The sequence below is a fragment of the Neobacillus sp. PS3-12 genome, from assembly GCF_030915385.1.
Lineage (GTDB): Bacteria > Bacillota > Bacilli > Bacillales > Cytobacillaceae > JAEVLT01.
Window position 1 is genome coordinate 5,119,873 of sequence record NZ_CP133268.1, and the last position, 461,373, is coordinate 5,581,245.

Below are 461,373 nucleotides of genomic sequence, written 5' to 3' on the forward strand. Positions count from 1 at the left end.
AATATACATAAATCCAATCACTCTGCCAAACCATGTTCCAAAGGCTTGAACAGATTCACCAATAAGCGATTGGTCTGGTGATTTTGAAGCTGATTTGAATTGAATATAAATAAATATGACGCCTAAAATGGCACTGCAAAAAAGTGAAATCCAAGCATTCCTGCCAGCGTAGACATATGTCAATCGAATAAAAATGAAATGACCAAAGGGCGTGATGAATCCAATCATCATCATGAAAAATTGCAAGTTTGAGAATTTTTGGATGCTATTTTTCATTTTTACCCCCATAGCCAATTGTTAATCGGCTCAAAAAATGACTCGATTGTTTGATAAGGACTCTGTATGTTGATCTCTGAGGAATAAAGCCATGCAAGAGCCCAGCCTATTAAAAGGAACAAGAAATATAAGATTGATTGTCTGCTTTTAATATCCTTTAACAGAGAACGAATATTAAAAAGCAAGATGATAACGGCTAACAAAGATAGACTGAACACTTTCATCAATGGAATTTTTTCTCTCCTTTGTTGTGCCAACAAACATCCTTCATTGTTAGTATTATAAAAAAATAGGAAAACTATCCCAATCGAAAAATAAATTTCTGTCGATTAGTTCAATTTTCCCGTCATCCCAATATGATTGGTTTTTACTTTAGTTTGAATAACAAATTTTACTTTAGGAAATTCTTGATCCCAATGGGCTGATAATTTTTTCCATTCCTTCGGTTTTTGTTGATGCAGGATTTCTCCGATTTCTAATACGTCGGTTTGATAGCGATGCTGAATAGTGTACAGTGAAGAAGTAATTCGCTTGTTTAATTCATCTGAAAATATTTTATTTAATCGGGTATCATTTTTCGGATCCATTAAATCTATGTCAGTTGAATTCTCTACAATATCTCCATCTGCGAGAACAGTGAAATGAATAACCAGCTGGCCCTTTTCTTTTTTTGTAAATATCTTGGTTGCATAATTATTTAGGTTCATACTAATGTACCCAGGTGTTTGATTTAATTTTATTGTCATAAATGCCTGTTTTACATCCTTGCGCAGCCACATAAGACCTCGTGTTTTCCGATCATCAAGCCAGCCGATTAATCGATCATGTCGGAAGATGGCTGTACCATTAATCCTAAAAGTGGAATGCCCATTAGATTGAGATTCCATTTCAATTGCAGGCAGAAGGGGTGACATTGTTCCAGAAGAGATTACGTTAACCAGGTCCTTTAGAGTGACAGTAGGCCCTAATTTCGAACGTTCGATTTCACGAACTGCTTCCATTGGAACACCTTCGTAAGGATATGGAACTTTCATTAATGCATTGGCAGTTGTTCCTTTTGCAATTAAAACAAAGGTGTCTAAACGTGAACTTGGTTCACGCGTCAATTGATCAAGAATTGGCTGGAATCCCTGTTTGGCTAAGTCTTCACCGATAATTAATACTCGCCGATGTGGCATATAAATTCTTCTTGATAATTCCTCCTGCATTTTTTGTTTTGCGGAAATGGTGTTGGTTCCGATAGTAGATACAACAAGATAAGGTAATTGATTGGATGAACTTGCGGCTGATTGTCCTCCTTGTGAAGGGGTGGCAATTTGTGCAGTTACCTGTAATTTTTGGTCAGATGTTTTGTCAAGCCCAGTAGCCATAACAAGCGCCAAATCATTTACTTCAATCCGATCCCAACAACCAACGAGCAAAAAGGAAAGCATACAAATAAGGAAATATGCTGGTTTTGCTTTTATGATTTTTACCCCCTTTGCTCATCTTGGTTGACTCTTTTCGATTACTTCTTTCCAGGTCGAGGTCTCAAACCAGGCGCTATTCGCTGCGGATTTTGATACCCAAATACGCGAGGACGCAGCCCAAGTGCCCAATGAGGTGCACGGACTAGGACATCTTTTAAATTTTCAAAAGTAAGTGGAGCCATTGGTGATAAATAAGGTACGCCCAATGAACGTAACTTTGAAAGATGAATCAAAATAATCAGTAATCCAATCACGATCCCGAAAAGGCCAAGTATTCCTGCCATAATCATAATAGGGAAACGGAGCATGCGAACGCTAATCCCTAAATTAAACCGCGGTATCGTAAAAGATGCGATTCCGGTAATAGATACAACAATAACCATTGGGGCGGAAACAATTCCTGCCTGTACGGCTGCTTGTCCAATAACAAGGGCACCTACAATACTAATTGCAGACCCAACAGGACGCGGCAGCCTAACGCCTGCCTCACGAAGTGCTTCGAAGGTTATTTCCATGATTAGTGCTTCAACAAATGCTGGAAATGGGCTGCTTTCACGAGCAGAAGCGACTGACAATAGCAAATTAGTCGGCAGCATTTCCTGATGGTAGGTTGTAATCGCAATATAGAGAGAGGGCAATAAAAGTGCGATCAAGAAAAAGATAAATCTTATCCAACGGAGCATCGTGCTGATGAGTGCACGCTCATAGTAATCCTCTGATGCCTGAAGCAAACCGTATAATGTAATGGGTGTAATCAGGACAAAAGGTGTTCCATCGACAAATATTGCTACTTTGCCTTCTAATAAATTAGCTGCAACTACGTCAGGCCGTTCTGTATTTTGAAATTGAGGAAAGGGAGAAAAAGGGTTATCCTCAATCAATTCTTCAATATATCCACTCTCTAAAACGCCATCAATATCGATTCGTTCAAGCCTGCTTTTTATTTCAGTCACAACAGAATCAGTCACAATTCCGTCTATAAAAGCAATAATGACATCGGTTTTGGTAACTCGGCCAATTTTCATTGACTCCATTTTTAAATTTTCTGTACGGATTCGTCTGCGTAAAAGAGCGGTATTTGTACGAATGCTTTCCGTAAATCCATCGCGTGGTCCACGGATAACTGCCTCAGATAATGGTTCTTCAACTGAACGATGATCCCATTTCTTTACACTTAAAGCAATTGCAGATGTCTCACCATCAGCAAGCAAAACAGCTTCTCCAGAAAGTACATGTTCAAGCAGTTCCTCGATCGTTTGTACCTCCGTTGTTTGAGCAACTGTTACAAATTGTTCTAACAGTTTTTTTAATGAGGAACCTCTTAAAAGAATGTTTTCAGTAGACATTAACTGTTTTAGCAAATGCAATTCGAGTTGATTAGAATCATTCAATCCGTCAATAAAAATTAGAACGGCTTTCTGGGTTTGAAAGATTGAAAACTCGCGGAAAACGAGATCAGAGCACTTGGCAAAACGCTGCTTGATATTTGCAAGATTGGTATTTAAATCGAGGGAGAGCTTTTTCGAATTATCAATTTCCCCGTCTTGTTTCGTACTTTCTTTCATTTCACTCGTTTGGTCTGATATTTGAGGGGATTTATTTAGCCTTTTAGTATGAAAGCTTCCAAAAGATTTTTTCATTAATGACCAACCCGCCTTTATGATGATCCAACCTTATATTGTTTTTTACTCCATTTTCTTTTTAAGATGGAAAAAATTTTCTACAATAAAGTCACCATTATTATGACGGAAACGATTACTTTTTATTTATTAAAATAAAAAAAACAGACCCTTAAAGGATCTGTTTTTAGGTGAAGATTTATTAGATTTTTTTTACATTTGCAGCTTGAGGTCCGCGAGCGCCTTTTTCAACATCAAATGTAACTTTTTGACCTTCGTCTAATGATTTGAAACCTTCAGATTGGATAGCAGAAAAATGGACGAATACGTCTTCTCCACCTTCACGCTCGATAAAACCAAAACCTTTTTCTGCATTAAACCATTTAACTGTACCTTGTTCCATATTTGTTGCCTCCTAGTGTGAGTCCACACTGTAAAGATACTATCCCTGTCCAAAAGTGATCATAAAGACGAAAAGTCTGTACTTATACTATCCTTTACACCGAACAAAAATAATTCTCATTAATCATAACAGACTAGGGCAGGAAATGCAAACGGAAGCCTAGAAATTACTTTGTTCTATCCATTCATGTAACAGCTCTTTCTTTTGTTTTTATTAGATTCATTAAATTGGTAATATAGTTCTAGAGTATTTTTGGTTTCAATATATATAAAAGTGGACAAAGTTATGGCATAATAGAATGGCTGAAAGATAGAAAAGAGGTACAAATAAAAATGAACAGGATATTCAATAAAGGTCGAAATATTTTAGATAAATATCTTGGCTTTTACTTTCTGGCCGTCATTTTCCTTTGGATAAAAACATACATAGCACAATTAACACAATTTAAATTAGGAATAGAAAATCCATTTCAACAGTTTTTGTTGTTATTTAATCCAATAGGATCTTCCTTGCTATTCCTGGGATTAGCATTCTTTTTTAAAGGAAGAAAGAAATACATTGGTTTAATGGTGATTTATTTAATTTTATCGCTCCTTTTATATAGCAATATTCTTTATTACCGCTTCTTTAATGATTTTATTACCTTGCCGACCTTATCACAGACTCAAAATTTTGGAGATGTTAGCAGCAGTGTCGTTTCCTTATTAAAACCATATGACTTTTTGTTCTTCATTGATTTCTTATTGTTAGGTTCCTTACTTGTATTTCAGCGAGTAAAAATAGAAATAAAAGATATGGACCGCAGTAAAGTGTCTGCTATTTTTTCTTTGTCATTTGCGCTTACTTTTGCAAATATCGGTTTTGCAGAAATCGATCGGCCGGAATTACTAACAAGAGGATTTGATCGGAATTATATTGTTAAATATATAGGAATGTATGATTATACCATTTATGACACTGTTCAAAGCACTAAAGCTTCTGCAGCAAGAGTTTTGGCGGATAGCAATGACATCACTGCGGTTCTTAACTACACAAAGTCTAACTATGCTGAGCCTGATCCGACTTACTTTGGCGCCGGAAAAGGAATGAATGTCATTTACTATCATCTTGAATCCTTTCAAAATTTCCTGGTCAATTATAAGTTGCATGGGGAAGAAGTAACTCCGTTTTTAAATTCCTTGATTAAAGATAACAATACGATCTACTTTGATAATTTTTTCCATCAAACAGGACATGGGAAAACTTCGGATGCAGAATTTATGTTAGAAAATTCATTATATGGATTACCGCAGGGTTCGGCCTATATGACGAAAAGTTTAAACACATTCCAGGCAGCACCTGGAATTCTAGGTGGGAAGGGCTATACCTCTGCCGTTTTTCACGGCAATACCGGAAGCTTTTGGAATCGTAGTGAAGTATATAAATCCTTTGGTTACGATCACTTCTTTGATTCTAGTTATTATAAAATAGACCCTGAAGATCTTGCTCAATATGGCCTTATGGACAAACCATTTGTGGAGCAATCAATGCCAATGCTGGAATCATTGCCACAGCCATTTTATACAAAGCTGATAACCGTGACAAATCATTTTCCGTTCCCAATTGATAAAAAGGATGCGACCATTGAACCTGATGACACCGGTGTTCCAACTGTGGACAAATATTTCCAGACAGCCCGATATGCAGATGAAGCATTAAAGCAGTTTTTTACTTCTCTAAAAAAATCAGGTTTATATGATCATACAATCGTGATTATTTATGGCGATCATTATGGAATTTCCAAGGATAATGACAGCACAATGAGTCAAGTAATTGGAAAAGAAGTAACACCTGTTGAAAGTGCAGGTTTACAACGTGTACCATTATTCATTCGGGTTCCAGGGATGAAAGGTGGAGTGAATCACGAATATGGCGGGCAAATTGATGTTCTGCCAACACTTCTCCATTTATTGGGGATCGATTCCAAAAATTATGTACAGTTTGGAACGGATTTATTGTCTAAACAACATGATGACCTTGTTCCATTCCGTAATGGCGATTTTGTCAGTCCGACAATTACGGCTGTAGATGGTAAATATTACGATACTACAACGGAATTGGGGATAGGCGAAGATCGATTAGCAGAAGCTAAAAAGGATCAGCAGATCGTAGAACAAAAACTTTCTCTATCAGATAAAGTTGTAAATGAAGATCTTTTACGTTTCTATACACCAAAAGATTTCACGCCAATTAATCGCACAAAATATAATTATCACCCATCACAAAATGGGGAAGCAAAACCATAAAAGGGAAACTGTCTGAGAAACATCTCAGACAGTTTTTTTATGGTAATAAATATTGTGAAAATATTATGGAAGTTATTTCGACTATGAAAATATTATTAAATTATGCTATGATGGCAGGAGTGAATTTTACATGTGAAAAAGTTTTACTAGGTTACATATGGAGAGCGAAGTTATGGAAACATGGAAACGGAATTTATGGGTATTATGGATTGGTGTTTTTTTTACGGCATCCAGTTTTTCGATGGTTATTCCCTTTTTGCCAATTTTCCTGCTGCAATTAGGGGTGCATCAACATACTGAATTATGGTCGGGATTAATTTTTAGTTCTGCTTTCTTTGCAGGGGCGCTTGCATCGCCTTTTTGGGGAAGTGTTGCCGATAAATATGGCAGAAAGCCGATGATCATTCGTGCTGGTTTTGTTTTGTTTGTCATCTACACTTTGATGGCATTTGTAACAAATCCATACGAGATCTTAGGATTAAGAATCTTGCAAGGATTGTTAAGCGGATTTATACCAGGAGCAATTGCTTTAGTTGGCACAAATACCCCAAAACATAAAGTAGGATATGCTCTTTCTTTGATATCCTCTGCAGCTGCCTCCGGGCAGATTGTTGGCCCCATACTTGGTGGTGGGATTGCTCAATTAGTGGGGAATCGCGTAGCTTTTGCTAGTGCAGGTATTATTATTCTTATTTCAACTTTGTTGATTATTTTTTGGGTAACTGAGGAGAACTTTACTCCAAGCAAGGAAAAGGGATCTGTAAGAAACGACTTAATGGTTGCCTGGAAAAATCGCCCCTTTGTTCTTGTCCTGATTTTAACTGTTATAACCTCTGCATCAGTAATGACGGTGGAACCTATCTTACCCTTGTATATAATAAAGCTAGGTGGTTCTTCGGAAAAGGCGTCGTTTTTAGCTGGGATTGTGTTTTCACTTCCTGGAATTGCAAGTGCACTATTTGCTCCTTATTGGGGCAAATGGGCGGACAAGGTTGGTTTTTATCGAGTGCTCGTTATTGGATTACTTGGCGGCGGACTAGGTATGGCGGCTCAAATTCTCTTTCATCACATTTTGGGCTTTTCAATTATGCGGTTTGTTTTTGGAATCTTTTTCTGTGCCGTATTCCCTGCATTGAATGGACTTGTTGTGAAGTCAACTCCAGATGATTTCCGTGGAAGAGCGTTCGGATTAAATCAAACAGCCAACCAAATTGGAGGTACAGTCGGTCCAATGATGGGTGGCATGATCGGTGGAATTTTACCGCCCTCTGATGTATTTTTTGCAACAGGTATCTTGTTATTAATAGCCATGGGATTAGCATATCTAAATGGCAACAATTTAAATCGGGCATTGAATATTAAGGAACTGCCTGGAAAGTAATGGATTAGCCATGTGGCTGATCTATTTTTTTATGAAATTAAAATAATTTGAAATTTAACCAAATTGATATTATGATAAAAATAAGAGGTGTCGACAGCCGACAGATGTTTAAGCGCTTTCGAGTTTACTTAGGATGATGAGGTGAAAAGTATGTTTGATTCTAATTCTTTACAAAAACGGTTACCCTATTACCAGCAAATTCTTGAGTCGATTAAGGATTCTATTTTTAAAGGGAAATTCAAACCAGGTGATCGATTATATGAAGCCCAAATCGCAAAACAATACGGGATTAGTAGAAGTCCTGTACGTGAAACGATAAAAGTTTTAATCAATGAAGGTTTATTGGTATCTGATGATAAATCACAAATTTCTGTTTATAAGCCTGCCTTAGAGGATGTTATGGAAATTTATGAATGCCGGATTGCCCTGGAAACAGCAGCAGTAGCACTTACCGCGGAGCGCGCAACGATCGAGCAAATTAAAGAACTTGAAAAAAACCTAGAAGATACTGCAATTGCAGTCAACACTGAAAATCTGGAAATGATTGTTGCTTGTAATGCAAATTTTCACAATTTAACACTGCAATACAGCGGAAATAATAGGTTAATCAAACTTGTAGAAAGCCTAAACAGTTTGATTTATTATTACCGCGTTCTTAATATGCAGGGACAGAATCGGCCCGAAACGGTTCTTAAAGGTCATACAGAAATTTTTCAGGCAATAAAGGAAAAGAATCCGCAGAAAGCTGCTAGTTTATTAAAAGTACATACGCTTGAGGATTTAGAAAATTTGATCCGTATAATCAAAGGCAGCGAATAGAAATGATGATTTGCTAAATTAATTCATAAAAAACTTACATAGGGATGTGTTTATTAAAATGAAAAATTATGAAATTGCCGTTCTTCCAGGAGATGGAATTGGTAAAGAAGTTGTACCTGTTGCTTTAAAAGTTTTGGATACGATTGCCGACCTTCATGGAGGCCTGAAATTTAAATTTAAGGATTTTCCTTGGAGTTGTGACTATTATCTTGAACATGGAAAAATGATGCCTGATGACGGATTAAACATATTAAAAGATTTTCATGCCGTTTTTCTTGGAGCTGTTGGGAATCCTGCTCATGTGCCTGATCATGTTTCATTGTGGGGACTTTTAATAAAAATACGAAGGGAATTCCAACAATCGATTAATATTCGTCCAGCTAAATTTTTCAAGGGTCTGAAATCTCCTTTAGTAAATCCAAATGATTTTGATTTAATTGTAGTGAGAGAAAACAGTGAGGGAGAATATAGTGAGGCAGGGGGAAGAATCCATCAAGGTGAGGATGAAATAGCGGTACAAAATGCAATTTTTACACGAAAAGGAACAGAGCGTGCGATGCGTTATGCTTTTGAACTTGCAAAGCAAAGAAGAGGACACGTAACGTCTGCGACGAAGTCAAATGGGATTGTACACTCGATGCCGTTTTGGGACGAGGTATTTAAGGAAGTGAAGAAGAACTATCCTGATATTCAAACAGCATCTTACCATATTGATGCGTTATCGGCATTTTTTGTGACTAGACCACAAATCTTTGATGTGATTGTTGCTAGCAACCTGTTTGGTGATATCTTAACAGATATCGGCGGTGCCATAATGGGAAGTATTGGAATTGCACCAGCAGCAAATATTAATATAAATGGCAAATATCCATCCATGTTTGAACCAGTTCATGGGTCTGCGCCAGATATTTACGGAAAAGGAATTGCCAATCCAATTGGTCAAATTTGGACAGCTAAAATGATGCTGGATCATTTCGGAGAGAGGGAATTGGGTAAACAGCTGTTAAATGTGGTAGAGGACGTAACAAACGATGGGATAAAAACTTGTGATATCGGCGGTACTTCATCAACAGTTGAAGTTGCCGATGCAATTTGCAGCCGTTTAAAAGAGATATAATTGTTAGGCTGTGTTAAAGGTTATTTGTGAAGAGGCTAACTCAAATGGTATTTGCCGTTTTGAATTAGCCTTATTTTACTGCCAAAATAGTTGAACTAAAACCCGCTTTAAACGATCGTAGTTATCTGTAGAATTCTTTATGTTATAATGAAATAAATAATTTACAGCTTTCATCGTATATGACTATGTAATAGGGGGTTCGTAAAAAATGACTAACGAACGATTAATGCCAACTGAAATACTGATAAAAGACAAGAAGAAATCTGTCCATGGAACGGTTGTCCGTGCAGCGATCCAATCAACAAGTAAAGTCTTTCAAGTTAGAACTGCGGAAGCTGAGGACTATTACCTTGTTTATTTTAGAAAGTCATGTATCTTTGGAGATAAACTTGAAACGATTCCAGAAGATTCGTTTATTAGCAAGGTATTTCATGATGGCCTCGTAATTGAATCATCACATCCGATTTTAGCAGCACTTATCCCCAACAAAATGGTTTCTATTCCAACCAGAAATAAATTATTTACGTATTTGCAAGCTCATTTTTCTCCTCAGGAAATTGCCTATATCGCTACCACGCTTGACTCATTCTTCGATAAACCTACTCTTGCAAAGTATATTGATCAAATATATTTTAATTACAAAAGAAATGGTCAATATATGAAGGCATATCAAATATTGCAAATTTTAACTACGTTTACGCCACAATCAAATCCAGTAAAAGAACGGATGTCTTCTAGAGAATTTAATACCGCCCATGATTTTTACCATTCCTCAGGTTTACCAGCTATTTTAAAAAAGGACCCTCTGTATGTTGAACTATATTGTTTCAACAATCGAATTAATCCCGATATTCGACTTATTTTAGAAAAAATCTTAATGGCACAAGACTCATATGTTGAATTGATTTTGCTGTGGCTAGAAAAAGAAAAAGGATTAATAGATAGGGAAGAGTTTGAAAGCTATACAAAGATGGCTCTCAAAATTCTCTCTATTGAGCAGTGGATTCTTATTTTAAGCCATGAAAATATTAATCCATATCATGTGCTGCCAGAGGCGCAGAAAATGATTGAGAATATGATAGAATATGGCAGTTATGAAAAAGCAGCACTTTACTTGTTAAATTTTATGGATGATCTCCCAGATCATTATGATTCAATTCTGAAAGTAATATGGGAAAATGTAGGTGCAAAATTTGTGGAATCCCATTTGGATCGTTTTATTAAGGTACTCCAAAGGCAGGGGGATTCCGATAACCATAGACAATCGGAGGTCCAAGTTTACCAACTAATTGTAACCATGTTAAAGGAATATGACCTTAAAACTGTATTTGAAAAACTTCTGCCACTTCAAACAGCTTTACCCCATTCATTGGTGTTACGTAAATTAGGTAAAATGGTTATTTTGCTTGAGGATCCTGACCGAATGATGGAGTTGGGGGATTATTATGCAGAGTTTGAACAATTCGATCCTGCAATTGATTGCTATTCATGGGAGATGGAACTTAAACCGCAAGACCCTGATCCAGTTTGGAAAATTAGCAAGATGTATCAACAGAAAGGAATGGCATCTGAAGCTACTGCATACCAAAAAGTCTTTTCCCAACTAAAAGATATTCAAGAATCTATATAATACAAAAAGTGCAGGGATCTACTGCACTTTTTGTTATTTTCTATAATTGGAATGTATAACAAGTGATAATTGACATGATTTTAAATATTCTAAAAAGTATGTTGACAAAAGACAAACTGTTCGATACTATAATATCAGAGGTTGAAAATTTGCGAATAGCATTCGATAATGCCGAATGAGAAGAGGGGTTCACATGGCTGAGCGTTTGATTCAATCAGTTGAAAGGGCAGCCGATGTCCTGGAATTATTTTTAACTTCATCTTCAGATTTGAGTGTAAAAGAAATCAGTGAACAACTTTCTTTATCAAAAAGCACTGTCCATGGAATCATCAAAACTTTGGAACACCGTAGCTACTTGGAGCAAAATCCAAATGATTTGAAGTACAAGCTTGGATTGAAATTATTTGAGCTGGGTATTGCTGTTGAAAATCAAATTGATGTTGGAAGGATTGCCCGTCCAATCATTGAGACCCTTGTAGCGAAATTGAAGGAAACGGTTCATTTAGTTGTACTTCAGCGGGATGAAGTGATCTACATTGAAAAGGTGGAAGGACCACAAACTTTAAGGATTTCCTCGCAGGTTGGTAAACGAGCTCCGATTCATTGTACAGGTGTTGGAAAGGCGATTCTTGCATTTCAAAATGAGGCTGAAATTGATAGGATTCTTTCAATGAGTCCTTTGGAACCGTACACAGAATTCACGCTGACCGATCAAGAGGAGATTAAGAAGCAATTAAAAACAATTCATCAACAGGGTTATTCTGTTGATGATGAAGAGATTGAAATAGGTCTCAGATGTGTGGCTGCACCAATATTCAATCATCAAGGAAAAGCAATTGCATCAGTAAGCTGTGCTGCACCAACCATGAGGCTTGAGGATGAACAGCTTTCTAAAGTAATTGAAGGAATTAAACAGGCGGCTGCCGAGATTTCACGTTGCATGGGGTATAAAATCAAGTCTGCTTAAACACAGGCTAAGATTTCACTAATAAATAAAATAGTAACCAAAGGGAATGAGGAGGAGAATTATCTTGGCAAAATTAAAAGCAGCTATTATTGGCTCAGGTAATATTGGGACAGACCTTATGGTCAAATTAGGAAGATCAGAATACTTAGAATTAACTGCGGTGATCGGGATTGACCCTGAATCAGACGGCCTGCGTCGTGCAAGAGAAGCAGGTTATGCGGGTGTAGACACAGGAATCGACGGTTTCCTTGCAGATCCAAGTTTAGAAGCAGATGTCATTTTTGATGCTACTTCGGCTAAAGCTCATATTTATAACAACAAAGTATGTCAAGAACGCGGAATTAAAATGATCGATTTAACACCAGCAGCTGTAGGACCATACGTATCTCCAGCAGTAAACATTGGAGAGCATTTAACTAAAAGTAATATTAATATGATTACTTGCGGCGGACAAGCTACTATTCCAATGGTTCATGCTATTAACCGCGTAGCTAATGTTGTTTACGGTGAAATTGTTGCTACGATCTCAAGTAAAAGTGCTGGTCCTGGTACCCGTGCTAATATCGATGAATTTACTGAAACAACATCAAAAGCAATTGAAGTAGTTGGCGGCGCTGACAAAGGTAAAGCAATCATTATCTTAAATCCTGCTGAACCTCCAATCATGATGCGTAATACTGTATATGCACTTGTTGAAGAAGGAAAAATGAATGAACAAGCAATTCGTGAATCCATTGCAGAAATGGAAAAAACAGTTCAATCTTACGTTCCTGGTTACCATTTACGTACTGAACCTATTTTTGATGGCAATAAAGTAACTGTTCTTCTTGAAGTAGAAGGTGCAGGGGACTACTTACCTAAGTATTCTGGAAACCTTGATATTATGACATCCGCTGCTGTTCGTGTTGCAGAAGAGTTTGCAAAAAACGTAACGAAAGAAACAGTTTGAGCTGGAGAAAGGGGAAAAAATAATCATGACAACCAAAAGAGATATTTTAATAACTGAAGTAGCTTTACGTGATGGAAGCCACGCTGTTAGACATCAATATACTGTAGACCAAGTAGTAAGTGTAACAAAAGCATTAGCTGATGCCAATGTTCCTTATATCGAAGTCACACATGGTGATGGTTTAGCCGGATCATCTTTACAATATGGTTTATCAAAAGTAAACGAAATGGAATTAATCGAAGCTGCAGCATCTGTTGCCGGAAATTCAAAAATTGCTGTACTTTTATTACCAGGAATCGGTACGCTTACTGAATTAAAAGAAGCTGCCAGCCTAGGGGCAAAAATGGTTCGTGTTGCTACACATGTAACAGAAGCCGATGTTTCTCCACAACATATCTCATTGGGAAAAGAATTAGGAATGGAAGCAGTTGGATTCCTTATGATGGCTCATATGGCTCCTATTGGAAAATTAGTGGAGCAAGCTAAATTAATGGAAAGCTATGGAGCAGATATTGTTTATGTTACGGACTCTGCAGGATATTTACTTCCTGACCAAGTAACAGAGCGAATTAATGCATTAAAACAAGAACTTCAATGTGAAATTGGTTTCCATGGCCACAATAACTTATCTATGGCAATGGCTAACTCGATTGCAGCCATTAAAGCTGGCGCAACTCGCATTGACGGAAGTGTTCGCTGCTTCGGTGCGGGTGCAGGTAATACACAAACTGAAGCACTTGTAGCTGTTTGTGAACGTATGGGCATTAAAACAGGTATCGATTTATACAAAATTGAAGATGTAGCAGAGGATATTGTAGCACCACTTCTACCGGTAACACCAACGATTACAAGAGAAGCAATCACACTTGGCTATGCAGGGGTATACTCAACATTCGCATACCATGCAAAACGTGCAGGTAAACAATTTGGAATCGATGCTCGTGATATCTTAATCGAATTAGCAAAACGTCAGGTAGTCGGCGGCCAGGAAGATATGATTATTGATGTAGCTGCAGAACTTGCAAAAGCAAAAGGTGCAGTAGCTGCAAAATAATTGAACCAAATCTATGAAGTTGAGAATTTAACATCTTTACCACACTATATATCATGGTGAGACAGCCTCAGGGCTTCTCACCTTTTTTAATAAACAATGTTTTCGTTAAAGTTAGCTTTAAGGTAGAATAATAATAGATAGCAATGATTGCGCTTACATCAAAAATTAGTATACTTAGAAATTTTTATATTATTAATATACGTAATTAGGGTGAGTATAGATGAAGATTAAGATTTCCGAAGATAGTTATAAGGCTAGGACTAATGATAGTGATCGTAAGCTTTTGGCCTCTGCATCTGCTTTTGGAATTCTCCGTCAGCAGTTGGCTGAGTATATTGGAATAGAGAGAATTAAGGCGTTCTTGTTTCATTTTGGCTGGCAAATGGGTGCAGCTGATGCACATGAAGCAATGAAAACAGATGCCTCACTTGAATATTTAATAAAGCAGGGGCCCATTTTCCATATTACCAACGGTCATATCAGCGGGATGAAGCATGATTGTGAGGTAAAACTCGATGAGCAGAAAAATATTGTAACCATTTTAGGAAAAGGCATTTGGGTTGATTCCTATGAAGCTGCTCAGCATATAAAATTACATGGCATTTCAAAATATCCGGTTTGTCATACGCTTACCGGATATGCGAGCGGCTATATGTCTACAATTAGCGGACAGTCCTTGCTTGCCAAAGAATTGACATGTGTCGGTATGGGAGATCATGTGTGCAGTTGGGAAGTAAAGCCGCAAGAAGAATGGGAAAAGGAGAATGGATTAGCTTCTTATAATGAAATACCGATCGTAAAGGAATTAGAATACACATATGAGCAATTGCTTGAACAACAAAATTTTGTAACCAGATTAGCCAGTTTTCAAAAGAAATTAACCGAAGAGGTATCAAATGGAAGTAATTTACAAGAGATTGCAGACTTAGTGTATGATAATGTAAAAATTCCTATTTTAATTGAGGATATTGACCATCGGACGATTTCGTATTCTGGTATATCGGAAGAAAAATACCTCGAACTGAAAAAAGACATGGAAAACTATATTAATGAAAATGCTTCAATGAAATTTTTTCAAAGAAAAGAAAAACAAAGATTGCCGTTTCGCAAAAAAACAGTTAAAACAACCATTCAAGAGCGGCTGATCACACCGATACTTGTCCAAAAAGAGCTAATTGGGTACTGTGAATTTATTTATCAAGATTTACAATGTGGCCAGCATGAAGAAGATTATTTATTTTTGGATCGATTCGCTAATGCTGCTTCACTTATTCTTTTAAATGAAAAAACCAGCTTTACTTCGTTTGAAAGAATGAAAGGAAGTTTTCTTGAACAAATCCTGGATGGTCGATTACCAATAAACGAAATTACAAAACGAGGGAAATATACGGGATTAGACTTGGGATTGCCCTATTATATTACGGTCATGGAGTATAAGAGGACGGAAAGTACAATAGAGGAAGAATTTCTTTTACATGAGCAAATTTTTGAGTCAACCTTTCACTATTTTAATGAAATGAAACACAATGTCCTGGTAAGTCAACGAGATGGCAAAATGATTTTATTTATAACAAATGAGACTTTTAAAAATAAAACAATTATCAGTCTAATAGAAGATTATCGTAATTATATGGTGCTAAAATATCCTAATAATCAATTTAAATTTGGAATTAGCAATTTAGGTGTGGATATTACCAGCGCCTCTAAAAATTATGAGGAAGCTATTATTGCCTTACGTTTAACGATTGGGAAGGAAATTGTTCCATTCAAAACATTGGGAATTGTTGGCGTGCTAATCAATTCAAACAATATAAACGGGATTAGAATGATTGCGGAGCAGGAACTAGGCCCATTATATAATACAGGTGATCTCAAAACAGTTGAACTCCTTAAAACCTTATACATTTTCCTGTTAAATGGAGGAAAATTAGAGCAAACCATGAATGATCTTGCATTATCGATGAGCGGACTCCGACATAGAATCAAAAAGATTGAAAGTTTGCTGGAAAAAGATTTACGAGATCCAAACGAAAGTCACCAATTAATCTTGATTATCAAGTCATTAATTGCTTTGGGAGAACTGAATATTGAATAAAAATTTGAACCTCTAGTCTTCATGGCTGGAGTTTTTTATTTATGAAAACAAGTTCACAAAATGGACAATATTTAGCGATAAATAAATAAAATATGAACATTTTTTGTTCTAGTCTGAAAATTAAAAACAAACTAGACTATAAGTAGGTGATAAGTAATATAAGCAAGTGATTTAAGTGGTTAATGAAAGCGTTGCCAAATATTATTCAAAATGACTGGCCTAATGATGTGATTTTGCTGGAAAAACTAATTGAAAAGAATAATTAAAATTATCAAAAAGAGGGTGTAAACATGGGAAACTATACAGTAACAGAAGAAATGGTAACGATTGAGCAGTTAGTAGCTGCTGCTGAAAAGATTGGTCAACTCGCCGAAAAAGAGGCCCAAGAAGCAGAAAAAAATGCAACCATTTCAGAAAATGTTGTCAATCTCATTAAAGAAACAAAAATAAACAAAATTATGCTACCAAAGGAATATGGCGGACCGCAAATCGACTTGAAAGGATTTGCACAGATTGTTCGCAAGGTTGCGAATTACAATATTTCAGCTGCCTGGCTTACTTATCTTTACCCGCTCCATAATATTCTGCCAGCATACCTGCCGAAAAAAGGAAGAGATGAGATCATCAATCAAGGCGGCTTGATCGTTGACGTATTCGCTGCAGTTGGCAAGGCAGAAAAGGACGGCGACGGATACCGAATTAATGGAACATGGAATTTTGCAAGCGGTGTTTTATATAGTGATTGGATAGGTCTTGGAGTTACAGTCCAATTTCCCGATCGGGACAAGCCAGAAGTTTGCTTGCCAATGCTAAAAACATCAGAAGTTCAAATTGTGAAAAACTGGGATACATTTGGCCTGCGGGGTAGCGGAAGCAACCAGGTTATTGTTGATAATGTCTATGTTCCAATGGAGCGGATGTTGCGACTAGAAGCTGCTGATATCACTGGGCTGCCACCTGAAGCAGTAATCAATTCAGAAGCAGAGTATGATAAGGAATATCCATTCTATCATGTACCATTTTACCCTACCTTCTATTTGGGCTTCCCAAATATGGCAATTGGCGGTGCAGAAAGAATACTGGAAGAATTTAAAAAACTTACGGAAAAACGTGTCCGTTTAATGGATGGAATGCGTGAAAGTGAATCCCCTCGGAGCCAAAGGGTACTAGCTGAAATGACGGCGGATTTCCATGTTGCGGATGCGCTGATGGATAAATATATTACGTTACTCGAAAACTATGAAAAAGATGGCCGTAAAACAGAACGTTCGGAGTTCTTTGCCATTCGTACGAAAATAATAAAGATATGTGTAGACATCGCAGTAAGAGCATTGCTTACACTTGGAGGAGGGGCACTTTACAAAGGCGGCCCAATGGAGTTGTTCTTAAGAGATATTATCGGTGTTGCCACACACAAAACATCTTTATATGAGGATTCTGTAGCAGCCTATGGCCAAGATTTATTTGGTTTTGATAGCGGTGTTAGAGGATAAGTGATTCTTTTTTCAAGAATTTGAGAAAAACAGAGGAGACAGCTTTTTCTCATAATCAAGCTGTCCCTCGAAAAATGATAGAGTCCCAGATTACCAGGAGGTTTCAACAATGGATGATCGTCAATTTCGAAATGCAATGGGTAAATTTGCTACAGGTGTAACAGTAATCGCAACAGAAGTGGAGGGTGAAGGAGTTCATGGAATGACGGCAAACGCGTTTATGTCTGTGTCACTTGATCCAAAGCTTGTTGTAATTTCAATTGGAGAGAAAGCAAAAATTCTTGACAAAATTAAACAAAGTAAGCTCTTTACCGTTAATATTTTAGCAGCAGACCAGCAGGAACTTTCGATGATTTTTGCCGAACAAATAAAGGAAAACAAGGAAGTTGTCTTTGAACGTCTAGATGGAAAACCGGTTCTTTCTGGATCAGTAGTCCAGATCGCCTGTGAGGTTTCAGCTGAGCATGTTGAAGGTGATCATATTTTGTTTATTGGAAAAGTAACGGATATTAAGATTGATGACGTTGAACCACTTGTGTTCTACAGTGGCCGCTACCGTTCATTAGCTGAAGAACAACCTGTCACAATTTAGTAGACGAAAAAGGAGACTGTATGGAAACGATTTATTTAAACCGAGATAACTTAAGTCATTGGCAGGAAAAGGCAGTACACAAAGTTATGGCACTGGGCTGCTTTGACGGTCTCCACACTGGGCATTGTAAAGTAATTAACACGGCTTTCGAGAAGGCAAAAGAACTGAATGTTCGACTGGCAGTAATGAGCTTTTTTCCCCATCCCAAATCCGTTGTCGGAAGCGGCAAAAAACAAGTTCATTATTTAATGCCCTTCTCTGAGAAAGAAAAACGGCTCGAAAGCTTAGGTGTTGATACATTTTATATTGTGGAATTCAATAAAGAGTTTTCTGCTCTTCAACCGAAAGAATTTGCAGTAAAGTACCTGGTGGAACTCGGTGTCGTTCATGCAGTCGCTGGTTTTGATTTTTGTTATGGATACAAGGGTGCGGGGAATATGGATCGGTTATACCAAGATTCTGGCAAACTCATAGAGGTTACAAAGGTGAAAAAAGTAGGGTACAAGGGCGAGAAAATAAGTTCTACCTGTATTAGGGAAAGGCTCTTAGCAGGAAAAGTTGAGGAACTTCCTTATTTTCTTGGAGAATACTATGAAATCAAATGTGAATATGACGGGAGAACTTTTAAGCCTTATCCCTATTATACACTGCCTGCACCCGGACGATATGAAGTTACATTAAAAAATGAAGCAGCATCACTTCAAACAGAAGTGATTGTACTTGATTCTCCTGGCGGCCCCATTCTTACATGTACAACTGAAATTTCACCATTGGTGAATAGGAAAATAACGATTATCTGGCAACGACTTCTAGTGGATGAGAATGTCCATTCCATTGATGAAAAAATACTAATTTTATAGCTTATAAATTTAATTTTTTGAAAGGAAGTGGGAAAATGGCTGAAATTATTGCAGGTGTAGCTATGTCACATAGTCCAATGATCATGACAAACCCCGAGTCTGCCGGTGAAAGGGGCAGGGGTTTATTCAAACAACAGCTGAAATGAATAAATGGCTGAAAGATGCTGGCGCAGATATTTTAGTTTTAGTATCTGATGATCATTTTAATAGTTACTTCTATGACCATATGCCTTCTTTTACAATTGGAATTGGTGAATGTGAAGGATGGGGAGATTGGCGGATCCCTAAATATAAAATTCCTGTCCAACAAGAATTAGCTAAACATATTCTCAATAGCGGTTTAGAAAACAATATTGATTTCGCCTATACATTGTCAATGAAAGTGGATCACGGTCATACACAGGCGATTTATTTTCTAAATTCTGAATTGGATATCCCAGTTGTACCAATCGCTGTAAATACCGCCGCACCTCCGCTTCCGACGATGGACCGATGCTTCCAGCTGGGTGAAGTGTTACGAAAAGCGATTGAGTCTTGGGATTCGAATAAAAAGGTGGCTATCATTGCATCAGGCGGTATATCACATTGGGTGCCGATTCCAAAAATTGATAGTCAAAAACCTGAAGACCAACAGTTAATCCACGTATTAAAAAATGGCCGTCAGGAAATTGAACAACTTGATGAATATTTAAAAACACGTGAAACTAGGGTAACATCGTTAATCACCGGCCCAGTAAATGAAGAAGGTGACCGCGAATTTTTACGTCTGGTAAAGGAAAAAGACTTTGCTTCCCTTAGAAAATGGTCATCAGAATATATCGAAGAACACTTTGGCAACGGCGGGCAGGAAATTCATAACTGGCTTGTTCTGCTTGGTGCACTGCAAAATTTTAATGTCGAAATTAGGTTTTATGAGCCAATACCTGAATGGGTAACAGGCATGGCAATCGTCCAATTTAGTCAGCCTGTTAAGGGTGAAAATAAGAAGTCAACAGAATTTGAAGTAAGCATGTGAATTATTGTTTAAGATAGGGCACTGGTTTACTTTTTAAAAACTTCTATAGAAAAACAAGGAGAGATGAAAAATGACAATTTGGTCAGATTTAGCTGATGTGGAAATTAAACTTTATTACTTGGATGCAAATGGTGTGAAAACTCGGGTACTTGAAGCAGGAAATGGTGAGCCACTTATTTTACTTCATGGTACTGGAGGACATGTTGAGGCATATGCAAGAAATCTGAAGGGTTTAAGTGAAAACTTTCGAGTAATCTGTATCGATATGCTGGGACATGGTTACACGGATAAACCTGATCAACCATATGGAATCGATAGTTATAGCGATCATTTATTAGCGGTTATTCAGGCATTGGATTTATCAGAAGTATATCTTTCTGGTGAATCATTAGGCGGCTGGGTGGCAGCATGGTTTGCAGCCTATCATCCTAAGTACGTTAAAGCATTAGTTTTAAACACACCAGGAAATGTAAATAACAAGCCTGAGGTAATGGCGGGACTGAAAGCCTCGACCCTTAAAGCAGTTCTTGAAGCAAACTATGAAAATGTAAAAACACGACTTGAATGGTTAATGTACGACAAGAGCCAAGTAACGGATGAACTAATTGAAACACGCTATAAAATTTATACTCAGCCATCCTATCAAAAAGCTGTTCATAATATCGTTTGCCTCCAAGATCTTGATGTAAGGGTAAAATACGCTTGGGATTCTGCTTGGTGCAGCAAAATTAATGTTCCGACACTGTTAGCTTGGACAGATCATGATCCTACTTCGACAGTTGAGGAAGCAAAGCCGATTCAAGATATGATACCTAATAGTGAATTAGTAGTTATTAAGGATGCTGGCCATTGGCCGCAATGGGAAAAACCTGAAGAATTTAACAGCATCGTAACAAACTTTTTATTGAAAAAAGAAACCAGGGTCCTGTCAGAAAAATAATCACTAGTCTGAAATAAATATCCGATTTGTTCTTTAGTTAATGCACTTTTAATCGATTCTCCACATAATCAATGCTGAATCTGTTAAAAGTGCTTTCTTTCTGTAAAAATATTTCAGAAAATTAAGAACTTGGGCTAAATTCTCGTTTTTATGCAATCGGCTTATGTTCTTTAAATAAATTTAAATTTAACATTAAATTTGGGGGTAATTTATGAATCGAGTTAAAAGTAAAGGTAAGATTTCAAAAGCCGCATGGATTATTATTTCACTTTTGTTCTTATTAACAGTTATTAGTAATGCGGATAAGGCAATCATTGGGTTTGCATCTGTGCCCATTATAAAGGAATTAGGGTTGAGTCCAGAACAATGGGGATTTGTCGGCAGTATTTTCTTCTTCCTATATTCTATTTCAGCAGTTTTGGTTGGTGCCCTTGCTGATAAGATTGGGACCAAAAAGGTAATTGCCGGGATGGCGGCAATATGGGCGCTGGTCCAGTTAGCAACTGTATTTGTTTCTAGTTATTCTTGGTTATTGGTTACAAGACTTATTTTAGGGGCCGGTGAAGGACCTTCCTATTCGTTAGCAATGACAGCAGCGGCAAAGGCACTTCCTAAAGAAAAGTTGGGTATTGGTTTGACATTAGTCTCAATTGGCGGACCGCTTGGAGTAGCTATATCTGCACCTGTTTTGATGAACATCATTTTAACGTATGGATGGCGGGCGGGTTTTATTGTTACTGGTGTTATTGGAGTGGTTTGGATTGTTTTATGGCTGTGGTTATCAAAAGAACATAAAAATGTACAAATTGAGAATCCGACGGCAAAAGAAAGTTCAAACGTATCTTTCCTCGAGCCCGAAACAAAATTTACATCTGTCCTATTTTCTAAAAACTTTATTTTAGTTGCATTATGTGGCTTTGCAACATATTGGTCATTTACAATTGGGCTTAACTGGCTTCCAAACTATTTGCAAAACGTCCGAAAATTAAGCCCAGACACATTAAAAATAGTGGTTGCTCTGCCATGGATCCTTATTACACTTTCACAGATTACGTTTTCATCAATCTCAGACAGACTTTTTGCTAAAACTAAAAGTGTCGTTAAAGGACGTGTGTTTGTACTTGGTCCAGTGATGCTGACTGGTGCTTTCTGCTACTTTTTTGGAACAATGTTTAGTTCTAATTTTATAGCCATTGCTTTACTTTCACTTGGTTTGACCTTTGGTTGTATCACATTAGTGCTGGGACCAGCTATTCTAGTAGAATTGATCCCTAAAAAGCATAATGGAAAAATTCAAGGCTGGTTCATGGCGATTACTTCATTAGGAGGCATTGTAGGCCCATATGCAACAGGTTACCTAATTCAACATTCTGCAAATCCTGGACTTGGTTTCCAGCATTCATTCCAAGCAACAGCGGTGGTCTTACTAGTATTTGGAGGTCTTGTATGGGCTGCCGTACGTCCAAAAAAAGCAGTAAATACATCTAATGTGTTGGTATCTAAAAATGCACAAGTTGACTAGGAACTCCAGACAAAAAACCTAACGTTCAATAATGATAAAAATGGATATAGACTGACAATTGTATGTGACTCGTTTATAATAGAATAATATAGAAAATACATACAACTGTTTGGGGAATGAGTGAAAAATGGTTTTCATCCAAGTGATTTTACCTGTTATTCTTATTTTTTTTAGTGGTTATATTGTCCAAAAAATTTTTAAAGTCGACATTAAACCGATCTCCACTATATCCATTTATGTCTTAATGCCAGCCCTTGTCTTTACAACATTTTATACAACACCATTAGATAGCAAATTATTGTATATCGTTATCACAGCATTATTAATCTTTCTTGCTTTAGTAGTTGTGATGATGATTATCACAAGATTATCCAAACAAGATACAGAGCAGGAAAGTGCGTTAATCCTGTTAACTGCCTTTGCCAATAGCGGGAACTATGGTGTCCCGATTGTGTTATTTGCATTTGGTAAAGCTGGAGTAAATTACGCAGTTCCGATTATGGTTTTTCATGGGATTATCATGAGTATTTTCGGGGTGTATTTTGCTGCACGCGGTAAAGCCGGAATAAAAGTTGCCATTAAAACAGTATTAAAGCAACCAACGAATTACGCAATCATACCTGCAATACTATTTCAGCATTTTCACATAAAAATTCCAACTAACTTTTACGAGAGTATCGATTTAGTGGGAAGCTGTGCTGTTCCAATTGTGATGATTATCTTAGGAATGCAGCTGGCTGAAGTCAATCCAAGAAAAATGGATTGGAAGAATATCAGTGTAGCCAGTATCGTTCGCCTAGTTGCTTCGCCAATACTTGCCTATTTTATATGTCTGTTGTTCCCATTAGATCCGCTATTGCAAAAAGTGATTATCATTTTAGCAGCTATGCCAACAGCAGCTACAACAGCCATGTATGCCATCCAATTCAATACAAAGCCCCAATTTGTTTCTAGTGGCACGCTCGTAACAACTGTACTAAGCTTTGCAACACTGACTGTTTTATTAAGTATATTACATTAAAAATTGGCCTTTAAATATGAACCAAAAAAATCGTCATCCAATTGGATGGCGATTTTGTCAATATTCATATGTAAGCGCATACATTGTTAGTATAACTATGGAGGTGGTTCATTTGTTTTATCCATTAAGCTCTGAATATATTAAATATTTGAACGATCCTGATTGTAATGGAATGACTTATGACCAATGGAAAGAAAGAAAAATGCGGCAAGAGTTAGAAAAAAATAAAAAAGGTTCTGATAAAAAAAACCACTATAATGGTTATACAAAATACAATTATTAATCGGCAAACTGGTTAGCAAAATGCTAACCAGTTTTTTTTATGAACATACAATAAAAACATAGATTAATGTTGAATGGGCTTAGTTTAGTTTGGTAATTTCTGGTTTAGCATATCGATAAAAATTTTTACATTCCTTTTGTCTTGCATGATTGGTGAAAATATATAGGAAAGTGTCCGAGTAAAGGAATGATTTTTTAATTTTATAATCGAAAGATTGCCATGCTCGACATCTCTTTCGATGACACTGTGGGAAAGCAAGGAAAGTCCCATTCCATTCATGAGCGTTTCTTTAATTCCTTGATTGCTGCTAATGGTCAGCATTGATTTAACCTTGAGGCCATTGGAACGAATTACATGATTCAAATATTGACCTGTTCCCGAACCAATTTCTCTGGTTATCCATTTCTGATCCTGAAGGTCAGACATTGTAACTTCCTTTTTACGAGCCAATTCATGATTAATCGAAGAAACAACAAATAACTCATCCTGCATAAATGCGTTGACAGAAATTTCTTTTTCATTTGTATGTCCTTCAATTAAACCAACATCTACTTGAAATAGCTTTACGGAGTGAACAATTTCTTCGGTATTGCCGATCATGACATGAAGCTCAAGCTCTGGATAGTTTGTCTGAAGGTCAATAAGTAAAGAAGGCAGGATATACTCGCCGATTGTAAAACTGGCACCAATTTTTAATTCCCCTTTAATAGAGTTATGGTGTTCAAGAATATCTTGTCTTGTTTGTTCATAAATCGTAATCATTTGCCGCGCTCTTTTATATAAAATTTCACCGGTTGGAGTGATTTTTAAATATTTTGGCGAGCGTTGGAATAATTTAGTTTGAAATTCTTTTTCTAAATTTTTTATATGTAAACTTACACTTGGCTGCGACATGAGAAGGAGTTCCGCAGTTTTTGTAAAATTTTTTACTTCTGCAAGCGTAACAAAAGTTTTTAACTCTTCATAATACAAGAGGATCCCGCCTTATTATTAGTAATCTTAATAGTAATGATTATTTATATGTATTTTACTAATGCTTTGTCTTCGAGTAAAGTACTATATAGAAGGATTTTAGAGAGGATCAAAAGGAGAAGGCGTAAAAATATTTTTATTTTTTATTCGTTTAAAACCGACTTGACTTATAGGAATACTAAAACTATTATATTAGTAATCAATTGTTTTACTGAAAAATGAAAAATATTTGTCGAATCGAGTAATCTGAAAAATACATGATGGAAATCTATATTCCTGTGTGAGGTGGAAATCTTTGCAACTTCAAGTATTAAATAGTCCCTTTAATGAGGAGCAGGTAGAGCTCCTAAATCGTCTACTGCCAACATTAACTGAATCACAAAAAATCTGGTTAAACGGTTATTTGACTGCATGCCAGTCCGTTTCTGGCGCAGCGGCTTCAGGAACATTAACCGGTGTACTTCCTGCAGGAAGTGCCAAGCAGACAGTTTCCAAAGACGTGATCATCCTTTTTGGATCACAATCAGGAAACGCTGCAGGTCTTGCGAAAAAGACTGCAAAAGCGCTTGAAAACAAAGGGTTTAAAGTAACCGTATTGTCAATGAGTGATTTTAAACCAAACAATTTAAAGAAACTTCAAAACCTACTTGTTATTGCAAGTACACATGGTGAAGGAGAACCGCCTGATAATGCAATTTCTTTCTATGAATTTCTTCATGGTAAGCGGGCTCCAAAGCTTGAAGGACTAAACTTCTCTGTTTTGGCCTTGGGTGACAGCTCATATGAATTTTTCTGTAAGACAGGAAAAGATTTTGATCAGCGGTTGGAAGAACTTGGTGGAACTAGGCTTTACCCTCGCTTTGATTGCGACGTTGATTTTGATGAGCCAGCAGCAGAATGGCTTGAAGGCGTTATAGGAAGTTTAAGTGAAACCGAAGGAGGTATTGATGTTCCTTCTGTTACAGTTACTGCACAATCGTCAGAAACGGAATACAGCCGTACAAATCCGTTCAGAGCTGAAGTGCTGGAGAATATTAATTTAAACGGCCGAGGCTCCAATAAGGAAACACGTCATCTTGAAATTTCACTCGAAGGCTCTGGTCTTACTTATAAGCCGGGTGATGCCCTTGGTATTTATCCGGAAAATGATCCAGCTCTGGTCGATTCCTTACTGAAGGAATTGAAATGGAATCATGATGAAACAGTAACTGTTAATAAACAAGGGGATGTCCTTTCTCTTAAAGAAGCACTCATTTCCTATTTTGAAATTACTGTACTGACAAAACCGCTTCTTGAAAAAATAGGTCAAATTACTTCAAGCACAGAATTAAAGGAACTTCTTCAACCTGGAAATGAAGAAAAAGTTAAAGAATATATCAATGGACGCGATCTGCTTGATTTAGTTCATGACTTTGGTCCATGGGGCAGTACAGCTCAAGAATTTGTCTCCGTTCTTCGGAAAATCCCTGCTCGTCTTTATTCAATTTCCAGCAGCCTGTCTGCAAATCAAGAGGAAGTTCATTTGACGATCGGAGCACTTCGTTACGGGGCACATGGCCGCGAACGAAATGGGGTGTGTTCAATCTTTGCGGCAGAACGTTTGCATTCGGGGGATACGGTTCCTGTTTTCATTCAGCATAACGATAATTTTAAACTCCCAGAAAATCCAGATGCGCCGATTATTATGGTTGGACCGGGTACAGGCGTAGCACCTTTCCGTTCCTTTATGCAAGAACGCGAAGAAACAGGTGTTGAAGGAAAATCCTGGTTATTCTTTGGTGACCAACATTTTAGAACTGATTTTCTCTATCAAACAGAATGGCAAAAATGGGTGGAAAATGGAGTTCTGACGAAAGCAGATGTAGCTTTTTCACGCGATACAGGAGAAAAAGTATATGTACAACACCGTATGCTTGAACACAGTAAAGATTTGTTCCAATGGCTAGAGCAAGGAGCATTTGTATATATTTGCGGTGATGAGAAAAGGATGGCACATGATGTCCATGATACATTACTTGCTATCATTGAAACTGAGGGCAATATGAGCCGTGAAGAAGCAGTCGAATATCTAGCCAACATGCAAAAACAAAAACGTTATCAGCGTGATGTATACTGATCCAGGATTGAAAGGAGTTATCTAAAACAATGGTAAACCCAAATTTAAAAGCACCGGATGGAACACCAAGTGATGTAGAGCGGATTAAAAGAGAAAGTAACTATTTGCGTGGTACCCTGAAGGAAGTAATGCTTGATCGCTTAAGTGCAGGAATTCCCGATGATGACAACCGTTTAATGAAACACCATGGCAGTTACTTACAAGACGATCGTGACCTTCGCAATGAGCGCCAAAAGCAAAAGCTTGAGCCAGCGTATCAATTTATGCTGCGTGTTCGATTACCTGGCGGCGTAGCAACCCCGGATCAATGGCTTGTCTTAGATGAACTAGCCGATCAAAACGGCAATGGAACATTAAAAATTACTACACGCCAAACATGGCAAATGCATGGTATTTTAAAATGGAATATGAAAGATACCATTCAAAGAATCCATAAGACATTGTTAGATACGATTGCTGCTTGCGGTGATGTAAACAGGAACGTCTTATGTTCAGCAAACCCATATCAATCAGAAATTCATTCTGAAGTATACGAATATGCAAAATATTTAAGTGATTACTTATTACCGCGTACAAGAGCATACCATCAAGTATGGCTTGATGAGGAAGTAGTTGCCGGGACTCCTGAAGTGGATGAAGAAGTTGAACCAATGTATGGTCCACTTTATTTACCTCGTAAGTTTAAAATTGCGATTGCAGTACCGCCAACAAACGATATTGATGTGTTTGCGAATGATTTAGCATTAATTGCGATTCTTGAAGATGGTAAACTAATCGGTTTTAACGTTGGGATTGGCGGAGGAATGGGTTCGTCACACGGTGATAATGCAACCTATCCGCAGCTGGCAAAGATCATTGGTTTCTGTACACCAGATCAAATTAAAGATGTAGCGGAAAAAACGATCACTATTCAACGTGACTATGGAAATCGTTCCGTACGTAAAAATGCTCGTTTTAAATATACAGTTGACCGCCTAGGACTTGAGACCGTTAAAGAAGAACTTGAGAACCGTCTTGGCTGGAAACTCGGTGAAGCAAAGCCGTATCAGTTTGAAAGTAACGGCGACCGATATGGCTGGGTGAAAGGTGTACAAGGGAAGTGGCATTATACCTTATATATTCAAAATGGCCGTGTGGCTGACTTTGATGGTTACAAGCTAAAAACTGCGTTAAGGGAAATTGCCAAGGTTCACACAGGTGAATTCCGTCTAACAACAAATCAAAACGTAATCATTGCCAATGTATCAAGTCAGAAGAAGAAAAAGATCACTGAGTTAATTGAAAAATTTGGATTGACAGATGGCAGTCAATATACAGCCCTGCGTCGAAACTCAATGGCATGCGTTGCCCTGCCCACATGTGGATTGGCAATGGCCGAATCCGAACGCTATCTTCCTAAGCTGATTGATAAAATCGATGAAATTATCGATGAAAATGGCTTGAGAAACGAAGAAATTACCATTCGAATGACCGGCTGCCCAAATGGCTGTGCACGTCCAGCGCTTGGCGAAATTGCCTTTATGGGTAAGGCAGTTGGAAAATATAATATGTACCTTGGTGCAGCCTTTGATGGCAGTCGTATGAATAAAATGTACCTTGAAAATATTGGTGAAGAAGAAATTTTAAGCGAAATGCGTGTGCTCCTTTCCCGTTATGCAAAAGAGAGGGAGGATGGAGAGCACTTCGGTGATTTCGTCATTCGTGTAGGCATTATTAAAGCAACAACAGACGGCACGAACTTTCATGATTAATTAAAAATGAGACAGGAATATTATTCCTGTCTCTATTTTTTTTTCAAAATCGTATTATTCCAATAAGAAAAGTAAAATTAATTTTCAAAAATTTATTGATTTTGCAAATAATTCATATTATGATATTTAAAACAGTATTCCTATTTGGTTAATCGGATTTAAAATTCGATTTGGTGACTGATCAGAAAACCTGAAAGCCACTTACTTTTTACCTAGGATAGGAGCCCCTATATATATTAATTGCATATATTTAGTATTGAACTTAAACAAGTTTGTCAGATTTGTCCGAGAAGAAGATTTATAGATTTTTTCTTATAAGCGAATCTTGAGTGAATTACTCAACATTCTGGTGAAGGAGGTGCCGAGGTGAAGGTATCGAGTAAAGGTGAATATGCATTGCGTGCATTACTCCTACTTGGGAACCACCAAGGAAAAGTGATGGGTATTCAGGAAATTTCAGAGAAGACATTAGTAAGTGTTCATTATCTAGAACAATTGCTCCTCCAATTGAAAAAACTGGGCTATGTTACTAGTAAAAGAGGGGCAAAAGGTGGTTACATGCTCCATATGAACGCTGAAGATATTAATATTGGAGAAGTGATCCGAGAACTAGAAGGTCCATTATCACCAATGAGTTGTGCATCGATAACAAAATATGAACCTTGTGCCTTGGAGGCAGGCTGCCAGTTAAAGCCGCTTTGGACATTGATTAGAGAAACCATTGCTTTTGTATTGGAACGAACCACTCTGGATGATTTGCTTAAAAATAGGATTTCAACAGTAAAAGGAGATGATTTGATTGTCGTTGAAAGGACGTCTAGACCAGCAGGTGATTGATAAAATAGCAGATTTATTGGAAGGATTGGAGTTTGGTACCGTACAAATAACTGTCCACGATTCCCAAATTACCCAAATCGATCGCTTAGAAAAATACCGCTTCCCATTACAGAAAAAAAACAGTCAACCTATACCTAACAAAAAATTAAGTAATTAAGTTTTTAATAAAAATGTGATGAACAAATTATATATCTGCCGATCGGACACCCGAAGGCCCTTTAGTTTAGTACGTGAGTGATCATTGTACGTCTAATAAACTATGGGGCTTTTTATTTTGCAAAAAGCCCCCAACAAACTGGGTTATCATAAGCCCACTAAAAAATAAAAAGGGGTGTCAATAAAATGTTAAAAAAATTAATTATTACGTTATTATCATTAACCTTGCTTGTTTGGGTGGCAGGGTGCTCAAATCAAACGTCCAAATCGGAAGCACAAACTGCAAAGTCAGGAGCAAAAGCTCAAACTGTCAAACAACCTGTTGAGTTACTGAATGTATCGTATGATCCGACAAGAGAATTTTATACTGAATATAACAAAAGCTTTGCTGCACATTGGGAAAAACAAACTGGGCAAAGTGTAACCATAAAGCAATCCCATGGTGGCTCAGGGGCACAATCCCGTTCAGTAATTGATGGACTTGAGGCAGATGTCGTGACACTAGCACTTGCCAATGATATTGATGCGATTGCCCAAGCAGGAAAGCTGCCCTTAAATTGGCAGCAAAGACTTGCTTCAAATAGTTCACCTTATACATCAACAATTGTTTTTCTAGTTCGTAAAGGAAATCCGAAAGGCATTAAAGATTGGAGTGATTTAACTAAAAAAGGTGTTTCTGTGATCACTCCAAACCCGAAAACTTCCGGGGGAGCAAGATGGAATTTCTTGGCTGCCTGGGGCTATGCCTTAAAACAAAATAATGGGGACGAACAAAAAGCAAAGGAATTTGTAACTGATCTATATAAAAACGCACCAGTATTGGATTCAGGGGCTCGCGGTTCTACCACAACTTTTGTAGAAAAAGGAATCGGCGATGTCCTGATTGCCTGGGAAAACGAAGCATATCTTGCGATCAATGAATTTGGCAAGGATAAATTTGAAATCGTGAACCCATCGATAAGTATCCTTGCAGAACCACCAGTAGCTGTTGTCGACCAAGTTGCGAAAAAACATGGAACTGAAAAAGTAGCAAAAGCCTACCTGGACTATCTTTACAGTAAAGAAGGACAGGAAATTGCCGCAAAAAATTACTACCGTCCACGAAATAAAGAGGTAGCAGCTAAATACGCAAAAAATTTTCCAGTGATAAAACTGTTTACCATTGATGAGGTTTTTGGCGGATGGAGTAAGGCGCAAAAAACATATTTTAATGACGAAGGAATATTTGATCAAATCTATAAACCATGATCGAAAGTAGCTGCACCCAGAGTCAATATTTAGGGTGCAGCATGTTTCACATAAAGGGGAGCTTGGAGTATGTCCGCAAAATCAAAAAGAAATCGAGTTTTACCAGGTTTTGGTCTATCAATGGGATATACCGTTATCTATCTTAGCTTAATCATTATTATTCCACTTTCTGTACTTTTTTTGAAAGCCTCAACGATAAGTATATCTGAATTTTTGAAAACAGTAACAGACGAAAGAGTGGTCGCTTCCTATAAACTGACTCTTTATACTTCCCTTGTTGCTGCAATCGTGAATGCTTGTTTCGGTACCCTCATTGCCTGGGTACTGGTTCGCTATAAGTTTTTTGGCAAACGAGTAGTTGATGCACTTGTAGATCTGCCGTTTGCTCTCCCGACAGCCGTCGCAGGTATTGCCCTTACCTCCATTTATGCTCCAAATGGCTGGATTGGCCATTATTTTATAGGGGCAGGAATAAAGATTGCCTATACACCAATCGGGATAATGATTGCATTAACCTTTATCGGTATCCCGTTTGTAGTTCGGTCAGTACAGCCAGTTTTAGAGGATTTAGATCAACAATATGAAGAGGCCGCTGCAACACTGGGTGCTAATTCCATTCAAATTTTTTTCAAAATAATCCTGCCAGCCATTTCTCCAGGAGTTTTGACAGGATTTGCCCTTGCCTTTGCCAGGAGTCTTGGGGAATACGGGTCAGTTGTCTTTATAGCTGGCAATATGCCAATGAAAACGGAGATTGTCCCACTGCTGATTATTACAAAGCTGGAGCAATTTAATTATGCCGGAGCTGCTGCGATTGCCTCAGTGATGCTTATATTTTCATTTATTTTGCTATTTTTAATTAATTTTTGGCAATGGAAAATGGCTAAAAAACATGCCTAGAGGGAGATATAAATATGATTGTCAGGGAATCATCTGTAAATGATTTTAGCATCAAGAGTGTTAAGTCCTTATCTATTGCTGCTTTAATTAGAAAATGGCTTCTGATTGGCATTGCGCTCACGTTTTTAGCGCTATTTATTTTGCTGCCGCTGTTAGCCGTTTTTTCACAAGCTTTAAGCAAAGGTGTTAAGCTTTACTTTTTAGCCATAACAGAACCAGAGGCACTTGCTGCCATTAAGCTCACTTTAATTACTGCAGCGATTGCAGTGCCAGTTAACACGATTTTTGGTGTGCTTGCAGCATGGGCAATCACAAAATTTAATTTTAAGGGAAAAAATCTATTAATTACCCTAATTGATATCCCGTTTGCCGTTTCACCCGTTATTGCCGGTATGGTTTTTGTACTTTTGTTTGGCTCTCAGGGGTTGATGGGTCCTTTTCTTACAGACAACAATATTAAAATAATATTTAGTGTTCCAGGGATTATCATAGCAACCATTTTTGTAACCTTCCCTTTTGTGGCTCGGGAGTTAATTCCTATTATGCAGGAACAGGGGAACGAAGAAGAGCAAGCAGCGCTCACCCTTGGTGCCAACGGGTGGCAAACGTTTTTTCGAATTACACTGCCAAATATCAAATGGGGCTTGCTTTATGGTGTAATCCTATGTAATGCCAGGGCTATGGGCGAATTTGGAGCCGTTTCTGTTGTTTCCGGACATATTAGAGGGGCAACAAATACAATTCCACTCCAGGTGGAAATATTGTATAACGAATACAACTTTACCGCTGCGTTTGCAGTTGCTTCAATACTGGCATTGCTTGCACTAGTCACATTGTTGTTAAAAAGTGTAGTGGAGTGGAAAACAAAAAAATACTAATACTTTTTGGGGGAAATCAGAATGGGAATTGTCATAAAGGACGTTGGAAAGGCATTTGGGAAATTTTCTGCAGTCAAAAATGTAAGCCTGGAAATTCCTACAGGAGATTTTGTTGCTCTTTTAGGGCCTTCAGGCTCAGGGAAAACTACACTCCTTAGGTTGCTAGCGGGATTAGAAGTTATAGATTCGGGCCAAATCTTTTTTAACGGCATCGATTATTCAAATAAAACGGTAAAAGACAGAAATGTAGGCTTTGTTTTCCAGCATTATGCATTGTTTAAGCATATGAATATATATGAGAATGTGGCCTTTGGACTAAAAGTAAAGCCGCAAAAAAGTCGTCCTTCCAAAAAGGAAATGAAAGAAAAGGTCTTTGAGTTATTAAAATTTGTTCAATTGGAGCATCTTGCCGAGAAATATCCGGCCCAGCTTTCAGGAGGACAACGACAAAGAATCGCATTGGCGAGGGCACTCGCAGCCGAGCCAGAAGTGCTTCTCCTAGACGAGCCATTTGGAGCATTGGATGCAAAGGTACGTCAGGAACTAAGGCATTGGTTGAGGGAAGTTCATCAAAAGCTTAATATTACGACTATTTTTGTTACTCATGACCAAGAGGAAGCGCTTGAAATGGCTGATACCATAGTTGTTATGAATAATGGTCAAGTCGAACAAATTGGTTCACCACAGGATGTTTATCAATTCCCGGCCAATCGGTTTGTTTATAGCTTTTTAGGCAGGGTAAATGAAATAAGTAGAGCTGATCAAGTAATTGATATGGATAATTTTCAGTCTACGGCAGGTACAGTAAGTTACATTAGGCCTCATGAAATTGCACTCGGAAAAAAAATAAAGGTTAACAGCATCCCATCTGAATTATTACATGTATATTCTGTTGGCTATATCGTAAGGTTTGAATTACGCCGCATTGATACAAAAGACCTCTTTGAGGCTGAAATGAGTATTGATAAAGCTAATGAACTTGGTCCAATTAAAAAAGGTGATATACTTTATGCGGATTTTGAAAATATAGTAGTGTTTGGAAAGAATCAGGAGCAATTAAATCCCAATTCTGAACAACTTAAAATCGTCTATTAAATACTAAAGAAATTAGAGGAGGTTAGATGTTACCTCCCAATTTTTTTTGCTTTTTTTGAATTCCACCCACTTGTTTTAGGACAGTGTTATAATTGATCTATAATCATGAAGATTCTGACATTTATTGTACATATCTATATGGAGGAGTGGAAGGAATGAGAATTGATATTAGCCGAATGGCGGATGAACAAGCAAAAATTACCCTTCAAGAAACAGGGGGGCTAGCCATTATTACGATTCATCGGCCCCATAAAAGAAATGCCTTAACAGCAAATATGTGGAATCAGTTAGCGGAAATTGGACAAAAGGTATTAAAACATCCAAAAAATAAAGTGCTTCTGTTAAGAGGGTATGGAGAGCAGTTTACTGCGGGTTCAGATATTGCCGAATTTAATGAGATTTCACTTGAAGAGGCAGAACATGCCTTTGTATTAATGGAAAAGGCAATTTCAACAATTGAAAATCTGCCGCTGCCGACAATCGGTGTGATCAATGGACCGGCAATGGGAGCAGGTCTTGAACTTGCTCTGGCCTGTGACATCCGAATTGGCTCGGAAAAGGCTAGATTAGGTATACCAGTGGGGAAATTAGGTATTACCATAAATAACAAATTTGCTAAACGCATTGTTGATTTAGTTGGACCTAGTGTAACCAAGGAATTAGTTTATTTAGGACGTATTCTTAAAGCAGAGGAAGCTTACGCTTTAGGGATGTTAAACTATTTAGTAAGTGAATCAGAATTAGACCGTTATGCTTTTAGAATGGGTAAATTGGTTGCCTCGATGTCACCAGCTTCACTCCTTGCGGTTAAACAATCTGTCAATGAATGTACCAATAGTACGCCTGCTCTTTGGAATGGCTCAACTCCTTTTGTCGACAAGCAGGATTTTTCAGAAGGTGTTGCTGCTTTTGTTGAAAAGAGAGCTCCACGCTTTACTAGAAGAACAAATTCCTAAGGAATGCGAACTTGTAAAAATATTTAAAACGGAAAGCTTATTTTACAGTTAGGCTTTCCGCTTTTTTAGATAATTGAAGATAGAGGTTAATGGAATAAAGCTCGATATTTAAATGGGTTAAAAAATAAGAGCGGATGTTACTCTGCAGCTTCTCCGACAATTCGATTAGATTGGAACGAATGGGCTGTCTAATTGTAATACTAACGTTTAGGACGGGGAGGCCATTCAAAATTAATTGTGCTGATTTACAGTCTTCGATCTCTCTATAGCCACTGCAAATAATTTTCACTAAATCTTTATAGACCTTTTTATGAATGATAATAGAACTTCTGTGAAAGTCAGGATGTACGATAGTAGTTTCTCCAATTCTTTCACGCTTTGGCGTGAATATCTCCCAGCCTTTAAGGATAATTTTTTTAAATAAACTAGGATCAACCTGCTTGTAAGGTATTGGGATAATATGTTTTCCCTCTGTTTTTCGCACAAATTGGGCAATTTTAATTTCACTTGAGGTACGGATATCTTCCACGTGAAAATAATGTTGAATGTTACCTAAGTTTAAACGAGAAGCAATTATTCTTGTCATCTTGTCGGAGGTTCCAATGATTAAGATCCGATTAATATAGTAATGATTAATGGCCATTTGAACTTCTTTGACATGATCTTCAAAAAAGAAGGTAGCTCTTTTCACTGCAGTTAACGCATTCTTTTCAAATTTGGCTGAAGTTCCAGCTATCTTTTCGCCATTGACGATCAGCAATCCATCATCAATGATCGCCGGTATCTTGTGTTTATGGGCAAATGTTAATGCGCTAGTACTTTTTCCGGTTCGCTTGGACCGCTTAATGAAAATATTTCCAAAGTCTTTCGCCTGCCTTGAGAGATTGTCGGTTCTTTTGCGTTGTTTCGAATTTTCAATTTATTATATCATAAAGCTTGTCTTCCAAGTTGTTTTGAGACCTGAATAGTTACCAATCGAAGATGGGATACTATGATTAGAGAAGGAGCGATGATTATGGCAAACCAAAATGAATATGTAGCAGCAGAGCTTTCTCAAAATTTAGTGAGTGAGCTCAAATCATTCGAAGAAAAATTAAGTGAGCAATCTCATAGAAATTTGGTTGTGATTGCCTATGAAAAAGATGAGGAAAAAATGGGTGAATAGAAGAAATAGGGAATCCTATTTCTTTTTATATTTACATTTTCAGTTTGGATTTGAAGCCTTTTTTATCCCTCTTTTAACTCGTGTAAATGCAATAAAATCAATAATTTCCTCAGAAGAAAGTGGAATCTGGTCAAGTGAGAGCAGATTATCTTTGGAATTCAAAAGTTCTGAAAGTTCTATGTTCGGTCCATAGTCATTTCCACGCTTTAGAAGATAATCAACTGTAGTGTCAAATAAATCAGCGAGCTGTGATAATGCCTGAAGGGATGGCTCCCTATAACCTGATTCATAACCTGCGTAAGTACTTTTGGCAATCCCGAGACGGTCTGCAGTCTCCTGCATTGACCATTTTCGACTCTTTCTTAGTTCGCCTAATCTTGTTAACACTGTTTTTCCACCCCCGCTTTTTAACTCACATAAAATTATGAACTTATTATAACATGATACATATAAGACAAAAAAGAGAAAACGTACGCGAATCGAAAACAAATATTGATTTTTTATAAAATTGAATCTTATAATAAAGATTATATATTTGCGTTATGCGCACAAATTCGAAGGAAAACAAGGGAGAACAACAATGAAAAGACTATTATTACTTGCCACGGGTGGTACCATCGCATCAGTAGAGAGTAAAGAAGGGCTAGTTCCGGGGATGTCAGCTGAAGAACTTCTAAACTATTTTGAAAAATCAACACTGCCAGTTGATGTAACGTGCAAAATTTTAATGAATAGAGATAGTACCAATATTCAGCCAGAGCATTGGGTTACAATGGCAGAGGCGATTGCTTCAAATTATGATCAATTTGATGGATTTGTGATTACCCACGGTACAGATACCTTGGCATATACTTCTGCTGCTTTATCCTATATGCTGCAAGGCTTAGACAAACCGGTTGTTCTTACTGGGTCGCAAGTTCCAATCAGTTTTAAAAAGACAGATGCGAAAAAGAATCTTACTGATGCCTTACGCTTTGCGTGTGAAGACATCGGAGGAGTGTTTGTCGTTTTTGACGGTCGGGTGATCGTCGGTACACGGGCAGTAAAAATGAGAACGAAAAGTTATGATGCTTTTGAAAGCATTAATCATCCATATGTAGCATCCATTAAAGGGAATGATGTTACTTATTTTTGGAAGCCAGAAGTTACTGAAAATAAGCTTATTGTTGACAAAAGTCTTTGTTCAGATGTGTTTCTCTTAAAATTGTTCCCTGGAATCAAACCAGAGATATTTGATTATATAAAGTCAACCTATAAAGGTGTTATTATTGAGAGTTTTGGAAATGGTGGAGTGCCGTTTGAAGATCGGAACTTACTGCCAAAAATTAAGGAGTTAACTGAAGTGGGAATTGCAGTTCTCATCTCCACGCAATGTTTAGAGGAGGGCCAGGATTTGTATTTATATGAGGTTGGCAGAAAAGTTGCCCAGTATGATGTGATCATCTCAGGTGATATGAATACAGAGGCAATTGTTCCGAAACTTATGTGGGTTCTGGGTAAAACGATAAAATTATCAGAAATCAAACAAATAATTGAAACTTCGATTGCGTGGGATTTATCGACAAACTGGGAGAAAAATGATTAAAACTTTGCTGAGGTAAAACCGCAAGACTGCTTTCGCACTCTGCGGTTTTTTAATTTATTCTACAAATAATTCAGGGATTTTACAGAAAATTTTCAAAAATTTACATATTTTAAACAAAATTAAAACGCTCGGCTAACAATCCTCCTGTTTAATAGATTTGTAAGTAAACAAATCAAGGGGGAGTACCATGAAAAAAATGCGTTTGAGTAAAAGAGGGGCAACGGTCGCACTCGTACTTGCGCTTTCTATTCCTGCAGTAACACCTGCTGCTACGATGGCGAGTAAAGGCCATGTTACGATGGATTCAGTAAAATTTAATGGAATGTCAGCACCAAAAACAATTGAACAAATGGTTCAGACCTATTCCAATTCATCCTTGGAAGTAAAATACAGCAATGGAGAATTAAAGAAGTTTCCACTCTCATATAAAAGACTTTTCAAAACAGAAGATAAAATAGCAATGAATAAAGGGCAATTAATCCCTGCGGGAACACCGATTGATGTAAATGGAGATCCAATTGTCGATAACAGCATCCCAGGTAAGCCTACATACTATGTTTCAGATGCTCCAGATTCGAATAGCTTATTAAAGCCAATTGGTGGAAAACTGTATATGGTTACCCATTATGAGTATCAAACGATTGATGCCGCAGGTAAGTCAGCTTATGGAATTGTTCCTGCCTCCATGTCAATATCAACAGTGGCACAGGAAAAGAAGACCTGTGATTTAACACCAAAAGAGGTAAAGAAAATTGATTTTTCAAGTGTAAATGGACTATGGATTCCATGTAATGGTTCGCTTTCTCCTTGGAATACTCATTTAGGGTCAGAAGAGTACGAGCCGGATGCGCGCAGTTTTGAAACAAATCCAACTTCATCTACAAGAACCCAAGTTGAAAGCTTTGCACAGCTATATTTTGGGGACAAGACAAAAGCAAATCCTTATTTTTATGGTTTTATCCCTGAAATAAAGGTGGACAGCAAGGGTTCTGCATCAGTTTCAAAACATTACAGTGTTGGACGTTTTTCACATGAAGTAATGAAAATGATGCCTGATAACAGAACTGCCTTCTTTGGTGATGATGGTTCCTACACAACTATGTTCATGTATGTTGCAGATAAGGAAAAGGATCTTTCAGCAGGTACTCTTTACGCGGCAAAATTCCAACAAACTGGAACGGAAAATGGCGGTTCTGGAAATTTAGAATGGATTAATATAGGTCATGCTTCTGATTCGGAAATCAAAGCAATCATCGACAATGGCGTAAAGTTCAGTGATATCTTTGAAACATCGGATGTACCAAAAGAAGGTTTTAAAGCGATTAAGCAGTATACCTATGGCAAAACAGAATATTTAAAACTTAAGCCAGGTATGAAAAAAGCAGCTGCATTTTTAGAATCTCGCCGCTATGCAGCAATGCTTGGAGCAACATCAGAGTTTAATAAAATGGAAGGCGTTACCCTAAACGAAAAGGATCGGAAAGTTTATGTAGCTATTTCCGATCAAAGCAACGGTATGCTGGCAAATCCTGCAGACCCGACCGATGATATCAAACTGCCAAAAATTAAATCTGGTGTAACTTATCAATTGGATTTAACTGGCGGCCAAAAAGACAGCACAGGAAAAGAGATCCATAGTAAATACGTTGCAGCTAAAATGTCGGGGTTAGTTGCAGGTGAAGATTTACCTTCGGCAGATGCCTACGGAAATACGGCCAATCCCGATAAAGTAGCCAATACAGATAATTTAAGCTATTCTGAAGCCTTAAGAACATTATTTATCGGTGAGGACAGCGGCATGCATACCAATAACTTTGTCTGGGCTTATAATGTTGATACAAAAGAATTATCCAGGATTTTATCGATTCCAGCTGGAGCTGAAGCAACTGGGTTAGCAGCAATTGATAACCGTAATGGTTTCTCCTATATTATGAGTAACTTCCAGCATCCTGGTGACGAATTAGATACGAAACAAATTACAGCTGTGGATAAAAATGAATTAGTAAAAGCAATGGAAAATGGAATCGGAATTGATCGCACTGGTGGTGTCGGCTATATTTCTGGTCTGCCATCACTTGAAGATTTGCAAAATGAGCACCGAGATATAAACAGTATTTATCATAAGAAATAATATGTATATTTTAGCCCCTGGAAGTTGAAAGATTCTAGGGGTTTTTAATATTGTAGTATAACAAAAAATGACTAGACTGCTAGTAAATATGTTGTGGTTATAAAGACTGAATTTTATTTATTATTATTTTACAATTAGTAAATAATAGCTTAATAAAATAAGAGTATTCTGTTAATGAACAAAGGTTAGGAGGGAAAAAAATGATAAAGAAAATGAAAAAGAAAAAAAGGCTTTTAACTGGGCTAGCAGTGACTAGTATATTAATGAGTTCTGCCGGCGTTTATGCAGCTCAAGATGGTGCTTTTGGAAGCAATCTTGTTGGACAACAAGCAGACGGGTCCGTGCAAACACCAGTAAACCAGTTGATTACACCAGCTGGGAAACAAATTGAATTTGGCGGTAACCCAATTTCTGTTGCTGTTAATCCAAACGGAAAAACAGCTGTTACGATGGTCGGCCGCAGTGATTACGGTGGTAAAGGAATCAACGTTGTAGATCTTGCAAGCGGAGTGATGAAAGCTCAGGATATCAACTTAGGTCTTTCCCATATGTGGGGCTTGGCTTATTCAAAAGATGGCAGCCAGCTTTATGCAACTGGTTCATCTGGAACGACTGGTAAAGTAGTTGTTATGTCTGTTGGTACAGATGGCACTCCAGTAGTTCAAAAATCGATCAGCCTTCCAAAAGCAGTCGTTGGAGGAAATATCAACCCGCTTGACATCGCGGTGGGGCCACAAGGACAGCTTCTTGTAGCATTAAATCGTGACAACAGCCTTGGCGTGATCGATCCGCAAACAGGTACGCTGACAAAACAAATTGCTGTTGAAAATGCTCCGACTAGTGTTTTAGTGGATGGCAACTTCGCATATGTTACCAACCAAGGCGGCCGCAAAGCTCAAGCAGGAGACACAACGGTTGACTCTTCAGGTACTCAAGTTGTTACCGATCAAACAGGGGCTACGACAACAGGAAGTGTCTCTGTTGTTGACCTTTCAACAAATACAGTTGTTAAAAACATTTCAGTTGGCGTACAGCCTGAACGCATGACACAATCGGGTCAGTACATATTTGTAACCAACACAAACAGTGACACAGTGTCTGTTATTGATTCAAAAACAAATAATGTTGTCCAAACAATTGACATTAAACCATACCCTAATTCACCGAAAGGTTCCGCACCAAACGCCGTTAAAATGGTGGATGGCAAGTTAATGGTCAGCCTTGGACGTGACAACGCCATTGCGGTTTATGACTGGCAAGGTCCAGATAAGTCACCTGAACTGCAAGGACTTTTACCAACAGCGTGGTTCCCAGTCGATATTGCGGTTGATTCAACCAATAAAAATTTAGTTGTTGCTAATGCCGATGGTATTGGATCACGCGGACCTGCACGTAATTTAACAATCCAGGGTTTTACCGTTAATGGCCACCAAACGTATGCTCAAGAAGGATCCCTTTCCTTGATCCCATTACCAACTGCTGATGCGCTAGCAAAGGGAACAGAACAGGTATACAAAGACAATAACTGGTACGGCTTAAAGGATCTAAATGCTCCAGCGCGCAAAAATAAGAAACCAGTTGCTATGCCTGAGCGCGTGGGCGAGCCATCAACAATTAAGCATATTTTCTACATTATTAAAGAAAACAGAACCTATGACCAAGTACTAGGTGATATTGGAAAGGGAAATAGTGAACCAGCTTTAACACAGTTTCCACAGCAAGTGACTCCAAACTTGCATAAACTGGCTAACACTTTCCAACTTTTAGATAACACGTATAATTCTGGTATTCAGTCTGCGAGCGGACATCAGTGGGTAATGCAAGCAACAAATAATGATTACGAAGATAAAGAAACAGATACAGGCAACGTAAAAAGCTACCCAGGTGGAGCAGGGGACGCAATGGCCTATGCATCATCAGGACACCTTTGGGATCAAGCTGGAAAATATGGTGTATCAGTAGAAAACTTCGGGGAAGATACGAATGCCTTCTCAGGTTCTGCACCATACGGAACTTGGACAGACTGGTGGAAAGATTATCAAATCCTTTCCGGAGCTCAGCAAGGTCAGCTCCATGTACCGATTGGGAATTATTCAGCTACATCTGATATTCCATCCTTAAATCCAATTACGTACAAGCCGTTTCCAACATTTGATACGAATATACCGGATCAGTACCGCTTTGAAATTTTCAAACAGCGATTTGAAGAACACGTAAAAAATAATGATTTACCTGCATTAAACACAATGTGGGTTATGGATGACCACACAGCAGGAAATGCATCAAACAATCCAACACCACAAGCAATGGTTGCTGATAATGACCTTGCTGTAGGTAAAATAGTTGACTTGATTTCTCATAGCCCATACTGGAAAGACTCTGTGATTTTCGTAACAGAAGATGATTCCCAAAACGGTTTAGACCATGTTGACGGCCATCGTCAGCCTGCATATGTGATCAGTCCTTGGGTGAAGAGAGGAATCACTAACAGCCACTACTGGACTATCATTAACATGGTTCGCAGTATTGAACAAATTCTCGGACTTCCAGCAATGAACCAAAACGATTCAGCAGCCGAGCCGATGAGTGAACTATTTACAAATAAGCCTAACTTCACTCCTTACAACTTTGTGCCAAACGAAATTCCGCTTGACACATTAAATGGACCAGCTGGTTCCACTAATCCGGCAGTACTTGCCAACACAAGGAATGTATCTCCAGAGGCAAAAGATCTTGCCAAGAAGTGGGTTGATTGGTCGGACAAACACAAGGATGAGTTCTCCGGCAAGCACGCTAAACCGGATGCAGCCAATGCCAATATGCTAAACCACTCCGTTTGGTATGCAACAAAAGGCTTTGATAAGCCATATCCAGGTGATAAAAAAGCTCTTACACCTGATGAAGTTCAAGCACAGCCTGAAAGCAGTGCACCATCACCTGCTCAAAACTAATTTTTACTGAACTAGGTCAGTATCAAGAATAAAGGAACCAGGCTATATTTAGTTTGGTTCCTTTCTCCTTGTTATCGACATTATTAAGGAGAGGAAAACATGAAAAGATTTATAGATGCAACGATGAAACGTGCGATTTTAATTTTGACCTTAATTGTTTTGATTATCGTATGGGGTGGAATGTCAGCACTTCAAATTCATCGGGATTACCTGCCTGAAATCAGCAATCCAACTCTTATGATTACGGTAAGGGCAGACAATTATCAAGCCGATCAAGTAAAATCAATGATTACCGGACCGATCCAGCAGGCCGTCAGGGTAGTGGATGGCCTCGAAGACGTCGAGACAAACTCGTTTAATGGTGGTGCATTGGTCAGTCTCAACTTTCCAATGAAATATAATATGAAAAATGCGGAGGCACAGGTATCTAAAGCATTGGAGAATGTTTCCCTGCCTGCAGATGTAAAAAAACCTTTAGTGACTCGTCTAAGCACCCATTCTTTGCCAATTATGAGAATCAGTTTGATGAGTGTGACGCCAAATATTATGGAAAATACACTTCGCAAATCCATACAAGAGGATGCTGTCAATCTATTGAAAACAGTTCCTGGAGTACAGGACATTCGAGTATCCTGGGTGGAACGGCCGAATACGCCATTAACATTAGAACCAATGACCTGCAAAAAGCGGGGTTTACGGTAAGTGATGTCAAACAGTCCCTCGCAAATAACTTTACAACGGGCTTAGAAGGTAAGATAACGGATAACCAGATTTCGATTCCAATTCAGGTGTCCGGTTGGACAATCAATCAGCAAGATTTACAAGGGCTGCCTATTCACGGTCAAAATGGAAAAACCGTTCCGCTTTCTGCTGTTGCTGACATTTCAAATTCCATTGTCAACCTGGAGACGATTTCAAGAACCGCTGGAGAACCAAGTGTTATTTTAGATATTTTAAAAACTCCGTCATCTAATATTACCGACGTATCAGAGCGCATCAAAAGTAAAATCAATGAAATATCAGCCAATAAAAATAAGGATATAAAGGTATCCATTTTATTTGATCAGGGTGAACAGGTCAATAATTCTTTATTCGGTCTAATTAAAGAAGGGCTGCTCGGCTGTTTATTTTCGATGATTTGTGTATTTCTATTTTTCCGGAAAGTACGTTCAACCTTATTAATCGCTCTATCCCTGCCAATCTGTTTACTGGCGACAACCGGGATATTAAAAACGATGGGAATCAGCCTTAATCTCCTTACCGTTTCAGGACTCATTGTCGCAATGGGCAGGGTGGTTGATGATTCGATTGTCATCCTTGATAATATGACACGTAAATTGCATGATGCAAAAGGTCTAAACAAGATTCATATGTTGACAAATGGTGTTGTTGAAATGATTCCTGCCATTGTATCATCGACCGCAACTACCATAGCCGTTTACATTCCTATTGCGCTAGTTGGAGGGATGGTCAGCTCCGCTTTTTCAGGGTTTGCCTGGTCGGTCGTCATTGCTCTGAGCGTATCATTATTTGTTTCGATTCTCGTTGTGCCGGCCCTTTACAATCTTTTCTGGAAAGGGAAACCGAATGATATTGGGGATCATATCGAACCGCAGGCACATAAAGTATTAACCAGAGTGTTTAAGCACAAAGGAAAAGTGGCTTTAACCACTCTAGGATTATTTTTGCTAACTTCAGCAGGCGCAGCTTTTCTTCCTGTTAATTTTTTACCAACAAGTATGAATAAAGGACAAGTAGGTGTTCAGGTTGAACTTCCACAGAATACTTCCTTATCCGAAGTAGATGCAGAAGTCCAAAGATTAGAAGACTTGTTTAGAACTAATCCAAAAGTAGATTTCTTTACATCCGAACTCGGGTCTTCCTTTACACCACAATCAGATGATGTTTTTGATGCTGGTGGCGGGTGGCTGCAGCAGCCAAATATTGCAAATTTATCATTAACTCTTAAAAAAGGAACTGATATTAATGCATTTATCCCAGAACTCCAGAAACAATTAAACGCATTATCTGGCAAAGCTGTTTATACCGTTTCAAATGCAAATATAGCGGGAGATGATTCGCAATTAAAAATCAACCTGTCGGGTGCGGATAGCCAGACACTTGAAACAATGGCGCAAACGATCCGTAACCAGCTGAGGCTCATTCATGGGCTTGGTATACAAGGTGCAGCGGATTCTAAAGACCATACTAACCAATATCAATTAACACTGAATCGGAGAGCGATTGAAAATAACGGCATTAGGCTGGATGATGTTCTGAATCGGATTCAGATATATACATCAGAAGGGTCAAAAGGGGTTATCTCTATAAACCAAACTGCATACCCAATTGTGATCCATACGGATGAACAAAAAGGCAACACAAATGATATTTTTACATTAATGGGTGACGAGACTTTTTTAAATAAGGATGGACAAAAAGTGCCATTATCGCAACTCGCAATCGTAACGCCATCCAATTCATCGGTCATTCAAGAAAAAGATGGTAAACCGTTTGATGTTGTGACGGCCAACATTACTTCAAATGATATTGGAAAGGTAACAAAAGACGTCAAAAATACCCTATCAAAAATGCCATTGCCAGAAGGAGTGAAATATTCTTTCGTTGGTGCACCCCAGCAGGTATATGAAATGATTTATGAAATGGCCATTGCCATATTCTTTGCGGTATTGCTGGTTCTCTTAATCATTAGTGCAGTTTTCCGCGGATGGAAAGCACCTTTGTCGGTACTTTTGTGCATTCCATTGGCCTTTATTGGATCGGTTATCGGCATGTTTATCTTTAGATTGGAATGGAATCTTGCTGCGTTGGTTGGACTCATGATGTTAACAGGCATTGTAGTGACAAACGGGATTGTCCTTGTTGATAAAATCGAGCGCAATCGGTTCGAAGGAATGGACCTTAAGCAGGCCATTTTATCTGGCACAGCCACAAGGTTTAGACCTGTGTTAATGACTGCCGGGACAACTATTTTAACCTTACTTCCGTTAGCAATCTCAAAGTCTGATAGTACAGTTATTTCACAAACACTTGGTATTGTCGTTGTAGGTGGATTAATCAGTTCTACGCTCATTTGTCTTATCGTCATTCCAATAATGTATAAATGGTTAAGTGAAAGAGCGGGAAAGAAAAAAAGTAAGTATAATCAAGTTATTGAACATCATTCTGAACAGGCATTTAGCACAATTTCACAGTTTAAACTTTAAAATGTATATAAAAAATAAGGATTGGTGTAATAACCATCCTATTTTTTATGCTGATTTATTTGGATGACAATCCCCATACCCATACACAGACTTCAAACTACACCCAAAAAACTCCAATGTAGTAGAATTGATATAAAGGACATACATTTTAGAAAGATAAAACAAAAGGAGTGTTTACATGGTAACGTATCAATCCAGGACAGATGTATCGGAAAGTGAAAAGTGGAATTTAGCCGACATTTATTCAGATTTGAACAAGTGGGAAGAAGATTTTCACCATATTGAAAAAGTGGCAGCAGAACTTAAAGAATTTGACGGTTCCATCCGTGATGGGAATAGCTTGTTTCAATACTTAAAACAAAGTGAAGAACTGTCCTATAAATTTAATCACTTGTATGCATATTGCATGTTGAAAGTTGATGAAGATACAAGAGATTCTAATTCACAATCTTTTTTGGATCGGGCCAAAAGTTTAAGTGTTAAAGTAAGTTCTTCACGATCATTTTTCATGCCATTTTTATTAAGCCTAGACGAAGAAACTTTAAATGGATACATAGCCGAGGAGCCGGGTCTAAAATACTTTGAAGAAGATTTATATGATTCCTTTCGTTATAAAACACATGTGCTAAGTAAAGAACAGGAGTCTGTCTTGTCCCAACTTGGAGAAGCACTTTCTGTTCCCTCTACTACTTTTGGAATGATCAATAATGCGGATATAAAGTTTGGAGAAGTGACAGATGAAAATGGTGAAAAAATTGAACTTACCAGAGGCATGTATTCAAAATTAATTGATGATGAGGACCGAGAGAAGCGGAGAGAAGCATATAAGGCCTACTATAAACCATATGTGGAAGCAAAGAATACGATTGCATCAACACTTTCTGCAGCAATCAAGAATAATGTTACGCTTGCAAGAATCCGCAACTATCCTTCCGCTTTGGAAAAGGGGTTATTCGGTGATAAAGTTCCAAAAGAGGTTTACGAAAATCTGATCACCTCCACAAAAAAAAATATTGAACCGCTTCATCAATACTCTCGGATTCGAAGAGAAAAACTGGGTCTGGATGAGCTACGTCAATATGACTTGAGTGTACCGTTAGTAAAAGGCGTAAAACAAGTCATTCCATATGAAAAAGCATTTGAAACAATGCTTAAGGCATTGGCACCTCTTGGGGATGATTATCTTTCTATATTAAAAGAATTTAAAAAAGGCCGCTATATTGATGTACGTGAAACACCTGGCAAGCGCTCGGGTGCCTATAATTTGGGAATTTATGGTGTCCATCCATTTATTTTATTAAACCACCAGGATGATTTGGATAGTTTATTTACGCTTGTACATGAATGCGGCCATGGTGTTCACAGCCGTCTAAGTTCGGAAAATCAACCACAAATTACAGCTCATTACAGCATTTTTGTAGCGGAAGTGGCGTCAACTGTTAATGAGGTATTGTTAATTAACTATTTGTTAAAAACAGAAAAGAATGAAGCTGTCCGTAAGCATTTATTAAATCATTTTATCGATCAATTTAAAGGAACCTTCTTTACACAAGTTATGTTTGCTGAATTTGAAAAAATCACCCATGAATTGGCAGAAAAAGGGGTTCCATTGAATGTGGAAGTGTTCAATAGAACCTATGAATCACTATTCCGAGAATATAATGGGACTGAGATTGTTTTTAATGACGAAGTGAAATATGGGTGGTCAAGGATTCCGCACTTTTATCGTCATTTTTATGTTTATAAATATGCAACTGGTTTTGCCTCTGCCATTCATCTGGCTACAAAGATTTTTGAAGGAGATCAAGAAACACTTCATTCTTATTTAGAATTCTTAAAAAGCGGCAGCTCTGACTACCCGCTAGAATTACTAAAAAAGACTGGTGTAGATTTGACAACTCCAACTCCGATAGAGAATGCATTACAGAAATTCAAAGAGCTGGTGGAGGAGTTTTCCCAATTCGTTTGATTACGATTATGAAAGTGATTAAAGCATCTGGATTAATCCCAGATGCTTTAAAATTATTCAAAAATAAGGGTTTCCAAAAATTAAAGAAATAGAATTTATTCTGGCGTATTGACACGAAAATTCACTATTATTAAAATAATGATTAGCACTCATCATTAAAGAGTGCTAATAAAATTCTGAAGATTGAAAGGAGATATTATCGTGGAAGTGAAACAATTTCAAGCAGAGTCTAAAAGGCTTTTAGATATGATGATTCACTCGATATACTCACAGAGGGAAATCTTTTTAAGAGAGCTTATTTCGAATGCAAGCGATGCAATTGACAAAATCTATTATAAGGCATTAACAGATGATTCTTTAACATTCGACAAAGGCAACTACTACATAAAAGTGGAATTCAATAAGGAAAACAGGACGCTAAAGATAATTGACTCCGGAATTGGCATGACTAAAGATGAGCTGGAAAATAATCTTGGTGTCATTGCCAAAAGCGGTTCTTTAGCATTTAAGAATGAAACAGATGTAAAGGATGGACACGAAATCATTGGCCAATTTGGTGTTGGTTTTTATTCAGCGTTTATGGTAGCAGATGTTGTTACCGTAATTAGTAAAGCATTGGGCAGTGACACCGCATATAAGTGGGAATCGGAAGGTGCAGATGGCTACACGATTACTCCTTGTGAGAAAGAAGCTGTAGGAACCGAGATTACTTTAAAAATTAAAGAAAATACTGAAGACGAAAACTATGATGAGTTTTTAGAGGAATACCGCCTAAAATCGATAATCAAGAAGTACTCTGATTTCATTCGCTATCCAATTAAGATGGATGTAATCGAAAGAAAACAAAAAGATGGCAGTGAATCAGAATACGAGGATGTAAAAGAAGAACAAATCATCAATAGCATGGTTCCAATTTGGCGAAAAAACAAAAAGGAACTTACGGACGAAGACTATAATAATTTTTATGCTGAAAAACGATACGGCTTTGACCAGCCAATTAAACATATCCATATCAGTGTTGATGGTGCTGTCAGATATAATGCAATTTTATTTATTCCTGAAAAAATACCGTTTGACTATTATTCACAGGAATATGAAAAGGGCTTGGAATTATACTCTAATGGCGTGTTAATTATGAACAAATGTGCCGACCTGCTTCCGGATTATTTCAGTTTTGTAAAAGGAATGGTCGATTCTGAAGATTTATCGCTAAATATATCGAGAGAAATGCTGCAGCAGGATCGTCAATTGAAGTTAATTGCCAAAAATATCAGCAAAAAAATAAAGAGTGAACTACAAAGTTTGCTTAAAGAAGATCGCCAGAAATATGAAGAATTTTATAACTCCTTTGGCCGCCAGTTAAAATTTGGTGTTTACAATGATTTTGGCACCAATAAAGAATTACTGCAGGATTTGCTGTTATTCTATTCTTCCAAGGAGAAAAAATTAGTTAGCTTAGAGGAATATGTTTCAAGAATGCCAGAGGACCAAAAATACATTTATTATGCTACAGGTGATTCAATCGAGAGAATTGATAAGCTTCCGCAAACAGAGGTTGTGGCTGATAAAGGGTATGAGATTCTGTATTTCACCGATGATATTGATGAGTTTGCGATTAAAATGCTAATGACCTATAAAGAGAAAGAATTTAAGTCTGTATCAAGCGGTGATTTAGGCATAGAAGATGAAAATCAAAATGAGCAGACTGCCGATGATAACGAAAACAAAGAGCTTTTTGATTTAATGAAAACCATTCTGGCAGAAAAAGTTAAAGAGGTCCGCATATCAAAAAGATTAAAATCACACCCTGTATGTTTAACTACAGATGGTGAGATTACGCTTGAAATGGAAAAAGTATTGAAAGCAATGCCAAATAATCAAAACATAAAAGCAGAAAAAGTACTCGAAATTAATGTGAATCACGAAGTATTCAATGCCTTAAAGTCTGCATTTGAGCACGATAAAGAGAAATTAACATTATATACAAATCTCCTTTATAACCAAGCCCTTTTAATTGAAGGTTTACCAATCAATGACCCTGTTGAGTTTACAAACGATATTTGCAAAATTATGGTTTAAAAGAAGAAAGGAAAAGCTGTCACTTTATTAGTGTGACAGCTTTTTTTATGCCTGACATAATACTATTCCTCTTGTTTTAAGGGGTCAACTCGTTTGGAATCTTCTGGATTCAGTGGACCAGATCTTAGAAAGTAAAAAAATACTCTGCCAATAAGCCCAAGGGCAATAATATACCCAATGGTTACCGTCCATAAATACGCCATGAAAATCCCTCCCTTTATAGATGTATATGTCGAGGGCATAAAAATATCAATCTGCTTTGGAGAACAAATATGAATATAAATGTGAATAAAATGTGTCTAATTATTGACAAATTATTTTTAAAGAGTATAGTAAAGGAGTTATTAATAGTTACTTAGGGTAACTAAATTGCTGGAGGGAACTATGCAAGGGTTTTTTCAACGGTATCTTTTATTATATCGGCCTCTTATTAGCCGTTTAAACGAGCTTTTAAGTGAATCTGAATTATCCTACTCATTATGGCAGGTTATTTTTTTTGTCAAAAATAATGGACCTTCAACGCTTGTTGAAATTTCTGTTCATTTTAATGTTGAAAAGCCTACGATCACCAGGACGGTCCAACGTCTCGAGGAGAAACAAATAATAAAAGTGATACAGGGTAAAGATCGACGAGAAAAAATTATAACGTTATCGGAATCTGGTGAAGATCTTTATCAAACCTGCCGACAAAAGATAACAAAGCTGGAGTACGAGGTAATGCGAGGTATTCCAAGAGATGAACTAAACGCAGTATTTGAAATCCTTCCAAAAATACGAGAAAACATCATAAATCTAGAGGGAGATCGACATGAATAAACCGAAATTATGGACAAAAGATTTTTTAATTGTCTCAGCAGCAAACTTTTTTCTTTACTTTACATTTTACTTGTTAATGGTTTCGATCACTGTGTTTGCAACTGAAAAATTCCATGCAACACCAAGTCAAGCGGGATTAGCTTCGGGTATTTTCGTCGTAGGAACGCTGATTGCACGCCTTTTTTCAGGAAGATCCATTGATCGTATAGGTTGGAAAAGAATGCTTTACATTGGATTTATCCTCTTTTTACTTACCACTGGCCTATATTTCTGGGTTACGAATTTAAACTTTTTATTGGTAAACCGCTTTTTAAATGGGGCAGCATTAGGGATTGCTTCTACTGCGACCGGGACAATCGTTGCAAAAATTATTCCACATGAGCGCCGTGGGGAAGGAACAGGTTACTATGCGTTAAGTGTTACTTTGGCAGCAGCGATCGGGCCCTTTTTAGGAATGTATCTTGGAGAACATGCTGGCTATAATAGTAACTTCACATTATGTATTGTTCTTTTAGCTTTAAGTTTTGTAGCTGTATTTTTTGTGAAAGTTCCAAAAATAGTGTTTTCAAGTGATCAACTAGCTAAAATGAAGGGGTTATCGTTCAGAAACTTTTTTGAACCAAAAGCATTTCCAATTTCCATTATTGGTTTTTTCATTGCCTTTGGATATTCAAGCATTCTTACTTTCCTGACTTCCTACGCAAAGGAAATCAATCTGGTGGATGTCGGAAGTTTCTTCTTTATTGTCTATGCAGTTTTCATTCTAGTTTCAAGACCTTTTACAGGCCGATGGTTTGATCAAAAAGGTGAAAACTTTGTTATGTACCCGTCATTCTTGCTATTTGCTATCGCGCTCTTGGTGTTAAGTATGGCGCATCAAGGGTTTGTTCTACTTGCAGCAGGTGCATTAGTTGGTTTGGGATATGGTACGCTTTCTTCAAGCGGTCAAGCAATATCTATTAAAGTATCACCTAAAGAAAGGATGGGGTTGGCAACTTCTTCCTGGTTCATCTTTTTAGATGGCGGGATTGGTATCGGCCCATTTATTCTTGGATTTTTAATTCCATTTATGGGTTACAGAGGTCTGTACTTAATTATGGCGGTTGTTCTGTTTTCTTGTTTATTTCTATATTATTTCTTGCATGGTAGAGAAGCAAGTATGCAAAAAGCTCTTATTCAGTCAAATCAAGTTTCAGGTGTAAAAGTATCTGCAAAATAATGGTTCTCCTTTTTAATAATTTGTAATTTTTATCACTGCAAGGAATATTGTTTCTTCTTTATATTGTATATGGAGGTGCAGTGATGAAGGTAAATTATCCGATTAAGAACGATATTGAAATTAAAGTAATCAAGGATGAACTTAAGCCATTTGGTGGACGCTGTGCAAAAGTCGTTGATGGAGTCCTCGAATATCAAATTAAAGATGAGAATAAAGATGCAGCATTTGAACATCTGAAAGGTAAAGGAATAATATCCTAAATCTAAAAAGGTGTTAGCAGTTTTTACAGTTTAGCAGTGGATTTTAAAAAAAATCCACTGCTTTTTATTTTTTATGAATGAAATGGGAATATTATATAAGGTCTTCAAAAAATTGTTAAATAGTTCACACAATTTTCAAATTTCTAAGTTTCTATAAGTGGTAATCTATTCTTAAGAGATATGTTATGTTATTCATTTTATTGTGAATAATTTAACAAAATATAGAGACGGAGGGATATATAATGTTTATTCATTTAAAGGTACTAGATTCGAATTCAGGCGATTATTTTGAAACAGAAGCTGTTTTACTTGGGGACGGGAGTGCAGTATATAACGATGGCGGGAATCTTTCTGTAGAACCTGTCATGTGTGTGAATGGACACTACGAAGTTGCTTTACATTGCAAATCAGGCGATATCTTTACGCAGGATCCATCCATAATTGATCGAATAAGTGAAATGGCAGCAGAGGATTTTATTACTTTATGTGAGTAACCGAAAACTCAGTTACCTAATAAAATTCCTAGAATACACAATGTGTTCTAGGAATTTTTCTTTTCATGTAATGATCTGAAAATTTGGGTATGCATACTTCCTTCAGCGATATGCTTAAGAAAAAAATCACCAATGATTTTTAAGTAATTCTCATCATCAAACATTTTTTTATCTTGAAGTTCCATTTCTGCTAATCCTTCATATTTAGACAACAAACCATAGGTATGATCAGCGCCTGTAATTGGTGACAAAATCTCCACAGTGTGATCGTATTGTTCATTTCTGAATTTTTGAATCTCCTTTAAATTTTCAATTCCTTCTTTAAATTTGTCTTGTTTGATAACAAAGGTCTGATAAACATAAATAGACAAAGGAGCACCTCCAACGATTATAAAAACTAAGATTATTATTTGTTATTTTCCTTCATTTATTAAAAATCTCTAAGCAAAAGAAATTTGAGCTTACCGTAAAAGGCTTAAACTATCTATTATAAAACACATATGATAAATAAAGGGAACTAAAAAAGATGGCTACATGATGAGGGGGCTCCCAAATGGATGGAAATAAGTTAAGTTTTGAAACAGAAGTCATTCATGGAAAGTATTTTTCACAGGAACATCAAGCAAGCTTGGTTCCTCCTTTGTATCAGACATCTACTTTTATTTTTGATACCGCTGAACAAGGTGAAAAACGATTTGCTGGGACAGAAGCCGGATTTATTTATTCCCGCTTAGGGAATCCAACTGTAAAAATACTAGAGGATAAAATTGCTTCTTTAGAAAATGGGGAAGCAGCTTTAGCATTCTCCTCAGGTATGGCAGCCATTTCTGCTGCGCTCATAGAACTAACGAAAACAGGTGATCATATTCTTTGTTCACAGGGGATATATGGCTGTACCTTTGATTTATTAAGGTTATTAAACGAAAAGTACAAGATTGAATACAGTTTTTCACAGATGAATACTAAAGAGGAATTAAAAAATCAAATCCACACTAATACCACATGTATTTATATCGAAACTCCCATTAATCCAACAATGATGCTTGTTGATTTAGAAATGGTTGCAAGTGTTGCCAGCGAGATGGGTATTCCTGTTGTAGTTGATAATACCTTTTGTTCCCCTTATTTACAAACCCCTGTTTCCTTAGGGTGTGAAGTTGTAATACACAGTGCAACAAAATATATATGTGGACACGGGGATGTAATTGCTGGTTTAGTAGTCGGTAAAAAGGATTTTATTAAGAAAATGTCGCAAACAACCCAAAAGGATATTGGTGGAGTCATTTCCCCATTTGATGCATGGCTATTATTAAGAGGTTTAAAAACACTGCCAATCCGTATGGACCGACATTGTGAAAATGCAAAGATATTATATGAATTTTTAAAAGACCATCCCAAAATACAAAAAATCTATTATCCAGGAGATGATCGTCACCCGGGTTTTCCAATTATGAAAAAACAAATGAAGAAACCTGGAGGAATGATTTCTTTTACGATAAAAGGAACGAAGGAAACAGCTCAAGCCTTTATGAATCAATTGAAGCTTATTAAATTAGCAGTTAGTCTTGGAGATCCTGAGACATTAATCCAGCATCCTGCATCAATGACCCATGCTGTGATTCCTATTGAAGAACGTATAAAAATGGGAATTGAAGATACTTTATTACGACTTTCTGTTGGTCTTGAAGCATGGGAGGATATTAAAGCAGACTTGGAACAGGCGCTGGATAATATCTAAATTTGGATATTAATCGATTAAATTTAGGTCTAAATACGTTTATGGTCCCTTTGCAAAATGCATGGGGATTTTTTAATAGCTATAATCGCATTTCTGTGAAAAGGGATATTTTTCTATACTGAGGATATATTAATATTCGAGTTTATTGTTATAACACCATTCAAATTTAACATCAATAAATTTATCCTTCGGAGTTTTAAAAATGAAAAAATATCGCAGGATTCTTGAAAAAAAACGTTCTTCACTTAATAGTGATCAAACAAATATAGAAATTCAAGCGAATTTAGAAACAAATATTGAAATTTTAAAAGATTTATTCAAAGACTGCTCTGATGTCGTCTTTCGTCCCTTTTTTGCAGGAAAATTAAAAGCATGTATTTTGTTTGTCGATGGCTTTATTGACACTGCAGCAATCGAAGTAAGTGGAATTAAGCAAATTTTAAATGAAGTTAAAGAAAAAGAAATATCCGCAGAAGTATTAATGGAACAAATCATTTCTTTAAGTGCTGTAGAGGAAACATCCAAGCTTGATGAGGTTGTCACAAATGTATTAAAGGGCAATACACTTTTATTAATAGATAAAGCAAAGAAAGCACTAATTTTTGATGAAAAAGGAGGGCAAAGAAGAGGAGTTGGAGAACCGGAAACTGAATCTGCAGTAAGAGGGCCGCGAGAAGGTTTTACAGAGATTCTTAGAGTAAATACAGCTTTAATCCGACATAGAATCCGTTCTAATCGGCTGAAAATTATCTCAAGAGACATTGGTGAGGAAACGAATACAGGACTGGCGATCTTGTACGTTGAGGGATTAGCTTCCCCTGAATTAGTAGAAGAGGTATTAAACAGAATTGATCGGATTAAAATTGACGGTGTTTTAGACAGTGGCTATATAGAAGAGTTTATTGAAGACAGTCCTTGGAGTTTGTTTCCGCAAATACAGAATACTGAACGTCCTGACACGGTGGCGGCCAATTTACTGGAAGGCAGAATTGCCATCATTGTTGATGGAACCCCATTTGTACTCATTGCGCCGGCTACATTTTGGCAATTTATGCAGGCGAGCTCAGATTATTACAATCGATTCCATATTTCTATTTTTTTAAGATTACTGCGCATCATATTGATGTTTTTTGCTCTTGAGTTACCTAGTATTTATGTAGCCATTACTACCTATCACCAAGAAATGATACCGACAACCCTTTTGTTCAGTATTGCTGCCAGCAGAGAAGCGATCCCATTCCCTGGGTTTGTCGAAGCACTGATTATGGAAATATCTTTTGAAGCGTTAAGGGAAGCGGGAGTTAGACTTCCTCAGATTGTCGGACAGGCTGTAAGTATTCTTGGTGCCCTTGTTATTGGGCAGGCTGCAGTTGAGGCAGGGATCGTTTCAGCACCCATGGTCATTGTTGTCTCGATTACGGGAATCGCATCATTTACAATGCCAAGGTACAATATGGCTATTTCCATACGTCTCCTTCGCTTTCCGTTGATGGTTTTAGCAGGGATGTTTGGTTTATTTGGAATTGTATTAGGAACCTTGGTGATCCTTACACACCTATGTAAAATGCGTTCATTTGGCATCCCGTATTTCTGGCCTTTAGCTCCAATGAATCCACAATCGTTAAAGGATATATTCATTCGTGTACCTTGGTGGGCAATGGATCAGAGACCTGATCAAACAGTTAAAGAAGATACGGCGAGACAAACGGATCATTTAAAACCAAGCCCAAAACTAGGAGAAGAAGGGAGTCCTACATGAAAAAGCCTGCACTTCTTTTCGTTCTGATCTGCATGCCAGTATTTTTAACGGGATGTTGGGATCGGACAGAAATTAACGATTTAGCCATTGTAGTCGCAACGGCAGAAGATAAGGCTGGTAAGCAGGATTATCGTGTTACGATTCAAGCTCCCTTACCAAGTTCAATGGGAGGTTCAGGATCAAGTGGCGGAGGCGGGGGGACCAGTGGTGAAGGACCATTCTTGGTTGCTCAGGGAACAGGGAAAAACCTTAGACAGGGTGTTGATGATATTCAAAACAGACTATCTAGAAAGCTATATTTTCCACACCGTCGTGTTTTGATTCTTGGCGAAGATTTGGCAAAACGGGGTATCAATGAGTCCTTAAATGCTATTTTGGTTGAGCCGCAATCAAGGTTATCAACATTTCTTTTAATATCTAAAGGTGATTCACTTAACACGTTAAAGGCACAGCCCAGGATGGAACAATTTTCAGGAGAGGCCATTCGCGAAATGGCAAAAGCAAGGATTGAAATGACTGTAAGGGATGTGATTCTTGATTTGGAACGGCCTGGAAAAGAAGCAGTTATCCCAATGGTTGAAACCTCTTCCTTATTATCAAATGAAAAAAGTAAAACAGAAATTGCTATGAAAAGCTTTGCGGTTTTAAAAGGGGAAAAACTTTCTTTTATTACGAATGATGCTGAAACACTGGGAGTATTATGGCTGCGTGAAAAAATGGCAGGAAAAATCTTAACATTTCCTGTTATTGGTATTGATGAAGCAACCGTTCAAATTATAGATAATAATATCAAGCAAAAATTTGCGGTTGTTAATAAAAAACCAACATTTGCACTCTCCGTAAGGGCAACGGGAACTTTGGTTAATAACGAGGGGAACTATCGTTTAGAGGATCCAAAAACGTACCACATGGTGGTAGGAAAAATGAAAAAAGAAATCATTAAAGAAATCCAAAGCACTATTAATCATGCCCACTCTCAAGGAGTAGATCTATTTGGCTTTGGTTGGTATCTTTATCGAACCCATTATCAGAAATGGAATACTGATTGGAAAAATGGGTGGGAATATACATTAAAAGACTTGAAAGTAAGTGTAAGTGTGGATGCAGATATACAAAGGACGACAACATCTGGGAATGTAGAAAAGGAATGAAACTATGGATATTGGAATTATTGTAGTATGGATCAGTTTGCTTGGTTATATGGTTGTGGTTTATAAAGGGAAAAACGTAGAAAAAAAGGAGAGAAAATGGGTTTATTTATTAGTTATCACAGCTATTGGCTTTTCCATTCTGATCATGCTTAATATTTCATTAAATAATGTTATTTGGTTTTTAAACAATACATTTGGGGGAATATCAAGAATGGTTGTGAACATATGAGCCAAAAAGTATCCAATCTTCAACTAATGTTTTTAGTAGCAAATTTCATATTTTCCTCCAGTGTCATTAGTTTGCCTCAGATCATTGTTGAGATTTCGGGTCAAAATGGATGGCTTGTCCCAATTATTCTTTTGCCAATGTTTATGCTGATTATTTTCCTGGTCTTTGGAAGTAAGAAAAAATCCGATTCCTTAAAAAAGCTGTTTATCATCGGGGAAAAAAACTCTTATTGGGAAAAAGCGTTTATTGTTGTCTTCCTCCTCTTGGCAGTGTTAACCTTTGTTCGAGATTTAAGAGGATTAATTGATTTTGTCGCTTCTGTTCTTCTGCCAAATACCCCGATTGATGTACTAATGGTTCTCTCTATTTTAGTAATCTCTTACATTGCAATGTCAGGGATTGAGGTCATCTCAAGAATTAATATGATTTACTTTGTTCTCTTGACATTCATTGTTCTTATTATGCCGTTCTTTTTATTGAACGAATGGGAATTACAAAATTTACAGCCGCTTCCAAGCCTTCGAACAGTTAAGTCAATCGTCCATACCCTTTACTTTTCGTTTTCCTGGCTGGCGGAAATGTTCTTATTTTTAATCATTATTGCCAATGTAAATCCAGTACGGCAGGCAAGAAAAGCAGCATTTGCAGGCGCTGGTCTTGGACTCCTTCTTTTTTTTATTATCTTATTTCTCCAACTTTCGGTGCTGGGAACAAAAATTGTAAGAGAAGCTACGTACCCAACTTATATTTTAATTCAACAAATTAATTTGACAGATTTTCTTGACAGAATTGATTTGGTTATTGTCGTTATATGGATGCCGACACTCATTGCCAAGCTATCCTACCTCCTTTTTGCAGTTAATCATTGCTTAAGTCTTTTTTACAAATCAAGCACAAACAAGTTTTTATTCCCTATCTCTATTATCTTAGGACTCTTATCGGTTTTATTATTTAAAAACACAATGAATTTTCTCCATTATTCTTTTTATACTTGGGCTTCCTTGGGCTTAATTTTAGAGATTATTGTTATTTTTCTTTTCCTTCTTCTAAAAAGGAAAAAAATAAAAATTCTTGAAGGGACAGGCTAAGCTTTATAATGTTATTAGTATAAGGCTTCTAACTTGTCTGTTGATTGGCGCTCCAGGCACTTCGCTTTCCGCGGGCGTGCCGGGGAGCCTCCTCGGCGCGAAAAGCGCCTGTGGGGTCTCCCCAGCCCCGTACTCCCGCAGGAGTCTTCGTGCCTTCCGCGCCAATCAACGAGTGTTTTCAATAAAGTCCTACAGCTCAACTTATAAATAAAAAAATGGTGAAACCTATCTAACGAGCACAATTTGTAAAGGGCTATCGGACCGAAATATATTCTAAAAAAGTAGCCAGCCAAAACATAAAGAAGATTTCAACACTTTTAGCAAGGTTGGAAAAAAGGTGTGTGCATTACAATCGGTTAATTTGTATCCCTGTTGATTGGAGCGGAGGGCACTCGACTCCTGCGGGATCTAGAGGTCACTTGAGACCCCACAGGCGCCAGAGCGCCGAGGAGGCTCAAGGACCTCCCCGCGGAAAGCGAGTGCCCGGAGAGGAAATCAACAGGCACCATTTGCAGGGACTATCAAATAAAAAATTGCCGAGAAAATACTCTTTCTCGACAATCTGAGCCAATCTAAGTGATTGGCTATTTTTTACTTAGAAAGTACCGCATATAGGATTAAACCGATCCCACAAAATACAAGGAAAATTTTCATATAGGAGATTTCTCCAGCGATACCGCTTAATCCGATAGATGTGGTTAATATTAGGATAATCGGACCTACAAGTACGAGTGAACTATTTACAAGAAGTGCTTTTTCAATACTATTTAATTTTAGCATAAGAAGGGCTGCACTTATCTCAATACTTCCCGATAAGATCCTTAATAAGCCCATGGCTAAGACAACTTTTTCAATATTACTAAACAATGGATCACCCCAGCCGTAATCATTCTTTGTAAAACTATATGCTGTTGATAAGTCAAAAAGGACAAGTTTTCACAATTTCATAAAATGAAAAAAAGGCCGATTATAAAAAACGGCCAACAACTAAAGAAGTTTAATCCCACTGATTAGCAGCATTATTGCCAAAAGGGCACGGAGGGGCTTTGTTGGGAGCTTGGAGGATAAAGTACTGCCTAAAACAACACCTGGTATAGAGCCGAGCAATAGGTTCAACACCAGCATATAATTAACATTACCAATTTCGGCATGTATAATCCCCGCAGAAGTAACCAATAAAAAAGCATGTGCAATGTCTGTTCCAACCAGTTCAGATGGAGTCATTTTATATAAATACAGCATCGCAAGAGCAAAGAGTGATCCAGAACCAATCGAGGTCAATCCGACGATAAAGCCGACAACCGCTCCGATCGCAATCGTTAAACCACGTTTTTCATATAAGGGCTTCATTTGAATTCGATTCCATTCAAATTTATTCCTGAGGAAAGTCTTTGCAAGGGTAGCTAATGCAACTAAGATTAAGACATAGCCCAATGCGTGTTTGATTATCAGTTCTTGGTTATGGAAAAAAGAATCGAATAGATGGAGAACTCCAACCGCGAGAACTGCGCTTGGTATGCTGCCTATGGCCAGGTACTTCACTAACTTTACATTAATTGTCTTTTGCCGCCAATGCTGCAGCGAACCAAAAAATTTTGTAACCGAATTATACGCAAGATCTGTCCCGACGGCGATTGAGGGATGAATCCCTAATAATATAAGAACAGGCGTTAACAGGGCTGCGCCTCCAACACCTGTTAGTCCGACTAAAGAACCAACCAGAAATCCCATTATGATGATCCCAAAACTCATTAGGTGCACACTCCCGACTTACCTTTATCTATCTAAAAACCTATATGTCAATTTATGTTGAAGACAAATGCCTTGTTACATGAAATTTTATATAAATGAAAACCCAGCCATAAATCGGCTGGGTTTTTAAGTGTTTATTTTTGCTCTTTGTCATTTAATTCTATTTTTTTACATCCAACATACAAACAAGAGAAAATATCTAAGCCAGGCTTTGCTTTTGCTAATCCCTTCAAGTAAGGGGTGACTAAATCGCGGAAATCGGCACCAACGTCTTCTTCTTCTAAGATTCCATATACATAAAGTTTTTTTTCTGCGAATAAAAAAGCAATATTCCCGACACCTTTGTTCGTTGAATCGACCACATTTAACACTTGATACTCGGGTGTTATAACCTCAGGTGAAAAATAGATCTGCAATAATGTCATCTCCTTTAAAATTCTAACGTCAACTATTAAGTAAATTGCAATTTTTCAAATAATGTATCACTATTTTTGGAAGGTTCTTTTTTAGGTACATGGATTAGGATCATACAAAGTAATCCCGCAAATAAAGTTAAACCAGCAGTTGCCAAAAACATTCCAGTCCTGGACCATGCCATTAAAGCACTATACACTGGCGGTCCTATTGCTACGCCTAAAAACCTAACGGACCCATATAATGAGGTAACAAATCCACGGCGGTCTGTCGGAACTGATCCAGTTATGAAACTGTTAATACACGGAAGTGCAAGTCCTGTTCCGATGCTGCTGAAAACTAATACCGCAAAAAATGGGACTAGTTTGGAAAAAAAAACTAAACATGCAAATGAAGCCGTCATCAAGAGACAACCCAAAACGATTAAGGCTTTCATTCGTGACATTTTCTTGCCAATTTTGCTTCCCGTTATATAGGAAGTGGTAGTCATGAACAAAAGTGGAATTGCAAGAATGGCTCCTTTCAAGACCCCATCGATATGATGTGACTTTTCGAGTATGTCAGAAATATAAAATAAAATACCAAATAGAGTAAATAAACAGGTTGCACCTGTAAGATAGGCAGCAAAAAGCCAGCGCCCCTCGGTTTGAAAAACAGAAACAAGACCTTTTACATATTTTCTGAGCGGTGGAGGTTCTTTCTCCGCTTTTTTTTCTTTTACAAAAATGATCGTTAAAATGATTGAGGCAAGGCAAAAAATGGGAAAGGCAAAAAAAGCAGCATACCAGAAAAGGATTGCAAGCAATGAACCTAGGATTGGACTTATTACCTTACCAAATCCGTTTGAGGCTTCAACAAGACCAAGTACCTTACTTTGTTCGGCCCCCTTAAATAAATCGCCTGTTAATGCCATTGCAATGGGTGCAGTTCCGGCAGCACCCATTCCTTGTAAAACCCTTCCGACGAGAATCCACATATATTCATTTGAAAACCATTCAGCTGCAGCTCCTGCTAATAATCCGCCACTTCCATATATGATCAAAGAGGGGATAATAACAGCTTTTCGTGAAAATCGATCCGATAGATAACCAAGGATGGGTATTGAAATTGCTGCTGCAACCGAGAATACAGTAATCACTAAACTAACCTTAAATTGCGAAACATCCAGCTCTGTTTTCATTTTAGGCAGAACCGGAATCAACATCGAGTTTCCCAATACGAGAATCATGGGGATTGAACTGATGGCGAAAATTGTCATGCCCCTATGCTTTTGCTTTGGCAATGATTTACACCCCTAACTGTGAGAATTAGCTTTTCCTATTGTTTGAAGGATAGGTAGTGTTTATACAAGACAAAAGCCTAATTTATCTGGAAAAAGCCTATTCATTACACGTTCACCCAAATTTTGAATAATCTATCCTAGAAAAAAGAGGAGGCGGTTTCCCTATGGATTTTTTAAAAATACCAGAAAGGACTTCAAGACCCAGAACCTATGGTTTAACCTCGGTTATTGATTTTGGAACCCCATTGGGAGAACTAAAACATATTTTAACTGACTACAGCCATATTATTGACATAGCAAAAATAGGGATTGGTTCTGCATACGTGACACCAAATTTAAAAGAAAAAATTCAACTATATAAGGAAAATGGAATAAAACCATACTGTGGAGGAACCTTTTTTGAAAAATGTTTTTATCAAAATAAAATACCCGAATATCTTCAACTTTTACAGGAATTAGATATTGAATGGATTGAAATTTCAAATGGAACTCTAGATATTCCACTTTCAGAACGCCTCTATCTTATTTCTCAATTAAGAAAGGATTTTCATGTGATTGCAGAGGTTGGGTCGAAAGACCACGACAAGGATATGCCAATATCTGAATGGAAAAAAGAAATCATGATTTTATTAGAAGCGGGCTGCGATTATGTGATTACAGAAGGCAGAGATTCTGGTACATCTGGTATTTATGAAAGAAACGGGACAGTTAAACATGGATTCATCCGTGAATTAACAGATTCAATTGATTCTAAAAAAATTATTTTTGAGGCACCAACTGCAAAACAACAAATGTACTTTATAAATGAAGTTGGTGCTAATGTAAATTTAGGGAACATAAAGTTACACGATGTTTTGGTATTAGAAGCACAACGCTGTGGGTTAAGAAGCGAAACATTTTTTATGGAGGACGAGAATGCAAATTACCTTAATCCGACATCTACCAACTGAATGGAATAAAAAATCATTGCTTCAAGGTAGAAGAGATATTGATGTTTCTCCCCCAACAGATGAACTTAAAAGGGAAATAATAAGCAACAAGGAGTATTTAGAGAAAATTTCTCCTTTTGATTTAGTATTAGCAAGTTCGCTAAAAAGAACTCGGCAAACAGCCAATTTCTATGGATACAACGCACTGCCAGAAGAGTTATTAAACGAATTAGATTTTGGACCGTTTGAAGGAGTGCCGAAAAAAAGGTTAATCGAAAAGTATGGGGATGAGTGGCTTCATAATCCGAGGGAACTTGTTTTAGGTGAAAGCTTACAAAACCTTGAGGAAAGAATTGTCCTTTTTTTAGAAAAATTTCAAGTTTACGAAAATATTCTGGTATTTGGTCATGGTTCATGGATTAGGGCCCTGCTATCTTACAACCGAAATGGTGATATCAATCAAATGAATTATATACCAGTAAAAAACAATGAATGTATTACTATAGATATTTGTAACATCTAAAAGGGCATAAAAAAGGGGGAATGAAATTGGCGGAGATGTTAACATATGAAAATTGGGATGAACAAAAGCTGCAATCAATACTAAAAAACAAACCTGATTTTTTAGATATCTTAAAATGGGCTTTTCAAGAATATGGAGATGAAATTGTTTATTCGTGCAGCTTTGGGGCAGAGGGAATCGTACTCATTGATCTAATTCATAAGGTTAAAAAAGATGCAACCATCATTTTTTTAGACACTGGACTACATTTTCCTGAGACGTATGACTTAATAGACCAGATAAAAGAACGTTATTCCTCTTTACAAATTAGGATTGAAAAATCAAGAATATCTTTGGAAGAGCAAACCAAATGGTATGGCGATGACCTCTGGAAACATAATCCCAATCTCTGCTGCCACATGAGAAAGATTGTCCCCATGAAAGAAGCATTAAGTGATGTAAAAGCATGGATCTCCGGTTTAAGACGGGAGCAGTCTCCTTTAAGATCAAAAACTCAATATATAAATAAAGATGAAAAATTCCAAAAAGTAAAAGTTTGCCCGCTCATTCATTGGACCTGGGACGATATTATGACGTATATTCAACTAAACAATCTGCCATATAATCCATTGCACGATAAAGGTTATCCAAGTATTGGCTGTACTCCTTGCACAAGTCCTGTTTCAGAAACAGAAGATTCTCGCGCTGGCCGCTGGACAGGTAACAATAAAACAGAATGTGGGCTTCATCAACCATAGGATGGATTTGATCAACAGAACACAAATTGAGGAGGGAAAAATAAGATGGAAAGTGTTCCTCATGGCGGAAGATTGATCAATCGAGTTGAATTGGATTACTCAATTGACCTTTTACTAAATGAGATAGAATTAGATAATTTAGAGTTAAGCGATATAGAATTAATTGCAAATGGAGCATACAGTCCATTAGAAGGATTTATGGGAAAGAAGGACTATGATTCAGTAGTCGAACGAATGAGACTATCAAATGGTCTTCCTTGGTCATTACCAATTACATTAGCTGTAAATCAAAAAAAAGCGGAAGAGCTTTCGATTGGAGAAAAAGTGAATCTTGTCCATAATGGTTTGATTTATGGCGTCATGCAAATAACAGAAAAGTTTTCTCCAAGTAAGAAATTTGAGGCGAAAATGGTTTATCGAACAACTGATCTGGCGCATCCGGGTGTAAAAAAATTGTTTGAACGGCCAGATATTTATATTAGCGGGCCAATCTCCCTGATAAAAAAATCAGAAAAGGAAAAATTCCCTGCTTATTATCTTGATCCCATTCAAACAAGAGCAAGGTTTAAAGAACTAGGCTGGAAAACAGTGGTTGGGTTCCAAACCAGAAATCCAGTTCACCGTGCTCATGAGTATATTCAAAAATCCGCTTTAGAAACCGTAGATGGACTTTTTTTAAATCCTCTCGTGGGTGAAACAAAGGCTGATGATATTCCAAGTGAAATAAGAATGAAAAGCTACCAAGTACTTCTTGAGAATTATTATCCTAAAAACCGCGTATTTTTATCCGTATTTCCAGCGGCTATGAGATATGCTGGACCAAGAGAAGCTATTTTTCATGCGATTGTAAGAAAAAATTTTGGGTGTACCCATTTTATTGTAGGAAGAGATCATGCTGGAGTGGGAAATTACTACGGGACATATGATTCTCAGAAAATCTTCAGCCATTTTAGCGAAGAAGAATTGGGAATTAAACCGTTATTTTTTGAACATAGTTTTTACTGCAAAAAGTGCGAAAATATGGCATCGGAAAAAACCTGTCCGCATGAATCCGATCATCATGTGATACTATCTGGAACAAAAGTGAGAGGGATGCTAAAAAATGGAGAAAAACCTCCAAAAGAATTTAGCCGTCCTGAGGTAGTGGACATTCTAATTCAAGGAATGAAGGAAGTTTATTCAATTAACTAGAAGGGTGTAGCAAATGACGAAGGCAAACAATATAACCTGGCACCAATCAACCGTAAGCAAAAGAGACCGTCAGCTCATAAACGGACACAAAAGCTGTGTTCTTTGGTTCACCGGATTATCAGGGTCGGGCAAGTCAACTTTGGCAAATGCCGTGGACCATGAATTATATAAGCAAGGGATTAGTAGTTATGTTCTTGATGGGGATAACATACGTCATGGGTTAAATAAAGATTTGAGTTTTGGAAATAATGATCGCAAAGAAAACATCAGAAGAATTGGTGAAGTTGCTAAATTATTTGTCGACAGCGGTTTAATTGTCTCCTCCGCTTTTATCTCTCCTTTTCGAGAAGATCGTGTCCTGGTAAGAAGCATGTTTGAACCACAAGAGTTCATCGAAATTTTTCTCAATTGCCCTATTCAAGTATGTGAGAGTCGTGACCCAAAAGGACTATATAAAAAGGCGCGGCAAGGGGAAATTACTGATTTTACAGGAATAACTTCTCCCTATGAAATTCCCGATCATCCAGAAATAATTATTGAAACGAATTATACATCGATTGAGCAATCTATTGTGCAAATATTATCCTATTTAAAAGAGAAGAAGATCCTTTAAAGTGGATCTTCTCATTTTTTTCGCCAGTTTGGATGAAGAATAGTAAGTTTTGGAAGCTTTAATCCATAAATAAAATCAATAATATTGGTCGAGAGAAATTGACAAATGACTGCGTAAATGACAATTTTATAATCAATAATAAGGGCAGTTAAAGAAAAAATTAACAAATTAATCCCCATCATTACTTTTCCAGGGCTCCATTTCTTGTATGAGGCAATCATAAGTGCAGGAATAACCATTCCCCCACTTGAAGCACCAGCTCGAATAAGTGTACCTACCCCAATACCAAAAAATAGGCTTCCTACCAAGATATCAAGAAAAATGTGGACATGCGGTAATGTCATTTGAGATGTTAAAAGTGTTATTGTCATTGAAGTTGTTGCAACGGAAATAATCGTTCTTAATGTCCATGTATATCCAAAATAGTTTAAGGCAAAAAAGAGAAAAACAATATTTGCCAGCCATAATGAAAACCCTAAAGATAAATGGAACCAATGGTTTAATAATAAAGCTAAACCTGCTGCACCGCCTGAAGGGATTGAGTGTGGAAACAAAAACAAGGACATCGACATTCCTTGTAAGAAGGCACCAAAAAGCAAACAGAAATAAATGAAGAGTTTTTTTTTCATAAATTAACTGAAATAATCCGAAAAAATAAGTATAGATGCCACAAAAATTCCTCCCCTTCCTTGTCCATTTTATGTATGAAGATTATTGTTTATGTTGTTTTTTTATCATGCTGTCGGGTTCTTGAATTCTTGGTTTTAATAGCAAAAAATCCAATATGGAGCATACAATTTATGGGGAGGCGATATGGATGAGATTCGACCAAGTGCGCAGGGAATTTAAAAGGACGCTCTGGGGAGAGGAACTGGATAATGAAAGGTATAGTAACCCTGTTGCTTCTTCCATAGAATTGGGGTTTTCGCATCAATATGAAGGGAAAAAATATTCTTGTAAAAATTGTGCACAAGAGTATGAAGAGAGTATGATTTTAAATACAATACAGGGGAATTATTGTTCAAAATGCCATCAAATCTTATTTACCTGTCGTGATGGAAAATAACCTGATTAAAGAGCACGCTCCTATATAAAAGCGTGCTCTTTTTTAAACAGATTCTTTTCTATATTGATGTTTAAATTGATAAATCATTTGCTCTGAGATTGCTGTATAGCCATCCGAATTAGGGTGAACACCATCCGAGGAGAGATTTTTTAATTTTTCTCCGTTAATTACTTTGGTTGTTTCCACAACAATTGAAGAAGAATACCGATTGGCAACTTCGTATATGTTTAGGTTCCATTTTGGCAACAACTTATCAGCAATTGAGTAATATTGATCCGAAGGGGATAATGGATTATACAATTCTAAAAATACGATCGTTGCTTTCGGGTTCAATTGATGAATTCTTGCTGCCATTCCAGACAAGTTATTTGAAAAATTGGATTCCAATTGATCAAATTTTTGAATAGCGTTATAAATATTACTGTTGTTAACCATATGAAGGATATCATTTCCGCCAACATTAATAGTAATGATATCTGACTTTTTAATTTCCACATCAAATCTGCCAGATTGAACTAAAGAATTAAGTTCACTACTTGTAATTCCATTAATTCCTTCGTTTTGAAATAGAATCCTTTTTTGTGTTTGTAATGCTAATTTGTTTGAAAATTGGTAGACTAGATCTTTATGTTGTTCCGCTCCTATTCCGTGAATAATTGAATCACCAATGGCAAGATGGTAAATTTGCCGTCCCTTTTCGTGTCGGAAATAGTTAAGAAAAGATACTTTATTAGGATCAGTATTTACTTCGACTGTCTGGCTTTTCAATTTGTGAATTTGATATTGAGGATAAAAAAGCCATCCAGCTGCTGCAATGCATAGGAACAGCCCAAGCGCAAAGAGGTATTTTATACTTTTCATTTTTTCACTCCTGATACTCCTATTATAACAATTATAACTATAAATAATAATCGGGTTGTTTTTTCCATTGTTTGCACGCATTATAATATAATAATTCCGATGATGAAAAATTTCCATAGTACCAAAAAAATAGTGTTACAATAAATGTATAGGTCAAAATTACGTTTGGGGGAGTACATATGTTTAAAAAAATTCTGGTGGCTATGGACGGTTCTGATATGAGTACAAAAGCATTTGAAACTGCTTTACTTTTAGCTGGTGAACACGAATCGATGTTAAGCTTAGTTAATGTTGGGAAAAGCCTAGCTATTCCCCAAGGAATGGTAATTGATTCAATTGATGATGTATATGATTCAATGCGAAAAGAAGGGGAAGATTTGCTTAGCAAAGGAAAATGGCTGGCTGAATCACAGGGAATAACGGTAGAAACGCACTATGTGGAAGGTGATCCAGCTGCACAAATCATAAAGCTGGCAAAAGAAGGCCATTTTCAATTGATTGTCATTGGCAGCCGTGGATTAGGACCTTTTAAGGAAATGATGCTTGGAAGTGTCAGCCATAGAGTTTCACAACTTTCCCATTGTCCTGTTTTAATAGTAAAGTAGACTTGGAGAATAATATTAAAGACTTCATTAAAAAATCCGTTTTCTAATAATTAGAAAACGGATTTTTGTTAAATTTTAAAGTCTATACTAACATTTGAGATAGGGAATATGGTTTTATCTTGTTTGCTCCCACTCCTGATATAACCCGCTGCCCTGACATCCTGGGCATTCATATGAGTTATAATAGGCGAATTCATTGTACGGATATATCGTGTATCCGCGGCCTTGGCAATCGGGGCACTTGCCCTGATCCTTCATATTAGAAACATAGTTTTGGTATTTATTTTCTTTCCACTGATTATACGCATTTAATAATCCCATTACATCACCTCGTTTTTTTAGTATGGAGAATAAATGGAATATTTATACAGAAGTGCTTTTAGGGGGGAAATGTTTATTCTAATCCATTTGTCACTCCAATATTTTATCAAAAAAGTATTGTGAGTGTATTCTTGCTATATTTTATGTAAATTTTATATGGGATGTGACATTGTTTTCGTTAGTTGTAATGAATACCAATATAATAAAAACTTAGATTAAGCATTCTTGCACTAAGGTTTCGAACAAGAAAATATGAATGATTTGATCGAAACTTCTAATACTAAGCATAAAAAATAATTGGAGGAACAAGCAAAATGGAAAAAATGAATGAAGAGGCAGCACCGAATAATAATTTATCCTCAGTCACGATTCAAACATCAAAACAATTAATTGGGAATAAGGCTCAACATGAATTTTCAGAAGAACTTTCCGACAGCGGTGAAAGGGACAAGATCATTCAAAAACAGGTGAGAGATAAACGACTTTAAAAAAATTAAATGGTAAACCATTTAATTATTTTTCCTAATTCCGCAGGTCAACAAAAAAATCCTGCGGAATTTTTTTGTAAATGGATTTACAAATTTTTTTATTTGATATAGAATTTCTATATACCTAATAAATCTAGGTAGGTGATAAAATGTTTAATCGTGAATTGGTAAAAGGTAGTACATCCTTAATTTTGCTTCAGCTCTTAAACGAACGAGATATGTACGGCTATGAGCTTGTTAAAGAACTGGAACAACGCAGCGACAATGGTTTAAGTGTAAAGGAGGGAACATTGTATCCAGCTTTGCACAAATTGGAAAAACAAGAATATATCGAATGTTATTGGCGAGAGCAGGAAAAAGGTCCAGCTCGAAAGTATTACCGAATCACAAAGCCAGGAAAAGAGCTTTTGCTCGAAAAAACCCGGGAATGGCAAGATTTTGTTCAAGTCATGAACAAAGTAATGGGGAGATCAAATCATGGACCAGCTGAAGAATAAGTTTTTAGATGAGCTGTCTATTGGATTAGGAAAACATAAAGATAAAGAAAGTATTTTACTTGAGTACGAGACTCATATTGACGAGATTATTATTGAAACCATGTGTGATAAAAAGGAAGTAACGATGGAATTACTCGTTTCCAGACTTGGAGAACCTTTTGAAATTGCTAAGATATGGGAAGAAGAGCTCTCGTATACTCCAAGTCGAATGAAATGGCTTTTTATTCTTTTAAACGTGGTTCTTTTCGTTGGAGGCAGCTTGCTTACATTGATACATAATCTTTATGAATGGAAATGGATCTCCATCATCTGGAACCACTTAACAGCAATACCGACGATTATTGCTATTGTCTATCTCTTTTTTTGGGGAATATTAGGCTATGAAATAGGCAGGGGATTCGGTCATGGGGGAAAAACATTGTTACGAAAAACCTTTTTATTTTCGCTTATCCCTAACCTGCTCCTCATGGTTTTAACTGTATGTAATATCATTCCGCATGAATGGTTCGAACCGTTATTAACTCAATCTTTTATTATTGCTTGTATCATTTTTACCATTATCCTTTATCCGATTTGTATACTTGGGTACCGATGGGGAAGAAGGGCATCGATATAAGCAATTTTTTTTACTATTATACATAGAAAAACTATGTATATAGAATTAGAATGTAGGGGGCGTTTTTATGGAAAAGGTAATTAGTAAATCAGATTGGCTGTTTTTGATATTTTGTTTTTTGCTGGGCATTTTTGCGGAAGAATCATTTTTTCGTGGGAATGAAATAGGGATCTCATACCTAATATTTGTTGTCGCTTTTTATAGTGTTTTTTATTGGAGGTTTCGCCGTTTTTCCTTTTCACACCAACGTTTGGGATGGTTAGTCCTAATATGTATCTGGCTTCTGGCACTTGGTTATTTTACACATCATACAACGTTCTTTTGCGTTTTGAATGTTTTGATAATACCCATATTGGTTATGTTTCACCTTTTATTAATTACAAGTTCAAACTATATGAAGTGGAATAAGCTGTCATTTATAACTTATGGTTTTTCAAAATTATTAGAAGCACTCAAATATAACTGGTGGGTTGCTACTGCTCTACCATTGAATGCTAAAAAAGGAATGGAACAAAGTAATTTAATGGTTATAAAGAAGGTAATCATAGGTCTCATTCTTTCTATTCCGATTTTGGCAATAGTCTTGGCACTTTTAATGTCTGCAGACTTAAAATTTAAGCAATTGGTGGAAGGATTTCCGAATTGGTTTCATGTAATAAGCGCTGAAACGATAGCAAGAGTCTTGATTATCTTGATCATAACTGTTTTATTTTTTGGAATTCTCCAGGTTCTATTATTGAGACAAAAAAAGATTATCGAAAGCCAAACAAAAGTGTTTCCATTTCAAATTGATCGGATTATTGCTTTAACTTTTTTGGTCGTTTTGAATCTTGTCTATCTGTTATTTACGTTTGTACAATTTAAATATTTTTTTGGCGGAACATTGCAAGGGGATTTTACGTTTGCACAATACGCTCGAAAAGGTTTCTTTGAACTTTTGTTTGTTTCCGTTATTAATTTGTCTGTAGTTACAGTGATGCTAACTTTTGTAAAGCAAGAAACACTCATCCTTAAACGTCTTATACAAATAATGTTATCCATTCTTGTTCTTTTGAGTGCTGTCATTCTCAGTTCTGCTTTTCTTCGCCTGGGAATGTACGAGAATGCCTATGGATTTACATTTACGAGAATTCTTGCACACACATTTATGATTTTTCTAGCAATCGTTTTTGCCTATACATTCATTCAAATTTGGATAAACAAATTATCGCTAAGTCATTTTATGCTGATCACAGCACTCGTATACTATGCCGTTATCAATACCGTGGATTTGGACCAATTAGTTGTCAGCAGGAATATTGATAGATTTAAAGAAAGTGGAAAAATAGATATTCAATATATGAATTCTTTGTCTTATACAGGAATTTCAGGTTTAATTTATCTTTATGAGAAAGATCCAAACATACCAGATTTAGCAGCAACACTTAAACAAAGACAGGATCAATTTAATCTTGAGGAGGGGTCATGGCAATCGTTCAACCTAAAAAGACAGCAGGTTAAGCAGGAACTTCAATATCTCAAGCTAAATTAGTCAAGATTTTTATTGAAAACAATTCGTTCAAGTTACTGAAAATTTTGCGTAAATAAAAAGGGGGAGCGTACCATACCTAAGAAGTAATGGGACGCTTCCCCTTGAATAAGTTAGTTCTTTAATCCCCATCAAACATTTCAAATAACCCTCGGGTAATACTTCCCTCATCCTTTGAACCGCCACGTTGCGGAGCAGCAGCAAAAACACGGCTTGCAAGTCGGCTAAATGGCAAGGACTGTATCCAAACAGAGCCAGGTCCTCTTAGTGTCGCAAAGAATAATCCTTCCCCGCCGAAAAGGGCTGTTTTGACCCCTTTGACAAATTCAATATCATAATTGACACTACTTGTCATCGCAACTAAGCAGCCTGTATCAACTCTCAAGGATTGACCTGGAAGAAGATCTTTTTTAATAATGGTACCACCTGCATGCACAAATACTAAACCATCACCTTCAAGCTTTTGCATGATAAAACCTTCACCGCCAAAGAAACCGGCACCAATTTTACGCTGAAATTCAATGCCAATAGAAACGCCCTTTGCTGCTGCTAGAAAGGCATCTTTTTGGCAGATAATTTTCCCGCCTAAAAGACTTAAGTCCATAGGGACAATTTTTCCAGGATAAGGGGCAGCAAAGGAAACTCTTTTCTTTCCATGTCCATGGTTTGTGAAGGTTGTCATAAACAAGCTTTCACCCGTAAGCATCCGTTTACCTGCGCTAAAAAGTTTACCCATCAAGCCGCCGCCGCCGCTATTGGACCCATCCCCGAAGATAGTTTCCATAACAATATCATCATCCATCATCATGAAACCGCCAGCTTCAGCCACAACTGTTTCTTGCGGGTCTAATTCAACCTCAACAAATTGCATATCGTCGCCGTATATTTTGTAATCAATCTCGTGATTGTTCATGAAATCCCTCCTCGAAATGATCTATGTATTTATGTTTATTTTAAGTGAAATAGGTAAAATATGCTATCCATAGTATTTAAAATAAAAAGACACCTGAAAACAGGTGCCTTTGTCGATATTGAGGCGAAAAACCACACTCCACATAGTGCGTTCCAAAAAAGGAATGTTTTTCGGCTTACACAATTCAGCTCATCGCTTTATTAATATAACATGGGATCAACAAAATAACAAGCCTATAAACAAAGTGAAAATAGTAGATGATTTTAGAATAATTAGAATTTCTGTAAAATTTAATTGCCATTTTTTGATATAAAATAAGAGTGAGACTAAATATAGGTAAATGGAAGGTGATCGAATGATTTACGACCTGGTTCTGTTGCATCCGCCAACAGTTTATGATTTTAGGAAAGAAATGTTATTTACCGGTCCAATTAGCGATGTCGTCCCTTCATCACCCGTTTTTGAGATGTACCCAATTGGTTTAACAAGCATCGGCGATTATCTGGAACGTTTTGGACTAAAAGTTAAGATTGTTAATATTGCGAACAGAATGCTTCTTGACGAAAGGTTTGATGTTGAAAGAAAAATTAAAAAGCTTAAAGCAAGAGCATTTGGGATTGATCTGCACTGGCTGGCACACGCACATGGCAGTATAGAATTAGCGAAAATTGTTAAAAAATACCACCCTGAAACACCAGTCATTTTTGGCGGGCTGTCATCAACGTATTTTCATAAAGAACTTATCCAATATCCATGTGTAGATTTTGTCGTTTGCGGCGATACTACTGAAAAATTAATCCTTCTTCTGTTAAATAGCCTCGAGAAAGAGAGCACTCACGAATTTTCTAAAATCCCTAATTTAACCTGGAAGAGCGATCATCAATACTATTATAATGAAATGACTTACGTTCCGAACAGCCTCGATGAATTTGACTTTCCAGGTTATCGCTATGTTATTAGATCAGTATTTAAATATTTTAATTTATTAGACCCATTACCGTATAAAGGCTGGATTCAGTACCCTAATACAGGAATCCTTACATCAAAAGGCTGTACTTATAATTGCCTAATTTGCGGTGGTTCTAGGGATGCATACTCAATGAACTGCCATCGTAAGAAAATCGTAATGAAATCACCAAAAAAAATGATTGAGGATATTGCTTTTATCCAAAGATTTACCAGGGCTCCCATTTTTTTATTAAATGATATCCGTCAAGGCGGAAAAGAGTACGTAGAAGAGTTCTTTAGCGGTTTGGAAAAAATGGAACTAAAGGATGAGCTTGTTTTTGAATTGTTCAACTATGCAGATGATGGTTTTTTTAAACGGCTCCATAAGGCAATCCCTAAATATAGTATTGAACTGACACTTGAATCAGGTGATGAGAACTTAAGACGGTTAAACGGCAAACTTCCATGTACGAATGAAAAAATTGTTGAAACGTTGAAAGCAGCTTTAAATAATGGTTGTTCGAAAATAGACCTCTTTTTTATGATAGGCATACCTGGACAGGATTACCAGAGTGCCTTAAAAAATGTAGATTTTTGTGAATATATTCACAAAAGATGTGGAGAGGATCAAAGAATATCCTACTTTATAGCACCCCTTTCACCATTTCTAGATCCTGGCAGTCCGGCATTTGAAAATCCTGAGCAATATGGTTATAAGAAATTTTGTAATACGCTAGAGGATTTTCGGCAAGCCGTAAGACAGCCGTCATGGAAAAACATGCTAAGCTACGAGACCACATCAATGACAAGAAAAGAGATTGTTAAAGCAACCTATGACTCGGCAAAAAAGCTAAATCAATTCAAATTTGACCATCATATCATAGATAAAGCAGTGTATGAAGAGGTAAACCATAAAATATTAAAATCGATAGAATTTTTGGAAAGAATAGAGGTATTGTCATCTCTTCCACTCGAGGAACAAAAAAGAGAGCTTGCCAGTATTAAAGAAGAAGTTGAATTTATTAACCGTCATAGTATCTGTGGGCAAAACGAATTAAAATGGGAAGTAAAAAAACTATTTGCTAATATGCCTTCATTAACCTATATTGGACTCGAATTATTGGTAAAGGAAATAGCAAATAGTTTGAAATGCAAACTTGGAAAAGTTGACCGGCATATGGTTTCAATTGGTAATTCCAAAGTTACAACACAACACAAATAATATACCATTGAAGCAATCAAGCCAATATTTGTTAAAAATTTCTCAAAAAGTGTTATAGTATTAATATCATCTAGGAATAGGAACGAGGGGGAAGTAAAGATTGAATCTTGAAATGCAACGTTTTAAGGCAGAATTTTTTAAGGCACTTGCACATCCATTAAGAATTCGAATTCTCGAATTACTATCGGAAGGGGATAAAAACGTAAATGAGCTTCAATCTCTGATTGGTAGTGAAGGCTCTGCTGTTTCGCAGCAATTAACCGTTTTAAGGTCCAAGAACATTGTTTCCGGCACAAAGGATGGTAATAAGGTGGTTTATTCCTTAAAGGATCCGATGATTATTGAACTTTTGGCCGTTGCAAGACATATATTTAACAATCATCTTGTAGACACCATCACGATGTTAGATAAATTTAATGACGACTAAAAGAAGAATTAGGAGTCTAATAAAGGTGATTTTTTAAGGGTGGCAATCTAGGATTGCTGCCTTGATTTTGTTTGATTAATAGTATAGATGTTCTTGTTTTACCTTGACATTCTAACTAAAAAATGTTAAATTTGAAGGAGCCGTTGCACGTGTTAGAATTTATGCATCAAGCTTGTTCAAAGTTTAACCAAAGTTTGGATAAAGTAATGAAAGTAAAGCTATCAACGTTGTTAATTGGTGAATTTTACACATGGCTTTATGTTAAGCCAATAGGAGGAAGTTTTTACATGAAAAACGGTAAAGTAAAATGGTTCAACTCTGAAAAAGGTTTCGGATTTATCGAAGCTGAAGACGGAAACGACGTATTCGTTCATTACTCAGCTATCCAAAATGAAGGTTTCAAAACTTTAGAAGAAGGTCAAGAAGTTTCTTTCGACGTTGTTGAAGGCGCTCGCGGACCTCAAGCAGCTAACGTAGTTAAAAAATAATGGTGATGTAACCGTTTTATAACAGTCTGGCAAATACGCCAGGCTGTTTTTTGTTATTCCTATCTTCAGAGATTTAAATATTTAATATAAAATTATTACTTTTTATATTTATAATTTTAAAAATAAACAAAAAATGGTAATATTTTAATTGTAATACTAATAATAATTTAACCGCTAAAAGAAGGTAAATGGACTGGGAAGTGGTGGTGAACTTGAAAAGACTGACAAGATGTGAGAGACTAGTTTTCATTTTTGTTGTGACAGCGTTCGTTATGGCTGCTGCTATTACTATTTTCAATAAGGAATTAGATATTTTAGTATATAGTCCTAAAAATTCTGTTGGGCTGCACTTAATCTTGGAATTCATAAGTATCAGTATTTCTTTTTCAATCTTTACATATGGCCTGAGAGCATTTGTAAATTCTCAGTCAAAGCAATTAGTTTATTTATCGATTTTATTTTTGGTACTAGGCTCAATTGATTTTTTGCATGCGTTTTCATTTGAAGGGATGCCGTTTTTGTTTGGAGAAAGTTCAACGAATAAAGCAGCATGGTATTGGATTATTGCTCGATTAACAGGAGGGATCTTCCTTATTCCCGCGATGATTCTTTCAGAGGAGAAAATATCTAAGGTCACCAGAAATGTGCTGCTCATCATGGGAATCCTTTATGTTGCAGTTATTACCTTTGCCGTAACCTTTTTTGAAAAAAGCCTTCCTACATTAATCTTAAATGAGGGAGGATCAACATCCCTCCAAAAACAGCTTGAGATTATTGTCATCAGCCTTCAAATAATTGTAATTATTTCGAGTGTTGTCCAATATCGAAACAAAAAGAAGGAGATATACCTATATGTGGCTTTGGCCATCTTTTATTTATTGTTTTCAGAATATATGCTAGGTGTTTATAACAGCTTATTAGATGTGTTTTACTGGGCAGGACATTTATACAAGGTTATCGCTTATACCTTTATTTTAAGGGGTGTTTATTTTTATTTTATCGATGAGGTAGCGCTGAAGGAACAAAACCTTATTAATGCAAGAAAGGAATTAGATCAAGTCATTCAGGAACAACATGGTCTTATTTTCAAGATAATCAAAAGTAATAAAGGTTTTATCCATACACTATGCAACGGTGATCTTCTTAATCAGCTAGACATTCCGATCGAAAGACTCAGCAAGAAAAGTATCATTGCCCTATTTCCTGAAAGCGAAGAAATGATAATAAATTTTTATCATTTAGTTTGGGATTTAGAGAAAAAGGTGACTTTCGAATTACATGAAAATAATCTAAATTTATATTTCACCTTAAAACCAGTTTTTAATAATGGGAAAATTAGTGAGATCATTGGAACTGCAGTTGATCTTACAAAGCTTAAAGAAATGGAAGCGCAAATCAGGGAAAATGAGAAATTAAGTGTTTTAGGGGAATTAGCTGCTGGAATTGCTCATGAGGTACGAAACCCTTTGACAACTCTAAAAGGTTTTTTACAGTTAATTAAAGCTGACCGTAACCTTTACGAACCATCATTCGTTGAACTGATGTTAACCGAAGTCGATCGTATTGAGATGATTACTGATGAATTTATGTCGGTAGCAAGGCCGCATGCTCATCTATTTAAAAATGAGGATATCCTCGAAATCATTCAGTACGTGGTAAAGTTTATGCAGCCACAGGCTCTCCTAAAGGGCGTTGATATTCATCTGAAATCTTGTGAAACTTTGCCTGCACTTGTATGTGAAAAAAATCAATTAAAGCAAGTGTTTATTAATTTAATTAAAAATGCAATTGAAGCGATGCCAAAGGGTGGCAATATTCACATTGAGCTTAAGAAAAAAAAACTGGGTTTTGTTGATATCAACATCAGGGATGAAGGAATTGGAATACCAGAAGACGTAGTGGAAAAGCTGGGACAACCCTTTTTCACTTTAAAAGACGGCGGAAATGGATTAGGTCTAATGATGTGCCGAAAAATAATTGAGGCACATAATGGACTAATGGAGATAAAAAGTAAGATTGGTGTAGGAACAACCTTCATCGTTAGTTTGCCTTATGAAAATGAGATTGAAAATCTTGAAAATAAGTATAATTGACTTTTTACAGTATTGTTCTTGTTCAAAGTTTTTATGAATGACAAAAGGAATCGTAATTTTGAGAAAACTGATATAGTTAGCATCAGTTCACATTAGCGGCTAAACGATCCCATTGTGCCGCTTTATTTTTCTTTCAATGTAATGACCAATAAATGCTAATAGTAGTCCAATAAACAAACCGGAAAATACGGGGCTGGAAAGAAGATTCAGCGGTAAATTGTGATCATTTGGTATGAAATTGAAATGCCAAAAAATCCCCAGGTCCATTCCAAAAGTGAAACCAAACAAGAATCCTACAAGCTGGTATTTATTATTTATTTTCCCTTCTAAATGGGAATTTATTGAAAATGCCCTGTTATAGGCCTGCCACATCGAAAAGCACCAAACAGAAGGATAAAAGATCCCCCATTGATAGTTGATAATATTATGGGCTTTTGTAAAGTCCCCATGAAAAGATTCCATAATGGACAAGTTCAAATGAGATATTGTATTTACTCCAAGCTCCCAAATCATAAAAATAATTCCTAAAAAGTATTGTTCATTATAGATTTGTCCAAAACCAGGTAGAGTAAAAGACCATAAAAGCGCTGCTATTGGGGATTTATATTCCTTTATTTTTCTATCTTCCATTTATTAACCTCTTAAGTAAAACAAAATTGTTATTTCGAAAAAGCAAATGAGCTCTCATCATTAATAATTTCCAAAAAATTGGAATTTATATCTCTGAACAAAAAATGAATGTCGACAATAAACGACAAGTTCCAATTAAAAAAAGACGCTTGCGCGTCTTTTTCGTTTCTTTTTTTGCATCCTACCAACGATGTGCCTTAGCGTTGCTTCGCAATATGATGTTGTTTTGGGAGATTTTTGTTTCTCCGTTTACTTGTGACTTCTGACGCTTAGGCCTGGTCCAATTTTGGTGAAAAAGCTCAGAGTGTTCATCTAAATTATCACGATAACTCATTATCTTATCACCTCAACGTTAGGATACTTTGAAACGTTTGATACTCAACTAAGAATATCATCTATAGCTTTTGTATATGTAAGCAAAATTATGATGATAATTGTCATTTGAATAAAACTAATAAAAAGTAAAAACAAAATGAGCATAGAATTTTTCTAAGCTCATTTTGTGTCGACAACTTAAATAAGTAATGTTAACTTTTTATCCAAGAAAAGTTTGCGCAATAAGCCATATGTTTAAACCTAAAATTAGTATTGCACATGCTGTGGAAAGAATAGTGATATGTTTCTTATTTGTTAGAACACCCATCAATTCCTTTTTTTGTGTAAAGTAAATTAATGCAATCACCGGGAAAGGAAGTACAATGCTTAATACAACTTGGCTGATAACAAGGGTAAAGGTTGGGTCTGCACCCAGGGCTACGATGACAACCGTTGGAAGCATAGTGACAAGGCGACGAACCCATAATGGAATTGTAAAACCGACAAAACCTTGCATTATGACCTGGCCAGCCATTGTTCCAACTACAGAACTGGATAGTCCTGAGGCTAGTAAAGAAATTAGGAAAACACTTGCCGCAGCACCTCCAAGCAACGGTGTTAAAGTATGGTAAGCAGAGGTAAGGTCTGCAATTTGAGAATTCCCACTGCTGTTAAAAACGGAGGCAGCCATGTACATCATCGATAAATTTACGAAACCAGCTAAAGTCATTGCAATAATAATCTCTTTTGTACTGAACTTTTGGATTTTAACTCGTTCATCATCATTTCTTGGAATTATTCGTCCCTGTGTTAGACTTGAATGAAGGTAAATTGCATGCGGCATTACAGTTGCACCAATAACGCCAACAGCAAGCAAAATACTTTCATTATTTCCAATCCAAGGTATAACACTGTGATAGGCAATTTGCGAAAAATTTGGCTTCGACAAGATTGTTTCGACCAAATAACACAGACCAATTAAAACGGCAAAGGCAGCAATAAATTTTTCTAAGGGTCTAAATCCATATTTTTCTAGCATTAATATTAAATACGTTACAATTCCAACCATTATGGTTGCCAAAAGCATTGGAATCCCCAATAGTAAATTTAAGGCAAGCGTAGCACCTAAAAATTCCGCAAGGTCAGTTGCCATTGCTGCGAACTCTGAAACAATCCACATTGTTATTGTCAAGGGCTTTGGCATATAATCTCGGCAAACTTGAGGGAGGTTCCTCCCTGTAGCTATACCCAGTTTTGCTGACATGTTTTGAAGGAGCATTGCCATTAAATTAGCTAGAACAATAACCCAAAGCATATTGTAGCCAAAACGGGCACCAGATTGGATATTAGTGGCAAAATTGCCTGGATCTATATAAGCAATGGAAGCGATAAATGCTGGTCCAAGGAACGGTAACAGAGCACGAAAACCCTTTACTTTTCCATTAATGGCATCTCTTGCAGCCGAAATTGTCCTTTGTTCCTTGGAACGGCGCGCTTAACAGCGACTGAGTTTGATTGGCTCACAGGACACCATCCTTTCATTTTTTTCACAGTTGCAAGCTTTATGAAACGACGAATAAATTTTTCCCTAATGCAACTTTATAAGATCATTATATTAAACTTCTGAAAATTTGTGTAAGAATCTGCATAAAAAAATAAATATAATTGATGGACCTATATTACTTGGTTGATTAAATTAACTCGGTATTCTATATTATTTGAAAGAATCCTTCATAATATGACGTATTCAATGTATAAATAAAAGTTTTCTTGAACAATATGCGCTTTCACGCTACATTTAAGTTGTTAGAAAGGCGAAGTAGGTGGATAAATTGGAAAAACGATACTTTACAATTGGAATGGCCGTACATATTGACCATGGAAAAACATCACTAACCAAAGCGCTAACCAATGTAGATACAGACCGTTTGAAAGAAGAGAAGGAAAGACAAATTTCGATTGAGCTTGGGTTCGCCCCTTTATACGAAGATGATGAAATTCAAATTTCTGTAGTTGATGTTCCTGGACATGAACGGTTTATACGGCAAATGATTGCTGGAGTAGCCGGAATTGATTTAGTTGTTCTTGTTGTTGCCGCAGATGAGGGTGTTATGCCTCAAACAAGGGAACATCTCGACATTTTGGGTTTTTTGGGAATACAAAATGGGATTGTTGCGATTACTAAAATTGACCGAGTAGATGCGGAATTTATTGATCTTGTGAAGGACGATATTATGGTCGAGTTACAGGAAACCGTTTTTGCCGATGCACCATTTATACTTGTGGACAGCATATCTCAAAAGGGAATTGAATCATTAAAGTCGCTGATTATTGAAACCTTAAAGGCACAAGAAATGCGCGATTTAAAAGGTGCATTTCGCCTCCCGATTGATCAGGTTTTCACCGTAAAGGGTCAAGGGACAGTTGTCCGTGGTACTGTTTATGAGGGGGCAGTTGAGGAAGGACAGACGCTCCTGGTTATGCCAAAAGGCTTGGAAGTAAAAGCACGGCAAATCCAGGTGCATCACAATCAAGCTCAAAAAGCTTTTGCCGAACAACGAACAGCTATCAACCTGTCAGGCGTTTCGAAAGAAGACATAGAAAGAGGGGATGTACTTGTCTCCTCAGAACATTTTATCGTCACAAAGACGATTGATGTTGCAATCAGGGTAGTAGAAGATCTTGAACATTTGATCAAACAAAGAATGCCAATTAAGCTCCACATTGGAACGACGGAGGTAATGGGGCGAATTGTATTCTTTGACCGTAATGAATTAAAGGAAGAAAATGGAGAAATTCTTTGTCAGCTTCGGCTTGATGAAGAAATTTTAACAAAACGGGGTGATCGGTTTATCATTCGGCGGCCAAGCCCACAGGAGACAATTGGTGGAGGCTGGGTGATTGACCCTCGAGGACAAAAATACCGCTTTGGGGAGCATACGATCGAAGAACTTGAAAAGAAAAAGGTGGGTTCACCAAAAGAGAGAGTAGCAAGAGCACTATTTGAAGCCAAATCATTGCCTCTAAGTGAATTAATCAAACATACTGCACTCGATGAGGAATTGCTAAAAGAGGTTTTACAGGAGCAAGATTTTATTTTTTATAATGGCAAGGAATACACCCTTCAAACGATCATTGACTCTATTGAAGAAGATATTTATGACCACCTGCAAGAGTTTCATCAAAAAAATCCAATGAAAACAGGGCTTAATAAAGCTGAACTTTTACAATTTTTCAACAAACGATATAATAAAGGGTTAATTGATTTTGTCATTGAAAATGGAATTACAAATGGGATATTTACTCGAAGAGGTCAATTTGTTCAGTTAGCTAGCTTTGTTCCACATGTTCCTTCAAACTGGCAAAAACGGGTTGAAAACATGCTTATTGAAATCAAAAAAGACGGATTAAAAGTACGATATTTGATTGATTATTTGAATAGTGCTGGTATTCCTAATGTACTTGTTGGGGATATAAAGAAGTTCATGGAGGAGCAAGGACAAATTGTTATGCTTGATGATCAATTTGCTTATTCAGGAGAAGAGTTTGAAGCTGCTGTAGACATATTGCAGGCTAAGACTGGTGCTGAATTTGAGGTAGGGGATGCAAAGGAAATCCTAGGCATATCTCGAAAGTACATCATTCCTTTTTTAGAGAAATTAGATTCACTCAAGCTAACAAAAAGAGCTGAGAACAAGCGAGTTTGGCAAAAGAAGATCTACTAAAACGAAAAAACATCCTATTTTTGGAAATAGGATGTTTTTTCGTTTTAGTCTAAAAATTCGTTAGGGTTAAGGCCGAGCTCACGGCAAATTTCATTAACCATCTGCTTTTCATTCTGATCAAAATGGCCGTCTGCATAACCGATGGCGATACAAAAACGGGCAATTAGTCTGGCGATTTCATGCTTTGAACGAACTTTACCTAGTGCACGATAGGCTTCGGCTCGTCCTATGATGGGATCATTCTGCATCTTTTGAACAAACTGATTAAACTTTTCCATGACTTTATAGGAATCAAATACTCGTAATTCCTCACTTTGATGAATAAAATCCATCATTTTTTGCCGTTCAGATGAATCTAGATGGCCATCCGCCATTCCTACTAAAGCACAGGCAGCTACTACGGCTTCTAAAACATCTTGACTTTTGTACTTTGTAAACAACTCTTGTGCCCTTCTTTTCTGCTGGTTTGCCCACTCCATATAATCAGTTTGATTAGGTGACCATGTCCTTCCACAAGATTGACATGTGAACTTCAGTTTGTTTTTACCAATAAATCCCCCCAGCAATCCAACCGGACCGAGAATCAGTCCGCCAATGGCGGCTTTTCCTAATCCAAACCCTTTTTCTCCTGTACGCACATTTGTGGAACCACAGCGTGGACACACGATATGTTCTCCACCATATGTTTGTGCAGGTGAATAGGACGGAGGCGTTTGATAGGCATTCCCTGTTGTTTGTGGAGGATATGCGTATCCTGACTGTGATGCATGATTAAAAGAAGAAGCCGATTGCGTGGGTGGCGGCGAATAATTAGGAGTTGGTTCATCATCAACATGAACACCAAAGTTCGCACACAATGCTGCCAAACCGCCTTGGAAACCACTTGCCACGGCATTAAACTTCCACTCGCCATTATGCCGATATAATTCAGCTGCTACAATCGCTGTTTCAACTGTGAAATTTCGTCCAAGGTCAAAATGCAAAAGCTCTTCGTTCGTTTGCTCATTAAAAATTCTTACATAGGATTGTCCAATTTGACCGAAGCTTTGACCCTTAGCTTGTGCATCATGAATTGTAATTGAAAAAGCAATCCGATGAATATGAGGAGGGACTTTGTTTAAATTTACTCTAATTTGTTCATCATCGGAGATGCCAGTCCCAATGCGCTTATCTCCGCTATAAATGATTGAATCATTACCTCCAGAGGGATTGTTATAAAAAACAAAATCAGCGTCACTTTGGACTTTGCCTGCTTCCCCCAGCAGAAAAGCGGAAGCATCCAAATCAAAGCTAGTTCCAAGACTGCTGCCATTCCAGCCAATGCCGACAACAACATTTTGCAGTCCGGGATAGTTCTTTGTTAAATCAACTTTTTGTCCTTTACTGAGTTTTACACCCAATCACATTCACTCCTTTTCTTTAGCCATTTATCTTCCCGCAATATATGTAAAAACGGAACTGTACTGTAGTGAAACCGTTTATGGCTTATCTCTTTTTACGAATGATTTTGCTAAAGGTTTCAAGATTTAAGTGAAACTTTTCTGCTTTATTTACAAAATTGTCTCCATAAATATAACCATAAATACTTGGATAAGTTGATTTTAAAGGCTTCAGAAGTGTTATTGACAGCGCTGAAATTATTTCATATAGTTAATTAGGTGAATAGTTAAATTATTTAACTATTTTAATGATAAAGGCAGGTGACATTTCTAATGGATCAAAATAATATCGCAGAACTAATCAATCGTTATGTAACCGTTTCCTTTACTGTAAACAAAAAAGCAGAATCACTTATAAAAGCAGAAATAGGAGATGAGCTGACCAACGATCAACACTACATACTGAGATATATATACAGGTCTGGTGGATGTACTTCAACCGAATTAGCAGCTGCTTTTGAAGTAAACAAAAGTGCAATTACGGCATATATCAATCGAATGGTTGACAGAGATTTGATAAAAAGAACGCGAGATGAAGGTGACAGAAGGGTTATCTATTTAACCTTAACTGATACTGGTAACAACTTGTTTGAAAAAACGGAAGAAAAAGTATTAGCTCTTGTTGAATCAATTATTACCAAGTTTGATGAATTGGAAATTCAGCATTTTTTACAAACATACGAAAAATTGGCTGAGATCTTACTGAAAATGAAAATGGATCAACTGGAGGATTAATACATGGGCGCAATCTTAAAAGGGAAATGGTTCATTATAATCGCTTGGGCGGCCGTTATTACGATTCTATTAACAACAGCCCCTAACATGGAAGGCCTGGTAAGAAAAAGGGGCAGATCACTGTTCCCGAAGGTTATTCATCGACAATAGCACAAAAGATATTAAAGGATGTCCAATCGAAGGAGAACAGCGGTAAAGATGTTCTAACTGCCCTTGTTTTTCATAGTAACAATAAACTGACAAAACAAGAATTCTCTGAAGCTGAAAAAGCTGTAAACCAGCTTGAAAAACATAAAAAACAGCTGGGGATCACTGCCATCACTTCTCCTTTTAAGGAAAAAGACTTAAAGGATGAGCTCGTTTCAAAGGATGGAAAAACCATTCTTGTTTCATTGAAGGTTACTGCGGGTGGCAGGGACGAAAAAGAAATGGTAAAAGATTTAACGGATGCAATTAGAAAGACAAAACTAGAACATTACTTTACTGGAAGCTGGATGATTGATGGGGATCTTGTTACGAACTCCCAAGAAGGCTTGAAAAAAACCGAAGGGATTACTTTTGTATTTATACTTGCTGTCTTGTTGTTAGTTTTTCGCTCGGTGGTAGCCCCGCTTATACCTTTGGTCACGGTTGGAATAAGTTATATTTCCGCTCAATCTATTGTTGCTATTTTAGTAGACAAAGTGAATTTTCCGCTCTCAACCTTTACTCAAATATTTCTTGTCGCCGTTTTATTTGGGATCGGAACGGATTATTGTATTTTACTTTTGAGCCGGTTAAAGAGGAAATGGCAGAACACGATAACGTTACTGAAGCCATTATCGAAACTTATCGCACTGCTGGTAAAACAGTCCTTTTTAGTGGTATGGCTGTAATGATTGGTTTTGCTTCAATTGGATTATCAACATTTAAACTCTATCAATCAGCATCTGCGGTAGCGATTGGGGTAGCACTCCTTCTCCTAGCTTTGGTGACGGTTGTTCCATTCTTTATGGCTATTCTTGGAAAAAGGATATTTTGGCCCGCAAAAGGCAAACTTGAACACAGTGAAAGTAAATTTTGGGGGTTTGCCGGCAGTTTTGCTTTAGCACGACCTCTAATTGCATTTATTATAGTTGCCATTGTCTCGGTTCCTTTTTTATTCATCTATAAAGGGCATTTATCGTTTAATTCACTTGAAGAAATTGGTGATAGCTTCCAATCGATAAAAGGGTTCAATATTGTTGCTTCAGCATTTGGACCGGGTGAATCCATGCCAACGCAAATTGTCATTAAAAATGACGAAAAAATGGATTCCTCTGATTATATAGCTCTTACTGAAAAAATCAGTGAAGAACTTAAGAAAGTTGGCGACGTTAAAACCGTCCGATCTGCCACTCGTCCAACAGGGTCTCCGATCAGTGATTTTTATATTTCCAACCAAGTAAAAAGCCTTGGCGATGGTCTTGATAAAAGTAATAACGGTATCATCCAGATCAGTGATGGCATGGAAGAAGCCAGCAGTCAACTCACTGCTCAGACACCGAAAATAAAGCAAGCTACTGATGGAATTTCCAGTTTAATTGATGGGACTAATCAGCTGAAAAATGGAATGATCCCACTTAAGGATGGATTAACGAAAATCGAGGATGGATTACAGCAGGGATCCGCGGGGTCGGCGCAATTAAAAGACGGGCTAACACAGATTAAATCGAATTCAGAGCAATTACTTGCTGCTAACAAACAGCTCCTGCAAGGCTATCAGCAAGCCTATGCAGGATTAGGAGAATTAACAAAAAATTATCAAGGTGTTGCGGATGGAGTCAACGCACTGCATGCAAGTCTATTAAATTCAAATCAATATTTTGTGAATCTTGAAAGCCAGGAGCCAACCATCCAGCTTAATCCAAACTATCAGGCTATTAAGCTGACTGTTCAAGGGGCTCAGAATGCGACAGATCCAAGCAGTCCAAAAGATAATCTTGCAACAAGTTTGTCAAAACTCAATGCTGCACTCTCGAGGCCAGGAGCGGTCTTGGAACAGCTAATGCTAATTTTGAAAAAGTAATATCAGGTCAAGAACAGATCATTGCTGGTATGCAATCGTTGATCACTGGAATTGATCAGCAGCAGGCGGGACTTGATCAGATGGTATCAGGCCAGGGACAGATTATTTCGAATTTGTCAAAATTCTCGGATGGCTTATCAGGAGTTAATAGTGGGCAGCAGAAGTTGCTTGATGGTTTCTCCAGCCTTAGCGGTCAAATGGACCAATTAAAGAATGGTTTAAATCAAAGCGTTGGCGGTCTAAACCAGGTTTCAAAAGGTTTAAACTCTGCCCAAGATTATCTTGCAGGTGTTTCAAAACAAAAGCAAAATGGATTTTATATCCCACAGGAAGTTTTAGATGGAAAAGATTTTGCTAAGGTATTGAATACGTATATGTCAAATGATCGAAAAGTGATGACACTTGATGTTATCTTTACTAAAAATCCATATTCAAATGATGCAATTAAACGAGTACCTGAAATAAACCAAGCTGTTAAGCGAGCTGTGAAGGGAACCAAACTTGAGAATGCTCAGGTTGCAATTGGGGGAGTAACAAGTATTTATCATGACCTAAATACAATTTCAGAACATGATTATTCTCGAACTGTTGTGTTAATGCTTATCGGAATTGGAATCATCTTAATGATCCTGCTTCGATCATTGATTATGCCGCTTTATTTAATCGGTTCATTAGTACTTACCTATTATACATCAATGGCAATTTCAGAAACGATATTTGTAGATGTACTGGGATATACAGGTATTAGCTGGGCAGTACCATTCTTTGCATTTGTCATCTTGATTGCACTTGGGATTGACTACAGTATTTTCCTAATGGATCGTTTTAATGAATATCGCCATTTACCTGTCGAGCAAGCCATTTGGACATCAATGAAAAAAATGGGCACAGTAATTATCTCAGCAGCTATTATTTTAGGTGGTACATTTGCTGCGATGATGCCATCCGGCGTGCTTTCACTCCTTGAAATAGCCACGATCTTATTAATCGGTTTAACTTTATATGCATTATTCATTTTGCCACTTTTTGTTCCAGTGATGGTTAAAACATTTGGCAATGCAAATTGGTGGCCATTTAATCAACGACAAAATTTAATAAGTCAAAATTCAGACACAAATTTACATTCGTAAGGTAAAACTTCTTCTTTAAAAGCTTGAACTTTCTTAAATCTTTTTATTGAAGGTTCAGGCTTTTTTTTGCCTTAAAATCTCAATAATTTATTAAGGAAAAGTTAAGGAAACACCATCATAATCAGCTTATCCAGGCACGGGGATTTGCTTGGGAAATTCATTCATCAAAGGAATCCATGGAGAAAAAGGAGCAGAGAAGATGAAAAAGTGGATTTTTATTGTTATTGGTATACTGATTGTTGGATTTGCAGGCTATTATTTTTTTACATCTAAATCAAAAAACAGCAATCAACAAACTATGATTCAAAACCGAACAGCCACAGTGCAAAAAGGTAAATTTGATGTGACTGTGAGTGGAACCGGTACTGTTCAGCCAGTAACAAGTGAGGATATTGCATCACCAATAAACAATAATGAGGTAGCTGAAGTATTAGTATCTGCCGGAGAATCTGTAAAAAGCGGAGAAAGTTTAATTACCTTTACCGATGGCAGTGATCCGATTACTGCACCAGCCGACGGTGTCATTACGACTATCTCAGTTACACCTGGCGCACGTGTTCAAGCAGGTGCGGTTGTAGCACATTTAACAAACTATAATTCTTTAAAAACAATTGCTTCTATTGATGAACTTGATATTCCGAAAGTTCAAGTAGGTCAAACAGCAACGATTAAGGTGAGTGCCCTTCCAGACCAAACTTTTACAGGAAAGGTAACTGCGATTGCAAATGAAGGAACTTCCACAAATGGTGTATCATCCTTTAATGTTGATGTGTCAATCGATAATCCGCAAAATTTAAAAGTGGGAATGAGCACTGAATCAAATATTTTGACTGCAAGCAAAGATAATGCACTTTATGTGCCGCTTGATGCAGTCCATTCCATGAACGGACAAAAATTTGTTATGTTAGCTACTAACAATTCAAATCAAGGACAAGATCAGAGCCAGAGCAAGAACCAAGGACAGAGTCAGGGTCAGGGTAAAAGTCAAAACTGGTCTGCTAACAGAGTTACCGTCCAAACTGGTCTTGCCAATTCGGATTATGTAGAAATCACCCAAGGATTAACAGAAGGACAAGTTGTACGCTTGCCAAACCTAGCAATTAGTAATACAACCACTGCAACTGGAGGCAGAAGTATGTTTGGCGGAATGGGCGGCGGCTTTGGCGGAATGGGTGGCAACCGAGGCTATGGCGGAGGAAACCGTGGGAATGGCGGTAATAATGGAGGAGGAAATGGTGGAGGAAGGAGTGGAAATTAATGAGTACACCGATGATCCAAATTTCCAACTTAATGAAATCGTATAAGCTTGGGGGTGAGATTGTTCATGCTTTGAACAATGTCTCCCTCAACATTGATAAAGGTGAATTTTTAGCCATTATTGGACCTTCGGGATCAGGAAAGTCTACATTAATGAATATGCTTGGCTGTCTTGATCGGCCGGACACAGGGAATTATCTTCTTGACGGAAAAGAAATCGGTAAGATGAATGATAATGATTTGGCAACCATTCGCAACCATAAAATTGGTTTTATTTTTCAGAACTTTAATCTGCTTACAAAATTAACAGCACTTGAAAATGTTGAATTACCGCTCATTTATAGTGGATTATCGGCAAAAATCCGACGAGAGAAAGCACTTGAATCCCTGACAAAAGTGGGTCTGAAAGATAGGGCAGGCCATATGCCGACCCAGCTTTCTGGAGGACAGCAGCAAAGGGTCGCAATTGCTCGGGCTCTTGCTGGGAACCCTTCAATTTTATTGGCTGATGAACCGACTGGTGCACTTGATACTAAAACTAGTGCAGAAATTCTTCTATTAATGAAAGAATTAAATGAAGTTGGCAATACGATTATTTTAATCACACACGATTTATCAATTGCGAAGCAAGCAAAAAGAATGGTTCAGATTCAAGATGGACAACTGTTTGAGAATGAGGGTGAACAAATTGGCAATCTTACAATCTATTAAAATGGCCCTTCGCAGTATAAAAGGTAATAAATTGCGCTCCGTCTTGACAATGTTGGGAATTATTATTGGTGTTTCCTCTGTAATTGTTCTTGTTTCAATTGCCCAAGGTTCAACTACAAATGTGACCAGTCAGATTAATAGTTTGGGTACTAATCTATTAACGATTAACACTTTTGGAACGAATCTTTCATTAACAGAGGATAAGATTAATAAGCTAGGAAAATTATCTGGGATTCAAGCTTTATCGCCAGTTGTATCCGGACGCATAAGCGTTAAAAAAGATAGAACATCTTCTCAAACCACATTGACAGGCACCAACGCCGCTTATGAGAGTGTACGTAATACAAATGTTAGCAATGGTCGGTTTCTTACTGATATCGATTTAGAATATCGACAAAAAATTGCAGTTCTTGGTGCAACTACTGCCCAAAATCTTTTTGGAACAGAAAATCCTGTTGGACAATACATTCAACTAAATGGCAATTCCTTTAAAGTAGTTGGTGTTCTTGCTTCTAAAGGAAGTTCAATGGGCCAAAGTGGTGATGATGTGGTTATTGTACCGCTAAGCACAGCTGAGCGGTTAGTAAAAACAACCAGCATTAATCAAGTTTATTTGCAAGGTAAAACTGGGCAGAATATGGATTTGGTAATGGCTGAAGTTCAAAACTCGATGGCAAGCATGTATCCTAATCAAACAGATAACTATAGTGTCATGAACCAGCAGGATTTAATGAGCACTATGAGTTCAGTTTCTAACACGATGACAATGATGCTTGGGGGAATTGCTGGCATCTCCTTATTAGTTGGCGGCATCGGAATCATGAATATTATGCTTGTTTCAGTATCTGAACGCACAAAAGAAATCGGAATAAGAAAAGCCATTGGTGCCAAAAGACGGGACATTTTGCTTCAATTTTTAATCGAGTCAGTGGTTTTGAGTGCAATGGGAGGTGTTATTGGTATTTTATTTGGTCTTGGGGTAGGGAAGATTTTAGGATCTGCCTTAAATATGACAGTCACTTTTTCAAGTTCTATTGTGCTATTTTCTTTCTTATTTTCACTTGTTGTCGGGGTCGTATTCGGTGTATTCCCGGCAAATAAAGCATCAAAATTAAATCCTATTCAAGCATTACGATATGAATAAAGCGGATCGCTATTGCGACCGCTTTATTTCCTATATAAAATTAACTATGGATTTTCTATAAAAAAATATAGGTATTCTCCACAAAGGAGTGACACAAATGCGTTTATTAGTAGTCGAAGATAATCTTCCGTTGTTAGATTCAATTGTGCAGCTATTATCAGATGAATTTGAAGTAGATCAAGCTTCAAACGGTGATGATGGACTTTTTTTAGCACAGCAAAACATCCATGATGCAATTATATTGGATGTCATGCTTCCTGGAATAGATGGCTTTGAAGTATTAAAAATAATTCGAAATGAAGGATCGAAAATTCCAGTCCTTTTTTTAACTGCAAGAGATTCTTTAGAAGACCGTGTGATGGGTTTAGATAGCGGAGGGGATGATTATCTAACCAAACCCTTTCAAGCTGCTGAATTGAAGGCAAGGATAAGAGCATTATTAAGAAGAAGCGGAAGTTTAACAACAAGTCAAACTATTCAGTATCGGGGAATTGAATTGTTAGGTAAGGAGCGGGATGTACTGGTTGATGGGACCTCTATTAAGCTTACGGCTAAACAATATGAGCTATTAGAATACTTAATTCAAAATAAAGGAGCGATTTTAACAAAAGAACAGATCTATGACCGTGTTTGGGGATTTGATTCGGATACGACTATAGCTATTGTAGAGGTATTTATGCACCATCTCCGCAAAAAACTGGAGCCATTCGGTTACCATACTGATATAAAAACCATCCGTGGTGTAGGGTATATGCTTAACGATGAATAAAGGAGCAGACCATGTTTCAAAAAACACATATTCGGCTCACGTTAATTAATTCGATTGTCTTTATCGTTTTAATTAGTATCCTGGGGTCAATTATTTATCTATATACTCAGAACCAATTGTATCGTGATGTAAATCGTTCACTGTTGGATTCTATCAATCATTTCCAGGGGCAAAATTCTAACCAGGATTCAGCTCTTGATGATGGACTTGGGAATAGTAATTTACCTCCGTTGCGCAGAGACCCAAGGCTTATTATTTTAGTCTGGAATAAAAAACATCAGTTATTAGAACAAAACAGAGGGTCGGAACTTTTCCTCGGTAATGAAAAACTAGTTGAACCGAAAGTATTCAATAAACTGACGGATATTAATATTGACGATTATTCTTATCGGTTTATGGCTGTTCAGGTTGATACAAATATTGGAAATGTAACGATTCAGGTTATCAGAAATACCAATTCAGAGAGAGAATTACTGGACAGATTATTGTTAATTATGATAATTGGCTGCGGGATTGGTATTTTATGTGCAGTTGTTTCAGGGTATTTTCTTGCTGGAAGAGCGCTTATACCAATAAAAAATGCCTGGCAAAAGCAGCAGCAATTTGTCTCTGATGCATCGCATGAATTAAGAACACCTCTGGCTGTCATTCAGGCAAAGACAGAACTAATATTTCGTTCCCCTTCTGCATCGATAAAGGACAAAATTATCGATATTTCTACGATCTCTAATGAATCGAGAAGACTTTCTAAGCTTGTTACAAATTTATTGACACTTGCCAGGTCCGACTCTGATCAAATAGAAGTGAAAAAGGAATCATTTAGAGTCGATCAGTTGTTAGTGGAAATCATGCAGCAATACGAGGAAATCGTTACATATCAAGAAAAATCGTTAGTGTTAAATCCCGCTGATCCTGTTAGCTTTCTGGGAGATCGTGAAAGAATACATCAATTGATCGTTATTTTGCTCGACAATGCCATTAAATTTACAAGTGAAGGTGGAGAAATTCGTCTTTCCTGCAGTCAAAGTTACTCTTCTATTATTTTACAAGTAGAAGATAGCGGAATCGGTATTTCGGAAAAGGATATTCCGAGAATTTTTGACCGATTTTACCAGGGGGATAAATCAAGGACGGGTGCCGAGGGTACCTAACTGGGACTTTCCATTGCAAAGTGGATTATTGACAAGCATCATGGCAAGGTCAAGGTAACAAGTAGTCTTGGAAAAGGGACATTGTTTGAAATAACTTTTCCAAAAAATAAATGAACGGAAACATTTTATAGAAAAGGGGTTCCATGTGGTCAAAAAATGACTATATGGAGCCCCGTTTTCGTACCTTTTTATTCGACGATGATTTTTCCTTTAAACATATCCATTCCACAGCTGAATGTGTATTCTCCAGAATTTGACGGGGTAAAGGTTAAGGTTGTTGTTCCAACCTTTAAATTAACATTATTCATGTTAAAATCCGGCATGTTTAGGATGGATAAACAGCTATTTTCAAGTGGATTATGAACATCAAGTTCCACTGGAACGCCTTTTTTTACTCGAATAACATTCGGAGAATAACCTGTTTGAGTGACCTCCATCTTTACTTTTGGTACAGTTTCTTTTGTTACATCTGCTTCGATTGATGCTGTAGAATCTTTGGTTGAATTGTTGGCAGTTGATGTATTGCTGTTTTCCCCATTACTTTGTACTGTTTGTGCTTGGGATGTTGCTGCAGTATCATTTGTATTTATGATGTCACTGCTAAACAGAAAGAAAAATAATGATAACAAAACAACCCCAGCAGATAGAATAGCAAAAGGTGAGATGGTTCGGGTATCAAGTGTTAATTTTTTGTTCGCCAATACATGAATGAATAAGATAACTAGAGATAGTAATATGACATAAAAGATTAATATGATTAGCATGAGGAGGTATGGATTTTCAGTTTTAACGCTGACTCCTAATAAGGCACCTGCAATCCCCCCCATAAATCCGGAACTTGAACCTAGTAAAATCGGCATAATACCGACAGGCTGTCCTCCTAAAAATCCGATCGTAAATCCAATAATCATTCCAGCGCCACATGCTAAGAATAGATCTTCAGAAAGAACCCCAATTAAATAGCTGCTAATAATCCCTGTCATGGAAGCAGTTGTCATCGCAATTACGACTCCATTTAGGTTCGTTAATTTCTCTTTATGGAGAACGACTTGGTAGATCACATAAGCACTTATGATAAAAACTGCTGCAATTGTAATAAATGTTATTGTATTCATAGGTTTCTCCTTTTCCTGTATTAAAAACAATATAGGGACATTAATAATGTAATAATTTAGCGGAACTTTAACAAGATGAATTAGAGATTTATTATGAACGTTTCATGAATTCTTATAACACAAGAAAAAATAATTAAATGTAATAATTCCTATAGAAAAATAAGTAAAAAGTAGGATATTTTCAAAAAATAACAAAAGCGTGATTTGTATCACTTGTTTGCTGTGTAATGTTTCATATAATTAACACCATTAAAATAGTGTAAACCTAAGAAGGAGTGTTAAGTTTGTTAAACCAGAAGCAAATTGAAATTGTTAAATCTACCGTTCCGGTATTAGAACAACATGGAGAAAAAATTACAACGCGATTTTATCAACTGATGTTTGGAAACCATCCGGAATTGCTAAACATTTTTAATCATGCCAACCAAAAGCAAGGAAGGCAGCAAAGGGCTCTTGCAAGTGCCGTCTATGCAGCAGCAATGTACATAGACAATCTAGAAGCTATTCTTCCTGTCGTAAAGCAAATTGCTCAAAAACATCGAAGTTTAGGGATTAAACCTGAGCATTACCCAATTGTGGGAGAACACTTATTATTAGCAATAAAGGATGTTTTAGGGGAAGCAGCCACTGATGATATTATGAATGCTTGGGCAGAAGCATACGGCGTTATTGCGGATGCTTTTATTAGTGTTGAAGAAGCGATGTATGATGAAGCCGAAAATCAACAAGGCGGCTGGGAAGGATTTCGTCCTTTTATTATTGACAAAAAAGTAAAAGAAAGTGATGTTATTACTTCCTTCTATCTGAAACCAACGGACAATAAGGAAATTGCAAGCTTCATCCCAGGGCAATACATCAGTATCAAATTAGAAATTAGCGGAGAAAAGTTCACCCACATTCGTCAATATAGTCTATCAGACGTTCCTGGTAAAGATTACTATCGAATTAGTGTTAAACGTGAATCGGGAACAAAAAATCCAGATGGAAAGGTATCAAATTTCCTTCATGATCAAATAAATGAAGGCGACATTGTAAATATCAGTGCCCCTGCTGGTGATTTTGTCTTAGACTTGGATAGCAAAAAACCAATCGTGCTATTAAGTGGCGGTGTTGGTTTAACACCAATCTTAAGTATGTTAAAAACAGTATCAGAGGTCCAACCTGAGCGTGATGTTGTTTTTATACATGCAGCCCAAAATAGCAGTGTCCATGCCCTAAGAAATGAAGTGGAAGAGTTATCAACAAATGAAAAGATAAAAGCATTTGTATTCTATGATTCACCAACAGAAGAGGATCGTTTAAATAAAAGTTTTGATATTGAAGGGTATGTGACTCAAGAATGGCTAAAACAAAATACAGCTATAAATGAAGCCGATTATTATTTTTGCGGTCCTGAACCATTTATGAAAGCAATTAACAACTCATTAATGAAGTTAGGCGTACCAGAAGAGCGAATCCATTATGAATTTTTTGGACCAAAAGGTAGCTTAACGGAAAACCAAGAACGTCCATTGGTAACTGTCAACTAAACTCATGGTGAAAAAAACCGATTTCCTTTCGTGGAAGTCGGTTTTGTACTTTAAAAAGTACACCCTATTTGATTCCCAATTTAAATATGATTAAATGGATAGTAGATAATGCCTGAGAGGATGAGTTTTTTGAATAAGCATGTCATACGTTTGATAACCTTTTTTTCAGTATTGTTATGCTTCCTTTGGCTTTTTGGGCTTGGCTGGACAATCAATAAGTACTATGCAGCGAAACCGACTAAACTGGGTCCTGTCCAAAAAGCGTCCCAAAAGGAAGATGGTAAAAAAACGATGAATATTGTAGCCCTGGGGGATTCACTAACAAAAGGCATGGGAGATGATACTGGCAAGGGCTATGTTGGTGACATTTTAGATCAGATAAAGAAACGAACCCACAAACAGGTAAGTTTATTAAACCTTGGAATAAACGGTCAAACATCTGATCAACTTAGAATACAAGTGCAGCAGCCAGAGGTATTGCGGCAAATGGAAAACGCCGATATGATTTTGATTACAATTGGGGGCAATGACTTATTTAGAGGAGGGGAAGGTTTAGTTGATTATAAATCAGAAAATATTTCAGCAATAGAAAATAAATATTTGGATAATTTGAGAAATATTTTTACGCAAATACGCAAGGGAAATGCCACAGCGAATGTGTTTTTTGTTGGTATTTATAATCCTTTTATTAATTTACGTACGGGAAAAGAGACATCAAAAGTAGTTCGTCAATGGAACTATGATACCGCAGAGGTTTGTGCGGATTTTCCTAAGATTGTTTTTGTTCCAACATTTGATTTATTTGAATTAAAGGTAAATGATTATTTATATTCGGACAAGTTCCATCCAAATTCAAAAGGCTACCACTTAATTGCAGAACGGGTTGCCGCATTGCTTACTTGGTAAGGGAGACAGGGAGCGTATGGAGAAGATCACATTATCTGTAAATAACTTAAAAAAAGTAATTGGGAAAAAGGAAATAATCAAAGGAATTACGTTCGATTTAAAGGAAGGGGAAGTATTTGGATTTTTGGGGCCAAATGGTGCAGGAAAAACAACAACCATTCGGATGCTTGTAGGCTTAATTAAACCAACTTCCGGAACCATAAAAATCTGTGGATTTTATATTCAAACACATTTTCCCGAAGCATTAAAAAATCTAGGTTGTATTGTTGAAAATCCTGAGCTTTATCCCTATTTGTCAGGCTGGAATAATCTTCTCCATTTTGCAAGGATGCTTGATGGTATTGGAGAGGAAAGAATAATAGAGGTTACTGAACTTGTTGGGTTAAAGGAAAGAATTCATGATAAAGTAAAAACCTACTCGCTTGGGATGAGGCAGCGACTTGGAATCGCCCAAGCTCTTTTAGGTAACCCCAAAGTCTTGATCCTTGATGAACCCACAAATGGCTTGGACCCGGCTGGAATTCGAGAGATGAGGCAGTTCATACGTTTCCTGGCTGAACAAGAAGGGTTAAGTGTACTGGTTTCAAGTCATCTATTAAGTGAAATCCAGCTCTTATGTGATCGTGTTGCCATTATAACTAGAGGAACAATTATTAAAACGGACACAGTCCAGCATTTATTATCAAATCGGGAACAGGTCGAATGGCATATTCATCCTTTAGATAAAGGTAAGATGATTTTAGAAAAACTTACTAAAGTAGAAGTGAAGGATGATGGAACGCTATTGACAGAGTTTGATCAGACACAAATTGCAGAATGGAATAAACAGCTTGTTTATGAAGGTGTGGAAGTAACGGAAATGAATCGCAAACTGCCTGTTTTAGAAGAGCTTTTTCTTGAGCTTACAGGGGGTGTCACGATTGACTAAGCTAATTGAAAATGAAATGATGAAGCTTATTGCAAAAAAACGGTTGGTTGTGATTGCCCTTATTATTGGCGTTCTTGTAATTTTATTTACATATGCCCAATATAAAACGGTTCAAACTCAAAGAGACAAATTAGGGACTAGTGATTGGCGCACCATCCTTCAACAACAAATTATTGATACACAAAACCGCTTGAGCTCTAGCAGAATTTCAGCAGAATGGAAAAAGCAGCTGCAAATATCACTGCAACAACAGCAATATTATCTTAATCACAATATTAATCCTTCCGAGCCGGGGGCTCCAACATTTGTGAGGATGTTTCTAGAAAATTCAATAGATCTATTTATTCCATTAATGGTGATGGTGATAGCCAGCGACCTAGTATCATCTGAGTACAGTCTAGGATCCATTAAGCTGCTTTTGACTAGACCTATACGCAGATGGAAGGTCCTTTTAAGTAAATATATTACCCTTTGTTTAGCGATTTCATTAATCGTTTGTATTTCAGGTGTGCTTGCATACTTGTTTTCAGGAATCGTCTTTGGTTATAGGGGTTGGGAAGCTCCAATACTTACGGGTTTTTCTGTTACTGAATCAGGATTAAATACTTCAGCTGTTAAACTTCTAGCCACATGGCAGTATTTATTAATGGATTTTGGCCTGGTTTGGTTTGTTGCCATTGTAGTAGGGACGCTATCTTTCATGCTTTCGGTTTTGATTCGCAGTACAGCAGCAGGCATGGGAGTAATGCTCGCTTCTTTGATTTCTGGAGCGATCCTTAGCAATATGGTCTCATCATGGCATTCAGCCAAATATTTATTTATGGTCAATTTGCGATTAACTGATTATTTAAAGGGTACTGCACCACCAATTGAAGGAATGACCTTATCCTTTTCCCTTATTGTCCTATTGGTCTGGTGGGCAGCAGCCTTATTTGTTGCTTTCTTTTCCTTTACAAAAAAGGATGTGTATTAATTTTTTCAACCGTACTTTTTTAGGTACGGTTTTTTCGTGTCTAACGGAATAATTTTACCAACCATACTTTTTTAAGGTGAGGAAAAAATAAAAATGACCTATCCAGGTCAAAGAAGGGGGTTATGACATTGCAATCCAAGAAAGTTAAGATTGCGTTAACAGCCGTTTTTATGGCAGTTCTTACTGCCTGTGCCAATAATAATAATGATATAAGTGGTCCGAGAAATGTTTCGACAGGTGATTTAAAGCATCCTATTCAAAATAAAATTGTTACAAATCCCAATAGGAATCTAAACGTTGCTGATCGTAATGGATTTAATGTAAATCCAATGTTTACTGCAAATGAAATTCAACCTATGAATAATGGTTTTATAACCATTGACCCAAATTCCTATAGTACCGCAACACCCAGCCAACAATTTCCTCACACAAGACAAGTAACTAAGGGACAGTATTGGTATTACACGTTTGAACCTGGTATGACACAGCCTCAAACTGGTGCTAACACGCTGCCTGGACAAAATAGGATTACAACACCAGCGCCAAATGTGCAAACACCAGCAACACGGGTAACTCCGCCTACACAACGGCCTAATGCTGGTGCAACAACTGGGATTGGCCAAATGGCTCAACAGGTAATTGAACTGACTAATAATGAAAGAAGGAAAAATGGTCTGACTCCATTGAGTGCAGATACATCTTTAAGTAGGGTAGCCCAAACAAAAACCAACGATATGAATTCGAAACATTATTTTTCTCATACAAGTCCCACTTATGGTTCTCCATTTGACATGATGAGGGATTTTGGTGTTACCTATAAGTCGGCAGGGGAAAATATTGCAATGGGTCAGACAACAGCACAGCAAGTCGTAACATCCTGGATGAACAGTGAAGGACACCGAAAAAATATTTTAAGCCCAAATTACACCAATATTGGTGTCGGATACACATCAAATGGCAACTATTGGTCACAAATGTTTATTGGTAAGTGAGCAAAAAGGAACTATCCGAGACTAGGATAGTTCCTTTTAAGTATTACTTATCATACTTGATAATAAAATAGTTATTAACGTTTAGAATGCACATGGTTTACACTTAAAGTAAATAGATAAAGTGGGGAGAGAGGATCATGAGCTTTGTGATAAAAAAAATCGACCACGTACAACTTGCTGCACCTAAAGGCTGTGAACCGAAAGCAAGAGATTATTTTGGAGAGATTCTTGGTTTCCAGGAAATTGAGAAACCGGAAGAACTTAAAAAGCGTGGTGGCGTATGGTTTGAATTCGCTGGTTTTCAGATTCATATTGGGGTAGAAGAAAATTTTACTCCTGCAAAAAAAGCACATCCTGCCTTTGAAGTACAAAATTTAGATGGATTAAAAATTAAACTTATAGAAAAAAAGGTATCATACACTGAAGACAACAATTTGCCTGGTGCAAAACGCATTCATACAAAGGATCCATTTGGAAACAGACTTGAATTTCTAGAATGGGAATAGTCCAATCATCATTTAACATTCGAAAAAAAAAGCCCCTTCAAGCTTGAAGGGGTTCTTTTAAATCTCAACTTAGGGGAATTAAGATTTAGCAAGAAGAAAGGAAATATTTCAAAAGGATTAACAAGGGGGATATCTTGTTATCCAGGAAAACATTCCAACAGGAAGATTGGAGTTTTCACCCGCTTATGTGAAAACATTCACATAAGCTACAAGTACAGAATACAACATTGTTGTAAATTTCACAATATATTTTTACAAAAAATAAATATTTTTTTAAAATGCGGGAATATTAATTTCGTTCCATTTGGAAATGTTTGAGAAAAAAGGAGATGTTATATTTCATGGGAAAGAAATTAATTGGAATTTTATTGGGGCTATGTTTACTACTGCCAAGTATTGCAATGGCGAATGGAAATTCACTACAAGAAAAATGCAAGGGAACGAATATGGATTGTTATGAAAAAAGATCACATCATATGATGGATAAAAATTGGAAAGAAGAAATGAAAAAAAAGCAACAATTGCTTCTAGCTTTTGTAAACAAGTATACACCCGAAAAAAAGAAAGAATGGGAAGCAGTCATTAAGGATCGAAACAAATTAATCGAAAAATGGTCAAGCCCCCAGTATGCTGAAAAAAGAAAGCAATGGAAGAAAATAAAAATGGCCAAGATAGAGGAGCTTCACAAACAATATGAAGAGGGAAAAATTTCAAAAGAAGAATTTTTGAAAAAAGTACATAGTGGGAAAGAAATGGGTCAATGGAAAATATATCAGGAAATACAAACATCAGTAAAAAATCATGATGATAAAAAAACAGCTCAATTGTTGAATCAACTACTAGAACACTATAAGCAGAAGAATGAAATGATGAGGGCAGCATTAAAGAGTTAAGTTACGCCATTTTGTATGGCGTTTTTACATAAGGAGAATGGGAAATATCTGCAAAAAATGCAATTTAATTAGATAGTGTAAAGTAAAGTGTAACAGGGAAAAAATAAAACGAAGGCAAATAATTTGGGGGGATTATGATGGGCAGAAAAGGTTTAATGATGACAACTGTCGCATTAGGGACAGCTTATTTACTTCGTAATAAAGAATCACGTGATAAACTAAAGGGACAATTTCGAGATTTCGCCAGCAATATGGCAAGCAGGAGATAAGAAAGAAAAAAGGAGTGCGTAATGCACTCCTTAAAATTTTATTTCTTATTGAGATCAACATTTTCTGGATTAACTTCTTTTACTTTTATTTCTTCTTTTATTTCCTCTTTAATATCCACGGCCAAACCTTCAGTAGCTTTTTTAAATTCTCTAATGGATTTACCAAAAGCACGGCCAATCTCTGGAAGCTTATTTGGACCAAATATAACTAAGGCAACGATTAAAATTAAAATTAAACCAGGCATACCAATATTTGATAGCATCTTTAAACTCTCCCAGTATTTTGTTATCGATTAAGTCCATTATACCCTTGTTATCGAGTTTGTACTAGTTGAATATTGGATACTATAATCAAAAATATAAATTAGTTACTAAATATGACAAAAGAGCATCCCTTTACATCTGGATGCTCTTTTGTGGAGTTTTATTGTCATAGAAATCTTTAATGGCCTTGTCGACGTAAACCCAGCCTTTCCAGCCTATATGAATGGTATCTTTCATAAAATAAGGGTCATACTCATGGTTGGAAAAATCGGCAATTGGGTAACCCTCTGCTTGTACTTGCTCTTTGATTCGTTTGTAGTAGGATGTGCGTCCTTGCTTTGTAAAACCGGTGTAATCATACCATGGTCCGTTTACTGGGACAGATATGAATAATGGCTTTGCTCCGGATTGTTTTAGCAGGTCTAAGACTAGCTGAAAATCATAATATTCAACGGAACGCCCATAGGAAGCCCCTCTTTTGTATCCTTTCAAGGAAGGCACTTTTTTCTTCATTTTATTATATTGAGAGTTAATCACTAAAAATCGGTTATTTGTAGCCTGGCGGGCACCTTCCTGGGCTGCTAACTGCTGAAGCTGTGTCCAACTCTTATTTTTAACTGTTTGTTTTATCTCACGGGACCTGCTTGTTCCACCAATTATAGAGTAATATAAATCCTTTTTCTCGAGGATTCCTCTATATGCATATGCTAATGGTTTTACGAGTAAAGCTTTTCTTTTTACCCAAGGATCATTTGAAATCTCGCCAAGATACAAGGTCTTAAGTAGCTGGTCATCTCTAACTGGCACAAAGTGAAGTAAGCGCTTAATAGCGTCCTTTTTTACAACTGGATTAATTTTATTATTAAGTGCTAAATCATATCCCTGCAAGGAGGAGTAGTTGGGTACAAAATGCGACTCATCTGCCCCTCTTGGCTGAAACCATTGTGGAGAAAGAACAAAAACAAGCTTTTTCCCTTTTAATTGGTCGGTATGTTCCGCAAGGTTAAGAAAATGAATGATGGAAATGGTCCCACCTCGACCAACTAAAAAGGGAACAAATCCATCGTAATTTTCTTGAAAATAATTTGAAGGATGAAATGCATCCAGCCTTGCCAGCTCTGATGATCCATATATCGGTAAATAGCGATTATTCTCTAGCATTTTAGACTGAATATATTTACCCTGAAACATAACTGGATTCAGTTCTGTTGCAGCTTGACTAACCCTACTTTTTGGAATTAGACTTTCAATCCAACTATTGGGAATAAGAATGACCAATAGTAATGCGAGAAAAGCACAAATGATTGGTGAAAATAACGCCTTTTTGGTCATCTAAAATCAGCCAGCTGTTTTGCAATATTTTTTGGTGTATTCCAAGTATCACGGTCAAATTCAGTTATTGGTACAGTAATTCCAAAGCGTTCTTCAATTTGAACAAGCATTTCAACTGTTCCAAATGAATCAAGCAAACCAGTGTTAAACAAATCGATATTAGGATCTTCCTTCACAACATCATCCTGACAAATTTCCGCTAATAGTTCAATAACTTGATTTTCAAATTCCATGTTTTCCATACTCCCTTTTTGATAATTAATGAATTAAATGGCCTGAAAAAATTAAAAAGCCAAAACAAATAAAATGGAACGTAATGATGATCGCGACAACTTTGGTAAATTTATTGTCTTTCCACCATTTATGCTTTTTATTAAATTGCTCAAATGAGTTATATAAAACCATTATAACAGCATGGTAAATACCATATAAGATATATTGAATTGCGAGTCCATGCCAGAAACCCATCAATAAGAAAAGTAAAATATAACCTAAGTTTGAGCTCAGATTTCGATTTTTAATCCATTTTTTCTTTGTAACCCAAAAGATAAAACGCATATAAACATAATCTCTAAACCAAAAGGAAAGCGATAAATGCCAACGATTCCAGAAATCTTTAATATTCCGACTGATAAATGGTTTATTAAAGTTCTCTGGAGATTTAATTCCCATTATATAGCTGACACCGATTGCAAAAGCACTATATCCGGCAAAGTCAAAGAATAAATATAGGCTATAGCCATACATATAATAAAGCTGTTCTTGAAAAGCGTTATTAGTTATATTCGGTAAATTTATGATAAAATAGTGATTTATCGAAAAGCCAATAATGTACTTGTATAAGAAACCAATGAAGATTTTGTTAATCCCATCATATAGAAGAATTTTATATTGTTCTTTTGAAATCTCAGCTTTTAAATCCTTTTCAAACCTCCGATATCGATCAATTGGACCAGAAGAAATGGTTGGAAAGAAAAGAATAAAATAGAGCAGTTGAACAATAGGAATTTTATTTTTGATTAAGCCGTCCCTAGTTTCCATAATCATTTGGGTCCCTTTAAATGTTAAATAAGAAATCCCCAAGAAACCTATTAAATGAAGATGGAATAAAAAGGGTGAAAGTTTTGATATTGTCAATGGAAGAATCGATAGGATGACGGCTAAACAGAAAATGAATGTACTGTTTGCTTTCCTCCGATAGACCCAATAGCCCTTTATTAAAAGTACCTGCCAAATGGTAAATAGGATGAGAGTTATGGCCTCATTCCAAAAAGACCCAAAAATGAGTGCTAATACGATAACAGAAATAACGATGTTATAAACATAGAATCTTTTTTCTTTTAAACCCAAGATCACGGTAGGAGCTAAAAGAATTGCAATGATAATAAAAAACGAAAATGATCCGTATGGTGTCATGCTAATACCTTTTCCTTGATATGTTTACGATCAATCTTACCATTAGGCGTCATTGGCAATTCTTCTTGATAAATAAATTTCCTTGGAATCATATACGCAGGAAGTTTTTCTCCAAGCTCCTTTTTAATCGCACTCGTTAGCTGGTATTCTTTTTCAAATTCATGCTTTGCAGGAACAATTGCAGCAGTTAAATATTCAATTTTATCATTTTGATAAATTGGTACAATAACCGCTGATTTTACATATTTTGACTCAGAAATATGATGTTCTATTTCTTCTAGTTCCATTCGATAGCCATGCAGCTTAATTTGGAAATCCATTCTGCCTTTATAGAAAAGAAGATTATTTTCCATATATCCTGCGTCCCCAGTACGGTAAGCCATTTCTCCATCACGGGTAAAAAATACCTTTTCTGTTAATCCCGACTCACCTAAATAACCTTTACTTACACTTGGTCCAACAATGATAATTTCACCTTTTTCTTCTTCTGCCGTCTCACTCCCATTTTCATCCAGCAGTAAAAGCTTTGTATCCTTTTTCGGACTTCCTACAGGAAGACTTTGGTATTGATTTAGAATGTCTCTCGTAATTTCTACGGATGTGACCGCCACTGTTGCTTCTGTTGGGCCATACGTATTAAAGACTTTTGCATTTGGAAACCGTTCCAATAATTGTCGGGAGATTGGTACAGGTAATATCTCCCCACAAAATAAAAAGCATGTTAATTCTGGCAATAACCCATCATTAAATGAAGGATCCATTAAGCACATTTGGACAAACGATGGTGTGGATGTCCAGATCTGCGTCTTGGATTTTTGTAAAGCTTCAAAAAGAATTTTAGGGCGTGCAATCATTTCTTTTGTTATGGCAAAGATACTGCCCCCTGTAGCAAGAGCAGGGTAAAGATCCATTACCGATAAGTCAAACGAAAATGGTGCTTGGTTTAAAAAACATAGTTGACCATTTATTGGAAAATCTTCTGTCATCCAATTAACAAAGCTTTGCAAATTATTTGCTGAAATTTGTACACCCTTTGGATTTCCTGTACTTCCAGAAGTATAAATAATATAAAAATTGTCATCCTCGGAAACCCAATTTGTTGCTTCTACCTTATCAACTTCAACATTGGCTGATACTATTTGGTTAAATTCAACGATTTTTGCTGATGGAAGGTTAATTTCCAATGGCGTTCCAGATACATTAATCATTAATTCAGATTGTGAACTTTTGCTTATTCTATCGATTCTTTCTAAAGGTATAGAAGTATCGATTGGAATATAAGGATGTCCTGATTTAACACACCCTAAAAAAGAAACAATCATTTCAGGCTCCATATGACCATAAACCATAATGGCTGAATCTTTTGGTAAACGTTTTGTCAAAATCCAGTTTGCAACATGTTCTGATTGCTGCCATAGCTCTTTATAGTTAATCTCTCTGTTAGGTGATATAAATGCAGGTGTGTCTGGATGTGAAATAGAAAAATCATGTATTGAATGTAGCAATTTCATTTAGAGGATACCTCCATTTTAGAATTCATTATAAATATAGTTACCGGCATTAGCGTCGTTAAACCCGTACATAAAAAATAGTAATAAAAGAATGGCAAGGTAAAAGAGGAAACGCGCAGTCCAATTTACTTTTTGGTTATTATAAAAGTTTTTTATTTTCTGCAACACGAATGAATCACCTCAGATATTAACGTCTTTAAGATTTTAATTACGTTAGTGGTATAAAATCCCTATATAGAATTCACTCAGATAATCATAATGCTGTTTTAACTAGGTTGCATTAAAATTTAATGAGAAAGAGATTAAAAATTAGATAATACAAGTTGAAAAACAAAACATTCTATACATGTGATATTAAATGTTCTTTAATGAGAAAATGGCAATTTTACCTATATAAGGATAAACTAGGAGATGGCTTTTGGGAAGTATTTTTAAAAAAATTGGTGAAAATTTTTCGTTTTTGTAGAACTTTTACTTATGGTATTTAGTCTTTTCAATATCCAGCTTAATTATGAACTGACTTACGGGCAGGGGCTGAAAAAATGTGGATAATGATTTACACGAAATAATTTTAGCAGCAAAAAGGGGGGACCAAAATGCATTTCGTCATTTGGTTACTTCCTATAAAGGTGTTGTATACCGACATGCTTTTGCACTTTTGAACGATCGAATGGAAGCAGAGGATGTAACCCAGGAGGCATTTGTAAAGGTTTATTATTCGTTAGCTAAACTAGAAAATGAATATGCATTTGTTTCGTGGTTAACAAGGGTTGTCACCAATCTTTGTTATGACAAAAATAAAAAACTTAGTAAGAAAAAAATGATAGTATCTGATGAACTTAACGAAAGTTTAGTAACACAAAGAGGGCCAACCCTAATTGAAAGCACGATTACAAAAATGAGTTTGCAGGATGCGATGGAGAAAATCCCAATTGACCAAAGAAATGTCATCATTTTAAGAGAGCTACAAGGTTATTCCTATGCTGAAATTAGTAAGATTTTACATATCCCATTAGGTACTGTTAAATCGAGGATCAATGCTGCACGTGAAAATTTAAAGAAGGAACTTCAAAAGGGGTGATAGCAATGTCTGATCATATTGAGAATTTATTATCCGAATACATGGATGATGAATTAAATGAAGAGGAAAAACAAATAATCGAAAAACACCTGGCGGTTTGTTCGGACTGTAATCATCGTTTCCATGAATTAAGATCACTTAGGAAGCAACTACTTGCTGCCTATTTGCCAATAGAGATACCAAGCATGATAGAAGAAATAGTAATCGAAAAAATTCAACTAGCTTCTATTAAGAAATCGACAGGAGCATTAAATCTGCTTGCATTTTTGACCTTGTTTGCATTTGGAATCATGCTTATGGTTACTGCAAGTCCTATTCTTACCATTGGTTTGCCGATCTTTCATTCGGTGTATAGTATTGCTCGAGGATTGATTTATGCTGTTCCATCGATTATCTCAGCTCTCCCATATGTGGTAGAGGTTATCATTGCACTGATTTTTTGCTTTATTATATTTGCAATTCTGACCTTAAGGTATCTGGTCCATACGATGGGAAAAACAGTCAGGGCGGAGGATATCTGATGTATAATCGAAAGCTTTTTATGAGTGTACTTATGATGTTGTTACTGGCAATTATTTTTGTGAATCCCGCTTATGCGATGGATAAAAATATCCTCAATGAGAAAAAAACAGTCATGCCACCCAAGGAAAAAGTAGACAATATTATTGTTATTGGCCACGATATAGATATTAAAGGGAAGGTTGATGTGTCGGCGATTGTTATAAACGGCAATATGCGAATTTCTAAAACCGCCAAGATCAATGGAATTGTTATTGTCTTAAATGGGAATGTGCACCAAGAACAAGGATCTTATGTAAAAGAAAATATATTAGCCTTAAAATTTACGAATGATGCACTAAACCATTTACTTGTGGGAGCTGCATTGCTGCTAACGAGTTGGATACTACGTTTTGTTCTTAGTGTCATTTTTGTTCTCCTGACGGTTTTGACAGGACTTCTTTTAAAAAATAGAACTGAGCAAGGGATCCCAATGTTTAAGCAGCAAACAGGTAAAGTTTTTCTGGTAGGGATCATTACCTGCTTTGTGCTCCTTGCTATTATGTTGCTGTTAATTATTACGATTATAGGAATTCCAATCGCCATTATCCTAGCGATTCCACCGCTCCTTGCTTTTTTAATCGGTTTATCCATCATCAGCCGATATCTCGGCGAAAAGCTGTTCTCAAACAGTTATACAGCTGGATGGATTAAAGTATTTGCAGGTTCCTTCCTTTTAATATCAGTATTTAATTTTCCGTTTTTTGGCGGGATTGCCTTACTCTGTGTCTTTTGGTTTTCAAATGGATTACTCGTTTTATGGTTTATAAACAAACTAGGAAGAAAAAGAAAGAAATAATTAAGCTGTGAACAAATAAAAAACCAGGCATTTTGCCTGGTTTTTTAGCTAAGTAGGAAAATATAAATTTTTTCAAAATTTATACTTTCCTATGTCGCACGACGGACAGGATGTCCTAGTCAGGTGAGTGCCACAGGACGTGGCGCTCTACGAGCCTGGCAAGTGCAACTACGCCTCTGTCTTCGCCCTTATAGGGGCTCGCCAATCGGCGAGTTTTCTTTATCGTACCATTTCCGATTGTACGTAATGATATAACAGTTTTGCCGTATTTTCGATCGAATCTCGGTGGGTTCGTTCAAAAGCATGTGAAGCATCGATTCCAGGTCCAATTAAACCATGAACTATATCATGTCCTGAACGAATAGCAGCAGATGCATCAGAGCCATAGTAGGGATAAATGTCTAATTTATATGGGATGTTATGATCGAGTGCAAGCTTCATTAATCTCTTTCTTAGGCCATAATGATAAGGACCGCTGGCATCCTTTACACAGATTGAAACCGTATATTCATCCGTTGCTTGTCCATCACCAATCGCTCCCATATCCACAGCTAAATATTCCACGGTTTCAGGGGGGATATTCGAATTCCCGCCATAACCAATTTCTTCATTGTTTGAAATAAGAAAATGAGTGGTGTAAGGAAGAGAGAGATTTTCTTCCTTTAAATGTTTCATTAGTTGCAAAAGAATACCAACGCTTGCTTTATCATCTAAATGACGCGATTTAATAAAACCAGATCCCGTTAACTCCACTCGAGGATTAAAGGAAATGAAATCACCAATTTCAATACCAAGCTTTCTAACGTCTTCAGCATTATGTACTTTTTCATCAATCCTTACTTCCATGTTTTCTTGGTTTCGTTCGACTTTATCTGAATCTTTATATACATGTACGGAGGTTTGGTGCAAAAGAATCGTTCCTGAATACTCTTTCCCTGAATTTGTTTCAATTTGACAATATTCGCCTTCAATCGAGTTATATTTGAAGCCTCCAATTAGATCAATTTTCAACCTTCCATTTATTTTTATTTCTTTTACCATTGCTCCCAGTGTATCCACATGTGCAGTGAGCAAACGGCTCTTACTTGTGTTTTTTCCATCAATAGTTGCCAATAATCCCCCTTTTAAGGTTCTTTTTGTAGGGACATTAATGTTATGAAGAAACCTTTCTACAAAAGAAATTGCCTCATTTGTGTTTCCTGTGGGGCTTGGAATTGAAGTTAATTTCGCAATTAATTCAACAGTATCTGCTGTATTTAGATAGGCCAAGTGTTATTCTCCTTTCAATTTTATTTAAACCATCCTTTTTTTTTAAACCAAAGAGACATCCAGGCGCCAATAAAGAACATTAAGAAAAGAGCCCCGTAGTATCCATACTTCCAAGTTAATTCAGGCATATAATGAAAGTTCATTCCATAAACTCCAGCAATAAAGGTTAAAGGCATAAAAATGGTTGTTATTACAGTTAAAACCTTCATTACATGGTTTGATTCATGAGAATTTATTGAAATATAACTATCTCGGATGTCTTGGGTTAACTCACGATTTGCCTCAATTATTTCTGTTAATTTAAGTAAATGATCATGAATATCCGAAAAATATTCTTTTCGTTCCTGAAGGTCTTCAAGTCGCTGTGAATTGAGTATTCTGTATACTAAATCACGCATGGGAGTGATGGTATGCCTTAATGATAGAAGTTCATGTCTTGTATCAAATAAATCTTCAAGAAGCACCTCCATTGTTCTTCCCTTTGAATTCTCATCAAGTTCACTTAATGTGTCCTCAATTTTATAAACTAATGGAAAATAATTATCAACCATTTTGTCGAGAATATAATAGAAAATGTGAGCAGGGTTCCAATCTTTCGAGTCGGGAGCATCTTTTAAACGATCCCAAACTTCATTAATTTCAATCGAGGGATGATGATGATAGCTAACTAAATATTCTCTCCCAAGGAAGAAATCTACTTCCTCTTTTTTCATCGTTTCTGGATTTAATGCCTGTGTTACAAAAAATGTATTGGCTGCATAGTAATCAAGTTTAGGTCTTTGTAACGTGTAAATGCAATCTTCAACAGCTAATGGATGAAACCTAAGTGGCATCAATAATTGATTCGTTTCTTCTGGCGTCGCTTGGCTAAAATCGATCCAATACCAATGATAGTTTCCCGAATTTAAATCTTCAAGTTTTATGTCTGTTTCAAGTTTCTTTTCATAACTTAATGCAATCGTTCTTATCATTGCTTCTCCTTTGGATGCCCAACGGGTTATGAAATTACCTACACTACCAACAGCATTTCCACAAATAGATAAAAATATTGATAAAGGAAAAAGATAAAAAGAGACACCCGAATATGGATGCCTCTTGAAAAAATTAAGAAGATGGAGTTGTTTCTTTTGTTCGCATTGCTTGTGGAATATACACACAGAATGGTTCACTTTCCATATAGTCCCCAGTGAGTGCGTAGGTCCGAGAACGGGATCCGCCGCAAATTTTGTTATATTCACAAACTCCGCATTTCCCTTTGTAATTATCTGGCTGACGAATATCCTTGAGAACTTTTGATTCACGGTAAATCTCTGCTAAAGGTGTTTCACGAACGTTTCCAACGACAATTGGCAGTAATCCGCTAGGCATTACATCTCCAGTATGGGAAACGAAAATAAACCCGTTTCCATCATTTACCCCTTTAGGAGCACGCTTTAAACCGTCATGCATTGAGGCAAAGTCGGTTGTAATGGAATCTTCGTAATGAATTTCACCTTTTTCAATCAGGTGTTCACGTGATTTTTGCTGTAAGACAACCCTGCGGTAATGCTGTGCAGCAGTTGTTTTGATGTCATATGGCGCAGTTTTACTTAGCTCATAAAGCCATCGGAACACTTTTTCATGTTCAGCAGGGGTAATGCAGGCATCTAATTGTCCTCTTCCAGTTGGAACTAATAAAAAGATATACCACATAACAGCGCCTAGCTCTTCCACTAATTTTGCCATTTCTTCAAGATGATCATAATTGTAACGTGAAATAACGGTGTTGATTTGCAATGGCATATCTAATTCGTTAAGATATTTAATTTTTTCAACTGTCAGGTCAAAGGATCCTGGAGTACCTCGGAAAAAGTCATGAATTTCCGTGTAGGTCCGTCTAAGCTAAAGCCCCATCGGGAGAGACCGACATCTTTTGCAAGCTGCATTTTTTCTTTTGTTACGTTTGCTGTTGCACTTGGAACCATAGAAACGCGCATGCCTTTCTTCACTGCATAATCTGCAAGTTCGAAAAGATCATCTCTCATCATACAATCTCCGCCTGTAAAAACTAGCATTGGATTGTTCATATCATAAATGTCATCAATAAGCTTAATGCCTTCTTTATGCGTTAACTCCCGAGGGTCCGGGTAAGTTGTGCGTCTGCGCGGCAGTGAACACATTTAAGCTGGCACGCTCTTGTTACTTCCCAAATTACAATAAATGGGTTTTTATCATAGTCTATTTCTTTACCGATACCATGTGGATGTCCCATTCCATGCGGATGCCCTGTACCATGTGGATGTCCCATTCCATGCATTTTCATCACCAAGCTTCATAGTTTTTTAAAAGCATTTCTGACAATACTACTATATTAATCATGCTTCTAGATTTAATTATAGTTTTGTTGTTTCTCAGTGCATAAGAGGTTTGTTACAATATTTCTACATTCCCATGTCAAATTAAGCAACTAAGATCTGGGAATTAACGACTATCAATGATTGTTACTATTTTTTGAACACGGAAATATTAAAAATAGATTACGAGAATGTTACAAAGTGTAAGGGAAAAGAATTGAAAAGAAATTCAAACCCTATTGATGAAGGGATGGGAACTTTTCTATTGTTTGTAATATAAAGTGCTCTCACTCCCATTCAAGGGAATTATTGACTAACGGTCCATAATTTATCTGTATTTTTCATGAATTGGCATCCTCTATGATGGATGTATAAACAACCAAAAGGGGCGTGCATCATGAAAAAACTTCTAATGACGGCAGCAATGGCGACTGGATTAATCCTCACTGCTTTTGGGGCTTCTGCAAGTGCAGATGGAAATACGTATACAGTACAATCTGGAGACAGCTTATGGAAAATCTCGCAATCCAATCATGTTACAGTCAACCAATTAAAAACATGGAATCAATTATCCTCCGACACAATCTATGTTAATCAAAATCTATTAATTGTTCCTCCGGCTTCTGCACCGGCTTCAGCAGTTACCACTAAGGAAACAGTAAGTTATACAGTTAAGGCCGGAGACACTCTTTATGCATTAGCAAAAACATTTGGGACAACCGTAAGTGATATAAAAAGCATAAACGGCTTAACAGCTGACCTAATTCAAATTGGCCAACAATTAAAAATTCCAACTACTCTAGCAACAACAACTGCACCAGTAGTTACAGTACCATCAGTTTCAAAGGCTCAGGCTGTGATTGATGAAGCAAAAAAATACATTGGTGTTTCATATCTTTGGGGTGGAAGTACTCCAGCAGGGTTTGATTGTAGTGGGTTGGTAAATTATGTGTTTAATAAAGTGGGAGTTTCAGTTCCAAGAACGGTGGCGACTCTTTGGGTGGCAGAAAAACCAGTTAGTGCACCAAATCCGGGTGACCTTGTCTTTTTTGACATAAATCAAACGGGAACCGCAACACATGTAGGTATTTATACCGGAGATAATAAATTTATTCATGCTGGTTCGACAGGTGTAACAATTTCCGATATGACCTTAACCTATTGGAAGACAAGATATATGGGAGCTAAGACAGCATTATAGATATTTGAATAATTTGAAAGAATAAATATACATGACCAAAAAAGAAAGACCAGGCAATTTGCCCGCTTTTTCTTATTTATTATTGGACTTGACTTGCACATTGTTGTACCATAATAACTTTGTCAAAAAAACTTTTTAACATCAACCAACGTGCGGGATAGGTCGTAATATAATCTTCGATAATTTGCGGAGAATACATCATTAAACAATCTAATTGTTTTCTTTTTGATTTTAAATCATAGTATAGGGCATGCGGAATTGTATAATGATCATGAAGCTGGTAAGGATTTAACTTTGTTACTTTTATTTTTTGTTCCTGAATATAAGTTGTTAATGCCTCTTTTTGTATTTGAATACTATCTTGTAGGGTTAATCCATTTAGCTTTACTTTTTCATTGATTAGGTAAATTCCATTCATAAAGATCCTCCAAACAAAAATGATTTTAGTATCTTTATGGACAGAGCTGATTCATTATATACTTGTTTTATATAGAGGAGGACATATCAAAGTACATAGTATTCTTGGTATCTGGGCTTTTCTTTATAAAAAAAGACCCAGCACGGGCTGGGCGTTATTAAATCTTTATGATGGTTAGGAGGAGGTCCTCTAGGAACCTGTCCTAATCATATCTAAAAACAATGAACAATCTATGAACGAAAAATTAATTGTTTTTGAAAGTGCAATGAATTTTGGCAAATTTATGATTTAATTATTAAAGAGTCTGGTTTTTGACCCAAGCCCTTTTGTAAACCACAGACCCATTAGGAAGCTTAGTGAGCCGAATAAAATTAAAATAAATCCTAGAAAGTGCATATGTTCTGCAGTAAATGCATCTCCGAATACAAGTCCCAGAACAATCGATGATAAAATGGAACCAAAATATCGGCAGGTTTGGAATAAGCCAGATGTTGTTCCGATCATTCCTGGCTGGACTTTCTTTAACCATAGCAGCTTGAAGGACAACATTTAGGATTCCATAACTCATTCCTAAAAGAATTAAAATGAACCCCATTCCAAAGATAGGAGCATGGACAAAAAAAAGCGTAAAGAGTATTCCTCCGATCACTAATAGCAAGGAACCTGCGTTAATCGGCTGGTTTGCGCCAATTTTGTCGATCCATTTTCCTGTTATAGGTGATATTAATACACTTGCACCAGACATAAATAGCATAAATAATCCACTAGCTTTAACACTGAATTGTAATTCGTCCTGAAAATAACTGGGAAGACCAAAAAATAAACAGTAGAAAAAAATATTCAGGCAGATAAATTGCAAATAAACCCATGAAAGCCTTGGCTCTGAGCGGAATAAGCGGATATCGATAAAAGGCTCACTCTCTTTTAATTCCCACCAAATAAATATGGAAAGTAGAACAATTCCCGCTACTCCTGAAATAAAATGAATATTCGTTTTAAATGAAAGTAAAAACCATAAAAGAAAAACAATTCCAGCAGAAAACAGTGCAATTCCAATCAAGTCTATATGTGAAAGTATTTCTTTTAATTGGCTTTTTTCTTTCTTTTGATCATTCGGGAATAAGAACCATCCAAGTATGAAGCTAATAATTAAGAAAGGAAAATTGATCCAAAAAATAGCTGGCCAATCACCCCAAACAATTAAAAATCCTCCTGCAGTTGGGCCGAGTGATGTCATCGCAGAAGCAAAAATCGCTAACACTGCTAATGCTGATGCTTGACGATCACGAATATGATTTCTTATTAAGGTTACCCCTGACGGGTAGATGGCGCTGCTGCCTATGGATTGAATTAACCTCATCATGATGAGCATGAAAAATGACGTCGACAGCGGTGCACCAATTGCTGAAATTGCAACGAGGATTAACCCGACTAAGTAAGTTTTTTTGCTGCCAATTAAATCGCCAATTTTGCCTGTAACAGGCTGAGCAACGGCGCTAGCTAAATAAAATGATGAGATTAACCATGAAACGGTTGTAAAGGACAGATGAAAATCCTTTTGAATACTATGTAAAGCCAAAGAAATCATCGAAGAATTCAGAGGATTTAACATTGTTCCTGTTGCTACCGCTGTTAAAAATAAAGTTCGATTTGATTTCATTTCTTTTCCTTCCCAATGCTGTCTTTCCTATTCGTTCAATTGAGATAAGAATTCCTCAGTAGTCCTTAGTTTACCAATCCGTGGAAAAATAAACCGAATCGATGCTTCATGGGCTTCCTGTGTGAAGGTGGTCATTGCATCTGTTATAAAGATTTGATTGTATCCATATTGGTACGCTTCTCTTGCTGTGCTTTCAACCCCAATATTGGTGGCAATTCCACATAATACGATTGTATCAATCCCACGACGGCGAAGCTGGAGATTTAAATCAGTGCCAAAAAAGGCTCCCCATTGCCGTTTTGTGACCACATAATCCTTTTCGGATACCCTAAGCTCAGGAATAAGTTCGTCCCAGCCAAGAGGCCGATTGACAGCTGGGGTGTCAGTTGGGTCAACCAGAGGATGTAAACTTTCCTTGCCATCTAAAAAACTGACTCGAACAAAACTAATAAAACCATTATTTCTACGGAACAAATCAACAAGTTTTACAGCATTATCTACAACTTCTTTGCCACCAGGTGCGGCGACAATTCCTTTTTGTAAATCAATAAGAACTAAAGCCGTTTTTTTGAAATCAATATGTAAGTTGTCCATTTGAAGTCCTCCTAAATGTCTTTCACATTTACTTCTGTATCTTACCTCTATTGGTTTTGATAAGGCAAATTTCAACTATATGGATAAATCAATGCTATTTAGCACTAACGAAAGAGGGATTTGAAAGGTTATGACACCGGACATAAAAATTATCATTCTAGAATAAGAATCATGATGAATATATATAAATTAGAGTCTTTTTTTAGTTAAAAATGGGAGGCGTCTAATGGAAGATATTTATTCCATTCTTGATTTGATTGACCGTCCGGGTGGGAAGGTTTTAGCGACAATTATCGATGTTGAAGGGTCAGCCTATAAAAAAGAAGGTTCATCCATGATTTTTTTTGAAGATGGAACAAGATTCGGGACGATTAGTGCAGGTTGTCTTGAAGAGGACCTTGCATTAAAAGCGGCAGAGGTTTTAAAGAAAGGGACGGTTACCACTGTACATTATGATATGAGTGATGAAGATGATTTATCCTGGGGGCAGGGTGCAGGCTGTAACGGAATAATTTCCATTCTTCTGGAATCAATCGATGAGAGATTAAAAACAGATTTACAAAAATTAAAAAGGTATCTCAGTTTTAATATTCCCGTTTTGGTTTTTAAAAAAATGGGGGATTTAGGAGAATACTTGTTTCTGCCACGTCATGGCGAGCCGTTTGGCTGGTGGGAGGGTGAATTCCCAGAGGAATATTATGAAGCAAGAAGCGGAATGTTTCAGGATCAGCCTATATTTCAACATCTTTACCGTCCAAAACCACGTTTAATTATATTTGGTGCTGGACCCGATGTAAAACCACTTGTTTCGTATGCAGCCAATATTGGTTTTTCTGTTATCCTTTGTGATTGGCGGGAGGAATTTTGCAGTAAAAAGAATTTCCCCGAGGCAGATCGGTTTATCGTTGGATTTCCAAAAGAAATTCTTAAAAACCTAAGGTTCTTGCCAACCGATTTCGTGATTATCATTTCTCACCATTTTCAGCGTGACCAGGAAATCCTTTTGAATCTTCCTGTAAAAAAAATTGGCTATATTGGTGTATTAGGACCAAATGAGCGAACAAAAAGACTTTTACGGGACCATGAAATACCAGAATGGGTACACTCACCAGTTGGTATACCTATTGGGGCAAAGGGCCCGGAAGAAATTGCAATCAGTGTTGTAGCTGAATTAATTATGGTGTGGAGAAAAACAGTCCGTCGAAATGTTGAAAAAGCGTGGACAGCCCAAAAATAATTTGGAGGACAAAGGAGGGGCGGGTCTAGTGCTTCCATTTGATTTTGATTATTATAAACCAGCTACTTTGCAGGAAGCAATTGAGCTTTATTTGTCATTACATCAGCAGGGGAAACAGCCAAAGTTTTTTTTAGGAGGAACAGAACTGATCACATTAGGCAGAATTGATCTTCTCTATACCGAAGCGGCAATTGATTTAAAGAATATTCCTGAGGCACATGTTATTCATGTTACGGATAATCAGCTTATCCTTGGCAGCGCCCTGACCTTAACTAAGATAGAAGAAGCTAATATATATCCACTTTTGACAAAGACCGTAAGAGAAGTGGCTGATCATACAGCTAGAGGAAAAATCACACTTGGCGGTAATATTTGTGCGCAAATCTTTTATCGGGAGGCTGTTTTACCATTTCTGCTGGCAGATAGTCAAGTTATACTTGCGGGACCTGAGGGAATAAGGAATGTGCCAATTAATGATATTTTTCATGAGGAACTAAAACTTAATCCAGGAGAAGTACTAGTACAATTGGTTACGGATATGCAAGCGATTGAGGCTCCCTATATTAGTATTAAACGTCGCCAACAGTGGGAAACAGGTTATCCGCTTATTACCATTGCTGGATTAGCAATCAACAATAGAATCCGTATTGCCATTAGCGGGCTTTGTCCATTCCCATTTCGCTCGCTGGAGGTAGAAGGGTTGTTAAACAATCGGCAAATTTCAATGGAAGAAAGGATTGGAAAGGCAATTGAAATATTACCACAGCCAATTCTTGATGATGTAGAAGGTTCAGCAGACTATAGGCTTTTTGTATTGAAACATTTAATGTTTGACGTGATGAACGTACTAGGGAGTGGTTAATTTTGATTTCACATACAATAGATTTAAATATTAATGATGAAATTCGAAGTGTGACAGTACGTTCAGGAGATACCTTGTTAATGGTTTTACGCGGAAGGTTAGGATTGACAGGGGCAAAACCTGGTTGTTTAAATGGTGATTGTGGTGCTTGTACAGTAAATACCGATGGCTGGCCAATGAAATCCTGCTTAATGCTGGCTGTAGAGGCAGTGGGGAAAAAAATTACGACGATTGAGGGCCTGAAAAATACAGCTATTCAACGTGAATTTGTTGACCATTTTGCTTTTCAATGTGGTTATTGTACCCCAGGATTTATCATGAATTGCCACTCTTTAATAAGGCAGCATCCAAATGCAGATGACAAGACAATTAAGGAGTGGCTGGAGTCCAATATATGCCGCTGTACAGGTTACAAGGAAATTGAAGCGGCTGTAAAATCAGTATTGAAAAAGAATAAATAGTAAATGTTTACTAATAAAAATAGGCCGAACAAGGTTCAGCCTATTTTTAATGCGATTTCCCCCTTAATTCGAAGTACTTATCTAGCACTCTCCGTCCAATCTTGACATTAATTCGATTGTCCTTTTCTCCTTGAAAGGCCCAAGGTACTAGTACCGCCATCGCTACTTCAGGTTTGTTGCTTGGAGCATAACCTACCAAACTAAGATTCATGACAGGCGGGGGCTCTTTACCGAATTTATTTCTTTGTGGTCCATCATAAAAGGCCTGAGCTGTTCCAGTTTTTCCTGCGGGAGAATAGGTTGTATCTTTGAAATATTCAAACGCCGTACCGCCAGGCTCTTGCATGACTTTTTTAAATCCAAGGTGCACCCGATCTAACCATTCTCTTTTTACATCAATACTGTTAAGGACAGTTGGATGTATTTCTTTAAGAACTCCTCCGATTTTGTCTGTTCCATCTTGAGGTTCCCGTAACTGTTTTACCAAAAATGGCTTCATCCTATACCCGCCATTTGCGATCGTAGAAACATATTGAGCCAACTGCATGGCTGAATAGGTATCATACTGCCCGATAACAAGATCGAGCATAAACCCAGGAAGGTTACTGGTACCTTTTAAACCACTTTGTTCATTTGGAAGATCAATCCCTGTACGTGTGCCAAGTCCAAATGCAGCAAAGTGATTTCTTATTTTTTCCATGGCATTGGGATCTCCAAGTTTCAGAGGTTTGTTAAATTCATAGCAGCCTTTTGCTACTCTGATGGCAGTATGGAACATATAAACATTTGATGACTTTTTTAGAGCGTTAATATCATTAATAGTACCTAGGTAAGTATAAGATTTTTTTAACGGAGTCCCTTTAATTTTTAAACCTCGATCATCAAAAACAGTTCCTGGTAAAATTGCTCCTGTCTTATATCCTGTTAACACAGTAGCACCTTTGACAGTAGAACCAACATTATAGGTTGTTGTAAATGTTCCTAGAGCGTCATCACTCATTTCAGTTTGTCCAGTTTGTTTATTCCGTTCTATTCTTTTTCCAGCCATTGTTAATATTTCACCGGTGTGTGGATCCATTAAGACAACATAAGCCCGATCAAGAAGGGTTGTTCTAGGGAACTTTTTTGCCGCCCACATTTCTTCTTCGATAATTTTTTCAACAGCCATTTGTAAATCCATATCAATGCTAAGGACAAGATCTTTACCCCTATTTCCATCAGATATTACTTGAGATGCAATAACATTTCCACTAGCATCGGTTAAATTTCTTATTTTTGATTGATGACCATGTAAAACATCGTCATATTGCATTTCAAGATAACTCTTCCCAACACGCTCATTATGGCTGTAGCCTTTTGTTAAAAAATATTGGAGTTGCTCTCTTGGCAGTCCTTCATCTGATTTGGTTACAATCCCAATAACTGATTTAAGCGTTTCATTATATGCGTAGTACCGTTCCCAATCGGTTATGGTATCTACACCTGGAAGTGATTGTAGATTTTCACTCACAATAGCAAACTCATGAGGGCTGACCCCATCATTTTTTACGATATGGGGTGTGGTTTCATCGGCCAGATTGAATTCACGGTAAATTGATAAGACTTCGAGATCATCCTGACTTAGCTGATTTAATTCATCATTGGTAATTCGGTTTAGTTTTAATTGATAAATTTCTTGATCAGATAATTGATTGATTTTATAAAGTGCTTTTTCCTGTTTCGTTATTTTACCTTCTGCTAGCTTTGGATTTTTTAACATCCAAAAATCTTTTTTGTCACGCTCGGTAATTTTATCTGTATTTTTATCAATTAATTGTGCAAGTCTTTCTGCAGTCTTTAAGATTTCTTCCTGGTTTGTACCGACTTTTCGATAGATAATTGCGCTTATGGGGGTGTTGTCGACAATGACTTTTTCATTACGATCTAGCATTTTTCCACGTGGTACGGGATTGGTAATCGTAAGATCTTCTTTACGTGCTAATTCACGTTTGAAACTTTCACCATAAACAATTTGGAGCATTCCCAGGCGCAAGATTAGAAGAGAAAACAATAAAAAAACGCTAAAGATGATGACATTTAATCGGAATGGAGAAACGGTAATTTTCTTTTCCAAAATATTCTCACATCCTTTGGCAGTAATGATTCAGACTAGGATATTATTTCCACATTAAAATCAAATATGTATATAAAAGAAAGTAGGAAATGAAAAAAGCCAGCGGTCCTGATAAGTCAGGGGAGCTGGCTTTTAAATAGTATTACATAGAGAATGACATTACCCATATGGATCCAAACACTACTACGAGTGCAAGGAAAATGGCGTAATAAATATTTATTGCTTTGGCACCATCTTCTTCACCATCTTTTAAGTGCATGAACATAAAAAGCTGCATACCGGCTTGAACGAACGCCATGGTGCCGATTATATACATAATGGCCGTAACAGATAATGATGTCTTTAATGCGATGAAAAGTGCTGCAAAGGTTAACACTAAGGATGCAACAAATCCATATACTTGGGTAACTGGGAATTTTTTTGAATGATCCATATACTTACACCATCCTTCCCAAATAAACAAAGGTAAAGATGAAAATCCAAATTACATCAAGGAAGTGCCAGTACAAGCCAATAATGAAAGTTTTGCGAGCTGTAACCGAATCAATACCTCGTTTAGCAATCTGCAGCATTACCATGATCCCCCAGCCAATACCAAGGCTGACGTGCATTCCGTGTGTTCCTAACAGAGTAAAGAAGGCAGAGTAGAAAGCATTGGTTTGTAATGTTGCACCTTCATGAACGTATTTGATAAATTCAGTAACTTCAAGTCCTACGAAAGATGCACCTAGCAATAGAGTTACACCAAACCAAGCTAAAAGACCTTTCTTGTTTTTACGATGCATTTCATAAACGGCTAGTCCGCAAGTGAAACTACTAGTTAACAGGATAAGTGTTTCAGCCATAACACCATTGATTTCAAATAATTCTTTTGGTGAAGGCCCCCCCATTGTAGAACCTTTTAATACACCAAAGGTAGCAAAAAGAGTAGAAAACAAGATAATCTCTGCACCTAAGAAGATCCAGAAGCCAAGAATATTCAAACGGCTTTGTTCTGTTTGGTATTCAATTGAAAGCGAGTTATTGACATTAGCCGACATTATTATTCACCTCTTTATCGGTATTTCTCCAAGCAGTTTCAATCCTTTTAATTTCATCTGTACGAATATGATAACCGTCATTGTTCTGGAAGGAACGGGTAATTAAACAGCCGATTATGCCGACAACTGTAACAAGAGCAGCGGTTTTTGCTTCAAAAATTAAGAAGAAACCGGCGACGCCTATGATCGTTGCTGTGATAAACGGAAGCCCTGAATTACTAGGCATATGAATTTCCTTAAGCTCAGTTTCGTCAAGTGTAAGTCCTTCTTTATTTTTCTTCATATACCAAAAAGCATCGAGAGATTTAACTTCTGGTACTTTTGCAAAATTGTAATATTGAACAGGTGAAGCGGTTGCCCATTCAAGGGTTCTTGCATCCCATGGGTCGCTGCCGATATTGCGATCAGCATAGCGGGCACTCCAGTAGATGTTGTAAACGAACGTAAGAATACCAACCATAAGGATTACTGCTCCAACTGCGGAAAGCATCATTAATGGCCCAAAACCGGTTGAAGCAGAGTACGTGTATGCACGTCTGACTGCACCATCTAAACCAAGGAAGAACATTGGCATAAATGTTAAATTAAAACCAACCATTACAGACCAGAAAGCGGTTTTTCCGATTTTTTCGTTTAAAATATGACCGAACATTTTTGGCCACCAATAATGTAAGCCAGCAAAGATGGCAAATACAACACCTGGAATTAATGTATAGTGGAAGTGTGCCACTAGGAATAAAGAGTTGTGATACTGATAGTCAGCTGCACCCATTGCAAGCATAACCCCGGTGATACCACCGATTAGGAATAACGGGATAAAAGCAAGTGACCACAGCATGGCTACTGTGAAGCGAATGCGGCCTTTACGCATTGTAAACAGCCAGTTAAACATTTTAACTCCAGTCGGAATCCCAATCATCATCGTTGTTACTGAGAAAATGGAGTTAACCGCAGGTCCTGCACCCATTGTAAAGAAGTGGTGTACCCAAACAATTACACTTAAAAAGGTAATTAAAATAATTGAAAAAATCATTGACTTGTAACCAAAGAGTACCTTACGAGAGAAGGTTGAAATAATCTCAGAATACATACCGAATGCTGGAAGTATTACAATATATACTTCAGGATGTCCCCATAACCAGAACAGGTTCGCCCACATCATTGCATTTCCACCGCCGCTGACTGTAAAGAAATGAGCACCAAAAATACGATCCATTGCTCCTAAAGCAAGTGCAACAGCGAAAATTGGAAATGTTGCCCAAATGATGATACTGGCAACAAAAGAAGTCCAAGTGAACATCGGAATTTTCATCCAAGTCATGCCAGGCGCTCTCATTTTTATGATTGTCGTTATAAAGTTAATCCCGGTCATTAATGTTCCGATACCGGCAATCTGAACGGCAATAAAGTAGAAATTATTCCCGATCCCCGGTGTAAATTCTTTTCCTGCAAGAGGGAAGTAAGCTGTCCACCCAGCATCAGGTGATCCGCCAATAACAAATGAAAGGTTAAATAACATTGCTCCGGCAAAGGTTAACCAAAAGCTTAATAAATTTAATTGTGGAAAAGCAACGTCACGTGCACCGATTTGCAGTGGTATAGCCACATTCATTAAACCGATTAAAAAGGGCATTGCTGCAAATAAAATCATAATAGTGCCATGGGTTGTAAAGACTTCGTTATAATGCTGTGCGTCCAGAAAGTGCTCATTTGGTGTAGCTGTTTGCGCTTTCATCAAGATACCGTCAATACCGCCTCGGGCAAACATGATAATCCCAACAAGGATATACATGATCCCAATACGTTTGTGGTCTACAGATGTAAACCATTCATTCCATAGCCATTTCCATTTCTTAAAATACGTTACGCCAACAAGAATACCAAGCATTGTTAAAACGATGGCAATTTGTGAACCAAAGATTAGTGGATCTCCGGTAATTAATACTTTATCCCACTGAATTCCAAACATTAATTTTCACCTCCGGTTGTTGAATTGCATACTTTTGAATTATTGGTTTTTAAAGGTTCAGATGCTTGGCCATCTATTTTCATGTTCATTGGCTGCTCTTTAGGCTCTTTAAAAATTTGTCCAGGATAGTCATGATTTTTGTAGAGTTCTGGGAAGGTGTAGGTTTTCGAATCCATCTTAGAGTGGTCGACAAATGCAAGGTGTGTGTTTGAGAAAGTCTCGCGGCCAATATTGGATGGTTTTAATAAAGCAACATAGTTTTTTTCTGTTAATTTAGGTGCTTTGTTTTTTACATCTGCGATCCATTTAGCAAAATCCTGTTGAGATTTGGCTTCGACGGTGAAGTCGTCTTGTGCATATCCTTTACCATTAAAGTTGGTGTTTTTACCGATATATTCACCAACCTGATCAGCTGTAAGGATCAATTGAGTTCGCATTTTCGCCATGCTGTATTTTTGACCACCTAATTCCGGTACCCAAAATGATTGCATCGTTCCTGCGGATGTAAGCTCAAATTTAACAGGTGTGCCAACAGGAATATTGACGTAGTTAACGGTTTCAATTCCTTGCTCAGGATAACTGAAAATCCATTTCCAATCTGCTGATGTAACATTAATTGTAATCGGCTTCTTATTTTCGTAGCCTTTTGGAACTTTTTCAAGGCTGTAGATGGTTGTAATAGTTGGAATGGTTAATAAAGTTACAATAATTACTGGGATCATTGTCCACGTTATTTCCAACTTTGTACTTCCATGTTCTTCAGGCTCGTAGTTTTTGTTATTTGCCGTTTCACGGTATTTCCAAACAAACACCACGAATAAAACAATTACAGCAACTACAATGATTGTCATTAGAAGTAGTGACCAGTTGATTAAATGCATAATATCTCTTGCTGCAGGCCCTTTTGGATCGAACACTTTTAGAGTAGTGTCGCATCCGCTTAACAGTAAAATCGGAATAAGAGCTAAAGATGAAATGAGTAAGCCCTTTTTGGACATTTAGTCCTTCCCCCCTCCATTGTTCAAAAATTGTAAAAATGTTTCTTTGGTGTTGTGACATTTTCCACTTACAAAATAGTATTTTTGTGAAATGGATGTTGTTTCCATGGTTGAATATTATCACAAAACTGTGAACGAAAATGTGACAATTTTTTGACATTTATTTGCAAAAATACCTCAATTCGAAATTATCTTAAAATAGCTAGTAAACTAGTTATGTCTTTGTTTTTTGAAATGATCATGAGATAATAATTGTGATTTTTAAAAAGAAATACATAAGAATAGGAGCAATACCGATGAAATGTAAAATTAATCGAAACGCTGCAAAAGAATTAAAGAAAATGCTGGCAAAAGAAGAGGCCGAAGGTAAGATGGTTCGGGTTTATGTCACCCATATGCACGGTGATCATGCTCATTATGATCTAATGTTGGACACTCCAACTGAAAACGACGAAGTGGTAAAGACGGATAAGGATATTGACATAATCCTCGAAAAGGGACATGAATACTTAGATGGGGTTTGGATCCAATATTTTTATGTTCCCCAGGAAGAATGGGTTATTACAAATCCAACTAAAGACGCAGATGGTCATGGACATCATCATTAATTAGTATAAATAGAAAGAATGGGATAGGCTGCTGTATAAAATAACTAGCCGATAGGAACTAGTTATTGTTATTCGGCCAATTCAAAATCATCATTTTTAATGATATAAAAAGAGAGCCGGAGATATTATTTGATATCTCTAGCTTTTTTTTATATATTTTTCATGAATAGTTAGAATACTCCCGTTTAATATAAAATAATTATGTTAACTAGGGATTGCTACGAAACGCTGTTTTTATGTTTTCTAATATAACAAATGGGATTCCAAGGATAAATGTTTTAACGTTCTGGATAACTTGTTTTTTGTGTGAAAATGAACCAATATTGTCAAAGATTATCGATTATTGGTATTCGCTTTGTTAAATAATAGTGATAAGGGGCTATGAACTTGGACAAATTTCTTTTTAATAACTTGAATGAAATGGCAGAAAAAATAAATGAGGATGTCATAGGCTGGAGGAGACATTTACACGAGCATCCAGAATTATCTTTTGAAGAGGAAAAAACGGCACAATTTGTTTATGATATTTTGTCTTCTTTTGGAAATTTGGAACTTTCTCGCCCAACAAAAACAAGTGTTATGGCACGTTTAATAGGTGATCAGCCTGGAAAAACGATGGCAATTCGCGCTGATATGGATGCGCTGCCCATACAAGAAGAGAATACGTTTTACTTTGCTTCAAAAAATCCTGGAGTCATGCATGCCTGTGGTCATGATGGACATACAGCCATGTTACTGGGAACAGCCAAAATTCTATCAGGTTTAAAAGAAGAAATAAATGGAGAGATCCGCTTCTTTTTCAGCATGCCGAAGAGCTTTATCCGGGCGGGGCAGAAGAAATGGTTCAAGCCGGTGTTATGGATGGTGTTGATCTTGTTATTGGGGCACATTTGTGGACGCCGATTCAAATAGGTAAAATAGGAGTTGTCTATGGTCCAATGATGGCTTCACCTGATACTTTTTGGATCACTGTAAAGGGGCAAGGCGGACATGCTGCGATGCCGCATCAAACAATTGATTCGATTGCTATTGCGTCGCAAATCGTAACAAATCTTCAGCATATTGTTTCCAGAAATACGGATCCACTTGATCAATTGGTCATTTCAGTTACACAATTTATAGGTGGAACAACCAGTAATGTGATCCCTGGGTCAGTAGAGATGTGTGGAACAGTGCGCTGTTTTGATCAAGACCTTCGCGAATCTATACCCCGTAAGATGGAGCGTGTGATAAAAGGGATAACGGATGCCCACGAGGCGGACTATAATTTTACTTATGAATTTGGCTATCGTCCGGTGGTTAATGATGATGAGGTAACGAAAATACTTGAGGAATCTGTTGTAGAAGTCTTTGGGGAAGAAGCACTTGACCTTACTCGTCCCAATATGGGAGGGGAAGATTTCTCAGCATTTCAGCAAAAGGCTCCAGGTGCCTTCTTTTTTGTTGGTGCGGGAAATCCCAAAAAAGGGAGTGCATATCCACATCACCACTCTCGTTTTACAATTGATGAGGATGCGCTTCAAATAGGTGTAAAGACATTTCTTCACGCATCATTTAAGTTTTTGGAGAAATAGAAAAAAACAGACTCTTTACAGAGTCTGTTGGATTATTCCTATTTTAGGCTTTGCGAAGATTTACTGCCTGTGGTCCTCGTTGACCTTGTTCAATTTCAAAGGTTACCTCTTGACCTTCATCAAGAGTTTTGTAACCTTCACCTTGAATTGCGGAAAAATGAACAAATACATCTTCTCCGCCTTCACGCTCGATAAAGCCAAAACCTTTTTCACTATTAAACCATTTTACTTTGCCATGTTCCATTACTTATGCCTCCTACAAATTACCATTTGTGCTTTTGCTATTATTGAACATTTTTGTTCAATAAGCCAAGTTTATCCGAGTAACCAATTTTTTATACAAAATATCTTTAAAAGAAATTAAAGGAAGTGCTTTAAGTGATCCGAAAAAGGATTCGTCATCTACAACGATACCGTGAAATTGTGAATGCTTTTATTCGCCACGGTTTTGGATTTACTATTAAAGAATTGGGCCTTTCTGAACTGCTATCCTTTCCAAAGAGACTTTTCCCAGAAGGAACGAAAGGTTCATTTAATAAATCGACAGGTGAACGAATTCGACTCTTTCTGGAGGAGCTTGGGCCAACGTTTGTTAAAATTGGCCAGGTTGCCAGCACAAGATATGATGTTCTTCCCGCTGATATTATTTCAGAATTAGAGAATTTGCAGGATCAAGCCCCTCCGTTCCCATATGAAAATGTTCAGAAAATTATCGAAGATGAGCTCGGCCATCCAATTGCAGATCTTTTTAAAGAGTTTAACGAGGAGCCGCTTGCTGCTGCATCAATAGGACAAGTGCATTATGCCGTTCTAAAGACAGGAGAGCCGGTAGCGATTAAAATTCAACGTCCAAATATGAAAGGAACGATTGAAACAGATCTGGAGATTCTTCAAGATTTAGCCCTTTTAGCTGAACAACGCCTTGACTGGGCAGCACACTATCAAATAAGGGATATTGTAGATGAATTGGCTAAATCACTTCTGGAAGAATTGGATTATTCAATTGAGGGGCGGAATTCAGAGAAAATTGCTAATCAATTCAAAAATGATTCAGGAATTGTTATTCCTAAGGTATATTGGGAGTATACCACCAAAAAAGTACTAACAATGGAGTATGTGGAAGGAATCAAGCTGAATGAAGCTGAAAAGCTGAAAGAAGCTGGTAACAACCCAAAAGAACTTGCCAAAAACGTTGTGAATTCCATCCTTAAACAAATATTAGTCGAAGGCTATTTTCACGGTGATCCACACCCGGGGAACGTCTTAGCATTACCAGGTGATGACCTTGTTTTTCTCGATTTTGGTATGGTTGGCCGATTATCATCTGAAATGAAAAATAACCTTGCCTCTTTGGTTATTGCGCTGATGAGAAAAAAAACAGATGATGTTGTAAAATCAATTATGCATATGGGAATTGTCCCTGAAGATATAGATGTTATGAGCTTGAGAGCAGATGTTGACCGCCTATATGAAAAATACTATGATGTTGCGTTAAGTACGACCAGTTTGGCTCAAGTTATTGGTGATTTATTTGCAGTTGCCTATCGTCACCATATCCGCATTCCCTCAGATTTAACCTTATTAGGCAAAACATTGCTTACGATGGAAGGGATGGTTGTAAAACTCGATCCAGAAATAAGCATCTTGAAAGTTGCTGAACCTTTTGGAAAACGGCTGTTAATGGAACGATACGAACCAAAAAAGGTAGCTGGAAATGTCTGGGATCAACTTGTAGAAATGGGCGGATTTGTTAATGATTTACCAAAGACCTTAAACGAAATCTCGCTATTATTAAAAAAGGGTAAGGTTAAACAAGAAATTTCGTTTCCTGATAGTGATAAGATTATAAATAAACTTAATCGTATAAGTAACCGAATAGCATTTAGCATCAGTTTGCTATCATTTAGTATCGTTTTTATGGGTCTTATAATCGGTTCATCGCTTTCTGGAAAAACATCAACATTTCTGCTAAAAATACCGACTGTTGAAATTGGTTTCGGGGTAACGGTATTTATGTTTTTATTTCTTATATATTCCATTTTTAAGTCGGGGAAATTCTAAAGTAACTAGTATTTACTAGTTGCTTTATTTTTGTATATTTTTTGAACGCAATTGGTCTTTCTTTTTCTAATATTTATTAATGATATAATGAATATGTAGCTTTAATACAAACACAAATGTTTTGGCAGCAGGATAATAAGAGGGGCTGTCTTTTTTGTTGTACTAAAAAGGTAAAGCAAATTTTGAGAAGTCAATCCAAACAGTAAAGGGGTGGTCGGGATGGAAACCTGGAAAAGCCAATTAATGGATGGGATTGAAGATTTACAGCCTTATCTAGAAAGCAAGGAAATTAATTCTTACGAAGCTGTAAAAGAATATTTTAAAAATGTGTTCAGTAATTTTTTAAATCGCGTGGAGGAAAGTAAATCAGGTATAACTGAAAGAAAACATGAACTTTATCTATATTTGGGTAACCTGTCAATGGCTGTAATTGACCAAGAAGATACTATAACAGTTTGGTCATTATCATCCAAAGAAAGTGGGATTATTGCAATCCTGGACTTTGAAAAAGGACATTGTTTTGTTAAATATGTAAATCCAATTAGAATTGTATATTTAAGCGAAAGTGAAATTGAAAAAATTTTCGAACAAGGATTTTTGCAGTCGATACAGGGTCATTAATTTATTAAGGGGACAAACCTTGTTGTATATACCGAGGAATTGTCTCCTTTTTTTATAATCTTGGAATGATTCCTATTTAGAGTTAATACCCTTTATTAGATACTAAGCATTCGTAATATCTGTCGTAATATTATTTATTGAATACTTTTACTATTAATCCAATTTACCTAAATTTGTTTACGAGGTGATAGGATGAGTAATGAGAAGAAAAAATTAACAACTGGTAATGGTGCGCCGATTGGCGATAATCAAAATTCAATTACTGCAGGAGCGCAGGGACCTACTCTAATTCAAGATGTTCATTTACTTGAAAAATTAGCACATTTTAATCGGGAACGTGTACCAGAGCGGGTTGTACATGCAAAAGGAGCAGGGGCGCATGGATTTTTTGAGGTGACAAAGGATTTATCTAAATTTACAAAAGCGAAAGTTTTTAATAGTGTTGGAAAGCGAACACCATTGTTTATACGATTCTCAACTGTTGCTGGTGAACTAGGTTCAGCAGATACCGTTCGCGACCCAAGAGGATTTGCTGTGAAGTTTTATACTGAAGAAGGCAACTACGATATCGTTGGTAATAACACACCTATTTTCTTTATTCGTGATGCAATTAAATTTCCTGATTTCATTCATACTCAGAAAAGAGATCCAAGAACACACTTGAAAAACCTTACTGCCATTTGGGATTTCTGGTCACTGTCGCCAGAGTCATTACACCAAGTTACCTATTTGATGGGAGACCGAGGTATACCGGCAACCTTACGCCATATGAACGGATATGGGAGCCATACTTTTAAGTGGGTGAATCATGAAGGAAAAACAGTGTGGGTAAAATACCATTTTAAAACAGAGCAAGGGGTAAAAAATTTAACAACTGAAGCTGCAGCTAAGATTGCGGCGGAAAATCCTGATTATCATACTGAAGACTTATTTAATGCAATTGAAAAAGGTGACTATCCTGCATGGAAGCTTTATGTTCAAATTATGCCCATAGAGGATGCAAATACGTACAAATGGGATCCGTTTGATGTGACAAAAGTGTGGTCACATAAGGATTATCCATTACAAGAGGTTGGTAGGATGGTCTTGAATCGAAACCCGGAAAACTATTTTGCCGAGGTGGAACAGGCAACCTTTTCACCTGGTACAATGGTTCCCGGAGTAGAGCCTTCCCCAGACAAAATGCTTCAGGGAAGATTATTTGCCTACTCTGATGCACATCGCTACCGTGTGGGTGCCAATCATAATTTATTACCGATTAACCGCCCAAAAATCGAAGTAAATAACTACCAGCGGGATGGGTCGATGCGCTTTGATCATAATGGCGGCGGATCGGTTTACTATGAGCCAAACAGTTTCAGCGGGCCTGAAGAGGTGCCAGATCAAAAACAAACTTCATTTGCAGTAAGCGGTCTTGCAGAAAGTGCAGCCTACAATCATCATGATCATTATACTCAGGCAGGGAATCTTTTTCGTTTAATGTCAAAAGAAGAACGAGTAAGATTGGTGGATAATATTGTTGCCGCAATGAAACCGGTTGAACGTGAAGATATTAAACTTCGCCAAATTCAGCACTTTTATAAAGCAGATCCAGAGTTTGGTGAGTGCGTTGCGAATGGGCTTAAATTATCAGTGCCTCAAAAAACAAAATAGTAAAAATTCCCTTGTCACCATAGTGACAGGGGAATTTTGTGATTTTATTTTGAATATCTTGAAAATATAAAACATCCAGCTATAACAATGATACTGCCTGCGAATTCGGCCCATTTGAGCGTTTCATGTAAAATAAAAAAGGCGAGGATCGCTGTAAAGATCGGATTAAAGTTCAAAAAGATCCCAGCTTTTACGGTCCCAATCTTTTGTACACCAATATTCCACAGAGTCATACAAACAACAGTAGAAACAACTCCTGTATAGACAATTGCAAGGATGAATGGAACATCTATATTTGTAATCTGAAAGCCTTTTAAGTTAAATGGTAATAACATTACGACTCCAAAAAAACCTGAATAAAAGGTTGCTATAATAGGCGGCACTTTTTTCATTGCCCACTTGGCCATAACAGAGTAAATTCCCCACAGCATAACGGCTGCAACCATCCATAAATCACCATTATTAAAATGAAGGGACAAAACTCGGTTGAGTGAACCCTTTGACAGGACAATCAATACGCCAAAAAGCGATAAAAGCATCGCCAGCAATTGCTGGAATTTTATTTTTTCATGAAGAAAGAGGGCAGAAGCAAGAGCAATGGTAAGTGGATTTAATGTAGAAATCAAACCAGTATTGATCGCTGATGTTTGGGCAATTGCTAAAAATTGAAAGATATTAAAAAGAACTACGCCTGTAACCCCCATTAACAATAATGGTAGAATAGAATCTTTTGATGGAAGCATTTTTCCGCCATTTTTTTTTAACAAAGGGAACAGGACGACGATGGCAATGGTCCAACGCAATATTGTTAACATAAGGGGCGTAGCATGACCGATAAGAAACTTGCTATAAACAAAATTCCCTCCCCAAAGAAAGCTCGTTAACAGTAGTATCAAGACGTAAAATATAGGCATTTAAGGGTGCTCCTTTGGATTTAAATGCAGCAAAACCTTTTCTTAAAATTTGAGTCTATATTCTCAAAAACTATTTTATCAAATTTTAAAATATTGAGATATAATAATATTAAGAATTGTAAAATACAACCAATCTTTTTGATACTTCTAAAAATAAACTCTATCAAAAAAAAGTTTACCCTTAGGGATAAAATAATCACTTAAAAAATATGATGTGATAAGGGGGGATTATTTTGGACATTCGAGTGATTGAAAGGGAAGAAATGAAAGTTGTTGGCATTCCGTGGAATGGAACCTATGCACAAATGGATCAAATTCCATTTCTATTTGCCAGGATGAAACAACGCTCTGATGAGGTACTCTTTCAAAGGAATCAGAATATTTTTATAGCTCCCTTCCATGGGAGAGAGACGGAACTGACGTATTATGTCACTGTGCCGGTTGAAGAGATTACTTATATACCTGAAGGAATGACTGGTTTTACCATTCCAGAAAAAAATTATGTATTTTGTACACACAATGGAATGGCAGCGGAGATTGAACATACATACCAAAGGATAGAGGCTTGGATGGAGGAATACGGCTATGAACAGGACAATCAGGCTCTTAGTTTAGAAGTTTATAACTCTAATATAAATGAAATTGACTTTTCTGATGAGTTGATAAAGTTTGAAATCTATATTCCTGTAAAGAAATACAGTAAAATTCAGTATAAGTATAACTTTTAAGATCAAACCAGAGTTAGAATTCCAAACTTTTTATTACAATTAGCTGTCTTTTCATAAAAAACATATAAACATTTGATAAAATATAAACATGAGGAAAGTTTGTCTTCCTCATGTTTTTTATTAATCGTTGTGAAATATTGAACAAAATGATAATTTTGATTCTTCCTAGATGGGCGTGATCATATGAAAAATAAAAAGGTAGTTGTTATTGGCGGAGGCATTACAGGGATGACTGCTGCATATTTTTTGCAGAAAGAAATAAAGGAAAAGTTACTTCCCTTAGAGGTAAAATTGATTGAATCAAGCAATCGCCTTGGTGGTGTTATTCAAACAATTAGAAAAGACGGTTTTATTATTGAAAAAGGCCCTGACTCGATCGTTGTCACAAAGAAAAGCGGGCTAAAATTAATTGAAGAAATCGGTTTAAAGGAGCAAGTCATCTATAACATTGCTGGTAAATCGTATATTTATGCCAGAGGAAAATTGCATACAATGCCAGAAGGTTCTTATATGGGAATACCAACAAAGGTTACTCCATTTGCGGTTTCAAGTCTATTTTCTCCATTAGGTAAAATGAGAGCTGCTGGTGATTTTATATTACCGAAAGGGAGACCACAAATCAATCAATCACTTGGGCTGTTTTTTAGAAGACGTTTAGGGGATGAAGTGGTAGAAAACTTAATTGAGCCTTTATTATCAGGTATCTATTCCGGTGATATTGACGATTTGAGTTTGATGGCATTGTTTCCAAATTTCTACGAAATGGAGCAAAAACACCGCAGTCTTGTGTTGGGTCTAAAACACACAGTTCCAAAACGGAAAAAGCCAGTTAAAAAACAAGGTTCCCGAAAAGGAATGTTTATTTCTCTCAAAAATGGCCTTGAAACATTAATAGAGGAATTAGAAAAACAGATTGATAAGGAAACAATCCAAAAAGAAACAAGTGTTGTCAAGATTGTAAAAGGTCCTTCTGGTTATGAATTGACCTTAGCAGATGGGAAAATTGAAAAAGCAGATATTGTTGTGATTACAACCGGTCATCATCTTGCCCAACAAATGCTTAAAGATTATTCTTTTATGGATATATTCAAAACGATGCCAGCAAATTCACTTGCAACAGTTTCTATGGCATTTCCAAAATCCAAGATTCAAGATGATATCGAAGGATCAGGATTTATTGTTTCAAGAAATAGTGATTTTAGAATCACTGCTTGTACTTGGACGCATAAAAAATGGCCTGGAACTACTCCTGATGGAAAAGTATTACTTCGAACTTATGTTGGAAGAACAGATGACCAGGAAGCGGTTAACTTAAGTGATGAAGAAATTATAAAAATTGCCTTAAATGATTTAAATAAAACCATGAATATTACGGAAAAGCCTGAGTTTACAATCGTAAGCCGCTATAAAAATATGATGCCCCAATATAATGTCGGACATTTACAAATGATGGAAGGTGTAAAACAGTCTCTGGCAAGTGAACTGCCAGGTGTATTCCTAGCAGGAGGATCTTTTGAAGGATTGGGGATTCCAGGATGTATCGACCAAGGTGTGAATGCCGTTGACAGGATCCTAAAATTTGTTGAATAATAACAGAATTTTGATTATGCCAGGAGTTATGGTTTCCTTTTTATAAAATAAAGAGATATAATGAACATAACAAAATCGAATATTCCTTCGGGGTACGGTGAAATTCCGAACCGGCGGTGATGAAGCATCTGCTTCTTAGTCCGTGACCCGGTTAACTTTTTGTTAAACGGTGGATCTGGTGAAATTCCAGAGCCGACAGTAAAAGTCTGGATGGGAGAAGGAAAAAAGCAGGTTTAAAATGGGAAAAAACTCCGATTTTAAGCCCTTGTTTCACATTGCCTTTTTAATGACCCTGAAGTTATTTTCTTCAGGGTCATTTTTATTTTCGATAGAGGTGAGATTTTTTGAATCATTCCGATTATATGAAGCTTGCTTTGGAGCTTGCAAAAGGCACCATTGGACAAACATCACCTAATCCAGTTGTAGGAGCAGTCTTAGTTAATGACAATCAGATCGTTGGAATGGGTGCCCATTTAAAGGCAGGAGAACCTCATGCAGAAGTTCATGCGATTCATATGGCAGGCGAAAAAGCGGCAGGAGGAACACTGTATGTAACACTTGAACCCTGCAGTCATTATGGCAAAACGCCGCCATGTTCTGATTTAGTCATTAAAACAGGAATAAAAAAAGTATTCGTTGCAACCACTGATCCCAATCCAAGGGTTGCCGGTACCGGTATTGACCGAATGAAAAAGGCTGGAATTGAAGTAGAGATTGGCTTACTCCAATCTGAGGCACGAGAACTAAATAAAGTGTTTTTTTATAATATTCTAACCGGACTTCCATTTGTAACGCTTAAAACGGCTGTTAGTCTTGATGGGAAAACCGCAACTGTTACAGGGGAAAGTAAATGGATAACCGGTGAGGAAGCGAGAATGAATGTTCATCATTGGCGGCACAAACACGATGCCATACTAGTAGGGATTAACACAGTACTGAAAGACAACCCAAGCCTAACCACAAGGCTTCCGGCTGGTGGTAAAAACCCAATCCGAATTATTTTGGATACCCATTTGCGTACCCCAAAAGATGCAAATGTCATAACTGATCAACGTGCACCGACGTGGATCATTACTGGTACAAGTATATTACCCGAACAAGAAGAGACATTTAAATCAGCTGGAATAGAGATCATCAAAATGCCTAGTACAAAAATTGATATTAAACAGTTATTAAAAGTTTTAGGTGAGAGAGGAATTACATCTTTATTTGTGGAAGGCGGTGCTGAGGTTCATGGCAGCTTTCTTAAGGAGCAGGCTTTTCAGCAAGTGCTTACATATATTGCTCCAACATTAATTGGCGGAAAAACGGCTCCAACCTCTTTTGCAGGAAGCGGATTCGAAAAAATGACAGATGCGGTTTCATTAACGATTAAAGAAGTAAAAAAAATAGGAAATGATCTCCTTGTTATTGCAGAACCTATTATAGAAAGAGGTTACTGATATGTTTACTGGCATTATTGAGGAAATTGGTTTAGTTGAGGGTATAAAGAAAACTGGAGAAGCATTTGTTCTGTCAATAAACGCAAAAAAAGTGCTAGAGGGAGTCCAACTTGGAGACAGTATCTCAGTAAACGGGGTTTGCTTAACCGTAACATCTTTTTCAAACAGCCGATTTACGGTGGATGTCATGCCCGAGACGGTAAAGGCAACTAGTTTAAAGGACCTCAATAAAGGGTCAAGGGTCAATCTTGAAAGGGCGATGGCGGCAGGTGGCCGATTTGGTGGCCATTTTGTTTCAGGGCATGTTGATGGTACAGGAATCATAAAGAGTAAACAGCCATTTGAAAATGCCGTTTATTATGAAATAGAAGCACCGAAGGAAGTACTAAAATTTATTGTTTTAAAGGGTTCGATTGCAGTTGATGGGACAAGCTTAACTGTTTTTGGTGTAGCGGAGGATACTTTCACTATTTCATTAATACCGCACACACTTTCTGAAACGGTTTTAGGATTTAAGGGAAAGGGGGATATCGTAAACTTGGAATGCGATATGATTGGCAAATATGTTGGTCATTTTTTAACAAGTCGATCCAATCAAAATAATCTCCAAAAAAAGTCAAGTATTACAGCCCAATTTTTGGAAGAAAATGGATTTAAATGATAGGAGTGATTATGATGTTTGATAAAATTGAAGAAGCCCTAGAAGACTTAAAACAAGGGAAAATCATCATTGCTTGCGATGATGAAGATCGAGAGAATGAAGGAGACTTTATTGCGCTGGCTGAAAAAGCTACCCCAGATGTCATCAATTTTATGGCTACAAATGGACGTGGACTCATTTGTGTCCCGATCGAAGAAGAATTAGCTCAAAAGCTGGATTTAATGCCAATGGTTACTGTCAACACTGATTCTAATCATACTGCCTTTACAGTCAGCGTTGATCATAAGTTTACAACAACTGGAATTTCTGCTTATGAACGTTCTGCAACAGTTTTAAGTATGCTTGACCTAGATGCAAAGCCTAATGATTTTAAACGACCTGGTCATATTTTTCCGCTTATTGCTAAAAAGGGCGGAGTTCTTCAAAGAACAGGGCATACGGAAGCAGCAGTCGATGTAGCCAGATTATGCGGGGCAAAACCTGCTGGTGTCATTTGTGAAATAATGAATGATGATGGAACAATGGCCAGGGTCCCCCAGCTTCGAAAATTAGCTGATCAATTTGGTTTAAAATTGATTACGATTAAAGACTTAATTGAATACAGAAATCGCGAGGATAAGCTAGTTAAACGGGAAGTTGAAGTCAAATTGCCGACAGAGTTTGGTGAATTCACAGCAGTGGGTTACTCAAATATTGTAGATGAAAAAGAGCATATCGCACTAGTAAAGGGGGAGATCGATCCTGAAAAACCAATTTTGGTGCGAGTGCATTCTGAATGCTTAACAGGAGATGTTTTTGGTTCCTATCGATGTGATTGCGGTCCACAGCTGCACGCAGCCTTAAAGAAAATAAATGAAGAAGGCAATGGGATCCTTTTATATATGCGTCAAGAAGGAAGAGGAATTGGACTTTTAAATAAGCTGAAAGCTTATAAATTGCAAGAACAAGGATTAGACACAGTTGAAGCAAATGAAAAACTTGGATTTCCCGCAGACTTAAGGGAATATGGTCTTGGAGCTCAAATATTAAAAGATCTCGGTATTACGAAATTACGTTTGTTAACCAATAATCCTCGAAAGATCAAGGGTTTAAGTGGATACGGGATGGAAGTGGTAGAAAGAGTTCCCCTGCAAATGCCAATGAGAGAAGAAAATGAAAATTATTTAAGAACTAAGCATGATAAACTGGGGCACCTATTACATTTGTAAAACATTTTGTACCATTCCAGAGGAAAAAATATAGGTTGAAAATATGGAGGGATAATAAATGGGTAATATTTTTGAAGGAAATTTAGTTGGTACTGGATTAAAAGTTGGGATCGTCGTTGGCCGTTTTAATGAATTTATTACAAGTAAACTGCTAGGCGGTGCGCAGGATGCCCTTAAACGCCATGGTGTTAACGAGGAAGATGTTGATATTGCTTGGGTTCCCGGGGCTTTTGAGATTCCATTAATAGCCCAAAAAATGGCTGAAAGTAAAAAATATGATGCAGTGGTCACACTTGGTACAGTAATACGCGGGGCGACACCACATTTTGATTATGTTTGCAACGAAGCAGCAAAAGGTGTTTCTGCTACATCTTTAAAAAGTGGCATTCCAGTCGTTTTTGGTGTACTAACAACCGATTCCATCGAACAAGCAATTGAAAGAGCAGGAACAAAAGCAGGAAATAAGGGTTGGGATGCTGCGTCCGCTGCAATTGAAATGGCAAATCTGTGCAGATCGTTCGAACATTAATTCAATTATTCTCCTAATGAATTAATCGTGTAAAAGAGGGGGATTAAATGAAACTTGGTTTTGATGTTGATGATACATTAATTAATCTGAGGGAACATGCCTTTCATCTGTATAAGCGAAGACTAAAAAAGGATGTTCCCATTGAGGCTTTCCATGCCCTAAAAACAGTAGCCATCCACAAATCATTTGGTTTGACTGATGAGGATGGTAGAAAAATGTGGATGGATAACAGAGAAGAAATCTATTTTACAGATTGTCCTCCCTTTCCATTTGCAGTTGAAGTATTGCAGGAACTTGAAAAAGAGGGTCATGAAATCTTTTACGTGACATCAAGGCAAGGGGATTACTGCCAAAGGACAAAAGAATGGCTGCAGAATGCCGGATTTTCCTGTTCATGATGACCGATTCTTTTGCGGGATGAAGGACCCTGAAAAGGTTCGAATTATTAACGAATTGGGTATTGATTATTATTTTGATGACAAGCCTGCGGTTTTGGAAACGCTAATAAACGTGAAGACCAAGGTTTACGTCAAAAGCCATCCCTATAATCAGCATCTTCAATTACCCAGGATTGAGAACTGGTCAGAACTAAAGGAAATTCTAGAAAAGGAAGGAAAGTAATGTCGAAGTTTTGCTGAAAAACAGGTAGATCCAATTGTGGAATACGTGTTTTTTAGCGAAAAGTGACATAAATATTCTGGAAAAACATGTACAAATAATTCAATATAAAGCTATAATAGCTTTAGCATAAAAAAATAGATTCAAAAACAGGTGCTATAATCTTTTATAGATTCTTAGCTTAATAGGGAAGTTTGGTAAAAGCCAACGCGGTCCCGCCACTGTAAATGGGAGCAACCTATATTAGCCACTGTCAAATTGATGGGAAGGCATAGGGAGCAATGATCATGAGCCAGGAAACCTGCCTGTTTTTACTCACCAAAGCCTACGCGGATAGGAGGGTGTTAAGACAGAATGTTTTATTCTTCTTAACCTACATACCACCTCCTCCTTCATCGGGGGATTTTTTTATGAAAAAGTTTTTTTATTAGGATGGAGTGAGAAACATGATTGAAAAGAGGTACACCAAAGTAGCTTTGATGCTTTTGCTTGTATTTACTTTATTTTTCGGTGGATTTCAGGCTCTGCCTGCTGCAGCCGCAGCGGCACCAATTGGAACGGGGTCACTTTTAGTTGAGGGGAGCCAGGAAACAGGGACCTTATTATCTGAAACACCTATACAATATGTACAAGACGAAACAGCATTCGATGCTTTAGTAAACACGGTAGGAGCTAAAAATGTAGATGCTTCTGATACATCCCTTGGAAAATCAATAAATGGCATTATGGGTCTGAGTTCAAAGGATACATATTATTGGGCATTTTATGTGAATGGGATTGCTGCGCCTGTAGGTTCCAGCAGTTATAATGTCCATGATGGGGATAAATTAAGTTTCCGACATGTTGATTGGACAAAGCCATCAGATTCAGTTTCTTTAAAAGTAATCGGAAATAATGGCCAAAGTCTTTATGATTCTTCCCCATATAATATTGGTATTGTCGGCCAGCCTACGGCCCTTCAGTTGTTGCAGGTCACCCTCGGCTCTGACAAAATAGGCTTACAGAATACCCAATATGGTCCAATGATTATCAGCATTGATGGTACTTCCGCACAAGGAAACAGTTATTGGGCATTCTACGTTAATGGTCAATACGCCAGCGTTGGAGCCGACAGTTATAAACTTCAGCCGAATGATAAAATTACATTCAAACTTGAAACATACACACCAACTGGTGACAACTCTAATTCCAGTGGGGATTCGAACTCCAATGGGGGATCCAACAATAATAATTCCGCATCTTCCAGCGAGTCATTATCATCAGTTAAATTGCAACAGGCTATTGATTCAGCAAGTGAATATACTCTTAAAAATTGGTCTGATGACAATATCTGGGGAGCGATTGCTTTAAAACAAACGGGTAAAATAATTCCGTCCAGCTTCCTTTCAAGTGCTAATCAGCTTGTTCAAAAAAATAGCGGAAAGTTTCATTATATAACTGATGCTGAAAAGTACACACTTGGGATTCTTGCAGCAGGTGGGGATTCGACCAATATTTCCGGTTATAATTTAGTCCAGAACATTTATAATGGCGATGTTACAAAACAAGGTACGAATGGTGAAGTGTATGCGCTAATATCCCTGGGCAGTACTGATTTCCCGATTCCTTCTTCCGCAACATGGACGAAAGAAAAATTAATTAATCAACTCCTGAATACTCAGCAGCAGGATGGCCATTGGTCATTAAATACCACTGATTCATCTAGTGACATTGATATTACTGCAATGGTACTAGTTGCTCTTGCACCATATAAGGATCAGACAGAGGTAAAAGATCATATTTCTAAAGCTTTGGAATATTTATCGTCACAATATCTTGCATCAAAGGTAGATAACAGTTCAACTGCTGCCCAAATCATCTTGGCACTATCTTCGCTAGGAATAGATGGAAATGGTCCAACCTTTATAAAGGATAATGTCAGCATCATGCAATATTTAATGTCCTTTCAACAGAATGATGGAGGCTTTGGCTATAAGGCAGGGAATACAAGCGATACCTTTTCAACTCCACAAGCATTTGAAGCTCTTGCAGCTTATCAAATGTATAAAGGTGGAAAAGGATATCTCTATCATCTGCCTATTTCGCCCAATGGCATTGAACAAGCACCACCTATACAGACAAAACAAAGTCAAGCTGTAGGCAATAAAGGCAACGCATTGCCAAATACTTCAACAAATGCAGAAAACATGGTGCTTGCAGGTTTATTGCTCATTCTGGCTGGAACAATACTGGTTTATTTCCAACGAAAAAGAAGGGCATAATTTTGCCAAGAGTATCCCTCCTGCTTTCAAAGCTCGAGGGGTCTTTTCATGCAAAACGAATGGAAGGAGTTTTTTTAAAATGACACACTGTTTTCACAAATCAATTTCCTTAATTCTTACTTTTTTATTACTCATTAGTTTAATTGGCTGCAGTTCATCATCATCTTCCAAAAGTGAGACTAACGACCAGAAAACGAAAGTAACGCAAGCAAAAAATGATAAAAAACAGAAAGATCCTACGGGTGAAACTAGTAAGCAGGTACAAGCTGCTGGCACAACAAATCAACCAAACACTGCTAACGCAAATACTCAAGCCGTAGCTGCAAAGCCAGAAACAAACCAGCAAATTGCAGCTGCAAAGCCTAGTTCACCGGCACAGGTTGCACAGCCATCTAAACCCAAGACAACTGCAAATACAGCTCCTAGCCAACAGACAACGTCACCAGCACCAGTAGCATCAGCAGCACCAGCAGCTCCTGTACAAACTGTCAAAATATCAATTACAGGGCCAAAAGATCGACCTACCATTCTAAATTTGACAACGGTAAATATAAAAGGCAATGAAACAATTCTTGATGTACTCCTGGATGCAGCAGGAAAGAATAATATAGATGTAGATAAAACAGGCAGTGGAGCGACAGCTTATGTAAGAGGAATTGATGGGATTTATGAACGGGATTATGGGGCAATGAGCGGCTGGATTTGTAAACAAAATGGGACAGGAATAGCGAAAAGTGCTGGGGCCATTACAGTTAAAGCTGGAGATCAAATAGAATGGATTTATAAAGAAAACTAGCTGGAGATAACAATGAAAAATTTTAAACGGATGCATCCGCTTGTTTCGTTTTGCTATTATGTTGGTGCTATATCCTTAATGATTAACCTGCAGCATCCTATTTTTTTAGGGGCTGCTTTGCTTATCATCATTGCGATTAATTTTTTAGAAGATCGCCTAAAAGGATTAACACACTGGTTGTTTTTTATGATCACTACTGGGATTTTAATCATTGTTCTTAACCCAATCTTTAATGAACGCGGCCGTCATGTATTATTTGAGATTTTTCAACATCGGATTACCTTGGAGGCCACAGTCTACGGGGTCATGAACGCCCTTCTTATTATTGGAGTCATGGCACTGTTTGTTTCGTACAATGAGGTAATGTCACCAAATAAGCTTTTATACTTATTTTCAAAATTTCTGCCGCAATTTGCTGTATTGTTGATGCTAACGCTTCGTTTTATCCCTTTGATGAAAAGAAGATTAGCTGAAATTTCTGAGATCCAAACGAGTAAGGGACTTTCGATGTTACATGGAAGATGGATGGATAAAGCAAAAACAGGTATACTTTATGTTCAGGTGCTGCTGGTGTATTCACTTGAAGAAGCGATTCAAACGGCAGATTCCATGAAAGCGCGGGGATACGGTCATGGTAAACGTACATCATATGAGTATTTTATCTTTAAAAAAAGAGATCTTTTTGCGCTGCTTTATCTTCTTGTAGTTTTTTTGTTGGTATTAATAGGAAGGATGAAAGGGTATGGATATTTAACGATTTACCCCGTTATGGAGTCGACCTTAATCTCTCCCAGTGAATTCTTCTTTCTATTTCTTTACCTTTTATTTTTAAGTTTTCCGCTTGTTGCGGGTGTGGGAGGATACGTCAGATGGCGGTTATCAAACTAGAAAATTATTCATTTACATATCCAGATGCAAATAAGCCAGCCATTGATCGTCTATCTCTCGAAGTAGAAAAAGGTCAATTTGTCGTACTTTTTGGGTCATCAGGTTCGGGAAAAAGCACATTATTAAGATTATTAAAAAAGGAAATTCAACCGCATGGCAAACTTTCGGGAGAACTCTTTATAAATGGTTCATTAATTGATGATACTGCCGAACTCTCAAAAGAGATTGGCTTTGTTTTTCAAGACCCGGAAAATCAACTGGTAGCCGATGACGTTCTCCATGAACTCGTTTTTGGACTGGAAAATACGGGCCTTTCAACAAATAAAATGAGAAGCAGATTGGCAGAAATGGTCCATTATTTTGGGGCCGAATCCCTCTTGCATCGAAAAACAAGTGAGCTATCGGGAGGAAAAAAACAACAAATTAATCTGGCTTCCGTGCTTCTTATGCAGCCTGAAATTCTCTTGTTAGATGAACCAACATCACAACTTGACCCTGTAAGTGCTCGTGAATTTTTGGATATGCTCATCAGGCTGAACGAAGAATTTGGCATGACCATTATTATGGCCGAACATCGGCTTGAGGAAGTATTTACTCTTGCAGATAAAATTGTCATGATGGATAAAGGCCAAATTGTTCACGAGGGGAATCCGAGTGAGGTTTTGAAGAAACTATGGAATTCTCCGTTTCAAGACTATGTTCCAAGTATTCCAAGCTTATTTTTAACGATGAATGGTCAAGGGTCTCTCCCATTATCAGTGAGGGAAGGAAGAAACTGGATTCAACCATTCTCGTTTAAAAATAAACCTCTTAAACATATTCCTGAAAAGAAAGATGAAATCCTAAGAGCAAAAGAAGTTTCTTTTTATTATGAAAATAAAGCTGAAATGGTCTTAGATGATTTGAATTTCACGCTTAAAAAAGGAGAATTTTATGCTCTTTTAGGCGGTAATGGGTCCGGCAAATCAACGCTACTTAAACTTTTAGCAGGACTATTAAAACCACAGAATGGTAAAGTTTTTTTACAAGGAAAGCCATTAAAATCATGGAATCATAATGAGATCATTAAAAGAATTGCATACCTGCCACAAAATCCAAAACTACTTTTTATCCAGGACTCGCTTGAAAAGGAGCTGGATCAAACGATGAAAATGTGGGGGAATTATGATGGGCAACAAATGCAAAATATGCTGCAGAGATTCGGTCTCTCACATTTGCTTTCCCACCACCCTTATGATTTAAGCGGCGGTGAGATTCAAAAGGCGGCAATGGTTTGCTTGCTCATACGAAAGCCTGAAATCCTTCTGCTCGATGAGCCAACGAAAGGTTTGGACCCAATTTCGAAACATAACTTGGCTAATATCCTTCAAGAACTTACTAACCAAGGTATCACAATCTTGATGTCTACCCATGATGTGGAATTCTCGGCTCTTTATTCATCCAAATGTGGGATGGTGTTTCAAGGGCAAATAACTTCTGAAGAAACCCCGGAAAACTTTTTTAGTGGGAATTTCTTTTATACAACGATGATTCAAAGGCTTTTCCGCCTTATCCCAGAAAATCGGATTTTAACCGTGGAGGAGGCGGCCAGCTTATGCACATTCATCGAATCCTAAAAAACATCCTATTATTTATTTTGCTGGCAGTTATTTTATGTTTGTCATTAATCTGGCAGAATCATTATATTGGCTTGAGTATTTGTTTTGTTGTTGTCTCGATGGTATTTCTCCTCTATCGGTTTGAAAAAAGAAAGATTGAAGCAGGGGAACTTGTCCTGTTAGCAGTTCTTGCTGCTATTGCAGCAGTTGGCAGAGTTCCGTTTGCGAGTATTCCCAGTGTTCAGCCAACAACCTTTGTGATATTGATGTCAGGTTTTGTTTTTGGAGCAGAGAGTGGCTTTGTCATTGGCGCTACCGCAGCGCTTGCTTCCAATATGATTTTAGGTCAGGGCCCGTGGACGCCTTGGCAAATGGCAGCTTGGGGATTGGTAGGATTTACTGCGGGTCTGCTTCGTCATACTTCATTTATGAAAAGAACTTGGGGGAGAATAATTTTTGGAATTGTTTGGGGCTTTTTATTTGGCTGGATCATGAATATCTGGGGCTTTTTCTCTTTCGCACAATCTGAAGGAACAATGTCGATTAAGGCACTTATTTCCTATTTTGCTGCAAGTTCTCTGTTTGATTCCATGCACGCGATTTCGAATATCTTCTTTTTACTCATATTTGGTAATATTTGGATAAAAAACTTATCCAGGTTTAAAAAAAAATATGGTTTATTTGATGAAAAATAAAAACTCCTTCCAGATTGTTGTTTGGAAGGAGTTTTTTCTTAATGGTTGAGACCTTGTAATTTTTGGATGAGGGTATCAACGCTTCTGCCAAGGTTATGGAGTGTTTGATTTATTCCCTCTTTCCATGTTGGTGCTTGTTCTTTAATTGTTTGTCCTATTTTTTTAGCATTATCTTGTAATTGCTGACTGATTTTTGCTGCTTGCTCCTGAATCACTTTTTGAGTCTGGTTTTTATTAGCAAGCTGAGTATTAATAGAATCTACTTCAAAGTTAGCATGCTTTACATAAGGAAGACCTGATTGCATGATCTCTCGAAATAGAGGTACTACGTTGGCTGAACTGCTGCTAGGTAAATAATGCTCCCGATCGGTTTGGTCATATCCCATCCAGACAGCACCGACAAGGTCCGATGTATAGCCTGCCATCCACTGGTCCTTCGTTCCGTTTATTTCTGGAAATGGAAGCTGTGTAGAGCCAGTTTTTCCGGCTATCTGGACACCATTAATATGGGCGCTTTTTCCTGTTCCAGTTTCGACGACATTCAAGAGCATGGATGTCATTTTATTGGTAACGGACTTGGAAGTTACCTTTGTTGTTTTTTCTTTATGCTCTGCGATAACATTTCCTGTAGGCCCAACAATCTTTGTTATCAAGTGGCTATCCTCACGCTTTCCGCCATTGGGAAATGTGGAAAAAGCATCTGCAAGCTGCAGCGGTGAGATTCCTTTACTCATTCCGCCTAGAGCAATAGCAAGGTTTTTATCTTCTTTCTGAACGGGTATACCAAAACGTTTTAAGGCTGCTATTCCCTTATCCAACCCAATCTCATTTAACAGCCATACAGCTGGAACGTTAAGTGATTCCTCTACAGCTTTATACATTGGTACTTGTCCGGCATACGTCCGCGTGTAATTTTCAGGCTTATAAGTGCCAAATGAAATAGGCTGGTCTACCAGCTCTGAGGAATAATCATAGCCTTGTTCAAGTGCAGGGGTGTATACTGCAAGAGGCTTCATTGTTGAACCCGGCTGCGCCGTTAACTGGGTCGCACGATTATACCCCCGAAAGACATGCTCTCCCCGTCCGCCGACCAGCGCACGAACACCGCCAGAAGTCGAATCCATTAAAACCGCTCCGCTTTGAACCAGCTTGCCGCCACGGCCTGTTGGAAACAAGTAATTCTTGCTATACACTTTTTCAAGTCCTGATTGCATGTTTTGGTCTAATTCAGTATATATTCGATAACCCCTAGTAAGAATTTCATCCTGGGTCAAGCCATATTTAGAAATGGCTTCATTTAGGACTGCGTCAACATAGTATGGGTACTTTCGGTCAAAATTACTTCCTCCGCCGTCACGAAGCTGAATTTTCTCTTTAATTGCACTAGAATATTCCTCTTCCGTGATCATTCCCAGTTCTTTCATTTTTGCTAAAACCACATTTCTTCGTTTCATCGCTAAGTCATAATGCTGATAAGGGTCGAGTGAGTTAGGTGCATGCAGTAATCCTGCAAGCATTGCCGCTTCACTTATCGTTACATCATTGATATTTTTCGCAAAATATTTCTTTGATGCATTACCAATTCCCCATGCACCGCTGCCAAAATAAACTTGGTTTAAATACATTTGCAGTATTTCATCTTTTGTGTAAACTTTATCAAGCTTAACAGCTAAAAATAATTCTTCCGCTTTTCGCTTGTAAGTGCGTTCTGGTGAGAGCAAAGCATTTTTCGCCAACTGCTGGGTCAAGGTACTTCCGCCCGCGGTAACATGACCTGCAAATAGATTCCCGAAAAAGGCACGGGCAATACCACGGATATCAAATCCGCCATGTTGATAGAAACGCTCATCCTCAATTGCTACCACAGCATTAGGAACATATTTAGGTACATCTTTAATCGATATCCCTGATATCCGATTTGTTGCCACATTACTGGCAACCGCTCCATTCTTATCATATATAACAGTGGGCTGACTTAATCCTTCTTTTAGGGACTGGACATTGGCCCTGCTGGCTAACCAGCCAAAATAAGAAATCGTACCAAGGAAGAATACAAGAACGATTAATAATAGTATTTGAGTTAAATGTTTCTTTTTCCAAAAACGTACAAACCAACTCCACAATGGAGAAAGGATACTCATATGGATCTCCTTACCTTTAGTAAAAATTTAATCGTTATCCATTATAAATTTATTTTTAAAAAAAGACCACTGATACCTACTTAACTTAAAGTGGAACCAAAGCTCCAGGCCAAGAATACCAAAAACAAAAATTATCTTTAGGTTGTACAACCGATTGATAGTTCCCGCATATATTATACAAACAAATATAGTAACATAAGGAGAGGGAGAGGATTGATTAACTGGAAAGTACGATTTCAAAATAAGAGTTGGGTAGTTGCATTTATTTCCCAGCTTCTTCTCGTTGCACAGGTTATCATTGCAGGGTTAAACTCGTTGGGAGTGGTCCACTTCCAATTAACCGACAAAACCATAAATGACGTTATTTCCTGTGCAAATGGTTTGTTTATTGTTTTATCCATGCTTGGAATTGTTCAAGACCCTACCACAAAAGGGCTTGGTGATAGTGAGCATGCCTTAAAATACGAAAAACCCAAATAATTCTGGTTTTCTCTTTACGAATGAAAAAAGTAGAGCTATGATTATTTTGTTAAAATAAATGGAGTAAACTACTAGGGGTGCCTTTTTCGGGCTGAGAAGAAAGCGGTATGCTTTTTAACCCTTCTAACCTGATCTGGATTATCCCAGCGTAGGAAAGTAGTGAAAAACAATGTTCACTAAACTTTCTGGCTAGGTTCTTCTTCGAATCTGGCCTATTACAATTTTACCTTTGGAGGAATAGGAATGGACAATCATTCAGTAAGTCAAACTTTAATAAAGATTAGAGAAGTGAACCCACTTGTACATAACATTACCAATACGGTTGTAACGAATTTTACTGCAAACGGACTTTTGGCAATGGGGGCTTCACCTGTCATGGCGTTTGCAGCAGAAGAAGTTGCCGATATGGCTAAAATTGCAGGGGCATTAGTTTTAAATATTGGGACTCTTACTAGTTTAGTCGTTGATGCAATGATTATTGCCGGGAAGTCCGCTAACGAAAATGGGGTACCCGTTATTTTGGATCCTGTAGGTGCAGGAGCAACACCCTACCGAACAGAAACAGTTAAACGAATTTTAAGTGAAGTAAAAATTTCTGTTTTACGAGGAAATGCTTCTGAAATTGCCAATGTAGCAGGAATTCAAACAGAGACAAAAGGAGTGGACGCCGGCCAGGTTCAAGGAAATATGATTGAACTTGCTGTCCAAACGGCAAAAACATTCAATATAGTGGTGGTCATTACTGGAAAAGAAGACATCGTTTCCGATGGAAAAGAAACCTATATTGTCCGTAATGGACATCCGCTTCTTACAAAGGTAACAGGTACAGGATGTTTATTAACTTCTATTATCGGTGTCTTTACTGCAGTTGAAAAGGACTATGTAAAAGCAGCTGTAGCCGCATTAACCTTTTATGGTGTAACAGCGGAGATGGCCGCTAGAGAAACGGTTGACAAAGGACCTGGAAGTTTCCAAATTGAATTATTGGACAAACTCTCCCAGGTTTCTGAAAATGAAATAAATCAATATGGGAGTTTTGAAAAAGTTGTATAAAGAGGAGCATATAAAATGACCGTAAAAAAAGCACTAACAATTGCAGGTTCAGATAGCGGCGGAGGAGCGGGGATCCAAGCAGATTTAAAAACCTTCCAGGAATTAGGCGTCTTTGGCATGTCAGCCTTAACAGCAGTTACCGCCCAAAATACCCTTGGGGTACAAGCGGTATATCCGATGTCAGCTGAAGCTGTTGAAAAACAAATAGAGTCAATTGGGGAAGATTTAGGTACCGACGCATTAAAAACGGGCATGCTTTTTAATGCTGAAATTATTGAGGCTGTTGCGGGTAAGATAAAACAATTTCATTGGGGTAAGGTTGTAGTTGACCCAGTAATGATCGCAAAAGGAGGAGCCTCGTTGCTCCAAAACGAGGCGGTCAATGCTTTGAAAAAATACCTTATGCCAATATCACTGATTATTACGCCAAATATTCCCGAGGCTGAGGTTTTAACAGGCATGTCTATTTTAACAATGGACGATAAAAGAGAAGCGGCAAAAAAATTGCTTGATCTAGGGGTAAAAAATGTAGTGATTAAAGGCGGCCATGATGAGCAAACAAATGAAGCTGTAGACGTTTTATATGATGGGCAAGAATTGTTTTATTTTACCTCAAACAGGGTCGAGACAAAAAATACTCATGGCACTGGCTGTACATTTTCAGCAGCCATCACTGCAGAACTCGCAAAAGGCTCTTCCATCTATGACGCCGTTGCAACAGCCAAGAACTTTATTCAAGCAGCGATTGAATTCGATCTGGGAATTGGTTCAGGTCACGGACCTACGAATCATTGGGCATTTAATCAAAAAAGGGGTAAAAAACTGTGGCAAGAATAGATTCACAACAACTAAGAGACGTTCTAAAGGTCTATTTTATTTCTGGTAGTATCAATTGCCATAAAAATCCGACTGAAGTATTAGAAGATGCAATTAAAGGCGGAATCACGATTTTTCAATTTCGGGAGAAAGGCCTTGGTGCATTGGCAGGTTCTCAAAAATACGATTTAGCAAGAGAATTAAAAGCACTTTGCCGCAAAAATAGTGTACCATTTATCGTAAACGATGATATTGAATTAGCACTCGAACTGGGTGCAGATGGTGTACATATCGGTCAAGAAGATGAAGCGGTTGGAGAGGTTCGCAAAAAAATTGGCGACAAAATTCTGGGCGTTTCCGCCCATACTTTAGCAGAGGTTGATCATGCAATTCAGAATGGGGCTGATTATCTTGGAATAGGACCTATTTTTCCTACTTCAACAAAAGAAGATGCCAAAGCAGCAGCAGGTACTAAGCTAATCGAAGACCTTCGAGCAAAGGGCTATGACATTCCTATTGTAGGAATAGGCGGAATTAAGGTTGAGAATTCCAGGTCTGTTATTCAAGCTGGAGCTGACGGAGTTTCTGTGATCACCGCTATTAGTCTTGCCGATGATATCATCGGAACAACAACAAAACTAAAAAACGAAGTAGTATTCCAATAAAATTCCAAAAATCCATTCTGTTATATAGGCAGAATGGATTTTTTGTAGTAAGATATTCCTAAAATTCATATAAATTAGAATGGAAAAATAATTCCTGTGAATGAAGGTGAGAATTTGTTAAGACTAGACCATTTTGTGATACATATTGATCATGATCCAATAAAGTTGAATGAATTAAAGCTGCAGCTTGAAGAATATGATATTCCGTTTGACCCGGAAAAGGGAAAGGGAACAAGTGGTTTTAAAGTCGCTAACCTTTGGATTGGTGACCAATATCTCGAATTTCCGTATTTAAAAAAAGTTGACGGCGGCGGATGGAAGCAAGAGTGGGTACATCAATATAATTGTGGAAAAAGAGGAATCTTTGGACTTTGCTTGTACACAGATGCTCTAGACGAAATAAAACAGGAATTATTAGAACGTGGCCTTGAATTAGAAGGTCCCGAAAGAGTGACCTTTAAAATGTTTGGCGGTCTATTAAAGAAAAGCTTGCCGTTTAGGATGATCTATACAAAACCAATACCGAACAGTGACTTGCAAATTATGTTTTTACAAATGGATGATCAAAAAAAATTTCAATTTACGAGAAAATACATGATGAAACCTAATACAGAGGAGATTGGAATTGTTTCCATCAACGAAGCATTTGTTATGAAAGATTTTTCCGATGAAGAATGGGTGTTTATAACCAAAGTTTTTCCTAAATTAAAGGGAACCCGTAATAAACAGACGTTGGATATGGGTGAAACTAAACTTCATTTTGTGCAAGATCCAAAACATCAATTGTCTGTTGATTTAAAGGCCAAAGCAAATAATAAAAACTACGAAAATATAGAAATTGAGATTGAAAATGTTCGACTTTTAATTGGATAAATGGAACATAAAAAGCTTGAGGATTGTATTTCCTCAAGCTTTTTATGTTAATTTTTGTTAGAAGAAGTTTTTGCCTTTTTATTAACCAGGTACATAATGATAGGTTTTAAAATCAGTATAGAAATGAAAACAAAAACGATGAAAAGTTCGGATGGATCAGAAACCTCAAAAGGTTTGCGTAAGTTCGGCAATGCCTGATTGAAATTGGACCCCATAATTAAATCAAGCATAAGAATGAGGGACATCAAGGAGACCAACAATAGAAGAAAGATAAAAAATATTTTCATTGTCTCACCTACAGCTTTGATGTTGTTATTTTTTGCGTAACAACTTTTTTCTATACTGGCTTATTGAATGATACTTTTTAGAACAATCGGTTTGGTAAAATTGCACTCCGATAAAAAACTAATAAACTTATTAAGTGCAATTTTTGGATAAAAAAATAAGTTTTGGTAAATATAAAAATAACCTACATTGCTTAAGTGAGGCGGGAACTGTGTCGATTTTGTCGAAGTTACTTAACATGAAAACCAAGGTAAAGCAGAATGATAATTACCGGCAGAATCAGGACCCTGGCAACCCCGAAAATTTGCCTATCCAAAAACATTATAAAGATAATCTTGATTGGATCAAAGCAGAACTTGGGAATAGTGGTGATGTAGCTTTCCGAGAAATGTATTTTGATTCAGTAAAAGGGTTTGCTATCTATATTGATGGTTTAGCAAATAATACCATGATCAGTGATTTTTTTATAGAACTTGTTGTAAAAGACACAGGAGAAACAACCTCAGATCCATTTCAATTTATTGTAGAAAAAGCAACCGGTTAGGAAACTTTCAAGTAATTAATAACTGGAATGAAGTCTATGATTCATTGCTGTCGGGAAATACGATTATCTTCGTTGATGGATTTGCAGAAGCGATTAGTGTTGAAACAAAAGGCTGGGAAAAACGTTCCATTACAGAGCCAACAACACAATTATCGATACGTGGTCCAAAGGATTCATTTACTGAAACGTTGCGGACAAATACAGCACTGATCAGAAGGCGGATAAAAAGCCCAAATTTATGGCTTGAATCAATGAAAATTGGTACAGTTACTCAAACTGATATTGGCATTATGTACATTAAAGGGATTGCGAACGACAAGATTGTTGATGAAGTAAAAAAAAGGTTAAAGCGGATTAACATGGACGGCATTCTTGGATCAGGATACATTGAACAGTGTATCGAAGATCAGAGTATGACAACTTTTCCGACCACATATATGACGGAAAGACCGGATGTTGTGGCTTCACAGCTGTTGGAGGGGCGGGTCGCAATTATTGCAGATGGTACCCCTTTTATCATTACCGCACCATCTGTGTTTATCCAATTTTTCCAGGCGCCCGATGATTATTATTTTCGGTTTGACATTGCATCGAGCCTGCGGTTATTAAGAGTACTTTCTTTTTTTATCGCCCTGCTAGGACCGGCGTTATATATTGCCGCAACAACCTTCCATCAGGAAATGATCCCTACCCCGATGGCGATTGCCATTGCAGCTCAAAGGGAGAATGTTCCATTCCCAGCCTTTGTTGAGGCATTAATCATGGAAGTAACTTTTGAGATTTTAAGGGAAGCAGGACTTAGGCTCCCAAGGGCCGTGGGACAGGCAGTTTCAATTGTCGGTGCCCTCGTTATTGGCCAAGCTGCCGTTCAAGCAGGTCTGGTATCACCTGTTATGGTTATTGTTGTATCCTTAACAGCAATTGCAAACTTTGCAACTCCATCATTTCCAATGGCCATATCTGCGCGATTGGTTCGTTTTTTACTGATGTTTCTATCTACTATTTTAGGCTTTTTTGGAATCATGCTTGGACTCTTGGCAATGTTTATCCATTTGTGTTCTCTCCGATCGTTTGGCGTTCCTTATATGTCTCCATTAGCACCATTCAATTTAAGGCACCAACAGGATACAATTTTTCGTTTTCCCATTTATACTTTCAAAGAGCGTCCTCCATTAATGGCAAAAGAGAATGTGGTAAGAACGGGTAGTAATCAAAAACCGGGACCCCCAAAAGACCAGGAAAAATCATCTGAATCTAATAAGGGTGATCAGCAATGAAAAAGTACATAAGAGTTTTTTTGGTGTTGTTTTTGAGCGTATCATTGCTGTCTGGATGCTGGAATCAGGAGGAATTACCAAATTTAGCCTTTGTGATGGCTCTGGGGGTCGACAAAGCAAAAAATAACCAAGGTTATACCCTCACCTTTGAGATCGTAAATCCAGCAAATGTGGCGGCATCACAAATGGGAGGTGGTCAAGGCTCTCCTGTTGCGGTTTATAAAAGTACTGGCAAAAGTTTATTTGATGCAACCCGCAAAGCTTCAAAGAAACTTTCAAGGAAAGTTTATTTTGCTCATACGAATGCAGTTGTGATAAGCGAACAGGTTGCCAAAGATGGGATATTGGATTTGCTCGATATAATGGATCGGGATCCCGTTTTTCGGACAACAACTCAACTATTCATCGCAAAGGATACCTCGGCTGAGAATGTTGTTTCAACTTTAACGATTCTTGATAAAATCCCAGTTAATAAAATTGTCAAATCGATGAATGTCACAGAAGCAATGCTGGGAGAAAATACGAAGATTACAATTGATGACTTTATAAAGGATATTGTCAGCAGTGGGAAGGAACCATTTACAAATGGGGTCATTCTGCCCGGTAAACAAAAGATGGGAGACAAAATGAGTAATATTGCCACAGATAAACCTGGTGTTATTATCGAAATCGATGGCCTGGCCATTTTTAAAGGCGGGAAATTGATAGGCTGGATTGACGGTAATCAAGCAAGGGGTGTTGTGTGGACTTTAAATAAGGTAAACGGAACAGATGTTTTTGTTGATTGGCAAGGGAAAAAAAAGGCAATAGGTGTTATTGTCCGAAGATCAAATGTTAAGTTTTCACCATCCATAAGAAATGGAAAGCCTTTTATACAAGTAGCGATTAGGGCAGAAGGGGACATCGAACAGGTAAATAGTTCAGTGAAGATAACCGACCCTGCAGTTATAAAGAAATTAGAAGATATGGTTGGGGAGGAAATAAAAAAAGAAGTAAGCAATTCAATAAAAACGGTTCAATTAAAAAAAAGTGATATTTTTGGGTTTGGCGAATCTATCCATCGAGCATATCCAAAAAAATGGAAGAAACTAAAGAATAATTGGAATGAAGAGTTTTCTACATTAGAATTCTCTGTTAAATCTGAGATGTATCTTCGCCGTCACGGTATCCGCAATGAACCATTCTTAAGCAACATTGACAAGTAACCCATTGTATGGGGAGTGAGATTGATGGACAAAATTAAGATAAGTGCTTTTCAATTGTTTTCCCTTGCATTTTTGTTCGAAATGGGGAGTGCAATTTTGGTAGGGCTCGCAGGACAAGCAATGCAGGATGCATGGATATCCATTCTGCTTGGAATGGTAGGGGGCCTTTTACTTTTTCAAATCTATTATCGTTTGTATTCCTATTATCCGGATCTTCTATTCACTAGTTATGTTCAAAACATAATCGGAAAATGGGTAGGTTGGGTAATTGGCTTTCTTTACGTCAATTATTATATGTATTTAGCGGCAAGGATTTTACGGGACTTTGGGGAATTGCTTACTTCGACTATATATACCCAAACTCCCCAATTTGTTATTATGTCCTTAATGATGTTAACAATCATCTATGCGGTTTATAAAGGGCTTGAAGTATTAGCAAGGGTAGGGGAATTACTTTTCTTTGTTGTCTATATAATGGCCGTTGTCGGAGGGCTATTAATTGTTTTTACAGGGTTAATCCATATGGAGAATCTAAAACCAATACTCGAAAATGGACTTGCTCCTGTTTTAAAAACGACAGTGTCCGAAACGATTAATTTTCCTTTTGGAGAGATGATCGTATTTACGATGCTCCTCCCTTGTTTAAGTGAACCAAAAAAGGCAAGATCCATTTGTATGTTTGCCATGGTATTAAGTGGAATCAATATTACGATCACGTCACTTATTGATATTACAACTTTGGGGGTAGATTTGTTTATTCGTTCTCCTTTCCCATTATTAAGCGCCATCCAAAGAATTCAATTATTAAATTTTCTTGAGCGGCTTGATGTTTTATTTATGCTATATCTAACTGTTGGCGGCTTTATCAAAATTGGAGTTTTTTATTATGCTGCAGTAGCTGGAACAGCAGATTTATTTAAGTTAAAAGACCAAAAAAAAATTATCTTTCCCATAGGGCTATTAATCATTTTTGCAGCAGGAGCGATTGCTTCTAATTATAGTGAAGATATGAAAGAAGGTCTTGTAGTAGTACCTATTTATTTACATTGGCCTTTTCAAATCATTATTCCGGGGATATTACTAATTATAGCGTTTGTTCGAAATCGAAAAAAACTTTCGAGTAAAAAAGGAAATGAAATGATGACTCAGTAAAATAAAAAGCTGTGTCAAATAAAAATGGCAGACAGGGACTGCCATTTTTATTTTTTTAACTTAATTAACTCTTTTACCAAGAATAATCAAGTCTCGTTCTATCCCATCCAATTCAGCAATTTTAGGGAGATGTGCCCATTTCTCAAAACCAATTTTAGAAAATAATTTTAAGCTAGGTTCATTATGTCCAAAGATAAACCCTAGCAATGTTTTTACATGAAGCTTAGGGCAGGCTTCAATTGCAGATTTTATCAAAAATTCTCCTAATTTTCGGCCTCGAAATTCCTGATGGATATAAATACTAACCTTAGCCGTCGCTTGATAGGCAGGCCGGCCGTAAAAGGATTGAAAACTTAACCATCCGCAAATTTTTCCTTGTGTTTCGACTACCCATAATGGTCTTGAAGTTGATGAATGTTCCTTGAACCAACCATCCTTGCTCTCAACGGATACTGGTTCAGTATCTGCTGTAACCATTCGACAGGAAACAGTTGAATTATAGATCGCTACTATTGCTGGTAAATCATCCCACTGTGCATCTCTGATCTTGAAATCTTCTAACATGGCTAGCACTCCCATACTTTTATAGTATAATATTATTTCATGTTAACTTTCCTTACATAAAAAATCAATGCCGAGTTGGTATAGAAAATGGGATTTTTTAACTTAGTTATAAATCACTATTTATTTTAATGTGGGCTTCTGATGGAGTTAGTACTTTAATAGCATGGATTCACTTTTGATTGGCAAATATAATGATGGTAATTGGATTTTATAAATGCTTTAGCTTGGAGGAATTATTAATGAAGTTATCCGGAAATACAATTTTAATTACAGGTGGAGCATCAGGAATTGGTTTAGCTTTTGCAGAACGTTTTTTAAAGGAAGGCAATACAGTAATTGTTGTTGGCCGCCGAATCGAAAAGCTTCAAGAGGCAAAGGAGAAATTTCCGGAACTAGTCATTAGGGGCTGTGATGTATCTATTAAAGATGATCGCATAAAACTCTTTCAATGGGTAATGAGTGAATTCCCTAATCTTAATATGTTAGTGAATAATGCAGGAATCCAACAAAGAGTGAATTTGCTTCATTCAGAAAATGATTGGGATTATTATCAGAATGAGATCGCCATTAATGTGGAGGGGCCAATTCACCTTTCGATGCTTTTTATTCCACACTTCATGAAGCAAAACAATGCAGCCATCCTTAATGTTACATCTGGGCTAGCAATCATGCCTGGAGTTTGGGTGCCGATTTATAGTGCTACAAAAGCTGCAATACATTCCTTTACGTTAACATTACGTCATCAATTAGAAAATACAAATATCGAAGTGATCGAAGTTTTGCCACCTGCTGTTAATACTGATTTAGGTGGTGTAGGATTACATACATTTGGGGCGCCATTAGATGATTTTGCAGACTCCATTTTTAATGGATTGAAAAATGGATTTCATGAAATTGGCTATGGCGGAACGGAAAAAAGAATAGGTGCTCCTAGGGAAGAAATTGAACAAGGAATGAAGATGGCTTGGAAAAACTTTTTGAAAAACAACCCACAATTTTTAAAAAATAAATAATAAGTCCCCTCAATTTTTTTGGAGGGGATTTTAATTGATGAAAAAAATAATAGAATATAGCTATCTTTTTCCATTAATCACGATAATATTTTTTGAAACCTAGTATAGATTCATATATAATTTCGTTAGGGAAAGTCTCATTAATATAAACTATTGTAGGCTTGATCATAAAATTTACTGGATAAGGAGAAGTTAAATGGAAAAAGTACTTATTTTCGGACATAAAAATCCGGACACAGATGCAATTTGCTCGGCAATTGCATATGCAGATTTGAAAAAACAATTAGGAATGGATGTAGAGGCTGTTCGTCTTGGAAATATTAATGGCGAAACCCAATATGCCCTTGATACTTTTAATGGTGAAGCTCCACGCTTAGTTGAAACAGTTGCAAACGAAGTAAATTCTGTTATCCTTGTAGACCACAACGAAGCACAGCAAAGTGTAAGTGATCGCAATGAAGTTCGTGTCTTAGAGGTTATCGACCATCACCGAATTGCAAATTTCGAAACAGGGGACCCATTATACTACCGTTGTGAACCTGTAGGATGCACTTGCACAATTTTAAACAAAATGTACAAAGAAAACGGTAAACAAATTCCAAAAAATATTGCAGGACTAATGCTCTCAGCCATTATTTCTGATTCATTATTGTTTAAATCTCCAACATTCACAGAACAAGATGTTGCAGCTGCAAAGGAATTAGCAGAAATTGCCGGTGTAGATGCAAATGTTTATGGTCTTGAAATGTTAAAAGCAGGTGCTGACCTAGGCGATAAAACAGCAGAGCAGCTTATTTCTCTAGACGCAAAAGAATTTACAATGGGTAATAGCAAAGTGGAGGTAGCCCAAGTAAATGCGGTGGATACAAATAATATTCTTTCCCGTCAAGCTGAAATAGAAAAGGCTATTTCTAAAGTGGTTGCAAATAAGAATCTGGACCTTTTCTTATTTGTTGTAACTGATATTTTAACAAACGATTCAGTAGGACTTGCATTAGGAACTAAGGCTGCAGCAGTAGAAAAAGCGTATAATGTTAAGCTTTCCAATAATACTGCAACATTAAAAGGCGTTGTTTCCCGCAAAAAACAAATTATTCCAGTACTAACTGATGTTTTCACAAAAGGTGAATTCTAATTTTTATTGAAAGAAAACCGAGCTTGGATCTCAAGCTCGGTTTTCTTTTTCTTTGTAAAAATAGCATTTGAATAGGGGTTAATTTTTTTTATTATGGTTATTACTTTAATAGGAGGTTATTGCGATGAAAAATACAATTATTTTACTGTTAAAGTTTATCTCAAATTATCTTGCGTTTTCAATTGGGCTAGACCTATTTTTTAATGCTGATTTTATAGAAATAGCTACTTTTAGTTTGCTCCTTACCATTGTTTCCTATCTAATAGGGGACCGTATTCTATTGCCAAGGATAGGGAACAGGAACACTTTGGTTGCTGATTTTTTCCTGGCTTATGTAAGCGTGTGGATATTTGGTCCAACGGTGTTAAACGGTTATCTTCAAATTGCCTGGGGTAGCATCATCTCTGCATTCATTATTACTGGGGCAGAAGCGCTCATTCATATGTATATGCTAAAAAATCTTAGAATTGAGCGGAATAGCAGTAAGGAAAGAGCAAAACAGAACCCTAAGCTTGCATATGGTCTTGAAATGGCAGAGGAACAAGAACCAATTCAGAAAAAGTGACTAAAATATTATTATGTTTTAACAAAATAGTAAATTTCCTCCTTATTCCTGATATTGACACTAAATATTGGTAGTGTAATACTTGAATTAGAGTTCACGTTTTGTCGACCAATTGTTTAAATCAAATTGAAATCAATGGGATGAGGTGTCTGCTATGAAAATGAAGGTAAAAGATTTTATGATAAAGGATGTTATATCTGTTCGTCCAGATGCGACAATTAAAGAGGTTATGAAAACTTTTGTCGACAAAAAGATCGGAGGACTGCCGATTGTAAATGATGAAGGTATATTAAAAGGGATTATAACCGATGGAGATATTCTACGAGCAATAAAACCAATTGATCGGCATATTCAGGATTATTTTAATTTAATCACCTATATTGAAGAGCAAAATATGGAAAGCCGTTTAAGTGAATTGGCAGAACTCCCTATTTTAAGAATTGCAAAAACAAGAGGCATTGTAACTGTTTCACCTGAGGACGATATGAAGCAAGTAGTAGTTATTCTTGCCAAGCATCATTTTAAAAAATTACCAGTGATTGATAAGGGAAACAAAGTTGTTGGTGTGATTAGCCGTGGTGACGTAATCAGGAACATCCAAAATACAATTATAAATGAATTGGAACTATCATAAATCAAATAATAATAAGTTAACAAAAGAAAGCCCAACAATTAAATAATCTTGTTGGGCTTTACTTAATTTACAACTAGAAATTTCTTATTTAGCAGGATTTGTTTTATCAAGCATGAAATCAGAAGTAGGAATGGTAATTATTTTCCCACCAATTTGGACATGAATGGTATCGTTGAAAATGGCCTTCACAATTCCTTTTAAGGAGATTGTAGAGTTAACAGAGATATTTTTATTTTCATTTTTTTGTACCATATTATTCAACACCTTCCAACTTTGGTTATTAGTCTATTATAAAATAAAAAAAACCAATAAAGCGAGGTAAAAGAATCATAAATTTAAAAAATTTTATTTTATTAACATTAGGGAAGACATGTGATATTCACTCCGAGTGGTCAAGGGTAAAAGAACCAGGGGAATGGAAAATAACATGAACCATGGTTCAAGTATCACAGGTTTGCAAACAGCTGTCAACTAAAAGATGAATTATAGTTCAACTTTTTGTTTTGTGTTATGATGTGTAGGAGGTGATCTTATGTCAGATCGAGAAGAAGGGCTAGTCGGCAGCTTTCCTTTTATTCCTAAGCAGGAACGAGCACAATTAAAAAGAAAAGCATTACTAGAGAGCGGACGTGTTTTATTTCTTTCTAAGGGATACGAGCAAACAACTGCAAAGGAAATTGCCCTTCATGCGGGAGTGGCAACTGGCACATTTTATCGTTATTTTGCAGATAAGCGACAGCTTTTAATGGCCTTGCTAGAAGATCACATTGATCTTTTAACTCCGCCTGAGCCGGTATGGTTTAATATAAATCCGGAAAAGAGACTGGCGCATCTTTTAGAAAAACATTATATACAACTAAATGAACTTGGATTGTACCGTGTTCTTCCTGAATTGCTGCCTAAGGATTCCGAGTTTCTTGAAATTCTGACAAAGGCAAAGAAAAAGATTCATGCTAGAATTTTAGCTAGACTGAAACAAGCACAGGAAAAGGGACTTACATGGAATGATCTGGATTTAAATACGGTTACGTGGACAATTATGATGTTCATGAATAATATTCATGAACTAGAAAAACAAAGTGGACTTCCAATAGATTTTAATGAAATTGCAAAAATTATTTGCCGCTTAGTTTACCCACCAGGAATATTAGAACAGCTTAAGAAAAGTGAGAAATAAATTTTTTAAATTGGAATACATAATATGAGAGAAGGTATTCTAAAAGAACTTGTCAATTGTAATTTGTTTTAAGAGAAAAAACAAAAATCCAATTTCTCTTTGAAGAAGAAAAACTGGATTTTTGCTTTTTATGACAGTTGTAAATTATGTCTTAAAATTACTCGATTAATTTTCATTTTGAAGATCATTTTTATTAGGGAAACCATCTTTTTTTGACAGGATATAAAAATGAATCGGGACCTCAGACAGATTTATCTTCTTAAAACCAGTTACCTCCCAGCCTTCCCGAAACAAATTAGTGAATACTTCTCTAGTCTTTAATCTCCACTCCATTGCTGTTTCTTTATTTGTTTCCCTAATCATTCGAAAATTTTGGGGGATGGGAACAAACAAGTTGGTAGATTCCTGCATAGGGAGGGGAAGAATAGCCTTTGGGATTGGATATCCATCTTTATGCAGTTCAAAGCGAATAAGAGAGTTTCGTTCAGCTTGAGTAAATGTAATATTGGCTCCCTTTGTTTCTCTAGTATTGTTCAGGTTTATATACCATTCCACAAGAAAACGATTGGAAGGAATTCCGTTATTTAAAAGGTCTTCCATTTCTCCATAACAATCTGGGATATAAATCGAACATACACTGCCAAGTTTTCCAATATTTAAGTATCCATTGACACTTTCCAATGGATCATAAGTCCAAGTTATGAGTGTGTAGCCAAGTTTCCTGGCCTCCTCACGTTGGGCAAGCTTCAGTTTCTCACCAATTTTCAGATTACGAAAGCGGGGATCGGTTCCGAGAACATGGGAACAAAGGTAAATTTCTTTTCCATTATAACCCGCAAAACTATATTGAAAACCAACTAATTGTTTCTCGAAATATGCCCCTAACACCAAACCGCCGTTTTTAACGGTGGTTACCGTTTGGTGAGTGGGGATTGAATCGTATTCTCCCCAGATTTTACTTTCTAATGTCCTTACTTCATTGAGTTCATCCATTGAGTGAAGGGACCGAATTTCAATTTCTGCTGATGTTAACATAATAAATCTCCCGTAAAGTGTTTATTCCTGGTTGAAGTCAGCTTGTTCATATGGAACAAGTTTTGTTTTCATCACGAATTTATAACCTAAATAGGCGATTAAAAATAGTGGAAGACCGATATAGGAAACTAATGCTCCATACCAATCAAGTTTAGGTCCAAAAAATGCTTCGAAGTTTTGCCCAAAGATGGCAACCAGACACAATATAGTCGCTAAAATTGGACCAAGTGGAAACCATTTCGATAAATATGGCAGATCACTAAGTTTTCGTCCTTGTGCAACATAGGCCTTTCGGAACCTAAAATGGGTAATCGTAATTCCAAGCCATGATAAGAATCCAGCTAAACCGGAAGCATTTAATAACCAATTATATACAGTACCATCACCAAACAACGAGGTTAAGAAGCACAACATTCCAATGATCGTTGAAAGATAAAGTGCGTTTGTTGGTAGTCCGCGTTTATTTACCTTACGAAGGAAACGAGGTGCCTTACCTTCTTCCGCTAAAACCCATAATACTCGGGAGGCAGCGTAAAGAGCAGAATTTCCTGCAGAAAGTACAGCTGTTAGGATAACTGCATTCATTACTGCAGCCGAAAAGGCTAAACCTGCCCGTTTAAATACAAGTGTAAACGGACTAACAGCAATATCTTTTACGTCTGAGCTTAATAACAGCGGGTCATTTGCGCTTACTAGACAGCCGATAATAAAAATGGCAAGAACATAAAACAAAAGGATTCGCCAAAATATCTGCTTGATCGCCTTCGGCATGTTTACTGCAGGATTTTCGCTTTCACCTGCTGCAATCCCTACGAGCTCTGTGCCCTGAAAAGCAAATCCGACGACCATAAATACACTAATAACAGATACATACCCACCCTTAAAGGAGTGTTTCGTAAATGTATCAAATCCACCAGTATGTCCGCCCATAATGCCAAAAATCATTAATAAGCCGAGGATAATAAAAATAATAACTGTTGCAACTTTAATAATTGAAAACCAAAATTCTGATTCACCGTATCCTTTGACAGATAAAACGTTAAGGCCGAAAATAATCAGAAGAAATATAGCGCTCCATAAAATACCCGGAGTATGAGGAAACCAATATTTCATAATTAATGATGAAGCAGATAATTCAAGGGCCACAATAATTGCATTGTTATACCAGTAATTCCAGCCGACTGCAAAGCCTAATGCTGGGTCCACAAACCTGGAAGAATAAGTACTAAATGAACCTGTAATTGGAATAAATGCGGACATCTCACCTAGACTGGTCATGATGAAATATACCATCAATCCTGCAATTAGATAAGCGAGTAAGGCTCCGCCGGGACCTGCAGTATGAATTGGTGATCCGCTTGCTAAAAATAAACCTGTACCGATCGTACCTCCAATAGCGATCATGGAAAGGTGCCTTGTTTTTAATTTACGTTCTAATTGCTTTTCCTTTGGCTTAGATTCATCATATTCAGAAATTGGTTTTGTAGTTTCCATAGTTCACCTCTAAGTTGTCTAATATTTATGCTATTCACAAAAACTCAAATTTAAAAATATTATTCTGGTAAAATAAAAACGTGTATTTATACATTACCATAAATAAAAATGAAAATAAAAAAGATGTTAATTCTGAAAATTTACAAACCGTTTAATTCTAAAAAAGAGCATTCTATTCTCTCTAGGGAAATAAAAACAGCCCCTGAGACCAGGGGCTGTTGATTGGTGAAAAAAGCATTTGGTATCTATTGTTGCTTCCATTTGTAATCGGCTATATTCGGAACATAATTCATCATCATGGAAAGTAATGTTTCTGGCTCGGAAGAAGAGTTAATAATCCTTTTTGGGGCATCGTTCGAAAACCCTGATTGAATACTATGGCTTACCAGGTTTAGGAAGGGATCATAATAACTGTTGATATTAAAAACACCTATCGGTTTTTTGTGTATGCCGATTTGAGCCCAGCACAAAACCTCAAATAATTCTTCGAAGGTCCCTAATCCACCTGGAAGGGCAATATATCCATCTGCTAATTCACTCATTTTTGCTTTTCTCTCGTGCATAGTATCAACCTCAACAAGCTGGGTTATATGGGAATGAACATTTTCGCCTTTTATTAAACCTCTTGGCATGATGCCGATCACCTTACCGCCATTTTTTAGTACCTCGTTGGCAATTACACCCATTAAGCCATTTCTTGAACCGCCAAAAATAATAGAAAAACCTTTTTCTGCAATGACTTTTCCCAGTTCTTGAGTTTTCTCCTTAAATTCTGGATTGTTTCCAAGATTAGAACCTGCAAAAACACAAATTGATTTCATCATAGCACCTCAGTTCTAATATATTATTGCTATTTTACAATATATGCATACTAGAAGCGATTCATTGACAGCATAATCATCAAAAATTAGGAATATTCTAGCTAGTTAGATATAATAGGAGAGAGAATAAAAATAGTTTCAGGAGTTGAGTAAAGAATGACTAGTGCTAATACCGAAAACAAAGGCTATTTTGGACAGTTTGGCGGAAGCTTTGTTCCAGAAGCACTCCAGGAAGTATTGGATATTTTAGAAGAGAATTTTTTGAAAGAAAAGGATAATTCGGAATTTATTGAGGAGTTTAAGTATTACCTTAAAGAATATGTTGGTCGTGAAAATCCATTAACATTAGCAAAAAATTTAACTAAACAATTAGGCGGAGCGAAAATATATCTTAAAAGAGAAGACTTAAACCATACTGGAGCACATAAAATTAATAATGCAATCGGACAAATTTTATTAGCTAAACGAATGGGAGCAAAGAGAATTATCGCTGAAACAGGTGCAGGGCAGCATGGTGTTGCAACTGCAACCGCATGTGCCATGTTTGACATGGAGTGTGTCATCTATATGGGAAAAGTCGATATGGAGCGACAGGCACTTAATGTTTTTAGAATGGAATTATTAGGAGCAAAGGTAATTCCTGTTGAAAAAGGTCAGGGGCGATTAAAGGATGCAGTGGATGAAGCCTTAAATGATCTAGTTCAAAATTATAAAAATACCTTTTATTTGCTAGGATCTGCTGTAGGCCCACATCCATACCCAACGATGGTAAAGCATTTTCAGTCAATTATAAGTGAAGAATCGAAAACACAAATTCTCGAAAAAGAAGGGAAATTACCTACCGCAGTGATTGCGGCAACTGGCGGCGGGAGCAATGCAATTGGTGCTTTTGCACATTATCTTGAGGAGCCAGATGTTCGGCTAATTGGAGTAGAGCCTGCAGAAGCTCCGTCATTATCGGAAGGTGTACCGGCTGTTATTCATGGTTTTAAGTGCTACACACTGCTTGATGATAACGGTGAACCAAAGCCGACCTATTCTATTGCAGCTGGTCTTGATTATCCTGGTGTGGGACCCGAACATAGCTTTTTGAAAGAATCGGGAAGAGCTCAATATGTAACAGTGACAGGACAGGAAGCACTTGATGCCTTCGTATTGCTATCAAAGACTGAGGGAATTATTCCTGCTCTTGAAAGTTCACACGCTGTTGCCTATGCTGTTAAATTAGCAAAAGAACTTTCAAAAAATGATATCATTATCGTGAATCTATCGGGCCGCGGTGATAAGGACGTTGAACAAGTTTTTAATATGTTAAAATAATAATATGATTTAAATTCAAATACAAAATCCACCAAGTCTGGGCTTGGTGGATTTTGTATTTGAAATTTAGGACTTTTCAAGAACACTTCGGTTGAATTTATTTAAAAGCTCAGCAAATAGATTAAGTTCCTCATTAGACCAATTTTCTAAAACTTTTTTTACTCTGACCAATCGCACTTGTTTTGATTCAGTATATTCCTTTAAGCCAAGTTTTGTTATTTGAAAGGAATAAGCCCTTCCATCTTTTGGATTGGGAATTTTATAAATATATCCTTTATTTTCTAAAGCAGCTGCTTGTCTGCTTACTGTAGAGATGTCTAGTTTGAATTCATCTGCCAAAGCCTTTACTCCTGCAGACCCATGTGAAGTGATTTGATGCAGCAACAAATATGCTGATCGGTCAAGGGGACCAAGTTTATTATGAGAAGATATTGAGTTGATTCGACGATATAAAATCGCTAGTTCAAGCTCAAGGTTCTCCAACGAATGTTCTTCCATGTTATTTTCCTCACTTTTTCTTTCGATCTTAACTTTATCGTAACACACCAGCAACCCTTTTATAAAATGATGAACATCAGTTCAGAAAATGTAATAACATGAAATAGGGCAGCTAAAGAAGGAATGTCTAATAATGAGAAAAATAATGTTGACACAATAACAAATAGTTGTATAATACAATCATATGTGGTTCTGAGAAAATTTTAAAAATTGCGATTATTATCTATCAACATTACTGTTAATGGCGCGAAATTTTAATTTAAGGGGAGAAGTAAAGATGTCATCAACACCACCACCTATGTCAACAACGTCAGCAACCGTTGTTTCATCTGCTAAGGCAGAAACAGGCTTATTAAGCCAACCAAGATCAGTCTGGGCTGTCTTTTTTGCCTGTGTGATTGCTTTTATGGGTCTTGGATTAGTAGATCCAATTTTACCTGCAATTGCAAAAAACCTTCAAGCTACACCAAGTGAAGTTACTTTGCTTTTTACTAGCTATAATGCGGTGATGGCAGTGGCAATGCTCATCACTGGTGCTATTTCATCAAGATTGGGAATTAAATGGACGCTAGTAATGGGGATTATTGTAATTGCCTTATTTTCTGGTTTAGGAGGACTTTCAAACGGAATATGGTCTCTTGTTGGATTACGAGGGGGCTGGGGATTAGGCAACGCTCTTTTCGTGGCTACAGCTTTAGCTGCCATCGTGTCACTTTCAAACAGCGGTACAGCAAAGGCAATTATTTTGTATGAAGCAGCAATTGGGCTGGGAATATCCGTTGGGCCGTTGCTTGGCGGATGGTTAGGAGGCTTTTCCTGGAGAGGCCCTTTCCTTGGGGTTGCCGCACTAATGGTGGTTGCGTTTTTTGGTTTGATTATGTTAATGCCGAAGTCAAGTTCAACAAGCCCGAATAGGGCTAAAACGTCGCTATTAGATCCATTTCGCGCTTTAAAACACCGTTCACTATTAGTTTTTGGAATTGGAGCTGCACTTTACAATTTCGGGTTCTTCACTTTATTAGCTTATGCACCTTTTGTAATGGGCTTGGATGTGCACGGTATCGGGTACGTTTTCTTAGCTTGGGGAATATTGCTCGCAATTACCTCTGTATTCATGGCACCAAGACTGCAGCAATTATTTGGAACAGTAAAGTCAATGTGTACAATGTTGACATTGTTTGCACTCCTGCTGCTTGCAATGGGGCTTTGGACATCAACACAATGGGTAACTATTGCAGCAGTGATTTTAGCTGGTGCGTTGTTAGGTAATAATAATACCCTCATAACGACTGCTGTAATGAATGCAGCACCAGTTGAGCGATCAACTGCGTCTGCAGCGTATAGCTTTTTACGATTTATAGGAGGGGCCATTGCTCCGTATCTTGCTGGAAAACTTGCTGAATGGTATAGTTCAAGTACACCTTTTATTGTTGGAGCTATATTTGTAATGGTATCCGTTATTTTTATTGGAATCAATTTTAAACATATAAAGCATGTTGATGATGCTGAAATGGGGCATTAATCATTCGAAAAAAGGAAGGGACTGAGTCTCTTCCTTTTTTGATGCCTATTTTTTTTCAAAAAAACGCAGCCTAATACATAAATTTAGACTGCTTTACCTTAAATGTTTTTTATTAGTTTCTTAATTCAACTCTGCGAATTTTTCCTGAATCTGTTTTTGGTAACGTGTCAATAAACTGAATAATCCTTGGATATTTGTATGGTGCTGTTAATTTTTTGACAAAGTTCTGCAATTCTTTTGCTAATAAATCATTCCCTTGAACGCCATCCTTTAAGACGACGAAGGCCTTTACAACATTCCCGCGAATTGGGTCAGGGGAAGCAACAACAGCACATTCCTTAACCGATTCATGTTTCATTAATGCATCCTCTACCTCGAAAGGACCAATTGTATATCCTGAGCTGATAATGACATCATCATTTCTTCCTTGAAACCAGAAATAATTTTCCTCGTCTTTGGATGCTCTGTCTCCGGTTATGAAATAATTCCCTCGAACAGAGTTTTTTGTTTTTTCCTCGTCCTTATAATATTGTTTAAAAAGCGCAGGAAAATCTTTGCGTACCGCAATTGTTCCAACTTCATTGACTGGAAGCGGTTGGCCATTTTCATCAACAATTTCTACAAATTCTTCGAGAATTGGTTTTCCCATTGAACCGATTTTATTCGCATCAACATTTAAATTGGCAATTAATAACGTACTTTCTGTTTGACCATAACCATCACGGATCTGCAGATTAAAATTACGTTTGAAAATATCAATAACTTCTCTATTTAGCGCTTCACCTGCAGAAACTGCAGTATGTAAATGAGACAGATTAAATGATGCAATGTCATCCAATTTCGCCATCATCCGATATTCTGTTGGAGTACAGCACAAAACATTTATTTTATGATCTTGAAGAATGTGCAAATATTTATGTGGATGAAATTTCCCGTTATAAACAAAGCCTGTAGCTCCAGAGCCTAGGATCGCAAGTAACGGACTCCAAACCCATTTTTGCCAGCCGGGTGCTGCGGTAGCCCATACCGTATCATCCTCATGGATGTTTAACCATAGGGGTGCAGAAATTCTTAAATGGGCAAAGCCCCAGCCATGACTGTGGACAACCCCTTTAGGCATACCTGTTGTACCTGAGGTATAGGCAAGAATCGCAAAATCATCCTTTTTTGTTGCAACAGTTTCAAAGGTTTCTGACTCATTGCTCATTATATTTTCCATTGAAAGCCAGTTCTCTACTTCTTGTCCAAAAGCAATTTTATATTTTAAGAAAGGTGTTTCTTCCTTTATATTTTCAAATTCAGTAATAAATTGATAGTAAGAGATTACCGCTTTTGCTTCAGAGTGGTTTAAGCGATATACTAAATCCTTCGCTCGAAGTAATTCAGAGGAAGGACTAATCACAATACCTTTTTTTAAACATGCTAAATAAATAACATATGATTCAATAAGGCGTGTAGTCATGACAACTACTCTGTCACCTTTATTTAATCCGAGTTTTGTTAATCCGTTTGCAAGCTTATTGGCTTCTTTTATTAGCTCTGCATAGGTAATGGTTTTATGATCTCCATTTCCATTTTCCCATTTCAAAGCAATTTTGTCGGAATAATGCTTATCAATTTCATTCGCAATGTTATAGTAGTCTGGTGCAATAAGTGCGTTTAAATCCAATTTAGTATCCTCTTTTCCTATCCGATAAAATACAGAAAAACATCTCGTTTATCGGAAAATTAGTGCATATAGAAAGTTATTGTGACCAGGTAGTAATTTTGACAGTATCCATTAATATTAACCTTGAATTAATTATTAAGATTTTATGACCACATCACAAATTACTCAATTATCATATGACAATTGACACCCTAAAGTAAAATGATAAATGTCATATATTTTGTAAATAATTAAAATTATATGTAGGAATTTGTCATTTTATGCTTGATTTTTATTTTAAATGAAGTTTTCTGCCTAAAGAAAAACAAAAAAACATAGCCACTATGTTAATGGGGCTATGTCTAAATCTGTGTGATTATAACTATCCTCGGTACCCCATTCTTCTTGAAATCTCCAATCCTGCTTGAATCGCTTTTTTGGCATATCCAGATATTTTGTGGGATTGGATCCTTTGGATCGGGCCGACAATTGATAATGCGGCAATAATATTTCCTTTATAGTCAAATATTGGTGCCGCGATTGAAGTTACTCCCTCCGTTAATTCTTCAATACTGTAAGCAAATCCATTTTCGCAGATTTGTTTTAAATGGCTGCGTAATTTTTGAGGATCTGTTATAGTACTTTTGGTAAATTGATGCAACCCTTTTTCAATAACTTGGTCCAACAAACTTTCACTGGAAAAAGCCAGTAAAACTTTTCCTGAACTAGTGCAATAAGGGGGATTACGCTTGCCGACATAAGTTAAAAAGCGTACGGGATGGTTACATTCTACTTTAGAAAGATAAACTATATCTAGCTTATCCAATACAGAGATATGAGCTGTTTCACCGATTGCTTCTACTAGCTTCATTAAAATTGGTTGTGATTCTCGGTACACATCGATACTGCTATTTACGATACCGCTTAATTCTAAAATGGAAAAACCTAAACGATATTTTTTTGTTTCCGGGTCTTTATAAACAAAGCCTTCGCTTGCGAGAGTTGCCATTGTACGACTAACCGTACTTTTGTTTAATCCAAGTGATAAACTAAGATCGCTTATTTTTTTTTCTGGCTCATCGAGGGTAAAGCATTTTAAGATTCGCAGTGCATTTTTTACAGAAGAAAGATATTGATCCTCTTGTTTTTTTTCATCATTACCCACATAAATACCTCCTTAATAATTTCATTATAAGAAACATCGTTGCTTTATAGTGGACAATATAACAGAAAAGCCTATAATTGGAAAGAGAATATACTTAATATTTCTATTTTTAAATAAATTATTAAAAAATTTTTATTTTGTTGCATATATCGCAACAACGAAGTTGTATATGCAACAAGTAAGTCTTATCATTATATTTAGAAAATATGAAAAATTACGATTCTAGAGGAGGATTTTGACGATGCAAGTCGAAACTAAAACAATAGTAGAACCTATCGTAAAACCATTTGATTGTTTACATTATATTGACGGAAATTTTGTTGGATCTGAGGATGGAAAAACATTTAATAATGTAAACCCTGTCACAGAAGAAGTATATGGTACGGTTGCTGAAGGAAGCGCTGCAGATATTGATTTAGCTGTTAAAGCTGCTAAACGTGCTTTTAAAGAAGGACCATGGGGGAAAATGAGTGTACAACAACGTTCCAAAATTCTACGCAAAGTTGGTGATATTCTTGAAGCAAGACAAGAAGAAATCGCCCAATTAGAATCGTTGGATACTGGAAAGCATCTAAAATTCTCACGTCATGTTGATGCTCCACGTGCAGCAGCAAACTTCCACTTTTTTTCTGATTACATGCTTTCAGTAGGAACCGAAAGCTATCAAGATGAAGTTCATAACGCACTTAACTACGGATTTCGGCGCCCAATTGGAGTAGTTGGATTAATCCAGCCATGGAATCTTCCATTATTCTTGTTAACTTGGAAATTAGCTCCAGCTTTAGCTGCTGGCTGCACTGTTGTTATTAAGCCATCTGAATTAACTCCAATGACAGCAACAAAATTGATGGAAATTCTTAAAGAAGCTGGTGTTCCAGATGGGGTTGTAAACTTGGTACATGGTTTTGGACCTGGTGCTGGAAGCGCAATCAACAAACACCCTGATATTGCGGGTATCGGCTTTATCGGACAAGTATCTACAGGTGCTAGAATCATGGCGGAGGCGGCTCCAACGTTGAAAAAGCTTTCTTTCGAATTAGGCGGAAAAAACCCTAACATTATTTTTGCAGATGTAGATATTGATGAAGTTGTTGCAACAACTGTTCGATCAAGTTTCACTAACCAAGGGGAAGTTTGTGTTTGCGGTTCAAGAATATATGTTGAACGCCCAATCTTTGATGAATTCGTAGAAAAATTTGCAGCCAAAACAAGGGAATTAAAAGTTGGAGATCCGTTTGATTTGAGCAATGATCAAGGCGCCTTAGTTGCAAAAGTACACTATGATAAAGTAATGAGCTACCTAAAAATCGCTGAAGAAGAGGGCGGCACTTTTGTTACTGGAGGTAAACGTCCTGATGGTTTGGATAAAGGATATTTCATCGAACCAACTATTATTACTGGTTTAGATGACAGCTCTCGTTGTGTTCGAGAAGAAATCTTTGGACCAGTTGTTACAGTGATTCCATTCGACACAGAAGAAGAAGTGATTGCGGCAGCAAACGATACTCGCGTGGGCCTAAGTAACACAATCTGGACGAACGATATCCGCCGTGCACACCGTGTAGCACAAAAAATCGAATCAGGTTTATCTTACATCAATTGTTGGTTCGTACGTGATTTAAGAACTCCATTTGGCGGAACGAAAGACAGTGGAATAGGCCGTGTTGGCGGCGCTCACAGCTGGGAATTCTATACTGAGTTAACGAATATTTGTGTAAAACTATAATTCTCCTAATTTAAAAGATTATGTTGCACGGTTTATAAAAATTGAACCGTGCAGCATTTTAATGCTTCTTTAGCGTATACAGCAATCAATTACATAAATAATAGAAAGGATGTATTCAATTGACAAAAATCCAAGATTTTGCGGCTCAATTAGCTCAAGCGGAAGCTACTAAGGTTGGAATTGATCCTCTAATTGTATCAGACCCGAAGATTACTGTTGACGATGCATACTACATTCAACTAGAAAACATTAAAAAGAAACTAGAAGCAGGTCAAAAAATTGTCGGTAAAAAAATCGGTCTTACATCAGTAGCTGTACAAAAAATGTTAGGTGTAGATGAGCCGGATTACGGACATCTATTAGACACCATGGTAGTCGAAAATGGCGGCACAATTGACACGAAAGATATGCTGCAGCCAAAAGTTGAAGGTGAAATTGCGTTTATATTGAAAAAAGATTTAAAAGGACCTAATGTGACAGCTGTTGATGTTATTCAAGCAACCGACTATGTGGTTCCAGCACTGGAAATTGTGGATAGTCGTATCCAAGATTGGAAAATATCTTTACGTGATACCGTTTCCGATAATGCTTCATCTGGCTTATATGTATTAGGTGGAAAGCCTACAAAACTTGAAGACATTAATCTGGAGTTAGTTGGTATGGCATTATACCAAAATGGTGAAGTTTCCAATACAGGTGTAGGTGCAGCTGCTCTAGGAAATCCTGCGACTTGTGTTGCATGGCTGGCAAACCGTTTGGCAGATTATGATATTACCTTAAAAGCTGGTGAAGTAATCCTTTCGGGTGCACTTTCAGGCATGGTTGCAGCAAATCCTGGAGATAATTTTGTCGCTAGGTTCGCTCATCTAGGTCAAGTAAGCGTTAATTTTAAATAATTATAATTTACGATTTTTATATAAGAATTACTAGGAGGCAAAATAAATGGCAAGCGAAATCATTAAGCAAATTGCTGATTACTTAGTTGCAGCTGAAGTAGAAAAGTGCGAAGTAGTGAAGGTTACAACGAATATAAAACCTGATCTTACTGTTGAAGAAGCCTATCAAGCACAAGAATTGCTTGTTCAGAAAAAAATAGATGAAGGAAGAAGAATTATTGGTCCTAAAATGGGCTTAACAAGCAAGGCAAAATGGGATCAGATGGGCGTTTCTGAACCTATTTATGGGTACGTGTTTGATTATATGTTGGTGGATAATGGAGGGGTGCTTCCTTTTTCTGACTTAATTCATCCGAAAGTAGAAGCGGAGATTGCTTTTCTAATTGGCGAAGATATCGAAGGACCTGGAATTACTGGTGCCCAAGTATTAGCTAAAACAGAATATGTTTTACCTGCATTGGAAATTATTGATAGCCGCTATGAAAATTTCAATTTTACACTTACTGATGTAATTGCCGACAATGCATCTACATCAAGAGTAGTATTTGGAAACTCACTTAAAAAACCAAGTGAATTTGAACTTGAATTAGTAGGAGCAACACTATCAATTAACGGTCAGATTAAAGAATTAGGAGCAGGTGCTGCCGTTTTAGGACATCCTGCCAATGCAATTGCTGTACTGGCTAATATGCTTGCAAGAAAAGGTCAAAAGATCAAAAAAGGTGATCTTATCCTTTCGGGTGCTTTGACTAGTGCTATATTGCTAAAAATTGGAGATTTTGTTTCAGGCAAGTTTGACGGTTTTGGTGAGGTAACTTTTACCGTTGGGGAATAACTAACAATTATAAAAATTTGAGAGGAGAATGAATATGCCGCTTATTCAAGTAAATATCATGGAAGGCAGACCGCCTGAAAAAATTAAAGCATTAATTGAAAATATTACTGATACAGTTGTTGAAACGTTAGATGCACCAAAAGAAAGTGTGAGGGTGCTTGTTAACGAGATGCCAAGAACTCATTGGGGCATTGCTGGAGTGCCAGCTTCCGAGAGAAAATAAAAAAATCTTTTTTATACCAGTTTTATCCTTAGATTGTGGATGATACTGGTATTTTTATTTTGTCACAAATGATATACTAATGTTTCTTGGTAATGATTTTTATCTTAAATATTATTTTTAAAGTAGTATAATTAGTAAGAAAATCATCTAAAAGACAATATAGAAGGAAAATCAGATGGAAATTAGACAACTAAAATATTTTATTGAAGTAGCAAAACAGGAGCATATTTCATTGGCAGCTGAAAACTTGAATATCGCTCAATCAGCAGTAAGCCGCCAAATTGGTAATTTAGAAGCAGAGCTTGGTGTACAGCTTTTAGAAAGGGAAGGCAGAAATATAAGGATCACCCACATTGGAAGATTATTTGCTGAGCAGGCACTTATTGCGATAAAGGCAATTGATAACGCTAAGCAACTCATAGATGAATATGTAAATCCAGAGCAGGGAACCATTCGAATTGGTTTTCCTTCTAGCTTAGCCAGTAATACTCTCCCAACAATTCTTTCAGCATTTAAAAAGGAACATCCGGACACCCACTTTCATTTACGGCAGGGTTCTTACTCTTTTTTGACGGAGGGAGTAAAAAAGCGTGAAATCGATTTGGCTTTTATTGGCCCTGTCCCAACACATGATCCAGATGTACAATCGGATATTTTTTTTGTTGAAAGGTTTGTAGCTCTATTACCGAAAACACATCCGCTTTCAAATCAAAAATCAGTTTCTCTTTATCAATTAGCGAAGGAGACTTTTGTATTATTTCCAACGGGCTTTGTTCTTCGAAAAATTGTTGAAGATGCTTGTATTCAAGTTGGATTTCATCCCACAATTTTATGTGAGGGAGAGGATCTTGACGCAATAAAAGGGTTAGTATCTGCTGGGATTGGAATCACATTGTTACCAGAGCTATTTTTAAATGAAAATTTGCCAAGCAATACAGTTAAAGTTTCAATACATGACCCAGATGTGAGGAGAACCGTTGGAGTTATTACCCCCAAGCATCGAGATTTATCTCCGTCAGAAAAACTTTTTTATGAGTTTGTAAAAAAATACTTTTCTATGTTTTCAAGTAATGAATCCATGTTTTCGAATAACGAATTAATCGGTTATAAGTAAAATAGTTATACTGAAATAAGGAAAATAATAAAGGATAGGTCATTTAAACTGGCACCTATCCTTTGTTTTTATTTATTTAAAAAATACTTTATCAATGTTGTATTTGGCATGCAGTTTATTAATGATAAAGGTTTCGTAAATTTCCCGTTCCATTGGGTCTTCGACAACACAAACCGCAATTTTATCAATCTCATCTCTATGTAATTTAAGCGGTGATACGCTATCCTCAAAATGCCTTTTAACTCTTGGTCGTAACTTTCTTGCTTTGCCTACAAATAATAAATCCTCATTTGCATCAAAAAAAAGAATAATCCCGCCTTTATCGCGTGGAATTCGATGGTAGTCAGTGAATCCATATTCACTGCTAATGACTGACTCGACTTTTTCGCCAAGTTGTTTCTTTTTGGTAATTACTACATCTGGAGATGGTATATCAATTTTAATCATCATTTATCGCTCCCTTTAATAACAATGCCATTTTTATGGACAATCCATTATAGCATAACCATTGAGAAACATTTAAATTTCTTACTGAAGCTTTATGTATTACAAAAGGATGGCGGGTGGATACCATCTTTTTGTATAAATTCTATTCCGATTGCTTTTGGTGTTCTTCTTGTTTATTCTTGAGTGTATAAAAAGTTATAGGCTGTTCAGCTCCAGTTAATAATTTATAAACATAAGAAGATGTTAACTTGTAACCATCTTCTATTTTTTCGGCAAGAAAATTGGTTCTTTCAAAAAGAATGGAACGGATATGATTGATTTGCCTTGCAAGTTTTTCAGTTAATGCTTCCTGGTTGTCCATCCGAGTAAGTATTTCGGTTTGATAGCTTTCTTGTTGAGCCATTTTTTCTGTCATATTCTTTTCTAATTTTGTTTGCTCTTCAATTTGATCAGATAGTTGTTGATTCAGCTTTTCCTGATTCTCTAACCTGGTTAGGATCTCTAAATTGAGTTTTGTTTCTTTTTCCATTAAAGAATGAATTGTTTTATATTTTTCTTCTAAGATTTTGAGTCGTTCAATAATTTGAATATCGAGGTCGTGTTGTTCAAATTCTCTCTTTTTCATATCCTTAAGTTGGTTATTCAAATCCTTCCATTGAACCGAGTGTAATTCCTTTTGCTTATGGTTATGCAATTTAATTTCATCCAACGATTGAGTAAGAGATAAATTTGTAGTCCTTTGAATTTGTAATAATTCCTCTAAATAATCTTTTCTGTGGAATTCCTGATTGTTCTCATTTTTAATCTCCCTGTTTTTATAAACCTCTGGATGTTTTTCTTTGTTTATAAAAAGCCCCATTTAACTACCGCTCCTTTATTAAATGAATGTAATATCATATGCTGATCGTGGTAATTTGGGACGAAAATATAGTTAGAGGTATAATCAACCTAGGAGGAGTGAAAGCCGATGGCCCATGGCCGTTTAAAGGACCATTTCTGCATAAAATGACACATCCTAATATGATGGAAGATACAATTCTTATGATCGCCAAAATTAAAAGTTTGCCTAAGGAAAAAGTGTTTGAAAGTCTTTTTCAAAACACGAAAAAATGTTATAAAATTAATGAATAATAACATAAATATCTGAATTTAATAATTAAATCAAAAAAATATTAAAAATTAGTATGTTCAAACAGAATTTCTTATTATATAATATCGAATACAGGGATACAGTTTATTTAAATTTTAGATCGGTCTACCTATAGAGTGTAAGTAAAAATTAGATCGTTCTAAATTCGATTCCTGAAAACAATATAGAAGGTGGTGGATTTAAAAAGTATTTTAATATGTTGTTGATATTTACTAAAGGAAAATGTTTACTATCGTTATTTTAATTTTTCTACTTAATTTTGAAAGCGTTTTACCTTAAACTTATGACATACTTATCTTCCAAGTTAAGCATTTATTATTTGGATTCGGTTTAGAGGGGTTTTATAATATTTTTATGCAACCGCTTTCATATTACTTACTTTCATTAATCAAGTGGAAATAAATTAGGGGAATTTAATTGAGGGGGATTCATATGGCACAAGAAGCAAAAAAGGTCAACTCATTACCGCGGAAGAAACCAACACGAGCTCGCTTCGCAATTTTAGCACTTCTTTTTATCATTACTGCAATTAACTATCTTGATAGAACAAATCTCTCAGTGGCCGCATCTTCCATCCAGAAGGATTTAGGACTAGATCCGGTTACCCTTGGTTTGATCATGTCAGCTTTTGGCTGGTCCTACGCATTTATGCAGATACCAGGCGGATGGCTTTTAGACCGCTTCGGCCCTCGGTTAACATATGCCATTTCGCTTTGTACATGGTCTATTACTACGCTTTGCTTAGGATTTGCAAGGAGTTTTGCAGCATTCTTTGGTCTTCGTCTTGCCTTGGGGATCACCGAAGCACCTGCGTTTCCAACCAATAGCCGTGTAGTTGCCGCTTGGTTTCCAAAGCAGGAACGCGCAATGGCTACAGGTGTTTATACAGCAGGTGAATATGTTGGATTAGCTTTTGCTACACCAATCCTGTTCTGGCTTTTATCCAATTTTGGCTGGCATACGATTTTTATCGTAACTGGTATTATCGGGGTTCTTTTTACATTTGTTTGGGTTAAATTTTATCGTGATCCTAAATACAGCAAAACCGTCAATAAAGAGGAGTTGGATTATATCCGTGAAGGCGGCGGGCTGGCTGAAAATGCTGTAGAAAAACATAAAATTACATGGTCAGAGGTTAAACAACTACTAAAATATCGCCAAATCTGGGGAATAAGTTATACACAGTTTTCAGTTGCATCCATGCTTTACTTTTTCTTAACATGGTTCCCAACGTATCTTGTTCAAGAAAAGCATATGTCCTTCATTAAAGCCGGCTTCATGGGTTCGTTACCATATATTGCAGCATGTGCTGGTGTACTGCTGGCAGGAACATGGTCAGATAAAATGGTCAAAAATGGAAAAACGTTAACGGTTGCAAGGAAAACACCAATTATTACTGGAGCATTTGGTGCATGTTTAATCGTTCTTGCTAACTACACTCAAGTACCAGGTTTAGTCATTGCTATTATGTCAGTTGCCTTTTTCTCTCAAGGTATGGCAGCCACAGGATGGGTTATGGTTTCGGATTTAGCTCCAACTAAATTAGTTGGTTTAGCAGGCGGTGTTTTCAACGTAGCAGCTAACCTTTCAGGGATCCTTACTCCAATTATCATTGGTGTTATTGTGCAAAAAACAGGTTCATTTACTGGCGGTCTGGTTTATATGGCTGTTCTAGCTCTTTCTGGTGCATTATCGCTTCTTCTTGTTGTTGGTAAGATTGAACGTCTTAAGCTAAAAGAAGATTAAAAGTTTGGTAAAAAAATCTAGCCACTTGTAAAATGATTGCTACAATTTATGTTTAAAAAAAGATTTGAAAAGGACTTTACCTCTTAACAGACATGGAGTGAATTCTATATCTGTGCTAAGACGGCAAAGTTCTTTTTGCTTAAAGTTCCTAACAAAGTTGTAAAAAGATTGCCCGCAATAATAAAACAAACAAACATTAGATTGACATTGTTTAAATCTCAAAATTATAATTTAATTAGCATTGTTTCTAAAATGAATGGAATTTATTATATTAAACGAGTAATGAATAAATTATGAAATAAGTAGATGGTGATAATTAATGACGGAAAAAAAGCGTGTAACTCTTTTGGATGTTGCCAAACATGCAGGAGTATCCCGAGCTACAGCTTCACTGATCGTTCGAGGAAGTCCAAAAATCGCTGAAAAAACACGAAGAAAAGTATTAGAATCAATGCGGGAACTTGGATATGTTTATGACCGAGTAGCTGCAAATATGAGGTCTCAAAGTTCTTCAACTGTTGGCCTAATTATTACTGATATAGCCAATCCTTTTTATGCAGAACTATTAAGGGGTGTACATAATGCTTTAGAAGAGGCAGGATACATTGTTTTCCTGGGAACAACATTTGATTCTGATGCCAAGCAAGAGCAATTAATTTCGAGAATGCTCGAGCATCGAGTTGGTGGAATTATTCTATGTCCTGTCTCAGACACGTCAAAGGAAACAATTGAACGGATCAAGAATATGGATATTCCTATTGTTCTTGCAGTTCGAGAATTAGAAGATGTATCAAGTGATTATGTTGGGATTGATTATGCCGCTGGTGCACAAATGGCCGTAAATCATTTAATCCAAAAAGGGCATCGCAGAATCGCCTTTATAGGCGGAACTTCAGGATCTTCTGCCTGGAGAGAGAGAAGGCGCGGGTATTGTATGGCGTTATCTCAAGCAGGCATTGAAATTGATGAATCCTTGATTGTTGAAAGCGCTGTCTCCAGGGATGGCGGAACAGAAGCTGTTCATAAGGTCCTTAGACAACAAAAACCACCTACAGCTATTTTTTGTTTTAACGATTTAGTAGCACATGGTGTCTTGCAGGGATTGAAAGTAAATGGACTAACACCAGGAGAGCAAATTGCTGTGGTCGGGTTCGACAATAATAACGAAGCACCATTGTATAATCCTCCACTTACAACCGTTTCTTCATTTGCAAGACTTATAGGGTCCCAAGCAGCAAATTTATTGCATCACCGCATGCTGAATAAAAATCGTGAAAAACAACGAATTATTTTACAACCAGAGCTTGTTGTTCGAAAATCTTCATAAGTGATCAATATAATAGGGAAGAGAGCAGAAAATGCTCTCTTTTCTTAATTTAGATCGATCCATTTAATTTAATTTATATTTATGAAAATTCAAGAAATCTATTGCCAATCTATAAATATTGGGGTAATATGATGATAGCGCTTACCTAACATGTTGTTTATAGCTTTATTAAGAAGTGAAGTGGAGTAAAAGAAGATTTTACCAAGCTTTTTTTCTTGAAAAATTTTTCTTTTTTTAGATCGATCTATTATTTTATTTAAAAGATCTAATAACGTTAGATCGATCTGATTTTATAGAATTTGGCGGTGATGATAATGATAGGATTATATTTGAAAAATTCGGGTGAACTAGAATTAAGAGAATTACCAACAGTAACAAGTCTTAGGGATCATGAAGTAAAAATAAAATTAATTTACGGTGGAATATGCGGATCCGATGTTGGTGTATACAAAGGAAAACTTGGGCATGCAAAATATCCGCTTGTTCCAGGTCATGAATTAGTCGGAGAAATTATTGAAGTTGGAGAAAATGCACCATTTAATGTTGGTACAAGAGTGGTGGTAACACCAAATACTTTCTGTGGTGAATGCGAAAATTGTTTAACTGGCAGGAGAAATATTTGTAAAAACAAAGAATCTCTCGGTGTAAATATTACTGGTGTTTTTTCAGAAGAAATTACTATTTCCTCAAAGTTCGTTTTACCAATTCCTGAAGAATTACCTAGTGAAAGAGCAGTATTAATTGAACCGTTTGCGGTAATTGTTCATGCATTTCAAAAAATTAATGTTTCAAAAGATACATCTGTTGCCGTTATTGGCTGTGGGACAGAAGGGATGCTTTCTATAGCCTTAGCGCAATACCTCGGAGCACAAGTAACTGCAATTGATATTAACGAAAAGAAACTAGAAAAAGTGGGTAAAGAGTTTGTAGGAGTGAAAACAGCGCTTCCTGAAGATGTTCCCGAAGCAGCTTTTAATATTGTTATAGAAGCTGCTGGAGTAAGGTCATCTGCTGAACAAACAATAAAAATTGCTAAACCTGGAGGAACAATTGTTTATATTGGGTTAGCGCCAGAAGCAACTTTCTCGGTTATGCTAATTGTTAGAAACGAGATAACCTTAAAAGGATCGATTATTTATAATTTCCCAGACGACTTCGAAAAATGTGTTGAATACCTATCTGATGCAGCTTTTAATATTAAGCCTGTAGTATCAAACGTTTTTGCATTACAAGATTATGAAAAGGCCTACGGTGATGCTCTTTCAGGTCAGTATGGCAAAATATTAATTGATTTTAGGGAGGCTTAATTTATAGAAGCAAAAAATCCATTATTTTACGTTGGCGGCGGGATCATGCTTGCAGATGCTGCCGAGGAATTAAGAGAGCTAGTGGATTATTTAAATATTCCAGTAGCCCATTCTTTGATGGGAAAAGGCGCCGTATCGGATGATCATCCATTAACACTCGGAATGACAGGATTCTGGGGAACAAAATTCATCAACGATAAATGCTTAAATGCCGATTACATTTTTGCCTTAGGAACTCGCTTTGGGGAAGCGGACTCCAGCTCATGGGAACCAGAATTTACATTCAACTTCCCGCCAACAAAACTGATTCAAATTGATATCGATCATAGCGAGATCGGCCGAAACTATCCGGTAGAAATCGGTGTTGTGGCTGACTTAAAACAAGCGTTGACTGTCTTAAATCGTGTGGTAAAAGAAATGTTACCAGAGGGCTATCATCCTGACTATTTAGCTTCTTTAACAGCAGAAATTGCTACCTATCGCAAAGAATTTAAAGAAAGCAATCAAAAATATATCCAAGATAACTGTTTCCCAATGATGCCACAGCGGATTTTAGAAGAAGTGCGTGAAGTGCTTCCGAAAGATGCGATCATCACAACAGATGTGGGCTGGAACAAAAACGGTGTCGGCCAGCAGTTCCCAATCTATGAAGCTGGATCGATTTTGACTCCTGGCGGCTACTGCACAATGGGATTCGGGGCACCAGCAGCATTAGGTGCTAAGATCGCTGCACCTGATCGTGTTGTTGTTTCTTTAGTTGGCGATGGAGGATTCGGCCAAAACCCAGCATTGTTAGCAACTGCATTTGAAGAAGATATTCCAGTAGTTTGGGTAATTATGAATAACTTTGCATTTGGAACAATTGCCGGCCTGCAAAAAGCTCACTTTGGAACGACTCTAGGAACCTTGTTTACCAAAGATGAGCCGCCATATTCACCAGATTTTGCCGCAATCGCACGGGCATATGGGGTTGAAGGCATTAAAATTCAAGCAGCCGAAGAATTTAAGCCTGCATTGGAAAAAGCCATCAAGGCCAATAAGCCAGTTGTCATTGACGTAGCAATGCTCAATAACCCAGTACCAACAGATGGACATTGGAATATCATGGATATTTATTCACCAGGTAAGAAGGTACACCACGTATCTGTTTGATAGATTCATATTTTGATTAGCGTAATACACAAACGAATCTTAGAACTCCCGTGAGAAGGCCAGGCCGATTACGGACAAAAAGACTCGGGAACCAAAGTAAATGTCCGTAACAAGGCCGATTACGGCTTTCAAGCTGAAAAAGAATGGATCCCAACAGAAACGAAAGATGTAGAATCCGACTGAATTCATGTAGAAACAGCAAAGATGAAGAATCAAAAATGTTAGATCGATCCAAGAGGTAAGCTTTTCAATAACATATATTTTCAAATTTTAGGAGGTACCGATCTTGTCATCCACAACCGTTAATAAACCAAAAGAATTAACACCAGAACAAAAAGTAGTACTTGATGAAGCATTAGCAAAGGCGCAAAAAGCGTTTGAAGTGATTAAAGACTACAGCCAAGAACAAGTAGACCGCTTAATCCAAGCAGTTGCCTGGGCTGTTGCCAATAAAAAGACGTTTGAAAAGATTGCCATTATGGGTGTGGAAGAAAGCGGCTTAGGTGATCCCGTTAACCGTGTCGGCAAACGGATGAAAATTCGTGGTGTTCTTAGAGATGCATTACGCCAAAAGAGTGTTGGTTTGATCGAAGAAATCCCTGAAAAAGGCATCAAAAAATATGGAAAACCAGCCGGGATTATTGCCTCTTTAATTCCAACAACGAACCCAGAACTAACACCAGCAGTTACTGCTATTTATGCAATTAAAGCTCGTGACGTGGTGATCTTCAGTCCACATCCACGTTCGAAAGGTACTTCTAACGAAGTTGTTCGTTTAATGAGAGAAGCGCTTGAAAGAGAAGGCGCACCAGCTGACATTCTACAATGCCTGCCAACGGTAAGCAAAACATTAACAACTGAATTAATGGCTCGTGCTGATTTAGTAATGGCAACAGGCGGCCAAGATATGATTCGTGCTGCATATAGTTCTGGTACTCCTGCCTACGGCGTAGGAAAAGGGAACGCAACTGTGATCATTGATGAAACAGCTGATGTAAAAGATGCAGCTCATAATACAATGTTAAGTAAAACAAAAGACTTTGGTTCTGGCTGTTCTGCAGATGGTAACCTAATCATCCATGAATCCCATTATGATCAAATGATCGAACAGCTTATTTTAGAAGGCGCATATTTAGCAAGCACTAAAGAAAGAGAAAAACTTCGTGTTGTTATTTGGGATGGGGAAGGACATCGCCTGCCAGATACTGTGGCGATTTCTCCACAAAAACTTGCGCAAGCAGCTGGCTTCAGCATCCCTGAAGATCGCAAATTCATCATGGTCATTGGTGATGGAGTCGGCAAAGGGAAAGTATTTGCCGATGAAAAATTAACAACTTTAGTATCTCTTCATAAATATGAAGGCGACTTTGAAAATGCCCTGAAAGTGGCTGAAGGTGTATTTGAAAATGGCGGAATTGGCCACTCTTGCGGAATCTATTCATTCAGTGATGAACATATCAATCGTTTAGGCGAGTGGGGTCCATTTAGCCGCATCATGGTTCGCCAGCCAAACTCCATCAGTAATGCTGGTTCCTTTACAAACGGCATGCCGCAAACTTCTTCCATGGGCTGCGGTACTTGGGGCGGAAACGCTACATCTGAAAACGTTTCGCTTAAACATTATATGAATACAACGTGGGTATCCACACCAATCCCTGAAGACAATCCATCTGATGAAGAATTGTTCGGAGAGTTCTACGACCCTGAATTAGAAAAATAATTTAAAACTCAAAAAAGACACAAAAGTTAGTCTGACTTTTGTGTCTTTTTTAATTCATTTATTAATTCAATACCTTTCTTGTGTAAGTTGCTGCATATCTGATATTTATATATTTGGTAAAGGGCATGGGTAGAGAAAGTAGTGTGATAATTTGATATTTAAAGTTTTTTTAGAAAAACATAACTCACTTGATCATACTCCATTTTGTCCATATAGAAGCGATGTGCATCTTTTCGTTGTAGTCCAGATGAAAGAGAAATGATTTTAAAACCATACTTGATTCCCCAGTTCTCTATATAAGAAAGGAGAGTTTTTCCATGCCCTTTCGAACGATGTTTTTCATCAGTAACTAAATCACATACCCAAACAAATTTTCCGTTATACAAAGTGGTCATTGGCATATAACCTGTAACAGCGATGATTGTTTCATCATCAAATAAAGCTGCCATTTTATAGTTTTCCTTCTCCATCGCTTCTTTGACCAATTCTAAATAACTCTCTTCATCTAAATGTGTTCGTAATTGTTTTATGACTGGAAATGCTTCTTTCCATTCCTTAATCGAATGTAATTGTTTAATTTCCAACATATGAAAATCTCCCCCTTTTATAATGATTTAAACATAATCTGGTAAAATCAAAAGTACCAGATATGATATTTTTTACGGTACCAGTGGAGGTGGAGAGATGATTGTGATTACTCCAGACTTTGTACAGAGGAGCAAAATACCATTATATATACAACTTGCCGATTATATTAAGCGAGAGATTTCAAATGGCAACATTTCAGGAGGAGAAAAATTGCCATCAAAACGAAATTTGTCCGCATACCTAGGCTTGAGCCTCAATACAATCCAAGCTGCCTATGACCAATTGATTGCAGAAGGATATATTAAAAGCATGCCACGTAAAGGTTTGTATGTCACAAAAGTGGAGGAAAAGGTCTATGAAAGAAAATTTAATACTCCAGTAAGTCTTAAAAAAAATAACGAAAAAGAAGACTTAAAGATTAAAATTGACTTTAGTTCGGGTAAAGTTGATTTGGAGAACTTCCCATATTCGATATGGAAAAAATTAACAATAGAGTCCGTATATGGAGATCATGGGGAACTTTTTAATATCGGTGACCCGCAAGGAGAACAGCTCCTTCGAGATGAGATTGCAAAATATCTTTTTGAATCAAGAGGAGTAAGATGTTCAGGTGATCAAATCGTATTAGGAGCAGGAACACAAGTATTGATGGGACTTTTGTGCTTGATCATTGGAAAAGAACATTTGTATGCAATTGAAGAACCCGGCTTTTCATCGAACGAGGGAGGTATTAAGGGACCAATCGGTGGAAATTGTGCCTATCCCTCTTGACCAAGAAGGAATATGTATGAACAGCTTAAAGGCAAGCAAGGCTAGAATTGTTTATGTTACCCCATCCCACCAATTTCCATACGGTATGGTCATGCCTGTTTCTAGGAGAATGGAATTGTTAAATTGGGCGGAAGAGATGGATGGTTATATTATTGAAGATGATTATGATGGAGAATATAGATATAAAGGAAAACCAATACCTTCCTTACAAGGCCTAGATATTAATGACAAGGTGGTTTATTTAGGAACATTTTCAAAATCTCTCATTCCATCTATTCGGATTAGTTATCTAGTTTTCCCCAAGCCTTTATTAAATATATATAAGCAATATTTTACCGTTTATAAACAAACAGTATCTCGTCTTCATCAGGATACACTTTATCGTTTTATGAACCAAGGTCATTGGGAACGTCATTTAAATAAAATGAGAACACTATATCGAAAGAAACATAATGTTTTATTAACTTCAATTGAAAAGTATATGGACAACAAGGTAACAATTATTGGGGAAAGGGCTGGCTTGCACATTTTAATAAGGGTAGAAAATGGTATGTCTGAAAAAGAACTAGTCAATACAGCTTTAGAGAAGGGGATAAAGGTTTACCCTGTCACTATTTACTATTGTGATTTAGTGAAGGAGAGGAACCCATTAATATTACTAGGTTTCGGAGGATTAACCATTAGGGAAATCGAAGAAGGAATTTGCGAATTAAAAAATTGCTGGAATATGTAACTTGAAATGTTTTGATTTGGAGTGAATGAATAGATATAAGAAAATCCGTTCGGCATTTAAGATTCCCGAACGGATTTCTTTATGAGTTAAGGAAACTAGACTTTACCCTTATAAATTACTTTAGAAAGAAATCATTGCTAATCTTCTATAAACGATCATCTTCCCAAAGTTTGTAGTAGGATTCTTCTATTTCAATATCATCAATATCACTAATATGATCATTCATTTGTTCTGTTGGTGTTAAATCTTTACTCATTTTTCTGTTAACCTCCTAGATTGATTAGTAGATAATATTTTTTTGATTGTAACAAATGGTATAAAGGAAGAAAATCAAAATCTTCCGACCAATTCCAAATAGAATCGACAAAAATATTTATAAAAGTCAAAATTGTAGAGGCGATACAAAGGAAATTCGTCGAAAATTTTATTCAAATAGGATATTTGTCGAAAAAAATTGAAAATAAATCTTACAAATGGCTCTTTACACTAATTTGCAAAAATTAATAAATATTAAACAAAAATATGAAAGCGCATACAAAATAAAAAGGATTTATAAAGATTTTGTCGAATATTGAATAGAAATATATAGAAATAGGGGGAAATTTGATGAAAGGATATTTTCATCTGATATTTAATGCAGAGAATTCTGTTATTATTTTTGGAAAAAGATTGGGTAAAAATAAAATAATTTTTAATGGTAAGCCCAGCTTTTTTGATGCTATAAGATTTTCGGATTCCTCACCTCCACAAGATATTGATTTCTCATCCCTGTACATTCCTGTCACCTGGACTCCCAATAAGACCTATTACTTTCACGATCCACTGTTGTACACCAGCATTAAATTTATCATTGACCATAACAAATTAATAATTATCGATAACGATAATATTTTAACATCTGAAACAGTACACAACATTTTTAAGTATTTCCTTATTAAAAAAGGTAAAAAAATGCTTTTTCTTACTGATGTACCGAATAACAAAGTTATTACAAGAAACAAAGACAAATTATTATGTGAAAATAATGAAAAAAACACCCATATTCAAAAAATTCACAATTCAAAGGAAAAATAGCCCGTCTGAGCCATTCCTTCGATTTGCAAATTAGTTTAAAAGCTGGATGGCTTGTTTTGATAGGCTACCTTTTGGCATATCTATTCTTCTTTATGGCTTTTTCAAACTTTTTTTTGTGGAGGAGAAGGCAAAAAAGACTTCACGTATTGAGATTATAGCTGTTTCAAAAAAGTTTACCAAGAAGGTAGCCCTATTTGATTTTTCATTAATTGCTAATGAGGGAGAATGCATTGCCTTATGCGGGGGAAATGGAGCTGGAAAAAGTACTCTGCTTCAAATTGTCGCAGGTATCTCCCATCCTAGTGAAGGAAAAGTTATAGTAGACAAAGTCGACCTTCTCCAGAATCGAAAAGCATATGTTTCCCGAATAGGGTATATGCCTGATGAATTTTTCGCCCAAGAGACAATGACCGTTACTGAGTTTTTAACTTTTTATGCGAAATTTCGGAAGATTGGCCTCAGGCCCGTAAAGGAAGTAATTCAGGTCCTTGGCTTAGAGGAGAAAAAAGATGAAATGCTAAAACATCTCTCAAAAGGTATGAGGCAGCGGCTATTATTTGGACAAGCTTGGATTGGAAATCCACCTGTTTTAATTCTGGATGAGCCAACTAATGGCCTGGACCCTTATTGGATTGATGTTTTTATAAAACTAGTATTAAAAATTAAAAATAGCGGGACAACAATCCTCTTTTCTACCCATATGATGGATGTAGCAGCAGAAGTAGCAGATCAGGTCATTTTCATGGAAAAAGGAAAGCAAATTTCTGTCCTGGAAAATGATTTTCAAAATGAAAAACTATTTATGGACAAATTGTTACAATTTTATAGAAAAAAAAGTAAGGACTGAAATTTAGCTGTATAAATAACTGAATATTTAAAACCTTTGTGCTATAACAGAAATAGAAAGTATAGTATGAAAGGGTTTATGACCATGACATTTTGTACATTAAAATTACTGACAATCATCGTCCCAACAATATTGATTGGCGGCTTCGAATTTATTCGTCATACAATTCTCTATCGTTATATATCGATGGAGACAGGAAATTTTATTATTACGATTCTAACACTTGTTATTTCTTTCCTTTATGCAAATTGGATGTTTAAAACGATCGAATTGAAAAACCAAAGGATCAGTTCTGAACGTGAATTAAGAGCAATTTATGAAGAAAGAGAGCGGATGGCAAAGGAATTAAATGATAGTATTGCGCAATCTTTATTTTTATTAAAGGTAGATTTGAAAAAAAATAAAATGCAAGAGGCAGGTTCAGTGGTTAATTCAATTGATACAAATTTACGCCAAGCTATTTTTAATTTAAGGTTAAAACCTGAGGAAGATGGAGGATTTTTAGGACGAATAAATAATTGGATTGATCAATGGAATGCCGTAACAGGAGTTGAAAGCAGGATTGATATTCGAATAGAGGATGGATTTTTCAGTTCAACTGAGGAGGTCCAATTATTTGGAATCATTCAAGAGGCATTTACAAATATCAGAAAACATGCAAATGCCAGTAATGTTTGCATCTCATTGAAATCTGAAGGTGAAAACTGGGTATTAACCATTGAGGATGATGGGGATGGTTTTTCTATTAATCAAGTACATTCTCATCAGTATGGTTTAGAAATGCTAGAAGAAAGAGTGATTAAGCTTAATGCTTTTCTCGATATTATCTCAGGCGAAAGGCTTGGAACAAGAATTGTTGTGAAAGGAGCGAAAAGAAGATGATCACTCCATTTCGAGTTCTTATCACCGACGATCATCCTCATTCAAGGATGGCCATAAGAGAAATTTTAGAAGATGAAACGCTTTTTACAATAATTGGAGAAGCGGCAAATGGAAAAGAAGCGATTGAACTATGTGATATTCTGCTGCCTGATATTGTTTTAATGGATATTGAAATGCCGATCTTAAACGGCCTGGGAGCAACGAAAATAATTAAGGAGAGAAACCCACTTATTAAAGAGTGTTTCAGATGATGTTGCCGATTTATTTACAGCTATCCAATATGGTGCTCAAGGCTATCTTTTAAAAAATATGGACCCAGATGACTGGCTTCAATATCTTTGTTCCGTTGCAGATGGGTCAAGCTATGCAGCAAGAGATATGGCTGGAAAGCTGCTCTATCAATTTAGAGAAGCTGATGTTGAGCACTCGCCAACTCCCCACTCATTAACTGCCAGAGAAAAAGAAATCCTTCTTCTTGTTGCAAAAGGGCTGACAAATAAACAAATTGGGCAACAATTATTTATTGCTGAAAATACAGTGAAAAATCATATTAAAAATTTACTTGGAAAACTAGATGTGGACAATCGTGTACAGTTAGCATCTTATGCAACAAAAAATGGGCTGTTGTAAGACTGAAATTCAATATTGTTCATAAAAAAAGTTTGATTAAAAAACGCCTTAAAAAAGTTTAGTATTTTTTTACACTTAATCTAGTAATTAAGATGAAATCGTTTTACAATAGAATGTAAGTTTTATATATCTTTGTAAGAACCGTGAAAAAAGAGTATAACCGAATGTTCATAATTTTTTAGTACAGGAATATGCTTATAACTGTATTGGAAAATTCTAAAATAATACCATATAGGTTTGGTATTATTTTTTCGAAACATTTCGTAAACAGCGTTGCGTAATAAGCAACAGTTTAAAACGGAAATCTTACAAATAAAAATGAAGGAGGAAATCAGAATGACGAATTATACTAAAGTAGGCAATCTACAAGTAGCGAACGAACTTTTTGAGTTCATTAACTCCGAGGCTCTTCCAGGGAGTAACGTTGAACAGAAAAGATTTTGGAATGGTTTGGCGGCGATCATCAAGGATTTAACTCCTAAAAATAAAGCGTTGCTTGCTAAACGGGATGAATTTCAACACAAAATTAATACATGGCATCTTGAAAATAAAGAGTTTGATTTTAGTAAGTATAAAGAATTTCTAAAGGAAATTGGTTATTTAGAACCTGAGGCAGAAGATTTTAAAATTACAACCGAAAATGCAGATGACGAAATTACCATTCAAGCTGGTCCTCAATTAGTTGTACCAGTAAATAATGACCGTTATGCTTTAAATGCAGCAAATGCCCGCTGGGGAAGCCTTTATGATGCCTTGTACGGCTTTGATGTTATAAGTGAGGAAAATGGAGCTGGGAAGAAAGGTGGCTACAACCCTATTCGTGGAGAAAAGGTTATCTCTTTTGCAAAAGACTTTTTGGATCAAGCTGCTCCGCTAAAGGAAGGATCCCACAAGGACGCTGTACAATATCGTGTTATAAATAGTGAATTAGCTGTTACACTTAATAATGGAAAAGAGACTGGTCTCCTGCACCAGGAAAAGTTTGCAGGATATCAGGGTGATTTACAAGCTCCATCTGCCATCTTACTAAAAAATAATGGTCTCCATTTTGAAATACAAATTGACCGCAACAACATGATTGGAAAAATGGACGATGCAGGAGTTAAAGATATTCTGTTAGAAGCAGCATTAACCACGATTATGGACTGTGAAGATTCAGTTGCAGCAGTTGATGCAGAGGATAAAGTTCTTGTCTATCGTAATTGGCTTGGTTTGAACAAAGGTGACCTTTTTGCATCTTTTGCAAAAAAAAATAAAACGGTAACACGTACAATGAATCCTGACCGTCGTTATCTTTCTCCAAGTGGAGAAGAGTTTACCCTTCCTGGTCGTTCATTAATGTTTGTACGGAATGTCGGGCATTTAATGACTAATAGTGCAGTCTTAGACCATGAGGGCAATGAAGTATTTGAAGGAATACTTGATGCCGTATTTACCAGCTTAATGGCAAAACATTCTTTACTTGGCAATGGAAAATATCAAAATGGCTCCAAAGGTTCAATTTATATTGTAAAACCAAAAATGCACGGTTCCAAAGAGGTGGCGTATGCAAATGAACTATTCGATCGGACAGAGGATCTTCTTGGTTTAAAACGTCACACGATTAAAATTGGGGTTATGGACGAAGAACGCCGCACATCCTTAAACCTTAAAGCATGTATTAAAGAAGTTAAAGATCGGATTGTCTTTATCAATACAGGTTTCCTTGATCGTACAGGGGATGAAATGCATACCTCAATGGAAGCAGGTCCAATGATTCGTAAAAATGATATGAAATCAACAGCATGGCTGCAAGGCTATGAAAAATCAAATGTGTATAGAGGGCTGGAAACAGGCTTCCAGGGACGTGCCCAAATTGGAAAGGGCATGTGGGCAATGCCTGACTTAATGGCTGCTATGCTGGAACAAAAAATCGGTCATCCAAAAGCTGGAGCAAATACTGCTTGGGTTCCATCACCAACTGGTGCAACCATTCATGCCTTGCATTATCATCAAGTAAATGTAGTAGAAGTTCAAAACGCTCTTTATAACGACATTACTGATTTACGTGATAACATTTTACAAATACCAACTGCGAAAAATTCAAATTGGAGTCAGAAAGAAATTCAAGCAGAGCTTGATAACAACTCTCAAGGAATACTTGGCTATGTTGTTCGTTGGGTAGAGCAAGGAATAGGATGTTCAAAAGTTCCGGATATCAATAATATTGGTCTCATGGAGGACCGTGCAACATTAAGGATTTCCAGTCAACATATTGCGAACTGGCTCCATCACGGAATCTGTACCGAGGAACAAGTATTGGAAACATTAAAACGCATGGCTATTGTCGTTGATCAACAAAATGATGGAGACGATAATTATCGTCCAATGGCTCCAAACTATAATGATTCCGTCGCTTTCCAGGCAGCGTGTGACCTTGTATTTAAAGGATACGATCAACCAAACGGTTATACTGAACCAATCCTGCACCGCCGCAGAATTGAGGCAAAAGCGAAATTTGCAATTAAACAATAACATAAAAAAACCTAGCTTGGCTTTTGGGCTGAGCTAGGTTTTAATGTTATGGAAAATATATTTCTAAACGGTCAGTATTATTTCGTAAAACATAAAAATTTGGAAATTGGTTGTCTATATAGACATCCGGATAATTCCCAATTGTTATCTTGCAGCAAGTATCATCTTTTTTAGTAAAAAGGAGCGACCCATCCGTAAGTTTAAGTGATTGAAAGGAAAAGCCATCCCTTTTTACTAAAAAATCAATGTCACTATAATAATTTAAAATTACTTGCCGATTTTTAAAAGCTTCTAAGACGAATAAATCCTCTAGTTTTTTTTCCATACTCGCAGCACATATCCTCCACAGCCACATTGGTCAATAAACTTGGCTTCAATTTGATCTCCGAAAAATAAATTTAATGCCTCTGTTAAATAATCATCTGGATCTCCCAAAGTTTCGGGCGTAACAACATTTACATAAAACCCTTTTGAAGTTTGTTCCACGGCATCAATAGCATCTTTTACGACTAATTCTAAATCATTTTCGTATTCCTCGTGTTCAAGTGAAACAGACCAATTTTTCTCCATAATGTCACCTCTTACGATTATTGTAAAAGTGTTCAATGGATCGTGTGGTGATTTGTATCACACTAAGAAAACTTAACTAAAGTCACTGACAACTATGAGATTATGAATTTTATTACACTCATAAAATTTTTTTAGATATTCCCAACATATATTTTATTAAACAAAAAAAGGGGTGAGGAAGAATGACTTCAAATAAGCCCAGATTGATCACACCATACACGGGTACAAAGCTGAATGCTAAAGGCTGGATTCAAGAAGCAGCACTTCGCATGCTCATGAATAATCTTAACAAAGATGTCGCTGAAAACCCGGAAGAACTTATCGTATATGGCGGAATTGGAAAGGCTGCCCGCAATTGGGAAGCATATGATCGAATTGTTAAAACTTTGCTTCAATTGGAAAATGATGAAACTTTATTAATTCAATCTGGTAAACCAGTGGCAGTGTTTAAGACTCACAAGGATGCCCCAAGGGTTTTACTTGCGAATTCCAATTTGGTCCCAGCATGGGCCAATTGGGAGCATTTTCATGAATTAGATCAAAAGGGCTTGATCATGTACGGACAAATGACGGCAGGAAGCTGGATTTATATTGGCAGCCAAGGCATTGTTCAAGGCACATATGAGACCTTTGCAGAAGTGGCCCGTCAAAAATTCAAGGGAACTTTAAAACATACGATTACTTTAACTGCAGGCCTTGGCGGAATGGGAGGGGCCCAGCCATTAGCGATTACGATGAATGAGGGGGTATGCCTGGTCATCGAAATGGATGAAAGTAGGGTAGATCGGCGAATTGAAACTGCCTATCTAGATGTAAAAACAACTAACTTGGATAAAGCACTTGACATGGCATTGGTGGCAAAAACAGCTGGAAAAGGGCTGTCAATCGGTTTAATAGGAAATGCTGCGGAAATTCTCCCTATGCTGCTGGAAAAAGGTTTTACCCCTGATATTTTAACAGATCAAACGTCAGCCCATGATCCTCTTAATGGTTATATTCCAGCTAATTTTACGTTAAGTGAAGCCACTAAATTAAGAAAGGAAAATCCAGCAAATTACATCAAACTTTCCAAACAAAGTATGGTTGTCCATGTGAAAGCCATGTTATTGATGCAACAACATGGTGCTGTCACTTTTGATTATGGAAATAACATTCGTCAAATGGCAAAAGATCAAGGAGTAGAAAACGCATTTTCATTCCCTGGATTTGTTCCAGCATTTATCCGTCCTTTATTTTGTGAAGGAAAGGGCCCATTCCGCTGGGCTGCTTTATCAGGTGATACTGAGGATATTAGAATAATTGATGATGTGATCTTAAACGAATTCAAAGAAGATAGGCACCTTTGTAATTGGATTAAGATGGCGCAAGAAAAAATAAGTTTTCAAGGTCTTCCAGCTCGGATTTGTTGGTTAGGCTATGGTGCTCGGGCTCGCTTAGGAAAAATCATCAATGATATGGTAGCTTCGGGGGAAATTTCAGCCCCGATTGTCATTGGTCGTGACCATCTTGATTCAGGTTCGGTTGCGAGCCCGAACCGAGAAACAGAGGCCATGAAAGATGGAAGTGATGCAGTAGCTGATTGGCCGATTTTGAACGCTCTGATCAATGCAGTTGGCGGAGCCAGCTGGGTATCCTATCACCATGGAGGCGGTGTAGGAATGGGATATTCCCTTCATGCAGGGATGGTGATCGTTGCTGATGGTACAAAGGAAGCAGAAGTACGTCTAAAAAGAGTTTTAACGACTGACCCAGGCATGGGAATTGTACGGCATGCAGATGCTGGTTATGAAAAAGCGATTGAAACCGCTGTGAACAATGGCATCAACATGCCTATGCTCAAAAAAGATTAAAGAAGGTGGAAAACCTTATGAGACCCATTTTCATTAAAAATGCCTCACAACTTATCACAATAAAGAATAGTTCGAATACTCCGCTGATTAAAGAAGCAATGTCCAATCTGGGAATTATTGAAAATGGCAGTGTCCTGATCGAAAATGGAAGAATCATAGCAGTTGGAAAAGATAATGCACTTTCTAACCAATATTCCGAACGGCTAAAAGAAGCATTGGTCATTGATGCGAGTGGGAAACTAGTTACCCCTGGATTAGTTGACCCTCATACACATCTTATATTTGCTGGAAGCAGAGAACAAGAATTTAATATGAGACTCCAAGGGAAAACATATATGGAGATTATGGAAATGGGTGGAGGCATCCATACTACAGCAAGACAAACGAAATCTGCTTCGCAAGAAGAGCTTTTCAATGAAGGATATGAGCGATTAAATCAATTTCTCCTTCATGGAGTGACAACTATTGAGGCAAAAAGCGGGTATGGAATGGAATGGGAAACAGAACGAAAACAGCTTGAAGTTGTGAAATCTCTGAACCAACAACATGTTGTGGATATAGTATCAACTTTTATGGGAGCACATGCAGTCCCTAAAAAGTATAAAGTAAATCCCGAACAATATGTTGAGCTTGTCATAAAAGAAATGATTCCAAAGGTTGCAGAGCTAGGGCTGGCAGAATTTAATGATGTATTTTGCGAAAAAGGAGTGTTTACTCCAAAACAGGATAAACGAATTTTGGATACAGGAAAGGAGTTTGGTTTAAGACCAAAAATTCATGCGGATGAAATAGAACCTTATGGAGGAGCGGAATTGGCAGCAGAGGTCGGGGCGATATCTGCGGATCATTTATTAAAAACTAGTGAAATAGGAAGTTACCTGATGGCTAAAAGGGGTGTGGTGGGTGTCCTGCTTCCTGGCACAGCTTATTTTTTGATGGCCGAGTTTGCAAATGCGAGAAAGCTGATTGATAAGGGGGTGCCTGTGGCTTTAGCTACGGATTTTAATCCAGGATCGTCTCCAACTGCTTCTTTGCCTTTTATAATGAATTTAGGATGTTTAAAAATGGGGATGACACCCGCAGAAGTAATACCTGCGGCAACTATTAACGCCGCACATGCGATTGGCAGAGGAAATGAAATTGGCAGCATTGAGGTAGGAAAAAAGGCAGACATTACGATCTTTAATGTGTCAAATTTTATGAAACTGCAATACTTTTATGGAATCAACCATACCGATACAGTCATTAAAAACGGGCAGATAGTTGTAAAGGGGGGGAAGATTGAGTGACAAGTTTTCTTTATCCTAAAATTCATCCTCCAAGTTTTACCTGGAGCGATACGCAAAATAAGATAGAGAGAATTCATGAATGGATAAAGCCAATTACAAATAAAATCGATCCAATTGAGTGTAAAAAAGCTGAGATCATTATTGTAGGAGTTCCACTCTCAAGATCCTCTATTAGCTCGTCTGGAGCATCAGAATTTCCAGAGGCATTTAGACGGTCATGGAGATATTTTACCACCTACAATCTAGAAGATAATATTGATTTATCTACCATGATGGCATTTGATGCAGGAGATGTTCCCATGCATGTTACGGATATCAGCAAATGCCATAATAATATTATTTACGCATCGAAGGCCCTTCACAGCCACTTTCAAACTTCAATTATAACTGCAATTGGCGGTGATCATTCCATAACCGCAATGATGGTAAAAGGAATGAATCAAGTAAATCCATTGAAAAAGGTTGGTATTCTCCAATTTGATACTCATTTTGATTTGCGAGATTTGTCCGAAAATGGACCCTCAAATGGAACACCAATGCGAAACCTCATAGAAAGCGGTATCGTAAATGGTGAGAACATGTATAATGTCGGATTACATGGTTTTTTTAATTCGAAAAATTTAAAAATTTTTGCTGATGAAAATGGTGTAAATTATTTTACACTGAGGCAAATGAGAAAAGATGGTATGAAAAAAACGGTCCGCCGTTGTTTGAAAGAACTATCTTCGAAAGTAGATGTAATATATTTAACGGTTGATATGGACGTATTGGATATTGCCTATGCTCCAGGAGTTCCCGCTTCAACCCCAGGTGGAATGACAACCGAAGAACTACTTGATGGGGTTTTAGAAGCAGGAAAACATCCGCTTGTTAGGGCAATGGATCTAGTTTGTCTCGACCCTTTAAGAGACTCGCATGTCCAGCAAACAGTTAAGCTTGGAACGCTTGTTTTTTTAACATTTCTTTCTGGCGTTGCACTGCAAAAAAAGCAAGACAAAAATGACGAAAAAAAAGGGAGCTTTCTGTAAAAAAACTTCACTTTTTATCACTATAGGTATAGTGAAAATTTAGCTTTGTCTAATCTTAGCTAGGTTTTTTTGATTTTATAAAAAAGATTGACATTTTCTCTCAAAAAGTTATAATTTTATTGAATAGTTTGAAAAATCAAAATAAAGGGAATAGCGGAAAATATCGAACTGATAAAAAAATAGACATTATTTGTTATTCAAAAAAGAAACCGCTTTCTCTTTTGGCGCATTCGGAGGTGATTTGCGAAAAAACAGAGACCCTTGTCATAAATAATGAAACCAAAAAACATCAGCGGCTGTCAATATTTCATTTTGTGAAATGACATGCCTTGGAAAATACATAATATTTAAGTCTACTAGAACTTTTTATTATATTTATTAGGAGGAATAAAATGGAAAATGAAAACAAATCAGTAAAAATTGTAGTAGCAGACCCTTCGGCAATCGGATTATTTGGACTAGCTATGGTTACCCTTGTTGCATCAACACAAAAACTAGGAATTACCACTGGGTTATCATTTGTCATACCTTGGGCTTTATTCCTTGGTGGAATCGCTCAATTGTATGCCAGCATACAAGATTCTAAACATAATAATGTATTTGGGGCTACTGCCTTTGGAGCATATGGATTATTCTGGCTTGGCGTTGGAGTATCTTGGTTAATTCAATTAGGTGTTTTTGGTAAAGCATTGGCTTCAACTGTAGATCCGAAACAATTGGGTGTTGCGTTTGTCGGATACCTCATTTTCAGTATCTTTATGACAATTGGCGCAATGGAAACACACAAAGTTCTGTTCAGTATTTTTGTATTAATTGACGTTTTATTTGTCGGTCTTGCGTTAACCACTTTCGGTGTAGCTCCAGAAACTACTCATCAAATAGCAGCCATTGCAGAATTACTGATTGCATTACTAAGTTTTTATGGTGCTGCTGCTGCGGTTTTAAACCCCCACTTTGGGAAGGTATTCTTGCCGGTAGGAAAACCGTTTGGAATCTTTAAGCAAACTGTCCAATTGAAAATGGTAAAAAAAGCTTAAACTTTATCAAATTAATATTAAATTTTAAAAAGGATGGACGAATAATTTCGGTCATCCTTTTTCGCATCAGTTTAAAAGCTCAGGCCCTAACGAAAAAAAGTAATTTTAGAAAAAAAGGAAGTATTTTATTCCTTATTAGAATATAATATTATTTTGTGATATTTTATTTTTCTAAGGAGTTCATTAATGTATCAGACCTTTACGATAAAACAAAAGATAAAATTAATTTTTATTATGTTAATCCCCATCTTAATAACACAACTGGGTATGTTTTCAATGGTATTCTTCAATACCGTTATGTCTGGCAAATACAATTCAGCCGATTTGGCGGGAGTTGCAATTGGTTCTTCCATTTGGAATCCGATTTTTACGGGATTAAGCGGAATTTTGCTTGCAGTTTCCCCGATTGTGGCACAACGATTTGGGGAAAAGAAAATGAAGGAATTATCAAATGTATTAATCCATGGCATCTACCTAGCAATTATGATTTCATTAATCGTGCTGATTCTGGGCTTTTTTTTACTTAATCCAATACTTAATAAAATGAATTTAAGCTCATCCGTTCAGCGAATAGCATTTGACTATTTGGTCGGTTTATCCTTTGGCATTTTTCCATTATTTTTATTTAATGTCTTACGATCATTTATTTATGGATTAGGAAAAACCCGTGTAGTAATGGTAATTTTGCTTATTTCATTGCCAATTAACTTGTTTTTTAATTATGTTCTGATCTTTGGAAAATGGGGATTTCCTGAACTAGGGGGGGCTGGGGCTGGCTATGCTAGTTCCGTAACCGAATGGGTGATGGTGGGACTAACTTTATATGTAATTAAAGCATTTAAACCATTTTCTGAATATACATCCGTTTCCACTTTTAAACAATTTTCATTTAAGTACTTTGCCGAAATTTTAAAAATTGGCGTGCCAATGGGGCTCTCGACTTTTTTTGAAACAAGTATGTTTGCAGTTGTCACAATTTTAATTTCAACTTATGCTGTTACAACGATAGCAGCCTACCAAGCTGCATTAAACTTTATCTCTTTTATTTATATGATCCCATTTAGTATGGGGATGGCACTGACAGTTCTAGTTGGATTTGAAGTGGGGGCCAAAAGATACCAAGATGCTAAAATTTATAGCTGGCTTGGGGCTTCACTTGCTGTTCTAATTGCTATTATTTTTGGAGTTTTAGTTGTCTTATTCCGAAATGAAGTAGCAGGCTTTTATTCCAATGAGCAGGCTGTAATCCGCTTAACAAGCAATTTTCTTATATACGCTCTGTTTTTTCATATTTCTGATGCCATACAGGTTACAGTACAATCTGCGCTTAGGGGCTACAGGGATGTTAATCTTGCCTTCATCATGACACTTATCGCATATTGGATTATTTGTTTACCTGCGGGCTATTTTATGGCGAATTTCATGAATCAGGGTGCAACAGGGTATTGGTTTGGATTAACGATTGGCCTTCTTGCTGCTGGAATTTGTATGTCAATTAGGCTAATTTATATCCAGAAAAATAAATTTACTAGTTTTAAGGTAAAGGAAGTAGTTTAAACATTTTTGCATCTACATTTGTAAAGCAGTGTTAGAATTCACTGCTTTTTCTATTGAAAAAAATGGTAAAATATTATTTTGGGTAAACATCAGGGAATTTTAGGAGGAAATATGGAAAAAAATCGTTACGTTTTTTGGGGACTTGTTATTACAACCCTTATTTCAGCACTTGATTCTAATATCATGCAAACGGCAAGTCCAACGATAGCCAGACAACTTGGAGGAATGCAGTTGTTTGCCTGGATCTTTGTTGTATATATGCTAGCAAGCACCATCACTGTACCACTTTATGGGAAACTTTCTGATATGTATGGCCGAAAAAAACTTTTAATGGCTGCTGTAGGATTATTTACGATTGGCTCCATTTTAGCGGGAATAGCGAACTCAATGGTCTTACTTGTTATCTGCAGAGGTGTGCAGGGTTTGGGCGCAGGCGGTATGCTTACCCTATCTTTAGTTATTGTTGGAGATTTATTTACCATTGAAAAACGCGGGAAAATTCAGGCAGTATTCAGTAGCATATGGGCGATATCCTCCATCGTTGGACCAGTTCTTGGTTCCTTTTTTGTCCAAACATTAACCTGGAGATGGATTTTCTTTATTAATATTCCAATTGGTGCTGCCACAGTTCTTTGTTTAATTCCATATAAGGAAAAGCTAAGTTTCAGAAAAACATTGATCGATTATAAGGGTTTTTTCATTTTTGGAATTTCAACCACACTCCTCTTATTATCCACAAATGTGAGTAATGGTCTGTGGTATTTATTGCTTGGAATTATTGGATTGATTCTCTTTATTTTTGTTGAACGAAAAGTGGCGGAGCCATTTTTGCCTGTTTCTTTATTTAAAAATAAAGGTATTCTTGTTGTAAATCTATTTATGCTTTTCTATAGTGGATCATTTTTTGGTACATCAAATTTTATTCCATTGTATCTGCAGCAGGGAAGCCATATGAGTATTTATAAAAGCGGACTCATTCTTTTAAGTATCGCAGTAGGCTGGATGTTTGGCAGTATTCCAGCAGGGAAATGGATTATTAATTTTGGATATAAAAACCTTTTTATAATTGGAAGCTTTGTAACCACTATATCCGGCTTTTTGTTATATTTGTACATTGGTGTTTTATCGTATTTAGGTTTATTTGCGCTATTACTTGTTCAAGGTTTTTCGTTTGGACTTCTGTTTGCAGTAGGAACAATTGCTTCTCAGGAGCTAGCTGAATCGGAAATTAAAGGAATATCAACATCATTACAAATGTTTTTAAGAAACATTGGAACCTCAGTAGGTGTCACAGTTATGGGTGTTTTAATTAATCACGCAGTATCCATAATGATTGGTATGAAAAATGTTTTTCTATTTGCACTTTTGTTAAGCATACTTACGATTATATTTAGTTTTTTAATTCCAACCAAAGAAACACTAATAAAAGAGGTAACAGAATAAACATGCTTGAACCAAGCACTAATTCAGTAGCTTGGTTTTAAATTTCTTTTTTCCTTTGGATGAATTTATGGAGTACGTGTCAAAATAAAAAGTATCAAATAAATGACTCTTTGTTTAACTTATTTATTCCATAAAAGGAGGAAAGTATGCCACGTCGAACAGGAAAAGCTAATGAAGAGGAAAGGGATACAATTGTTCTTTCTGAAAGTAATGAAGACGGTGAAGATGAGGTTACCTGCTTAAATAGAATGCTTGGAGCGGTAATGAGATACATTTCCGACGATGAAATAGTCGAAATAGACATTGAATATTTGCTGGAAACCACAAAAGGTCTCCGAAAGTGGTGGGATGAATATCGGGAAAAAGATCGTAAAAGAGTTGAAGAGGATATAAAAAAATCATTGAGTGGCTTATCAATAGAAGAATTAGAAAAGATACGCGAACAAATACAAGAAAAAGGAAAAGATTAATGAATATATCTACAAAAATAAAAAAGGAGAGCTAAAGTCTCCTTTCAATGATTTCCACAAATATAAAATTTTAATTGCAAAGTAATCTTAATTTATCAGAGTTTTAGTTTTTTGACGATGAGATTAATTTTTTGGAGTATTTATCATCAATCCTTGTTTCAATTTTTTCTAAGGCTTTTATATCCATTTCGATTTCCTTTTTATTATCTATCATGAGTTCCTTAAAAATTTTCTTAGGTCTCATATGTCACCTCACTTCCCTTAACATAATTATACCAGAAGACAAAATGATTGAATTGTTGGAATATTACAATTATATGAACTTTTAAATAAAATGTAGAAGACTAGGAATTATTGTAGAAATATAGCAAAAAACCAAATGTGATGATAATCAAAAGCAACGGCCCCATTCTGTATCCAACCATATTGGAAACCTTTATCTTTAAATTACCGAAAATATCCTATTATAGTTCTTTTCTAAATAAAACAAAATAATATGGGTGTTAATTTTTAAGGGGGGATTTTGTTGAAATGGCATAAAAGGGTTCTTTCCATGATTCAGGAACGACATGATAAAAAAGTGGCTTTAGCAGTAGACACTTCTACAAATAAAGTTCCAAGTATATTGATTAACAATATAGTAAAGCTTTTTGAACAGCTTAAACCTGATACGATCTTGATTCAAGCTGACTTTAAAATAAGAGATATTTCGCCCGTAAAAAGTGATACCATAAAGTATTTTACACATGGGAAATCATCCTATACATTGGTACTTGAGTGGGCAGAACAAGAGAACATTGATACACTTTTTTATATTACAGATGTCACTGGCTTCATTCCTGAAGAAATGGATAAAGTCAATTATGAAGTATTTTGGTTAGTACCCGATGCTTTTTTACCACGAGTCCCATTTGGCAAGGCAATAAAAGTTGCATAGCAAAAATCCCTCACTTATTGTGAGGGATTTTTGCTATTTTTCCCCATTTCAGGCGGTTATTTTTTTTTGAATTTTTGCTGAAATTAAAAACGGAATTTTACTTCTACGAAATATTCTGATATAATTGAATAAATATTTTGGAACGGGAGGGTTATTTGTGGACAGAAAGGAAACAGATGAACTGGTAAAGTCTTTTGCTTCTTGGTTAAAAATCCAAGGAAAATCAGATGGGACATTAAATACCTATATAGGTGTAATCAATTGTTTTTATGATTTTTTGTTTAAAAATGGCTTGAATTTGCAGGACATTCAATCTGAAGATGTACAGGCATATATCCATAATCTCGAAAAGGAAAATAAAAGTCCAGGAACCGTTGAAAAACATTTTGCAGCTATTAGTGTTTTATCCAAGTTTTTAAATAATCCCAAAATAATCCTAAATATTGAAAGAAAATTAAAAGAAAAAGTCAATGAAGTTCCAGAATCTCTAAATCCTGCTGAACAGAAGAAATTAATTGAAGAAGTGTTAGCGGATGGAAACTTGCGAAATATTACGATGATTTTCACTTTGTTACACACTGGTATTAGAGTTTCAGAACTATGTGATCTTAATAAAGATGATGTAATATTGGACTCAGATAACGCTTACTTAATTGTAAAACAGGTAAACTCAAATGAAGGCAGAGAAATTCCTTTATCTGAAGAGTTACATAAATATCTTGAAAGGTATATTGACTCACAAAATAATGAAAATCCTGCATTATTTGTGTCAAATATTAACAAAAGATTAACACCTAGGGCAGTACAGTATATCTTGAAAAAATATAATGTTCATCCTCATAAACTACGTCATACCTTTTGTCAGAAGCTGATTAATAATGGTGTGGACTTACACACTGTATCAAAATTGGCTGGGCATAAGGATATAAATGTGACCAAAAGATATTCAAAAGAAATTGAACCAGATGTTAAACGGGCAATCGATAAAACATTTATATAATTTTAAAAAACCAAAAACCAAAAACCGTCATTTTTCGGTTTTTGGTTTTTATTATGAAGATAAGTACCCTCACACTTTCAATACTTCCTTCGAATAATTTATTAGAGCAAGATAAAAAATAAATTTTTGGAGGTTGAAGATGATGAAAATTGATATCGATCGATTGTTAGAGTCGACAACTGAACTAAAAGCTGACAAAACCGATTTACAGGTTAAAAAAATAGAAATTGATAAAATTTTGGAAATTACCCGAAATTGGTAAAAATATAATATATAAAAAAACAAAAGATATCAAGATTTTTGCTGAAGCTTTCTATAATTTTTTATAGGAAGCTTTTTTATTTTAAAAATTATTTTCAAAAAATTTTAACATAATATTGACTTTTGTAGTAAAAGAATACTAGAATAATTTTTAAATATATTAAATTTTTTGACTCCTTTTTATCTTTAAAGCATGTGTTCGTAACAGTGATAAAGTATAATAATAACTGTAAAGGAATACGCATTCAAGAGATAAACATGTTTTTAAAAAACTTTGTGGCTAGGGGTTAATACATTATTAGAGGGGGATTTAGTATTTATGAAAAAGTTTGGCCGAATTTTTTCCGTTGTAGCGATGGGAGCACTGTTACTTGCCGGCTGCGGAAGTAAAGACACTGCAGGTACCACAAAAAAATCAGACGGGGCAAAGCAGTATAACATTGGAATTACCCAATTTGCCGTCCATCCTTCACTCGATGCAGCAACAAAAGGCTTTAAACAAGCATTAAAGGACAAAGGCATCAACGCAAAATTTGATGAACAAAATGCTCAAGCAGACATGAACAATACTCAAACCATTGCAAAAAACTTTGTAGGAAATAAGGTTGACCTGATTTTTGCAAATGCTACTCCAAGTGCGGTTAGTGCCTTAAATGCGACAAAAACAATTCCAATTGTGTTTACATCAGTTACTGATCCAATTGGTGCAAAGTTAGTTAAATCATTTGAACAACCGGGTGGGAATGTAACCGGTACAACAGATAACCATCCTGATGCAACGAAAAAGACGATTGATTTTATAACAGATGAAGTAAAAGCAAAGAGAATCGGTGTAGTTTATAACTCTGGCGAACAAAACTCTGTAGTCCAAGTAAATGCAGTTAAACAACTAACAGATAAAAAGAATGTTAAGGTAGTAGAAGTTTCTGTTTCAACTTCAGCAGAAGTAAAACAAGCTGCTGAGTCTCTTGTTGGCCGCGTGGATGCGATTTATATTCCGACAGATAACACGGTTGTTTCCGCACTTGAATCGGTTATTACTGTCGCTAACGATAAAAAGATCCCACTTTTCGTTGGAGAGCTAGATTCCATGAAAAAAGGTGCTGTGGCAGCTAGTGGCTTTAATTACTATGATATCGGCTATCAATCTGGAGTAATGGCAGCTGATATTTTAACAGGAAAGAAAAAGCCTTCTGAAATTCCAGTAGAACTTCCCAAGACATTAAAACTCGTTATTAATAAGAAAGCAGCCCAAGCACAAGGCTTAAAAGTAGATCCAAACTGGTCCAAACTTGGCGAGTTTTATGAAGGAAATTAATAGTAAACTAATTTTCTAGCTTTTTAGGGGGAGGCCTCTTTTGGGGCACCTCCTCATTTTTAGGTAAAAAGGATATAACAAAAAATAAAAGAACACAAAAAGGTTTACCATAACGGGCGCCTACATATTTAAAGAATGGTTAAGGTTTTAGCCTTAGTCAAATGAAAGGATGATCTAATTGTTTACAGCTATATTTGGATCATTTGAGGCTGGTATTATTTATGCGATCATGGCAATCGGAGTATATTTATCTTTCCGTATCTTAGATTTCCCTGATTTAACGGTGGATGGCAGTTTTGTAACCGGAGCATCCGTTGCAGCTATTATGATCGTTTCAGGGGTCAACCCTTTTATTGCAACCCTTACAGCTTTACTTGCAGGATTTATAGCAGGATGTTTAACAGGAATTATTCATACATTTGGAAAGATTAATAATTTACTTTCTGGAATTCTAATGATGATTGCACTTTATTCCATTAATTTAAGAATAATGGGGAAATCAAATGTTCCGTTATTAAATTCTGACACCATTTTTACGGAAATAAAAAATATTTCTGAAAAATCTGGCGTTGATTCATTTATGAACCATATTCTTACAGCGGTTGGACTTGGTGACAGTTTGCCTGAAACTTGGGGAATTCTCCTATCGATGATCATTGTAACTTTTTTAATTAAATTTCTGACAGATTGGTTCCTGAAGACCGAATTGGGTCTTGCAATAAGGGCAACTGGTGATAATAAAAGAATGATCCGCAGCTTGTCTGCAAATACAAATCTCTATGTTATTCTAGGCCTTGGTATCTCCAATGCATTTGTTGCTTTTTCAGGTGCGTTAATCGCTCAACAAGGTGGATTTTCTGATGTTGGCATGGGGATTGGGATGATCGTAATCGGATTAGCATCAGTTATTATTGGAGAAGCTTTGTTTGGAACAAAAACAATTACAAGAACCACCTTATCCGTAATTGGTGGTGCGATTGTCTATCGGATTGTTGTAACATTGGCACTTAGGGTTGAGTTTTTGAATCCTGGTGATATGAAACTGATTACGGCAATTATTGTCCTCATTGCCCTTATGGCGCCAAAACTCATTGACAGTTCCCGTGAGAAACGGATAAAAGCTCGAAGAAAAGCAGAAAAAATGAATAATCTTCAAGCTTCCGTCAAGCGAAAGGATGAAAATCATGCTGCAATTAAATCAGATTTATAAGGTTTTTAATGAAGGTACACCTGATGAAAAAGTGGCTATTAATCAAGTGAATTTGACACTTAAAGAAGGTGACTTTGTTACCATTATTGGAAGTAATGGAGCAGGAAAATCTACTTTAATGAATATCATTTCAGGAGTTCTGTTTCCGGATATTGGGGGAATTTTTCTTGACGGAAAAAATGTAACGACTCTTCCAGAGTACAAAAGGTCAAAAATGATTGGAAGGGTTTTCCAGGACCCGATGGCCGGAACGGCTCCCACCATGACCATTGAAGAAAATCTTGCAATGGCTTATTCACGGAATAAATCAAGAACATTAAGAAAAGGAGTAACAAAAAAACGGCGGGATTATTTTTGTGAAGTATTAGAAACACTACATCTTGGACTTGAAAATCGATTAAGTGCTAAAGTGGGTTTATTATCCGGTGGAGAACGACAGGCTTTATCTCTGTTAATGGCAACTTTTACGGAGCCTTCAGTGTTATTGTTGGATGAACATACTGCAGCACTTGATCCGTCAAGAGCAGAATTAATTACCAACTTAACGAAAGAAATAGTTGATAAATATCATTTAACAACATTAATGGTTACCCATAATATGCAGCAGGCAATCGATTTAGGCAATCGTTTAATCATGATGGATAGCGGGCAAATCATTTTTGAGGTAAATGAAGAAGAGAAGAAAAAGCTAACAATTGAAAGCTTATTACAGGAATTTCAGCGAATTCGCGGAAGTCAAATGGCTAACGATCGTGCTATTCTGTCATAATAGTTAATAATAAAGGGTCATTTTCTTTAATTCGAAAATGATCTTTTTATTTGGAAAAATAGATTAATAAATATTCTAATATTAAAAATTCATTTATAATTAAAAAAGTGAGGATGTTAACATTTTTTAAGGAGGAGATTGTTTTGAAATTACTGCAATTTTTTAAAAGGGACAAGCTACACTTAGGCGTTAAAATCGATCAAGGCATAATCGATGTAAAAGAGGCAGCAACGAAATTTGAAATAACCTTACCAGATACGCTTCATGAGATCATTCAAGAAGGTCCTAAGGCTGTTGAAAAATTAACGGTTTTAGTTAACCGTGTTGTTGAAAATGAACGAAACGATTTAATTCTTTCGGAAGATACCATTAGATATGCACCGGCAATTACGACTCCAGAAAAAATAATTTGTGTGGGACTAAACTATATTGATCATGCAAAAGAGTCGAAAATGGAAATTCCGAAATCCCCTGTATTGTTTAGCAAGTTTAACAGTGCTTTAGCTGGTCATTTGGAAACGATCGAAATTCCGACTGATGCTAAACATATTGATTATGAAGCAGAAATGGTTATTATTATCGGAAAAACTGCTAAAAATGTTTCAGTCGAGGATGCATTGAACTATGTATTTGGCTACAGCGTCGGAAATGATGTTTCGGCACGGGATTTGCAATTTAGATCTGGACAATGGTTACTTGGAAAAACACCTGATGGCTTCGCTCCAGTTGGCCCATATATCGTAACTAGCGATGAAATTAGCCCAAACAATCTTTCAATTGAATGCCGCATAAATGGAGAGATTCGTCAGAAAGCTAATACTAGTGACATGATTTTTAGTTGTGACTTCTTAATAAGCTATATATCTAATTATATGACACTAAAGCCTGGTGATCTTATTTTCTCAGGTACTTCCGGATGGGGTCATATTGGGAGCTCCTGAAGAAAAACAGGTTTGGTTAAAACCCGGGGATGAAATGGTAGTTACCATTGAATCAATCGGTGAATTAAGAAATTTCCTAAAGTAAGGTAAAAGACCCCTTGGATTAGAATCCAAAGGGTCTTGCTGTCTCGGGTTTTATGTAGTTAATTTTGTTTACATATAAAAATGTAATTTTACAATGAAATAGCAGTTGTATTTTCTTGGTAAGAATTTTGAACTTCTAACATAAATTGAACGATTTCTTCAGCCGCATTTGAATTAAGAAATTTCTTCTGGCTTTCGATAATTTCATTTAATTTTTTTTCATCATTTTTTAATAAATCGTCCATCGTTGCTTTTATATCTTGCGGCTCTTTACATATGACACCCAAATGATATTTCTCTGCAAATGCAGGGTTACTCTCTTCCTGCCCTGGCAAAGCACCAGTAATAATAATCGGAGTATTGGAAGCGATCGCCTCATACATTACATTTGGGCTGCCTCTTGTAAATGCAATATCCGATGAAAACATAAGATCCTGAATATTTTTTGTAAAACCATATACCTCTACTTTATCTCCATATCTTCCTTTTAAAGATTGTTCTAATGAAGTCTTGAGCTTTACATTTCTACCTGCTACTATTTTTACGGTGCAATGAAAATGATCTAATAGATTTTCAGCAATCTTCTTCATATTACCCACACCTTCACCGCCGCTCATTACAAGGCACGTTAAAGGTTTTTCCTGTTTCATGGTAAAATTACTTTTTATATTTTGCGATTTCCTGTAAAATCGAGAGCGTACGGGAAAGCCTAGGACCTTTATCTTTTCGTCAGGAATTCCATAGGAAATACATTTATCACGGGCTTCAATGGTAGGACTAATGATATAATCCGCTCTGTTATCTGCCCAAAGCGGGTAGATATTAACGAGATCAGCTATCAGCGTGATAAAGGGAATTTTAATCTGCTGTTTTTCTAAAATATTTAGAATGGATCCATTGAAATTAGGATGTACCGATAAAATTAAATCAGGTTTAACTTTGTCTAGTAATTTTAAAAATGTAGTTTTAATTAGTCCTGCAATAAGGTTATTTACCAATGTTGGTTTTAGTGATGATAAATTCCATACCATTTTCCATAAACCTTCGGCACTTCTGGTGATCGGTCCATATGATTTTCCAACGCCAGACAGAAGTGGCCCACCTAGAGAAAATCCATCTACAACATGGATCCGAACGTCATGATCGGCAGCAGTTTTCTCAATAAGAGATTCAGTTATGCTTTTATGTCCATGACCAGTATTTTCAGCTGAGATGATAAGGATATTTTTACTCATTTAACCATGCCTTTCTTAACCGCGTATTATATAATTATAACAAAGTTTTATGTTCTTGTTGCGGGATAATGTTAATTATTTGTTTTCTTAATATTTACATAGTACAAGAAAATGTCAAGAAACAAGCAAAATAAGCAATACTATATAAGAATTTAAAATTGAAGGGGTTAAATTTACTATTGACAATGAAAAAATTTAAAGTAATTTATACCATATTTGTTTTTATCGCATTAGCAGCATTTGATAATATTATTGTTGGCTTATTCCCGCCATTATTCCAGTCGATTTCTAAAGATTTAGATGTTAATGTGGCAAAAATGGGGATCGTTTCGGCCCTGAATATTTTGACTACAGCTATTTCATCAGTGTATTGGGGATATCTTTCGGGAAAATTCAAACGAAAAAAACTTATTATCATAGGTACGTTAATCTGGGTTTTGTCCGTTTTTTTAACCGCTTATAGCCAAAGCTATTTTCAGTTATTATTATTTCAAATTCTGACTGGGATTGGGTTAGGCTGTATTGCTTCCATTGGATTCAGTGTTTTAACTGATTCGATCCCATATCAATACCGCGGCTTAATTTTAAGCTTGTGGGGTATGACACAAGGCTTGGGAGGTATATTTGGTTCTCTCTTGGCATCTTTAGTTGCAACTTCATCTACATGGAGAACGCCGTTTGTTTTAGTAGGCTTTATTGGATTTTTCCTCATTGTCCTCTATCTTTTTGTAAAGGAACCTGCTAGAGGTGAATCGGATCCAGAATTACAGGAGCTTATAAAAGAGGGAAGTTCTTATAATTACATTATTGAAGCAAAACACATTTTTGGAATCCTTTTTAAAGGTAGTAATATGTACCTTTATTTACAAGCCTTCTTTATGAATATTTCAACTGGCAGTCTTATTTGGCTGCCGACTTTATATATTTATAAGATCCAGCAGCAGGGTTATAGTTCCAAAACAGCGATAATCGCTGCGGGGTACTTGTATGCCATTTTTCAATTGGGAGGAATGACATCGGCCTACTTTGGTCATCTCGGTGATAAGCTTCAAACAAAAACTTTTAAGGGCAGGGCATTACTTACAGCAGTTTTTGTTTTTTTAACTGCACCATTTTATATTGCGATGTTTATTATTCCAATGACGAACCTTTCATTACCAAGTGATAATAATCCTTTTTTTATTTTAATAAGTTTATTAAAGCAAATTTTAACCAACCCTTGGATCTTGTTGATTTTTGTATTATCATTTTTTGCTTCAGCTGCTCAATCAGCCAATACACCAAATTGGCTTGCCCTCATAACAGATGTAAATCTTCCAGAGCATCGCGGGACAGCCTTTAGTGTTGCTAACCTTTCCAACAGTTTAGGGAGAACGCTTGGCAATGTTGGTGTAGGTCTTGTATTAAGTCTGGTATCAGTTCATTCAAAAGAGCCTATGAGCTATATCATTACCCTTTCATTACTGCAGATATTTCTTATACCATCTTCCATTTGTTATGTAGTAATGGCTAAAAATAATGTTCGTGACATTCGGAATGTAAAAAGAACATTGAATGAGAGAGCAAACAATAATTAAGATATTCTTCGTAATAGAGAAATCAGTAAAGAAGTGAAGCAAAAATGAAGTTTCATGAATATGGTGCGAATCTTGAAGAAACAGCAGTAGAATTAGTAAATATCAAAAAAACATTTAAACATCAAGGAGATCTTGTTCCTGTTTTAAATGGAATAAGTGGAAAGGTACCTAATGGAACAATTTTAACGATCATCGGTCCATCAGGAGCTGGAAAAAGCACAATTTTATCATTATGCAATTTACTTATTACTCCTGACGAGGGCAGGATCTATGTTCATGGGAAGGATGTTCAGCAATGGGATGTGAAAGAATTGAGACGACAAGTTGGTATTGCGTTTCAAGCTGCCCCAATGCTACAAGGAACTGTTCTTGAAAACTTGTTGCTTCCAGTTAGATTGCATGGGACTAATCTAAAAGAACCTGAAAAATATTTGGAATATGTTGGCCTATCAAAAGAACTTTTGTCCAGAGAGGCAAAGGAACTCTCAGGAGGTCAAAGGCAGCGTCTCTCTTTGGCAAGAACGCTAATCAACATGCCCGCCATTTTATTACTTGATGAGGTAACAGCAGCACTAGACACGATTTCAGCTCACGAAATAGAAGAACTAATCTTACGAATCAACGAAGAACAACATACAACGATTCTTTGGGTTACACATGATCTCTCACAGGCAGAAAGAGTGGGGGAGCAAACGTGGTTCATTATCGATGGGACAATCATTGAATCGGCTCCAACAAAGCAATTTTTTTCTGAGCCAAAAGATAGTCGTACTCGACATTTTTTAGAGAGGAAGAGGGATATTTGAAATGAATTTGTTTACTCTTTTACTTAGCTTTAGCTTTGTAATCTTATCCTTATTCCTCTCAATTGGATTTAAATTAGCGCTTGGACGAGATCTCATTATAACAAGTATTCGAGCAACCATTCAATTATTGATTATTGGTTATTTACTTAAAAAGGTTTTTGGATTTGGCCACCCATTTGTCATTGTTTTTATGTTATTATTAATGATTTTTGTAGCAGCACAAAATGCAGCAAAACGGGGTAAAGGGTTACCTAATATTTTTTGGAAAATATTCCTTACAATAACATTTGTCGAAACGATTACACAAGCTTTTTTATTAGGGTTACGAATTGTTCCGGCAACTGCTCCGTACATCATATCAATAAGCGGAATGATTATCGGGAACTCTATGGTAATTGCAACCCTTTTCTTAAATCGGCTGAAAGGGGAACTTGAAATGCGAAAAGAAGAGGTAGTCCTTGTGTTATCACTGGGTGGGAGTATAAAACAATCTATCTATTTGATCCTAAAACAATCGATTCGCTCAAGCCTGATCCCAACCATTGAAGGACAAAAAACAATAGGACTCGTACAACTACCTGGTATGATGACCGGCCAAATCATCGCAGGAGCTGACCCGGTTAAGCAGTAAGGTTTCAGTTATTAATTGTATTTATGATTTTGTCAGCTGCTTCTCTAACAGCCATTTTATTGGGATTTTTAACCTATCCCAGTTTATTTAACCGTCATCAGCAGTTAGACATAGATGCATGGAAGTAACAATAAAAAAGGAATATTTTGCTGATGATTCTTTTTTTATTGACTTTAATACCTAATGGGGTATAATCGGATTAAGTTGTTGTAAATCATCCTAAGAAGGAGTATCAAGATGATCATTGTTAGTTTATGTGTCATTGCAATTGCTTATTTTTTGTACAAAAGATATATTCCTGTTCGGGGTGTGCATTGTGCACATTGGGAAGAACTTGATTTTGAGAAAATAAATGTTATTGATTTAAGAGATTATAATGAGTCCTACAAGAGTCCGATCAAAGGGGCAATAAATATACCGATTGCCTATTTAAATAGGTCCTATAAAGAGATTCCCTCCCGCAAATTACATGTTATTAGCTCTAGTATCCTAGAAAAAAACGTTGGTATTCGCTTTCTGCATCGAAAGGGTTTTATGGTCATTGGCTTTACCATAATAGAAAAAAGTAATTTATGTTATAATGAAAATTTATGTGGTTAAGAAATAAACAGTAAAAATTGAAAATATTTGTTTGATTACTTTTGGGACACTTGCTTTAGTCAAGTGTCTTTTTTGTTTTTTAGGGAAAATTAAATTCAAATAATAAAAAACATAAGTAAAAAAATAGGGAGTATTATACATGGATGCAATTACAATAAAACACTTAGCAGATAAATTAAAGTTAGAAATTCTTGCTGGCGGTCAAGGGCTTGATTGTATTATTGACAATGATGATATTCATCGACCTGGTTTGGAACTGACAGGTTATTTTGAATTTTTCCCCAATGAAAGAATTCAATTATTAGGCAAACAAGAAATCACGTACCTACATTCCTTAACAAAAAAGGAACGTGATGAACGAATAGGCAAACTCATTCAAAATCATCCACCCTGCATCATTATCACTCGAAATCAAGAGGGTCTTGATTACTTGATCAAGCATTGTAATGATGTAGGGGTAGCACTTTTAAGGGCAAAGGAAAAAACGACCAATGTTATAAGCAAACTTAATAATTATTTAGGAAAAGAATTAGCAAAGAGTATTGGGATTCATGCAGTTTGTGTAAATGTTTTTGGAGTTGGGTTATTAATTCGAGGAGAAAGCGGAATTGGTAAAAGCGAATCTGCGCTTTCTTTAATTGAAAAAGGGCACAGGCTTATATCAGACGATTTAGTTATCCTTAAAAGAATTGCTCCTGAAACCTTAATCGGTACACATAATCAGAATAACCGCGATTTTTTATCCTTAAGAGGAATTGGGATGATTAATGTATCAAGACTATACGGTTCTGGAGCATTCCAAGAGGAGACGACCATTAATTTAGATATTGTATTGTCTGCATGGGATGAGAAAAAATATTATGATGCCATTGACCATTCCAGTAATCTCGTTGAGTATTTGGAGGTTTCTGTTCCAAACATTGAGATACCAGTCCGTCCAGGAAGAGATATCGCCAGTTTAATTGAAGTAGCAGCCAAAAATTGGCGTCTTGAACAACAGGGTTATACTGCTCTAAATGAATTTAAAGAACGTATTGAAAATATGTAACAGAATAAAAAAATCCTAAATTAATATTAGGATTTTTTATTTGCTTTGAAAACATATCATACTTTGTCCACCGACAATCAATGACAATATGGAAACATGTAAAAGGACCGAACCTAAACTCAAATGAGTGTAAATCAAAAGTGCACCGCTTAGTCCTTGTAAAAGGATAAATATAAAGTTAATCAAACTAATATAATAGAGATCCTTTCTTATTCCGCGGAATTTTCTTGTGATCCACAGGGTGATGAAAAATAGAATAATTAAACACAAAGCAAATGTACGATGGGTGACATCAACCCAAAAGGCATTGCCTGCATCGGCGAAGCGTTCAGTTGGGAATGGAAATCCGCGAAAAGCTCCACCTGAGCTAGTTTTGGCCACATATCCTCCAAAATAAATAGCTGCATAGAGAAATATGAAGTTAAACCAAGAAAAAAGTGAAAAAGCCGAAGACATTTTCTCCAATTGGTGTGTTTTTCTTTCTTCAAGATAAATAACATATGCGATATTCACTAAAGCAGAAAAAGAAATTAGTGCAATACCAAGATGGGCTGCCAGCAACATTGGTGAAAGAGTAAGAATTACTGTTAATGCACCTAAGGTAGATTCAGCTAGAATTCCGATAATCGCAAAAAGTACCAGCCACTTAACTTTACGAGATTTATAACGAAACCAGGCCACTGCCGAAACTACGAATAAAAGTATACTTGCCAGACCTACGATCAACCGATGTGTGTATTCGATAACAGAATGATAATCGGAAAAGTTAGGGAACAGGCTACCATTACATAACGGATAGCCGCGCCCGCAACCCATAGCGGAATTGGTCATCGTATCGACAAACCCAAGTATATTTACTAAAAAAAGTGTTACAGCCGCGATAAAAGAAAGCCAAAAATATCGCATTTTAAATCACACTCCTATAAGATTCCGATCACCATGGAAGAAAACATTCCTAAAATATAAAACAAAGAGAGGATAAAAGTGCGTTTTGCCCATACAAATTGATGATCATCTTCTTTCCACATTCTCCAAATAAAATAAAGAAGAGTACTGTTAAAAAGTAGGGAAGCAGTCAAATAAAAATAATTAAAGTCTCCACATGCGAAAAGTACTATTGAACAGATAAATAACAGCACCATATAAAATAGGCTTTGAATTTTGGTAGAACGTGCGCCTTTTACAACAGGCATCATCGGAATTCCTGCGATTGTATATTCTTCATTTTTGTATAATGCTAGTGCCCAAGAATGGGGGGAGTCCATAGAAAAACGACCAAAAACATTAACAAAGCTGTGATGTTAAGACTACCTGTTACCGAAGCCCATCCAATCAATATCGGAAATGCACCAGCTCCGCCTCCGATTACGATGTTTAATGGTGTCCGACGCTTTAACCACATCGTATAAACAACTGCATAATAGACATATCCGACAGCATTTAACCAAGCTGTAAGAGGATTTACAAAAATATAAGCAATAACGACGGATAATATTCCGAGAAAAATACCAAACCAGAACACAGAAGGGGGATCAATTAGTCCTGCAGGAATGGGACGTTTTGAGGTCCGCTCCATCATCACGTCAATGTCTCGATCATACCACATATTAATGGCTGCAGAACCGCCGGCGGATAGGGAAGCACTTACTAGCATGGCAAATAAAATTGAAAAGGAAGGAACTCCTCTTCCTGCGACAAAAGAAGCACAAAGAGAGGTAAAAGTTAACATTACTAATATTTTAGGCTTAGTTACTTCTATATATGCAGAAATTGTTTGAGGCCATTGGTTTAATTGAGAGGATGACTTTTGACGAGTATTATTTATAACTGACACGAAAACCCGAACTCCTTTTTTAAGCACCAGCGCCCAACGAATACATATCTTCGCTGGGCGCTGGTGTTTTTCTTATTTTATTGAACAGTTGAATTAAATGACATAATCCAAATGGCTCCAACAACAATTGTTAAAACAAAAACAAGTCCTAATATTAAAGCGGCAACATTGTATCTAGGTCCTTCCCCGTCACGAATATGCATAAAGAAGAAGAGCTGGATGACAAATTGCAGCACAGCCGCGAGCAAAATACTAACAAGTAGTGCTGTTTTTGCTAACATATGATTTAATACTAAAACGAGCGGGATGATTGTCAAAACAATCGAGAAAATAAAACCTGTAACATAAGCTTTGATTGAACCATGTTGTTGTTCGTAAATGTTACATCACCCCCATAAGATAAACGACTGTAAAGATGAAAATCCAAACAGCATCTAAGAAGTGCCAGTATAAACTGATAATCGAAATTTTACGTTTGGTAACAGAAGTAATTCCTTTTTTTGAAAGCTGAACAACCAATCCGATCATCCACAGGATCCCAAAGGAAACGTGAAGTCCGTGTGTACCAACAAGAGTGAAAAATGCTGTAAGAAAGGCACTGCTTTGAAGGGTAGCACCTTCAGCAGCCATATCTTTAAATTCGTTAATTTCCAGCCCGACAAACGCCGCACCTAAAATAAGAGTAATAATCAACCAGCCTATCAGGCCTTTTTTGTTCCCTCTATGCATTTGTAAAACGGCGAGGCCGCTTGTAAATGAACTAATTAATAGTAAAAATGTTTCTGTGATAAAACCAGGGACATTGAACTCCTTGCCAGTAAATCCACCATTTGTGTGTGAATGCAAAACAGCATACGTAGCAAACAATGTAGCAAATAAAAGACAGTCGGTTACAAGGAAAATCCAAAAGCCGAGAATTTTTAACCCTTCCTGGTCAACATGACCATGATCGTGGTCAGAAACATGTGCAGAAACGCCTTGTTGCATGTTTACAACCTCCTTAATTTGCAGTTTGTTAAATCGCAGTACGATTTCTTAATGCCTTTTCAGTTCGTTCGATTTCGTCCACAGGAATATAATAATCCGTGTCATATTGGAATGAACGAACGAATAATGTAACTGCAACACCAATTAATCCAACAATCCCCATCCAATTCCATTCAAATGTAAAGCCAAACCCGGCGATAAACCAGAAGATGGACATGATAAAAGGTATACCAGTATTTTTTGGCATGTGAATCGGCTCGTACTGAACTGGTTCTTCTTTATATTCACCGTTAGCGATTGCTTGTTTTTGATACCACCATGCATCACGGTCATTTACAACAGGTAAAATAGCAAAGTTGTATACCGGTGGAGGGGATGGAATTGACCACTCTAATGTACGTGCATCCCAAGCATCACCGGTTACATCACGTTCACCGTGTTTAATGCTATAAATAATTTGCCATGCTTGGAAAATAAAGCCGATACCCATTAAGAAGGCACCAATTGTTGAGATAAAGTTAAGCGGGGCCCAACCCATATCCCATCCCATTGTGTCGTTATAGGTATAAATGCGTCGAGTCATTCCCATGAAACCAAGGGCATATTGCGGCATAAAGCATACATAGAAACCAATTTGCCATAACCAGAATGCCCATTTTCCTAAACGGTCATTTAACTTAAATCCGAAAAGCTTTGGCCACCAATAATACAAACCTGCTAAATAACCAAACACAACACCACCGATTAATACTTGGTGGAAGTGGGCGATAAGAAAATAACTATTATGGTATTGATAGTCTGCAGGTGCTGCAGCAAGCATGACACCAGTTGCTCCACCAACAAGGAAGATCGGAACAAATGCATAGAACCATAACATTGGCTGTGTAACCCTAATTCGGCCACGGTACATCGTAAACAACCAGTTAAATACCTTTGCACCTGTCGGAATAGCGATAATCATTGTACAAATGGCAAAGACGATATTTACATCCGCACCGGCACCCATGGTAAAGAAGTGGTGCACCCATGTGAAATAAGAAACGACACTAATGGCAATCATCGAGAATACCATTGAGGTATAACCAAAGATGCGCTTTTTCGAGAAGGTTGCAACAACCTCAGAGAAAGCACCAAATGCTGGTAATACAACAATATAAACTTCAGGGTGACCCCACATCCATATCAAGTTCACCCACATCATTGGGTTACCACCGGCATCCATAGTGAAGAAGTGACCACCAAGTAAACGGTCAATTGTCAACATTGCCAAGGTAGCTGTCAAGATTGGGAAAACACCTAAAATCGCGATAGAAGAAGATAATACAGACCATGAAAATAAAGGCATATCTTTTAAGCGCATCGAAGGTGTGCGCATTTTTAAAATCGTGACAACAAAGTTTATTCCGGTTGCTAAACTACCAATCCCGGAAATCTGAATTCCCCAAATCCAGAAGTTTTGACCTGGACCCGGACTAAATTGATTTTCTGAAAGAGGGGGATAAGAAAGCCAGCCAGCGCTTGCTGATCCGCCAATAACAAATGATATATTAAAGAGCATGGCTCCAATGAAGAACAGCCAGAAACTAACAGCATTCAACATTGGATAAGCAACATCCCGTGCTCCAATTTGCAATGGAACAACCATGTTAAATAAAGCAAACATAAACGGCATGGCCATAAACAAGATCATAATGGTTCCATGTGTTGTGAAAATTTCATTATAGTGTTCAGATGCTAAAAAATGATTGTTTGGCACAGCCAGTTGGAGTCGCATCAAGATTGCGTCTACTCCACCGCGAAAAAGCATAACTAATGAAGATAGAAGATACATAATTCCAATTTTCTTATGATCAACAGTTGTAATCCATTCCCGCCATAGCCAACCCCACTTTTTAAAATAGGTGAGGGCAAAGATAATGGCAACAGTTGCCAAAACGATGGAAACATCTGCGCCATAAATCATCGGATCGCCTGTGACAAAAAAGCTGGTATGTGACATCGATTATTTCCTCCCAATTATTTATTTTGAGTCTGCATAGACATACTAGACATAGGCATACTAGACATTGATTTGCTATCGCCCATATTGTTCATGTGATTGTAATATTTACCGCCATTTTTATTAACGATGCTTTCAAACAGACCTTCTGGGTAGGATGAAAAGCTTTGTTCTTTTTCAAGACTTGGCTTAGCCAATGCTTCATAACCGGTTTTTGTTAAAGCTGGAGAGTTTTTCTTTACACCTTCAGCCCATTTATCAAAATCAGATTGCTTTACGGACTTTACCTTAAACTGCATATGTGCAAAGCCTTTTCCGGTGAAGTTTGCCCCGGTGCCAAAATATTGACCAATTTTATCTGCTTGCAGCCATAACCCCATCGACATACCCGGCATCGTGTATTCCATACCGCCTAATTGCGGAACCCAGAAAGAGTTCATCGGTGCATCAGAGGTTAGGATAAATTGAACTGGTACACCCGCAGGTATTTCCGCATAGTTTACAGTCGCAATGTTTTTCCCGGGATATGTAAACATCCATTTCCAATCCATTGAAGTTACTTGAACTACAATCGGTTTTACGTCCTTAACAGGAGGCTTTGTTAAATTAATTGTCGTTTTTGCGGTGAAAACCCCAAGAATTGCAACGATAACAATCGGAATTCCCCACCAAATGATCTCTAGTACATTGCTATGATCCCATTCAGGTTTATATGGAGCTTTGTTGTCGGGCTTATCACGATAACGTACAGCCATATAAACGAAGATACCTAATACAGGAATAATAACAATTGCACACAAAACCACAGAAATAATAATTAAATCTAATTCTTGTTTTCCAACAGGTCCTTTTGGGCTTAGAACAATATACTTGCTACTGTCACAGCCAGCTAAAAGAATCATCCCCAATAAAGCTAAGACAGAAAATTTAGCAGTTTGGATCCATTTTCTCAATGTAAGTTCCCCTTTCATTTATATTAAAATTAAACATTACCACCGTAAAAATAGTAGAAAAGCTATATCAATATACCAGAAAAAGCAATAATTTTGAACAATTTTTGACGATTTTTCTTAAAATGTCACAAAAAGTTCACTTTTTTTGTAGCGCTGTATTTAACTTATATGTAAAATAGTGGATTTATTTTTATAATTTGTTAGTTTTTGTGAATTGAAGAATAAAATAGAGTGGCATCTGAAAGGATATTTTACTTTTCCTGGAACTTTTTTACCATAAATTAATAATTTGTTAAAAAAGGTTACGTAGCAATTAATATTATACAATAGTATAGGATACCTAGTTGAAAACTATGAATAGTATAGGATACCTATTGGTTTTCTGCCAATAGTACCAAAGTTATCGAATTAATTATGAACTTTAGAAATTTCCATTAATTTAATGGTACAATCAGAGAAAATTAATGAAAGGGGTCTAACTGCTTGATGCTTATTGAAGAGTCCTTAGATATTGATTTTCATCAAATGGTTGATAATTCCCTCAATACATTCTTGATTATCGACAGAGATAAAACGATACTTTATTGTAATCGGCCTGGATTAGAATTACTAAATCTATCCATAGAAGATATACTTTATAAAAGCATGTGTTGTTTTATCCCTAATGACCAGCATTGTATTTGTGAAGATGTAATTGAACAGGTATTTGAGAAAAAGAAACGGTAAAACCGCGGGATATTAAGATTAAAAAAAATGATGGTGAAACAATAGAAGTTGAAGTGATGTGCTTTCCTTATTTAATCAAAGGGAATGTTTTTGCCCAAATCATTATTCGTGATATTTCTTATCGTAAAATTGCAGAAAAACTTGTAAGTGACAGTGAAAAATTGGCCTCACTTGGTCAATTAGCTGCTGGGATTATACACGAAATCAAGAATCCGCTTACTTCTGTGAAAGGGTTTTTACAGTTACTTAAAGAATCCTATTCACATGCGTACCTTGATACGATGGAAAGTGAATTAAATAAAGCATTAGAAACGCTCCAAAACTTATTGCAAGTGTCTAAACCCGATTTGCAGGAAGAGTCTTTTATTCCGATTGATTTATCAGAGGAATTATCGTCAATATTACCACTATTTCAAGAAAAACTTTATTCTTTGGAAGTAGAAATGGATATAAGGGATTCGGGCGTTATTATAATGGGAAAGAAAAACTCATTCTTAAAGGCATTTTTTAATCTCATAAAAAATGCAATTGAAGCTATGGGAGACAGTGGAAACTTAAAAATTGAACATTACTATCAAAATAGATGGGTACATATTAAAATTAGTGACACAGGTGTAGGCATTCCACAAGAAAAATTAAAAATGCTAGGAACACCATTTTTTTCAACGAAGACCGATGGAACTGGCCTTGGATTAAATCAAGTATATACAACGATTCATGACCACGGGGGGATAATTTTAGTGGACAGTGTGGTTGGAAAAGGCACAAGGTTTCATATTCAACTTCCGATAAAATAATATATTAGGCAAATTTTAAACTTTTACATATTAAGAGGTATACATTTTCCTTATTCTTAAAGCGATTATCAAAAGCGATGATCGCTATATTTCATATTACAAGTCCGGATCTGAAAAATTAATGGAAAGGTTCTGAAAATATTGCTAAAATAGAATTCGAGGTGATTTTATAATGAACAAAGTGGAAACGATGGAAACCGTTACGGACATGGTGGGACTAGAATTTAATTATGTTTTCGAAGCAGCTTTGTATTTTAGTTCTTTTGAAGAGGCGTTTAATTGGATTTACCTTTCTAAAGAAAATCCAAACCGTCCATTTAGTGATTCTGAACTAATTAAACAATTAGCATTGGTTACACCTGAACAAATGCATGAGGTACATGCCAATACGGCTGGAGAATATATGGTACTAATCAATGATCACACATATATTACCAAGACTGGTATAGCATATTTGCGAATTACAAGGTAAAAATCATAGCATTCACCTAAAAAGGAGTTTTCAAGTAAACGGAAAACTCCTTTAGCTTTTTACCTGTGGTAACATCATATAGTCTCAGAGGAGGTAAGAGCTAGTATAGAACTTCCAACCAAATTATGCTATTGTTTGAATTAGAATGAGGGAACCTAAACTTTTATTTATTTAAAATATAATTGTTTGTGCGAGGTGAGAGATTTTCTTATTGAAGTAAAAAGTTGTAAATAATTGTGATGACCTTCAGATATGCATAAATAAAGCAAGAAATCGAGGGAAATTCTTTGAAAAGTAAATTTCAATTTTGGTTAGTTCAAATACTGTTGATCTTAACCATTATCTTTGTTTCTTCAAAAGTTACATTCTTATTTAGGCCCATTGGTGTTTTTATTTCAACATTATTTTTTCCAATTCTTATTGCTGGTTTTCTATTTTTTCTATTAAATCCAGTAGTAAATTTTCTTGATCATAAAAAAATACCTAGATTTATTGCCATTCTAATTATTTATGTCGTTGTCGTTGGGGTAGTTGTATTAATCGTTGGAAGCCTAGTACCTTCCATAACCAAACAGTTTACAGCTCTTGCAAGGGAGCTACCCGTGTATACAAGGCAAACAATTCATTATTTTAACAACTTGTCTCAAACTTCGGAATTTAAATGGGTAGCAAATGCACAACAAAATCTTTTGCAATCATTTGAAAAGAAACTTACTGGTTATGCGAATACATTACCTGAAAAGATTACCTACAGTATTACAAATATAGTGGGTGTAATTGCTAATATTGCTGTTATTCTTGCTACAGTGCCATTTTTATTATTTTACATGTTAAAGGATGGTAATAAGTTTCCTGAAGCAATATCTAAATTTCTTCCTTTTAACTTTAGGGATGAGGGGTTGACGATATTAAAAGAGACGGGGGAAACTCTTTCTACTTATATTCATGGACAAATTGCTGTTGCGCTAACCGTGGGAACAATGACATTTATCGGATATCTTATTATTAAATTACCATTTGCTTTAGTAATGGCATTGGCAGTGACTTTTACATATTTTATTCCATATATTGGATTGATTATTGGTGCCATTCCTGCGGTAATCGTAGCATTGTTTGATTCGCCAACCAAAGTCCTGTTAGTACTGCTTGTTCTGATCATATCACAGCAAATCGAATCGAATTTATTGTCACCCTTAATTCTTGGGAAAAGCTTGGATATCCACCCAGCTACAATCATCATCATCCTCTTGGCTGCGGGTAATCTTGCGGGTGTCATAGGGATGATTCTAGCTGTTCCAACCTATGCCGTTAGCAAGACCGTTATCATTAATGCTGCTAAGTTCGTAAAAGCAAGGGAAAAAGCAGGAACCTCTTAAAGATCTAATAGAAATATACAAGATCCATTTCAAAAAAAGAATGGGGCCATTTAAAAGTTTTTGGCCCCATTCTTTTTTTGAAAAATATACCTAAATTTATACTTTTAACATTCTTCTTAATGATGATATGGCTCCCCAAATCCCGATTAAAGAACCAAAAATAAGCAGAAGAAGACAGGAAATAGGTATAAGCTGGAGCGGTGAAAGCAACTTAATAAATTCAATATCGATAAATTTATTAAAATAAGAATAAGCAAAATAATAGCCGATTCCAACGAAGAGGCTCGCAATAGCTGCACCTATAAGTCCAATGGATGATCCCTCTATAAAGAAAGGTAATCGGATAAAATTGTTCGTGGCACCTATCAATTTTCTAAGTTGAATTTCTTCTTTTCTAGCCATGACTGTAATTTTTATCGTGTTGGTAACAGCATGGACAGCAATAAAAGTAAGACAAATGATGAATGTAATTCCAACGATACGAGCTAGTTTCGTGGTAGTAACTAGGGGTCCTACCACGTTTTTTGCATAGGATACTTTGTCTACTAATGCTAACTGATTGATCCTTTTTGCTACAGTCATTACATCTAGTGGTTGTTTTGTTTTCACTACTAATTCATCATTTAAAGGATTATCTCTCTTCAAAGTTTGGAATGCTGCGCCTTCATCACCTAAATTCTTCATAAAACTTTTAAGACCTTTATTTTTTGAAATAAAGGTAACAGTTGATACGTGTTCAAACGATTGAATCGTATTTGATAGAATTTTGATTTCCTTGGAATTTGCATTTTTAAGGTATACGTGTATTTCAACGTTTTCTTCTACTTTTGCGACCATATAATTTAAATTTAATAATAACAAGGAAGTAACTCCAACAAGGAAAAGCATTAAAGATAAGGAACTGACAGAAGAAACGGTCATCCAGCCATTTCTTATAAAATTATTAAACCCTTCTCTTAAATGTCGATTCAAGTACGTGTTCTTTTTCAACTTGTTAGCACCTTCCTTTTATAATCTCGAAGAATGCTTCCATTATCAATCAATAAAACACGTTTCTTTGTTTGCTTAACAAATTCCTTATTATGGGTGGTCATGATTACCGTTGTACCATGTCTATTTATTTCTTCAAAAACACTCATGATTTCCCAGGCGGTTTTGGTATCTAAATTCCCGGTAGGTTCATCAGCGACAATAATTGCAGGATTGTTTACGATGGCCCTTGCAATAGCAACTCGCTGCTGTTCTCCACCAGATAATTCCTTTGGAAAATAACTTGCTTTATCTCTTAGGCCAACTTTTTTTAGCGCAAGATAAACATTGTCTTCAATACGCTCAATTGGTACTCCGATTGCTTCCTGGGCAAATGCCACATTCTCATAAACAGTCATTTTGGATAACAAACGAAATTCTTGAAACACCATACCGATAGATCTTCTAAATAAAGAGATTTTTTTACCTTTTAAATTCGATAGATTGAATCCGTTGACATATACTTCTCCACTAGTAGGCCTTTCTTCCTTGGTAATAAGTTTATTTAGGGTAGACTTACCTGCACCGCTTTCTCCCATTATCAAGACAAATTCTCCTTTTGAGATTTGAAAGTTAATATCATTTAGTGCATTTACGCCATTTGGATATATTTTCGTAACCCCTTGAAATTGAATCAATGGTTAGCCACTCCTTTCTAATCGTGATTTTTGTTATACATCCAGTTTCCATAGTTCATACTGATAAATAATTTTTATTAATTTATTTGCATAGTTTGGGTCAGTGGCATACCCGGCTTCTTGAATGCCATTAGCGTAATCTACAATACTTGTTACATTTTGTAAGTACTTTTGATACCTGGGTTTTAACAATAAGTTTGCATGATCTAGCATACTATCATAATAGGTATTATACTTCGCAAATTGAGCGTTTGTAACGATTGGTTGGCCGTTCACATATTCAGTAGTGTCCCACAATATTGAGCCTGCGGTACCTGTTCCTTTTATACCGAATAAATTTTTTCCCTCAAAGGCGAGACCCGACAACCCATTATAATTCCCAGAACTTTCTAATATGATTTGACCTAAAGTAATCGAAGCTGGAACACCTTTTTCTTGCTGTAATTTTTGTGCATCTGGAACAAAAGGGGCAATAATGGAATTGATCATTTGGATATCGCCTGGCGCAACTCCGCCATTGTTATTAATAAAGGCGAGGATTTCTGCTCCATTTTTTTGTAACAGGTCAAGTGCCATTTGTTTTTGCTGTTCTTCTTGTTCAAGTTGTTTTTTCTTCTCTTCTAAAAAAGCAGACAAAGTCTCTACTTCTTTTTTGTTGTTCTCTTGTCCTGCTTTTATACCTTCTAGATCAGTTTTATCTTTTTGCGTCGATTCCTGCAATTCTGCTACATTTTCTTTAATTGAAGCTACTTTATTTTGGTCAGCAATGTATCTTTCGATAAATTTCTTATCTGTATTCACGATTTTATCATAAGCTACAAAATGATCGATAAACTCTCCGAAACTATTTATCGAAAAGATCACATTTAAAAAAGTCATTTGTCCATCTGTACGGTAATAGGAAGCTACCCTTTTTTTAAATTCTTCTTTTCTATGATTAAGGGTGGTTGATATCCTTTGTTGTTCTTTATTTAAATTTTCTAGTTTGCTATTAATTTGACTTAATTCGTTTTCTTTTTCCGTTATTTTGGTATTTGATTCTGTTATTTGTTGATTGAGTACGTCTATCTTTTTGGTTGCTTCTTCAATTTGTTCTTGTACTTGAAGTTTTTGTTGTGTTACATTTGACAAATCTGATTGGATTTGTTGTTGTGTTTGCACCTGTGGGTCAGATTGAACTGTTTCTGCATTCGTCTTCATAGGCGCAATCATTAAAGAAAGAATACAAAATGATAACAAATATCTGCTTTTATCCATATTGTATTGATCCTGCCCTTTTTATTCAATTTTATATTTGTTCTATGAATTAACTATCGATACACAGTGTTAAATTGAATCCCTACGTTTTGATATTATCAGAACTGGGAGTAAAATGGTATGTACAATTTGTTGCGCTTTACTAGACTTTCATAAATAATAGAAGAATTAAGGTTATTAAAGAGAAATTTTGGAAATGAGTAAGAAGTGACGTTTGCATACAAAGCTTGTAAAAACCCCATACTGATCAGTCAGTATGGGGTTTCTAAGATTATAGGCTTCCTAACCATTATGAATAAGAGAAAATTTATATTTTCCTATTTTAAACCTGTTTGAGATTTACCAGATGCATGTCCGCTGATAAAAGTTACTAAAATGGAATTAGGTCCTCCAGTGGAGGCAAATGTATATATCTCCATCTTTAAATTTCCTGATGTACCTTCTGTTTGGCTGGTTGACTTTCCTAAGATGCTTTCTACTTCTTTAAGGGTCATGCCGCCTTTTTCGGTCTTAACATCACCGACACGAACTTTATCATATTCACTTTTTCCAGGCATGACAGAAGTACTTTGATTTGGTTTTTTCGCTTCATTACCTATTATTGAAACCCCTCTAAACACACCAACAACAATAAAAATTAAAACTAAAACGGCTATTATTAGAAAGATGAGCTTTATTAATTTTCCCATTTTTATTTCACTCAGACCTCACTTCGACTTATTTTTGTCATTTAAACATATTTTTACATGTATTACACCCAAAAATTCGACATGCTCAAAATATAATAAACCTATTTAAATATAAAAGTAAAATTTTTTCACTTGAAATAAAGTAAATTAAACCAAGATAAACAAACTAAACCGTTAAAAAAAAGCTGAAGTTTCCTTAACAAGAGGGGTGTCCCTTAAGATCACATAGGATTTAGGCTGAAAAAGTAAAAAAAGAGCCATTGGCTCTTTTTTTACTTTTGGGAAAATTGAGGAAGGTAAGTAATCTATAATATAATTATGTAAACTAAATTTATTTTTTAACTATCTGGATAAATAAGTTTTTACCACAAGTCATTAGTTATAAACTAATTACACTATGTGCTAAAAACACATTAATATTTAAAATACATGACAGCAGCTAAGTGAACTTATGTTCTGTTTTGTTTTGTTTGTTATGAAAGTAATTTTATAATAGTAAATTCTTAAATAAATAGGACAAAATAAACGTGTGTTTTCAGTAAATAAATGAAATGGTTCGAATTCGGAAGGTGGAGCATATGGGACAAAATGTTGCAGATTTACTTATTGATTCTCTTTTGCAAGCTGGGGTAAAACGGATTTATGGGATTGTTGGAGATTCTTTGAATGCAGTTTTAGATTCGGTTAGAGGATCTGAAAGAATTGAATGGATTGGCGTTCGGCATGAAGAAGTTGCTGCTTTTGCGGCAGGTTCTGACTCCATATTAAGTGATAGTATCGCTGTTTGTGCTGGCAGCAGTGGACCAGGAAACTTGCACCTCATCAACGGCTTGTATGACTGCCATCGCAGTCGCATACCAGTTTTGGCGATCGCCGCCCAGATTCCAAGCAATGAAATCGGCAGTGAATATTTTCAGCAAACTCATCCGGAAATCATATTTAAAGAATGCAGCCATTTTGCTGAAGTGGTGACAAGATCAGAACAAATGCCGCGGATGGTTACGATTGCCATGCAGCATGCGATTGCCAGAAAAGGGGTTGCTGTATTGGTTTTACCAGGGGATGTGGCAGCTTTGCCAGATAATCAAACTGTCCCTATGCAGGTTATTCATGTAACAAATCCGATAATAAGACCATCAGAAGAGGAATTGAAAACATTAGCTGAGTACCTTAATAACGGAAAAAAAATTACATTATTGTGTGGAGCAGGATGTGCAGGAGCGCATAAGCAGGTAATGGAACTTTGTGAACGTCTGAAATCTCCTATGGTTATTGCCCTGAGAGGGAAAGAACATCTTGAGTATGATAATCCTTATTTAGTGGGTCTTACTGGACTGATAGGTTATTCGTCTGGATATGATGCTATGATGGATTCAGATGTTCTCCTTATGTTGGGTACTGATTTTCCGTATCGGCAATTTTATCCTAAAAACTCAAAGATCATTCAAATAGATATTCGGCCTGAACATCTTGGCCGAAGAGCAGAATTAACTTTAGGTCTTTGCGGGGATGTGAAAGATACCATTGAAGCTTTAATGCCTTATCTTACAGATCCGCATGGTTCAAAACATCTAGACAAATGTGTTGACGATTACGCAAAAGTTCGGAAAGGTTTGGATAATTTGGCCACAGGGACGCCTGGAAAAATGCCTATACATCCTCAGTACTTAACAAAAGTTGTTAGTGATCTTGCGACTGAAGATGCAGTATTTACTTGCGATGTCGGAACTCCTACTTTATGGGCAGCTCGTTATCTTCAAATGAATGGGAAAAGGAGGCTTTTAGGGTCTTTTAACCATGGTACAATGGCAAATGCATTAGCTCAAGCGATAGGAGCTCAATGTACTGACCATAATAGGCAGGTGATTTCTCTTTCTGGAGATGGTGGTCTGGCAATGTTAATGGGAGATCTATTAACGTTGCAGCAACGCAATTTACCAGTGAAAGTAGTGGTCTATGATAATAGTGCATTAAGTTTTGTTGAATTGGAAATGAAAGCTGCTGGCTATTTAGAAACTGGTACTGGACTTAAAAATCCAAATTTAGCTTCTGTAGCCGAAGGTATGGGGATAAAAGGTATTCGAGTTGAAGACCCGGGTGAACTTGAAAATGCTGTTAAAGAAGCATTTGAACATAATGGACCTGTATTATTAGATGTGTTAGTCAATAGACAGGAGTTATCACTGCCTCCAAAAATAAACTTTGAACAAGCACAGGGGTTTACTCTATGGATGCTTAAGGCTGTATTAAGCGGAGAAGGAAGTACTTTAGTTGAACTAGCAAAAAGTAATCTTTTCCGTTAGAACTAAAATCTCTTTAGTTTTTTACGGATTTACTAAAAAACCGTACAATGGTTCATTCACTTGTACGGTTTTTAGTAATTTTTGAAACATTACATTACATTAATGTTGTAAAATATAAAAGATAATTCATACGTTAATATTTAAAATAAATGATAAATGTAAAAGGAGATACCCTAAAGTTGAACATACAATATTTAGATTTACTGGCTCATAAATATGATAGTGAAGAAACTGTGGCAACCGAAATAATAAATCTTGAAGCCATCCTCAATTTGCCAAAGGGGACAGAGCATTTTGTCAGTGATTTGCACGGGGAGAATAACGCTTTTTCACATGTATTAAGAAATGGTTCAGGTAGAGTAAAAGAGAAAATAAGAGACCTTTTTCAAGATGAACTATCTGAAACAGAAATTAATGATTTTGCGACTTTAGTGTATTATCCAGAAGAAAAATTAAAGTTGTTTAAAGACAAATGTTGCAATAAACAGGAATTACACCAATGGTACACTGAAACTATTGATCGGATGATTAAGCTTATTTCTTATGCTTCTTCTAAATATACACGCTCAAAATTACGTAAAGCATTGCCTCATCAGTTTGTTTATATTATCGAAGAACTGCTGTACAAAACGGATGAATTCACGAATAAGAAACAATATTATTTAAAGATTGTCCAACAAATTATTTCTCTTGGTCAAGCAGATAAGCTCATAACTGGTCTGGCTTATACAACTCAAAGGCTAGTTGTTGATCATCTCCATGTTGTGGGAGATATTTTTGATCGCGGACCTGAACCAGATAAAATAATGGAAACTCTTATAAATTATCATTCTGTTGATATTCAATGGGGAAATCATGATGTTCTATGGATTGGTGCTTTTGCCGGATCAAAGGTTTGTCTGGCAAATATTATTCGGATTTGTGCAAGGTACAATAATTTAAATATTATCGAAGATGTCTATGGAATCAATCTTATTCCGCTTCTTAATCTGGCGGAAAAGTATTATGATGACAATCCAGGCTTTAGACCTAAGAGTCATGAGGATAGAAATAAGTCTGATCAAGAATTGTTACAAATTACAAAAATGCATCAAGCAATTGCCATTATTCAATTTAAGCTAGAAATGCCAATTATCAAGAGACGCCCGTATTTTAATATGGCTGAGCGGCTTTTGCTTGAGAAAATTGGTTATGACAAAAGCGAAATTACTATTAATGGGAAAACATACCTATTGGAAAATACATGCTTTGCCACCGTTAATCCAGAAAATCCTAGCGAATTATTAGAGGAAGAAGAGCAAGTAATGGAGAAATTATTGTTTTCTGTCCAGCATTCGGAAAAATTAGCCAGACATATGATTTTCCTGATGAAAAAAGGTAGTCTTTATTTGAAATATAATGGAAACTTATTAATACATGGCTGCATCCCCATTGATGAAGCCGGAAATATGGAAAAAATGATAATTGAAAACCATACCTATGAAGGTCATGAGTTACTTGATATTTTTGAGCAATATTTACGTCATGCTTTTGCACATCCTGAACAGACAGATGATCTTGCAACAGATATGGTCTGGTATTTATGGACAGGAGCCCATTCCTCCTTATTTGGGAAAAGAGCAATGACAACCTTTGAAAGGTATTTTATTAAAGATAAAGAAACCCATGAGGAGATTAAGAACCCTTACTACCATTTACGTGAAAAGGAAGAGATTTGCCGTAAAATTTTAGCTGATTTTAATTTAAATCCTGATGAAGGTCATATCATCAACGGACATACACCTGTTAGAGAAATTAAAGGAGAGAATCCCATTAAAGCAAATGGGAAGATGATTGTCATTGATGGAGGATTTTCCAAGGCATATCAATCAACAACTGGTATTGCTGGATATACTTTATTATATAATTCCTACGGTATGCAACTTGTTGCCCATGAAAAGTTTAATTCAAAAAAGGATGTTCTCCTAAAAGGGTCAGATGTTTTATCTGTAAAGAGAATAGTGGATCGAGAACTTGAGCGAAAAAAGGTTCGAGAAACGAATGAGGGACAGCGATTATTACAAAAAATATCTGTTTTAAAAAGTCTGTTAGAATACCGCTATAGAAGTTAAGACTAATGATTTTTTAAGGTAACAAATGAAAAAAGGAATGACTTATTAATGGTCATTTCTTTTTGTTTTTATAGTCCCAAAATTTTAGTTCATCGTATTCTGAGGTAGGCACTTCTTTAGTTACGTTTCCTTCCCCATCCTTATATACCTCATATTCGCGATATGTTTCTACAATATAGCCATTTTGTTTTTCTTTCTTTACTAGCTTTTCTTCTGTAACTGGTGTATCACTGGTTACAGATTTACTCATTGGCTGGGCTGTAGCAGCTGGTTCAGCGGTATAAGAGTAATTTATATTTAAAAAAGAAAAAGGCGAATCTAAATAGGCCACAAATCCTAAAATAAGCATCAAAAGGAAAAGGGCCATTGGTTTTGTTTTCATGTCATCGGGCTCCTTTAGATTAAAACTATTTGGTTATCATTCTATGCTTATCCCACATAGTTATGACAGGATCGATGGAGAAATAAATTAGTTCGAAGTGGTAAGAAGCCCAAAAATAAAACAATTCGTCACATTTTAAGCAGTCTTTTCTGCTTTCTTGCTGTTGACCTTAAAGAACCACCTGAGCGCAGGAGGAACAGCAAAATAAATAAAAAATAAACGGAATATTTGATAACCGGTAACCATGGATAAATCTGCATGTATTTCATGAGCCATGATCCCCATTTGATCCATACCTCCAGGTGCCAAGCTCAATAGACTTGTGGAAGGTGTGATATGGTTAAAATGAATAAGGATTATACTAAGAGCTAATGAACCTGCAACCATTACAATTCCGCTCAACAGTGCCAGTGAAATAATTTTCGTTTTGTGCTTTAATTTTTCAGGCTTTAATAATAAACCAATATATCCTCCAATCATGAATTGAGAAAGGCTCAATATTGTGGAAGGCAAAGCAGGACCGTGTATACCTGAAATACCTAAAACAGCAGTTCCAAGAATTGGACCAAGCAGATAGGGTGTAGGAGATTTTATCTTTTTGCCAATAAAGGCAAAGAAAAGACAAACGAACATAAAAAAAATTATATTTGGGAAAAAATGATGTTCAGCTTGAATGGAATGGGGAAGAAGGTAATTCGTTGAAATATTCTTCCCCGTATTAAATATAGGATTAAACACCAGAAATGGTACAATAAATATAATCATGATTAGTCTGGCCACTTGGAGGAAGGTGACAGTTGTAATGTCAATTCCTTTCATTTCTTCTGCAAAAACGATCATTTGGGAGAGTCCGCCAGGGATGCTTCCTGTTAGGACTGTAGGGTAGTCTACTCCAGTTAGTTTTGAGACAACATAAGCAATGCAAGCACAAAATAAGACGATAGAAACAGTCATGAAAACCATTGATGGAAGTTTTCCAAGTATTTGGATTACAGCACTTCTTGTGAATGATAAGCCAATTGAGTATCCTACAATGATTAATCCGACTTCCCGAATGGCCCTGGGCCAGTATAAATTTATTTTTTTAAATCTAGAGCCAATTAGTGTAGCAGTCATGGACCCAAGTAACCAGGGAATAGGAGCCTTTACATAACTAAACAGTAAGCCTCCAATAAAGGCAATACAAAGAGCTATTATAAAATGATTTAATGGATTCTTTCTGGTAATAAGAAATTTGTACAAGTGAACCCCTTCTGTCTTTAAGAAATTTTTTCTTCGCACTTATATTATCAATTATTTTTCCTGATATAAATCTAAAAGTGATTTTTGTTGCTTTCATACTTAAATACATTAGTGAATTAAACTGTTGAAATATTTTTATTATTTGTTAAAATAAAGGTGGATAAACTTTCTAAGTTTAGACCTCCTATAATTTGGAGCTTTGCTTTGACCGCTAAGCTCTGCTTTGGCCTTTGAATTTTACTTTCAAAGGCACTTTTTTTGTATTTTGTGTTTTTTTGGTATAAAATAACAGACCGCAAACCAAAATAACTTTTATGAAAAAATGGATGGTGGTATATATGGTAAAACTTTTTACTGATAGCGATTTAGATGGACTTGGTTGTGGGATCTTAGCAAAGCTCGCTTATCGAGAAAACGTAGATGTTTCTTACTGCTCGTATCGAAATTTGAATCAAAGAGTAGAAGCTTTCATTGAAAATCCAGTGAAACAAGATGAACAAATGTTTATTACTGATCTTGCTGTAAATGAGGTGATCGAACAAAAATTGGCACAGCGTTTTAATGCAGGGCATCCAGTTAGGGTTATTGATCATCATGTAACAGCCCTGCATTTTAATGATTATGAATGGGGTTATATCAATGTTGAGTATGATTCAGGGAAAAAAACTTGTGCAACCTCGTTATTTTATGATTATCTTGTTGAACAGAAAGTGTTAAATACGACATCCTCTCTTGATCAATTTGTTCATCTCGTACGCCAGTATGATACATGGGAATGGGATGAAAACAATAATATTACAGCGAAACGGTTAAATGATTTATTCTACATAATGGATAGGGAAATGTTTGAGGAAGACCTTATTAAAAGAATCTCAGAAAATCAAGCTGCCTTTTCTTTAACGGATACTGAGATAATGATTTTAGAGCTTGAGGAAAATAAAATTAGTCGCTATATCCAATCAAAAAACAGACAAATGGTTCAAACATTTGTTGAGGAATATTGTTGTGGAATTGTTCATGCTGAACAGTATTTATCAGAATTAGGAAATGCATTAAATAAATTAAATCCACACCTTGATATGATAGTTTTATTGAATGTAGGCAATAAAAAAATCGGATTTCGAACGATTCATGATGAAGTAAACGTTGCCGAGTTTGCAAAAAGGTACGGCGGAGGGGGGCATCCGAAGGCATCTGGATGTGAATTATCTCCTGATACTTTCTCAAAATTTGTTGTAAATGTATTTGAAATTCCTGCATTGAAACCGGAGCCGCTGCGAAATGAACTAAATGTAAAATCGGCTGAATATGGTACGATTTATCAAAACAGAAAAAAAGAGTTTTATTATATACAACCTCAAGAAAATGCAATGTATGTCGTTATTCATAAGGGAAAAAATATGGAGGACAATTTTGAAAGCTTCGAACAGGCAGAACGGTTTATAAAAAGAAATTTCACCGCTTCCCTCTGTTTTGATGATGAGTGTTTAAAGCTAATAGCAGGGACATTGTCCATCCCAGTAGAAGAAGCAAAAGCGAAATATAAACAACTTCTTCGAGAAACCTTTGATAAACACCGAGAAAATTAAATAAGTAAAAAGGCAGCTTTTCGATCACACAATTGAAGAGCTGCCTTTTTTACATTCAAGTTATGCTTTTTTAGTGGATGTAATAATGGAAGAAATCAACTCGTATGAATACAACCTTGCTTTATGGTCATAAATTTGTGCATTTACAATAAATTCATCCGCATTGGTTTTGTCAAGGAATGATTGAAGCCCTTTCTTAACCGTCTCAGGGTTTCCTATAAACGTTGATTCCATTCGCTGTTGTAATAATGCTTTTTCATAATCACTAAACAATTCATCAATATTTTCAACTGGTGGCTGCAGTGGTACACGGTTATTTCGAAATAAATTTAATATATGCTGTTTCATCGATGTTGAGAGCCATTTTGCCTCTTCATCTGTATCAGCAGCAATGATATTAACGGCAACCATTGCATGCGGATTTTTTATTTCATTTGATGGGCGGAAATTTTGGCGGTATATTTTAAGTGCCTGTAAGGTATTTTCAGGTGCAAAATGGCTGGCAAAAGCAAACGGAAGGCCAAGAAGTCCTGCTAATTGTGCACTGTAGCCGCTTGATCCTAAAAGCCAAATAGGGATCCTCAGGCCCTCTCCTGGAATAGCCCGAACGGGTTTGTCAACAGATTGTGAGGATGGAGCAAAAAAGTTCTGGAGTTCATCAACCAATTCAGGAAAGTTCTGCCCATTGCTATATGGGTCCCGTCTTAGTGCGTTTGCAGTTAATTGGTCTGTTCCTGGTGCACGTCCAAGTCCAAGATCAATTCGTCCTGGAAACAGGGCTTCAAGTGTACCAAACTGTTCGGCAATCACTAAAGGGGCATGATTGGGTAACATGATACCCCAGGAGCCTACACGAATAGTGGTGGTTCCTGCGGCTACATGCCCAATGACAACGGAGGTGGCAGAGCTGGCTATTGCAGGCATATTATGATGTTCAGCCAGCCAATAACGATGGAATCCCCATTTTTCAGCATGTTGTGCAAGATCCAATGTATTATGTAACGAATCTGAAGGTGTACCCCCATGGATTATTGGGGAAAGATCAAGTACAGAGTATGGAATATCACTTAAACGCTTATGGTGAGCATTGTGATTAACCATTTTTTCATCTTCTTTCTGTTTGTTTTTACTTGTGATCTGTGAATTATTTAATCTAAATATTATCAGTTATTTTTGTTGGCGCAAAATAATCTGATTTCTAGAACAATAAAGTTACTTTCAAATTGGGCTGCATTGCTCTTAAGGATTCGTTAAGTATCCTTTTGTAAACTATGAAAAAAGGTGTAACGGATAATATGTAACCTGTTCGAAATACTATGTTAACTTTCCATTCATGCTGTTGTTACAATCATTTTATATACTAATACTATATAGATTTTGATATTTATGTAAAATTTTTCAGTTGAATTTTTTTACTTTACTATGATAAAGTAAAATTTGGATTTATGAAAGCGAGTTTAGGATAAACCTTTTTGTGAGAAATGATCTTCGAGGTGATAGAAGTGGCTTCAACATCAAGAAGGAGTCAATATTTTGATAATGCAAAGTTTATGTTAATCTTTTTAGTTGTATTTGGGCATGTAATCAGCCCATTAAAAGAAAAGGATAATTTACTTAACACTTTATATACCTTTATTTTTCTTTTTCACATGCCTGCATTTATAATGATTTCTGGTTATTTTGCAAAAGGATATCGGAAAAAAGGGTATTTTATTAAATCAATCCAAAAAATACTGATTCCATACGTTATTTTTCAAATAATTTATTCGCTTTTTTATTTTCTTAGTGGAGAATCAACAAGCCTTCATATTAATTTCTTTCAGCCCCATTGGACTCTTTGGTTTTTAATGAGTTTATTTTGCTGGAATATATTTTTATATTTGTTTGCCAGGTTAGGGTGGTATGGTTTTTTCCTTGCTGTTGCCCTGGGAGTTGGGATTGGATATATTGACAACATTGGCAGCTTTTTAAGTCTTTCCAGAACATTTGTCTTTTTTCCTTATTTTCTTTTTGGTTTTTTATTACAAAAAGAGCAGTTTAAAAATATTATTCAGAATAAATTATCCCTGCCAATTGGTATTTTGATTTTAATTGTTACCGTCATTATTTTTACAATGGGGTTACCCAAAGATCCAACTGCATGGCTGTTGGGTGACACATCCTATGCAGGGATGGGGGAGAAACAAATAACTGACGGATTTATTCGAGCCTTCCAATATGCAGCAACATTAATTGTAGTGTTTGGTTTTTTATCCTTAATACCAAAAAATGAATACAAGGTAACCAAAATTGGTCAGCGGACACTTTATGTTTATTTATTCCATGGTTTTATTATTAAGACGGTTGAAACCATCGTTCCTGATAAAATGCTGGGTAATTTTTCAAGTCATTATCTATTGCTCATTTGTTTTTCATTGTTAATTTGTTTCTTTTTGGGTAGTTTTTTAATTAAAAAATACACCCGTCCATTAGTTGAATTAAGCTTATAAGGTAAAGAAACCAAAGGCAGGACCAAAATGGTCCTGCCTTTGGTTTTATCCTTTTAAAATCCAAATAAATGACTAACAAAGTTCTTTTTCTTGCTTTTCCTTTCTTTATTTGTTTTTTCAAGAGGTAACGTTTTTTCTGCATCACCTGGGGGGGATAATTGTTTTTCAAGTAAGCTAATTTTATTCGTTAGTGTTTTGATTTGATTTTGCAATTCTTCTATTTCTCTTCGATGTTGCAAGAGTTGGTAGGTGGTAACAGAATCTGCCTTATCGTTCAATTTGTTTTCAAGCTCAGTAATTTTTGATGATAACTTTTCAATTGCTGGATCGCTGGAGCATTCCTTTATTACACCAATTCGAGCTTTTTTCTCGTAATGTGGGGCAATATCTGATAGCAGTACACCTTGTTGAATTTGTTGATGGATGTCCTTTAGTAATTCAATGTCTTCTTCTTTGAATAGATAATGGCCACGGTCATTTTTATCCATTGGTAACTTCAATTGCTTCACCCAGCGCTGGACGGTACTAATTGATACACCTAATAATTTTGCAACTTCACCTGTATTCAATTCAAATCCCTCCATCTTAACGTAGGTTTAAAAAACCATTCAACTTTGATTTCCAAATTTGATCACACGAGATTATTGACTACCAAAATTTCCACCATTTTTTTTCTTTTACAGCAGCGGCTTCCCGAAAGCTTGTTAACATACCTTGGAATGCAATTTCACGTTGTGTCACTTCGTGGCGGAATTTTTCACGATCTTCTAGGAAATATTCATGTTGTTCTTCGAGTGTTTCTGTCAGGGTACTAAGTTCCCTATTGGTAACATCAATGTAATGCGAAAGTTCTTCAGATGTTTCTGCAAGCTGTTTAGAAATTGAATAAAATTCTTCAGAAGTCTCTAATGATTGTTGGGTGATGGATTTATCTATTTTAATAAATGTTTTGTCTGTTAAATCAGCTGTCTTTTGGAGCGTAAAGGAAAGCTCTTTCATCTCGTCTTGCATATTTGCACTAGCTTTATATAGGGAATCTGAGAGGGATTTCACTGTGTAAACATTTCCTTTGGATATTTCTTTTTTAACTTCTTCGACCACCTCTGTTCGGACAACACTTCTAATTTCATCCTTTACTTCATTTAAGAATGTCTTTTTATATTGATCCATTGCCTTAAAAAACTGTTCTTGGTTCCACTGTGATAATTCTAGAGAAACTTCACTATCATTTTCCTCACTACCGGTACTTTCGCTAACTGCATCTTCAATAGTAAAGAAGGGTACTTCGACAGTAATGTCATCATTTTCTGAATCAGAAGGAGCTTGCTGCTTTAGCCTTTCAGTTATATCTGCTTTCCCCAAGTTATTGTCTTCCCAATGTTTGATCTGTTGTAGCAGGTCTATTTCAATTTCAGAAAAAATTCGTGCCCCTTGTTTACGTGGAATTGTAAGCAGGCCATTAAGGTCCTTTTCCCATTGCTTGATGGTGCTTGTTGGAACATTTATAATTTTTGAAGTTTCTTTTAATGTATAGGTTCTCAATTTCATTCCACCCTTTCAATCTATGTCTATTCCTACTCTTAAGTAATAAATTCACAACTAGTCTTCTATTTTCCTGCTAACTGACAAAAGCTCTCAAAACAAGACTGTTTTTAAGAAATCTCAACAATTTTCACCGAAAATAAAGAGAATTATTTAAATAATATACAGAAAAGTATTGTAAAATAGTAAAAACGAGAATTAAAATGGTAGAGAAAAAAAGGGGAGAGAAGGTTCATCATGTGGATTGGAGCTGCGTTGTTAACAACAGTGAGTTTTGGAACGAACAACACAATTTTTAAATGGAGTACAGGAAACGGTCTTTCGAAGGTACATATTCAATTTTTCTTTTATTTTGTCGCTTTTTTACTTACATTTGGATATGCGATCACTACTGGACCACTAAATTTGAATGTAATGGCCATTATTTTGGGAGCGTTAATAGGAATTCTTAATGCTAATGGAAATATTCAAATGTCAAAAGCATTTGAAAAAGGACCTGCAAGTTTGACATCACCTATCATTGGGACAAATGCCTTTTTACCAATTTTGAGTGCGGCAATTATTTTTCACGAACATGTAACTGTTTTTCAATGGATTGGGATTATTATCATGCTCGGTTCTGCGTTAGTCATTCAATATGCACCTAATTCCAATCGCAATATGAATTATTTACCATGGATCTTCCGCATTGTTTTGGCGATTCTTTCTTTCGGAATCCTGGGTATTTTAATGAAAACAACATCCTATCTGCATATTGATTCTCTTAGTACTTTAATTGCGATGTACGGCGGGGGCAGTGTTTATTTAGCGATTTGTAGTGTTTTTGGCAAGGATCATTGGAAACGTTCAGAAGTAAGCGTTGGAGCTATTGTAGGTTTAATAAGTGTTATTGGTTATAGCAGTTATTTTTATGCATTAAAAACGGGAATGGCAAGTATTGTTTTTCCTATCGTGAGCTTGAATTGTTTAGTAGTTGTATTTGCTGGATACTGGTTTTTTAAAGAAAAATTAAAATTATATCAAATAATTGGAGTCATTTCAGCATTACTGGGGATCGTCTTCACAAAAATATAAGCAACGGAAAAGCAGTGCGAAAAATAAGCACTGCTTTTTTTATATATGTATCTAGTAGTTAAGTATTTTTACAACAAGTATCCGAAGGGAGCCAATAATTAGTTGATTAACCCCAGCACTTTTAAACCATTAAGTATTCCGGAATGGGCCACCGCCGTAGTTTTGTGTTTTGCATAAGAAAAAAGGTCTGGATGGGCATTACCCATTGCAAAGCTTTCACCGACATTCATCAACATTTCTTTATCATTTAAGCCATCCCCAAAAGCAATTGCCTCCTCTTTTCCAATTCCTAAATGTTTTAAAACACTATTAACGCCAAAACCTTTGTTAACATGATCTCTTATTACATCGAAACAATTTTCCATTCCTTCCACATGAACTTGTGCTAAGTGAATTTCCCCTTCGTTTAAGTAAAGACGGTCTTCATTTCCGTTTACATTAATTAAGGTTATGCCAAGAATATTGTTTAAATCTGATTCATTGTATAACTCATTTTGCTGTAAATGAAATTTTGTAATAAAATTTTTCACGATAGGTGAATCCAAAGATGTAAAAGCATTATGGTTATTTGTATACAAAACGATCTCATTATCATACTCTTTTGCTATCTTTAAAAAGTTTTTAACCAAATCTGGCGGCATAAAATCCTTGTATAAATCTTCTCCTTTATAAATCCCATAAGCCCCGTTATATCCTATAAAAGAATTTACTTTAAGTGTCTTAGCAATATCCAGTATCTCATGGATAGGACGGCCGGTTGCAAGAAAGACTTCAATTTCCTGTTCCTGTGCCTTGGTTACTGCTGTTTGGGTAGAATCCTCGATCTTATCATCAGGTGTAATGATTGTTCCATCAATATCTAAAAATAATACTTTGTAGTGACTCATAGTTTTCTCCTTAATTTGTTTATGCAGTTAGTCTAACACTATGTAAGACGATAAGTCATCCTTAAATGGGAATTTTTACTTTGTGTTCAAAAGGAGTAATAGCAGCTCATGTTGGAGATTGGGATCTAAAATATGAAGGATGAAAAGTTCAACAAATCTAGACATCCTTTTTATGGCAATAAATAGATGTCATGAAATGGAGGCACTTCAAGCCTCGCTTTCTTTAAACGGCCTTCACCAATAAAATCGTTTAAGGACTTTTCAACTTCACCAGCAGTAAACCCTAATAAACTGGCTACTTTTACTGTTGAGATAGACATATATTTTGGTTTTTTTGTTGAAGATTCAATCATTGAGTGGATGTATTGATAAAGCTTTTCTTTATCCAATAAAATCATTCCTTTCCATGTTGGGTAATTTGATAATAAATTTCCCATGAAAGTAAATATTATTACATAACGAAAGGGGATCAAATAATGAATTCTATTTTACGTCCAGAAGATGAAAAAAGGAGGAAGCAGCTTGGCAGATTCAGCTTTCTTGGTCGAATTTGATGGAAAAGAATATAAAGCAAGAGCTGAACAATCCATTTTGGATGTTGCGAGAGAACAAGATGTCTTTATACCAGGGATTTGTTATCATCCAAATCTAGGAACGATTCAAACATGTGATACATGCTATGTCAGTGTTAATGGTGAATTAATCCGAGCTTGTGCTACAAAAATGAAACCAGGGATGAAAGTCGACACCGCTTCGGAACTGGTTAAAATTTCTCAAAATGAAGCGATGGACCGCATCCTGAAAAATCATGAACTATATTGTACTGTTTGTGATAACAATAATGGAAACTGTACGGTTCACAATACGGTAGAAAAAATGGGGATTGAACACCAAAAGTATCCATTTAGAGCAAAACCATACCCTCCAGACAATTCACATCCTTTTTATCGTTATGAGCCTGATCAATGTATCCTTTGCGGAAGATGTGTAGAGGCTTGCCAGGATTTACAGGTAAATGAAACTTTAACAATTGATTGGAGCCGTGATGTACCAAGGGTTATTTGGGATAATGATGTTCCTATCGAACAATCCTCGTGTGTTTCTTGCGGTCATTGCGTTAGCGTTTGTCCGTGTAATGCGTTAATGGAAAAGTCGATGCTTGGGAATGCCGAATTTTTAACAGGAATTCCTCCGAAAATTTTAGGACCGATGATTGATTTAACTAAAGAAATTGAACCTGGTTACCAGGAAATTTTCGCCATTTCTGAAGTAGAATCTTCGATGCGAAAAGCAAAAATAAAACGGACAAAAACCGTGTGCACGTATTGCGGTGTTGGCTGCAGCTTTGAAGTATGGACTAAAGACCGAGATATTTTGAAGATTCAAACCCATACAGAGGCACCGGTAAATGGTGTTTCCACATGTGTAAAAGGAAAGTGGGGCTGGGATTTTGTTAATAGTGCGGAGCGTTTAACAAAACCATTAATCCGCAAAGGAAAAGAGTTTGTGGAAGCAACCTGGGAAGAAGCACTTGACCTGATAGCTGAAAAGTTAGGTTCAATTAAAAGAAAATACGGACCGCACTCCATTGGGTATATTGCCTCTTCTAAATGCTCAAATGAAGAAAATTATTTATTCCAAAAGTTCGCCAGGGCCGTAATGGGAACCAATAATGTAGATAATTGTTCAAGGTATTGTCAATCACCTGCAACAATGGGCCTTTTGAGAACAGTGGGACTGGGGGGCGATTCCGGGACAATTGAGGATATTATGGCATCTGAACTAATTATCATTATTGGTGCAAACCCAGCCGAATCACACCCTGTTCTGGCTACCAGAATCAAACGTGCTCACAAATTAAACGGACAAAAGCTAGTTGTTGCGGACATAAGAGAAAATGAACTGGCACAAAGGGCCAATTTCCACATTCATCCAAAGCCAAGTACTGATTTAATATGGCTTTCAGCTGTTACAAAGTACATTCTTGATCAAGGATGGGAGGACAAGGAATTCCTTGAAAAAAGAGTAAACGGATATGAAAAATATGCAGCTTCTTTGGAAAAATATTCTCTAAGCTATGCGGCAGAAATGACTGGACTTTCAGAGGAAGAAATGGTCACTCTTGCCACAATGATACACGAATCAAAATCAGTATGTGCTTTATGGGCAATGGGTATCACGCAACATAAGGGAGCAACAGATACAAGTACAGCTATTTCAAATTTATTATTGATAACTGGTAATTATGGACGCCCAGGGACAGGAGCATATCCTTTGAGAGGGCATAATAACGTCCAAGGTGCTTGTGATTTTGGAACAATGCCAGCTTGGATGCCCGGATATGAGCCAGTTCAAGACGATGAGGTAAGGGGAAAATATGCAAAAGCATGGGGAGTTGAACTGCCAAAAGAGCCAGGATTGGACAACCATCATATGGTTGAATATATGGATAAAGGAAAATTGAAAGCTCTTTATCTATTTGGCGAAGACATGTCGCTCGTTGATGCCAACTCCAATCACGTTGATTCGTCATTTGAGCGCTTAGAATTTTTTGTTGTGCAAGATATTTTCTTTAGTAAAACAGCACAATTTGCTGATGTTGTTCTTCCTGCATCTCCGAGTCTCGAAAAGGATGGGACTTTTACAAATACCGAACGTAGAATACAGCGCTTCTATAAAGTGTTCGAACCATTAGGTGATTCTAAACCAGATTGGGAAATATTCCAGGAGGTTGCTAATCGTCTCGGCGCAAATTGGAATTATCAACATCCTAGCGAAATTATGGATGAAGCTTCAAGCCTGGCGCCAATTTTTTCAGGGGTAAGCTATGATTGCCTTGAATCATGGAATAGTCAAGTTTGGCCTGTTTCAAAAGAGGGAAAAAGTACACCGCTTTTATATACGAAACAATTCGGGTTACCAGATGGGAAAGCAAGGCTTGTACCTGTAGACTGGACGCCACCATTTATTGCAGGAAAAGAATTTGATCTTCACTTAAATAATGGAAGATTATTAGAACATTTTCATGAAGGAAATATGACCTACCGTTCTGAAGGATTGACACACAAAGTTCCACACCCATGGCTTGAAATTTCATTAGAATTAGCCAAGGAACGGGGCTTAGATGACGGAGCTTTAGTAGAATTGACTTCTCCCCATGGAAAAACACAAGTAAGAGTAATTGTTACAGATCGGGTAAAAGGGAATGAATTATATTTGACAATGAATACAAGTGAAGATATCCAAGCGGTTAATCGGTTAACCAGCAGTTACCATGATATTGTTACACATACTCCTGCCTATAAAGAAACAGGTGTGAAAATGACTGTAATTGAAACCAATGGCGAACCGCCGTTGCCAAAACATAACCATCGATACGGAAATAGAGTACCACAATTAAGTGTTAAAGTGGAAGAAAAATGGAAACGTTCAGATTTTACCTCTATTCCGGAATTTATTAAATCAAGGGGGATTGAATATGGCGAAACCAATAACGCAAATTAAAAAGGAAATTCCAGAACCAGTCGAAGAGGAAAAACAGGCAGTTACTGAAATTATTAGAGAAGTAGCTCTTAACCACGATGCAATCATTGAGGCTATTCGCCTTATCAAGGGCCTTCATGAAACAAAAGTGCTTGAGGCTGCGACTGCTTTGTTAGAGCAGCGAACTGAAGTTGGGGCAATTGCGATCAAACAAATTAACCAGCCAACCATGCAAAATGTGATTAAAAATGCAATTAATGCCTTTAAATTTTTGGGATCCCTTCATCCAGGACAATTAGATACAGTTCTAGAGGGCTTAAGCCAGGGGTTTACCCAATTTTCAAAAGGAGAACAACAAGAAAAAAATTTAAGCTATTGGAGATTACGGAAAAAGCTTTGGAGTCCTCCTATACGTGCTGCAATCACTAGGATAGTGGACTTTATGGATGGCATGGGGGAAGTATTTTTACGAAATAGAAGGGAAAGTCCTTAAGGGGGAATTGTTTTGGAAAAATATACTGTTGTAGTTAATAATATGAAAAATCAAGATGATGCCAATAAAGTGTTAGAAGCGATTGAACATGTATGGGGGTTAGGACAAATTGAGGTCAACCTATCCAAAAAAGAAGCCAAATTTACATACGATGAACGAATGGCTTCCTTTCTAGATTTTGAACAGGCAATTAAGGATACAGGTTTTGAGATCAAACATTAATTATTTTAAGATAGGAGTTGTAAGAATGAGGGTCTGCGAAATTTGTGGTGCAAAAGAAGGGGTAGAAACGAAAGAAAATGAAGAAATTGTATCCGTCATTCTACATGTATGTGAAAGTTGTCGTGAGGACCGAAAATGGTCCCATTATGAAAATTGGGCATTTTAACTGGCATAATAAATTACTATAAAGGTGATAGCTATTGCTATCACTTTTATAGTTTTAGGCTATATTTCTTCTGTAATGGATTGTTGAATAAGCCTGGCACTATTTGGTGAGTTTTGTTGTGAATTAACTGATTTTGGTAATGTATGAAGATAATACACCCCTACGTCAAATTAGAGTCCCCCAATTACAACATAAATCAAAATCAATGTTCATTAAAAAGTGAATTTTTTTATGACAAATAGCTTGGCTATATGCTATAGTAGGAAAGGAATTTAATATCAATCCGCTAAAAGTGCGGAAGAGGTTCTAGCTACCCTCTCAAAAAAACTAAGAGAATCAGTACTGCTTTCTTAGTGGTGCTTTTTTTCTATTTAAAGGAGTATTTGCAAATGAAAAACGAGAAAGCAGTAGTTGTATTTAGCGGGGGGCAAGATAGTACCACATGTTTATTTTGGGCTCTCAAACAATTTAAGGAAGTTGAAGCAGTAACATTTGATTATAATCAAAGACATAGATTGGAAATAGAATGTGCAGCAAATATTGCCAAGGAACTTGGTGTTCGTCACCATATCCTCGATATGAGTCTTCTAAACCAGCTTGCACCTAATGCACTTACAAGAAGTGATATCCCCGTTGAAGATGGTGAGGATGGAGGATTACCATCTACATTTGTTCCGGGCCGAAATCTGTTATTCTTATCCTTTGCTGGTGTTTTAGCAAGTCAAATAAGGGCGAAACATATCGTAACGGGTGTTTGTGAAACAGACTTTAGCGGCTACCCAGACTGCAGGGATATTTTTATTAAATCCCTAAATGTAACCTTAAACCTCTCAATGGATAGCCAATTTGTTATTCATACCCCTCTTATGTGGTTAAATAAAGCAGAAACATGGAAATTAGCCGATGATCTAAATGCATTGGATTTTGTCAGAGAAAAAACTTTAACCTGCTATAACGGAATCATCGCAGATGGCTGCGGTGAATGTCCTGCTTGCAGATTAAGGAAAAAAGGACTGGATGAGTATCTTAAAGTTAGAAAGGAGTTTTAACGATGTACGGTTTTCGAATTGTAGATAAACTCCAAAAAATTGATGAAGATATCAAACAAGATCAGTTAAAATACCATACAAAAAGAGTTTTGGTCAGCAAGGAGTTCACGTTTGATGCAGCCCATCATCTGCATTGCTATGAAGGTAAATGCAAAAATTTACATGGTCATACCTATAAGGTTGTTTTTGGGCTAAGCGGTTATCTTGATGACCGCGGGCTTATGATCGATTTTGGGGAAATAAAAGAGATCTGGAAAAATGAAATTGAAATACATCTGGACCACCGCTATTTAAACGATACCTTGCCACCGATGAATACAACTGCAGAAAATATTGTTGTATGGATTTGTGAAAAAATGACTGATGCCCTAAAGCAAAAAGAAAGACAAAATCAATATCATGGGGCACGAGTAGAGTTTGTCCGATTGTATGAAACACCTACGAGCTATGCAGAAGCCAGAAGGGAATGGATGGAGTTTGACTAAAATACCAGTTATGGAGATATTTGGACCTACCATTCAAGGTGAGGGTATGGTAATCGGGCAAAAAACAATGTTTGTTAGAACTTCAGGTTGCGATTATTCATGCAGTTGGTGTGATTCTTCGTTTACATGGGATGGGACAGGGAAAGAAGACATAAAAATGATGGAAGCGGAGGAAATCTGGACGGAATTGAAAAGAATTGGCGGTAATAGTTTTTCTTATGTCACTCTCTCTGGAGGCAATCCAGCATTATTTAAAAATTTAAGTAGTTTAATTGAATTATTAAAATTAAATCATATAAAGGTGTGTCTGGAAACACAGGGGAGTAAGTGGCAGGATTGGTTTACAGAAATTGACGAGCTGACCCTTTCTCCTAAGCCGCCAAGCTCAATGATGAAAACAGACTTTTCAATCTTAGATTCTATTATTGAAAGACTAACTGATAATGACTCTTCTCAGCATGTGAGTTTAAAAGTTGTTGTATTTAATAATCAGGATTATGAATACGCAAAAAGTGTTTACCAACGCTATCCTGGTATTTCGTTCTTTTTACAGGTTGGAAATGATCGTATATCGGAAAAGGATGATTATGAGCTTTTTAAGCACTTGATCGAAAAATATCAATGGTTGATCGATAAAACAATGTTGGATGAGGATTTTACGAATGTCAAGGTGCTACCGCAGCTGCACACTTTTGTATGGGGGAATAAAAGAGGAGTTTAATTTCTTACTAAAAAACGTCTATCTAATGGATAGGCGTTTTTTATTTCTTTCTACAAAAAAAGAATTGTAATTTTAACGAAATCGTTTTGTAAATAAACATTGTTATAATCAGAAAATAAACTAATTATAGCAGGTGAGTATATGGAAGGATCAACAGCAAAAACATATTTACAAAAATCACTTGATGAATGGAAAGAAGATATCTCCGAGGTTCTCGCCGAAATAGATAAGGAATATGACGAAGTTTCACAGGAACTAAAAGTTTATTCCTATAAGTATGGCATTACCAAGCAAGTGATTCAATCGACGGTAAATAATGATATTATCAAAGGTATTCGTGAAAGATATCATAAACCTTTTGAAGAAAATTATAATAAACTTAAAGAGGATATCAAAGATTTAGAAGAAAAAAAACGAGTTTTTCAAATGTTCATCCATAAAATTGATGAAGTAACTAGGAAAGAAAATCAGACCAATTCGAATGAATATAAAAGTACATTGGTCTCTCAATAATAGTTTCATAAAAAGTATTTTGAAAAGTAGCCTCATTTACCTGGGTTACTTTATTTTTTTGTATTGATTTTTATTGAAATGTATTTTTTGATAGCGAAGGTTATTTGAGTGTCCTGGGGTTAGAAAATTATTAGACTTCCTTTTAGGTATCGTTTAAAATGGAAAATAACAGAGGTGAACAAACTTGATGTATAATGATAAATCGATAAATCGTTTAAAAAGAGCTGAAGGCCAAATTAAAGGTATCCTAAGAATGATGGAAGAAGGTAAAGATTGTAAGGAAGTAATTACACAGTTATCCGCTGCTCGCTCAGCGATCGATCGTACAATTGCCGTTATCGTTAGCTCAAACTTGGAGCATTGTCTTCGGGAATCAATCGAGTCTGGAAAAGATGACTCATCTAAACTGGTTGAAGAGGCAGTGACATTGCTGGTTAAAAGTAGATAACATTGGAACTAGGGTGGTAATCCAGTCTAAATAAAAACGCAGACCTTTTAATAAAATAGGTCTGCGTTTTTTACCTTTATACTTCACTCGTATTTATTCAGCCTTTGAAGCTTCTATTTGCAGGCTTACTTTTACTTTATCCCCTACAAGTACTCCACCAGTTTCTAATGCAGAGTTCCAAGTTAAACCATAGTCAGCACGGTTTATTGTTCCTTGTGCGCTAAAGCCAACCTTTTCATTTCCCCAAGGATCTTTACCTTGACCTTCAAATGTTACCATGAATGTTTCTGGCTTGGTAATACCATGAATTGTCAATTCACCGATAACATTATATTCTCCTTCGCCGTTTTTCTTAATATCGGTTGAGCGGAAAGTCATTTCAGGAAATTTTTCTGCATCGAAGAAATCTGCTGAAACTAGGTGTGCATCACGATCTTTATTTCTGGTATCAATACTAGAAAGTTCAACCTTAAAGTCAATAGTTGCATTAGTTAAATCAGTAACATTCGCTTCTACAACAGCACTAAAATTATGAAAAGTTCCTTTTACGTTTGCAATCATCATGTGACGAATAGAAAAATCAACACTACTATGATCTGTGTCAATTGCCCATTTTGTTTTTGTCATTTTAAATCTCCTCCACCTAATTATTTCAAAATAAAATATCTCAAATTAAAAATAACTTGATTCAAGATAAATTATATGTTGATGTGAATTTAATGTCAATCTCTTTTTATTATTTTTTAAATAATTATTGTATGGGAATAGATATAAAGATAAACTGAAATTTACCTACAATAATATGTTGGCAAAAAAGTAACTAGTTTATTATGAAGAACCATAACAAATGTTAGAAACATGGCTTATATATATAAACTGATTGTTATAACAATGGAGAGTGGTTAAATGAGCGATACTCAAAATAAAGATTGGAATTTGGAACAAACCAGAGTGGATTTTGTAGTAAAAGAAATTGACAAAAAAGCTATTAAACTAAGTACCAATGTCGGAAAGGTCAGCTCAGATGTACTTGAAATTAGAAAGACATTTTGGAACGATGTCACAGTTAATTTTGATGAACCCGATGATATTGCAGAAACAGCAGCAAGTATAAAACAACAAGCCGAATTGATGTCAGAACGGGAACGAACACATTTACAGCTCGATCATCAGCTGAAAACACTTGTGCGCTTAAAAAATTCTCCTTATTTTGGCAGAATTGATTTTTGGGAAAGAGGGGAAAAATCAAGCGATCAAGTTTACCTTGGGATTTCTTCCTTTATGGATGAAAATGATGAGAACTTCATTATTTATGATTGGCGTGCACCTATCTCCAGCCTTTATTATGATTATTCACCAGGACCAGCATCGTATGAAACTCCAGAAGGTACAATCGAAGGGACAATGGAATTAAAACGACAATTCATTATTAAAGACTCAAAAATAAAGGGAATGTTTGAATCTGGGGTTACGATTGGTGATGAAATGCTTCAAGAAGTCCTCGGAAATAATGCAAGTTCCCAAATGAAAAGTATTGTTGCTACGATTCAACGTGAACAAAATCAAATCATTCGGAATGAACGCAGTAAGATATTAATTGTGCAAGGGGTTGCAGGCAGCGGGAAAACTTCTGCTGCACTTCAACGTATTGCCTTTTTACTGTACCGTTATCGAGAAACGTTGAAGTCTGAAAATATTCTTTTATTCTCACCCAATCCATTATTTAACAGCTATGTTGCAACCGTTCTCCCCGAACTAGGGGAAGAAAATATGCAACAATCAACGTTTCAGGATTACTTAGACCAAAGAATCGGCAGAGAATTTAAAGTTGAGGATCCATTTGATCAAATAGAGTTTTTACTTTCTAATGCGGATCAAGACCTTGCTCGATTTAAAGGTATTCGTTATAAAGCAAGTCTAGATTTTAAGCAATTGATTGACGAATATGTAACCAGCCTTTCAATAAAAGGGTTGATCTTTAAAGACATTATCTTTCGGAAAGAAGTTATTATATCAAAGTTGGATATTGCAAAATACTTCTATTCTCTTGAAAAAAGTAATTCCATCCCTAATCGAATGGAACAAGTGAAGGATTGGCTTTTAAAAGAACTGAGAAAAAGAGTAAAACAGGAACGTTCCAAAAGCTGGGCAGAAGAGGAAAGCCAGTTTCTAGATAAAGAGGATTATTTAGATGCTTTTTACCACCTAATTGAGAAAAAACAGTATACAGAAAATTCCTTTAATGATTTTGAAAAAGAACAAAGATTACTGACAGAAATGGTGGTTAAAGAAAAATTTAAACCTTTGTTTAATAAAGTTAAAAAGTTGAAATTTATTGATCTTCCAGCCATCTATCAAGAATTATTAAAATGTATGTGTAAAGGAAACTTACCGGAAAATTGGGATAAAATTTGCTGTCAAACGATCGAGAAAATAAATCACTTTGAAATTCCGTATGAAGATTCAACACCATTTGTGTATTTACAGGATTTACTCGAAGGTCGGAAGTCTAATTCTGCAATACGACATGTTTTTATCGATGAGGCACAGGATTATACTCCCTTTCAATTTGCGTTTATTCAACGTCTTTTTCCCTATAGTAAAATGACACTCATGGGGGACACTAATCAAGCAATTTTTTCAGGTGCTACTGGGTCAAGTACAGTTCTGAGTGATTTAGCGGTTGAGGAATGTGATATTGAAACATTTGTGTTAATGAAAACATATCGGTCGACAAAACCAATAGTTGAATTTACAGGCCAATTAATTGAGAATGGGAGAAATATTGAGGCATTTAATCGTCCAGGAACGAAACCCACTGTAAAGATTGTAAAGAAACAAAATGATATCTATAGCGTCATTACTCGGAGAATAGAGCAATTCAAAAAAGAGGGGCATCAGACGATTGCAGTGATCTGTCGAACAGCAAAAGAAAGTAAGCGAGTTTTTGATGAATTAAAAGGGCAAACGCCTCTTCATTTAATTGAAAAAGGAACCATTTCATATGAGAAAGGCACTTTGGTTATTCCATCCTATCTTGCAAAAGGGATTGAATTTGATGCAGTAATCATTTATGACAGTTCACAGTATAGGAATGAGAGAGAACGAAAATTGTTTTATACTGTTTGTACACGGGCAATGCATGAACTATATATTGTTTCCAAAGAAGAAATAAGCCCTTTAATGAAAAAAGTGAACGATAAAATGTATCATTTTGTATAAAATAAGATGATAAAATAAAAAAGGAACATTGTTTTTAAATAATGTTCCTTTTGCTTTATTTAAACTAAATCCCTTTATTCCACTGTTTATGAACTTGTTCTGAGGCTAAACGTAAAATTTCTTCCTCAGAGGTATTATTTGTAGTAATAACATTTGTCAAATAATTTCTTCCACGAAAATTCACTGTCACATTTACTTGTACCATCTTAAAATCACCTTTTCTCTTTTAGTTTTTATTTTAGTGTAATTTTTGGTCATAAGGGAGTAATCAGAAATGGAAATAAGCTTTGAAGAGACCATGCTTGATAATCTTTATATCGCTGTTGAAATTATTAATTCGAACCCACTTTATAATATTATTGAAAATGGGAGAGAGACAAGAACAGAAAATGAAATAATCGGAGAATTTCTTCACTCTAATTCTTTTAGTTTTTTTGTAAAAGCAGATGAAACTTATATTTGGGTTATTGATTATTTGATGGAAAATCCAAAAGATCAGACCCCATAGCTTGGGTTATTAATGATTCACGGAGATTATCATGGGTTTGGATTTGGTTCACTGGGCTATAAGCATCTTGGAACAGAGTTGGTAAATCGCGGGGCAAATAGAATTCTTCTTGGTGTAATAAAGGAAAACAAGAAAGCACATGAGTTTTGGAGATCACTAGGTTTTAACTAGTATAATACAGTTAATAGTAAAAATCAAAAGGAAATTTTTTGTTATCGGAAAAGCTTGAGATAAATTCTTCTTTTAAGCTTCAACTAAAAGAAATTTTGCTGCAAACTCTTGGACCAAATTTAAATCAACGTCTCTTTTTTTAAACAAAACTTCTGCAGATGTAAGGTCAGGGAGAAGCGCACTGCTTTTTTTAAAATCCCGAAGCGAAATATCACCATTTAACAACTGGATTGCAAGTTCTTGTTTCTCTTTTGTTTCTGCAGATTGATAAAGGATAAATGCAATGCATGTAACTTTGTCCATAAGAAAAGTACCTCCATTGTGATTTTACTTAAATAATTTCGTCACAAGACGTAAAATTCCTGCGAATTTTCTGAAAAAAATTCTTGATTTAGAAAAAGTTAAACATTTTTTTACAAATTTTCTTATATCGACAAAAATAGTGCTTTTTTGTTTTCATTTGACTTGATGCAAAGCTTTAAGTGTATTGATTATTTGCTGTAATATTTTATATAATGATGAAGGATAAAAGTTAAGCGGGAGTGCCAGTAATTACGGTGAATTCATTTACAGGCAGGATGATCCAGCCAATATAGGCTGGTGAGGTGTCCATACTTGTTACCTAAACAAGGTGGATAGTACCGTTGAATTTTACCTTTCGTCGAGTAGATGGGAGGTTTTTTCCTGTTCTATAGAAATAAATAGGAGGAACTATATGATGAAAGATACCCTAATAAAGGATTTATACCGAAACTCTGAGAACTTTATTGACCAACAAGTTCAATTATCAGGATGGGTCCGTACAATTCGTGATTCAAAAACATTTGGGTTTATTGAACTAAATGACGGAAGTTTTTTTAAAGGAGTACAAATCGTTTTTGAAGATCAAATGGACAATTTTAAGGAAATTGCTAAACTTCCGATCAGCTCATCAATTAAAGTTGTTGGGAATTTTATTTTAACCCCACAGGCAAAACAGCCTTTTGAAATAAAAGCAACTGAAATTGTTATTGAAGGAACATCCAACGTTGATTATCCATTACAAAAGAAAAGACATACTTTTGAATACTTACGGACGATTGCTCATTTGCGTCCAAGAACAAACACTTTTTCAGCAGTTTTTCGCGTTCGATCACTTGCGTCTTACGCAGTCCATAAGTTTTTCCAAGAAAAAGGGTTCGTCTATGTACATACACCAATTATTACCGGAAGCGACACTGAAGGTGCCGGGGAAATGTTTAGAGTTACCGCTTTAGATTTAGATAACCTTCCTAAAAATGAAGAAGGAAAAGTTGACAACAAACAGGATTTCTTTAATAAAGAAACGAATTTAACTGTTAGCGGCCAATTAACAGCTGAAGCATTTGCCTTGGCATACCGCAATGTTTATACTTTTGGACCAACCTTTAGAGCGGAAAATTCCAATACAGCCAGACACGCTGCTGAATTTTGGATGATTGAACCGGAAATCGCTTTTGCTGAGCTTCCTGATATTATGGATCTTGGTGAGGAAATGGTTAAATACGTGATTAGCTATGTGCTTGAGCAAGCTCCTGAAGAAATGGCGTTTTTCAACAGTTTTGTTGACAAGGGCTTATTAGAGCGATTAAACATTGCAAAATCAGCGGATTTTGGACGTGTAACATATACCGAAACTATAGAACTTTTGAAAAAATCAGGAGCAGAATTTAGCTATCCTGTTGAATGGGGACTTGATCTACAAACAGAGCATGAACGATATTTATGCGAGCAGATTTTCCAAAAACCTGTGTTTGTAACAGATTATCCAAAAGAAATTAAGGCGTTTTATATGAGATTAAATGATGATCAAAAAACCGTTGCAGCAACAGATATGCTCGTACCAGGTATTGGTGAGTTAATAGGCGGCAGTCAGCGTGAAGAGCGGGAAGATGTTTTAACTAATAAAATATCCGAGCTAGGTATGAATGAAGAAGATTACTGGTGGTACCTCGAATTAAGAAAGTATGGGGGCACTAAACATGCAGGCTACGGGCTAGGCTTTGAAAGATTAATCATGTATTTAACAGGTATGAGCAATATTAGAGACGTTATTCCATTCCCAAGAACAACTGGAAACGCCGAATTTTAATTATCAATGAAAGAGGATGTCACAAAGGGGGGTTCCCTTTGATCGAGAGGCATTCTCTTTTTTGCTTTATATCTTGCACATATTAATATTATTTTAAAAATTAAAAATTAAACTTAACAAAAAGGTATAATTCTAATTAAATTTGCTAATTTTTTTTGGCAGATTGGGGGAAACTATGAAGGTCTTAGTTGTAGAAGATGAAAAGGGGTTATTAGAAGGAATTACTAATATTTTAAAAGAAGAAAAATATCAGGTAGATTCAGCATTAAATGGTTTTGATGGCCTGCAATTGGCTAAACAGGGTGTATACGATGTAATTATTCTTGATATCATGCTTCCTGAATTGGACGGTTTTTCAATTTTAAAAGCCCTTAGAGAAGAGTCAATTCGAACCCCTATTCTGCTTCTTACCGCAAAGGATAGCATTGAAGATCGTGTTAAAGGGCTGGATTTAGGTGCGGATGACTATTTAATAAAGCCGTTTGCTGCCCCTGAATTGTTAGCAAGAATTAGAGTTCTCCTTCGAGGGAAAGGTGGAACATTTGAAAATGAACTTTCCTATGGTCCTATTGAAGTTGTCGAAAATGAACATGATGGATTTATTGAAGGGACCAAGTTAAATTTAACAGTAAAAGAGTATTTATTACTTGAATTTTTTATTCGGAACAAGGAACAAATCTTACTGAGAGATCAAATTTTTAATCGTATCTGGGGATTTAGCTCTGATGCAGGATTAAATATCGTTGATGTTTATGTCCATCATCTACGAAAAAAATTAGGATTATTCGGATATGATGATTATATCAGGACTGTTCGAGGAATCGGCTTCATGTTAAAGGGAGACGAGGGCCATGTTTCGAAAGACTAAAATAAAACTAGTATCCTTATATACGATTTTTTTCTTCTTTATATTAGTCTTGTTGGGCATAAGTTTATACATTTATATGGATCGGTCCACTTATTTTTCTATTGACGATATGCTCCAAGATAAGGCCAAGATAGTAACTCAAAATTTTAGGAAAACATTATCAGAAGAAAATGAGCACGAAACTGAACGACCGGTGATATACTTATTCTGGGGAAAGAATAGAGAACTGTTAGGCAGCAATCCTAAAAATGCTTTGTCAAAAAATGCTTTAGTAAGAATATCTCCACACACATTTGAAAAAGGTATAAAGATAGAAGAATTAAATGGACGGTTTTATCGAATTTTATCCATTCAACCACAACATATAGTTATAAATAACAAACAGGTTAAACTCGTACAGCTGATTTATAATATTAACCCAGAAGTTAATATGTTAAGAAATATGCTTATCATCATAGGTATTGGGAGTGCGGTAGGATTGTTACTTTCCTTTTTGGCAGGGTTATTCTTAGCAAGTAAGGCGCTAATTCCAATCCAGCGCTCATGGGAAAAGCAATCACAATTTGTCGCAGATGCTTCACATGAACTTCGAACACCTTTGGCAGTAATTCAAACATATTTAGAACTCCTTTTTCGCCATCCCTCAAAAACAATAGAAGAAGAAAGTGAAACCATTTTTAAAAGCCTTACTGAAGTAAAACGGATCAATAAACTGGTTGAGGAATTACTCACATTAGCCAGAAGTGATTCAAATGAACAACAAATTCGACCAGAATATTTTAAGATGGATCGGTTGCTAAGTTTGATTGTTGAACAATTTATACCTATTGCTGAAATGAAAGATATTAGAATAAAAGATTCGATTGACCGTGAGCTTAACTATTTTGGTGATCAAGAACGATTGCATCAACTACTTGTCATTTTATTGGATAATGCACTTAAATTTACCCCTCCAAAAGGAACTGTTTTTATCTCTTGTAAAAAAGAAGGAAATTATTTGAAGATCATTATGAAGGATACAGGTATTGGAATTTCAAGTATGGATTTACCCTATATTTTTGACCGTTTCTTTCGAGGAGATAAAAGCAGGTCAAGAGCAGAAGGAGGCACCGGTTTAGGGTTATCCATTGCCAAGTGGATTGTAGAAGCACACTATGGTCAGATTAATGTTGAAAGCAAACAAAAAGAAGGTACCACATTCATTATAAAATTACCCATTAGAGAAAGTTTCTAAAATTAAAAGCACGCCCAAAGGCGTGCTTTTAATTATTTAAATCACATTTTTCTAATGGTATAACCTTCGTTTTCTTGGTGTATTTATAGCCAAGCCATAGGATAAGGAAGAGTGGTAACCCGACATAGGAAACAAGTACACCATTCCAATCGATATGGGCTCCCATAAATGCTGAATAGTTTTGTCCTAAAATTACTACCCCACAGACTACAAAGGCAAAGATAGGTCCAAAAGGATAAAAGCTTGATTTGTATGGAAGATCTTTTAGGTCTCTTCCCTGTGCAATATAAGCTTTACGGAATCGATAATGGCAAATAGCGATACCTAGCCATGCAATAAAACCAGACATTCCCGATGCATTTAAAAGCCATACATAAACAGTACCATCACCAAATAAAGAAGCAAGGAAGGCAACAGTTCCAACCAGTGAAGTGATAATAAGTGCATTAACAGGAACCCCACGTGAGTCTAACTTTGCAAGGAATTTAGGTGCTTTGCCTTGACGGGCTAAATCCCAAAGCATCCTGGTTGAAGCATACATTCCAGAATTTCCTGCAGATAATACGGCCGTTAATATAACAGCATTCATAACAGAAGCCGCAAAAGCTATTCCAGCTTTTTGGAAAACAAGTGTGAACGGACTTACGGAAACATCGCCATTTGCCAAATTCCCATTTGTGTAGGGAATAAGCAAGCCAATTACAGCAATTGCCAGGACATAGAATAAAAGAATTCTCCAAAATACTTGTTTTACCGCACGTGGAATCGTTTTCGATGGGTCTTCAGTTTCACCAGATGCAACACCTAGTAGTTCCGTTCCTTGGAAGGAGAAACCGGCTGCCATAAAAATTCCCAGCACTGACATGAAACCGCCGTGGAATGGTGCATCTCCAACAGTAAAGTTTTTAAATCCTATAACGTGTCCACCCATTATTCCGAAAATCATTAATGCTCCAGCAATAACAAAAATAATGACAGTTACTACCTTTATTAAAGAAAACCAATACTCTGCTTCACCAAAGCCTTTTACTGATAAATAATTTAATAGGAACATAATAACTAGGAAAATTGCACTCCATAAGATAGATGGAGTATGTGGAAACCAGAATTTCATAATCATTGTAACAGCTGATAACTCAGCTGCAATCGTAATTGCCCAGTTGTACCAGTAATTCCAGCCAAGAGCAAATCCTAAGGATGGATCAACAAACTTAGTCGCATAAGTGCTAAAGCTTCCTGCAACTGGCATATACGCACCCATTTCTCCAAGGCTTGTCATAAGAAAATAAACCATAACCCCGATTAAAATATAAGAGAGAAGTGCTCCGCCAGGTCCAGCGGTATGAATGGAACCGCCACTTGCTAAGAATAATCCTGTACCAATGGTACCGCCAAGTGAAATCATTGTTAAGTGTCGGGCTTTTAAACCACGTTTTAATTCCGTCGTTTCATTTGTTGAAACGTTAGATTGTTTTCTGTCTGTTGTTGTTGGCATTTGTTCTAACTCCTTATTCATTTTTTTTGGAAGGAGCTTGGAATAAGAAAAGCCACCGAAGCGGATTCGAGTGGCTTGTTTATACCCCGCATCATACCTTCCGAAAGATAGCTCAACACGTTTAGCTGGTAAAGGCAAAAACGTGACAGTTCTGCTCCTATTCGAAAACAGCCCCAGCATGCTTGTTTAGAGACCAAAGCACACTTCGGCAGCTTTTCCTTTCAAACGTAGTCATTGATTCCTCTGCATCTCGTCCGTTTTACTGATAAAAGCCGCGACCTCTACCCCATCGGTTTTGATGAGGATTTGTCATATAAAGTTTATAAATAAAGTATACGAGTTAAAAAAATTCAGGTCAATATATTTTTTTGATAAAGTATTATTTGGCAAATAGAGTTTCACTGATTAAAAAACTCATAGATAAAAAGAATGAAATTTACATATTTTTTCTATATTAATATATTAAAAATAGTTTTTAGCCAATTGATTGGTCATTCCTTTTATAAAAAAATATATTGATGATTACTTTTTTATAAAGGAAAATAAGGTAGAAACTCACTTTAAAGGGGTTTTATAATGAGGTCCTCAAAGAAGCCAGGAATGTAATTGAACAAAAAATGAGTTGAATTGAAGAGGAGTTATATACATTAGGTAGGAGGGAGTTAATGAAACCTATCATCTTAGGGGTATTTGCAGCATTCTTTTTTGCCTTTACATTCATCTTAAATCGAGCCATGGATTTATCTGGTGGAAGTTGGATTTGGAGTGCATCACTTCGTTATATTTTTATGCTTCCATTCCTTTTTGTTCTTGTATTGGCAAGAAAAAATCTCATGCCTCTTTTGAAAGAATTGAAAAATCATCCTTGGGCATGGTTTATCTGGAGTTTTATTGGTTTTGTCTTGTTTTATGCGCCGATTTGCTTTTCAGCCGCGTATGCCCCTGGCTGGTTAGTTGCAGCAACATGGCAACTAACCATAATTTCAGGATCCATCCTGGCACCATTATTTTCTGAAACTATTGTAACTCGGCAAGGAATTATAAAGGTGAAAGGAAAGATCCCGATCAAAGGTCTTGGTATGTCTTTCGTTATTTTATTAGGGATTATCTTCATGCAGGTGGATCAAGCAAAACATCTGTCCATTCCCAAATTACTGCTTGGTATTGTACCCATTATTATTGCTTCTTTTGCTTATCCTTTAGGAAATCGGAAAATGATGGATGTTTGTGGGGGGCGTCTCGACACCTATCAAAGAGTACTCGGTATGACCATTGCAAGTTTCCCATTTTGGCTAGTGTTAGCAATTTTTGGTTTAATCTCTGTTGGTCCGCCAACGGTTAGTCAAATTTCACAATCAGGCTTGGTTGCTATTTCCTCTGGCGTTATAGCAACAATTTTGTTCTTTCAGGCAACAGATCTTGTTAGGGGAAATATGCAGAGGCTTGCTGCAGTGGAGGCAACCCAATCGATGGAAGTTTTATTTGCCTTAGCTGGGGAGCTGATATTTTTAAAAGCGGCGGCTCCAACCCTTTTATCATGGTGGGGAATTGTACTAGTTATGGTTGGAATGATCCTTCATAGCTTTTTCTCCCATAGACAAGATCATATAAAGGATAGAAAACAATGTTTGCAGAATGGACGATAAAGAAAAAGATCCTTATCATGCAAATTGTTGGATAAGGATCTTTTTCCTCCATTTATCCCCTTAAATATGGATTTAGTTTATCAATAACACCCTTAAGAAGGGTGGCATTTTTCTTAAACATCGCTTTGGATTTATCACATTCAGTTTGGAGAGAAAATATTTCCAGGTCTGCTTGTGTTTTCTTTAATGTTGCTAATAAAAGCGGGCGCACGTTTGCTGATGGAATTTTAAGTTTATCATCATAAATGTCTACTGTTAGCTCTCCATATGAATCCACTTGTGCTAAAAACACATTTTCAAGTGTGACCCCGAGTTTTTCAAGTTCGAGTTGAAGCCATCCACGGTTTTTTCCCGAAGACCGCAATGCTTCATCTAATATACTTCCATCCATGATAATTGTTTGTGGTTCTTTTTCATTTGCAGTTTTTATCTGCAAATCTTTAGGGGTAAGTGGACGATTTTCTTTTTTTAATAGAGCACTTAAATTACCTCTTGGTTCTAACACGGCAAATTCGACATCAGCAACACGAAAGATATCTTTTTGGCGGAGTAATGCAGAGATTTCATCTAAGGTGTATTTTTCCTTTTTTAGATTTTCTTCTAAAATTTTTCCGTCTTTTATGATAACTGTACCTCTTCCTTCAACTACATCCCGAAACGTTTTACTTTTTAAAGAAAGAAAATCCACTAATAAGGTAACGAGTCCGAACATAACAATCGCCAAAGCACCATGGTAGGGATTGCTTTCTAGACCTGTTATTACTTCTCCTGCAATACTTCCAATGGTAATTCCTGAAACATATTCAAAGAAAGAGAGCTCAGAAATTTGCTTTTTTCCCAATATCTTTGTGGTAATTAACAAAATCAGTAAAAAAATGATTGAACGAATAATAATATGAATCCATCCTGGCATATTTTTTCACCTCAAAGATTAAGACCCCTTATATTGTGGTTCAGCTCGTTCAAGTTCGTATACGCGCGTTTGTAGATCGTCTTTAATTTTCCCGATTGTCAGCATTGCATCATGGAATTCTTTTTTTGCTCCCTCATCTAAGGAGTTGAAGGCAAGTGATGAGAGTTGTGATTCAATACTCTTTATGGTGGCAAAAGTTTGTTTTATGTTTGAAGCTACCGTCATTTTCGATCTTCCTTTCCTCCTAAATAGACATGAAATAGAAAATGGGTTGGCAGGAAAAGCCAACCTATTTTTTATTTATTGATTGTATTGTGGTTCTTCAGAAATAATTTCTTGTAGCCGTGGTTCGAGACTATCTAAGACTGATTGTGTTTGTTGGGCTGCTTGTTCATAAAGCGTTTTTGCATTTTTATTTTCAGTTTGTAAGGCAAAGGTTTCAAAACTAGCCTGTACAGACTTGAGTCCAGCTAAGGCTTGTTTTACTTGTGTTCCAACGGTCATTTTTAATCCTTCTTTCTTTAATGATTTGAAATTACAAATGTAGTATTCCGTTCATTTCTATATGTTATGTACTAAAAACTTTTTGTGATTTTTGCTTAGCGAATTTATTTTCTTATTGTTTCAAAACAGGCATATATTTCTAAAGAAAACGTATTGGAGGTTAAAAGATGAGTGTGATAGGAAAAGATGATTTTGTTAGCGGGTTTGTCCCCCATCATAATCACGGTTCTGTGGATTACACAGGGATGAGTGTAAATCATGTACATCAATGCTTGGATATAACTTCACCGCCGATTATGACCCAAGATGGGGGGCATATTCACTATACTGAGGGATATGTCCTATTTGAGGATGGGCACACGCACCACTATCAAGCCTATTCGGGACCCGCTATTTCGGTGGGAAATGGAATGCATGTGCATTATTATGATTTTCATACATCCGAAGAAAATGGACACCGTCATCATGTAAAAGGCGTAGACCACCCTGCACCTGGAACAAAATGAAAAAGAGCAAACAAATAAAAACCAATCAGTACCTATTTGATTGGTTTTTTTATTTGCTTTTTTGGTATTATTATTTTTTCTTTCCTAATGTTTGAGCAACTGATGGAAAGGCTTTTTGTTTCAAAGATTAAACTGTTGACATACTAATAAAGAGCAAATTATAATTTAGAAGCGAAATTGTTCGTATACTAAATATTATAGTGATTAATATTTTGAATATCAAAATAAAGGAGGAGCTAATGTTTGAATTCAATAATGCTTTATTAGATTCTTTTTCTGAAATAAATAAAGCAATTTACAGGCTTATAAAAAAGGAAGCGGACAGATATGGGCTCACCGTTGTTCAACTTAAAGCATTATATCGGCTTTCTTTCAGTCCTGATATCGGTTTAAGTGAGTTGGCTGAAAAGTTACGGCTAACGAATAGTACTGTAAGTGGGGTAATTGACCGACTTGTACACAGTGGGCTGGTGGAGAGAGTGATTCCACCGGAAAATCGCCGTGCGGTTTCGATTCATTTAACAGAAAAGGGAAAAAAGCTTTTAAAAGACGTGATGAATGAAGATGCTATTCTCATGAAAAAATTGAACAATGTATTGGAGATGCCTGAGGATGAATTACAGCACCTTTTAAAACTTCATCAACTTGTGTTATCAAAGCTCTTATTAGAGGAGGAAAAGAATGTATGAATACAAAACGTTTAGTATTACTTAATGTCATTATCTTAATTATTTTAGTTGGCGGAGGCTTCGCTGCCTTTTCATACTATAACCGAACTGTTAATTATCTCACAACTGACAATGCACAAATTAACGGTCAGCAAGTATCAGTTGCAGCAACTTCAAATGGTAAGTTAACGGATTGGAAAGGTAGTGTTGGTAGTCAATATTCAAAAGATGATACTGTTGGTATGATTACTACTACTGGAGCAGATGGTAAGCCTGTCCAAGTTCCCGTAACCGTTCCAACAAATGGAACAGTTGTTCAAAATAACGGTGTAGAGAATGCATTTGTAGCTGCAGGAACACCACTTGCAATAGAATATGATTTTAACAATTTATGGGTTACAGCGAATATTGATGAAACTAAAATTGATGAAATTGCAAAAGGCCAGGATGTTGACATTTATGTCGATGCATTCCCAAATCAAATTTTAAAAGGAAAAGTACAGCAAATTGGATTAGCAACAGCGGGAACATTTTCACTGTTGCCAAGTACAAATAGCACAAGTAACTATACGAAAGTTACCCAAGTTGTTCCTGTTAAAGTATCAATCGATGATAATAAAGGTGTTGCAATTGTTCCAGGTATGAACGTAACAGTAAGAATTCATAAGTAGGTGATAAAATGTCAGTATATATCACGGTTTATGTCATTTTCTGCCTTTTACTGTTACTTTTCATTAATTTCGGGGTTTCAAAACGAAAAAAACGTAACATAAATCAAACGAAAATGAACAACGAAGAAGTAACCGAGAATATTACTAAAAATGAAATAGAAACAGATTTAACAAATCATGTGGCTGAAATGATAGAAGACTCTGCAATAGCAGAACCGGCATTAGAATATGTTGAAGCGGATGTCCAGCCTATAGAAGAGATTAAACAACCAAAAATCGAACAGAAAGTATCCGAACAGAAAGATGATTCTGGGTCAATGAAGATTCTTGTCGCTTTGATGCTCGGAGCGTTTGTAGCCATTCTAAATCAGACTTTACTCAACGTCGCAATACCACACATCATGAATGATTTAGGTGTGTCTGCCAATACTGTTCAATGGCTTTCAACGGGTTATATGTTAGTGAACGGAATTGCTATTCCGATTACAGCCTATTTAATTGAGAAATTTGGAACTAGAAAGCTATTAATTATGGCTATTCTTCTCTTCACATTAGGGTCTCTGGTTTGTTCGTTCTCAGCAAACTTCAGTATGCTAATGGTTGGACGGGTAATCCAAGCTTGTGGTGCAGGTATCATTATGCCGCTTTTAATGACCGTTTTCTTTGCTATTTTTCCTCCGGAAAAGCGTGGAAAGGCAATGGGAATCATGGGAATTGTTATGATATTTGCTCCGGCTGTCGGTCCGACATTATCAGGGTGGTTAATTGGGCATTACTCCTGGAGATTGTTATTTGATATCGTTATACCAATTGGGATCCTTGATTTAATTCTTAGTTTCTTATGGATGAAAGATGTAACGAAAATTACGAATCCTAAATTTGATTTTCCTGGATTTTTATTTTCTACAATCGGTTTTGGTTTCTTATTATATGGCTTTAGTGAAGCAGGAAATAATGGATGGGGCAGCACAATTGTTTTAACTTCAATAATAATTGGGATTATTTCATTAGTTGCCTTTGTCTGGCGTGAACTAACTACTGAAAAACCAATGCTGGACCTAAGAGTATTTAAATACGATATTTTTTCATTAACAACAATTATCAGTATGATTGTAAATATGGCGATGTTTGGTGCAATGATCCTGCTTCCAATTTATTTACAGAATATACGAGGTTATACTGCACTGGATTCAGGATTATTATTACTCCCAGGTGCGATCGTTATGGGAATTATGTCACCAATAGCTGGCGCACTCTTTGACAAAATAGGTGCCAGGCCACTTGCAGTTATAGGTTTAGCTATTACAGTGATTACATCATGGGGATTTACTAATCTTAGTATGACTACTAGCTATGGCCATATTATGTTCTTATATGTGATGAGGATGTTTGGAATGTCGTTTATAATGATGACTGTAATGACAGAAGGTCTAAACCAACTGCCGCGCCATTTGGGTGCACATGGGACAGCAGCTTCAAATACAGCGAGACAGGTTGCTGGAAGTTTGGGGACCGCATTCCTGGTTACAGTTATGTCTACAAGGCAAGGGGTCCATATGGGCCAATATGGGAGTGTGATTACGAGCACTAATCCGTTTATTGCCAGCCAAATGACCCGTATTGGTCAAGGATTAGCTGCAGTAACACATCTTCCAGCAGCAGTTGGAAATCAATTGGGTGCCTATTTAATATATGGGCAAACAATGAAGCAGGCAACAATTGATGGTATTAACGATTCATTCATTGTTGCTACAGGAATTGCCTTCGTGGCGTTAATTTTGTCATTTTTCATTAAAAGAGCAAAACCAAAAGAACAGTAGATCAAAGGGTTCAGATTTTATCTGAACCCTTTGTAATTTAATTCTGAATATTTCACTATTTTGACACAAAGTCCTATAAATTTCCGACTTTTCCGTGATATACTATAGATGTAAAAAGAAAATAGCTTTAACATCTTAGGAGACTCAGCCATACGTGTTCGTTCCGTAAGTGAACGAAAAGGTAAGGTTATTCCTTTTTAATTGTTTGGAAAGTGGAGCGATGGTACTTAAAGGCGTGGTTGGATCAATTAACTTTCCCTACTGATTAGCAGAAAATTGAAAACCACATTTCTAATCAACTTATCAATTCTATCTTCATTGATTTATCAGAAAAGATCAACATTCTACAAATAGTTTTTATTTCGTAGAAATGAATTCTTTTCTAAAAGCAACTTTCGAATCGATGAGAATTTCGTAAAGAAGGAATTTTCATTTTGGGAAGAAAGTGAAGAGAAGCAATGGAATAGGACAAATAGATTTTAAAACTATTTGTAGGTGAGATTGAAAGAAATGATGATTTTTAAAAAAGCCGCTAAAAAGTAAAAAGTTATTGGTTGGAGGAAGTCAATTTGATGTTAGAGTATTATTTCAAATTTGAAAAAATCCAAAAGCCAACGTTAAAAGTACATTGCCATGAAGCTTAATCAAACCAGGGGAATAAAGAGTTTGATTGGTTTATATCCGATAAAAATTGTTTCAATAAGGATTTTGAATTCCATTTCATTAATATGTGAATTAATTCCTTAAACGGAACAAACACCACTGGCTAATGTACCATAGCTACTTTTACAAGGCGAAAACTTATAAGTAGTGAAATGGAATAAAATTTGGCTGGTGTCATGGTTGGGTCCCCTAAGATGTTAAAATCTGAAGAAGCTTTCATTTTTTGAAGCTTCTTTTTTTTCATGTTTCCAATTTCCCTCTTCCAAAAGTTCTGTTAATGGATATTGTTAATTTTTTCAATGATGATTGGAGCGGATAAATTTGACTCCTGATAAGCAGAATATAAATTGAATAAGGAGGGAAAAGAATATGCCAGATAAGCAAAATAATAACCAAGGTCCGACTCTTGCTCCAGGTATGAATGATCAAGATGAGCTTGAACAAAGTGCTACAGAAAATGAACTGGAAAAAGGGGAATATACAAGTGTTACAACGATATCATATGATGAAGTTGATGTAAGCAAGGAATAAACCGCCTGAAATTTTCAGGAGGTTTTTTTAAATTATAATCATATGATTCCATTAAGAATTTGGAGTTGGGCTTATCATTTGCTATGGAGGCTCCTTAGAAGGCAATTAAAGGCGGTCGATTTAAGAAACAAATATACATTAAAATCAGGTAGAACTGTACATTTTTCGTTAGAGATTTTTCAAAATAGGGGAGAATGTTAAAATGAATCATTTGATTCAGTATCTGTCGTATTATGGGGAAAAAGGAACTATTGTAAAATCAAGTTTTGTCGCTCTTTGCGCTTGCCTAGGAAATATTAAATAGTGGGTAAAAAGGCTTTTAAAAAAGATTAATTAAAGTGAAATTATTATTCATGAATAAAGATGGCAGATTAAAAACTGCCATCTTTTTAAAATAAAAGTTCATATACTTCATTTAGTTCTTTTGCCCTTTTTTCGTCTTTTTCCTCTTTAGCATAATGAATTTCGTTCGGAAGAATTTTATTAAGAAAATCAATTTCATTACTATTTAACTCACGCACGAATGATTCTTCGTTTTTGTAATGACCTTCAACTAACTTTCGATATATATGTCTGCCATGAGAATGCTCGTCTGTGTAATTTGATAATGTTTCACGAAAATACCCCAAGGTTTTATCCATTTTTCCACCGTCCTCTCGTTACATTAACTCTCATCATACTTATTCTTCTATTCCGAGTCGATAAATATACATATAAGTACCGTCGAACGATGGTCAATAAAAGTAAACCTTAATTCTTTGTGCAAGTTATTATCCGATAACTTAAAAATTCTTCATATTTTATAATGATTTCAGCATGTTTATTTAATACTCCAAAGAGTTCAGGTTCAAAATTGCTTGAGAAGTTAAACTCTGGCACTTGCTGGTCTCCGATAAGTGGTTTAATCCCTGATTTAATGACGATATCCGTAAAACCAACCTCTTCCAATAAACTTCGCCAATCGTCTTCAAGAAATAATGTATCTAATCCATAAAATTCTTTTATCTCTAATGCTTCTTGTTTACCAGGAGTGGAATTTATCGTCATCTCGTTTGCAATTAATCGGCCACCCTTTTTTAGAATTCTGCTTATTTCTTTAAGTGCATTTTCTTTTCCCACAAAAGCAAGCACTGATTCTGACAATACGAAATCAAAGGTCGAATCCTTTACAGGAATCTTTTCGACTGATCCTTGAATCAATTCAATAGGTAGTTTTTGGGTTAGAAAACGATTTTTTGCTTTTTCTAACATTATTGGATTAATATCCAATCCTGTAATATCTGCTTTGAACTTGTTATAAAGATAGGCAGATGTTTGTCCTGTACCACAACCCACATCGAGAATTTTTGATTGGTTGTTAATTTGTTCTGCCGAAAGTAGTTCTTGTGTTAAAAGGAATCCTCCAGGATGTGCTCCTCCAATACCGAATTGGGCTAATAAATCAAAATAAGTATAGTTTCCCATAAATACCACCCATCACTTTTTTTGCATCATATGTAAAAAAAGCGGCTATTGTTCATTTGGCCTTGCTTTTTGAAAAAATAAGCAAATAAAGATCTTTTGATGGCTTTCTAGGATTTGTTAGCAAATCGGCTTAAATAGAATAAATATAAGGAAGAAGTTTTTAGGAGGTGAGCAAATGAGTTATTCTTATGTTGCACTAGGTGATTCCTTAACAGTCGGGATAGGAGCTTCATTCTTTTTACCAGGTTTTGTACAACGTTATCAAATACTGGCTATAAATGAGTTACAAGAACCTGTTTATGTCCAGACTTTCGCCCATCCAGGTTTCCAATCCCTTGATGTTTTATTGGAACTTAATAATGATTTAATAATGGAACAGATTAAATACGCTGATATAATAACGATTACTGCTGGAGGGAATGATTTAATTCAAGCAGCAAGGAAGTTTGAAGAGGATCAAAACGAGGAGGATTTTAGTATTGCCTTAAAAAGGTGTACGGATAATTATCGGAAGATTATAAAAGCAATTAACGCATTAAAGGTTGATTCCGTGAATCCTTATATAATACGTTTAATCGACCTTTATAATCCATTTCCTGAGAATCCACTTGCCGAAAAATGGATAAAGAAATTCAATTTACAGCTTAAATACTTTGTAAAAGTGCCCTATATTTTGGTTGTCCAAATTGATAGGGTATTCAAAGGACATGAGAAGGATTATTTATCAATTGATGGGATTCATCCAAATGATCGGGGATATGAAAAAATTGCCGAAGCACTTCATCATTTGGGCTTTGGAGAGCTATCTCTAGATTTGGAAGAAGAATAATTAAAATGCAGCCGTCTGCATTTTTTTACTAATAATTGGACTTGCTGAATTGGCATAATATTGCACATGTAATCAAACTTTTTTAGGCTTGCTGAAATAAAATGTTACCTTACATATTCTGATTCTTCCCTGTGAAAATTATTGATGAGGGGAAATTCTCCTCATTCCAATTATAAGGAGTGCAGCTTATGAAGATGGTTTCTTTCCTCAAAACAGTTAAAAAGCAGCCATATCTAAACATGTTTAAAAAGAAACGTAACAATAAAGGGGTAATGTGGGCATCTTTAATAAGCCTAGGGATAAGTACGCTTATGATGATGCTAAGTAAAGGAAAAAGGCAAAAGGTTACATCTTCATTTCAAAACCTAACAAAAAATATTACTTCAAAAAGTGGCATGCCGATGATGAACAATGCTTTAGCTGAATTCGGAGCGGAATTTTTCTCCAAAAATATTTCTGCAAAAGATGGGACAGCTAAGCGAAATAATGAAGGCTTAACTGAATTTGGAGAGGAATTTCATTCTAAAAGTATTTCTGCAAATCAAGCCTCAAAGTCAAATGATAATGAAATAACTGAATTTGCAAAGGAATTTCAGGCAAACAATCTTCCAGCAGGTGGCGAAATTTCTAATATGGATGACGCTGCCTTAACCAAGTTCTCCGAAGAATTGGTGACAAAATCGGTTCAAAATAAATAATCAAAAAGTCCGCCATGGCGGACTTTTTTTAATAAGGGGGACTTGGAATATTCTTCGGACGATATTCAATTACATCGGATGAGTATATTTTTATGATTAATTTATTCCCAAGTGTTTTAGCTTGAATCAATATAGGTTGATTGTATTTATTTTTAAAAACAAAATCTGGACCATACCAACTTACTGTTGCATCTCGGCCAGGTGGAATATAATTAACTTTTCTGCTATGTGAGAACCGCTGGATAATGTGGAGACCTGCATTATCAACTGCATTAAATAAGGTGGATGAAACTTGACAAATACCTCCGCCAATATCCTCTGAAAAAGATCCTCTAATAATAACCGGTGCTCGCAAATAGCCTTTTCCTGCGGTTCGTTTTCCAACCACCTTATTAAAGGAAAATGTTTCTCCAGGAAAAAGAACAGTATTGTTGATTGCGATTGTTGCTAATTTAATATTGTTTGTTCGTTCTTTGTTACTCAGGTTAAAGGAGGTTATATACCTTCCAATTCGTTTACTTTGAATGTTTCCAAGCAACTCACTGTCTACTCTGGGATAGACCAGCAGTCGTGGAACTTCAATTTTATCTGATCCTGAAATAAAAAATTTGGTATAGAATTGTTTTGTAAATTCTCGTCGATATAATTTGTAACCCAGTTCTTCAGGAATAATATTCCCATTTTTGTCCAATACCGCATTTTTGGGTTCTTTTGAAACGTTTTGATCAAGCTGATCTAAGAACTTATTGTATTTGCCTAATTCAATAATGGGTATATCTGGAACAGGCATTAAAAAATCACTTCGATTTATAAAAGCAATGGGTCGCCCTTCGCTGGTTATTACTAATCGGTCTGGTATATTAAGTTGTTGAATCAGCAATAAAATTCCCAGTAGAAAAGAAACGTTCATACGCAGGTAACCCTCCTCGCTTTTAATATGAACCATAATAATCCGTATCATGTAGTTATTGTGAATAACGTTATAAAAAACTTAACTTCCAGTTGAAAGAGGGATAAAATAAAACATAAATAGGAACCTAGCAGTTAATATCAATTTGTATAAATACTGCTAGCATTATAATATCTTATGGTTAGGAGTATCTAGCATGGATCAAAAAATTCAATTGAATGTAAGGGTTTCAACTGAAACAGCAAAGAAACTTGATGAAATTGTTGAGTATTACCAGCAGAATTTAAAGCTGGGACGAATATATAAAGGTGATGTCTTAACTGATATTATTGAGAAATCGTATGAAGTGATGAACAAACAAAAAAAATTAAATAAAAGGTTTTAGAATTTCATTTTGAACTATATTAAATGTTTCTTACGAAAAATAAATATTAACAAATCATTAACAAAGTATTAATTAACTGGTAAAGAAGCCTGTAGAATGTTGATATACAAAATAATTCGTTTAAACTTAATAAAAAAAGACAATGTACATGTAATAGGAGATGAACCTCTTTGAAAATATTGGTAGTTGAAGATAATAAAAGTGTATGCTCAATGATTGAGATGTTTTTTGCTAAGGAAGGAATCCAAGGTGAATTTGTAAATGACGGAATCGAAGGATATAACCGATATAAGGAAGAGACATGGGACGCCCTTATTGTTGATTGGATGCTGCCGGGTATGGATGGAGTCACAATATGCCGTAAAATTCGTGAAGAGAAAAATTCTGTTCCAATCATTATGTTAACTGCTAAAGATAGTGAATCTGATCAAGTTTTAGGCTTGGAAATGGGAGCAGATGATTATGTAACAAAACCATTTAGCCCGCTTGCCTTAATGGCACGAATAAAGGCGGTAACCCGCAGGGTCCAGAATCTCCAAACAAATGAAGTCGTTGAAAAAGGTGTTATACAGTCAGAACATTTTAAAATTAATAAAAATACCAGAGAAGTATTATTGGATGGTTTGCCGATTACGAATCTAACACCGAAAGAATTTGATTTACTATTTTATTTTGTTCAGCATCCAAAACAAGTTTTCTCAAGAGAACAATTACTTGAACGAGTATGGGGTTATCAATTTTATGGAGATGAACGGACTGTGGATGTCCATATTAAAAGACTGAGAAAAAAAGTGGAAACTGCACAGCAGCCATTCTTCCATACTATTTGGGGGGTGGGATATAAGTTTGATGAAACCATTAAAGCAGATGAAGTTTAAATATATATACCAGCAGTTTTTCAGCCATATCAGTATAATCTTAGTTGCAGTACTAGTACTCAGTATCTTGTTTGCCCGTTATGTTGAAAATTTAGTGTATGAAAATAAAGCAGAGGAACTAATCTCCTACGGAAAAGCCATTCTAAATGATTTTCAATTCAGTCCTGTGGGCAATGATCAAATTATTAACCAGTACAGTTCAGTGCTTACAGGTCGTGGTATTAGCTTTAGTATTTTTGATAAGGATGCGAACTTGTATTCAGTAGGAAGACGTGGCGGGCCTGCGATCGAGCTTTCTGATTCTGAATGGAAGAAAGTAACAGAAGGACAAACAGTAGTTGTGAATAGCGATTATAAAAGATTTGGTCAGGAAGGAGTTTCCTTTGTAGCCTTGCCATATATATCACATGGGAGGTTTATAGGAGGAATTCTATTAACTTCAGCCATAAGTGGTACGAGTAAAATGATCAGTCAAATAAACCGCTATTTATTAATTACTATTCTAACCGCACTTACGGTTTCGTTTTTGTTAAGTTGGTTTTTATCAAGAATCCATGTGAATCGTATTCGTAGGCTGCGAGAGGCGACATCACTGGTATCTGCAGGGGATTACACGGTCAAAGTGCCATCATCAACTTTTGATGAAATTGGAGAATTGGCTAATGACTTTAATAACATGGTCGATAAAATTAATCAATCCATGGAAGAAATCGAAAGTCTTGAAAACAGACGGCGTCAATTCATGGCGGATGTGTCTCATGAAATGCGAACTCCTTTAACAACAATTAGCGGTGTAATTGAAGGACTTAAAAATGACATGATTCCTGAGGAAGATAAGGAAAGAGGGATCAATCTGGTAAGTCAGGAAGCAAAGAGACTGATTCGCCTTGTAAATGAGAACCTTGATTACGACAAAATTCGTTCAAACCAGATACAGTTGTTTAAGGAATTAATCCCTTTAGATGAGGTTTTGGAAATTATTCAGGAGCAATTATCAATCCAGGCTGAAGAGAAGAATATCAAGATTATTGTAGAAGTGGAGCCAAATGTAAATATTTATGCTGATTATGATCGACTTATTCAAATTTTAATAAACATAACAAAAAATAGTATTCAATTTACGGCGAATGGAACAATATGGCTCCGCGGAAAGTTAGTTAACAAAGAAACCATTATTGAAATTGAGGATACTGGGATTGGAATTGACTCAAATGAAGTTGAGAATATATGGCGTCGGTTTTATAAAGCAGAAATTTCCCGAACAAGTAATCCCTACGGTGAATTTGGATTAGGATTATCAATCGTTAAACAATTAGTCTTGCTTCATAATGGCGACATAAACGTTTGTAGTGAAAAAGGCAAGGGCACAAAATTTGTGATTCGATTTAAGCAATCTAGTGCAGAATCTGAGAATGCAGGTTAACAAAAATCTTTTATTATTTTTCCTAGTCATTTTAAAGTTTGTTAACAATTTCTTAATATTTAATAGGTATAGTATAGACATATAGATAATAAATGTAAAAAGGAGAAGTGAAAGTGATGGATTTTAATGATCGGCCAAAGTACGAAAATTCATCAAACACTGAGAATACAAGTGAAAAAACATACACCTATGAAAATGGTGCATTCTATCAAAATGATGATTACTCACGATATGATAAAATGAATGGTGCTGAAAAACAAAGAAGCAATCGAAAGGGTAATTTTAGAGGAATTCTCGGGGCGGTTGCCGCAGGTGTAGTCGGGTCGGCATTAACCTTGGCTGTTCTTCCTCATACCGATTATTTTAAAAATATAGCAAACGAAAATAATGAAACAGCTGCTCAGCAGGTTTCTACTAATAATGCTGTTAAAACCGTTTCTGCTAAACCGTCTACAACAAGTGGGACAGGGTCTATTGCAGACACAGTAGATCGGATTTCAAAAACAATCGTTGGGATTGTCAATTATCAGCAGCAAAGTAACAATGCCAATAATCTCTTTGGTAACGGAAGTTTCGGAAGCTCAAATGGCTTTGGAAGTTCAGACAATTCTGGGAATTTTGGTAACTCTGGGGGCTTTGGCAGCTTTGGAAACTCTGGTAATGATGGGGCATCTGGAAACAACAAATCCAATTCCGTGGAGACCGGCTCTGGTTCAGGGGTAATTTTTCAAAAAAGTGGTGATAGTGCCTATATCGTAACAAATAATCACGTTGTTGAAGGGGCATCTAAACTTGAAGTGTCTCTTTATTCAGGTCAAAAAACAACAGCAACTGTGGTTGGCACCGATGCGTTAACCGACTTGGCAGTCCTAAAAATTGATTCAAAATATGTTACAAGCACGGCTGAATTTGGAGATTCATCAGTGCTTCGTCCTGGTGATGAGGTACTTGCTATTGGTAACCCACTGGGGCTAGACCTTTCAAGGACTGTAACACAAGGGATTGTTAGTGCTACAAATCGTTCTATTGCCGTTTCAACATCTGCAGGAGATTGGGAGACCAACGTAATTCAAACTGATGCCGCTATTAACCCTGGAAATAGTGGAGGAGCATTAATCAATACGCAAGGACAAGTCGTTGGAATCAATAGCTTAAAGATTTCGGAAACTGGAGTTGAAGGGTTAGGTTTTGCTATCCCAAGTAACGATTTAATTCCAATTGTTAACCAATTAATAAAAAATGGTAAAGTTGAACGCCCATATTTAGGTGTTGGCTTGGCAGATTTAAGTGAAGTTCCACAAATGTATTGGAATGACCTTCCAAATAACGTTCAAAAGGGTGTTATGATCACTAACATTGATCCACAGTCTGTTGCTGCAAACAGTGGTCTTAAACAAAGAGATGTTGTTGTTTCCATGAATGGAACTGATATTACTAGCTCTACAGACCTGCGAAAATATTTATATACAAAAGTTAAGATTGGGGACACTGTAAAGTTTGGAATATATCGAAATGGTAAACTTATGAATATTGATGTAAAGCTTACTGCTAAGGCAGCAAATTAATGATAATGTCGAAACGTTCTGGATCAAGTTATCCGGGGCGTTTTTTGTTATTAAATTTTTTGTTTTTTCAGCCCACTTTCATGAACTATTTTAATGATTTGTAATACTTTAGATATATAGGCTTTTGCAGCTGGGATAGGGACAAACAATCTTTTTTAAAGAGTAAATCTCTTTGATCTTTCTAACTTTTCAGATCAAATCGGAGGGAAAACATGTCTAGTAAAATCTTAGAAAATTTTTTAACTGCCAATTTGAATGAATTAAAAGTGAAAGGACTTTTTAACCAAATTGATCCTTTGGAAAGCTCGAACGGTCCAATTATAACAATTAATGGAAAAATGCTTATTAATCTTTCTTCAAATAATTATCTTGGGCTTGCAACAGATAAACGACTAATAGAGGCAGCATTGACCGCATTAGAACATTATGGTGTTGGTTCAGGTGCTGTTCGAACAATAAATGGAACATTAAAGCTTCATGTTGAGCTTGAGGAGATGATAGCTGAATTTAAACATACGGAAGCTGCAATTGCCTACCAATCTGGTTTTAATTGTAATATGGCTGCTATTTCAGCTGTTATGGATCATCAAGATGCGATTCTTTCAGATGAGCTAAACCATGCTTCTATTATTGACGGGTGCAGGTTATCCAGAGCAGAGATTATCCGTTTCAACCATTCAGATATGTCTGATTTACATTTAAAGGCAAAGGAAGCAACTGAATCTGGCCGTTATAAAAAAATGATGGTCATAACAGATGGCGTTTTTTCCATGGATGGTGATATTGCTCATTTACCAGAAATCGCAGAAATTGCTGAAGAGTATGATCTCATTACATATGTTGATGATGCACATGGTTCTGGTGTATTAGGCGATGGAGCAGGAACGGTCAAACATTTTGGGTTGTCAAATAAAATTGATTTTCAAATTGGAACATTATCAAAAGCACTTGGTGTTGTTGGTGGATATGTTGCTGGGAGGAAAGATTTAATCGATTGGTTAAAAGTTCGAAGTCGGCCATTTTTGTTTTCCACTTCCTTAACACCTGCCGATGTGGCAGCAAGCATAAAGGCCATTCAAATTCTTATGGAGAGTACGGATTTAAACAAACGTCTTTGGGAAAATGGGGATTATCTAAAAAAAGGATTAAAAGATTTAGGCTTTAATATCGGTAAAAGTGAAACACCTATTACACCATGTATTATCGGGGAAGAGAAACATGCGCAACTATTTTCAAAAAGGCTAATCGAAGAAGGAATTTATGCTAAAGCGATTGTGTTTCCTACTGTCCCAAAAGGTACCAGTCGTGTTCGAAATATGCCAACAGCAGTTCATACCAGGGATATGCTTGATAAGGCAATATCTGTATATGAAAAAGTCGGTAAGGAAATGAACATCATCTCATAATCCATCAAAAGACTTAAATATAAAGGCAGAGGATGGGAATGAAACGGATTTTAATCACGGGGGCTTTAGGTCAAATTGGAACTGAATTAACATTAAAGCTACGAGAGATTTATCGTGGAGATTTTGTCATTGCTACAGATATTCGCAAGAATGATAGTGAGGCAGCACAAAACGGTCCATTTGAAATTCTTGATGTAACTTCATTAAACTCAATAATTGAAATTGCAAAGAAATATAAAGTTGATACGATCATTCATCTTGCAGCATTGTTGTCAGCTAAAGCCGAGGCTAGTCCGTTAAATGCTTGGAATTTAAACATGGGCGGTTTATTGAATGCACTTGAAACCGCAAGGGAAATGAATGCACAATTTTTCACCCCAAGCTCGATCGGGGCATTTGGACCAACGACGCCGAAAACTTTAACACCACAAGATACAGTTATGCGCCCTGCCACAATGTACGGTGTAAATAAAGTGGCCGGTGAACTCCTTTGTGATTACTATCATCGAAAATATGCAGTAGATACTAGAGGTCTCCGATTTCCTGGCTTAATTTCCTATATAGCACCTCCGGGTGGGGGAACTACTGATTATGCAGTCGAAATTTTCTATGAAGCAATCAATAGTAGAAATTATACTTGTTACATTAAAGAAGGAACGTATATGGATATGATGTATATGCCTGATGCTCTTAATGCACTCATTGATTTAATGGAGGCAGATTCATCCAGACTGACTCATCGAAACTCTTTTAACGTAACAGCGATGAGTTTTGCACCTGAACAATTGGCTTTGGAAATTAGGAAGCATATACCTGATTTTGAGATCACTTATAAAGTGGACCCAATCAGGCAAATGATCGCTGATAGCTGGCCAAATTCGATTGATGCTTCAGCTGCGGAAGCTGAATGGGGATTTAAAATAGAATATGATCTTGCAAAAATGACGGTAGATATGATTCAAAAACTTCTCAGAAAGGGCAATAAAAAAGGATAAAAGAGCTATCAAGAATGATAGCTCTTTTATCCTTTTTTTACATATATTAGTTTATCCTTTTTCGTCTTTACATTACCAATTATAGCTGCATATTGAAGACCATTTTGATGGAGATCTTCAATGTACTTTGTGGCTTCATCTGCTGGCAGTGAGACAAGAAGACCGCCTGAAGTAACTGCATCACATAGGATTAGTTGTTCTTCCGCTAGTATATCCTCATAATCCACATCATTTCCAAGCCATTTGTGATTAGACTTTGAGCCTCCAGGTACTACTCCATTCTTTGCCAACTCCAGGGTTCCTTCAAGAACTGGGACGTCTCCGAAAGTTAATTCAAAGCTGACTTCACTTCCGCGGGCCATTTCACTGCCATGCCCAAGAAGTCCAAATCCTGTAATATCTGTAACCGCATGAGGATGGTATTTTCGTAATAGTTCAGCGGCTGTTTTATTTAATAACGCCATAGTTTCAGTAACTATTTGTTCCTGTTCCGAAGAAACAACACATCTTTTTATTCCTGTTGTCATGATGCCAACACCAATCGGTTTTGTTAAAACCAACAGATCATCTGGTTTCGCACCTACGTTTTTCCATATTTTTTCGGGATGAACGATCCCTGTTACAGATAATCCAAATTTTGGTTCCTGGTCATCTACAGAATGTCCCCCTACTGTTAAGGCACCAGCTTCTTTTACCTTGTCAGCAGCGCCGCGGAGAATTTCTGTAAGCATCTCAGGACCTAATTTTTTAATTGGATACCCAACAATATTCATAACGGTTTTCGGGTCACCGCCCATTGCATAAACGTCACTCAAAGCATTTGCTGCAGCAATTTGGCCGAACATATATGGATCATCGACAATTGGTGTAAAATAATCAACCGTCTGGATTAATGCAATGGTATCAGTTATTTGATAAACTCCCGCATCATCAGATGTTTCATTTCCTACAAGTAATTCAGGAACAGATTCCTGTTTCGGTAAACTGCGCAAAACTTGCGCAAGGTCCTCTGGACCAATTTTACAGCCTCAGCCGGCTTTAGTAGACAAGGATGTCAAGCGGATTTTCTCTTGTTCACTCAATATGTCCACCTCCATGAATATAAAGTCATTTTTCCTTTTATTTTCATTATGTATATCTAACAGGAAAAATTAGTTTCAACTTCAATAGTATAACTCTTTCAGAGAAAAAGCGCACTGAAGAAACCATTGAGCAGTGATTTTTTTGGCTTTTTGAGATAAAACGGGGAAAATAAATAAAATGCCCGTAAAAAGGCATTTATTTTTAATTTATATTAATAAAATATGGAAATACTTTTTAATTATTAAGGTAATGTAATAAAGCGATTTTTCCTGTATTCTTTATCTAATTTGGAAATAAATACTTCTAAAATGCCATTATGAAAAGTGGCCATAATTCTATGGCAGTTTACTTGAAAGGGGAATTCAATAGAACGTTTACGATTATTTTGAACCTGATCGACTGAAAAAGCATTCTTTTTTACGGTTATGAATAGTTTCTTGTCCTCCACATAAACCGTAATATCAGACGACCTAAATTCTGGCAGCAACGCTTCAACGATCCATTCTCTATCTGTCTCATAAAGATCGATCCGAAATTGTGTTTGATCAAAGTAGGATGTTAAAGGATCAAGAAAGTAATTTTCCAGCCATTTTTCGATAGCGTCGTTATCGAAGGACTGGTCTTCATTGTTTGTATTCATCATCATTCCCCCCTGCAGGTTTATTTTATTCATCTGTGCAATAATTGTGAGAATGTTATAATAGCTAGGAAAGAAATGAGAAGGAGTTTTGAATAGTGAAAGATTGGCTTCGCAGCATACCAGCTGTCCATGAGCTTCAAAATCATGCTCAGTTCGCAACACTCAGTAAAGAGATGGATATCGATTTCACTGAATTAACAAAACAACTAAAAGATGTAATTGAAAAAATAAGAATTTCAATATTAAATGATTATTGGAATGGGGCAATTCCGGGAACAGAGCAATTTATTTGTGAAATATTTCAGGAAGTAAAGAAAAATGCCGTAAAACAAATGGATTACACGTTAAAAAGAGTTATTAATGCAACAGGAACTATTTTACATACAAATTTAGGAAGAGCTCGATTAAGTGACAAAGCGGTTGCCCATGTGGCAGAAGCAGCACAGAATTATACAAATTTAGAGTACAAGCTTGAAGAAGGTGAACGAGGTTCAAGGCATACGCATGTTGAGACACTAATCAAAGAGCTAACAGGCGCTGAAAGTGCAATGATTGTAAATAATAATGCTGCAGCTGTTTATCTGGTGTTAAGAGCATTAGCAGCTGAAAAAGAAGTAATTGTTTCAAGAGGACAGTTAGTCGAAATTGGCGGTTCCTTCCGAATTTCTTCAATCATGGAAGAGAGCGGAGCTAAACTTGTTGAAGTCGGTACAACCAATAAGACGCATCTGTATGATTATGAACAGGCTATCAATTCGGAAACGGCTATGGTGATGAAGGTCCACACAAGCAATTTTAAAGTAGTTGGATTTACCGAAAGTGTAGAAACGGATGAACTAATAAAATTTACCAGAAGGTTGGAAAATGTTATTTTTTATGAAGACCTTGGAAGTGGTGCTTTATATGATTTTCGCAAACATGGAATTGGAGAAGAGCCAGTTGTCAGAGAAATTATTGAAGCAGGCGTAGATTTAGTTACATTTAGTGGGGACAAGCTTTTAGGGGGACCGCAGGCAGGAATTATTGCAGGAAAAAAGAAGCTCATAGATCGTTTGAAAAAACATCAATTAGCAAGGGTAGTTCGAGTTGACAAAATGACTCTTGCAGCACTCGAAGGTACATTAATTGATTATGTAAGAGGGGACAAAGGTGTTCGAAATATCCCGGTTATCAGGGACCTATTACATTCTGAAGAAGAATTGGAAAAACGCTCTTCCTTTTTTGCATCTAAAATATTAGAAATAACCGATCACTATGAAATCAAAATCATTCATGGCATGAGTCAGGTAGGCGGCGGAACAATGCCAGAAGTCCAGCTTCCAACAGTTTTAATCTCGCTGAAGCACAACCGATTATCTTCGGAACATTTGGCGAAAAAACTTAGGACAGAAAACAAGCCAGCCATTATAGCACGAATACAAAAGGATCAGTATCTTCTTGATTTAAGAACAGTTTCTCTCGATGAAGAGGAACTTCTGTTACAGGCGCTGCTAAAACTGTAAGAAAGAAAAGGTTGACCTTGATTTATTTTGGTCAACCTTTTCTTTCCTACATATCGTGATGTGTATTATGTTTTGCACGGGTATGCTGGCGATTTTTAACCTTATGTGAACCGCTAAGCGGCTCAGGTTGTCCGGATTGTTTTGGAGCATTTTTGCGCATATCTTTACTGGTGTTTTTGTTTGTCATTTAACTTCACCCCTATCTTTAGGATACCTATTGTTCTCCGTTTTATGCTGTATATAAGTTCATCCTTTAGCACACTTTATCGGTATAGGCTTTAAGATAGGAGTGAAAATCATGCAAAAAATGCCTTATCAAAAAAATAAACAGCAAGCATTTCAGGCTGCGCAACAGGGTGTAGAAGAGGCAGAAGAACTATATTATGAAATTGTTCGTGATAGCGCAAGCTACGGACATCAATTGCAACATTTGAAAAATGAAGTAAATGAGGCTTACCAGCAGATTGAAAATGCTCTTGAAGTAGCTTCAGAGCATCAAAAAGTTCAACTAGAGCAGTTTCAGCAAGATCTCCAAAAAATGGTCTCAGAAGTCAATAATTTTGAGCAATGAAATTTAATAACTCAAATGATAAGGCAGGGTAATGATACCCTGCCTTATCATTCTTCCATTAATGATTTTTCTTTCGTTTCTTGTTATTCATTTTTTCCTTTACAGTTAATGGTTCATTAGCAAATTCCTCATTAAAACCAGCGCCTTTACCTTGTCCATTTGCAGCGTTCATGCCGGGAATAACATGATTTGACTTTTTCGCGACACAAGATCACCTCCCACATTGTTAGTTTTTCCCCGCTGGCGAAAAAAAAGACGGACAATCACTTTTTTAACATAATAAATAAATGATAATTAAAATGTTCATTCTAAAGTAATCACGGTAATATTAATGTGTTGTCTAACTTATTTTGAGACATTTTAAACATTACAATAAGAAAAACTTATCAATTGCAATAACTTCTTTTTTATTTACATATAGAATATGTTGTATTAAGATTAGAATTGTGAGAAAAGTATTACAGGATGGGAAAATTCAAATTTTTCGACTTTTCGCCTAATTTTGAAGTATTATGACGAATAAGGGGGTTACATAACATGGTAAAAGTTAAAAATGATGTATTCAAAGCACAATCATCTTTTGATGTAAGCGGTAAACGTTATAACTATTTCCGTTTAGCTGCATTAGAGGAAGCAGGTATTGGAAAGGTTTCAAAATTACCTTATTCCATTAAAGTGTTACTTGAATCTGTATTACGCCAATATGATGGCAGAGTAATTACAAAAGAACATGTTGAAAATTTAGCAAAATGGGGAACAGAACAATTAAAGGAAATCGATGTACCATTTAAACCATCACGTGTTATTCTTCAGGATTTCACTGGTGTACCTGCAGTAGTTGACCTGGCTTCTTTAAGAAAGGCAATGGCTGATTTAGGTGGAGACCCTGACAAAATTAATCCAGAAAAAACAGTGGATCTAGTTATCGACCACTCTGTTCAGGTTGATGCATATGGAACTGCAGATGCCCTAAAACAAAACATGGATCTTGAATTCCAACGTAATGCTGAACGTTATCAGTTCTTGAGCTGGGCTCAAAAATCATTTAATAATTACCGTGCAGTTCCACCTGCAACAGGTATTGTTCACCAAGTAAACCTTGAGTACTTGGCAGATGTTGTACACGTGGCTGAAAATGCAGATGGTGAATTTGAAGCATATCCAGATACATTAGTTGGTACAGATTCTCATACCACTATGATTAACGGTATTGGTGTTCTTGGATGGGGCGTTGGCGGTATAGAAGCAGAAGCAGGTATGCTTGGGCAGCCTTCTTACTTCCCAGTTCCAGAAGTAGTTGGAGTTAAATTAGTAGGTGAACTACCTAACGGTGCAACTGCTACAGACCTTGCGCTAAAAGTAACTCAAGTTCTACGTGGTCAAGGCGTAGTTGGTAAATTTGTTGAATTCTTTGGTCCTGGTGTACCTTCACTTCCATTAGCAGATCGTGCAACAATTGCTAACATGGCTCCAGAATACGGAGCAACTTGTGGATTCTTCCCAGTAGACAGTGAATCAATTGAATACTTACGTCTAACAGGCCGTAATGAAGAGCAAATCAAGGTAGTTGAGCAATATTGCAAAGAAAACGGCTTATTCTTTAATCCAAATGAAGAGCCTGTTTATACTAATGTTGTTGAAATTGACCTTTCTATAATTGAAGCAAATCTTTCTGGTCCTAAACGTCCGCAGGATTTGATTCCACTTTCAAAAATGAAAGAATCATTTGTTAACGCTGTTTCTGCTCCTCAAGGAAACCAAGGATTTGGTTTTAAACCAGAAGAGTTGGAAAAAACAGCAACTATTAACTTTAACAATGGTGATCAAACTGCGATTAAAACTGGTGCAGTTGCAATTGCTTCCATTACAAGCTGCACAAACACATCAAATCCATACGTTTTAGTTGGTGCTGGACTCGTAGCTAAAAAAGCTGTTGAATTAGGTATGGAAGTTCCTAAATATGTAAAAACTTCTTTAGCACCTGGATCTAAAGTTGTAACTGGCTACCTTCGTGATTCGGGGCTACTTCCTTATCTTGAGCAAATCGGCTTTAACCTTGTAGGATATGGTTGTACAACATGTATCGGTAACTCTGGTCCATTAAAAGAAGAAATTGAAAAAACAATTGCTGAAAATGACCTATTAGTAACATCTGTTCTTTCAGGAAACCGTAACTTTGAAGGTCGTATTCATCCGCTTGTAAAAGCAAACTATCTTGCTTCACCTCCATTGGTTGTTGCTTATGCTCTTGCAGGAACTGTTAATGTCGACTTTGCAAATGAGCCAATCGGAAAAGACAAAAATGGCAACGATGTTTTCTTTAACGATATCTGGCCATCCACTGCAGAAGTAAATGAAGTGGTTAAGCGTACAGTAACACCAGAATTATTCCGAAGAGAATATCAGAACGTATTTACTGATAACGAGCGATGGAACGAAATTAAAACAAGTGATGAGCCGCTTTATACTTGGGATGAAAATTCCACTTATATCGCCAATCCTCCATTCTTCGAAGGTCTAAAACCAGACCCTGACGAAGTAAAACCTTTAACAGGACTTCGAGTTGTAGGTAAATTCGGTGATTCTGTAACAACAGACCATATTTCTCCAGCAGGAGCAATTGGTAAAGATACACCAGCGGGCAAATACCTTCGTGAAAAAGGTGTAGAACCTCGTGATTTCAACTCTTATGGTTCTCGTCGCGGAAACCATGAAGTCATGATGCGCGGAACATTTGCAAATATTCGTATCCGTAACCAAATTGCACCAGGCACTGAAGGTGGGTTCACTACTTACTGGCCAACTGGTGAAGTAACATCCATTTTCGATGCTTGCATGAAGTACAAAGAAGACGGTGTTGGCTTAACTGTACTTGCTGGTAAAGATTACGGTATGGGTTCTTCTCGTGACTGGGCTGCAAAAGGAACAAATCTTTTAGGAATTAAAACAGTTATTGCTGAAAGCTTTGAGCGTATTCACCGTTCAAACCTCGTGTTAATGGGTGTTTTACCTCTTCAATTTAAAGACGGTGAAAGTGCTGATACACTCGGCCTAACTGGAAAAGAAACAATTGATGTTCAAGTAGATGAGAATGTAAAACCTCACGACTTATTAAAAGTAACTGCTACTGATGAAAATGGCATTAAGAAAGAATTTGAAGTAGTAGTTCGCTTTGACTCTGAAGTTGAAATTGACTACTATCGCCATGGCGGTATTCTTCAAATGGTTTTACGCGAAAAATTACAAGCATAATAGCAAATTTAAATTTAGGCACCATGAAATTCATGGTGCCTTTTAATATGAAATGAATACATTTTCCTAAAAACAATCTAAAGATTTGTACATATAATATCCCAAAGGGGGGATTTTATATGAATTCGGTTGCTGTTCTATTTCTTGCTGCCATTTTAGCGGGATTTGCCTTAATAAATCTGCCACCGGTTTCTTTTTTAGCAGATCTTCATTCTTTCTTTTTTATTGTTGGAGGATTAGTAATTATTGTATTTTCGTTTGTTATAATTTATATGGCTTTAAAGGCATTATTCCATAAATCATGGCATTAATAATCTGAAAGAGCTGCCATTAAATAAAAAGGTGGCTGCTCTTTTTTTCATATACATAATCATGTTAACAAGATGGTCAAATTGTAATTTGTTTTTTCTGTGTACATTCTTTATTTCTAATAACTAAGTAGTGTAAAATGACAATTAAGGATGCAAATTAGTGATCACTAAAAAGGAGATATAATGAATGGTAAAAAAAGTAATTGCAGCTGTACTATTAATTGCATTGCTTACAGTAGCAATAGTTCAAGTGATGGATAAAAAGGCAGAGGCAAATAAAAAACCAACAGAAACAACAACATCTTCTTCACAAACGAATGGACTACAGATTGGTGGAAAAGCTCCAGATTTTGAATTAAAAACACTTACTGGTGAATCAACAAAGCTTTCAGACTATAAAGGGAAAAAGGTTATGTTAAACTTTTGGGCAACTTGGTGTCCCCCTTGTAAAGCGGAAATGCCTGAAATGGAGCAATTTTACAAGCAGGGAAATAAGGACGTTGTCATCTTGGCAGTTAACATTGATTCGCAAAATGATGTAAAAGGATTTGCTGACAAAAACGGAATAACCTTTCCAATTCTCTTGGATACAGATAATAAAGTAAATGGCACGTATCAAATATTGTCAATTCCTACGACTTATTTCATCGATCGCAATGGCGTTATTCAAAATAAATATACAGGTTCCATGAAATTAGACATGATGAAACAATTTACTGATAGCATTAAATAATGGATATTGGCTTCTGGCCAATATCTTTTTTTGGTAATATAACAAAATCCGATTAAATTTTCAAAAAGTTGTAATAATTGCGAGCGTTTTCGGACATAATTACTGTTAGAATAGTATTTAAGGAAGGTGATATCGATGAGAAAACCCAGAAAACGTTCCTTTGCAGAACTTGTATCTGAAAACAAATCACAACTAATGAAAGATCACGCTGCTATGGAAAAAATCGAACAACGCTTAGAAGAAAAACGCCTTGGTAAAGCAGAGTAACGTTTCCCATGTTTACCATTAATGTTTCTTCTCCTCCAAGGGCAAATTAAGATGGAGGAGGGATGAATAATATGAGTAATCCAAAAAGAAAGTCAAAGTACTTTGTACCAAGTCATATTGGAACACAGTCTCGAGGGTTTGGCGGAAATAAAGGAAAACAAATGCAGGATAAATCAGGAGAACACGCTCAAGTCATTCAAACCAAAGGTGAATAATATATTATAAATTAAAGGCTCACTGCAGGTTTGCAGGCGAGTCTTTTTGTTTTATAAAGGTAAAAAAACACCCATAAATTAATTCCTTCTTAACCGCAATTCTTTGGATAATATGTCACCTCCGAAACAAACTATATCTGTACCTTTTAAAGATTAAGGAGGAAACCGAACATGACCTATCAAAATAAACCAAAACCAGATGACCGTAGTGATAATGTTGAAAAACTTCAAGAAATGATTTGTAACACAATTGAAAACATGGAAGAAGCAGAGGAATCATTGTCTTTTACTGATAGTGAAGAACAGCGTCAAATGATACAAGCTAAAAACGAACGAAGAAGAGAAAGTATAGATGCCTTCCGAGCAGAAGTAAAGGACGAAGCAAGAGCAAGAGAAGACTAATTGAACAACAGCATAGTACAAGGTCTGTATCCGAATAGGACAGGCCTTATTTTATGCAGTTTAAATTGATGAATATCATTTTATCGTTTGTGATGATTATGATAAGATAAAGGAGAAAATTTGATAAAGAAGTGATAACATTGATTCAGCAGCAAAATAGACAAGTAAAGAGACAAGAACAGATTGACCAGTGGGAACAAGAGCTTGCAACAAAAGGATATTTAACTAATGAAAATGAATTAATTTCGGTTATAAATAATGAAAAAGAACCAATGATCATATCTAGATTGTTAACAATTGCTGCATTATCTCGGCTTGGCAAAAATACTCAGGATTCGATTGCAAGAGCATGGCTTGAGAAGTCAGTTGAATTAAATCCTAAAAACGAAAAAGCAATTGAATTTTTAATCCAATCTGAATGGAAGAAGAAAAAAGATTTATTAGATATTCTTACCTTTCCACCCTTAAGGGAAACTGATAATCGAACGGCCAAAAAGAAAGTTGCCGAACAATACATACTAATTTCGCAATCATTTATTGATGATGCAGAAGAGGAATTGGAAGAATTAAAGGAAAAATTATCCTTTGTCTCTGGATTGAATAATTCCGAGTTAATGGAATTGTATGATAAACTTTATAGCCTTCTTTTTGATGCAAAGGAAGAGACCATAAGCCTCTTAAAATCAGCAAAAGAATATGATGATTCGATTGCTGGTATGTTCCATACTGCTACATATTTTCAAGAATTAAAAGCCAATTTGGCAAAAATAGAAGAAATCCAAAGGGACTGGGAAAAGCTTTTCAATGAAGATGAAAAGGAAACAGATCAAGTAGAAGTAAATGCACTAGACCAACTAAACGAAATGATTGGTATGGTTTTGGTGAAAAATCGAGTGAATGATTTTTATCGGTTTTTAAGGTACCAGAAAAAGCGTAAGGACTTAGGGTTTCAAACAAAAGATGCACTAAGCTTGAATATGATTTTAACCGGAAACCCCGGGACTGGGAAAACAACATTGGCAAGGTTGTTGGCTAAAATTTATCATGAACTCGGGGTTCTGCCTCGAGAAGAGGTGATAGAAGCTGACCGTTCTCAATTAGTTGGTGCTTTTGTTGGGCAAACCGAAGAAAACGTCAGGGCTATGGTTGAAAAATCTATAGGTGGAGTGTTGTTTATCGATGAAGCTTATAGTTTAAAACGGGAAGGCCAATCTGGTAATGATTATGGTCAAACGGCGATTGATACACTCGTATCTTTAATGACAAGTAAGGAATATGAGGGGAAATTTGCCGTTATTCTTGCAGGTTATCCTGAAGAAATGCGATCATTTTTAATGGCAAATCCCGGCCTTCGAAGCCGATTTCCACAGTCGAATTTCATTGATCTTCCTGATTACACAAATGAGGAGCTTGTTTTAATAGCCGAAAAAATTGCAGCGGAAAATGATTATATTCTTTCTGAAGGTGCAAAGATTGAACTTGGCCATCGTCTTGAGCGTGAACGCATTGATAATACTTTTGGAAATGCTAGAACGACAAAGAATATTGTCCTGGATGCAATTTTTAAAAAGGGTTCCAATTTAAAAGCAGAAAGTAATAATGTTTTGCAATTAACTTTATTAGAAAATGAGGACTTTTTGGTTGAAAAGACCGAACCAACACAATCTGCTTTTGACACACTAAATCAGTTAATCGGCCTTGATGAATTGAAAGAGGAAATCAAATCCCTTATCTCATTTGTAAAAATGCAGAAATTCAGGAGAAATAATGGTTTTCCTGTTGTTCCAATTCAATTACATGCTGTCTTTACAGGAAATCCTGGAACTGGAAAAACAACTGTCGCTAAAATTTACGCTGAGCTCCTTAAGGAGTGCGGAATTTTAAAACGTGGTCATTTAATTGTTACAAGCAGAGCCGATTTTGTAGCAAGCTACATTGGACAAACAGCTTCCAAAACAAAGAAAAAGATTAAAGAAGCCCTTGGCGGCGTTTTGTTCATTGATGAAGCATATTCACTATTAGGACAATCTGGGGATTACGGAAAAGAAGCAATTGACACATTGGTTGATGAAATGACCAAGCATAATGAAAACTTAGTCGTCATCCTTGCTGGGTACCCATATGAAATGGAAGCACTGCTTCAAAGCAATCCCGGCCTTCAATCTAGATTTAAGAAGTTTTTTCACTTTCCTGATTACAAAACAGAAGAATTGATTACGATCCTTGAATCCTATGTGAATAGTTTCCAGTACCAGTTAACCGATTCAGTGAAAGAGTTTTTACAAAAATCATTAAAAGATACTACCTTTTCTGGTAATGGCAGGTTTGCTATAAACCTTGCAGATGAAATGATCCAAGCTCAAGCAATGCGTTTAATGAATGACGATTCCGAAGAAACCTTACTTGAAAATGTCAGGTATTTTGAAAAAGAAGATGTTGAAAAGGCATTGAAAAAGCAAAGAAATGGGGAATCTTAATGTTGGTGGCTATAAAAGAAATTGAAGTTCGTTATGCAGAAACTGATCAGATGGGAGTTGTTTACCATACAAATTATCTTGTATGGATGGAAATCGGAAGGACAGCATTAATTCAAGAGCTGGGCTTTAATTATGCTGAACTTGAAAAGGCAGGATATATAGCGCCCGTACTTGATATCCAGGCTTCTTATAAAAAGCCTGTTCGTTATGGGGAAAAGGCAATAGTTAAAACTTGGGTTGAAGACTATGATGGAATACGGACTGTATATGGATATGAAATTCTTTCAGAGGATGGAGAAGTGGCTGTTACTGGAATGACCAAACATGTTTGTGTTAAAAAGGATAGTTTTAGACCTGTGCCGTTTAAAAGGATTTCACCTGAATGGCATGAGGCCTATGAAAAGGCTAAGAAGTAGGCAGAGTATGGGAGTGAAGGTTAGTTGGCTTTTGGAATTAAAAGACAAGAACTTTTAGCATGGAAACAAAAAATTGACGAAGGGGAAATTGCTTTTTTGACTCATTATTGGCTGGATGCCCGTTTTCCAGGCTCAAAGACTGTTACAAAGGTAGGCTGTCATGACCTTAAAAGGTTAGCCCAATGGGGAGAAAAATATGGATTAAAGAGAGAATGGATCCATCATCGCCTCGGCGGTTACTCCCACTTTGATTTAATCGGGGATAAGCAAAAGGAAATCTTACAAAAAGAAGGTCTTTTTAATCATATTTGGAAATAAAAAGGAGCTAAAAAAGATAGAGGTGAATACATTTGTTTGATCTTACGGGCAGTGCCTATCAAAAACTCTTAGGGGTTATAAAGAAGGACAAGGTAACAGATGATGAAGATTTATATTTACGGGTTAGTATGGGAATTGGCTGAGGTGGCCCTAAGCTAAATCTGTCTCTGGAAGAGCGGAAATTAAAGAATGACGAAATATATGATTTTCAAGAAGTTAAAATCCTAATCCATGAAAAAGATTTGGTCTATTTTAATAATACCAAGCTTGATTATATAATGGACCCTCTTGGGAAAGGCCGTTTTCAGCTTCTCAAAATATAAAAAGCGGAATTTTCACTTGAAAATTCTGCTTTTTATATTTTATATATTGAAAATCGGAAGATAAATGGTGAAAGTTGTTTGGTGTCCTTCATTACTTTCTACGTGTATTGCTCCCTCATATGACTCAATAATTTTTTTACAAATATATAGACCGATTCCCGTTCCTTCCTCCTTTGAAGAATAATAAGGAATAAACAAGTTATTCATTGTTTCGCTTGATATCCCTCCACCGCTATCGGTAATTTTAATTGTAGCAATTTCGGATTCAATATGTGTTGAAATATGAATTTCCTCGATTTACCCCGCAGTTTTCTTCAATTGCCTCAATTGCATTATTTAGAATATTTATTAAAACTTGTTTTAGTTGGCTTTCTGGAATCCTTAAGCAGACTGGTTCACTGGATAGGGTTGTCGTAAGTTGAATTTGTTTAAGAAATATTTCACTCTCGTATAAGAGTTCCAGATCCTTAACCACCTTGTTGAGGGAAATATAATTAATAGAATGTGACTGCGATTTAGTCCCCTGTAAATAGTCATAGATAAGGTGATGGAGCCGATTTAATTCTGAAAGTGCAACCTCTGCGTATTGCTCTTTTCCAATCTCTTTTAAATATGGTTGTATAAGTTGTAAAAATCCTTTTATTGTGGTTAAAGGATTTCTTATCTCATGTACAATTTCAGCACTCGTTTGTTCGATATTATTTTCGGGATTCATATTTACAATAACAATTGGTTCTTTACCTTTTATCTCAAAAATCATGCAAAGGATCACCCACTTTTATAAATTTATACATTATATTCAGCAAAAGCCTATATATTTCTACAAATATTTTAATAATGAAAAATAACTGATCTGAGTTTATTAAGGGGAAAATCATGGAATCGACGGGTATGGATAATGAACCATAAAAAAAGCTTTAAAAGAACGAAACGTTCCTTTAAAGCCATTTGATTTTTGGTTCGGTTTTGTTCAGAATTCGTTTAATGTTCGAACGATGACGGTAAATAACGAAGGTTGTAAGGATCGTAACAATGATAATAAGAGGAATATCCCAATTGTTTATAATCCCGCGTACAATTGCGTATGTAATAGCAGAGAGCCCAGCAATAATAGAAGAAAGCGATACATATTTAGTAGAATATAAACTAATAAAAAACACAATTATTACAATTAGAAACATAAGCGGAGCATAGAATAACACTACGCCACCTGATGTGGCCACTGCTTTTCCACCCCGAAACCCGGCAAAAACAGGATACATATGTCCAATTACTGAAATCATTCCTGAAAGCAAGGGATTTATATCAAGATGAAAAAGAACAGGTAAGGATGCTGCTAGAGTCCCTTTTAAAATGTCGGCAATCGTTACAGCAAGCCCAGCTTTTACACCGAGAGTACGAAAAGTATTTGTCCCCCCTAAATTACCGCTTCCATGTTCACGAATATCTGTTTTATAAAAAACCTTCCCAATAATTAATCCAGAAGGAATTGATCCTAGCAAATATGCGAGAATCAACGTTGCTATTGTTTCAATCATTTCATTTTCCCCTTCTTTTAATATCCAGTTCTTTTATTTTACCATGGATTTTTGAAAACACCACCCCTGCTTGTAATGAATAGTAGAGGGGTTAAAGAGATATTTTCCTTAGAGGCAAGAAGTATCTTTCTGTCTAAAATAGGAACAAATGAGGTCAAATTTATGGCAAATGTATGGAGAATTTGAAAAAGGTTTGATTGTTGATTGAATGGTTTTCTTTATCAAAATATAATTTAGGTAACAAATAATTTAGAAAATATGAGTTTACAACCGGCCTATCGACATCGTCAATGGTCGGTTTTATTACCTATCGAAATTGGGCCAAAAGGGTGTGAAAGCAATGGAAAAAAATATAAAGGGAAGTTGTCAAGATGTGAAAGTTCTGTATGTAGAAGATGATAAATTTTCCCGAGAAAAAATGTTGCGCATCCTGGAGCGGCGATTTGCTAATGTTCTTCTTGCTGAAAGCGGTGATGAAGGGTATATGCTTTATAAACAAAATCATCCAAATATCATCATTGCTGATATAAAATTAGACAAAATGAACAGTTTAGAAATGATTGAAAAAATTCGCCAACAGGATGATCAAGTACAAATTATTGTTACAACTGCTAACGAAGATAGTGAGTTATTACTACAATTGATCGAAAATAATATTAATCATTTTATTTTGAAGCCTATAGACTTAGAGAAATTCCTTCTGTCGATACAAAAATCTGTGGTTCATATCGAACTCGAGAGAAAACTTGAAAAACAAAGGGAATTAAATAGCTTTTTAATGAATTTTCAGGATAATCTTATTTTTGTTGTTGAAAATGAAAAGATAATAGAGTCTAATCGTGCCTTTGCTGCTTTTACAGATTTCAATTCTGCTCAATCTCCTGATACTTCAACTTTGTTAACACTTTTTGTGAATGAAGCTAATTATTTTTTTCCAAAAAAACCTGAAAAATGGCTAGAGGAGTTATTCGCCGAACATAATGGAATGGCTAAAGTCAAATGGAAAGCGGCTAACGGAAAAGAAGGGATCTTTTTAATTAAAGCAACCATTATTCTTGAGGAAAAACAGTATTTATTTGTTTGTACAGATATAACAAATTTAGAGGTGGAGTACAGAAAAAATGAGCTCTTAGTCAACCTTGATCCCATGACAAGAACATACAATCGACTTAAATTTTCAAATATTTTAACACATGAAATAGAAAGTGCTGAAGCTACCCATTTTCCATTTTCGATTATTTTGCTTGATATAGATGACTTTCAACGTATAAATGAAAAATTTGGCTATCATATAGGTGATGAGGTGTTGAGTACTTTAGCAACTATCGTTCAACAACTCATTGGAGAGAGTGTTGTATTTGCACGTTGGGCAGGGAAAGAGTTTATTTTGCTAATTCCAAATGTTAATCAGCAAACTGCTGTTGATTTAGCTGAATCTATTCGAACACTCATTTCAGAGTTTCAATTTCAGAGTGTTGGTTCAATTACATGCAGCTTTGGAGTTACTGAATTTTCACAGGGTAAGTCGAAAAATCAGTTGTTGAGAGAAGTTGATCAAGCTCTTCTATTTTCAAAATGGAAAGGAAAAAATTGTGTAAACATTTTTCAAGAACAGGAAAATGAGAACAAAGTAGGTGTTTTAGGTGTATAAAGAGTTTATCATCTTTTTAATCCTCCTAGTTTTCATCGTCTTTATTATCGTCAGACGTTTTCATAATAAACTAAAACGACTTGAAGAGAATTATCAATGCCTTGATAAAAATTTCCATTTAGAAAAAAATTTAACTATCGAATTAGAGAAACGGATAGAAGAGGAAGTAAACAAAAACAAGCAAAAGGATCATATGCTTGTACAGCAATCGAGGCTTGCATCTATGGGTGAAATGATGGCGAGTATCGGACATCAATGGCGTCAGCCGTTAAATAACCTTTCGCTGCTTATTCAGGATGTTAGTGAGGCTCAGGAATTTGAAGAGTTAAATGACCAATATATTAACAGATTTACAAACGAAAGCATGGTCTTAATAAAACACATGTCAAGAACAATTAATGATTTTCGTAAATTTTATTTGCCAAATAAGGAGAAAGCAGTATTTTCTTTATCGGAATCCATTGAAGACGCATTATCAATTTTTTCATTAAGCCTTAAGAATCATAATATTCATGTCCAATTCGAGTATAGGGGGCAGCAAAGAGTTTATGGATTTCAAAATGAATTTATCCAAGTAATATTAAATATCTTCATGAATGCAAAAGATGCTTTTGTTAATCACAATATTGAGAATCGTAAGTTGAGTATTAAAATTAACGAGGATGAATTGTTTTATATGACAGAAATTATCGACACTGGCGGGGGAATTGAATCATCCTTGCTTGATAAGATATTTGAACCTTATTTTACTACAAGACAAAACGGAACAGGTCTTGGACTATATATGACTAAAGTTATTTTAGAAAATATGCATGGCAATATTAAAGCAGAAAATACAGGAAGCGGTGCGAGATTTTTACTTTTCATTCCAAAACTAGCAGCCGCAGGCATTCCAGAATCAGCTTAGTTAAATACCAGAATCAAAAGTAGCAGCGTGGAAACGGCTGCTATTTTTGATTGTATGTTTTTTAAATGGTAAAATTAACTTAAAAGGGGTGAAAATAATGACAATTGAAAAACCATCCAGACAGGAAATTAGTGAGATATTAACAAAAGCAAAAAGAATTGCTGTTGTTGGGTTAAGTAGCAATCCTGAACGCACGTCATACCAAGTTGCAAAAGTAATGCAGGATGCGGGTTATGAAATTATTCCTGTAAATCCGGTAATTGATGAGGCCCTTGGCGTAAAGGCTGTAAAGTCCTTGAAAGATATTGAAGGTCATGTTGATATTGTGAATGTTTTCCGCCGTTCTGAACAACTTCTTGATGTAGCGAAGGAATTTCTTGAAATTGATGCTGATGTATATTGGGCACAGCTTGGTCTCGTTAATGAGGAGGCCTATAATCTTTTAAAAGAAAAAGGATATACCGTTATAATGGATCGATGTATTAAGGTTGAGTATGCAAACATGAAATAAATGACTTGATAGGACCTATTAATAGGTCCTATTTTTTTTGCCTAAAAAGGGAATTTTTATGTAATAAATTCAATAAATTATAGGACAAAATCATTTTGTTAATGAATTATCCATTTGCCAAATCAAAATAAATCGCTACAATAAAGCATAGACAGTAAATGGTCTTATGATAAAATAGAATAAAGAACGTTTGTTCTAAACTCATATTGAAATGAATTTCTTTTTTAAACAAACTTTTTATAATTTAAATACTAATTGAATTGATAGCAACGAGAATGAAGTTATCTTTTTGTAGAAAATGAAAGGGGTATTTTAGTGGCAAGAAATCAACAAGCATTTGATTACAATGATGATGCCATACAGGTACTAGAAGGGTTGGAGGCGGTTCGAAAACGACCTGGTATGTATATTGGCAGTACTGATTCACGAGGACTCCACCACCTAGTCTATGAAATAGTAGACAACGCCGTTGATGAGGCATTAGCGGGTTTTGGCGAACAAATCGTCGTAAGGATTCATAAGGATAATTCGATAAGCGTTATGGATAAAGGGCGGGGAATGCCAACTGGAATGCATAAAACGGGTAAACCAACACCAGAAGTTATTTTAACGGTCCTGCATGCCGGCGGTAAATTTGGTCAAGGCGGCTATAAGACAAGTGGCGGGTTGCATGGAGTTGGTGCATCTGTTGTAAATGCATTATCAGAATGGTTAGTCGTGACCATTAAAAGAGATGGATTTACGTATGAACAGCGATTTGAAAATGGTGGAACTCCAGTAACTACGCTTGAAAAAGTCGGAAAAACCAACCAAAGCGGAACAACACTTCACTTTAAGCCAGATCCAGCTATTTTCTCGACAACTACTTATAATTTTGAAACTCTAAGTGAAAGGTTGAGAGAATCTGCATTTTTGTTAAAAGGTCTAAAAATAGAAATTATTGATGAGCGAAATGATTTCCATGAGGTATATCATTACGAAAACGGGATCGAAGCTTTTGTTCAATATCTAAATGAAGAGAAAGATTCCCTTCATCCTGTGGTAAGTTTTGAAGGTATTCAAAACGGTATTGAAGTTGAATTTGCCTTTCAGTTTAATGATGGTTATTCAGAAAATGTACTTTCCTTTGTCAACAATGTCCGAACGAAGGATGGAGGTACACATGAAGCAGGATCGAAAACAGCAATGACAAGGGTGTTTAATGATTATGCACGGAAAATTTCCTTGTTAAAGGAAAAAGATAAAAACCTTGATGGTGCGGATATTCGTGAAGGCTTATCTGCTGTTATTTCTGTAAGAATCCCAGAAGAATTGCTCCAATTCGAAGGGCAAACAAAGAGTAAATTAGGAACAAGTGAAGCGCGTTCGGCGGTTGATGCCGTTGTTTCGGAACATTTAACCTATTTTCTTGAAGAAAATCCAGATATCAGTTCACTCTTGATTAAAAAGTCTATTAAAGCCTACCAGGCACGTGAAGCTGCCCGTAAAGCGCGCGAGGATGCAAGAAGCGGCAAAAAGCGAAAAAAGGGTGAAACCTCTCTTTCGGGTAAACTTACTCCAGCACAATCAAGAAATCCACAAAAGAATGAATTGTATTTAGTAGAAGGAGACTCTGCGGGGGGATCTGCAAAGCAAGGCCGTGATAGACGGTTTCAGGCAATTCTTCCATTAAGAGGTAAAGTAATCAATACAGAAAAAGCAAAACTGCAGGATATTTTTAAAAACGAAGAAATAAATACGATTATTTATGCAATTGGAGCAGGAGTTGGCACGGATTTCTCTTTAGAAGATGTGAATTACGATAAAATTATCATTATGACCGATGCTGATACCGATGGTGCCCACATTCAAGTCTTGTTATTAACATTTTTCTACCGTTATATGAAGCCTCTTGTAGAAACAGGAAAAATCTTTATCGCATTGCCTCCTCTTTATAAAGTTAGCAAAGGTACTGGTAAAAAAGAGATTATCGAATATGCATGGAATGAAGATGAACTTCAGGATGCGCTAAAAAAGGTTGGCCGAGGTTATATAATCCAGCGCTATAAAGGTCTTGGTGAAATGAATGCGGACCAGCTTTGGGAAACGACCATGGACCCTGAAACCAGGACGTTGATCCGAGTTAAAATTGATGATGTTGCAAGAGCGGAGCGAAGGGTAACTACCTTGATGGGTGATAAGGTAGAACCACGTCGTAAATGGATTGAGGCCAATGTAGCCTTTGGATTGGAAGAAGACGATACAATCCTTGAAAATGAAAATATTACCGTCTCAGAGGGGGAATCTAGTCAATGAGCAGTATTGAAAAATTCCGTGACCTGCCCCTTGAAGATGTAATTGGAGACCGTTTTGGAAGGTATAGTAAATATATTATTCAAGAGCGTGCACTCCCGGATGCGCGTGATGGGTTAAAGCCAGTTCAGCGAAGAATTTTATTCGCAATGCACGTTGATGGAAATACACATGAAAAAGGATTTAGAAAATCAGCAAAAACTGTTGGTAATGTTATTGGTAATTACCATCCACATGGAGATTCTTCGGTTTATGAAGCGATGGTCAGGATGAGCCAGGATTGGAAGGTTCGGAATGTTCTTGTCGAAATGCATGGAAACAATGGTAGTATGGATGGGGACCCGCCTGCAGCAATGCGTTATACTGAAGCTCGGATCTCCCCCATTGCCGCTGAACTGCTGCGAGATCTTGATAAAGAAACAGTAGACTTTATACCAAACTTTGATGACACTGCAATGGAACCAACAGTATTTCCAGCTATGTTCCCGAATCTGCTTGTGAATGGTTCTACAGGGATTTCCGCTGGATATGCTACCGATATCCCGCCACATCATCTTGGTGAGGTAATTGACGGTGTGATCTTGAAACTGGAAAAGCCTGATATTACTGTTGATGAGCTTATGACAGTGTTAAAAGGCCCGGACTTTCCAACCGGCGGAATCATACAAGGGATAGATGGGATTAAAAAAGCATATGAAACAGGTAAGGGAAAAATCATCATTCGCAGTAAAACAGAATTTGAAGAGCTTCGTGGTAATAAGCAACAAATTGTTGTAACAGAAATTCCTTATGAAGTCAATAAAGCAAATCTAGTAAAAAAGATGGACGAACTTCGTATCGACCGTAAAGTTGAGGGAATCTCAGAGGTACGAGATGAAACGGATCGTACAGGTTTAAGGATTGTCATTGAATTAAAAAAAGATGCCGATGCAGAAGGCGTGCTTAATTATCTTTATAAAAATACTGATCTTCAAGTTCCATATAGCTTTAATATGGTGGCTATTTATAATAAACGGCCAAAAACTATGGGTATTAGGGAACTGCTCGATGCTTATATTGGACATCAGAAAGAAGTTGTAACAAGGAGAACTCAATTTGACCTTCGAAAGGCAACAGAACGTCAACATATTGTTGAAGGATTGATGAAGGCTCTTTCCATTCTTGATGAAGTGATTGCAACGATCCGAGCTTCAAAGGATAAGCGGGATGCAAAAGATAATTTAATAGAAAAATATGACTTTACCGAACCACAAGCAGAAGCAATTGTTTCCTTACAACTGTATCGGTTAACCAATACTGATATCACTGCTTTAAGAAATGAAGCGGAAGAGTTAGAGAAAAAAATAGAAGAATGGACCTCCATTTTAAATAGTGAGAAAAAACTTTTATCCGTTATCAAAAAAGAATTAAAAGAAGTGAAAAAACGGTTTGCTGATGACCGACGTTCAAAAATTGAAGCGGAAATTGAAGAATTGAAAATCAACCTTGAAGTAATGATTCCGAGTGAGGACGTGATCGTAACTGTTACAAAAGAAGGCTATGTGAAGCGGACAAGTCAACGGTCATTTGCTGCCTCGAATGGCCAAGATTTTGGAATGAAGGATTCAGATCGTTTAATATCTCAATTGGATTTAAATACAAAAGATGTTGTGCTTCTATTTACAAACAAGGGAAATTACTTGTATTGTCCTGTACATGAGCTTCCAGATATTCGCTGGAAGGATATTGGGCAGCATGTTACTAACCTAATTCCAATTGATCGTGACGAGGATATTATTCAAGTATTGGGTATAAAAGATTTTGAGATGGATGCATATCTGGTCTTTGTCACTCGTAATGGGATGGTGAAGAAAACAGAACTTAAGCATTACAAAGCTCAGCGATATTCAAAACCATTGGTCGGTATTAATTTGAAAGATGATGATCAGGTTATTGATGTTCACCTTACGGATGGGACAAAAGACGTTTTCTTAATATCTCATTTCGGTTACGCTCTATGGTTCAATGAAGAAGAAATAAGTCTCGTTGGAGCCCGTGCTGCTGGTGTTAAAGGGATAAACCTCAAGGAAGGCGATTTTGTTGTCGGCGGTAAAGTGTTAGCCTCTGAACTAAAACAGTCGATCGTCATTGCAACCCAACGTGGTTCAGTTAAAAAAATGAAATTAAAAGAATTTGAAAAAGCTTCCAGAGCAAAACGTGGAGTTGTTATTCTTCGAGAGCTGAAAGCAAATCCGCATCGGGTCATTGGGTTTATCCTTGCTGTAGAACGCGATGTGGTATATTTGCAGACAGAAAAAGGGATAATAGAAAGTTTGGTTGTTACGGACCTAAAAAATAGTGATCGCTACTCAAATGGATCGTTCATCCTAGATGAGGATGATAGCGGTAAAATAACAAATATCTGGAAAGTTGAAGCTCCTCCTGAATTTTCAACACTAAATTAATATAATTTAAAAACTGGACTAATTCTAAAATAAATTAGTCCAGTTTTTTTGTATAAATAGAGAAAAGAGTGTAAAAGTATAATAAAAAGTACCAGGCAGTTTTCATCTTTTTTCCACCATTGGGCATAATAAAAAAACTAATCCGAGGAGGGAAAAGAATGAAGAAAAAACTGCTTCTCGTATTTATTTTATTATTGGCCTTATGCTTTACAGTGAAAATCAATGTTCAAGCCACAATTAGCAATGGAAAGAATGTAACCATTACAAAGAATACTGAGGATATTACGGGTGATGGTAAAGAGGATAGTATCGTCTTAACAGGTTTCAAAATGGCAACTGAAAAATATAGAAACTTAGTAATACAAATTACGTCTTCAAAAAAGGCACACACAATGATTCATTTACCTGATGGTTACAATCCAATTCTTCAATATATGGATGTCAATCACGATGGTATAAAGGATATCTTTGGAAGTGTACGTGACAGCAAGAGTGGGGAAATGGAGCACCAGGTTGTATACACGGTAAAGAATTTATTACCGTCAAATATTAATCTACCGGATCCACTAATACTTGAAAGCCATTTTTTAAATGGATATAAGGCAAAAGTAAATATAAAAACAACTGGTAATAACTATATATTTGATTTAAAGAACCGAAAAAAATATTATGAAAAATTGGGTGTTTTTTATAACGGAAAGTTAAATGAGCCTACAGAACTCATGGTACATGACTATAACAGTCTAAAACCGGTTAAATTGGGGATCAAATGGGTTTGAAAGGAACACAAAAAATAACTGGGGTTACAGAGTCTGACACCATAGGGTATGTGGAATCAACTTGGATTTTAGATCACTTGGAGTGGAAATTAGTGAATGTTGTGGTTTTGAAAAAAAATTAATCAACAAAAAGATTAGTTGTATTGATTTAGGCAAAAAACAAAGGTGATTGTGTTTTTTGCTTAAATCAATAATTTATCAGGAACATTCAAACTAAAAATTAGAATTGAAAAGGATAAAGAATAAATCCTTATAATAATGTTATGTTAACTAATATATTTTTAACTCAATATCCAGAGTTGATCATGATACGTTTAATAAGTATCATGATTTATTGAATAATCAAATCGTCGAGAAAACATTTGGATCTATGAAAAGATTACTGCTTAAAAACAATTCTTATTAAACAGAATCTCTACGTGAGTAAAATTTTTCAAATAGAATCTTAAATTTTAAATCAACAATAAAACTGAAAAAAATTTATTAAATCTCATTATCTTAAGTATACTTACTTTGTGAGACAGTTTTTGTTTATTTTCTTTAACTTCCTAGAATATATATTATGTCTACTAGAAAAATGGTACAAATTAAACCACCTTTGACAGCTGATCAAATTTTGGAATGGACACAATAATCCTAAATATGTTGGGCCTTTTGTGTCCATTTATTAATTTTACTGTTGTTTACTCCTTTTGCCATAAATACTTCATCATTCAAATTTAATAAACTCATTATGCAAGTTGAATTTACTTCAAATGGTAAACCGATTAGATTTTAAAAAATATTGTTTTACCATACAGTTATGGCTTCACCAATACGCAGCATTGCCGCCTCAAAACCGTCATTTTCATCTACTTCTAATGGGACCACCAACTCCACACAATTTTCAAATGTTATTTTGATTTTACGATCGTCTGTAACCTCTGATTTTTCTACTATTTTATTAATTAAGGAACATAAAATATCCCTATAACCAGCTGTATTTCTTTTATAGCGTTGTCCATTTACTACTGCCATAGGCAAATTATATGTCGTTAAAATTCCGCTGCCTCTTTCTCCTTCGAATAGAAATTGAATGTAGTCCCTTATAAACATAACTCCACTAATTTCGTGGCTTTCCAAGCTGTCAATATTCATCGTAAAGCACCATTATTCCCTTTTTGTTATTTTCCCTATGTGTATGTTGTTTAATAAAATTATAAAGGTTTGTACGGAACAAGAGAATAATATCACCGATTTGTTTACAAAATTGTCACAAATTATATTTGATTTTTCAGATATATTTGCAGTAAAAAACCTCTCTCGCATTTTCCAGCGAAAGAGGGTTCCATCTTCTCTATCTAAATTATTATTTTGCTACTTTTCTAATAATGTAATGTGTAGCAGATGTTATACCAATGCCATTTTGTTGGGAATCTTCCCAGACCTTGAAACATGCGTCTGCAACGTGAGCATCAGTAACTGGAATTGTAATGAAACGTTTTCCGTCAATTTCTTGTTCATAGCCAAATGGTATACTATTTAAATTAGGATCTTCAACATATATGGACGCATAAATGGTGTTCTCATATTTTGGAGAATTCTCTGCAATTAAATAATATTCTCCATTTGTTTCAACTTTGTTTGTTAGTGGAATGGTTAACCAGCCGTGTTCACCTGAAGTAATATGCGTGATGGCTCGTTCCCATAATTCTGCTAGTGGTCTATCATAAGTCATCTGTGTTGTCATATTATACATGTAACCTCCAACATATTCTTTACTTTTCCATACTAACATGCCTTGTATATTAAAAGCACTCACTCTTTATCGATAAATCTTGGATCCATTCTTAATAAATTCCTCGGACTTTTCCTTCATTCCATCTTCAATTAGGACCTCTTCACTTTTTTCTTTTATTAAAGAATTTTCTCTGATGTCATGAGAAATTCTCATAGAACAAAACTTTGGACCGCACATCGAACAAAAATGCGCTGTTTTAGCTCCTTCAGCTGGAAGCGTTTCGTCATGGTACTCCCTTGCCCTTTCTGGATCTAATGAAAGATTGAATTGGTCTTCCCACCTAAACTCAAATCGAGCTTTTGATAACGCATTGTCCCTAATTTGAGCACCGGGATGCCCTTTTGCCAAATCTGCCGCATGTGCTGCAATTTTATAGGTGATTACACCCTCACGTACATCCTCTTTATTAGGAAGCCCTAAATGTTCCTTTGGGGTTACATAGCATAACATGGCTGTTCCGAACCAACCAATCATTGCTGCGCCAATCGCTGAGGTAATATGATCATACCCAGGAGCAATATCTGTTGTTAAAGGTCCCAATGTATAAAATGGCGCTTCTTTACAAATTTCTAATTGCTTATCCATGTTTTCTTTAATCTTATGCATCGGAACGTGGCCGGGGCCTTCAATCATGACTTGAACATCGTGTTTCCAGGCAATTTCAGTTAGTTCTCCCAGTGTCTCAAGTTCAGCAAACTGCGCTTCATCGTTTGCATCTGCAATACTACCCGGGCGCAGCCCATCACCAAGTGAAACGGAAATGTCGTATTGCTTTAATATCTTACAAATATCTTCAAAATGAGTATAGAGGAAACTTTCCTGATGGTGTGCCAAACACCACTGAGCCATAATTGAGCCACCGCGGGAAACAATCCCTGTTGTCCTTTTTGCAGTTAATGGTACATACCGTAATAAAACACCAGCATGGATTGTAAAATAATCGACACCCTGCTCTGCCTGCTCAATTAATGTATCACGGTAAACTTCCCATGTTAAATCCTCTGCAATACCATTCACCTTTTCTAATGCTTGGTAAATAGGTACAGTTCCCACCGGTACAGGTGAATTACGGATAATCCATTCACGGGTTGTATGGATGTTCTTCCCAGTTGATAAATCCATAATGGTATCTGCACCCCACCTGGTCGCCCATGTCATTTTTTCAACTTCTTGTTCAATAGAAGAACTAACAGCCGAGTTTCCAATGTTTGCATTAATTTTCACATGGAAGTTACGTCCAATAATCATTGGTTCACTTTCCGGATGATTTATATTCGCTGGAATTATGGCCCTTCCACATGCAACTTCATCCCTTACAAAATCAGGATCTAAATTTTCCCGAATGGCGATAAACTCCATTTCAGGGGTAATCATGCCTTTTTTAGCATAATGCATTTGTGTTACATTAGCCCCTACTTTTGCACAAAGCGGGGTCTTATTGATATTGGGAAACCATTCAAGATTGGCTCGCTCGTCTCCTTCGAGGTAACCATTATCTTTAGGTTTAATCTCTCTTCCTTCGTATGACTCCACATCTTCGCGTTCGAGAATCCAATTTTTCCTTAAGGTCGGAATTCCTTTTCGAATATCGATATTGAAGTTTGAATCAGTATATGGACCGCTAGTGTCATAAACTCTAATTGGAGCGTTATCTTCTTCACCAAAAGACGTAACAGTTTTACTTAATTGAATTTCACGCATTGGGACCAGGATATCTGGTCTTGAGCCTTCCATATAAACTTTTTTACTTCCTGCAAATTGTGATTTTAACTCAATGTTTACTTCTTTTTGATTTTGCATGTAACTTCCTCCTCAAATTTGATGTTTTGCGATCTGGAAGCTACAGCATAGTCCATTGTCTGGCGCTTTAGTGAAAACCAGTAATGAAAGACAATTAAAAAAGGTTCTGTGGGAACAGAACCTAATTTTTCGTCTAAAAGTAGTGACGCACAGGTAAAAACAAAACGAACGTCTTCGAAACTACTTCCCTACGCTGGTATAATCCAGATCAGGTTCAAAGGGTCAAAGAATTTAGCATTACTTTTCTCAGTCCGAGCTATCGGACTCCCCTAGTAGAGATAAACAAAATATTCTCTTTGTTGTTAACAATAACATAGTTTCCAATATTAATAAAGTTTTAAATTTCATAGATGGTTCCATTCAAGAGTGTTCTGGAATAAAATAGCACTAAATTTGATCAATTATAAAACCTTTATTACTGCCCCTCTTACTACGAATTATATTGATTTTAGAATTGACTGAACAGTAGTTTTCGCATCGCCGAAGCACATATATGTATTGTCTTTAAAAAATAGCGGGTTTTGTACTCCAGCGTAACCTGTTCTCATGGAACGTTTAAAAACAACTACATTTTGTGCTTTCCATACCTCAAGCACTGGCATTCCTGCGATCGGGCTCGTTGGGTTATCCTGTGCAGAAGGGTTTACCGTATCATTAGCCCCTATTACAAGTACTGTATCCGTTTCTGGAAAATCTTCATTAATCTCATCCATTTCCAAAACAATGTCATATGGGACTTTTGCTTCCGCTAAGAGGACATTCATATGGCCAGGCAGACGTCCTGCGACTGGATGTATCGCAAATCGAACCTTGATACCCTTGTCGCGAAGTTTATTTGTAATTTCAGCTACTGGATATTGAGCCTGAGCAACAGCCATCCCATAACCTGGAGTAATAATCACAGAATTGGATTGTTTTAGCAGCTGGGCAACTTCTTCAGGACTCATCTCACGGTATTCACCCATTTCTTCCGAATCCCCAGCACTTGCACCATCATTGCCAAAACCCCCAGCGATAACTGAAATAAATGAACGGTTCATCGCTTTGCACATAATGTAGGACAAGATAGCACCAGATGATCCAACCAAAGCGCCAGTGACAATTAATAGGTCATTTGAAAGCATAAATCCAGCTGCAGCAGCGGCCCATCCTGAGTAGGAATTTAACATAGAAATGACAACCGGCATATCTGCACCGCCTATTGAGGCCACCAAATGCCAACCAAATAGTAAGGCAATTACCGTCATTATGGCTAGGTAGATCATGGACCCACCGGCATTGACAAATAAAAACATTAGTACAATAGCTGCGATAAGCGCAAATGCGTTTAACTTGTGTTTGTGCGGTAAAGAGAGTGCTTTGGATTTAATGATCCCATGAAGCTTGCCATAAGCCACAACAGATCCAGTAAAGGTTATTGCCCCTATAAATACTCCCAGGAAGATTTCTATCAATTCGATATTTAATAACGTGGAACTTACTTGTGAGTGGACATTTGTGAATATTTTAATAAAACTGTTGTAACCAACCAATAAAGCTGCCAAGCCAACAAAGCTGTGCAGGCTTGCTACTAGTTCTGGCATTTCAGTCATTTCTACCTTTAATGCCAAACGTACTCCAATTAGGCCGCCGATTAACATTGCAACCAAAATAAAGACAATACTTTGAACATTAACACTTAGAATGGTAACAATTAAGGCAATAGCCATTCCAAAGATTCCAAACTTGTTACCTTTTCTCGCCGTTTCTTGTTTAGATAAACCGGCTAAACTTAAAATAAACAAAATGGCTGCAACAATGTATGCTGCTGTAACTAAACCATTAGACATGTCGTCACCCCTACTCTTTGTTAAACATTTTTAACATACGCTGGGTTACAGTAAAGCCTCCGACAATATTTATACTTGCGATTAAGATTCCAATAAAAGATAATATTTTCACTGCAGGTATTGGACTGCTGACTTGTAACAATGCACCTAGCAGGATAATACCAGAAATAGCATTCGTAACCGACATTAATGGTGTATGCAAAGAATGGGTTACATTCCAAACGACATAATAGCCTACGACACATGCAAGGGCAAAAACGGTAAAGTGGGATAAAAATTCTGGAGGTGATACATGACCGATCCACCCGAACAGAATAATCGCTGCGACTCCGATCACATATTTTAATTTTGAAGGCTCTTTTTGTACTTTTATTGGTGTCTCTGTTTCCTCCGCTTCTTTCTTTGCTGGTGCAGCAGATACACTTATTGCTGGCGGCGGAAAGGTTATTTTTCCTTGATGAATGATACTCATGTTTCGCAATATGACATCTTCAAAATCAATCGTAATGTTTCCATCCTTTTCTTTGCAAAGTAATTTCGTTAAATTCACCAAATTAGTTGAATACATTTCAGAAGATTGAGTTGGCAATCGGCCTGGAAGGTCATGATAGCCGATTACTTTAACCCCGAAATCCGTGATAAACAATTCACCTGGTACTGTATACTCGCAGTTACCGCCTGTAGAGGCAGCCATATCAACGATTACTGAGCCTGGCTTCATACTGTCTACCATGGCTTTGGAGATTAACTTAGGTGCTGGTTTCCCAGGTATAAGAGCAGTAGTAATAATGATGTCTACCTCTTTTGCTTGTTCAGCAAATAACTCCATTTCCGCTTTTATAAACTCAGCAGACATGACCTTTGCATAGCCGCCCGAAGTAGAACCATCTTGATCATCACTAAAGTTTAGTTTTAAAAATTCCCCACCCATAGATTGTATTTGTTCTGCTACTTCAAGCCGAGTGTCAAATGCTCGAACAATCGCACCAAGGGATTTGCTTGTACCAATAGCAGCTAAGCCTGCCACTCCTGCCCCAATGACTAAAACCTTTGCTGGTGGTACTTTACCAGCAGCTGTAATCTGTCCGGTAAAAAAACGTCCGAAATGATGAGCAGCTTCCACAACAGCTCGGTATCCGCCAATATTAGCCATTGAAGATAGTGCATCCATTGACTGGGCACGGGATATTCTCGGGACCATATCCATTGCCAATACATTTATATTTTTGTTGGAAAGTCTATTAACCAAATTAGCATTCTGTGCTGGATATAAGAAACTTACTAACGTTGCCCCATCTTTTATTTTTGAAATCTCTTCCTTATCTGGGGGATTCACTTTGTAGATTAAATCAGCTTGCCAAATTTCATCTGCTTTTACAATAACAGCACCAGATACGATATATTGTTGATCGATAAAACTTGCTAGTTCCCCCGCACCGGACTCCACTAAAACATCAAAACCCAGTTTTTTTAATTGTTCTACGGTCTTGGGTGTAGAAGCTACTCGAGTTTCACCAGGAACATTTTCTTTAGGTATTCCTATTCTCATTTTATATACTCCTTCCAGCTTCAAAAGCCATTAATATTTTTCTATTGAATTATATCCACAAGGTAGAAAAAAAGTACTAATAAATTTGTGAATTTAATCACATATCCATGTTCCAAAAGAGGTAATTGGTTAATTATTCCATCTAATTTCAGTGTACAGCAACAGATCTTTTATAGCAATTTTATGTAATTGATGTAAAAAAATGTACAAGTCAAACGAAAAAGATAGTAAAGTTCACATTTTTTCATCTTATTAAAATAGCCCTTTCCACACTTTCAATGGGTCTAAAAAAGTAAAACATCAAATATTTTATTATGAAATGAGGAAGTTCTGAAAAGCTAGGGCTAGTCTTACTTTTTGGGAAAATTTTATTCTGAGGAGATGGCTAAGATGGTTTTAGTTCATTTTTTAGAAAACAATTCGATCGTGTTAAGCCAATTGTTAAAAAATATTCCATCGGTTGATGAAAATATTAGAATCAAAGGAAAAAAAGGAAAAGTGTTAAACGTAAAGAAGGTCGATGATACGGTCATTCATGTTCATGTTGTTTTTGAAAAAGTAACTAAAAACCAGCCAATTGTAAAAGATGTCAAAAAGAAAAGATAATCTTAAAGTGAAAAAAGAGCCTCTACGGTTATGTAGAGGCTCTTGGTACGAATGCAATTTATGCTTCGAAAAGATTATTTTTTGAAAATAGTAGAAACCACTTGGTCATATGACATACTACTATCAACTGCATAAACCCCTGGGCGTAAGCTGTTTTCGAGACCTTTACCTTCTATGTCCTTAGAAAAGTTAAACGCATTAGGTACAATTTTTGCAGACTCAAGCATTCTGCCAACATCAATGCTGGTCATTCCATCTGCTACATTAATTATAACGCGGGTCACTGTACCGTTTGATTTATTGTCTTTAGTCGATCCTTTTTGTGCCGAGGATTTAGCATTGTTTAGATTTTTATTATATTCAGCTTTTGTTTGAACAATATAACCGGCTGAGACAAGCTTATTTTTCATTTCCTTTTCGGAAGGCTGAACATTTATGCTTGCTGTATTCACACTATTTTTAGCAGATGACGCTTTTGGTGCATCACTTTTATTTGTAAAATAAACTACACCACTAATACTTGTTGCAAGAAAAAGGCCAGCTGCAAAGCTGCTCAATAAGTTAAATCTCATGGGCAACATTTCCCCTTCCAGCCTTTAATGATTGATAGGGAGCTAGCAGTCTTTCAATTTCAATTTCAGTAACTTGTTTTTTTTCTGCGATACTCTCAATCGAATAATTACGTTTATATAAATCTAGTACTTCACGTATGAAAGATAACTCTTTTGAGGATAATTGAATCCCTGCTTCCTTCATTACGATTTCCATTTCAAGCTCGATATTCCGAATAGAATCCTGGATGTTATTGATTTCCTGCATAATCGAAATATGAGACATATCAATCCGCTTATGCTGTGCTCTTGAAGCTTGAAAAGTTTTGGAAATCGATAGGATGAGCAACAAAGCTGATACGCCAAATAAACCTGCTAATGTCCATTCCATTTAAAATTTTTCACTCCTTAGAATAGAAATTTCCAAGTTCTTATTATACAACTAAACGACAAATTTTTCGTGTTTTTTCTAAAAATACGTCAAAAGTCGTATGGATTTGACAAATAGCGGAAAGGTTTTTTGTTTTATGCTTTGTTGCTCTTTTTTTGAGGATAAAAGAATGGTGAATTTTTGTGGTGTTTAGAAGTGTGTGGTGGCAAGTTACCAGCTGCTGTTATAAATTAAATGATAGGTGTTAAAATCATAGGTTTCAAGAATGTCAGCAGCTATATTTTTAGTTTGTTCAACATCCATGTAGTAAAAACGGTCGTATTCAATACTTCCAAAGTAAAAGCCTGATATTGTTGGTAAGACTTTATACCCGTTTTCATTGGTAAGAACCTCTTGACAACAATTATAAAGGTCCTTGACTTGTTCTCTGGAAACTTCATATGGCATACAATTATCCTGGCCGTTTTGTACGTTTTTGACAAACCAATTATGGATTTGATTTGCTTTTCGCCAATAAGCCAGTTCAATGGCTAAACTGGGATAAGCTTGACCAAATTCTTTACATTTTACAATATGAGGTTTAAGTCTTTGATACAATTCTCGGTCTTCCTTTTTTAGTCTAGTCAGATTAGTATCGACTGTTAAAACTTCCATAAAGTTCATTCGAGTAATTTTTGGTACAGCATATAAATACATATCAAGACCCATCTTCTTCCCTTCCTTATAATTTTTTGCTGCCGGAAAATACACAGCTTGCAACTCAATCATAACAAAAAATATTCTTTAATACTCTAAATAATATTGTTAATATTTTGAATTTTACTTACCTGGAGATTTGTTTAAAAATTTTCACTAAGGGCCTTGCGTAGCAATTGTTCACTGCGATCTATATCGATTTTTACTAACTTTTTATATGCCTTTGCTTTTTCACTGTCTTTGATCTTGTAGACAATTACTTCTTTGCGTTTTGCTCCATCCACTTTTATTCTTACTTTAGTTAGAATTTCTTCTTCATCCTCCAATTCATGCAACGCTCGATATACCTCTGAATGCTGGGGTTCAAATCCCAGTGTTTTGAACTCTTTCCGTAATTCATCCAAAAGCTGTAAACCATACCAACGTCCATTTTCGATATTCGTAATGATATACAATTTTAAAAACGCCCGCTGTTTAATTAAGAAACCGGTACTCTCCCTGCTTTTTTTCTCCATGTAGGAACGCCTCCTTAATGAAATTATAGCACTTTGTGTTAAAAACACATAATATTAAGAATATTTTTAGGTAATAGACGACGAACGTACGTTCAATTAATTGCCTGCTTTTTTTTAATATCTTTTGTGTTGTGTTTTTAGCACATATTGTGATTAGATAAAAAGACTCAAAACATTTAGACTTTTCAAACATTAAAAAAGCAATCTACTTTTGTAGATTACTTTTTTAATTATTTATTTTTTTATAGCTAAATAAATGGCATCACACTTTTTGGCTAGTTCAAAATCTAATTCCGTCAAACCTTTTGCATGCCATGAAGTGATTTTTAATGTAACGAGTTTGTAGTCTATTGATATAAATGGATGATGATTCAGCTTCTCTGACAATTCTCCAACTCGTTGTACAAATTCCAGCCCGTTTAAGTATTCTACAAAACGAAATTTTCGTTCAATCCATTTTTCTTCCGTGATCCGCCAATTTGGTACAGTCGTTAGTTTTTGTTGAATTTCAGATAAGGATAGTTTCTCCATACTTTCTTTCCTCTCCCTTCAAAATTTCATATTAATAAATAGGAGTGGCATCAAAGGAGATATCAAAGTTTTTTTATTGGACTATTATTGATCGAATAGCTTGCTGTTATAGTTGAGTTTAAGGAATGTGCCACCGAACAGTATTTATCCTTTGATAATTGAATGGCACGGATTACTTTAGATTCTGGCAGATCACCTTCAAATACATAATTAACATTGATTTTTGTAAAACGTTTTGGATGATCCTCCGCCCGATTCCCGTCTACCTCAATAGAAAAGGAAGTTGGATTTAAACGCATTTTGTGAAGAATGGAAATGATATCGATACCTGTACAACCTGCAACTGCATTTAACAATAATTCTGTAGGGCGCGCACCAGTATTCTGACCACCCACTTCTTCAGCAGCATCCATTTTAATTTGATGTCCTGAAGGAGTCGTACTCGAAAAAGCCATATCTCCGTCCCAATTTATTTTTGTTAACATCGAAAAAACTCCTTTACTATATTCATTTGTTCAATTAATAGTACACTCTATATTCTTGAACTTACCATTTAATTAATATACATTTTAATGATTTTTATACAAAAAAAGGAACCAGTGGAAATACTGGTCCTTTAGTTGCCATCAATTATTTTTCAATGCCTTTTCATTAAGCTCATCCAATATTCCAAAAAGTTCAGCTAATTGTTTAATTTCATAGGTAGGCATAACTTCATTACGCTCTTTATTATGACGATTGATCCAAACGGATTTCATACCAACTTTACTTGCGCCAAGGATATCTGTCATTAGATTATCCCCAACCATAATAGCCTCGTCCTTTTCTAAAGACAATAATGATAATGCATGTTCAAAAAGTGAAGGGTCGGGCTTCCCTCTTCCGAAATCTCCAGAAATAACAATTTGATCAAAATATGGAACTAATTCTGGCGTAATGGTGAGTTTCGTATTTTGTAAATCTGGTGATCCATTTGTGAGCAGCAAAAGCTTATATTTCCCTTTTAAGGCATCAAGTGTTTCAAATGTATCTTCATAAACAAATGGGAGCTTTCTCCGTTCTTGTGGGAAACGTTCACCTAGCTCAGAACCAAATTCTGGGTCGTCTATACCTAGTGCTTTCAGTGCAGCTGTCCAGGCATCTTTTCGGTAACCAGGAACGATTTCTTTCATTTTCTTAAATTCATCCGTTTCATCCAAAAAATTTCCCCATAATCCTTCAAACGGATTAATTCCAATCATTTTTGTGAATTCAAACGTTTCGTATGACGAATATAAATTCCTTGCTTCTTCTCGAACAGCTTCCTCAAACAGAATTGGATCTACTCCATAACGTTCCTGAGCTAATTTACATGTAGCAATAAATGCATCTTTAATACTTTTTTGATCCCATAAAAGTGTGTCATCTAAATCGAAAAAAACTGCCTTTATCATTTTAAGCCCTCTTTTGTGATTTAATTTTAAATACTAGTTTAACATAATAAAAATAACATATTATGTGAAAGTTCATAATATTATATCGCATTTCAACACTAAGGAAAACCCCAATTTTACAAAGAAAAACAAGAAAATTAAAGATTTTACCAAATTTTCTAACGATTGTCACCTATGTTTCATAGAATAAGAACTTCCTTTTCTATTTTTTTTGTATAATTAATATAGTAGAGTTGACGGATGCATTGACTCCATTAAATTTTTACATATGGAAAGGAGAATTCGATGGATAGCAAAGTTACCGGTAAAGAATTAATGGAAGCTTTAATTGTCATCACACCTTGGATTGCTGATATCTTGCAGGTAGATATGGGTTTTGCTGTCACAGATAAAGAAAAGTTTATTATTCAAAAAGATGGTAAAACAGTTAAATTAAATATTTCTCCTGGTGACCCAGTAAATCCCAAGTCGGCTATGGCTGAGGCAATGAAGACAAAAAAATATGCATCGAAAAATATGAATAACGGAAGAAATAACTTCAATTAACAATACAGTTATTAGTCAGCTTGAAAAAGCCAAAGAAATTAATTCTAGAATGGAAAAATTCGAGCAAATATCATCGCTTTTATTTGATCTGGCAATTAAGTTGTAGTTCTTTTCATTTTGAATTATAACCCGCAGAATGTTTTTGCGGGTTTTGTCATTTTTTGTTATTTAGTTACTATTTTCCTATTTTTTTTAAGAAATTTAGCTTGTCAGATTACTAGCAGGAAGGTATGATAGAATTGTTTTTTATCTATATCTACCATAAAGGAGATCGATTATGGATTCTATGACAAACGATCCCTCATATGTTCCTCGCTTAAAGCGGAAAAAGAAACGCGGACTTTTTTGGCGGGTCTTTTGGAGCATTTTGATGGTCCTGCTTTTAGTTGGGGGAGGATGGTTATACGGTACTGATCAAGGTCTGCAATTCCGAAGAGAGCTTGTGGGTTCGGTTCTTGCAACACAGCATGGACAATACGTAAAATATGTTCGCTTTTTACTTTCAAAGTCAGATTATGATCAAGTATATAATGCTTGGGCACACCCTAAAGTTGAACAATCACAAATAACCAAAGAGAAAAATAACTCGGAAAAATCGAAGCAAAATACTGCGGAAGCAGCCGGACTAAAGTCTTTTTCGGATTCTATTGTTGTTGATAAAGTAAATACAGCAAATTATACAGCTAAAATTTTAGTGATTCCTGACCCTACAACCATACATGTTGTAACAACACAGCTTACAAATAAAGGACAACCCCTCTCAGATCTAATTAAACAAAATCATGGAGTTGCCGGGATCAATGGTGGAGGCTTTCTTGATCCAAGCGGTAATGGTTCTGGAGGTCAGATGTTAGGCATTGTAATCAGCAATGGCCAGATCATTTCAACACCTGGAGGTAATAACGTTAAGGCACTTGTCGGTGCATTCCGAAAAGATGGTGAATTTATTACTGGAAGTTATTCAGCAAGTGAATTATTAAATCTTGATGTAACAGAAGCAATTAGTTTTGGACCCCAACTTATTGTTAATGGGAAAAATTTAGTCACACCAGCAGTATCTGGTGCATGGGGCTGGGCACCGCGAACAGTCATTGGACAAACCAGAAATGGCCGTGTCGTGATGATCATTACGGATGGCCGTTTCTATTGGGATAAAACGCACCGTGGCGCATCTATGGGAGATATGGCCAGTCTTTTACAAAAATATGACGTAGTCAATGCAATTGCAATGGATGGTGGCGGTTCCACTACGATGATTAAAGATGATCAGCTTTTAATGAAACCTGCAACAAATACCAGTGTTGGAATGCGCTACTTACCAGATGCTTGGGTAGTAATCCCTCACTAAGCGGTTTTCTTTTAATGTTTTTCTCAATTAAAATATCAAATTAAAAAACACATCTTCTATTATCTGAGGATGTGTTTTTTTATGAATTTAAGAGGCTTTCATTTTAAAAAGATAAATAATATTAAAAAAATATTGAATTAATAATCAACATGTAGTAGTATATGGAATAACCAAATCCGAAATATTAATAATTGTCTGTGAAAAGGAGTTTGATTAACTTTTTCTTCTAGAGAGCCTGTGGCTGGTGGAAACAGGTAGAAAAATTAATCTGTCTCGCCTTGGAGACATTCTTCTGAAATAGTAGTAAGAAGAACGGATTGCAAACCGTTAATTTTGTAAAAGTAATACCTTTACTTGCCGAGGCTGTCTTCCGTGAGGAAACAGTGATTAGAGGGTGGTACCGCGATTTATTCGCCCCTCTGGTTTAGTAAGGGTATTTTTATATTTAAAGGAGGTTTTTTCGATGAAAAACAGAGTTTATTTTTTTGATACAACGTTAAGAGATGGTGAACAAACTCCAGGTGTTAATTTAAATCAAGATGAAAAAGTTGAAATTGCTTTAAGATTAGAAAGTTTAGGTATAGATGTGATTGAAGCTGGATTTGCTGCTGCCTCACCTGGGGATGCACAAGCAGTTAGGGCTGTGGCGCAAGCTGTTAAAAAACCAGTGGTTGTAAGCCTTGCTAGAGCGAACCAAGCAGATATTGATGCAGTTATTCAAGCAATCGGTGATATTGAAAATACAGGCATTCATATTTTCATCGCCACCTCCCCTCTTCACCGTGAAAAAAAATTAGGAATGACAAAAGAACAGGTTATTGCTAAAGCTGTTGAGAGCGTATCATACGCATCAAAACATTTTAAACATATTGAATTCTCTTGTGAAGACGCTACTCGGACAGAGCTCGAATTTTTAAAAGAAATTTGCGAAAAGGTTATTGAAGTAGGAGCAACCGTTCTTAACCTTCCAGATACAGTTGGATACACAACACCTGAAGAGTATTCTAATTTATTTAAATATCTTTTGGAAAATACAAAGGGAATTGAGAATGTTCGCCTTAGTTGCCATTGTCATGATGATCTTGGAATGGCGCTTAGCAACAGTATTGCAGCCATCCAAGCTGGTGCACTACAAGTTGAAGGTTGCGTAAACGGAATTGGTGAAAGAGCTGGAAACGTTTCTCTTGAGGAAGTTGCGGCCTTGCTAGAAGTACGGAAACCATATTATCAAAAAGAAACAGGAATTAACCTAAAAGAAATTGCTAAAACAAGTAAGCTTGTCAGCAGACTTACCGGTATTGCCATCCCGCCAAATAAAGCGGTAATTGGCGGTAATGCCTTTGCTCACTCTTCTGGAATTCATCAAGATGGTGTAATCAAGGATAAATCTACTTACGAAATCTTGAAGCCTGAAAGTGTTGGTTTTAATGAGACGAAATTAGTTTTAGGCAAGCTTTCCGGCAGAAATGCACTTAAAAAGCGGTACGAAGAGCTAGGATATGTCGTCAATGACGAGCAGCTAAATGAAATCTTTAAAAATTACAAAGATTTGACAGACCGAAAGAAAGAAATCTTTGACGAGGATATCATTGCTCTGTTAGAAACACAGCCTGCTAAAAGTGAGACTGCTTCATACAGCTTTAAAGATCTTAGCCTTCAAATTTTGGGGGATAACCAATATCGAGCTTTTGTCCACATTGTCGGAAGTGACCATTCAATTATCGAAGGTGAAGGCGAAGGAAATGGTCCGATCGATGCCATTTATAAAGGAATAGATTCTGCACTTAGCCTTGATGTGGAATTGATTGATTATAAAATTAACTCCATCTCCAAAGGAAAGGATTCAATTGGAGAGGTATTTGTAAAAGTCAGAGATAAGGATTCTTTAGTAAAAGGCAGAGCTATCAATGTCGATATTATTGTAGCTAGTGCCAATGCATATATAGATGCAATTAACAGATTAAAAGTTAAAAACCCAAATTACTTGAACATTTAATTGTTTAACCTCTGATTGATAGTTTTACATTACCAGCCCAAGCTTCTTTCTTTTTTTGATACAATTCTAAAAGGAGGAAGCTTGGGGAGGGATTTTACCGATGAATAAACGTTATCTTCTTCTTACAGTAATACTTCGACAGTTTCTGCGGTATTGAAAAGTTCAGAAAAAGATGAAAAACAACAAATTGCCCAAGCGCAATAAAATAATGGGACTAAAAGGCGTTCGGTACAGCATAAACAGGTGTATCGCATGTCTTTTTGTAATTTTCGTCACTTATTTGAACAACATTTCACAAATTTATCACATTTCACCATTCGACTTAATTCTACAAAGGCGTATAATAAAGGTAAGAAATAAATGGAAATAATTTTAATTCTCTTCATAGATTTGCTAAGAATGGATTACTAGTCCCTTGTACAAAATTATCTTTTAAAGGAGTAGGTAAAAATGACAGGCATTCTTTTAGTTGAAAGAGAAACAGAAACAGAGGTTGAAAATAAATATGAGTTCGTTGAATACATTGGTCTTACACATGTAATCACTAAATTGGCAAGTGGAGCACGTGATGAGGAATAATGTTTAATTGATAAAATTTTACGGCACCATCCTTAATGGATCGTGCCGTTTTTGTTTTTTATCCAATTTGCTCTTCATTGTTTTCTGTATTTAGAAATGCTCGTTTACTTGGAATTTGAGTTAATTCAGACCTTTTTAATAAATAATGTAAATGTTGAACAGGCATTGATCCATGTCCTTTGCTATCGCCGAGTGTGAATTGTATCGTTACTCCATTGTCGCGAATAACCGTAAGTGCTTCAGCAGAATTAAAGAATCCTTTAATATTTTGTGATATTTGATATTTTGTACCTTCTTCAATTGGCAATTGACTCGCTCCTTTTTTTCTTCATCTTACTAGTATTATTCCATCATATCTTTTTATACATACCTATTTTTTCTAAAGAAAACTCCCAGTTTTGTCCAAAATAAAAGCCCAGTCCACATTATTTTGTGAACTGGGCTTTTTACCTTATATTGTAATAATCTTATGTTTATTCTCTTTGAGTTATATTGAGAATGATGAATCAATCATTCACTTCTTTTTGCTTAACAAGTTTTGAGGGATTGTTGATTTTATATGGAACTGTGATCGTAAAGTTAAATTCTTCAGGGGCTTCTTTTCCTTTTGTTAATTTCTTGGTTGTTATTTTCCCATCAAATTCAAGAAAATCCCCAATTACTAATTCCAATTTTTTTAGTGTTTTACTGTGACTGCACCAAGCATACTCAATGTTAATTGGTGGTTCTTGATGAATCTGAACGTTTTCGAAAATGATAACTTCATCATTTTCTTCGGTAAAGGAATTATATGTCATTGCAAACTGTTTGATCGCTGCCGAAAAATGCACTTTCTCTGCTGGGAGTTCGAGTTTTGCAACTTTCTCTTTTTTTGCCTTTTTCGGTTCAGATTTTTTTTCCTCAACCACTTTTGCCTCTAGAGTTTTTATCTGTACCGAAACCTCTCCTTTAGGAGTCTCACTTTCTCGTTCCTTTCCTTCCTCCCACATACTCTCTTTTCCAAAGCTCGATTGCTGCATTTCTTTTAGATATGCGGGATGAATACATGTTAGATTCCCGTCTTTAAATTCAACTACAATTGTATTAAATTCATCTGTATTCCCGTAAATTTCATATCCTTTGATTTTGACAAGTTCATGAAAATCTCTTTCTTTATACCAAAATTCTTCCTTTGCAGAGGATAATCCCCATTCTTTTACCTTTTGTTTATAGTGTTCCATATCTCCGAATACTTCAAATTGGCCTATTGGAGAAATATACTTTATCATCATTTATCCACCTACACTATCACCTTATTTATATTATTTGATTATACCACGATTATAGGCGTGTATTCTCTTTAACGACGACGAAGACAAACAATAAGCGTCCATCGTGGTACGATGGACGCTTATTGAACACATTGATCCTAATATTATAATTTAACACTCCATCCAAATGGATCTTGTTTGATCCCATTTTGGATGCCAGTTAATGTATCATACAATTCCTTCGAAAGTTTGCCAATTTCCCCATTATTTACAACCATTTTTTCATCTTGATAAAAGAATTCGCCAATTGGTGAAATAACAGCAGCTGTTCCTGTTCCGAATGCTTCTTCTAATAAACCATCCCTGTATGCTTGGATAACCTCATCCATAGAGATTTTTCTTTCAGTTACTGGCACATTCCAATGCTTTAATAATTGAATAATGGAATCTCTCGTGATTCCCGCTAAAATACTGCCATTTAAAGCAGGTGTGATAACTTCACCGTTAACTTTAAAGAAAATATTCATGCTCCCAACTTCTTCGATATACTTATTTTCTCTTCCATCGAGCCATAGTACTTGAGAATATCCTACTTTGCCTGATTCTTCCTGGGCTTTCAAACTACTTGCATAGTTTCCGCCTGTCTTTGCTGTACCAGTCCCACCGACTACCGTACGTACATAATTTTTCTCTACTGCTATTTTTACAGGATTTAACCCTTCTTTATAATATGATCCCACAGGAGATAAAATGATGATAAATAAATAGTTATGAGAAGGATGAACCCCTAAATGTGGCTCAGTTGAAATTATAAATGGACGTATGTAAAGAGATGTTCCAGGTGCTGACGGAATCCAGTCCCTATCTAATTTAATTAATTGTTTAAGAGCTTCCAAGGCAAATTCCTCATCAATGTGTGGGATGCAAAGTCGGTCATTGGAGTTATTTAGCCTCTTAAAGTTCTGATCAGGTCTGAATAATAAAACCTCTTCATCTTTCGTTAAATATGCTTTCATTCCTTCAAATACGGTTTGAGCATAATGGAAAACCATGCAGGAAGGGTCTAACTGTAGTGGTTGATAAGGTACAATCCTAGGATCGTGCCATCCCTGCCCTTCTGTGTAATCCATCAAAAACATATGATCCGTAAAATATTGTCCAAATCCCAATTGATCTGCTTCAGGTATTGGTTTTCTGTTTTGATTAATAATGGTTTCAATTTGTAAATCTTTCATGACTATTTCCTCCTAAGACTATTCAAGCTTCTAGTTTCTAACATGGAAAAAAGAGTTATTATGATTAATCTACTCCACTTATTGTTAGAAGAAAAGAATTATGCATACATTTTTGTTTGAATTGTAAAATTCAAATAACTTTTCTACTAAAATTTTACCATAGTTTTTCAATAAATTAAGAAATTTTCTAAAAAACAAATAAAAAAAACTTCCCTTGTAACCAGGGAAGTCAAATTTTGAGAAGAGATTAACAATATGAAATCTTATTTTGCAATTAATGGATTGTAAAGTTCAAATGTTTTAAGTACGCCATTTTGAGTTTGTTTTAATTGATCAACATAACCGCCAATGGCATTAAGTACTTCTGCACGATTTTTTTGTTGTTGTTCAACTGCTTTCTTTAATGCTAATTCTAATTGTGCATGGGATTTAGATAGCAAATCGATTGTTGCTTTGCTTGGACTGAATGCCAATGTTTCCGCTTTATGTCCAATTTCTTCAAACTTATCTGTCCATTCAGTTAAGTTCTGTGCTCCAAAATCAAATTGTGATTTATTCAAAACTTCTTGTAAATTGGATTTCCATTCGGATGTTAATTTTTTGGATTCTTCTTCTAGTTGTGTTAGTTGATCACGAGTTGCTTGGATCCATTCTTTTTGACTTTCGAAAGCTTGTAAAGATTTTTGTTCTGCTCCATCTTGTAACGAATTAAATGTTTTAAAGCTGTTAAACCAACTATCCCAAAATACATCAATAACGTTAAGAGCTTTTTCATCTTTTTTTACTGCCATTTTAAAACCCTCCAAAGATTTTAGTTTAATTTATTAGGCCAATACACGGCCTTTGTTAAAAACTTATACAAAATAGTATAAATTTTATTAAAATGTTTTGGTGAATAGGATTATTCTTGTAGGAATTTCTATTCATCCTTATTCGACAGGAACCCTGGTGGTACAAAAAATTGACTGTACATATCAAAAAATTGTCCAAGCATTTTTTGATATTGCCCCATTGAATCAGCCCAAAGCTCTAAATAATCTTCTCCAGCAGTTGTAATGGAATAAATACGTTTTGCTGGGCCCCCTGAAGTTGTATCCCATACAGAAGTAACTAGTTCATCTTTTTCAAGCTGGCGGAGTATTCTATAGAAGTTTCCATGATCAAGTGAATCAAAACCAAATTGAGAAAGCTTTTGCATGAGTTCATAACCATGTGCATTCCAATCCTTTAATAGTAAAAGCAATACAGGAAGGACAAAGTTTTTTGGCGCTCCTACAATATTCTTTTTTGCTTCTTTATCTTCTTTAGCAGATTTTCGTTTTGAGTCCATTTCAATCACCTTCAACATATAAATTTATCTCATATATGTAATTTACACCTATATGCACTAACTGTCAACTATACAAATTACTTCATAAACAGACAAAATCAAGTAAATTCGACAATATTCCTCAAATTCCACCTTGTTTTTTGTCATTAATTGAAAGAATTGTGTGAAATTTAACGGATTTTTTAAGTTGAATAATTGTCGAAATATATTATTCTAAGATATGTGAGAATTAATAAAATTCAAATAGAACGTTAAGGAGTTGGGTTATATTGGCAGAGCAATTTTTAGATCCATTTGCAGTCTGGAAAAATGCGTATGACAAAACAGAAGCAAAATGGAATGAAGTTCTTCATGAGACTATGCAAAAGGAAGCTTTTTCCGAATGGTTAGGGCAAGTTCAAAATGCTTATTTGCAATATCAACAATTAGTACAAAAAACAACTGATAACTATTTAAAACAAGTTAATTTGCCTACGAGAGATGAAATCTCAAATGTTGCATCATTAATTATTAATTTAGAGGAAAAAGTAGAAAACCTCGATCAAAAAATTGAAGATGAATTATTAGGAAATTCCGCTTCTGCAGAAATCAATAAACTAAAAACCAGCATCAACAAACTCGATAAGAAATTAGACAGCATCCTTAAGGCTGTTCAAATTCCTTTTGAGACTGTTCCATCTTCCCGGCTGAAGATAACAAAAAAAATCCGAATACTTAAAAATTTAAAAATTGATATAATAAATAATTTTATGTTAGGAGTAGATATTAATGACAACTGTTGAAAAAAATCTTGTACAAACTGAAGAGGTTTCTGGCTTAGAAGGTAAAGTAGTAGTTGTAACAGGCAGTTCAAAAGGGATCGGAGCAACAATTGCAAAAGAACTAGCTAAGCAGGGTGCAAAAGTTGTAGTTAACTATAATTCCAGTGCTGCAGGTGCGGAAAAGGTTGTTGGAGAAATTGAAGAACTAGGCGGTACGGCAGTTGCGGTTAAAGCTAACGTATCAAATCTTGAAGATGCAAAGAGCTTAATTGAGCAAACGATCGCTCATTTTGGCAAAGTAGATGTTCTTGTAAATAACGCTGGAATTACAAGAGATAAAACTTTCAAGAAAATGGATGAAAAAGCTTGGAATGAAGTTATTAACACAAACCTAAACAGCGTTTACCATACTACTTCTGCTGTTATCAATCCAATGCTTGAACAAAAATTCGGCCGTATTATCAACATCAGTTCCATTGTTGGTCAAGCTGGTGCGTTTGGTCAAACAAACTATGCTGCTTCTAAAGCTGGGATCATTGGCTTCACTAAGTCACTTGCATTAGAAACTGCTAAGAACGGTGTCACTGTTAATGCAGTCTGCCCAGGCTACATCTTAACAGAAATGACTGCGGAAATTCCTGAAAATGTTATGGAAGCAATCGTGTCAAAGATTCCAATGAAGCGTATGGGAACTACCCAAGAAATTGCTGAGGCTGTAATTTTCCTTGCAAAAGCTGATTATATTACAGGTCAATGCATAAATGTAAACGGCGGCGTATATATGTAATATATCAACGGGGATTCCTTCATGGTCTCCCTGTTAGTTTTTGCAAATTGGAAAGTTAAAGTTTGAAGGAGGATATAAATGGTAAACTCACCTGCTAAAGAATTGGAAGCCTGGTTTAACATGATGCCAGAACCAGTTCAAAAAAATTACAATCGCTTTAAAAAAGTAAATGATGTACTAACAAGACAACCTGAACCACAGGTTGGACAATCTCCTAAGGAAGTTGTTTGGACAAAAAATAAAGCAAAGCTATATCGCTATGTTTCACCTGTTGAAAAAACAAATAAAGTTCCTTTGTTAATTGTTTATGCACTTATTAATAAACCATATATTTTAGATTTAACTCCTGGAAGTAGTTTAATAGAATACCTTACAAATCAAGGTCATGATGTATTTTTACTGGATTGGGGTACCCCAGGATATGAAGACCGTAATATGAAACTAGATGACTATATTATGGACTACATCCCTCGCGCTGTTAAAAAAGTTCTTAGAATTTCTGGTGCAGAAGAAATTAGCATGCTTGGCTACTGCATGGGTGGAACAATGACTTCCATTTTTGCTTCTCTTCACCCTGAATTGCCAATTCGCAATATTATCTTTTTAACAAGCCCATTTGAATTCTCTGATACTGGATTATTTTCTAACTGGCTTGACGAGCGCTACTTTAATTTAGACAAGATGGTTGATACATTAGGTGTTATCCCAGGTGAAGTGATTGACCTTGGAAACAAAATGTTAAAGCCGCTTGTCAATTACATTGGTCCATACGTTACTTTAGCAGACCGTGCTGAAAATGAAGATTTCGTTAAAAGCTGGTCATTAATGCAAAAGTGGGTTGCTGATGGTATTCCATTCCCAGGTGCTGCCTTTAGACAATGGATTGGGGAGTTCTATCAACAGAACAAGCTAATCAATGATGAATTATATATTCGTGGCCAACAAGTTAAATTAAGTAACATCAAAGCGAATATATTAAACATTGCTGCTCAGCGTGACCATATTGCTGCGCCTGAGCAAGTAAAACCTTTATTAGATAAAGTTTCTAGTAAGGATAAAACGTTCCATCTTATGCCTACAGGACACGTTTCTGTAGTTGTTGGCGGAACTGCTGTAAAGAAAACATATCCAACTATTGATCAATGGTTGAAGGATCATTCTATATAATATATTCATAACCCCTTTTGTAAGTTTTACGAAGGGGTTTTTATTTGTAATTATTGTCCAAAAACAAAGCCCCTTTTCATATTTTGTGGAAAGGGGCTTTGTTTATATGAATATATTATTTTAATAGCGGATTTGGCCAGTTCCATAAACGATTGCTTTTGTGGTCGTTATAGCTCTTAAGCCCATTGGTCCGCGCGCATGTAGTTTTTGTGTACTTATTCCAATTTCTGCACCGTAACCAAATTGTTCACCATCGGTAAATCGAGTTGAAGCATTATGATATAACACGGCAGCATCGATTGATTTAAAGAATAATTGAACATTTTTATCATTTTCAGTGATGATTGCTTCTGAATGTTTTGTACCATATTGATCAATATGGTTTATTGCCTCTTCAACACTGCCAACAAGTTTAACAGCCAAAATAGGAGCTAAAAATTCGGTATACCAGTCCTCATCAGATGCTTGCTTAATAAATGAATAATTTGCTGCTAATCTCTCATCACCGCGCAGTTCCACACCTCTGTCATGAAGAGCCGTTAATAATTCAGGAGCATATGGCCAATTTTCATGGATGAGGACCGTTTCAGCTGCATTACATACAGATGGGCGGTGTAATTTTGCATTAATGGCAATATCAATTGCCATTTTCTCATTTGCACTTTCATCAATAAAAACATGACAGTTTCCTACCCCTGTCTCGAGAACAGGAACCGTAGCATTTTGGATCACGGATTGAATTAAACCTGCCCCGCCTCGAGGGATTAAAACATCTAAATATTCATTCAGTCTAAACATTTTGGAGGCTGTTTCACGGCTAGTATCCTCTAAAAGCTGGAGCGCATCTCGAGGAATGGCTGATTGCTCAAGTGCTTCGCACATGACTTGAACAAGTGCTTTATTTGAATTTAATGCAGATGTACTTCCTCGAAGCAACACGGCATTACCGGCTTTTAAACAAAGACTCCCTGCATCAACAGTTACATTTGGACGTGCTTCGTATACCATGCCAATTACTCCAAGTGGAACACGAATCGTTTGAATTCGTAAGCCATTTGGTCTTTCCCAGGTTTCAATAATCTCCCCAATCGGATCCGTTAGGGTGATTAATTGCCTTATTCCGTCAACAATTTGCTCAATCCTCTCATTCGTAAGCAATAATCGGTCAAGCAATGATTGTGTTAAGCCATTTTCTTTTCCAGCATGAATATCTTTTTCATTTTCTGTCAGGATGAAATCCTTTTGAGTAAGAATATGATCAGCCATTTTGGATAAGGCTTCATTCTTCTCCTCTGTGCTAAGCATTCCTAATGTTTTAGCAGCTATTTTTAATTTCTTGGCTTTTTCTAACAGTTCACTCATTACACCATTTCCTCCTTTGTCATGGTAACCCAATTATCGCGATGAATCACTTCTGGACGTTTATTGACTGAAAATTCCTTTGCTTGTTCACTTGGCAGCCCTTTTACTTTTTGCAGATCATCGGAGGAATAATAGATTTGTCCCTTTCCGACAATTTGTCCTTTTTGATTGCGCACAACAACAACATCCATGGCATTAAAGTCACCCTCCACTTTTGTGACGCCTACGGGCAAGAGACTTTTGCCGTTTTGGACGATGGCCCTTTCTGCTCCTGCGTCAATTTCGATCGTTCCGCTAACATGGGAGTGATAGGCAATCCATTGCTTTTTCATTTGCATTTGTACATGGAAGGGTCCGCCTATATAGGTTCCATCTCCTTTTCCTGCCAAAATATCAGCAAGTTTTTCCTTCCCATGTTCGGTACCAACAAAAACACTTACGCCTAGAGATAGGGCTTTTTTAGCTGCCAACAGCTTTGATTTCATTCCGCCAGTTCCGACATTTGATCCACTGTCACCAGCAAAACCGAGTAATTCGTCAGAAACCTCAGGAATAAAGTGATATTTCTTTGCTTCCTTTGAAACTTTGGGATTTCCATCATAAAGTCCATTAACATCGGTCAAGATGATAAGAGCATTTGCGTGCAGAAATCCACTTACAAGACTTGAAAGCATATCATTGTCACCAAAGGTAAGCTCTTCAATCGATACTGAATCATTTTCGTTAATGATCGGGATAACACCTTTTTGTAGCAATTCAGTCATGGCAGCATGAAGATTATGAAATCGTTCCCGGCTATAAAAGTCTTCACGCGTTATAAGTATTTGGGCAGGCACAATATTATGTTCTTTAAAAAGCAAAATATAATTTTGCATCAATAGTCCTTGCCCTACTGCAGCAGCGGCTTGTTTACCCGCTGCTTTTTTAGGCCTTTTTGGATATCCAAGTGCCCCAAAACCAGCGGCAACTGCTCCTGAAGAAATAAGAATTACATCATGGCCTTGTTTTTTTAAAAAGGCAAGTGCCTCCACATGGTCGCGCATTTTCTGTTCTGAAATGGCTCCTGATTCCATTGTAAGCGAACTGCTGCCTATTTTAACAACAATAAGTTGTTTTTTCATTTTTCTTCGTACCTTTCTTTTATTAAAATAAAAAAAACGATTTTGCCATCCTTAAAAAAGGACGGAAAAATCGTTCCGCGGTACCACCTTAATTGGTGCAAAGCACCCTCTTTTCCCATAACGCGGGGTTACGGCTTATGTTTGCATAAGCGGTTTTTTTAGGGCAGGTTCAATCTTTTTTCCGTGAGGAACCTTCCAGCCAGCGGGTTCCATTCTCTATCACGTTCCCAAGGTTTACTAGTCCCATACCATTTCCGAATATCTTAATTTATTTGATATTATCCATGGAAATGGGATTCTTGTCAAGATTCGAAGAAAGTAATATTACCTGTCGAGATTTCTATATTCGCTGAAGGATATGTTTTTATATTATTATTTTACCTATCATTATTCCTCCTTAATCTGGCCTAGTAAATACTCACAAATTCGCTCAGAATCCAGTCTTGCAGCTATATAAGGAGGTTGAACTGCTGTTGTCCCTTCCAATGGAAAGCCCAGCCATAGCAGTCGTTGATCAATCATAACAAAAGGAAATGATAAATTCATTTCAATCCTTAAATCAGGTTGCAGCTTCTCCCAATCTTCACTTGAGATAATGGTGAATTTTATCCGATTTTCTTTCTTTATCAGTTTTTTAATCCAGATGTCGGAAAGCTTAGTATGCGACGGCAACGAGATAACCAGCGATGAACGAGCCCTATCAATATCTTGAAAAACTAGACCAAGTTTTTTTGCATGGATCCAATGCAGTCTTGAATACTGATTTTGAATCCATGAACCTATTTCATTTTTTGTTACATTTTGAAGCTTATTTTCTTGATGTTCAATAAACTGTCTTAAAATTTTCCCTCGAAAAACATGACGGCGTATAAAGGAAGAATTGCTTACATGAATAAACTTCCCCCTTGTTCTTGTAATTGCAACATTAATGAGTCGTTCACTCTCACTGCCAGTTAAAAGGATGCCGGGGCGTTCAATTGGTTCACTATCTACTGTGTCAAAAATCATTACATCACGTTCACTACCTTGGAATCGATGGACAGTGGCTGCAATAATGTCTGCTGATAATCGTTCTTTTTCATAAATATCATCTAAAAGGATCTCCATTAAAGCGGCCTGGGCCCGATACGGTGTCACATATCCAATTGACCTAGCACCGCCTGTATTGGCCTCATGAATAAGCTGAAAAGATAATAATGCTTGCCATATATTGATTCTTGAATTGGAAGCTTTCTCTGTCATCCCATATGCTCCCATATAACTTGTATCCAGGAGAATGGCTGCCCTGTGAGGAAAAGGCGGTAAGTCTACAATCATATTTCTGTTTTTATAAACACTCTCATGATCACCAACGAGAGAATGGTATATGTACTCATTCGTAAATGAAGAGATATCTGGATGCATTCTCCTTTGCTCTTTTAATAAAAATAAATGAGGATGAAGCTTTCCTTTGTTAACAAATTCGACAATCCCCGATTTATGAAAAATATCCTCCTTTAACCATTTTGTTACGAGAGGATCACGGGATGAAGCTATGGGTGGCAGCTGTTTAAAATCCCCGCAAATAATGACTCGGCTTCCCAATGTGGCAGCAAATGCAGCTTGAGGGGCATACGCCATGCTTGCCTCGTCAAGAATGACGATATCAAACTCTTTTTCGTAAATCGCAGGATCACTTGCTGCTTTTGCCAGTGTGGTACCGACGATATAGGCATCCTTCACAAATTGTAATTCCTGTTTGCGGATTTTTTCCAACATTCCTGCAAATTTTGCTTCAAGTTCCATTAGCTGATGTGAATCACGTTGACTGAACGATCTGGCCAGATCAGATTTTAGTTTAGACCGTTCCTCATTTAAGTTATTGATATTTTTTGCTAACACGGGGGAAACTTTTTCAATTAGCCTGTTTGTTGTTATTGCTTCAGGGCTGATGAGTGATTCACTAATATTTGAACCATATCGTAAAATATCCCCTTCATGAAAACGGTCCTTCTTTTTAACAAAAGAGGTTAATTCACTTAAAATAACATCCACAGCCTGATTGCTATGTGATAGAATCAGGACATGTTTTTTATTTAAAAATTTATTTGCCGCAACACGGGCCAGCGTGTATGTTTTCCCAGTTCCAGGCGGGCCCCATATAAATGTTACAGGATTATATTTTGAACGGAGCATTACTTCGTGTACAGAAGATTTTATTTTATCAGCAGGGTGTTTGGCAGGTATGTCAGGTTCCATTAATTTTTTAATTCTAACTCGTTTTTGCTTGTTTGTTTTTATTTCATCAAATCGTTGTATAAGCTGTTCGAGAAGTTCCCATGGATCGTGATATAAATTTGCCTCACTGATTAAATCACCAATAAATTTTTTTAGCGCAATGATAATTCCTCTTCCTTCAGCAGATAACACACGTCCATCTTGCTTGAAAATTCCCCATTCAAGATTAACGATTGTTCCGACCGGGATTCTGATTGGAGAAGCAGTATCGAAGTAATAGGTAAACTCTCCATCTGTGGCCAGGATTCTCCCACTTGTCACTTTGTATTTACTACTTCCATATCTTTTTAAATGGACAATTTCATTTTGGAGCGCCTGCTGCCACTCTTTTATATATGCTAAGGTCGTTGTCATAGATCCTTTTCCTTTTAATACTAGTATTCTTATATTTTGAGCAAACCGCAAAAGAAAATTATACATTTATTTTTACTTAACGTCACTTACTTTAAACAGAAAAACCTCCCTCTATCAAAAGCATAAAGGGAGTCTTTTCTGTTTGTTATTTTGTTAGCAATTCTTTGCTTAAGGTAAATGCAGCTTCAGTATTTTTAAAAACTTGTTCTACCGTAACTCCTTCTTGGGTTTCAACAAGGACCATTCCTTCTCCAGTGAAGTCAAAAACGGCTAAATCGGTAATCAAGCGATGAACGACTCCTTTACCAGTTAATGGCAATGTACATTCGTTTTTGACTTTTGATTCCCCTTTCTTATTCACATGCTCCATGATGACAACAACTCGTTTAGCGCCGTTAACTAAATCCATCGCACCACCCATACCTTTTACCATCTTCCCCGGAATCATCCAATTTGCCAGGTCTCCTTTTTCGGAGACTTCCATACCGCCTAAAATGGCCAGATCAATATGACCGCCGCGGATCATGGCGAAGGATTCAGCACTGTCAAAAAAAACAGCACCATTAATAGCTGTAACCGTCTCCTTTCCTGCATTGATCAAATCAGGATCCTCTGTCCCCGCTAAAGGATAAGGTCCAATCCCTAATAAACCGTTTTCAGATTGAAGCATGACATTGAAGTCACTGGGAATTTCATTAGCAATGAGTGTAGGCATTCCAATTCCAAGGTTTACATACATTCCATCCTTTATTTCCTTAACCGCTCGTTTAACGATGAGTGATCGGGCATTTTTCATTTCATTTCTCCTCCCTTATAAAAAAATCTATGCTTGGGTAACAGTTCTTCTCTCAATTCTTTTTTCATAACTCTCACCTAAAAGTAACCGTTGGACATAAATGCTGGGGGTATGAATAGCGTCGGAGTACAACTGTCCCGCTTTGACAAGTTCCTCAACTTCCGCAATTGTTATTTTGCCAGCCATAGCGGCAAGCGGATTAAAATTACGTGCTGTCTTTCGATAAATCAGATTTCCAAGACGATCAGCTTTCCACGCTTTCACAAAAGCGTAATCACCTACAATCCCTTCCTCTAAAATATAAGTTCTTCCATTAAAAACTTTGTGTTCTTTCCCTTCAGCAATCGCAGTCCCAACACCCGTTGCTGTGTAAAAACCAGGAATGCCTGCACCGCCTGCCCGAATCCTTTCGGCTAATGTTCCTTGTGGTACCATTTCTACTTCTAGTTCCCCGCTTAAAAACTGAGTTTCAAATATCTTATTTTCGCCAACATAGGAAGCTATCATTTTTTTGATTTGCTTATTGGCAAGAAGCAACCCAAGACCCCAATCATCAACACCGCAATTGTTACTGACAATCGTTAAATCTTTCGTTCCTTTTTCTCTTAATGCTAAAATAGCTTTCTCTGGAATTCCACAAAGTCCAAAACCACCTACAATAATGGTTGCTCCATCTGAAATATCTTCAATCGCATTTAAATAAGAATCGATTAGTTTATCATTTTTCACCAAAATGCCTCCTTATTTAGATGATAAAATTATACTGGGTAGACTGGATGTTTTCTCGCGGAGAAGATTACATATTTTGAGGAATACACCTCAAAGCGTTTAATTAACTCCTCCCTTAGCGAATGAGCAGGTATCACTCCATCAATGATCATTTCTGATGCTAATCGATAGATATCAATATCCTGTTTATATTCCTCCCGTTTTTCGGAGATAAATGCTGCCCGCTCGGCTTCTGGCAATTGAGCAATTTTGTTTGAATAAACAGCGTTTACAGCAGCCTCAGGGCCCATTACAGCAATTTGTGCAGTAGGAAGTGCCAGGCAGCAGTCCGGCTCAAACGCAGGGCCTGCCATTGCATACAGGCCCGCACCGTAAGCTTTACGGACTATTACCGATATTTTCGGGACAGTTGCTTCAGCCATGGCGGAAATCATTTTTGCTCCATGACGAATGATTCCAGCACGTTCTACTTTTGTGCCAATCATAAATCCAGGGACATCAGTCAGAAACAGAAGTGGAATATGGAAGGCATCACAAAGGTTGATAAATTTTGTGGCCTTATCTGCAGAATCATGGAAAAGAACACCGCCCTTAACACAAGGCTGATTGGCGATAATTCCTACAGGTTTCCCGTTCATCCTCGACAAACCAGTTATCAATTCCTTTGCAAATAACTTTTTTATTTCAAAAAATGAATCATCGTCAACAATTCTGTAAATCAAGTCATGCATATTAAAAGCAATATTTTGATTGGCCGGAATCAGTTCTTCTATTGTTTTTTCATAATTTTTAGGTGAAACACTTTCCTTTTGAGGCGGCTTTTCTGAGTAGTTCGCAGGGAAAAATTCCAAGTAGTCTCGAGCAAGTTTAATTGCTTCTGTTTCATTTTTGGCAAGAATATCACCACATCCTGAAACGCTGCAATGCATGCGGGCGCCACCCATTTCCTCTAGAGTGACCTTTTCACCAATAACCTCTTCAGCCATTCTTGGTGAACCAAGATACATTGAAGCATTCCCATCCACCATGATCACAATATCGCAAAATGCTGGTATGTAGGCTCCTCCTGCAGCAGAGGGTCCAAATAAAACACAAACTTGAGGGACTTTTCCCGATAATTTTACTTGATTGTAAAAAATTCTTCCCGCCCCTCAGCAGACCGGGAAACATTTCTACTTGATCTGTAATCCGTGCCCCCGCTGAATCGACAAGATAAATTAAGGGTACTTTTAACTTTTCAGCAGTTTCTTGGATGCGAATGATTTTTTCTACCGTACGTGAACCCCAAGAACCTGCTTTGACAGTAGAATCATTCGCCATTACGCAAACAACTTGACCATTTATTTTCCCGATCATGGTGACAACACCATCCGCAGGGAGGTCTTTGGCCAGGCAGTTTGCAAACATTGCATCCTCTATTTCATAGTCAGCATCCAATAACAACTTTAGCCGATCACGTACAAAAAACTTTCCTTGTTCATCATTTTTTTGATGATACTTTGGCGCCCCTCCTTTATAAATACGTTCGGAATGCTCTTTTAATGGTTGGTCTTGTGAATTAACCTCTGTGGACATATCCTTCCTCCTCTCTCTTTCCATGCAAATGACTCATTTTCCATAATAAAACTCTATCCTTCCATATATACATGAGTGGGGCAAGGAAAATACCTACCTTAATGGAAATCAATTAAATGTAAAAAAAACAAAGCTTCGCACCGTATCATGGGGGCTTAGCTTTGTTTTTTGAGAGAATTTATTTTACGGTATTATTCGTATAATAATTGGATAACTCAACGATCATCGCACCCATTCTTTCAAGCTCAGGTGCGATAACACGTTCAACACCTTCTTCTTTGAGTGCTTCAGCAGTAACTTTTCCAACTGCAACAGCAGCAACATTTTCTTGAAAACAGTTTAACAAATTGTTCGAAATCTCATTTTCCCTTGCAAAATTAAATAAAGAACGAACTTGAACAGCAGTCGTAAAACAAACTGCATCGATTTCATGCCCTAGCATTTCATCGCATAATTTTGTAACGGTTTCTATTTCTGGAGCAATGTGCTGGTAAGGAAGGATCTTTGTAACCTCTGCCCCCTGGTCTTCAAAGAATTTTGTTAACGATGGAGTCGTTTCCCCATGAAGCTGAATCATCACTCTTTTTCCAGTAAAATCTATATTTCTCAAGGTGCGGGTTAATCCTTTTGTCGTTCCATCTTCATCAACTGCTACAGGCTGGATACCTAATTTTTTTAAAGCCGCTAATGTTTTATAGCCCCTTGATGCAACATACGCATGACGAATAATGGAGAGGAGCTGATCTTTAACCCCTAGTTTTTCAGCAAGATTAACAAGGGTTTCCAGTCCAATTCCTGTTGTGAAAATCACCCAATCTGCCCCTGCATTGACAAATTTCAATAAATCAGGTTCAACTTCTTTTTCAGCCAAATAAGTGATTCCTTGGAGTGAACGTACAATTGGAATTCCGCCTTGTTTTTCAATTAAAATACTTATTTCTTCAGTTTTTCGCGAACCGCCAAGGGCGATTCGTTTTCCTTCTAAACCGTTTCCCATTTTCGAATCCCTCTTCTTATTTTTATATCTGCTTAGAACTGCCCTGCTCCCTTCATTTGCCAGTAATATTGACTGAATACATCAGCAAAGGCATCCATGGCGTTTTGTAATTCTTCAAGGTTATTATCGACTCCGCCCACTTCAATCAAAATGGCCCTTGGTGAAAGATCCTGGTTATAAACCGCATTCCCCATGGTTTTATCTTTGGAAAATACACCGCGGCTTAATCCTGGATACTTCTTTTCAACCGCAGCATGCAGTTGTTTCGCAAGTTCAAGGTTTTGTTTAAAGTTGGGATTTGCTTCCCCCACGATGAAGTCTAAGCGAGCATAGCTTTTACCATTTATACTAGTCGTTGTTTTATTTTTTCGCAATGAATCCCGGTGAATATCGATCATAAATTTTAAATCTTGATCACTTGCCATCGCTTCTTTAACAAGCTCCCGTGAGTATTGGTATGCATTGTTCGAAGTCCAGCCTCTTTCTTGTAACTTTTGGGCGACATTAATGACGCTGTGTTCTGAACCAATTCCTTTGTCTTCTAAGTCAGCAGCTAGCATGTCACCAACACCAACGACATTGACCGAATTATTTGAACTTGTAGCATCATCTGGGTTCTTGACTCCTTGAAGCAGTGGTAAATACGATTCATAGCTGTGTGAGTGATAAATAAACACTACTTTTTTTCCATTCGTCGTTTGCGTTGGCGGCTGGTTCGACTTTTCCGTTGTTTTTTTCCCATTTAACGCATTTTGGGCAATTTGTCTTTCTTTTAAAATTACATCCATAGGAGGTGAAGATTCAATCGGCAAAGAAGTGATGTCTGTTCCTTGGCCCGCCACCTGTATTTTTGTATTAAAGTCTGAAAATCCAGGCACTTCTCTCGCAAAAAACGTGCGGACATCATTTACTTTTAGATTGGTAGCTAATTGAAAACCAATCTTTGTCAACGGGATATCATTTAGTTCTGGGTTGTCTTGGGTATAATAATTATTCTCAACCCCATAAAAGTACAAAAACAATTTATTTAAATCAGATTTTTCAAGAACTGTACCAACAGAATCTGAAGACATGGACATGGAAAAAGAGGTAGTCATTCCTGCAATCAAAATAAACACAAATAGAATTGATAAAAATGCACCATTAATCCGGACAAATATATTGATCTGCTTCTTTTTTTCATATTACGGCGCCTCCTTCTATTTAATAGTTATGCAAACTAGAAAATAGATAGAAGCAACCTAAACTACTTTTTAACAGATTCTTATTAATAGATTAATTATTTATTTGATATAAAGTTTTTTTCAGAGCTTTTAAATTTTTTTTCATGACGCCTAAATAATCAAGGCCATGTTTCTTGTCGTCTGCTGTAAGTCCCTCAAGTGGATTTAGAACTTCGGTTTTTGCTCCGATTTCATTCGCTAATGTGCTCGCTACCTTTGAGGATGTGAGACCCTCAAAGTAAATAATATCAATATGTTTTTTCTTTGTTAATTTTGCCAACTCGGCTAATTTACCAAGTGTTGGTTCAACATCAGGTGATAAACCTGCAATCGCGATTTGCTTTAAACCATACTGTCTTGCCAAATAACCAAAGGCAGCATGCTGGGTAACAAATTCTTTCCGAGGAGCCTTATTGATCGTTTCTTTGAATAATTGATCTAAATTGTTTAGTTTAGCTTTAAATGCCTCTGCATTTTTTTCATATTGCGCACTATGTTTTGGGTCTTTTTGTTTCAGTGCAATTGCAATCTGATCAACCTCTTGCTGTGCTAAAACTGGCGAGAGCCAAACATGCGGGTCTTTTGAGGCTCCTGGACCGTTTTCCATTTCCTGGCCGTTTGCATCCATAAGCTTAATTTTACTTGCTGCCTCTACTACCTTTAGATGTGAAGTATCGATACTTTGAAATACTTTCTCCTTCCATGTTTCGAAATAGCGACTGTTATAGATAAATACATCTGCATCCTGCATCTTTGCCATATCCCTTGCTGTAGGCTCCCAATCGTGGGGCTCTACTCCATTTGGGATTAACTGTGTGACATTAGCGGTATTCCCCACCACTTGTTTAGTAAAGTAATACATTGGATAAAATGTGGTGACAATTTCTAATTTTCGGGGGCTGTTTTCCCCATTCTTTTGAGGAGCTTCACTTGAACAACCTGTTAATATTAATAGAAACATGACAAAAATCCACGTTAATTTTCCCACTTTTCTCTTCCCTTCGCCCTTCCTAATAAGGGTGACAGTTTTCATTTCAATATTTTAATAGAATTTATGATATAAATCGTAATTATTTCGAATTGTATATTAACCTGTTTGCTTAATAAAGTCAAATCTTTTTGAATCGCTGTTTAATCAACCTTTGAGGGTATGGTTATTAAATGAAAAAACGGAATGTTCACAAGGAAGTAGGTTTTTTCATTTTTTACAATATACATACTATTTTTAAAAAATTATTTATAATGGAGAAAGAATAGAAAGGAGACGTTTCATTGAAAAAGAAAATACATTATGGTTGGGTCATCTTAGCTGTTTCCTTTATTGGTGTATTAGCAGCACAAGGATTAAGATATTCTTTTGGTGCCTTCATGCATCCTTGGGAGATGGAGTTTTCTGCATCAAGAGGGATGGTATCAGCTATTTCATTCATAAGCTTTGCAGTGTTTGCAATCTCCCAGCCGATCATAGGCAGGTTTATTGATCAATTCGGAGTTAAACGAATTTTTGTTGTTAGTATAATTTTGCTCGGGATTACTACCCTATTAAGTTATTATGCAACAGCAATCTGGCAATTGTTCCTGCTGTATGGCATTATATCTTCACTTGGTTTTGGCGGTGCCTCAGGTGTTACGGCCTCATTAGCAGTAACAAAATGGTTCCATAAAAAACAGGGACTGGCGCTTGGTCTAGTAGAGGCTGGTTTTGGCGCAGGGCAAATGTTAGTGGTTTCTAGCTCCCTTTTCTTAATTGAAAAATTTGGATGGAGAATGACAGACCTTGTTTTAGGAGGTATTTTACTGCTCTTTATTTTTCCCATTATTACTATATTTCTTAAATCCGACCCGGCTGACTTGGGAATACTCCCCTTCGGTCTCGACAAGAAAACAGCAGACCAAACTGTACATAATGCAGAGAAAACGAAACCGACAATGGAAAGAAAATCATATCTAAAGCATCGGGGATTTTGGTTCCTCGTTATTCCTTATTTTATTTGCGGATTTACAACCACAGGATTAATGGATACCCATTTAATCCCTTTTTCCCAAACTTGCGGATTTTCGGTAGCTGTAACAGGGGCGGCAGTAAGTTTGCTTGCCGCATTTAACACTGGTGGAACTGTAATCGCCGGTATTTTAGCCGATAAGTTAAATAATCGAAAAATGTTATCCTTCATATATTTTGTTCGTGGATTGACAATCCTGTTCTTACTATTATTTATGCTTAATAGCGAATGGCTGGGATATTTTCTAAATCACCCTTGGCTTTTATTTGTTTTTTCTATTACCTTTGGTTTGGTTGACTTTTCGGTAGTTGCCCCAACAATTAAGGTGCTTGCGTCTTATTTTCAAGGTCAATCTTTGGGAATTGCAACTGGCTTTTTGTATATGAGCCATCAATTAGGTTCGGCCATTGGCTCCTACCTTCCTGGTTACCTGTTTGATGTTTCAGGAAGTTACACAAGTTCGTTTATAATTGCAGCATCCATCTTGCTGTTTGCTTCCCTCCTTAGTGCATATTTGCCAAAAACAGAATAGCTGTAAAAAAGTAAGGGAAACTAGAATTTAGACTCCAGTTTCCCTTTTTATAGCATATTTGTATATTTTTTTGCTGATTAAGAAAAAGCTTATCTTTTTCGCCTATTTCTTCTGCGGAAAAAGGCGGGTAAATCAAAAGACTTCTCCTGTTCTTCAGACGTGGTTTCCTGGTCTTCAACATATTCCTCATCAAATTGATAGTTCCTTCGCCTTTCAGTAACTTCAACATGTGACCAATTTTCCTTTGGTGAAGCGGAAAATGATGAGGCCTCGTAATCTTCAATAAGTTCTTCTTTAGGCTGATACTGTCTTTGTTGCTCCCAATGTGGAGGATTAGACCATTCTTCGGTGGACTGCTGGGAATATGTTTGATCTTCATAGCCAAGATAAGAATCACCATCAAACATTCTTGAACGCTGTTGTCTGTTTCGTTCCTTATGAATTGGATTAGTCCATTCCTCCATTACCGGAAGTGATGACGGCTCTGCATCTGCTATCTTTTCTTCGTCAAATCCAGTGGCAATCACGGTTACAACAATTTCATCTTTTAAATTTTCATTAATGATTGAACCAAATATCATATTTAAATCCTCATGTGAAGCAGACGCAACAATATTTGCCGCTTCTTGTACTTCATAAAGACTTAAATTGCTGCTGCCCGTTATGTTCATTAATACCCCTTTTGCTCCGTTAATAGAAGTTTCTAGTAAAGGACTGTTGATTGCTTTCTGTGCAGCTTCAACTGCACGGTCTGCACCTTTGGCAATACCAATACCCATTAAGGCAGTTCCTTTATTCGTCATAACTGTTTTTACATCAGCAAAATCCAGATTGATTAAACCTGGTACTGCGATTAAATCTGAAATCCCCTGTACACCTTGGCGAAGAACATTATCCGCTTCACGAAACGCCTCCAGCATAGGAGTACTTCTATTTACAATTTCCAAAAGGCGGTCATTAGGGATAATGATTAAAGTATCAACTGCTTTTCTCAAGGCTTCAATCCCATTATCCGCATTCATTGCCCTCTTTTTCCCCTCAAATTTAAATGGACGTGTAACAACTCCAATCGTTAAAGCACCCAATTTTTGAGCGATTTCTGCGATCGCAGGAGCTGCCCCTGTCCCTGTCCCGCCACCCATACCAGCGGTAACAAAAACCATATCTGCACCTTGAAGAACTTCTTGGATTTGCCTTTTGCTTTCTTCTACTGCTTTTTTCCCTATTTCCGGATTTGCACCTGCTCCTAAACCTTTTGTTAAAGATGCACCGATTTGCATGGTAATTTCAGCTTTAGATTGATGAAGGGATTGGGCATCTGTATTGACTGCAATAAATTCTACACCCTCTACCCCATCTTCGATCATACGGTTCACTGCATTGTTTCCCCCGCCGCCTACACCAATGACCTTTATTTTAGCTAGTTGATCAAAATTAGTTTCAAAATCCAACATATTAAGTCTCTTCCTCCAATGCATTGATAAGATTTCTTATAAAAAGTACCTGAATAAATTTCACTTATTTTCATGGATAATGGACCTTTATATCCTGTCAATGCAGGAAAACCATTTCAAAAATCATAAGTTCTTTTTTCTACACTATTTCGACAAAAAGTATGAAATTCCTATTTGTTTGACAAATTGTTAGTTTCGATATCTTTCCGAAATATTTGTAACGAAAACATCTTGCATATGAAACTTTTCAACAGGATGATAGAAGTACAACCCTTACAATTATCCACAAAAAAAGAGACCCCACTCCTTCTTAAGTTTCCAATGAAGTCCCCTTTGTTAATTCCTCAATGCATTGAACAAAGCTAATCGATGTTTCATCGAGCTGGTTCATTAATACTTCCTCCGTCCATCTGTTGTCCTTTCGTTTCAAATCTTCTACGATCAGCATGATCATCCACAAGGAAAAGGTTGCAGAGAATAAATAATACTCCGCTTTGAAACTCTCCTTTTGTAATTTACTTCTTGATGAATTTGCTCGATTGAAGTATTCGTTCAAAATTTGATTGCGTAATTCGCTTGTAACTTTCTTAGGATATAATGGATGTGAAAGATCAATTAAATGATACAAGTCCCAATACCTTGTATTTAAATGCGCATATTCCCAGTCAAGAATCACTAATTTATTTTGCGACATTCCGAAATTGCCGGTATGTAGATCACCATGAGACAAAACAAGCTCCTTTGAAAATTCCCATTTTTCAAGGTGCGAAAATAACACGCTTATATATCTTTTTGGAATATTAGCAATTGATAAATATTTGTTAATTTTGTTTTTACTTTGCTTTAGAGACATTTTTATTTCTTCTATTTTGGGTTTTAAACCGCTTAATGGAGCATTCTTCCACATACCTACAGGCAGTGAATGCCACCACACTATTTGTTTCGTTACATCATTTAGAATGTCACTTGTATATTCATGTTTAATAGACCCGAGGTCCGTAAAAGCGGTCCAGCCGGTATACTGACTAACCGAAAAGGAATACGCAATGATCTTAGGATAAAAGTTCGGGAAGGATGTTAAGATATTTTCTTGGACCCAGATCTCTTTTCCACTTTGACTATCATTGGTAAATCGTTTAAAAATAAAACTTTCTTCTGGTGTTGTGTAAACTCGTTCGATTATTCTTCCCTTAGTGATAGTTTCTAAAGGCTCTCTCTTTACAATAATTGAGTCATTTAATTGTCCATTTTCAAGTATGTAATCATCTTGCCACTTAAACATTTCTCACTGCCTGCCTTCATAAATAAGGTACGAAAACCCCTTATATCTGCTTATTCGTCTATTTAAAGCATTATAGTATAATTAGTTCGTTTTTTAAAAAAATAATGCTTAATTGAAACAACATGCAATTTATAAAAATCAAAAATCTGACAGGAATAACAATTAAGAACCCTAAAATCAAAAAGTGTGATATAGCATACACATATAAAAAGTATGGTAAGCATAAAAGTTTTAAAAGCTACCAAGAAACTCTATAAATAGCTTTCTTAAATTGATAAAAGGATTATATGAAACCTGCCTCTTTGGAAATACTGTTATATGGAATAACAAAAGTTTAAAAAGGAAGTGTTGGAATTGAAAAATGAAAACCAATTTTCTGATTTCATTAACGATGTATCATTGCAGACAAAGATTGAAAATATTTGGAGCAATACTTGCGGCTCTTGGGAAAATTGTAATGAAACGACTATTCAATCATTTTTACAACAATGTGATGAGTATAACTTCGATCCACAATATTGTATGAACTGGGTGGAAAAACATAAGGATCAAATCACCAACTGGGACACTGTATCTAACGCTTCACTAAGATGGGTAAATCAACATACTTCTACTGGTTCCCCGTACACTGGTTTAGATGAAAATTTAAGCTAAAAAGAGAGCCATAGGCTCTCTTGAATGAACATTTATGAGTGGATTGATGTTAACACGAATATAATCGTACTGTTCGTGCTAGCTTTTTTGAACGAAAGTATTTGGCATTACTACAGCAACAACTTCACCCTTGGCACAAAGGACTCCATTAGCAAATACCTCTGTCTCCACACTCCATTTTTTTGGATGAATTTCAGTTACGTTTCCAACTGCTTTCAATTGTACTCCATGTGGTGTTGGCTTAACAAACTCAACTTTCAAAGAAGCTGTTACAAACCTAGGTGGTTCTGAGCCATCTCCAATCACATGTCCATTTTTTTGGTGCAGTGCAAGAGAGGCGGACCCTGTGCTATGGCAATCAATGAACGAAGCAATGATGCCCCCATAGACAAATCCCGGCAATGCTGTGTGCTCCGGTTCAGGTGTAAAATAGGTTATCGTTTGTTCTTTTTGCCATCCAGTTCGTAAATGATGCCCCTTTTCATTTAATCGGCCGCACCCATAGCACCAGGAAAAATCATCTGGGTACTCGTCTTGAATCGCTTGCAATACTTTCTCTTCCAATTGCTAACACTCCTTTTTTCAGAATATTATAACATAATGTCTTAACAAAAAGGAGTTAAAATGACAAATTCTGCATAAAAACTAGCATCAGCTATGATTTTGATAGTACCTTTAACCTTTTATATATTGGACCGTTATCATTCTGCCTTGTTTTTTATCTGATCAACTAGTTTAGATAAAAAATGATAAATTAAATTGCAAGCATCTCCTATCGATATCTCTTCATTGAAACCCTCTACATAGTTTAAAGAAAAATTTAAATCCCATAAGCCATCATTATGATTAAAAATCAAATCAAATTTTGGCTCTTCTCCTGATAATTGCCGGTGAAGCTGATCCCTTAGCGATGAATCATATTTTTTTTGCAATTTTAATCCCAACATGACGTCGTAAGTTCCAAAAGCATCATCTAATTCTAGGGAAAGAGAATCAACTCCAAACGAATCAAGCCACTCTAACTCAATATAAATAAATTCATTCTTATGTTTCTTTAAAAATTCAAGCGGCTGCTCTAAGAAAGCTAAGTTTTCTTCGGAAATCAAATGCTCCGATTCTTTATCGCATCTTTCTATGTACGCATTAGATAACTGTACTTCACTGTTTTTTTCAATCATTGCCTATCCTCCGAGTTCTTAAATATGATTGTTTTAATTCCTATTTTATCTATTTTGAATGTACTACACAAAAAAATCAATTACTCTTTGAGAATAGTTTTTAGGATTAAAAAAGACCTTACCACTAGGGTAAGATCTTTTCTTATATGAATTAGTTTGATTGTAAGACTTTTTGGAGCATTGTTCCATTTGTGGCAAAATTCGTATGCCATGAGAACGCTTTTTCAAGAACGTGTGGCGTTTGTCCACCTCTTTGCAATGCTTCATTGTAATACTCTCTTAACTGGACACGATACATTGGGTGGGCACAATTTTCAATGATCAGCTCCACTCGTTCTCTCGGAGCTTTACCACGTAAGTCCGCATATCCTTGTTCTGTAACAATTACATCCACATCATGTTCTGTATGGTCAACATGTGAAACAAATGGAACAACACTTGAGATTTTTCCATCTTTTGCAATTGATTTCGTAACAAAAATTCCAAGACGTGCATTACGGGCAAAGTCACCAGAACCGCCGATTCCATTCATCATTTTTGTACCAAGTACATGTGTAGAGTTTACATTTCCATATATATCCAGCTCTAAGGCTGTATTAATCGAAATTAACCCCATGCGGCGAATTAACTCCGGATGATTTGAAATTTCTTGTGGTCTTAGTATTAAACGTTCACGATACTTATCAAAATTTGCATAAAAATGCTTCATTTTTTCTTCAGATAATGTAAGAGAACAGCTTGATGCAAATTTAACTTTTCCAGCATCAAATAAATCAAATACAGCATCTTGAAGAACTTCTGAATACACTTCTAAGTCAGTAAATTCAGAATCTAGAAAACCGTGGAATACCGCATTTGCCACTGAACCAATACCTGATTGTAATGGAGCAAGTGAATTCGTAAGTCTTCCTGCCTTGATTTCTCCACGTAAAAATTCAATTAAGTGCTGAGCCATAATAACCGTTTCATCATCAGGCGGAACAATTGTAGATGGAGAATCCTTTTGGTTGGTAAAAATAATTCCCCTTACTTTATCAAGATCCAATGGAATTCCAATCGTACCGATTCGATCCTCGGGTCTGGTCAATGGAATTGGTGAACGCATACCCTGCTTTGAAGGTGCATAGCAATCATGAATTCCTTCTAATTCTTCTGGCTGGGCTAAATTAATTTCAACAATGACATTTTTTGCTTGCTGAATAAATACCATTGAGTTTCCGACAGATGTGGTAGGAATTAATTGCCCATCCTCAGTAATGGCTACTGCTTCAACAATCGCAAAATCTACCGGATCAATTACATCGTTTCTTAGCAGTTCAGCAGTATGGGATAAATGCTGATCAACAAAATACATATCTCCTGCATTAATTGATTTTCTCATTGAAGGTTCTGCTTGGAAAGGCAGGCGCTTATTAATGATTCCAGCTTCAGCAAACAATTTATCAACATCTGAACCCATTGAAGCTCCTGTATATACATTTACTTTAAATTTTTCTGTTTTGGCCCGTTCTATGAGTGCATACGGGACTGCTTTAGCATCTCCCGATTTAGTAAATCCGCTTAAGCCTAAAGTGTTACCATTTTGAATCCAACCTGCTGCTTCTTCTGGTGTTACAACAAGATCATGAAGTTGTTTGTTCCGTAAACGTCGAAACTTATCTTCCATTTCCCATCCCTCTTTCTACCCCTTTTTGTAACATTGTAAGCGATTCCACCGTCGAAAAAGTGAATTTGGGATAGAATTAGAGAAAATTACGACGAATAAGCAAATTTGATGACTAAAATAGAAAAGTTCAGAATAAAAGCAATTTTCGAAAATAGGAGGAATAGGATTGGCTAACAGGAACTCTAGTATTATTTTTCATTGCAAGTATAAATGTTGAATGGGTATCAGGATAAATTTCCTTTATGTAATGAACATTAACAATAAAAGAACGATGGCAACGTACAAAAAAGTCTTTAGGGAGAAAATATTCAAACTCATTTAAGGTATATTTATGTGTACCCATATTATCTTTTGTGAAAACGTACGTCTTCCGATCCCTTGCTTCAATATAGATGACATCTGAAAATGGAATTGGAACCCAGCCATCGTTTAATTTAATCGTAACAACCGACCTTGCGTCTGCTAATGCTGGAACCACTGCAGTTACGCAGCCTTTTATTTTCCCATCGTGAAAATATGGAATAGCAGTCCCATGATAAGGCACCCCAAATATATCCCGATTGATGAATTCAGAAACTTTTTGTTTTCTAATCAGTGCTTTGTGTGTAATCGTTCCTTCTTTTACTGGATCACCTGGATTAATTTTTAAATCAATACGTTTACTTGGATGATAGTACGTGTACTCGGTTTCTGTCGAAACTGCGAAAGAGGTTTCATCGGATAATAACTCACATATTACATTAATAAGAGAATCAACTGTTAAAGATTCCATAACAAAGCTCCTTCCAAACGGATTGGGCTGATACGAAAAAATAATATTTATAATTGCTATAAAACAACCAGATTTCTTACTATCTATTATATAAAAAAAATATCTACTTTTGTTGACAAATTAAAACAAAAAAACATTTTTTTTGCAAAATACTAAATTTTTTTGTTGGTTCCTGTAAATGGGCCTGTTGATTTCCGCTCCGAGCACTCACTTTCCGCGGGGAGGCTCACCGGCACGCCTGCGGAAAGCGAAGTGCCTGGAGCGCCAATCAACAGACCTATTCAACAGCCTATACACAAACCTTTTATATTGAATTAACGCAGTTACTCATTAAAGCGATTGAATTAAATGATAGGCTGCCGAGTTTTTCGACAGCCTTGAGGGCAAAAAATTTTGCCTTTATTATTCTGAATAACCGCTGCTTGTACTTGATAATAAAGCTTGAGCAATTCCTGTAAAGTATTCCGATTCACGAATGATATGATTTAAGACCACTTTTGCTGTTTGGTTTTGGCTTACAGCGTTACTTTGTGTTTTAATTTGCTCACATAATTGAATGAATGCTTGACTCTGCTGCAAGCAAAAAGCTACCAATTGAAGGACTTGATGGTACAATTCGTTCGGTACATAAGTTCCTAAACGAACAACCGATTCGATGTAACGAATGACTTGTTGACGGGTCTGAGCAATGGCTGCTTCCCATTGTTTTAGGGCATCAACAAAATTTATCTCAAGATTTGGCACAAGCTCGCGTATGACAACAGTATGTTCCTCTTCTTGGTGTTTCCAAAATTCTGCTTCGTCCAAGATTCGAAGTGGCATTTGATTACCATAAAAATATTGCATAGTTATCCCCCTATTTTTCCCTTTGCTTCATTCTTATGGGCCGAGGTTGTAACTTATGCACTTTGTCCAATTCAAATGCTATTTAAAGAAGGATTATCTTATTGGTTTGCAAGAATCGTAACAATCTTATCCTCAATTTTTTTTCCATCCTCTTCATCCAATAGGTTATTTAGTAGAATTGAAAAAATAAGCCGTTGGCCACTTTTGGTGTTTATATAACCTGAAAGTGAGCTTACCGTTGAAATACTACCTGTTTTTGCTCTAACTTTATCGCGAACAGCAGGCTCTTTCAGGCGTTTTCGCAATGTACCGCCAAGCATTTTTTCCTTATTTCCCGCTATTGGTAAGGACTGAAAATAGGATGGAAACCAATCTTCTTTTTGAATTTTATAGAGGAGCAGTGAAATTTGATTTGCAGGCACCAAATCTACATGGGAAACACCTGACCCATCTCTAAGTACCATCGTTTTGGAATCAACTCCCAAATTGGCAAGCTCTGTTTTAAAAACACTAAGTCCCTTTTCCCAACTGCCTTCCCCTTTTGAATTCCTCCCCATTTCTTTAATCAGAATTTCTGCATGGCCATTATTGCTTAGTTTCAAAAAAGGAATAAGCAATTGCGATAAAGGAATAGAGTGATGGGTCAAAATCGGATGTATATTTTCGGGCGCGTGACCTATTTTTATTTGGCCATCCAGTTTTATTCCATGATTTTTTAAAGATTGTTGGAAAAGATCTAATCCAAAACTGGTTGGGTCGAGTACGGATACCCATTCTTTCATAAGTTTTGAATAAACAGATATTGTTCCGCTCACCTCAATGTTTTTTTTATCATGCATGCGCACAATCTTCAGCTTTTTTCTCCCGCCTCTGATACAGTTTTTGCATGATTGATAATTTTAACAGCTGTTGTTTTAGGCTTTACATGAACAATGGGCTTAGCTCCTATTTTATTATTTGGGATAACTTCTATGACTACTGAACCAGTATCAAAATCCTTGGTTGGCGAAGCCGTTAAGGCAGAGATTGGTGCTCCATAATAAGTAGTTTCGTCACTCCACGGTAAATCGAGAGGATAACGGATCTGATCAAACCAAGTATCATCACCAACAACATCACCAGTAATTTTTTTTAAGCCAAATTTTCGGAGTTTTTCTGCCATTTTTTCAAAGTCTGTTTTTAATAGAGTTGGGTCTCCTTTTCCCTTTAAATATAAATTTCCTTTTAAAATTCCTTTTTTCAATTTACTATCTGTCAAAACTTCTGTAGAAAAAGTATAATTTTCCCCTAAAACATTAAGGGCAGTAGCTGCTGTCAGCAGTTTTAGGTTGGAGGCTGGCCGCAAGCGGATATCGCCAAAATGATCATAGATCAGTTGACCACTAGCCCCGGAACGAATACTAATCCCAGCAATTGCTCCTTTTAGCTGCTCCTCATTTTGCAGCAGCTGATTAAGCTGTTCATTCAAACCAATATAATTCTCAACAGCAAAGACTTCTTCTTGATTGAAATCTTGTCCCCAAAATATGATTGACATAATAAGAATACCTATTTTCCCTAACAACTTTACTTACTGCCTCCCATCCTTATAAGCAATCTTTCTAAATCCTAATATTTCCACCCGACAAATACCTTACTCTTTATCAAAATAAAAATCCACCAGATAAAAATGGTGGATAAAAAATGCATAATAATTATAATCTTCTTCTTAATTGTTCCATATTGCCATTGTTCCATATTGTGTCTGCTGTTCTAAATGGGAAACTGCTGCTTGAACTTGATCTGCGTCTTCGTCTTGAAGAACTTGATCTTCTAGAACTGCTTGATCTGCGTGAACGTCTCGACCTGCTTCGGCGGGAGCTCCTAGCTTGGCTTCGGCTTGAGAAGCGTGTTGAGCGGCTTGAACGGCTTCTGCGGCTTCTTGATCTTTGTCTTGAACTATGACTAGAACTTTGACGGGAAGTATGACTTCTGCGGCTTCTTGAACTTGAACTTGAATGGTGAGTTGAGCTATGGCTGCGATGACTTCTTTCTGATCTGAAAATAATTAATAAACGGGAGCGACGGCTTGAGCTCGAACTTGAACGGCTGGTACTCGAACGACGAGATCTTCTGGATGTACTAGTGTGAGAACGACGTGAGCGGCTTGAACGGCTGCTGCGGGAACGATCTGAACTTCTACTGCTGCGGGAACGACTTGTTCTTGCACTTCTTGAGCTTCTTCTGCTGCGGGAACGTCTGCTGCTTGATCTGCGACTTGACCTTTGATTACGACCGGTTCTTGGAAAAGGAAACCATCCATCCCATTTGCAGTCAACACTTCGACAGCACTTTGGATATCTTCTACTTGATAGGTAACCATTAAGTGAACCTCCTTATTTTGTTCGAAAAGGCTGGGACTCGAGTCATCAACCTAATCTTTATACAAAATACGTACCAGAGGACGACTTTGATTAGACAAACGTACCCTTCCTAAAAAATATACGTTTGACTAGAGGAACCAGTAAATATTTTTCCACATAGGATTTACAGTAGAGGAAAAGGAGGAAATAAGATGCACATTCCTAAATATGACATTTTTATCCATCCAATGGATTTGAAAGAATTAAAGTCTGATATATGGATTGATGAACCATTGCCAGCTACCTTTAAGTCTGGGAAAAAAAGATATGAAATTGATATTGCCTATCGCGGTTCCCATATACGGAAGTTTAAGAAAAAATCCTATCATGTGACATTTTACAAACCAAAAACTTTCGGGAATGCACATGAAATTCACCTAAATGCTGAATATAAAGATCCCTCTTTAATTAGAAATAAAATCTCCTTAGACTTTTTTGCAGATATAGGTACTCTTTCCCCTGCTTCTCATCACGTTCAAATTTCAATTAATGGTAAAAACGAAGGTGTCTATTTGCAACTTGAGTCAGTCGATGAAAACTTTTTGAAAAAGCGCAATCTTCCCTTGGGCGCAATCTTTTATGCGGTTGATGATGATGCAAACTTTTCATTAATGAGTCCTATTGATCATGAGACGAAGAAGCAACTTGATTCAGGATATGAACAAAAAATTGGTAGTAAAGACGATCCAATACATTTAGTTAATTTCATCTTCGAGTTAAACACAACCCCTCGCAATGAATATGAACAAGTTATTTCTAAACATTTAAATGTAGAAAAATATCTTAAATGGCTGGCAGGTGTAGTGTGTACACAAAACTATGATGGCTTTGTCCATAACTACGCATTATATCGAAATGGAAATACGAATCTATTTGAGGTTATTCCTTGGGACTATGATGCAACATGGGGCAGAGATATCCATGGTGATACGATGGAATATGATTATGTTCGAATGGAAGGATTTAACACCTTAACAGCGAGGCTTCTGGATATTCCAACTTATAAAAAAATGTATGCTGAGATTCTAGCTTCCATTTTAGAAAATCAATTTACTATCGACTATATGGTACCTAAGGTTGAAAACCTTCACAATTTGTTAAGGCCCTTAGTTCTACAGGATCCTTATATAAAACATAAAATTGAAAAATTTGACAATGAGCCGGAGCTTATTTTTCAATTTATCAAAGATCGAAATCAGTACCTCCTTGAGAAGCTATCTAGTTTTATATAAATAGGCCAAAGAATAGGCTTTTTCTTCATTTCACTAGAAGACTAGGTTACGTATATATGGAGTATAAATATCCCCTATGGATATATAACAAGGAGGAAAAATTTTATGTCTAAAATGGAGAGTCCAAATTTAGATTCGTACCATTCCTTTCTTCAATCATTAATTGGAGAGGAGGTACAGGTTTATCGGGGTGGACCAGAGTCGAAAACAGGGAAATTACTAGATGTGCAATCTGACTTTATTACTGTCTATGCTCAAAACAACAATAATAAAAATGGCAACAATAATCAAAAAAATAATCAAAGCCAAGATAATAATCAAATCCAAGATAATAATCAAAGCCAGGATAATAACCAAAATACAGTAGTGTATTATCGGACTCAACACCTCCAAAGCATTAGTGAAAATACAAAATCCAATTCATATCCACGCTACCAAAACCAAGAAGAAGAACAGGAATTTCCTTTTAAAACGGGGGCGGATTTTAGTGAACTTGTATGGAACCTTAAAGGGACATATGTTCAAATCAACCAAGGTGGTCCAGAATCCAAAAATGGTATGTTATTAGATGTTTCAGATAATTATGTTGCCTTACTAACAGAGGATGATGGAGTTGTCTATTATAACATTCAGCATATGAAGAGTATTAGTGAATACAACCAAAATAATAATGAAAGTCAAAATCAAGAAGAACAGGAAGTAAGTATCCCAGAATATATCGTTACGGACAATTTTCATGACATTTTCGGTGAAATGAGCCACAAATGGGTTTCAATTAACCGCGGAGGCCCTGAAGCTTTAGAAGGTATTCTCGTTCAAAGTGCAGGCGGGCATTATACTCTAATTAATAATGATGAAGTCTTAAGAATTAATCCATATCATATTAAAAGTATAAGCTGTGGTCCAAAAGGTGTTATGAAAAATGAAAATAATAATGATGATTCAGAAGAGAATTCTGGTAATGAAGAATATTCAACGAAGAGCAACTCCAATAGCCAAGAAAGTGGAAATAGCTTAAGCTCAAGCAGTTCCAGACAATCCAGCAGTTCCAGAAGAAGAAGCTCAAGCAGATCCAGCAGAAGAAGCTCAAGCAGATCCAGCAGAAGAAGCTCAAGCAGATCCAGCAGAAGAAGGTCCAGCGGCTCCAGGAGAAGAAGATCTAGTGGCTCTAGGAGAAGAAGGTCCAGTGGCTCTAGGAGAAGAAGGTCCAGTGGCTCTAGGAGAAGACGTTCAAGCAGCTCCAGACAACGAGGGAACAATTCGAATGAAACAATTGTTAAAACGATGGATTATGTATGGATGCCTAATAGATAATCTACCCTTTCTTAATATTATATGAAACGGGTGCACCTAAAAGTGAGTGTGCACCCTAAAAGTAAGGAGGCAGGGAATTGAAAAAGCTGCAAAATCTGATTGGACAAAAAGTAGAACTTGAGGTTTCAGGAAAGGTAATTTTTCAAGGGATCTTAAAAGATATTGGCCAAGATATTTTAGTCTTATTTAATGGTATGGATTATTTCTATATCCCTCTTTTACATGTTCATAATCTAAGAGTAAATAATTTAATCGAATTAGAGACTAATGGTAATGATCCAATTTCACCGATCAATGATGAACAAACAGTAATCTCCTATCGAAAAACTTTATTGAATGCAAAAGGAAGATTTGTGGAAATTTTTGTAACAGGGAATAAGTCACTTCATGGTTATGTTACGAATGTAATGAATGATTACTTTTCTTTTTATTCACCGATCTATAAAACAATGCTCATTTCATTAAATCATTTGAAATGGCTAACCCCTTATCAAACCGATCTTACTCCCTACACCCTTGATACAAAAGCACTACCAGTAAAACCGTTAGGAATTACTCTTCAACGCTCCTTAGAGGAACAAATTAAAAAAATGGAAGGAAATTTAGTGGTATTCGATATTGGAGACCACCCGTTTAAAATCGGTTTGTTAAAACTTATTCAAGATAATATTGCCGAGTTGGTTGTAGCAAGCGGAGAAACTGTATTTTGGAAGGTTTCTCATTTAAAATCTATCCATACTCCATAAGTTTAGGAAAAAACCTTTTTATAGTATGAATAAAAGGTTTATTTTCCTGGATATAAATAGGACAGGTACCTTAAATAAACATATTAAAAAAACACCTTCACTTATTTTGGAGGTGTTTTGATTTGAACCATCAAGAATATTTTTTTATTATGAATAATATCTATTGCGATATCTTGCTGAATGACATGTATCACATATTTGAAATTCACTCTCCCAAGGTAAGTTTTTTCCGCAATTCCTGCATTTTTTTGTGAATTTTTTAATATCGGACTTAAGCCGCTCATGAACCTGCTCACTTATTTCTTCACGAACTCTTTCCCAATAAAACGCTTCTGTTCGCTGTCCTAGCCGATATAGAAATAAAAGATGCAGTCCAATCGATTTATAGCTAAGTTCTAATTCTTCTAAGTTTCGATTTTTTATATGTGGGTCAGGAAGCTTCTCCCCATTTACAATTGCGTACATGGTTTCTTCCCATTGAGAAATAAGTTCTTGCTCTTTTGTTGAAAAAGGAAGATGCAAAAAACCATATAAATCCATCATTGATAAACGTGCTTCAATTTCGGTACCGGAAATTCTCTCATAAAGTAACCGTTCTTCTGATAAAGAAGCTTTTTTTGTTCCATTTGGACTATTAAATCTTTCCCACAGTTCAAAAAAAGTATCAAGATCATGATAGTACTTTTGAAAACGTTCAAATACTGAATTCGTCGGAGCAATTGCAAATGTATGAACTGGCTCATCTTCTTGAAGAAGTAATCTTTCCATTAATTTTATCTCTTTTGTAAATGCAACCTTTCCCACATTGTAAATGCCTTTTCTACCAGCACGACCTGCAATTTGCTTGACCTCTTGTGAACTAAGACGTCTCCTTCTTGTCCCATCAAATTTCTCATTTTCTAAAAAAACGATTCTATGAATTGGCAGGTTCAGCCCCATCCCAATTGCATCCGTGGAAACAATGACTTTTGTATCTCCATTATTAAAGTGCTGAATTTGTTTTTTTCTTGTTTCCGGAGGCATACTTCCGTAGATCATACTTACAGAATGTCCATCATGTTGAAGCTTTGATGCTGTCTCAAGTACCCTTCTTCTCGAAAAACATATGAGAGCATCACCTTTTTTAACATGGGTAATTTTAAATTCCTTCGTTTCCACTTCAAGTGGTGTATCTCGTGTGTATTCGGTAATTGTAATTTCTGCTTCACCTAAAAGTTGAAGCAACATCGATTTTGAATTTCTGCTTCCAATGATATGGACTTCATTTGCTTTTGCTTTAGTTATGGCTTTATACCAGGAAAATCCTCGATCCTTATCCGTAATCATTTGCGCCTCATCAATGACAACAACTTCATAAAAATCTTTTTCTTGGAACATTTCAACTGTACAAGAGGTGTGTGCTGCACCGGCAGTCATTTTTTCCTCTTCTCCTGTTTTTAATGAGCACGGTGTGCCTTCGGAATTTAATTTATCATAAACTTCTAATGCCAAAAGTCTTAATGGTGCTAGATATATGCCGCTGATCGCTTCCTTCATTCGCTCTAATGCATGGTGTGTCTTTCCAGTATTGGTTTCTCCGATATGCAGAGTATAGTGAATTTGTCTATCAGGTGATGGATTATACTCCTGCCCAAAGATGTCCTCCATCATCCGTTCTTCTTCTTCTCGTCTTCGTTGAATTTCCGCTAGTTCTTCTGCCTTTCTTTTTTCTCGTCGGATAAGGTCTTTTTCATATTGTTCCTGATGCTTAACCAAATTAAATGGTGTTTCGGCAAGAGTCAATAGGTCGGATACATACTCTTCTTCAATTTCACTTATGATTTCTTCTTCAAATTCTTCAGCAAGATCACTGATGCTTCCCCATATAAATGTGTCGGAAATTTCTTCAGAAAAAATTTCGGAATACTGATTTTTAAGTTTTGGTGAAAGCTGGTCATTTACAATTTCGATAAGAATATCAGCCAAGGAATCTGAAATCAATCTTCCATAAACATAATCATAGGTTTCATATGTGTAATAACTCCGGCCCCATTCTAAAGTTTTGTTAATCTCTCCTGTAAGTTCCTCAAAAAAAGTAGGGATTGTCGTATATTCTGAATTCTGAAAGCTTCCTTCCTCTACTAACTTTTCTTCTAATGCAAATTTATCTACCGTTTTATATTTCCTTTTCGTTTTAAAATCATTTGATAGTTGTTTTGCCACAGCATACCTTACCGACAGAAAAATCTGATCGCTATTTTCCATGAAAATGGATTCCGCCTCATCCTTAATAAGGAATTTGAATTTATCCTTCTTTTCCTGGAGGCGTGCTTGTTTTTCACGTTTCAAAAAATCAGCTCTGGCATGATAATACCGATTTTCCCAATCCTGTTTATTTTCACCTATTGTTTCTGTTAACCATTCAAGTACTTTAAATGGCTGGTAAGTCCTCATTTCATTTCGAAATAATCGGTTTATAAGTTTCCGATCAACACCAGCAACCTCAAACCCTTTTTCACTTAAAATTTGCTTTTTCTCATTTCTTGGTATATCATTCGTAACTTTATTTAGCCAAACATTCAGCCAAATTTGTTCCAGGTAGTTCATGCGTTCTTGCAAATATTGGTCAAAAGAAGGCATATTCTCTTTCATTTCAAGGTAACTGTAAATATCTTCAAAGACTTTCCGCTTCGTATGTTCGACAGCTTGAGGATATATCACGGCCAGTTTACTCAATTACAATTCCTCCTCTGCTGATAGTATAAAAACCTTATATATCATGTTTTATACAATAATCATTCACTAATTCCTCAATTTGGTCAATCTCGGGAAATTTTCCTTCAAATTGAAATAGCAGGTCTTCAATAAATTGATCATGATGATATACATGTATGGCTCCATTTTGTTTTATAACACTAAATTCTGGAATAAACTGATAACCGTTTCGTTCTATGGCTCCCATTTTTTCGCCCCTTCACTGTTCATTTTTTTTTAGTATGAGCGAAAAAACATTGGAAATACAAACAGAGGACGATCATTAAAGATCATCCTCTGTTCGAAAATAGTTTTAATGTTATTTAGGCTGTGGTATATACACGGTCACTGTTTTCATTCTTTATTGTTGCTTGTGCCGCTGCTAAGCGAGCAAGTGGAACACGGTAAGGTGAACAGCTTACATAATTGAGCCCGGTTTTATAACAGAATTCGATTGAACTTTTTTCGCCTCCATGTTCACCACAAATTCCTGTTTTTAAATTAGGATTCGTCATTCTTCCAAGCTTCACACCCATGTCCACAAGCTTACCTACTCCTTCTTGGTCAAGAACGGCAAATGGATTTTCTGGGAGAACTTTTTGTTCTGTGTATGATTGCAAAAACTTACCTTCGGCATCATCCCGACTAAACCCAAAGGTTGTTTGAGTTAAATCATTGGTTCCAAATGAGAAGAAATCGGCTTCTTCAGCAATTTTGTCGGCAGTTAAAGCAGCCCTTGGAATTTCGATCATGGTCCCAATGGTATAATTGAAATCTTTTCCTGTTTCCTCTTTTACTTGCAACGCGGAGTCAATGACCAATTGACGCATCTTCTTTAATTCGTTAACATGACCGACAAGTGGAATCATGATTTCCGGAATTCACATCAAATCCTTTTTCAGCTAAAGCGGCTGTTGCATAAAAAATCGCTTTTGCTTGCATTTCGTAAATTTCAGGATGGATCATTCCAAGGCGGCAGCCCCGAAGTCCGAGCATTGGGTTGAATTCATCCAATTGACGAACTTTCCTCAGCATTTGTTCTTTTTCCTTCAATTCCTTTGATCCAGGATTTGTAATCTGCAGCTTTGTTACATCCACTAAAAGTTCTTCTTTATCTGGTAAAAATTCATGCAGCGGCGGATCTAATAAACGAATGGTTACTGGGTTACCTTGCATTGCCACAAAGATGCCTTCAAAATCACTTTGTTGCATTGGCAGTAACTGGTCAAGAGCCACAACCCGATCTTCAAAGTTATCTGCTATAATCATTTTTTGAACAATAGGTAGTCGCTTAACATCCATAAACATATGTTCTGTACGGCATAAGCCAATACCATTTGCACCAAATTCAAAAGCCTTTCTAGCATCTTCAGGATTATCAGCATTTGCTCTAACCCCAATTTTCCGTTCTTGGTCTGCCCAGTTAAGTAATAAAATAAATTCGTCAGAGAGTTTTGGTTCAATCATGGGAATTTCACCTAACATGATTTCTCCGGTTGATCCGTCAATTGTAATGATCTCCCCATATTTGATCGTGGTGGTGCCGACCGTAACCTGTTTTGTCTTGAGATCTATTTTCAGAGCTTCACACCCGCAAATACATGCTTTACCCATCCCTCTAGCAACAACAGCGGCATGGCTGGTCATACCACCACGGCTCGTTACAACTGCTTGAGCCGCAATAATCCCATGAATATCGTCAGGAGTGGTTTCTGGACGGACAAGGATAACCTTTTTCCCATTTTTACTTAATTGCTCCGCTTCATCTGCATCAAAAACTACTTGACCGGTTGCTGCACCAGGAGATGCTGGCAATCCTTTAGCTAAAAGCTTCTTCTCAATAGAATCATCGATCCTACGGTGGAGTAATTGATTTAATTGGTCTGGATCCACCCTTAAAAGGGCAGTTTTTCGATCAATAATTCCCTCTTCAACCATGTCAACTGCAACCTTAATTGCGGCTTGAGCAGTTCTTTTACCTGTCCTAGTTTGCAAGATAAATAGTTTTCCACGTTCAACTGTAAATTCAATGTCTTGCATATCTTTATAATGCTGCTCAAGTCGGGTGCAAGTTTCAAAAAATTGTTGAAACACTTCAGGCATTTCATCCTTTAAGGTAGCAATAGGTTGTGGTGTCCGGATCCTGGCAACAACGTCTTCTCCTTGAGCATTAATAAGATATTCCCCATATAGAACCGCTTCTCCAGTCGAGGGGTTTCTGGTGAAAGCAACTCCTGTTCCGGAATCATTTCCCATATTACCAAAGACCATACTTTGGATATTCACAGCAGTACCCAAGTGTTCCGGTATTTTGTTTAAGCGGCGGTATACAATCGCTCTTTGGTTATTCCATGAGTCAAATACTGCCTTAATAGCAAGAAAAAGCTGATCCTTTGGATTTTGAGGAAATTCATTTTTGGTATGTTTACGTACAATTTTTTTATAACCAGTAATTACTTCTTGCCAATCCTCTGCAGTAAGCTCGGGATCAGATGAATATCCTTTTTCATCACGAGTTTCTTCTAATAACTGTTCAAAATAATAGGTGTCAACATTTAAAACGACATCACTAAACATTTGAATGAAGCGCCGATAAGAGTCATAGGCAAAGCGCGGATTATTTGTTAAATGGGCAACGCCTTCAACAGTTTCATCATTCATCCCTAAATTCAGAATCGTGTCCATCATACCTGGCATTGAGAAAGCAGCTCCAGAACGGACAGAAACGAGCAATGGATTCTTGGGGTCTCCCAACTTTTTGCCCATTTTCTCTTCGAGTTTTTTCAGGGCCTCCAGTATTTGAGCTTCCATCAGGCTGGAAATTTGTTTTCCCTCTTTATAGTAATCATTGCAAGCTTGAGTAGAGATTGTAAATCCATATGGAACAGGAAGCCCAATTCGGGTCATTTCAGCTAAATTTGCTCCCTTCCCTCCCAAAAGCTCCTTCATATCACTATTACCTTCATGAAACAGATAAACAAATTTTCCCATTTAAACTACTCCTCTCTCTTTTTAAGGATATCTAAAATCAAACTGGCTGTTTCTTCAACAGCTTTGTTTGATACATCGATGATTGGACAGCCAACGCGCTTCATAATTTTTTCTGCATAATCTAATTCATCAAGAATTCGTTCAAAACTGGCATATTGGGCTTGTGAGGCTAACCCAAGTGCTCTTAGTCGCTCTTTACGAATTTCATTCAACTTATCTGGTGAAATAATCAGCCCAATACAATTACGTCTGGGAACTTCAAATAATTCATCTGCCGGAGGTACTTCTGGTACTAATGGTACATTAGCAACCTTAAATCGCTTATGTGCTAAATACATGGATAAAGGAGTTTTTGAAGTACGTGAAACTCCGATCAAAACTATATCTGCCCGTAGGATGCCTCGTGGGTCTCGGCCATCATCGTATTTTACAGCAAATTCAATTGCTTCTATTTTTCGGAAATATTCTTCATCAAGCTTTCTCACTAGACCAGGTAACTGTCTTGGATTTTTGTTAAACCTTTTGGAAAAAGCATCGATCAATGGATGAAGCAAATCAACCGCCTGGATTCCTTCCTCTTTTGCACGCAGATCCAAATACTCTTTTAAAGCAGGTATCACAAGTGTGTACGCAATGACAGAATGGCTTCTTTTTGCCAAGATAATAACATCCTCGATATCCTCGATTTCCTCTACATACGAATTGCGGCGGATATCAATTTGGCCGATATCAAATTGTGTTGCTACTGCTTTAACGACGAATTCTGCTGTTTCCCCTACAGAATCAGAAACAACATAGACCACTTCTTTCGGATTCAAAGTCACTTCCACTCCCCTATTGTTCGGTGATTTCCAGGTATGCCCGGGTGATTGTTGTCTTTGTGATGCGGCCGATTACCATATATGTATGTGGGTATTCATCGGTTTCCTTTACTACAGGAAGCGAATCGATATGGTTTTCAATCATTTTTTTGGCAGCTTCCAATAAGGTTTCTTCCGGCTTAATCATAACGATATTGGGCATTCTCGTCATAATAACACTTACAGGTAAATCATCGAGATTTCTATTACCTAGTGCAGACCGCAGTAAATCTTTACGTGATATAACCCCGGCTAAATGGCCCTTTTCATCTACTGCATAAAGGGTGCCGACATCTTCCAAAAAAAGCTGAACGATCGCATCATAAACTGATGATGATTTTTGTATTACAATAGGATGTGCTTTGTAATCCACAACTTTTTGATTGGTAAATTTTTTAGCTTGAAGCTTCATTTCGTAATTTTCATTAAAATAGTAGCCAACACGCGGCCTGGCTTCAAGATTTCCTGCCATTGTTAAAATAGCTAAATCTGGTCTTAGGGCTGCCCGAGTCAAAGAAAGTTTATCAGCTATTTGTTTTCCTGTTATTGGTCCGCTTTTTTTAACTATCTCAATGATTTCTTCCTGCCGTTTTGTTAATTTAATAGGATCTCCCCCTTTCTGCTTGGATATTATAATTATCTAAATATGCTATACTAATTAATATATAGTATACTACATTTAAACCGAAATGGAATAATTATTTATACTTTTTTGTGACAAAGAATGAAAAAACTCGCCTTTTTTCACAAAAAACAACCAGTTAATTGGGCTAGTAAAGGTATTAAAGGTTTTTTTTGGCTAAAACTAAATATATATTCAGTGCTTATGAATCATTCAATGGGGTGCGTTCACGTGAAACGAACAGCAGTTCAAGTATTAATCATTAGCATTTCTACAATGATATTGGCTTATTCCATGAATTCATTCCTTATTCCTCATAAAGTGTTAACGGGTGGTGTGGGTGGATTCGCAATTGTGATCAACCACTTCACTCATATTAATACGGGCTGGATTATTTTAGTCATAAATATTCCATTATTTATATTGGGATATTTTTTTTTAGGAAGAAGGTTCATGATTTTAACTATTTATTCTGTAATATTGCAATCTGTTTTAATGCGCATAATCCCTGTCCATCCATTTAGTCATGATATTCTCACATCATGTATTTTCGGGGGTGTATTAAATGGATTATGTGTAGGAGCAAATATACGATTTGGCGGATCTAGCGGCGGAACGGATATTATTAGCGTTATTCTTTCCAAGAAGAAAGATTTATCAGTGGGGTATTTAAGTACATGGATGAATTTAGCCGTAGTGCTTACAAGTGCATTGGTATTTGGAACAGCGCGAACTCTTTATACGCTTTTTGCCATTTTTGCCTCTGGAAGAGCCGTAGATGTTGTGCATACAAGTCATACAAAAATTACTGTTACGATTATAACGGAAAAATGGAAGGAATTAAGTGAAACCTTAATCCATTTACATTCTCGCGGAGTGACAATGACGGATGCTGAAGGTGTTTATTCTCACAAACAAAAAAAGGTATTAACAACAATCATCACAAAATATGAGTTATCTGAAACGAAAGAGGCCATTCGCCTGCAGGACCCTACCGCTTTTGTTTATATCACAAGAGCGATCGAGGTAATGGGAAAATTCCGTAAAGATTAACTTTTAAAGAAAAGGAGAAGGAAGCAGTTGTCCTAATTTAAAGACAACTGCTTCCTTCTCCTTCTTTGTTTTATTTCACCGATTACCAATATTATCATTGGTAAAATGACTTGGAATGGAAAGGCATAATAAAAATATACTTTAAATGCCCACTCCCCCATCTCCATTATGCTGTAATACAGGCAATAGGAAAAATAAAGCATCAAAAGTCCTGTTTGAATCACGATTGATCTGTAATCATCTAAATGGAATAAATGCGCAATCCCTTTACAAGCTACTAGCAAACATATACTCAACTTAATGAATACCCCGACAACAAAAATAACAGCAACTGTTAGTTCTAATCTTTCGAAATAATCACCGATCCTAATTCGGCTAACAGCCACATGGGCTGGGAAGTAAAATTTGGTTTCTACAGGACCTAAAATTAAAATATTTCGCAACGTAATAATTACGAGTAAAAAGCCTGCAATAGCAGTTCCTAGCAAAAATACCTTATAAAGAGATTTTTTTGTTTTAAGGGATGAAAATATACCAATAAATAATACCGTTTCTGCAAATGGGAAGGCAAAGGTTGAGGCACCGCCCTTTAAAATAAGCTGCCATCCATTATTAAAAATTGGCTTTATATTATTAAAGTCTAAGAGGGGAAACCCCAAAAGTTGAACAATTAAAATGATCAAGAGAATGACAGGTAAAAGATATGCACTTGTCCTTGCCAATACTTCAATTCCAGATTTAACTGCAGGAATTGCAACCATCACTAAACAAAACATCGGAACAAATTTTGGTGTTTCAGGCATGGCAACGGTATTAATAAATTCTCCAAAATTTCGGACCACAAGTGCTCCAAGGTGAAAGGAATACCATATGTAAAGAAGAATGAATACCTTTCCTGCAACTTTACCAAATGTCTCCTCTATGATTTCAAATAAACCTTTTTCTGGATATAAGGACATAATCCTTGAAAAAATAATGAGTATTGGCAGTGACATGAAAAGTCCAAAAATCACACTTATCCACGCATCTTGTTTGGATTCTGTACCAGTACCAAGGATATAAGTGCTGCCCAAAATAAAAATCATTAATAAACAAATGGCTTCCTTATTTGTAATTTTTTCATTTCGCATGTATCATCTTCCTCCAAACAATGACAAAACCATATTTTTTATTGGTTCTGATGGACTTGGAATATTAATTCCAAACGTTAAAAGCAGTGCGATTGTAAACGAGCACAATGCTAGAACGGAATTTACCCAAAAGTTACGCCATTGTTTTTGTTTGTAAAGTGGTATGAATTCATATGTTAGCAATAATCCATAAAATAATATTGTTAGCAAAAACATACTTAATCTCCTATTTGTATTGGCTTTGATAACATTCCACTACCTTTGATATGAACTTTTGTATTAACATTAACCTTAACGTCCTTAAATTTTCCCTTATCCCATCGGGATGCTACCTGTTCCCAAATTTTCGGTTCTTCTTTTTGAAGCTGTTTGCCAAATCCAAAAACATCCACCCCATATGATGACTGAATATCTTTAATGCATTTCTCGACACGGTGTTTTAGGACATACCCTGCTTGCTGTTCCAGTTGTTTTATTTTCTTTACCTCTAAGATATTTGCACTGCCGCCAATTTCATCTAAAGAAACCGTTGTATCAATATTGATCTTGTAATCAATCTTTCCATTATGAATAATTGGCTTCTTTTTTGTTTTACTATTAAATATTTCTAAGGAAATGGGTGTACTGTATTTACTACTACTGCCGTTGAGAGTTAATAAACCACCTTTGACCTCATCCATTGCAAACAGCATGTTTTTTGTTTTTGCACTATCGATAAAACCAATTAATTTGTCTCGACTAAATATAGCTGTACCGCTTATCTGTGGCGAATTGTGGCCGTTAATTTTTTGAAGATGAACACTTGGCATTATGGCAACGATTCCGTTTGTTTCTAGGTCATTGGCGAACTTCCATAATTCTGTTATGGGTGCTTTACTAAGAGATTTTTCACTTTTCAACATATCAGCTAATACAAAGGATTTAATTTGATTCGTCGTCCCGCTGCCATTAAAAATGTCTTTTGCTTTACTTTCCTTTGAAACAAGCAATAGGACATCTGCTCTTGTTTCAGAGTCGCGATTAAACCAATCAACTACCCTTAAAATACCTTCTTTTGCAATTTCCTTACTTAGGATGACAACCTTTGTATGACTCCAATACAATCTTTTCCCTGTTAATGAAATTTCGTTTCTCACTGCATCAAAAATGGTATCACCTTCAATCGAAATTTGTTGGGATACAGGTTTTGCATCTTGCGCACCAGAAATCTCAATGGTTTCTATAGTAATTTGATATTTGTGATTTTTTCCTTTATCAATCGCAACCCCAGCAACAATAGTCAGCTTATCTATTTCTCGATAATTCCAGCAGCCAGTCAGTGTAGTAGTTTGTATAAGAATAAGGATAGGCAGCAGTATATAAATTCTACTTTTCATAGTAGATTACTTCCTTCTTGGTTTATTGACCGATTGTCTCACTAAATTTTTGGCGCCAATTATTTTTGGCCGTAACGTCATCGACCACCACGGAGCGCGAATCCATATATCTTGTCCATTATGATTTTTCATAGAGGACAAACCTAACATATAAGGGACACCAAATGAACGAATATTCATTAAATGTACAATGATTAAAATCATCCCAAACAAGTAGCCATAGATCCCCATTAGGCTAGCAAACAATAAAAGAAAAAGGCGAATGATGGCAATTGCTCCTATTGTAGTGGGGCTTAACAATTTCATGATTCCTGAAACAGCAGCGATAATTACTACAGGGGCACTCACAAGTTTTGCCTCTACAATAGCCTGACCAATTACCAATGTGCCAACAATATTGACTGCTTGACCTATGGCACTTGGCATTCTTATTCCTGCTTCCCTAATAACATCAAAGGTTATCAACATAACAAGTAAGGATAAACTCGTTGGAAAAGGTACTCCTTGCCGTGAAGCCGATATACTAAGAAGTAAAGGTGTCGGTATTAATTCTTGATGATAGGCAACTGCAGCTAAATAAATCGCTGGTAAGCTAATGGCAATGATCATTGCCGCCGATCTCAACAACCGGTTAAAGAGGCAAAAAGAAAATTATTGTAATAATCTTCATTGGCTTGCAAACCTTCGATAAATACATATGGAACAGTTAAAACAAAAGGACTGCCATCAACAATAAGTGCAATTCTTCCTTCAAGAAGTTTTGCTGCCACAACATCTGGCCTTTCACTATAGCCAACTGTTTCAAATAAAGAAAAGGGAGCATCTCTAATCAATTCTTGTATATAACCCGAATCAAGTATGCCATCAATATTAATATCATCTATTCGCTTCTCAAACTCCATAAGGATTTCTTCTAATGCCAGACCTTCTATATAACAAATGCAAGTTTTAGTTCGAGTTCTTTCTCCAATTTCTTTAAATTTAAATTTAAGATCTTTGTTTTTAATGATTCTTCTTATAAGTGTTAAATTTGTCATTATTGCTTCGGTAAAGCCCTCTTTTGGCCCGCGGACAACTCTGGCAGATTCAGGCTCGGAGATGGATCTTGTTTTCCATCCCTTTGTCGAGATACTCAAAGCTTGATCATAGTTATCTAATAATAGGATCGTATCCCCCTCAATCATGGAATTTGCCAGTTCTTCGATATCAACTAACATTTTTACGCTGCTAGAAACAATGATCTTTGCTTGGATTTCATCTAAGAGCTTGTTAGGGTTTATTTTTTCTTCAAGATTTTGATAAAGAATCGGCTGAATGATATTTTCGTTAAGAATTTCAGTGTTTACCATTCCATCAAAGTAAATGACACAACAAGTTGCAGTTGCCAGGTACTTATTTTGAAATCTTCTCACCACAAAAGTTTCATCATTGTGAAAAATTCGAGTAAACAATTCAATATTAGCATCGATTGATTTCACTAATAGAGGAAGTTCATCAGTAAGATTTTGACTGTTTTCTTCTATTAAAAAATTTTTCCGCAATCTTCCACTCTTCTTTCACAGGGATTTATTATTTAGGTTTACCAAATAAACTTTGGAATATTTACACTTAGTTTGCTTCATGTATACAAGTAAAAAAGATTTGGATGATTAGTTTCCCCAAAGAAAGGGAAAATATAAGACGAAAGGAGTGATTGTGTTGACAATCGTCGAAGATAATCAATTTGACAATAAGGAAGGGAAAAACATAATGATGGACCATTTGGGAGAAGATAACCAAAATGATCAAGAGGGCACCGGGCAAGAACCTGAATTTAATATGTATGGCACTGCGTTAAATGAATTATAGAAAAAACTCCGCTAATTTAATTTAGCGGAGTTTTTATCTCTTTTGGGCTTTTAAAATAATGGATTCACCTTGGAAGGTAAATACTTTTTTGTCATTGAAGGTAATACGAAACTTTTCTTTCACTTTATTTGAAGAATTAGCAAATATATTGTGTAATTCATTCTTTTCTTTATCCGATAGTTTCATTCGATTGCACCATGATTCAAATTGAAAGGTTTTTTCAAAACGGTGCCATTCACTAATCTCAAATCCAGCATGCTCCAACATTCTAAGCCACTCTGATTTTTTCCAAGCTCGAAAATGGCTGTAATCCCTCTTTTTTTCAATTTTATTATAAAATTCATCGAATTCATCATCTTCAGGAACGACATTATCATCCAGTAAAAATTGTCCTTCGGACGTTAATACTCGAAATACTTCGTTTACAAATTTGATTACATTAGGAAAATGGTGCGGAGCAATTCTGCAAGTAACAATATCAAAACTTTGAGCTGAAAAAGGAAGGTCCTCGGCATCTCCTTGTATAAACTCAACATTTTGATGGCCATTTCCTGTGATAAACTTTTCAGCTGCAACTAACATTTCTGCGGTTAAATCCAAAGCCGTTACTTTTTTAACGAATGGGGCAAACCCATTTGCGGTATGTCCTCCTCCTGTTGCAATATCAAGGACATTTTCCTCCCGGTTATTTTCGCTAATTTTAATAATTGTTGCAGGTCCTTACCGTCTTTATGAATAGGGCTTGTTACATAAGATTCAGCATTTTTTCCAAATTGCTGCTTAACGTCTTTTTTATAATCCACTCTTCTCCCCTCCAACTTCTACTATATCTTTACCATGATATTTTGAAAATAACGGATTTATTATGAATGCTAATAAGTTAGAGTTATAGTTTTTTAAGTGGATTAGGAGAATTATAATCCTATTTCCAATGATACGGGGCAATGGTCGCTCCCCATAATTTCCGAGTGAATCTTTGCCTTTTGGATTTGATCCTTTACTTTATTGGATGTAATAAAATAATCAATACGCCATCCAATGTTCCGTTCCCGAACCTTTAGCATATAGGACCACCAGGTATATGCCCCTTCACAGTCAGGATATAAGTGCCGAAAACTATCAACGAATCCTGATTCGAGCAAGGTTGTCATTTTCCCACGTTCTTGAGGAGTAAAACCAGAATTATTTAAATTAGATTTAGGGTTTTTTAAGTCAATTTCTTGATGTGCAACATTTAAATCACCACAGAGGATGATTGGCTTTGATTTGTCCAGTTCTTGAAGGTAGGTACGGATTTTATCTTCCCACTCCAAGCGAAATCCTAATCTTGCTAAATCTCGCTGGGAATTGGGGGTATATACATTTACCAAGAAAAACTTTTCATACTCTAGAGTGATGATTCTTCCCTCAGGTTCTGAATCATCTAAATCAAACCCGTATTTTACTGAAATTGGTTCAAACTTAGAAAATACTGCTGTTCCTGAATAGCCTTTTTTTTCAGCATAATTCCAAAATTGATAATAACCATCTAAGTCTAATTGAATCTGACCTTCCTGTAATTTGGTTTCCTGTATACAAAAAAGATCTGCATTTACTTCATGAAAAAAATCTAAAAAGCCTTTTTTAACACAAGCTCTAAGGCCGTTAACATTCCAAGAAACTAGTTTCATCGTTATTTATTTCCCCTTGCTTCTAGTATTTAATCTAATGATCTCACTTTATAAAACTCAATGGAGCTATTGTATCAATATCGTTCAAACATGAAAAGTAAATGGATTCAGTCAAAAAACAATTTTAGATAAAAAAGAAGGGAGTAGAATTTCTACCCCCTTCTTATCGTTATTCAACGTCGACTACTTCAACCTTTTCCATTACATCGCCATTTTTCATTGCTTTTACAGCGTCAAGACTTGATGTTACTTGTCCAAATACAGTATGGACTCCATTTAAATGCGGCTGTGATTCATGTACAATGAAAAATTGACTTCCGCCTGTATCTTTTCCTGCATGTGCCATTGATAAAGATCCTGGCACATGTTTATGTGGATTTCCTTCTGTTTCACATTTAATAGTGTAGCCCTGGGCCACCCATTCCTGTTCCAGTTGGGTCTCCTCCTTGAGAAACGAATCCAGGTATTACTCTATGGAAAACAACTCCATTATAGAATCCAGAATTGGCTAATTTTTCAAAGTTCGCAACGGTGCCTGGGGCTTCGTTTGGAAAAAGATCAAACTCAATTTTATTTCCATTATTCATTAGTATGTATCCTTTTTTTGCCACTTGTACCATCTCCTTTATGTAAAATCATTTTTATCATACACTTTTTATGCAAAAATGGAAAGTCTGACTGATTTTTGGATATACTAATAGTACCCCTTCCGAACAATTCGCTTGTTGAGGGACACTTAACCATGTACGGACGGAAGGGGTCGGAGTCCAACCCCTGGACGCCAAAAAGCCAAGACAAATGTCTTGGCTTTTAGTTTTTGTTGCTTGTTGTGATCCACACATGAAACTGATAAACACTAATTAGGAAAAGGCAACAACCTATGAAAGTATATTGATGGCTCCAAGTTTGTGAATGAGCAAATAATCCAAACTCCTCAGCTTTCTTTTCAAGTACAGCCATCCCAATGCTAAAAAAGAAAATGATGGCTGCTTTTACCCACCTTGTTTGTTTCCTCATGAAAATAAGACAAAGAAAGGTCCAAATAGGCAATCCAACCAATGTAAACAGAAGATTGATTGAAAAAATAGCATGAAAAGGCCGATGAGGAAATGAATATAGCTGCTTACCAACCATAATCAGATCCAAATACGTCCCAAGTAATGAAGAAAATAATAAAACTGGGATATAACTTCTAATCCAGGATCGAAATTGCCTTTTTGGCAAGAGCTGCCAGTTCGAGTCGTTCAAGGGTTTTACAGTATTCATTTTCAATCTCCCCATTAACAGGTTCTTCAAGTTCTGAAAAAAAGTTTAAGACATGATCATCCATAAACCAGTCACCCACTTCTGCTTCCACGTGTTTAACGTTTTTCCAAGCACTTTGCAGATTTGGGCTATAAATTCTACTTGCTCCAGGTCGAAGAATACATGATTTTAAACGAAGTTGATAACTTTTTCCAGGGAATGCCTTCGTGGACATTGTTAAATATATGCGGCCAGAAATCCTTTCTGGAGCCAGTGTGTGGAGTACTCTTTGCCCACTTTTCGGCATTTCTCAAGATCTCACTATCATTAAAAAGGACAGCATACAATCTTTTTCCTAACATAATCCTCTCATAGACAGAATCAAATTGGTGAAGTGTTTGCCCCTCTAAACGAAGTACATTGTCTTTCATATAAGGAAATAGAATGTGATTGAACGAAAGAACATCTTGAAGCTTAAATTCTAAAGTATTAAAGACCTCATTTTTATATAAAGGATTTTGAATAACCCGTTTTTCTAAATAATTTTGTTCATTGATAATGAGTGCAATGGCAAGAATCGAATCAACTCGATTCCTCCAAAAGTAATTCCATATTGACTCCATAAATAATGAAACGTTAAAAATAGATAATAGGTGAAAATATGGTTTATTTCGTTTTAAACTTTCTTGGTAAAGTAAAAATTGTGGGTAGGCATCCTGAAAAATCAGCCAATTCCCCCGCTCTAAAAAAGAAAAAAATGTCCTTCTTTCTTTACTCGATAATAATTTGGAGAGAAGTTCCCCCTTTAAATCAGTCATATTCCAGCCGCCATTCCTTGATACCATGTGTCCCAGGAATGCCCAATGGATTTCTGGGTGTTGGAAATAAAAATCAAGATAGGCTTTTGTTCTCGTAACATTGTTTTTATTCAATTCGATTGTTTGTCTTTTTATTTGCTGTAATATTGCCTTGTCTTCTTTTGTTATTGTTACATGACCATTGTTGTTTGCTATTCTTTTTTTTAGCTCTTCCTTAATGATCTCAATTGGGGTTTTATCTTGATGTCGCCGAAAAAAATTCATACAACTTCCCCTCCATGAATTCTTCACCAGCCATATGAATATGTATAGGTGAAAGAAATCTAACCTTGGGAGAGGAATGAGTATAGTTGATGTTCAATATAGAAAGAGGAATAAATTGGATCATTGAAGTCCTTAAAAAAGATCAATCTCCCGCTGGATCGTGGAATTACCCATTTGAAACAGGAATTTCAACAGATGCTTATATGATTATTTTATTAAGGACATTAGAAATAAATGATGAAAGATTGATTCGAGGTCTTGCCTCAAGAATTGTTAGCAAGCAGGAGAAAAATGGAACATGGAAGCTTTTTTATGATGAAAAAGACGGGAATTTATCTGCTACTGTTGAATCCTATTACGCTCTTTTATATTCAGGCTATTACCAAAAAGAAGAAATGAAATTGCAGGCTGCTAAAAACTTTATTGTTGATCATGGCGGGATCGAATCAGTGAGCATGTTCACCAAAATCATGCTCGCCTTAACAGGACAATACCCTTGGCCGTCTTATTCTCCACTTCCTGTTGAATTGATCCTGCTCCCCCTTTCGTTTCCAATTAATTTTTATCAATTAGCGGTACAAGGACGCTCGAACCTGGCACCGATGATGATTCTGGCACATAAAAAATTTTCGTTGCGAACAAATACTAGTCCGGATCTTCTCAGATTTGTTTTTACAGCGCTCAACTGCCACCTGGGAACTTTGCTCAGAATGGCGTTCCTTTTTCTCAACTCTTGATGAAGGTATAAAAAATTTAATAGGTATACCTGAACACCTACGTTCTTTAGCAATCGAGCGTGCGACCAAATATATGCTGGAACATCTTGAACCCGACGGAACGCTCTATAGTTATTTCAGTTCAACCTTTTTAATGATTTTCGCTTTTCTCTCGCTCGGTAAACTGAAAAGTGATCCTCTTATTAAAAATGCGGTTGAAGGCCTAATGGCAATGAAAACAGAAATCAATGGTCTTCCTCATATGCAATATACCACTGCAGCAGTTTGGAATACTTCCTTAATTTCTTTTACGCTGCAATCTGCTGGGATCTCCCATCATGACCCCTTAATAGAAAAAGCAAACCGTTATTTACTAGAGCATCAGCATCAAAAATTTGGTGATTGGGTCATTCACAATCCGCATTTACCCTGGGGCTGGGGTTTTTCCGATGTAAACACGATCAATCCAGATATTGACGACACGACCGCCTCCTTACGTGCCATTACCAGGAACGTTCAAATGGACAATTCATTACAAAAGGCTTGGGAAAAAGGCATAAATTGGTTATTTTCGATGCAGAATGATGACGGAGGCTGGGCCGCTTTTGAAAAAAACATAAAGAACAAATGGATTGAATTCCTCCCGATTGAAAAAGCAGAGTTTTTACTTAGTGATCCCTCAACTGCTGATTTAACAGGAAGAACTTTAGAGTTTTTAGGAAGCTATACCAATCTAACTTCTAAACATCCTGCCATAAAAAAGGCCGTCGATTGGCTGATGAAAAGCCAAGAAAATGATGGGTCCTGGTATGGAAGATGGGGCATTTGTTATCTATATGGGACATGGGCAGCGGTTACAGGTCTTAGTTCTGTTGGTCTTTCACCCTCTCACCCTTCCCTTCAGAGAGTAGCAATATGGCTAAAGTCTATTCAAAACTCAGATGGAGGTTGGGGAGAATCCTGCAGAAGCGATGGTGAAAAAAAATATGTTCCTTTGAATGAAAGCACACTAACTCATACAGCATGGGCTCTAGATTCGTTAATCTCTTTTTCAGAACAACCAACCTCTGAAATTGAAAAAGGGATTACCTATTTGCTGGATTCTATTGACAAAAATGATTGGACTACCGCTTATCCGAAAGGACAAGGAATGGCTGGAGGGTTCTACGTCCATTATCATAGCTACCGTTATATTTTTCCTTTGCTGGCTTTATCTCATTACCAGCAAAAATTTAAATGATTAAAATAATAAATAAGCGGCGGATGATGCATCCGCTGCTTATTTATTACGATTTTTAATATGATTTTCAATGTCCTTCTTTCTTCTGGGTCTATAAAAAAAGTAAATTTTTGTATGTTTTTCAGATTTTTTTCAGAATACCTGTTTAGACTTCTTTACATAAGAGTGAAGGAGGTTTCAAATATGCATCAGAGAATAAAGAAAGTGATTGTTCTCTTTTTGCTTTTATTTTAACACTTTCATTAGGCGTAAGTGTACTTGCCGATGACGATGAGCACGAAAAAAGGGAACATGATAAAAATAGTGAGTACTATGAAAAGACAGATGATGAAGAATATGAGAATGAATATTACAACAAACAGGGATCGTCGATCAACACTGTCGTACAGGATGATTATTGGTATCTTTGGTCCAGAATGCCGATAAATAATCCTAATAAAACTTTACCGATTACTGCCCCTTCTGATCTTTCGGTTAGTGTAAATGGTAATACTACAAAGCTATATTTTATTCCGCAGGAGGGACAGCTGTTTGTGTCTGGGGAGAAATTAGCCAATATTTTGGGTGCCCAGGCACAGTATTATCCACAAAGTAAGATTCTAAGAATCACGAAAGGGCAGTATGAATTGATCGTCCGAGCTGATTCTAATGCTGTCTATGAAAATCGAGTGAAAAATCCAATGCCAGTGAAGACAGCTTCCTATGAAAAAACTATATACCTTCCTATTTCAGTTGCTGCCAATGCACTAGGATATCGAATTAATTGGGATGCTGGAAGTAATACAATAATGATTGAATCTATTTAAAAGGTGGTTGTTGAATATGGCAAAATCTAATAAAGCAAAATGGGTAATTGGATTAGCTGGTGCTGCACTCTCGGCATTTGTTCTGACACAAGTCAACGGGTCGGGAGGACAAAATCAAGGTGTAACCGCACAAGAAAAAATTTCAACAGCCGGAATGAGTAAACAAGAAAAAGAACTGGTCCAACTAGATTGGTCCAATTATTCGATAAATGGTACAACTGTCTCTGATCCCGGCACGGGAGGGGCTATTACCAGTGACCGCCAAACAAGAAGATCTTAACTCCGAATACGTCATGCAATTGGAAGCAATGAATACAACATTTTATTTTCAAGTAAAGAATTGTCTTAAAAAAGACTGGAAAAATATTATTTCGAACTGGATCCTGTATATTGAAAAAGAATGGTCCCGTTTTCAAATAGATAATGAGCTCTATCGCCTTAACGAGCTAACTGTGGGAGAACAAATGATGGTTCCTCCCCCTTTGTTTGATATTCTTCAAAAAGCCGAAGATTACCGTAAAAAGACAAATGGGTTATTCTCCCCCTACTTATTACCGCAAATAAGGTTCCATGGATATGATCAAGCTTTTCCGTTTTCGTCTGCGCTTTCCAATGAATTTGAATTACCAAGTGTTTATAATCGAATGGATGGTCCCTTCGAATTTGATCAGGATACCAACACTGTTAAGCGAAGCTCTCCTGGAAAACTAGATTTTGGCGGTATTGGAAAAGGATATGCTGTGCAGGCTACGGCCCAATGGTTAAAGGAAATTGGTCAGGCACAGGCTGGAATTGTAGATGGTGGCGGAGATATCACTGTTTGGTCTGATGGTGAAAAAGAATGGTTGATCGGCGTTGCCCATCCATTTGAAAAAAACAAGGAAATAGCTCAGTTTAGGCTTAAGAATGGCAGCATTGCAACCTCTAATATTATCTATCGCCGCTGGAAGCAGGGGGATGTACAAAAACACCATCTTTTGAACGGCAAAACGGGACTTCCTGTGGAAAGCTCAATCATTCAAGCGACAGTAGTTAGTGAAAATCTACTTGATGCTGAAGTGGCAGCCAAACTTTGTTTTATGGAAGATCATGAGAACGAAGAATTTTTAAAAATGGCAAAGGTTAATTTAATCATACTTGTCGATAAAAATGGAAACATAAAGGTTGAACATTAAAGGAAACGGCAGCTTCGGCAGCCGTTTCCACTTTTATCGTTCACACTTGAAGTTTTTTCTCAAAAACAATCGTAAACACACTACCCTTGCCCAAGCCACTGCTGGCAAAAATCTTCCCACCATGTGCGGTAACAATAGCTTTGGCAATCGAAAGGCCTAATCCCGATCCTCCTTTTTCCCTTGAGATATCTCCCCTGTAAAAGCGATCAAATATATAGGGAATGTCGTTCATAGGAATTCCGCAACCGGTATCCAAAACAGATAAAACGATTTTTTCGGAACTTGATTTGAGTGCGAGCTCCACTTTCCCTTCTTTTGTAAAACGAAAGGCATTATCCAATAAAATATATAGTAATTGCTGAATTCTGGTTTCATCACATCTAAAGTGAATACCCTCCTGGATGCTTTCTGCAAAATCGATGTTATCTGCTGATTGGCTGCTAAATCTTTTATAAATCGATTTTGTTAATTCCGAAAGGTTAATATCACTCCTTTCCAGTGCCAAAACATTTTTATCACTTCGTGCCAGGAATAATAAATCATTAATGAGCTTATTCATCAGTTCTGCTTCTGCTTTCACATCTTCAAGAACTTCTTGGCCAAAGGGGCTTAAGTTGTCTTTTTCTTCTCTTCTTAATAAATCAATCGAGCTATAAAAAATACTGAGCGGGGTCCGTAACTCATGACTTGCATCCGAAACAAATTTTTCTTGTTTATTGAATGCCGTCTTTATTGGTTTAATAGCTTGGCCAGCGAAATAATACCCTAAAAATCCCAAAAGAATGCTAAACATTATTGTAAGTAATAATAGGATCCATGTAATATTTTCTGTTAAGTGTCTTTCACTTGAAATATCTTTACCGATGATAACGTATCCATGCAAGTAGCCATTTGTATTAATCGGCTTTTTGATTAAAATTAGGTGTACATGTTTCCAGGTTACTTGTTTAATAAATGAAGTAGTTTTATCTGAAAGGTACTTCCCTTCAATCCAGCCAGAGAGTTGTTTAATCGACTCCTCGCCGTAAATAAATTGATTTTTGGTATCAAAAACGTAATAAAATATCGCACGATTTGGATCATAAGATATACCGCGATGTTCTTTTTCATAAAGATCTTCAACTAGATCCATTTTCTCCTTGTCAAAGAACGATTGTAAATCATCTTTTTCGTTTTGAATGATTTGCTGTGAAATTAGAAAATAGAGAATACCAATAAAACAAAGCAATAAAAAAAGTAATGAAAACGTATAAAGTATGGTTAGCTTGGATTTTAATTTATGAAACATCGGAACTTCTCACTTTATAACCGATTCCGCGGACGTTTTGGACCAATGAGGGGCTCCCGGGATGATCGATCTTTTTCCTAACTAGCTTCACTAAAGCATCAAGTGCATTATCGGAAACATCCGTATCAAAACCCCAAATCCGCTCAAATAGAACTTCCCTGGTAACGATTTGGTTACAGTTACGGAAAAGGATTTCAAGAAATTGATATTCTTTTTTAGTTAAGTCGATTGCCACTCCTTTATGGGTAAGTTCATGTGTATGTAAGTTAAGTGTAAAGTCATTTATAGCGATTGACTCCTCAAAGCTTTTTTCCTTACGTCGGCTTATAGCCCTTATTCGTGCGAGCATTTCGTCAATTTCAAATGGTTTTACAATATAATCATCAGCACCTGAATCTAATCCAAGGATGATATCCTTTTTTGCATCTTTGGCGGTAACCATTAAAATCCCGCTTTTGATTCCTTTCGAACGAAGTTTTTTACAAACAGTCAGCCCATCTTCACCTGGAATCATCCAATCAAGAATAATGACGTCATAGACAGAAAGTGAGGAATAACTGAGGGCTTCTTTACCGTTTTTGACCCAGTCAACATGATGAAATTCTTTTTTTAACAAGTGGGTCATTAATTTGCCTAGCCGCTCATCATCTTCAGCTAGTAAAATATTCACACCATCACTCCATCTCAGAAATTTTCTTATTATTGTCTATCATAGCAACTTTTTCTGAAAAAAGAGTGAAAAAAGCATCATACTTTTGGATTATGAAATATATATATGAGCATCTCTAAAGCTAGTTAAGATGCTGGCAGATAGACCAACAATTCCTACAATCAACAGTGAATAGAGTAAATTAGCATCTCTAAGAATGAGTAAACCCGTCATTATGATGACGGTATCAATGATATAAATGATAATCCCTACATTTAATTTGCTCCACTTTGAAATTAACAAGGCTAATAGATCAATTCCTCCAGGACTGATATGGTTTCGCAGCATGAATCCAACGCCTATACCAACAAACACTCCACCACAGATAACACTAGCAAATATAGGAAGATGCATAACTCCATTGAGTGGAGTCATTAATTCAACTATGAATCCAGAAATAACTGCCCCTAATATGCCGTTAATAAAATAAAGAGGGTCTGATTTTAGCGCTATGAGGTAGATTGGAGTATTTAGTAAAACAATTAACAAGCTTAACTTGAACCCGTATAGGTAGTTTAATAAAAGACTTATCCCAAATACCCCGCCATTAATTAGGTGGAATGGAAGAATAAATCCATTGATTCCTATTCCAATTAACGAGCTGCAAAAGCATGTAATAAGTAACCTTTTTTTCATAAAATCCATCCCTGTCCATTCTGAGTTTATTATTACATATATGAAATAAATCCAGCTTCATTCCAATATTTCTGGACACGGGTTCTGTTCACTTAACGAAAGGACGAAGAATATAGCTTAGTGCTCTTAATGATGGAAAATGACTTGTTCTTAAAAGTCTCTCACCAATAAATCCCTGCATTTGGTTTACGATCATGTCTTGAAACGGGTTATCAAGCTTTTCAAAAATTTCACGTAAAACCAGTGAATTTCGATATTTTTTCATTAATGGTTTTGTTAAGACTTCGTACTTCCCTAACCCGCAAAGGTCATATGCTGCATAGATTCCCGTAAGTAGAGAAGTAAACTGGCCAAAACCTAGAAAAGGCATCAGTGACCCAAAACAATTCCCTGTAAAGAAAGTATTGCCGATGCGTGGATATTTGCAGCTGCCAATTAAATAATCCTTAATATGAAATTGATCGGTTACTTTTAGTGACTGTTTCATAGTTGTACAAACTACCTGGTAGAAAGTATTCCAAAGTTCATGATCATTCTTAATTTTTAGACCCAACTGTGGATAGGAAATAACGACATTGGCCTCTGTATTTGAAAATGGAAGTAAATAGGCATAACCTCGTGGTGCAATATTATTGTTAAACCAAATATGTATAGTTGATCGCTCAAACTCTCCTTCTACAGTTGCTCCCTTGAGTGTAACGGCACGGTCAACATGATAATTATGTAACTTAACGGCATATTGTGCGTCTCCTGTTGCTAAAATGACATGCGTATACTCTTGAAGTAAATCTTCATAGCTTGCTTCTGAATGGTAAAAAATTTTAGATTTCACCTGGTTAGCTAACTGTTGTTCAAATGAATGCTGGTGGCGGCCTCTAATATTAATAAACCCTAATTGCTCATTTACTTCTGACTCCGCTTTTTCTGAATGTACAATCAATTTACTAATTTGACTAATTGGCTGTAAGAATAATTGATAGTCTTCTGAAAAAAAACGATAGGCATCTTGTATTGGTCTTGAAAAAATCGATGCAATGATTTCTGCGTTAATAAATCGATCACCTGGCTGACTCCTTTTTTCAAAAATGATAGGAGAATGGCCATACCTTTCCAATATAATGGCACAAGCTAAGCCGGATAGACCTGCACCCATAATAGCGATTTTCATCTTTTGATTCATCACCTTTTTAATAATCATTCATCCTATTATTTTTCCTTTTTCAATTGGTTATGTGTGTAAAGAAAAAAGCCGCCTGTTTCGGCAGCTCAATGGATATTATTTTAAAATGTATTATATACATTTTGACATGTTTCTGCTGTAGGTTCATAAAAGCAATGAAGCTTATAGCGAGCAACTAATGGCTGGCCATACCAAGTTTGCGGACAGTCTCCTCCTGGACGAAAATACCATAGACTATATTTGGCAGGCCAAAATCTTTCCCCGTTTATCGTTCTTCGGGCCAATCGCCTTTCTTTTTCCCTTGGTGCCTGATAAAAATACCCATGTGTGACTGCCTCAAATGCATGTGGCTGATAAACCATTTGCGGAATGGTGCGAAGTCCTTTAAAATCAGAACAGTTTGCCCGAATCCTGTTTATACCGACATTGCCAACAAGAAGCATTCCAAGGATTCCTTCTCCTTCTGCTTCGGCTCGAAGTAACCTGGCCATTAAATTAATGTCTGACGCTCTTGCCCTCACTACTGCCACGGAACCACCTCCATTGATGTTCACCAATATCATATTCTTTTTGGGTAAAGTGTTTACATTTGGTTTTCATAAGACAAAGAGCGTAATCAAGAATTTATTTGTCATCCATCTTATCGAAAAATAAAGTGCCATCACTTTGAATCTCAGCATAAAAGATTTGATCTAAGCTAAGACCTGATTGCTCCATTTGTGTTTGCAACCATTTTTCACTTAAATTTAATTCAGTTAGATTCTTGGATACAACTTTGCCATCAACAATAATTTCCGTTGGCATGTATAATGGCTTTACTGTTTTCAGTTGTAAATCCTTTTTGGTAGGATTTTGCTGGCTTACTTTTTTCAATACCGATAATTTTCCATCTGGTTCTAAAATGGCATAGTCAACATCTTTTGTAGAAAATATATCTTTTTCCCTTAGTAACATGCTGAGATCATCCATGTTTAATCCAGAATCAGCAAGTGATCTATCCAATATTTGTCCCTTTTTAATAACGATCGTTGGCTGACCATCCAGGATCACACGTGCCTTTCTTGATTTTAGATTAATAAAAGCCACCAGATGTGTGAGTAGTGCCCACCCTATTAAACCAACAAATCCTTCTGCCATATCAATACTGCGATCAATAGTAATCGCAGCGGCTATTGCTCCGATGGAAATTCCAGTAATGTAGTTAAAGAAGGTTAGTTGTCCTACTTGCTTTTTACCCATTATTCTTGTCATTAACAGTAAAACAGCAAACGAAATGATTACCTTGCCTAAGACTTCAAGATAATTCAAGCTTTACACCTCAGATCGAAAAATTTTTTTCAGTTAAATTTTCCCCTTTATTAGATTAATTTATAATACATATAAAAAAGAGATGCCGATTAATAAAAGCATCTCTTTGACAATTGGAATCATTCATTTTCTACTGCTTATGTTTAAAGGTTTTGGTGTTTAATTTCTCTAATGCTTCTTGATACTCAATAATTAAGCCGTTAATGATCTCTTCTGCTGTTTCAATTTTCTGAATGACCCCGACACCATGCCCGGCAGACCATATATCCTTCCAAGCCTTTTTATTTGAATCGGATTTCATATGTTCAAACTCTATACTGTCCTTTTTTACCAATTTTTCAGGGTCCAATCCGGCTGAAATTATACTCGGTTTAAGCATATTCGCATTTACTCCTGTAAAAGCATCCGTCAAAATAAGGTCTTCATACGAAGATTTTATCACCATTTGGCGGTATTCGTCTCTTGCCATACTTTCTTTTGCTGCTATAAAACGTGTGCCCATATAAGCAAAATCTGCACCAGCAGCTTGAGCTGCCAATACCCCATTTCCTGTAGAAATACCACCTGCAAGCACAATAATCCCTTCCCAAAATGACCTTACCATGTCAATAAGCGCAAAACCATTTACCTGCCCTGCATGACCGCCAGCTCCGCTAGCAACCAGAATAAGACCATCCGCACCGGAATCTGCTGCTTTTTTAGCAAATCTCACATCGCTAACATCAGAAAAGACAAGTCCACCATATTCATGAACAACTTCAACCACAGCCTTCGGGCTTCCTAAGGAGGTAATGACTAATTGGGGCTTATACTTTTTGATTAAAGAGAGTTCATCCTGTAGTCTCTTGTATGTACGATGAACAACCATGTTCATTGCCCAGGGTGCAATTTTTCGACGAGGATCCTTGGATTTCATTTCAGCTAATTCTTTATTCAGACTCCCCATCCATTCTTCAAGTATCTCTATGGAACGTGCATTCGGAGCAGGAAAAGATCCAATGATCCCATTCAAACAGCAACTTCTCACTAACTCAATACCAGAGACTAAGAACATCGGGGCCGCAATAATCGGCAGTGTAAGCTGATTCCACCAATTTTCTAGGACTTTCATTATGGCACCACCCGTTTGAATTTTTCGAATAAACTGTTTAGTTTTATCTTACTTAAAAGTAAGGTATTATTCAATCATGTTCCTTTCTTACGTCAAGACTATAAAACATGTTTCAATGGTCATAACACGAACATTTAATTAATTATTAATTATATTATTCGTGGTTAAAGAAAAAAATATTGATTTTACCATTTTGAATGTTATAATTTAGATAAATTCATAAACGCTCATATAATCGCGAGGATATGGCTCGCAAGTTTCTACCGGATTACCGAAAACAATCCGACTATGAGTGGGTCATAGGAAACCAGGCTTTTTCAATTGCCTTCATTTTCCTAATTCCTTTCGGTACACAAAACCCAAAGGTCATTGTCTCACTCATTTCGTGAACAATGGTCTTTGGGTTTTTATTTTTTATAGGGGGAAATATATAAAATGAAGTTACTAGAATCTAAGATTTGTTTAGAAGGGAAAGTTTTATCCGAAAATGTTTTAAAAGTAGATTCCTTTCTAAATCACCAAATTGATCCGGCATTAATGAATGAGATTGGTAAGGAATTTGCAGCAAGGTTTTCGGATGAAGGGATTACGAAAATCGTGACGATTGAATCATCCGGTATTGCTCCTGCTGTAATGGCTGGCCTTCACATGAATGTTCCGGTTGTATTTGCCCGAAAAAGAAAATCCCTAACCCTTATTGATGACCTCTTGAGTGCAACTGTTCATTCATTTACGAAAAATGAAACAAATGAAGTATCTATTTCAAAAAAATATGTTTGTGAAAATGATCAGGTTCTTATTATTGATGATTTTCTGGCGAACGGCCAAGCTGCCCTTGCTTTAGTGGAAATGGTTGAAAAAGCTAATGCAAAAGTTGCAGGAATAGGAATTGTCATTGAAAAGTCCTTCCAAGATGGAGCCAAGAAATTAAAAGAGCTTGGTTTAAGAGTAGAATCATTAGCAAGAATTGCTTCCCTTTCAAATGGAGAGGTTCAATTTATAAATGAAACAGTGAAGGAGTTAGTCTGATGAAACAAAATCCATTAAAAGTCGGTTCTTTAGGAATTCAGCATGTATTGGCCATGTATGCCGGGGCTGTGATTGTTCCTCTTATCATTGGAGGTGCCCTCAAATTAACTGGAACGCAATTAACGTATTTAGTTTCTATCGATATTCTAACAAGTGGAATTGCGACAATTTTACAAGTTTGGCAAAACCGCTTTTTTGGAATTGGACTTCCGATTGTTCTAGGCTGTACCTTTACGGCTGTTGGACCTATCATTGCGATTGGTGGTCAGTATGGACTTTCCGCAATCTACGGGTCTATTATCATGTCAGGAATCATTGTAATCCTGATCGCAAGTTTCTTTGGGAAACTCGTTAAGTTCTTCCCGCCTGTTGTTACAGGCTCTGTTGTTACCATTATCGGAATTACCCTTATCCCGGTTGCAATGAATAACGTTGCCGGTGGTCAAGGCAGCAAGGATTTTGGATCTGTAACGAATCTTGCACTTGCTTTTGGAACACTTTTATTTATTATTGTGCTTTACCGTTTCTTTAAAGGCTTTATTCGTTCCATTGCCATTTTATTAGGACTAATCGTCGGTACGATTGTTGCTTCTTTTATGGGAAAAGTAAATTTATCAGCTGTAGCTGATGCTTCTTGGCTGCAAATGCCTAAGCCTTTCTTTTTTGCCACTCCAACCTTTGAACTAGCACCGATTATTACTATGACTCTAGTTGCTATTGTCAGTCTTGTTGAATCGTCCGGAGTTTATTTTGCACTAGCAGATATAACTGGAAAAAAACTTTCAGAAAAAGATTTAGTTAAAGGATATCGTGCAGAAGGACTAGCTAGTATTCTTGGAGGTTTATTCAATTCTTTCCCGTATACGACTTATTCACAAAACGTCGGTTTAGTTCAGCTTTCAGGTGTTAAAGAAAAAAATGTTATTTATACGGCCGGAACAATTTTGGTAATCCTTGGCTTTATTCCTAAAATTGCTGCACTTACTACCATTATTCCTACTTCTGTCCTAGGCGGCGCCATGGTTGCCATGTTTGGAATGGTGATTGCCGCAGGGATTAAAATGCTAAGCAGAGTGGATTTTACTTCTCAAGAGAATCTATTAATTATTGCTTGTTCTGTTGGAATGGGACTTGGAGTAACAACCGTGCCTAATTTATTCGCACATCTCCCAGAAACCGTTAAGATTCTTTCTAATAGCGGGATTGTTGCTGGCAGTTTAACAGCTATTTTCTTGAACCTTGTGTTTAGTATTGGAAAACCAGTGAAACAAAAATCAGTTTCAACAAATAGAGACCAAAGCGTAGCCTAGTATAAAAAGACAGACGTCGCATTTAGTAACGTCTGTCTTTTTTATCCTTAAACTAATTTTGCAATTCTTGCTTGTATTTCAGACAATCTATAATTGAAATAAATTTTGTATACTTTTGTCATTCCATTATACGTTACCACATGGTTAACATAGGTTCCTTTTAGCGTTCTCAATTGATCATCAAATAGGACACATTCCTTCCCCGATAATGCACTATCGATAAACCATTCAATCAGGTCCGCTTTCTTATACGTTTTTTCTCTAATCATTTCTTGGGTGTCTGCGTTATAAATTTCTAATTTAAACAAATAAATGCACCTCCCAAAATCTAAGTTAAATTAATCATATCTTATTTTGGAATGAATTTATTAGAATAATTGTGAAATTTAATGGACATCTTCTTTTTTTTGTGAATATTTAATCCCCTCGATTCTAAAAAGCCCCTTCTTTAAGCTTATAATTGGAAACAAAAATGCCTGAACTAAAAAGAATACTCCCCAAGCTTGTGTAGGAATAAATGAAGTTAAAGTAGATAGATTAGCAGCATCACCAGCAAACTTTGGATGTATGATACTCATTTCGAAAATTTCAATGGCACTTTTAATTGAGTCAACAAGCAAAATCGATGCAAGTAAAAGAAGAAAATGATTAATGATAGTTTGTTTCCCTTTGATCAATAATAGCAGAAAACCGAAAGCAAAACTTACGATCCAAATCAACCCAAAAGCGTTCCTAACCCATAAAATCAAGTTTAAAAAAAGAATACCAAGGAGAATATCAATCAAAAGTGTATATTTTTTCCTTCGGATCAGCCAAAAGGAAATAAACCCCATGAAAGAAGAACAAATATAGCCCGCCATACTGCAAATTATCCCTTCAATCTTCCCTGATTCCTGGACCATATGTGATTCCCTCTGAATTACTAAGTAATGCAATCTTCTCTATATGTCCACCAAATAAAGCAATTACAGCATGCCCTGATTCATGAATGACTGTATTCAATACCCTAACATAATCTCCCACAATAGGAAGTTGGACCAAAAGAAAGGCAATGAAGATAAAAAGAAAAAATCTTCTACTAAATTTACTCTTTATCCGTTTCAAATAATATCCCTCTTTTTGAATATTCGTATTTATCAATTAATTTATATTCTTTATATCTACATTGTCAATTTTTATGCAGTTTGTCACCTTTAATTCTTTAAGGTGCACTTCTTTTTTACTATTTTTTATATCAGAAGATGGATTCAACAAAAATTTCTTTTAGTTCATTTTTTCCAAATTATGTAGCTGATTGGACAAAGTAACAACTTGTGTGTTAGCATTAAGTTGTAAGTATTGATAGTTTCATAATTTAGAAGGAGGAATGACCTTGATACAATTTCAAAATATCGTAAAGAAATATCGGACCAAGACAATTATTCGTAATTTTTCATTAGATATTGAAGATGGTCAGCTTGTTGTATTTATCGGACCAAGTGGATGCGGTAAAACAACATTATTAAAAATGATTAATCGTTTAACCCAGCCTACTTCAGGTAAGATTTTCCTTAATGGTACGGACATCTCAAAAATGAACCCCATCGAATTAAGAAGAAACATCGGTTATGTAATCCAAAATACCGGACTTTTCCCTCATATGACAATTAAAGAAAATTTAGAGCTCATTCCCAAGCTTAAAGGGGAAAGTATGGATCTGATTGAAAAGAAAACGGTAGAATTGCTGAAAATGGTTGGATTAACAGAGGAATATTTGCAGCGTTATCCAAAAGAGCTAAGCGGAGGTCAGCAGCAAAGAGTCGGGGTTGCACGTGCTTTCTCAACAAACTCAGATATTATCTTGATGGATGAACCATTTAGTGCATTAGACCCTGTCACCAGGAGTGCCCTTCAAGAAGAGTTATACCAAATGCAAAAAGAACTTAATAAAACGATTATTTTCGTCACTCATGATATGGATGAGGCAATTAAGATTGCAGATAAAATTTGTTTACTAAAAGACGGAGATCTACTTCAGTATGATACGCCAGAGAATATCTTAAAAAATCCAACAAATGACTTTGTTGAAAATTTTATTGGAAAAAGAAGAATTTGGAATAATCCAGAAATTTTAAAAGCTGAAGATATTATGATTCAAAACCCTGTTAAAATTACAACAAAACGTAATGTGCTCCAAGCCATTGAAATTATGAAAGAAAACAAAGTTGACAGCCTAATGGTCACAGATAAACAAAATGCCCTGATCGGCTTAGTCACTCTAAAAGGCATTCAATTGCATAATCGTAATGCCATTATTGAAGATATCATGGAGCAGGAAGTTCTTTCTATTTCGCAGGACACAGATTTAATAAGTGTATTAAAGACGATGAATGACCACAAAATCGGTTATGTACCTGTGGTTAATAATTCCAATCAATTACTTGGGCTTATTACAAGGAGCAGTATTCTTTCTGCCTTAAGCAGTCAATTAATTGAAATGGAGGTGGCATTTTAATGAGCGTATTTTTTCATTATTTAACTGCCAACTATAATCAAATTTTAAGTTTACTAGGACAACATCTTTATTTGAGTGTCTTTGCTGTTTTGATAGCCATTATTCTTGGAGTTCCACTAGGAATCCTTATATCAAAAGAGCCAAAACTCTCAAAACCGATCATTGGGGTCACAAATGTTATTCAAGCGATTCCAAGTTTAGCTTTATTAGGATTTCTCATTCCATTTATCGGGATCGGAAGTACTCCGGCGATCGTTATGGTTTTCCTCTATTCACTACTTCCAATCGTGAAAAATACGTATACTGGATTGACGAACATTGATCCCGAAATTCTTGAAGCAGCCAAAGGAATCGGTCTAACCAAAAGTCAAACGATGAAAAAAGTACAGCTGCCACTGGCCTTCCCCATGATCATGGCCGGGATTAGAATATCAGCCGTAACAGCTGTTGGATTAATGACGATCGCTGCATTTGTAGGTGCAGGCGGGCTTGGATACCTGGTTTTCTCAGGTGTGCAAACAGTTGACAATAATATGATTTTGGCCGGTGCCATTCCTGCTTGTATTCTGGCATTGCTAATTGACTTCATCGTTGGAAAGCTTGAATCTTCGCTTTCATACACAAATAAACGCCGAACTTCTCATTCGAAATCTTCCCATAAAAAAGCAAAAAGGGTACTCCTTTCTTTTGGGTGTTTAATTCTGGTTATTGCAGGTGTCATTACATTTTATTCAAGGGCTGAAGCAAAGGACAAGATTGTCATCGGTTCAAAAAACTTTAGTGAACAGTTGATTCTAGGAAATATGCTTGCAGATCTTATCGAGGATAAAACAGATCTTGACGTTGAAAGGAAATTGAATCTTGGAGGGACACAGGTAGCCTTCAGTGCTTTAAAAAACGGAAATATTGATATGTATGTTGATTATACTGGAACTGGATTGGTAGATATTCTTAAAAAAGATCCAGACAAGAATCCAGATCATGTCTATCAAACGGTGCAAAAGGACTTTAATCAAAAATATGGTATCGAGTTATTAAAACCACTTGGTTTCAACAATACCTATGCATTGGCGGTTCGACAAGATACTGCTAAACAATATGGATTGAATACACTTTCTGACCTTGCAAAAGTGAGTAATCAAATGATTCTGGGACCAACCATAGAATTTCCAAATCGGAAAGACGGATTAATTGGACTTTCCAAAGCCTATCAAATGCAATTCAAAGATGTAAAGGCCGTTGATGGCGGTTTACGGTATACGGCTTTAAATAATCAAAAAAGTGATGTTATTGATGCCTTTTCTACAGATGGTTTACTAGAAGCCTTTAATCTAAAAGTCTTAAAGGACGACAAGCACTTTTTCCCTCCTTATTATGCGGTACCGCTAATCAAAAAAGAAACGTTAAAAGAACATCCTGAACTTAAAAAAGTAATCAATTCCCTTGCTGGAAAACTAACGGATGAAAAAATGAGGGAGCTTAATTACAAGGTTGATAGCTTAAAACAATCACCTGCAAAAGTAGCAAAAGATTTTCTGAAAAACGAAGGTTTAATAAAATAATTTCCTTTTAATGAATAGAGAGCTGGTCAATATACACCAGCTCTTTTTCTATTCCGTTAAAAAGTGGATCACCCGTTCATAAGTTTGTTCATCGCCAATAATTAAAAGAATATCCCCTTCTAATATAAGTGCATATGGCCCTGGAGATATGACCATTGCCCCGTTTCTTTTCATTCCGATTACGGTTCCTCCAGTATTTTGCCAAAAATTCAAATCTGAAATTGTCTTGCCAATATGTTTACATTCTGGAAGTACTTCAACCTCTATTGGGGCCAATGGATTGGTATGACGAAGCTTAACAGCATAATCCATGATCTTATTCAATGTCTCAGCGATTTGGTCGTCCAGCTTTTCCCTTTCAGTCATTAAAGAGTTCATTTGTTTTTCCAAGTCTTTTACACTGGCTATATTTGAAAAACGATTTATGTATTTAAAAGCATTCTCCTTTGAAGATATGATAATTCCACTGCCTTTTGTAGATTGGACAATTTCGACATCCTCTAGGATTTTAATTGCTCGTCTAACGGTTTCTGGAGATACCTTGTATTCACTTGCCAAGGTAGATCTCCCATGAATTTTCTCACCCACTTTATAGTGGCCATCGTTTATTCGATTGGCCAGGTCGATTGCTATTTTTTCGTAGGTTGGAATTTGTGCTTTTTGCACGACTAACCTCCACACTTTCTAAAAAAGTTTGTCATCAATGATTCATTCACTCAAAAATAGAAGCTTGAAAAAATTCTTTTACTAAAAAAGATGCTTTAATACTCGTACGATTCCACGAAAAATAAGCGATAAAATTCCTTCAGCTATCTCACCTAAAATTTCTCCGCCAATTTCTTTAGAAGCAGACTTTAAACGCCCCTCTTTTTTCCGTTCACTAAATTTCTTCTTGAGCATAAAATCAACTCACTTCTATTGTTTGTTGTTTATATTTTGCCCTTATCCCAAATATAAACTGTCTTACATGATTTTATTTTATCATTAAAATAAAATTACGAATAATGATTTTTTGAATTAAAAAGCCCTGCTTTAACAATAGTTAAGCAGGGCTTTTTTTAAGGGAGTTGTTTAAGTTTGTTTTCGATTGGCTCTCTTGGTTTAGGCTCAGGGATTTCATCGGGAATGCCAACTGCTAATGTACCAATAACATCGTAGTCCTCGGGAACTCCAAGAATTTCACGGTTTTTGTCTGAAATACTGATGGATGACCAAAATGTTCCAATTCCTTCCGCCCATGCTGCCAAATTGAAATTCTGAATAAAGCATGCTGTTGCAAGAGCATTTTCCTCAGTTTCCACTGCTGTTTTACCATGCTTGGACAACACCACCATCACAAATGGTGCATTTCCAAAGTTTGTTTTATGATTTAAATTAACTCTTGTTTCAGGACCAATTGTAAATACTTCCCAGGGCTGTGTCATGCGATGATTGGGAGCCATTGCTGCAGCCTGTAACCATCGCTTAATTAGAGATGGATCAATGGGATCAGTTTTAAATTTTTTTATGTTTCTGCGCGTTGTGATGACATCTAAAATGTCCAATTATTTTATCCTCCTGATGTTAGAGTGAGTGACAACTTTTTTATAAAAATTTTTGTTTAGATATTATTTATACCTTCCTCTCGAAGTATTTCAACGAAATGGGCCAGGATCTTTGCAGTCAATCCCCAAATAACTCTATTCTCATAAAGATAGAAAAATTCATCCATTTGTTTTTTCTGCCAGCGATACTTTGCTCCTCCAACAATTAAATGAAGCGGAAAGTTTTTTTGTGGCTCAGGTTTTAGGTCAACGTAAAAAATTTGAGGTTCATTTTCCAAAAAAAACGATAATGGAACTGTAAAGATTTCACCTACCTCAGATGGATTTGGATGAATATTTTCAAAATGATCAATAAAACCTGCATATGGATACAAAATCATTCCAAAAGGAGACAACAGAACATCTAACGGGAAAACTCCTGAGATTTCCCCATTCTCAATACCTAATTCTTCTGTTGTTTCACGAATTGCTGCACTTTTTTCATCTTTGTCATTTAAATCAATTCTACCTCCAGGAAAGCAGATTTCTCCTGGCTGTCTTCGGAGTTCAAGTGAACGCACTTCAAATAAAACATGTACTTCATCTTCTTTTCGAACAAGAGGCAATAGAATAGCATATTTTGCAAAATTCTCCTTCCCCAAAATGGAAGGTGTTCTATTTTTCAGTTTGCTTATAACGTTATTCAACTTCATGCTTCCCCCAATTCCCTTCCCTTCTTCTTCACCTATTCTACTCTACAATTCGAGCAAATTCTTCAAGCGTTGTAGAGTAAAAAATATATTGTCTTGGGATAAGATAATTTTTATTTGTTTTCCCGTTCTCCGTGTGGACCAAAGGGTTATCTGTTAACCCATATTGATAATATTTCTTCGCTTCTTCAAGTGCTCGCTCATTAAACTTACCAAATGGATATGACAGAACAAAAACTGGTTTCCCAGTCATTCTTTCTATCTTTTCTTTAGAATCTTTAAATTGGTATTCATAATTGGTTGTCGGTTTTGTCAAATCTGGATGTGTAGCCGTATGTGATTGTATGGAAAAAATTCCTGAATCAGCTAGAGCTTTTAACTCCACAGTAGTTAACCGATTAGGACGACCAACAAAATCAGAAATAGCAAAGATCGTTGCTTTTGGCTGAAAGTTTGGAGTTTTTAATTTTTGAAAAATGGCATACGCTTTCAAATTGTTTTTATAACCATCGTCAAAAGTAATAAAAATAGGCTTGTTCACTTTTTCCCGTTCCTGCCACTGTTCAAAGGTAAGTAAAGTAAAACCATGCTCCTTTAGATAAGTCATTTGTTTTTCAAAATTCTCAGGTGTAACATACAATCCTTTTAATCCGTGACCAGTAAACTCATCAATTGAATGATAAAGGAGAATTGAAACTTTTTGCTCTGCAGCTCCATGTGAGGAAACACCAAAAATTAGGAGTAACAATAACAGGAAAACCTTTTTCATTAATATCACAGCCCTTAATAGTGATTGAAAGATTTTCCTTTATTGTTCCTTAATCAGTCCATTCTCATCCCTTTGTTAAAAGACTTATTCAATTTTTATGATCCAATAATATTATATTTAGTTTCCAACAATTTCATTATTTAAATTGTAACATACTGATTTATTGGTTTAAAACAAATAGACTCCAGCCTGTTAAATGAAGACAAGGAAATATCATTTATAAAAAGAATCCTCTTGAACAAAATAAGATCGTAGGTTTGAAAGGAGGTATAAGATGACTAATAGAAATGATAATCGAGAGCGAATGAATAAATATCCCAACAATAAGAAGCATGAAGCTGAGTTCTCAAGGGAAACAAGTATTCGAAGTGAAATAACGAAAAAAGATCTCCAAAATAAAAGTAAGTGATCACAACTAAAAAGAGACCGTGTGTGAAACATGGTCTCTATCTTATTGCTAGCTGTCTCGTTTGATTAATTCAGCAACAACAAAAAGATCTTTAAAGTAGGTTTCCAATTGCAATATTTCCAACCCGTTTTCTTTTAATACTTGGACTGTATTACGATTTAAGCAGCATCCATCACATATTTTTTTCCAAAATGGAGTTAACCAATCCTGTAAGTGTGCTAATTTAGAATTCTCCATTCGTACATGTTCAAAAAGAAGAATCTTTCCCTCTGGTTTACATACTCTTTTCATTTCCTCAATTGCTTTTTCGACATTTGGGATTGTACAAAAAACCAAAGTTCCAACAACTGTATCAAAAGTATTGTCCGAAAATGGAAGTTTTTCTGCGCTGGCATGAACAATTTCGATCGGAATCATTGATTTCTGTTTCTTTTGTAATGACCTCTCAATCATGTATGCACTTGGTTCAATCGCCGTGACACTTTCTAAAGAGTGATACAAAGGGAAGTTTATCCCAGTTCCTGAACCCAATTCAAGAACTTTTCCGCTGGCTTTCGATAATAAATTGATTCTTATTTTTTTAAAGCTTCTCTTTTCCAATGGGACCATGAAAGTATCGTACCATGTTGAAAATAACCTGCTCACTTTGTTCAACTCCAAAAAATATCTTTATGGTTATGTATTTTTAACTAATTTTCTGTGTTTTTAAATTCAGCAATGATAAAAATCTTTTTAAACGAAAAAGATCAAGGGAAGCACGAAAATGAACGTGTCTTACACTTGATCTTATCATAATTGGCTTTCTTTTAAATAACGTTTATACCCAAAAAGCTAAATCCTTTTGCAGACTTTCAACTGTTTTTGGTGAAAGCCTTACTTTTTCAGTCAAATTTGGATGGTCTAAACTAATTGTTAAGCTTAAATCTTCAAGAGGACCGTTCAAAAGGATGTTTTTTGCAGAAGCAGTTAATGGAAATTTCAAATAATGGACACTTGTTGTAAATTCGCGATCATCATGAACTTCTTCAAAGACAGCTTGAATTGGTTCATCGCCAACAAATAAAGTTAAATGGTGCTCAATGCCTTTTAGCTTCTTTAACAGAACAGCAAGCTTTTCCTGATTATCTAATTCAATGAAAAGGGTTGCGGATAACTCATTTTCATCAGGGAGCATCCCAGCGTATATACTAATGTATTCATCCAATTCATTTGGGTCTGTTAAGTCTTCACTATTCACTAATTCCTGAATTTGAAATAGGACCGTATTTCGATTTTCAAATAATAATGAAACGTTTGGTCCCACTTTAATTCGGCGTTTATTTTTATATGCAATCATTTTTTTGACATATTCATCTCGCCCTTGGCGATATGTATTTAATGGAATTAAATCCTGCCTTGTAATAATACCATTCATTCGACTTCCTCCTTTTTTTGATTAAAGTAAACGAACCGCCCCCAAATATAGTTTTAGGGACGGCTTGAAGGATTAGTCTTCTAATGAATCAAGTAATTTTTGGAAACGTTGTGCATGGACGCGCTCTGCTTTAGCCATTACTTCCATCCACTCGCCTACTTCAGGGAATCCTTCTTCACGAGCAGTTGCAGCAAAACCAGGGTACATTTCGGTGTACTCATATGTTTCACCAGCGATTGCAGATGCAAGCATTTCTTTAACACTTCCTACTGGAAGACCAGTAGCGGGATCACCTTCACCATTGTTTCTTAATGTTTCAAAATGGCCAAATGCGTGTTTTGTTTCGCCGTTTGCAATGTTACGGAAAAGGCTTGCTACTTCCTCTGCTCCTTCGATGTCTGCTTTTTCAGCAAAGAAAAGGTAGCGGCGATTTGCCTGAGACTCTCCAGCAAATGCAGCTTTTAAGTTTTCTGCAGTTTTTGATCCTGTTAAATTTGCCATAATTAAAATGCCTCCAATTCAAAAAGATTTAATGGTCCATATGGTTACAACCACCATGCTTTAAATCTGTTACAACGTATCTGGAATGAGTATTTTTACGAGAATTAAATCTACCAAATTGGAATAGATCCTAATCTTATGTATGATTTCTAGCAATAAATACTTCTTATTCCAATGTAGTAACTATTATTATTTTATCGTGTGTGATGAATTTGGTCAAAAATGGTGCTCAACACCTTAATCATAAAACTATTAAAATTCACATAATTGTCACTGTTATCCTTTTTAATTTTGGAAATCTTTCCTTAATCATTATCGGTTTACAGGGACAACTCCATAATATTCTTCAAGCGAAATACCACGGTCTGTTATTTCTTTTGCAATTGCTTTTCCCACGTAACGAAGATGCCATGGTTCATATTTATAACCGGTTATGGATTCTTTACCATTTGGATAGCGGATAATATATCCGTATTCGGCAGCATGTTCTTGAAGCCATTTAGCCTCTTTCGTATAACCAAAACAGTCAGAAGCGGAACATCTGCCATCTCCCTCGGTAACGTCTATGGATAAACCCGTTTCATGCTCACTTGTTCCTGGAAGTGCACTGTATGTTCTTGCTTTTTCATATCCATCTCTTTTAACGTATGAGTTAAACAAAGCTATCTGAGAAATATGTGATCTGTATGCTGAAACAGCTAATAAATGAATACCCTGCTCCTTTGCCCCTAAAAATAGCTTTTCAATTGCATCAGCTGCTTCCTTGCGCAATTCAGTCCTCTCTGATTCTGCAACGATAAATGGAATTTTTGTATATACAAGATCTTTTGGGATATAGGAATCTGGGAGCTTGTTTTGTTTATTAACCAAAACCGCAATTGCATTCGGTTTAGCCACAACTTGAATGTCTATATTATTTGAAGTATTTGCTTGGTTTTTATTTATGGTTGATCTTTCCGACAACGCTATTGCCTTTGGCTTGTGGTTAACGAGATTACTCTCTGTGGGATGTTTGATATCACTGCAGGCTGTCAAAATAAAAGTTAGTAAAAGACAAAAAGAAGTAACAGGTAATTTTCTTGACATCATGATCTTCCTTTATGATTTATTCTAGGTTTGTTGGAAACATTACACTCTTCTCGTCATTTTAATCCTTTATTTGGCAAAAAACAACATTGTTTTCAGTATTTAAAAATAGAGGTCTATTTTAACATAATTTTATTATGTAAACCTATATTTAAAGGCAGATCCCTCTCCATTACGGAAAAGGAATTAGAATAGCTATCCTTATTTAAACCAGCCTTTTTCCTTTGAATGTGTAATGGCTTCAATCCGGTTAGAGACTCCCAGTTTATCCATTATGGTTGAAATATAATTACGAACTGTACCAATGGTAATACAAAGCTGGTTAGCAATTTCTTTCGTGTTTTTTCCATTTGCAACTAAACCAAGAACGTCCATCTCACGCTCGGTTAATGGATTTTCTTCGCTATAAACATCGTCCATTAGCTCTGGGGCAAAAACTCTCCTCCCAGCCATCACGCTGCGGATCGAGTTTGCAAGCTCCTCACTGGGGCTATCCTTGAGTAAATAACCACTTACTCCAGCTTTTAAAGCTCGTTGAAAATAACCAGTTCTGGCAAATGTAGTTAGAATCATGACCTTACAGTTTTTCCCCTTTAATTCCTCTGCAGCTTCAAGACCACTTTTACCAGGCATTTCAATATCCATAATGCAAACATCTGGTTGGAATTTCTGGACCAAAGTTAGAACATCTTCCCCATTAGTTGCTTGACCAACTACATCCATATCTTCTTCCAAATTTAGGAGTGAACCCAGTGCACCCAAAAGCATCCTTTGGTCCTCTGCAATGACAATTCGTATCATTTTGTTTCCTCCTCAATACCCAACTTTACTGTATTTGGTACTTTGATATATAAACTCGTTCCCTCCGAAGTGATAATTTCTAAACTACCGTTTACAAATTCCAATCTTTCCCTCATGCCCTTTAACCCACTCCCCTTGTTAAGGTCTTCTTCTTTAATATTTGTTCTCCTCCCGTTATCCTGAACTTTTATAATGGTTTCACTCGGAGTTTGTTCGAAGCTAACACAACATGTAGTGGCACCACTATGTTTAACCACATTTGTAACTGCTTCTTTTAGGCACATACTGAGGATATTCTCTGTTAAGAGAGAAACGTTATTTAGTGGGAACTCCTGATTACAAATAAAGTCAATTTGGGCAGCAGCCAGCAACTGTTTAACCCGTATTAATTCATCCTTTAAACGAATACCACGCATATCAGCAACCATTTTTCTTACTTCATTTAATGCTGTTCGTGCTGTTTGCTGAACATCTTTTAATTCAGTTTTTGCTTTCTCAGGGTCTTTATAAACTAATTTCCTTGCAAGGTCACTTTTTAATCCGATCAGGGATAACTTCTGCCCTAACGTATCATGCAAGTCGCGAGCGATTCTTTGACGTTCCTCTTGTTTTACTAGTTCAGCGATCCTTTTATTTGCATCTTCCAGCTTTTCTTCAAGTTGGCCTCTTTCTTTACGGAAACGAAGACTGAACGGCAAAAGGATGATACTTATAAAAATAATTAAAACAAAGGGTACTTGTTTAATAAACAGGGGTTCTCGAAGAATAATTTTATAATTAATGGCCGCTACTGTAATCACTAGATGGAGAAAATAAAGGATAACAAATGTTATTTTCCCTTTTATATTTCCGATCAAATAGGCTAGGAAAAAAGCAAAATAAACATAACTAAACATAATTGTGGAAACAGCAGAAATACCAATTAGGATTGAAGTCCATAAATAAATCGTCCACCTTTTTGAAATAAAGGCAAACCGAAAAAAAAGAAAGAATAAAAGGGTTAACACAACTCCTATGATAATGAAGATTGTAGAAGGAGATTGTGAAATAAAATAAAATGGCAAAATCGCCAAAACAGTCCAAATATAAGGAGAAACTCCTGTCCCCTTCAATAACATCCAATACTTTTTAAACATAATAATTTCCTCTTTTAATTTAGTTACACAATTACCATTATTTTATCATATTGTCCCAAAAAGAATGACTCCCTTTACAAATTGTAATAGAGGAGTCATTAATAACTAGAGTTTCTATTTTAGTTCAGGCTTCATTTTAACTGCAATTGATTTTTTAGGAATTGCCTTGACCTGGTTAAACCCGACAAACTTTTTCATTTCCCCATCCCAAAGGTGGTAACGTAAACAGCTAATGCTTTCTGAAAGTGTAATAGTTGGTACATTTTGTAATACCTTTGTCTGATTATGTGCACTTTCAAGAGAATAATTTGGAATCCTTGGACTTAAATGGTGCACATGATGATATCCAATATTCCCTGTTAGCCATTGTAATAGTTTTGGTAATTTATAAAAAGAACTTCCCTCTACTGCTGCTTTAACATAATCCCAATCCTTATTTCCTTCAAAATATGAATCCTCAAATGTGTGTTGTACATAAAAAAGCCAGATACCTGCAGATCCAGAAAGCAGAAAAATTGGACCCTCTACTAACAAAAATGCTTTCCATCCAATTGCCAAACATAGTAGGCTGGATACCAAAATAATCAATAAATTAGTTAAATAAGTGTTGATTCGTTCCTTTTTCCTGGCAGCTTTTCGATTAAAACGGTTTTTAAGCAAAAATTGATAAATGGGACCCAGTACAAACATGATGAACGGATTACGATATAATCTGTAGCCAAGTTTTACCCCAGGAGAGGATGCCCGATATTCTTGTACTGTTAGCATCCAAAGGTCACCAACACCTCGTTTGTCTAGATTACTACTCGTTGCATGATGGACAGAATGTTCATGGGCCCATTGTTCATACGGAAACAAGGTCAATACACCCGTAATGGTTCCAATAATTTTATTGGCAAGTCGATTTTTAAAGAAGGAATGGTGACAGCAATCATGAAAGATAATGAATATACGTACTAAAAAACCTGCTGCAGCCACGCTAAAAATAAATGTAATGATATAAGAAATAGATAATGATCGATAGGCAAGAAACCATAACAAAATAAACGGAATAATTGTGTTAATGAGCTGCCAAACACTATCTTTTGTTGTTGATTTTTCATAAATAGCAATTTGATTTCGTAAATGTTTTAAGGTCATTTTTATAAATTCCTTTCTTTATAACGTTATTTTGAATTATATAGAACAGGAAACGACCTTGAAAGTAGCAGTTATCATATATGTTATATGATGAATGTCATATAATTCATTTTCTGATTATTAAAAGAACCTTTGAAACGCTGAGTACGACTTCGTTTTACATATTATATTTCCAACGAAAAATGTTTTTTTGCAATTCCTTTGAAAGTTTCTTCATCAATTACGTCTTTTATTGTTTCACCCTTCATATATTGAGTGAATGAAGAATCTGTCAAAGTGATATGACCGTTATTTTTATTTTTTGTCATTAATGGATGTTTATTAAAGGTGGAATCTGGATGGACGCTAATGATCTGTCGAATTTCATCTAATTCGGATAGGTCATTAACAGGTTTATTGGAGTCGAAGCAATAACCTATTTTCCAATCGTTATCTTTATTATGCAACTTTATTTCAAGAATATAATCTCCAAATTCATTTTTCACAGGAACGATTCTAAATTCTCCAATGGCAGACTGTATAATTTGACCTGCCAAAGGAACTGGTTTTAATGGCAAATTCACTCCGAAACCTGTATCAATTAGATAGTTTTGATTATTGTGCATTAAAAGAATAGCTATATGTGTTCTCCCTGTTGGGCTCCATCTTTGTGGTTGTTGGTTATATACTACACCACGAACTAACCTTACGTTAAAGCCATTTTCCAATAAGAAAAAATAGAAAATTGGATTTATTTCATAGCATAATCCACCTTCGTTTTTCAACAAGATCTTATTTATAAGGCTTTCTTTTGATATTTTATAAGAATTTCCAAAAATAATATTGGTATTTTCAAAAGGAATGGTAAAGGCAGTTTTTTCAAGAACTTGATCCAGCATTTCAAAACGAATAGTTTCATTTTGGGATATACCAATTCTTTTTCGCAATAATTGATCTACTCCAGTCTTCATTTTATATCTCCTCTTTATACTTGCCTTATTTCATTTTACCATTTTACATAAGTTTGATCTTTACTTCCAAAATTATTTCTGTTAAGAAGTGGGCTGTAAGAAAAAAACAAAAAAAAATAAACAACAAGTTGATGTTGTCTCAATATAATGTACTAACACCCCTTCTCAAATTCCATTCGTTTACCGGCAGGATTGAACTTAATAAATGAATCTAGCCTAATGAAGGGACAGATGCAGGTGATAAAGTGAATAATATTCAAATTTATAATTATAAATTTCAAAATCTCCAGGAATGCAATATGTCTTTTGATGTAGTTTTCAAGCGAATCATCAAGTTTATGAAATTGAATCCAAGCGGTAACTTCCGATTAATGGTCGGGACTGATTCGCAAGTACATGAAACAAAAACAATTTTCATTACAGGAATTGTGATTCAAAATAAAGGGAAAGGTGTTTGGGCCTGTATTCGTGAAGTGATCATCCCATGGAAAATGAATTACCTAAGGGAACGGATTTCTTATGAAACTTCTTTAACAGAGGAAATTGTATCCATGTTTACAGAAGAAAAGAAAAATCAAATGATTGATATCGTCCTTCCTTATTTGTATCAGGGTGCAACCTTTAAACTAGAGGGGCATCTTGATATTGGTGCCGGAAAAAGAAACAAGACGAGAGAATTTGTTGAAGAAATGGTTACGCGGATTGGTTCAATGGGATTTGAGCCAAAAATAAAACCAGATGCCTTTGTAGCATCAAGCTACGCAAATCGATTTACAAAATAAAAGAAGACGGGGCCCCGTCTTCTTTTATTTTTCAATTAAATCAATAACTGGAACAAATTACTGTCATTATTGACTTCCTTGTAAAAAAATCCTTTGTTTTTAATTCGTTCAATTAATGGGAAATAGTCTTCCTTATCTTTCAATTCGATGCCTACCAATGCAGGACCGCTATCTTTGTTGTTCTTTTTCGTGTATTCAAAACGGGTGATGTCATCATTGGGACCTAAAACATCCAAGAGAAACTCACGTAATGCACCTGGACGTTGTGGAAATTGAACAATAAAATAATGCTGCAAACCCTCATAGATCATCGAGCGTTCTTTGATTTCCTGCATGCGCCCGATATCATTATTACCCCCACTGATGATACATACAACTGTTTTTCCTTTAATTGTATCCGCATATGCATCCAAAGCAGCTACTGACAAGGCGCCAGTAGGCTCGGCGACAATTGCATTTTCATTGTACAATGATAAAAGCGTTGTACAGACTTTACCTTCTGGTATAACAACGATATCATCAATGATTTCCTTACAAATACTATAAGTTAGCGAGCCCACAGTTTTAACTGCTGCCCCATCCACAAACGGATCGATTTCTTTCAAGGAAGTCACTTCACCGTGTAGAATGGATTCTTTCATTCCTGGTGCCCCTTCAGGCTCAACACCAATTAATTTAGTTTCTGGGGAATATCTCTTCATATAAGTGCCAACGCCAGACATTAGTCCCCCTCCGCCGATTGCTCCAAAGAGATAGTCAATTTTATCCTGTGAATCTAATAATTCTACAGCGATCGTTCCCTGACCAGCGACAACGTCTACATCGTCAAATGGATGAATAAAAGTTCGCTGCTCTAATTGACTGCATTTCTTCGCTTCTTCATATGCATCGTCAAATGTATCGCCAACTAAAACAATTTCAATATCATTTCTTCCCCAAAATTTAACTTGGTTCACTTTTTGCTTTGGGGTTGTGTTTGGCATGAAAATTTTCCCATTAATTTTTAATAAATGACAAGAATAGGCAACACCTTGCGCATGGTTTCCTGCACTGGCACAAATAATTCCGTTTTTTAACTCTTCCTCGTTCAATCGTTTAATTCGATTATAGGCACCACGAATTTTAAACGATCGGACACTTTGTAAATCTTCCCGTTTTAAATAAACATTGCATCCATATCTTTCTGATAATAATGCATTATATTGAAGTGGAGTTGGAGAAATAACATCTTTTATCGTATGACTTGCAATAATGATATCCTCTACGTTAAAGGACTGTTCTCTTTGTTCTAATTGCTCTTGCTTCATAATATACCTACCTCCTATTTGTTCACCACAATATGTAATACTGAGTATTAAAAATTTAATAGTTTTAATTTTTTAAGACACCAAAAAACCCGCCCCAAATGGATAGGGACGAGTTTACTCGCGATACCACCCTACTTCCACAACATTTAATAAAAATGAGTTGTGGCTCTCGACCAACGTACAGACTGTTTTATACGTGTTCCATTGTAACGGTGGACAATCCGGCTCGGCTTACTATAAATTTCAGCGTTGCATCTCGGAGATGATTTTCAGATATGTCCTGACATCGACTTTCAGCAACCGTCGATTCTCTGTAGATCAAGAGCATACCTTACTTTTCTCGTCATTGATTTGTAGTTAAATTGATTGAGAATAGGTTAACACTGTAAAAGAAACAAGTCAATATTTTAAGTATATTTTTATTTTTATGAATGTTTTAGATAATCTTGGTTACTTTTTAAAAACTTCTCTACATTCTTTTACTCCTGTTGACAGCTAAACAAAACGGGAGTATCGTGATAATGTAGGTAATCAAATGATAAGTTATGATAAAGTTCTCGTTAGGCGAGGCGTCTGTACAAACACAGGCCACTGCCCGGAAACGTCGAAAGACGCCAATGGGTAAAACAGGTATTGCCGGATTAAGGCTTTACTAAAGGTGGCTGAGGTTTTTCCTCTACGTTGTGCAGTGCTAAAGCTAAACTAGGGGGATTTTAATAGATTCTTTTTGATCTGTTATTTCAATCCCCCTGCATTTCAGGGGGATTTTTCTCGTTGTCCCATACCACTTTAAGCTTAAAGAATATTATTTTATAGAAGGAGTGTGATTTTTTCGTGGATGGTTCCAGTAGTAGGTTTTGGAACATGTTTATCAATACTGGAGTTATAGTAATCCATTTTTCTAATACTGGAAGCTCTGCGAAAAACGCAGCTTTCTGATAAAAAGGCTTACGTAACTCCCTACAACTTGGGAGGTGTTTATCATGATTATGAAATTCAGTACTGTAAAAAAATATGGAGTAAAGTCAGATGTGATAAATGAAGAAGCAAAGGTAATTCAGGGATTTGATATAGAATTAAACAAGGAAGATAGACGAAGAATCAGCCGTCTCGTTGACAATTATGAAAAAAGTATTTTATCCCACTTAGATGATGAATACATTCGAAAAACAACCTGGTCGGATCGGCTAGCCGATCGAATATCCTCATTTGGAGGCAGCTGGAAGTTCATTATCTTTTTTAGTTTATTTCTTGGATTTTGGACGGTTTGGAATTCCGTTACCTTTACTAAACATTTTGATAGTCGGCCCTTTATCCTATTAAATCTTATTTTATCTTTTATCGCTGCTTTTCAAGCCCCTATCATTATGATGAGTCAAAACAGGCAGGCTGCACGTGATAAACATGAATCGATTATTGATTTTGCGATTAATTATAAGGCTGAACAAGAAATTGATGATCTTCAAAGTCAGCTTCATAGAATACAAGATGACTTGCGGTCCCTAACCCAATTGCTTCAAGAGGACCAAAGGAATAAAGAAATAAAGTAAATAAATTTAAATATTAAAGAATCATTTTATCCTTGTTTAAAAGAGTCATTATTTTTGGCTCTTTTTTGTTTGACTACTGCTTAAGTTATCCTATAAACTAAAACTGGAATATTCTGATAATAAAGGAGAAAAAGGAATGCTAATACCTTACAATAGTGTATCACCAGCCCTACATAATACTGTTTTTGTTGCCCCAGGTGCCTACGTAATTGGTGATGTTAAAATTGGTAAAGAATCAACAATATGGTTCAATGCTGTTTTGCGGGGCGATGAAGGACCAATTACAATTGGTAACCAGTGCAGTATCCAGGATAATACAACCATTCATTTATATGAAGGAAGTCCTGTTGTAGTAGGTGATGGAGTAACAGTTGGACATAATGTTATTTTACATGGTTGTAATATTGGAAGTCGCTGCATTATTGGGATGGGTTCAACCATTTTAGATAATGTGGAAATTGGTGATGAATGTATTATTGGTGCCAATACCTTGATTACATCTGGAAAGAAGATTCCCCCTCGTTCCCTTGTGATGGGCTCACCTGGTAAAGTAGTCCGAGAAATAAATGACCAGGATCTTCAATTGATTCAATTGTCAATCGATGTATACGTGCAAAAAGGAAAAGAATTTAAGGAAGTCCTTAAATAAAACTTGGCATTTGCCAAGTTTTTTTGTGGTTCTTATGATTTAGTCTGAAAACCTAATTCCGCTATAGTGGAATTTTTTAAAATATGAGTTAATGGCATATGCATTTCCTAAATATAAACATACTTTATTTTATGAAAGTACTTCTTCTCTGAAAGGAGGTGTACAGCATGATTGGTGTTCAAGAAATTCAAGCCGCCGTTGAAGAAATGAAAGCAGCAGGATTGGAGGACTTTTTAGTTCAAGAACCATCTTGTCAAGGTCCACTTTCTCGCCGTCGTAGCTCTCGTCGCTCTTCTCGTCGCTCTTCTCGTCGTTCTTCTCGTCGTTCTTCTCGTCGCTCTTCTCGTCGTTCTTCTCGTCGTTCTTCTCGTCGCTCTTCTCGTCGTTCTTCTCGTCGTTCTTCTCGTCGTTCTTCTCGTCGTTCTTCTCGTCGTTCTTCTCGTCGTTCTTCTCGTCGTTCTTCTCGTCGTTCTTCTCGCCGTTCACGTCGCTCTTCTCGTCGCTCTTCTCGTCGCTCACGCCGCTCTTCTCGTCGCTCACGTCGCTCTTCAGGGCGTCGCCGTCGTAGTAGTTAATCTAGTTCAAACCACTTCCCATTTTAATGTAAAAAACAATTTTCATCCTTTTTATGAGAATATGTTAATACGAATGAAAAGTAGAGAATCAGACGTTCTCTACTTTTTCATTTCGTTTAAATTCATTGATCTTACATATTTAGAAAAACTTCCTACAATGTTCATGATTTTGTCTTTTTTTGAATAGACATAAAGATATAGGCTCTAAACGTTCTCTTTACATTGGTATTACAGGAAAGGAGAATGAATTTGTTCTTTATCCCAACAAAAGTGAATATTGGTGGTATCAAAATTAATAGTCCTGATCATTTAAGTTCCTTATCTTTGGGGCAAAATTTTATTGTGAGTGAAAATGTAGTAGGTAAAAAAAATCAAGCTTTTGGCCAGCAAATGGCAGATATAACAATTGTTGCTGTCCCAATCTTAATTACCATTGATAACGATGAAATTGACACATCATCCATTAAAATAAGTAAGTAAGCATTCTGCTTTTTAAATGAAGGAGATTGGAGTGGTTTACATGATTATTGCACCAATGGCAATAAATCTCCTTGGTGTTAAAGTGAATACTCTTGACCATGATTCCATCGTTAATTTTGGCCCTAATCAATTTATTGACCAATTCACCTCATATAAACGGAATCAAGGGGTTGGTGAACAAAACGGTGACTTGTCACCGATTTATATTCCCATTTCATGGGTTATTGATCCTGATTTATCGGATAGTAATACTGCCAAAAATAGCCTTATTTAAATTATTTATCTATTAGTTAAGCCCCTTTAAGAAGTTTCCACAAAAAATAGCCTCTAGGGGGTAGGAAAAATGCCAGTACCTGTACCGTATATAAATATTAATATTTGTGTCATTAAAATAAATTCATTTGAAAATGCTTCTGCCGTCAACATTGGTCAAAATTTATTAGCTGAATGGCATAACTCGGATAAAAAGAACCAAGGATATGGCCAAAATTTTGGTGACTCAAGTGAATTTGTTGCAACACGAAGCTGTGTTGATGATCGCGATCAGATTGATTCTCCTTCATCTTTTGAATCAAATCCAAATCCAATTCGTTGAGGTGATTCAAATGAATTTTGCACCAATGGTCGTAAACCTATTAGGGATTAAACTTAATGTACTTGACCATGCCTCATTAATGAATATGGGACCAAACCAATTTATTGATCAATTTGTTTCGTATAAAAGAAATCAAGGTTTTGGTGAACAAAATGGTGACCTTTCCCCCGTTCTGGTTCCGATTTCTTATATTAATGACCCGGATTTAAGTGACAGCTGGACAGCCAAAAATAGCATAATTTGATAACACGGCCACTGGTGTAGCCGTGTTTTTCTTTTTAGATTTAAAGGGTATTTCATCATTAATTTAGATAATACTTTTGTAATAGGTATTTTGAAATGTAATGTCATACAATTTTCACAGTTAACAAGTCGAGTACAATGTTTAATATGATTGTATCTTACTATAAATAAGGAAGCCTAGACCAACAATACCTGAAAAACACTGAATAAAGGAATCATCAATTAGAATAATCACAATCCCCAAAAATTCATTTATTTGTGTCATGTTTGTGAATTGTTGTTTAATACCCCCTAAAATTATTTAAAATCAACTAAAATATTCAGTAACATAGTAAATTACAGTAAAAAGAGGGATACTATTTTGGAATCATTACAAATCTTACAAGATAGTTTATTAATAATTGCCTATCAAAACGCAATCAAACTTAATCTATCGAAAGATTTTATTAATCTTCTGTTAATTGAAATAGAAAAAAGAAATCTTTTAATTAACGAAACAGCCTAATCTCAAATTGATATCTCAATTTTTTGAGAATCTCAAAATAAATTTTCACAATGCTTTTCAAAAAACGACGGAAATCCAAGTGGATGTCCGTCGTTTTTTGTTAAAGAAGAATAGATTTTTACAATATATTCGTTGTTATGGTGAAAAATGAAGATTAATTTTTATGGAACCTTGCAGGAATATCACACCTTTACCCCAAAATTATAAAGAGGCAATAACGAACTAATTTGAAGAAAGGTGGTCATTGTCATGAGTATAGATTTAACCCTTCAAAAAATCGCCGAAGAAATGCCAAAGTCAGTATTAAATGCCTCTGATAAAGACTTGGAAGGATTTCAAAAAATTCTTGATGAAACCATTAAATTAAGAGAAGGACATAGAAATTTACAAAAGATGATAAAAAGTTTTTCTTCCTCAATGATTCAGCGGTCCTAACACAAACAATACAGGGAAGGTGTTATCCACCTTCCCTTTCTTTATGCTATCTCATCCACTTAATGATAAAATAAGTTGAATGATTTGTCGAGGTGATGGCTATGTGCGGCAGATTTACCTTATTTGCTGACTTTAACGAAATAATCGATCGGTTCGCTATTATGGCTGCGATTGAAGAGGAACTTTATTATCCTAGCTTTAATATTGCTCCATCACATTCAGTATTGTCTGTTATTAATGATGGCCAGAAGAATCGATTAGGATATTTAAAATGGGGTTTAATACCTCCATGGGCAAAAGACGAAAAAATTGGTTTTAAGTTAATCAATGCCAGAGCAGAAACAATAGCTGAAAAACCAAGTTTCCGAGATGCTTTTAAAAAAAGACGCTGTTTAATCATTGCAGATAGCTTTTATGAATGGAAACGATCTTCTGATGATAAAACAAAAAAGCCAATGCGTATTAAATTAAAAGATAATCAATTATTTGCCATGGCCGGTCTCTGGGAACGTTGGAAATCACCTCTAGGCAAAACCGTTTATTCATGCAGTGTGATTACAACAGCACCAAATAAGCTTATGGAAGATATACATAATCGGATGCCCGTTATCTTAACACCCGAAGATGAAAAAGTATGGTTAAATTCGAATACTAATGATTTGAATCATTTACATCAATTATTAAAACCACTTTCTGAAGATTTAATGGAGGCTTATGAGGTATCGCAACTAGTTAATTCACCAAAGAACAATTCTCCGAATTTAATACAACCAATATGTTAACCATCATTTTACAAGAATGAACAGTCTATTCTTTATTGTCTCACTGTCTGTTCATTCTTTTTTATTATTTTTTACTTGCAATTTAGTAATAGCAGTAATTTCATTTTGGAACATTTCTAAAATATCTTCGAACGATGTACTTATCAAAAGTGGGAAAAGGTTTTCAAGTGCTTCGAAATAATTTTGACCTAAGGCTTCTCGGAGGATCACATATTTATGGAAGAGCAATGCCTTTTCAAAATCAATTCCCATTCTATAGAGGCCGTCATATAGTTCCTCTTGCGGTAATTTTTTAATTCTTGAAAATACCTTGTCAATCTTTTCAATCAACTTCTCTTCTACATAATGCGTAACGTAGTCAGTATAAACCATTTGACCAATATCATTTGTTTCCTTTTTGGAATAATGAAACCCAATTACATTGTCGTTTTTGTTTTCTCGTATAATATACGTTTTGCTGCCTTGAACATGGGTAATAAAATTTTTAACGCTCTTATCAAAAATTTTATTGAATTGAATAATTTGGTGAAGCTTAACGGCAAAATCTTTATTTTCTTCACCAACAATAAATAGGCGGTCCACAATTGGCAAAAGTTTTAATACACCCTCTGAAAGTTGGCTGGAGGCATCGTAAATTATAATGTCATATTCTTTTTTCATATTTTTGATTTTACGTTTTTGTTCGGTTAATGTCATTTTTGAAAATTCATGAATAAGTTCTTCTGAAATTTCCTCTTTCTCTAACGTCCCATAGGATATGAATGCTACAGATAAACATGTATTCAGTTTTAGCCAGTAATAAATCGATAAAGATAATTCAGTTACTCCTGATTTTGCTTTTGGCGAATAGAAACCAACAAAATACAATTCCCTCACCTGCCTTTATAAAATAGTATTCAGAAGGGAATGATGTGTTAAAAAATGGCGGTGTTAAAGTTGCCCGTTTATTTGGACCCCAATCAACATGGATATAAGTTCAACAAGATTCCTAAACACAGCAAAAAAAATAAACACACTATCAGGTGTGTTTCATTAAATAGTTTATACTTTTTTTCTACCTCACCATCGAGATGTAGTCAATTCCAACCGGGTCCAAATCGTCTGCACGTAATCTTTGATTAATTTGTCCCCGGTGATGCTGACCGTGCAGTGCAACATGAGTAAGGATATCACCAATTGTGTTAACGAACTGTTTGCCATGCGTATTTGTATACGATATTTCTCTTTGAAGATCATCATCTGATAAATCATTTAGTAAGGCTGAAAACCTTGCTTCGTTTTCCTTTACCAAAACTAAACATGTATCCAGATCCTCATCACCCCAAACATGCAGACAGGAGGAATCCTCTCCCATTATTCTTGTATACCATATTTGTTCTGCTAGAAGGATATGCGAAAACAACCGGATAACGCTTTCACTTTCCGTTTGGGTGCTTTGCAAATAGGTTAATATTCGCTTATTTGCCCAATCAAGGTGTTTATACATTTTAAGAATTGTTTTCAAATAGAACACTCCCCTTTTACAGAAAAATATGTATGTTAAAACTCCCTCAAATATAGAGGGAGTTTTTGTTATGCAAAAGATATAGATTCTTGCAGTTTAACAATCTCTAATAATTTAATATGATAACCTTCAACTTCGAGGACTGTAAATTCATAATCACTGTAATGAATTTTATCACCCACCAAGACATCAATTTTTTCAGACATCATCCAACCGCCGATTGTATCCATATCAGAGTGATCAATATCTAAACCAAATAAATCGTTTACCTCTTCTATTAAAACCTTTCCATCAACAACCGTTTTGTTTTCATTAATGTGATTGATTTCCGGCACTTCATCTCCATCAAATTCGTCCCGAATATCACCAACAATTTCTTCGAGAATATCCTCTACAGTCACTAATCCAGCAGTGCCCCCGTATTCATCAATTAAAATAGCCATATGAACACGTTCTTTTTGCATTTTGACTAAAAGGTCTTGGATTGGAATCGATTCAATTACTTGAATCACAGGACGTACATACCGACCGATTGAAGTTTCAACATTCATTCCTTTAATATATTCGGTCAAGACTTCTTTCATGTTTATCATACCCACGATGTGGTCCTTTTCACCATCAATTACTGGGTACCTTGTATAATTTTCGATTGAGACAATTTCTAAGCATTCTTTTAATGTTTGGCTTTGATCAAAAACAACAATTTCGGTTCTAGGAACCATGATTTCTTTAGCTATACGATCATCAAATTCAAAAATATTATTTACATATTTATATTCAGATTGATTAATTTCCCCGCTTTTATAGCTTTCTGAGATAATCAATTGAAGTTCCTCTTCAGAATGGGCATTTTCATGCTCAGTTGCTGGCTTTAAGCCAAACAGGCCAACGACAAAACGAGCAGAACCATTTAGAGCTTTAATACAAGGGTACATGATTTTATAAAATAACATCATCGGTCTGGCAAAAATCAATGTTAACCTTTCAGCCTTTTGAATTGCGAACGTTTTTGGCGCCAGTTCTCCAACAACAACGTGAATAAATGTCACACAAGCAAATGCAAGAATAAATGATGTTACACTTGCTACAGACTCAGGTAAGTGAAGAGAACTTAATAATGGATGAATGATCTGATCCACCGTTGGTTCCCCTAACCAGCCTAATCCTAAAGCAGTAATGGTTATCCCTAATTGACAGGCAGATAGATACTCATCAAGGTTAGAAATAATAGACTTTGCGACGACTGCACTCTTGTTTCCTTCTGAAACTAACTGATCAATTCGGGTACTACGTACTTTAACAATAGCAAATTCGTAAGATACGAAAAACCGGTAAAAGCAAGTAAAAATGCTATTATCAGTAAATTATAAATAACCAAATGGTCTCCTTACTGATTACTCCAGCAAGGAATACACCTCCTATTTTTTTGCGAATTTGGCAGCTATGGTTAGAGTAAAAATAGGAAACTATTTATCCAAATATCAAAAATAATGTTTGTGCCAGGGTAATTCCTTGGGTAGAGAGCTTTCGTACAAGTTCTTCTTTTTGGGGCTGATTTAGTTTTTGAAGAACAGGTTTCATTACACTTATTTCTTCTTCTAAATGTTGCATAATTATTGCAATTTGATTGAAGTGTTTCTCTACCTTTTGTTTATCTAGCGAATCATCTGTCTTGATTAATTCAATGGAAGCTTTAATTTCTTCAAGGGGCATATTTAGATTCTTATAATGCTCAACCAGCTCCAAAATCCGTATACTATCTTCTCCATACAATCGATAATTTGAATCTGTCCGAATAGGGTTAAGTAAGCCGATTTGAGTATAGTAATCGATTGTTCTTTTAGATATATCCATTAGTTTTGCTATTTCACCAATTCGATACAACTTCCCAACTTACTCACCCCCCTTTTTATTAAATTATACAATATCATATTTAAACTATACAGTCAACGTAATGGTTTTAGAACAATAATATTTACTAAGGCAAAAAAAACGTCTGCTTTCCAATATGTGTAGAAAACAGACGTTACTTTCAATTAAACCCAAGGGAAATTATATAATAGTAAAAAGTGACAATAGATAATTCTTCGTTTAGTACTTATATTTTTGAATATAGAGAGGTTTTCCTTCCTGCCATTCCGCATAGCAAACTTCCTCTGGTTGTTTTATCCCCTTTATTTCAAGCTGCTTTTCAAGCCAATTCTGGTTTAATCCTGCCTTTTGAAGATTCTTCCCTAATACTTTGCCATCACTAATAATGATTATCGGAATTGTTCGATTTTCCAATTTTAAATTTAAATCTTTAGAGGTTGGTTGTTCTGCATCGGCTTTTTTTAGAACGCTTAGTCCGCCATTGTTTTCAAAAATGGCATATTCTACTTCTTCTAAGGAAAAAACATCTTTTGCACGTAACAACTGTCCCAATTGATCAATATCCAAGCGGTTTCTTTTCATTTCCTTCCAAACTAATTCCCCTTTTTTAATAATCACTGACGGTTTTCCTTCAAATAAATATCGAAGTGTAAATGATTTTTGTGTAGCTATTTCGGTAAAAAAAATGAGAGCCCCCCATACTAAAATGGCAAAAAGAATTTTGAGAAGACCGCTTGTTCATCGAAAATCGCACTGCCTACTAGGTCTCCTAAAACAAGAGAAGATATAAAATCAAAAGGAGTAATCTGACTTATTTGTGTTCTACCTAAACATTTAACTGTAATAAACAAAGCGATATACCCCATAACAAGTTCAATCAATATATCTAGGTAACTCATATTTACCCCCATTTTGATAATTACTAGCGTTTTTTAGTATTACCACTAAAAGGTATAATATGAACACTAATGCAACAAGATAAGAAGTGTGGAAGTTATATGGAAGAAGGGATGGATGTTTGATGTCATTAGAATGGTTTGACCGAGTTTGTGAGGAACTGCAAGACCACTTGGAGTCAATATGTGAAGAATATGAGCAAGTAGGTCATATGACAATAGAAAGAGCAGCCAAACATCCAAGGATAGAATTTTTCGTTGAGACAGCAGAAGACCAATCTGATCAATATGACCGTGATTATTTCTGTACTCTGTTCTTTGATCCGGAGAATGAAGAATTTTATATTGAATCATTTGACGCTGATACAGGGCACACAGGTAAGATCCTCTTAGCTGATATAGAAGATATTGTTGATGAAGTTCATGGAAGTTTACATGATTATTTAAATGGCGAAGATCATTATTCAGATGATGGTGTTCTTTTAGTATCTGACGATGACGAAGAATGCGAAGAAGCACCAGAGCTGATGGAGGATAATGAAGAGTATTATGAAGCTGTCCAGATTAATGAAGATGAAATTTTTGAAGAAATTGATGTTGATTGGTTCACCCCTGAAGTTACAGCCTTTAAGCATAAAGATGAGGTGGAAATTACCTATCAATTTGGTGTCGTACAAGAAACAGGGGATGGTGTCCTTAAACGAGTAAATCGAATTTGGACGACGGAAGATGAATTAATTAAAGACGAATCACACTTTATTTTTAGTAAAGAAGAAGCCAGCACTATTATTGCCATGATTGCCAGTCATATGAATCAATTAAGCGAGTTTCATTTTGATGATTAATAACATCAAAAAAATTTTCGGTTAAACACTTTGTTTTTTTCTAAAAAATTAGAGGGGGTATCCCCCTCTGTGTCTACTTAGGTCTTTCGATGGTAAAAATCTCCCCTATTTTGGCATAATCATTTCCCGCCAATCGGCTAACTGCTGCTAATCCAATAGGGTCTATTCTGCCATTTTCATAAATTTCCTCTTCAATGTGAAAATGGACAATTTGACCAATAATCAGATCACAACTTGGGGAATCCTTCCTCCCCAATTCAACAATTTGTTCAAGTTTGCATTCAAACCTTATTTGAGCCTCTTGTACTCCTGGAACAGAAATCTTCTCGCTTTCTACTATTGTTAAATCGGCAAATTCAATTTCACTTTGATCTGGATGAAGACTAGCTGCTGTTTGATTTACTTTTTCAACATTATGTTTATCTACGATATGTACGACAAATTCTTTAACCTCCATTATATTTCTGGCCGTGTCCTTCTGCTTCCCCTTTGAACGTTGAATTGATAGTGAAATTAGCGGCGGGTCTGCAGAGACGATATTAAAATAGCTAAATGGAGCACCATTCATAATCCCATCCTCTGATTTGGTGGTTACAAAAGCGATGGGTCTTGGAATAATGCTTCCAATTAGAAATTTATAATTTTCTCTTACGGTATTTTTAGAAGGATCTATAGATAACATAGCCTTTCTCTTCCTTTCTTCATAATTCAATCATATTCATTTTGATTTTACTCGATTATACTTCTTATCAATCATTATAAAATAATCTGTTTAACATTGATATATTTTTCCGAACAATCAGTTATTATATAATGGATGAAGAGGTGTAAAATGATCGATTTAGATAAAAAACATGATCCAGCTAATAATTCAAGGTTGATATCTGAACTGCTCGGTAATAAATATGACATTCAATCATACGTAAATGAGACAGACAGGATTTTTCATTCAATATGTAACACCTATAAAGGAAATCAACCATCTTTTCTAAAAAAAATGTTTCGTTTGGAAGCAAAAACAACTTCTTACTCAAAACCATTTCATACATTCGTAGACATTGAGGGTAACCCATATCCTGAGTGGAAAAAGCAATTAGATTATGAATATGCTCAATTACTCGGGAAAATTAAAAGAGAAGTAAATATTGAAGAATTTGGGGCCATTGGTGATGGTAAAACCGATAACACAGAAGCTTTTAAAAAAGCTTTTGGTAATGGCGGGGTAAAGGTTCATATTCCCGAGGGTACTTTTGTAACCAAAGAAATCCACCTGCCCTCTTGGACATACCTGGTAGGTCAAGGAAAAGGCATTTCCACCATTAAACTTCATGACGATGCACCTATTTCCGCAAGACTGGTGACAAATGCAAACCACTGGCTGGGAAATCATCATCTTTTTATTGAAGCTATGAGTTTAGATTGGAATGTCGAAAGACTAAAGAATGTAGAGAAAACAAGTTCAGGGGGCAATCACTCCAGTTGTCTCACTTTTGCACACGTTACATTTGGCTGGGTACAAAATGTGGAAGCTATTAATCCTGGTCTTCACTGCTTTGATGTAACCTCTACGCGATATAATTACTCCGGTGACGGATTTCGTGCCCGTCGTGGCAGCGAGTATGTATGGCTTGATCACCTAAATGGATATGGCTTTAGCGACGACGGTATTACAACCCATCATAGCGACTTTGTTTTGATTTCAAATTGTCATATGTGCGACCCAAGTGGCAGGGCCCATCAAAAAGGACACTCCAATTCAAACGGTATTGAAATCGATGACGGCTCAAAGAATGTTTTACTTGTCAATAATTCGACGGCTCGATGTTTTGGAGGAGTGGAAATAAAAGCACACGAGGATTCATCAGCAGCCTCCAACGTTCAAATTGTAGGCCATCTATCGGTTAATGATAACCGCTCTTATAACTTTCGGCATATCGGACACCATCAAAAGTCTGATCCTGAATCAAAAACAGCTTATAATATTAAGGCTACCAATCTAATCTCCGTTGCTCCCATTTTTTCAGATTTGTATCGGGATTCACAACCAAGAGGATTAGTCGTCTCCGCATATAAGAGTGTGGTTATTAACAATTTTTTATTAGTAGGCGATCCCGATTATGACTACAAAGGGAATCCGATTGTTGCAATTCAATACCGAGCCAGAAATGTTGTTCTGAACAATTTAACAATGCGATATTTTAAAAAGGCCGGTGTTGACATTAAGGTGTTTGGCGGTGATCAACGGGCAGATCAGATTTTGATTACAAATACGAGAATAACTGATTCAGCCAAGCAAGGAATCAACATTGGAACAGGGGTAAAAAATATAAAAATCAGTCAGGTACGAGTTTTTGGTACTAACGGTTCAATTGGCCTTAAGTCTGGTACACCGTGTATAGACATTTCTGACTATAAGTCAGTTGGTTTTGAAAAATCTGTTCAGATTGAAAAGATTTAAATTTAACAAAAAGGGAGCCTGCCTGCTCCCTCTTATCTTTTTTTCACTGTTTAACACTTTTTATCCATCACCCAATCGCCCAGTTCCTCATAAACATGAGTTAGTAACATGTTTAGAGAGGAGTTTTCAAAATGCATTGGTTCACTGTATTGTTTATTGGAATTGCAGCCAATCTTGATAATTTAGGGATTGGAGTCTCATATAGTTTAAAATCGACTAGGATTCCTTTGGGCTCCAATCTTCTTATTGCGGTAGTTTCGATGGCTGCTGCTTATCTATCCATTGGAGCGGGAACTCTTATTTCACATTTTATTTCTGTGATAATAGCCAATTTCGTCGGTGGATTTCTTCTTATAATTCTTGGATTAAAATGTATCTTTGACTGCCTTAAACAGGAAAAGGAATCTTCACAAGTGGTTGTTCATTCAAATTCTAACTTCTCGAAGGTTATTAGAGAGCCAGATTCTTTAGATTTAAATAACGACAAGGTTATTTCATGGAAAGAATCTGTTTTATTAGGGTCGGCACTTGCCATCAACTGTTTAGCAATCGGTTTAGGTGCGGGAATTACAGGTGTTTCTCCTTTATATGCAACCGTTTCAGTAGGACTTTTCTCGGTTTTGACCATTGCTTGTGGTGGCTTAGTTGGTTCGAAACTTTCTGGAACAAAAATTGGTAAATATTCGAATATTGTTTCAGGGATTATTCTGATTCTCATTGGTATCTATGAAATTGTGTTTTAACATTTTTAAAAGAACATACCGACCTCTTCTTAATAGAAGGAGGTTTTTTTGTTCTTATATGAGCTATCTGAACTTTATATAGTAAAAGTAATTATATTCTAATTAAATGATGTCTAAGAACAAAGGTTTTGCCAATCTTTTGAGATTAATATTAATAAAGTCTCCATTCACTTTGACAAATACATCAAAGTTTAATAAAAAATCCAATAAGTTGATTTGGGGAATATTATCTTCTAAAAACTCCATATCTATTTTTTCAGTTGCAACGATTGCCTTTATTTCATCTTTGAAACCTCCAGTATGATAGTAGTTTGCCGGGATCCAAAAGAATAATTGGCTGCCATCCAAAGCATAAGATTTTAATTCATTTAATTTATTCCTCCATTCTGATTTATAACTTGACCAATCAGCAACGAAAAGAATTTTTAACCTATCCTGGCTGGCTCTGCTTTTTTCAATCGGCACCTTATATTGCTCCATTTTTATCGGACAAAAGTGTTGATCATGCCTAAAGGCAGTTTCGGTAATCAATTTTTCTTTGATAGTAGGATCAAACACGGGTACATTCCATTTTTTTATGAATTTTAGATAATTGGTGATTAAGACATTGTTGAATGTATTCGGGTCTTTATTAAAAGATACACTTCCTATATGATGGACAAATGAACTCCCTACAAGCGCAATTTTAAAACCTGTCATTCTTATTCGTAAGGTCCAATCATCATCGTCATAATTTCCAATTCCGAACCACAGGTCATTACCGCCAACTGTTTCAATTATTTTTCTTCTAATTACCATGCAGGCACCGATTATTCTGTCTAATAAAATAGTGCTTTCACCATTTTGTATCATAAAATTTTTGGCAAATGTTTTCATTTCCTCTAAAGAGTTAAAAGTAACCCCAACATTTTGAAGACCAGATGCATACGAAAGATATGGTGCTGCAACGCCAATTGTAGAATCATTTTCAAGGGTTTTTAAAAGACCGTCAAACCAATTTTTCGGAAAAATCAAGTCATTATTTAGAACCGTAATAATTTCTCCATTGCACTGCTTTAATCCGCAATTAATGCCTGCAGGATAACCTAAGTTTTCATCAAGATGAATAATGTTAAATTGAATTTGTTCTTTATATTTATTGCGTAATTTTAAAAGCCCTAGAGCTGTCTCATCTGTCGACCCATTGTTTACAGCAATAATTTCTACTCCTCTTTCAAAATAAGTAGAATTTAAAGAACCGATTAAAGTCGTTATTGCTTGCTCACTAAGATTCCAACTATTGTAGCACAAAAATACAAAGCTAAAGTATGGCAACAAATAGCCTCCTTCATATTTATTCAGTAACACTCTTTTATTTAATATATGTACAAACTTACTAAAGGGAATCTGCAATGTGCGTATGCTGAGACAACAAAGGCCAAACCACTATTACCACGATTAAACGGAATAACGCTAGCAGTGAGAGATATATTCACAAAATTTCCATATCCAATGGCTGTTCTTGATTCATTTGCCGAATTTAAACATGCCAAAAACAAATGCAGTCAAGTTAATGATGCAGAACACTTTTCATGCTTTTTACATATTATAAAACGTTACTTAGCACAGTTTATATTTTTACTAAAATGAAAAAACCCCTTAAATATTAAGAAAAGGAAAGATAAAAAGATGCTAAATAATGTATCTATTCTTATTCCATTCGTTTCGGACGATGGTCCCAGAAATGAAGCCTTCAAATGGGTCAAACAATTTTATGAAAATACACTGCCAGGAGTAGAAATTTGCGTTGGAGTGACAGATGTGACTCCTTTTTCAAAGTCAAAAGCTGTTAATCATGCAGCCTCACAAGCGACAAGAGATTTTTTCGTGATCACTGATTCCGACATTATACTTGATCCCTCACTCATTCACCAATCTATTAAACTTCTGGAGTCTTGTCCCTGGGTAATACCTTACCAAAGAGTTTTAAATTTAGACCCCCAAAGTACTAATGAATTACTAAAAAATGAACCAGGATGGCCGATCCCTTTTGTTTATACTGGTAAACAAAGGCCACAAATGGGCTGGGGTGGCATAAATATATTACAGAGGCACCAATTTGAGCGAGTTGGAGGATTTGATGAAAGATTTCGGGGCTGGGGTGGCGAAGATGACGCATTTGCTTTTTCAATTAACCATCTATTCGGACTGCCGCATAGACTAGATGCCACCATTTTTCATGTATGGCACCCACCCGGAGTCTTAAGTCATTACATGGAAAATCGAGGTTATTTACAAGCCTATTTAGCAGGAACAGCATCCGTTTTAAATGAAATTGAAAAAAGAAAACAACTCAAAGAGGAAAATGAATAAATTATTTTACGTAAGGGCGTATGCCCTTTTTTTGTGCAACTTGTTTATTATTTTTGAATATTGCTACTTATGTTGTAGTATTTTGTTCCACAAATTTTTATCAGTTAACCATAGAATAAAATAGAATAAAAAAGTCATTCATTTAACTATTTTGAATAGGGGGCTAGTTTGATGAAGGTTGCAATTCTGACAATGTTTAATGGCCTAGATAGTTCGTACTCCTTGGTCAATGTAGTAGCAGAACAAGTTCGAATGCTTCTTGATGCAAATATTGAAACAAGAATATTAGTAAGTGATATTTGTCCATTAAATAAACTGTATGGAATTTTTTTAGATAAGCGAATTAAATGGGTAAAAGTGTGTAATCGTTTAAACGGCAACCAAATGCATTGGAAAAACTATACCCAGCCTGAAGGCGAGGTGCATGAAACATTCTTTGAGGAGGTTGATGCGATTGCTGAGGATTTATTAATAAAATTAAAAGATATTGATCTCTGTTTCATGCATGATATTCATTATCAAGGCTGGCATTTGCACCATAACATTGCCATAAGAAAAGTTCAGGACCGTTTACCAAATCTTAAATTCCTTGCCTTTACCCACTCTGCACCGGCAACTCAACCTTCTAACCCTAAATGGCCCTTTTCAGCTCGTTATACACCAATGCCAAATACGTTGTATATCTACCCTACACAATCAGGAATCCCAGCTTTAGCCAAGCAATACAATGTTCCGGAGGATCGATGCAAAGTGGTTAGTAACAGCCTTGACTTATTGAGTTTTGCATCAGATGAAGTAAGACTCCTAGCCAAACATATTGATCTCCTGACTCCGGACATTTTAGTTGTCTATCCAGGCCGTTTGACGGGATCAAAAAAATTTGATAAAGTAGCTGCTTTATGCGGAGCAATTAAAAAAAACCATGACAAGGATATCAAGGTAGTATTCTGTGATGCTTTCCCAAATTTAGATGTTACACCGGAAACCTATAAAAACTTTGTTCGCTCCACTGGTATGAGTTTTGGTTTAAGAAACGATGATTTACTGTTTACGTCGGATATAAAGGAATCTCTACAAGGGTTTCCGAGAAAAGGTGTATTAGAGTTATTCTCACTTTCAAACTTATTTATTTGTCCCTCGTATTCGGAATCTTTTGGTTTAACCGTACTGGAAGCTGCAAGCAAAGGAAATTTCCTTGTCCTAAATGAACAGGTACCTGCGTTAAAGGAACTCGGAAGTAATTTGAATGCATATTTTATGAAATGGGATGCAAAAAACTTCGGATTTAACACCCGTGAGACATATCTGCCTTCTGAAGAAGCTTATCTTACTGACCATGCAAAAAACATTGTAAAATTAATGGACAGCAATCAGATCCTACATGCAAAAAAAATGGCAAAGAAGAGATACTCACCACAATGGATTTGGAAAAATCAATTAGAACCCATTATGAGAACCTTAACTGATTAGCATCTTTTAAAATTAACTTTAATAACAAAAAAAGGGGCGCTCCCCATTTCACCAATAATAAACTCAAAGGCCGCAGATAGGGGGTCTTTTTTTGTTTTTACTACAACTAAAAAAATACGAATTCATCTTCCAAAATTTATACAGATAAAGCTTATTTTTTCAAAGTAGATCTAGAAAATACCAAAAAAAAGCCGACCAAAAAGATATATCATTCAACATCCTTTTAAGTCAGCCTTCACCTATTTATTTGAATAGATCACTAAAATATTGAAATTTTGAAGTGTTTATTAACGTCTTCCCCGTCTTCCTTGTCTTCTTCGTCTTCCTGATTCACTTGAACTACTTGATCTTCCTGGTTTTTTTGGTCTTTCTGGTCTTCTAGGTCTTCTTATTCTTCCTGATTCGCTTGAACTGCTCGAACTGCTTGATCTTCTTGATCTTCTTGAACTGCTCGAACTGCTTGATCTTCTTGATCTTCTTGAACTGCTCGAACTGCTCGAACTGCTTGATCTTCTTGAGCTGCTCGATCTTTTTGGTGGCTTAGGTGGCTTTGGCGGAGGAGGACAATGTGTTATCGTTACTGTTATAGTTATTGTATTACTGCCGGTGTTTGATTCTGTAATTGTTTCAGTTAAGGTTACAGATGCTGTTTCGGTTTCTGTTTCGGTCTCAGTAATAGTTTCAGTCTTAGTGACAGTTTCCGTTTCGGTTTCAGTAATAGTTTCGGTTTTAGTGACAGTCTCCGTTTCTGTTTCCGTCTCCGTGATAGTTTCTGTCTTAGTGACAGTCTCCGTTTCTGTGACGGTTTCGGTTTCCGTCTCCGTGACGGTTTCGGTCTCCGTCTCTGTGACAGTTTCGGTCTCCGTTTCCGTAACAGTCTCGGTCTCCGTTTCTGTGACAGTCTCGGTTTCCGTCTCGGTGACAGTTTCGGTCTCCGTTTCCGTAACAGTCTCGGTCTCCGTTTCTGTGACGGTTTCGGTTTCCGTCTCTGTGACAGTCTCGGTCTCCGTTTCTGTGACAGTCTCGGTCTCCGTTTCTGTGACAGTTTCGGTCTCCGTCTCTGTGACGGTTTCGGTTTCCGTGACAGTCTCGGTTTCCGTCTCTGTGACAGTTTCGGTCTCCGTTTCTGTGACGGTCTCAGTTTCCGTCTCGGTGACAGTCTCGGTTTCCGTCTCTGTGACAGTTTCGGTCTCCGTTTCCGTAACAGTCTCGGTCTCCGTTTCTGTGACAGTCTCGGTTTCCGTCTCTGTGACAGTCTCGGTTTCCGTCTCTGTGACAGTCTCGGTCTCCGTTTCTGTGACAGTCTCGGTTTCCGTCTCTGTGACAGTCTCGGTTTCCGTCTCTGTGACAGTTTCGGTCTCCGTTTCCGTAACAGTCTCGGTCTCCGTTTCTGTGACAGTCTCGGTTTCCGTCTCTGTGACAGTCTCGGTTTCCGTCTCTGTGACAGTCTCGGTCTCCGTTTCTGTGACAGTCTCGGTCTCCGTTTCTGTGACGGTTTCCGTCTCTGTGACAGTCTCGGTCTCCGTTTCTGTGACAGTCTCGGTCTCCGTTTCTGTGACAGTCTCGGTCTCCGTCTCGGTGACAGTCTCGGTCTCCGTTTCTGTGACAGTCTCCGTTTCCGTCTCCGTGACAGTTTCGGTTTCCGTTTCCGTAACAGTCTCGGTCTCCGTCTCGGTGACAGTTTCGGTCTCCGTTTCCGTAACAGTCTCGGTTTCCGTTTCTGTGACAGTCTCGGTTTCCGTTTCTGTGACAGTCTCGGTTTCCGTCTCCGTGACAGTTTCGGTCTCCGTCTCTGTGACAGTCTCGGTTTCCGTCTCGGTGACAGTCTCGGTCTCCGTTTCTGTGACAGTCTCGGTTTCCGTCTCCGTGACAGTTTCGGTTTCCGTTTCCGTAACAGTCTCGGACTCCGTCTCTGTGACAGTTTCGGTCTCCGTTTCCGTAACAGTCTCGGTTTCCGTTTCTGTGACAGTCTCGGTTTCCGTCTCTGTGACAGTCTCGGTCTCCGTTTCTGTGACAGTCTCGGTTTCCGTCTCGGTGACAGTCTCGGTTTCCGTTTCCGTAACAGTCTCGGTCTCCGTCTCTGTGACGGTTTCGGTTTCCGTCTCTGTGACAGTCTCGGTCTCCGTTTCTGTGACAGTCTCGGTCTCCGTTTCTGTGACAGTCTCGGTCTCCGTTTCTGTGACAGTCTCGGTTTCCGTCTCCGTGACAGTTTCGGTTTCCGTTTCTGTGACAGTCTCGGTCTCCGTCTCCGTGACAGTTTCGGTCTCCGTTTCCGTAACAGTCTCGGTTTCCGTTTCTGTGACAGTCTCGGTTTCCGTCTCTGTGACAGTCTCGGTCTCCGTTTCTGTGACAGTCTCGGTCTCCGTTTCTGTGACAGTCTCGGTTTCCGTCTCGGTGACAGTCTCGGTCTCCGTTTCTGTGACAGTCTCGGTTTCCGTTTCTGTGACAGTCTCGGTTTCCGTTTCTGTGACAGTCTCTGTGACGGTTTCGGTTTCCGTGACAGTCTCGGTCTCCGTTTCTGTGACAGTCTCGGTTTCCGTCTCCGTCTCTGTGACGGTTTCGGTTTCAGTCTCTGTGACAGTTTCGGTCTCCGTTTCCGTAACAGTCTCGGTCTCCGTCTCTGTGACGGTTTCGGTCTCCGTTTCTGTGACAGTTTCGGTCTCCGTTTCTGTGGCAGTCTCAGTCTCCGTTTCTGTAATGGTTTCGGTTTCAGTCTCGGTCGAAGAAGATGTAGCTGTTGAGGTTCTTGTGAATGTATCAGTTACCCCTGGACAACAGTCAAACTCTCCTTGGTTACACTGGCTGTTACTCGTCCCTCCAACGTCTTGGAAGTGAAGTCCTGTTGCTTCTTGAAAAAAGTCATCTTCAGTAAAAGCAGTATTAGAGCTTATTATAAAAGTGCCGCAAGTACCTGTTGTGACCCCATTCGTGCAACCCGGGGGTACGGAAATTGGGTTAAGATTAATTTGTACATCAAACGAAGTACCACCACAACCACAATTACCGCCACCTAATTGAATTGGGGGGGTTAAATTAACAGCACACGCTGGTCTACTCGCATCTGTATCAAAAGCTACAAGTGAAAATGTCCTACCCGCTGGTTTATTTCTTATATCAAAACATATCATTCCAATTCTTGATGTGGTAGTACTGGGATTATTACACACTGTAATTGTTGCTGTACCATTAGGATTAACAGTTACCATCATAGTCCCAGAAACCATAGGATTGCCACTTGCAGGTGGTGGATTATTAGAGCATAAAGTCATGCATGATTTTCCGCCTTTCTCTATCGACTTATTACTTAACCATTTATTTAGCCGTAGGATAAATTTAATAGTTAAGTTTCTTTGCTATATTTGGAAAAGATCAATAAAGATTTTCCACTTTTGTTTACATACATTAAATACTATGGTTTTTTTCCTTAATGGTTCGGGAAGGTAATATACTTTTTAAGCCCTTTTTACAAATTAACATTTATTCCAAAAACGTCCCTGCTTTAGTTGATCATTAACAAATCATCGATTTTGAGTTTTTTCATATTTTGATGTGGATAATTAATGTGGATAATGCAAATAGTGACCTGTGAATTTTCTGAAAAAGCTAAATGACATTTTGGAGACCTTTGGTAGACAAAACGCTGGTATAGCCAAGTGAAATAACGAGGGTTCAGTAATTGTTATTAGTTCTATAAAACTAATAACAATTGCTCAATTAGGGGGTATAATAACTATTCATAGTTAAAGATCATTAATAGGTCTTTCTTTTTTGCCAAGTTTTTTATGAATCTTTTTCCTGAATTAAAGCACCTATTTTAAGCCTCATGAATACTGTAAATAGTATGGAATTTTTTAAATCATGTTATGAATTAAAATTCCCTTATGAAAGAGGGTCATGCCTTGAGTATTAAATTATCTATTCTCATTCCTTCTGTACCAGAACGATTGGCTCATTTACAGAGAATCGTAGAGGATTTGCATCAGCAATCAAAAAATAATTCAGTGGAAATATTAGTATTACTAGAGAATAAAAAAAGGACCATTGGAGAGAAAAGAAATAATCTTATTGAACAATCTCAGGGAGAATATGTAGTTTTTGTAGACGATGATGATAGAGTAGAAACTAACTATATTAACACTCTATGTTCCACAATTGATGCAAATCCAGGTGTGGATTGCATTGTCTTTGATGTATCAGTTACAATTAATGGAGGGGAACCTAAAATATGTAAATATGGCAAAGAATATATTTACAGTTCTGATTCCAACTTCTACTATAGGAAGCCCAACCATCTTATGTGTTATGCAAGAAGATTAGCTATTCAACATAAATTTCTGCATCAAAGTTATCATGAAGACGACGAGTGGGCATCTAGGATCTCCAAAGATATTGTAAAACAGGTAAGGGTGCCTTCTACCTTATATTATTACGATTTTGTTCAAAAGCCCATGAATTGGTATACGTGAAATAAAGATGGAATGCAATTGGAATCTTAGGCAGTTTCTAGGGCATGATTTCGGTATTGTACTGGACTCATGCCTTTTAATTTGGCCTTAATGCTTTTTTATTATGGTAATCTATGTACTTCGTCAATTCTTGTTTAAAATGTTCAACACAATCAAATTCCTGTGTATACTAAAATTCCTTTACGAGACATACTCTGCGTGATGTTAAGTTTTTTTATGCTTGTTGGTACTTATCCATTCGGTAATGCCAGACTTGATCAGCATAGATACCGTCGTATTAGGGATGAGTTAAAGAATCGAAGGCATAAACTTAATCATAAAAAATCCAGCGATTAAGGAAATTCTGCCCTTAGTTCAATAAAAAAACTGCACCCCTCATTGTCAGAATGTGTGTCTAACAATTGGGGGGGCAGTTCCATATTTGAGGAGTTTTTTATTTTGGTTTAAAAACGCAAGGAATAAATTTTTTAAGATGTTCTTTTTGTATTCAATAGGTGTTAAAAACCCAATAATAATTAATCAATGAACATTGTGGTCCAATTCTAATTAATAGCTCTAAATTTTCGAAACACAATCCTCTTTGCAATGTTTATTTAAATAATTTTAAGATCACTTCAGTTAATTCATAAAAATTATCTAGTGTTTCATTTAAATGTATAATCTTTCTTATAGAAGCTTTCAATATTTTTAACGTATTCTTTATAATCATAATACTTTTGTAAAAGGGATAATTGTTCCTCTTGATATTGTTTAAAGTTATCTTTATTGTCTAATGCCTTTAAATCATGGCAAATTTGATTAATCAGATATTGATAGTCAGAGTAGACAGTCTTTAGATCTTTAAAATCAGGAGTGAAAAATACCTCATTATAAACGGCAAAGCTGATTCCACCGCTAAAAACCGTTTCAATAAAATATCCATCCAATCCCTCTCCAAATGTTAACGCCCATTTAGCTCTCGATATTAGCTCCTTGTATTCTTCAAAAGTAATATTTTGAACAATGAAGACATTCATTGCAGGAAATGCTTGCTTGATTGTGTTAATAATAGTAGTCCTTAAAGGATGCCAATCGGATGAAACTATTAATAAATCTTCCTTGTTCATAAAATCTATATATTTATATTGTTCCGGACTGACAAAGGTAGAGAATTTGTGCAAGGGGATTCCCAGAGACTCTTTGTATTCTTTGTTAGTATATCTTTCATGTGCAGTAGTACAGGTGATATTCATTGTTAATTTCCTTAACTGGTTAATTACATCTTCACCTGGCATTAATAAAATATTCTGATTGAGGATATTGATTTGCAAGTCTGAAATATTTGTTAGGTAATCCATATATCCTTGATCCATATATTTTATAAAATTCTGAGTAAAACATTCAGGAATATGCAAAATACATTTTTCTAATTTTAAGAAATAGTTAGGTATAATCTCAAATGGATATATTGGTACCTCATTTTTGAATCGGGTATATTTTAAAATAATGGGCTCTGTTGGCATTGTACACATTAGGACTTTACAGCCATGAACACGGGTAAGTCTCCTTGATTCTTCATACAGAGAGAAAATTGAAAGAACGCCACCATTTATCATATCCATACTGGGCACAAAAAAAACAATGATGTTTTCCTCTTTTTGTGAAAAATTTTTCATTAAAGTATCTAAAGCAACGTCTGATTTGGAAAGTGCCCCTTCGGATGATCCTTTTGAATGATTAATGTCTCTCTCCATTTTTTTCCTCCTAAAAAGTACTTTAAATCATCTTATCTTTATCACTTTCAGAATTTCACAGATGGATTCCACCTTATCAAGGTCTAGGTCTCCAAAAAAAGGAAGTGTCAAAATTTCTTTCACAACTTGATGGGAGTTTGGTAAGTTATAGGAAGATGCTGATGGGAGCTGACTGTAACAGGGATAATCACTACATAACGGATAGAAATATTTGCGTGTAAAAATATTGTATTTTTTTAGTTCTTCATAGACGAAATCTCTAGACTTGCCAAACTTATTTTCATTGATTCGTATGGGGAAATACTGCAAACTACTTTTAACCCCCTCTAACTCTGGGACAAAGCTTATCCCTTCAATTTCACTTAAGAGTTCCCTATATAAGCATCGAATCTTCTCTCTTTTAATTCTCTCCTCCTCTACCAAATCGAGTACGACTAATCCTAATGAAGCCTGCATTTCATTCATTTTCCCATTGATCCCAGGCATAACAACCTCATTTTCATTTTTTATTCCGAAATTCTTTAATAAATCGATTCTATTCTTTAAATGTTTATCACCATATGTTAAGGCTCCGCCTTCTGCAGTATGAAACAACTTGGTTGCATGAAAGCTAAACATCGTGATATCACCAAAATTTCCAATTCCCTTTCCATCAACTTCTACGCCAAAGGCGTGAGCGGCATCATAAATGACCTTCAACCCATATTGATTTGCAATTTCTTGAATCTTAAAAACATCACAGGGTGTACCAAAAACATGAACGCCCAAAATGGCAGTTGTTTTAGGTGTTATCATAGATTCAATTTTATCGGGATCTATATTCATCGTAAGTGGATCAATATCACAAAAAATAGGATTTATATCGTTCCAGGCCAAAATATGAGGTGTAGCAGCAAATGTAAAGGGAGTGGTAATTACCTCCCCTGAGATACGGAGACTCTGACAGGCTATAATAAGAGCAATCGTACCATTATTAAATAAAGAAAGCGAAGGAACTTTCAAGTAATCCATTAATTTATCTTCAAGTGATTGATGTTGCTTTCCATTATTCGTAAGCCATTTTGCATCCCAAACTTCTTTTAATTTTTCAACTACCTCATTCAGCTCTGGCATCAGAGGTCTTGTTACAAAAATTGGTTCATCAAATTCCACAATTGTATTTTTCATATATTGGTTTTCTCCCTTCATAGAGCCCAATAAATTGTAGTAAAAGGTAAGTTTTTTCTTTTGCAAGTACTTAAACATTACAAATCAATTATTCGGGATATTTTTACAAGAATTTTAACTTGGAGGTAGACTAACTTGACCAATCAACAAAAAAATTTTATTTTTCAGAATTAGTTATATCTTTTTTTATCGGGGCTTGAAATTTCTTAATTATTATTTTTAAAAATTCAGGATTTGTTTGGTTAAATTAAATTTAAAGAGGAATGTTGTGCTAAGTTCTGAAGGTTTTTGTTAATAAAATCTTCTTGAACCTTGATAAATATATCAAATTCAGATAAAAATCTTAACAAATTGATTTGGTAAATATTATTATCAAGGAAGTCTAAATCAATTTTTTTGTTTGAAACGATTTCTTTTATTTCTTTATGAATTGTTTCAGTTTCATAATAGTGAGAAGGGGCCCAAAAAAATAATTTGCTATTATCTAAATCATATGATATTAGCTCACTTAATCTTATCTTCCATTCGGATTGTGGATTTAACCAATCAGCAACAAAAAAAACCTTCAACTTATCGACATTGTTTTCATCTTTTTTTATTGGGACTCTATATTGTTCAATTTTTATCGGACAAAAGTGTTTTTCCTTTTGATAAGACGTATTTAAAAAAATTTTTTCTTTTCCATGATGATCCAGTGTGTCAACATTCCATTTTTTTATGAATTTTTGCCTATTGGTTGTCATGGCAGACCTAAACAGAGATACATCTTTTTTAAACGATACACTCCCTATATGATGTACAAATGAACTGCCTACAATTGCAATTTTAAAACCTGCGATCTGTAACCGTATGGAGAAATCGTCATCATCATAATTTCCAACTCCAAACCAAAAGTCATTACCGCCAATTAATTCTAATACACTTCTTTTTATTACCATACAAGCACCAATCACTCTATCTAGGAAAACAATTTTTTCTTTATTGTTTTCCATAAACGTTTTGGCAAAACCTTGCATTCCTTCTATAGAGTTAAAGTTAACCCCTACATGTTGAGCACCTGATGCGTACGAGAGGTATGGGGCAACTGCACCAATGGTGGGGTCCTGTTCTATGATTTTTACTAAACCATCAAACCAATTCAAAGGGAATATCAAGTCATTGTTTAAAATAGTTATAATTTCTCCATTACATTGCTCTAATCCACAATTAATTCCAACTGGATATCCTAAGTTTTCATCATTTTGAACAATTTTTATTTGAACTTGTTCTTTATATTTTCTTTGTAAATTTAAAAGACCTAAAGCAGTTTCATCTGTCGATCCATTGTTCACAACAATAATTTCGATTCCACGTTCAATTAGGGTAAGATTAAATGAATCAATTAAGGATGAAATAGCTTGCTTGCTCATATTCCAATTGTTATAACATAACATCACAAAACTAAAGTTTGGCAAAAGTTTATCCTCCTTAATGCACAATTTAAAAATATTTACCTTACTCTATGTTAAACATTCTAAATTGAAGCAAGATTGTTTATTTTTTTCCTTTATAATTTTAAGATTACGTATTCAGTTTTTAAACATAAAACACAATGGCTTTTTGTTTTATTTAATTCATTGACTGTTCTGGTAATCCCTCTGCCTTTGTATTGGTATTATTTTCCATAATAATTTAATTTTCATTGTATGATTAAAGAAAAAATATGTGCATAGACGAACATTCACATAGAACAATTTAAGCCGATTGCAGATAAATGTATTTTAAGTTTTGGTCATAAAACGTATTGTCATTTCTGATAAGTTCTTTACTTTGTTTTCAAGCTGAAAATCATCAAATAACTATTCTAATGTTTTTTCTATTTCCGGCTTTTTAATTACTTTTACTTTAGTGCGGTAAAATACAAAAAAGCCAATACTCTGATTAACTCAAAGTATTGACTATAAAGGTTTTCTGATAATGAATGATACCGATGGTCGGGGTCGAACCGACACTCCAGAAGGAACACGATTTTGAGTCGTGCGCGTCTGCCAATTCCGCCACATCGGCAATATAAAATTTATGGCGGAGAGCAAGGGATTCGAACCCTTGAGACAGTGTTAACCGCCTACACGATTTCCAATCGTGCTCCTTCGACCACTCGGACAGCTCTCCATTTATGATATAAGTAAACACCGTGCACCCTATCTCGATATGACCAGATAAGTGTTACTCATGCAGTTAGCTCGACCAAGCTTGTCTACGGCACACAAAAGGTTCCACTTATGGCTGCTTCCTTCCGTACCTGACCAAGTTCATGGGTTTCTGTTGCGTAGGACCCAGTTGTCAACACCACTTGCACAAGGCAAACCTTACAAAACCATACCTCCAGAGGGAATTCAACCCCGCTATGGCGGATTGCAGGTTACAGGGCACCGCCATCTCCCCATCTAGCACGGTATGTAATTGTAAACTAATTCTTGATTAGGTAGTCATATATTGAATACTTTCCCTAGTGACAACGACAATATTACACTTAACTATCGTAGAAGTCAACATCTGAAAAAACAATAATAAATGGAAATTGAAAGGAAATATTCCTTCCCCCTTTTTGTTCCTTTAATCCACGTAATAATTTCTATTTCTACACATTCTATTAATGGAGGTGAATAAAATGGAAAATAAAACAAATGAGAATAAAACTAACTTTATGAAACAAGAAAAATTTTGAATCGAGTTAATCAAAACTTTGATCAGATGATCCAAGATTTAAGGAATATGATTGATGAAAATAACCAGGAAATCAGCCAAATGTCCTAACGAATCAAAGGCGTTTGTTTTTTTGTGTAACTAGTCCTTAACCCCCTTAGAAGAGTCAGAAATCTTCTGAAATATTCCATTTTTAAATTAAAAAAATAAACCCTGTAATTATTTTTTGATGCTATATTTTAATTTTGGTTTACTAATTATCTTTACCTTTTTACATTTCTTTTAAAAAAAAACATATATTAAAATTGAAAGCGGTGTGCAAGGGAACAGTACACACGAAAAACCTTTTTAAATGAATAAAAGAAATATATTGTTGTAAAGATTAAAATTATAGAATGTACCATGTCTGTGCCTATAGCAATCCTCTTTATATTATTACTTTTCAAAACGGGGGAAAGAATAATGATAAAAACTTCATTTTATTCAACAGAAGAGCTAAAGGAAATGGAATTTAAAACGATCGGGAAGAATGTATTGATAAGTAGAAAAACCAGTATTTACAATTCTAAAAACATATCTTTAGGGGATAATGTTCGGATAGATGATTTTAGTTTATTAAGCGGTGGAAAAGGAATTCAAATCGGCTCTTGTGTTCATATTGCATCGTTTTGTGCCCTCTATGGAGGGGAAGGAATTAAATTAGAGGACTTTTCCGGATTATCCTCACGTGTTGTAATCTATAGTAATTCAGATGATTACTCAGGAGAATTCCTAACCAACCCCACGATTCCCGAAGAGTTTCGTCAAACTTTTGGTGGGCTTGTTACTTTAGGAAAACACGTTATAGTAGGCACTGGCACTACAATACTTCCAAACATAACGATTGGAAAAGGGTCCTCTATTGCAGCTATGTCATTAGTTAATAAAAGTTTGGGTGAATGGGGAATTTATGCTGGTATCCCTGTAAAGTTTTTAAAAGAAAGAAAGAAAAACTTAATACAATTAGAAAAAAAAATGTTAAAAAACTAGATTTGCTATTTAATATCCGTCATCTCAATTTTCAGGAATTAAGACTAAGAGACAAGTAGTACACCTTTTTAATCATCCATAGTTTTTTTCTCTATGGAACGAGGAAAGAAATATTATCTGTCTCCTCTTCAAGCACCAACAATCCTCCAATTACCTCCAACACAGAACCAATTGCAACCAATGAATCTCCCGCTATAGCTATTTTTTGCTCTTCAATTAGACGTGCTTTATCCGTTTCCCGAATTTGATTCGATACGGAAATAGCTTCTAATATTTGACCAATTGTCCTGATAAAAACACCATTTAAAATTTGTTTCTCACCCGTCGGATTTGTATCATCTTCTATTTGCAGAAGATCTGACAATCCTTTAAACTCAATAATTTGCCCAATAACTTGAATCCAAAGCCCCAGAGATACCTGCTTTTCCAACTGTAATATCTTTTCACTTTTTGCATTATTACCTTTATTATTATTTGAATTTGTTGGACTTACCATCCCAATCACTCCAGCATAAAAGATGTTTTATTTTATGTCTTTGTCTAAAAAAAGTCCTAACAATATCCTCAGAAAATCCAAAAATGAAAAAAGTCGACAAAATTCGTGAAACAGCTCAACTTATTGTGTTAAAGCGTGTTCTTCATAATTAAAGCGTATTCAAAAAAATAAATATTTGAATTTTTTGACTTCTTTTGTAGAAACCCTTTTCTTTTTAATTTAAATTGTTCATAATAGCTTCTGTTAGCCCTTTAGGAATCTATTAAAGGGACTTATATTACTATTAATGGAGGTAAATTTTTCAAAATGTGGGTAATCACCGTGTATTCCAAAAGAAAGACGACCATGTTCGAATTCAACACAGAGAAAGAAGCAAGAGAGGTTTTAAAAACCATGAAAGGCTGTAAGATTCTTTCTGAGATTGTTTACTTTAATGATCCTGGGTATGCATCTATTGTCTATTAAGAGTTTACAAGTTTAGGTCCTGCATCAATCAACTAATCAAAAAAGAAAACAATCAAAAGGAGAGAATTTGCTTGTCAACCTTACGTAACGAAGCATTAAAATTGCATAAAGAAAATCGTGGGAAGCTAGGAGTCCATTCAAAAGTTCAAGTTAATAATGCACAAGATTTAAGTCTTGCCTATTCACCAGGTGTAGCAGAACCATGTATGGATATTTATCAGGATGAAAACAAGGTATATGATTATACAATGAAGGGGAATTTAGTTGCCGTTGTTTCAGACGGTACAGCTGTTCTTGGCCTTGGGAATATTGGTCCAAAAGCTGCGATGCCGGTCATGGAGGGAAAAGCCCTTTTATTCAAATCATTTGCTGATGTAGATGCCTTCCCTATTTGCCTAGATACAACGGATCCGGACAAGATTGTAGAAGTGGTAAAATTAATGGAACCTACTTTTGGTGGGATAAACTTGGAAGATATTGCAGCACCGCAATGCTTTGAAATCGAGGAGCGTCTAAGGAAAATTTGCAATATTCCAGTTTTTCACGATGATCAACATGGCACAGCAATTGTAACCGCCGCGGGATTAATTAATGCTTTGAAGCTTGTTGACAAAAAAATTGAAGAGATTCGTGTTGTCGCTAATGGTTCGGGTGCTGCAGGAGTTGCGATTGTGAAATTGCTCCTTAATATGGGTGTTAAGGATGTCATTTTATGTGATACAAAAGGAATTATCTATGAAGGCCGTCCAATTGGAATGAATCGTTTCAAAGAGGAAATGGCTAAAATTACGAACAAGGAACAAAAACAAGGTACCTTGTCAGATGCACTTGTTGGCGCAGATGTTTTTGTTGGTGTATCTGCTGCAGGTGCTGTCACGAAAGAAATGGTTCGTACAATGAATCCTAATGCAATCATTTTTGCAATGGCAAATCCAATTCCAGAAATCATGCCTGAAGAAGCAAAAGAAGCTGGGGCACTCGTAATCGGAACAGGACGCTCAGACTTCCCTAATCAGGTCAATAATGTATTAGCATTTCCAGGCATTTTTCGTGGAGCTTTAGACGTATCCGCAAAGGAAATTAACGAGGAAATGAAGTTAGCAGCCGTTTATGCAATTGCCGGATTAATAGCTGATGATGAGCTTACTCCGGACTATGTTATTCCAGATCCATTTGATCCAAGGGTGGCGGCACATGTAGCTGCGGCCGTTGCTCAAGCTGCAATGGAAACCGGTGTGGCCCAAAGGTCCGTTAATACTAATAAGGTTAAAGAACATTTATTGGCTTTAGCCAAAAATTAAAAAGGTCTGGTCAGCCTTTATGAGCTCGGGAACGAGTCATTTATTTGGATTCTACAAATTAGCGCTGTAAAATCCAATCTTTAGGAAATCCACTCATGCTTTATGCATAAGTGGATTTTTTTTAGGCATATTTTATGTGTATCACTATTGAATATTAATTCTCAATCATGTATATTTATTACTATGATTCTCTATTATAAATTGAGCTGTTTGATCGAGTATTTTTATAGATACATATAAAGAGTAATTTTTTGGAGGGATAAATGATGCAAGTTAGAAAAGCTAACATGAGTGATACAGAACACATTTTTCAATTAATCTTACATTATGCAAAAGAAGGTAAATTGTTAGCAAGGTCCTACAATTCCATTTACGAAAATTTGCAAAGCTTTTATGTTGCTGTAGAAAATGACGTAGTCATTGGAATCTCAAGTCTTCATATCCTGGACCGAGATTTAGCAGAAGTTCGCTCCCTGGCTGTTGACGCAAATCATAGTCGGAAAGGTGTTGGAAAAGCGCTGGTTATAGAAATTATGAAAGACACTAAAGTTTTAGAGATTGCAAAATTAATAGCGCTCACCTATCAAATTGATTTTTTTACAAAGTTGGGATTTATGCAGGTTAATAAAAATGATTTGCCTCAAAAAATGTGGAAAGATTGTTTAAACTGCTCTAAATTACATTCTTGCGATGAAACAGCGATGCTAATTAATATTTTGTCTTAAATTGTTAATCCTGGTGATTAACAAACCTGGGAATGATTATTAAGTTTTCCGCAAATGCCCAAACCCTTTTCAATAAAAAGGAATATGATATCCCAACCAATTGAAAAGGTGGTGTGCTTATGTTTGGTTATGGCGGCTTTGGTTACGGTGGATGCGGTTGCGGTTATGGCGGCGGCGGCTTTGGTTTCGGCTTCGGAGGATTCGCTTTAATCGTAGTTCTGTTCATCCTGTTAATTATTGTTGGTGCAGTCATTTGTTAGTAAGAAATTTAGATCTATAGAGATAACTTAATTTTTTGCTTAAATCAAATGTTCATTTATTTTTGTGTTTTTCTTTTTATTCGATAAAAAAGCCGCTCAAGTTGATTTGAGCGGCTCTTCCTTCTCACCCTTTTCATTATTATTCTGTAGCCAAGCTTTCTTTCATTTCTTCGATTGTTTCAATTTCAAATCCTAAATCTCGTAACATTTTATAATCTTCTATTTCTTCCTGACCAATTGTAGTTAAGTAATCGCCAACAAATATTGAATTTGCTGCATATAATCCTAGAGGTTGTAAGGAACGAAGGTTTACTTCCCGTCCGCCTGAAATACGAATTTCCTTTGTTGGATTAATAAAACGGAATAGTGCTAACACTTTTAAACAATAAAGCGGGCTTAATTCATTTATCCCTTCAAGCGGCGTACCATCAATTGCATTTAGAAAATTGACAGGAATGGATTCTGCCCCAAGCGTATTTAAACTAAAGGCCATATCAACGACATCCTGCTTTGCTTCTTTCATTCCGATAATCACTCCTGAACATGGAGACATTCCAGCTGCTTTTGCCGTTTCAACAGTTCCAACACGATCATCATATGTATGTGAAGTGGTAATACGATCATAATTGTTTGCTGATGTATTGATGTTATGGTTGTAACGGTCTACCCCTGCTTCTTTAAGCCGTTCGGCTTGTTCCGGTTTTAAAATACCCAGACAGGCACAAACTTTTAACCCGTAGGAATTTTTTATTTCTCTTACCGCTTCCACTACATGATCAATTTCATTGTTTGAAGGCCCCCTACCGCTTGCCACAATACAATATGTGCCTACGTGTAAGTCATAAGCACGCTTTGCACCTTCAAGAATCGCTTCCTTATCTACCATTCTATAAGAAGTTATCGGAGCAGTAGAAATAGAAGATTGGGAGCAATAACCGCAATTTTCCGGGCAAAGTCCGGATTTAGCATTAAGGATCATATTAAGCTTTACCTTTTTACCGAAATATTGTTTCCTAACCTGAAAAGCTGCGTGCATAAGTAATAATACATCCTCATCCGGACACTCTAAAATCGAGAGTGCCTGTTCGTTTGATAATTGGTTACCTGCGATTACTCCATTGGCAAGTTCGACCCACTTATTCATCTGAATCCCTCCATTTGCTTGAATAACATTATTCACGATAAACTATAGATTAATAATATGTTAACTTATGATCAGTATTAGTTAACATATAAATGATAAGATTGTCAGATTATTTTGTCAACAAATTAATAAAAATAAAAACCTAATCAATTGACTAGGCTTCATCCCTTTTTTCCTTTTTGATATCCTAAATAAAAAACAAATCCTGTATAGGCAGTGATACCGAGAATCATCTCGATCATTTTCTGGTGTTTTTTCCAAAGTGTGTCCATAGTTGAAAGCAGGATTCCTTTGGTATGTAAATAATAGAGATAAACTAAACAGACTGCTAGAAAAATAAGGAAGACAAGTCTAACAACCTTAAGGAAATCTAAATTAATCGAAAAAAGAGATTTTTTTTTCTTCTTTTTGTTTTTTCGTGTTTCTGACATAATACACTCCTCTGCAAATACTAATAGAATTATTATAATCTTTTTGAGATCCTTGAGCGGTACAAATTTTACATAACTTGGCCAAAAAGAAATAAAAAAAAAGTTCCCAAATTATATTGGGAAACTTTTTCACAGTTGTTGATGATTCTAATTCCATTTGTTTATTACACTGAAGGATCCTGTTTTTGGCCATATAACTCATTATAGATTTCTTCAATTTCCTCACCTGATAAATCTCCGCGCTTTAGCAGCTCCGTTGCAATGTTATGAACAAAATCAGCATGATCTGTAACCAGCTTCTTCACTTTTTGCATCTCTTCCTGTAGCAAATCATTAATTTTCGTTCGGAGGGCCTTGAGGCCATCTGCTTGAGAGCCAATCGCAAGCCAGCTGAACAGCTCATCACCCATTCCCACTGCACCGAGGTACGCACGGCTAACTGCGTTGCTTGTTGCAGGTCGGAGGTAACTCCATTTAATTTCTTACCTAAGAACTCTTCTTCCACCGCTCTGGCTGCAAGACAAACTTGAATCTCTGCTAAAATTTCACTATCACTTCGATTATAGCGCTCATGCGTTGGTTTTGTGGCAGCAAGACCAAGGGCACTGCCACGACGAATTATTGTTACTTTCCAAACTCGCTCATGCGGCTTGAGAAGGTACTGTGCTACTGCATGACCTGCTTCATGATAAGCTACATTTCGCTTTTCATCTTCACTCATTGAACGAAGAGGCTGTTTGAGACCCCATTCATAGGTTTCCATGGCAGCACGAAAATCTTCATAACTTGAAACCTGAGCACCTCGCTGGTGAGCGATTACGACTGATTCATTCACAATATGTTTGATTTGTGCCGGGCTGTATCCAATCGTATCAAGGGCAGCACGTTCAGGAGTTAATGAAGCATCAAGCTTAACCTTCTTGAGATAATATTGGAATACGTCAATCCGACCATCATAGTCAGGAGAATCAACCCACAGCTTTCGGTCAAAACGGCCAGGACGAAGCAGGGCTTGATCAAGTACATCTGGTAAATTAGTCGCTCCAATTGTTAAGACTGCAGGACGCTCTGCATGTTTTTTTCGTAATCCCAGGGAACGGAGAAGCTTTGTAAACCAAGAGTTATCGATGTTTGGCGGGTCCATCTGTAGCAAGAGTTCATTGAGAAGACCTGCTCCCCCCATACCAAGCATCCCCCCCATGCCACCTGCTCCTCCCCCCGCTTGCCGACTAATGCCAATTGCATCAATTTCGTCAATAAAAATAATGCAGGCTCCATAAATCTTTGCTAACTTACGTGCTTTCTTATAGAGCCCCATGACCTTGAGGTTACCCACTCCAAAAAACATGTTTTGAAAGCTTGGAGCAGAAGCATACGCAAATGGTACTTGTGCTTCGTTCGCTATTACTTGGGCGAGATATGATTTACCTGTTCCGGGAGGTCCACAAAGAAGCAATCCACGGATCGCTTCCCCACCCATTTCTTTAAATTCTTTTACCCCTTTTAACAAGGTAACGATCCGTTTAGCATTTTCAACGATTTCAGGATTGCCTCGATAATCATCCCATGTGGAGCCAGTTTCTCCAGGTAGAATCCAGTATGTTCGGCCACGGGCAAGGAACCAAAATAAGGCAACAAATTGGATAATCATAAACAGCATAGCGAAAAGCAGTTGTAATAAAATATTAAGGATGCTGATCGCCACTCCCCATGCTGATGGTCCCCCCGCTAATAAAAGGATGGCCAACAATACGAGTACGGCTGCCCAAAGCAGGAATGTGCGCCATTTAATCCATCGATATTTTCTCATGACCTCACTTCCTCTATATATTTTGGCTTTTAAAGAAAAAACAGCTCAGATTATTTCCATCTAAAGCTGATTCAAAAAATAATAATTACTTTAATAAAGGAAGATATAGCTTTTTTAATAAAGCAAAAATAAAGTTTTCTAGATACTTCCTTCAGAATCATCTTTTCAAAATTTTATTCGTTGTTTCTTGTTTTAGAACTTGGAACTTAGTGATAGAGGTAAAAAAAGAGAGCATTAAGCTCTCCATTTGTTGATGATTGCTGTGAGAAAATTCCAAATAATAGCGACTCCACCAATATAGTAAAAAATCTTAAGTGCCCAACCCGTCGGATCAACTGATATTAATGAATAAACAAAGAGTAATGGGAAGAACATATAAAGAACTGTTTTCAAGTAATCCAAAACCATATTTACTGAGAAAGAATTCGTCACCACCGAACGAACCAAACCAATAACAAAATCTAGCAACATAAGACCCATGGCAGCATACAACGTATAAAGCGCTAAGCCTTCTATTTTACATCCACTCCTTATTCTTGGTGCTATATCCTATGCAGATAAAAACTGTTTTGCTAGTTCATTTTCACTATATTTTGAAAGTAAATAATAAAATTTGTAAGCGTTTACTAAGACTCTTTCCCCGATGAAAGACTTTATAAAACCATAAAAAAAGCTAATCCAAAATGAATTAGCTTTCATAATCGCTATTTTTAAAGAATCTTAGAAAAAGGTAACTTTTACCAGGGGTATTCCCCTTCTTTATGTTTATCAGATTTAACAAAATAGGCAGGATGATAGCTACGGACAAATCTCATTGTATTGGCGTTAATAAAACCTGCCCCGTAGGTTGGGTCTTCTGTTTGCCATGCACCATTCAGCTTAATTTCATTCCATGCGTGATTTTCCCCATATACTACCTTTGCTTCTATTCCTACAGCCCTATGAAGGGCAGCACTTAAGTCGGCATAACCTGAACATAAAACATCTCGTGTCTGAAAGGTTTGGAGAGCCGAATATAATGGTGGATTCGGATCATTTACTAATGGAGCATTGTAATTAATGTTTTTAGCCACCCATTCAAAGATTGCACGAGATTTTTCGACATCTGACTGCTTCCCATTTGTAATTGTTTGAGCAAGTGAAACAAGGGTTGGGTTATCACTTTGAACCATCCAACTAGGCAGTAAGTATGGGTCGCCATCTGTTAAATGAAACTCTGCATATCCCAGTACAGTGTTAGGATCATTTTCAACCCCATTATAATATTCATCAAGATTTATAATTACATCCCCTACTGTATAGGAAAGTGGATAACTGTAATTTATTTTTCCATTGCTAAAAGGGACTTTAATCGTAACCTTTTTGTTTGCCCGTGCTTCTTGAATATATAAAATAACTCCGTCAGCCTTATTGAATTGTCCGTATGGTGTAGCTTTTCCTGTAACAACTAATTTTCCAGATATCACCGAAACCTGATATGTTTGAATTTTCGTAGGTGAATATTTTTGATTAGCTGTTACGGGTACAGAAGCGGCATCCTGTTGATCACTTTTTACCTGGTTTTCAAATTGTTGCTCTTGCTGATTGGAAATATTTTGAGCTGAGTTCTGCTCCTGAATATTTGGAGCTTTTATGGTAAAGTAACTTTTGATTTCGTCTATTGAAGGAATCATTTGATGTTGGGAAAGGTAAAAAAAAGCATAAAAACATATAAAGAGCATGATGAGTTTTTTCATTTACCTGCACCTGCTTTAACTGATTTTTTAATACAGTAAACTATTATAATGAAAATATCAACAAATAATACTTCAAACCTTTCTAATGCAATATATAAATAAGAAAAAACGCCACAAATGGCGTTTTTTAATGATTTATTGTTGTTCGTTGTTGTCAATCCGATTCATCAAACTTTCCGCAATAGGGTCCATACTATTTGCTCCATAGTCCGGTACATTGCTTGCATGTAGACGATGATATTCTGAACCTGAACCTTGCTGATATTTACCAGTCTGCTTATTGTTGTTATTTAGTTGATTTGCCAAATATTTCACCCCCTCTTCAGGTTATAGGGTGTGTAATATCTTTTGCATTATTCTTTATTACACGGAGATTTTGAATTATGTATTACAGATCCTTGACAGACCCGATAATATTTCTCTTTGCCATTTTAGAAGCACTTGAACTATTTACAAACCAGATACCTAAAAGAACAAATAAAATACCAATTATTGTAACAGGACTTAAAACCTGGCCCAAAAAGAGATAACCGGATAAGGCTCCTACAACAGGAACTAGTAAAAGTGATATTGATGCTTTACTGGCTTCTGTTTTTGACAGGATATAGGACCATAATAAAAACGCTAATGCTGATGGAAAAATACCAGCAAACAAGATGTAAACAATCGGCAACAACCCCCAATGCGACTGACCGTGTTCAAAACAGAAGGAATATAAAAACAATCCAACAGTCCCAATTGCCATCTGCCAAGTAGTAAACTGAATCTGATTACAATGTTGTAATTTTCGTTTGATGATTACATTTGAGATTGCCCATGATAAACCTGAAGTTAAAGCTAGAATAGCGGCCCAAATTCCACCCCCAAAATGGATATTCATCGCTAAAAACAAACCTATTGTACCACTCAAAATCCCGATCATTTTTCGAGTGGTCAATCTCTCACCTGGGATGAAATAATGAGCAAAAACGGAAAGAAAAAGTGGCATACTATATGTTAGAACGGCAGTAAGTCCCGCACTTATATAATTTAAAGAGATTTGGATTGCTAGATTAAAATAAGTAGTTTGTAAAATACCACAAATAATATACCATTTTAGATCTCGTTTGTTTGGAACAACAACTTTTTTTAGAAAGGAGACACCAAAAAGCACAATTGAACCTACCAAAAATCTTAAACCAGCAAATAGTACTGGCGGGAACACACCATTTCCAAGTTTCATAATAACAAAATTAAATCCCCAAATAATGCATAACGATAATATCAAACCATTCATCTATGTATTCCTCCAGTTGTCTTTCCTTTTAATTCGAATAACAGAATAGTCAGAACAAAGTCAATAATATTATAAACTTAGTAGAAATTCCACTCATAAACTTCCTGATGTGCATATGATAATTATTCAGAGTACTGCTTTACCTCCAAAAGGTGAACCGAAAAATTTTTAAATTCACAACGGAAAAAGAAGACCATTTTTACGAATGGTCTTCTTTTACTTAACCTTCACTTTAACGTTTCGTTTAAAACACTTTCATAGTCTTCTTTTGTATCAAGATCAAAAAAGATGCGTTCATCCTTTCCCTCGACTAGCCTTCCTTTTATTATTAATTTTCGGAATAATTGGCGTGCCCCTTCATCTCCTTTTAAATCGAATAAAAAAGGGAAAGATTTTTGCAAAAAGAGAATTGGCGGTCTTGGGAGCCCCTGAAAACTAGAAGCGACATAGGTAATTTCATTTAAATCTTTTTTCTTTTGAAACTGTTCACCAAGAATAATTAATTCATTAATTGTCTTTACATTGAGAAATGGCTGGTCAGCCAATAGTACCATAATCCCGTTAGAATTCCGTTTTTGAGCAGCCTGCAAACCGCACTTTAGGGAATGTGATTGCCCTAATACAGCGTCCTGGCAACGAGCATGGGACCATTTTTCTTTGAAAGGTATTTGAAAAAACGATGGGTCCATCCATGATAAACAATCATCTTCTTTTGTAACGACAATAATATGTTCAAGTTTCGACTGAAGTGCGGCATGGAAAGCCAAACTCCCAACAGTTGTTTTTCGAAGTGGTAAAGCAAGTTTATTTTCACCCATGCGTTTGCTTTGTCCAGCAGCAAGATATATCCCACAAACCTTCATTTATTTCAAGAAGCCCCCTTTCATGCATTTTTCCATGTCATATTGGGTTATTACAACGGATTGTAGATGAGTTGAATGTGTGCATTCTAAAATATATCGGAAATGGTCCATTTTAATGCAAAAAAAACCTTCTCAAAGGAGAAGGCATCTGGATTTGATTAACAACTTAGGGGACCCAACCATAAAACATCAGCCAATTTCTTTGCCATTTCTATTTTTCAAGGATTTGCTTTTCTTAATAAATCCTATTGATCAAATAGATGGCTTATTTGCCGATGTGTGCTTGTTCCGTTGAAGGAATTAATTCTCATGTTAAATGGAATTCAAATTCCTTAATGAAACAATTTATCGGTATTTACCGATTTAAACTCATTATTTCCTAATTTGAATTAGTAATTTTGCAAAACTTACTTTTTAGACTAAGGATTTTTAGAGTCATATATTGAAGTAATCTAGTTACATCAAATATTCATCTTGTAAGATCAATAACTATCTTCCTATTTGGTATTTTAGAATTCAACATATTTGAATCTTCCCAAACAAATAGGTTTTCAAACTATTTGTTCTACTCCATTTAACACCAGATTTTCCTTTGTTACAAAAATTCCTTCTTCACGAAATTCTTGTAATCTTCAAAGAAAGATAAGAATTGTTCTACATAAATTTCATTTGTAGATCGTTCTTATTTCTAGTTAATTAACTGAAGAGTTTTTGAGTCGATTTTTAATGTGAACTCCAACATTTCCTAGAATAGGTTTTTCCTCTGCAGCATTTTCTTTTTTTTACAAGAAATTGTTAACAAAGGTTGAAGTTGTTTGATTTACACCTTGTCTTTAGGTAAGTCACACTTCACTAATCAAATTAAATAGATATAACCTTACTTACTCGTTCACAAACGGAACGAACACGTATGGCTGAGTCTCCTAAGGTGTTAATCTAATTTATTTATCTTTATGGCGTTATTATAACATGAAAAAAACAAAATTACCTGTATACTTGTGACAAAATGGTGAAATATTCAGAATTGATAAATACTAAATATAAAAAAGTTGCCCTTTTAAAGACAACTTTTAACTTTTAAATATAAAGGAAGATTGGATTTTATCGAAAACTTCCACATGGTCGGCTACAAGGAAAGCTGGAAGCAGCAACATAACAAGAAGAACTAAAAAGAGATTAGATCCAAACCCCGTTAAAAGATTACTTAGGTATTTCATAATTTCCCTTCTTACAATTTTTATTATATAGTATTCAATCTTGATCAATCAGGTTGGACGAGTTACCCAAATATAAGTATAGAAAGGAAATTATTAGTATTACTTTGATCTTGTTGATGCTGCTTTTAAGTTTTATCTTTATAAGATTATTTTCCGTCTGCAACTTCCTTAAATATTTCATAAGAACGTTTTTGTTTGTCAGGGTCAAAGATATACGAAACTGCCATGATTTCATCAACATTATATTTTTCCTGAAACGCTAGTAACTTTTGATGAATTGTTTTTTTGCTGCCCAATAAAGTGACACTTGACATAGATTCGGCCATCTCTTTTTCCATAGGAGACCAAAGCTCATCCATATTCTCTACTGGAGGCAGTAACGGATTTTGTGAGCCGCGAACTACATTTAGAAAAAATTGCTGCATAGTGGTGGATAACTTTTCAGCCTCATGATCGGTTTCAGCTGCGATTACATTTAAACAAACAATCATATACGGTTTGTCCAAATACTGTGATGGCTGAAAACGTTCACGATAAATCGATATAGCTTCTTCCATAAATCTCGGCGCAAAATGAGAAGCAAATACATATGGAAGCCCCAAACTAGCTGCTAAATATGCAGAATCAGTGGAGGAACCAAGGATATAGATAGGAACGTTGGTACCAACACCAGGAAATGCTTTCACATAGCTTTGTTGGTCTTGAGGGCCAAAATAAGTGAGCAATGTCTGTACATCCTCTGGAAAGGTAAAAACAGAATCATTTTTAGAACGTCGCAAGGCGTTAGCTGTCATCATATCTGTTCCAGGTGCACGGCCAAGACCAAGTTCGATGCGATCAGGATATATAGTAGCCATTGTTCCAAATTGTTCCGCCACAACTAACGGTGCATGATTTGGCAGCATAATCCCTCCTGAGCCAACAAGGATTCTTTCTGTATTTTCTAATGTATGTTTTATTAATATAGAAGTAGCTGAACTAACAAGTGTCGGAGTATTATGATGCTCTGCAATCCAATATCGTTTATATCCCATTTTTTCAACCTCTTGTGCAAGTTCGACCATTGCCTCTATTGCTTGTTTTGGAGTCTGACCAATACGTATTGGAACAAGATTTAATACTGACACGGGAATAGGATTAGTTGACAATTTTCATCTGTCCTTTCATGATGTTGAGATAATAATATAGTATCCTTCTGAATAAGGAAAACAAAAAAATATGCTTACCTATAAAAGTCGATTTGTTATGATAATCGATTTTTTTAGGTGCATATTTTTTTGTTTCATCACACCGTGGGTTCATTCCCAGAATTTTTTCTAAATAAATGGACAACAAAAGTAGCTAAGAAAATGGAAATGATTAAACTGAAGAATAAAGTTTCATTCATAAAGAAACCGAAGGAAGAAATAATCATCTTAACGCCAATGATCGCAATTAAAACAAACGCGGTTGTTTCAAATTCTGGTATTTTCTCAATCAAAGCCAAGAATAATTGTGCAACCCCCCGCATCATTAGAATTCCCAGTATCCCGCCAATGAATAATACCCATTCTTGATTTGAAACGCCAAATGCTGCCAGCACACTGTCAAAGCTAAACGAAATATCCATTAATTCCACTGTTATAACTGTTCTCCAAAAACCCATTTTTTTATGTTGAATATTATCTTCCTCATCATTTTTCCTAATAAAATTCTGTAAGACAATAAAAAGCAGATAATGACCACAAACGATCTTTATCCAGGCAATCTTGATAAGGGATACTCCTATACCAATAACCAACAATCTGAAAAAATAGGCTCCAAATATCCCATAAAATAATGCTTTCTTCCGTTGTCCCTTAGGCAGGTGCTTGACCATCACCGCTAGAACTAAGGCATTATCCGCAGATAGTAAGCCTTCAAGAATAATAAGTGTACCAATTAATCCCCAGCTCGCAGGGTCATAAACCACACTTTGAAAAGCCTTAAGTGAAAAAAAGGTACTATAATTATGAATGATTTGATTTACCAATTCCATCAAGATATTTCCCCTTTACAGCTACTTGGGTTAGCCATGTAGTTTGTCCTATTTTCCCCTAAGAAGATCTATTAGGTTAGACAGTAGCTTTTATTGTCAATATATATGAGGGAGTTTTGAATATATGTAACCTAAGAGAAAATATTTGAAAGCTTTCAAGTACCGATTATTTCGTATTACTTGTATTGTTATCTGTTTGAAATAAATTTTTAGAAACTGCATTTAGCTTATTCACAAACCTGTTAAATCCAAAACCTACAAAGAATGCAATGCTTAATTGTGCATACGGCGTATCTTTAGGTTCAGTGAATTGTATATATAATATCCCGCTTTGAATGAGTGAGACCGCAATAACTGCTGTACCTGTTGCAAAAATCGGATAAAAAATGTACATAATCCACAATCTGTAATCATTTAATTTATCCTCCATATAGTGGTAACAAAACATGTAAAGATGCCGCAGTGACCCTCCAATTGCACCTGCAAAAAAATAATACAAAAAGATCTTTATTTTCGATATATCTGGCAGTGATTTTTCAAGAGCACCAGTCCACAACATTCCAAGCGCTAAAAAGCTTCCAAAAAACAATAGTGATAGGTAGGTTAGAATAAATGCTTTGAGCCACCTGTTCAAATAACCACCCCCTGATTTATCCTATGAAAGGTCCGATTAGGAAATTCCGATTCGTGGAGCGGTAAAAATATTCTAATAAGGAAAAACTAAAAAGGGAAACCAAAATATGTATTTTGGTTTCCTTTATTTAGCATTGTTTATCGATATTCACATTTATTTTTTCATGACAACAGCTTCGCCATTTACCACCATTTCCATTCGCTGATTATAAACCTGCGTTATTAGCTTGATTATTTTCTTATCATCCCTTTTTTCAACCACTTCTACAGTTGCCTTTACAGTATCTCCAATTTTAACTGGCGCAAGAAACTTAAAGTTTTGAGATAAATAAATGGAGTTTGGACCAGGAAGCTTCATTCCCAATACAGTTGAAATAAAACTTCCGGTTAACAGACCGTGTGCGATCCTTTCTTTAAAAAATGTGTCTTTAGCAAACTCATTATCAATATGCATCGGGTTAAAATCCCCAGTCAAACCTGCAAATTGATAAATATCAAAGTCGGTGATCGTCTTAGAAAAAACAGCTGTATCTCCGATTTGAATATCCTCATACATTAATTCTTTTTGCATTTAGGCTTTTCCCCTTTTTTGTTAAAGTAAAACAAGTTATGAAATCCGTGAAAATCAAATTATTCAGATACTTATATCTATAAAATTAGGACCCTAGCGAAAACACACTAGAATCCTAGATCGTTGTTTTCACTTGCGAGGTTGATAAGAATTGAGATAACTGAAAGACAAATTTCTGGATTATTCCCCTGTTTTTGTACTTATTATACAGGATTATATTGGATAATGGTGATAAAATTGTAATTTTATGGTGATAAAAAGGCAGTTCACTGGATAAAAATTATCTTCCATGAACTGCCCTTGAAACCTATTTAACTTTATAAGTGAGTAAAAACCGTAATTCTGTTTTGCCATTTATCAAACTTTTAATTTTGAAAAACCTCTAAATTCATTGACTAGTTGCTTGACTCCATTATAAAGAATCGCACCATCCATACCACCCAACAGAAATTTAAATCCCATATTTAGGTGTTGCTCTATTGCATCTGTCCAAGTCATAATCCCTGGTACGACATTGTATTTTTCACAGGCATCAACTACCCTTTTATAGCTTGCTAAAACTTCCGGATGATTTAACTGCCCTTGAAGCCCCATGGAGGTACTTAAATCGTAAGGCCCTACAAAAGCAACATCAATATTAGAGACAGAGAGAATTTCTTCAATGTTTTCAACAGCAGAATAATGTTCGATTTGAAGGATCACCATCACTTCAGCGTTTGCTTCTGCATAATAGTCTGCATATTCTTCATCGTTAGCACCAAACAAAACAGCTCTGCCGGCCCCAATTCCACGAACCCCAATTGGGGGGTACTTACAAAAGCTAATTGCTTTCTCAGCTTCCTCCTTTGTATTAACCATTGGAATCATGACACCTTCAGCACCGGTATCAAGTCCTTTTTTTATCAGAGATTTTTCATTTCCGGCAACCCTAAGCAGAGGCGTTGCCTGTGAACCTCTGATTACTGATACCATTCTTCCAGCAGATTCGATCCCCATTGAACCATGTTCAGCATCAATCATGATAAAATCTGCACCAGTATGACTTAAAATTTCAGCATTATCCAAACTATTAGTCATCAACCATGTTCCAAAAACTGCTTCTTTTCGATCTAACTTTTCTCTTAACGTATTTTTTTTCATAATACTCACCTCTTTTATAAAGATTATCAATCTTTAAACATTACTTTTGAGTGAAGAAACTTGAGGTGTAAATAGAAAGAATATTCAACCCAATTATAACATTTCCGTTATTAGGAAGATGAAAAAAAAGTAGAAAAATGATGAAAAATAGAGGTCCTTCCTGATTAGGAAAATAACCTCTTTTTCTGCAACCAATATGATTAAAAAAACCTAATCATTCCCCACGAAAATTTTCCCACGAGGCCCCTATCTATCATTCTTTTTCTTGATATTTACAAAAATAAACATAAAATGTAGTGCCTTCGAGTCCTGTTTCAATATCTATTTTCGCGTTATGACGAGCAGCAATTGCATAACATACTCCCAGTCCTAAACCTGTCCCATTGTCCTTCGTTGTAAAAAAAGGCGTGCCTAATTTTTCTAAAACTTCAGGACTTATCCCCTCTCCTTGATCCTGAATAGCTAAAACGATATTGTCATTTTCCATATATGTCTTAATTATAAGTTCTTTTCCTTGTTTCATTGCCTCTAATCCATTTCGGAAGAGATTTAGAATCAATTGGCGGATCTCATTCCGATTTAATAGTAATAGTGGAAGTTCACTTGTCTCCAATTTTAAATATTTATTTTGGTTAAACGCATCAGCCATCAGTAAAGGGGTTATATCATTCAGGATAGAATTCAAATCCATTTTTTGTAAATCTGTCGTCTTGGTATTCCCCATTGAAAGGAATTCTGTAATGATTGAATTTGCCCGATCAAGTTCATCAATCATGATATGAAAATATTCATCATTTTTTTTGTTCTCATTTTGCTTACTTAATAATTGTAAAAATCCTCTCACTGTCGTCATCGGATTGCGAATCTCGTGGCTAATCCCTGCAGCCATTTGTCCAATTAGATCCAATCCTGATAATCTCTTTAATTCTGCCTCATATTTCTTTTTATCAGTTATATCTCTAATAAAACCACAAACTCCTTCAACAAACGGATAAACCGTTATCTGGTACCAGACATCGTTATAAACTGAATGTGTTTCAAAATGTACTGGTATCCGTTGTTCCATTGACCTATGAAACTCCTTATAGAAAGTAGTTCCGATAGTTTTTGGGTAGACATCCCATATATTTTTCCCTATGACATTCTCATTTGAGATTCCAAGAGGAAAAATTTGCTGATTGTTCACGTAAATAAATTTCCATTCATTATCCAGTGCCAAAAATCCATCTGTAATACCTTCGATAATATTTGTAATCATTTCATTTGCTGCAACTAATTCTTTTGTCCGTTCTTCTACCATTATTTCAAGCTGATCACGGTGCTGACGTAAATCGTTAAATAACTTGTCTCTTTCTTGTTCAAGTTTGTTTCTGACGATCAATACTTTTTCAAGCTCTGAATTCTTTTTTTCTAATTCTTCCATTGAACGCTTTAAAGCAATATGAGTTCTAATTCTTGAAACCAATTCCTTTCTGTTAAAAGGTTTGGTCATATAATCAACAGCGCCTAAATCAAAGCCTTTGACGATGTCCTGTTTTTCACTTTTAACTGTTAGAAAGATGATTGGAATATCCTTAAATTTTGGGACCTTTTTAATTGTTTTACATATTTCATAGCCATCAATATCAGGCAGTTCAACATCTAACAAAATAAGCTCTGGTGTATTTTCTTCGAGAAATGTAAATACTTCATACGCATTCTGAGCAATTCCAAGCTCATATCCACATTCTGCTAAAACTGTAGCTAAAACCTGTATATTATTTGGATTGTCATCAACGATTAAAATTAAATTATTATTCGAATTTTCCATATGGCATATCCTCATATATTATTTTTTCGACTTGTTTTAATTTTGATTTGATTTTTACAATATCATAGCATTCAGCACTCATCATAAGTTCTGATCCAATTGATTCCATAAATACCAATTGATGCTCCTGCCCAAATGTGATTAACTTTTCTGCAAGGTTTTTAACGTTGCTTATAATAATAGAAGTTTCTAATTTAACTAAGATTGGGTGTAGTTGTTCCCTTAAATCAGCGAGAACTTCGGATTTAATATTATTGCAATATAACTCTATCATTTTTTCATTAGGAACCTTTGTTTTATCTTTGCTTTGATTGTTTAGGTATTTTGCGATCTTACTTAGCAATTGTTCAGTTTGAACAGGTTTTATTAAAAAATCATCGAACATTGTGCCCTCAGGTAGAATTTGAGCGGAAGATGCACTTAGAGCAATGATTGGAATATGTGAAAATTCTGGGTTTCCTTTCAGCTGTCTGGAAGCCTCAAACCCATCCATTACCGGCATAACGAGATCAGTAATAATTAATGCCGCTTTTCTTTTTCGCAAATAGTTAATGACTCATTGCCATTTTCAGCGGTAAGGACTAAAAGTCCAACTTTTGATAGAAGTTCCTGTAACAATATCCTATTTGTCTCAATATCATCTGCCACAAGAACCTTCTCATTTGAAAACTTGTATTTTTCGAGATAGGACTTTTCAATAAGTTCAGGAAGCGGTTCAGTAGCAGCAACTTGGAGATTCGGGAATTCAACGTAAAATGTACTGCCTTTGCCTAAAATGCTATCTACAGATATCCTTCCATGCATCATTTCGATTAATTTTTTCGTAATTGAAAGTCCTAAACCAGTGCCGCCATATTTTTTGACATTCTGTCTTGATACTTGCGTAAAGGCATCAAAAATATGGTCTTTTTCGCTTTCCGGAATTCCAATTCCAGTATCTTCAACTGTAATGCGAAGGTCTATACTGCTTTTATCCAGTTGATTTTCCGAAACAGCTTTTATCGTGACCCTTACATACCCTTTATCCGTAAATTTAACTGCATTCCCAACAAGATTTAATAGAACCTGGCGTATTCTTACCTCGTCAAATAAAATCATTTTTGGGAAGTCATTTTGAATATCTACTAAAAACTCAATATTTTTTTCCTGGACTGTTTGTAAAAAGATTGTTTCAATCTCGTTTACAATATTAGGCAATTTAACTGGTTTGTACTGCAGCTCGATTTTATCGGCTTCAATTTTTGAAAGGTCCAGAATATCGTTGATAATGGTAAGTAAACTATTACCGGCAGTATGTATCGTTTTAATATAGTTTTTATGTTTTTCATCTATCATTGCATTTTGTAACAACTCACTAAAACCGATAATCGCATTTAGAGGAGTTCGAATTTCATGGCTCATATTAGCAAGAAACTCACTTTTTGCTTGATTGGCTTTATCTGCTTCTATTTTTGCCGACTTTAATTCCTGGTTTGCTTGTTCATATTCAAACGTTCGTTCTTTAACTTTTTCCTCAAGTTTATTGATATGTAAATATAGTTCTTCTGCCATGCTATTAAAAGCCTGAGACAATCTTCCAATTTCATCATTTTTATAAACCTTGGCTCTTTGTAATAAATCACCTTTGGAAAAATTTTCTGCAGCACTTATTAAATTATTAATAGGTTTTAATATGTATTCCGTACTTCTCATATAGATAATAATTGAAAACAAAAGGGCGAAAACCGATAAAACGAGAGAAGTTTGAATATTTTTGTTTTTTTGAATGGTAAACTGACTTTCAGGAATGGCTGTCATAATCAGCCAGTCAATACCTTGTTTTTTATACTCTGACACTTTTATATGAAATTTCTCTTTTTCATTTTTAATAATAAATTGATTTTCAGCAAATTTTTTATAGTACTCATACGCGTTAACAAGTGCTTTATTATTGACATCGCTAATTGCGATTCTTTTGTATGTCCCGTCAGTTAGCTTTGTAAAACTTCGCAATCCAATTGAATTAGCTACAAGATCCCCGGTATTTTTTTCAATAACACAAGCAATGGCCTTTTTATCTGGGATAACTTCCTTTAAATAGCTATTAAGTTCGGAGAGAGTGATATGCGTACCTAAAACTCCTTGAAGGCTGCCGTCTTTATTATAAATTGGATAGGCAGCGGAGAGTACTAAATCATCTTTAACAAAATGTTTATAAAGTGGAGAAAAAATAGGTTTACCAGCCTCTTTTGCCATGCTGTACCATGGTCTTGTACGGGGATCAAACGGTCCAAAATCCTCAACAAATTTGCCTTCGGTCATGTCATTATTTACTGTGTAATAAAGAGAATGCCCATTCGTTTTAGTATTCACTTTATATAATTCAATTTCGTCATTTACATTTCTGCGTGCCCCGTAATATTCGCCATTTTCTAATCCATAACTAAAACTATAAATTTCTTTGTTGCTTGATTTAAGCGTTCCTGCAAAGTAGGCTTCTTGTTTTTTCTTATTTGATAGATCGACAATACCATTCTGGATTAAATTATGATTAATATCATTCATTTTTAGCGGGACATTAATAAGGGATTCAATTTCATTTGATATATCCTTACTTGCGTCATTCCCCATTTGCCCAATAATACTGTTGGTCGAGGCATTCCAACTTCCATAGGCAATATAACCAACAACAAGCAGTGTACTAGCCATTAGCACAATAAATGAAACGGTAATGATTCCCCTGATTGAGCTTCGTTTTTTTCTCATAGTTCCATTTCTCCATTTGATACTAATTAAATTTTTATAAATTAAATATTTAAATTTTCGGAAAATCAAAATAATGAAACCTAAAGAAATACTCAATCCAATTAATTCTTTAAAATAAAAACGTTTCCTTCCAGCAAATTTGTCTAATTAAGAAACTTTGGTACTAAAATTACCATATAGTATACCTTTTTTCATATTACTTCTTAGATTAACAGTTTTTCTGCTGGAAGGCTGTGTGAAAGGTCATTGATGATTTTGGATTATATTGTTTGGTGCACAATTCTATTTGCTCTACCGCTAACCAATTGGAAAGAAAGAGGGAGTATTTTCGCCAAACATGGTATGATTTAGTTTGTGGAATGTTACCATATGTGGTTAACTATTCCTTTATTTTTTGAATTTAAAAATGAGGGGAGAAAATAATAATGTTTAAAAAAATTGCTGCCGATGCACTTGGTCTTTCTGATATCGGAAAAATTATTGAACCGAGTGATTATGATAAGGCCGATGCCGATGATTATGTTATGCACGAGGATAACGAGACCATTTACTTTTTAATTAAAACGAAAAAAGACGAGTACTGTTTTACAAACTTGGCATTAATTCATGTTGACGGAGAAAGTGCAATTTCTTCTAAAAGAACATTAAAACGTTATCCATATTCACGCCATCAGATAACAAATGTATTGCTTGAAACAGCTGGAACGATCGATTTAGACGTTGAAATCAAATTTAAAATGGGTGATATTCAATACAGCATTGACGTCCAGAAAAATCAAATCGAAAAACTAAAAGATTTATATAAGGCTCTGATCCGAATATCTGAAATTACACACGAGAACAATATCCATTTGAATATGGGTGAACAAAGTTTGGATAAAGCTATCACGGTTCTCCACAACACAAGAACTGAGTCGGGTATGAACATTGCAAATCAATATAAAGAGTTAACCGAATTTGGTTTCCAATGGTTAACATCTGTCCGCGGACAATACCATGAAAAAGACTTTGGAAAGGTATTTGAAAAATATATCAACAATTAATGAAGATACAAAAACAAAGACAGCCATCACTGGTTGTCTTTGTCTGTTGTAAATCCCCCTCTTTTGTATTAACTTCCTTTGTAAAGGATATGTAAATTTTTTGTCGATACTTGCATTATAAATGCTTTTGATATTATACTTCCTTTATGTGTATTGAAAAAAGTCTTTATATTAAGGGGAAGAAAGAAGAATGAGCGAACATTTTATAGCCTTTATCCTAGGCATCGTAGAAGGATTGACAGAATATTTACCTGTCTCCTCAACTGGCCATTTAATTTTGGTTGGAAATCTATTGGGGTTCACAGGAAAAAAAGCAGATACCTTTGAGGTTATTATCCAGCTAGGTTCAATGCTTGCTATTTTAGTATTGTATTTTAAAAGATTTCTCTCATTATTAAATTTCAGTACAATTGGAAAACCTGCTAAAAAATTAGATATTGTACATATCATTTTAGGTGTGATCCCTGCTGCAGCGGTTGGATTTTTGTTGCATGATTTCATTAAGAATGTACTTTTCTCACCTAAAGTAGTGGTCGTTACCCTTGTTGCAGGTGGTATTTTAATGATATTTGCGGAGAAAAAACATCAGCCTTTCACAACGCATTCCATTGATGAATTGAGTTACAAACAAGCTTTTACCATTGGACTTTTTCAATGTTTAGCAGTACTTCCAGGTTTTTCTCGTTCTGGTTCAACGATCTCTGGGGGATTATTGGCGAGAGCAGACCACAAAACATCAGCTGAATTTTCTTTCTTAGTAGCCCTTCCTATTATGGTCGGTGCAACAGGACTGGATTTCATTAAAAGCATGCATTTTCTCCATGCTAGTGACTTTCCTTTATTTGCAATTGGATTTATCACCGCTTTTGTTGTAGCTATGTTCGTTGCAGTCGCTTTCCTTAAAGTATTAGGAAAAATTGGTCTCTCTGTATTTGCTTATTACCGTTTTCTTATAGCTATTTTATTTACAGTGTTTGTTATTTTATAATGGTTTCCACTATTAATGAAAAATTTAGCCAGGAATCAAAGGAATTAACGTTCCTTTAATTCCTGGCTTTTTAGTTGATTCCGTAATTTGTAAAATTGGATTAAAAATCTAATTAGTACTCTTTTGAAAAGTTTGCAACATCAATCATCTTTTCACCGTTTATATAATGTTGATAGTTTTTAATTAAGCGGTCAATACTTCTATCAAGAAATCGATTGGTCATGGCAGCCATATGTGGTGTAAGCAGAAGCCCTTCTGTATGCCATAAAGGTGAATCCTCTGGCAGCGGTTCCTGATGAAATACATCCATTGCCATTCCCCTAATTCTGTGTGCTTGTAAGACTTCAATCGCTGCAGATTCATCCATGAGTTCCCCACGACCAATATTAATGACAACAGCTGTTGGTTTTAATAAATGTAATTGCTTTTGACCAATTAGATGGTAAGTTTGACTTGTTAACGGGAGTGTCAAAATCAAATAATCTGCTTTTGGAAGGATCTCCTCTAACTGTTCAATGCGAAAGGTCTCATTAAAAAATTCACTTACATCCCCAGTTCTGTTTATACCAATGGTATGCATATCAAAAGCTCGGGCTTTCCTTGCGATTTCCTTGCCAATATAACCCATACCCATAACAACTAAGGTACTTCCTGCTAATTCCGTTGGAAAGTCGAGGCGATTCCAGTTCTTCTTTTTTTGTAGTTCCTGGAATCTGTCTATTTTTCGGCTAAAATATAACATCGTTGAAAAGGCATATTCGGCAATTGGTTCAGCATGTGCCCCTTTTGCCGTAGTTACGGTTATACCCTTTTCTTGAATATATTCCTTTGGCAAATGGTCGAAGCCTGTTGAACTAAGTTGGATCCATTTTAAGCTAGTCATTTCCTTAAATGTTTCAAGCTTAAATTCTTTTCCATATGTAAATAGAATTTCAATTTGTGATCGGTCAATTACTTCACTTATATTTTTCACCAACTTGACTTGATGATTTCCATTTGTGACCTCTTCAACTCGTTTTTGATGTCTTTCATCCGCTTGCATATGTTGGATTAAAATCATCGTTATTCCCCCTGTTTCGCGCTTTAATTGAATATTATCCAATCATTAATGTCAGTATTATTGCGTTATCTTAATCTATATAATTCAGGAAGAGTTCTGTCAAGGAAAAGGGATAGAAATATTAAGCTTCATAAGTTTCCCGCAAACTGAAAAAACATGGGCAGATATTCTTACAAAATAGAACATATAAGATTAAGAAGGTTGTATATTAAATTCAAGGAAATAACTTATATTCTAAAGGTAAAAATAAGATAAAGGAAACTAAAAAATATTTTTATCAAAATTTTATTTACCCTTTAAAACGACACATACTCACAATTTTATTAAACGCATGACAATAATATGATAGAAAAGAGGCTGTGAAATTAGATTATAGGACGAACGATGTCGTTAGTTTGAATTTTCAAACAATAAATCAGTGAATATTTCTATGTTATATTATTTGTAAGTTCTTAAAATTCAAATATAGTATGAGTGAAGGGGTGGGCACTTTGGTAGTTGAGGAATTAGTTCAACATTTTATAAAAGAAAAAAATTATACACCATCACATACAAATGAATTACTTGATTTTCTTCAAAAATGCTATATCTACGGAGAACTATCGATAGTTGAATATAAAAATCTTTTTTTCGAATTGAATAAACTTGATGCTGAAAAACCCAGTGAATTTTTCATTAAAACCAAATTATTTAATTTAGATTTCGATTTGCCTTGTTGATATAAAAGAGTATCTGCGGTGCAGATACTCTTTTAATATGCCTTAATCGCTTTCAATTGATCAACTTTCCTTTTGTGGTACTCTATTTTTTTTCTTAATTGAGATTTTATTTTAAGATCGAGACAACTATCATACAACGCCTGGTGATAATTTTTTCTTAGCTGATACCAATTATAAAATAACTTGGATATTAACGACATTAAACCGCCTCCCATTTTTGATATCAATATATAATTCGAACAAGCCATAATATTTCTGGGTGTCGGATTATAGACGTTTTTCCTATTGTTTTATTGTAAATAAAGGAAATAAATTTAATAATAAATGATTTAACACTTTGTGATTTAAAAGATCAGTTGTGTAACACTTGTCCTTTTTTTGAATATAATATACTAGACGAAAGGAAGCACCTCTCGTTAGCTTTGGCTGACTTTTATGGTCAGCCTTTTTTAATTATATCTATAAACTATCACTCATAACTCAAGAGTTAAGTACACAGAATAAATACAAAAGTCTTTTTCATCTTTTCTAAATACTAATGGCATTGCGACGTTATAAATACTAAGCCCTGCTTTTGCTACATATTTCAAATAATGAACGTAAAATTGAACTTCGAATAATCTTGGGGCACCAAGATTTACATCTATATTAATTTCGAGTAGTTTTACCACTAGTATACAAATAAATTCTTTTTTGACTCTGGTGTTTAATCACATAATTTCAATTTAATTTCCAGTAAAGGGGCATCATTGATGAAAGTTACAGATGTACTTGTGCAGTGTTTGGAAAATGAAGGAGTGGAATATGTATTCGGTATTGTCGGATCAGAAACCGTTGATCTTGCTGATTCCTTATCAAAATCAAAACAAATTCAGTTTGTAAATGTTCGCCATGAACAAGGCGCAGCTTTCATGGCGGATGTTTACGCAAGATTATCCCAAAAAGTGGGTGTTTGTTTCTCTACATTAGGGCCTGGCGCGACGAATTTGGTAACAGGAATAGCCAGCGCGAAACTTGATCATTCACCTGTAGTGGCAATAATTGGACAAGCTGCTATCGATCGGCATCACGAAGAATCACACCAATATGTAGATATTGTGAGGTTATTTGAACCTGTAACAAAGTGGAGTACAGAAATAAAAGAATCTGAGTCAGTACCTGTCATCATGCGAAAAGCATTCAGAGTCACAAAGCTTGAGAAACCTGGTACTGTGGCCATTACATTACCGGAAAACTTTGCCTCGCAAATGATTTCCAAAACACCATTACCTCTTACACCTTTGCCGATAAGTGTCCCTCTTACTGAAATCCTTGAGGAGGCTAAAACTCTAATCAAAAATCATCAAAAACCTTTTGTTCTCGTTGGAAACGGAGTGATAAGAGAGAATGCAGTCTCCGAGGTTCAAACTTTTATTAACTCTCTTCAATCCCCTGTTACACAAAGCTTTATGGCAAAAGGGATATTGGAAAAAGATCATCCTCTTAACTTTTTTACCTTTGGCTTTAAGGAAAACGATGAAGTTATAAAAGGAATCAACGAAGCAGACCTTTTGATTGTGATCGGTTTAGATTTTGTTGAAACGCTGCCAAAACACTGGAATCAAAAAAAGCTTCCCGTTCTACATATCGATACTTTGGCGGCAGAAATAAATGAATTCTATCCAGTAAAAGTTGAATTGGTTGGAAATATCAAGAACACTCTCCAAATGCTTAATCAATCAGAGATCCCTTCTAAATCTTGGCACCCTTCAGGGAATCTCAAATATCAAATGATATCAGCATACAAAATAAATGAGACTGATGATGAGTCAAGAAAGTTTTCCATTGCAATTGAAACGGTACTCCAATCTATTGAAAAACTTAGCCCAGATGATACCATTATCCTTTCAGACGTAGGAGCTCACAAAGTATCTGTCGCAAAAACTTTTCAGCCCAAAAAGGCAAACCGACTAATCATTTCAAACGGCCTTGCCTCGATGGGAATTGCAATACCCGGTTCAATCGGTGCAAAGCTCGCATGCCCGCATGATCCCGTTATTTGTATTACCGGGGATGGCGGAGCATTGATGAATTTTGCGGAAATAGAGACAGCAAAACGATTAGGCCTCTCTTTCGTGATTATTGTTTTAAATGATAGGATGCTGAAACTTGAGGTACAACAAATGAACGAAAAATTTGGTACAAATTACGGTGTTACCTTCCAGAATCCAGACTTTGTTGGTCTAGCAAAAAGCTACGGAATCAAAGGAAAACGAGCCGAAAACTTAGTTGATTTTGAACATATTTTAAGTGAAACGCTGCAGTCATTAGAAGAGATCGTACTAATTGACGTTGTTTTTTAAAAACATCCATCTCTATAAACCAGAAAGCCCTTCATCGTTTCGATGAAGGACTCTCTGGTTATTTGATAACTATTTACTAAGGGCTCTTTGAGAATTGGAGCGATTCATTGAAATTCTTGAGGAAGAGCGTTTCTTTTGGAAATAATACAGGTTTCCGATACAAAGACCAATAAACAAATACATCAATCCCCCAAATATCCCATAAATAATGGTTCCTGCTGCAGCAGTAAGAATGCCAAACAGGATTTGATCTTTGTCTTTTGCCGGAGACGTTGGCGGGTCTGTGAGCATAAAAAAGCCGAAGAACAGTGTGGCGTTAATAAATGGCGGCCGAAGGGCATCTACTGCATCCCCTATATTGAAAAATCCCATTAAGGCTAAAAGTAAAAACGATGTTAATAGAAAAGCAAACACCTGTGGGAACTTATTGATCCGATTCGTAATAATATATCCACCTACTAAAAGGAACGCAATAGTCCAAACGGGAAGATCACCAAATGCTCCCCACCAGCTTTGTCCCGTTTGAAATAATAAAACAGATATGAGAAGGCCAAAAGCTGCGGGGTTAAAAATCGGCCTTTTCTTAAACGTGATTAAATGCTTGGATAAAATTGCAATAATTGCAGTTCCGACAATTGTAAGTATCGAAGTTGTCGAACTCAAAATAAGCGAAATGATTAGTCCAGTGATGACTGCACCATCCGGAATAGATGAATATTTCCCTTTAATGTTATTACAGATTAGGTCTACAATGACGGCTGCTAATATTGCCATTAAACCGTTTCGAATTCCCATCATATTTTTATATCCTATCGAAGCAATAATCAGATAAGCAAACATGGTAATTCCCACATAGCCTTTAGGCGTTTTAAGCCATTTCTGTATTGTCATGATAATTCCCTCCTACATTTACAATTTTTAACGCTGGAGTAATAAATTTACCCGTCAGACCAACGTCTTCAATAAGTTTGATCCCATTTTCCCCTAGTAAAAAAGCGGCAGTCGAAAAGGCATCGGCCATCATTGCAAACGGTGCAATAATGCTGCAGCTGACCCAATTATTTGGAGAGTTCTTCGTTTTTGGATTCATGATATGATGCATACCTGGGATCTTTACGTTTCTGCGTTCATAACTACCAGATGTACAAATGGCTGCGTTTGAAAGTCCAACTTCATCAACAATTTGATCTTTTATGTTAGGATGTTGAATGCCAATCTTCCATGGACTTCCATACCAATCAGTTCCCCCTAAGAACAAGTCCCCGCCAGCGTTAATGACAAACCCTTCAAACTCTTTTAGCTCATTGGCCGCTAAATCAATCGCAAATCCTTTTGCTACTGCCCCTAAATCAATGACAAGCGGTCGTTCCAAAAATAATGTTTGGGTCTTTTCATCTAAAATGATATCTTTAAAGGTTGCGGATACATCGGAATTAGAATCCATTATTTCTCCTGTTAAATAATGGCGATTAAATCCTTGTTTTTCCATGGTTTTCCCAATGGTTGGATCAAATTCACCTTCTGTTAGTTTGGCTATTTCCAAAGCGAATTTTAAGGGCTCAAATAAGATTGGGCTGATCTGAACTGGTTTTTTAATCATTTTGCATGCTAGCATCAATTCACTATCTGGACTAAAACGGCTGCATGCTTGCTCAACGATTCTAAACATTTCAAATGCATGATCTAGTTTAGCCACTGCTTTTTCATTTAAATTTTCGTCGTGAATGACAATCTCAATTTGAACGACTGTGTCCATAAATAGCTTTGTTTTTTTCATCGTTACTCCCTATGCTTGATGTGCCTGATTGAGTGCATCCTGAACTGCATCGGTAAAGGCTTGTGTACTATAGGTTGCCCCAGAAACATTATTTACTTGTGTATTCTGCTTTTGCATTACTTCACTAGGCAATCCCTGCACATCACGTTCAGAATAATGCATGCCCCAATTACTAATTTGAACGTCCGTTATTTTGTCATTCTTCAATGTTACTGCAACTTCAATCTGTCCACGGCGGTTCCACCCAGTACCCGTAAAGGTCCCATCTTTATATACCTTGGCGGGCTGAGAGACTTTCGTAGTAGCAGCAGCATTGTTTTTCAAATTCACACTTTTATGAATGCTAACTTGTGCTGTTTGAGGTATAGCAACTTTGTTAGCTTGAGTTTCAGTAGAAAAATACCCAGTGGCGTAAACAGCCGCTACTGCTGTTGAACATAAAATTACCCACTTTTTATCCATTTTTGCCATTTAAAAAAACCTCCAAATCCCTTTTGCACTTTCTTTTACACCCTAAGTTTAGAAGAAAAATATTAAAATTTTCTTAAGAAAACCTATTAATAACATTTATAAAGTAAAAATAGACTTTTGTAAGTAAAATTAATAGAACATAAAAAGTCGCTTAGACTTTTCATCGTCTAAGCGACTTTTATGAACACAATTTTTTAATGTGAAAAGGCAGGGATAGGCAGCCCTAGAGCTTCCCGCTTTTGGATAATCCTTTCAAGAAGGATATCTGCTGCTTTAATTGGATGGCTCCGATAGAAGGTTCATCTGTCGTTTCATAGCTATCGCGCATTTTATACCTTGAGAGTGCTCTTCGGACAATCTCTTGTGCAAATTCATCCGCTTTTTCCGAAGTAAATTCTACATAGGATGCCCCTTCGACTTTTGCATATGAAATGGTGGAAATGAGCTCTGTGTGATAGCAATCTGCAGCCTGCTTAAGCCCCGGCATTATACATTGAACATCCGTAATCAAAACATCTAAAGCTCCTGTAACAATCGCTAATTCTTGGCTTGCGTAGTTGGTTGCGACTGATATCCCTTTTCTCATTAACAGCTCATTTGCGGTACAGCAGATTCCCACGATATTAATTCCTTTTGCACCTAATTGAATGGCCTGTTCTTCTACTTTTTCAGCCCATTCCACTACTTTTTCAGCCATTATCGGCATATGTCCGTGAACAGCAATATTTACGTAATCTTCTTTAATTACTCCGAGGCGATATTCTGCTTTTACTAGCTCAGGCGTGCCGAAAAGAATATCTTGAAGATCTGTGGCCATATGAAGTCCGCTATATCCATCTACCAGCCCCATCGTTAAAATGCCTTTAATTAAATTGACAGGATCTGCATCCACACCCATCGCTTGGCGGTTTACAGCTTTTGCAATTTCAAGATGTCCGTTAACTGGTGAAATTCCTAGGTTGTTCCACTTTTCAATTGAACTATCAATACCGTTCCTAAAAATATAGACATTTATACACAAATATGTCCATATGTTCCATAAAGAATTAACTCTTTACTAGCACGCAAAACGAACAGAGCTTTTTGCGAATCGCGTTAGGGAATCACGCCCTAATTCCAGAATGGAAACATCTGTACAATTCGAGTTTTCCAACCAAAATTGACTTGATCGTCTCCATCGCAGTTTTGTGAATTTGTTCCTTCTAACTCCTTCACGACACTGGATATCTCTCGACACTCTGGATCGGCTGTTAGCCGCGCTGGTTATGAAAAACATGGAATCAAATTGGAGTACGTGGTCCTTTTCTTCCTTGCAGGTAAAAAGGAAGCGTTGCTCCAATTTTATAGTTGAAGCTATTTATCGATCAGCTTTTAATAGTTCAATTTTATCTTGGAATGCATACTCTTTTTTGTAATAGTTTGTAAGAGTTCGCCACTTACTGAAATTTGATTGTTTCCTATCAAGTCCTTTGGGAAAAGTGAGAACGGTATCATATTTTATTTTTTCTGGTTTAAAAAAATACCCTCTTCTGGCAATCACACATGCTGCTGCTTCGTGAGAACTTAATCCATAACGTGCCATAAATTTCATATGTCCAATTTGGCTTGTGTAAGCGGGATTGATTCTCCTTATCTTCACCCCTGCCTTTTTCGCTTTTGCTTCGATTAATGCTTGAAAGGATGAATAGGCAAAACCCGAAAGCATGCGGGCATAGCTAGCACCCATCTCCTTTAATTGTGTTTTCTTTCTGGTAAAATTCAACTTCTCAATCACGATATCTTTTTGAACCAGAACAGCATCGTTCAATACTTCTTTTATTGCATCACTTAAAGAGGCTTTGACCTGTTCTTTCCTTCTGCCGTACATCGGAACTTTGATCGTGTATCGATGAATTGGATTTCCATAACGGTCCACCTCACAGACTGCCAAGAATCCTGCATTGAGGTCCATTCCGATTAATCCATTTCGATTGGATGTCCCGATTGGGGAAGTTTCTCTTTCGACTGTTGCGTATACATACCAGCCTTTTTCCTTCTTGATAAAACGGTAAGTGATGGAAGTAAAATATTTTTGTGGTTTCCCATTGCGAGTAAAACCCATATAGGGAATTTTGGCCTTATCCAACCATTCTTGTCCGTAAGGGAACATGACGGATGGAAATTCGATGTACTTCCCGTATTTCCCAATGAAGCAATCGGCAACTCGTAACCTGAGCGTATTCTCAACATTATAAGTGGCAGACTGGTTTCCGAAGGTTTCATCTTTAGAACCGATCACAAGAAATTGGGAGCTTCTTGCCTCGACCCAATCGTTCTTCCACTGTTGATGATCTTTGTATTCATTTTCAATTAAATGGAATTGCTTATGAAAGAGTTTCTTTGAACCAAAGCAGATACGGATTCTCTTTGTGTCACGGTCGACCTTTAACTTTTCAAGCTTTTGTTGCAGGTTTCTCAGTCTTCGTTTCTTTTGGTGAAGAAAATGTTTAAGGTTTTTATACTTTTTTACATGTTGACGAAATAACGGGTTTGTTTGTGGAATTAGAAGAAGTTTCTGGTGAAGTTTTGCTGTTTGATTTGTTTTCTGATGAATGATTTTTTGCAGGTGAACGGTTTTAGCTTCTAAATCTTGAAGATCCAAATCCCTTTTTTCCAAAAAAGAAGAGACCTTTCCATCCAACTGCATTCGTATGGAGTTAAACTGACGAGACGTAATGCCATATTGCTTTAGAAAGGTCTTTTTAAGATTGGAAGGGGGAATTCCCTTGATATGAGATTGAACAAATAGTTTGCGTTCTAGTTTTCCAAAAAACTTTCCAAACTCTATGAGGTACTGATCAGATGTAGATTCACGATTCAGTTGGATGTTGCAGAGTTTCGTCTGGTACGTTTGAAACATCCTTTATCACACCCCAATCAAATTTGTTTTTGGTTTTAAACTATATTTTAAATAGGTATAGGTGTAGGTGTAGGTGTAAGTATAAGTATAAAAAGGTATTTTCAAAATAGTATTTAATAATTCCGATTCTAAAATAAGAATGTATGTTCTACACTATATAATTATAGTATAAAAAGACATATTTGTCTATTATTTACTATATTTTTAGAAACTGCTAATAACCCTTTAATTTCATCCATTCGAGCGTGCCGTATTGCCTTTGAAAATCCGATAGAGCGGCTAGAGCTACTTCTTTTCCTAGTTCATTGACTTCCTTGTCATCAACGGTTAAGCCTAAACCTTGAGCAATTCGCATTAATTTATCTGGATCTTTAATCTCGAATGGAGCTTTCCCTTCAGATGCTTCTAGTAAAGTTAAGGCAACTTCACGAGCATGCTCAACATGTGCAACAGCCCCTTCTGTTACTAAAGTTAATAGGTTTTGCGCAACAATTTGATCAGCAGTTGCTCCACAAACCCCTCGTTGTGCTCCGTTTGCCGTAAGAGATATTTGACATGGTCCTTCAAGACAGCGCTTGCAACACACTCCAGCTAAACTAAATTTACAGCGTGGTTCCAACAGATCGGCCCAATCAAAAGCCGTTTCAATTCCTTCCGCCTGTGCTTTTCGAAGCATCTGTTGGACGCCTGTATCAGCAGTTCTTTCTTCGATTGAACGCAGCTTTGTAGCCATAGAATCTCCACCATTTCATTTTCATAAGTTTTTTAGAAAAAAAGCTAGATGAAACTTATCTATTAGCTGTATTGGACCAAAATAGATTATTCTTGGCCCTTATGTTACATCACAGTGAAAAATTTGGGCGAAAGCCAGTGAAGTGGATCTGTTGGAGAGTAAGGTCATGGAGTATAAAGAGGAAACAACTAAAGCTATTTTCGCTCAATTCTTTCTTTACGCAGATGATTGGCGATCACCTCCTTTGAACTAGTTGACAGTCATTGGTTCTTGTAAAAGACTGATTAACTGATTTTTTATTTTTTTGCATATTCTGTAAACTCTGGTAAGGTTTCATAGACATTACATCTGTCCAAGTCTGCTTCTACAACTCGAAAATCAATGGGATATCATCTACTCTTGGATTTAATGTAAAAATTTGACCACTTACTCCTGGTTCTGCTCCCGTTCGTTGTTTAATAAGCTCTTTATCTGTTGAGATCGCAACCAATCTTTCTAAAATGGTTTGGTCAAACCCCAGAGCCGAGCCTAGATTTGCATCGGGATCGGCATCCACTGCCAATACTGGACCGTCTTCTGCAAATAAATGACTTAATAGGGCTGATAAAGTCGTTTTTCCAACTCCGCCCTTCCCGGAAATAGCAATTTTAAATCCATTTTCCATAAATCCTAACACCCCACTCTTCAATAAATTCCTTTATACTCCCACTATATAGCAAAACAAGGAAGATCGTTATAACGTTACTATTTTTGCCATTGAAATGTTGCAATTTTGTAAAAAATAACTTGATTCAATGGTATTCCAGTTTGAGTGCTTATATTTGTTTTTTGAGTAATCATGTTATACTGTGTGCTATAGATATTTTAGAATAATGAATGAAGAGAAGCAGTGTAAGGAGAGTATTGGATGAATTACAAGATTGTCATTTTAGATATAGATGGTACCATTTTGCCACATGGAAAAACAGTAAGTTCTGCAACAAAGGAAGCAATTCAAATGCTAAAAGATAAAGGGATAAAAGTTGTTATTGCAACAGGCCGGGCTCCTTATTTTTCAGAAAGCATTGTTCAAGAAACAGGCGTGAATTCAATGGTCTTTTTTAATGGTGCTTATGTTACTCATGAAGGAAAAGAAATTTACCAAAATACGATCGAGAAAAATGTATTAGAAAAAGTACATTTTTTATCATCAGATTATCAGCATCCTCTTACCTTTTTAGGAGATCAAAGCTTTAAAGCGACCGACCTTAACCATCCATATGTTCTTGAAGCATTCCAGCATGAACCGTGGAAGCCAGATTTGGCACCTCCAAAATTTTGGATGGATCAAAATATTTATCAATTGTTCCTTCACTGTGAACTGGAGGAAGAATCCACCTATCAATCGAAAATTCCAGAATTAGATTTCAGAAGATGGAGCTCAGGAGCAAGAACCTGTGATGTAAACTTGTCCTGTTCCAACAAGGCTGTGGGTGTAACTAAATTGTTGGAACAATTGGGTATTGCCCCTGATGAAGCGGTTGCTTTCGGAGATGGGTTAAATGATCTCGAAATGCTTTCTCTTGTAGGAATGGGCGTGGCAATGGGTTCTGGTCGCGAAGAATTGAAAAAAATAGCTGATATGATCACTATTTCTGCTGAAGAAGACGGAGTAAGATACGGCTTAGAGCATCTCGGCTTAATTTAAGTATTATTGGCGGGTACCTAAATACATTTTAGGGCCTTAGTGTCAACAAGAAGCTATTCTTGCTGACACTGGGCCCTCTTAATATAAACTTACAATTAACATGTTTTTTTACTTTTAAGCAAGCAATTTTCTAATATCTTCAATAAATGCAGCAACTGCATCCTCTTTTGTTGCCCAAGAGGTAACCAGGCGAATGGCAGAGTAATCGGAGTCTACTACTTCCCAAATATGAAAAGAATATTTATGCTCAAGTTCTGTGATTACTGAATTTGGCAGTATCGGAAAAATTTGATTTGATGGCGATTCTGTTAAGAACTTAAGATTTGCTTTTCTTAATTCTTCTCTAAGCATCTCTGCCATTCTATTAGCATGCATCGCCAAATCAAAGAACAAATTATCACGAAAAAGTTCAAGAAATTGGATTCCGAGCAGTCTGCCCTTTGCTAGAAGGCCTCCTCTTTGTTTGATATGGTAGCGAAAATCTTCTTTTAGAATATCGCAAGAAATGACTAAAGCTTCACCTAAAAGCGCTCCATTCTTTGTGCCGCCTATATAAAAAGCGTCAACCAGATCAGGAAGATCGCCTAATGTAAGATCATTTCCTTCTGAACAAAGTGCGGAACCTAGTCTTGCCCCATCCATATATAAAAATAAATGATGGTCATTGCAAAATTTATGTAATTCTTCGAGTTCTTTCTTTTTGTATATGGTACCTATTTCTGTAGAATTTGAAATATAGACAAGTTTCGGTTTTACCATATGTTCATCTGGATGTCCTTCGAGTACTTTTATCAAATGCTCGGGGGTTAATTTTCCATCTTCAGTATCGATTGAGATAACCTTATGTCCAGTTGCTTCAATGGCTCCCGTTTCATGCCCCAAGATATGGCCGGAACTAGCTGCCATCGCAGCTTCATGGGGTCTTAAAAATGCAGCAAGAGCGGTTAGATTGGTTTGCGTACCGCCTGATAAAAAGTGGATATCAACATCGTTCCGTCCCATCTTTTTCTTTAATGAAAATGATCGCTTTTCTGGTATAAAGATCCTCTCCGTATCCTTCCTCCTGCTCTAAATTGGACTCTATCAGAGCATTTAATATAGAAGAATGGGCCCCTTCACTATAGTCGTTTTTAAAACTATACATTTGTTGTCCCCCGTTTACTTTTTATTCCCACAATATTATCGTAACATATTATTAAATCCTTCCAAAATAAAAAATGCCAGGATTATCCTGACATTTATAAAACCATATTAACTAGCAGCGCTGCCTGTTTGTCCATTATCTGTCCAAGGTTTTTGGACTCTGATACTTTTGATTGTTTTTCCATCTGTATCATAATAAACAGATAATGTACTGCCAGTCGTGATTTGATCCAAGGTAATTTTACTTTGTTCCATTCCGTTTGTACCCTTAGTCATTGTCGTCATTTGAGCTCCATCAGGAATTGTAATAGTTTTCTCTTTACCTGTGTAGGGGGGGTGTCTCATTCCGCCTCCGCCCTGACCGCCATTTCCACTTCCATTTCCAGGAGATGTTCCAGTTGTTTCCATGTTACCTGTACCGCTTCCTCGAACTTGTCCTTTTGGTCTATTCATCTGAGGAGTCTTCATCAGTTTTAGCGTAACTTGATTTCCATTGATAGCAGAAACCTCACCATATACATTGGGTTTTTGAATACTTCCACTTTTTCCATTTTGAGCCGTTTTATTGGAATTCCCAGAATTTGAACAACCCGCAATAACAAAAATCATCAAAATCGAGATAAATGCAGTAAATAATTGTTTTTTCATCCTCTACTCTCCTCTACTTTTTGATTTTCAAATTACTCCAAGGTTTTCATAACTATCATCAATTATTGAATAACAACCTTAATTTAACCTTAAAAAAATAACTCACTCAAGCTATGTACTCTTGAGAGTATTATATTATGATTCATATGACAGAATGCACATGATTTGTTATAGTAGGCTTATTACTTATAGGAAAGGAACTTTGAAATAAAATGAAGTGTTTTTCAATAGACCTAGATGGTACATTATTAAATTCAAAACATCAAATCTCAGAAGAAAATATAAAGATATTACATCATTTGCAAGATCAAGGACATACCATTATATTCAACACCGGCCGAGCGTTCGAGGATGTCATTAGATTTGATCCAATTAAAAAATTAGAAACTCCCATTTTTTGTGTCAATGGTACTGTTTTGTACTCGAAATCAAGAGATATTGTTTATGAGGCAGAATTACCACTTCTCACCTTTCAAAAGTTGCTTCCGATTTTAAAGCAATTTGGACTCTGGATCATGGTCTATACGAATCAAGGTGGATTTCCTTGTAGAAATCCAATGATTCAAGATAAAAGTTCGGAAGAGATTGAACGTATTTTCCAGGATTATGATTATGACCAAATATTTGAAAAAAAAGATATCAAAATACACAAAATCATGGCTGTATCACGAAGGGACCAGCTTGAAAAAATTGATCAGGTTAAAAAATTAATTGAGGACAAATTCGATGTTTCCATGGCATCCTCCCATCCTAATAATGTTGAGTTTACCTCTATTGAAGCAAATAAAGGTGCAGCATTAGAGCGGTATCAGCAACTGACTGGCCAACAGTTTGATGAAATTTTTGCGTTTGGTGACGGCGGAAATGACCTCCCGCAATTTAAGGCAGCTACTACCTCAGTCGCAATGGGTAACGCTCCTTTCAATATTCAACATGCGGCGGACATCATAACAAAATCAAATGACGAAGAAGGGTTTGCATATGCGGTTCGACATTTACTTACTATCTAATGCTATTATCAGTCGTGTTTTCCTAAAATGAAAACACGACTTTTTCATGCAATTAGGAACTAAATATTTGCGAAAAATCAAGGGAAATAATATTCAAAAAATAAAATATGCAAATATCTTGAACTTTTTGTGAACTATGTTATGATAATTGTAACAATTGAAATATTCAAATTTTCGCTATATTAAAAATAGTATTTTGTAAATGCAAATTGATATTCTACAACACGAACGCCTAGTGTTTTTTTTAGTAAAATAAACTTTTCGAAAGGGGTTTGATTAAGAATCAGTAATTTTTACCTTTTCAGTATTATTAACTAATCTTATTTTTACTATAGTAATATTTGTAATACTAATATTATTCTAAAGGGGATTTGGGATATGTATAATTCAAATGATTTATCTTTCGAAGCGGTAAATGCGAATGTATGTCAAAACTGTGGTAAAGTCGCATTTTCTCATGAAGATGCAGCGGCAAGTAAAAAGTCTGGAATCGGTTATGCACTATTAGGCTGGATGTTTTCAATTGTCTCTCTTCTTTTTGTTCCAATTCTTTTTGGCACATTAGCTTTTGCATTGGGGCTAATCACTTATTACGGAAGAAGCAAGGGCCATGGAACGGCTTTAATGGTATTTGCAGGGATTAGTTTTGTTTTTGGGTCAATGTTAAGCTTTTTCGTTTCAGGAACATTCTTTCTTTAAAAAATAGGTATATAAAAAACGCTTGGTTTAGGGGTGAACCCAGCGTTTTTTTATTTGAATTACATTCCTATTCCACTACTTCAAGTCTTTCTAAAATTTTTCTTTTGCGATACAGCATAATTCCTGCCTCTGAAAGATCGTTAATCATGGATCGATTTGTAATCGCGCCAAAAAGGATCCCTGCTAGTGGTACCATTTGAAATAGTTTTTTCCACCCGAATTGGTCCCTGTATGTGTAAACAACTTCTCTCCAGCCTTGCAGTTGGGACATCATTTCTCCTGATTCATGATTTTCTTTCCGATAATAATTAGAAAGCTCATCAAGAATAGTGCGTTTTCCAACCACATCAGCCATTGAAAATTGTAAAACTTTAATTATGAAGATTCTTTCACTTTTTTCATTGGGATCATAACCATGAATGAGAGCAATTTCTTGGAGAGTTTTTAAAGAAACTGCTAACAATGCCGGAATATCAATGGCAAGAGTAAATATACCGCCTACTCCTGTAGTAGCGCCTTGAATGGTTGCAAATTTTTTTCTCTTTTCAATGACTTCCTTACTTATTTTATCCATTAATTCTAATGGAAGGTCCTTAATATCTAACACCGTGTTAATTGGAGTCTCAGCTTCTTTTTCGATGATAGTAAATAGGTTTTTTTCAATTGTTAAGTACTTTCCTCCTGATTGTACATATGCTCCGATTTCATCCAAGAGGTCACCTATTTTTTCATGAATAAACTTTGGTGTTAGTTTATCAAGGATTTTAAATGGCAGCCGGCTAATTTTTTCCCAGAACCAAAGTCCATTCTGACCCTTTTCCCACTTTTCAATAATCGCAAGTTCCTTTAATAATTCATCTCTTGATTCCATTATCTAATCACTCTTTTCATTTTTCCAAATAATACTATTTTATATAGATTATATCGATTCGAAAGAAGATTCTCAACAAATCGTGACATAATCCGTTGTCGCCTTTATAATTTAAATTAGAGGGTCATTTCACTAGATTTATTAACTACTTCACTTTACATGATGTTAATAAAAATCTTTCGGAGTGATTTGCATGCTATTAATTGAGTTTTCAATCAGTATTGCTTTTATCATATTATTTCTCTACTCCCTCTTTAAATACAAAAATAAAATTGCTTCCCCCTTTGCTCTTCTCTGCCTATCTATCGCTATTTTCACATTTGGATATTGTATGGAATTACTATCAAATACAAGAGCTCACATCCAATTCTCATTGAATATCGAATTATCAGGTCTTGCATTTATTCCAGCATTGTGGATTTTAATCTCAATTAAGTTTTACTTAAAAAAATCCTCTCCCTTCTTTATTACATTCATTATATTAATTATTCCTTTTCTCACTTTTTTTATTTTTTTGACAAACCAATACCATCATTTATATTACTCCAAATTATTGATCGAAGAATATGATCACCTTTTTAAAGCTGACTTAGTAAAAGGGCCTTGGTACTATGTTTTTATTAGTTATACTTATGTAGGTTTTCTTTTTAGTGTCTTTGTGTTCTTTTCCAAATGGAAGGAAGCCTCATTTAGTTTTAAAACTCAATCTTTTTGGATGTTAATAGGTTCCTTTTGCCCTGCAATTGCTTATTTAATTTACATAGCTGATTATTATTCGATTTTTTACGATTTAACAACTTTTGGTTTTGCACTACTA

Annotated in this window: 448 protein-coding genes, 2 tRNA genes, 1 other RNA gene, 23 pseudogenes, 8 riboswitches and 2 other annotated features (2 of these 484 cut by a window edge); of the genes and pseudogenes, 261 read left to right on the forward strand and 213 right to left on the reverse strand. The window is 36.2% G+C overall.

Translation table 11 applies throughout. From position 1 onward, the window contains the following. The 5 genes from RCG17_RS25675 to RCG17_RS25695 form a co-directional block, all read right to left on the reverse strand. Positions 1–276, reverse strand: partial view of a GerAB/ArcD/ProY family transporter gene (locus RCG17_RS25675; RefSeq protein WP_308172847.1) — the beginning only. The gene continues 843 nt to the left of window position 1, outside the view; only the first 276 of its 1,119 coding nucleotides appear in the window; its start codon is at positions 274–276; the stop codon falls past the left edge of the window. Between the two features lie 2 nt (positions 277–278). Beyond that, positions 279–533 (reverse strand): hypothetical protein, encoded by a 255-nt coding sequence (locus RCG17_RS25680; protein ID WP_308172848.1) that lies wholly within the window; start codon positions 531–533, stop codon positions 279–281. 72 nt (positions 534–605) lie between these two features. Next, the gene (locus RCG17_RS25685; RefSeq protein WP_308175957.1) at positions 606–1,745 is read right to left on the reverse strand and encodes a Ger(x)C family spore germination protein; all 1,140 of its coding nucleotides are present in this window, start codon (positions 1,743–1,745) and stop codon (positions 606–608) included. Positions 1,746–1,783: 38 nt separating this feature from the next. Continuing rightward, a complete protein-coding gene (locus RCG17_RS25690; RefSeq protein ID WP_308172849.1) occupies positions 1,784–3,385 on the reverse strand; it encodes a spore germination protein in 1,602 nt (533 codons plus the stop codon). A gap of 181 nt (positions 3,386–3,566) precedes the next feature. Then, positions 3,567–3,767, reverse strand: coding sequence for a cold-shock protein (locus tag RCG17_RS25695; RefSeq protein WP_308172850.1), 201 nt, complete (start codon positions 3,765–3,767; stop codon positions 3,567–3,569). A gap of 332 nt (positions 3,768–4,099) precedes the next feature. Between RCG17_RS25695 and RCG17_RS25700 the strand changes: the two genes are divergently transcribed. The 17 genes from RCG17_RS25700 (at position 4,100) to RCG17_RS25780 (ending at position 23,790) form a co-directional block, all read left to right on the forward strand. Continuing rightward, positions 4,100–6,052, forward strand: coding sequence for a lipoteichoic acid synthase (locus RCG17_RS25700; protein WP_308172851.1), 1,953 nt, complete (start codon positions 4,100–4,102; stop codon positions 6,050–6,052). 172 nt (positions 6,053–6,224) lie between these two features. After that, positions 6,225–7,433: an MFS transporter gene (locus RCG17_RS25705; RefSeq protein WP_308172852.1), complete on the forward strand. Its 1,209-nt coding sequence runs from the start codon at positions 6,225–6,227 to the stop codon at positions 7,431–7,433. 150 nt (positions 7,434–7,583) lie between these two features. Next, complete coding sequence (locus RCG17_RS25710) at positions 7,584–8,252, forward strand: GntR family transcriptional regulator (RefSeq protein WP_308172853.1); 669 nt, start codon at positions 7,584–7,586, stop codon at positions 8,250–8,252. A gap of 58 nt (positions 8,253–8,310) precedes the next feature. Continuing rightward, on the forward strand, positions 8,311–9,369 hold the full coding sequence (locus RCG17_RS25715) for a tartrate dehydrogenase (protein WP_308172854.1): 1,059 nt from the start codon (positions 8,311–8,313) through the stop codon (positions 9,367–9,369). Between the two features lie 208 nt (positions 9,370–9,577). Continuing rightward, complete coding sequence (locus RCG17_RS25720; RefSeq protein ID WP_308172855.1) at positions 9,578–10,999, forward strand: tetratricopeptide repeat protein; 1,422 nt, start codon at positions 9,578–9,580, stop codon at positions 10,997–10,999. A 193-nt stretch (positions 11,000–11,192) separates the two neighbouring features. Beyond that, positions 11,193–11,966: an IclR family transcriptional regulator gene (locus tag RCG17_RS25725; protein WP_308172856.1), complete on the forward strand. Its 774-nt coding sequence runs from the start codon at positions 11,193–11,195 to the stop codon at positions 11,964–11,966. Positions 11,967–12,030: 64 nt separating this feature from the next. Beyond that, positions 12,031–12,915, forward strand: coding sequence for an acetaldehyde dehydrogenase (acetylating) (locus RCG17_RS25730; protein WP_308172857.1), 885 nt, complete (start codon positions 12,031–12,033; stop codon positions 12,913–12,915). 25 nt (positions 12,916–12,940) lie between these two features. After that, complete coding sequence (dmpG, locus tag RCG17_RS25735; protein WP_308172858.1) at positions 12,941–13,969, forward strand: 4-hydroxy-2-oxovalerate aldolase; 1,029 nt, start codon at positions 12,941–12,943, stop codon at positions 13,967–13,969. Between the two features lie 220 nt (positions 13,970–14,189). After that, positions 14,190–16,064, forward strand: coding sequence for a XylR N-terminal domain-containing protein (locus tag RCG17_RS25740; protein WP_308172859.1), 1,875 nt, complete (start codon positions 14,190–14,192; stop codon positions 16,062–16,064). A gap of 290 nt (positions 16,065–16,354) precedes the next feature. Continuing rightward, on the forward strand, positions 16,355–17,557 hold the full coding sequence (locus RCG17_RS25745; RefSeq protein WP_308172860.1) for an acyl-CoA dehydrogenase family protein: 1,203 nt from the start codon (positions 16,355–16,357) through the stop codon (positions 17,555–17,557). 109 nt (positions 17,558–17,666) lie between these two features. Further along, positions 17,667–18,149: a flavin reductase family protein gene (locus RCG17_RS25750; RefSeq protein ID WP_308172861.1), complete on the forward strand. Its 483-nt coding sequence runs from the start codon at positions 17,667–17,669 to the stop codon at positions 18,147–18,149. A gap of 20 nt (positions 18,150–18,169) precedes the next feature. After that, on the forward strand, positions 18,170–19,009 hold the full coding sequence (locus tag RCG17_RS25755) for an FAD synthetase family protein (protein ID WP_308172862.1): 840 nt from the start codon (positions 18,170–18,172) through the stop codon (positions 19,007–19,009). Positions 19,010–19,151: 142 nt separating this feature from the next. Then, positions 19,152–20,024: a DODA-type extradiol aromatic ring-opening family dioxygenase gene (locus RCG17_RS25760; protein ID WP_308172863.1), complete on the forward strand. Its 873-nt coding sequence runs from the start codon at positions 19,152–19,154 to the stop codon at positions 20,022–20,024. A gap of 70 nt (positions 20,025–20,094) precedes the next feature. Next, a complete protein-coding gene (locus RCG17_RS25765; protein ID WP_308172864.1) occupies positions 20,095–20,964 on the forward strand; it encodes an alpha/beta fold hydrolase in 870 nt (289 codons plus the stop codon). A gap of 211 nt (positions 20,965–21,175) precedes the next feature. After that, complete coding sequence (locus RCG17_RS25770) at positions 21,176–22,486, forward strand: MFS transporter (protein ID WP_308172865.1); 1,311 nt, start codon at positions 21,176–21,178, stop codon at positions 22,484–22,486. Positions 22,487–22,613: 127 nt separating this feature from the next. Further along, a complete protein-coding gene (locus RCG17_RS25775) occupies positions 22,614–23,507 on the forward strand; it encodes an AEC family transporter (RefSeq protein WP_308172866.1) in 894 nt (297 codons plus the stop codon). A gap of 112 nt (positions 23,508–23,619) precedes the next feature. Continuing rightward, the gene (locus RCG17_RS25780; RefSeq protein ID WP_308172867.1) at positions 23,620–23,790 is read left to right on the forward strand and encodes a hypothetical protein; all 171 of its coding nucleotides are present in this window, start codon (positions 23,620–23,622) and stop codon (positions 23,788–23,790) included. A gap of 84 nt (positions 23,791–23,874) precedes the next feature. Here the strand turns inward: RCG17_RS25780 and RCG17_RS25785 are convergent, their stop codons facing one another. Beyond that, on the reverse strand, positions 23,875–24,762 hold the full coding sequence (locus RCG17_RS25785) for a LysR family transcriptional regulator (RefSeq protein ID WP_308172868.1): 888 nt from the start codon (positions 24,760–24,762) through the stop codon (positions 23,875–23,877). Between the two features lie 295 nt (positions 24,763–25,057). Between RCG17_RS25785 and RCG17_RS25790 the strand changes: the two genes are divergently transcribed. The 9 genes from RCG17_RS25790 to RCG17_RS25830 all read left to right on the forward strand — a co-directional run bounded on the left by RCG17_RS25790 (position 25,058) and on the right by RCG17_RS25830 (position 34,699). Next, positions 25,058–26,878: an assimilatory sulfite reductase (NADPH) flavoprotein subunit gene (locus RCG17_RS25790; protein ID WP_308172869.1), complete on the forward strand. Its 1,821-nt coding sequence runs from the start codon at positions 25,058–25,060 to the stop codon at positions 26,876–26,878. A gap of 29 nt (positions 26,879–26,907) precedes the next feature. After that, positions 26,908–28,629 carry an assimilatory sulfite reductase (NADPH) hemoprotein subunit gene (gene cysI, locus RCG17_RS25795; protein WP_308172870.1) on the forward strand — a complete coding sequence of 574 codons (1,722 nt, stop codon included), beginning with the start codon at positions 26,908–26,910 and terminating at the stop codon, positions 28,627–28,629. A gap of 366 nt (positions 28,630–28,995) precedes the next feature. Next, entirely contained in the window at positions 28,996–29,466 is a 471-nt protein-coding gene (locus RCG17_RS25800; RefSeq protein ID WP_308172871.1) for an RrF2 family transcriptional regulator, read from the forward strand. Beyond that, complete coding sequence (locus RCG17_RS25805; protein WP_308172872.1) at positions 29,429–29,623, forward strand: YezD family protein; 195 nt, start codon at positions 29,429–29,431, stop codon at positions 29,621–29,623. Before RCG17_RS25800 ends, RCG17_RS25805 begins: the two co-directional genes overlap by 38 nt. Positions 29,624–29,808: 185 nt before the next feature. Next, a complete protein-coding gene (locus tag RCG17_RS25810) occupies positions 29,809–30,870 on the forward strand; it encodes a sulfate ABC transporter substrate-binding protein (RefSeq protein WP_308172873.1) in 1,062 nt (353 codons plus the stop codon). Between the two features lie 69 nt (positions 30,871–30,939). After that, on the forward strand, positions 30,940–31,770 hold the full coding sequence (cysT, locus tag RCG17_RS25815) for a sulfate ABC transporter permease subunit CysT (protein WP_308172874.1): 831 nt from the start codon (positions 30,940–30,942) through the stop codon (positions 31,768–31,770). Between the two features lie 14 nt (positions 31,771–31,784). Continuing rightward, on the forward strand, positions 31,785–32,648 hold the full coding sequence (gene cysW, locus RCG17_RS25820) for a sulfate ABC transporter permease subunit CysW (protein ID WP_308172875.1): 864 nt from the start codon (positions 31,785–31,787) through the stop codon (positions 32,646–32,648). Between the two features lie 21 nt (positions 32,649–32,669). Continuing rightward, a complete protein-coding gene (locus tag RCG17_RS25825; RefSeq protein ID WP_308172876.1) occupies positions 32,670–33,743 on the forward strand; it encodes a sulfate/molybdate ABC transporter ATP-binding protein in 1,074 nt (357 codons plus the stop codon). Between the two features lie 155 nt (positions 33,744–33,898). Continuing rightward, positions 33,899–34,699 carry an enoyl-CoA hydratase/isomerase family protein gene (locus RCG17_RS25830; protein ID WP_308172877.1) on the forward strand — a complete coding sequence of 267 codons (801 nt, stop codon included), beginning with the start codon at positions 33,899–33,901 and terminating at the stop codon, positions 34,697–34,699. A gap of 37 nt (positions 34,700–34,736) precedes the next feature. Here the strand turns inward: RCG17_RS25830 and RCG17_RS25835 are convergent, their stop codons facing one another. Further along, positions 34,737–35,459 (reverse strand): hypothetical protein, encoded by a 723-nt coding sequence (locus RCG17_RS25835; RefSeq protein WP_308172878.1) that lies wholly within the window; start codon positions 35,457–35,459, stop codon positions 34,737–34,739. Positions 35,460–35,714: 255 nt separating this feature from the next. Here RCG17_RS25835 and RCG17_RS25840 point away from each other — a divergent pair, with 255 nt between their 5' ends. Beyond that, complete coding sequence (locus tag RCG17_RS25840; protein WP_308172879.1) at positions 35,715–35,864, forward strand: hypothetical protein; 150 nt, start codon at positions 35,715–35,717, stop codon at positions 35,862–35,864. A gap of 39 nt (positions 35,865–35,903) precedes the next feature. Here RCG17_RS25840 and RCG17_RS25845 read toward each other — a convergent pair whose 3' ends face one another. Next, positions 35,904–36,251, reverse strand: a complete 348-nt coding sequence (locus RCG17_RS25845) for a helix-turn-helix domain-containing protein (protein ID WP_308172880.1) — start codon at positions 36,249–36,251, stop codon at positions 35,904–35,906. Positions 36,252–36,444: 193 nt separating this feature from the next. On the opposite strand from RCG17_RS25845, the gene RCG17_RS25850 reads away from it, so the two are divergent. The 7 genes from RCG17_RS25850 (at position 36,445) to htpG (ending at position 49,806) form a co-directional block, all read left to right on the forward strand. Next, complete coding sequence (locus RCG17_RS25850) at positions 36,445–37,449, forward strand: asparaginase (protein ID WP_308172881.1); 1,005 nt, start codon at positions 36,445–36,447, stop codon at positions 37,447–37,449. Positions 37,450–37,645: 196 nt separating this feature from the next. Continuing rightward, a complete protein-coding gene (locus RCG17_RS25855) occupies positions 37,646–39,580 on the forward strand; it encodes a PhoX family protein (protein ID WP_374120985.1) in 1,935 nt (644 codons plus the stop codon). Positions 39,581–39,780: 200 nt separating this feature from the next. Then, positions 39,781–42,531: a bifunctional YncE family protein/alkaline phosphatase family protein gene (locus RCG17_RS25860; RefSeq protein WP_308172883.1), complete on the forward strand. Its 2,751-nt coding sequence runs from the start codon at positions 39,781–39,783 to the stop codon at positions 42,529–42,531. A 99-nt stretch (positions 42,532–42,630) separates the two neighbouring features. Beyond that, a complete protein-coding gene (locus tag RCG17_RS25865) occupies positions 42,631–43,233 on the forward strand; it encodes an efflux RND transporter permease subunit (protein WP_308172884.1) in 603 nt (200 codons plus the stop codon). Continuing rightward, positions 43,209–45,758 (forward strand): efflux RND transporter permease subunit, encoded by a 2,550-nt coding sequence (locus RCG17_RS25870; RefSeq protein ID WP_308175958.1) that lies wholly within the window; start codon positions 43,209–43,211, stop codon positions 45,756–45,758. Before RCG17_RS25865 ends, RCG17_RS25870 begins: the two co-directional genes overlap by 25 nt. Before the next feature lie 178 nt (positions 45,759–45,936). Beyond that, positions 45,937–47,727 (forward strand): oligoendopeptidase F, encoded by a 1,791-nt coding sequence (gene pepF / locus RCG17_RS25875; protein ID WP_308172885.1) that lies wholly within the window; start codon positions 45,937–45,939, stop codon positions 47,725–47,727. A 201-nt stretch (positions 47,728–47,928) separates the two neighbouring features. Beyond that, positions 47,929–49,806, forward strand: a complete 1,878-nt coding sequence (gene htpG, locus RCG17_RS25880) for a molecular chaperone HtpG (protein WP_308172886.1) — start codon at positions 47,929–47,931, stop codon at positions 49,804–49,806. Positions 49,807–49,868: 62 nt separating this feature from the next. On the opposite strand, the gene RCG17_RS25885 is transcribed toward htpG, so the two are convergent. After that, positions 49,869–50,009, reverse strand: coding sequence for a hypothetical protein (locus RCG17_RS25885; RefSeq protein ID WP_308172887.1), 141 nt, complete (start codon positions 50,007–50,009; stop codon positions 49,869–49,871). 181 nt (positions 50,010–50,190) lie between these two features. Between RCG17_RS25885 and RCG17_RS25890 the strand changes: the two genes are divergently transcribed. From RCG17_RS25890 to RCG17_RS25905, 4 genes are all read left to right on the forward strand, one after another. Further along, positions 50,191–50,622: a MarR family winged helix-turn-helix transcriptional regulator gene (locus RCG17_RS25890; protein ID WP_308172888.1), complete on the forward strand. Its 432-nt coding sequence runs from the start codon at positions 50,191–50,193 to the stop codon at positions 50,620–50,622. Then, entirely contained in the window at positions 50,615–51,841 is a 1,227-nt protein-coding gene (locus tag RCG17_RS25895) for an MFS transporter (RefSeq protein WP_308172889.1), read from the forward strand. The genes RCG17_RS25890 and RCG17_RS25895 overlap by 8 nt, the downstream gene beginning before the upstream one ends. Before the next feature lie 83 nt (positions 51,842–51,924). Further along, complete coding sequence (locus RCG17_RS25900) at positions 51,925–52,101, forward strand: hypothetical protein (protein ID WP_308172890.1); 177 nt, start codon at positions 51,925–51,927, stop codon at positions 52,099–52,101. A 242-nt stretch (positions 52,102–52,343) separates the two neighbouring features. Further along, positions 52,344–52,595, forward strand: a complete 252-nt coding sequence (locus RCG17_RS25905; protein WP_308172891.1) for a hypothetical protein — start codon at positions 52,344–52,346, stop codon at positions 52,593–52,595. Positions 52,596–52,642: 47 nt separating this feature from the next. Here the strand turns inward: RCG17_RS25905 and RCG17_RS25910 are convergent, their stop codons facing one another. Further along, positions 52,643–52,966, reverse strand: a complete 324-nt coding sequence (locus RCG17_RS25910; RefSeq protein ID WP_308172892.1) for a hypothetical protein — start codon at positions 52,964–52,966, stop codon at positions 52,643–52,645. A 182-nt stretch (positions 52,967–53,148) separates the two neighbouring features. Between RCG17_RS25910 and megL the strand changes: the two genes are divergently transcribed. From megL to RCG17_RS25935, 5 genes are all read left to right on the forward strand, one after another. Next, positions 53,149–54,333: a methionine gamma-lyase gene (gene megL / locus RCG17_RS25915; RefSeq protein ID WP_308172893.1), complete on the forward strand. Its 1,185-nt coding sequence runs from the start codon at positions 53,149–53,151 to the stop codon at positions 54,331–54,333. Between the two features lie 202 nt (positions 54,334–54,535). Continuing rightward, complete coding sequence (locus RCG17_RS25920; protein WP_308172894.1) at positions 54,536–56,092, forward strand: spore germination protein; 1,557 nt, start codon at positions 54,536–54,538, stop codon at positions 56,090–56,092. Next, the gene (locus RCG17_RS25925; protein WP_308172895.1) at positions 56,089–57,243 is read left to right on the forward strand and encodes a Ger(x)C family spore germination protein; all 1,155 of its coding nucleotides are present in this window, start codon (positions 56,089–56,091) and stop codon (positions 57,241–57,243) included. Before RCG17_RS25920 ends, RCG17_RS25925 begins: the two co-directional genes overlap by 4 nt. 4 nt (positions 57,244–57,247) lie before the next feature. Then, positions 57,248–57,472: a hypothetical protein gene (locus tag RCG17_RS25930; protein WP_308172896.1), complete on the forward strand. Its 225-nt coding sequence runs from the start codon at positions 57,248–57,250 to the stop codon at positions 57,470–57,472. Further along, entirely contained in the window at positions 57,469–58,560 is a 1,092-nt protein-coding gene (locus RCG17_RS25935; protein WP_308172897.1) for a GerAB/ArcD/ProY family transporter, read from the forward strand. The genes RCG17_RS25930 and RCG17_RS25935 overlap by 4 nt, the downstream gene beginning before the upstream one ends. 591 nt (positions 58,561–59,151) lie before the next feature. On the opposite strand, the gene RCG17_RS25940 is transcribed toward RCG17_RS25935, so the two are convergent. From RCG17_RS25940 to RCG17_RS25955, 4 genes are all read right to left on the reverse strand, one after another. Beyond that, a complete protein-coding gene (locus RCG17_RS25940; protein ID WP_308172898.1) occupies positions 59,152–59,427 on the reverse strand; it encodes a YqhV family protein in 276 nt (91 codons plus the stop codon). 120 nt (positions 59,428–59,547) lie between these two features. Continuing rightward, the gene (locus RCG17_RS25945) at positions 59,548–60,312 is read right to left on the reverse strand and encodes a sulfite exporter TauE/SafE family protein (protein ID WP_308172899.1); all 765 of its coding nucleotides are present in this window, start codon (positions 60,310–60,312) and stop codon (positions 59,548–59,550) included. Positions 60,313–60,446: 134 nt separating this feature from the next. Beyond that, positions 60,447–60,737 carry a hypothetical protein gene (locus tag RCG17_RS25950; RefSeq protein ID WP_308172900.1) on the reverse strand — a complete coding sequence of 97 codons (291 nt, stop codon included), beginning with the start codon at positions 60,735–60,737 and terminating at the stop codon, positions 60,447–60,449. A 26-nt stretch (positions 60,738–60,763) separates the two neighbouring features. After that, the gene (locus tag RCG17_RS25955) at positions 60,764–61,984 is read right to left on the reverse strand and encodes an MFS transporter (protein ID WP_308175959.1); all 1,221 of its coding nucleotides are present in this window, start codon (positions 61,982–61,984) and stop codon (positions 60,764–60,766) included. A 188-nt stretch (positions 61,985–62,172) separates the two neighbouring features. On the opposite strand from RCG17_RS25955, the gene RCG17_RS25960 reads away from it, so the two are divergent. The 5 genes from RCG17_RS25960 to cysC are packed head-to-tail and all read left to right on the forward strand — an operon-like array spanning position 62,173 to position 66,001. Then, positions 62,173–62,958 (forward strand): phosphosulfolactate synthase, encoded by a 786-nt coding sequence (locus tag RCG17_RS25960; protein ID WP_308172901.1) that lies wholly within the window; start codon positions 62,173–62,175, stop codon positions 62,956–62,958. Beyond that, positions 62,924–63,460, forward strand: a complete 537-nt coding sequence (locus tag RCG17_RS25965; protein WP_308172902.1) for a histidine phosphatase family protein — start codon at positions 62,924–62,926, stop codon at positions 63,458–63,460. Before RCG17_RS25960 ends, RCG17_RS25965 begins: the two co-directional genes overlap by 35 nt. Before the next feature lie 35 nt (positions 63,461–63,495). Further along, positions 63,496–64,197, forward strand: a complete 702-nt coding sequence (locus tag RCG17_RS25970) for a phosphoadenylyl-sulfate reductase (protein ID WP_308175960.1) — start codon at positions 63,496–63,498, stop codon at positions 64,195–64,197. Positions 64,198–64,242: 45 nt separating this feature from the next. Then, positions 64,243–65,388, forward strand: a complete 1,146-nt coding sequence (gene sat, locus RCG17_RS25975) for a sulfate adenylyltransferase (protein ID WP_308172903.1) — start codon at positions 64,243–64,245, stop codon at positions 65,386–65,388. Positions 65,389–65,401: 13 nt separating this feature from the next. Beyond that, complete coding sequence (cysC, locus tag RCG17_RS25980; protein ID WP_308172904.1) at positions 65,402–66,001, forward strand: adenylyl-sulfate kinase; 600 nt, start codon at positions 65,402–65,404, stop codon at positions 65,999–66,001. 11 nt (positions 66,002–66,012) lie between these two features. Here the strand turns inward: cysC and RCG17_RS25985 are convergent, their stop codons facing one another. Beyond that, the gene (locus RCG17_RS25985) at positions 66,013–66,630 is read right to left on the reverse strand and encodes a YitT family protein (RefSeq protein ID WP_308172905.1); all 618 of its coding nucleotides are present in this window, start codon (positions 66,628–66,630) and stop codon (positions 66,013–66,015) included. Between the two features lie 188 nt (positions 66,631–66,818). Between RCG17_RS25985 and RCG17_RS25990 the strand changes: the two genes are divergently transcribed. Continuing rightward, complete coding sequence (locus RCG17_RS25990) at positions 66,819–67,067, forward strand: hypothetical protein (RefSeq protein WP_308172906.1); 249 nt, start codon at positions 66,819–66,821, stop codon at positions 67,065–67,067. A gap of 42 nt (positions 67,068–67,109) precedes the next feature. Here RCG17_RS25990 and RCG17_RS25995 read toward each other — a convergent pair whose 3' ends face one another. Continuing rightward, positions 67,110–67,928, reverse strand: a complete 819-nt coding sequence (locus RCG17_RS25995; RefSeq protein ID WP_308172907.1) for a GDSL-type esterase/lipase family protein — start codon at positions 67,926–67,928, stop codon at positions 67,110–67,112. A gap of 179 nt (positions 67,929–68,107) precedes the next feature. On the opposite strand from RCG17_RS25995, the gene RCG17_RS26000 reads away from it, so the two are divergent. Continuing rightward, a complete protein-coding gene (locus RCG17_RS26000; RefSeq protein ID WP_308172908.1) occupies positions 68,108–68,533 on the forward strand; it encodes a universal stress protein in 426 nt (141 codons plus the stop codon). A 114-nt stretch (positions 68,534–68,647) separates the two neighbouring features. On the opposite strand, the gene RCG17_RS26005 is transcribed toward RCG17_RS26000, so the two are convergent. Next, the gene (locus RCG17_RS26005; RefSeq protein ID WP_308172909.1) at positions 68,648–68,854 is read right to left on the reverse strand and encodes a methionine aminopeptidase; all 207 of its coding nucleotides are present in this window, start codon (positions 68,852–68,854) and stop codon (positions 68,648–68,650) included. A gap of 314 nt (positions 68,855–69,168) precedes the next feature. Here RCG17_RS26005 and RCG17_RS26010 point away from each other — a divergent pair, with 314 nt between their 5' ends. The 4 genes from RCG17_RS26010 to RCG17_RS26025 all read left to right on the forward strand — a co-directional run bounded on the left by RCG17_RS26010 (position 69,169) and on the right by RCG17_RS26025 (position 71,986). Then, positions 69,169–69,342, forward strand: coding sequence for a hypothetical protein (locus RCG17_RS26010; RefSeq protein ID WP_308172910.1), 174 nt, complete (start codon positions 69,169–69,171; stop codon positions 69,340–69,342). Positions 69,343–69,491: 149 nt separating this feature from the next. Continuing rightward, positions 69,492–69,839 carry a PadR family transcriptional regulator gene (locus tag RCG17_RS26015; RefSeq protein WP_308172911.1) on the forward strand — a complete coding sequence of 116 codons (348 nt, stop codon included), beginning with the start codon at positions 69,492–69,494 and terminating at the stop codon, positions 69,837–69,839. Beyond that, a complete protein-coding gene (locus tag RCG17_RS26020; RefSeq protein ID WP_308172912.1) occupies positions 69,820–70,455 on the forward strand; it encodes an HAAS signaling domain-containing protein in 636 nt (211 codons plus the stop codon). Before RCG17_RS26015 ends, RCG17_RS26020 begins: the two co-directional genes overlap by 20 nt. A gap of 67 nt (positions 70,456–70,522) precedes the next feature. Next, positions 70,523–71,986: a DUF4153 domain-containing protein gene (locus RCG17_RS26025; RefSeq protein WP_308172913.1), complete on the forward strand. Its 1,464-nt coding sequence runs from the start codon at positions 70,523–70,525 to the stop codon at positions 71,984–71,986. A 118-nt stretch (positions 71,987–72,104) separates the two neighbouring features. On the opposite strand, the gene RCG17_RS26030 is transcribed toward RCG17_RS26025, so the two are convergent. After that, entirely contained in the window at positions 72,105–72,896 is a 792-nt protein-coding gene (locus RCG17_RS26030; RefSeq protein ID WP_308172914.1) for a TIGR00266 family protein, read from the reverse strand. A 355-nt stretch (positions 72,897–73,251) separates the two neighbouring features. Between RCG17_RS26030 and RCG17_RS26035 the strand changes: the two genes are divergently transcribed. The 4 genes from RCG17_RS26035 to RCG17_RS26050 all read left to right on the forward strand — a co-directional run bounded on the left by RCG17_RS26035 (position 73,252) and on the right by RCG17_RS26050 (position 78,074). Then, on the forward strand, positions 73,252–75,066 hold the full coding sequence (locus RCG17_RS26035) for a TIGR04190 family B12-binding domain/radical SAM domain protein (RefSeq protein ID WP_308172915.1): 1,815 nt from the start codon (positions 73,252–73,254) through the stop codon (positions 75,064–75,066). Positions 75,067–75,166: 100 nt separating this feature from the next. After that, on the forward strand, positions 75,167–75,493 hold the full coding sequence (locus RCG17_RS26040; protein ID WP_308172916.1) for an ArsR/SmtB family transcription factor: 327 nt from the start codon (positions 75,167–75,169) through the stop codon (positions 75,491–75,493). 287 nt (positions 75,494–75,780) lie between these two features. Then, positions 75,781–75,981 carry a cold-shock protein gene (locus tag RCG17_RS26045; RefSeq protein ID WP_308175961.1) on the forward strand — a complete coding sequence of 67 codons (201 nt, stop codon included), beginning with the start codon at positions 75,781–75,783 and terminating at the stop codon, positions 75,979–75,981. 212 nt (positions 75,982–76,193) lie between these two features. Continuing rightward, entirely contained in the window at positions 76,194–78,074 is a 1,881-nt protein-coding gene (locus RCG17_RS26050; protein ID WP_308172917.1) for an MASE3 domain-containing protein, read from the forward strand. 99 nt (positions 78,075–78,173) lie between these two features. On the opposite strand, the gene RCG17_RS26055 is transcribed toward RCG17_RS26050, so the two are convergent. The 3 genes from RCG17_RS26055 to RCG17_RS26065 all read right to left on the reverse strand — a co-directional run bounded on the left by RCG17_RS26055 (position 78,174) and on the right by RCG17_RS26065 (position 80,487). Next, positions 78,174–78,704, reverse strand: coding sequence for a hypothetical protein (locus RCG17_RS26055; protein ID WP_308172918.1), 531 nt, complete (start codon positions 78,702–78,704; stop codon positions 78,174–78,176). Positions 78,705–78,885: 181 nt separating this feature from the next. After that, complete coding sequence (locus RCG17_RS26060; protein ID WP_308172919.1) at positions 78,886–79,038, reverse strand: YpzG family protein; 153 nt, start codon at positions 79,036–79,038, stop codon at positions 78,886–78,888. A 201-nt stretch (positions 79,039–79,239) separates the two neighbouring features. Then, entirely contained in the window at positions 79,240–80,487 is a 1,248-nt protein-coding gene (locus RCG17_RS26065) for an Nramp family divalent metal transporter (protein ID WP_308175962.1), read from the reverse strand. Positions 80,488–80,851: 364 nt separating this feature from the next. Between RCG17_RS26065 and selB the strand changes: the two genes are divergently transcribed. After that, positions 80,852–82,744, forward strand: a complete 1,893-nt coding sequence (gene selB / locus RCG17_RS26070) for a selenocysteine-specific translation elongation factor (RefSeq protein ID WP_308172920.1) — start codon at positions 80,852–80,854, stop codon at positions 82,742–82,744. Positions 82,745–82,788: 44 nt separating this feature from the next. Here selB and RCG17_RS26075 read toward each other — a convergent pair whose 3' ends face one another. Further along, positions 82,789–84,144, reverse strand: coding sequence for a TerD family protein (locus RCG17_RS26075; RefSeq protein ID WP_308172921.1), 1,356 nt, complete (start codon positions 84,142–84,144; stop codon positions 82,789–82,791). 312 nt (positions 84,145–84,456) lie between these two features. Between RCG17_RS26075 and RCG17_RS26080 the strand changes: the two genes are divergently transcribed. The 7 genes and pseudogenes from RCG17_RS26080 to RCG17_RS26110 all read left to right on the forward strand — a co-directional run bounded on the left by RCG17_RS26080 (position 84,457) and on the right by RCG17_RS26110 (position 93,241). Then, positions 84,457–84,918, forward strand: coding sequence for a MarR family winged helix-turn-helix transcriptional regulator (locus RCG17_RS26080; RefSeq protein ID WP_308172922.1), 462 nt, complete (start codon positions 84,457–84,459; stop codon positions 84,916–84,918). 3 nt (positions 84,919–84,921) lie between these two features. After that, positions 84,922–88,095 (forward strand): annotated as a pseudogene (locus RCG17_RS26085) (MMPL family transporter). Between the two features lie 199 nt (positions 88,096–88,294). Further along, positions 88,295–89,353 (forward strand): biotin/lipoyl-containing protein, encoded by a 1,059-nt coding sequence (locus tag RCG17_RS26090; RefSeq protein WP_308172923.1) that lies wholly within the window; start codon positions 88,295–88,297, stop codon positions 89,351–89,353. After that, complete coding sequence (locus RCG17_RS26095; protein ID WP_308172924.1) at positions 89,353–90,063, forward strand: ABC transporter ATP-binding protein; 711 nt, start codon at positions 89,353–89,355, stop codon at positions 90,061–90,063. The genes RCG17_RS26090 and RCG17_RS26095 overlap by 1 nt, the downstream gene beginning before the upstream one ends. Then, the gene (locus RCG17_RS26100) at positions 90,041–91,207 is read left to right on the forward strand and encodes an ABC transporter permease (protein ID WP_374120872.1); all 1,167 of its coding nucleotides are present in this window, start codon (positions 90,041–90,043) and stop codon (positions 91,205–91,207) included. The genes RCG17_RS26095 and RCG17_RS26100 overlap by 23 nt, the downstream gene beginning before the upstream one ends. A 97-nt stretch (positions 91,208–91,304) precedes the next feature. Next, positions 91,305–91,976 (forward strand): response regulator transcription factor, encoded by a 672-nt coding sequence (locus RCG17_RS26105; protein WP_308172926.1) that lies wholly within the window; start codon positions 91,305–91,307, stop codon positions 91,974–91,976. 11 nt (positions 91,977–91,987) lie between these two features. Beyond that, positions 91,988–93,241 (forward strand): annotated as a pseudogene (locus RCG17_RS26110) (sensor histidine kinase). 74 nt (positions 93,242–93,315) lie between these two features. On the opposite strand, the gene RCG17_RS26115 reads toward RCG17_RS26110, so the two are convergent. After that, positions 93,316–94,242, reverse strand: coding sequence for a cupredoxin domain-containing protein (locus RCG17_RS26115; protein ID WP_308172927.1), 927 nt, complete (start codon positions 94,240–94,242; stop codon positions 93,316–93,318). A gap of 284 nt (positions 94,243–94,526) precedes the next feature. On the opposite strand from RCG17_RS26115, the gene hmpA reads away from it, so the two are divergent. The 8 genes from hmpA to RCG17_RS26155 all read left to right on the forward strand — a co-directional run bounded on the left by hmpA (position 94,527) and on the right by RCG17_RS26155 (position 101,238). After that, positions 94,527–95,771, forward strand: a complete 1,245-nt coding sequence (gene hmpA, locus RCG17_RS26120) for an NO-inducible flavohemoprotein (RefSeq protein WP_308172928.1) — start codon at positions 94,527–94,529, stop codon at positions 95,769–95,771. A gap of 120 nt (positions 95,772–95,891) precedes the next feature. After that, on the forward strand, positions 95,892–96,677 hold the full coding sequence (locus RCG17_RS26125) for an SGNH/GDSL hydrolase family protein (RefSeq protein ID WP_308172929.1): 786 nt from the start codon (positions 95,892–95,894) through the stop codon (positions 96,675–96,677). Positions 96,678–96,693: 16 nt separating this feature from the next. Next, positions 96,694–97,605: an ABC transporter ATP-binding protein gene (locus tag RCG17_RS26130; protein WP_308172930.1), complete on the forward strand. Its 912-nt coding sequence runs from the start codon at positions 96,694–96,696 to the stop codon at positions 97,603–97,605. Beyond that, entirely contained in the window at positions 97,598–98,578 is a 981-nt protein-coding gene (locus RCG17_RS26135) for an ABC transporter permease (protein ID WP_308172931.1), read from the forward strand. Before RCG17_RS26130 ends, RCG17_RS26135 begins: the two co-directional genes overlap by 8 nt. A 128-nt stretch (positions 98,579–98,706) precedes the next feature. Next, positions 98,707–99,570 carry a CAP domain-containing protein gene (locus RCG17_RS26140; protein ID WP_308172932.1) on the forward strand — a complete coding sequence of 288 codons (864 nt, stop codon included), beginning with the start codon at positions 98,707–98,709 and terminating at the stop codon, positions 99,568–99,570. Positions 99,571–99,707: 137 nt separating this feature from the next. Beyond that, positions 99,708–100,076, forward strand: a complete 369-nt coding sequence (locus RCG17_RS26145) for a VOC family protein (protein WP_308172933.1) — start codon at positions 99,708–99,710, stop codon at positions 100,074–100,076. A 341-nt stretch (positions 100,077–100,417) separates the two neighbouring features. After that, positions 100,418–100,969, forward strand: coding sequence for a hypothetical protein (locus RCG17_RS26150; protein ID WP_308172934.1), 552 nt, complete (start codon positions 100,418–100,420; stop codon positions 100,967–100,969). A gap of 134 nt (positions 100,970–101,103) precedes the next feature. After that, positions 101,104–101,238 (forward strand): hypothetical protein, encoded by a 135-nt coding sequence (locus tag RCG17_RS26155; RefSeq protein ID WP_308172935.1) that lies wholly within the window; start codon positions 101,104–101,106, stop codon positions 101,236–101,238. Between the two features lie 38 nt (positions 101,239–101,276). Here RCG17_RS26155 and RCG17_RS26160 read toward each other — a convergent pair whose 3' ends face one another. The 6 genes from RCG17_RS26160 to dltX all read right to left on the reverse strand — a co-directional run bounded on the left by RCG17_RS26160 (position 101,277) and on the right by dltX (position 105,929). Further along, positions 101,277–101,501, reverse strand: coding sequence for a twin-arginine translocase TatA/TatE family subunit (locus tag RCG17_RS26160; protein WP_308172936.1), 225 nt, complete (start codon positions 101,499–101,501; stop codon positions 101,277–101,279). Positions 101,502–101,634: 133 nt separating this feature from the next. Beyond that, the gene (dltD, locus tag RCG17_RS26165; protein WP_308172937.1) at positions 101,635–102,834 is read right to left on the reverse strand and encodes a D-alanyl-lipoteichoic acid biosynthesis protein DltD; all 1,200 of its coding nucleotides are present in this window, start codon (positions 102,832–102,834) and stop codon (positions 101,635–101,637) included. Then, positions 102,831–103,067: a D-alanine--poly(phosphoribitol) ligase subunit DltC gene (gene dltC, locus RCG17_RS26170; protein WP_308172938.1), complete on the reverse strand. Its 237-nt coding sequence runs from the start codon at positions 103,065–103,067 to the stop codon at positions 102,831–102,833. The genes dltD and dltC overlap by 4 nt, the downstream gene beginning before the upstream one ends. Positions 103,068–103,092: 25 nt before the next feature. Further along, complete coding sequence (gene dltB, locus RCG17_RS26175) at positions 103,093–104,250, reverse strand: D-alanyl-lipoteichoic acid biosynthesis protein DltB (RefSeq protein WP_308172939.1); 1,158 nt, start codon at positions 104,248–104,250, stop codon at positions 103,093–103,095. Beyond that, positions 104,247–105,761: a D-alanine--poly(phosphoribitol) ligase subunit DltA gene (dltA, locus tag RCG17_RS26180; RefSeq protein ID WP_308172940.1), complete on the reverse strand. Its 1,515-nt coding sequence runs from the start codon at positions 105,759–105,761 to the stop codon at positions 104,247–104,249. Before dltA ends, dltB begins: the two co-directional genes overlap by 4 nt. 18 nt (positions 105,762–105,779) lie before the next feature. Further along, positions 105,780–105,929: a teichoic acid D-Ala incorporation-associated protein DltX gene (gene dltX / locus RCG17_RS26185; protein WP_308172941.1), complete on the reverse strand. Its 150-nt coding sequence runs from the start codon at positions 105,927–105,929 to the stop codon at positions 105,780–105,782. 376 nt (positions 105,930–106,305) lie between these two features. Here dltX and RCG17_RS26190 point away from each other — a divergent pair, with 376 nt between their 5' ends. Genes RCG17_RS26190 through RCG17_RS26200 form a run of 3 tightly spaced genes read left to right on the forward strand, consistent with a single transcriptional unit; the run spans position 106,306 to position 108,199 of the window. Further along, positions 106,306–106,842 carry an RNA polymerase sigma factor gene (locus RCG17_RS26190; protein ID WP_308172942.1) on the forward strand — a complete coding sequence of 179 codons (537 nt, stop codon included), beginning with the start codon at positions 106,306–106,308 and terminating at the stop codon, positions 106,840–106,842. Positions 106,843–106,847: 5 nt separating this feature from the next. Next, entirely contained in the window at positions 106,848–107,363 is a 516-nt protein-coding gene (locus RCG17_RS26195) for an anti-sigma factor family protein (protein ID WP_308172943.1), read from the forward strand. Beyond that, positions 107,363–108,199, forward strand: coding sequence for a hypothetical protein (locus RCG17_RS26200; protein WP_308172944.1), 837 nt, complete (start codon positions 107,363–107,365; stop codon positions 108,197–108,199). Before RCG17_RS26195 ends, RCG17_RS26200 begins: the two co-directional genes overlap by 1 nt. Positions 108,200–108,418: 219 nt before the next feature. On the opposite strand, the gene RCG17_RS26205 is transcribed toward RCG17_RS26200, so the two are convergent. The 3 genes and pseudogenes from RCG17_RS26205 to RCG17_RS26215 all read right to left on the reverse strand — a co-directional run bounded on the left by RCG17_RS26205 (position 108,419) and on the right by RCG17_RS26215 (position 111,719). After that, positions 108,419–109,468 carry a M42 family metallopeptidase gene (locus RCG17_RS26205; RefSeq protein ID WP_308172945.1) on the reverse strand — a complete coding sequence of 350 codons (1,050 nt, stop codon included), beginning with the start codon at positions 109,466–109,468 and terminating at the stop codon, positions 108,419–108,421. A 20-nt stretch (positions 109,469–109,488) separates the two neighbouring features. Further along, positions 109,489–110,439: a magnesium/cobalt transporter CorA gene (gene corA / locus RCG17_RS26210; protein WP_308172946.1), complete on the reverse strand. Its 951-nt coding sequence runs from the start codon at positions 110,437–110,439 to the stop codon at positions 109,489–109,491. Between the two features lie 133 nt (positions 110,440–110,572). Then, positions 110,573–111,719 (reverse strand): annotated as a pseudogene (locus RCG17_RS26215) (TIGR04053 family radical SAM/SPASM domain-containing protein). Between the two features lie 479 nt (positions 111,720–112,198). Here RCG17_RS26215 and RCG17_RS26220 point away from each other — a divergent pair. Further along, entirely contained in the window at positions 112,199–113,002 is an 804-nt protein-coding gene (locus RCG17_RS26220; protein ID WP_308172947.1) for a C40 family peptidase, read from the forward strand. Between the two features lie 79 nt (positions 113,003–113,081). Here the strand turns inward: RCG17_RS26220 and RCG17_RS26225 are convergent, their stop codons facing one another. The 3 genes and pseudogenes from RCG17_RS26225 to RCG17_RS26235 form a co-directional block, all read right to left on the reverse strand. After that, positions 113,082–113,420: a hypothetical protein gene (locus RCG17_RS26225; RefSeq protein ID WP_308172948.1), complete on the reverse strand. Its 339-nt coding sequence runs from the start codon at positions 113,418–113,420 to the stop codon at positions 113,082–113,084. A 288-nt stretch (positions 113,421–113,708) separates the two neighbouring features. Continuing rightward, positions 113,709–115,080: pseudogene (locus tag RCG17_RS26230) on the reverse strand (MFS transporter). A gap of 27 nt (positions 115,081–115,107) precedes the next feature. After that, on the reverse strand, positions 115,108–115,674 hold the full coding sequence (locus RCG17_RS26235) for an isochorismatase family protein (RefSeq protein ID WP_308172949.1): 567 nt from the start codon (positions 115,672–115,674) through the stop codon (positions 115,108–115,110). 226 nt (positions 115,675–115,900) lie between these two features. Here RCG17_RS26235 and RCG17_RS26240 point away from each other — a divergent pair, with 226 nt between their 5' ends. The 3 genes from RCG17_RS26240 to RCG17_RS26250 are packed head-to-tail and all read left to right on the forward strand — an operon-like array spanning position 115,901 to position 118,234. After that, positions 115,901–116,911, forward strand: coding sequence for an XdhC family protein (locus RCG17_RS26240; RefSeq protein ID WP_308172950.1), 1,011 nt, complete (start codon positions 115,901–115,903; stop codon positions 116,909–116,911). 28 nt (positions 116,912–116,939) lie between these two features. Beyond that, a complete protein-coding gene (locus RCG17_RS26245; protein ID WP_308172951.1) occupies positions 116,940–117,773 on the forward strand; it encodes an FAD binding domain-containing protein in 834 nt (277 codons plus the stop codon). A gap of 5 nt (positions 117,774–117,778) precedes the next feature. Next, positions 117,779–118,234: a (2Fe-2S)-binding protein gene (locus tag RCG17_RS26250; protein WP_308175963.1), complete on the forward strand. Its 456-nt coding sequence runs from the start codon at positions 117,779–117,781 to the stop codon at positions 118,232–118,234. Between the two features lie 46 nt (positions 118,235–118,280). Here RCG17_RS26250 and RCG17_RS26255 read toward each other — a convergent pair whose 3' ends face one another. The 5 genes from RCG17_RS26255 to qoxA form a co-directional block, all read right to left on the reverse strand. Beyond that, entirely contained in the window at positions 118,281–120,347 is a 2,067-nt protein-coding gene (locus RCG17_RS26255; RefSeq protein WP_374120873.1) for a peptidoglycan D,D-transpeptidase FtsI family protein, read from the reverse strand. A gap of 142 nt (positions 120,348–120,489) precedes the next feature. Then, positions 120,490–120,780, reverse strand: a complete 291-nt coding sequence (qoxD, locus tag RCG17_RS26260; protein WP_308172952.1) for a cytochrome aa3 quinol oxidase subunit IV — start codon at positions 120,778–120,780, stop codon at positions 120,490–120,492. A gap of 4 nt (positions 120,781–120,784) precedes the next feature. Next, positions 120,785–121,387 (reverse strand): cytochrome aa3 quinol oxidase subunit III, encoded by a 603-nt coding sequence (gene qoxC / locus RCG17_RS26265; RefSeq protein ID WP_308172953.1) that lies wholly within the window; start codon positions 121,385–121,387, stop codon positions 120,785–120,787. Continuing rightward, a complete protein-coding gene (qoxB, locus tag RCG17_RS26270) occupies positions 121,377–123,356 on the reverse strand; it encodes a cytochrome aa3 quinol oxidase subunit I (RefSeq protein ID WP_308172954.1) in 1,980 nt (659 codons plus the stop codon). Before qoxB ends, qoxC begins: the two co-directional genes overlap by 11 nt. Next, positions 123,356–124,354: a cytochrome aa3 quinol oxidase subunit II gene (gene qoxA / locus RCG17_RS26275; RefSeq protein WP_308172955.1), complete on the reverse strand. Its 999-nt coding sequence runs from the start codon at positions 124,352–124,354 to the stop codon at positions 123,356–123,358. The genes qoxB and qoxA overlap by 1 nt, the downstream gene beginning before the upstream one ends. Positions 124,355–124,650: 296 nt before the next feature. Here qoxA and RCG17_RS26280 point away from each other — a divergent pair, with 296 nt between their 5' ends. Both RCG17_RS26280 and RCG17_RS26285 read left to right on the forward strand, forming a co-directional pair. After that, positions 124,651–124,962: an iron-sulfur cluster assembly accessory protein gene (locus tag RCG17_RS26280; RefSeq protein ID WP_308172956.1), complete on the forward strand. Its 312-nt coding sequence runs from the start codon at positions 124,651–124,653 to the stop codon at positions 124,960–124,962. A gap of 420 nt (positions 124,963–125,382) precedes the next feature. Further along, positions 125,383–126,536 (forward strand): annotated as a pseudogene (locus RCG17_RS26285) (M20 family metallopeptidase). A gap of 43 nt (positions 126,537–126,579) precedes the next feature. Here RCG17_RS26285 and RCG17_RS26290 read toward each other — a convergent pair. Further along, positions 126,580–126,780: a cold-shock protein gene (locus RCG17_RS26290; protein ID WP_308172957.1), complete on the reverse strand. Its 201-nt coding sequence runs from the start codon at positions 126,778–126,780 to the stop codon at positions 126,580–126,582. Between the two features lie 134 nt (positions 126,781–126,914). Between RCG17_RS26290 and RCG17_RS26295 the strand changes: the two genes are divergently transcribed. From RCG17_RS26295 to katA, 3 genes are all read left to right on the forward strand, one after another. Continuing rightward, positions 126,915–128,597, forward strand: coding sequence for an ABC1 kinase family protein (locus RCG17_RS26295; RefSeq protein ID WP_308172958.1), 1,683 nt, complete (start codon positions 126,915–126,917; stop codon positions 128,595–128,597). A 219-nt stretch (positions 128,598–128,816) separates the two neighbouring features. Then, the gene (locus RCG17_RS26300; protein ID WP_308172959.1) at positions 128,817–129,218 is read left to right on the forward strand and encodes a hypothetical protein; all 402 of its coding nucleotides are present in this window, start codon (positions 128,817–128,819) and stop codon (positions 129,216–129,218) included. Between the two features lie 192 nt (positions 129,219–129,410). Further along, positions 129,411–130,871, forward strand: a complete 1,461-nt coding sequence (gene katA / locus RCG17_RS26305; RefSeq protein WP_308172960.1) for a catalase KatA — start codon at positions 129,411–129,413, stop codon at positions 130,869–130,871. A 44-nt stretch (positions 130,872–130,915) separates the two neighbouring features. Here the strand turns inward: katA and RCG17_RS26310 are convergent, their stop codons facing one another. Next, positions 130,916–131,785: a DMT family transporter gene (locus RCG17_RS26310; RefSeq protein WP_308172961.1), complete on the reverse strand. Its 870-nt coding sequence runs from the start codon at positions 131,783–131,785 to the stop codon at positions 130,916–130,918. A gap of 233 nt (positions 131,786–132,018) precedes the next feature. On the opposite strand from RCG17_RS26310, the gene RCG17_RS26315 reads away from it, so the two are divergent. The 12 genes and pseudogenes from RCG17_RS26315 to RCG17_RS26370 all read left to right on the forward strand — a co-directional run bounded on the left by RCG17_RS26315 (position 132,019) and on the right by RCG17_RS26370 (position 144,799). Continuing rightward, a complete protein-coding gene (locus RCG17_RS26315; protein WP_308172962.1) occupies positions 132,019–132,513 on the forward strand; it encodes a GyrI-like domain-containing protein in 495 nt (164 codons plus the stop codon). 183 nt (positions 132,514–132,696) lie between these two features. After that, positions 132,697–134,103: a protoporphyrinogen oxidase gene (hemY, locus tag RCG17_RS26320; protein WP_308172963.1), complete on the forward strand. Its 1,407-nt coding sequence runs from the start codon at positions 132,697–132,699 to the stop codon at positions 134,101–134,103. 79 nt (positions 134,104–134,182) lie between these two features. Continuing rightward, positions 134,183–134,329, forward strand: a riboswitch (FMN riboswitch). 118 nt (positions 134,330–134,447) lie between these two features. Then, positions 134,448–135,545: a bifunctional diaminohydroxyphosphoribosylaminopyrimidine deaminase/5-amino-6-(5-phosphoribosylamino)uracil reductase RibD gene (gene ribD / locus RCG17_RS26325; RefSeq protein WP_308172964.1), complete on the forward strand. Its 1,098-nt coding sequence runs from the start codon at positions 134,448–134,450 to the stop codon at positions 135,543–135,545. A gap of 1 nt (position 135,546) precedes the next feature. After that, positions 135,547–136,206, forward strand: coding sequence for a riboflavin synthase (gene ribE, locus RCG17_RS26330; protein ID WP_308172965.1), 660 nt, complete (start codon positions 135,547–135,549; stop codon positions 136,204–136,206). Positions 136,207–136,220: 14 nt separating this feature from the next. Beyond that, a complete protein-coding gene (locus tag RCG17_RS26335) occupies positions 136,221–137,414 on the forward strand; it encodes a bifunctional 3,4-dihydroxy-2-butanone-4-phosphate synthase/GTP cyclohydrolase II (RefSeq protein ID WP_308175965.1) in 1,194 nt (397 codons plus the stop codon). Between the two features lie 58 nt (positions 137,415–137,472). Then, the gene (gene ribE / locus RCG17_RS26340) at positions 137,473–137,943 is read left to right on the forward strand and encodes a 6,7-dimethyl-8-ribityllumazine synthase (protein ID WP_308172966.1); all 471 of its coding nucleotides are present in this window, start codon (positions 137,473–137,475) and stop codon (positions 137,941–137,943) included. A gap of 47 nt (positions 137,944–137,990) precedes the next feature. Next, positions 137,991–138,564: pseudogene (locus tag RCG17_RS26345) on the forward strand (HAD family acid phosphatase). 131 nt (positions 138,565–138,695) lie between these two features. Beyond that, a riboswitch (cobalamin riboswitch) is annotated at positions 138,696–138,885 on the forward strand. 122 nt (positions 138,886–139,007) lie between these two features. Further along, a complete protein-coding gene (locus RCG17_RS26350; RefSeq protein ID WP_308172967.1) occupies positions 139,008–140,822 on the forward strand; it encodes a DUF4430 domain-containing protein in 1,815 nt (604 codons plus the stop codon). A gap of 79 nt (positions 140,823–140,901) precedes the next feature. Next, on the forward strand, positions 140,902–141,618 hold the full coding sequence (locus RCG17_RS26355; RefSeq protein ID WP_308172968.1) for a DUF4430 domain-containing protein: 717 nt from the start codon (positions 140,902–140,904) through the stop codon (positions 141,616–141,618). A gap of 12 nt (positions 141,619–141,630) precedes the next feature. Beyond that, positions 141,631–142,506, forward strand: a complete 876-nt coding sequence (locus RCG17_RS26360; protein WP_308172969.1) for an energy-coupling factor transporter transmembrane component T — start codon at positions 141,631–141,633, stop codon at positions 142,504–142,506. After that, positions 142,488–144,122 (forward strand): ABC transporter ATP-binding protein, encoded by a 1,635-nt coding sequence (locus RCG17_RS26365; protein WP_308172970.1) that lies wholly within the window; start codon positions 142,488–142,490, stop codon positions 144,120–144,122. The genes RCG17_RS26360 and RCG17_RS26365 overlap by 19 nt, the downstream gene beginning before the upstream one ends. Next, positions 144,101–144,799: an ECF transporter S component gene (locus RCG17_RS26370; RefSeq protein ID WP_308172971.1), complete on the forward strand. Its 699-nt coding sequence runs from the start codon at positions 144,101–144,103 to the stop codon at positions 144,797–144,799. Before RCG17_RS26365 ends, RCG17_RS26370 begins: the two co-directional genes overlap by 22 nt. A 38-nt stretch (positions 144,800–144,837) precedes the next feature. Here the strand turns inward: RCG17_RS26370 and RCG17_RS26375 are convergent, their stop codons facing one another. After that, positions 144,838–146,940 carry a transglycosylase domain-containing protein gene (locus tag RCG17_RS26375; RefSeq protein ID WP_308172972.1) on the reverse strand — a complete coding sequence of 701 codons (2,103 nt, stop codon included), beginning with the start codon at positions 146,938–146,940 and terminating at the stop codon, positions 144,838–144,840. A 213-nt stretch (positions 146,941–147,153) separates the two neighbouring features. On the opposite strand from RCG17_RS26375, the gene RCG17_RS26380 reads away from it, so the two are divergent. From RCG17_RS26380 to RCG17_RS26415, 9 genes are all read left to right on the forward strand, one after another. Next, complete coding sequence (locus RCG17_RS26380; protein WP_308172973.1) at positions 147,154–147,420, forward strand: phage holin; 267 nt, start codon at positions 147,154–147,156, stop codon at positions 147,418–147,420. 63 nt (positions 147,421–147,483) lie between these two features. Further along, positions 147,484–147,592, forward strand: a riboswitch (TPP riboswitch). 71 nt (positions 147,593–147,663) lie between these two features. Beyond that, positions 147,664–148,473 (forward strand): hydroxyethylthiazole kinase, encoded by an 810-nt coding sequence (gene thiM, locus RCG17_RS26385; RefSeq protein ID WP_308172974.1) that lies wholly within the window; start codon positions 147,664–147,666, stop codon positions 148,471–148,473. A 15-nt stretch (positions 148,474–148,488) separates the two neighbouring features. Continuing rightward, a complete protein-coding gene (gene thiD, locus RCG17_RS26390) occupies positions 148,489–149,310 on the forward strand; it encodes a bifunctional hydroxymethylpyrimidine kinase/phosphomethylpyrimidine kinase (protein ID WP_308172975.1) in 822 nt (273 codons plus the stop codon). Next, positions 149,298–149,954: a thiamine phosphate synthase gene (gene thiE, locus RCG17_RS26395; RefSeq protein ID WP_308172976.1), complete on the forward strand. Its 657-nt coding sequence runs from the start codon at positions 149,298–149,300 to the stop codon at positions 149,952–149,954. The genes thiD and thiE overlap by 13 nt, the downstream gene beginning before the upstream one ends. Positions 149,955–150,068: 114 nt before the next feature. Further along, positions 150,069–150,827, forward strand: coding sequence for a hypothetical protein (locus tag RCG17_RS26400; protein ID WP_308172977.1), 759 nt, complete (start codon positions 150,069–150,071; stop codon positions 150,825–150,827). A 430-nt stretch (positions 150,828–151,257) separates the two neighbouring features. Then, on the forward strand, positions 151,258–151,656 hold the full coding sequence (locus RCG17_RS28415) for a hypothetical protein (protein WP_374120874.1): 399 nt from the start codon (positions 151,258–151,260) through the stop codon (positions 151,654–151,656). A 14-nt stretch (positions 151,657–151,670) separates the two neighbouring features. Beyond that, entirely contained in the window at positions 151,671–152,933 is a 1,263-nt protein-coding gene (locus RCG17_RS26405; RefSeq protein WP_374120986.1) for a spore germination protein, read from the forward strand. Then, entirely contained in the window at positions 152,930–154,138 is a 1,209-nt protein-coding gene (locus RCG17_RS26410) for a Ger(x)C family spore germination protein (protein ID WP_308172978.1), read from the forward strand. The genes RCG17_RS26405 and RCG17_RS26410 overlap by 4 nt, the downstream gene beginning before the upstream one ends. A 24-nt stretch (positions 154,139–154,162) precedes the next feature. Next, entirely contained in the window at positions 154,163–155,290 is a 1,128-nt protein-coding gene (locus RCG17_RS26415) for a GerAB/ArcD/ProY family transporter (RefSeq protein WP_308172979.1), read from the forward strand. Between the two features lie 60 nt (positions 155,291–155,350). Here the strand turns inward: RCG17_RS26415 and RCG17_RS26420 are convergent, their stop codons facing one another. After that, entirely contained in the window at positions 155,351–155,854 is a 504-nt protein-coding gene (locus RCG17_RS26420) for a GNAT family N-acetyltransferase (RefSeq protein WP_308172980.1), read from the reverse strand. A gap of 239 nt (positions 155,855–156,093) precedes the next feature. Here RCG17_RS26420 and RCG17_RS26425 point away from each other — a divergent pair, with 239 nt between their 5' ends. The 4 genes from RCG17_RS26425 to RCG17_RS26440 all read left to right on the forward strand — a co-directional run bounded on the left by RCG17_RS26425 (position 156,094) and on the right by RCG17_RS26440 (position 159,201). After that, positions 156,094–156,867, forward strand: coding sequence for an SDR family oxidoreductase (locus tag RCG17_RS26425; protein ID WP_308172981.1), 774 nt, complete (start codon positions 156,094–156,096; stop codon positions 156,865–156,867). A 196-nt stretch (positions 156,868–157,063) separates the two neighbouring features. Then, positions 157,064–158,002: a manganese-dependent inorganic pyrophosphatase gene (locus RCG17_RS26430; RefSeq protein ID WP_308172982.1), complete on the forward strand. Its 939-nt coding sequence runs from the start codon at positions 157,064–157,066 to the stop codon at positions 158,000–158,002. 124 nt (positions 158,003–158,126) lie between these two features. Continuing rightward, entirely contained in the window at positions 158,127–158,567 is a 441-nt protein-coding gene (locus RCG17_RS26435; RefSeq protein WP_308172983.1) for a YndM family protein, read from the forward strand. 154 nt (positions 158,568–158,721) lie between these two features. After that, positions 158,722–159,201, forward strand: coding sequence for a CBS domain-containing protein (locus RCG17_RS26440; RefSeq protein WP_308172984.1), 480 nt, complete (start codon positions 158,722–158,724; stop codon positions 159,199–159,201). An 84-nt stretch (positions 159,202–159,285) separates the two neighbouring features. Here the strand turns inward: RCG17_RS26440 and RCG17_RS26445 are convergent, their stop codons facing one another. After that, positions 159,286–159,453, reverse strand: a complete 168-nt coding sequence (locus RCG17_RS26445; RefSeq protein ID WP_308172985.1) for a hypothetical protein — start codon at positions 159,451–159,453, stop codon at positions 159,286–159,288. A gap of 280 nt (positions 159,454–159,733) precedes the next feature. Between RCG17_RS26445 and RCG17_RS26450 the strand changes: the two genes are divergently transcribed. Beyond that, a complete protein-coding gene (locus RCG17_RS26450; protein WP_308172986.1) occupies positions 159,734–160,378 on the forward strand; it encodes a TetR/AcrR family transcriptional regulator in 645 nt (214 codons plus the stop codon). 165 nt (positions 160,379–160,543) lie between these two features. Here RCG17_RS26450 and RCG17_RS26455 read toward each other — a convergent pair whose 3' ends face one another. The 3 genes from RCG17_RS26455 to RCG17_RS26465 all read right to left on the reverse strand — a co-directional run bounded on the left by RCG17_RS26455 (position 160,544) and on the right by RCG17_RS26465 (position 163,728). Further along, positions 160,544–161,413 carry a GNAT family N-acetyltransferase gene (locus RCG17_RS26455; RefSeq protein WP_308172987.1) on the reverse strand — a complete coding sequence of 290 codons (870 nt, stop codon included), beginning with the start codon at positions 161,411–161,413 and terminating at the stop codon, positions 160,544–160,546. A 21-nt stretch (positions 161,414–161,434) separates the two neighbouring features. Beyond that, positions 161,435–162,907: an amino acid permease gene (locus RCG17_RS26460; RefSeq protein ID WP_308172988.1), complete on the reverse strand. Its 1,473-nt coding sequence runs from the start codon at positions 162,905–162,907 to the stop codon at positions 161,435–161,437. 245 nt (positions 162,908–163,152) lie between these two features. Next, positions 163,153–163,728: an LOG family protein gene (locus tag RCG17_RS26465; RefSeq protein ID WP_308175966.1), complete on the reverse strand. Its 576-nt coding sequence runs from the start codon at positions 163,726–163,728 to the stop codon at positions 163,153–163,155. Positions 163,729–163,884: 156 nt separating this feature from the next. Here RCG17_RS26465 and trpB point away from each other — a divergent pair, with 156 nt between their 5' ends. Further along, complete coding sequence (gene trpB, locus RCG17_RS26470) at positions 163,885–165,048, forward strand: tryptophan synthase subunit beta (RefSeq protein ID WP_308172989.1); 1,164 nt, start codon at positions 163,885–163,887, stop codon at positions 165,046–165,048. 66 nt (positions 165,049–165,114) lie between these two features. On the opposite strand, the gene RCG17_RS26475 is transcribed toward trpB, so the two are convergent. Next, positions 165,115–165,546, reverse strand: coding sequence for a MarR family winged helix-turn-helix transcriptional regulator (locus RCG17_RS26475; protein ID WP_308172990.1), 432 nt, complete (start codon positions 165,544–165,546; stop codon positions 165,115–165,117). Positions 165,547–165,844: 298 nt separating this feature from the next. Here RCG17_RS26475 and RCG17_RS26480 point away from each other — a divergent pair, with 298 nt between their 5' ends. Then, on the forward strand, positions 165,845–167,068 hold the full coding sequence (locus RCG17_RS26480) for an MFS transporter (RefSeq protein WP_308175967.1): 1,224 nt from the start codon (positions 165,845–165,847) through the stop codon (positions 167,066–167,068). Between the two features lie 112 nt (positions 167,069–167,180). Here RCG17_RS26480 and mbcS read toward each other — a convergent pair whose 3' ends face one another. Both mbcS and RCG17_RS26490 read right to left on the reverse strand, forming a co-directional pair. Then, the gene (gene mbcS, locus RCG17_RS26485; RefSeq protein ID WP_308172991.1) at positions 167,181–168,737 is read right to left on the reverse strand and encodes an acyl-CoA synthetase MbcS; all 1,557 of its coding nucleotides are present in this window, start codon (positions 168,735–168,737) and stop codon (positions 167,181–167,183) included. Between the two features lie 361 nt (positions 168,738–169,098). Further along, a complete protein-coding gene (locus RCG17_RS26490; RefSeq protein ID WP_308172992.1) occupies positions 169,099–169,881 on the reverse strand; it encodes an IclR family transcriptional regulator in 783 nt (260 codons plus the stop codon). Between the two features lie 241 nt (positions 169,882–170,122). Between RCG17_RS26490 and RCG17_RS26495 the strand changes: the two genes are divergently transcribed. The 5 genes from RCG17_RS26495 to RCG17_RS26515 all read left to right on the forward strand — a co-directional run bounded on the left by RCG17_RS26495 (position 170,123) and on the right by RCG17_RS26515 (position 174,675). Further along, positions 170,123–171,607: an aldehyde dehydrogenase gene (locus RCG17_RS26495; protein ID WP_308172993.1), complete on the forward strand. Its 1,485-nt coding sequence runs from the start codon at positions 170,123–170,125 to the stop codon at positions 171,605–171,607. Between the two features lie 113 nt (positions 171,608–171,720). After that, positions 171,721–172,503, forward strand: a complete 783-nt coding sequence (locus RCG17_RS26500) for a 2-keto-4-pentenoate hydratase (protein ID WP_308175968.1) — start codon at positions 171,721–171,723, stop codon at positions 172,501–172,503. 46 nt (positions 172,504–172,549) lie between these two features. Then, complete coding sequence (locus RCG17_RS26505) at positions 172,550–173,338, forward strand: 2-keto-4-pentenoate hydratase (protein ID WP_308172994.1); 789 nt, start codon at positions 172,550–172,552, stop codon at positions 173,336–173,338. Positions 173,339–173,366: 28 nt separating this feature from the next. Beyond that, complete coding sequence (locus RCG17_RS26510) at positions 173,367–173,561, forward strand: 4-oxalocrotonate tautomerase (protein WP_308172995.1); 195 nt, start codon at positions 173,367–173,369, stop codon at positions 173,559–173,561. Positions 173,562–173,736: 175 nt separating this feature from the next. Beyond that, entirely contained in the window at positions 173,737–174,675 is a 939-nt protein-coding gene (locus tag RCG17_RS26515; protein WP_308172996.1) for a glutamate biosynthesis transcriptional regulator GltC, read from the forward strand. A 72-nt stretch (positions 174,676–174,747) separates the two neighbouring features. Here RCG17_RS26515 and RCG17_RS26520 read toward each other — a convergent pair whose 3' ends face one another. Together RCG17_RS26520 and RCG17_RS26525 are read right to left on the reverse strand one after the other, a co-directional pair. Further along, positions 174,748–175,122, reverse strand: a complete 375-nt coding sequence (locus tag RCG17_RS26520; RefSeq protein ID WP_308175969.1) for a nucleotide excision repair endonuclease — start codon at positions 175,120–175,122, stop codon at positions 174,748–174,750. A 142-nt stretch (positions 175,123–175,264) separates the two neighbouring features. Continuing rightward, positions 175,265–175,981 carry a hypothetical protein gene (locus RCG17_RS26525; RefSeq protein ID WP_308172997.1) on the reverse strand — a complete coding sequence of 239 codons (717 nt, stop codon included), beginning with the start codon at positions 175,979–175,981 and terminating at the stop codon, positions 175,265–175,267. A 98-nt stretch (positions 175,982–176,079) separates the two neighbouring features. Here RCG17_RS26525 and RCG17_RS26530 point away from each other — a divergent pair, with 98 nt between their 5' ends. From RCG17_RS26530 to RCG17_RS26555, 6 genes and pseudogenes are all read left to right on the forward strand, one after another. Continuing rightward, the gene (locus RCG17_RS26530; RefSeq protein WP_308172998.1) at positions 176,080–176,253 is read left to right on the forward strand and encodes a hypothetical protein; all 174 of its coding nucleotides are present in this window, start codon (positions 176,080–176,082) and stop codon (positions 176,251–176,253) included. Between the two features lie 451 nt (positions 176,254–176,704). Beyond that, positions 176,705–178,018, forward strand: a complete 1,314-nt coding sequence (locus tag RCG17_RS26535; RefSeq protein ID WP_308172999.1) for an MFS transporter — start codon at positions 176,705–176,707, stop codon at positions 178,016–178,018. A gap of 319 nt (positions 178,019–178,337) precedes the next feature. Next, the gene (locus tag RCG17_RS26540) at positions 178,338–179,345 is read left to right on the forward strand and encodes a LacI family DNA-binding transcriptional regulator (protein WP_308173000.1); all 1,008 of its coding nucleotides are present in this window, start codon (positions 178,338–178,340) and stop codon (positions 179,343–179,345) included. Positions 179,346–179,659: 314 nt separating this feature from the next. After that, positions 179,660–180,652 carry a zinc-dependent alcohol dehydrogenase gene (locus RCG17_RS26545; protein ID WP_308173001.1) on the forward strand — a complete coding sequence of 331 codons (993 nt, stop codon included), beginning with the start codon at positions 179,660–179,662 and terminating at the stop codon, positions 180,650–180,652. A 3-nt stretch (positions 180,653–180,655) separates the two neighbouring features. Beyond that, positions 180,656–181,804, forward strand: a pseudogene (locus RCG17_RS26550) (thiamine pyrophosphate-binding protein); the annotation flags it as partial. 286 nt (positions 181,805–182,090) lie between these two features. Further along, positions 182,091–183,524 (forward strand): aldehyde dehydrogenase family protein, encoded by a 1,434-nt coding sequence (locus RCG17_RS26555; protein ID WP_308173002.1) that lies wholly within the window; start codon positions 182,091–182,093, stop codon positions 183,522–183,524. A 158-nt stretch (positions 183,525–183,682) separates the two neighbouring features. Here the strand turns inward: RCG17_RS26555 and RCG17_RS26560 are convergent, their stop codons facing one another. Beyond that, on the reverse strand, positions 183,683–184,111 hold the full coding sequence (locus RCG17_RS26560) for a GNAT family N-acetyltransferase (RefSeq protein ID WP_308173003.1): 429 nt from the start codon (positions 184,109–184,111) through the stop codon (positions 183,683–183,685). A 97-nt stretch (positions 184,112–184,208) separates the two neighbouring features. On the opposite strand from RCG17_RS26560, the gene RCG17_RS26565 reads away from it, so the two are divergent. The 7 genes and pseudogenes from RCG17_RS26565 (at position 184,209) to RCG17_RS26595 (ending at position 191,563) form a co-directional block, all read left to right on the forward strand. Next, the gene (locus RCG17_RS26565; RefSeq protein ID WP_308173004.1) at positions 184,209–184,883 is read left to right on the forward strand and encodes an aminotransferase class I/II-fold pyridoxal phosphate-dependent enzyme; all 675 of its coding nucleotides are present in this window, start codon (positions 184,209–184,211) and stop codon (positions 184,881–184,883) included. Continuing rightward, entirely contained in the window at positions 184,801–185,616 is an 816-nt protein-coding gene (locus tag RCG17_RS26570; protein WP_374120875.1) for a MocR-like pyridoxine biosynthesis transcription factor PdxR, read from the forward strand. The genes RCG17_RS26565 and RCG17_RS26570 overlap by 83 nt, the downstream gene beginning before the upstream one ends. Before the next feature lie 606 nt (positions 185,617–186,222). Continuing rightward, the gene (locus tag RCG17_RS26575; RefSeq protein WP_308173006.1) at positions 186,223–186,690 is read left to right on the forward strand and encodes a hypothetical protein; all 468 of its coding nucleotides are present in this window, start codon (positions 186,223–186,225) and stop codon (positions 186,688–186,690) included. A gap of 46 nt (positions 186,691–186,736) precedes the next feature. Then, positions 186,737–187,537: an ABC transporter ATP-binding protein gene (locus RCG17_RS26580; protein WP_308173007.1), complete on the forward strand. Its 801-nt coding sequence runs from the start codon at positions 186,737–186,739 to the stop codon at positions 187,535–187,537. 66 nt (positions 187,538–187,603) lie between these two features. Then, entirely contained in the window at positions 187,604–188,419 is an 816-nt protein-coding gene (locus RCG17_RS26585) for a sensor histidine kinase (RefSeq protein ID WP_308173008.1), read from the forward strand. Beyond that, a pseudogene (locus RCG17_RS26590) lies at positions 188,416–189,049 on the forward strand (LuxR C-terminal-related transcriptional regulator). Before RCG17_RS26585 ends, RCG17_RS26590 begins: the two are co-directional and overlap by 4 nt. A gap of 336 nt (positions 189,050–189,385) precedes the next feature. Beyond that, positions 189,386–191,563 (forward strand): malate synthase G, encoded by a 2,178-nt coding sequence (locus RCG17_RS26595; RefSeq protein ID WP_308173009.1) that lies wholly within the window; start codon positions 189,386–189,388, stop codon positions 191,561–191,563. A 46-nt stretch (positions 191,564–191,609) separates the two neighbouring features. Here the strand turns inward: RCG17_RS26595 and RCG17_RS26600 are convergent, their stop codons facing one another. Further along, on the reverse strand, positions 191,610–191,888 hold the full coding sequence (locus RCG17_RS26600) for a hypothetical protein (RefSeq protein ID WP_308173010.1): 279 nt from the start codon (positions 191,886–191,888) through the stop codon (positions 191,610–191,612). After that, positions 191,873–192,133, reverse strand: coding sequence for a CGCGG family putative rSAM-modified RiPP protein (locus tag RCG17_RS26605; RefSeq protein ID WP_308173011.1), 261 nt, complete (start codon positions 192,131–192,133; stop codon positions 191,873–191,875). The genes RCG17_RS26600 and RCG17_RS26605 overlap by 16 nt, the downstream gene beginning before the upstream one ends. Before the next feature lie 182 nt (positions 192,134–192,315). Between RCG17_RS26605 and hutU the strand changes: the two genes are divergently transcribed. The 7 genes from hutU to RCG17_RS26640 all read left to right on the forward strand — a co-directional run bounded on the left by hutU (position 192,316) and on the right by RCG17_RS26640 (position 200,807). Further along, the gene (gene hutU / locus RCG17_RS26610) at positions 192,316–193,983 is read left to right on the forward strand and encodes a urocanate hydratase (protein ID WP_308173012.1); all 1,668 of its coding nucleotides are present in this window, start codon (positions 192,316–192,318) and stop codon (positions 193,981–193,983) included. Between the two features lie 17 nt (positions 193,984–194,000). Continuing rightward, positions 194,001–195,272 carry an imidazolonepropionase gene (gene hutI / locus RCG17_RS26615; RefSeq protein ID WP_308173013.1) on the forward strand — a complete coding sequence of 424 codons (1,272 nt, stop codon included), beginning with the start codon at positions 194,001–194,003 and terminating at the stop codon, positions 195,270–195,272. Continuing rightward, positions 195,269–196,300 carry an agmatinase family protein gene (locus tag RCG17_RS26620; RefSeq protein ID WP_308173014.1) on the forward strand — a complete coding sequence of 344 codons (1,032 nt, stop codon included), beginning with the start codon at positions 195,269–195,271 and terminating at the stop codon, positions 196,298–196,300. The genes hutI and RCG17_RS26620 overlap by 4 nt, the downstream gene beginning before the upstream one ends. A gap of 392 nt (positions 196,301–196,692) precedes the next feature. Next, positions 196,693–197,337 carry an acetate uptake transporter gene (locus tag RCG17_RS26625; protein ID WP_308173015.1) on the forward strand — a complete coding sequence of 215 codons (645 nt, stop codon included), beginning with the start codon at positions 196,693–196,695 and terminating at the stop codon, positions 197,335–197,337. Positions 197,338–197,523: 186 nt separating this feature from the next. Next, positions 197,524–198,894, forward strand: coding sequence for an MATE family efflux transporter (locus RCG17_RS26630; protein WP_308173016.1), 1,371 nt, complete (start codon positions 197,524–197,526; stop codon positions 198,892–198,894). A gap of 111 nt (positions 198,895–199,005) precedes the next feature. Continuing rightward, positions 199,006–200,337 (forward strand): MDR family MFS transporter, encoded by a 1,332-nt coding sequence (locus RCG17_RS26635; RefSeq protein ID WP_308173017.1) that lies wholly within the window; start codon positions 199,006–199,008, stop codon positions 200,335–200,337. Between the two features lie 146 nt (positions 200,338–200,483). Beyond that, entirely contained in the window at positions 200,484–200,807 is a 324-nt protein-coding gene (locus tag RCG17_RS26640; protein WP_308173018.1) for a hypothetical protein, read from the forward strand. Between the two features lie 103 nt (positions 200,808–200,910). On the opposite strand, the gene RCG17_RS26645 is transcribed toward RCG17_RS26640, so the two are convergent. Beyond that, positions 200,911–201,051, reverse strand: coding sequence for an FbpB family small basic protein (locus RCG17_RS26645; protein WP_308173019.1), 141 nt, complete (start codon positions 201,049–201,051; stop codon positions 200,911–200,913). Between the two features lie 309 nt (positions 201,052–201,360). Here RCG17_RS26645 and RCG17_RS26650 point away from each other — a divergent pair, with 309 nt between their 5' ends. From RCG17_RS26650 to RCG17_RS26680, 7 genes are all read left to right on the forward strand, one after another. Further along, on the forward strand, positions 201,361–201,744 hold the full coding sequence (locus tag RCG17_RS26650) for a vWA domain-containing protein (RefSeq protein ID WP_374120987.1): 384 nt from the start codon (positions 201,361–201,363) through the stop codon (positions 201,742–201,744). Positions 201,745–201,901: 157 nt separating this feature from the next. Then, on the forward strand, positions 201,902–202,744 hold the full coding sequence (locus tag RCG17_RS26655) for a tyrosine-type recombinase/integrase (protein ID WP_308173021.1): 843 nt from the start codon (positions 201,902–201,904) through the stop codon (positions 202,742–202,744). Positions 202,745–202,883: 139 nt separating this feature from the next. Next, positions 202,884–203,006 carry a hypothetical protein gene (locus tag RCG17_RS26660; protein ID WP_308173022.1) on the forward strand — a complete coding sequence of 41 codons (123 nt, stop codon included), beginning with the start codon at positions 202,884–202,886 and terminating at the stop codon, positions 203,004–203,006. Between the two features lie 318 nt (positions 203,007–203,324). Continuing rightward, the gene (locus RCG17_RS26665) at positions 203,325–204,323 is read left to right on the forward strand and encodes an ABC transporter substrate-binding protein (RefSeq protein ID WP_308173023.1); all 999 of its coding nucleotides are present in this window, start codon (positions 203,325–203,327) and stop codon (positions 204,321–204,323) included. 178 nt (positions 204,324–204,501) lie between these two features. After that, positions 204,502–205,533, forward strand: a complete 1,032-nt coding sequence (locus tag RCG17_RS26670) for an ABC transporter permease (RefSeq protein WP_308173024.1) — start codon at positions 204,502–204,504, stop codon at positions 205,531–205,533. After that, entirely contained in the window at positions 205,508–206,302 is a 795-nt protein-coding gene (locus tag RCG17_RS26675) for an ABC transporter ATP-binding protein (RefSeq protein WP_308173025.1), read from the forward strand. The genes RCG17_RS26670 and RCG17_RS26675 overlap by 26 nt, the downstream gene beginning before the upstream one ends. A gap of 143 nt (positions 206,303–206,445) precedes the next feature. Further along, the gene (locus RCG17_RS26680) at positions 206,446–207,243 is read left to right on the forward strand and encodes a fumarylacetoacetate hydrolase family protein (protein ID WP_308173026.1); all 798 of its coding nucleotides are present in this window, start codon (positions 206,446–206,448) and stop codon (positions 207,241–207,243) included. Positions 207,244–207,416: 173 nt separating this feature from the next. On the opposite strand, the gene RCG17_RS26685 is transcribed toward RCG17_RS26680, so the two are convergent. Further along, the gene (locus RCG17_RS26685) at positions 207,417–208,562 is read right to left on the reverse strand and encodes an MGDG synthase family glycosyltransferase (protein WP_308173027.1); all 1,146 of its coding nucleotides are present in this window, start codon (positions 208,560–208,562) and stop codon (positions 207,417–207,419) included. A 185-nt stretch (positions 208,563–208,747) separates the two neighbouring features. Between RCG17_RS26685 and RCG17_RS26690 the strand changes: the two genes are divergently transcribed. The 5 genes and pseudogenes from RCG17_RS26690 to hprK all read left to right on the forward strand — a co-directional run bounded on the left by RCG17_RS26690 (position 208,748) and on the right by hprK (position 213,224). Next, positions 208,748–210,139 carry an MFS transporter gene (locus RCG17_RS26690; RefSeq protein ID WP_308175970.1) on the forward strand — a complete coding sequence of 464 codons (1,392 nt, stop codon included), beginning with the start codon at positions 208,748–208,750 and terminating at the stop codon, positions 210,137–210,139. A 44-nt stretch (positions 210,140–210,183) separates the two neighbouring features. After that, the gene (locus RCG17_RS26695) at positions 210,184–210,945 is read left to right on the forward strand and encodes an ABC transporter ATP-binding protein (protein WP_308173028.1); all 762 of its coding nucleotides are present in this window, start codon (positions 210,184–210,186) and stop codon (positions 210,943–210,945) included. Position 210,946: 1 nt separating this feature from the next. Beyond that, a pseudogene (fetB, locus tag RCG17_RS26700) lies at positions 210,947–211,704 on the forward strand (iron export ABC transporter permease subunit FetB). A 109-nt stretch (positions 211,705–211,813) separates the two neighbouring features. Further along, positions 211,814–212,176 carry a rhodanese-like domain-containing protein gene (locus RCG17_RS26705; RefSeq protein WP_308173029.1) on the forward strand — a complete coding sequence of 121 codons (363 nt, stop codon included), beginning with the start codon at positions 211,814–211,816 and terminating at the stop codon, positions 212,174–212,176. Between the two features lie 139 nt (positions 212,177–212,315). After that, positions 212,316–213,224, forward strand: a complete 909-nt coding sequence (gene hprK / locus RCG17_RS26710; RefSeq protein WP_308173030.1) for an HPr(Ser) kinase/phosphatase — start codon at positions 212,316–212,318, stop codon at positions 213,222–213,224. A 36-nt stretch (positions 213,225–213,260) separates the two neighbouring features. Here hprK and RCG17_RS26715 read toward each other — a convergent pair whose 3' ends face one another. From RCG17_RS26715 to RCG17_RS26745, 7 genes are all read right to left on the reverse strand, one after another. Next, a complete protein-coding gene (locus tag RCG17_RS26715) occupies positions 213,261–214,130 on the reverse strand; it encodes a COX15/CtaA family protein (protein WP_308173031.1) in 870 nt (289 codons plus the stop codon). Positions 214,131–214,144: 14 nt separating this feature from the next. After that, complete coding sequence (locus RCG17_RS26720; RefSeq protein ID WP_308173032.1) at positions 214,145–214,489, reverse strand: UbiA family prenyltransferase; 345 nt, start codon at positions 214,487–214,489, stop codon at positions 214,145–214,147. After that, positions 214,462–215,058 carry a heme o synthase gene (cyoE, locus tag RCG17_RS26725; RefSeq protein ID WP_308173033.1) on the reverse strand — a complete coding sequence of 199 codons (597 nt, stop codon included), beginning with the start codon at positions 215,056–215,058 and terminating at the stop codon, positions 214,462–214,464. The genes RCG17_RS26720 and cyoE overlap by 28 nt, the downstream gene beginning before the upstream one ends. A 77-nt stretch (positions 215,059–215,135) precedes the next feature. After that, positions 215,136–215,438: a cytochrome o ubiquinol oxidase subunit IV gene (locus RCG17_RS26730; RefSeq protein ID WP_308175971.1), complete on the reverse strand. Its 303-nt coding sequence runs from the start codon at positions 215,436–215,438 to the stop codon at positions 215,136–215,138. 1 nt (position 215,439) lies between these two features. Next, complete coding sequence (cyoC, locus tag RCG17_RS26735) at positions 215,440–216,045, reverse strand: cytochrome o ubiquinol oxidase subunit III (protein WP_308171571.1); 606 nt, start codon at positions 216,043–216,045, stop codon at positions 215,440–215,442. Between the two features lie 28 nt (positions 216,046–216,073). Beyond that, entirely contained in the window at positions 216,074–218,044 is a 1,971-nt protein-coding gene (locus RCG17_RS26740; RefSeq protein ID WP_308171570.1) for a cbb3-type cytochrome c oxidase subunit I, read from the reverse strand. A 17-nt stretch (positions 218,045–218,061) separates the two neighbouring features. Beyond that, positions 218,062–218,997 carry a ubiquinol oxidase subunit II gene (locus RCG17_RS26745; RefSeq protein ID WP_308173034.1) on the reverse strand — a complete coding sequence of 312 codons (936 nt, stop codon included), beginning with the start codon at positions 218,995–218,997 and terminating at the stop codon, positions 218,062–218,064. 486 nt (positions 218,998–219,483) lie between these two features. Between RCG17_RS26745 and RCG17_RS26750 the strand changes: the two genes are divergently transcribed. From RCG17_RS26750 to RCG17_RS26765, 4 genes are all read left to right on the forward strand, one after another. Continuing rightward, positions 219,484–219,723 (forward strand): PAS domain-containing protein, encoded by a 240-nt coding sequence (locus tag RCG17_RS26750; RefSeq protein ID WP_308175972.1) that lies wholly within the window; start codon positions 219,484–219,486, stop codon positions 219,721–219,723. Positions 219,724–219,779: 56 nt separating this feature from the next. Then, on the forward strand, positions 219,780–220,520 hold the full coding sequence (locus tag RCG17_RS26755) for an ATP-binding protein (RefSeq protein WP_308173035.1): 741 nt from the start codon (positions 219,780–219,782) through the stop codon (positions 220,518–220,520). A 172-nt stretch (positions 220,521–220,692) separates the two neighbouring features. Continuing rightward, complete coding sequence (locus RCG17_RS26760) at positions 220,693–220,992, forward strand: hypothetical protein (protein WP_308173036.1); 300 nt, start codon at positions 220,693–220,695, stop codon at positions 220,990–220,992. Positions 220,993–221,279: 287 nt separating this feature from the next. After that, positions 221,280–222,368, forward strand: coding sequence for an AI-2E family transporter (locus RCG17_RS26765; RefSeq protein WP_308173037.1), 1,089 nt, complete (start codon positions 221,280–221,282; stop codon positions 222,366–222,368). Between the two features lie 96 nt (positions 222,369–222,464). Here the strand turns inward: RCG17_RS26765 and ftsX are convergent, their stop codons facing one another. The 4 genes from ftsX to RCG17_RS26785 all read right to left on the reverse strand — a co-directional run bounded on the left by ftsX (position 222,465) and on the right by RCG17_RS26785 (position 225,981). After that, the gene (gene ftsX, locus RCG17_RS26770; protein ID WP_308173038.1) at positions 222,465–223,358 is read right to left on the reverse strand and encodes a permease-like cell division protein FtsX; all 894 of its coding nucleotides are present in this window, start codon (positions 223,356–223,358) and stop codon (positions 222,465–222,467) included. Continuing rightward, positions 223,355–224,035, reverse strand: coding sequence for a cell division ATP-binding protein FtsE (ftsE, locus tag RCG17_RS26775; protein WP_308173039.1), 681 nt, complete (start codon positions 224,033–224,035; stop codon positions 223,355–223,357). Before ftsE ends, ftsX begins: the two co-directional genes overlap by 4 nt. Positions 224,036–224,068: 33 nt before the next feature. After that, positions 224,069–225,292, reverse strand: a complete 1,224-nt coding sequence (locus RCG17_RS26780) for a glucosaminidase domain-containing protein (protein WP_308173040.1) — start codon at positions 225,290–225,292, stop codon at positions 224,069–224,071. A 317-nt stretch (positions 225,293–225,609) separates the two neighbouring features. Next, a complete protein-coding gene (locus RCG17_RS26785; RefSeq protein ID WP_308173041.1) occupies positions 225,610–225,981 on the reverse strand; it encodes a hypothetical protein in 372 nt (123 codons plus the stop codon). Between the two features lie 578 nt (positions 225,982–226,559). Between RCG17_RS26785 and poxB the strand changes: the two genes are divergently transcribed. Next, positions 226,560–228,284 (forward strand): ubiquinone-dependent pyruvate dehydrogenase, encoded by a 1,725-nt coding sequence (gene poxB, locus RCG17_RS26790; protein ID WP_308173042.1) that lies wholly within the window; start codon positions 226,560–226,562, stop codon positions 228,282–228,284. A gap of 179 nt (positions 228,285–228,463) precedes the next feature. Beyond that, complete coding sequence (locus RCG17_RS26795) at positions 228,464–230,395, forward strand: fructose-1,6-bisphosphatase (protein ID WP_308173043.1); 1,932 nt, start codon at positions 228,464–228,466, stop codon at positions 230,393–230,395. Between the two features lie 52 nt (positions 230,396–230,447). Here the strand turns inward: RCG17_RS26795 and RCG17_RS26800 are convergent, their stop codons facing one another. Further along, positions 230,448–230,777: a hypothetical protein gene (locus RCG17_RS26800; RefSeq protein WP_308173044.1), complete on the reverse strand. Its 330-nt coding sequence runs from the start codon at positions 230,775–230,777 to the stop codon at positions 230,448–230,450. A gap of 135 nt (positions 230,778–230,912) precedes the next feature. Next, on the reverse strand, positions 230,913–232,019 hold the full coding sequence (locus RCG17_RS26805; RefSeq protein ID WP_308173045.1) for an AbrB family transcriptional regulator: 1,107 nt from the start codon (positions 232,017–232,019) through the stop codon (positions 230,913–230,915). 338 nt (positions 232,020–232,357) lie between these two features. Here RCG17_RS26805 and RCG17_RS26810 point away from each other — a divergent pair, with 338 nt between their 5' ends. Further along, positions 232,358–233,608 carry a DHH family phosphoesterase gene (locus RCG17_RS26810; protein WP_308173046.1) on the forward strand — a complete coding sequence of 417 codons (1,251 nt, stop codon included), beginning with the start codon at positions 232,358–232,360 and terminating at the stop codon, positions 233,606–233,608. A 60-nt stretch (positions 233,609–233,668) separates the two neighbouring features. On the opposite strand, the gene RCG17_RS26815 is transcribed toward RCG17_RS26810, so the two are convergent. Beyond that, positions 233,669–234,709, reverse strand: a complete 1,041-nt coding sequence (locus RCG17_RS26815; protein WP_308173047.1) for an LLM class flavin-dependent oxidoreductase — start codon at positions 234,707–234,709, stop codon at positions 233,669–233,671. 401 nt (positions 234,710–235,110) lie between these two features. Between RCG17_RS26815 and RCG17_RS26820 the strand changes: the two genes are divergently transcribed. Next, positions 235,111–236,097, forward strand: a complete 987-nt coding sequence (locus RCG17_RS26820; protein WP_308173048.1) for an acyltransferase family protein — start codon at positions 235,111–235,113, stop codon at positions 236,095–236,097. 53 nt (positions 236,098–236,150) lie between these two features. On the opposite strand, the gene RCG17_RS26825 is transcribed toward RCG17_RS26820, so the two are convergent. Next, on the reverse strand, positions 236,151–236,666 hold the full coding sequence (locus RCG17_RS26825) for a MerR family transcriptional regulator (RefSeq protein ID WP_308173049.1): 516 nt from the start codon (positions 236,664–236,666) through the stop codon (positions 236,151–236,153). Positions 236,667–236,745: 79 nt separating this feature from the next. After that, complete coding sequence (locus RCG17_RS26830; protein ID WP_308173050.1) at positions 236,746–237,639, reverse strand: MerR family transcriptional regulator; 894 nt, start codon at positions 237,637–237,639, stop codon at positions 236,746–236,748. 237 nt (positions 237,640–237,876) lie between these two features. On the opposite strand from RCG17_RS26830, the gene RCG17_RS26835 reads away from it, so the two are divergent. After that, positions 237,877–238,713 carry a DMT family transporter gene (locus RCG17_RS26835; protein WP_308173051.1) on the forward strand — a complete coding sequence of 279 codons (837 nt, stop codon included), beginning with the start codon at positions 237,877–237,879 and terminating at the stop codon, positions 238,711–238,713. Positions 238,714–238,811: 98 nt separating this feature from the next. Here the strand turns inward: RCG17_RS26835 and RCG17_RS26840 are convergent, their stop codons facing one another. After that, positions 238,812–239,600 (reverse strand): HAD family hydrolase, encoded by a 789-nt coding sequence (locus RCG17_RS26840; protein WP_308173052.1) that lies wholly within the window; start codon positions 239,598–239,600, stop codon positions 238,812–238,814. 170 nt (positions 239,601–239,770) lie between these two features. Further along, entirely contained in the window at positions 239,771–239,989 is a 219-nt protein-coding gene (locus RCG17_RS26845) for a hypothetical protein (protein ID WP_374120876.1), read from the reverse strand. Positions 239,990–240,101: 112 nt separating this feature from the next. On the opposite strand from RCG17_RS26845, the gene fdhF reads away from it, so the two are divergent. From fdhF to RCG17_RS26890, 9 genes are all read left to right on the forward strand, one after another. Then, entirely contained in the window at positions 240,102–243,104 is a 3,003-nt protein-coding gene (gene fdhF / locus RCG17_RS26850) for a formate dehydrogenase subunit alpha (RefSeq protein WP_374120877.1), read from the forward strand. Further along, positions 243,079–243,576, forward strand: a complete 498-nt coding sequence (locus RCG17_RS26855; protein ID WP_308173054.1) for a helical membrane plugin domain-containing protein — start codon at positions 243,079–243,081, stop codon at positions 243,574–243,576. The genes fdhF and RCG17_RS26855 overlap by 26 nt, the downstream gene beginning before the upstream one ends. A 12-nt stretch (positions 243,577–243,588) precedes the next feature. Continuing rightward, a complete protein-coding gene (locus RCG17_RS26860) occupies positions 243,589–243,798 on the forward strand; it encodes a heavy-metal-associated domain-containing protein (RefSeq protein WP_308173055.1) in 210 nt (69 codons plus the stop codon). 25 nt (positions 243,799–243,823) lie between these two features. Continuing rightward, the gene (locus tag RCG17_RS26865) at positions 243,824–243,964 is read left to right on the forward strand and encodes a hypothetical protein (RefSeq protein WP_308173056.1); all 141 of its coding nucleotides are present in this window, start codon (positions 243,824–243,826) and stop codon (positions 243,962–243,964) included. 294 nt (positions 243,965–244,258) lie between these two features. Next, a riboswitch (PreQ1 riboswitch) is annotated at positions 244,259–244,301 on the forward strand. Positions 244,302–244,320: 19 nt separating this feature from the next. Continuing rightward, positions 244,321–245,013 (forward strand): 7-cyano-7-deazaguanine synthase QueC, encoded by a 693-nt coding sequence (gene queC, locus RCG17_RS26870; RefSeq protein WP_308173057.1) that lies wholly within the window; start codon positions 244,321–244,323, stop codon positions 245,011–245,013. A 2-nt stretch (positions 245,014–245,015) separates the two neighbouring features. Next, complete coding sequence (gene queD, locus RCG17_RS26875) at positions 245,016–245,498, forward strand: 6-carboxytetrahydropterin synthase QueD (RefSeq protein WP_308173058.1); 483 nt, start codon at positions 245,016–245,018, stop codon at positions 245,496–245,498. After that, entirely contained in the window at positions 245,491–246,219 is a 729-nt protein-coding gene (gene queE, locus RCG17_RS26880) for a 7-carboxy-7-deazaguanine synthase QueE (protein WP_308173059.1), read from the forward strand. The genes queD and queE overlap by 8 nt, the downstream gene beginning before the upstream one ends. A gap of 141 nt (positions 246,220–246,360) precedes the next feature. Continuing rightward, entirely contained in the window at positions 246,361–246,732 is a 372-nt protein-coding gene (locus RCG17_RS26885; RefSeq protein WP_308173060.1) for a hypothetical protein, read from the forward strand. Between the two features lie 184 nt (positions 246,733–246,916). Continuing rightward, the gene (locus tag RCG17_RS26890; RefSeq protein WP_374120878.1) at positions 246,917–247,180 is read left to right on the forward strand and encodes a metal-sensitive transcriptional regulator; all 264 of its coding nucleotides are present in this window, start codon (positions 246,917–246,919) and stop codon (positions 247,178–247,180) included. A gap of 93 nt (positions 247,181–247,273) precedes the next feature. Here RCG17_RS26890 and RCG17_RS26895 read toward each other — a convergent pair whose 3' ends face one another. Then, on the reverse strand, positions 247,274–247,807 hold the full coding sequence (locus RCG17_RS26895) for a YceI family protein (protein WP_308173062.1): 534 nt from the start codon (positions 247,805–247,807) through the stop codon (positions 247,274–247,276). Positions 247,808–248,086: 279 nt separating this feature from the next. Here RCG17_RS26895 and helD point away from each other — a divergent pair, with 279 nt between their 5' ends. Beyond that, positions 248,087–250,402 carry an RNA polymerase recycling motor HelD gene (gene helD / locus RCG17_RS26900; protein WP_308173063.1) on the forward strand — a complete coding sequence of 772 codons (2,316 nt, stop codon included), beginning with the start codon at positions 248,087–248,089 and terminating at the stop codon, positions 250,400–250,402. A 64-nt stretch (positions 250,403–250,466) separates the two neighbouring features. Here the strand turns inward: helD and RCG17_RS26905 are convergent, their stop codons facing one another. Continuing rightward, positions 250,467–250,607, reverse strand: a complete 141-nt coding sequence (locus RCG17_RS26905; RefSeq protein ID WP_308173064.1) for a BA3454 family stress response protein — start codon at positions 250,605–250,607, stop codon at positions 250,467–250,469. Between the two features lie 69 nt (positions 250,608–250,676). On the opposite strand from RCG17_RS26905, the gene RCG17_RS26910 reads away from it, so the two are divergent. Both RCG17_RS26910 and RCG17_RS28420 read left to right on the forward strand, forming a co-directional pair. Next, on the forward strand, positions 250,677–250,910 hold the full coding sequence (locus RCG17_RS26910) for a hypothetical protein (RefSeq protein ID WP_308173065.1): 234 nt from the start codon (positions 250,677–250,679) through the stop codon (positions 250,908–250,910). A gap of 12 nt (positions 250,911–250,922) precedes the next feature. Then, a complete protein-coding gene (locus RCG17_RS28420; RefSeq protein ID WP_374120879.1) occupies positions 250,923–251,081 on the forward strand; it encodes a GNAT family N-acetyltransferase in 159 nt (52 codons plus the stop codon). Positions 251,082–251,153: 72 nt separating this feature from the next. On the opposite strand, the gene RCG17_RS26915 is transcribed toward RCG17_RS28420, so the two are convergent. Beyond that, complete coding sequence (locus RCG17_RS26915; protein ID WP_308173066.1) at positions 251,154–251,384, reverse strand: hypothetical protein; 231 nt, start codon at positions 251,382–251,384, stop codon at positions 251,154–251,156. Positions 251,385–251,799: 415 nt separating this feature from the next. Between RCG17_RS26915 and asnS the strand changes: the two genes are divergently transcribed. The 3 genes from asnS (at position 251,800) to RCG17_RS26930 (ending at position 255,293) form a co-directional block, all read left to right on the forward strand. Then, on the forward strand, positions 251,800–253,191 hold the full coding sequence (asnS, locus tag RCG17_RS26920; protein ID WP_308175974.1) for an asparagine--tRNA ligase: 1,392 nt from the start codon (positions 251,800–251,802) through the stop codon (positions 253,189–253,191). A 175-nt stretch (positions 253,192–253,366) separates the two neighbouring features. Beyond that, positions 253,367–254,059: a response regulator transcription factor gene (locus RCG17_RS26925; RefSeq protein ID WP_308173067.1), complete on the forward strand. Its 693-nt coding sequence runs from the start codon at positions 253,367–253,369 to the stop codon at positions 254,057–254,059. Positions 254,060–254,168: 109 nt separating this feature from the next. Next, a complete protein-coding gene (locus tag RCG17_RS26930; RefSeq protein ID WP_308173068.1) occupies positions 254,169–255,293 on the forward strand; it encodes a sensor histidine kinase in 1,125 nt (374 codons plus the stop codon). A 28-nt stretch (positions 255,294–255,321) separates the two neighbouring features. Here the strand turns inward: RCG17_RS26930 and RCG17_RS26935 are convergent, their stop codons facing one another. Next, positions 255,322–256,788, reverse strand: a complete 1,467-nt coding sequence (locus RCG17_RS26935) for an amino acid permease (RefSeq protein ID WP_308173069.1) — start codon at positions 256,786–256,788, stop codon at positions 255,322–255,324. Positions 256,789–256,888: 100 nt separating this feature from the next. Next, positions 256,889–257,080, reverse strand: a riboswitch (Lysine riboswitch). A gap of 373 nt (positions 257,081–257,453) precedes the next feature. Here RCG17_RS26935 and RCG17_RS26940 point away from each other — a divergent pair. Then, complete coding sequence (locus tag RCG17_RS26940; RefSeq protein ID WP_308173070.1) at positions 257,454–258,434, forward strand: DMT family transporter; 981 nt, start codon at positions 257,454–257,456, stop codon at positions 258,432–258,434. A 52-nt stretch (positions 258,435–258,486) separates the two neighbouring features. On the opposite strand, the gene RCG17_RS26945 is transcribed toward RCG17_RS26940, so the two are convergent. From RCG17_RS26945 to RCG17_RS26955, 3 genes are all read right to left on the reverse strand, one after another. Further along, positions 258,487–259,347: a DUF421 domain-containing protein gene (locus tag RCG17_RS26945; RefSeq protein ID WP_308173071.1), complete on the reverse strand. Its 861-nt coding sequence runs from the start codon at positions 259,345–259,347 to the stop codon at positions 258,487–258,489. 18 nt (positions 259,348–259,365) lie between these two features. Continuing rightward, on the reverse strand, positions 259,366–259,572 hold the full coding sequence (locus tag RCG17_RS26950) for a DUF1657 domain-containing protein (protein WP_308173072.1): 207 nt from the start codon (positions 259,570–259,572) through the stop codon (positions 259,366–259,368). A 75-nt stretch (positions 259,573–259,647) separates the two neighbouring features. Next, positions 259,648–259,851, reverse strand: a complete 204-nt coding sequence (locus RCG17_RS26955; RefSeq protein WP_308173073.1) for a DUF1657 domain-containing protein — start codon at positions 259,849–259,851, stop codon at positions 259,648–259,650. 167 nt (positions 259,852–260,018) lie between these two features. On the opposite strand from RCG17_RS26955, the gene RCG17_RS26960 reads away from it, so the two are divergent. The 5 genes from RCG17_RS26960 to RCG17_RS26980 all read left to right on the forward strand — a co-directional run bounded on the left by RCG17_RS26960 (position 260,019) and on the right by RCG17_RS26980 (position 264,710). After that, positions 260,019–260,357 (forward strand): YmaF family protein, encoded by a 339-nt coding sequence (locus tag RCG17_RS26960; RefSeq protein ID WP_308173074.1) that lies wholly within the window; start codon positions 260,019–260,021, stop codon positions 260,355–260,357. Positions 260,358–260,596: 239 nt separating this feature from the next. Continuing rightward, entirely contained in the window at positions 260,597–261,046 is a 450-nt protein-coding gene (locus RCG17_RS26965) for a MarR family winged helix-turn-helix transcriptional regulator (protein WP_308173075.1), read from the forward strand. Beyond that, positions 261,043–261,696, forward strand: a complete 654-nt coding sequence (locus RCG17_RS26970) for an HlyD family secretion protein (RefSeq protein ID WP_308173076.1) — start codon at positions 261,043–261,045, stop codon at positions 261,694–261,696. The genes RCG17_RS26965 and RCG17_RS26970 overlap by 4 nt, the downstream gene beginning before the upstream one ends. A gap of 317 nt (positions 261,697–262,013) precedes the next feature. Beyond that, a complete protein-coding gene (locus tag RCG17_RS26975; protein WP_374120988.1) occupies positions 262,014–263,516 on the forward strand; it encodes a DHA2 family efflux MFS transporter permease subunit in 1,503 nt (500 codons plus the stop codon). 1,032 nt (positions 263,517–264,548) lie between these two features. Continuing rightward, positions 264,549–264,710: a hypothetical protein gene (locus tag RCG17_RS26980; protein ID WP_308173078.1), complete on the forward strand. Its 162-nt coding sequence runs from the start codon at positions 264,549–264,551 to the stop codon at positions 264,708–264,710. A 389-nt stretch (positions 264,711–265,099) separates the two neighbouring features. Here RCG17_RS26980 and RCG17_RS26985 read toward each other — a convergent pair whose 3' ends face one another. Further along, on the reverse strand, positions 265,100–265,351 hold the full coding sequence (locus RCG17_RS26985) for a sigma-G-dependent sporulation-specific acid-soluble spore protein CsgA (RefSeq protein ID WP_308173079.1): 252 nt from the start codon (positions 265,349–265,351) through the stop codon (positions 265,100–265,102). A gap of 109 nt (positions 265,352–265,460) precedes the next feature. Then, positions 265,461–266,174, reverse strand: a complete 714-nt coding sequence (locus RCG17_RS26990) for a class I SAM-dependent methyltransferase (protein ID WP_308173080.1) — start codon at positions 266,172–266,174, stop codon at positions 265,461–265,463. A gap of 175 nt (positions 266,175–266,349) precedes the next feature. Here RCG17_RS26990 and RCG17_RS26995 point away from each other — a divergent pair, with 175 nt between their 5' ends. Together RCG17_RS26995 and RCG17_RS27000 are read left to right on the forward strand one after the other, a co-directional pair. After that, positions 266,350–267,003, forward strand: coding sequence for a GDSL-type esterase/lipase family protein (locus tag RCG17_RS26995; RefSeq protein ID WP_308173081.1), 654 nt, complete (start codon positions 266,350–266,352; stop codon positions 267,001–267,003). Between the two features lie 188 nt (positions 267,004–267,191). After that, positions 267,192–267,701 carry a hypothetical protein gene (locus RCG17_RS27000; protein ID WP_308173082.1) on the forward strand — a complete coding sequence of 170 codons (510 nt, stop codon included), beginning with the start codon at positions 267,192–267,194 and terminating at the stop codon, positions 267,699–267,701. Positions 267,702–267,729: 28 nt separating this feature from the next. Here the strand turns inward: RCG17_RS27000 and RCG17_RS27005 are convergent, their stop codons facing one another. After that, on the reverse strand, positions 267,730–268,611 hold the full coding sequence (locus tag RCG17_RS27005; protein WP_308173083.1) for a VanW family protein: 882 nt from the start codon (positions 268,609–268,611) through the stop codon (positions 267,730–267,732). A 196-nt stretch (positions 268,612–268,807) separates the two neighbouring features. Between RCG17_RS27005 and RCG17_RS27010 the strand changes: the two genes are divergently transcribed. The 6 genes from RCG17_RS27010 to RCG17_RS27035 all read left to right on the forward strand — a co-directional run bounded on the left by RCG17_RS27010 (position 268,808) and on the right by RCG17_RS27035 (position 275,263). After that, entirely contained in the window at positions 268,808–268,996 is a 189-nt protein-coding gene (locus RCG17_RS27010; protein ID WP_308173084.1) for a hypothetical protein, read from the forward strand. 170 nt (positions 268,997–269,166) lie between these two features. Next, positions 269,167–269,874 (forward strand): winged helix-turn-helix domain-containing protein, encoded by a 708-nt coding sequence (locus RCG17_RS27015; RefSeq protein WP_308173085.1) that lies wholly within the window; start codon positions 269,167–269,169, stop codon positions 269,872–269,874. Further along, positions 269,864–271,297, forward strand: a complete 1,434-nt coding sequence (locus tag RCG17_RS27020) for an ATP-binding protein (RefSeq protein ID WP_308175975.1) — start codon at positions 269,864–269,866, stop codon at positions 271,295–271,297. Before RCG17_RS27015 ends, RCG17_RS27020 begins: the two co-directional genes overlap by 11 nt. A 116-nt stretch (positions 271,298–271,413) precedes the next feature. Next, positions 271,414–272,862, forward strand: a complete 1,449-nt coding sequence (locus RCG17_RS27025) for a S1C family serine protease (protein ID WP_308175976.1) — start codon at positions 271,414–271,416, stop codon at positions 272,860–272,862. 212 nt (positions 272,863–273,074) lie between these two features. Next, positions 273,075–274,268, forward strand: a complete 1,194-nt coding sequence (locus tag RCG17_RS27030; RefSeq protein ID WP_308173086.1) for a glycine C-acetyltransferase — start codon at positions 273,075–273,077, stop codon at positions 274,266–274,268. Positions 274,269–274,306: 38 nt separating this feature from the next. Continuing rightward, complete coding sequence (locus tag RCG17_RS27035) at positions 274,307–275,263, forward strand: L-threonine 3-dehydrogenase (protein WP_308173087.1); 957 nt, start codon at positions 274,307–274,309, stop codon at positions 275,261–275,263. 26 nt (positions 275,264–275,289) lie between these two features. Here the strand turns inward: RCG17_RS27035 and selD are convergent, their stop codons facing one another. Together selD and RCG17_RS27045 are read right to left on the reverse strand one after the other, a co-directional pair. Then, positions 275,290–276,360 (reverse strand): selenide, water dikinase SelD, encoded by a 1,071-nt coding sequence (selD, locus tag RCG17_RS27040; RefSeq protein WP_374120880.1) that lies wholly within the window; start codon positions 276,358–276,360, stop codon positions 275,290–275,292. Positions 276,361–276,587: 227 nt separating this feature from the next. Further along, positions 276,588–276,986 carry an Hsp20/alpha crystallin family protein gene (locus tag RCG17_RS27045; RefSeq protein WP_308173088.1) on the reverse strand — a complete coding sequence of 133 codons (399 nt, stop codon included), beginning with the start codon at positions 276,984–276,986 and terminating at the stop codon, positions 276,588–276,590. A gap of 95 nt (positions 276,987–277,081) precedes the next feature. Between RCG17_RS27045 and selA the strand changes: the two genes are divergently transcribed. Further along, positions 277,082–278,488 carry an L-seryl-tRNA(Sec) selenium transferase gene (gene selA, locus RCG17_RS27050; RefSeq protein ID WP_308173089.1) on the forward strand — a complete coding sequence of 469 codons (1,407 nt, stop codon included), beginning with the start codon at positions 277,082–277,084 and terminating at the stop codon, positions 278,486–278,488. A gap of 46 nt (positions 278,489–278,534) precedes the next feature. Here selA and RCG17_RS27055 read toward each other — a convergent pair whose 3' ends face one another. Then, entirely contained in the window at positions 278,535–278,675 is a 141-nt protein-coding gene (locus RCG17_RS27055; protein ID WP_308173090.1) for a small acid-soluble spore protein P, read from the reverse strand. Between the two features lie 120 nt (positions 278,676–278,795). Between RCG17_RS27055 and RCG17_RS27060 the strand changes: the two genes are divergently transcribed. After that, positions 278,796–279,059, forward strand: a complete 264-nt coding sequence (locus RCG17_RS27060) for a hypothetical protein (protein ID WP_308175978.1) — start codon at positions 278,796–278,798, stop codon at positions 279,057–279,059. A 58-nt stretch (positions 279,060–279,117) separates the two neighbouring features. Here the strand turns inward: RCG17_RS27060 and sspO are convergent. Continuing rightward, positions 279,118–279,258, reverse strand: a pseudogene (gene sspO / locus RCG17_RS27065) (small acid-soluble spore protein O); the annotation flags it as partial. Between the two features lie 338 nt (positions 279,259–279,596). Here sspO and acnA point away from each other — a divergent pair. From acnA to RCG17_RS27110, 9 genes are all read left to right on the forward strand, one after another. Next, the gene (gene acnA, locus RCG17_RS27070; RefSeq protein WP_308173091.1) at positions 279,597–282,311 is read left to right on the forward strand and encodes an aconitate hydratase AcnA; all 2,715 of its coding nucleotides are present in this window, start codon (positions 279,597–279,599) and stop codon (positions 282,309–282,311) included. 119 nt (positions 282,312–282,430) lie between these two features. Beyond that, the gene (locus RCG17_RS27075; RefSeq protein WP_308173092.1) at positions 282,431–282,622 is read left to right on the forward strand and encodes a hypothetical protein; all 192 of its coding nucleotides are present in this window, start codon (positions 282,431–282,433) and stop codon (positions 282,620–282,622) included. Between the two features lie 187 nt (positions 282,623–282,809). Next, positions 282,810–283,355: a peroxiredoxin family protein gene (locus RCG17_RS27080; RefSeq protein ID WP_308173093.1), complete on the forward strand. Its 546-nt coding sequence runs from the start codon at positions 282,810–282,812 to the stop codon at positions 283,353–283,355. Positions 283,356–283,490: 135 nt separating this feature from the next. Continuing rightward, positions 283,491–283,622: an FbpB family small basic protein gene (locus RCG17_RS27085; RefSeq protein WP_308173094.1), complete on the forward strand. Its 132-nt coding sequence runs from the start codon at positions 283,491–283,493 to the stop codon at positions 283,620–283,622. A 71-nt stretch (positions 283,623–283,693) separates the two neighbouring features. Beyond that, positions 283,694–283,837, forward strand: a complete 144-nt coding sequence (locus RCG17_RS27090; protein WP_308173095.1) for an acid-soluble spore protein N — start codon at positions 283,694–283,696, stop codon at positions 283,835–283,837. Between the two features lie 171 nt (positions 283,838–284,008). Beyond that, the gene (gene tlp / locus RCG17_RS27095) at positions 284,009–284,239 is read left to right on the forward strand and encodes a small acid-soluble spore protein Tlp (RefSeq protein WP_308173096.1); all 231 of its coding nucleotides are present in this window, start codon (positions 284,009–284,011) and stop codon (positions 284,237–284,239) included. A gap of 131 nt (positions 284,240–284,370) precedes the next feature. Continuing rightward, a complete protein-coding gene (locus RCG17_RS27100) occupies positions 284,371–286,716 on the forward strand; it encodes an AAA family ATPase (protein ID WP_308173097.1) in 2,346 nt (781 codons plus the stop codon). Further along, positions 286,716–287,132, forward strand: a complete 417-nt coding sequence (locus RCG17_RS27105; protein WP_308173098.1) for an acyl-CoA thioesterase — start codon at positions 286,716–286,718, stop codon at positions 287,130–287,132. Before RCG17_RS27100 ends, RCG17_RS27105 begins: the two co-directional genes overlap by 1 nt. Before the next feature lie 24 nt (positions 287,133–287,156). Then, positions 287,157–287,450, forward strand: a complete 294-nt coding sequence (locus RCG17_RS27110; protein ID WP_308173099.1) for a hypothetical protein — start codon at positions 287,157–287,159, stop codon at positions 287,448–287,450. Positions 287,451–287,812: 362 nt separating this feature from the next. On the opposite strand, the gene RCG17_RS28425 is transcribed toward RCG17_RS27110, so the two are convergent. From RCG17_RS28425 to plsY, 3 genes are all read right to left on the reverse strand, one after another. After that, entirely contained in the window at positions 287,813–288,070 is a 258-nt protein-coding gene (locus RCG17_RS28425; protein WP_374120989.1) for an ATP-binding protein, read from the reverse strand. Next, the gene (locus RCG17_RS27115) at positions 288,039–288,533 is read right to left on the reverse strand and encodes a histidine kinase dimerization/phospho-acceptor domain-containing protein (protein ID WP_308173100.1); all 495 of its coding nucleotides are present in this window, start codon (positions 288,531–288,533) and stop codon (positions 288,039–288,041) included. The genes RCG17_RS28425 and RCG17_RS27115 overlap by 32 nt, the downstream gene beginning before the upstream one ends. 178 nt (positions 288,534–288,711) lie before the next feature. Next, positions 288,712–289,311 carry a glycerol-3-phosphate 1-O-acyltransferase PlsY gene (gene plsY, locus RCG17_RS27120; protein WP_308173101.1) on the reverse strand — a complete coding sequence of 200 codons (600 nt, stop codon included), beginning with the start codon at positions 289,309–289,311 and terminating at the stop codon, positions 288,712–288,714. Positions 289,312–289,651: 340 nt separating this feature from the next. On the opposite strand from plsY, the gene RCG17_RS27125 reads away from it, so the two are divergent. From RCG17_RS27125 to RCG17_RS27150, 6 genes are all read left to right on the forward strand, one after another. Continuing rightward, positions 289,652–290,962: a diguanylate cyclase domain-containing protein gene (locus RCG17_RS27125; RefSeq protein WP_308173102.1), complete on the forward strand. Its 1,311-nt coding sequence runs from the start codon at positions 289,652–289,654 to the stop codon at positions 290,960–290,962. Then, on the forward strand, positions 290,955–291,869 hold the full coding sequence (locus tag RCG17_RS27130; RefSeq protein ID WP_308173103.1) for a sensor histidine kinase: 915 nt from the start codon (positions 290,955–290,957) through the stop codon (positions 291,867–291,869). The genes RCG17_RS27125 and RCG17_RS27130 overlap by 8 nt, the downstream gene beginning before the upstream one ends. Positions 291,870–291,966: 97 nt before the next feature. After that, positions 291,967–292,380, forward strand: coding sequence for a CoA-binding protein (locus tag RCG17_RS27135; RefSeq protein ID WP_308173104.1), 414 nt, complete (start codon positions 291,967–291,969; stop codon positions 292,378–292,380). A 315-nt stretch (positions 292,381–292,695) separates the two neighbouring features. Continuing rightward, positions 292,696–294,675, forward strand: coding sequence for a DNA topoisomerase IV subunit B (parE, locus tag RCG17_RS27140; RefSeq protein ID WP_308173105.1), 1,980 nt, complete (start codon positions 292,696–292,698; stop codon positions 294,673–294,675). Beyond that, positions 294,672–297,116, forward strand: coding sequence for a DNA topoisomerase IV subunit A (gene parC / locus RCG17_RS27145; RefSeq protein ID WP_308173106.1), 2,445 nt, complete (start codon positions 294,672–294,674; stop codon positions 297,114–297,116). Before parE ends, parC begins: the two co-directional genes overlap by 4 nt. Positions 297,117–297,274: 158 nt before the next feature. After that, complete coding sequence (locus RCG17_RS27150; protein WP_308173107.1) at positions 297,275–297,895, forward strand: hypothetical protein; 621 nt, start codon at positions 297,275–297,277, stop codon at positions 297,893–297,895. A 789-nt stretch (positions 297,896–298,684) separates the two neighbouring features. Here RCG17_RS27150 and RCG17_RS27155 read toward each other — a convergent pair. The 5 genes from RCG17_RS27155 to RCG17_RS27175 all read right to left on the reverse strand — a co-directional run bounded on the left by RCG17_RS27155 (position 298,685) and on the right by RCG17_RS27175 (position 304,853). Continuing rightward, entirely contained in the window at positions 298,685–299,032 is a 348-nt protein-coding gene (locus tag RCG17_RS27155; RefSeq protein WP_308173108.1) for a hypothetical protein, read from the reverse strand. Between the two features lie 211 nt (positions 299,033–299,243). Continuing rightward, complete coding sequence (locus RCG17_RS27160; RefSeq protein ID WP_308173109.1) at positions 299,244–299,624, reverse strand: hypothetical protein; 381 nt, start codon at positions 299,622–299,624, stop codon at positions 299,244–299,246. A 75-nt stretch (positions 299,625–299,699) separates the two neighbouring features. Continuing rightward, the gene (gene thiC / locus RCG17_RS27165; protein ID WP_308173110.1) at positions 299,700–301,475 is read right to left on the reverse strand and encodes a phosphomethylpyrimidine synthase ThiC; all 1,776 of its coding nucleotides are present in this window, start codon (positions 301,473–301,475) and stop codon (positions 299,700–299,702) included. A gap of 168 nt (positions 301,476–301,643) precedes the next feature. Next, a riboswitch (TPP riboswitch) is annotated at positions 301,644–301,756 on the reverse strand. 156 nt (positions 301,757–301,912) lie between these two features. Beyond that, positions 301,913–303,304, reverse strand: a complete 1,392-nt coding sequence (pntB, locus tag RCG17_RS27170) for a Re/Si-specific NAD(P)(+) transhydrogenase subunit beta (protein WP_308173111.1) — start codon at positions 303,302–303,304, stop codon at positions 301,913–301,915. A gap of 10 nt (positions 303,305–303,314) precedes the next feature. Beyond that, entirely contained in the window at positions 303,315–304,853 is a 1,539-nt protein-coding gene (locus RCG17_RS27175; RefSeq protein WP_308173112.1) for a Re/Si-specific NAD(P)(+) transhydrogenase subunit alpha, read from the reverse strand. A 390-nt stretch (positions 304,854–305,243) separates the two neighbouring features. On the opposite strand from RCG17_RS27175, the gene RCG17_RS27180 reads away from it, so the two are divergent. Further along, on the forward strand, positions 305,244–305,459 hold the full coding sequence (locus RCG17_RS27180; protein WP_308173113.1) for a hypothetical protein: 216 nt from the start codon (positions 305,244–305,246) through the stop codon (positions 305,457–305,459). Between the two features lie 74 nt (positions 305,460–305,533). Here RCG17_RS27180 and RCG17_RS27185 read toward each other — a convergent pair whose 3' ends face one another. The 7 genes from RCG17_RS27185 to RCG17_RS27215 all read right to left on the reverse strand — a co-directional run bounded on the left by RCG17_RS27185 (position 305,534) and on the right by RCG17_RS27215 (position 309,576). Continuing rightward, on the reverse strand, positions 305,534–306,031 hold the full coding sequence (locus RCG17_RS27185) for an aminodeoxychorismate lyase (RefSeq protein WP_308173114.1): 498 nt from the start codon (positions 306,029–306,031) through the stop codon (positions 305,534–305,536). Further along, positions 306,021–306,401, reverse strand: coding sequence for a hypothetical protein (locus tag RCG17_RS27190; protein ID WP_308173115.1), 381 nt, complete (start codon positions 306,399–306,401; stop codon positions 306,021–306,023). Before RCG17_RS27190 ends, RCG17_RS27185 begins: the two co-directional genes overlap by 11 nt. A 210-nt stretch (positions 306,402–306,611) precedes the next feature. Further along, entirely contained in the window at positions 306,612–307,169 is a 558-nt protein-coding gene (locus RCG17_RS27195; protein WP_308173116.1) for a hypothetical protein, read from the reverse strand. A gap of 71 nt (positions 307,170–307,240) precedes the next feature. After that, positions 307,241–307,612, reverse strand: coding sequence for a replication termination protein (locus RCG17_RS27200; protein ID WP_308173117.1), 372 nt, complete (start codon positions 307,610–307,612; stop codon positions 307,241–307,243). A 234-nt stretch (positions 307,613–307,846) separates the two neighbouring features. Beyond that, a complete protein-coding gene (locus tag RCG17_RS27205; protein WP_308173118.1) occupies positions 307,847–308,143 on the reverse strand; it encodes a 4a-hydroxytetrahydrobiopterin dehydratase in 297 nt (98 codons plus the stop codon). A 62-nt stretch (positions 308,144–308,205) separates the two neighbouring features. Continuing rightward, entirely contained in the window at positions 308,206–308,628 is a 423-nt protein-coding gene (locus RCG17_RS27210) for an OsmC family protein (RefSeq protein ID WP_308173119.1), read from the reverse strand. Positions 308,629–308,769: 141 nt separating this feature from the next. Next, complete coding sequence (locus RCG17_RS27215) at positions 308,770–309,576, reverse strand: HAD family hydrolase (RefSeq protein WP_308173120.1); 807 nt, start codon at positions 309,574–309,576, stop codon at positions 308,770–308,772. Positions 309,577–309,861: 285 nt separating this feature from the next. Here RCG17_RS27215 and RCG17_RS27220 point away from each other — a divergent pair, with 285 nt between their 5' ends. The 4 genes from RCG17_RS27220 to RCG17_RS27235 all read left to right on the forward strand — a co-directional run bounded on the left by RCG17_RS27220 (position 309,862) and on the right by RCG17_RS27235 (position 314,045). After that, positions 309,862–310,122: a hypothetical protein gene (locus RCG17_RS27220; RefSeq protein WP_308173121.1), complete on the forward strand. Its 261-nt coding sequence runs from the start codon at positions 309,862–309,864 to the stop codon at positions 310,120–310,122. A gap of 277 nt (positions 310,123–310,399) precedes the next feature. Next, the gene (locus tag RCG17_RS27225; RefSeq protein WP_308173122.1) at positions 310,400–311,470 is read left to right on the forward strand and encodes a phosphodiester glycosidase family protein; all 1,071 of its coding nucleotides are present in this window, start codon (positions 310,400–310,402) and stop codon (positions 311,468–311,470) included. A gap of 188 nt (positions 311,471–311,658) precedes the next feature. After that, positions 311,659–311,892: a binding site (T-box leader), on the forward strand. 41 nt (positions 311,893–311,933) lie between these two features. Then, positions 311,934–313,466 carry a 2-isopropylmalate synthase gene (locus RCG17_RS27230; RefSeq protein WP_308173123.1) on the forward strand — a complete coding sequence of 511 codons (1,533 nt, stop codon included), beginning with the start codon at positions 311,934–311,936 and terminating at the stop codon, positions 313,464–313,466. Between the two features lie 450 nt (positions 313,467–313,916). Further along, the gene (locus tag RCG17_RS27235) at positions 313,917–314,045 is read left to right on the forward strand and encodes a hypothetical protein (protein WP_308173124.1); all 129 of its coding nucleotides are present in this window, start codon (positions 313,917–313,919) and stop codon (positions 314,043–314,045) included. A gap of 58 nt (positions 314,046–314,103) precedes the next feature. Here RCG17_RS27235 and RCG17_RS27240 read toward each other — a convergent pair whose 3' ends face one another. From RCG17_RS27240 to phaQ, 5 genes are all read right to left on the reverse strand, one after another. Next, positions 314,104–314,352 carry a hypothetical protein gene (locus RCG17_RS27240; protein WP_308173125.1) on the reverse strand — a complete coding sequence of 83 codons (249 nt, stop codon included), beginning with the start codon at positions 314,350–314,352 and terminating at the stop codon, positions 314,104–314,106. 199 nt (positions 314,353–314,551) lie between these two features. Further along, positions 314,552–315,316, reverse strand: coding sequence for a hypothetical protein (locus tag RCG17_RS27245; protein ID WP_308173126.1), 765 nt, complete (start codon positions 315,314–315,316; stop codon positions 314,552–314,554). A 143-nt stretch (positions 315,317–315,459) separates the two neighbouring features. Then, positions 315,460–316,530 (reverse strand): branched-chain amino acid aminotransferase, encoded by a 1,071-nt coding sequence (locus RCG17_RS27250; RefSeq protein ID WP_308173127.1) that lies wholly within the window; start codon positions 316,528–316,530, stop codon positions 315,460–315,462. 263 nt (positions 316,531–316,793) lie between these two features. Continuing rightward, positions 316,794–317,321, reverse strand: coding sequence for a hypothetical protein (locus tag RCG17_RS27255; RefSeq protein ID WP_308173128.1), 528 nt, complete (start codon positions 317,319–317,321; stop codon positions 316,794–316,796). A 128-nt stretch (positions 317,322–317,449) separates the two neighbouring features. Then, positions 317,450–317,860 (reverse strand): poly-beta-hydroxybutyrate-responsive repressor, encoded by a 411-nt coding sequence (phaQ, locus tag RCG17_RS27260; protein ID WP_308173129.1) that lies wholly within the window; start codon positions 317,858–317,860, stop codon positions 317,450–317,452. A gap of 269 nt (positions 317,861–318,129) precedes the next feature. Here phaQ and RCG17_RS27265 point away from each other — a divergent pair, with 269 nt between their 5' ends. The 3 genes from RCG17_RS27265 (at position 318,130) to phaC (ending at position 320,575) form a co-directional block, all read left to right on the forward strand. Further along, a complete protein-coding gene (locus RCG17_RS27265; protein WP_308173130.1) occupies positions 318,130–318,642 on the forward strand; it encodes a poly(R)-hydroxyalkanoic acid synthase subunit PhaE in 513 nt (170 codons plus the stop codon). Beyond that, a complete protein-coding gene (gene fabG, locus RCG17_RS27270; RefSeq protein ID WP_308173131.1) occupies positions 318,629–319,408 on the forward strand; it encodes a 3-oxoacyl-[acyl-carrier-protein] reductase in 780 nt (259 codons plus the stop codon). The genes RCG17_RS27265 and fabG overlap by 14 nt, the downstream gene beginning before the upstream one ends. A 78-nt stretch (positions 319,409–319,486) precedes the next feature. Then, positions 319,487–320,575, forward strand: coding sequence for a class III poly(R)-hydroxyalkanoic acid synthase subunit PhaC (gene phaC, locus RCG17_RS27275; RefSeq protein WP_308173132.1), 1,089 nt, complete (start codon positions 319,487–319,489; stop codon positions 320,573–320,575). A 120-nt stretch (positions 320,576–320,695) separates the two neighbouring features. Here the strand turns inward: phaC and RCG17_RS27280 are convergent, their stop codons facing one another. The 9 genes and pseudogenes from RCG17_RS27280 to RCG17_RS27320 all read right to left on the reverse strand — a co-directional run bounded on the left by RCG17_RS27280 (position 320,696) and on the right by RCG17_RS27320 (position 331,970). After that, positions 320,696–321,937 carry a glutamate-5-semialdehyde dehydrogenase gene (locus RCG17_RS27280; RefSeq protein ID WP_308173133.1) on the reverse strand — a complete coding sequence of 414 codons (1,242 nt, stop codon included), beginning with the start codon at positions 321,935–321,937 and terminating at the stop codon, positions 320,696–320,698. After that, positions 321,937–323,058, reverse strand: a complete 1,122-nt coding sequence (proB, locus tag RCG17_RS27285) for a glutamate 5-kinase (protein ID WP_308173134.1) — start codon at positions 323,056–323,058, stop codon at positions 321,937–321,939. Before proB ends, RCG17_RS27280 begins: the two co-directional genes overlap by 1 nt. A gap of 387 nt (positions 323,059–323,445) precedes the next feature. Continuing rightward, positions 323,446–325,689: an AAA domain-containing protein gene (locus tag RCG17_RS27290; protein WP_308173135.1), complete on the reverse strand. Its 2,244-nt coding sequence runs from the start codon at positions 325,687–325,689 to the stop codon at positions 323,446–323,448. 145 nt (positions 325,690–325,834) lie between these two features. Further along, positions 325,835–326,485 carry a 3-oxoacid CoA-transferase subunit B gene (locus RCG17_RS27295; RefSeq protein ID WP_308173136.1) on the reverse strand — a complete coding sequence of 217 codons (651 nt, stop codon included), beginning with the start codon at positions 326,483–326,485 and terminating at the stop codon, positions 325,835–325,837. A gap of 27 nt (positions 326,486–326,512) precedes the next feature. Continuing rightward, positions 326,513–327,214, reverse strand: coding sequence for a CoA transferase subunit A (locus RCG17_RS27300; protein ID WP_308173137.1), 702 nt, complete (start codon positions 327,212–327,214; stop codon positions 326,513–326,515). A gap of 29 nt (positions 327,215–327,243) precedes the next feature. Next, positions 327,244–328,789, reverse strand: a pseudogene (locus RCG17_RS27305) (acyl-CoA carboxylase subunit beta). A gap of 178 nt (positions 328,790–328,967) precedes the next feature. Further along, positions 328,968–329,786 carry a uroporphyrinogen-III synthase gene (locus RCG17_RS27310; RefSeq protein WP_308173138.1) on the reverse strand — a complete coding sequence of 273 codons (819 nt, stop codon included), beginning with the start codon at positions 329,784–329,786 and terminating at the stop codon, positions 328,968–328,970. Positions 329,787–329,818: 32 nt separating this feature from the next. Then, positions 329,819–330,883 carry a stage II sporulation protein P gene (spoIIP, locus tag RCG17_RS27315; RefSeq protein WP_308173139.1) on the reverse strand — a complete coding sequence of 355 codons (1,065 nt, stop codon included), beginning with the start codon at positions 330,881–330,883 and terminating at the stop codon, positions 329,819–329,821. A gap of 178 nt (positions 330,884–331,061) precedes the next feature. Then, complete coding sequence (locus RCG17_RS27320; protein WP_374120990.1) at positions 331,062–331,970, reverse strand: metal ABC transporter substrate-binding protein; 909 nt, start codon at positions 331,968–331,970, stop codon at positions 331,062–331,064. Between the two features lie 311 nt (positions 331,971–332,281). Between RCG17_RS27320 and RCG17_RS27325 the strand changes: the two genes are divergently transcribed. Further along, positions 332,282–333,544 (forward strand): MFS transporter, encoded by a 1,263-nt coding sequence (locus RCG17_RS27325; RefSeq protein WP_308173141.1) that lies wholly within the window; start codon positions 332,282–332,284, stop codon positions 333,542–333,544. 89 nt (positions 333,545–333,633) lie between these two features. Here the strand turns inward: RCG17_RS27325 and ftsZ are convergent, their stop codons facing one another. Further along, complete coding sequence (gene ftsZ, locus RCG17_RS27330) at positions 333,634–334,998, reverse strand: cell division protein FtsZ (RefSeq protein ID WP_374120881.1); 1,365 nt, start codon at positions 334,996–334,998, stop codon at positions 333,634–333,636. A gap of 310 nt (positions 334,999–335,308) precedes the next feature. After that, positions 335,309–336,280, reverse strand: a complete 972-nt coding sequence (locus RCG17_RS27335) for a phosphotransferase (protein WP_308173142.1) — start codon at positions 336,278–336,280, stop codon at positions 335,309–335,311. A 348-nt stretch (positions 336,281–336,628) separates the two neighbouring features. On the opposite strand from RCG17_RS27335, the gene RCG17_RS27340 reads away from it, so the two are divergent. After that, positions 336,629–336,934 carry a hypothetical protein gene (locus tag RCG17_RS27340; RefSeq protein ID WP_308173143.1) on the forward strand — a complete coding sequence of 102 codons (306 nt, stop codon included), beginning with the start codon at positions 336,629–336,631 and terminating at the stop codon, positions 336,932–336,934. A gap of 78 nt (positions 336,935–337,012) precedes the next feature. On the opposite strand, the gene RCG17_RS27345 is transcribed toward RCG17_RS27340, so the two are convergent. The 6 genes and pseudogenes from RCG17_RS27345 to dacB form a co-directional block, all read right to left on the reverse strand. After that, positions 337,013–337,498, reverse strand: coding sequence for a PaaI family thioesterase (locus tag RCG17_RS27345; RefSeq protein ID WP_308173144.1), 486 nt, complete (start codon positions 337,496–337,498; stop codon positions 337,013–337,015). 137 nt (positions 337,499–337,635) lie between these two features. Beyond that, positions 337,636–338,112 (reverse strand): branched-chain amino acid aminotransferase, encoded by a 477-nt coding sequence (locus RCG17_RS27350; protein ID WP_308173145.1) that lies wholly within the window; start codon positions 338,110–338,112, stop codon positions 337,636–337,638. Positions 338,113–338,263: 151 nt separating this feature from the next. Continuing rightward, complete coding sequence (locus tag RCG17_RS27355; protein WP_308173146.1) at positions 338,264–339,778, reverse strand: succinyl-CoA:acetate CoA-transferase ScpC; 1,515 nt, start codon at positions 339,776–339,778, stop codon at positions 338,264–338,266. Positions 339,779–339,905: 127 nt separating this feature from the next. Next, entirely contained in the window at positions 339,906–340,550 is a 645-nt protein-coding gene (locus RCG17_RS27360) for a LytTR family DNA-binding domain-containing protein (RefSeq protein WP_308173147.1), read from the reverse strand. 402 nt (positions 340,551–340,952) lie between these two features. Beyond that, the gene (locus tag RCG17_RS27365; RefSeq protein WP_308173148.1) at positions 340,953–341,396 is read right to left on the reverse strand and encodes a DUF2935 domain-containing protein; all 444 of its coding nucleotides are present in this window, start codon (positions 341,394–341,396) and stop codon (positions 340,953–340,955) included. Positions 341,397–341,494: 98 nt separating this feature from the next. Next, positions 341,495–342,804, reverse strand: a pseudogene (dacB, locus tag RCG17_RS28430) (D-alanyl-D-alanine carboxypeptidase/D-alanyl-D-alanine-endopeptidase); the annotation flags it as partial. Between the two features lie 275 nt (positions 342,805–343,079). On the opposite strand from dacB, the gene RCG17_RS27380 reads away from it, so the two are divergent. Continuing rightward, entirely contained in the window at positions 343,080–343,340 is a 261-nt protein-coding gene (locus RCG17_RS27380; protein WP_308173151.1) for a hypothetical protein, read from the forward strand. Between the two features lie 103 nt (positions 343,341–343,443). On the opposite strand, the gene RCG17_RS27385 is transcribed toward RCG17_RS27380, so the two are convergent. Next, complete coding sequence (locus tag RCG17_RS27385; protein ID WP_308173152.1) at positions 343,444–343,758, reverse strand: CotG/ExsB N-terminal domain-containing protein; 315 nt, start codon at positions 343,756–343,758, stop codon at positions 343,444–343,446. A gap of 192 nt (positions 343,759–343,950) precedes the next feature. Here RCG17_RS27385 and RCG17_RS27390 point away from each other — a divergent pair, with 192 nt between their 5' ends. The 3 genes from RCG17_RS27390 to RCG17_RS27400 all read left to right on the forward strand — a co-directional run bounded on the left by RCG17_RS27390 (position 343,951) and on the right by RCG17_RS27400 (position 347,090). After that, positions 343,951–345,030 (forward strand): CotH kinase family protein, encoded by a 1,080-nt coding sequence (locus tag RCG17_RS27390; protein ID WP_308173153.1) that lies wholly within the window; start codon positions 343,951–343,953, stop codon positions 345,028–345,030. 105 nt (positions 345,031–345,135) lie between these two features. After that, positions 345,136–346,344: a spore coat protein gene (locus RCG17_RS27395; protein ID WP_308173154.1), complete on the forward strand. Its 1,209-nt coding sequence runs from the start codon at positions 345,136–345,138 to the stop codon at positions 346,342–346,344. 77 nt (positions 346,345–346,421) lie between these two features. Next, entirely contained in the window at positions 346,422–347,090 is a 669-nt protein-coding gene (locus RCG17_RS27400; protein WP_308173155.1) for a DUF2642 domain-containing protein, read from the forward strand. A 147-nt stretch (positions 347,091–347,237) separates the two neighbouring features. On the opposite strand, the gene RCG17_RS27405 is transcribed toward RCG17_RS27400, so the two are convergent. The 5 genes and pseudogenes from RCG17_RS27405 to RCG17_RS27425 form a co-directional block, all read right to left on the reverse strand. Beyond that, complete coding sequence (locus RCG17_RS27405) at positions 347,238–349,805, reverse strand: DEAD/DEAH box helicase (RefSeq protein WP_308173156.1); 2,568 nt, start codon at positions 349,803–349,805, stop codon at positions 347,238–347,240. A 34-nt stretch (positions 349,806–349,839) separates the two neighbouring features. Continuing rightward, a complete protein-coding gene (locus tag RCG17_RS27410; protein WP_308173157.1) occupies positions 349,840–350,031 on the reverse strand; it encodes a YbxH family protein in 192 nt (63 codons plus the stop codon). Between the two features lie 115 nt (positions 350,032–350,146). Then, positions 350,147–352,814 (reverse strand): annotated as a pseudogene (ppdK, locus tag RCG17_RS27415) (pyruvate, phosphate dikinase). A 5-nt stretch (positions 352,815–352,819) separates the two neighbouring features. After that, positions 352,820–353,632, reverse strand: coding sequence for a pyruvate, water dikinase regulatory protein (locus RCG17_RS27420; protein ID WP_308175979.1), 813 nt, complete (start codon positions 353,630–353,632; stop codon positions 352,820–352,822). A 16-nt stretch (positions 353,633–353,648) separates the two neighbouring features. Then, on the reverse strand, positions 353,649–354,278 hold the full coding sequence (locus RCG17_RS27425; protein WP_308175980.1) for a transcriptional regulator CcpN: 630 nt from the start codon (positions 354,276–354,278) through the stop codon (positions 353,649–353,651). A 249-nt stretch (positions 354,279–354,527) separates the two neighbouring features. Here RCG17_RS27425 and RCG17_RS27430 point away from each other — a divergent pair, with 249 nt between their 5' ends. Further along, complete coding sequence (locus tag RCG17_RS27430; protein WP_308173158.1) at positions 354,528–355,349, forward strand: YitT family protein; 822 nt, start codon at positions 354,528–354,530, stop codon at positions 355,347–355,349. Between the two features lie 32 nt (positions 355,350–355,381). Here the strand turns inward: RCG17_RS27430 and RCG17_RS27435 are convergent, their stop codons facing one another. The 4 genes and pseudogenes from RCG17_RS27435 to RCG17_RS28435 form a co-directional block, all read right to left on the reverse strand. After that, a complete protein-coding gene (locus tag RCG17_RS27435) occupies positions 355,382–356,479 on the reverse strand; it encodes a GerAB/ArcD/ProY family transporter (protein WP_308173159.1) in 1,098 nt (365 codons plus the stop codon). A 3-nt stretch (positions 356,480–356,482) separates the two neighbouring features. Further along, positions 356,483–356,695 (reverse strand): hypothetical protein, encoded by a 213-nt coding sequence (locus tag RCG17_RS27440; RefSeq protein WP_308173160.1) that lies wholly within the window; start codon positions 356,693–356,695, stop codon positions 356,483–356,485. 2 nt (positions 356,696–356,697) lie between these two features. Then, positions 356,698–357,855, reverse strand: coding sequence for a Ger(x)C family spore germination protein (locus RCG17_RS27445; protein ID WP_308173161.1), 1,158 nt, complete (start codon positions 357,853–357,855; stop codon positions 356,698–356,700). 6 nt (positions 357,856–357,861) lie between these two features. Next, positions 357,862–359,333 (reverse strand): annotated as a pseudogene (locus RCG17_RS28435) (spore germination protein). A 220-nt stretch (positions 359,334–359,553) separates the two neighbouring features. On the opposite strand from RCG17_RS28435, the gene RCG17_RS27460 reads away from it, so the two are divergent. Then, positions 359,554–359,703, forward strand: a complete 150-nt coding sequence (locus RCG17_RS27460; protein ID WP_308173164.1) for a hypothetical protein — start codon at positions 359,554–359,556, stop codon at positions 359,701–359,703. A 33-nt stretch (positions 359,704–359,736) separates the two neighbouring features. On the opposite strand, the gene RCG17_RS27465 is transcribed toward RCG17_RS27460, so the two are convergent. The 6 genes and pseudogenes from RCG17_RS27465 to RCG17_RS27490 form a co-directional block, all read right to left on the reverse strand. Beyond that, positions 359,737–360,402 carry a class I SAM-dependent methyltransferase gene (locus RCG17_RS27465; protein ID WP_308175981.1) on the reverse strand — a complete coding sequence of 222 codons (666 nt, stop codon included), beginning with the start codon at positions 360,400–360,402 and terminating at the stop codon, positions 359,737–359,739. Next, entirely contained in the window at positions 360,309–360,506 is a 198-nt protein-coding gene (locus RCG17_RS27470; RefSeq protein WP_308173165.1) for a hypothetical protein, read from the reverse strand. The genes RCG17_RS27465 and RCG17_RS27470 overlap by 94 nt, the downstream gene beginning before the upstream one ends. 111 nt (positions 360,507–360,617) lie before the next feature. After that, complete coding sequence (locus RCG17_RS27475) at positions 360,618–361,373, reverse strand: exodeoxyribonuclease III (RefSeq protein WP_308173166.1); 756 nt, start codon at positions 361,371–361,373, stop codon at positions 360,618–360,620. A 169-nt stretch (positions 361,374–361,542) separates the two neighbouring features. Then, positions 361,543–361,984: pseudogene (locus RCG17_RS27480) on the reverse strand (peptidylprolyl isomerase). Positions 361,985–362,183: 199 nt separating this feature from the next. Next, positions 362,184–362,639, reverse strand: a complete 456-nt coding sequence (locus RCG17_RS27485; protein WP_308173167.1) for a CBO0543 family protein — start codon at positions 362,637–362,639, stop codon at positions 362,184–362,186. Continuing rightward, positions 362,566–363,700: pseudogene (locus tag RCG17_RS27490) on the reverse strand (DUF2515 domain-containing protein). Before RCG17_RS27490 ends, RCG17_RS27485 begins: the two are co-directional and overlap by 74 nt. Positions 363,701–363,789: 89 nt before the next feature. Between RCG17_RS27490 and shc the strand changes: the two are divergent. The 4 genes and pseudogenes from shc (at position 363,790) to RCG17_RS27515 (ending at position 367,637) form a co-directional block, all read left to right on the forward strand. Next, a pseudogene (gene shc, locus RCG17_RS27500) lies at positions 363,790–365,656 on the forward strand (squalene--hopene cyclase). Between the two features lie 416 nt (positions 365,657–366,072). Further along, on the forward strand, positions 366,073–366,462 hold the full coding sequence (locus tag RCG17_RS27505) for a copper amine oxidase N-terminal domain-containing protein (protein ID WP_308173170.1): 390 nt from the start codon (positions 366,073–366,075) through the stop codon (positions 366,460–366,462). A 16-nt stretch (positions 366,463–366,478) separates the two neighbouring features. Beyond that, positions 366,479–366,742, forward strand: a complete 264-nt coding sequence (locus RCG17_RS27510; protein ID WP_308173171.1) for a hypothetical protein — start codon at positions 366,479–366,481, stop codon at positions 366,740–366,742. Beyond that, positions 366,717–367,637 carry an FAD:protein FMN transferase gene (locus tag RCG17_RS27515; protein ID WP_308173172.1) on the forward strand — a complete coding sequence of 307 codons (921 nt, stop codon included), beginning with the start codon at positions 366,717–366,719 and terminating at the stop codon, positions 367,635–367,637. The genes RCG17_RS27510 and RCG17_RS27515 overlap by 26 nt, the downstream gene beginning before the upstream one ends. Positions 367,638–367,677: 40 nt before the next feature. Here RCG17_RS27515 and RCG17_RS27520 read toward each other — a convergent pair whose 3' ends face one another. The 7 genes from RCG17_RS27520 to RCG17_RS27550 all read right to left on the reverse strand — a co-directional run bounded on the left by RCG17_RS27520 (position 367,678) and on the right by RCG17_RS27550 (position 373,869). Further along, the gene (locus RCG17_RS27520) at positions 367,678–368,925 is read right to left on the reverse strand and encodes a sensor histidine kinase (RefSeq protein ID WP_308173173.1); all 1,248 of its coding nucleotides are present in this window, start codon (positions 368,923–368,925) and stop codon (positions 367,678–367,680) included. Next, positions 368,915–369,595: a response regulator transcription factor gene (locus tag RCG17_RS27525; protein WP_308173174.1), complete on the reverse strand. Its 681-nt coding sequence runs from the start codon at positions 369,593–369,595 to the stop codon at positions 368,915–368,917. The genes RCG17_RS27520 and RCG17_RS27525 overlap by 11 nt, the downstream gene beginning before the upstream one ends. A 90-nt stretch (positions 369,596–369,685) precedes the next feature. Then, positions 369,686–370,270, reverse strand: coding sequence for a YitT family protein (locus RCG17_RS27530; RefSeq protein WP_308173175.1), 585 nt, complete (start codon positions 370,268–370,270; stop codon positions 369,686–369,688). 88 nt (positions 370,271–370,358) lie between these two features. After that, positions 370,359–371,468, reverse strand: a complete 1,110-nt coding sequence (locus tag RCG17_RS27535) for an NAD(P)/FAD-dependent oxidoreductase (protein WP_308173176.1) — start codon at positions 371,466–371,468, stop codon at positions 370,359–370,361. Positions 371,469–371,551: 83 nt separating this feature from the next. Beyond that, positions 371,552–371,980 (reverse strand): cell wall hydrolase, encoded by a 429-nt coding sequence (locus RCG17_RS27540; protein ID WP_308173177.1) that lies wholly within the window; start codon positions 371,978–371,980, stop codon positions 371,552–371,554. A 94-nt stretch (positions 371,981–372,074) separates the two neighbouring features. Next, positions 372,075–372,758, reverse strand: coding sequence for a DUF421 domain-containing protein (locus tag RCG17_RS27545; protein ID WP_308173178.1), 684 nt, complete (start codon positions 372,756–372,758; stop codon positions 372,075–372,077). 130 nt (positions 372,759–372,888) lie between these two features. Beyond that, positions 372,889–373,869, reverse strand: a complete 981-nt coding sequence (locus RCG17_RS27550; protein WP_308173179.1) for an NAD(P)H-dependent flavin oxidoreductase — start codon at positions 373,867–373,869, stop codon at positions 372,889–372,891. A 207-nt stretch (positions 373,870–374,076) separates the two neighbouring features. Beyond that, positions 374,077–374,178, forward strand: a riboswitch (purine riboswitch). A 126-nt stretch (positions 374,179–374,304) separates the two neighbouring features. Between RCG17_RS27550 and RCG17_RS27555 the strand changes: the two genes are divergently transcribed. Together RCG17_RS27555 and RCG17_RS27560 are read left to right on the forward strand one after the other, a co-directional pair. Further along, a complete protein-coding gene (locus RCG17_RS27555) occupies positions 374,305–374,898 on the forward strand; it encodes a xanthine phosphoribosyltransferase (RefSeq protein WP_308173180.1) in 594 nt (197 codons plus the stop codon). Continuing rightward, on the forward strand, positions 374,898–376,208 hold the full coding sequence (locus RCG17_RS27560) for a nucleobase:cation symporter-2 family protein (protein WP_308173181.1): 1,311 nt from the start codon (positions 374,898–374,900) through the stop codon (positions 376,206–376,208). The genes RCG17_RS27555 and RCG17_RS27560 overlap by 1 nt, the downstream gene beginning before the upstream one ends. Positions 376,209–376,255: 47 nt before the next feature. Here the strand turns inward: RCG17_RS27560 and RCG17_RS27565 are convergent, their stop codons facing one another. The 3 genes from RCG17_RS27565 to RCG17_RS27575 form a co-directional block, all read right to left on the reverse strand. Further along, positions 376,256–376,516: a hypothetical protein gene (locus RCG17_RS27565; RefSeq protein WP_308173182.1), complete on the reverse strand. Its 261-nt coding sequence runs from the start codon at positions 376,514–376,516 to the stop codon at positions 376,256–376,258. A 78-nt stretch (positions 376,517–376,594) separates the two neighbouring features. After that, positions 376,595–377,110, reverse strand: coding sequence for a M50 family metallopeptidase (locus RCG17_RS27570; RefSeq protein WP_308173183.1), 516 nt, complete (start codon positions 377,108–377,110; stop codon positions 376,595–376,597). Further along, positions 377,085–377,312, reverse strand: coding sequence for a M50 family metallopeptidase (locus RCG17_RS27575; protein ID WP_308173184.1), 228 nt, complete (start codon positions 377,310–377,312; stop codon positions 377,085–377,087). Before RCG17_RS27575 ends, RCG17_RS27570 begins: the two co-directional genes overlap by 26 nt. Positions 377,313–377,580: 268 nt before the next feature. On the opposite strand from RCG17_RS27575, the gene RCG17_RS27580 reads away from it, so the two are divergent. Continuing rightward, on the forward strand, positions 377,581–378,702 hold the full coding sequence (locus RCG17_RS27580) for an ABC transporter ATP-binding protein (protein ID WP_374120882.1): 1,122 nt from the start codon (positions 377,581–377,583) through the stop codon (positions 378,700–378,702). Then, positions 378,702–380,264: an ABC transporter permease/substrate-binding protein gene (locus RCG17_RS27585; protein ID WP_308173186.1), complete on the forward strand. Its 1,563-nt coding sequence runs from the start codon at positions 378,702–378,704 to the stop codon at positions 380,262–380,264. The genes RCG17_RS27580 and RCG17_RS27585 overlap by 1 nt, the downstream gene beginning before the upstream one ends. Positions 380,265–380,312: 48 nt before the next feature. On the opposite strand, the gene RCG17_RS27590 is transcribed toward RCG17_RS27585, so the two are convergent. The 5 genes from RCG17_RS27590 to RCG17_RS27610 all read right to left on the reverse strand — a co-directional run bounded on the left by RCG17_RS27590 (position 380,313) and on the right by RCG17_RS27610 (position 383,266). Beyond that, positions 380,313–380,930 carry a GntR family transcriptional regulator gene (locus tag RCG17_RS27590; protein ID WP_308173187.1) on the reverse strand — a complete coding sequence of 206 codons (618 nt, stop codon included), beginning with the start codon at positions 380,928–380,930 and terminating at the stop codon, positions 380,313–380,315. An 81-nt stretch (positions 380,931–381,011) separates the two neighbouring features. Then, positions 381,012–381,164 (reverse strand): hypothetical protein, encoded by a 153-nt coding sequence (locus RCG17_RS27595; RefSeq protein ID WP_308173188.1) that lies wholly within the window; start codon positions 381,162–381,164, stop codon positions 381,012–381,014. A 158-nt stretch (positions 381,165–381,322) separates the two neighbouring features. Then, the gene (locus RCG17_RS27600) at positions 381,323–381,808 is read right to left on the reverse strand and encodes a nitroreductase family protein (protein ID WP_308173189.1); all 486 of its coding nucleotides are present in this window, start codon (positions 381,806–381,808) and stop codon (positions 381,323–381,325) included. A 56-nt stretch (positions 381,809–381,864) separates the two neighbouring features. Then, positions 381,865–382,500: an NUDIX hydrolase gene (locus tag RCG17_RS27605; RefSeq protein ID WP_308173190.1), complete on the reverse strand. Its 636-nt coding sequence runs from the start codon at positions 382,498–382,500 to the stop codon at positions 381,865–381,867. A 37-nt stretch (positions 382,501–382,537) separates the two neighbouring features. Then, the gene (locus tag RCG17_RS27610) at positions 382,538–383,266 is read right to left on the reverse strand and encodes a polysaccharide deacetylase family protein (RefSeq protein ID WP_308173191.1); all 729 of its coding nucleotides are present in this window, start codon (positions 383,264–383,266) and stop codon (positions 382,538–382,540) included. A 274-nt stretch (positions 383,267–383,540) separates the two neighbouring features. On the opposite strand from RCG17_RS27610, the gene RCG17_RS27615 reads away from it, so the two are divergent. Beyond that, a complete protein-coding gene (locus tag RCG17_RS27615) occupies positions 383,541–383,675 on the forward strand; it encodes a hypothetical protein (protein WP_308173192.1) in 135 nt (44 codons plus the stop codon). 48 nt (positions 383,676–383,723) lie between these two features. Here the strand turns inward: RCG17_RS27615 and RCG17_RS27620 are convergent, their stop codons facing one another. The 8 genes from RCG17_RS27620 to RCG17_RS27655 form a co-directional block, all read right to left on the reverse strand. After that, positions 383,724–384,320: a class I SAM-dependent methyltransferase gene (locus RCG17_RS27620; RefSeq protein ID WP_308173193.1), complete on the reverse strand. Its 597-nt coding sequence runs from the start codon at positions 384,318–384,320 to the stop codon at positions 383,724–383,726. Between the two features lie 172 nt (positions 384,321–384,492). Next, positions 384,493–385,089 carry a DUF3501 family protein gene (locus RCG17_RS27625; protein ID WP_308173194.1) on the reverse strand — a complete coding sequence of 199 codons (597 nt, stop codon included), beginning with the start codon at positions 385,087–385,089 and terminating at the stop codon, positions 384,493–384,495. A 72-nt stretch (positions 385,090–385,161) separates the two neighbouring features. Continuing rightward, positions 385,162–385,590 carry a rubrerythrin family protein gene (locus RCG17_RS27630; RefSeq protein ID WP_308173195.1) on the reverse strand — a complete coding sequence of 143 codons (429 nt, stop codon included), beginning with the start codon at positions 385,588–385,590 and terminating at the stop codon, positions 385,162–385,164. A gap of 312 nt (positions 385,591–385,902) precedes the next feature. Beyond that, positions 385,903–386,676 carry a M15 family metallopeptidase gene (locus tag RCG17_RS27635; RefSeq protein WP_308173196.1) on the reverse strand — a complete coding sequence of 258 codons (774 nt, stop codon included), beginning with the start codon at positions 386,674–386,676 and terminating at the stop codon, positions 385,903–385,905. Between the two features lie 201 nt (positions 386,677–386,877). Then, entirely contained in the window at positions 386,878–387,477 is a 600-nt protein-coding gene (locus RCG17_RS27640; protein WP_308173197.1) for a response regulator, read from the reverse strand. Next, positions 387,474–388,613: a sensor histidine kinase gene (locus RCG17_RS27645; RefSeq protein ID WP_308173198.1), complete on the reverse strand. Its 1,140-nt coding sequence runs from the start codon at positions 388,611–388,613 to the stop codon at positions 387,474–387,476. Before RCG17_RS27645 ends, RCG17_RS27640 begins: the two co-directional genes overlap by 4 nt. Before the next feature lie 114 nt (positions 388,614–388,727). Next, a complete protein-coding gene (locus tag RCG17_RS27650; protein WP_308173199.1) occupies positions 388,728–389,753 on the reverse strand; it encodes a Delta(5) desaturase DesA in 1,026 nt (341 codons plus the stop codon). 164 nt (positions 389,754–389,917) lie between these two features. After that, the gene (locus RCG17_RS27655) at positions 389,918–390,679 is read right to left on the reverse strand and encodes an arylamine N-acetyltransferase family protein (RefSeq protein WP_308173200.1); all 762 of its coding nucleotides are present in this window, start codon (positions 390,677–390,679) and stop codon (positions 389,918–389,920) included. Positions 390,680–391,002: 323 nt separating this feature from the next. Between RCG17_RS27655 and RCG17_RS27660 the strand changes: the two genes are divergently transcribed. After that, positions 391,003–391,485 (forward strand): ribonuclease H-like YkuK family protein, encoded by a 483-nt coding sequence (locus RCG17_RS27660; protein ID WP_308175982.1) that lies wholly within the window; start codon positions 391,003–391,005, stop codon positions 391,483–391,485. A 35-nt stretch (positions 391,486–391,520) separates the two neighbouring features. On the opposite strand, the gene ilvA is transcribed toward RCG17_RS27660, so the two are convergent. Continuing rightward, positions 391,521–392,792 (reverse strand): threonine ammonia-lyase IlvA, encoded by a 1,272-nt coding sequence (gene ilvA / locus RCG17_RS27665; protein ID WP_308173201.1) that lies wholly within the window; start codon positions 392,790–392,792, stop codon positions 391,521–391,523. Positions 392,793–392,893: 101 nt separating this feature from the next. Beyond that, positions 392,894–393,148: a binding site (T-box leader), on the reverse strand. Positions 393,149–393,341: 193 nt separating this feature from the next. Continuing rightward, positions 393,342–393,509, forward strand: a riboswitch (M-box (ykoK) riboswitch). A gap of 266 nt (positions 393,510–393,775) precedes the next feature. Between ilvA and RCG17_RS27670 the strand changes: the two genes are divergently transcribed. The 10 genes from RCG17_RS27670 (at position 393,776) to RCG17_RS27715 (ending at position 398,606) form a co-directional block, all read left to right on the forward strand. Then, a complete protein-coding gene (locus tag RCG17_RS27670; protein ID WP_308173202.1) occupies positions 393,776–394,342 on the forward strand; it encodes a DUF1003 domain-containing protein in 567 nt (188 codons plus the stop codon). Positions 394,343–394,478: 136 nt separating this feature from the next. Further along, positions 394,479–394,991 (forward strand): gamma carbonic anhydrase family protein, encoded by a 513-nt coding sequence (locus RCG17_RS27675; protein WP_308173203.1) that lies wholly within the window; start codon positions 394,479–394,481, stop codon positions 394,989–394,991. 206 nt (positions 394,992–395,197) lie between these two features. Next, positions 395,198–395,566 carry a hypothetical protein gene (locus tag RCG17_RS28440; RefSeq protein ID WP_374120991.1) on the forward strand — a complete coding sequence of 123 codons (369 nt, stop codon included), beginning with the start codon at positions 395,198–395,200 and terminating at the stop codon, positions 395,564–395,566. Positions 395,567–395,815: 249 nt separating this feature from the next. Next, positions 395,816–396,046 (forward strand): hypothetical protein, encoded by a 231-nt coding sequence (locus RCG17_RS27685; RefSeq protein WP_308173205.1) that lies wholly within the window; start codon positions 395,816–395,818, stop codon positions 396,044–396,046. Positions 396,047–396,086: 40 nt separating this feature from the next. Further along, a complete protein-coding gene (locus RCG17_RS27690) occupies positions 396,087–396,320 on the forward strand; it encodes a spore germination protein (RefSeq protein WP_308175983.1) in 234 nt (77 codons plus the stop codon). A 69-nt stretch (positions 396,321–396,389) separates the two neighbouring features. Continuing rightward, positions 396,390–396,641: a hypothetical protein gene (locus RCG17_RS27695; RefSeq protein ID WP_308173206.1), complete on the forward strand. Its 252-nt coding sequence runs from the start codon at positions 396,390–396,392 to the stop codon at positions 396,639–396,641. 10 nt (positions 396,642–396,651) lie between these two features. Then, on the forward strand, positions 396,652–396,885 hold the full coding sequence (locus tag RCG17_RS27700; RefSeq protein ID WP_308173207.1) for a hypothetical protein: 234 nt from the start codon (positions 396,652–396,654) through the stop codon (positions 396,883–396,885). 360 nt (positions 396,886–397,245) lie between these two features. Continuing rightward, on the forward strand, positions 397,246–397,389 hold the full coding sequence (sda, locus tag RCG17_RS27705; RefSeq protein ID WP_308173208.1) for a sporulation histidine kinase inhibitor Sda: 144 nt from the start codon (positions 397,246–397,248) through the stop codon (positions 397,387–397,389). A 249-nt stretch (positions 397,390–397,638) separates the two neighbouring features. Next, the gene (locus RCG17_RS27710; RefSeq protein WP_308173209.1) at positions 397,639–397,824 is read left to right on the forward strand and encodes a hypothetical protein; all 186 of its coding nucleotides are present in this window, start codon (positions 397,639–397,641) and stop codon (positions 397,822–397,824) included. 101 nt (positions 397,825–397,925) lie between these two features. After that, entirely contained in the window at positions 397,926–398,606 is a 681-nt protein-coding gene (locus RCG17_RS27715; RefSeq protein ID WP_308173210.1) for an SOS response-associated peptidase, read from the forward strand. Between the two features lie 51 nt (positions 398,607–398,657). On the opposite strand, the gene RCG17_RS27720 is transcribed toward RCG17_RS27715, so the two are convergent. From RCG17_RS27720 to RCG17_RS27745, 6 genes and pseudogenes are all read right to left on the reverse strand, one after another. Next, positions 398,658–399,473 carry a hypothetical protein gene (locus tag RCG17_RS27720; protein WP_308173211.1) on the reverse strand — a complete coding sequence of 272 codons (816 nt, stop codon included), beginning with the start codon at positions 399,471–399,473 and terminating at the stop codon, positions 398,658–398,660. A 187-nt stretch (positions 399,474–399,660) separates the two neighbouring features. Then, positions 399,661–400,110, reverse strand: a complete 450-nt coding sequence (locus RCG17_RS27725) for a DinB family protein (RefSeq protein WP_308173212.1) — start codon at positions 400,108–400,110, stop codon at positions 399,661–399,663. Between the two features lie 68 nt (positions 400,111–400,178). Beyond that, a pseudogene (locus RCG17_RS27730) lies at positions 400,179–401,488 on the reverse strand (hemolysin family protein). Between the two features lie 92 nt (positions 401,489–401,580). Then, positions 401,581–401,994 carry a MerR family transcriptional regulator gene (locus tag RCG17_RS27735; protein WP_308173213.1) on the reverse strand — a complete coding sequence of 138 codons (414 nt, stop codon included), beginning with the start codon at positions 401,992–401,994 and terminating at the stop codon, positions 401,581–401,583. A 207-nt stretch (positions 401,995–402,201) separates the two neighbouring features. After that, on the reverse strand, positions 402,202–402,600 hold the full coding sequence (locus RCG17_RS27740) for a DUF421 domain-containing protein (RefSeq protein WP_308173214.1): 399 nt from the start codon (positions 402,598–402,600) through the stop codon (positions 402,202–402,204). Between the two features lie 83 nt (positions 402,601–402,683). Then, positions 402,684–402,881, reverse strand: a complete 198-nt coding sequence (locus RCG17_RS27745; RefSeq protein WP_308173215.1) for a DUF421 domain-containing protein — start codon at positions 402,879–402,881, stop codon at positions 402,684–402,686. A 122-nt stretch (positions 402,882–403,003) separates the two neighbouring features. Between RCG17_RS27745 and RCG17_RS27750 the strand changes: the two genes are divergently transcribed. After that, positions 403,004–403,723, forward strand: a complete 720-nt coding sequence (locus RCG17_RS27750; protein WP_308173216.1) for a hypothetical protein — start codon at positions 403,004–403,006, stop codon at positions 403,721–403,723. A gap of 73 nt (positions 403,724–403,796) precedes the next feature. Here the strand turns inward: RCG17_RS27750 and RCG17_RS27755 are convergent, their stop codons facing one another. Then, positions 403,797–404,405 carry a flavin reductase family protein gene (locus RCG17_RS27755; RefSeq protein ID WP_308173217.1) on the reverse strand — a complete coding sequence of 203 codons (609 nt, stop codon included), beginning with the start codon at positions 404,403–404,405 and terminating at the stop codon, positions 403,797–403,799. Between the two features lie 150 nt (positions 404,406–404,555). Between RCG17_RS27755 and RCG17_RS27760 the strand changes: the two genes are divergently transcribed. Together RCG17_RS27760 and ytaF are read left to right on the forward strand one after the other, a co-directional pair. Beyond that, positions 404,556–406,181, forward strand: coding sequence for a glycosyl hydrolase family 28-related protein (locus RCG17_RS27760; protein WP_308173218.1), 1,626 nt, complete (start codon positions 404,556–404,558; stop codon positions 406,179–406,181). A gap of 131 nt (positions 406,182–406,312) precedes the next feature. Continuing rightward, positions 406,313–406,924, forward strand: a complete 612-nt coding sequence (gene ytaF, locus RCG17_RS27765; protein ID WP_308173219.1) for a sporulation membrane protein YtaF — start codon at positions 406,313–406,315, stop codon at positions 406,922–406,924. A 102-nt stretch (positions 406,925–407,026) separates the two neighbouring features. On the opposite strand, the gene RCG17_RS27770 is transcribed toward ytaF, so the two are convergent. Next, positions 407,027–408,238 (reverse strand): glycosyltransferase family 2 protein, encoded by a 1,212-nt coding sequence (locus RCG17_RS27770; RefSeq protein ID WP_308173220.1) that lies wholly within the window; start codon positions 408,236–408,238, stop codon positions 407,027–407,029. Positions 408,239–408,592: 354 nt separating this feature from the next. Between RCG17_RS27770 and RCG17_RS27775 the strand changes: the two genes are divergently transcribed. Together RCG17_RS27775 and RCG17_RS27780 are read left to right on the forward strand one after the other, a co-directional pair. Beyond that, entirely contained in the window at positions 408,593–409,276 is a 684-nt protein-coding gene (locus RCG17_RS27775; RefSeq protein WP_308173221.1) for a galactosyltransferase-related protein, read from the forward strand. A gap of 171 nt (positions 409,277–409,447) precedes the next feature. Then, positions 409,448–410,746, forward strand: coding sequence for a glycosyltransferase (locus tag RCG17_RS27780; protein WP_308173222.1), 1,299 nt, complete (start codon positions 409,448–409,450; stop codon positions 410,744–410,746). Between the two features lie 287 nt (positions 410,747–411,033). Here the strand turns inward: RCG17_RS27780 and RCG17_RS27785 are convergent, their stop codons facing one another. Beyond that, positions 411,034–413,970: a hypothetical protein gene (locus RCG17_RS27785; RefSeq protein ID WP_308173223.1), complete on the reverse strand. Its 2,937-nt coding sequence runs from the start codon at positions 413,968–413,970 to the stop codon at positions 411,034–411,036. 675 nt (positions 413,971–414,645) lie between these two features. Between RCG17_RS27785 and RCG17_RS27790 the strand changes: the two genes are divergently transcribed. Then, positions 414,646–415,212: a glycosyltransferase gene (locus tag RCG17_RS27790; protein ID WP_308173224.1), complete on the forward strand. Its 567-nt coding sequence runs from the start codon at positions 414,646–414,648 to the stop codon at positions 415,210–415,212. A gap of 26 nt (positions 415,213–415,238) precedes the next feature. Here the strand turns inward: RCG17_RS27790 and RCG17_RS28445 are convergent. From RCG17_RS28445 to ffs, 7 genes and pseudogenes are all read right to left on the reverse strand, one after another. Beyond that, positions 415,239–415,480, reverse strand: a pseudogene (locus tag RCG17_RS28445) (IS3 family transposase); the annotation flags it as partial. A 376-nt stretch (positions 415,481–415,856) separates the two neighbouring features. Then, positions 415,857–416,945 carry a hypothetical protein gene (locus tag RCG17_RS27795; RefSeq protein ID WP_308173225.1) on the reverse strand — a complete coding sequence of 363 codons (1,089 nt, stop codon included), beginning with the start codon at positions 416,943–416,945 and terminating at the stop codon, positions 415,857–415,859. A gap of 27 nt (positions 416,946–416,972) precedes the next feature. Continuing rightward, positions 416,973–418,112 (reverse strand): DegT/DnrJ/EryC1/StrS family aminotransferase, encoded by a 1,140-nt coding sequence (locus RCG17_RS27800; protein WP_308173226.1) that lies wholly within the window; start codon positions 418,110–418,112, stop codon positions 416,973–416,975. A gap of 242 nt (positions 418,113–418,354) precedes the next feature. Further along, on the reverse strand, positions 418,355–419,566 hold the full coding sequence (locus RCG17_RS27805; protein ID WP_308173227.1) for a glycosyltransferase family 2 protein: 1,212 nt from the start codon (positions 419,564–419,566) through the stop codon (positions 418,355–418,357). A gap of 510 nt (positions 419,567–420,076) precedes the next feature. Then, positions 420,077–420,158, reverse strand: a tRNA-Leu gene (locus tag RCG17_RS27810). A 13-nt stretch (positions 420,159–420,171) separates the two neighbouring features. Next, positions 420,172–420,263: transfer RNA gene (locus tag RCG17_RS27815), tRNA-Ser, on the reverse strand. A 20-nt stretch (positions 420,264–420,283) separates the two neighbouring features. Then, an RNA gene (gene ffs, locus RCG17_RS27820) (signal recognition particle sRNA large type) lies at positions 420,284–420,547 on the reverse strand. 712 nt (positions 420,548–421,259) lie between these two features. Here ffs and RCG17_RS27825 point away from each other — a divergent pair. After that, positions 421,260–421,826 (forward strand): acyltransferase, encoded by a 567-nt coding sequence (locus RCG17_RS27825; protein WP_308173228.1) that lies wholly within the window; start codon positions 421,260–421,262, stop codon positions 421,824–421,826. A gap of 91 nt (positions 421,827–421,917) precedes the next feature. On the opposite strand, the gene RCG17_RS27830 is transcribed toward RCG17_RS27825, so the two are convergent. Further along, on the reverse strand, positions 421,918–422,322 hold the full coding sequence (locus RCG17_RS27830) for a hypothetical protein (protein ID WP_308173229.1): 405 nt from the start codon (positions 422,320–422,322) through the stop codon (positions 421,918–421,920). Positions 422,323–422,628: 306 nt separating this feature from the next. Between RCG17_RS27830 and RCG17_RS27835 the strand changes: the two genes are divergently transcribed. The 4 genes from RCG17_RS27835 to yjcZ all read left to right on the forward strand — a co-directional run bounded on the left by RCG17_RS27835 (position 422,629) and on the right by yjcZ (position 425,073). Then, the gene (locus tag RCG17_RS27835) at positions 422,629–422,787 is read left to right on the forward strand and encodes a hypothetical protein (RefSeq protein ID WP_308173230.1); all 159 of its coding nucleotides are present in this window, start codon (positions 422,629–422,631) and stop codon (positions 422,785–422,787) included. Positions 422,788–422,858: 71 nt separating this feature from the next. After that, positions 422,859–424,088 carry an NADP-dependent malic enzyme gene (locus RCG17_RS27840; protein WP_308173231.1) on the forward strand — a complete coding sequence of 410 codons (1,230 nt, stop codon included), beginning with the start codon at positions 422,859–422,861 and terminating at the stop codon, positions 424,086–424,088. A gap of 263 nt (positions 424,089–424,351) precedes the next feature. After that, positions 424,352–424,813, forward strand: coding sequence for an N-acetyltransferase (locus RCG17_RS27845; protein WP_308173232.1), 462 nt, complete (start codon positions 424,352–424,354; stop codon positions 424,811–424,813). A 119-nt stretch (positions 424,814–424,932) separates the two neighbouring features. Continuing rightward, a complete protein-coding gene (gene yjcZ / locus RCG17_RS27850; RefSeq protein ID WP_308173233.1) occupies positions 424,933–425,073 on the forward strand; it encodes a sporulation protein YjcZ in 141 nt (46 codons plus the stop codon). A gap of 139 nt (positions 425,074–425,212) precedes the next feature. On the opposite strand, the gene bioB is transcribed toward yjcZ, so the two are convergent. The 17 genes and pseudogenes from bioB to RCG17_RS27935 all read right to left on the reverse strand — a co-directional run bounded on the left by bioB (position 425,213) and on the right by RCG17_RS27935 (position 442,466). Beyond that, positions 425,213–426,217: a biotin synthase BioB gene (gene bioB, locus RCG17_RS27855; RefSeq protein WP_308173234.1), complete on the reverse strand. Its 1,005-nt coding sequence runs from the start codon at positions 426,215–426,217 to the stop codon at positions 425,213–425,215. 161 nt (positions 426,218–426,378) lie between these two features. Beyond that, complete coding sequence (locus RCG17_RS27860; RefSeq protein ID WP_308173235.1) at positions 426,379–426,648, reverse strand: hypothetical protein; 270 nt, start codon at positions 426,646–426,648, stop codon at positions 426,379–426,381. Between the two features lie 164 nt (positions 426,649–426,812). Continuing rightward, the gene (locus tag RCG17_RS27865; protein WP_308173236.1) at positions 426,813–426,953 is read right to left on the reverse strand and encodes a hypothetical protein; all 141 of its coding nucleotides are present in this window, start codon (positions 426,951–426,953) and stop codon (positions 426,813–426,815) included. Beyond that, positions 426,950–428,458, reverse strand: coding sequence for an AAA family ATPase (locus RCG17_RS27870; protein WP_308173237.1), 1,509 nt, complete (start codon positions 428,456–428,458; stop codon positions 426,950–426,952). Before RCG17_RS27870 ends, RCG17_RS27865 begins: the two co-directional genes overlap by 4 nt. A gap of 737 nt (positions 428,459–429,195) precedes the next feature. Then, complete coding sequence (locus tag RCG17_RS27875; protein ID WP_308173238.1) at positions 429,196–430,194, reverse strand: transglutaminase domain-containing protein; 999 nt, start codon at positions 430,192–430,194, stop codon at positions 429,196–429,198. Positions 430,195–430,329: 135 nt separating this feature from the next. Continuing rightward, a complete protein-coding gene (locus tag RCG17_RS27880; RefSeq protein ID WP_308173239.1) occupies positions 430,330–430,500 on the reverse strand; it encodes a hypothetical protein in 171 nt (56 codons plus the stop codon). An 82-nt stretch (positions 430,501–430,582) separates the two neighbouring features. Continuing rightward, positions 430,583–431,470 carry a DMT family transporter gene (locus tag RCG17_RS27885; protein ID WP_308173240.1) on the reverse strand — a complete coding sequence of 296 codons (888 nt, stop codon included), beginning with the start codon at positions 431,468–431,470 and terminating at the stop codon, positions 430,583–430,585. A gap of 227 nt (positions 431,471–431,697) precedes the next feature. After that, a complete protein-coding gene (locus RCG17_RS27890) occupies positions 431,698–432,333 on the reverse strand; it encodes an NTP transferase domain-containing protein (protein WP_308173241.1) in 636 nt (211 codons plus the stop codon). Between the two features lie 1,363 nt (positions 432,334–433,696). Beyond that, a complete protein-coding gene (locus RCG17_RS27895; RefSeq protein WP_308173242.1) occupies positions 433,697–434,698 on the reverse strand; it encodes an LLM class flavin-dependent oxidoreductase in 1,002 nt (333 codons plus the stop codon). Positions 434,699–434,835: 137 nt separating this feature from the next. Further along, complete coding sequence (locus RCG17_RS27900; protein WP_308175984.1) at positions 434,836–435,567, reverse strand: TerC family protein; 732 nt, start codon at positions 435,565–435,567, stop codon at positions 434,836–434,838. 166 nt (positions 435,568–435,733) lie between these two features. Then, positions 435,734–436,201 carry a hypothetical protein gene (locus tag RCG17_RS27905; RefSeq protein WP_308173243.1) on the reverse strand — a complete coding sequence of 156 codons (468 nt, stop codon included), beginning with the start codon at positions 436,199–436,201 and terminating at the stop codon, positions 435,734–435,736. Positions 436,202–436,354: 153 nt separating this feature from the next. Beyond that, positions 436,355–436,771, reverse strand: coding sequence for a MaoC family dehydratase (locus tag RCG17_RS27910; protein ID WP_308173244.1), 417 nt, complete (start codon positions 436,769–436,771; stop codon positions 436,355–436,357). Positions 436,772–437,128: 357 nt separating this feature from the next. Then, complete coding sequence (locus RCG17_RS27915; RefSeq protein WP_308173245.1) at positions 437,129–437,911, reverse strand: HpcH/HpaI aldolase family protein; 783 nt, start codon at positions 437,909–437,911, stop codon at positions 437,129–437,131. 253 nt (positions 437,912–438,164) lie between these two features. Next, positions 438,165–439,232: pseudogene (locus tag RCG17_RS27920) on the reverse strand (nitrogen regulation protein NR(II)); the annotation flags it as partial. Positions 439,233–439,370: 138 nt separating this feature from the next. Continuing rightward, positions 439,371–439,736 (reverse strand): annotated as a pseudogene (locus tag RCG17_RS27925) (response regulator); the annotation flags it as partial. Next, positions 439,705–440,265 (reverse strand): response regulator, encoded by a 561-nt coding sequence (locus tag RCG17_RS27930; RefSeq protein ID WP_308173246.1) that lies wholly within the window; start codon positions 440,263–440,265, stop codon positions 439,705–439,707. The gene RCG17_RS27930 and the pseudogene RCG17_RS27925, both read right to left, overlap by 32 nt. Continuing rightward, entirely contained in the window at positions 440,241–442,466 is a 2,226-nt protein-coding gene (locus RCG17_RS27935) for a hybrid sensor histidine kinase/response regulator (RefSeq protein WP_308173247.1), read from the reverse strand. The genes RCG17_RS27930 and RCG17_RS27935 overlap by 25 nt, the downstream gene beginning before the upstream one ends. Positions 442,467–442,891: 425 nt before the next feature. Between RCG17_RS27935 and RCG17_RS27940 the strand changes: the two genes are divergently transcribed. Both RCG17_RS27940 and RCG17_RS27945 read left to right on the forward strand, forming a co-directional pair. Continuing rightward, positions 442,892–443,509 (forward strand): PH domain-containing protein, encoded by a 618-nt coding sequence (locus RCG17_RS27940; protein ID WP_308173248.1) that lies wholly within the window; start codon positions 442,892–442,894, stop codon positions 443,507–443,509. A gap of 190 nt (positions 443,510–443,699) precedes the next feature. Then, positions 443,700–444,497, forward strand: a complete 798-nt coding sequence (locus RCG17_RS27945) for an undecaprenyl-diphosphate phosphatase (protein ID WP_308173249.1) — start codon at positions 443,700–443,702, stop codon at positions 444,495–444,497. A gap of 112 nt (positions 444,498–444,609) precedes the next feature. On the opposite strand, the gene RCG17_RS27950 is transcribed toward RCG17_RS27945, so the two are convergent. After that, a complete protein-coding gene (locus RCG17_RS27950; protein ID WP_308173250.1) occupies positions 444,610–445,557 on the reverse strand; it encodes a D-2-hydroxyacid dehydrogenase in 948 nt (315 codons plus the stop codon). 491 nt (positions 445,558–446,048) lie between these two features. Here RCG17_RS27950 and yppF point away from each other — a divergent pair, with 491 nt between their 5' ends. Continuing rightward, complete coding sequence (gene yppF / locus RCG17_RS27955) at positions 446,049–446,276, forward strand: YppF family protein (protein WP_308173251.1); 228 nt, start codon at positions 446,049–446,051, stop codon at positions 446,274–446,276. Between the two features lie 476 nt (positions 446,277–446,752). Here the strand turns inward: yppF and RCG17_RS27960 are convergent. Next, positions 446,753–446,920, reverse strand: a pseudogene (locus RCG17_RS27960) (DUF3231 family protein); the annotation flags it as partial. 108 nt (positions 446,921–447,028) lie between these two features. Between RCG17_RS27960 and RCG17_RS27965 the strand changes: the two are divergent. Continuing rightward, the gene (locus RCG17_RS27965; protein ID WP_308173252.1) at positions 447,029–448,618 is read left to right on the forward strand and encodes an acetolactate synthase large subunit; all 1,590 of its coding nucleotides are present in this window, start codon (positions 447,029–447,031) and stop codon (positions 448,616–448,618) included. Between the two features lie 69 nt (positions 448,619–448,687). Here RCG17_RS27965 and RCG17_RS27970 read toward each other — a convergent pair whose 3' ends face one another. The 7 genes from RCG17_RS27970 to RCG17_RS28000 all read right to left on the reverse strand — a co-directional run bounded on the left by RCG17_RS27970 (position 448,688) and on the right by RCG17_RS28000 (position 455,162). Beyond that, positions 448,688–449,509 (reverse strand): RnfABCDGE type electron transport complex subunit D, encoded by an 822-nt coding sequence (locus RCG17_RS27970; RefSeq protein WP_308173253.1) that lies wholly within the window; start codon positions 449,507–449,509, stop codon positions 448,688–448,690. Then, on the reverse strand, positions 449,487–450,395 hold the full coding sequence (locus RCG17_RS27975; protein WP_308173254.1) for an FAD:protein FMN transferase: 909 nt from the start codon (positions 450,393–450,395) through the stop codon (positions 449,487–449,489). Before RCG17_RS27975 ends, RCG17_RS27970 begins: the two co-directional genes overlap by 23 nt. Positions 450,396–450,404: 9 nt before the next feature. Next, positions 450,405–450,866, reverse strand: a complete 462-nt coding sequence (locus tag RCG17_RS27980; protein ID WP_308173255.1) for an FMN-binding protein — start codon at positions 450,864–450,866, stop codon at positions 450,405–450,407. Positions 450,867–451,089: 223 nt separating this feature from the next. Beyond that, a complete protein-coding gene (locus tag RCG17_RS27985) occupies positions 451,090–451,887 on the reverse strand; it encodes an anaerobic carbon-monoxide dehydrogenase catalytic subunit (RefSeq protein WP_308173256.1) in 798 nt (265 codons plus the stop codon). Between the two features lie 336 nt (positions 451,888–452,223). Then, the gene (locus RCG17_RS27990; protein ID WP_308173257.1) at positions 452,224–453,765 is read right to left on the reverse strand and encodes an IS200/IS605 family accessory protein TnpB-related protein; all 1,542 of its coding nucleotides are present in this window, start codon (positions 453,763–453,765) and stop codon (positions 452,224–452,226) included. Positions 453,766–453,979: 214 nt separating this feature from the next. Next, on the reverse strand, positions 453,980–454,498 hold the full coding sequence (locus RCG17_RS27995; protein ID WP_308173258.1) for a hypothetical protein: 519 nt from the start codon (positions 454,496–454,498) through the stop codon (positions 453,980–453,982). 364 nt (positions 454,499–454,862) lie between these two features. Next, positions 454,863–455,162, reverse strand: coding sequence for a nucleotide-binding protein (locus RCG17_RS28000; protein WP_308173259.1), 300 nt, complete (start codon positions 455,160–455,162; stop codon positions 454,863–454,865). 243 nt (positions 455,163–455,405) lie between these two features. On the opposite strand from RCG17_RS28000, the gene RCG17_RS28005 reads away from it, so the two are divergent. Further along, positions 455,406–456,185: a Cof-type HAD-IIB family hydrolase gene (locus tag RCG17_RS28005; RefSeq protein WP_308173260.1), complete on the forward strand. Its 780-nt coding sequence runs from the start codon at positions 455,406–455,408 to the stop codon at positions 456,183–456,185. Positions 456,186–456,299: 114 nt separating this feature from the next. Here the strand turns inward: RCG17_RS28005 and RCG17_RS28010 are convergent. Then, positions 456,300–457,329: pseudogene (locus RCG17_RS28010) on the reverse strand (low specificity L-threonine aldolase). Between the two features lie 107 nt (positions 457,330–457,436). After that, the gene (locus tag RCG17_RS28015) at positions 457,437–457,976 is read right to left on the reverse strand and encodes a hypothetical protein (protein ID WP_308173261.1); all 540 of its coding nucleotides are present in this window, start codon (positions 457,974–457,976) and stop codon (positions 457,437–457,439) included. Between the two features lie 212 nt (positions 457,977–458,188). On the opposite strand from RCG17_RS28015, the gene RCG17_RS28020 reads away from it, so the two are divergent. Both RCG17_RS28020 and RCG17_RS28025 read left to right on the forward strand, forming a co-directional pair. After that, positions 458,189–458,986: a Cof-type HAD-IIB family hydrolase gene (locus tag RCG17_RS28020; protein WP_308173262.1), complete on the forward strand. Its 798-nt coding sequence runs from the start codon at positions 458,189–458,191 to the stop codon at positions 458,984–458,986. Positions 458,987–459,364: 378 nt separating this feature from the next. Beyond that, complete coding sequence (locus RCG17_RS28025) at positions 459,365–459,685, forward strand: hypothetical protein (protein ID WP_308173263.1); 321 nt, start codon at positions 459,365–459,367, stop codon at positions 459,683–459,685. A gap of 67 nt (positions 459,686–459,752) precedes the next feature. On the opposite strand, the gene RCG17_RS28030 is transcribed toward RCG17_RS28025, so the two are convergent. After that, the gene (locus tag RCG17_RS28030) at positions 459,753–460,556 is read right to left on the reverse strand and encodes an EcsC family protein (protein ID WP_308173264.1); all 804 of its coding nucleotides are present in this window, start codon (positions 460,554–460,556) and stop codon (positions 459,753–459,755) included. A 193-nt stretch (positions 460,557–460,749) separates the two neighbouring features. Here RCG17_RS28030 and RCG17_RS28035 point away from each other — a divergent pair, with 193 nt between their 5' ends. Continuing rightward, positions 460,750–461,373, forward strand: the 5' portion of a protein-coding gene (locus tag RCG17_RS28035; RefSeq protein ID WP_308173265.1) for a histidine kinase N-terminal 7TM domain-containing diguanylate cyclase. Its footprint extends 885 nt past the window's final position; only the first 624 of its 1,509 coding nucleotides appear in the window; its start codon is at positions 460,750–460,752; its stop codon lies off the right edge, out of view.

Excerpts from the sequence above, each read along its gene's own strand:
- RCG17_RS25690 (WP_308172849.1), bottom strand. The coding sequence starts at position 3,385 with ATGAAAAAATCTTTTGGAAGCTTTCATACTAAAAGGCTAAATAAATCC.
- RCG17_RS25695 (WP_308172850.1), bottom strand. The coding sequence starts at position 3,767 with ATGGAACAAGGTACAGTTAAATGGTTTAATGCAGAAAAAGGTTTTGGT.
- RCG17_RS25700 (WP_308172851.1), top strand. The coding sequence starts at position 4,100 with ATGAACAGGATATTCAATAAAGGTCGAAATATTTTAGATAAATATCTT.
- RCG17_RS25705 (WP_308172852.1), top strand. The coding sequence starts at position 6,225 with ATGGAAACATGGAAACGGAATTTATGGGTATTATGGATTGGTGTTTTT.
- RCG17_RS25710 (WP_308172853.1), top strand. The coding sequence starts at position 7,584 with ATGTTTGATTCTAATTCTTTACAAAAACGGTTACCCTATTACCAGCAA.
- RCG17_RS25715 (WP_308172854.1), top strand. The coding sequence starts at position 8,311 with ATGAAAAATTATGAAATTGCCGTTCTTCCAGGAGATGGAATTGGTAAA.
- RCG17_RS25720 (WP_308172855.1), top strand. The coding sequence starts at position 9,578 with ATGACTAACGAACGATTAATGCCAACTGAAATACTGATAAAAGACAAG.
- RCG17_RS25725 (WP_308172856.1), top strand. The coding sequence starts at position 11,193 with ATGGCTGAGCGTTTGATTCAATCAGTTGAAAGGGCAGCCGATGTCCTG.
- dmpG (WP_308172858.1), top strand. The coding sequence starts at position 12,941 with ATGACAACCAAAAGAGATATTTTAATAACTGAAGTAGCTTTACGTGAT.
- RCG17_RS25740 (WP_308172859.1), top strand. The coding sequence starts at position 14,190 with ATGAAGATTAAGATTTCCGAAGATAGTTATAAGGCTAGGACTAATGAT.
- RCG17_RS25745 (WP_308172860.1), top strand. The coding sequence starts at position 16,355 with ATGGGAAACTATACAGTAACAGAAGAAATGGTAACGATTGAGCAGTTA.
- RCG17_RS25750 (WP_308172861.1), top strand. The coding sequence starts at position 17,667 with ATGGATGATCGTCAATTTCGAAATGCAATGGGTAAATTTGCTACAGGT.
- RCG17_RS25755 (WP_308172862.1), top strand. The coding sequence starts at position 18,170 with ATGGAAACGATTTATTTAAACCGAGATAACTTAAGTCATTGGCAGGAA.
- RCG17_RS25760 (WP_308172863.1), top strand. The coding sequence starts at position 19,152 with ATGAATAAATGGCTGAAAGATGCTGGCGCAGATATTTTAGTTTTAGTA.
- RCG17_RS25765 (WP_308172864.1), top strand. The coding sequence starts at position 20,095 with ATGACAATTTGGTCAGATTTAGCTGATGTGGAAATTAAACTTTATTAC.
- RCG17_RS25770 (WP_308172865.1), top strand. The coding sequence starts at position 21,176 with ATGAATCGAGTTAAAAGTAAAGGTAAGATTTCAAAAGCCGCATGGATT.
- RCG17_RS25775 (WP_308172866.1), top strand. The coding sequence starts at position 22,614 with ATGGTTTTCATCCAAGTGATTTTACCTGTTATTCTTATTTTTTTTAGT.
- cysI (WP_308172870.1), top strand. The coding sequence starts at position 26,908 with ATGGTAAACCCAAATTTAAAAGCACCGGATGGAACACCAAGTGATGTA.
- RCG17_RS25810 (WP_308172873.1), top strand. The coding sequence starts at position 29,809 with ATGTTAAAAAAATTAATTATTACGTTATTATCATTAACCTTGCTTGTT.
- cysT (WP_308172874.1), top strand. The coding sequence starts at position 30,940 with ATGTCCGCAAAATCAAAAAGAAATCGAGTTTTACCAGGTTTTGGTCTA.
- cysW (WP_308172875.1), top strand. The coding sequence starts at position 31,785 with ATGATTGTCAGGGAATCATCTGTAAATGATTTTAGCATCAAGAGTGTT.
- RCG17_RS25825 (WP_308172876.1), top strand. The coding sequence starts at position 32,670 with ATGGGAATTGTCATAAAGGACGTTGGAAAGGCATTTGGGAAATTTTCT.
- RCG17_RS25830 (WP_308172877.1), top strand. The coding sequence starts at position 33,899 with ATGAGAATTGATATTAGCCGAATGGCGGATGAACAAGCAAAAATTACC.
- RCG17_RS25840 (WP_308172879.1), top strand. The coding sequence starts at position 35,715 with ATGGCAAACCAAAATGAATATGTAGCAGCAGAGCTTTCTCAAAATTTA.
- RCG17_RS25850 (WP_308172881.1), top strand. The coding sequence starts at position 36,445 with ATGAAAAGACTATTATTACTTGCCACGGGTGGTACCATCGCATCAGTA.
- RCG17_RS25855 (WP_374120985.1), top strand. The coding sequence starts at position 37,646 with ATGCGTTTGAGTAAAAGAGGGGCAACGGTCGCACTCGTACTTGCGCTT.
- RCG17_RS25860 (WP_308172883.1), top strand. The coding sequence starts at position 39,781 with ATGATAAAGAAAATGAAAAAGAAAAAAAGGCTTTTAACTGGGCTAGCA.
- RCG17_RS25865 (WP_308172884.1), top strand. The coding sequence starts at position 42,631 with ATGAAAAGATTTATAGATGCAACGATGAAACGTGCGATTTTAATTTTG.
- pepF (WP_308172885.1), top strand. The coding sequence starts at position 45,937 with ATGGTAACGTATCAATCCAGGACAGATGTATCGGAAAGTGAAAAGTGG.
- RCG17_RS25885 (WP_308172887.1), bottom strand. The coding sequence starts at position 50,009 with ATGGCGTATTTATGGACGGTAACCATTGGGTATATTATTGCCCTTGGG.
- RCG17_RS25890 (WP_308172888.1), top strand. The coding sequence starts at position 50,191 with ATGCAAGGGTTTTTTCAACGGTATCTTTTATTATATCGGCCTCTTATT.
- RCG17_RS25895 (WP_308172889.1), top strand. The coding sequence starts at position 50,615 with ATGAATAAACCGAAATTATGGACAAAAGATTTTTTAATTGTCTCAGCA.
- RCG17_RS25900 (WP_308172890.1), top strand. The coding sequence starts at position 51,925 with ATGAAGGTAAATTATCCGATTAAGAACGATATTGAAATTAAAGTAATC.
- RCG17_RS25905 (WP_308172891.1), top strand. The coding sequence starts at position 52,344 with ATGTTTATTCATTTAAAGGTACTAGATTCGAATTCAGGCGATTATTTT.
- megL (WP_308172893.1), top strand. The coding sequence starts at position 53,149 with ATGGATGGAAATAAGTTAAGTTTTGAAACAGAAGTCATTCATGGAAAG.
- RCG17_RS25920 (WP_308172894.1), top strand. The coding sequence starts at position 54,536 with ATGAAAAAATATCGCAGGATTCTTGAAAAAAAACGTTCTTCACTTAAT.
- RCG17_RS25925 (WP_308172895.1), top strand. The coding sequence starts at position 56,089 with ATGAAAAAGCCTGCACTTCTTTTCGTTCTGATCTGCATGCCAGTATTT.
- RCG17_RS25930 (WP_308172896.1), top strand. The coding sequence starts at position 57,248 with ATGGATATTGGAATTATTGTAGTATGGATCAGTTTGCTTGGTTATATG.
- RCG17_RS25935 (WP_308172897.1), top strand. The coding sequence starts at position 57,469 with ATGAGCCAAAAAGTATCCAATCTTCAACTAATGTTTTTAGTAGCAAAT.
- RCG17_RS25945 (WP_308172899.1), bottom strand. The coding sequence starts at position 60,312 with ATGAGTTTTGGGATCATCATAATGGGATTTCTGGTTGGTTCTTTAGTC.
- RCG17_RS25950 (WP_308172900.1), bottom strand. The coding sequence starts at position 60,737 with ATGACATTATTGCAGATCTATTTTTCACCTGAGGTTATAACACCCGAG.
- RCG17_RS25955 (WP_308175959.1), bottom strand. The coding sequence starts at position 61,984 with ATGACAATTTTCGCCATCAGTTCAATCCCCATGATTCTCGTATTGGGA.
- RCG17_RS25960 (WP_308172901.1), top strand. The coding sequence starts at position 62,173 with ATGGATTTTTTAAAAATACCAGAAAGGACTTCAAGACCCAGAACCTAT.
- RCG17_RS25965 (WP_308172902.1), top strand. The coding sequence starts at position 62,924 with ATGCAAATTACCTTAATCCGACATCTACCAACTGAATGGAATAAAAAA.
- RCG17_RS25970 (WP_308175960.1), top strand. The coding sequence starts at position 63,496 with ATGTTAACATATGAAAATTGGGATGAACAAAAGCTGCAATCAATACTA.
- sat (WP_308172903.1), top strand. The coding sequence starts at position 64,243 with ATGGAAAGTGTTCCTCATGGCGGAAGATTGATCAATCGAGTTGAATTG.
- cysC (WP_308172904.1), top strand. The coding sequence starts at position 65,402 with ATGACGAAGGCAAACAATATAACCTGGCACCAATCAACCGTAAGCAAA.
- RCG17_RS25985 (WP_308172905.1), bottom strand. The coding sequence starts at position 66,630 with ATGAAAAAAAAACTCTTCATTTATTTCTGTTTGCTTTTTGGTGCCTTC.
- RCG17_RS25990 (WP_308172906.1), top strand. The coding sequence starts at position 66,819 with ATGAGATTCGACCAAGTGCGCAGGGAATTTAAAAGGACGCTCTGGGGA.
- RCG17_RS25995 (WP_308172907.1), bottom strand. The coding sequence starts at position 67,928 with ATGAAAAGTATAAAATACCTCTTTGCGCTTGGGCTGTTCCTATGCATT.
- RCG17_RS26000 (WP_308172908.1), top strand. The coding sequence starts at position 68,108 with ATGTTTAAAAAAATTCTGGTGGCTATGGACGGTTCTGATATGAGTACA.
- RCG17_RS26005 (WP_308172909.1), bottom strand. The coding sequence starts at position 68,854 with ATGGGATTATTAAATGCGTATAATCAGTGGAAAGAAAATAAATACCAA.
- RCG17_RS26010 (WP_308172910.1), top strand. The coding sequence starts at position 69,169 with ATGGAAAAAATGAATGAAGAGGCAGCACCGAATAATAATTTATCCTCA.
- RCG17_RS26015 (WP_308172911.1), top strand. The coding sequence starts at position 69,492 with ATGTTTAATCGTGAATTGGTAAAAGGTAGTACATCCTTAATTTTGCTT.
- RCG17_RS26020 (WP_308172912.1), top strand. The coding sequence starts at position 69,820 with ATGGACCAGCTGAAGAATAAGTTTTTAGATGAGCTGTCTATTGGATTA.
- RCG17_RS26025 (WP_308172913.1), top strand. The coding sequence starts at position 70,523 with ATGGAAAAGGTAATTAGTAAATCAGATTGGCTGTTTTTGATATTTTGT.
- RCG17_RS26030 (WP_308172914.1), bottom strand. The coding sequence starts at position 72,896 with ATGAACAATCACGAGATTGATTACAAAATATACGGCGACGATATGCAA.
- RCG17_RS26035 (WP_308172915.1), top strand. The coding sequence starts at position 73,252 with ATGATTTACGACCTGGTTCTGTTGCATCCGCCAACAGTTTATGATTTT.
- RCG17_RS26045 (WP_308175961.1), top strand. The coding sequence starts at position 75,781 with ATGAAAAACGGTAAAGTAAAATGGTTCAACTCTGAAAAAGGTTTCGGA.
- RCG17_RS26055 (WP_308172918.1), bottom strand. The coding sequence starts at position 78,704 with ATGGAAGATAGAAAAATAAAGGAATATAAATCCCCAATAGCAGCGCTT.
- RCG17_RS26060 (WP_308172919.1), bottom strand. The coding sequence starts at position 79,038 with ATGAGTTATCGTGATAATTTAGATGAACACTCTGAGCTTTTTCACCAA.
- RCG17_RS26080 (WP_308172922.1), top strand. The coding sequence starts at position 84,457 with ATGGATCAAAATAATATCGCAGAACTAATCAATCGTTATGTAACCGTT.
- RCG17_RS26090 (WP_308172923.1), top strand. The coding sequence starts at position 88,295 with ATGAAAAAGTGGATTTTTATTGTTATTGGTATACTGATTGTTGGATTT.
- RCG17_RS26095 (WP_308172924.1), top strand. The coding sequence starts at position 89,353 with ATGAGTACACCGATGATCCAAATTTCCAACTTAATGAAATCGTATAAG.
- RCG17_RS26105 (WP_308172926.1), top strand. The coding sequence starts at position 91,305 with ATGCGTTTATTAGTAGTCGAAGATAATCTTCCGTTGTTAGATTCAATT.
- RCG17_RS26115 (WP_308172927.1), bottom strand. The coding sequence starts at position 94,242 with ATGAATACAATAACATTTATTACAATTGCAGCAGTTTTTATCATAAGT.
- RCG17_RS26125 (WP_308172929.1), top strand. The coding sequence starts at position 95,892 with ATGAGTTTTTTGAATAAGCATGTCATACGTTTGATAACCTTTTTTTCA.
- RCG17_RS26130 (WP_308172930.1), top strand. The coding sequence starts at position 96,694 with ATGGAGAAGATCACATTATCTGTAAATAACTTAAAAAAAGTAATTGGG.
- RCG17_RS26145 (WP_308172933.1), top strand. The coding sequence starts at position 99,708 with ATGAGCTTTGTGATAAAAAAAATCGACCACGTACAACTTGCTGCACCT.
- RCG17_RS26150 (WP_308172934.1), top strand. The coding sequence starts at position 100,418 with ATGGGAAAGAAATTAATTGGAATTTTATTGGGGCTATGTTTACTACTG.
- RCG17_RS26155 (WP_308172935.1), top strand. The coding sequence starts at position 101,104 with ATGATGGGCAGAAAAGGTTTAATGATGACAACTGTCGCATTAGGGACA.
- RCG17_RS26160 (WP_308172936.1), bottom strand. The coding sequence starts at position 101,501 with ATGCTATCAAATATTGGTATGCCTGGTTTAATTTTAATTTTAATCGTT.
- dltD (WP_308172937.1), bottom strand. The coding sequence starts at position 102,834 with ATGACCAAAAAGGCGTTATTTTCACCAATCATTTGTGCTTTTCTCGCA.
- dltC (WP_308172938.1), bottom strand. The coding sequence starts at position 103,067 with ATGGAATTTGAAAATCAAGTTATTGAACTATTAGCGGAAATTTGTCAG.
- dltB (WP_308172939.1), bottom strand. The coding sequence starts at position 104,250 with ATGACACCATACGGATCATTTTCGTTTTTTATTATCATTGCAATTCTT.
- dltA (WP_308172940.1), bottom strand. The coding sequence starts at position 105,761 with ATGAAATTGCTACATTCAATACATGATTTTTCTATTTCACATCCAGAC.
- RCG17_RS26195 (WP_308172943.1), top strand. The coding sequence starts at position 106,848 with ATGTCTGATCATATTGAGAATTTATTATCCGAATACATGGATGATGAA.
- RCG17_RS26200 (WP_308172944.1), top strand. The coding sequence starts at position 107,363 with ATGTATAATCGAAAGCTTTTTATGAGTGTACTTATGATGTTGTTACTG.
- corA (WP_308172946.1), bottom strand. The coding sequence starts at position 110,439 with ATGATAAGAACGATTGCATTAAGTTATGAAAAGAAACTTGAAACAGAC.
- RCG17_RS26220 (WP_308172947.1), top strand. The coding sequence starts at position 112,199 with ATGAAAAAACTTCTAATGACGGCAGCAATGGCGACTGGATTAATCCTC.
- RCG17_RS26225 (WP_308172948.1), bottom strand. The coding sequence starts at position 113,420 with ATGAATGGAATTTACCTAATCAATGAAAAAGTAAAGCTAAATGGATTA.
- RCG17_RS26235 (WP_308172949.1), bottom strand. The coding sequence starts at position 115,674 with ATGGACAACTTACATATTGATTTCAAAAAAACGGCTTTAGTTCTTATT.
- RCG17_RS26240 (WP_308172950.1), top strand. The coding sequence starts at position 115,901 with ATGGAAGATATTTATTCCATTCTTGATTTGATTGACCGTCCGGGTGGG.
- qoxD (WP_308172952.1), bottom strand. The coding sequence starts at position 120,780 with ATGGATCATTCAAAAAAATTCCCAGTTACCCAAGTATATGGATTTGTT.
- qoxC (WP_308172953.1), bottom strand. The coding sequence starts at position 121,387 with ATGTCGGCTAATGTCAATAACTCGCTTTCAATTGAATACCAAACAGAA.
- qoxB (WP_308172954.1), bottom strand. The coding sequence starts at position 123,356 with ATGTTTGGAATTCAGTGGGATAAAGTATTAATTACCGGAGATCCACTA.
- qoxA (WP_308172955.1), bottom strand. The coding sequence starts at position 124,354 with ATGTCCAAAAAGGGCTTACTCATTTCATCTTTAGCTCTTATTCCGATT.
- RCG17_RS26280 (WP_308172956.1), top strand. The coding sequence starts at position 124,651 with ATGAAATGTAAAATTAATCGAAACGCTGCAAAAGAATTAAAGAAAATG.
- RCG17_RS26290 (WP_308172957.1), bottom strand. The coding sequence starts at position 126,780 with ATGGAACATGGCAAAGTAAAATGGTTTAATAGTGAAAAAGGTTTTGGC.
- RCG17_RS26300 (WP_308172959.1), top strand. The coding sequence starts at position 128,817 with ATGGAAACCTGGAAAAGCCAATTAATGGATGGGATTGAAGATTTACAG.
- katA (WP_308172960.1), top strand. The coding sequence starts at position 129,411 with ATGAGTAATGAGAAGAAAAAATTAACAACTGGTAATGGTGCGCCGATT.
- RCG17_RS26310 (WP_308172961.1), bottom strand. The coding sequence starts at position 131,785 with ATGCCTATATTTTACGTCTTGATACTACTGTTAACGAGCTTTCTTTGG.
- hemY (WP_308172963.1), top strand. The coding sequence starts at position 132,697 with ATGAAAAATAAAAAGGTAGTTGTTATTGGCGGAGGCATTACAGGGATG.
- ribE (WP_308172965.1), top strand. The coding sequence starts at position 135,547 with ATGTTTACTGGCATTATTGAGGAAATTGGTTTAGTTGAGGGTATAAAG.
- RCG17_RS26335 (WP_308175965.1), top strand. The coding sequence starts at position 136,221 with ATGTTTGATAAAATTGAAGAAGCCCTAGAAGACTTAAAACAAGGGAAA.
- ribE (WP_308172966.1), top strand. The coding sequence starts at position 137,473 with ATGGGTAATATTTTTGAAGGAAATTTAGTTGGTACTGGATTAAAAGTT.
- RCG17_RS26350 (WP_308172967.1), top strand. The coding sequence starts at position 139,008 with ATGATTGAAAAGAGGTACACCAAAGTAGCTTTGATGCTTTTGCTTGTA.
- RCG17_RS26355 (WP_308172968.1), top strand. The coding sequence starts at position 140,902 with ATGACACACTGTTTTCACAAATCAATTTCCTTAATTCTTACTTTTTTA.
- RCG17_RS26360 (WP_308172969.1), top strand. The coding sequence starts at position 141,631 with ATGAAAAATTTTAAACGGATGCATCCGCTTGTTTCGTTTTGCTATTAT.
- RCG17_RS26365 (WP_308172970.1), top strand. The coding sequence starts at position 142,488 with ATGGCGGTTATCAAACTAGAAAATTATTCATTTACATATCCAGATGCA.
- RCG17_RS26370 (WP_308172971.1), top strand. The coding sequence starts at position 144,101 with ATGCACATTCATCGAATCCTAAAAAACATCCTATTATTTATTTTGCTG.
- RCG17_RS26375 (WP_308172972.1), bottom strand. The coding sequence starts at position 146,940 with ATGAGTATCCTTTCTCCATTGTGGAGTTGGTTTGTACGTTTTTGGAAA.
- thiM (WP_308172974.1), top strand. The coding sequence starts at position 147,664 with ATGGACAATCATTCAGTAAGTCAAACTTTAATAAAGATTAGAGAAGTG.
- thiD (WP_308172975.1), top strand. The coding sequence starts at position 148,489 with ATGACCGTAAAAAAAGCACTAACAATTGCAGGTTCAGATAGCGGCGGA.
- RCG17_RS26410 (WP_308172978.1), top strand. The coding sequence starts at position 152,930 with ATGAAAAAGTACATAAGAGTTTTTTTGGTGTTGTTTTTGAGCGTATCA.
- RCG17_RS26415 (WP_308172979.1), top strand. The coding sequence starts at position 154,163 with ATGGACAAAATTAAGATAAGTGCTTTTCAATTGTTTTCCCTTGCATTT.
- RCG17_RS26420 (WP_308172980.1), bottom strand. The coding sequence starts at position 155,854 with ATGTTAGAAGATTTCAAGATCAGAGATGCACAGTGGGATGATTTACCA.
- RCG17_RS26425 (WP_308172981.1), top strand. The coding sequence starts at position 156,094 with ATGAAGTTATCCGGAAATACAATTTTAATTACAGGTGGAGCATCAGGA.
- RCG17_RS26430 (WP_308172982.1), top strand. The coding sequence starts at position 157,064 with ATGGAAAAAGTACTTATTTTCGGACATAAAAATCCGGACACAGATGCA.
- RCG17_RS26435 (WP_308172983.1), top strand. The coding sequence starts at position 158,127 with ATGAAAAATACAATTATTTTACTGTTAAAGTTTATCTCAAATTATCTT.
- RCG17_RS26440 (WP_308172984.1), top strand. The coding sequence starts at position 158,722 with ATGAAAATGAAGGTAAAAGATTTTATGATAAAGGATGTTATATCTGTT.
- RCG17_RS26445 (WP_308172985.1), bottom strand. The coding sequence starts at position 159,453 with ATGGTACAAAAAAATGAAAATAAAAATATCTCTGTTAACTCTACAATC.
- RCG17_RS26450 (WP_308172986.1), top strand. The coding sequence starts at position 159,734 with ATGTCAGATCGAGAAGAAGGGCTAGTCGGCAGCTTTCCTTTTATTCCT.
- RCG17_RS26455 (WP_308172987.1), bottom strand. The coding sequence starts at position 161,413 with ATGTTAACATCAGCAGAAATTGAAATTCGGTCCCTTCACTCAATGGAT.
- RCG17_RS26460 (WP_308172988.1), bottom strand. The coding sequence starts at position 162,907 with ATGGAAACTACAAAACCAATTTCTGAATATGATGAATCTAAGCCAAAG.
- RCG17_RS26465 (WP_308175966.1), bottom strand. The coding sequence starts at position 163,728 with ATGAAATCAATTTGTGTTTTTGCAGGTTCTAATCTTGGAAACAATCCA.
- trpB (WP_308172989.1), top strand. The coding sequence starts at position 163,885 with ATGACTAGTGCTAATACCGAAAACAAAGGCTATTTTGGACAGTTTGGC.
- RCG17_RS26475 (WP_308172990.1), bottom strand. The coding sequence starts at position 165,546 with ATGGAAGAACATTCGTTGGAGAACCTTGAGCTTGAACTAGCGATTTTA.
- RCG17_RS26480 (WP_308175967.1), top strand. The coding sequence starts at position 165,845 with ATGTCAACAACGTCAGCAACCGTTGTTTCATCTGCTAAGGCAGAAACA.
- RCG17_RS26495 (WP_308172993.1), top strand. The coding sequence starts at position 170,123 with ATGCAAGTCGAAACTAAAACAATAGTAGAACCTATCGTAAAACCATTT.
- RCG17_RS26505 (WP_308172994.1), top strand. The coding sequence starts at position 172,550 with ATGGCAAGCGAAATCATTAAGCAAATTGCTGATTACTTAGTTGCAGCT.
- RCG17_RS26510 (WP_308172995.1), top strand. The coding sequence starts at position 173,367 with ATGAATATGCCGCTTATTCAAGTAAATATCATGGAAGGCAGACCGCCT.
- RCG17_RS26515 (WP_308172996.1), top strand. The coding sequence starts at position 173,737 with ATGGAAATTAGACAACTAAAATATTTTATTGAAGTAGCAAAACAGGAG.
- RCG17_RS26520 (WP_308175969.1), bottom strand. The coding sequence starts at position 175,122 with ATGATTAAAATTGATATACCATCTCCAGATGTAGTAATTACCAAAAAG.
- RCG17_RS26525 (WP_308172997.1), bottom strand. The coding sequence starts at position 175,981 with ATGGGGCTTTTTATAAACAAAGAAAAACATCCAGAGGTTTATAAAAAC.
- RCG17_RS26535 (WP_308172999.1), top strand. The coding sequence starts at position 176,705 with ATGGCACAAGAAGCAAAAAAGGTCAACTCATTACCGCGGAAGAAACCA.
- RCG17_RS26540 (WP_308173000.1), top strand. The coding sequence starts at position 178,338 with ATGACGGAAAAAAAGCGTGTAACTCTTTTGGATGTTGCCAAACATGCA.
- RCG17_RS26545 (WP_308173001.1), top strand. The coding sequence starts at position 179,660 with ATGATAGGATTATATTTGAAAAATTCGGGTGAACTAGAATTAAGAGAA.
- RCG17_RS26560 (WP_308173003.1), bottom strand. The coding sequence starts at position 184,111 with ATGTTGGAAATTAAACAATTACATTCGATTAAGGAATGGAAAGAAGCA.
- RCG17_RS26565 (WP_308173004.1), top strand. The coding sequence starts at position 184,209 with ATGATTGTGATTACTCCAGACTTTGTACAGAGGAGCAAAATACCATTA.
- RCG17_RS26570 (WP_374120875.1), top strand. The coding sequence starts at position 184,801 with ATGCAATTGAAGAACCCGGCTTTTCATCGAACGAGGGAGGTATTAAGG.
- RCG17_RS26575 (WP_308173006.1), top strand. The coding sequence starts at position 186,223 with ATGAAAGGATATTTTCATCTGATATTTAATGCAGAGAATTCTGTTATT.
- RCG17_RS26580 (WP_308173007.1), top strand. The coding sequence starts at position 186,737 with ATGGCTTGTTTTGATAGGCTACCTTTTGGCATATCTATTCTTCTTTAT.
- RCG17_RS26585 (WP_308173008.1), top strand. The coding sequence starts at position 187,604 with ATGAAAGGGTTTATGACCATGACATTTTGTACATTAAAATTACTGACA.
- RCG17_RS26595 (WP_308173009.1), top strand. The coding sequence starts at position 189,386 with ATGACGAATTATACTAAAGTAGGCAATCTACAAGTAGCGAACGAACTT.
- RCG17_RS26600 (WP_308173010.1), bottom strand. The coding sequence starts at position 191,888 with ATGGAAAAAAAACTAGAGGATTTATTCGTCTTAGAAGCTTTTAAAAAT.
- RCG17_RS26605 (WP_308173011.1), bottom strand. The coding sequence starts at position 192,133 with ATGGAGAAAAATTGGTCTGTTTCACTTGAACACGAGGAATACGAAAAT.
- hutU (WP_308173012.1), top strand. The coding sequence starts at position 192,316 with ATGACTTCAAATAAGCCCAGATTGATCACACCATACACGGGTACAAAG.
- hutI (WP_308173013.1), top strand. The coding sequence starts at position 194,001 with ATGAGACCCATTTTCATTAAAAATGCCTCACAACTTATCACAATAAAG.
- RCG17_RS26625 (WP_308173015.1), top strand. The coding sequence starts at position 196,693 with ATGGAAAATGAAAACAAATCAGTAAAAATTGTAGTAGCAGACCCTTCG.
- RCG17_RS26630 (WP_308173016.1), top strand. The coding sequence starts at position 197,524 with ATGTATCAGACCTTTACGATAAAACAAAAGATAAAATTAATTTTTATT.
- RCG17_RS26635 (WP_308173017.1), top strand. The coding sequence starts at position 199,006 with ATGGAAAAAAATCGTTACGTTTTTTGGGGACTTGTTATTACAACCCTT.
- RCG17_RS26640 (WP_308173018.1), top strand. The coding sequence starts at position 200,484 with ATGCCACGTCGAACAGGAAAAGCTAATGAAGAGGAAAGGGATACAATT.
- RCG17_RS26645 (WP_308173019.1), bottom strand. The coding sequence starts at position 201,051 with ATGAGACCTAAGAAAATTTTTAAGGAACTCATGATAGATAATAAAAAG.
- RCG17_RS26650 (WP_374120987.1), top strand. The coding sequence starts at position 201,361 with ATGATTCAGGAACGACATGATAAAAAAGTGGCTTTAGCAGTAGACACT.
- RCG17_RS26660 (WP_308173022.1), top strand. The coding sequence starts at position 202,884 with ATGATGAAAATTGATATCGATCGATTGTTAGAGTCGACAACTGAACTA.
- RCG17_RS26665 (WP_308173023.1), top strand. The coding sequence starts at position 203,325 with ATGAAAAAGTTTGGCCGAATTTTTTCCGTTGTAGCGATGGGAGCACTG.
- RCG17_RS26675 (WP_308173025.1), top strand. The coding sequence starts at position 205,508 with ATGCTGCAATTAAATCAGATTTATAAGGTTTTTAATGAAGGTACACCT.
- RCG17_RS26685 (WP_308173027.1), bottom strand. The coding sequence starts at position 208,562 with ATGAGTAAAAATATCCTTATCATCTCAGCTGAAAATACTGGTCATGGA.
- RCG17_RS26690 (WP_308175970.1), top strand. The coding sequence starts at position 208,748 with ATGAAAAAATTTAAAGTAATTTATACCATATTTGTTTTTATCGCATTA.
- RCG17_RS26695 (WP_308173028.1), top strand. The coding sequence starts at position 210,184 with ATGAAGTTTCATGAATATGGTGCGAATCTTGAAGAAACAGCAGTAGAA.
- RCG17_RS26705 (WP_308173029.1), top strand. The coding sequence starts at position 211,814 with ATGATCATTGTTAGTTTATGTGTCATTGCAATTGCTTATTTTTTGTAC.
- hprK (WP_308173030.1), top strand. The coding sequence starts at position 212,316 with ATGGATGCAATTACAATAAAACACTTAGCAGATAAATTAAAGTTAGAA.
- RCG17_RS26715 (WP_308173031.1), bottom strand. The coding sequence starts at position 214,130 with ATGCGATATTTTTGGCTTTCTTTTATCGCGGCTGTAACACTTTTTTTA.
- RCG17_RS26720 (WP_308173032.1), bottom strand. The coding sequence starts at position 214,489 with ATGGACTCCCCCCATTCTTGGGCACTAGCATTATACAAAAATGAAGAA.
- cyoC (WP_308171571.1), bottom strand. The coding sequence starts at position 216,045 with ATGCAACAAGGCGTTTCTGCACATGTTTCTGACCACGATCATGGTCAT.
- RCG17_RS26740 (WP_308171570.1), bottom strand. The coding sequence starts at position 218,044 with ATGTCACATACCAGCTTTTTTGTCACAGGCGATCCGATGATTTATGGC.
- RCG17_RS26750 (WP_308175972.1), top strand. The coding sequence starts at position 219,484 with ATGCTTATTGAAGAGTCCTTAGATATTGATTTTCATCAAATGGTTGAT.
- RCG17_RS26755 (WP_308173035.1), top strand. The coding sequence starts at position 219,780 with ATGTGCTTTCCTTATTTAATCAAAGGGAATGTTTTTGCCCAAATCATT.
- RCG17_RS26760 (WP_308173036.1), top strand. The coding sequence starts at position 220,693 with ATGAACAAAGTGGAAACGATGGAAACCGTTACGGACATGGTGGGACTA.
- RCG17_RS26780 (WP_308173040.1), bottom strand. The coding sequence starts at position 225,292 with ATGGATAAAAGCAGATATTTGTTATCATTTTGTATTCTTTCTTTAATG.
- RCG17_RS26785 (WP_308173041.1), bottom strand. The coding sequence starts at position 225,981 with ATGGGAAAATTAATAAAGCTCATCTTTCTAATAATAGCCGTTTTAGTT.
- poxB (WP_308173042.1), top strand. The coding sequence starts at position 226,560 with ATGGGACAAAATGTTGCAGATTTACTTATTGATTCTCTTTTGCAAGCT.
- RCG17_RS26800 (WP_308173044.1), bottom strand. The coding sequence starts at position 230,777 with ATGAAAACAAAACCAATGGCCCTTTTCCTTTTGATGCTTATTTTAGGA.
- RCG17_RS26810 (WP_308173046.1), top strand. The coding sequence starts at position 232,358 with ATGGTAAAACTTTTTACTGATAGCGATTTAGATGGACTTGGTTGTGGG.
- RCG17_RS26815 (WP_308173047.1), bottom strand. The coding sequence starts at position 234,709 with ATGGTTAATCACAATGCTCACCATAAGCGTTTAAGTGATATTCCATAC.
- RCG17_RS26835 (WP_308173051.1), top strand. The coding sequence starts at position 237,877 with ATGTGGATTGGAGCTGCGTTGTTAACAACAGTGAGTTTTGGAACGAAC.
- RCG17_RS26840 (WP_308173052.1), bottom strand. The coding sequence starts at position 239,600 with ATGAGTCACTACAAAGTATTATTTTTAGATATTGATGGAACAATCATT.
- fdhF (WP_374120877.1), top strand. The coding sequence starts at position 240,102 with ATGAAAAAAGGAGGAAGCAGCTTGGCAGATTCAGCTTTCTTGGTCGAA.
- RCG17_RS26855 (WP_308173054.1), top strand. The coding sequence starts at position 243,079 with ATGGCGAAACCAATAACGCAAATTAAAAAGGAAATTCCAGAACCAGTC.
- RCG17_RS26865 (WP_308173056.1), top strand. The coding sequence starts at position 243,824 with ATGAGGGTCTGCGAAATTTGTGGTGCAAAAGAAGGGGTAGAAACGAAA.
- queD (WP_308173058.1), top strand. The coding sequence starts at position 245,016 with ATGTACGGTTTTCGAATTGTAGATAAACTCCAAAAAATTGATGAAGAT.
- RCG17_RS26885 (WP_308173060.1), top strand. The coding sequence starts at position 246,361 with ATGGAAGGATCAACAGCAAAAACATATTTACAAAAATCACTTGATGAA.
- RCG17_RS26895 (WP_308173062.1), bottom strand. The coding sequence starts at position 247,807 with ATGACAAAAACAAAATGGGCAATTGACACAGATCATAGTAGTGTTGAT.
- helD (WP_308173063.1), top strand. The coding sequence starts at position 248,087 with ATGAGCGATACTCAAAATAAAGATTGGAATTTGGAACAAACCAGAGTG.
- RCG17_RS26905 (WP_308173064.1), bottom strand. The coding sequence starts at position 250,607 with ATGGTACAAGTAAATGTGACAGTGAATTTTCGTGGAAGAAATTATTTG.
- RCG17_RS26910 (WP_308173065.1), top strand. The coding sequence starts at position 250,677 with ATGGAAATAAGCTTTGAAGAGACCATGCTTGATAATCTTTATATCGCT.
- RCG17_RS28420 (WP_374120879.1), top strand. The coding sequence starts at position 250,923 with ATGATTCACGGAGATTATCATGGGTTTGGATTTGGTTCACTGGGCTAT.
- RCG17_RS26915 (WP_308173066.1), bottom strand. The coding sequence starts at position 251,384 with ATGGACAAAGTTACATGCATTGCATTTATCCTTTATCAATCTGCAGAA.
- asnS (WP_308175974.1), top strand. The coding sequence starts at position 251,800 with ATGAAAGATACCCTAATAAAGGATTTATACCGAAACTCTGAGAACTTT.
- RCG17_RS26925 (WP_308173067.1), top strand. The coding sequence starts at position 253,367 with ATGAAGGTCTTAGTTGTAGAAGATGAAAAGGGGTTATTAGAAGGAATT.
- RCG17_RS26930 (WP_308173068.1), top strand. The coding sequence starts at position 254,169 with ATGCTCCAAGATAAGGCCAAGATAGTAACTCAAAATTTTAGGAAAACA.
- RCG17_RS26935 (WP_308173069.1), bottom strand. The coding sequence starts at position 256,788 with ATGCCAACAACAACAGACAGAAAACAATCTAACGTTTCAACAAATGAA.
- RCG17_RS26940 (WP_308173070.1), top strand. The coding sequence starts at position 257,454 with ATGAAACCTATCATCTTAGGGGTATTTGCAGCATTCTTTTTTGCCTTT.
- RCG17_RS26945 (WP_308173071.1), bottom strand. The coding sequence starts at position 259,347 with ATGCCAGGATGGATTCATATTATTATTCGTTCAATCATTTTTTTACTG.
- RCG17_RS26950 (WP_308173072.1), bottom strand. The coding sequence starts at position 259,572 with ATGACGGTAGCTTCAAACATAAAACAAACTTTTGCCACCATAAAGAGT.
- RCG17_RS26955 (WP_308173073.1), bottom strand. The coding sequence starts at position 259,851 with ATGACCGTTGGAACACAAGTAAAACAAGCCTTAGCTGGACTCAAGTCT.
- RCG17_RS26960 (WP_308173074.1), top strand. The coding sequence starts at position 260,019 with ATGAGTGTGATAGGAAAAGATGATTTTGTTAGCGGGTTTGTCCCCCAT.
- RCG17_RS26965 (WP_308173075.1), top strand. The coding sequence starts at position 260,597 with ATGTTTGAATTCAATAATGCTTTATTAGATTCTTTTTCTGAAATAAAT.
- RCG17_RS26970 (WP_308173076.1), top strand. The coding sequence starts at position 261,043 with ATGAATACAAAACGTTTAGTATTACTTAATGTCATTATCTTAATTATT.
- RCG17_RS26975 (WP_374120988.1), top strand. The coding sequence starts at position 262,014 with ATGAAGATTCTTGTCGCTTTGATGCTCGGAGCGTTTGTAGCCATTCTA.
- RCG17_RS26980 (WP_308173078.1), top strand. The coding sequence starts at position 264,549 with ATGCCAGATAAGCAAAATAATAACCAAGGTCCGACTCTTGCTCCAGGT.
- RCG17_RS26985 (WP_308173079.1), bottom strand. The coding sequence starts at position 265,351 with ATGGATAAAACCTTGGGGTATTTTCGTGAAACATTATCAAATTACACA.
- RCG17_RS26990 (WP_308173080.1), bottom strand. The coding sequence starts at position 266,174 with ATGGGAAACTATACTTATTTTGATTTATTAGCCCAATTCGGTATTGGA.
- RCG17_RS26995 (WP_308173081.1), top strand. The coding sequence starts at position 266,350 with ATGAGTTATTCTTATGTTGCACTAGGTGATTCCTTAACAGTCGGGATA.
- RCG17_RS27000 (WP_308173082.1), top strand. The coding sequence starts at position 267,192 with ATGAAGATGGTTTCTTTCCTCAAAACAGTTAAAAAGCAGCCATATCTA.
- RCG17_RS27005 (WP_308173083.1), bottom strand. The coding sequence starts at position 268,611 with ATGAACGTTTCTTTTCTACTGGGAATTTTATTGCTGATTCAACAACTT.
- RCG17_RS27010 (WP_308173084.1), top strand. The coding sequence starts at position 268,808 with ATGGATCAAAAAATTCAATTGAATGTAAGGGTTTCAACTGAAACAGCA.
- RCG17_RS27020 (WP_308175975.1), top strand. The coding sequence starts at position 269,864 with ATGAAGTTTAAATATATATACCAGCAGTTTTTCAGCCATATCAGTATA.
- RCG17_RS27025 (WP_308175976.1), top strand. The coding sequence starts at position 271,414 with ATGGATTTTAATGATCGGCCAAAGTACGAAAATTCATCAAACACTGAG.
- RCG17_RS27030 (WP_308173086.1), top strand. The coding sequence starts at position 273,075 with ATGTCTAGTAAAATCTTAGAAAATTTTTTAACTGCCAATTTGAATGAA.
- RCG17_RS27035 (WP_308173087.1), top strand. The coding sequence starts at position 274,307 with ATGAAACGGATTTTAATCACGGGGGCTTTAGGTCAAATTGGAACTGAA.
- RCG17_RS27045 (WP_308173088.1), bottom strand. The coding sequence starts at position 276,986 with ATGAATACAAACAATGAAGACCAGTCCTTCGATAACGACGCTATCGAA.
- RCG17_RS27055 (WP_308173090.1), bottom strand. The coding sequence starts at position 278,675 with ATGACAAACAAAAACACCAGTAAAGATATGCGCAAAAATGCTCCAAAA.
- RCG17_RS27060 (WP_308175978.1), top strand. The coding sequence starts at position 278,796 with ATGCCTTATCAAAAAAATAAACAGCAAGCATTTCAGGCTGCGCAACAG.
- acnA (WP_308173091.1), top strand. The coding sequence starts at position 279,597 with ATGGTAAAAGTTAAAAATGATGTATTCAAAGCACAATCATCTTTTGAT.
- RCG17_RS27075 (WP_308173092.1), top strand. The coding sequence starts at position 282,431 with ATGAATTCGGTTGCTGTTCTATTTCTTGCTGCCATTTTAGCGGGATTT.
- RCG17_RS27080 (WP_308173093.1), top strand. The coding sequence starts at position 282,810 with ATGGTAAAAAAAGTAATTGCAGCTGTACTATTAATTGCATTGCTTACA.
- RCG17_RS27085 (WP_308173094.1), top strand. The coding sequence starts at position 283,491 with ATGAGAAAACCCAGAAAACGTTCCTTTGCAGAACTTGTATCTGAAAAC.
- RCG17_RS27090 (WP_308173095.1), top strand. The coding sequence starts at position 283,694 with ATGAGTAATCCAAAAAGAAAGTCAAAGTACTTTGTACCAAGTCATATT.
- tlp (WP_308173096.1), top strand. The coding sequence starts at position 284,009 with ATGACCTATCAAAATAAACCAAAACCAGATGACCGTAGTGATAATGTT.
- RCG17_RS27105 (WP_308173098.1), top strand. The coding sequence starts at position 286,716 with ATGTTGGTGGCTATAAAAGAAATTGAAGTTCGTTATGCAGAAACTGAT.
- RCG17_RS27115 (WP_308173100.1), bottom strand. The coding sequence starts at position 288,533 with ATGATTTTTGAGATAAAAGGTAAAGAACCAATTGTTATTGTAAATATG.
- plsY (WP_308173101.1), bottom strand. The coding sequence starts at position 289,311 with ATGATTGAAACAATAGCAACGTTGATTCTCGCATATTTGCTAGGATCA.
- RCG17_RS27125 (WP_308173102.1), top strand. The coding sequence starts at position 289,652 with ATGGAAAAAAATATAAAGGGAAGTTGTCAAGATGTGAAAGTTCTGTAT.
- RCG17_RS27135 (WP_308173104.1), top strand. The coding sequence starts at position 291,967 with ATGACAATTGAAAAACCATCCAGACAGGAAATTAGTGAGATATTAACA.
- parC (WP_308173106.1), top strand. The coding sequence starts at position 294,672 with ATGAGCAGTATTGAAAAATTCCGTGACCTGCCCCTTGAAGATGTAATT.
- RCG17_RS27150 (WP_308173107.1), top strand. The coding sequence starts at position 297,275 with ATGAAGAAAAAACTGCTTCTCGTATTTATTTTATTATTGGCCTTATGC.
- RCG17_RS27155 (WP_308173108.1), bottom strand. The coding sequence starts at position 299,032 with ATGAATATTGACAGCTTGGAAAGCCACGAAATTAGTGGAGTTATGTTT.
- RCG17_RS27160 (WP_308173109.1), bottom strand. The coding sequence starts at position 299,624 with ATGACAACACAGATGACTTATGATAGACCACTAGCAGAATTATGGGAA.
- thiC (WP_308173110.1), bottom strand. The coding sequence starts at position 301,475 with ATGCAAAATCAAAAAGAAGTAAACATTGAGTTAAAATCACAATTTGCA.
- pntB (WP_308173111.1), bottom strand. The coding sequence starts at position 303,304 with ATGTCTAATGGTTTAGTTACAGCAGCATACATTGTTGCAGCCATTTTG.
- RCG17_RS27175 (WP_308173112.1), bottom strand. The coding sequence starts at position 304,853 with ATGAGAATAGGAATACCTAAAGAAAATGTTCCTGGTGAAACTCGAGTA.
- RCG17_RS27180 (WP_308173113.1), top strand. The coding sequence starts at position 305,244 with ATGGTTTTAGTTCATTTTTTAGAAAACAATTCGATCGTGTTAAGCCAA.
- RCG17_RS27185 (WP_308173114.1), bottom strand. The coding sequence starts at position 306,031 with ATGAGATTTAACTTATTGAGCAGCTTTGCAGCTGGCCTTTTTCTTGCA.
- RCG17_RS27190 (WP_308173115.1), bottom strand. The coding sequence starts at position 306,401 with ATGGAATGGACATTAGCAGGTTTATTTGGCGTATCAGCTTTGTTGCTC.
- RCG17_RS27195 (WP_308173116.1), bottom strand. The coding sequence starts at position 307,169 with ATGATTGAGTTGCAAGCTGTGTATTTTCCGGCAGCAAAAAATTATAAG.
- RCG17_RS27200 (WP_308173117.1), bottom strand. The coding sequence starts at position 307,612 with ATGGAGAAAAAAAGCAGGGAGAGTACCGGTTTCTTAATTAAACAGCGG.
- RCG17_RS27205 (WP_308173118.1), bottom strand. The coding sequence starts at position 308,143 with ATGGAGAAACTATCCTTATCTGAAATTCAACAAAAACTAACGACTGTA.
- RCG17_RS27210 (WP_308173119.1), bottom strand. The coding sequence starts at position 308,628 with ATGTTAACAAAAATAAATTGGGACGGAGATATGGCTTTTTCGAGTACG.
- RCG17_RS27215 (WP_308173120.1), bottom strand. The coding sequence starts at position 309,576 with ATGATAAAGGCAGTTTTTTTCGATTTAGATGACACACTTTTATGGGAT.
- RCG17_RS27220 (WP_308173121.1), top strand. The coding sequence starts at position 309,862 with ATGGATAGCAAAGTTACCGGTAAAGAATTAATGGAAGCTTTAATTGTC.
- RCG17_RS27225 (WP_308173122.1), top strand. The coding sequence starts at position 310,400 with ATGGATTCTATGACAAACGATCCCTCATATGTTCCTCGCTTAAAGCGG.
- RCG17_RS27230 (WP_308173123.1), top strand. The coding sequence starts at position 311,934 with ATGAAAAACAGAGTTTATTTTTTTGATACAACGTTAAGAGATGGTGAA.
- RCG17_RS27235 (WP_308173124.1), top strand. The coding sequence starts at position 313,917 with ATGACAGGCATTCTTTTAGTTGAAAGAGAAACAGAAACAGAGGTTGAA.
- RCG17_RS27245 (WP_308173126.1), bottom strand. The coding sequence starts at position 315,316 with ATGATGATAAAGTATATTTCTCCAATAGGCCAATTTGAAGTATTCGGA.
- RCG17_RS27250 (WP_308173127.1), bottom strand. The coding sequence starts at position 316,530 with ATGAAAGATTTACAAATTGAAACCATTATTAATCAAAACAGAAAACCA.
- RCG17_RS27255 (WP_308173128.1), bottom strand. The coding sequence starts at position 317,321 with ATGGCAGTAAAAAAAGATGAAAAAGCTCTTAACGTTATTGATGTATTT.
- phaQ (WP_308173129.1), bottom strand. The coding sequence starts at position 317,860 with ATGGACTCAAAACGAAAATCTGCTAAAGAAGATAAAGAAGCAAAAAAG.
- fabG (WP_308173131.1), top strand. The coding sequence starts at position 318,629 with ATGACAACTGTTGAAAAAAATCTTGTACAAACTGAAGAGGTTTCTGGC.
- phaC (WP_308173132.1), top strand. The coding sequence starts at position 319,487 with ATGGTAAACTCACCTGCTAAAGAATTGGAAGCCTGGTTTAACATGATG.
- RCG17_RS27280 (WP_308173133.1), bottom strand. The coding sequence starts at position 321,937 with ATGAGTGAACTGTTAGAAAAAGCCAAGAAATTAAAAATAGCTGCTAAA.
- proB (WP_308173134.1), bottom strand. The coding sequence starts at position 323,058 with ATGAAAAAACAACTTATTGTTGTTAAAATAGGCAGCAGTTCGCTTACA.
- RCG17_RS27290 (WP_308173135.1), bottom strand. The coding sequence starts at position 325,689 with ATGACAACGACCTTAGCATATATAAAAGAGTGGCAGCAGGCGCTCCAA.
- RCG17_RS27295 (WP_308173136.1), bottom strand. The coding sequence starts at position 326,485 with ATGAAAAATGCCCGATCACTCATCGTTAAACGAGCGGTTAAGGAAATA.
- RCG17_RS27310 (WP_308173138.1), bottom strand. The coding sequence starts at position 329,786 with ATGGGAAACGGTTTAGAAGGAAAACGAATCGCCCTTGGCGGTTCGCGA.
- spoIIP (WP_308173139.1), bottom strand. The coding sequence starts at position 330,883 with ATGACTACCTCTTTTTCCATGTCCATGTCTTCAGATTCTGTTGGTACA.
- RCG17_RS27320 (WP_374120990.1), bottom strand. The coding sequence starts at position 331,970 with ATGTTTCTATTAATATTAACAGGTTGTTCAAGTGAAGCTCCTCAAAAG.
- ftsZ (WP_374120881.1), bottom strand. The coding sequence starts at position 334,998 with ATGTTGGATTTTGAAACTAATTTTGATCAACTAGCTAAAATAAAGGTC.
- RCG17_RS27335 (WP_308173142.1), bottom strand. The coding sequence starts at position 336,280 with ATGTTTAAGTGGCAAGATGATTACATACTTGAAAATGGACAATTAAAT.
- RCG17_RS27350 (WP_308173145.1), bottom strand. The coding sequence starts at position 338,112 with ATGATTGAAAAAAACAGTGAAGTACAGTTATCTAATGCGTACATAGAA.
- RCG17_RS27355 (WP_308173146.1), bottom strand. The coding sequence starts at position 339,778 with ATGGAAGATAAGTTTCGACGTTTACGGAACAAACAACTTCATGATCTT.
- RCG17_RS27360 (WP_308173147.1), bottom strand. The coding sequence starts at position 340,550 with ATGGAATCTTTAACAGTTGATTCTCTTATTAATGTAATATGTGAGTTA.
- RCG17_RS27365 (WP_308173148.1), bottom strand. The coding sequence starts at position 341,396 with ATGCAATATTTTTATGGTAATCAAATGCCACTTCGAATCTTGGACGAA.
- RCG17_RS27380 (WP_308173151.1), top strand. The coding sequence starts at position 343,080 with ATGCATAATAATTATAATCTTCTTCTTAATTGTTCCATATTGCCATTG.
- RCG17_RS27385 (WP_308173152.1), bottom strand. The coding sequence starts at position 343,758 with ATGGTTACCTATCAAGTAGAAGATATCCAAAGTGCTGTCGAAGTGTTG.
- RCG17_RS27390 (WP_308173153.1), top strand. The coding sequence starts at position 343,951 with ATGCACATTCCTAAATATGACATTTTTATCCATCCAATGGATTTGAAA.
- RCG17_RS27395 (WP_308173154.1), top strand. The coding sequence starts at position 345,136 with ATGTCTAAAATGGAGAGTCCAAATTTAGATTCGTACCATTCCTTTCTT.
- RCG17_RS27410 (WP_308173157.1), bottom strand. The coding sequence starts at position 350,031 with ATGGGAGCCATAGAACGAAACGGTTATCAGTTTATTCCAGAATTTAGT.
- RCG17_RS27435 (WP_308173159.1), bottom strand. The coding sequence starts at position 356,479 with ATGCGAAATGAAAAAATTACAAATAAGGAAGCCATTTGTTTATTAATG.
- RCG17_RS27440 (WP_308173160.1), bottom strand. The coding sequence starts at position 356,695 with ATGTTTTTGCTAACAATATTATTTTATGGATTATTGCTAACATATGAA.
- RCG17_RS27445 (WP_308173161.1), bottom strand. The coding sequence starts at position 357,855 with ATGAAAAGTAGAATTTATATACTGCTGCCTATCCTTATTCTTATACAA.
- RCG17_RS27475 (WP_308173166.1), bottom strand. The coding sequence starts at position 361,373 with ATGAAACTAGTTTCTTGGAATGTTAACGGCCTTAGAGCTTGTGTTAAA.
- RCG17_RS27485 (WP_308173167.1), bottom strand. The coding sequence starts at position 362,639 with ATGAATACTGTAAAACCCTTGAACGACTCGAACTGGCAGCTCTTGCCA.
- RCG17_RS27505 (WP_308173170.1), top strand. The coding sequence starts at position 366,073 with ATGCCGATAAATAATCCTAATAAAACTTTACCGATTACTGCCCCTTCT.
- RCG17_RS27510 (WP_308173171.1), top strand. The coding sequence starts at position 366,479 with ATGGCAAAATCTAATAAAGCAAAATGGGTAATTGGATTAGCTGGTGCT.
- RCG17_RS27520 (WP_308173173.1), bottom strand. The coding sequence starts at position 368,925 with ATGTTTCATAAATTAAAATCCAAGCTAACCATACTTTATACGTTTTCA.
- RCG17_RS27530 (WP_308173175.1), bottom strand. The coding sequence starts at position 370,270 with ATGAAAAAAAGGTTACTTATTACATGCTTTTGCAGCTCGTTAATTGGA.
- RCG17_RS27535 (WP_308173176.1), bottom strand. The coding sequence starts at position 371,468 with ATGATTATTAAAAAGGTGATGAATCAAAAGATGAAAATCGCTATTATG.
- RCG17_RS27550 (WP_308173179.1), bottom strand. The coding sequence starts at position 373,869 with ATGAAAGTCCTAGAAAATTGGTGGAATCAGCTTACACTGCCGATTATT.
- RCG17_RS27555 (WP_308173180.1), top strand. The coding sequence starts at position 374,305 with ATGAAGTTACTAGAATCTAAGATTTGTTTAGAAGGGAAAGTTTTATCC.
- RCG17_RS27560 (WP_308173181.1), top strand. The coding sequence starts at position 374,898 with ATGAAACAAAATCCATTAAAAGTCGGTTCTTTAGGAATTCAGCATGTA.
- RCG17_RS27570 (WP_308173183.1), bottom strand. The coding sequence starts at position 377,110 with ATGGTCCAGGAATCAGGGAAGATTGAAGGGATAATTTGCAGTATGGCG.
- RCG17_RS27585 (WP_308173186.1), top strand. The coding sequence starts at position 378,702 with ATGAGCGTATTTTTTCATTATTTAACTGCCAACTATAATCAAATTTTA.
- RCG17_RS27595 (WP_308173188.1), bottom strand. The coding sequence starts at position 381,164 with ATGCTCAAGAAGAAATTTAGTGAACGGAAAAAAGAGGGGCGTTTAAAG.
- RCG17_RS27605 (WP_308173190.1), bottom strand. The coding sequence starts at position 382,500 with ATGAAGTTGAATAACGTTATAAGCAAACTGAAAAATAGAACACCTTCC.
- RCG17_RS27610 (WP_308173191.1), bottom strand. The coding sequence starts at position 383,266 with ATGAAAAAGGTTTTCCTGTTATTGTTACTCCTAATTTTTGGTGTTTCC.
- RCG17_RS27615 (WP_308173192.1), top strand. The coding sequence starts at position 383,541 with ATGACTAATAGAAATGATAATCGAGAGCGAATGAATAAATATCCCAAC.
- RCG17_RS27625 (WP_308173194.1), bottom strand. The coding sequence starts at position 385,089 with ATGAATGGTATTATTACAAGGCAGGATTTAATTCCATTAAATACATAT.
- RCG17_RS27630 (WP_308173195.1), bottom strand. The coding sequence starts at position 385,590 with ATGGCAAATTTAACAGGATCAAAAACTGCAGAAAACTTAAAAGCTGCA.
- RCG17_RS27635 (WP_308173196.1), bottom strand. The coding sequence starts at position 386,676 with ATGTCAAGAAAATTACCTGTTACTTCTTTTTGTCTTTTACTAACTTTT.
- RCG17_RS27640 (WP_308173197.1), bottom strand. The coding sequence starts at position 387,477 with ATGATACGAATTGTCATTGCAGAGGACCAAAGGATGCTTTTGGGTGCA.
- RCG17_RS27645 (WP_308173198.1), bottom strand. The coding sequence starts at position 388,613 with ATGTTTAAAAAGTATTGGATGTTATTGAAGGGGACAGGAGTTTCTCCT.
- RCG17_RS27650 (WP_308173199.1), bottom strand. The coding sequence starts at position 389,753 with ATGACCTTAAAACATTTACGAAATCAAATTGCTATTTATGAAAAATCA.
- RCG17_RS27660 (WP_308175982.1), top strand. The coding sequence starts at position 391,003 with ATGTCTTTTGATGTAGTTTTCAAGCGAATCATCAAGTTTATGAAATTG.
- ilvA (WP_308173201.1), bottom strand. The coding sequence starts at position 392,792 with ATGAAGCAAGAGCAATTAGAACAAAGAGAACAGTCCTTTAACGTAGAG.
- RCG17_RS27670 (WP_308173202.1), top strand. The coding sequence starts at position 393,776 with ATGATTATGAAATTCAGTACTGTAAAAAAATATGGAGTAAAGTCAGAT.
- RCG17_RS27675 (WP_308173203.1), top strand. The coding sequence starts at position 394,479 with ATGCTAATACCTTACAATAGTGTATCACCAGCCCTACATAATACTGTT.
- RCG17_RS28440 (WP_374120991.1), top strand. The coding sequence starts at position 395,198 with ATGAAAGCAGCAGGATTGGAGGACTTTTTAGTTCAAGAACCATCTTGT.
- RCG17_RS27690 (WP_308175983.1), top strand. The coding sequence starts at position 396,087 with ATGATTATTGCACCAATGGCAATAAATCTCCTTGGTGTTAAAGTGAAT.
- RCG17_RS27695 (WP_308173206.1), top strand. The coding sequence starts at position 396,390 with ATGCCAGTACCTGTACCGTATATAAATATTAATATTTGTGTCATTAAA.
- RCG17_RS27700 (WP_308173207.1), top strand. The coding sequence starts at position 396,652 with ATGAATTTTGCACCAATGGTCGTAAACCTATTAGGGATTAAACTTAAT.
- RCG17_RS27710 (WP_308173209.1), top strand. The coding sequence starts at position 397,639 with ATGAGTATAGATTTAACCCTTCAAAAAATCGCCGAAGAAATGCCAAAG.
- RCG17_RS27715 (WP_308173210.1), top strand. The coding sequence starts at position 397,926 with ATGTGCGGCAGATTTACCTTATTTGCTGACTTTAACGAAATAATCGAT.
- RCG17_RS27745 (WP_308173215.1), bottom strand. The coding sequence starts at position 402,881 with ATGAGTTACCTAGATATATTGATTGAACTTGTTATGGGGTATATCGCT.
- RCG17_RS27750 (WP_308173216.1), top strand. The coding sequence starts at position 403,004 with ATGTCATTAGAATGGTTTGACCGAGTTTGTGAGGAACTGCAAGACCAC.
- RCG17_RS27755 (WP_308173217.1), bottom strand. The coding sequence starts at position 404,405 with ATGTTATCTATAGATCCTTCTAAAAATACCGTAAGAGAAAATTATAAA.
- RCG17_RS27760 (WP_308173218.1), top strand. The coding sequence starts at position 404,556 with ATGATCGATTTAGATAAAAAACATGATCCAGCTAATAATTCAAGGTTG.
- ytaF (WP_308173219.1), top strand. The coding sequence starts at position 406,313 with ATGCATTGGTTCACTGTATTGTTTATTGGAATTGCAGCCAATCTTGAT.
- RCG17_RS27775 (WP_308173221.1), top strand. The coding sequence starts at position 408,593 with ATGCTAAATAATGTATCTATTCTTATTCCATTCGTTTCGGACGATGGT.
- RCG17_RS27780 (WP_308173222.1), top strand. The coding sequence starts at position 409,448 with ATGAAGGTTGCAATTCTGACAATGTTTAATGGCCTAGATAGTTCGTAC.
- RCG17_RS27785 (WP_308173223.1), bottom strand. The coding sequence starts at position 413,970 with ATGGTTTCTGGGACTATGATGGTAACTGTTAATCCTAATGGTACAGCA.
- RCG17_RS27795 (WP_308173225.1), bottom strand. The coding sequence starts at position 416,945 with ATGGAGAGAGACATTAATCATTCAAAAGGATCATCCGAAGGGGCACTT.
- RCG17_RS27800 (WP_308173226.1), bottom strand. The coding sequence starts at position 418,112 with ATGAAAAATACAATTGTGGAATTTGATGAACCAATTTTTGTAACAAGA.
- RCG17_RS27825 (WP_308173228.1), top strand. The coding sequence starts at position 421,260 with ATGATAAAAACTTCATTTTATTCAACAGAAGAGCTAAAGGAAATGGAA.
- RCG17_RS27830 (WP_308173229.1), bottom strand. The coding sequence starts at position 422,322 with ATGGTAAGTCCAACAAATTCAAATAATAATAAAGGTAATAATGCAAAA.
- RCG17_RS27835 (WP_308173230.1), top strand. The coding sequence starts at position 422,629 with ATGTGGGTAATCACCGTGTATTCCAAAAGAAAGACGACCATGTTCGAA.
- RCG17_RS27845 (WP_308173232.1), top strand. The coding sequence starts at position 424,352 with ATGATGCAAGTTAGAAAAGCTAACATGAGTGATACAGAACACATTTTT.
- yjcZ (WP_308173233.1), top strand. The coding sequence starts at position 424,933 with ATGTTTGGTTATGGCGGCTTTGGTTACGGTGGATGCGGTTGCGGTTAT.
- bioB (WP_308173234.1), bottom strand. The coding sequence starts at position 426,217 with ATGAATAAGTGGGTCGAACTTGCCAATGGAGTAATCGCAGGTAACCAA.
- RCG17_RS27860 (WP_308173235.1), bottom strand. The coding sequence starts at position 426,648 with ATGTCAGAAACACGAAAAAACAAAAAGAAGAAAAAAAAATCTCTTTTT.
- RCG17_RS27870 (WP_308173237.1), bottom strand. The coding sequence starts at position 428,458 with ATGAGAAAATATCGATGGATTAAATGGCGCACATTCCTGCTTTGGGCA.
- RCG17_RS27875 (WP_308173238.1), bottom strand. The coding sequence starts at position 430,194 with ATGAAAAAACTCATCATGCTCTTTATATGTTTTTATGCTTTTTTTTAC.
- RCG17_RS27885 (WP_308173240.1), bottom strand. The coding sequence starts at position 431,470 with ATGAATGGTTTGATATTATCGTTATGCATTATTTGGGGATTTAATTTT.
- RCG17_RS27890 (WP_308173241.1), bottom strand. The coding sequence starts at position 432,333 with ATGAAGGTTTGTGGGATATATCTTGCTGCTGGACAAAGCAAACGCATG.
- RCG17_RS27900 (WP_308175984.1), bottom strand. The coding sequence starts at position 435,567 with ATGGAATTGGTAAATCAAATCATTCATAATTATAGTACCTTTTTTTCA.
- RCG17_RS27910 (WP_308173244.1), bottom strand. The coding sequence starts at position 436,771 with ATGCAAAAAGAATTAATGTATGAGGATATTCAAATCGGAGATACAGCT.
- RCG17_RS27915 (WP_308173245.1), bottom strand. The coding sequence starts at position 437,911 with ATGAAAAAAAATACGTTAAGAGAAAAGTTAGATCGAAAAGAAGCAGTT.
- RCG17_RS27935 (WP_308173247.1), bottom strand. The coding sequence starts at position 442,466 with ATGAGAAAAAAACGAAGCTCAATCAGGGGAATCATTACCGTTTCATTT.
- RCG17_RS27940 (WP_308173248.1), top strand. The coding sequence starts at position 442,892 with ATGTTTAAAAAAATTGCTGCCGATGCACTTGGTCTTTCTGATATCGGA.
- RCG17_RS27945 (WP_308173249.1), top strand. The coding sequence starts at position 443,700 with ATGAGCGAACATTTTATAGCCTTTATCCTAGGCATCGTAGAAGGATTG.
- RCG17_RS27950 (WP_308173250.1), bottom strand. The coding sequence starts at position 445,557 with ATGATTTTAATCCAACATATGCAAGCGGATGAAAGACATCAAAAACGA.
- RCG17_RS27965 (WP_308173252.1), top strand. The coding sequence starts at position 447,029 with ATGAAAGTTACAGATGTACTTGTGCAGTGTTTGGAAAATGAAGGAGTG.
- RCG17_RS27970 (WP_308173253.1), bottom strand. The coding sequence starts at position 449,509 with ATGACAATACAGAAATGGCTTAAAACGCCTAAAGGCTATGTGGGAATT.
- RCG17_RS27975 (WP_308173254.1), bottom strand. The coding sequence starts at position 450,395 with ATGAAAAAAACAAAGCTATTTATGGACACAGTCGTTCAAATTGAGATT.
- RCG17_RS27980 (WP_308173255.1), bottom strand. The coding sequence starts at position 450,866 with ATGGCAAAAATGGATAAAAAGTGGGTAATTTTATGTTCAACAGCAGTA.
- RCG17_RS27990 (WP_308173257.1), bottom strand. The coding sequence starts at position 453,765 with ATGTTTCAAACGTACCAGACGAAACTCTGCAACATCCAACTGAATCGT.
- RCG17_RS27995 (WP_308173258.1), bottom strand. The coding sequence starts at position 454,498 with ATGGCTACAAAGCTGCGTTCAATCGAAGAAAGAACTGCTGATACAGGC.
- RCG17_RS28000 (WP_308173259.1), bottom strand. The coding sequence starts at position 455,162 with ATGGAAAATGGATTTAAAATTGCTATTTCCGGGAAGGGCGGAGTTGGA.
- RCG17_RS28005 (WP_308173260.1), top strand. The coding sequence starts at position 455,406 with ATGAATTACAAGATTGTCATTTTAGATATAGATGGTACCATTTTGCCA.
- RCG17_RS28015 (WP_308173261.1), bottom strand. The coding sequence starts at position 457,976 with ATGAAAAAACAATTATTTACTGCATTTATCTCGATTTTGATGATTTTT.
- RCG17_RS28020 (WP_308173262.1), top strand. The coding sequence starts at position 458,189 with ATGAAGTGTTTTTCAATAGACCTAGATGGTACATTATTAAATTCAAAA.
- RCG17_RS28025 (WP_308173263.1), top strand. The coding sequence starts at position 459,365 with ATGTATAATTCAAATGATTTATCTTTCGAAGCGGTAAATGCGAATGTA.
- RCG17_RS28030 (WP_308173264.1), bottom strand. The coding sequence starts at position 460,556 with ATGGAATCAAGAGATGAATTATTAAAGGAACTTGCGATTATTGAAAAG.